The organism is Streptomyces sp. BK022, from assembly GCF_004217355.1.
GTDB lineage: Bacteria > Actinomycetota > Actinomycetes > Streptomycetales > Streptomycetaceae > Streptomyces > Streptomyces griseoluteus.
Genome location: NZ_SHKU01000004.1, coordinates 110,639 through 558,564, shown reverse-complemented (window position 1 = coordinate 558,564; position 447,926 = coordinate 110,639). Strand labels below are relative to the sequence as shown.

Annotated in this window: 462 protein-coding genes, 4 tRNA genes, 6 pseudogenes and 1 riboswitch (3 of these 473 only partly in view); of the genes and pseudogenes, 166 read left to right on the top strand and 306 right to left on the bottom strand. The window is 71.1% G+C overall.

Going from position 1 to position 447,926, the window contains the following annotated elements; genetic code table 11:
- Positions 1-2, bottom strand: partial view of a cysteine hydrolase gene (locus EV284_RS19315; protein ID WP_278045837.1) — a 2-nt sliver only. It extends 556 nt beyond the left edge of the window; only 2 of the gene's 558 nt are visible here; the start codon is cut by the window's left edge — 2 of its three bases fall inside, at positions 1-2; the stop codon falls past the left edge of the window.
- Positions 1-1,504 carry the 5' portion of a cytosine permease gene (locus EV284_RS19310; protein ID WP_130335777.1) on the bottom strand. Its footprint begins 2 nt before the window's first position, so the window shows 1,504 of its 1,506 coding nt (coding positions 1-1,504); the start codon lies at positions 1,502-1,504; the stop codon is cut by the window's left edge — 1 of its three bases falls inside, at position 1. Before EV284_RS19310 ends, EV284_RS19315 begins: the two co-directional genes overlap by 4 nt.
- A gap of 233 nt (positions 1,505-1,737) precedes the next feature.
- Here EV284_RS19310 and EV284_RS19305 point away from each other — a divergent pair, with 233 nt between their 5' ends.
- The 3 genes from EV284_RS19305 to EV284_RS19295 all read left to right on the top strand — a co-directional run bounded on the left by EV284_RS19305 (position 1,738) and on the right by EV284_RS19295 (position 3,558).
- Positions 1,738-2,391 (top strand): biliverdin-producing heme oxygenase, encoded by a 654-nt coding sequence (locus EV284_RS19305; RefSeq protein ID WP_130335775.1) that lies wholly within the window; start codon positions 1,738-1,740, stop codon positions 2,389-2,391.
- 61 nt (positions 2,392-2,452) lie between these two features.
- A complete protein-coding gene (locus tag EV284_RS19300) occupies positions 2,453-2,644 on the top strand; it encodes a hypothetical protein (protein WP_130335773.1) in 192 nt (63 codons plus the stop codon).
- Between the two features lie 26 nt (positions 2,645-2,670).
- Entirely contained in the window at positions 2,671-3,558 is an 888-nt protein-coding gene (locus EV284_RS19295; RefSeq protein WP_130335771.1) for an aldo/keto reductase, read from the top strand.
- Positions 3,559-3,754: 196 nt separating this feature from the next.
- Here the strand turns inward: EV284_RS19295 and EV284_RS19290 are convergent, their stop codons facing one another.
- Complete coding sequence (locus EV284_RS19290; protein ID WP_130335769.1) at positions 3,755-4,231, bottom strand: MarR family transcriptional regulator; 477 nt, start codon at positions 4,229-4,231, stop codon at positions 3,755-3,757.
- Positions 4,232-4,283: 52 nt separating this feature from the next.
- Here EV284_RS19290 and EV284_RS33325 point away from each other — a divergent pair, with 52 nt between their 5' ends.
- Positions 4,284-4,829, top strand: a complete 546-nt coding sequence (locus tag EV284_RS33325; RefSeq protein WP_242625726.1) for an alpha/beta hydrolase fold domain-containing protein — start codon at positions 4,284-4,286, stop codon at positions 4,827-4,829.
- On the top strand, positions 4,826-5,221 hold the full coding sequence (locus EV284_RS33320; RefSeq protein WP_242625725.1) for an alpha/beta hydrolase fold domain-containing protein: 396 nt from the start codon (positions 4,826-4,828) through the stop codon (positions 5,219-5,221). Before EV284_RS33325 ends, EV284_RS33320 begins: the two co-directional genes overlap by 4 nt.
- A gap of 183 nt (positions 5,222-5,404) precedes the next feature.
- On the opposite strand, the gene EV284_RS19280 is transcribed toward EV284_RS33320, so the two are convergent.
- On the bottom strand, positions 5,405-6,112 hold the full coding sequence (locus EV284_RS19280; protein WP_130336462.1) for an FAD binding domain-containing protein: 708 nt from the start codon (positions 6,110-6,112) through the stop codon (positions 5,405-5,407).
- A 149-nt stretch (positions 6,113-6,261) separates the two neighbouring features.
- Positions 6,262-7,050: an SAM-dependent methyltransferase gene (locus EV284_RS19275; protein ID WP_130335767.1), complete on the bottom strand. Its 789-nt coding sequence runs from the start codon at positions 7,048-7,050 to the stop codon at positions 6,262-6,264.
- A 509-nt stretch (positions 7,051-7,559) separates the two neighbouring features.
- Here EV284_RS19275 and EV284_RS19270 point away from each other — a divergent pair.
- The 4 genes from EV284_RS19270 (at position 7,560) to EV284_RS19255 (ending at position 13,145) form a co-directional block, all read left to right on the top strand.
- Positions 7,560-9,719 carry a transglycosylase domain-containing protein gene (locus EV284_RS19270; RefSeq protein ID WP_242625759.1) on the top strand — a complete coding sequence of 720 codons (2,160 nt, stop codon included), beginning with the start codon at positions 7,560-7,562 and terminating at the stop codon, positions 9,717-9,719.
- Positions 9,720-9,788: 69 nt separating this feature from the next.
- Complete coding sequence (locus tag EV284_RS19265; protein WP_165425580.1) at positions 9,789-11,063, top strand: hypothetical protein; 1,275 nt, start codon at positions 9,789-9,791, stop codon at positions 11,061-11,063.
- Positions 11,064-11,259: 196 nt separating this feature from the next.
- On the top strand, positions 11,260-12,372 hold the full coding sequence (locus tag EV284_RS19260) for an amidase domain-containing protein (protein WP_130336458.1): 1,113 nt from the start codon (positions 11,260-11,262) through the stop codon (positions 12,370-12,372).
- A gap of 146 nt (positions 12,373-12,518) precedes the next feature.
- Entirely contained in the window at positions 12,519-13,145 is a 627-nt protein-coding gene (locus EV284_RS19255; RefSeq protein WP_130335762.1) for a pyridoxamine 5'-phosphate oxidase family protein, read from the top strand.
- A gap of 57 nt (positions 13,146-13,202) precedes the next feature.
- On the opposite strand, the gene EV284_RS19250 is transcribed toward EV284_RS19255, so the two are convergent.
- From EV284_RS19250 to EV284_RS19195, 12 genes are all read right to left on the bottom strand, one after another.
- Positions 13,203-14,027: an SAM-dependent methyltransferase gene (locus tag EV284_RS19250; protein ID WP_130335760.1), complete on the bottom strand. Its 825-nt coding sequence runs from the start codon at positions 14,025-14,027 to the stop codon at positions 13,203-13,205.
- 56 nt (positions 14,028-14,083) lie between these two features.
- On the bottom strand, positions 14,084-15,475 hold the full coding sequence (locus EV284_RS19245) for an aldehyde dehydrogenase family protein (protein WP_130335758.1): 1,392 nt from the start codon (positions 15,473-15,475) through the stop codon (positions 14,084-14,086).
- On the bottom strand, positions 15,475-16,584 hold the full coding sequence (locus EV284_RS19240; RefSeq protein ID WP_130335756.1) for a phenazine antibiotic biosynthesis protein: 1,110 nt from the start codon (positions 16,582-16,584) through the stop codon (positions 15,475-15,477). The genes EV284_RS19245 and EV284_RS19240 overlap by 1 nt, the downstream gene beginning before the upstream one ends.
- A gap of 21 nt (positions 16,585-16,605) precedes the next feature.
- Complete coding sequence (locus EV284_RS19235; protein ID WP_130335754.1) at positions 16,606-16,989, bottom strand: VOC family protein; 384 nt, start codon at positions 16,987-16,989, stop codon at positions 16,606-16,608.
- A gap of 29 nt (positions 16,990-17,018) precedes the next feature.
- Positions 17,019-17,657 carry a phenazine biosynthesis FMN-dependent oxidase PhzG gene (gene phzG, locus EV284_RS19230; protein WP_130335752.1) on the bottom strand — a complete coding sequence of 213 codons (639 nt, stop codon included), beginning with the start codon at positions 17,655-17,657 and terminating at the stop codon, positions 17,019-17,021.
- Between the two features lie 27 nt (positions 17,658-17,684).
- Positions 17,685-18,518, bottom strand: a complete 834-nt coding sequence (locus EV284_RS19225; RefSeq protein ID WP_130335750.1) for a PhzF family phenazine biosynthesis protein — start codon at positions 18,516-18,518, stop codon at positions 17,685-17,687.
- A complete protein-coding gene (locus EV284_RS19220) occupies positions 18,518-18,844 on the bottom strand; it encodes a hypothetical protein (RefSeq protein ID WP_130335748.1) in 327 nt (108 codons plus the stop codon). The genes EV284_RS19225 and EV284_RS19220 overlap by 1 nt, the downstream gene beginning before the upstream one ends.
- Positions 18,841-20,742, bottom strand: coding sequence for an anthranilate synthase family protein (locus EV284_RS19215; protein ID WP_207229076.1), 1,902 nt, complete (start codon positions 20,740-20,742; stop codon positions 18,841-18,843). The genes EV284_RS19220 and EV284_RS19215 overlap by 4 nt, the downstream gene beginning before the upstream one ends.
- A complete protein-coding gene (locus EV284_RS19210) occupies positions 20,739-21,362 on the bottom strand; it encodes an isochorismatase family protein (protein ID WP_130335746.1) in 624 nt (207 codons plus the stop codon). The genes EV284_RS19215 and EV284_RS19210 overlap by 4 nt, the downstream gene beginning before the upstream one ends.
- Positions 21,363-21,480: 118 nt before the next feature.
- Entirely contained in the window at positions 21,481-22,653 is a 1,173-nt protein-coding gene (locus tag EV284_RS19205; RefSeq protein ID WP_130335744.1) for a 3-deoxy-7-phosphoheptulonate synthase, read from the bottom strand.
- A 50-nt stretch (positions 22,654-22,703) separates the two neighbouring features.
- Entirely contained in the window at positions 22,704-23,165 is a 462-nt protein-coding gene (locus EV284_RS19200) for a PhzA/PhzB family protein (protein ID WP_207229075.1), read from the bottom strand.
- 111 nt (positions 23,166-23,276) lie between these two features.
- Positions 23,277-24,473: an acyl-CoA dehydrogenase family protein gene (locus EV284_RS19195; RefSeq protein ID WP_207229074.1), complete on the bottom strand. Its 1,197-nt coding sequence runs from the start codon at positions 24,471-24,473 to the stop codon at positions 23,277-23,279.
- Positions 24,474-24,854: 381 nt separating this feature from the next.
- Here EV284_RS19195 and EV284_RS19190 point away from each other — a divergent pair, with 381 nt between their 5' ends.
- The 8 genes from EV284_RS19190 to EV284_RS19155 all read left to right on the top strand — a co-directional run bounded on the left by EV284_RS19190 (position 24,855) and on the right by EV284_RS19155 (position 32,211).
- Positions 24,855-25,565, top strand: coding sequence for a class I SAM-dependent methyltransferase (locus EV284_RS19190; protein ID WP_130335740.1), 711 nt, complete (start codon positions 24,855-24,857; stop codon positions 25,563-25,565).
- A 46-nt stretch (positions 25,566-25,611) separates the two neighbouring features.
- Positions 25,612-26,490, top strand: a complete 879-nt coding sequence (locus tag EV284_RS19185) for a diiron oxygenase (RefSeq protein WP_130335738.1) — start codon at positions 25,612-25,614, stop codon at positions 26,488-26,490.
- Positions 26,487-26,735: a hypothetical protein gene (locus tag EV284_RS19180; protein WP_051720141.1), complete on the top strand. Its 249-nt coding sequence runs from the start codon at positions 26,487-26,489 to the stop codon at positions 26,733-26,735. Before EV284_RS19185 ends, EV284_RS19180 begins: the two co-directional genes overlap by 4 nt.
- Entirely contained in the window at positions 26,735-27,574 is an 840-nt protein-coding gene (locus tag EV284_RS19175) for a hypothetical protein (RefSeq protein ID WP_130335736.1), read from the top strand. The genes EV284_RS19180 and EV284_RS19175 overlap by 1 nt, the downstream gene beginning before the upstream one ends.
- A gap of 31 nt (positions 27,575-27,605) precedes the next feature.
- Positions 27,606-28,457: an alpha/beta hydrolase gene (locus EV284_RS19170; RefSeq protein ID WP_130335734.1), complete on the top strand. Its 852-nt coding sequence runs from the start codon at positions 27,606-27,608 to the stop codon at positions 28,455-28,457.
- Positions 28,450-29,049 (top strand): 4'-phosphopantetheinyl transferase superfamily protein, encoded by a 600-nt coding sequence (locus EV284_RS19165; protein ID WP_165425579.1) that lies wholly within the window; start codon positions 28,450-28,452, stop codon positions 29,047-29,049. Before EV284_RS19170 ends, EV284_RS19165 begins: the two co-directional genes overlap by 8 nt.
- Positions 29,050-29,180: 131 nt before the next feature.
- The gene (locus tag EV284_RS19160) at positions 29,181-30,599 is read left to right on the top strand and encodes an FAD-binding oxidoreductase (protein ID WP_130335730.1); all 1,419 of its coding nucleotides are present in this window, start codon (positions 29,181-29,183) and stop codon (positions 30,597-30,599) included.
- Positions 30,600-30,642: 43 nt separating this feature from the next.
- On the top strand, positions 30,643-32,211 hold the full coding sequence (locus EV284_RS19155) for an MFS transporter (RefSeq protein ID WP_207229073.1): 1,569 nt from the start codon (positions 30,643-30,645) through the stop codon (positions 32,209-32,211).
- Between the two features lie 61 nt (positions 32,212-32,272).
- Here EV284_RS19155 and EV284_RS19150 read toward each other — a convergent pair whose 3' ends face one another.
- Complete coding sequence (locus tag EV284_RS19150; RefSeq protein ID WP_130335728.1) at positions 32,273-33,184, bottom strand: LysR substrate-binding domain-containing protein; 912 nt, start codon at positions 33,182-33,184, stop codon at positions 32,273-32,275.
- Between the two features lie 102 nt (positions 33,185-33,286).
- Between EV284_RS19150 and EV284_RS19145 the strand changes: the two genes are divergently transcribed.
- The 5 genes from EV284_RS19145 to metK all read left to right on the top strand — a co-directional run bounded on the left by EV284_RS19145 (position 33,287) and on the right by metK (position 38,388).
- Positions 33,287-33,652 (top strand): nuclear transport factor 2 family protein, encoded by a 366-nt coding sequence (locus EV284_RS19145; RefSeq protein WP_130335726.1) that lies wholly within the window; start codon positions 33,287-33,289, stop codon positions 33,650-33,652.
- A gap of 530 nt (positions 33,653-34,182) precedes the next feature.
- Positions 34,183-35,244, top strand: a complete 1,062-nt coding sequence (locus EV284_RS19140; RefSeq protein ID WP_242625724.1) for a ParB N-terminal domain-containing protein — start codon at positions 34,183-34,185, stop codon at positions 35,242-35,244.
- Positions 35,245-35,272: 28 nt separating this feature from the next.
- A complete protein-coding gene (locus EV284_RS19135; RefSeq protein WP_130335724.1) occupies positions 35,273-36,127 on the top strand; it encodes an NAD(P)H-binding protein in 855 nt (284 codons plus the stop codon).
- 35 nt (positions 36,128-36,162) lie between these two features.
- A complete protein-coding gene (locus EV284_RS19130) occupies positions 36,163-37,134 on the top strand; it encodes an aldo/keto reductase (RefSeq protein ID WP_130335722.1) in 972 nt (323 codons plus the stop codon).
- Positions 37,135-37,200: 66 nt separating this feature from the next.
- A complete protein-coding gene (gene metK, locus EV284_RS19125; protein WP_130335720.1) occupies positions 37,201-38,388 on the top strand; it encodes a methionine adenosyltransferase in 1,188 nt (395 codons plus the stop codon).
- A gap of 55 nt (positions 38,389-38,443) precedes the next feature.
- On the opposite strand, the gene EV284_RS19120 is transcribed toward metK, so the two are convergent.
- The 4 genes from EV284_RS19120 to EV284_RS33555 all read right to left on the bottom strand — a co-directional run bounded on the left by EV284_RS19120 (position 38,444) and on the right by EV284_RS33555 (position 44,326).
- Positions 38,444-39,178, bottom strand: a complete 735-nt coding sequence (locus tag EV284_RS19120; RefSeq protein ID WP_207229072.1) for an isocitrate lyase/phosphoenolpyruvate mutase family protein — start codon at positions 39,176-39,178, stop codon at positions 38,444-38,446.
- A gap of 82 nt (positions 39,179-39,260) precedes the next feature.
- Entirely contained in the window at positions 39,261-40,652 is a 1,392-nt protein-coding gene (locus EV284_RS19115; protein ID WP_130335718.1) for a lyase family protein, read from the bottom strand.
- Positions 40,649-42,586 (bottom strand): FAD/NAD(P)-binding protein, encoded by a 1,938-nt coding sequence (locus EV284_RS19110; RefSeq protein WP_207229093.1) that lies wholly within the window; start codon positions 42,584-42,586, stop codon positions 40,649-40,651. The genes EV284_RS19115 and EV284_RS19110 overlap by 4 nt, the downstream gene beginning before the upstream one ends.
- 6 nt (positions 42,587-42,592) lie before the next feature.
- Positions 42,593-44,326 carry an AMP-binding protein gene (locus EV284_RS33555; protein WP_130335714.1) on the bottom strand — a complete coding sequence of 578 codons (1,734 nt, stop codon included), beginning with the start codon at positions 44,324-44,326 and terminating at the stop codon, positions 42,593-42,595.
- Between the two features lie 311 nt (positions 44,327-44,637).
- Here EV284_RS33555 and EV284_RS19100 point away from each other — a divergent pair, with 311 nt between their 5' ends.
- Entirely contained in the window at positions 44,638-45,618 is a 981-nt protein-coding gene (locus EV284_RS19100; RefSeq protein ID WP_130335712.1) for a hypothetical protein, read from the top strand.
- A 5-nt stretch (positions 45,619-45,623) separates the two neighbouring features.
- Positions 45,624-46,595: pseudogene (locus EV284_RS19095) on the top strand (histidinol-phosphate transaminase); the annotation flags it as partial.
- 7 nt (positions 46,596-46,602) lie between these two features.
- On the opposite strand, the gene EV284_RS19090 reads toward EV284_RS19095, so the two are convergent.
- From EV284_RS19090 to EV284_RS19040, 10 genes are all read right to left on the bottom strand, one after another.
- On the bottom strand, positions 46,603-47,850 hold the full coding sequence (locus EV284_RS19090; protein ID WP_130335699.1) for an MFS transporter: 1,248 nt from the start codon (positions 47,848-47,850) through the stop codon (positions 46,603-46,605).
- Positions 47,851-47,931: 81 nt separating this feature from the next.
- Positions 47,932-49,137, bottom strand: coding sequence for an ATP-grasp domain-containing protein (locus EV284_RS19085; RefSeq protein ID WP_130335697.1), 1,206 nt, complete (start codon positions 49,135-49,137; stop codon positions 47,932-47,934).
- Entirely contained in the window at positions 49,134-50,393 is a 1,260-nt protein-coding gene (locus EV284_RS19080) for an MFS transporter (RefSeq protein ID WP_130335695.1), read from the bottom strand. The genes EV284_RS19085 and EV284_RS19080 overlap by 4 nt, the downstream gene beginning before the upstream one ends.
- Positions 50,390-53,017, bottom strand: a complete 2,628-nt coding sequence (locus EV284_RS33305; protein ID WP_242625723.1) for an ATP-grasp domain-containing protein — start codon at positions 53,015-53,017, stop codon at positions 50,390-50,392. Before EV284_RS33305 ends, EV284_RS19080 begins: the two co-directional genes overlap by 4 nt.
- 101 nt (positions 53,018-53,118) lie before the next feature.
- Entirely contained in the window at positions 53,119-53,769 is a 651-nt protein-coding gene (locus EV284_RS19065) for a DsbA family protein (RefSeq protein WP_130335693.1), read from the bottom strand.
- The gene (locus EV284_RS19060; RefSeq protein ID WP_130335691.1) at positions 53,766-55,451 is read right to left on the bottom strand and encodes a class I adenylate-forming enzyme family protein; all 1,686 of its coding nucleotides are present in this window, start codon (positions 55,449-55,451) and stop codon (positions 53,766-53,768) included. The genes EV284_RS19065 and EV284_RS19060 overlap by 4 nt, the downstream gene beginning before the upstream one ends.
- A 176-nt stretch (positions 55,452-55,627) precedes the next feature.
- Positions 55,628-56,500: a prephenate dehydrogenase/arogenate dehydrogenase family protein gene (locus tag EV284_RS19055; RefSeq protein WP_130335689.1), complete on the bottom strand. Its 873-nt coding sequence runs from the start codon at positions 56,498-56,500 to the stop codon at positions 55,628-55,630.
- Entirely contained in the window at positions 56,497-58,572 is a 2,076-nt protein-coding gene (gene pabB, locus EV284_RS19050; RefSeq protein WP_130335687.1) for an aminodeoxychorismate synthase component I, read from the bottom strand. The genes EV284_RS19055 and pabB overlap by 4 nt, the downstream gene beginning before the upstream one ends.
- Positions 58,569-58,871 (bottom strand): chorismate mutase family protein, encoded by a 303-nt coding sequence (locus EV284_RS19045; RefSeq protein WP_130335685.1) that lies wholly within the window; start codon positions 58,869-58,871, stop codon positions 58,569-58,571. Before EV284_RS19045 ends, pabB begins: the two co-directional genes overlap by 4 nt.
- 158 nt (positions 58,872-59,029) lie before the next feature.
- On the bottom strand, positions 59,030-59,773 hold the full coding sequence (locus EV284_RS19040; protein WP_130335683.1) for an alpha/beta hydrolase: 744 nt from the start codon (positions 59,771-59,773) through the stop codon (positions 59,030-59,032).
- A gap of 189 nt (positions 59,774-59,962) precedes the next feature.
- On the opposite strand from EV284_RS19040, the gene EV284_RS19035 reads away from it, so the two are divergent.
- A complete protein-coding gene (locus tag EV284_RS19035) occupies positions 59,963-60,535 on the top strand; it encodes a DNA starvation/stationary phase protection protein (RefSeq protein WP_130336443.1) in 573 nt (190 codons plus the stop codon).
- 75 nt (positions 60,536-60,610) lie between these two features.
- Here EV284_RS19035 and EV284_RS19030 read toward each other — a convergent pair whose 3' ends face one another.
- Positions 60,611-62,116 (bottom strand): cryptochrome/photolyase family protein, encoded by a 1,506-nt coding sequence (locus EV284_RS19030; RefSeq protein WP_130335681.1) that lies wholly within the window; start codon positions 62,114-62,116, stop codon positions 60,611-60,613.
- Between the two features lie 255 nt (positions 62,117-62,371).
- Entirely contained in the window at positions 62,372-62,857 is a 486-nt protein-coding gene (locus tag EV284_RS19025; protein WP_130335679.1) for a MarR family transcriptional regulator, read from the bottom strand.
- Positions 62,858-63,018: 161 nt separating this feature from the next.
- Between EV284_RS19025 and EV284_RS19020 the strand changes: the two genes are divergently transcribed.
- On the top strand, positions 63,019-64,167 hold the full coding sequence (locus EV284_RS19020; protein ID WP_207229071.1) for a PP2C family protein-serine/threonine phosphatase: 1,149 nt from the start codon (positions 63,019-63,021) through the stop codon (positions 64,165-64,167).
- A gap of 65 nt (positions 64,168-64,232) precedes the next feature.
- Here the strand turns inward: EV284_RS19020 and EV284_RS19015 are convergent, their stop codons facing one another.
- Genes EV284_RS19015 through EV284_RS19005 form a run of 3 tightly spaced genes read right to left on the bottom strand, consistent with a single transcriptional unit; the run spans position 64,233 to position 66,216 of the window.
- Positions 64,233-65,135, bottom strand: a complete 903-nt coding sequence (locus EV284_RS19015; protein ID WP_130335675.1) for a MauE/DoxX family redox-associated membrane protein — start codon at positions 65,133-65,135, stop codon at positions 64,233-64,235.
- A 23-nt stretch (positions 65,136-65,158) separates the two neighbouring features.
- Positions 65,159-65,782 (bottom strand): cell wall protein, encoded by a 624-nt coding sequence (locus EV284_RS19010; RefSeq protein WP_207229070.1) that lies wholly within the window; start codon positions 65,780-65,782, stop codon positions 65,159-65,161.
- Between the two features lie 11 nt (positions 65,783-65,793).
- Complete coding sequence (locus EV284_RS19005) at positions 65,794-66,216, bottom strand: RlpA-like double-psi beta-barrel domain-containing protein (RefSeq protein ID WP_130335673.1); 423 nt, start codon at positions 66,214-66,216, stop codon at positions 65,794-65,796.
- A gap of 194 nt (positions 66,217-66,410) precedes the next feature.
- On the opposite strand from EV284_RS19005, the gene EV284_RS19000 reads away from it, so the two are divergent.
- Both EV284_RS19000 and EV284_RS18995 read left to right on the top strand, forming a co-directional pair.
- Positions 66,411-66,797, top strand: coding sequence for an STAS domain-containing protein (locus EV284_RS19000; protein ID WP_130335671.1), 387 nt, complete (start codon positions 66,411-66,413; stop codon positions 66,795-66,797).
- 80 nt (positions 66,798-66,877) lie between these two features.
- Complete coding sequence (locus EV284_RS18995; protein WP_130335669.1) at positions 66,878-67,279, top strand: ATP-binding protein; 402 nt, start codon at positions 66,878-66,880, stop codon at positions 67,277-67,279.
- A gap of 3 nt (positions 67,280-67,282) precedes the next feature.
- Here the strand turns inward: EV284_RS18995 and EV284_RS18990 are convergent, their stop codons facing one another.
- From EV284_RS18990 to EV284_RS18975, 4 genes are all read right to left on the bottom strand, one after another.
- Positions 67,283-67,702 (bottom strand): STAS domain-containing protein, encoded by a 420-nt coding sequence (locus tag EV284_RS18990; protein ID WP_130335667.1) that lies wholly within the window; start codon positions 67,700-67,702, stop codon positions 67,283-67,285.
- Positions 67,699-68,799, bottom strand: a complete 1,101-nt coding sequence (locus tag EV284_RS18985; protein ID WP_130335665.1) for a cobalamin B12-binding domain-containing protein — start codon at positions 68,797-68,799, stop codon at positions 67,699-67,701. The genes EV284_RS18990 and EV284_RS18985 overlap by 4 nt, the downstream gene beginning before the upstream one ends.
- Positions 68,796-70,391, bottom strand: coding sequence for a GAF domain-containing SpoIIE family protein phosphatase (locus EV284_RS18980; protein ID WP_130335663.1), 1,596 nt, complete (start codon positions 70,389-70,391; stop codon positions 68,796-68,798). The genes EV284_RS18985 and EV284_RS18980 overlap by 4 nt, the downstream gene beginning before the upstream one ends.
- 260 nt (positions 70,392-70,651) lie before the next feature.
- Positions 70,652-70,879: a DUF5133 domain-containing protein gene (locus tag EV284_RS18975; RefSeq protein ID WP_130335661.1), complete on the bottom strand. Its 228-nt coding sequence runs from the start codon at positions 70,877-70,879 to the stop codon at positions 70,652-70,654.
- Between the two features lie 122 nt (positions 70,880-71,001).
- Between EV284_RS18975 and EV284_RS18970 the strand changes: the two genes are divergently transcribed.
- Complete coding sequence (locus EV284_RS18970; RefSeq protein WP_130335659.1) at positions 71,002-71,403, top strand: PPOX class F420-dependent oxidoreductase; 402 nt, start codon at positions 71,002-71,004, stop codon at positions 71,401-71,403.
- Between the two features lie 4 nt (positions 71,404-71,407).
- Here EV284_RS18970 and EV284_RS18965 read toward each other — a convergent pair whose 3' ends face one another.
- Positions 71,408-71,605 carry a hypothetical protein gene (locus EV284_RS18965; protein WP_130335657.1) on the bottom strand — a complete coding sequence of 66 codons (198 nt, stop codon included), beginning with the start codon at positions 71,603-71,605 and terminating at the stop codon, positions 71,408-71,410.
- A 370-nt stretch (positions 71,606-71,975) separates the two neighbouring features.
- Between EV284_RS18965 and EV284_RS18960 the strand changes: the two genes are divergently transcribed.
- Complete coding sequence (locus EV284_RS18960) at positions 71,976-73,646, top strand: allantoin permease (RefSeq protein WP_130335655.1); 1,671 nt, start codon at positions 71,976-71,978, stop codon at positions 73,644-73,646.
- Here EV284_RS18960 and EV284_RS18955 read toward each other — a convergent pair.
- Complete coding sequence (locus EV284_RS18955) at positions 73,626-74,483, bottom strand: NAD(P)H-binding protein (protein ID WP_130335653.1); 858 nt, start codon at positions 74,481-74,483, stop codon at positions 73,626-73,628. The two genes, EV284_RS18960 and EV284_RS18955, sit on opposite strands and share 21 nt — an antisense overlap.
- A gap of 89 nt (positions 74,484-74,572) precedes the next feature.
- Between EV284_RS18955 and EV284_RS18950 the strand changes: the two genes are divergently transcribed.
- Complete coding sequence (locus tag EV284_RS18950; RefSeq protein WP_130335651.1) at positions 74,573-75,292, top strand: TetR/AcrR family transcriptional regulator; 720 nt, start codon at positions 74,573-74,575, stop codon at positions 75,290-75,292.
- 3 nt (positions 75,293-75,295) lie between these two features.
- Here EV284_RS18950 and EV284_RS18945 read toward each other — a convergent pair whose 3' ends face one another.
- The 4 genes from EV284_RS18945 to EV284_RS18930 all read right to left on the bottom strand — a co-directional run bounded on the left by EV284_RS18945 (position 75,296) and on the right by EV284_RS18930 (position 79,677).
- Positions 75,296-75,829, bottom strand: coding sequence for a pyridoxamine 5'-phosphate oxidase family protein (locus EV284_RS18945; protein WP_130335649.1), 534 nt, complete (start codon positions 75,827-75,829; stop codon positions 75,296-75,298).
- Positions 75,830-75,919: 90 nt separating this feature from the next.
- Positions 75,920-76,324: a hypothetical protein gene (locus tag EV284_RS18940; protein ID WP_165425606.1), complete on the bottom strand. Its 405-nt coding sequence runs from the start codon at positions 76,322-76,324 to the stop codon at positions 75,920-75,922.
- Positions 76,325-76,471: 147 nt separating this feature from the next.
- Entirely contained in the window at positions 76,472-77,392 is a 921-nt protein-coding gene (locus EV284_RS18935) for an alpha/beta hydrolase (protein WP_130335647.1), read from the bottom strand.
- Between the two features lie 368 nt (positions 77,393-77,760).
- Positions 77,761-79,677, bottom strand: coding sequence for an N-acetylmuramoyl-L-alanine amidase (locus EV284_RS18930; protein ID WP_130335645.1), 1,917 nt, complete (start codon positions 79,675-79,677; stop codon positions 77,761-77,763).
- A gap of 219 nt (positions 79,678-79,896) precedes the next feature.
- Here EV284_RS18930 and EV284_RS18925 point away from each other — a divergent pair, with 219 nt between their 5' ends.
- Together EV284_RS18925 and EV284_RS18920 are read left to right on the top strand one after the other, a co-directional pair.
- Positions 79,897-82,512 carry an excinuclease ABC subunit UvrA gene (locus EV284_RS18925; protein WP_130335643.1) on the top strand — a complete coding sequence of 872 codons (2,616 nt, stop codon included), beginning with the start codon at positions 79,897-79,899 and terminating at the stop codon, positions 82,510-82,512.
- Positions 82,513-82,668: 156 nt separating this feature from the next.
- On the top strand, positions 82,669-82,905 hold the full coding sequence (locus EV284_RS18920; protein ID WP_030803808.1) for a hypothetical protein: 237 nt from the start codon (positions 82,669-82,671) through the stop codon (positions 82,903-82,905).
- Between the two features lie 78 nt (positions 82,906-82,983).
- Here EV284_RS18920 and EV284_RS18915 read toward each other — a convergent pair whose 3' ends face one another.
- The 3 genes from EV284_RS18915 to EV284_RS18905 all read right to left on the bottom strand — a co-directional run bounded on the left by EV284_RS18915 (position 82,984) and on the right by EV284_RS18905 (position 85,357).
- Positions 82,984-83,259: a hypothetical protein gene (locus EV284_RS18915; protein WP_242625722.1), complete on the bottom strand. Its 276-nt coding sequence runs from the start codon at positions 83,257-83,259 to the stop codon at positions 82,984-82,986.
- Positions 83,260-83,326: 67 nt separating this feature from the next.
- Complete coding sequence (locus EV284_RS18910) at positions 83,327-84,277, bottom strand: carbohydrate kinase (protein WP_130335639.1); 951 nt, start codon at positions 84,275-84,277, stop codon at positions 83,327-83,329.
- Between the two features lie 66 nt (positions 84,278-84,343).
- Entirely contained in the window at positions 84,344-85,357 is a 1,014-nt protein-coding gene (locus EV284_RS18905; RefSeq protein ID WP_130335637.1) for a LacI family DNA-binding transcriptional regulator, read from the bottom strand.
- Between the two features lie 214 nt (positions 85,358-85,571).
- On the opposite strand from EV284_RS18905, the gene EV284_RS18900 reads away from it, so the two are divergent.
- Together EV284_RS18900 and EV284_RS18895 are read left to right on the top strand one after the other, a co-directional pair.
- Positions 85,572-86,624: a zinc-dependent alcohol dehydrogenase family protein gene (locus EV284_RS18900; protein WP_130335635.1), complete on the top strand. Its 1,053-nt coding sequence runs from the start codon at positions 85,572-85,574 to the stop codon at positions 86,622-86,624.
- A complete protein-coding gene (locus tag EV284_RS18895; RefSeq protein WP_130335633.1) occupies positions 86,621-88,048 on the top strand; it encodes a sugar porter family MFS transporter in 1,428 nt (475 codons plus the stop codon). Before EV284_RS18900 ends, EV284_RS18895 begins: the two co-directional genes overlap by 4 nt.
- Positions 88,049-88,090: 42 nt before the next feature.
- Here EV284_RS18895 and EV284_RS18890 read toward each other — a convergent pair whose 3' ends face one another.
- The 4 genes from EV284_RS18890 to EV284_RS18875 form a co-directional block, all read right to left on the bottom strand.
- Positions 88,091-89,161 carry a glycoside hydrolase family 43 protein gene (locus tag EV284_RS18890; protein WP_130335631.1) on the bottom strand — a complete coding sequence of 357 codons (1,071 nt, stop codon included), beginning with the start codon at positions 89,159-89,161 and terminating at the stop codon, positions 88,091-88,093.
- A 105-nt stretch (positions 89,162-89,266) separates the two neighbouring features.
- Positions 89,267-90,673, bottom strand: coding sequence for a hypothetical protein (locus EV284_RS18885; protein ID WP_130335629.1), 1,407 nt, complete (start codon positions 90,671-90,673; stop codon positions 89,267-89,269).
- Positions 90,670-91,776 carry a hypothetical protein gene (locus tag EV284_RS18880; RefSeq protein WP_130335627.1) on the bottom strand — a complete coding sequence of 369 codons (1,107 nt, stop codon included), beginning with the start codon at positions 91,774-91,776 and terminating at the stop codon, positions 90,670-90,672. Before EV284_RS18880 ends, EV284_RS18885 begins: the two co-directional genes overlap by 4 nt.
- A gap of 305 nt (positions 91,777-92,081) precedes the next feature.
- Positions 92,082-92,561 carry a CGNR zinc finger domain-containing protein gene (locus EV284_RS18875; RefSeq protein WP_130335625.1) on the bottom strand — a complete coding sequence of 160 codons (480 nt, stop codon included), beginning with the start codon at positions 92,559-92,561 and terminating at the stop codon, positions 92,082-92,084.
- 100 nt (positions 92,562-92,661) lie between these two features.
- Here EV284_RS18875 and EV284_RS18870 point away from each other — a divergent pair, with 100 nt between their 5' ends.
- The gene (locus tag EV284_RS18870) at positions 92,662-93,555 is read left to right on the top strand and encodes an alpha/beta hydrolase (protein WP_130335623.1); all 894 of its coding nucleotides are present in this window, start codon (positions 92,662-92,664) and stop codon (positions 93,553-93,555) included.
- A 23-nt stretch (positions 93,556-93,578) separates the two neighbouring features.
- Here the strand turns inward: EV284_RS18870 and aac(6') are convergent, their stop codons facing one another.
- Positions 93,579-94,052: an aminoglycoside 6'-N-acetyltransferase gene (gene aac(6') / locus EV284_RS18865; RefSeq protein ID WP_130335621.1), complete on the bottom strand. Its 474-nt coding sequence runs from the start codon at positions 94,050-94,052 to the stop codon at positions 93,579-93,581.
- A gap of 182 nt (positions 94,053-94,234) precedes the next feature.
- On the opposite strand from aac(6'), the gene EV284_RS18860 reads away from it, so the two are divergent.
- Entirely contained in the window at positions 94,235-95,611 is a 1,377-nt protein-coding gene (locus tag EV284_RS18860; RefSeq protein ID WP_130335619.1) for an MFS transporter, read from the top strand.
- A gap of 33 nt (positions 95,612-95,644) precedes the next feature.
- On the opposite strand, the gene EV284_RS18855 is transcribed toward EV284_RS18860, so the two are convergent.
- From EV284_RS18855 to lnt, 4 genes are all read right to left on the bottom strand, one after another.
- The gene (locus EV284_RS18855; protein ID WP_130335617.1) at positions 95,645-97,597 is read right to left on the bottom strand and encodes a GAF domain-containing protein; all 1,953 of its coding nucleotides are present in this window, start codon (positions 97,595-97,597) and stop codon (positions 95,645-95,647) included.
- Between the two features lie 76 nt (positions 97,598-97,673).
- The gene (locus EV284_RS18850) at positions 97,674-98,471 is read right to left on the bottom strand and encodes a 3-hydroxybutyrate dehydrogenase (RefSeq protein ID WP_130335615.1); all 798 of its coding nucleotides are present in this window, start codon (positions 98,469-98,471) and stop codon (positions 97,674-97,676) included.
- Positions 98,472-98,526: 55 nt separating this feature from the next.
- Entirely contained in the window at positions 98,527-99,006 is a 480-nt protein-coding gene (locus tag EV284_RS18845) for an NUDIX domain-containing protein (protein WP_130335613.1), read from the bottom strand.
- Positions 99,007-99,074: 68 nt separating this feature from the next.
- Entirely contained in the window at positions 99,075-100,670 is a 1,596-nt protein-coding gene (gene lnt / locus EV284_RS18840) for an apolipoprotein N-acyltransferase (RefSeq protein WP_130335611.1), read from the bottom strand.
- 248 nt (positions 100,671-100,918) lie between these two features.
- On the opposite strand from lnt, the gene EV284_RS18835 reads away from it, so the two are divergent.
- Positions 100,919-101,917, top strand: a complete 999-nt coding sequence (locus tag EV284_RS18835) for an O-antigen ligase family protein (RefSeq protein ID WP_347402196.1) — start codon at positions 100,919-100,921, stop codon at positions 101,915-101,917.
- 6 nt (positions 101,918-101,923) lie between these two features.
- Here EV284_RS18835 and EV284_RS18830 read toward each other — a convergent pair whose 3' ends face one another.
- On the bottom strand, positions 101,924-102,469 hold the full coding sequence (locus EV284_RS18830; RefSeq protein WP_130335609.1) for a hypothetical protein: 546 nt from the start codon (positions 102,467-102,469) through the stop codon (positions 101,924-101,926).
- Between the two features lie 94 nt (positions 102,470-102,563).
- A complete protein-coding gene (locus tag EV284_RS18825) occupies positions 102,564-103,361 on the bottom strand; it encodes an aspartate/glutamate racemase family protein (RefSeq protein ID WP_165425578.1) in 798 nt (265 codons plus the stop codon).
- Positions 103,362-103,418: 57 nt separating this feature from the next.
- Here EV284_RS18825 and EV284_RS18820 point away from each other — a divergent pair, with 57 nt between their 5' ends.
- Entirely contained in the window at positions 103,419-104,594 is a 1,176-nt protein-coding gene (locus EV284_RS18820) for a glycosyltransferase (protein WP_130335607.1), read from the top strand.
- Between the two features lie 8 nt (positions 104,595-104,602).
- Here the strand turns inward: EV284_RS18820 and EV284_RS18815 are convergent, their stop codons facing one another.
- A complete protein-coding gene (locus EV284_RS18815) occupies positions 104,603-105,772 on the bottom strand; it encodes a TerD family protein (RefSeq protein WP_207229069.1) in 1,170 nt (389 codons plus the stop codon).
- Positions 105,773-105,977: 205 nt separating this feature from the next.
- On the opposite strand from EV284_RS18815, the gene EV284_RS18810 reads away from it, so the two are divergent.
- The 3 genes from EV284_RS18810 to EV284_RS18800 all read left to right on the top strand — a co-directional run bounded on the left by EV284_RS18810 (position 105,978) and on the right by EV284_RS18800 (position 110,278).
- Positions 105,978-106,433, top strand: coding sequence for a DUF6643 family protein (locus tag EV284_RS18810; protein WP_130335603.1), 456 nt, complete (start codon positions 105,978-105,980; stop codon positions 106,431-106,433).
- Between the two features lie 488 nt (positions 106,434-106,921).
- Complete coding sequence (locus EV284_RS18805) at positions 106,922-107,530, top strand: hypothetical protein (protein WP_130335601.1); 609 nt, start codon at positions 106,922-106,924, stop codon at positions 107,528-107,530.
- Positions 107,531-107,833: 303 nt separating this feature from the next.
- Complete coding sequence (locus EV284_RS18800; RefSeq protein WP_130335599.1) at positions 107,834-110,278, top strand: right-handed parallel beta-helix repeat-containing protein; 2,445 nt, start codon at positions 107,834-107,836, stop codon at positions 110,276-110,278.
- Between the two features lie 7 nt (positions 110,279-110,285).
- Here EV284_RS18800 and EV284_RS18795 read toward each other — a convergent pair whose 3' ends face one another.
- The gene (locus EV284_RS18795; RefSeq protein ID WP_242625758.1) at positions 110,286-112,556 is read right to left on the bottom strand and encodes a hypothetical protein; all 2,271 of its coding nucleotides are present in this window, start codon (positions 112,554-112,556) and stop codon (positions 110,286-110,288) included.
- Between the two features lie 403 nt (positions 112,557-112,959).
- Between EV284_RS18795 and EV284_RS18790 the strand changes: the two genes are divergently transcribed.
- Complete coding sequence (locus EV284_RS18790; RefSeq protein WP_130335595.1) at positions 112,960-113,808, top strand: DeoR/GlpR family DNA-binding transcription regulator; 849 nt, start codon at positions 112,960-112,962, stop codon at positions 113,806-113,808.
- A gap of 47 nt (positions 113,809-113,855) precedes the next feature.
- Here EV284_RS18790 and EV284_RS18785 read toward each other — a convergent pair whose 3' ends face one another.
- Positions 113,856-114,980, bottom strand: a complete 1,125-nt coding sequence (locus EV284_RS18785) for a PLP-dependent cysteine synthase family protein (RefSeq protein ID WP_130335593.1) — start codon at positions 114,978-114,980, stop codon at positions 113,856-113,858.
- 293 nt (positions 114,981-115,273) lie between these two features.
- On the opposite strand from EV284_RS18785, the gene EV284_RS18780 reads away from it, so the two are divergent.
- Positions 115,274-115,597 (top strand): hypothetical protein, encoded by a 324-nt coding sequence (locus EV284_RS18780; protein WP_130335591.1) that lies wholly within the window; start codon positions 115,274-115,276, stop codon positions 115,595-115,597.
- Between the two features lie 206 nt (positions 115,598-115,803).
- Positions 115,804-116,214, top strand: a pseudogene (locus EV284_RS33300) (ATP-binding protein); the annotation flags it as partial.
- Between the two features lie 357 nt (positions 116,215-116,571).
- Here the strand turns inward: EV284_RS33300 and EV284_RS18770 are convergent.
- From EV284_RS18770 to EV284_RS18760, 3 genes are all read right to left on the bottom strand, one after another.
- On the bottom strand, positions 116,572-117,288 hold the full coding sequence (locus EV284_RS18770; protein ID WP_130335589.1) for an NUDIX domain-containing protein: 717 nt from the start codon (positions 117,286-117,288) through the stop codon (positions 116,572-116,574).
- The gene (locus tag EV284_RS18765) at positions 117,285-118,523 is read right to left on the bottom strand and encodes an ROK family protein (RefSeq protein ID WP_130335587.1); all 1,239 of its coding nucleotides are present in this window, start codon (positions 118,521-118,523) and stop codon (positions 117,285-117,287) included. The genes EV284_RS18770 and EV284_RS18765 overlap by 4 nt, the downstream gene beginning before the upstream one ends.
- A 61-nt stretch (positions 118,524-118,584) precedes the next feature.
- Entirely contained in the window at positions 118,585-119,250 is a 666-nt protein-coding gene (locus EV284_RS18760; protein ID WP_130335585.1) for an alpha-ketoglutarate-dependent dioxygenase AlkB, read from the bottom strand.
- A gap of 142 nt (positions 119,251-119,392) precedes the next feature.
- Between EV284_RS18760 and EV284_RS18755 the strand changes: the two genes are divergently transcribed.
- Entirely contained in the window at positions 119,393-120,526 is a 1,134-nt protein-coding gene (locus EV284_RS18755) for a methyltransferase (RefSeq protein ID WP_130336431.1), read from the top strand.
- Here the strand turns inward: EV284_RS18755 and EV284_RS18750 are convergent.
- Together EV284_RS18750 and EV284_RS18745 are read right to left on the bottom strand one after the other, a co-directional pair.
- Positions 120,513-121,382, bottom strand: coding sequence for a class II fructose-bisphosphate aldolase (locus EV284_RS18750; RefSeq protein ID WP_130335583.1), 870 nt, complete (start codon positions 121,380-121,382; stop codon positions 120,513-120,515). The two genes, EV284_RS18755 and EV284_RS18750, sit on opposite strands and share 14 nt — an antisense overlap.
- A gap of 21 nt (positions 121,383-121,403) precedes the next feature.
- Positions 121,404-122,285, bottom strand: a complete 882-nt coding sequence (locus EV284_RS18745) for an SIS domain-containing protein (RefSeq protein ID WP_130335581.1) — start codon at positions 122,283-122,285, stop codon at positions 121,404-121,406.
- Between the two features lie 123 nt (positions 122,286-122,408).
- Here EV284_RS18745 and EV284_RS18740 point away from each other — a divergent pair, with 123 nt between their 5' ends.
- Positions 122,409-123,188, top strand: a complete 780-nt coding sequence (locus EV284_RS18740; RefSeq protein WP_130335579.1) for a DeoR/GlpR family DNA-binding transcription regulator — start codon at positions 122,409-122,411, stop codon at positions 123,186-123,188.
- Positions 123,189-123,198: 10 nt separating this feature from the next.
- On the opposite strand, the gene EV284_RS18735 is transcribed toward EV284_RS18740, so the two are convergent.
- Positions 123,199-123,891, bottom strand: a complete 693-nt coding sequence (locus EV284_RS18735) for a TetR/AcrR family transcriptional regulator (protein ID WP_130335577.1) — start codon at positions 123,889-123,891, stop codon at positions 123,199-123,201.
- A 129-nt stretch (positions 123,892-124,020) separates the two neighbouring features.
- Between EV284_RS18735 and EV284_RS18730 the strand changes: the two genes are divergently transcribed.
- Entirely contained in the window at positions 124,021-124,473 is a 453-nt protein-coding gene (locus EV284_RS18730) for a nitroreductase/quinone reductase family protein (protein WP_130335575.1), read from the top strand.
- A 12-nt stretch (positions 124,474-124,485) separates the two neighbouring features.
- On the opposite strand, the gene EV284_RS18725 is transcribed toward EV284_RS18730, so the two are convergent.
- Positions 124,486-125,760: a geranylgeranyl reductase family protein gene (locus EV284_RS18725; protein ID WP_242625721.1), complete on the bottom strand. Its 1,275-nt coding sequence runs from the start codon at positions 125,758-125,760 to the stop codon at positions 124,486-124,488.
- Between the two features lie 171 nt (positions 125,761-125,931).
- Between EV284_RS18725 and EV284_RS18720 the strand changes: the two genes are divergently transcribed.
- Positions 125,932-127,287 carry a dipeptidase gene (locus EV284_RS18720; protein ID WP_130335573.1) on the top strand — a complete coding sequence of 452 codons (1,356 nt, stop codon included), beginning with the start codon at positions 125,932-125,934 and terminating at the stop codon, positions 127,285-127,287.
- 58 nt (positions 127,288-127,345) lie between these two features.
- Here EV284_RS18720 and EV284_RS18715 read toward each other — a convergent pair whose 3' ends face one another.
- Together EV284_RS18715 and EV284_RS18710 are read right to left on the bottom strand one after the other, a co-directional pair.
- Positions 127,346-128,389, bottom strand: a complete 1,044-nt coding sequence (locus EV284_RS18715; protein WP_130335571.1) for an NUDIX hydrolase — start codon at positions 128,387-128,389, stop codon at positions 127,346-127,348.
- 143 nt (positions 128,390-128,532) lie between these two features.
- Entirely contained in the window at positions 128,533-128,721 is a 189-nt protein-coding gene (locus EV284_RS18710; protein WP_030803714.1) for a hypothetical protein, read from the bottom strand.
- Positions 128,722-129,042: 321 nt separating this feature from the next.
- Here EV284_RS18710 and EV284_RS18705 point away from each other — a divergent pair, with 321 nt between their 5' ends.
- A complete protein-coding gene (locus tag EV284_RS18705) occupies positions 129,043-130,905 on the top strand; it encodes an NPCBM/NEW2 domain-containing protein (protein WP_242625757.1) in 1,863 nt (620 codons plus the stop codon).
- 47 nt (positions 130,906-130,952) lie between these two features.
- Here EV284_RS18705 and EV284_RS18700 read toward each other — a convergent pair whose 3' ends face one another.
- A complete protein-coding gene (locus tag EV284_RS18700) occupies positions 130,953-131,906 on the bottom strand; it encodes an ROK family protein (RefSeq protein ID WP_130335567.1) in 954 nt (317 codons plus the stop codon).
- Between the two features lie 216 nt (positions 131,907-132,122).
- Here EV284_RS18700 and EV284_RS18695 point away from each other — a divergent pair, with 216 nt between their 5' ends.
- The gene (locus EV284_RS18695) at positions 132,123-133,172 is read left to right on the top strand and encodes a LacI family DNA-binding transcriptional regulator (RefSeq protein WP_130335565.1); all 1,050 of its coding nucleotides are present in this window, start codon (positions 132,123-132,125) and stop codon (positions 133,170-133,172) included.
- A 5-nt stretch (positions 133,173-133,177) separates the two neighbouring features.
- Here the strand turns inward: EV284_RS18695 and EV284_RS18690 are convergent, their stop codons facing one another.
- The 5 genes from EV284_RS18690 to EV284_RS18670 all read right to left on the bottom strand — a co-directional run bounded on the left by EV284_RS18690 (position 133,178) and on the right by EV284_RS18670 (position 137,695).
- Positions 133,178-134,440 carry an aldolase/citrate lyase family protein gene (locus EV284_RS18690; protein ID WP_130335563.1) on the bottom strand — a complete coding sequence of 421 codons (1,263 nt, stop codon included), beginning with the start codon at positions 134,438-134,440 and terminating at the stop codon, positions 133,178-133,180.
- 124 nt (positions 134,441-134,564) lie between these two features.
- On the bottom strand, positions 134,565-135,527 hold the full coding sequence (locus EV284_RS18685) for an electron transfer flavoprotein subunit alpha/FixB family protein (protein ID WP_130335561.1): 963 nt from the start codon (positions 135,525-135,527) through the stop codon (positions 134,565-134,567).
- 51 nt (positions 135,528-135,578) lie between these two features.
- Positions 135,579-136,364, bottom strand: a complete 786-nt coding sequence (locus EV284_RS18680) for an electron transfer flavoprotein subunit beta/FixA family protein (protein ID WP_130335559.1) — start codon at positions 136,362-136,364, stop codon at positions 135,579-135,581.
- A 221-nt stretch (positions 136,365-136,585) separates the two neighbouring features.
- The gene (locus EV284_RS18675; RefSeq protein ID WP_130335557.1) at positions 136,586-137,095 is read right to left on the bottom strand and encodes a flavin reductase family protein; all 510 of its coding nucleotides are present in this window, start codon (positions 137,093-137,095) and stop codon (positions 136,586-136,588) included.
- Positions 137,096-137,290: 195 nt separating this feature from the next.
- A complete protein-coding gene (locus EV284_RS18670; RefSeq protein WP_242625756.1) occupies positions 137,291-137,695 on the bottom strand; it encodes a thioredoxin family protein in 405 nt (134 codons plus the stop codon).
- A 204-nt stretch (positions 137,696-137,899) separates the two neighbouring features.
- Here EV284_RS18670 and EV284_RS18665 point away from each other — a divergent pair, with 204 nt between their 5' ends.
- Positions 137,900-138,628 (top strand): lysophospholipid acyltransferase family protein, encoded by a 729-nt coding sequence (locus tag EV284_RS18665; protein WP_130335553.1) that lies wholly within the window; start codon positions 137,900-137,902, stop codon positions 138,626-138,628.
- A gap of 67 nt (positions 138,629-138,695) precedes the next feature.
- Here the strand turns inward: EV284_RS18665 and EV284_RS18660 are convergent, their stop codons facing one another.
- The 3 genes from EV284_RS18660 to EV284_RS18650 are packed head-to-tail and all read right to left on the bottom strand — an operon-like array spanning position 138,696 to position 141,948.
- On the bottom strand, positions 138,696-139,766 hold the full coding sequence (locus tag EV284_RS18660; RefSeq protein ID WP_130335551.1) for a low specificity L-threonine aldolase: 1,071 nt from the start codon (positions 139,764-139,766) through the stop codon (positions 138,696-138,698).
- Positions 139,763-140,509, bottom strand: a complete 747-nt coding sequence (locus EV284_RS18655) for an SDR family NAD(P)-dependent oxidoreductase (RefSeq protein ID WP_130335549.1) — start codon at positions 140,507-140,509, stop codon at positions 139,763-139,765. Before EV284_RS18655 ends, EV284_RS18660 begins: the two co-directional genes overlap by 4 nt.
- A gap of 41 nt (positions 140,510-140,550) precedes the next feature.
- Positions 140,551-141,948, bottom strand: a complete 1,398-nt coding sequence (locus EV284_RS18650; protein WP_130335547.1) for a DUF6421 family protein — start codon at positions 141,946-141,948, stop codon at positions 140,551-140,553.
- 343 nt (positions 141,949-142,291) lie between these two features.
- Here EV284_RS18650 and EV284_RS18645 point away from each other — a divergent pair, with 343 nt between their 5' ends.
- Positions 142,292-142,975: a glycerophosphodiester phosphodiesterase family protein gene (locus EV284_RS18645; protein ID WP_130335545.1), complete on the top strand. Its 684-nt coding sequence runs from the start codon at positions 142,292-142,294 to the stop codon at positions 142,973-142,975.
- A gap of 12 nt (positions 142,976-142,987) precedes the next feature.
- On the opposite strand, the gene EV284_RS18640 is transcribed toward EV284_RS18645, so the two are convergent.
- Entirely contained in the window at positions 142,988-143,524 is a 537-nt protein-coding gene (locus tag EV284_RS18640; RefSeq protein ID WP_130335543.1) for a GNAT family N-acetyltransferase, read from the bottom strand.
- Positions 143,525-143,593: 69 nt separating this feature from the next.
- On the opposite strand from EV284_RS18640, the gene EV284_RS18635 reads away from it, so the two are divergent.
- Positions 143,594-143,986, top strand: coding sequence for a VOC family protein (locus tag EV284_RS18635; protein ID WP_130335541.1), 393 nt, complete (start codon positions 143,594-143,596; stop codon positions 143,984-143,986).
- A gap of 10 nt (positions 143,987-143,996) precedes the next feature.
- Here the strand turns inward: EV284_RS18635 and EV284_RS18630 are convergent, their stop codons facing one another.
- The gene (locus EV284_RS18630; protein WP_130335539.1) at positions 143,997-144,527 is read right to left on the bottom strand and encodes a MarR family transcriptional regulator; all 531 of its coding nucleotides are present in this window, start codon (positions 144,525-144,527) and stop codon (positions 143,997-143,999) included.
- A 26-nt stretch (positions 144,528-144,553) separates the two neighbouring features.
- Positions 144,554-146,110, bottom strand: a complete 1,557-nt coding sequence (locus EV284_RS18625) for an FUSC family protein (protein ID WP_207229067.1) — start codon at positions 146,108-146,110, stop codon at positions 144,554-144,556.
- A 174-nt stretch (positions 146,111-146,284) separates the two neighbouring features.
- Between EV284_RS18625 and EV284_RS18620 the strand changes: the two genes are divergently transcribed.
- From EV284_RS18620 to EV284_RS18590, 7 genes and pseudogenes are all read left to right on the top strand, one after another.
- Positions 146,285-146,830 carry a DUF5134 domain-containing protein gene (locus EV284_RS18620; RefSeq protein ID WP_130335535.1) on the top strand — a complete coding sequence of 182 codons (546 nt, stop codon included), beginning with the start codon at positions 146,285-146,287 and terminating at the stop codon, positions 146,828-146,830.
- An 84-nt stretch (positions 146,831-146,914) separates the two neighbouring features.
- A pseudogene (locus EV284_RS18615) lies at positions 146,915-147,847 on the top strand (M56 family metallopeptidase).
- Positions 147,848-147,915: 68 nt separating this feature from the next.
- Positions 147,916-148,557, top strand: coding sequence for a phosphatase PAP2 family protein (locus EV284_RS18610; protein ID WP_130335533.1), 642 nt, complete (start codon positions 147,916-147,918; stop codon positions 148,555-148,557).
- The gene (locus tag EV284_RS18605; protein WP_130335531.1) at positions 148,554-149,264 is read left to right on the top strand and encodes an HAD-IA family hydrolase; all 711 of its coding nucleotides are present in this window, start codon (positions 148,554-148,556) and stop codon (positions 149,262-149,264) included. Before EV284_RS18610 ends, EV284_RS18605 begins: the two co-directional genes overlap by 4 nt.
- 114 nt (positions 149,265-149,378) lie before the next feature.
- Positions 149,379-150,041 (top strand): TetR/AcrR family transcriptional regulator, encoded by a 663-nt coding sequence (locus tag EV284_RS18600; RefSeq protein ID WP_130335529.1) that lies wholly within the window; start codon positions 149,379-149,381, stop codon positions 150,039-150,041.
- 87 nt (positions 150,042-150,128) lie between these two features.
- Positions 150,129-151,469: an NAD(P)-binding protein gene (locus EV284_RS18595; RefSeq protein WP_130335527.1), complete on the top strand. Its 1,341-nt coding sequence runs from the start codon at positions 150,129-150,131 to the stop codon at positions 151,467-151,469.
- Positions 151,470-151,608: 139 nt separating this feature from the next.
- Positions 151,609-152,952 carry a nucleobase:cation symporter-2 family protein gene (locus tag EV284_RS18590; protein WP_130335524.1) on the top strand — a complete coding sequence of 448 codons (1,344 nt, stop codon included), beginning with the start codon at positions 151,609-151,611 and terminating at the stop codon, positions 152,950-152,952.
- Here the strand turns inward: EV284_RS18590 and EV284_RS18585 are convergent.
- From EV284_RS18585 to EV284_RS18575, 3 genes are all read right to left on the bottom strand, one after another.
- Positions 152,949-157,298, bottom strand: a complete 4,350-nt coding sequence (locus EV284_RS18585) for a cation-translocating P-type ATPase (protein ID WP_130335522.1) — start codon at positions 157,296-157,298, stop codon at positions 152,949-152,951. The two genes, EV284_RS18590 and EV284_RS18585, sit on opposite strands and share 4 nt — an antisense overlap.
- A gap of 8 nt (positions 157,299-157,306) precedes the next feature.
- Positions 157,307-157,813 carry a hypothetical protein gene (locus tag EV284_RS18580; protein ID WP_130335520.1) on the bottom strand — a complete coding sequence of 169 codons (507 nt, stop codon included), beginning with the start codon at positions 157,811-157,813 and terminating at the stop codon, positions 157,307-157,309.
- 127 nt (positions 157,814-157,940) lie between these two features.
- Entirely contained in the window at positions 157,941-158,666 is a 726-nt protein-coding gene (locus EV284_RS18575) for a PaaX family transcriptional regulator C-terminal domain-containing protein (protein WP_130336429.1), read from the bottom strand.
- A gap of 73 nt (positions 158,667-158,739) precedes the next feature.
- Here EV284_RS18575 and EV284_RS18570 point away from each other — a divergent pair, with 73 nt between their 5' ends.
- A complete protein-coding gene (locus tag EV284_RS18570) occupies positions 158,740-160,392 on the top strand; it encodes a DNA alkylation response protein (RefSeq protein ID WP_130335518.1) in 1,653 nt (550 codons plus the stop codon).
- Positions 160,393-160,444: 52 nt separating this feature from the next.
- Here the strand turns inward: EV284_RS18570 and EV284_RS18565 are convergent, their stop codons facing one another.
- The gene (locus EV284_RS18565; protein ID WP_130335516.1) at positions 160,445-161,026 is read right to left on the bottom strand and encodes a hypothetical protein; all 582 of its coding nucleotides are present in this window, start codon (positions 161,024-161,026) and stop codon (positions 160,445-160,447) included.
- 174 nt (positions 161,027-161,200) lie between these two features.
- On the opposite strand from EV284_RS18565, the gene EV284_RS18560 reads away from it, so the two are divergent.
- Positions 161,201-162,286, top strand: coding sequence for a sialidase family protein (locus tag EV284_RS18560; RefSeq protein ID WP_165425577.1), 1,086 nt, complete (start codon positions 161,201-161,203; stop codon positions 162,284-162,286).
- A 91-nt stretch (positions 162,287-162,377) separates the two neighbouring features.
- Here the strand turns inward: EV284_RS18560 and EV284_RS18555 are convergent, their stop codons facing one another.
- The gene (locus EV284_RS18555) at positions 162,378-163,055 is read right to left on the bottom strand and encodes a uracil-DNA glycosylase (protein ID WP_130335514.1); all 678 of its coding nucleotides are present in this window, start codon (positions 163,053-163,055) and stop codon (positions 162,378-162,380) included.
- 125 nt (positions 163,056-163,180) lie between these two features.
- Here EV284_RS18555 and EV284_RS18550 point away from each other — a divergent pair, with 125 nt between their 5' ends.
- A complete protein-coding gene (locus tag EV284_RS18550) occupies positions 163,181-164,188 on the top strand; it encodes a BadF/BadG/BcrA/BcrD ATPase family protein (RefSeq protein WP_242625720.1) in 1,008 nt (335 codons plus the stop codon).
- A gap of 152 nt (positions 164,189-164,340) precedes the next feature.
- Positions 164,341-165,261: a hypothetical protein gene (locus EV284_RS18545; protein ID WP_130335512.1), complete on the top strand. Its 921-nt coding sequence runs from the start codon at positions 164,341-164,343 to the stop codon at positions 165,259-165,261.
- A gap of 187 nt (positions 165,262-165,448) precedes the next feature.
- Here EV284_RS18545 and EV284_RS18540 read toward each other — a convergent pair whose 3' ends face one another.
- A complete protein-coding gene (locus EV284_RS18540) occupies positions 165,449-166,942 on the bottom strand; it encodes an FUSC family protein (protein ID WP_130335510.1) in 1,494 nt (497 codons plus the stop codon).
- A 261-nt stretch (positions 166,943-167,203) separates the two neighbouring features.
- Between EV284_RS18540 and EV284_RS18535 the strand changes: the two genes are divergently transcribed.
- Together EV284_RS18535 and EV284_RS18530 are read left to right on the top strand one after the other, a co-directional pair.
- Positions 167,204-167,683 carry an Lrp/AsnC family transcriptional regulator gene (locus EV284_RS18535; RefSeq protein WP_030803612.1) on the top strand — a complete coding sequence of 160 codons (480 nt, stop codon included), beginning with the start codon at positions 167,204-167,206 and terminating at the stop codon, positions 167,681-167,683.
- Between the two features lie 61 nt (positions 167,684-167,744).
- Positions 167,745-169,235 carry an MFS transporter gene (locus EV284_RS18530; protein WP_130335508.1) on the top strand — a complete coding sequence of 497 codons (1,491 nt, stop codon included), beginning with the start codon at positions 167,745-167,747 and terminating at the stop codon, positions 169,233-169,235.
- A 4-nt stretch (positions 169,236-169,239) separates the two neighbouring features.
- Here the strand turns inward: EV284_RS18530 and EV284_RS18525 are convergent, their stop codons facing one another.
- Complete coding sequence (locus tag EV284_RS18525; protein ID WP_165425575.1) at positions 169,240-169,986, bottom strand: LysR family substrate-binding domain-containing protein; 747 nt, start codon at positions 169,984-169,986, stop codon at positions 169,240-169,242.
- Between the two features lie 58 nt (positions 169,987-170,044).
- Between EV284_RS18525 and EV284_RS18520 the strand changes: the two genes are divergently transcribed.
- The 4 genes from EV284_RS18520 to EV284_RS18505 all read left to right on the top strand — a co-directional run bounded on the left by EV284_RS18520 (position 170,045) and on the right by EV284_RS18505 (position 173,444).
- On the top strand, positions 170,045-170,437 hold the full coding sequence (locus tag EV284_RS18520) for a DUF5997 family protein (RefSeq protein WP_130335506.1): 393 nt from the start codon (positions 170,045-170,047) through the stop codon (positions 170,435-170,437).
- Between the two features lie 94 nt (positions 170,438-170,531).
- On the top strand, positions 170,532-171,272 hold the full coding sequence (locus tag EV284_RS18515) for a class I SAM-dependent methyltransferase (RefSeq protein ID WP_130335504.1): 741 nt from the start codon (positions 170,532-170,534) through the stop codon (positions 171,270-171,272).
- 52 nt (positions 171,273-171,324) lie between these two features.
- Entirely contained in the window at positions 171,325-172,134 is an 810-nt protein-coding gene (locus tag EV284_RS18510; protein ID WP_130335502.1) for a M15 family metallopeptidase, read from the top strand.
- Between the two features lie 104 nt (positions 172,135-172,238).
- Positions 172,239-173,444, top strand: coding sequence for a metallophosphoesterase (locus EV284_RS18505; protein ID WP_130335500.1), 1,206 nt, complete (start codon positions 172,239-172,241; stop codon positions 173,442-173,444).
- 11 nt (positions 173,445-173,455) lie between these two features.
- On the opposite strand, the gene EV284_RS18500 is transcribed toward EV284_RS18505, so the two are convergent.
- Together EV284_RS18500 and EV284_RS18495 are read right to left on the bottom strand one after the other, a co-directional pair.
- A complete protein-coding gene (locus EV284_RS18500) occupies positions 173,456-175,678 on the bottom strand; it encodes a serine/threonine-protein kinase (protein WP_130336420.1) in 2,223 nt (740 codons plus the stop codon).
- 232 nt (positions 175,679-175,910) lie between these two features.
- Positions 175,911-176,468 (bottom strand): TetR family transcriptional regulator, encoded by a 558-nt coding sequence (locus EV284_RS18495; protein WP_130335498.1) that lies wholly within the window; start codon positions 176,466-176,468, stop codon positions 175,911-175,913.
- A gap of 116 nt (positions 176,469-176,584) precedes the next feature.
- Between EV284_RS18495 and EV284_RS18490 the strand changes: the two genes are divergently transcribed.
- The gene (locus EV284_RS18490; RefSeq protein WP_130335496.1) at positions 176,585-177,277 is read left to right on the top strand and encodes an SDR family oxidoreductase; all 693 of its coding nucleotides are present in this window, start codon (positions 176,585-176,587) and stop codon (positions 177,275-177,277) included.
- A 565-nt stretch (positions 177,278-177,842) separates the two neighbouring features.
- Here the strand turns inward: EV284_RS18490 and EV284_RS18480 are convergent.
- The 4 genes from EV284_RS18480 to EV284_RS18465 all read right to left on the bottom strand — a co-directional run bounded on the left by EV284_RS18480 (position 177,843) and on the right by EV284_RS18465 (position 180,138).
- The gene (locus EV284_RS18480) at positions 177,843-178,334 is read right to left on the bottom strand and encodes an RNA polymerase sigma factor (RefSeq protein WP_130335494.1); all 492 of its coding nucleotides are present in this window, start codon (positions 178,332-178,334) and stop codon (positions 177,843-177,845) included.
- 129 nt (positions 178,335-178,463) lie between these two features.
- Entirely contained in the window at positions 178,464-179,084 is a 621-nt protein-coding gene (locus EV284_RS18475; RefSeq protein ID WP_130335492.1) for a class F sortase, read from the bottom strand.
- Positions 179,081-179,503 carry a Tat pathway signal sequence domain protein gene (locus EV284_RS18470; protein WP_130335490.1) on the bottom strand — a complete coding sequence of 141 codons (423 nt, stop codon included), beginning with the start codon at positions 179,501-179,503 and terminating at the stop codon, positions 179,081-179,083. Before EV284_RS18470 ends, EV284_RS18475 begins: the two co-directional genes overlap by 4 nt.
- 209 nt (positions 179,504-179,712) lie before the next feature.
- Positions 179,713-180,138: a YjbQ family protein gene (locus EV284_RS18465; protein ID WP_130335489.1), complete on the bottom strand. Its 426-nt coding sequence runs from the start codon at positions 180,136-180,138 to the stop codon at positions 179,713-179,715.
- Positions 180,139-180,488: 350 nt separating this feature from the next.
- Between EV284_RS18465 and EV284_RS18460 the strand changes: the two genes are divergently transcribed.
- The 4 genes from EV284_RS18460 to EV284_RS18445 all read left to right on the top strand — a co-directional run bounded on the left by EV284_RS18460 (position 180,489) and on the right by EV284_RS18445 (position 184,339).
- The gene (locus EV284_RS18460) at positions 180,489-181,358 is read left to right on the top strand and encodes an ABC transporter permease (RefSeq protein ID WP_130335487.1); all 870 of its coding nucleotides are present in this window, start codon (positions 180,489-180,491) and stop codon (positions 181,356-181,358) included.
- Entirely contained in the window at positions 181,331-182,086 is a 756-nt protein-coding gene (locus EV284_RS18455) for an ABC transporter ATP-binding protein (RefSeq protein ID WP_130335485.1), read from the top strand. Before EV284_RS18460 ends, EV284_RS18455 begins: the two co-directional genes overlap by 28 nt.
- Positions 182,087-182,151: 65 nt before the next feature.
- The gene (locus EV284_RS18450; RefSeq protein WP_130335483.1) at positions 182,152-183,165 is read left to right on the top strand and encodes an ABC transporter substrate-binding protein; all 1,014 of its coding nucleotides are present in this window, start codon (positions 182,152-182,154) and stop codon (positions 183,163-183,165) included.
- Between the two features lie 16 nt (positions 183,166-183,181).
- Positions 183,182-184,339, top strand: coding sequence for an LLM class flavin-dependent oxidoreductase (locus EV284_RS18445; protein WP_130335481.1), 1,158 nt, complete (start codon positions 183,182-183,184; stop codon positions 184,337-184,339).
- 39 nt (positions 184,340-184,378) lie between these two features.
- Here the strand turns inward: EV284_RS18445 and mltG are convergent, their stop codons facing one another.
- Together mltG and EV284_RS18435 are read right to left on the bottom strand one after the other, a co-directional pair.
- A complete protein-coding gene (mltG, locus tag EV284_RS18440; protein WP_130335479.1) occupies positions 184,379-185,257 on the bottom strand; it encodes an endolytic transglycosylase MltG in 879 nt (292 codons plus the stop codon).
- An 82-nt stretch (positions 185,258-185,339) separates the two neighbouring features.
- Positions 185,340-187,142, bottom strand: coding sequence for an ABC transporter ATP-binding protein (locus tag EV284_RS18435; protein WP_130335477.1), 1,803 nt, complete (start codon positions 187,140-187,142; stop codon positions 185,340-185,342).
- Positions 187,143-187,257: 115 nt separating this feature from the next.
- On the opposite strand from EV284_RS18435, the gene EV284_RS18430 reads away from it, so the two are divergent.
- From EV284_RS18430 to EV284_RS18410, 5 genes are all read left to right on the top strand, one after another.
- Positions 187,258-187,704 carry a MarR family transcriptional regulator gene (locus tag EV284_RS18430; protein WP_130335475.1) on the top strand — a complete coding sequence of 149 codons (447 nt, stop codon included), beginning with the start codon at positions 187,258-187,260 and terminating at the stop codon, positions 187,702-187,704.
- Positions 187,705-187,912: 208 nt separating this feature from the next.
- Complete coding sequence (locus tag EV284_RS18425; protein WP_130336418.1) at positions 187,913-189,784, top strand: ABC transporter ATP-binding protein; 1,872 nt, start codon at positions 187,913-187,915, stop codon at positions 189,782-189,784.
- The gene (locus EV284_RS18420) at positions 189,781-191,562 is read left to right on the top strand and encodes an ABC transporter ATP-binding protein (RefSeq protein ID WP_130335473.1); all 1,782 of its coding nucleotides are present in this window, start codon (positions 189,781-189,783) and stop codon (positions 191,560-191,562) included. The genes EV284_RS18425 and EV284_RS18420 overlap by 4 nt, the downstream gene beginning before the upstream one ends.
- A gap of 243 nt (positions 191,563-191,805) precedes the next feature.
- The gene (locus EV284_RS18415; RefSeq protein WP_130335470.1) at positions 191,806-192,276 is read left to right on the top strand and encodes a DUF5709 domain-containing protein; all 471 of its coding nucleotides are present in this window, start codon (positions 191,806-191,808) and stop codon (positions 192,274-192,276) included.
- A 42-nt stretch (positions 192,277-192,318) separates the two neighbouring features.
- Positions 192,319-192,582, top strand: a complete 264-nt coding sequence (locus EV284_RS18410; RefSeq protein WP_130335468.1) for a type B 50S ribosomal protein L31 — start codon at positions 192,319-192,321, stop codon at positions 192,580-192,582.
- Positions 192,583-192,599: 17 nt separating this feature from the next.
- On the opposite strand, the gene EV284_RS18405 is transcribed toward EV284_RS18410, so the two are convergent.
- Positions 192,600-193,394 carry a metal-dependent hydrolase gene (locus EV284_RS18405; RefSeq protein ID WP_130335466.1) on the bottom strand — a complete coding sequence of 265 codons (795 nt, stop codon included), beginning with the start codon at positions 193,392-193,394 and terminating at the stop codon, positions 192,600-192,602.
- Positions 193,395-193,539: 145 nt separating this feature from the next.
- Between EV284_RS18405 and EV284_RS18400 the strand changes: the two genes are divergently transcribed.
- Both EV284_RS18400 and EV284_RS18395 read left to right on the top strand, forming a co-directional pair.
- The gene (locus tag EV284_RS18400; protein WP_165425574.1) at positions 193,540-196,053 is read left to right on the top strand and encodes a DEAD/DEAH box helicase; all 2,514 of its coding nucleotides are present in this window, start codon (positions 193,540-193,542) and stop codon (positions 196,051-196,053) included.
- A 19-nt stretch (positions 196,054-196,072) separates the two neighbouring features.
- Positions 196,073-196,939 (top strand): acyl-CoA thioesterase II, encoded by an 867-nt coding sequence (locus tag EV284_RS18395; RefSeq protein WP_130335461.1) that lies wholly within the window; start codon positions 196,073-196,075, stop codon positions 196,937-196,939.
- Here EV284_RS18395 and EV284_RS18390 read toward each other — a convergent pair.
- Positions 196,926-197,990 (bottom strand): DUF6397 family protein, encoded by a 1,065-nt coding sequence (locus tag EV284_RS18390; RefSeq protein WP_242625719.1) that lies wholly within the window; start codon positions 197,988-197,990, stop codon positions 196,926-196,928. The two genes, EV284_RS18395 and EV284_RS18390, sit on opposite strands and share 14 nt — an antisense overlap.
- A 126-nt stretch (positions 197,991-198,116) precedes the next feature.
- Positions 198,117-198,530, bottom strand: a complete 414-nt coding sequence (locus EV284_RS18385) for a roadblock/LC7 domain-containing protein (protein ID WP_030803533.1) — start codon at positions 198,528-198,530, stop codon at positions 198,117-198,119.
- Positions 198,531-198,622: 92 nt separating this feature from the next.
- On the opposite strand from EV284_RS18385, the gene EV284_RS18380 reads away from it, so the two are divergent.
- The gene (locus tag EV284_RS18380) at positions 198,623-199,051 is read left to right on the top strand and encodes a PPOX class F420-dependent oxidoreductase (RefSeq protein ID WP_130335456.1); all 429 of its coding nucleotides are present in this window, start codon (positions 198,623-198,625) and stop codon (positions 199,049-199,051) included.
- Positions 199,052-199,058: 7 nt separating this feature from the next.
- Here EV284_RS18380 and EV284_RS18375 read toward each other — a convergent pair whose 3' ends face one another.
- From EV284_RS18375 to EV284_RS18355, 5 genes are all read right to left on the bottom strand, one after another.
- Positions 199,059-199,661: an ATP/GTP-binding protein gene (locus EV284_RS18375; RefSeq protein WP_130335454.1), complete on the bottom strand. Its 603-nt coding sequence runs from the start codon at positions 199,659-199,661 to the stop codon at positions 199,059-199,061.
- A gap of 190 nt (positions 199,662-199,851) precedes the next feature.
- Complete coding sequence (locus EV284_RS18370; RefSeq protein ID WP_130335452.1) at positions 199,852-200,265, bottom strand: DUF742 domain-containing protein; 414 nt, start codon at positions 200,263-200,265, stop codon at positions 199,852-199,854.
- Between the two features lie 18 nt (positions 200,266-200,283).
- Complete coding sequence (locus EV284_RS18365) at positions 200,284-200,721, bottom strand: roadblock/LC7 domain-containing protein (protein WP_130335450.1); 438 nt, start codon at positions 200,719-200,721, stop codon at positions 200,284-200,286.
- On the bottom strand, positions 200,718-203,231 hold the full coding sequence (locus tag EV284_RS18360) for a nitrate- and nitrite sensing domain-containing protein (RefSeq protein ID WP_130335448.1): 2,514 nt from the start codon (positions 203,229-203,231) through the stop codon (positions 200,718-200,720). The genes EV284_RS18365 and EV284_RS18360 overlap by 4 nt, the downstream gene beginning before the upstream one ends.
- 48 nt (positions 203,232-203,279) lie before the next feature.
- A complete protein-coding gene (locus tag EV284_RS18355) occupies positions 203,280-204,053 on the bottom strand; it encodes an MHYT domain-containing protein (RefSeq protein WP_130335446.1) in 774 nt (257 codons plus the stop codon).
- 173 nt (positions 204,054-204,226) lie between these two features.
- Between EV284_RS18355 and EV284_RS18350 the strand changes: the two genes are divergently transcribed.
- Positions 204,227-204,826, top strand: a complete 600-nt coding sequence (locus tag EV284_RS18350) for a class I SAM-dependent methyltransferase (protein WP_130335444.1) — start codon at positions 204,227-204,229, stop codon at positions 204,824-204,826.
- 26 nt (positions 204,827-204,852) lie between these two features.
- On the opposite strand, the gene EV284_RS18345 is transcribed toward EV284_RS18350, so the two are convergent.
- Positions 204,853-205,752 (bottom strand): oxygenase MpaB family protein, encoded by a 900-nt coding sequence (locus EV284_RS18345; RefSeq protein WP_130335442.1) that lies wholly within the window; start codon positions 205,750-205,752, stop codon positions 204,853-204,855.
- Between the two features lie 95 nt (positions 205,753-205,847).
- Between EV284_RS18345 and EV284_RS18340 the strand changes: the two genes are divergently transcribed.
- On the top strand, positions 205,848-206,144 hold the full coding sequence (locus EV284_RS18340; protein ID WP_130335440.1) for a hypothetical protein: 297 nt from the start codon (positions 205,848-205,850) through the stop codon (positions 206,142-206,144).
- Positions 206,145-206,284: 140 nt separating this feature from the next.
- Entirely contained in the window at positions 206,285-207,145 is an 861-nt protein-coding gene (locus EV284_RS18335) for a hypothetical protein (RefSeq protein ID WP_130335437.1), read from the top strand.
- Positions 207,146-207,172: 27 nt separating this feature from the next.
- On the opposite strand, the gene EV284_RS18330 is transcribed toward EV284_RS18335, so the two are convergent.
- Positions 207,173-207,355: a hypothetical protein gene (locus tag EV284_RS18330; protein ID WP_130335435.1), complete on the bottom strand. Its 183-nt coding sequence runs from the start codon at positions 207,353-207,355 to the stop codon at positions 207,173-207,175.
- Between the two features lie 190 nt (positions 207,356-207,545).
- On the bottom strand, positions 207,546-208,712 hold the full coding sequence (gene xylA, locus EV284_RS18325; protein ID WP_130335433.1) for a xylose isomerase: 1,167 nt from the start codon (positions 208,710-208,712) through the stop codon (positions 207,546-207,548).
- Positions 208,713-208,871: 159 nt separating this feature from the next.
- On the opposite strand from xylA, the gene xylB reads away from it, so the two are divergent.
- From xylB to EV284_RS18300, 5 genes are all read left to right on the top strand, one after another.
- Positions 208,872-210,317: a xylulokinase gene (xylB, locus tag EV284_RS18320; RefSeq protein WP_130335431.1), complete on the top strand. Its 1,446-nt coding sequence runs from the start codon at positions 208,872-208,874 to the stop codon at positions 210,315-210,317.
- A 96-nt stretch (positions 210,318-210,413) separates the two neighbouring features.
- Complete coding sequence (locus EV284_RS18315) at positions 210,414-211,622, top strand: ROK family transcriptional regulator (protein WP_130335429.1); 1,209 nt, start codon at positions 210,414-210,416, stop codon at positions 211,620-211,622.
- A gap of 481 nt (positions 211,623-212,103) precedes the next feature.
- Complete coding sequence (locus tag EV284_RS18310) at positions 212,104-212,700, top strand: N-acetylmuramoyl-L-alanine amidase (RefSeq protein ID WP_207229090.1); 597 nt, start codon at positions 212,104-212,106, stop codon at positions 212,698-212,700.
- A 77-nt stretch (positions 212,701-212,777) separates the two neighbouring features.
- The gene (locus EV284_RS18305; RefSeq protein ID WP_130335425.1) at positions 212,778-214,112 is read left to right on the top strand and encodes a GAF domain-containing protein; all 1,335 of its coding nucleotides are present in this window, start codon (positions 212,778-212,780) and stop codon (positions 214,110-214,112) included.
- Positions 214,113-214,169: 57 nt separating this feature from the next.
- Entirely contained in the window at positions 214,170-215,693 is a 1,524-nt protein-coding gene (locus tag EV284_RS18300) for an aldehyde dehydrogenase family protein (RefSeq protein ID WP_130335423.1), read from the top strand.
- A 535-nt stretch (positions 215,694-216,228) separates the two neighbouring features.
- On the opposite strand, the gene EV284_RS18295 is transcribed toward EV284_RS18300, so the two are convergent.
- The 4 genes from EV284_RS18295 to EV284_RS18280 form a co-directional block, all read right to left on the bottom strand.
- Positions 216,229-216,771 carry an MOSC domain-containing protein gene (locus tag EV284_RS18295; protein WP_130335421.1) on the bottom strand — a complete coding sequence of 181 codons (543 nt, stop codon included), beginning with the start codon at positions 216,769-216,771 and terminating at the stop codon, positions 216,229-216,231.
- 496 nt (positions 216,772-217,267) lie between these two features.
- Positions 217,268-217,543 carry a hypothetical protein gene (locus tag EV284_RS18290; protein WP_130335419.1) on the bottom strand — a complete coding sequence of 92 codons (276 nt, stop codon included), beginning with the start codon at positions 217,541-217,543 and terminating at the stop codon, positions 217,268-217,270.
- Between the two features lie 457 nt (positions 217,544-218,000).
- The gene (locus EV284_RS18285; RefSeq protein ID WP_242625718.1) at positions 218,001-219,434 is read right to left on the bottom strand and encodes an MFS transporter; all 1,434 of its coding nucleotides are present in this window, start codon (positions 219,432-219,434) and stop codon (positions 218,001-218,003) included.
- 439 nt (positions 219,435-219,873) lie between these two features.
- On the bottom strand, positions 219,874-221,292 hold the full coding sequence (locus EV284_RS18280; RefSeq protein WP_242625755.1) for a cytosine permease: 1,419 nt from the start codon (positions 221,290-221,292) through the stop codon (positions 219,874-219,876).
- A gap of 369 nt (positions 221,293-221,661) precedes the next feature.
- Between EV284_RS18280 and EV284_RS18275 the strand changes: the two genes are divergently transcribed.
- The gene (locus tag EV284_RS18275; protein WP_207229066.1) at positions 221,662-222,171 is read left to right on the top strand and encodes a 2'-5' RNA ligase family protein; all 510 of its coding nucleotides are present in this window, start codon (positions 221,662-221,664) and stop codon (positions 222,169-222,171) included.
- Positions 222,172-222,375: 204 nt separating this feature from the next.
- Positions 222,376-222,780, top strand: coding sequence for an FKBP-type peptidyl-prolyl cis-trans isomerase (locus tag EV284_RS18270; protein ID WP_130335415.1), 405 nt, complete (start codon positions 222,376-222,378; stop codon positions 222,778-222,780).
- 97 nt (positions 222,781-222,877) lie between these two features.
- On the opposite strand, the gene EV284_RS18265 is transcribed toward EV284_RS18270, so the two are convergent.
- A complete protein-coding gene (locus EV284_RS18265; RefSeq protein ID WP_130335413.1) occupies positions 222,878-223,462 on the bottom strand; it encodes a hypothetical protein in 585 nt (194 codons plus the stop codon).
- A gap of 134 nt (positions 223,463-223,596) precedes the next feature.
- Here EV284_RS18265 and EV284_RS18260 point away from each other — a divergent pair, with 134 nt between their 5' ends.
- Both EV284_RS18260 and EV284_RS18255 read left to right on the top strand, forming a co-directional pair.
- A complete protein-coding gene (locus EV284_RS18260; RefSeq protein WP_130335411.1) occupies positions 223,597-224,226 on the top strand; it encodes a TetR/AcrR family transcriptional regulator in 630 nt (209 codons plus the stop codon).
- Positions 224,223-224,684, top strand: coding sequence for an SUKH-4 family immunity protein (locus EV284_RS18255; RefSeq protein WP_130335409.1), 462 nt, complete (start codon positions 224,223-224,225; stop codon positions 224,682-224,684). Before EV284_RS18260 ends, EV284_RS18255 begins: the two co-directional genes overlap by 4 nt.
- Before the next feature lie 26 nt (positions 224,685-224,710).
- Here the strand turns inward: EV284_RS18255 and EV284_RS33295 are convergent.
- A pseudogene (locus EV284_RS33295) lies at positions 224,711-224,850 on the bottom strand (IS630 family transposase); the annotation flags it as partial.
- 115 nt (positions 224,851-224,965) lie between these two features.
- Entirely contained in the window at positions 224,966-225,574 is a 609-nt protein-coding gene (locus EV284_RS18250) for a TetR/AcrR family transcriptional regulator (protein WP_242625717.1), read from the bottom strand.
- A 91-nt stretch (positions 225,575-225,665) separates the two neighbouring features.
- On the opposite strand from EV284_RS18250, the gene EV284_RS18245 reads away from it, so the two are divergent.
- The 6 genes from EV284_RS18245 (at position 225,666) to EV284_RS33005 (ending at position 233,518) form a co-directional block, all read left to right on the top strand.
- Positions 225,666-226,406: an SDR family oxidoreductase gene (locus EV284_RS18245; protein WP_130335407.1), complete on the top strand. Its 741-nt coding sequence runs from the start codon at positions 225,666-225,668 to the stop codon at positions 226,404-226,406.
- Between the two features lie 49 nt (positions 226,407-226,455).
- Entirely contained in the window at positions 226,456-227,142 is a 687-nt protein-coding gene (locus EV284_RS18240; RefSeq protein ID WP_130335405.1) for an SDR family NAD(P)-dependent oxidoreductase, read from the top strand.
- Positions 227,143-227,306: 164 nt separating this feature from the next.
- The gene (locus EV284_RS18235; RefSeq protein ID WP_165425573.1) at positions 227,307-228,002 is read left to right on the top strand and encodes an SDR family NAD(P)-dependent oxidoreductase; all 696 of its coding nucleotides are present in this window, start codon (positions 227,307-227,309) and stop codon (positions 228,000-228,002) included.
- Positions 227,999-228,754 (top strand): DUF2071 domain-containing protein, encoded by a 756-nt coding sequence (locus EV284_RS18230; RefSeq protein WP_130335404.1) that lies wholly within the window; start codon positions 227,999-228,001, stop codon positions 228,752-228,754. The genes EV284_RS18235 and EV284_RS18230 overlap by 4 nt, the downstream gene beginning before the upstream one ends.
- A gap of 155 nt (positions 228,755-228,909) precedes the next feature.
- Positions 228,910-231,687, top strand: coding sequence for a lectin (locus tag EV284_RS18225; protein WP_242625716.1), 2,778 nt, complete (start codon positions 228,910-228,912; stop codon positions 231,685-231,687).
- Positions 231,688-231,850: 163 nt separating this feature from the next.
- Positions 231,851-233,518: a DUF4157 domain-containing protein gene (locus EV284_RS33005; RefSeq protein ID WP_207229065.1), complete on the top strand. Its 1,668-nt coding sequence runs from the start codon at positions 231,851-231,853 to the stop codon at positions 233,516-233,518.
- Positions 233,519-233,538: 20 nt separating this feature from the next.
- Here the strand turns inward: EV284_RS33005 and EV284_RS18215 are convergent, their stop codons facing one another.
- Both EV284_RS18215 and EV284_RS18210 read right to left on the bottom strand, forming a co-directional pair.
- The gene (locus tag EV284_RS18215; RefSeq protein WP_130335403.1) at positions 233,539-234,651 is read right to left on the bottom strand and encodes a hypothetical protein; all 1,113 of its coding nucleotides are present in this window, start codon (positions 234,649-234,651) and stop codon (positions 233,539-233,541) included.
- 390 nt (positions 234,652-235,041) lie between these two features.
- Entirely contained in the window at positions 235,042-236,400 is a 1,359-nt protein-coding gene (locus EV284_RS18210) for a hydrolytic protein (protein ID WP_130335402.1), read from the bottom strand.
- Between the two features lie 216 nt (positions 236,401-236,616).
- On the opposite strand from EV284_RS18210, the gene EV284_RS18205 reads away from it, so the two are divergent.
- The 17 genes from EV284_RS18205 (at position 236,617) to EV284_RS18130 (ending at position 256,744) form a co-directional block, all read left to right on the top strand.
- Entirely contained in the window at positions 236,617-237,324 is a 708-nt protein-coding gene (locus EV284_RS18205; RefSeq protein ID WP_086690412.1) for a response regulator transcription factor, read from the top strand.
- Between the two features lie 155 nt (positions 237,325-237,479).
- Positions 237,480-240,677, top strand: coding sequence for a hypothetical protein (locus tag EV284_RS18200; RefSeq protein ID WP_242625715.1), 3,198 nt, complete (start codon positions 237,480-237,482; stop codon positions 240,675-240,677).
- Positions 240,674-241,381: a DUF4255 domain-containing protein gene (locus EV284_RS18195; RefSeq protein WP_130335401.1), complete on the top strand. Its 708-nt coding sequence runs from the start codon at positions 240,674-240,676 to the stop codon at positions 241,379-241,381. Before EV284_RS18200 ends, EV284_RS18195 begins: the two co-directional genes overlap by 4 nt.
- Positions 241,378-243,423, top strand: a complete 2,046-nt coding sequence (locus EV284_RS18190) for an ATP-binding protein (protein WP_130335400.1) — start codon at positions 241,378-241,380, stop codon at positions 243,421-243,423. The genes EV284_RS18195 and EV284_RS18190 overlap by 4 nt, the downstream gene beginning before the upstream one ends.
- Positions 243,424-243,564: 141 nt before the next feature.
- Positions 243,565-245,124: a phage tail sheath family protein gene (locus EV284_RS18185; protein ID WP_130335399.1), complete on the top strand. Its 1,560-nt coding sequence runs from the start codon at positions 243,565-243,567 to the stop codon at positions 245,122-245,124.
- 48 nt (positions 245,125-245,172) lie between these two features.
- Complete coding sequence (locus tag EV284_RS18180) at positions 245,173-245,613, top strand: phage tail protein (RefSeq protein WP_030803419.1); 441 nt, start codon at positions 245,173-245,175, stop codon at positions 245,611-245,613.
- Entirely contained in the window at positions 245,610-246,107 is a 498-nt protein-coding gene (locus EV284_RS18175; RefSeq protein WP_031183844.1) for a zinc-ribbon domain-containing protein, read from the top strand. The genes EV284_RS18180 and EV284_RS18175 overlap by 4 nt, the downstream gene beginning before the upstream one ends.
- Positions 246,104-246,262: a DUF6760 family protein gene (locus tag EV284_RS32755; RefSeq protein ID WP_165425572.1), complete on the top strand. Its 159-nt coding sequence runs from the start codon at positions 246,104-246,106 to the stop codon at positions 246,260-246,262. Before EV284_RS18175 ends, EV284_RS32755 begins: the two co-directional genes overlap by 4 nt.
- Before the next feature lie 4 nt (positions 246,263-246,266).
- A complete protein-coding gene (locus tag EV284_RS32750; protein ID WP_165425571.1) occupies positions 246,267-249,254 on the top strand; it encodes a hypothetical protein in 2,988 nt (995 codons plus the stop codon).
- Positions 249,255-249,312: 58 nt separating this feature from the next.
- Positions 249,313-249,738 carry a phage tail protein gene (locus tag EV284_RS18165; protein WP_086696354.1) on the top strand — a complete coding sequence of 142 codons (426 nt, stop codon included), beginning with the start codon at positions 249,313-249,315 and terminating at the stop codon, positions 249,736-249,738.
- Between the two features lie 49 nt (positions 249,739-249,787).
- A complete protein-coding gene (locus tag EV284_RS18160; protein ID WP_130335398.1) occupies positions 249,788-250,510 on the top strand; it encodes a LysM peptidoglycan-binding domain-containing protein in 723 nt (240 codons plus the stop codon).
- Positions 250,507-252,330 (top strand): VgrG-related protein, encoded by a 1,824-nt coding sequence (locus tag EV284_RS18155; RefSeq protein WP_130335397.1) that lies wholly within the window; start codon positions 250,507-250,509, stop codon positions 252,328-252,330. Before EV284_RS18160 ends, EV284_RS18155 begins: the two co-directional genes overlap by 4 nt.
- A gap of 44 nt (positions 252,331-252,374) precedes the next feature.
- Positions 252,375-252,695 carry a PAAR domain-containing protein gene (locus tag EV284_RS18150; protein WP_130335396.1) on the top strand — a complete coding sequence of 107 codons (321 nt, stop codon included), beginning with the start codon at positions 252,375-252,377 and terminating at the stop codon, positions 252,693-252,695.
- Positions 252,692-253,114, top strand: coding sequence for a GPW/gp25 family protein (locus EV284_RS18145; protein ID WP_031181818.1), 423 nt, complete (start codon positions 252,692-252,694; stop codon positions 253,112-253,114). Before EV284_RS18150 ends, EV284_RS18145 begins: the two co-directional genes overlap by 4 nt.
- The gene (locus tag EV284_RS18140) at positions 253,114-255,072 is read left to right on the top strand and encodes a putative baseplate assembly protein (RefSeq protein WP_130335395.1); all 1,959 of its coding nucleotides are present in this window, start codon (positions 253,114-253,116) and stop codon (positions 255,070-255,072) included. Before EV284_RS18145 ends, EV284_RS18140 begins: the two co-directional genes overlap by 1 nt.
- Complete coding sequence (locus EV284_RS18135; protein ID WP_130335393.1) at positions 255,069-255,638, top strand: phage tail protein; 570 nt, start codon at positions 255,069-255,071, stop codon at positions 255,636-255,638. The genes EV284_RS18140 and EV284_RS18135 overlap by 4 nt, the downstream gene beginning before the upstream one ends.
- A 5-nt stretch (positions 255,639-255,643) precedes the next feature.
- The gene (locus tag EV284_RS18130; RefSeq protein WP_130335391.1) at positions 255,644-256,744 is read left to right on the top strand and encodes a zinc ribbon domain-containing protein; all 1,101 of its coding nucleotides are present in this window, start codon (positions 255,644-255,646) and stop codon (positions 256,742-256,744) included.
- Between the two features lie 23 nt (positions 256,745-256,767).
- Here the strand turns inward: EV284_RS18130 and EV284_RS18125 are convergent, their stop codons facing one another.
- Positions 256,768-258,141, bottom strand: a complete 1,374-nt coding sequence (locus EV284_RS18125; protein ID WP_130335389.1) for an NAD-dependent succinate-semialdehyde dehydrogenase — start codon at positions 258,139-258,141, stop codon at positions 256,768-256,770.
- 169 nt (positions 258,142-258,310) lie between these two features.
- On the opposite strand from EV284_RS18125, the gene EV284_RS18120 reads away from it, so the two are divergent.
- Together EV284_RS18120 and EV284_RS18115 are read left to right on the top strand one after the other, a co-directional pair.
- On the top strand, positions 258,311-259,528 hold the full coding sequence (locus EV284_RS18120) for a SpoIIE family protein phosphatase (protein WP_130335387.1): 1,218 nt from the start codon (positions 258,311-258,313) through the stop codon (positions 259,526-259,528).
- A gap of 77 nt (positions 259,529-259,605) precedes the next feature.
- Positions 259,606-259,893: a hypothetical protein gene (locus EV284_RS18115; RefSeq protein ID WP_130335385.1), complete on the top strand. Its 288-nt coding sequence runs from the start codon at positions 259,606-259,608 to the stop codon at positions 259,891-259,893.
- 21 nt (positions 259,894-259,914) lie between these two features.
- On the opposite strand, the gene EV284_RS18110 is transcribed toward EV284_RS18115, so the two are convergent.
- Positions 259,915-261,069 (bottom strand): glutathione-independent formaldehyde dehydrogenase, encoded by a 1,155-nt coding sequence (locus tag EV284_RS18110; protein WP_130335383.1) that lies wholly within the window; start codon positions 261,067-261,069, stop codon positions 259,915-259,917.
- A gap of 427 nt (positions 261,070-261,496) precedes the next feature.
- Between EV284_RS18110 and asnB the strand changes: the two genes are divergently transcribed.
- The 6 genes from asnB (at position 261,497) to EV284_RS18080 (ending at position 267,535) form a co-directional block, all read left to right on the top strand.
- The gene (asnB, locus tag EV284_RS18105; RefSeq protein WP_130335381.1) at positions 261,497-263,338 is read left to right on the top strand and encodes an asparagine synthase (glutamine-hydrolyzing); all 1,842 of its coding nucleotides are present in this window, start codon (positions 261,497-261,499) and stop codon (positions 263,336-263,338) included.
- 285 nt (positions 263,339-263,623) lie between these two features.
- Positions 263,624-264,520, top strand: a complete 897-nt coding sequence (locus EV284_RS18100) for a glycoside hydrolase family 19 protein (protein WP_130335379.1) — start codon at positions 263,624-263,626, stop codon at positions 264,518-264,520.
- A gap of 172 nt (positions 264,521-264,692) precedes the next feature.
- Positions 264,693-265,358, top strand: coding sequence for a HemK2/MTQ2 family protein methyltransferase (locus tag EV284_RS18095; RefSeq protein ID WP_278045836.1), 666 nt, complete (start codon positions 264,693-264,695; stop codon positions 265,356-265,358).
- 85 nt (positions 265,359-265,443) lie between these two features.
- Positions 265,444-265,659, top strand: a complete 216-nt coding sequence (locus EV284_RS18090; protein WP_130335375.1) for a CDGSH iron-sulfur domain-containing protein — start codon at positions 265,444-265,446, stop codon at positions 265,657-265,659.
- A complete protein-coding gene (locus tag EV284_RS18085; RefSeq protein ID WP_130335373.1) occupies positions 265,656-266,666 on the top strand; it encodes an iron-containing redox enzyme family protein in 1,011 nt (336 codons plus the stop codon). The genes EV284_RS18090 and EV284_RS18085 overlap by 4 nt, the downstream gene beginning before the upstream one ends.
- Positions 266,663-267,535 (top strand): SDR family oxidoreductase, encoded by an 873-nt coding sequence (locus EV284_RS18080; protein WP_130335371.1) that lies wholly within the window; start codon positions 266,663-266,665, stop codon positions 267,533-267,535. Before EV284_RS18085 ends, EV284_RS18080 begins: the two co-directional genes overlap by 4 nt.
- Positions 267,536-267,606: 71 nt before the next feature.
- Here the strand turns inward: EV284_RS18080 and EV284_RS33290 are convergent, their stop codons facing one another.
- The gene (locus tag EV284_RS33290; RefSeq protein WP_242625714.1) at positions 267,607-268,311 is read right to left on the bottom strand and encodes a hypothetical protein; all 705 of its coding nucleotides are present in this window, start codon (positions 268,309-268,311) and stop codon (positions 267,607-267,609) included.
- Positions 268,312-268,356: 45 nt separating this feature from the next.
- Positions 268,357-268,938 (bottom strand): hypothetical protein, encoded by a 582-nt coding sequence (locus EV284_RS18070; RefSeq protein WP_130335369.1) that lies wholly within the window; start codon positions 268,936-268,938, stop codon positions 268,357-268,359.
- Between the two features lie 253 nt (positions 268,939-269,191).
- Here EV284_RS18070 and EV284_RS18065 point away from each other — a divergent pair, with 253 nt between their 5' ends.
- The gene (locus EV284_RS18065; protein WP_130335367.1) at positions 269,192-269,527 is read left to right on the top strand and encodes a DUF6343 family protein; all 336 of its coding nucleotides are present in this window, start codon (positions 269,192-269,194) and stop codon (positions 269,525-269,527) included.
- A gap of 84 nt (positions 269,528-269,611) precedes the next feature.
- Here the strand turns inward: EV284_RS18065 and EV284_RS18060 are convergent, their stop codons facing one another.
- The 14 genes from EV284_RS18060 to EV284_RS17995 form a co-directional block, all read right to left on the bottom strand.
- Entirely contained in the window at positions 269,612-270,799 is a 1,188-nt protein-coding gene (locus EV284_RS18060; RefSeq protein ID WP_130335365.1) for a zinc-dependent alcohol dehydrogenase, read from the bottom strand.
- A 91-nt stretch (positions 270,800-270,890) separates the two neighbouring features.
- Positions 270,891-271,103 (bottom strand): hypothetical protein, encoded by a 213-nt coding sequence (locus tag EV284_RS18055; protein WP_130335362.1) that lies wholly within the window; start codon positions 271,101-271,103, stop codon positions 270,891-270,893.
- 306 nt (positions 271,104-271,409) lie between these two features.
- Positions 271,410-272,318, bottom strand: coding sequence for a glycosyltransferase (locus EV284_RS18050; protein WP_130335360.1), 909 nt, complete (start codon positions 272,316-272,318; stop codon positions 271,410-271,412).
- Positions 272,315-273,256 carry a glycosyltransferase gene (locus EV284_RS18045; protein WP_130335358.1) on the bottom strand — a complete coding sequence of 314 codons (942 nt, stop codon included), beginning with the start codon at positions 273,254-273,256 and terminating at the stop codon, positions 272,315-272,317. The genes EV284_RS18050 and EV284_RS18045 overlap by 4 nt, the downstream gene beginning before the upstream one ends.
- A complete protein-coding gene (locus EV284_RS18040; RefSeq protein ID WP_130335356.1) occupies positions 273,234-274,250 on the bottom strand; it encodes a glycosyltransferase family 9 protein in 1,017 nt (338 codons plus the stop codon). The genes EV284_RS18045 and EV284_RS18040 overlap by 23 nt, the downstream gene beginning before the upstream one ends.
- On the bottom strand, positions 274,247-275,668 hold the full coding sequence (locus EV284_RS18035; protein WP_130335354.1) for a PfkB family carbohydrate kinase: 1,422 nt from the start codon (positions 275,666-275,668) through the stop codon (positions 274,247-274,249). Before EV284_RS18035 ends, EV284_RS18040 begins: the two co-directional genes overlap by 4 nt.
- On the bottom strand, positions 275,665-276,300 hold the full coding sequence (locus EV284_RS18030) for an SIS domain-containing protein (RefSeq protein WP_130335352.1): 636 nt from the start codon (positions 276,298-276,300) through the stop codon (positions 275,665-275,667). Before EV284_RS18030 ends, EV284_RS18035 begins: the two co-directional genes overlap by 4 nt.
- Complete coding sequence (locus tag EV284_RS18025) at positions 276,297-277,529, bottom strand: glycosyltransferase (RefSeq protein WP_130335350.1); 1,233 nt, start codon at positions 277,527-277,529, stop codon at positions 276,297-276,299. The genes EV284_RS18030 and EV284_RS18025 overlap by 4 nt, the downstream gene beginning before the upstream one ends.
- Positions 277,526-278,488 (bottom strand): glycosyltransferase, encoded by a 963-nt coding sequence (locus EV284_RS18020; protein WP_130335348.1) that lies wholly within the window; start codon positions 278,486-278,488, stop codon positions 277,526-277,528. The genes EV284_RS18025 and EV284_RS18020 overlap by 4 nt, the downstream gene beginning before the upstream one ends.
- A 12-nt stretch (positions 278,489-278,500) precedes the next feature.
- On the bottom strand, positions 278,501-279,508 hold the full coding sequence (locus tag EV284_RS18015; protein ID WP_130335346.1) for a glycosyltransferase family 9 protein: 1,008 nt from the start codon (positions 279,506-279,508) through the stop codon (positions 278,501-278,503).
- A complete protein-coding gene (locus EV284_RS18010) occupies positions 279,505-280,050 on the bottom strand; it encodes an HAD family hydrolase (RefSeq protein ID WP_130335344.1) in 546 nt (181 codons plus the stop codon). The genes EV284_RS18015 and EV284_RS18010 overlap by 4 nt, the downstream gene beginning before the upstream one ends.
- Entirely contained in the window at positions 280,047-281,042 is a 996-nt protein-coding gene (locus tag EV284_RS18005; protein WP_130335342.1) for a glycosyltransferase, read from the bottom strand. The genes EV284_RS18010 and EV284_RS18005 overlap by 4 nt, the downstream gene beginning before the upstream one ends.
- Complete coding sequence (locus EV284_RS18000) at positions 281,039-282,673, bottom strand: carbamoyltransferase C-terminal domain-containing protein (RefSeq protein WP_130335340.1); 1,635 nt, start codon at positions 282,671-282,673, stop codon at positions 281,039-281,041. The genes EV284_RS18005 and EV284_RS18000 overlap by 4 nt, the downstream gene beginning before the upstream one ends.
- 40 nt (positions 282,674-282,713) lie before the next feature.
- Entirely contained in the window at positions 282,714-283,775 is a 1,062-nt protein-coding gene (locus tag EV284_RS17995) for an NAD-dependent epimerase/dehydratase family protein (protein ID WP_130335338.1), read from the bottom strand.
- Between the two features lie 488 nt (positions 283,776-284,263).
- Here EV284_RS17995 and EV284_RS32745 point away from each other — a divergent pair, with 488 nt between their 5' ends.
- Entirely contained in the window at positions 284,264-284,410 is a 147-nt protein-coding gene (locus EV284_RS32745; RefSeq protein ID WP_165425570.1) for a hypothetical protein, read from the top strand.
- A gap of 11 nt (positions 284,411-284,421) precedes the next feature.
- On the top strand, positions 284,422-284,628 hold the full coding sequence (locus tag EV284_RS17990) for a hypothetical protein (protein ID WP_130335336.1): 207 nt from the start codon (positions 284,422-284,424) through the stop codon (positions 284,626-284,628).
- 52 nt (positions 284,629-284,680) lie between these two features.
- On the opposite strand, the gene EV284_RS17985 is transcribed toward EV284_RS17990, so the two are convergent.
- A complete protein-coding gene (locus tag EV284_RS17985; protein ID WP_130335334.1) occupies positions 284,681-285,100 on the bottom strand; it encodes a CBS domain-containing protein in 420 nt (139 codons plus the stop codon).
- Positions 285,101-285,216: 116 nt separating this feature from the next.
- Here EV284_RS17985 and EV284_RS17980 point away from each other — a divergent pair, with 116 nt between their 5' ends.
- From EV284_RS17980 to EV284_RS17970, 3 genes are all read left to right on the top strand, one after another.
- Positions 285,217-285,753 (top strand): isochorismatase family cysteine hydrolase, encoded by a 537-nt coding sequence (locus EV284_RS17980; RefSeq protein WP_130335332.1) that lies wholly within the window; start codon positions 285,217-285,219, stop codon positions 285,751-285,753.
- A 145-nt stretch (positions 285,754-285,898) separates the two neighbouring features.
- Positions 285,899-286,366 (top strand): SRPBCC family protein, encoded by a 468-nt coding sequence (locus EV284_RS17975; RefSeq protein ID WP_130335330.1) that lies wholly within the window; start codon positions 285,899-285,901, stop codon positions 286,364-286,366.
- A complete protein-coding gene (locus EV284_RS17970) occupies positions 286,359-287,990 on the top strand; it encodes an NAD(P)/FAD-dependent oxidoreductase (RefSeq protein ID WP_207229064.1) in 1,632 nt (543 codons plus the stop codon). The genes EV284_RS17975 and EV284_RS17970 overlap by 8 nt, the downstream gene beginning before the upstream one ends.
- A 27-nt stretch (positions 287,991-288,017) precedes the next feature.
- Here EV284_RS17970 and EV284_RS17965 read toward each other — a convergent pair whose 3' ends face one another.
- The 7 genes from EV284_RS17965 to EV284_RS17935 form a co-directional block, all read right to left on the bottom strand.
- Positions 288,018-288,569, bottom strand: coding sequence for a type 1 glutamine amidotransferase domain-containing protein (locus tag EV284_RS17965; RefSeq protein ID WP_130335328.1), 552 nt, complete (start codon positions 288,567-288,569; stop codon positions 288,018-288,020).
- A gap of 104 nt (positions 288,570-288,673) precedes the next feature.
- A complete protein-coding gene (locus EV284_RS17960) occupies positions 288,674-289,522 on the bottom strand; it encodes an STM4011 family radical SAM protein (protein ID WP_130335326.1) in 849 nt (282 codons plus the stop codon).
- A 10-nt stretch (positions 289,523-289,532) separates the two neighbouring features.
- Positions 289,533-290,873, bottom strand: coding sequence for an STM4012 family radical SAM protein (locus EV284_RS17955; RefSeq protein WP_130335324.1), 1,341 nt, complete (start codon positions 290,871-290,873; stop codon positions 289,533-289,535).
- The gene (locus EV284_RS17950; protein ID WP_130336402.1) at positions 290,870-291,682 is read right to left on the bottom strand and encodes an STM4013/SEN3800 family hydrolase; all 813 of its coding nucleotides are present in this window, start codon (positions 291,680-291,682) and stop codon (positions 290,870-290,872) included. The genes EV284_RS17955 and EV284_RS17950 overlap by 4 nt, the downstream gene beginning before the upstream one ends.
- Before the next feature lie 46 nt (positions 291,683-291,728).
- Positions 291,729-292,874, bottom strand: coding sequence for an STM4014 family protein (locus EV284_RS17945; protein ID WP_130335322.1), 1,146 nt, complete (start codon positions 292,872-292,874; stop codon positions 291,729-291,731).
- Positions 292,875-292,884: 10 nt separating this feature from the next.
- Positions 292,885-293,841, bottom strand: coding sequence for an STM4015 family protein (locus EV284_RS17940; RefSeq protein ID WP_130335320.1), 957 nt, complete (start codon positions 293,839-293,841; stop codon positions 292,885-292,887).
- Between the two features lie 116 nt (positions 293,842-293,957).
- Complete coding sequence (locus EV284_RS17935; RefSeq protein WP_130335318.1) at positions 293,958-294,305, bottom strand: DUF1330 domain-containing protein; 348 nt, start codon at positions 294,303-294,305, stop codon at positions 293,958-293,960.
- 278 nt (positions 294,306-294,583) lie between these two features.
- Between EV284_RS17935 and EV284_RS17930 the strand changes: the two genes are divergently transcribed.
- Positions 294,584-294,787, top strand: a complete 204-nt coding sequence (locus tag EV284_RS17930) for a cold-shock protein (RefSeq protein ID WP_007502648.1) — start codon at positions 294,584-294,586, stop codon at positions 294,785-294,787.
- A gap of 87 nt (positions 294,788-294,874) precedes the next feature.
- The gene (locus EV284_RS17925) at positions 294,875-296,533 is read left to right on the top strand and encodes a DEAD/DEAH box helicase (RefSeq protein ID WP_130335316.1); all 1,659 of its coding nucleotides are present in this window, start codon (positions 294,875-294,877) and stop codon (positions 296,531-296,533) included.
- 59 nt (positions 296,534-296,592) lie between these two features.
- Here the strand turns inward: EV284_RS17925 and EV284_RS17920 are convergent, their stop codons facing one another.
- The 8 genes from EV284_RS17920 to kdpF all read right to left on the bottom strand — a co-directional run bounded on the left by EV284_RS17920 (position 296,593) and on the right by kdpF (position 305,485).
- Entirely contained in the window at positions 296,593-297,039 is a 447-nt protein-coding gene (locus tag EV284_RS17920) for a response regulator (protein WP_086690552.1), read from the bottom strand.
- Positions 297,036-298,577, bottom strand: coding sequence for a CHASE3 domain-containing protein (locus tag EV284_RS17915; RefSeq protein ID WP_130336399.1), 1,542 nt, complete (start codon positions 298,575-298,577; stop codon positions 297,036-297,038). The genes EV284_RS17920 and EV284_RS17915 overlap by 4 nt, the downstream gene beginning before the upstream one ends.
- 139 nt (positions 298,578-298,716) lie before the next feature.
- Positions 298,717-299,940 carry a fused response regulator/phosphatase gene (locus EV284_RS17910; protein WP_130335314.1) on the bottom strand — a complete coding sequence of 408 codons (1,224 nt, stop codon included), beginning with the start codon at positions 299,938-299,940 and terminating at the stop codon, positions 298,717-298,719.
- A 165-nt stretch (positions 299,941-300,105) separates the two neighbouring features.
- On the bottom strand, positions 300,106-300,792 hold the full coding sequence (locus tag EV284_RS17905) for a response regulator transcription factor (protein ID WP_130335312.1): 687 nt from the start codon (positions 300,790-300,792) through the stop codon (positions 300,106-300,108).
- A 109-nt stretch (positions 300,793-300,901) separates the two neighbouring features.
- Positions 300,902-301,570, bottom strand: coding sequence for a potassium-transporting ATPase subunit C (locus EV284_RS17900; protein WP_130335310.1), 669 nt, complete (start codon positions 301,568-301,570; stop codon positions 300,902-300,904).
- Between the two features lie 2 nt (positions 301,571-301,572).
- Positions 301,573-303,672, bottom strand: a complete 2,100-nt coding sequence (gene kdpB / locus EV284_RS17895; protein WP_130336397.1) for a potassium-transporting ATPase subunit KdpB — start codon at positions 303,670-303,672, stop codon at positions 301,573-301,575.
- Positions 303,673-303,725: 53 nt separating this feature from the next.
- Positions 303,726-305,387, bottom strand: coding sequence for a potassium-transporting ATPase subunit KdpA (kdpA, locus tag EV284_RS17890; protein ID WP_130335308.1), 1,662 nt, complete (start codon positions 305,385-305,387; stop codon positions 303,726-303,728).
- An 8-nt stretch (positions 305,388-305,395) separates the two neighbouring features.
- Positions 305,396-305,485 (bottom strand): K(+)-transporting ATPase subunit F, encoded by a 90-nt coding sequence (kdpF, locus tag EV284_RS17885; RefSeq protein ID WP_037761677.1) that lies wholly within the window; start codon positions 305,483-305,485, stop codon positions 305,396-305,398.
- Positions 305,486-305,928: 443 nt separating this feature from the next.
- Here kdpF and EV284_RS17875 point away from each other — a divergent pair, with 443 nt between their 5' ends.
- From EV284_RS17875 to EV284_RS17840, 6 genes are all read left to right on the top strand, one after another.
- Positions 305,929-307,218: an NUDIX domain-containing protein gene (locus EV284_RS17875; RefSeq protein WP_207229063.1), complete on the top strand. Its 1,290-nt coding sequence runs from the start codon at positions 305,929-305,931 to the stop codon at positions 307,216-307,218.
- Positions 307,215-307,799, top strand: coding sequence for an NUDIX domain-containing protein (locus tag EV284_RS17870; protein ID WP_130335302.1), 585 nt, complete (start codon positions 307,215-307,217; stop codon positions 307,797-307,799). Before EV284_RS17875 ends, EV284_RS17870 begins: the two co-directional genes overlap by 4 nt.
- A complete protein-coding gene (locus tag EV284_RS17865) occupies positions 307,789-308,823 on the top strand; it encodes a GNAT family N-acetyltransferase (RefSeq protein WP_242625713.1) in 1,035 nt (344 codons plus the stop codon). Before EV284_RS17870 ends, EV284_RS17865 begins: the two co-directional genes overlap by 11 nt.
- A gap of 197 nt (positions 308,824-309,020) precedes the next feature.
- Positions 309,021-310,571, top strand: coding sequence for a M1 family metallopeptidase (locus EV284_RS17850; RefSeq protein ID WP_242625712.1), 1,551 nt, complete (start codon positions 309,021-309,023; stop codon positions 310,569-310,571).
- 212 nt (positions 310,572-310,783) lie between these two features.
- Entirely contained in the window at positions 310,784-312,769 is a 1,986-nt protein-coding gene (locus EV284_RS17845) for a peptidoglycan recognition family protein (protein ID WP_130335298.1), read from the top strand.
- Between the two features lie 134 nt (positions 312,770-312,903).
- On the top strand, positions 312,904-313,266 hold the full coding sequence (locus tag EV284_RS17840; RefSeq protein ID WP_165425569.1) for a DUF779 domain-containing protein: 363 nt from the start codon (positions 312,904-312,906) through the stop codon (positions 313,264-313,266).
- A 10-nt stretch (positions 313,267-313,276) separates the two neighbouring features.
- Here the strand turns inward: EV284_RS17840 and EV284_RS17835 are convergent, their stop codons facing one another.
- The 5 genes from EV284_RS17835 to EV284_RS17815 form a co-directional block, all read right to left on the bottom strand.
- On the bottom strand, positions 313,277-313,471 hold the full coding sequence (locus tag EV284_RS17835; RefSeq protein WP_130335296.1) for a hypothetical protein: 195 nt from the start codon (positions 313,469-313,471) through the stop codon (positions 313,277-313,279).
- A gap of 101 nt (positions 313,472-313,572) precedes the next feature.
- The gene (locus tag EV284_RS17830; protein WP_130335294.1) at positions 313,573-314,664 is read right to left on the bottom strand and encodes an acyl-CoA dehydrogenase family protein; all 1,092 of its coding nucleotides are present in this window, start codon (positions 314,662-314,664) and stop codon (positions 313,573-313,575) included.
- Complete coding sequence (locus EV284_RS17825; protein WP_130335292.1) at positions 314,661-315,842, bottom strand: acyl-CoA dehydrogenase family protein; 1,182 nt, start codon at positions 315,840-315,842, stop codon at positions 314,661-314,663. The genes EV284_RS17830 and EV284_RS17825 overlap by 4 nt, the downstream gene beginning before the upstream one ends.
- Complete coding sequence (locus EV284_RS17820) at positions 315,839-316,810, bottom strand: NADPH:quinone oxidoreductase family protein (protein ID WP_130335290.1); 972 nt, start codon at positions 316,808-316,810, stop codon at positions 315,839-315,841. Before EV284_RS17820 ends, EV284_RS17825 begins: the two co-directional genes overlap by 4 nt.
- A gap of 99 nt (positions 316,811-316,909) precedes the next feature.
- Positions 316,910-317,524 (bottom strand): XRE family transcriptional regulator, encoded by a 615-nt coding sequence (locus tag EV284_RS17815; protein WP_130335288.1) that lies wholly within the window; start codon positions 317,522-317,524, stop codon positions 316,910-316,912.
- Positions 317,525-317,602: 78 nt separating this feature from the next.
- On the opposite strand from EV284_RS17815, the gene EV284_RS17810 reads away from it, so the two are divergent.
- The 7 genes from EV284_RS17810 (at position 317,603) to EV284_RS17780 (ending at position 324,389) form a co-directional block, all read left to right on the top strand.
- Positions 317,603-319,141, top strand: coding sequence for an ATP-dependent DNA ligase (locus tag EV284_RS17810; RefSeq protein ID WP_130335286.1), 1,539 nt, complete (start codon positions 317,603-317,605; stop codon positions 319,139-319,141).
- Complete coding sequence (locus EV284_RS17805; RefSeq protein ID WP_130335284.1) at positions 319,138-319,611, top strand: NUDIX domain-containing protein; 474 nt, start codon at positions 319,138-319,140, stop codon at positions 319,609-319,611. The genes EV284_RS17810 and EV284_RS17805 overlap by 4 nt, the downstream gene beginning before the upstream one ends.
- Before the next feature lie 75 nt (positions 319,612-319,686).
- On the top strand, positions 319,687-321,072 hold the full coding sequence (locus EV284_RS17800) for an NADP-dependent succinic semialdehyde dehydrogenase (RefSeq protein WP_130335282.1): 1,386 nt from the start codon (positions 319,687-319,689) through the stop codon (positions 321,070-321,072).
- Between the two features lie 25 nt (positions 321,073-321,097).
- Positions 321,098-321,331: a DUF6213 family protein gene (locus EV284_RS17795; protein ID WP_130335280.1), complete on the top strand. Its 234-nt coding sequence runs from the start codon at positions 321,098-321,100 to the stop codon at positions 321,329-321,331.
- A 251-nt stretch (positions 321,332-321,582) separates the two neighbouring features.
- Entirely contained in the window at positions 321,583-322,635 is a 1,053-nt protein-coding gene (locus tag EV284_RS17790) for a type III polyketide synthase (protein ID WP_130335278.1), read from the top strand.
- A gap of 10 nt (positions 322,636-322,645) precedes the next feature.
- On the top strand, positions 322,646-323,860 hold the full coding sequence (locus EV284_RS17785; RefSeq protein ID WP_130335276.1) for a cytochrome P450: 1,215 nt from the start codon (positions 322,646-322,648) through the stop codon (positions 323,858-323,860).
- A 7-nt stretch (positions 323,861-323,867) separates the two neighbouring features.
- The gene (locus tag EV284_RS17780) at positions 323,868-324,389 is read left to right on the top strand and encodes a cupin domain-containing protein (protein WP_130335274.1); all 522 of its coding nucleotides are present in this window, start codon (positions 323,868-323,870) and stop codon (positions 324,387-324,389) included.
- An 85-nt stretch (positions 324,390-324,474) separates the two neighbouring features.
- Here EV284_RS17780 and EV284_RS17775 read toward each other — a convergent pair whose 3' ends face one another.
- Entirely contained in the window at positions 324,475-325,701 is a 1,227-nt protein-coding gene (locus tag EV284_RS17775; RefSeq protein WP_130335272.1) for an acyl-CoA dehydrogenase family protein, read from the bottom strand.
- A 171-nt stretch (positions 325,702-325,872) separates the two neighbouring features.
- Here EV284_RS17775 and EV284_RS17770 point away from each other — a divergent pair, with 171 nt between their 5' ends.
- Positions 325,873-326,517, top strand: a complete 645-nt coding sequence (locus EV284_RS17770; protein WP_086690884.1) for a TetR family transcriptional regulator — start codon at positions 325,873-325,875, stop codon at positions 326,515-326,517.
- Between the two features lie 16 nt (positions 326,518-326,533).
- On the opposite strand, the gene def is transcribed toward EV284_RS17770, so the two are convergent.
- Positions 326,534-327,073 (bottom strand): peptide deformylase, encoded by a 540-nt coding sequence (gene def / locus EV284_RS17765; RefSeq protein WP_130335270.1) that lies wholly within the window; start codon positions 327,071-327,073, stop codon positions 326,534-326,536.
- A gap of 160 nt (positions 327,074-327,233) precedes the next feature.
- Here def and EV284_RS17760 point away from each other — a divergent pair, with 160 nt between their 5' ends.
- The 8 genes from EV284_RS17760 (at position 327,234) to rocD (ending at position 334,498) form a co-directional block, all read left to right on the top strand.
- Positions 327,234-328,472, top strand: coding sequence for a MurT ligase domain-containing protein (locus EV284_RS17760; protein WP_130335268.1), 1,239 nt, complete (start codon positions 327,234-327,236; stop codon positions 328,470-328,472).
- Positions 328,473-328,495: 23 nt separating this feature from the next.
- Positions 328,496-329,224: a glutamine amidotransferase gene (locus EV284_RS17755; protein WP_030809066.1), complete on the top strand. Its 729-nt coding sequence runs from the start codon at positions 328,496-328,498 to the stop codon at positions 329,222-329,224.
- Between the two features lie 212 nt (positions 329,225-329,436).
- Complete coding sequence (locus EV284_RS17750) at positions 329,437-330,462, top strand: 6-phosphofructokinase (RefSeq protein WP_130335266.1); 1,026 nt, start codon at positions 329,437-329,439, stop codon at positions 330,460-330,462.
- A gap of 105 nt (positions 330,463-330,567) precedes the next feature.
- The gene (locus EV284_RS17745) at positions 330,568-331,518 is read left to right on the top strand and encodes a cytochrome c oxidase assembly protein (protein WP_130335264.1); all 951 of its coding nucleotides are present in this window, start codon (positions 330,568-330,570) and stop codon (positions 331,516-331,518) included.
- Between the two features lie 92 nt (positions 331,519-331,610).
- Positions 331,611-331,796, top strand: a complete 186-nt coding sequence (locus tag EV284_RS17740; protein ID WP_030809057.1) for a hypothetical protein — start codon at positions 331,611-331,613, stop codon at positions 331,794-331,796.
- A gap of 13 nt (positions 331,797-331,809) precedes the next feature.
- Positions 331,810-332,295: an Lrp/AsnC family transcriptional regulator gene (locus EV284_RS17735; RefSeq protein WP_130335262.1), complete on the top strand. Its 486-nt coding sequence runs from the start codon at positions 331,810-331,812 to the stop codon at positions 332,293-332,295.
- A gap of 167 nt (positions 332,296-332,462) precedes the next feature.
- The gene (ddaH, locus tag EV284_RS17730) at positions 332,463-333,275 is read left to right on the top strand and encodes a dimethylargininase (RefSeq protein ID WP_130335260.1); all 813 of its coding nucleotides are present in this window, start codon (positions 332,463-332,465) and stop codon (positions 333,273-333,275) included.
- Entirely contained in the window at positions 333,272-334,498 is a 1,227-nt protein-coding gene (gene rocD, locus EV284_RS17725; protein WP_130335258.1) for an ornithine--oxo-acid transaminase, read from the top strand. Before ddaH ends, rocD begins: the two co-directional genes overlap by 4 nt.
- A gap of 50 nt (positions 334,499-334,548) precedes the next feature.
- On the opposite strand, the gene EV284_RS17720 is transcribed toward rocD, so the two are convergent.
- The 4 genes from EV284_RS17720 to EV284_RS17705 form a co-directional block, all read right to left on the bottom strand.
- Positions 334,549-335,157, bottom strand: coding sequence for a DUF305 domain-containing protein (locus EV284_RS17720; protein ID WP_130335255.1), 609 nt, complete (start codon positions 335,155-335,157; stop codon positions 334,549-334,551).
- Positions 335,158-335,238: 81 nt separating this feature from the next.
- A complete protein-coding gene (locus tag EV284_RS17715; protein WP_207229062.1) occupies positions 335,239-335,637 on the bottom strand; it encodes a DUF6153 family protein in 399 nt (132 codons plus the stop codon).
- Between the two features lie 51 nt (positions 335,638-335,688).
- Positions 335,689-337,398, bottom strand: coding sequence for a cytochrome d ubiquinol oxidase subunit II (locus tag EV284_RS33285; protein WP_130335254.1), 1,710 nt, complete (start codon positions 337,396-337,398; stop codon positions 335,689-335,691).
- On the bottom strand, positions 337,399-338,838 hold the full coding sequence (locus tag EV284_RS17705; RefSeq protein WP_242625711.1) for a cytochrome ubiquinol oxidase subunit I: 1,440 nt from the start codon (positions 338,836-338,838) through the stop codon (positions 337,399-337,401).
- Between the two features lie 211 nt (positions 338,839-339,049).
- Here EV284_RS17705 and EV284_RS17700 point away from each other — a divergent pair, with 211 nt between their 5' ends.
- Positions 339,050-339,760, top strand: coding sequence for a lysophospholipid acyltransferase family protein (locus EV284_RS17700; RefSeq protein ID WP_130335252.1), 711 nt, complete (start codon positions 339,050-339,052; stop codon positions 339,758-339,760).
- A 64-nt stretch (positions 339,761-339,824) separates the two neighbouring features.
- On the opposite strand, the pseudogene EV284_RS17695 reads toward EV284_RS17700, so the two are convergent.
- The 11 genes and pseudogenes from EV284_RS17695 to EV284_RS17645 form a co-directional block, all read right to left on the bottom strand.
- Positions 339,825-340,136 (bottom strand): annotated as a pseudogene (locus tag EV284_RS17695) (alpha/beta hydrolase); the annotation flags it as partial.
- Positions 340,137-340,238: 102 nt separating this feature from the next.
- On the bottom strand, positions 340,239-340,511 hold the full coding sequence (locus EV284_RS17690) for a hypothetical protein (protein ID WP_130335250.1): 273 nt from the start codon (positions 340,509-340,511) through the stop codon (positions 340,239-340,241).
- An 81-nt stretch (positions 340,512-340,592) separates the two neighbouring features.
- Complete coding sequence (locus EV284_RS17685) at positions 340,593-340,895, bottom strand: hypothetical protein (RefSeq protein ID WP_130335248.1); 303 nt, start codon at positions 340,893-340,895, stop codon at positions 340,593-340,595.
- A gap of 39 nt (positions 340,896-340,934) precedes the next feature.
- Positions 340,935-341,246: a KTSC domain-containing protein gene (locus EV284_RS17680; RefSeq protein ID WP_130335246.1), complete on the bottom strand. Its 312-nt coding sequence runs from the start codon at positions 341,244-341,246 to the stop codon at positions 340,935-340,937.
- Between the two features lie 221 nt (positions 341,247-341,467).
- Positions 341,468-341,866, bottom strand: coding sequence for a hypothetical protein (locus EV284_RS17675; RefSeq protein WP_130335244.1), 399 nt, complete (start codon positions 341,864-341,866; stop codon positions 341,468-341,470).
- Positions 341,867-342,094: 228 nt separating this feature from the next.
- On the bottom strand, positions 342,095-342,286 hold the full coding sequence (locus EV284_RS17670) for a hypothetical protein (RefSeq protein ID WP_130335242.1): 192 nt from the start codon (positions 342,284-342,286) through the stop codon (positions 342,095-342,097).
- The gene (locus EV284_RS17665; RefSeq protein WP_130335240.1) at positions 342,286-342,534 is read right to left on the bottom strand and encodes a hypothetical protein; all 249 of its coding nucleotides are present in this window, start codon (positions 342,532-342,534) and stop codon (positions 342,286-342,288) included. The genes EV284_RS17670 and EV284_RS17665 overlap by 1 nt, the downstream gene beginning before the upstream one ends.
- Before the next feature lie 159 nt (positions 342,535-342,693).
- On the bottom strand, positions 342,694-342,987 hold the full coding sequence (locus EV284_RS17660; RefSeq protein WP_130335237.1) for a hypothetical protein: 294 nt from the start codon (positions 342,985-342,987) through the stop codon (positions 342,694-342,696).
- Between the two features lie 359 nt (positions 342,988-343,346).
- A complete protein-coding gene (locus EV284_RS17655) occupies positions 343,347-343,682 on the bottom strand; it encodes a hypothetical protein (RefSeq protein WP_165425568.1) in 336 nt (111 codons plus the stop codon).
- On the bottom strand, positions 343,679-343,918 hold the full coding sequence (locus tag EV284_RS17650; protein ID WP_130335233.1) for a hypothetical protein: 240 nt from the start codon (positions 343,916-343,918) through the stop codon (positions 343,679-343,681). Before EV284_RS17650 ends, EV284_RS17655 begins: the two co-directional genes overlap by 4 nt.
- Positions 343,911-344,162, bottom strand: coding sequence for a hypothetical protein (locus EV284_RS17645; RefSeq protein WP_130335231.1), 252 nt, complete (start codon positions 344,160-344,162; stop codon positions 343,911-343,913). The genes EV284_RS17650 and EV284_RS17645 overlap by 8 nt, the downstream gene beginning before the upstream one ends.
- A gap of 229 nt (positions 344,163-344,391) precedes the next feature.
- Between EV284_RS17645 and EV284_RS17640 the strand changes: the two genes are divergently transcribed.
- Entirely contained in the window at positions 344,392-345,255 is an 864-nt protein-coding gene (locus tag EV284_RS17640) for a helix-turn-helix transcriptional regulator (RefSeq protein WP_130335229.1), read from the top strand.
- Positions 345,245-345,445, top strand: a complete 201-nt coding sequence (locus tag EV284_RS17635) for a DUF397 domain-containing protein (protein ID WP_130335227.1) — start codon at positions 345,245-345,247, stop codon at positions 345,443-345,445. Before EV284_RS17640 ends, EV284_RS17635 begins: the two co-directional genes overlap by 11 nt.
- Before the next feature lie 152 nt (positions 345,446-345,597).
- Here the strand turns inward: EV284_RS17635 and EV284_RS17630 are convergent, their stop codons facing one another.
- From EV284_RS17630 to EV284_RS17610, 5 genes are read right to left on the bottom strand one after another with little or no spacing between them, the layout of a single operon-like run.
- Positions 345,598-346,101 carry a MazG nucleotide pyrophosphohydrolase domain-containing protein gene (locus EV284_RS17630; RefSeq protein ID WP_130335225.1) on the bottom strand — a complete coding sequence of 168 codons (504 nt, stop codon included), beginning with the start codon at positions 346,099-346,101 and terminating at the stop codon, positions 345,598-345,600.
- 32 nt (positions 346,102-346,133) lie between these two features.
- A complete protein-coding gene (locus EV284_RS17625; RefSeq protein WP_130335223.1) occupies positions 346,134-346,628 on the bottom strand; it encodes a hypothetical protein in 495 nt (164 codons plus the stop codon).
- The gene (locus EV284_RS17620) at positions 346,621-346,815 is read right to left on the bottom strand and encodes a hypothetical protein (RefSeq protein ID WP_130335221.1); all 195 of its coding nucleotides are present in this window, start codon (positions 346,813-346,815) and stop codon (positions 346,621-346,623) included. Before EV284_RS17620 ends, EV284_RS17625 begins: the two co-directional genes overlap by 8 nt.
- On the bottom strand, positions 346,812-347,084 hold the full coding sequence (locus tag EV284_RS17615) for a hypothetical protein (RefSeq protein ID WP_130335219.1): 273 nt from the start codon (positions 347,082-347,084) through the stop codon (positions 346,812-346,814). Before EV284_RS17615 ends, EV284_RS17620 begins: the two co-directional genes overlap by 4 nt.
- Positions 347,085-347,112: 28 nt before the next feature.
- Positions 347,113-348,351, bottom strand: coding sequence for a hypothetical protein (locus tag EV284_RS17610; protein WP_130335217.1), 1,239 nt, complete (start codon positions 348,349-348,351; stop codon positions 347,113-347,115).
- A gap of 229 nt (positions 348,352-348,580) precedes the next feature.
- Between EV284_RS17610 and EV284_RS17605 the strand changes: the two genes are divergently transcribed.
- Positions 348,581-348,868: a hypothetical protein gene (locus EV284_RS17605; protein WP_130335215.1), complete on the top strand. Its 288-nt coding sequence runs from the start codon at positions 348,581-348,583 to the stop codon at positions 348,866-348,868.
- Between the two features lie 63 nt (positions 348,869-348,931).
- Here the strand turns inward: EV284_RS17605 and EV284_RS17600 are convergent.
- From EV284_RS17600 to EV284_RS32730, 23 genes are all read right to left on the bottom strand, one after another.
- Positions 348,932-349,004: transfer RNA gene (locus tag EV284_RS17600), tRNA-Asn, on the bottom strand.
- Between the two features lie 74 nt (positions 349,005-349,078).
- Positions 349,079-349,158: transfer RNA gene (locus EV284_RS17595), tRNA-Leu, on the bottom strand.
- Between the two features lie 53 nt (positions 349,159-349,211).
- The gene (locus EV284_RS17590) at positions 349,212-349,748 is read right to left on the bottom strand and encodes a LysM peptidoglycan-binding domain-containing C40 family peptidase (RefSeq protein WP_165425567.1); all 537 of its coding nucleotides are present in this window, start codon (positions 349,746-349,748) and stop codon (positions 349,212-349,214) included.
- A gap of 90 nt (positions 349,749-349,838) precedes the next feature.
- Positions 349,839-349,976: riboswitch (cyclic di-AMP (ydaO/yuaA leader) on the bottom strand.
- A gap of 30 nt (positions 349,977-350,006) precedes the next feature.
- Positions 350,007-350,079 (bottom strand) — tRNA-Phe (locus EV284_RS17585).
- A gap of 5 nt (positions 350,080-350,084) precedes the next feature.
- Positions 350,085-350,158: transfer RNA gene (locus EV284_RS17580), tRNA-Pro, on the bottom strand.
- A gap of 434 nt (positions 350,159-350,592) precedes the next feature.
- A complete protein-coding gene (locus EV284_RS17575; RefSeq protein ID WP_165425566.1) occupies positions 350,593-350,964 on the bottom strand; it encodes a histone-like nucleoid-structuring protein Lsr2 in 372 nt (123 codons plus the stop codon).
- 113 nt (positions 350,965-351,077) lie between these two features.
- Entirely contained in the window at positions 351,078-351,878 is an 801-nt protein-coding gene (locus EV284_RS17570) for a hypothetical protein (protein WP_165425565.1), read from the bottom strand.
- A gap of 563 nt (positions 351,879-352,441) precedes the next feature.
- The gene (locus EV284_RS17565) at positions 352,442-353,311 is read right to left on the bottom strand and encodes an AAA family ATPase (protein ID WP_130335207.1); all 870 of its coding nucleotides are present in this window, start codon (positions 353,309-353,311) and stop codon (positions 352,442-352,444) included.
- Positions 353,312-353,355: 44 nt separating this feature from the next.
- Positions 353,356-353,655: a hypothetical protein gene (locus tag EV284_RS17560; protein ID WP_130335205.1), complete on the bottom strand. Its 300-nt coding sequence runs from the start codon at positions 353,653-353,655 to the stop codon at positions 353,356-353,358.
- Positions 353,655-354,764: an RNA ligase gene (locus tag EV284_RS17555; protein WP_130335203.1), complete on the bottom strand. Its 1,110-nt coding sequence runs from the start codon at positions 354,762-354,764 to the stop codon at positions 353,655-353,657. Before EV284_RS17555 ends, EV284_RS17560 begins: the two co-directional genes overlap by 1 nt.
- Before the next feature lie 34 nt (positions 354,765-354,798).
- A complete protein-coding gene (locus EV284_RS17550) occupies positions 354,799-355,026 on the bottom strand; it encodes a hypothetical protein (protein WP_130335201.1) in 228 nt (75 codons plus the stop codon).
- Positions 355,027-355,028: 2 nt separating this feature from the next.
- Entirely contained in the window at positions 355,029-355,439 is a 411-nt protein-coding gene (locus EV284_RS17545; protein ID WP_130335199.1) for a hypothetical protein, read from the bottom strand.
- A 310-nt stretch (positions 355,440-355,749) separates the two neighbouring features.
- Positions 355,750-356,403: a nucleotidyltransferase domain-containing protein gene (locus EV284_RS17540; RefSeq protein ID WP_130335197.1), complete on the bottom strand. Its 654-nt coding sequence runs from the start codon at positions 356,401-356,403 to the stop codon at positions 355,750-355,752.
- Complete coding sequence (locus EV284_RS17535) at positions 356,403-356,855, bottom strand: hypothetical protein (RefSeq protein ID WP_130335195.1); 453 nt, start codon at positions 356,853-356,855, stop codon at positions 356,403-356,405. Before EV284_RS17535 ends, EV284_RS17540 begins: the two co-directional genes overlap by 1 nt.
- A 17-nt stretch (positions 356,856-356,872) precedes the next feature.
- Positions 356,873-357,028 carry a hypothetical protein gene (locus tag EV284_RS32740; protein WP_165425564.1) on the bottom strand — a complete coding sequence of 52 codons (156 nt, stop codon included), beginning with the start codon at positions 357,026-357,028 and terminating at the stop codon, positions 356,873-356,875.
- Between the two features lie 117 nt (positions 357,029-357,145).
- Positions 357,146-357,409, bottom strand: coding sequence for a hypothetical protein (locus tag EV284_RS17530; protein ID WP_130335193.1), 264 nt, complete (start codon positions 357,407-357,409; stop codon positions 357,146-357,148).
- Between the two features lie 53 nt (positions 357,410-357,462).
- Complete coding sequence (locus EV284_RS17525; RefSeq protein WP_130335191.1) at positions 357,463-358,170, bottom strand: helix-turn-helix domain-containing protein; 708 nt, start codon at positions 358,168-358,170, stop codon at positions 357,463-357,465.
- 169 nt (positions 358,171-358,339) lie between these two features.
- Entirely contained in the window at positions 358,340-358,495 is a 156-nt protein-coding gene (locus EV284_RS32735; protein ID WP_165425563.1) for a hypothetical protein, read from the bottom strand.
- Positions 358,495-358,758, bottom strand: a complete 264-nt coding sequence (locus EV284_RS17520; RefSeq protein WP_130335189.1) for a hypothetical protein — start codon at positions 358,756-358,758, stop codon at positions 358,495-358,497. Before EV284_RS17520 ends, EV284_RS32735 begins: the two co-directional genes overlap by 1 nt.
- Positions 358,759-359,070: 312 nt before the next feature.
- Positions 359,071-359,577 (bottom strand): hypothetical protein, encoded by a 507-nt coding sequence (locus tag EV284_RS17515; protein WP_130335187.1) that lies wholly within the window; start codon positions 359,575-359,577, stop codon positions 359,071-359,073.
- A gap of 47 nt (positions 359,578-359,624) precedes the next feature.
- Positions 359,625-359,855, bottom strand: a complete 231-nt coding sequence (locus EV284_RS17510) for a hypothetical protein (protein WP_130335185.1) — start codon at positions 359,853-359,855, stop codon at positions 359,625-359,627.
- Positions 359,852-360,106 (bottom strand): hypothetical protein, encoded by a 255-nt coding sequence (locus tag EV284_RS17505; protein WP_130335183.1) that lies wholly within the window; start codon positions 360,104-360,106, stop codon positions 359,852-359,854. The genes EV284_RS17510 and EV284_RS17505 overlap by 4 nt, the downstream gene beginning before the upstream one ends.
- A complete protein-coding gene (locus tag EV284_RS32730; protein WP_165425562.1) occupies positions 360,103-360,270 on the bottom strand; it encodes a hypothetical protein in 168 nt (55 codons plus the stop codon). Before EV284_RS32730 ends, EV284_RS17505 begins: the two co-directional genes overlap by 4 nt.
- A gap of 122 nt (positions 360,271-360,392) precedes the next feature.
- On the opposite strand from EV284_RS32730, the gene EV284_RS17500 reads away from it, so the two are divergent.
- The gene (locus EV284_RS17500) at positions 360,393-360,581 is read left to right on the top strand and encodes a hypothetical protein (protein WP_130335181.1); all 189 of its coding nucleotides are present in this window, start codon (positions 360,393-360,395) and stop codon (positions 360,579-360,581) included.
- Positions 360,582-360,589: 8 nt separating this feature from the next.
- Here the strand turns inward: EV284_RS17500 and EV284_RS17495 are convergent, their stop codons facing one another.
- The 22 genes from EV284_RS17495 to EV284_RS17400 form a co-directional block, all read right to left on the bottom strand.
- On the bottom strand, positions 360,590-361,135 hold the full coding sequence (locus EV284_RS17495; protein WP_130335179.1) for a hypothetical protein: 546 nt from the start codon (positions 361,133-361,135) through the stop codon (positions 360,590-360,592).
- A 99-nt stretch (positions 361,136-361,234) separates the two neighbouring features.
- Complete coding sequence (locus tag EV284_RS17490) at positions 361,235-361,621, bottom strand: hypothetical protein (RefSeq protein ID WP_130335177.1); 387 nt, start codon at positions 361,619-361,621, stop codon at positions 361,235-361,237.
- Positions 361,622-362,699: 1,078 nt separating this feature from the next.
- The gene (locus tag EV284_RS33550) at positions 362,700-362,822 is read right to left on the bottom strand and encodes a hypothetical protein (RefSeq protein ID WP_278045835.1); all 123 of its coding nucleotides are present in this window, start codon (positions 362,820-362,822) and stop codon (positions 362,700-362,702) included.
- Positions 362,823-362,855: 33 nt separating this feature from the next.
- Positions 362,856-363,491 (bottom strand): hypothetical protein, encoded by a 636-nt coding sequence (locus EV284_RS17485; RefSeq protein ID WP_130335175.1) that lies wholly within the window; start codon positions 363,489-363,491, stop codon positions 362,856-362,858.
- Positions 363,492-363,584: 93 nt separating this feature from the next.
- Positions 363,585-364,331: a hypothetical protein gene (locus tag EV284_RS17480; protein ID WP_130335173.1), complete on the bottom strand. Its 747-nt coding sequence runs from the start codon at positions 364,329-364,331 to the stop codon at positions 363,585-363,587.
- Between the two features lie 62 nt (positions 364,332-364,393).
- Positions 364,394-365,569 carry a hypothetical protein gene (locus EV284_RS17475; RefSeq protein WP_130335171.1) on the bottom strand — a complete coding sequence of 392 codons (1,176 nt, stop codon included), beginning with the start codon at positions 365,567-365,569 and terminating at the stop codon, positions 364,394-364,396.
- A 561-nt stretch (positions 365,570-366,130) separates the two neighbouring features.
- Complete coding sequence (locus EV284_RS32725; protein ID WP_165425561.1) at positions 366,131-366,292, bottom strand: hypothetical protein; 162 nt, start codon at positions 366,290-366,292, stop codon at positions 366,131-366,133.
- A gap of 37 nt (positions 366,293-366,329) precedes the next feature.
- On the bottom strand, positions 366,330-366,554 hold the full coding sequence (locus tag EV284_RS17470; protein WP_130335169.1) for a hypothetical protein: 225 nt from the start codon (positions 366,552-366,554) through the stop codon (positions 366,330-366,332).
- Between the two features lie 164 nt (positions 366,555-366,718).
- Positions 366,719-367,564: a hypothetical protein gene (locus EV284_RS17465; protein ID WP_130335167.1), complete on the bottom strand. Its 846-nt coding sequence runs from the start codon at positions 367,562-367,564 to the stop codon at positions 366,719-366,721.
- Positions 367,561-367,776 (bottom strand): hypothetical protein, encoded by a 216-nt coding sequence (locus EV284_RS17460; protein ID WP_130335165.1) that lies wholly within the window; start codon positions 367,774-367,776, stop codon positions 367,561-367,563. Before EV284_RS17460 ends, EV284_RS17465 begins: the two co-directional genes overlap by 4 nt.
- A 14-nt stretch (positions 367,777-367,790) precedes the next feature.
- Positions 367,791-368,033: a hypothetical protein gene (locus EV284_RS17455; RefSeq protein WP_130335163.1), complete on the bottom strand. Its 243-nt coding sequence runs from the start codon at positions 368,031-368,033 to the stop codon at positions 367,791-367,793.
- Between the two features lies 1 nt (position 368,034).
- A complete protein-coding gene (locus EV284_RS17450; protein WP_130335161.1) occupies positions 368,035-368,250 on the bottom strand; it encodes a hypothetical protein in 216 nt (71 codons plus the stop codon).
- A gap of 86 nt (positions 368,251-368,336) precedes the next feature.
- The gene (locus EV284_RS17445) at positions 368,337-368,588 is read right to left on the bottom strand and encodes a hypothetical protein (protein ID WP_207229061.1); all 252 of its coding nucleotides are present in this window, start codon (positions 368,586-368,588) and stop codon (positions 368,337-368,339) included.
- 219 nt (positions 368,589-368,807) lie between these two features.
- A complete protein-coding gene (locus EV284_RS17440) occupies positions 368,808-369,677 on the bottom strand; it encodes a hypothetical protein (protein WP_130335159.1) in 870 nt (289 codons plus the stop codon).
- Between the two features lie 92 nt (positions 369,678-369,769).
- Positions 369,770-370,093, bottom strand: a complete 324-nt coding sequence (locus EV284_RS17435) for a hypothetical protein (RefSeq protein WP_130335157.1) — start codon at positions 370,091-370,093, stop codon at positions 369,770-369,772.
- A gap of 106 nt (positions 370,094-370,199) precedes the next feature.
- Positions 370,200-370,445, bottom strand: coding sequence for a hypothetical protein (locus EV284_RS17430; protein ID WP_130335155.1), 246 nt, complete (start codon positions 370,443-370,445; stop codon positions 370,200-370,202).
- A 22-nt stretch (positions 370,446-370,467) separates the two neighbouring features.
- Complete coding sequence (locus EV284_RS17425) at positions 370,468-371,322, bottom strand: DUF2786 domain-containing protein (protein ID WP_130335153.1); 855 nt, start codon at positions 371,320-371,322, stop codon at positions 370,468-370,470.
- 87 nt (positions 371,323-371,409) lie between these two features.
- Positions 371,410-371,616 (bottom strand): hypothetical protein, encoded by a 207-nt coding sequence (locus EV284_RS17420; protein ID WP_130335151.1) that lies wholly within the window; start codon positions 371,614-371,616, stop codon positions 371,410-371,412.
- Between the two features lie 10 nt (positions 371,617-371,626).
- Positions 371,627-372,094, bottom strand: coding sequence for a hypothetical protein (locus tag EV284_RS17415; protein ID WP_130335149.1), 468 nt, complete (start codon positions 372,092-372,094; stop codon positions 371,627-371,629).
- Positions 372,091-372,285 (bottom strand): hypothetical protein, encoded by a 195-nt coding sequence (locus EV284_RS17410; RefSeq protein ID WP_130335147.1) that lies wholly within the window; start codon positions 372,283-372,285, stop codon positions 372,091-372,093. Before EV284_RS17410 ends, EV284_RS17415 begins: the two co-directional genes overlap by 4 nt.
- Before the next feature lie 9 nt (positions 372,286-372,294).
- Positions 372,295-372,816 carry a TIGR04338 family metallohydrolase gene (locus EV284_RS17405; protein ID WP_130335145.1) on the bottom strand — a complete coding sequence of 174 codons (522 nt, stop codon included), beginning with the start codon at positions 372,814-372,816 and terminating at the stop codon, positions 372,295-372,297.
- 3 nt (positions 372,817-372,819) lie between these two features.
- The gene (locus EV284_RS17400; protein WP_130335143.1) at positions 372,820-373,125 is read right to left on the bottom strand and encodes a hypothetical protein; all 306 of its coding nucleotides are present in this window, start codon (positions 373,123-373,125) and stop codon (positions 372,820-372,822) included.
- A 260-nt stretch (positions 373,126-373,385) separates the two neighbouring features.
- Between EV284_RS17400 and EV284_RS17395 the strand changes: the two genes are divergently transcribed.
- Positions 373,386-373,580 (top strand): hypothetical protein, encoded by a 195-nt coding sequence (locus EV284_RS17395; RefSeq protein WP_130335141.1) that lies wholly within the window; start codon positions 373,386-373,388, stop codon positions 373,578-373,580.
- Positions 373,581-373,824: 244 nt separating this feature from the next.
- Here EV284_RS17395 and EV284_RS17390 read toward each other — a convergent pair whose 3' ends face one another.
- The 77 genes from EV284_RS17390 to EV284_RS17020 all read right to left on the bottom strand — a co-directional run bounded on the left by EV284_RS17390 (position 373,825) and on the right by EV284_RS17020 (position 441,539).
- Positions 373,825-375,363, bottom strand: a complete 1,539-nt coding sequence (locus EV284_RS17390) for a hypothetical protein (RefSeq protein WP_130335139.1) — start codon at positions 375,361-375,363, stop codon at positions 373,825-373,827.
- Between the two features lie 26 nt (positions 375,364-375,389).
- Entirely contained in the window at positions 375,390-377,312 is a 1,923-nt protein-coding gene (locus tag EV284_RS17385; RefSeq protein WP_130335137.1) for a hypothetical protein, read from the bottom strand.
- Positions 377,309-377,599, bottom strand: coding sequence for a hypothetical protein (locus EV284_RS17380; RefSeq protein WP_130335135.1), 291 nt, complete (start codon positions 377,597-377,599; stop codon positions 377,309-377,311). The genes EV284_RS17385 and EV284_RS17380 overlap by 4 nt, the downstream gene beginning before the upstream one ends.
- Positions 377,596-378,090, bottom strand: coding sequence for a hypothetical protein (locus EV284_RS17375; RefSeq protein ID WP_130335133.1), 495 nt, complete (start codon positions 378,088-378,090; stop codon positions 377,596-377,598). The genes EV284_RS17380 and EV284_RS17375 overlap by 4 nt, the downstream gene beginning before the upstream one ends.
- 6 nt (positions 378,091-378,096) lie before the next feature.
- The gene (locus EV284_RS17370) at positions 378,097-378,948 is read right to left on the bottom strand and encodes a hypothetical protein (RefSeq protein WP_130335130.1); all 852 of its coding nucleotides are present in this window, start codon (positions 378,946-378,948) and stop codon (positions 378,097-378,099) included.
- Entirely contained in the window at positions 378,948-379,940 is a 993-nt protein-coding gene (locus EV284_RS17365; protein ID WP_130335128.1) for a hypothetical protein, read from the bottom strand. The genes EV284_RS17370 and EV284_RS17365 overlap by 1 nt, the downstream gene beginning before the upstream one ends.
- An 89-nt stretch (positions 379,941-380,029) precedes the next feature.
- Entirely contained in the window at positions 380,030-380,410 is a 381-nt protein-coding gene (locus tag EV284_RS17360) for a hypothetical protein (protein ID WP_130335126.1), read from the bottom strand.
- A 29-nt stretch (positions 380,411-380,439) separates the two neighbouring features.
- Positions 380,440-380,925 carry a hypothetical protein gene (locus EV284_RS17355; RefSeq protein WP_130335124.1) on the bottom strand — a complete coding sequence of 162 codons (486 nt, stop codon included), beginning with the start codon at positions 380,923-380,925 and terminating at the stop codon, positions 380,440-380,442.
- Positions 380,926-381,020: 95 nt separating this feature from the next.
- Positions 381,021-382,004, bottom strand: coding sequence for a glycoside hydrolase family 25 protein (locus EV284_RS17350; protein WP_130335122.1), 984 nt, complete (start codon positions 382,002-382,004; stop codon positions 381,021-381,023).
- A 5-nt stretch (positions 382,005-382,009) separates the two neighbouring features.
- A complete protein-coding gene (locus tag EV284_RS17345; RefSeq protein WP_130335120.1) occupies positions 382,010-382,234 on the bottom strand; it encodes a hypothetical protein in 225 nt (74 codons plus the stop codon).
- Positions 382,235-382,730: 496 nt separating this feature from the next.
- A complete protein-coding gene (locus tag EV284_RS17340) occupies positions 382,731-384,320 on the bottom strand; it encodes a hypothetical protein (RefSeq protein WP_130335118.1) in 1,590 nt (529 codons plus the stop codon).
- Between the two features lie 115 nt (positions 384,321-384,435).
- A complete protein-coding gene (locus EV284_RS17335; protein WP_130335116.1) occupies positions 384,436-384,864 on the bottom strand; it encodes a hypothetical protein in 429 nt (142 codons plus the stop codon).
- Positions 384,865-385,006: 142 nt separating this feature from the next.
- Positions 385,007-385,348, bottom strand: coding sequence for a hypothetical protein (locus tag EV284_RS17330; protein WP_130335114.1), 342 nt, complete (start codon positions 385,346-385,348; stop codon positions 385,007-385,009).
- Positions 385,349-385,362: 14 nt separating this feature from the next.
- Positions 385,363-385,644, bottom strand: a complete 282-nt coding sequence (locus EV284_RS17325; protein WP_130335112.1) for a hypothetical protein — start codon at positions 385,642-385,644, stop codon at positions 385,363-385,365.
- 56 nt (positions 385,645-385,700) lie between these two features.
- Positions 385,701-386,000, bottom strand: coding sequence for a stage V sporulation protein S (locus EV284_RS17320; protein ID WP_130335110.1), 300 nt, complete (start codon positions 385,998-386,000; stop codon positions 385,701-385,703).
- Positions 386,001-386,121: 121 nt separating this feature from the next.
- The gene (locus EV284_RS17315) at positions 386,122-386,460 is read right to left on the bottom strand and encodes a hypothetical protein (RefSeq protein ID WP_130335108.1); all 339 of its coding nucleotides are present in this window, start codon (positions 386,458-386,460) and stop codon (positions 386,122-386,124) included.
- Positions 386,457-387,056, bottom strand: a complete 600-nt coding sequence (locus tag EV284_RS17310; RefSeq protein ID WP_130335106.1) for a hypothetical protein — start codon at positions 387,054-387,056, stop codon at positions 386,457-386,459. Before EV284_RS17310 ends, EV284_RS17315 begins: the two co-directional genes overlap by 4 nt.
- A complete protein-coding gene (locus tag EV284_RS17305; RefSeq protein ID WP_130335104.1) occupies positions 387,053-387,442 on the bottom strand; it encodes a hypothetical protein in 390 nt (129 codons plus the stop codon). The genes EV284_RS17310 and EV284_RS17305 overlap by 4 nt, the downstream gene beginning before the upstream one ends.
- Positions 387,439-387,600 (bottom strand): hypothetical protein, encoded by a 162-nt coding sequence (locus EV284_RS32720; RefSeq protein WP_165425560.1) that lies wholly within the window; start codon positions 387,598-387,600, stop codon positions 387,439-387,441. Before EV284_RS32720 ends, EV284_RS17305 begins: the two co-directional genes overlap by 4 nt.
- A complete protein-coding gene (thyX, locus tag EV284_RS17300; RefSeq protein WP_130335102.1) occupies positions 387,597-388,331 on the bottom strand; it encodes an FAD-dependent thymidylate synthase in 735 nt (244 codons plus the stop codon). Before thyX ends, EV284_RS32720 begins: the two co-directional genes overlap by 4 nt.
- Before the next feature lie 8 nt (positions 388,332-388,339).
- Positions 388,340-388,744, bottom strand: coding sequence for a hypothetical protein (locus tag EV284_RS17295; RefSeq protein WP_130335100.1), 405 nt, complete (start codon positions 388,742-388,744; stop codon positions 388,340-388,342).
- A gap of 17 nt (positions 388,745-388,761) precedes the next feature.
- The gene (locus EV284_RS17290) at positions 388,762-388,965 is read right to left on the bottom strand and encodes a hypothetical protein (RefSeq protein WP_130335098.1); all 204 of its coding nucleotides are present in this window, start codon (positions 388,963-388,965) and stop codon (positions 388,762-388,764) included.
- 37 nt (positions 388,966-389,002) lie between these two features.
- Complete coding sequence (locus tag EV284_RS17285) at positions 389,003-390,181, bottom strand: hypothetical protein (RefSeq protein ID WP_130335096.1); 1,179 nt, start codon at positions 390,179-390,181, stop codon at positions 389,003-389,005.
- Complete coding sequence (locus tag EV284_RS17280) at positions 390,132-390,551, bottom strand: WhiB family transcriptional regulator (RefSeq protein ID WP_165425559.1); 420 nt, start codon at positions 390,549-390,551, stop codon at positions 390,132-390,134. The genes EV284_RS17285 and EV284_RS17280 overlap by 50 nt, the downstream gene beginning before the upstream one ends.
- An 11-nt stretch (positions 390,552-390,562) precedes the next feature.
- Positions 390,563-390,907, bottom strand: a complete 345-nt coding sequence (locus EV284_RS17275) for a hypothetical protein (protein WP_130335092.1) — start codon at positions 390,905-390,907, stop codon at positions 390,563-390,565.
- A gap of 132 nt (positions 390,908-391,039) precedes the next feature.
- The gene (locus tag EV284_RS17270) at positions 391,040-392,323 is read right to left on the bottom strand and encodes a hypothetical protein (RefSeq protein ID WP_130335090.1); all 1,284 of its coding nucleotides are present in this window, start codon (positions 392,321-392,323) and stop codon (positions 391,040-391,042) included.
- A 128-nt stretch (positions 392,324-392,451) separates the two neighbouring features.
- A complete protein-coding gene (locus EV284_RS17265; RefSeq protein WP_130335088.1) occupies positions 392,452-394,401 on the bottom strand; it encodes a ribonucleoside-triphosphate reductase in 1,950 nt (649 codons plus the stop codon).
- A gap of 43 nt (positions 394,402-394,444) precedes the next feature.
- Entirely contained in the window at positions 394,445-394,903 is a 459-nt protein-coding gene (locus EV284_RS17260) for a hypothetical protein (RefSeq protein WP_130335086.1), read from the bottom strand.
- A complete protein-coding gene (locus EV284_RS17255) occupies positions 394,884-395,354 on the bottom strand; it encodes a hypothetical protein (protein WP_130335084.1) in 471 nt (156 codons plus the stop codon). The genes EV284_RS17260 and EV284_RS17255 overlap by 20 nt, the downstream gene beginning before the upstream one ends.
- The gene (locus EV284_RS17250; RefSeq protein ID WP_130335082.1) at positions 395,354-397,330 is read right to left on the bottom strand and encodes a DNA polymerase; all 1,977 of its coding nucleotides are present in this window, start codon (positions 397,328-397,330) and stop codon (positions 395,354-395,356) included. The genes EV284_RS17255 and EV284_RS17250 overlap by 1 nt, the downstream gene beginning before the upstream one ends.
- 80 nt (positions 397,331-397,410) lie before the next feature.
- Entirely contained in the window at positions 397,411-398,223 is an 813-nt protein-coding gene (locus EV284_RS17245; protein ID WP_130335080.1) for a hypothetical protein, read from the bottom strand.
- 2 nt (positions 398,224-398,225) lie between these two features.
- Complete coding sequence (locus EV284_RS17240) at positions 398,226-398,699, bottom strand: HNH endonuclease signature motif containing protein (RefSeq protein ID WP_130335078.1); 474 nt, start codon at positions 398,697-398,699, stop codon at positions 398,226-398,228.
- A 2-nt stretch (positions 398,700-398,701) separates the two neighbouring features.
- The gene (locus EV284_RS17235; RefSeq protein ID WP_130335076.1) at positions 398,702-398,899 is read right to left on the bottom strand and encodes a hypothetical protein; all 198 of its coding nucleotides are present in this window, start codon (positions 398,897-398,899) and stop codon (positions 398,702-398,704) included.
- 32 nt (positions 398,900-398,931) lie between these two features.
- Entirely contained in the window at positions 398,932-399,402 is a 471-nt protein-coding gene (locus tag EV284_RS17230) for a MerR family transcriptional regulator (RefSeq protein ID WP_130335074.1), read from the bottom strand.
- A gap of 15 nt (positions 399,403-399,417) precedes the next feature.
- Positions 399,418-399,894, bottom strand: a complete 477-nt coding sequence (locus EV284_RS17225; RefSeq protein WP_130335072.1) for a hypothetical protein — start codon at positions 399,892-399,894, stop codon at positions 399,418-399,420.
- 100 nt (positions 399,895-399,994) lie between these two features.
- A complete protein-coding gene (locus EV284_RS17220) occupies positions 399,995-400,342 on the bottom strand; it encodes a hypothetical protein (protein ID WP_130335070.1) in 348 nt (115 codons plus the stop codon).
- Between the two features lie 116 nt (positions 400,343-400,458).
- The gene (locus EV284_RS33545) at positions 400,459-400,593 is read right to left on the bottom strand and encodes a hypothetical protein (protein ID WP_278045834.1); all 135 of its coding nucleotides are present in this window, start codon (positions 400,591-400,593) and stop codon (positions 400,459-400,461) included.
- Positions 400,594-400,658: 65 nt separating this feature from the next.
- Entirely contained in the window at positions 400,659-402,287 is a 1,629-nt protein-coding gene (locus tag EV284_RS17215; RefSeq protein WP_165425558.1) for a DEAD/DEAH box helicase, read from the bottom strand.
- Positions 402,288-402,295: 8 nt separating this feature from the next.
- A complete protein-coding gene (locus EV284_RS17210; RefSeq protein WP_130335066.1) occupies positions 402,296-402,592 on the bottom strand; it encodes a hypothetical protein in 297 nt (98 codons plus the stop codon).
- Between the two features lie 47 nt (positions 402,593-402,639).
- A complete protein-coding gene (locus EV284_RS17205; RefSeq protein WP_130335064.1) occupies positions 402,640-403,548 on the bottom strand; it encodes a toprim domain-containing protein in 909 nt (302 codons plus the stop codon).
- Positions 403,545-403,844 (bottom strand): hypothetical protein, encoded by a 300-nt coding sequence (locus tag EV284_RS17200; protein ID WP_130335062.1) that lies wholly within the window; start codon positions 403,842-403,844, stop codon positions 403,545-403,547. Before EV284_RS17200 ends, EV284_RS17205 begins: the two co-directional genes overlap by 4 nt.
- Entirely contained in the window at positions 403,822-405,087 is a 1,266-nt protein-coding gene (locus tag EV284_RS17195) for a DnaB-like helicase C-terminal domain-containing protein (protein WP_130335060.1), read from the bottom strand. Before EV284_RS17195 ends, EV284_RS17200 begins: the two co-directional genes overlap by 23 nt.
- Positions 405,087-405,542, bottom strand: a complete 456-nt coding sequence (locus EV284_RS17190; protein WP_130335058.1) for a hypothetical protein — start codon at positions 405,540-405,542, stop codon at positions 405,087-405,089. Before EV284_RS17190 ends, EV284_RS17195 begins: the two co-directional genes overlap by 1 nt.
- A 57-nt stretch (positions 405,543-405,599) precedes the next feature.
- Positions 405,600-406,256: an ATP-binding protein gene (locus EV284_RS17185; protein ID WP_130335056.1), complete on the bottom strand. Its 657-nt coding sequence runs from the start codon at positions 406,254-406,256 to the stop codon at positions 405,600-405,602.
- Between the two features lie 133 nt (positions 406,257-406,389).
- Positions 406,390-407,379, bottom strand: a complete 990-nt coding sequence (locus EV284_RS17180; protein WP_130335054.1) for a helix-turn-helix domain-containing protein — start codon at positions 407,377-407,379, stop codon at positions 406,390-406,392.
- Between the two features lie 177 nt (positions 407,380-407,556).
- A complete protein-coding gene (locus tag EV284_RS32990) occupies positions 407,557-408,768 on the bottom strand; it encodes a hypothetical protein (RefSeq protein ID WP_207229060.1) in 1,212 nt (403 codons plus the stop codon).
- A 124-nt stretch (positions 408,769-408,892) separates the two neighbouring features.
- Positions 408,893-409,180 (bottom strand): hypothetical protein, encoded by a 288-nt coding sequence (locus EV284_RS17170; RefSeq protein WP_130335052.1) that lies wholly within the window; start codon positions 409,178-409,180, stop codon positions 408,893-408,895.
- Positions 409,181-409,182: 2 nt separating this feature from the next.
- The gene (locus EV284_RS17165) at positions 409,183-409,794 is read right to left on the bottom strand and encodes a hypothetical protein (protein WP_130335050.1); all 612 of its coding nucleotides are present in this window, start codon (positions 409,792-409,794) and stop codon (positions 409,183-409,185) included.
- Between the two features lie 21 nt (positions 409,795-409,815).
- Positions 409,816-411,042 carry a carbohydrate binding domain-containing protein gene (locus EV284_RS17160; protein ID WP_130335048.1) on the bottom strand — a complete coding sequence of 409 codons (1,227 nt, stop codon included), beginning with the start codon at positions 411,040-411,042 and terminating at the stop codon, positions 409,816-409,818.
- A complete protein-coding gene (locus tag EV284_RS17155; protein WP_130335046.1) occupies positions 411,042-413,024 on the bottom strand; it encodes a phage tail protein in 1,983 nt (660 codons plus the stop codon). The genes EV284_RS17160 and EV284_RS17155 overlap by 1 nt, the downstream gene beginning before the upstream one ends.
- Positions 413,025-413,675, bottom strand: a complete 651-nt coding sequence (locus tag EV284_RS17150; RefSeq protein WP_130335044.1) for a hypothetical protein — start codon at positions 413,673-413,675, stop codon at positions 413,025-413,027.
- On the bottom strand, positions 413,675-415,147 hold the full coding sequence (locus EV284_RS17145) for a baseplate J/gp47 family protein (RefSeq protein WP_130335042.1): 1,473 nt from the start codon (positions 415,145-415,147) through the stop codon (positions 413,675-413,677). Before EV284_RS17145 ends, EV284_RS17150 begins: the two co-directional genes overlap by 1 nt.
- Positions 415,140-415,559, bottom strand: a complete 420-nt coding sequence (locus EV284_RS17140) for a GPW/gp25 family protein (protein ID WP_130335040.1) — start codon at positions 415,557-415,559, stop codon at positions 415,140-415,142. The genes EV284_RS17145 and EV284_RS17140 overlap by 8 nt, the downstream gene beginning before the upstream one ends.
- A 50-nt stretch (positions 415,560-415,609) precedes the next feature.
- The gene (locus tag EV284_RS17135; RefSeq protein ID WP_130335038.1) at positions 415,610-415,909 is read right to left on the bottom strand and encodes a hypothetical protein; all 300 of its coding nucleotides are present in this window, start codon (positions 415,907-415,909) and stop codon (positions 415,610-415,612) included.
- A gap of 15 nt (positions 415,910-415,924) precedes the next feature.
- Positions 415,925-420,712 carry a phage baseplate assembly protein V gene (locus EV284_RS17130; RefSeq protein ID WP_130335036.1) on the bottom strand — a complete coding sequence of 1,596 codons (4,788 nt, stop codon included), beginning with the start codon at positions 420,710-420,712 and terminating at the stop codon, positions 415,925-415,927.
- A gap of 13 nt (positions 420,713-420,725) precedes the next feature.
- A complete protein-coding gene (locus EV284_RS17125) occupies positions 420,726-421,877 on the bottom strand; it encodes a contractile injection system protein, VgrG/Pvc8 family (RefSeq protein WP_130335034.1) in 1,152 nt (383 codons plus the stop codon).
- Positions 421,870-422,145, bottom strand: coding sequence for a hypothetical protein (locus EV284_RS17120; RefSeq protein WP_130335032.1), 276 nt, complete (start codon positions 422,143-422,145; stop codon positions 421,870-421,872). The genes EV284_RS17125 and EV284_RS17120 overlap by 8 nt, the downstream gene beginning before the upstream one ends.
- Complete coding sequence (locus EV284_RS17115; protein WP_130335030.1) at positions 422,142-422,960, bottom strand: hypothetical protein; 819 nt, start codon at positions 422,958-422,960, stop codon at positions 422,142-422,144. Before EV284_RS17115 ends, EV284_RS17120 begins: the two co-directional genes overlap by 4 nt.
- On the bottom strand, positions 422,960-426,157 hold the full coding sequence (locus EV284_RS33540) for an NlpC/P60 family protein (RefSeq protein ID WP_165425557.1): 3,198 nt from the start codon (positions 426,155-426,157) through the stop codon (positions 422,960-422,962). Before EV284_RS33540 ends, EV284_RS17115 begins: the two co-directional genes overlap by 1 nt.
- A gap of 152 nt (positions 426,158-426,309) precedes the next feature.
- Positions 426,310-427,179 (bottom strand): hypothetical protein, encoded by an 870-nt coding sequence (locus EV284_RS17105; RefSeq protein WP_130335028.1) that lies wholly within the window; start codon positions 427,177-427,179, stop codon positions 426,310-426,312.
- Positions 427,180-427,206: 27 nt separating this feature from the next.
- Positions 427,207-427,767, bottom strand: coding sequence for a phage tail protein (locus EV284_RS17100; protein ID WP_130335026.1), 561 nt, complete (start codon positions 427,765-427,767; stop codon positions 427,207-427,209).
- A 16-nt stretch (positions 427,768-427,783) separates the two neighbouring features.
- Complete coding sequence (locus tag EV284_RS17095) at positions 427,784-429,322, bottom strand: phage tail sheath subtilisin-like domain-containing protein (protein WP_130335024.1); 1,539 nt, start codon at positions 429,320-429,322, stop codon at positions 427,784-427,786.
- A 53-nt stretch (positions 429,323-429,375) separates the two neighbouring features.
- Positions 429,376-430,053, bottom strand: a complete 678-nt coding sequence (locus EV284_RS17090; RefSeq protein WP_130335022.1) for a hypothetical protein — start codon at positions 430,051-430,053, stop codon at positions 429,376-429,378.
- Positions 430,054-430,087: 34 nt separating this feature from the next.
- Positions 430,088-430,606: a hypothetical protein gene (locus tag EV284_RS17085; RefSeq protein WP_130335020.1), complete on the bottom strand. Its 519-nt coding sequence runs from the start codon at positions 430,604-430,606 to the stop codon at positions 430,088-430,090.
- Positions 430,603-431,415 carry a hypothetical protein gene (locus EV284_RS17080; RefSeq protein ID WP_130335018.1) on the bottom strand — a complete coding sequence of 271 codons (813 nt, stop codon included), beginning with the start codon at positions 431,413-431,415 and terminating at the stop codon, positions 430,603-430,605. The genes EV284_RS17085 and EV284_RS17080 overlap by 4 nt, the downstream gene beginning before the upstream one ends.
- Positions 431,416-431,428: 13 nt before the next feature.
- Positions 431,429-431,848, bottom strand: a complete 420-nt coding sequence (locus tag EV284_RS17075; RefSeq protein ID WP_130335016.1) for a hypothetical protein — start codon at positions 431,846-431,848, stop codon at positions 431,429-431,431.
- The gene (locus tag EV284_RS17070; RefSeq protein WP_130335013.1) at positions 431,848-432,141 is read right to left on the bottom strand and encodes a hypothetical protein; all 294 of its coding nucleotides are present in this window, start codon (positions 432,139-432,141) and stop codon (positions 431,848-431,850) included. The genes EV284_RS17075 and EV284_RS17070 overlap by 1 nt, the downstream gene beginning before the upstream one ends.
- Positions 432,142-432,163: 22 nt before the next feature.
- Entirely contained in the window at positions 432,164-432,541 is a 378-nt protein-coding gene (locus EV284_RS17065; protein WP_130335011.1) for a hypothetical protein, read from the bottom strand.
- Between the two features lie 167 nt (positions 432,542-432,708).
- Entirely contained in the window at positions 432,709-433,695 is a 987-nt protein-coding gene (locus EV284_RS17060) for a N4-gp56 family major capsid protein (protein WP_130335009.1), read from the bottom strand.
- Between the two features lie 35 nt (positions 433,696-433,730).
- The gene (locus EV284_RS17055; protein ID WP_130335007.1) at positions 433,731-434,600 is read right to left on the bottom strand and encodes a hypothetical protein; all 870 of its coding nucleotides are present in this window, start codon (positions 434,598-434,600) and stop codon (positions 433,731-433,733) included.
- 13 nt (positions 434,601-434,613) lie between these two features.
- Positions 434,614-436,335 (bottom strand): phage portal protein, encoded by a 1,722-nt coding sequence (locus EV284_RS17050; protein ID WP_130335005.1) that lies wholly within the window; start codon positions 436,333-436,335, stop codon positions 434,614-434,616.
- A 15-nt stretch (positions 436,336-436,350) separates the two neighbouring features.
- A complete protein-coding gene (locus EV284_RS17045) occupies positions 436,351-436,593 on the bottom strand; it encodes a hypothetical protein (protein WP_130335003.1) in 243 nt (80 codons plus the stop codon).
- A 54-nt stretch (positions 436,594-436,647) separates the two neighbouring features.
- Entirely contained in the window at positions 436,648-437,049 is a 402-nt protein-coding gene (locus tag EV284_RS17040) for a hypothetical protein (protein ID WP_130335001.1), read from the bottom strand.
- An 87-nt stretch (positions 437,050-437,136) separates the two neighbouring features.
- Entirely contained in the window at positions 437,137-439,344 is a 2,208-nt protein-coding gene (locus EV284_RS17035; RefSeq protein WP_165425556.1) for a glycosyl hydrolase family 28-related protein, read from the bottom strand.
- 9 nt (positions 439,345-439,353) lie between these two features.
- Positions 439,354-440,928 (bottom strand): hypothetical protein, encoded by a 1,575-nt coding sequence (locus EV284_RS17030; protein ID WP_130334999.1) that lies wholly within the window; start codon positions 440,926-440,928, stop codon positions 439,354-439,356.
- 84 nt (positions 440,929-441,012) lie between these two features.
- Positions 441,013-441,279 carry a hypothetical protein gene (locus tag EV284_RS17025; RefSeq protein WP_130334997.1) on the bottom strand — a complete coding sequence of 89 codons (267 nt, stop codon included), beginning with the start codon at positions 441,277-441,279 and terminating at the stop codon, positions 441,013-441,015.
- 2 nt (positions 441,280-441,281) lie between these two features.
- Positions 441,282-441,539, bottom strand: coding sequence for a hypothetical protein (locus EV284_RS17020; protein WP_130334995.1), 258 nt, complete (start codon positions 441,537-441,539; stop codon positions 441,282-441,284).
- A gap of 323 nt (positions 441,540-441,862) precedes the next feature.
- Here EV284_RS17020 and EV284_RS17015 point away from each other — a divergent pair, with 323 nt between their 5' ends.
- On the top strand, positions 441,863-442,123 hold the full coding sequence (locus EV284_RS17015; RefSeq protein ID WP_130334993.1) for a hypothetical protein: 261 nt from the start codon (positions 441,863-441,865) through the stop codon (positions 442,121-442,123).
- Between the two features lie 247 nt (positions 442,124-442,370).
- Here EV284_RS17015 and EV284_RS17010 read toward each other — a convergent pair whose 3' ends face one another.
- The gene (locus EV284_RS17010; RefSeq protein WP_130334991.1) at positions 442,371-443,438 is read right to left on the bottom strand and encodes a tyrosine-type recombinase/integrase; all 1,068 of its coding nucleotides are present in this window, start codon (positions 443,436-443,438) and stop codon (positions 442,371-442,373) included.
- Positions 443,439-443,558: 120 nt separating this feature from the next.
- Here EV284_RS17010 and EV284_RS32710 point away from each other — a divergent pair, with 120 nt between their 5' ends.
- Together EV284_RS32710 and EV284_RS17005 are read left to right on the top strand one after the other, a co-directional pair.
- Positions 443,559-443,708, top strand: coding sequence for a hypothetical protein (locus EV284_RS32710; protein WP_165425555.1), 150 nt, complete (start codon positions 443,559-443,561; stop codon positions 443,706-443,708).
- A gap of 99 nt (positions 443,709-443,807) precedes the next feature.
- Positions 443,808-445,889, top strand: coding sequence for a recombinase family protein (locus EV284_RS17005; protein ID WP_130334989.1), 2,082 nt, complete (start codon positions 443,808-443,810; stop codon positions 445,887-445,889).
- Here the strand turns inward: EV284_RS17005 and EV284_RS17000 are convergent.
- Positions 445,867-447,153: pseudogene (locus tag EV284_RS17000) on the bottom strand (alpha/beta fold hydrolase); the annotation flags it as partial. The gene EV284_RS17005 and the pseudogene EV284_RS17000 overlap by 23 nt on opposite strands.
- A gap of 114 nt (positions 447,154-447,267) precedes the next feature.
- A protein-coding gene (locus EV284_RS16995) for an urease accessory protein UreD (RefSeq protein ID WP_207229059.1) crosses the window boundary here: on the bottom strand, positions 447,268-447,926 show its 3' portion. Its footprint extends 121 nt past the window's final position; the window shows 659 of its 780 coding nt (coding positions 122-780); the start codon falls outside the window, past its right edge; its stop codon occupies positions 447,268-447,270.

The window sequence follows — 447,926 nt, the reverse complement described above, 5'->3', positions numbered from 1 at the left end:
ACGCGCCGTACATCCCCTGGACCGGGGGCGGGCTCGGCGGGAGTGCCTCCTGCTGCCGGACCCGGTTCCGGCCCGGCAGCAGGGTGCCGAGGAAGGCGAGGGCCAGCGCGACGAGGACGCCGAGGTTGGCGTACGCCCACTGGCCCGACCGGCCGCCGAGGCCGAGCGGGCCGAGGAGGTAGCCCTGCCAGCTCAGCCAGGCCGCGGCGGTGTTGGTGACCAGGCCCCAGCCGATCACGGTGGCGCCGACGGTGAGCACGAGGGGCAGGACGCGCGCGTCGCCGTAGCGGCCGCCCGGGCGGAACAGGTCGCCCTCGTCGTAGTCGCGGCGGCGCAGCGCGAGGTCGGCGAGCATCACTCCGCACCAGGCGGCGACGGGGACGCCGAGGGTGGTGAGGAAGCCCATGAACTCGCCGAGGAAGGCCCCGCCGAAGAACACGATGTACAGGGAGCCGGCGATCATCAGGACGCCGTCGACGAGGGCGGCCAGATAGCGGGGCACGTGCAGTCCGGCGGAGAGCAGGGCGAGGCCGGAGGAGTAGATGTCCAGCACCGCGCCGCCGACCAGGCCGAGCACGGCGACCAGGGCGAAGGGGACGAGGAACCAGGTCGGCAGGATGGTGGTCAGCGCCCCGATGGGGTCGGCGGCGATGGCCCGGCTCAGCTCGTCGGAGGACCCGGCGAGCAGCAGGCCGAAGACCAGCAGGAGCACCGGGGCGGCGGAGGCGCCGAGGGTGGTCCAGCCGATGACGCCCAGGCTGGAGGATGAGCGCGGGAGGTAACGGGAGTAGTCCGCGGCGGCGTTGACCCAGCCGAGTCCGAAGCCGGTCATCGTGAACACCAGCGCGCCGATGAACTGCTGGGGTGTGCCGGCCGGAATGGAGCTGACGGTCGACCAGTGGACGTGGTCGGCGACGAGGGCCACGTAGACCACGGTGAGCACGCCGGTGATGACGGTGATCACGGTCTGGAGGCGCATGATCAGGTCGAAGCCCATGACGCCGCCCACCACGGTGAGCGCGGCGACCACCAGGAGGGCGACGGCCTTGGTCTCGGTGCCTCCGCCCCAGCCGAGGCGGCTGAATACGGTGGCGGTGGCGAGGGTGGCGAGAGCGGCGAGTACGGTTTCCCAGCCGACCGTGAGTATCCAGGAGATGACGGACGGCAGGCGGTTGCCGCGCACTCCGTAGGCGGCACGGCTGAGCACCATGGTGGGCGCGGAGCCTCGTTTGCCCGCTACGGCGACGAGGCCGCAGATCAGGAACGAGGCGACGATGCCGAGGATTCCGGCCGCGAGGGCCTGCCAGAAGGAGATGCCGAAGCCGAGGGTGAAGGCGCCGTAGCTGAGGCCGAGAACGCTGACGTTGGCGCCGAACCAGGGCCAGAAGAGGGTGCGCGGGGTGCCCTTGCGGTCCGCGTCCCCGATGACGTCGAGGCCGTGTGTTTCCAGTTGGATGTGGCGGCCGTAGGCTCCGCTGTCCTGGGGGTGCTGCGGCTGCGTCATCGGCGACCTACCTGTCCTGACGTGTCGCGTCCAAGCTAGGCGGGTGGGTGGAGGGGCGCAAGGAACGACCCGGCGTCAGCCGGTGGGCCTGACCGGGGCTTCACGGGGAGGGTTTGGCACTCCCAGGAAGCGGCGTTAGGTTGGGCGAGCCTGATCATGTTGCCGGCATCCGGTCGGCAACGCGGCGGCCTCCGGTCGTGCGCGTGACCGCGAGCCCTGCCTGGGAGGCAGCCTTGTCGACACCCCCCTTCTCGTCGGTCATCCGCACCGCCAGCCAGGACCGGCACACGGAGGCCGAGCAGGCGCCGTTCATGAACGATCTGCTCGGCGGCCGGTCCGACATGGCCGCCTTCGCCAGGTACACCGAGCAACTCCTCTTCATATACCGCGCGTTGGAGGATTCCGCCGCTGTACTGGAGGGCGATCCCGTCGCCGGACCGTTCCTGCGCCCGGAGCTGTGGCGGGTGGCCGAGCTGGAGCGCGACCTGTCGCATCTGCTGGGCGAGGACTGGCGTGACCGGGTGGCCCCGCTCCCCGCGACGGAGCGGTACGCGGCCCGCGTCCGCGAGGTCGCCGCGAACTGGCCGGCCGGATATGTGGCCCACCACTACACCCGCTACCTGGGCGATCTGTCGGGCGGTCAGGTGATCCGGCGCGTCGCGGAGCGCACCTGGGGGCTGGAGAGCAAGGGCGACGGCGTCCGCTTCTACGTCTTCGAGAACATCGGCAACCCGGCCGCCTTCAAACGCGAGTACCGCGCGCGGCTCGACGCGCTGCCGGTGGACGAGCTGGAGAAGCGGCGCGTGGTGGAGGAGTGCCGGTCGGCGTTCGCACTGAACAACGCCGTCTTCACCGACCTCGGCACCCTCTTCCCGGCCACCGCCTGACAGGTTCCCCGGCGGACCCGGCTCCCCCGCTCCGCGCCGCTCGCGTACCCGCGTCCGTGCGATGACCGTGGTCGTCGCGGCGCCGGCCGGGAGCACCGGCTCGATCGACGGCATCGCCGGTCTACGGACCGGCCGGGACCCGGGCAACGCCCTGTTCGGCGCCACCTCCACCACGACCGCTGACGAGCGGCGCGATGATGCCCTCTACCCGACCGATATGGCACCACATACCCTCATTAAGTCGTTCAAGTAATCGCATCGCGCCGAAAGGTCCTTGTGATGCAGAACCTCACCCTCAACAACGGCGTCCAGATGCCGGCCCTGGGGCTCGGTGTCTTCCAGACACCGCCGGACGAGACACGGGCCGCCGTCACAACCGCGCTCGACCTCGGCTATCGACACATCGACACGGCCGCCGTGTACGGCAACGAACGTGAAGTCGGCCAGGCCATCCGCGAGTCCGCCGTCCCCCGCGAGGAGGTCTTCGTCGAGACGAAGACCTGGATCAGCGACTACGGCTACGACGAGACCCTTCGCAGCTTCGACAAGAGCGCCGCCAAGCTCGGCCTCGACCAGATCGACCTGCTGATCCTGCACCAGCCCCTCCCGTCGGACTTCGACAAGACCCTCGCCGCCTACCGCGCCCTGGAGAAGCTCCTCGCGGAGGGCGATGTCCGCGCCATCGGCGTCAGCAACTTCATGGTCGACCACCTGACCGCTCTGCTCGACGCCACCACCGTCGTCCCCGCCGTCAACCAACTCGAGGTCCACCCCTACTTCCAGCAGCGCGCGGTCCTCGGCTTCGACGACCGCCACGGCATCCTCAACCAGGCGTGGTCCCCCATCGGCGGCATCACCTTCTACACGGGGCCGGGCGACGGCCGCCGGAGCGTACTGGACGACCCGGCGGTCACCGCGATCGCCGGGGGGCACGGCAAGAGCCCCGCCCAGGTGCTGCTTCGCTGGGGCATCCAGCAGGGCCGCTCGGTGATCCCCAAGTCGGCCAGGCCCCACCGCATCGCCGAGAACATCGACGTCTTCGACTTCGCGCTCACCGCGGACGAGGTGAAAGCCCTCGATGCCCTGGAATCCGGACGGCGAGGCGGCCCCGAGCCGGAGAACGTCACCCTCGCCGCCTACGGGCACATCCTCATCCCCGAAGCCTGACACCACCCGCGAGCAGCTCTCATGCCGGCCCGCTCACCGCCGAGGGTTCGGCGAGCGGCGAAGACCCGCCCGCCTCTGTCCGCCGGGGCGGGGGCGGGGCGGGAGGTGGTGACCGCTCACGCGGAATCTGATGGCCAGTCAGCAAAAGCGCCGGCGGTAACAGACGACCATGGACCTCCCCTAGGGGGCGTACCGGTCAGCCTGTGGGCAGGCCGATCTGGTCGCGTTCGAGCACGGAGCGCAGCTCCGAGAAGATCTGTGCGGCGGCCGGTCCTGAGGGACCGCCCAGGACGTCGGCGGTCAGCTCGGCCAGTGTGTTGCTGAAGGTCGTCTCCGCCGCCTCGACGAGTTGCCGGCCTGCGGCGGTCAGGTCCAGCAGTGATGAGCGGCGATCCGATGGATTGGTTCGCCGTATGACCCATGCCCGCTTCTCCAGGCGGTCGACGCCCTTGCTGGTCGCGCCGATCCCGATGGCGAATTCGGTGGCGAGGTCCGCGACCCGGGACCCGGGGTGGTCGCGCAGGAAGCGCAGGAACTCGAACTGCGAGGTGACGATCCCGTGCCGCTCGCGAAGGCGGTCGTTCAGCGCGTTGTAGAGGCGTGTCTCGCAGCGGACGAGATCGGCAAAGAAGCCCGGGAGGTCGAGCGGGCCACGGCTTGACTTAGATGCCATGGCATATATCGTAACCTAGATGCCTAGGAATATAGTTCTTTGGCATGCACCCATGATGGAGGCGACGATGAGCAGGCAGCAGCGCGCGAAGCTGGACGCGATGGTCCGACGGCCTCAGCCGGAGGGCCCTCGGTCCGTGGAGGAGCTCCGCGCCGGGTTCAGGGCGATGATGGGGGAAATGATCGTCCCGGCTGGGATCCGCACCCGGACTGCGACGCTCGGCGATCGGCCCGCGGTGCTCGTCGAGCCGGCCGGCACTCCGCAGGCCGGGACGATCCTCTACTTTCACGGCGGCTCTTACGTGGTCGGTTCACCGGAGACGGCGATGTCGCTCACGGGGAACCTGGTGACCAGGACAGGGTTCAGGGCGTTCTCCCTGGATTACCGGCTCGCCCCTGAGTATCCGTTCCCGGCCGCGATCGAGGACGGACTGAGCGCCTACCGCGCACTTCTCGACAGCGGCGAAGACCCTTCGGTGATCGCGTTCGCCGGGGACTCCGCCGGTGGTGGCCTCACCGTCACCACCTGTCTCGCCGCCCGCGACGCGGGCCTGCCCATGCCGCCGCGATCGTGGCTTTCTCCCCCGGACTCGACATGACCCGGACGGGCGAGAGTATGGACACCAAGGCGGGCATCGACCCGTTCTTCACGCGTGAGGGCCTGGAACACACCGGGACCATGTACCTCGCGGGACAGGACCCGCATCAGCCCATGCTCAGCCCCGCCCTCCTCGCCGACCTGACCGGCTTCCCTCCGATGCTTCTGCAGGCGGGCACCAACGAGATACTCCTGGACGACTCCACACGCATGGCCGCCCGCGCGAGGGAAGCCGGAGTGGACGTCATCCTGGACATCACCGCTGACGTTCCCCATGTCTTCCAGGCGTTCGCCGGCGTCCTGGACGAAGCCGACGAGGCACTGGACCGCGCCGCTCTCTTTCTCAGTCAGCACATCCGCACCAGGGGCACAGCACGCACATCGGCAGGCTGAAGCCCGGCACCCCACCTCGCTCCGAGGGCCGTTCAAGACCCCGGGAGCGCGTTCTCCGTGGGCGGTGGCTCACGCGTGGTTGCTGGATTTTCTTACGTGACGCGAGTGCAACTGACCGACAGCGCAGTGGCGAGACGCGGGCGTCTTCGAAGCCCACCCCGTGATCACGACTCGATACGCGCCCTAGGGGGCCAGCAGCCGGCTGATCTGGTCGTGGACCGCCGTGCGGGCGGCCGGGACGTCGCTCAGGAGCGTCGGCGTGAGGGCCGACAGGGGTTCCTCGGGGTCGGTACCGCACTCGGTGCTCTCGCTGACGACCTCGTAGCCCTCGCGTACGGCGACGTCGAGCCGGAAGCGGCCCTCGTCCAGGGCGTGCAGGGCGGAGGCGACGACGAGGGGCGGCGGTCCGCCGGGCTCGCCCTCGTGCTTGTGGTAGGCGCTGGCCACCGGGGTGCGCCAGCGCAGGCTGAGCAGCACGGGGCTCTTGGCGACCACCTCGGTCAGATCGGTGTCGTACACCCCGGTGGAGGTCAGGACCGTGGCCCGGGTGTTCAGGACGAGGGCCGCAGGGAGGAGGCAGCGCAGGGTGCTGCCCGCGATGTTGCCGCCGACCGTGGCCGCGCGGCGTACGGCGCCGGTGCCGACCGAGCCCGCCGCCCGGCGCAGCACCTCGGGGACGCGGTCGTCGACGCGGTTGAGGACGACGGCGCCGCCCAGTTCCTCGGGGCCGAGGACGTTGGCCTCGGGCAGTTCGCGCAGCGACACGGCCTGGGCCGGGAACCCGTCGCGCTGCCAGGTGGCCCAGACCAGGGTGGCGCCGCCGACGGGGACGGCTCCCTCGGCCAGGTGGTCCCGAGCTTCGGACACGGACGTGGGCAGACGCAGCAGCACTGTGGCCAACCTGCCTTTCCTCGGGGGTCAGGCGAACGGCCGCCTTCGCGGCGGGAGTTATTCTCGCCGCCGCCGAAGGGGCGCGTACAGGGCTCACCGTGGCGCGCCGCGCGCCCCCTCCATCACCCGCCGGTGCGGGACGAGGACCCCTAGGGGAGGCGGGCCACCCCGGCGTAGATCCCGCTCTTCTCGGCCGCCGGGGCCTCGCCGTCCTTGAACCACTCGGTGGCCGTGACGAGGCCGGGCTCGACCAGTTCCAGGCCGTCGAAGAAGCGCTTGACGCCGGCGCGGTCGCGGAAGCCGAGCCGGATGCCGCCCTTGGCGTACTCGGCGGTGACCTGGGCCGACAGCTCCGGGAAGATGTCGGAGGAGGCGTGGGAGAGGACCAGGTAGCTGCCCGAGGGGAGGGTGGCGAGAAGGTTGGAGACGAGCCCGTACGGGTCCTGGTCGTCGTTGATGAAGTGCATCAGGGCGATCAGGGAGAGGGCGATGGGCCGGTCGAAGTCGAGCGTCTGGCGGGCGTTCTCGATGATGGCGGCCGGGTCGCGGACATCGGCCTCCACGTACTGGGTGGCGCCCTCGGGGCGGCCGACGAGCAGTGCCTCCGCGTGCCGCAGCACGATCGGGTCGTTGTCGGTGTAGACGATCCGCGCGGTCGGCACGATCCGCTGGACGATCTGGTGCAGGTTCGGCTCGGTGGGGATGCCGGTGCCGATGTCGAGGAACTGGTCGATGCCCTGCGCGGCGAGCCAGGCGACGGCGCGGTTCATGAAGGCGCGGTTCTGCCGGGCACCGGCGGCCGCCTCGGCGGGCAACCGCTCCCCCACCGCTTCGTCCACGGGGTAGTTGTCCTTGCCGCCGAGCAGCCAGTCGTATACCCGCGCGGGGTGGGCCGTGCTGGTGTCGATCTGCCGGGGGGCGGGGGTGCCGGTGGTCATGGGCGGGCTCCGTCATGATTCTGGCCGGTGCGAACACAGACGATCATCTACTGGTGGTCGCCATTCTGCATGCGGGGCACGGGAGTTGACCAGGTGGGTCACCGGCGGCGACGGCCTGCCCGGCCCGGTGTGACCGATGACCGACCCTGGTCGCCAGGTTTCGAAAGTATTAGCTGATAATTTGTGAAGCTCGCGAGCAGACACGGGGCCAGGGGGTAACAAATTGGCCATCGGTGCCACCGTGGTGGTCACCGATTCCGGCCGGTCCGTCTGCCCACGCGAGCAAGGCCGAGTGGGGAGGGAGACCTGTCGTGACCGAGGCAGGGCGGGGGGCGGACGCCGATGAGGCCACAGGTGCCGCTGACGGCGCCGGCGGCACCGACGGGGTCCGGCGTGGGCGCGGCCGGCGCGCGGCGCCGAAACGGGCGTGGGGACGCCGTGCCCAGGAACCGGAGCGGCAGGAGCCCGAGAACACTGCGGACCCGGCGCCGTTCGAGCCCGAGGCCACCATGCAGCTCCGGGTCGGCACCGTCCGGCCCGACGAGACGATGCAGCTCAAGATCGTCGCACTGGACGGCACCCGTCCCGAACCGAAATCCACGGCCGGGGCCACCGGGTCCGGCGCTCGCCGCCCCTCCCGCGTCCTGGCCCCGCTGCTGACCGTCCTCGCCGTACTGCGCCGACTGCTCGCCCCGGTCACCGCCAGGCTCGCCCCCTACGCCGCGCTCGCCGCGCCGTACGTCCGCAAGCTGCGCCCGGAGTATCCGCGTCCGGGCCGGGAGGACTGGCGGCGCTGGTTGCCGTCATGGCGGCAGTGGCTCGCGGGCTGGCTCGCCCTGACCGGCCTCTCCGGCCTCTTCCTGACCGTGGCCTACGCGGCGACCGACGTCCCCACCAACCTCAACTCCTACGCCACCCAGCAGGACAACGTCTACTTCTGGTCCGACGGCACCCCGATGGCCCGGACCGGCTGGGTGCGCCGGCAGGCGATGCCGCTCAAGGACATCCCGGAGGGCGTCCGCTGGGCGGTGCTGGCGGCGGAGAACGAGAGCTTCTACTCCGACCCCGGCATCTCCGCCAAGGGCATCACCCGCGCGCTGTGGCGCACGGTCGGCCAGGGTGACACCGAGGGCGGCTCCACGATCACCCAGCAGTACGTCAAGAACGTCTATCTGAACCAGGACCAGAACCTGAGCCGCAAGCTGACCGAGGCGATGATCGCTCTCAAGCTCGACAACAGGATGAGCAAGGACAAGATCCTCGAGGGCTATCTCAACACCAGCTGGTTCGGCCGCGGCACCTACGGCATCCAGCGCGCCTCGCAGGCGTACTACGGCAAGGACGTCAGCAAGCTGAACCCCAGCGAGGCCGCCATGCTCGCCTCGCTGCTCAAGGGTGCCGGGCTGTACGACCCCACGCTCAGCGCGGCCAACCACCGCCGGGCGGTGGAGCGGTGGTCGTGGATTCTCGACCGCATGGTCAAGATCGGCAAGCTCACCCCGGCGGAGCGTGCCAAGTACACCAGGTTCCCCGAGCCGATCAAGACGCTCCAGATCTACGACACCGGCAAGCAGAGCGACTACCTGGTGGAGCTGGCGTCGCAGTACGCCAGGAAGAACGCCCATCTGTCGGACAAGGAGTTCGACCTCGGCGGCTACCAGATCTACACCACCTTCGACCGCAAGCGGGAGAGCGAGCTGACCGACGCGGTCACCAAGGCCCGCGAGGCGGCGCTGAAGAAGGACCCCAAGGCCGCGCGCACCGCGCACTACGGCGCCGCCTCGGTCGCCACCGACGGCCGGATCGTCGCCGTCTACGGCGGGCCCGACCACCGCAAGCAGGGCTACAACGAGTCCAACGCCACTACTGTGCCCGCCGGTTCGGCCTTCACACCCTTCGTCTACGCGGCGGGTCTGGAGCACGGTGTGCACAAGACCCGGGAGGGCCCGGCCACCCCGGTCACCCCGGAGTCGGTGTACAACGGCGACGACGCGGTGCCCGTCACCACCCCCGAGGGCCCCTACTGGGACCGCAGCGGCAAGAAGGTGGCCGCGCACAACGACGGCAAGCGCTCCTACGGACCGGTCTCCCTGCGCCAGGCGCTCGCCCGCTCGGTGAACACGCCGTTCATGCAGCTCGGCATGGACACCGGGCTGGAGAAGGTGAAGGCGACCGCGCGGGCGGCCGGGCTGCTGCCGTCCAGCTTCGGCCCGGCGACGCCCAACCTCTCGCTCGGCACCTCCACGCCCAGCACGATCCGCATGGCAAGCGGCTACGCCACCTTCGCGGCGGACGGCCGGCACACGGAGCCGTACTCGGTGCGCCGGGTCACCCGCAACGGCGCCGGTGTCCGCCTCGACGCGCCCGACCGGCGCCGGGCGGTCAGCCCCGAGGTCGCCCGGCAGGTCAGTGAGGCCCTCGCGGACAACTTCCGGGCCTTCCACCCCACCCCCGCGGCGACCACGCCCGCCGCCGGAAAGGACGGGACCACCGACAAGGACACCGCGCTCTGGTACACGGGCACCCTCAAGTCGGTGTCGACCGCGATCGTCGTCTACCGCATCGACCTGGGCAAGAGCCTGGAACCGCTGCCACTGGACGGTCTGGCCGGCACCCGTGAGAACAGCGTGCCGTTCGGAATCTGGTCGCGGGCCATGGGCGTCGGCTGAGCTCCGCCGCCGCCCGGCCCACCCCTTCCCGGCTCCTCAACCCGCAACCCGCCCCGGAGATCGATCCGTATGAAGTCGTCGAGCACAGGCCGCCGTCGCAAGGCACGCAACCCCGAGGGCGGCCGCGTGACGCGCCCCGTCGTCCTCGCGCTGGCCGTGCTGCTCGTGCTCGTCTCCACGGTCACGGGATATCTGCTGCTCGACCACGACGACGACAGGGCCTCCGCGGTCTCCCCCGCCAAAGAGCCCGGCGCGTCCGCGGAGCCGGAGTGGGACGGGAAGACCAAGGTGCTCGGGGACGGCTCCACGTCCTACACGGGGCCGCAGAAGGGCACGTTGAAGCCTGTACGGCTCAAGCCCGGTGAGAAGCCGCCCCAGTTCGTCGTCTTCTCCTGGGACGGCGGCCTGGAGGGCAGCGATCATCTCTTCTCGCACTACCGGCGGCTGGCCAAGCAGTACAACGCCCACATGACGTTCTTCCTCACCGGCATCTACCTGCTGCCGAAGGCCAAGAAGGACCTCTACCACCCGCCGCAGCACTCCCCCGGCGCCGCCGCGATCGACTACGCCACCGACGAGCACATCCGCGAGACCGTGGAGCAGTTGCGCGAGGCGTACGAGGACGGCAACGAGATCGGCACCCACTTCAACGGGCACTTCTGCGGCGCCAAGGGCGGCGGCGACTGGAGTGTCGAGGAGTGGAAGAGCGAGATCGACCAGTTCTACTCGTTCGTGGAGCACTGGAAGTCCAACACCGGCTACAAGGACATCGACCCGCTGCCCTTCGACTTCAGGAAGGAGGTCACCGGGGGCCGCGCGCCCTGTCTGGAGGGCCAGAAGAACCTGCTGAAGGCCATCAAGAGCTACGGCTGGCGCTACGACGCCAGTTCCGCGGGCGACTTCCAGATCTGGCCGGCGAAGAAGGACGGCGTCTGGGACTTCCCGCTCCAGATGCTGCCGTACGAGTCCGGCAAGTACCAGGGGCTGTCCATGGACTTCAACTTCCTGTACAACCAGTCGGACGGCGAGACGCAGGGCGACGCGGCCGAGTTCCCCAAGTGGGAGCAGCAGACGGTCGATTCGTACATGTCCGGGTTCAACCGGGTGTACTACGGGAGCCGGGCGCCGCTGTTCGTCGGCAACCACTTCGAGGACTGGAACGGCGGCATCTACATGCGGGCCATCGACCAGGTGGTCAAGAACGTGTGCACCAAGAAGGGCGTGAAGTGCGTGTCCTTCAAGGAGCTGGCCGACTGGATGGACGTCCAGACACCGCAGACGCTCGCCCGGCTGCGCAGCCTGGACCCCGCCCAGTCGCCTGACTGGTCGTCGGTCGTCAAGTGACGTGTGAAACAGTCTGGTTCCACTTGTGCATCCCGTCTTCACACCTGCCGCACACGGCGTGCGAAGATGCGTTCGCCCGGTCTCTGTCACCGGAGTCCCGGTCTGTGTACCGGCGTAGAGGGGAACATCATTGAAGTCAAGGAAATTGAGCCGTAAGCGGAGCCGCGCCACCATAATCTCGGCGGCGGCCGCCTCCGTGGTGGCGGGCGTCGCCCTGCTGCCCAACTGGAGCGCGGGCGCGGCGGTCACCGACGACCCGACCGTCGACACGGCGACCAAGGCGACCTTCCAGAAGCTGGCGGACGCGGTCTTCACCGACCGCACCCAGGCCCTGGTGGGCGGTGCTTCGGAGGACCACAAGCAGCGGACCTCCGGTTTCTCCGGCGATGTGCGCCTGTCCGGCACGCAGTCGCGCCAGGAGGACTCCGCGCTCAGCCAGCTGCGCGGCCGCAAGAGCCGTCTGGCCGCGCTGGGCGAGCAGTACAGCGCGGGCAGCACGGTGGTGAAGCTGGACGCCACGCGGGTCGAGGGACGGCGTGCCACGGTGGCCGTCACCGAGACCACGTCGCTCACGTACAAGAAGGTCACGGGCAACGAGCCCCCCACCACGGGGTTCCAGGCCCACCACGAGCTGACCTTCAAGGCGGACCGCGGTGGCGACTGGCAGCTCACGGGCATCAAGGACACCGACGAGGGCTACCTCGCGGTGAACCAGGTGGCGAAGCCCGAGGTCGCCAAGGTCCAGGTGAAGGCGGACGACAGCCCGCCGGACGCGCCCCGCGCGGCCACCACGCGGCCGGCCCCGGCGAAGCCGAAGACCCTCACGGGCACCGGCTACGACTACTCGGCCATGGTCGCGTACGCGACGAAGTACTGGAGCAAGTACAACACCGAGTACCCGGACTTCAACGGGGCCGGCGCCGGTGGTGACTGCACCAACTTCGTCAGCCAGGCGCTGAAGGCGGGTGGCTGGAAGCACGTTCCCGGTTACACGAACGACTTCCACAAGTGGTTCGGTACCGCCGACATCCAGTCGGACTCCTTCGTGGGTGTGAACGAGTTCTCCTGGTTCGCGCTGTCCTCGCAGCGGGTCACGAGCCTTGCGAATGTCTACCAGGCTGACATCGGCGATGTCATCCAGATGGACTTCAACAAGGACGGGTCCAAGGACCACACGATGATCGTCACCAAGCGCGACGCCCAGGGCGTGCCCTACGTGACGTACCACTCCACCAACACCTACAACCGGTCGGTGGCAAGCCTCGTCGCGTCCTACCCGACGGCGGCGTTCTACGCCTACCGCACCTGATGAGGTGACCGAGGACCCCCGCCCGGCAGCCCGCCGGGCGGGGGTCCTCGCGCGTCCGGACCACGGTGGTGCTTTGCCGCGCGGCGGGCCGTGGATAAAGTCGGCCGTCGACCGGGTTCTGGCGGTGTGGGCTTCAGGGGGCGTGGATGAGCCGGTACGCGCGATTGGCGTTCACCAAGAACGTGCGGGTGGTGCAGGAGGAGCGGGGCAGTGCCGAGGCGATGGCGCGGCTGCTGGCCCGGGACACCGAGGAGCCGGACCGGCTGGGGCCCGACGAGGCGGACTTCATCATGGCCCGCGACGGGTTCTACCTGGCCAGCACCGGGGAGGACGGCTGGCCGTACGTCCAGTTCCGGGGCGGCCCGCCGGGCTTCGTGCACGTGCTGGACAGCGGCACGCTGGCCTGGGTGGAGGTGCGCGGCAACCGGCAGTACATCACCGCGGGCAACCTCCGCTCCGACGACCGGGTCTCGCTGTTCTTCATGGACTACGCCAACCCCACCCGGCTGAAGATCTTCGGCCGCGCGGAGACCCGTGATCCGGCCGAGTTCCCCGAACTGCACGAGCGGTTGTCCGACCCGCGCACCGACGGCCCGCTGGAGCGGCTCATGCTGATCCGGGTGGAGGGCCTGTTCTGGAACTGCCCCAAGCACATCACCCCGCGCTACTCGGAGCCGGAGCTGGCCGAGGCGCTGGAGCCGGTCCGGGAGCGGATGCGGATGCTGGCGGAAGAGAACCTGGAGCTGCGGGAGCGGCTCCAGGCGCGGGACTGAGCGGCGCCGGAACCCCCTGGGCGGGGTTCCGGCCGCCATGCGCTCAGGGACCCGGCGTCACCGCGCGGCGAGCCGGGCGCGGATCAGCCACAGCCGGTTGGCGAAGCGGCGCCCGCGCGGCTGGACCTCGTACGGCCAGCGCCCCTCACCGGCGCCGGGCTGGCCCGGCTCCTTCAGCGACTCGACCTCCCAGCCGCCCGCCTCGAGGAACGGCTCCGGCTCGTCGGTGCCGAAGATCCACGGCGTGCCGTCCTCCGCGAGCCGGTCGAGGAACGGCTTGGAGAAGGGGCTGCGGAGCAGGGTGCGGCCGAGGATGTCGAAGGCGAGGTGGCTGCCGGGCGCGGAGGCGGAGGCCAGCAGGCGCAGCAGCCCGGCGGCCTGCTCCTCGGTGAGGAAGAAGGTCAGCGCCTCGGCGACCCACAGCGTGGGCCGGGTCCGGTCGAAGCCGGCCGCCTCCAGGTCGGGCAGCCACTCCTTGGTCAGGTCCGCGGACACCTCGTGGCGCTTGACGGAGGGCTTGGCGCCCAGCGCGTCCAGGCGGCGCCGCTTCTCGGTGATGAGCGGGCCGTGGTCGACCTCGTAGACGTCGACGTCGTCGGGCCAGTCGAGCCGGAAGGCGCGGGTGTCCATCCCCGCGGCGATCAGCACGACCTGGCCTATCGAGCCGTCCGCGAGCAGGTCGCGGATCGCGTCGTCCAGGAAGCGGGTGCGGATGGAGATGAACGGCAGCAGACCGCCGCCGACATAGCGGTCGATCAGCTCGAACCCCTTGGGCTCGGCGAGGTCGCGGGCCAGCGGGTCGACGTAGAGGGCGTCCTCGCGCTCGGACTCCAGGGCGCGGGCGGCTGCCATCCACTGTGCGGTGTACGAAACGGCGTGCATGGGTGTGGTGGTCCCTTCGACAAGTGCTCGGTCTGGCAGGTCGGTTGGTGGGCGGCTCAGGTGCGGATGACCGCCTTGGTGCGCATCAGGAAGTCGCCGAGGAAGCCGTCGTGCGGCAGTCCGGGCGCGATGCGGTAGGTGGGGGTGTCGCCGACGTAGACATTGCCGATGGTGGGCTCGTCCAGCAGCCGGTCGATCAGTTCCTCCCGGGTGGTCAGGGCGGTGACGACGAGGCTGTCCCGCAGGACGGCCGTGCCGGCGTCGGGAGTCCAGGGCGCCACCCAGACGCAGGGGAAGGGCAGTTCGACGCCGAGCTGGGCCGCGTCGGGCCGGTCGACCTGGTGCACGGCGGGCCGCAAGGCCGCGCTGCCGTCCCCCAGTTCGGCCACCACCCCCTCCGCGCCCAGCCAGGGCCGGGTGCCCGCGGCCCGGTTCGCCAGATGGGCGCCGAACGCCTGGGCGGTGGCCAGCGGTTGGACCGGAAGTACGGCCTTGTCGTCCTCCGGCGCGAGCGCGGGGAGCGCGCCGAGCCGTTCGGCGAGCGCGGCGCACAGCGGTGCCGGGTCGCCCTCCACGAGGACGGCGGTGGCGTTGACGCAGCCGGTGCCGCCGTGGTGGCTGACCGAGTCGACGATGGTGTCCAGGTGCTCGCGCCAGTCCACGTCGGCGGTGACCAGGATCTTGGACCGGCCTGGCCCCTGGGTCAGCACCGCCGGGTCGGTCCGGTGGCGCCGGACCGCGTCGTCGCCGCCGTACACCATGCCGAGATCGGCGCCGCGCAGCAGCTCGTCGGCCAGCTCGTGGCCGGTGGGCAGGAACGCCACCTGGTCCGGCCCGAGCCCGGCCTCGCGCAGCGCGGTGATCAGGCGGTACGGGGTGAACGGCTCCCGGCGCGAGGGGCGGACGGCGACCCGGAAGCCGAGTGCCAGCGCCTCGGGCCAGAGGCTGTGGGTGCCGGGGTGGTTGCCGGCCGCGTTCACCGCGAACACCTCGCCGCGCCGGGTCCACACCGCGCGCCCGGCACGGGTGAGCGGGTCCCGCCAGTCGTCACGGGCGTCCACCGGCCGGGCCCGCCGCGCGCTGTCGTACGCGGCCGCGAGGCGCTCACCGATGGCGCGGGTCGCCGTGCGGACCACCCCCAGGGGCACTCCGCCGACCCGGCTGACGAGGTGCTCGTGCTCGGTGACGGTCAGCCCGCCCACCCGGCCGGTGGTGAACAGCTCCGCCGCACGGGCCAGTACGGCGGCCCGCCGGTCGGGGGTGGCGGGCTCGGCGCGGCGCAGCGCGGTCAGCGCGCGGTGCAGGAACACCCCCGGTACCAGGCTGAGCTGGGCGACCGGCGCTCCGGACACATCGGTGACCGTGAGCCGGTTGCGGGCGCGGTACGGGCCCCTCGGCCCGAGCGCGTCGAGCTGGGGCAGCTCCTCCTCTTCCAGCGCGGGCGGCATCAGTAGACCCCCTCGATGACCGTCTCGTTCTCGAAGACGCCGACCGGCGCGATGTCGGCGACGGAGTCCCCGCTCCCGCCCTCCGGCGGCCGGACGCGGGTGGCCAGGTCGCGTTCGAGGTTGTTGGGCAGCAGGAAGGACTTGCTGACGTGGTGGGCGACCACTCGCCCCCGCTCCCCGTAGGGGACGGGCCGGCCGGTCTCCGGGTCGACCACGCCGAAGGTGACCCAGGGGTCGAGGGTGTCGAAGACGCAGGGCGCGTCGTCGGGCAGGCCCGGCCGCTCCCCCGCGAAGCCGAGGATCATCGTGCTGCCGTAGTTCCCGCTGAGGACGGTGTCGGGGAAGACCTCGGTGCGGTACAGGTGACGGGAGTCGGCGTCCATCTGGGTGCCGCCCCAGCGGATCGCGCGGACCTTGTCGTTGACGAGGTCGACCAGGTCGTCCCGGCGGGCCAGCCGCTCCAGCAGGGGCGGGGTGATGGTCATGACCCCGATGTCCTGGGTGCGCAGTACCTCGGCGGCCTGGTCGATCACGTGCTCGGCGTAGGCGCCCGCCTCGGGTCCCCGGCCCTCGGCGATGGTGCGCTTGACCCAGCGGGGGTCGAGGTCGACACGGAACCCGTACCGGCCGTGGGTCGCGGCGGAGCGCTGGAAGTACTCGCCGACGATGTGCGGGCCGCCGGGCACCAGGCCGAGCCAGTCGGCGCCGCGCGGGAAGCCGTGCGCGTCGAGCGCCTCGTTGCTCCAGTGCAGGGTGCGCTCCAGCCAGTCCCGCAGCAGCACCACGCGCTTGGGGGCGCCGGTGGTGCCGCCGCTCTCGTAGACCCCGATCACGTCGGGGCGGTCACCGTAGCCGCGCGGGACGAGGTCGGCGGCCGGCACGTGCCGCAGTTCGGCGGCGACGTTGGGGAAGCGGGCGAGGTCGGCGTGGGTGCGGATGTCGCGGCGGGGGTCGAAGTCGAAGGCGGTGGCCCGCTTGAGCCAGAACGGCGACCCGGTGTCGGGGTCGAAGTGCCAGGCCATGGCCGCCTGGACGAAGGCGTCCGGGTCGGGGCGGGTGCCGTGCGGCGGTTCGAGGATGCGGTCGGTCTCGGCGATGTCCAGCGTCATGGCGCGTCCCAGGTGTGGTGGTCAGGAGTGGGGTCCGGCGGCGAGGGCCACGGGGTTGCCGTCGGGGTCGGTGACATACGCGATCCGCTCGCCCCACGGCATCTCCACGGGGTCGCGCAGCAACGGGACGCCGGCCCCGGCGAGTTCCTTCAGCAGGGTGTCCAGGTCCTCGACGAGGACGAACATCTCGAACCGGACCCCGGTGCCGGGCGGCCGGTCGTACCGGGTGGCGGGCCAGTCGGTGGAGACCACGGCGAGCTCCGCCGTGCCCCGGGCGAGGGCGATGTACGTGGGCTCGCCCTCGGGCGGGTTCTGCCGCAGCCGGGTGAAGCCGAGCCGCTCGTAGAAGGCGGCGGTCGCCGGGACGTGTTCGGCGAAGACCAGAGGAAAGGCGCGTTCCTGCACGGCGGGTCGGCTCCTGTCGTCGGGGGCGGTCACGGCTGGAGCCGGGTGACGTGCCAGTCGGCGCCGTCGCGCTCGTAGCGCAGCCGGTGGTGCATCCGGTCGGAGCGGGCCGACCAGAACTCCACCTCGTGCGGGACCAGCCGGTAGCCGGTGAACCGGGCGGGGCGGGCCAGGGCGGCGCCGGTGGCGGCGAGGGACTCGGCGGCGGCGCGCAGCGCGTCGGGGTCGGTGAGGGGCTCGCTCTGCTGGGACGCCGCGGACATGGCGTGCAGCGGGACGGGCCGGGCGTGCCAGAGGGCGTCCGCCTCGGCCTCGCCGATGGGGACGGCCGGGCCGCCGATGCTGATCTGCTGAGCGGTCTCGCGCCAGTAGAGCAGCCCGGAGGCCCAGCCGGTCTCCTCGATGTCGCGGCTCTTGCGGCTGGTGCTGTGGGTGGTGAACAGCAGTCCCCGGTCGTCGATGCCGCCGAAGACCACGACGCGGGTGGAGGCGCGGCCGCGCTTGTCGGCCGTGGCCAGGGCGAGCGCCCTGGGCTCGCGCACCCCCTGCTCCACGGCCTGGGCCAGCCACGCCCGCACCAGGCCCAGCGGCTCGGCCGGCGGGTCGTCGTACTCCGGGAAGCCGCGGTCGGTGCGGCCGGTGAGGCTCTCGAACTTGCTGCTGTTCATGCCGTGCCCTCCTTGAGTCGGTCCGGCCTAGACGTAGAGGTTTCCGCGCCCGACGGTCACGCCGTGGCCGCCGACCTGGACGGAGGTGATGTGCTCCCCGGTGCCCTCGGCGGTGGCGAGCATCAGCGAGGGACGGCCCATCTCCACGCCCTGGAGGATCTCCAGCGGCTGCCCGTAGGCGGCGAGGCCGTGCCGGGCGAGGTGGATGGCGAGGGGGCCGGCCGCCGAGCCGGTCGCGGCGTCCTCGACGACGCCGTAGGCCGGGGAGAACATCCGGGTCCGCCAGTGCGAGCCCTCCCCGGCGAAGCAGTTGGCCGCCATGTCGGGGAAGCGGGCGAGGGCGCGGTGGTCCGGGGTGAGCGCGGAGAGCGCGGCGACGCTCTCCAGCCCGACGAAGACGTGCCGGGGCCCGTTGCGGTAAATCTCCACCGGGGCGACGGTCTGGGTGACGCCGAGCGCGTCGAGCAGTTCCCCGGCGTGCTCGTACGGCTCCCAGACGGGATGCGGCTGCCGCATGCGGACGGTCACCGCGCCGTCGTCGTCCCCGAGTTCGACGGGGATGGTGCCCATGGCGGTCTCCAGCCGCAGCCGGTCCCGCCCCCGCACCTCGCCGAGCGCGACCGCCGTTCCGAGCAACGGGTGCCCGGCGAAGGGCAGTTCGTTGACCGGGGTGAAGATGCGGATGCGCGCGTCGCCGCCGTCGCGGGCGGGGTGGACGAAGGTGGTCTCGGAGAGGTTCATCTCCCGCGCGATGCGCTGCATCGTCTCGGCGGACAGGTCGCCGGCGTCCAGGAAGACGGCGACCGGGTTGCCGTACAGCGGCTTGCGGGAGAAGGCGTCCACGACCAGGTACTCGTGCATCAGCGGGGCTCCTGGGTGACCTGGGGAATCGGGAGGGCGGTGGGGTCGGCGAGGGCCTCGACGGCGAAGCCCATGCGGTGGTCCGGGGGGCGGCCGATCAGGTCGGCGGCGCGGTTGGGCGGCAGCGGCTGGCCGGCGGGGCGGTCGGTCTCCCACACCATGACGGCGCCCCAGCGGTTGTGCGCCTGGTCGGCGACCCAGTACTTCACCTTCAGGCCGGGCACCCCGGCCCAGTCGCCGGTCACCCCCTCCGACAGGTGCGCGTTGAGGGTGCGGATGCTCTGGGGCGAGTCGTCCAGGTCCCACCAGGCGATCTCCAGCCTCATCGGGCGAGCACCCCCCGCAGGGCGTCCCCGAGCAACCGGGGCCCGTCGACGGTGAGCACGGACTCGGCGTGGAACTGGAAGGAGGCGAAGTGCGGCCCGCGCAGCGCGTCGACCTCGCCGGTCTCCGGGTCCCGGCTGACCGCGACCTCTCCGGTGCCGGGTACGTGGTGGCGGTCGGCGGGGCTGACGGCGGCGAACGTGTTGTAGTAGCCGACGCGTTCGGGCCGTCCGAAGAGGTCGATGGCGCGCTGCAGCCCCTGGTTGGGTTCGGCCCGCCGGATCAGCGGCAGGCCGAGGCGGCGGCTGAGCACCTGATGGCTGAGGCAGACCGCGAGGAACGGCAGCCGGTCGCCGAGGAGTTGGGCCACGGCCGCGTCAAGGGCGGCGATCTTCGGGTCGGCGGTGTCCTGCGGGTCGCCGGGGCCGGGGCCCATCACGACCGCGTCGAACCCGTCGAGGCGGCCGTGCAGCCGGTCGTAGCGCAGCACCTCGGCGGTGGGACCGAGCGCTTCGAGCTGCTGGACGATCATCGCGGTGAAGGCGTCCTCGGCGTCCACCACCAGGATCTTCCGCCCCTTGAGCTCGGGCACCCGGAGGGCGCCGGGGGGCGTGGTACCGAGCCAGAAGTCGGCGATGTCGGCGTTCCGGCCGCGCAACGCCTCCCGCACCTCGGGCCGGTCCCCGAAGCGCGCCGCCGGCAGCGGGGGCACGTCCGGGCCGGCCGCGCCGCCCAGGGCGTGCAGCAACCCGGCCGCCTTCGCGCGGGTCTCGGCGGCCTCCGCGCGGGGGGAGGAATGGCGTACGAGGGTGGCGCCGACCGCGAGCCGCAGCCTGCCGTCGGCGGCGATGTCGGCGGTGCGGATCAGGATGGCGGAGTCCAGCGAGCGTCCGCCGCCGGGCTCGCGGCTGATCAGCGCGGCGAGGCCGCTGTAGTAGCCGCGCCCCTGGGGCTCGTGGCGCTGGATGACGCGGGCCGCGCTCTCCACCGGGCTGCCGGTGACGGTGGGCGCGAAGAGGGTCTCGCGGAGGATGTCCCGCAGGTCGCGGCGGGTGCGGCCCTCGATGAAGTACTCGGTGTGGGCGAGCCGGGCCATCTCCTTGAGCCGTGGTCCGGTGACCCGGACGCCGGGCTCGCAGATACGGGACATCATCTTCAGTTCCTCGTCCAGCACCATGTACAGCTCGTCGGTCTCCTTGCGGTCCTGGAGGAACGCGGTGAGACCGGCCAGGTCGGCGCCGCCGGGCGGGTAGCGGTAGGTGCCGCTGATCGGGTTCATCACGGCGTGCCCCCGGCGCACCGAGATGTGCCGTTCCGGGGTGGCGCCGACGAAGGAACGCCCGCCGACGTGGATGACGAAGGTCCAGTAGGCGCTGTGCTCGACCGCGGTCAGCCGGCGGAAGACGGCCAGCGCGGTGTGCGGGGTGTAGCCGTCGAGGTCGGCGAGCAGGGTGCGGCGCAGCACGAAGTTGGCGCCCTCGCCGGTGCCGATCTCGTCGGCGACGACCCGCCGGACCTTCTCGGCGTACTCGTCGTCGGACAGGTCGAAGCGGTGGCCGCTCATGCCGACCGGGGTGTCGGGCAACCGCTCCAGCACGTCCGCGAGGGGGAGCTCGGCCTGCTCGGTGACGGTGAGCGCGACCAGGGGCGAGCCGTCGTCGGGGGCGGCGAAGTCCCGTTCGGCGAGCTGGCGGTAGGGCACCAGGACCAGAGTCTCGTGGCCCGGGGTGTCCCTGCCCTCCGGCAGCGGCAGTCCGGCGAGCGTGGCCGGGTGGGAGACCTCGCCCAGCAGGACGTCGACCATGCCGGGGGTGCCGCTCTCCGGCCGGTGCAGCAGGGCGAAGTCCTGGTCGCCGGGCGCGGCGAGCAGGCGGCCCAGGAGGTCGCTGGGCGGGCTCACCGGAACACCTCCGCGCTGGGCAGGACCACCCCGCAGCGCTCGGCCACGTACTCCAGGGCGAGGCGGTGCCGTTCGGCGGAGAAGTCGGCGACGGCGTCGGCGGCGAGGAAGACCTGGATGTCGTTGGTGAACGCCTCGACGGCCGTGGCGAGCACCCCGATGTGGGCGTAGACCCCGCAGAGCACGAGCTGGTCGCGTCCGGCGGCGCGCAGCCGGCGCAGCAGGCCGGAGCGGTGGAAGGCGCTGTAGCGGTACTTGGTGAGCACCCAGTCCCCGGGCTCGGGGGCGAGTTCGGGCACCACCTCGCGGTCCTCGGGCGCGGTGCGCATGCCCGGACCCCAGAAGTCCTTGAGCAGTCCCCGGTCCTCGTCGCTCATGCCGCCCGGCTGCGCGGTGTAGGCCACCGGCACCGCGAGGCTCGCGGCGCGTTTGCGCAACCGGGCGGCGTTGTCGACGAGTTCGGAGCGCAGCGGGTCGGGGACGGAGCGCAGGAAGAAGTGCTGCATGTCGTGGATCAGCAGCGTGGCCCGCTGCGGGTCCGGCGTCCAGTGGGCGGTGTTCGCCGGGAGGCTGTCCGCCGCCGGCAGGGCGTAGGGCGCGATACGGGGTATGCCGACCACCAGTCGGCTCCTTTCGGGGCGGGAGGGCTGAGGGTCTTTCGTTTGGATCAGGCCGGACCCCGCGAGCCCGGCAAGATCCACACGAGAGGCCCTGGGGCCTGCCGGGGCGCGGCGGGGCTCAGCGCAGGGTGTGCGCCCAGCCGGTGACCATGCGCAGCGCCTGTCCGGGGTTGAGCCGCGGGTCGCAGAACGTGGTGTGCCGGTCCCCCACACTGCCGAGCTGGGAGACGTCGGCGGCGCACTCGGTGACGTCGTCCGGGGTGGTCTCCAGGTGCAGGCCGCCGTTGACGCCGCCGCTCTCGGCCAGGGCGGTGCCGAAGCCCTCGATCTCGGCGAGCATCGCGTCCACCAGGCGGGTCTTGTGGCCGGCGGGGCTGGTGATGGTGTTGCCGTGCATGGGGTCGCACAGCCAGATCGCCGGGTGTCCGGCGGCCCGTACGGCCTCCACCAGCGGGGGCAGCCTGCTGGCCACGAAGTCGGTGCCCATGCGGGCGACCAGCACGAGCCGGCCGGCCTCGCGGTGCGGGTCGAGACGGTGGGCCAGGGCGGTGACGTCCTCGGTGGTGGTGCCGGAGCCGATCTTGCAGGCGACCGGGTTCGACACCTCGGCGAGCAGCCGCACATGGGCGCCGTCGGGCCGGCGGGTGCGTTCCCCGATCCACGGCAGGTGCGTGGAGCCCAGGTAGGTGCGGGTGCCGTCCTGGCGCAGCATGGGCAGTTCGTAGTCGAGCAGCAGCGCCTCGTGGCTGGTCCACACCTGTTCGGCGGGCGGCCGGCCGGCGTTGACGTCCGCCAGTTCCCGGACGATCTCCCGGGCGGCCTGGTGGCAGGTGAGGATGCGCTCGGGGTCGGCGCGGCGGCTGACCGGGTCGGCCTCGGGCGCGTTGACCATGTGGCCGCGGAAGACGGGCAGGGTGATGCCGCCGACCTGCTCCACGGGCTTGGAGCGGGGTTTGGCGAACTGTCCGGCGATCCGGCCGACGCGCAGCACGGGCTTGCCGGTGACCGCGCCGGCCGCCTCCGCGAGGTGGTCGAGGAGGTCGGTCTTGCGGCGCACGTGCCGGGTGCTGGACTCGGCGGGGTCCTCGGCGCAGTCCCCCGCCTGGAGCAGCAGGGCCCGCCCGGCGGCGACGTCGGCGAGCAGGTGGCGCAGCCCTTCGGCGGCGTCGGCGGTGACCAGGGGTGGACAGGTGCGGAGGGTGGCGCGCACCCGCTCGACCGGGCGGGCGTCGTCCCACTGGGGCTGCTGCAGGGCGAGTGAGGCGTGGATGTCCTGGAGGGAGGGGCGCACGGCTTCCTCTTGCGGGGTCGGGGCGGGGACCGGGGGCCGGCCGGCCGGCGTCAGGTCGGGATTCCGTCGCGGCGGACCGCGGGGACGTCGATACCGAGGGCCCGGAACTGCTGGCAGGGGTTCATGAACTCGCGCTGCTGCTTGATCTTCCCGTTCTCGAAGGTGAAGGAGTGCAGGAAGTGGTTGCGGTACAGACCGGGCTCGTAGCCGGGGAAGAGGATCTGGCCCTCGCCGTCGCACTCCACCCAGAACCGGTCGGGGTCCTGGGTGTCGAAGATCTCGACGTTGATCCAGGCCCAGTCGGGAAAGCACTTGAGCGACCAGACGGCGTGCTCGCCGAGCCGGTCCCGGCCGCTGATGACGATGGGCTCGCCGGTCTCGGTGGTCCACAGGCCGCCGGTGCCGTCCTCGGTGAACAGCAGGTGCCGCTTGAGGCGGTCCTGGCCGCGGGTGTTCATGTACTGGGCGACGACGGCGCGGTTCTGTTCGCGGATCTCGTACTCGTCGGACATGTCTGGTCTCGCTTTCCGTCACTGGGAGGCGAAGGGCCGCTGCCGCGCCGGGGCGGACGGGCCTGGAGCACATCGGAACGAAGGGGAGTTCGCGGTGGTCGTACGGGGGTGTCAGACCAGCATGCTGATGGCGCGCGGGTCCTGGCCGACCAGGGCGCTGCCGTAGACCTGCTCGGGGACGCCCATGCCGAAGCCGGCGTGCCGGCTGCCGGTGTGGATGTCGCGCCAGAGCCGCTGGAGGGGGTTGGACTCGTCCAGGGCGGAGGAGCCGTAGAGCGTGACGATGTCGTCGACGGCCTGGCGGCACTGCTGGACGACATGGGTGGCGTCCATGCGGGCGCGGGCCCGGGTGAGCAGGTCGGGGTTCTCCCCCGCCCGGGCGTGCGCGTCCACGTTGTCGGCGAGGCGGCGGGCGTGCAGCCGGGCGGTGTCCAGCCGGGTGGCGGCGGCCGCGAGGGCGAGCCGGGCGGTGGGCGACTCGGCCTGGCTGGCGAAGGTGGTGCCGGCCACGCGCCGGGTCCCGGCGTGGTCCAGGGCGTGGCGCAGGGCGGTGTCGGCGCCGCCGAGCAGCGAGCCGATCAGGCCGACCATGAAGACGCCGGTCAGGCTGTTCCGGTAACGGCGGTCGGCCGGCACCAGGCCGTCGCTCTCGCCGTCGATCAGGGGCTTGTAGGGCAGCAGCCGGTGCGCGGGCACGAACACCTTCTCGGCGACGACCGTGTTGCTGCCGGTGCCGCGCATCCCGACGAAGTGCCAGGTGTCGCGGACGGTGATGTCGGCGGCCGGCATCAGCGCGAAGTGCGGCTGGAGTCCGGTGCCGGTGTCGGCGAGCAGCAGTCCGCCGATCCACTCGGCGTGCAGCGAGCCGGAGGCGTAGGGCCATTCACCGCTGACCCGGACCCCGCCGTCCACCGGTTCCACGGTGCGCACGGGGGCACCGAGGATGAGCGCGGTACGGGCGTCGGGGTCGTCGTCCCAGACCTCGGCGCGGGTGCGCTCGGGGAAGAGGGAGACGACGAAGTTTCCGACGTTGAGCACGCCGGCGACCCAGGCCGCGGAGACGCAGCCGCGGCCCAGCTCGGTACAGACCTCCAGCAGGGTGCGTACCGAGGTCTCGTGGCCGCCGTTGCTCTCGGGCACCAGCAGCCGGGTCAGTCCGGCGCCGGTGACGCGGGCCATGACCTCGTCGGGCAGCCGCCGGTCGCGGTCGCTGTCGGCGGCGCGTTTCCAGAGTTCCTCGCGAAGGCCGGCGGCCTGGTTCACCAGCTCCGCGGCACGCGCGTCGAGGTTATTTCCTGAACCGCGCAATTTCTTTTTCCTTCCGGATTTTCGGGACGCAGAGAGCCCCGGTGCGGATGGCGCTCCGGACGATTGGCGGTCCGTTTCCTCCGGCCGCCCCGGCATCGTACGTGGGCCCGTTCGGCGCAGCCACCCCCGTTGAATTCGCCGCGCCGGATACGAAACTTTTCGTTCCGCTTGACCGCCGTCGCCGGGCGCCCGCGGCCGGGAAAAGCGGAATACGCTCTTTCCGTCCACCCGGCCACCAGGGAACGGGCGTTCAACCGTGGAATCTCCTCGGTTGAACGGGCGCCGGAGCGCGTCGGCACGCCTTACGCGGGCGCCGGAGGCTGTGGTAATCCCTTTGGTTCGACAGGGCCGGACGCCGGATCTATTCCTCAGGAGACTGGCATGAGCAATAGCGCCCAGAAGTCCTACGATTACGCGACCGCCGACTTCAACGCCGTATATCGCGGAGGTGAACTGCTGGGTGACGCCGGGATCACCCGGGTCCCCTGGGACATCGGTGAACCGCAGCCCGGTGTGCTTGAATTCGAGCGCCGCGGACGAATTCGCGGCGAGGTGCTGGACGCGGGCTGTGGTCTGGGTGACAACGCCGTGTTCCTGGCCGCCCGCGGCTACCGGGTCACCGCCGTCGACGCCGCCTCCACGGCGATCGAGCGGGCCAGGGAGCGGGCGGCGAAGCAGGAAGGCGCCACGGAGATCGAGTTCGCCGTCGCCGATGCCACCAGCCTGGCCGGATACGAGGGCCGCTTCGACACCGTCCTGGACAGCGCGCTGTTCCACACGCTCGACGCGGACGGGCGCCGCCGGTACGCCGCCGCGCTCGGCCGGGCCGCCCGGCCCGGTGCCTGGCTGGACATGCTGTGCTTCGCGGCGGTCCCCGGCGGGATGCCCGAGCCGCTGTCCGTCTCCGAGGAGACGGTGCGCGAGGTGCTGACCGGGGCCGGCTGGACGGTGACGGAGCTGACCCGGACCGTCTACTGGGGCGTGGCCGAGGCCACCCGCACCTTCCTGGAGAAGACCGGCGTCCAGGTGGAGATCGACGAGGCGGGACGCACCCAGCTGCCGGTCTGGTCCGTCCTGGCCGAGCGCGCCTGACCCGCGCGCCGCCGTACCGCAACGTTCCCCGAAAGAAGGTCTGCCGATGCCGACGACCGTCAAACCCGTGAAGCTGGACCTGGCCCGGCTGGAAGCGATGGCGGAGTCCGACTACTACAACCCGTACACGATCTTCGACTGGCCCGAGTCCCTCGGCACCGACCGGCCGTGGATGAGCGAGGACCTGGTCACGCTCGCCGGCACCGAGGAGTGGGGGAAGCTGACGCGGGAGCAGCAGCTCGCCCTGACCCGGTTCGAGGCGGTGAACTTCTTCAGCCTCAACGTGCACGGCATCCGCGAGCTGCTCAGCGAGGTCGTGCTCCGCATCCACACCAAGACCTACGCCGACGCCTCGGAGTTCCTCCACCACTTCATCGGTGAGGAGAACGAGCACATGTGGTTCTTCGGGACCTTCTGCCTGAAGTACGGCGGGAAGGTGTACCCGGCGGTGCCGCAGGTCGGTCCGGGCCGGATCGAGGGGGTGGGCGACGCGGCGACCGAACTGGTCATCTTCGCCCGCATCCTGATCTTCGAGGAGCTGGTCGACTACTTCAACGCCCGGATGGCGACGGACGATGCGCTGCCGCCCATCGCGCAGGAGATCAACCGCGTCCACCACCAGGACGAGAGCCGCCATGTCGCCTTCGGGCGGCACCTGTTCACCCAGCTGCTGGACCAGGTCAAGGAGAGCCGCCCGGAGGACATCCCGGTGCTGGCCAACTACCTGGAGACGTACCTGGAGTACAGCGTCCGCAGCCTGTACAACCCGGCCGTGTACCGCGACGCCGGGCTCGACCAGCCCCTCGAACTGCGCCGCCGCCTGCTGGAACACCCGGCCCGGCACGCCGCGCACGACGCGATCCTCAACCGCACCCGCAAGTTCCTCGCCCGCAACGGCCTTCAGGTCCAAGGAGCATCGGCATGAGCGACGACAAGCTGACCAAGATCCTCACCTTCATCCACCAGCGCAACCCCGAGGTGGGCGAGCTGAACCTGGACGACGACCTGATCGACCGCCGCGCGGTGGACTCGCTGGCGTTCGTCGAGTTCCTCTACCTGCTGGAGGAGCTGAGCGGGGAGACCATCGACCCCGAGGAGATCGACGTCGAGGACTTCCGCACCCTGCGCGCCATCGACAAGCGTTTCCTGCACGGCGCGGCGGCGCGCTGATGGGCACCGCGACGGGGACGACGGACAACGGCCTCGGCGTCCTCGGCCCGGACGAGCTGCGGCTGCTGCGCGCGTTCGACTCGCTGGTGCTGTCCTGGGCGCACGAGTGGGAGGCGGCGGAGCGGCGCTACCCGTTCCTGCTGCGGCCGGTTGACCTGGAGTCCATCGACTACTACGAGAACTTCCCGCACCTGGGTCTGGCGGCCGTCGCGGCCGATCCGGCCCGGCTCGGGGAGCTGCGCGCCGGTGCCGCGAGCCCGCTGGCGGAGCTGCCGGCCTCCGTTCTCAACGACGCTGCGCTGGCGCTGCCTTCGGCCGCCTGCTACTCGGTCTACTTCGATCTGAAGGACCAGGCCCTTCCGGCGACGGAGAACCGCTTCACCACGGTCGCCACCTGTTTCCGCAACGAGACGCGCTACGAGGGCCTGCGCAGGCTGCTGGGCTTCAGCATGCGCGAGATCGTGTTCGTCGGCTCCCCCGAGGGCGCCACCGAGCACCTGAAGCGGGCCAAGGAGCAGGTGCTGGGGCTCGCCGACCGGCTGGGCCTGAAGATGAGCACCGAGGTCGCCACCGACCCGTTCTTCGACCGCACCGGGTCACGGGCCACGATGCAGCGGCTCTTCCCGGTGAAGGAGGAGTTCGTGGTGGACGGCCTGGCCATCGGGTCGGTGAACTACCACCGCAACTTCTTCGGGGAGCGCTGCGCGATCTCCCTGCCCGACGGCGCGCCCGCCTCCACCAGCTGCCTGGCCTTCGGCCTGGAGCGGTGGGTGCACGCGCTGACCACCCGGTTCGGTGACGCCCGGTCCGCCGCCGAGGCGGTCCTCGAAGCCGTCTGAGCCCCGCCCGCCCTCCGCCGAAAGTGAGCCGATGACCGACACGACCGTCGACGACGCCCTGGAGACCGGCGAGATCCAGGTGAGCGACGACATCCGGATAGCGTACGAGCGACGCGGGTCCGGCCCCGACATCGTCCTCGTCAACAACTTCTTCATGGACCGCAAGTCCTGGCGGTCCTACACCGCGAAGCTGGCCACCACGGCCCGGCTCACCTCATACGACCTGCGCGGCCAGGGCGACTCCAGCCGGCACGCCGGGGAGCCGGTGTGGGAGGACCACATCAGCGACCTGTCGGCCCTGTTCGACGGGCTGGGCCTGGAGAAGGCGATCCTGGTGGGCACGTCGTTCTCGACGCTGATCTGCCGGGACTTCGCCGTGGCCCACCCGGACCGGGTGCAGGGCCTGATCCTGGCGGGGCCGGCGATGAGCCCGCACGGCCCGCAGCGGCTGCGCCGGATCACCAAGTCCTGGCTGAAGACGCTGGAGACGTCCGGACTGGGCGTGCTGTACGAGCAGTTGTACCCGCTCGTCTCCGGTGACCGGGCGGTGGAGGAGGCGGGGCCCATCGGGTTCATGGGCCGCAAGCAGAACTTCCTCGGCATCCACACCGTGGAGTCCCTGCGCGCCGGGCTCGCGGTGTCGGTGAAGGCACCGCTGGACCCGCAGATCATGACCAAGGTGGCGGCCCCGACCCTGCTGTTCGTCGGCGGGGACGACTTCTCGCTGAGCACGGACGCGGTACGGGAGATGGTGGGGCTGTTCCCGGACGCCGTCACCGTCACCGTGCCGGACGGCGGGCATCTGGCCTTCCTGGAGGAGCCCGAGTGGTTCCAGCGGGAGGTGGAGTCGTTCGTCGAGCGGGTCGCCGGGACGGGTGACTGAGACACCGCTTCCGGGGCTCCCGAGCGCATGGCTGCTCGGGAGCCCCGGTCGTGTCCGGCGGGTGGTGCTGGCGAGCGCCGCGGTCGCCCCGCCGGGTACCGGCGCGGCCCAGCACCGGGCCGGCCGGCACGCGGTGGGCGCGGCGCTGCGGCGCGCGGGCAGCCCGGTCACGTCGGTGGGCCGCGCCTACAGCGGGGCGCCGATGAGCCCGGCGGGGTTCCCGGCCTCGGTGACCCACAGCACCGCGCTGGCGGTGGCCGCCGTCGCGCCCGGCGCGCGCGGGGTGGGCGTGGACCTGGAGCCGCGCTGCCCGGACCTCCGGCTGCACCGGTTCCTGCTGGACGAGCGGGAGCGGGCCGAGCTGTGGCCCGGCGCCGATCCCCCGGGCCTGCGGCGGCTGTTCGCCGCGAAGGAGGCCGCCTTCAAGGCGCTCTCGGAGTGCGTGGACGCCCATGGCGGGCTGTTCTGGCGGGTGCGGCTCGGCCTCCGCGACGGGCGCCTGTGGGCGCGGGCCGGGGACCGGTACGCGCTGGTCGGGGAGCTGTCGGCACCGGCGTTCGCGCTGGCCGTGGCGGTCACCGCTGATCCATAACCAAAAGTTCGGTATCCCAGAAAAACTAGGTCTTGGACTTCTGATCGCATCGTCGGGACCATGACTGGGACGGCAGTGCCGCAGCGACCCCCGTCAGCGGCACTGTCGTCCCTCGACGAAAGGAACGGACCGTGCCCGCTCGCCCCGAACCGCTCACCGCGCGCGAGGACCTGAGTGCGGCCGCCCGGCGACTGGCCGAGCACGTCGCCGGCCCGCTGTTCGCCGAGGGCCAGGACGGCTACGACGAGGAACGCGCCCGCTACCAGACCCACCGGCCGCACCGCCCGGCGCTCGTCGTCGGCGCGACCGAGCCCAAGGACGTCCAGCTCGCGGTGGAGTTCGCCGCCGCGCGCGACCTTCCGGTGGGCGTGCAGGCCACCGGGCACGCCCCCGCGCTGCCCGCCCGCACCGGGGTCCTCGTCAGCACCCGCCGGATGACCGAGGTACGCATCGACCCGGCCGCCCGGACCGCCTTCGTGGGCGCGGGCGCGCGGTGGAAGCAGGTCGTCGAGGCGGCCGCGCCGCACGGTCTGGCCCCGCTCAGCGGCAGCGCCCCGGACGTGGGCGTCGTCGGCTACACCCTGGGCGGCGGAATCGGCCTGCTGGCCCGCAGGTTCGGGTACGCCGCCGACCACGTCCGGCGCGTGGAGTGCGTCACCGCCGACGGCCGGCCCCGCGAGGTCACCGCCGACAGCGACCCGGACCTGTTCTGGGCGCTGCGCGGCGGCCGGGACAACTTCGGACTGGTCACCGGCCTCGAGGTGGACCTGATGCCGGTGGCCGGGCTCTACGGCGGGGGCCTGTACTTCGACGGCGCCTCGGCCGAGCGCGTGCTCAACGCCTACCTGCGCTGGACGGAGACGGTCCCCGAGGAGATGACCTCCTCCCTGGCCCTGGTCCCGCTGCCCGACGCGCCGACGCTGCCCCCGCCGCTGCGCGGGCGGTACGTGGTGCACGTCCGGATCGCCTACCTCGGCGACGCGGCCGACGGGGAGCGGCTGGTCGCCCCGCTGCGGGCGCTGGGTCCCCGGCTGGCGGACGCGGTGCGCGAGCTGCCGTACACCGAGTCGGGTTCCATCCACAACGACCCGGTGGCGCCGGCCGCGTACGTGGGGACCAACGCGATGCTCTCGGGGCTGGACGCGGGCGCGGTGCGGACCGTACTGGAGCTGTCCGGCCCGGACGCGCCGATCACCAGCATCGTCGAGGTGCGCCATCTGGGCGGCGCGCTGGCCCGGCCGCCGCGGGTGCCGAACTGCGTCGGCCACCGCTCGGCCGGCTATCTGCTCGCGGTGCTCGACCGGGTCACCGACGACACCGCCGACACCGTCCGCGCCGCGCACACCCGGCTCACCGACGCCCTGTCCCCGCGCACCACGGGCCGCAACCTGAACTTCCTCTACGGCGCCGCCGCCACCCCCGACCAGGTGCGCCGGGCGTACGAACCCGGCGACTACGCGCGCCTGGTCCGGATCAAGGCCGCCCACGACCCCGGGAACCTCTTCCGGCTGAACCACAACATCCCGCCGAACCCCTCCCCCGGCCCGTAGCTGACGGGCCGCGGGCCGACCGCTCAGGACAGCAGAAGGAACGATGATGGAAAAGAAATGGTGGACCCTGTTGGGGGTGTGCGGCGGGACGTTCATGCTCCTGCTGGACACCACCATCGTGTACGTCGTCATGCCCGATGTGCAGCGTGACCTGAACGCCAGCTTCGCCGACCTCCAGTGGGTGATCGACGGCTACGCGCTGGCGCTGGCCTCCTTCCTGCTGACCAGCGGCACGCTGGCCGACCGGTTCGGCCGCAAGCGCCTCTACGCGATCGGCGTGGCCCTGTTCACGGTCGCCTCGCTGCTGTGCGGTGTGGCCCAGTCGCCGCTGATGCTGATCATGTCCCGGGTGCTCCAGGGCGTGGGCGGCTCGGTCATGTTCGCCACCGGTCTGGCGCTGCTCGCGGGCAGCTTCCAGGGCAAGGAACGCGGCATGGCGTTCGGCGTGTGGGGCATGGTCACCGGCCTCGCCTCCGCCATCGGCCCGGTGGCCGGCGGCCTGATCTCCAGCGGCATCAGCTGGCGGGGCATCTTCCTGGTCAACGTGCCGATCGGTGTGATCGTGGCGCTGATCATCGCGCTGCGCGTGGACGAGTCGAAGTCGCCGTTCGCCCGCAAGCTGGACTGGCCCGGCTTCGTCCTGCTCACCGGCGGCCTCGCCACCCTGGTCTACGGTCTGATCCGCGCCGGCGAGACCGAGTGGAGCGACGGCCGGGCGGTGACCGGTCTGGTGGCGGGCGCGGCGCTGCTGCTCGCCTTCCTGCTGGTGGAGGCGAAGTCCGAGCAGCCGATGTTCGACCTGAGGCTGTTCCGCATCCCCACCTTCGTCGGCGGCTCCATCGCCGCGTTCGCCATGAACGGCTCGCTGTTCGCGATGTTCCTGTTCCTGGCGATCTACTTCCAGGAGGCGCTGGGCTACTCCTCGCTGGAGACGGGCCTGCGCCTGCTCACCGCCTCGCTGTCGATGCTGGTCGCCTCCCTGGTCGCCGGGCGGCTCAGCGCCAAGGTGCAGCCCCGCTACATGATCGGCGTCGGGCTGCTGCTGGTCGGTGCCGCCCTGCTGCTGATGAGCGGGATCACCGCGTCCAGCGGCTGGGAGCACTTCATCCCCGGTCTGGTGCTGGGCGGTGTCGGCGCCGGTCTGGTGAACCCGCCGCTGGCCTCCACGGCCGTGGGCGTCGTGGACTTCTCCCGGTCCGGCATGGCGTCGGGTGTGAACGGCACCTTCCGTCAGCTCGGTGTGAGCGCGGGTGTCGCGGTGCTCGGCTCGACCTTCGCCGGTGTCATCAGCGACCGCTTCCGCGACGGACTGCGTGGGGTGCCCGAACTGGCGGGCCGCAGCGACCAGCTGGCCGCGCTGACGCGGGGCGGCGAGACCGGTGAGGCGGTGCGGCTGGTGCCGGAGCAGTACGGGGAGAAGGTGCAGCAGATCGCCACGACCGGGTTCGTGGACGGCCTCAACACCCTGCTCGCCGTGTCGGCCGGCCTGGCCCTGCTCGGTGGTGTGCTGGCCCTGGTGCTGATCCGGCCCGCCGACTTCCAGGCGGCCCAGCAGCCGAAGCCCGCGACGAACGACGCTCCCGGTCAGTCCCCGGTGGCGGCGGAGAGCTGAGTCCGGTCAACGGAAAGCGGGCCCGTCGGTCGCCGACGGGCCCGCTCTTCGTGCTGTCGGGTCACGCGCCGCTCATCGAGGCGACCTGCGTCGCAGCCGGCTCGCCGAAGGACTGCCGGCAGTGCAGCAGCAGTTCGCGCAGCGCGGGGCTCTTGGTGGGCGCGGAGATCAGGGCGAGTACCGCGGGGACGTCGGCGTCGGTGATGGCGACGGTCTTGAGCCCCTTCTGATGGCCGGTCATCGACTCGGAGAGCACCGCGACCCCGAGGCCCCGCTCGGCCAGCTGCATCACCGCGCCGGGCGCGCTCGCCTGCAGCGCGATGGTCGGGGTGAGGCCCAGCGCGGCGGAAGCCTGGTCCAGCGTCGCCCGGATTCCGGTCCCCTCGGGCAGGCAGACGAGCGGGAAGGCGCTCAGTTCGGCGAGGGTGACCCCGTCCTTTTCGGCCAGCGGGTGCTCGTGCGGCACGGCGGCGACGATCGGCTCGCTGATCACCTGCCAGCCGTCCAGGTCGTCCGGCGCGCGATGGGCGGCGCCGATCAGCGCCAGGTCGACGGTGCCCTCCCGGACGTACTCGACCAGCTTGGCCGAATCGTCCTCGAGCAGGCTGATCTCGACGCCGGGGTGGGCCAGATGGAAGCCGGACAGCGCGTCGAACAGCGGCTGGACGGTGCAGGCGGTGACCATGCCGACGACCAGCTTGCCCCGGACCAGGCCGTTCATCTCGTCCACGGCCTGCCGCAGCGAGTCCATCGAGGACAGCACGGACTTGGCGTGCGCCAGCACCACCTCGCCGACCGCCGTGAGCTGCACACTGCGGCCGGAGCGGTCGATCAGGGTGGCCCCCAGGTCGTTCTCCAGCTGGCGGATCTGGGCGCTGATCCCAGGCTGGCTGATATGCACCAGCTCCGCGGCCCTGGTGAAATTGGCTTCCTGTGCCACGGCGATGAAGTACCTGAGCTGCCTGATCTCCATAACTCCAAATTATAACGCCGATCCGGATGATTGATTGGACTTGTTCTCGGCCAATGACGGAAAATTGCCACGTTGGTACCCGGACCGCAGGAAAGGATGATTGTGTCCGAGAACGAGAAGGCCCTGAAGCCGGAAGACCTCACCCGTCTCTTCGTGGAGCGCGCCAACGCGGGTGACGCCGCCGGCCTCGCCGCGCTGTACGACGAGGAGGCCGTGATGGCCTACCCGCCCGGCAGCACCACGGTGGGCCGGGAGGCGATCCGCCAGCTCTGGGAGAAGGTGCTGTCCAACGGGCCGCGCTTCGAGCCCGAGGAGCCCCTGCCCACGCTGGTGTTCGGTGACATCGCGCTCACCTCGACGCCGCCCAGGGACGGTTCGGGCGCCCGCGCGCAGGTGGTCAGGCGCCAGGCGGACGGCAGCTGGCTGCGCATCATCGACCAGCCGGAGTTCCGCCCGCCGACGAGCTGACGGCCTGTCGCTTTCTGGCCATCCTCGCCTGGGCGCCACCGGCCACCACACGGCTGGCGCCCGGTGCGCGACGCGGGACGCCCGGCCGAAAAACCTGTTGTCTCCACGAGGCACCGGTTCCGGTCCGGACGATTTCTCTCATCGCGCGTTGACGATTCACCGGCACCGGATATGGTGCACGGCAGCAGGTCCAGAGCCAAACGGGGGAGGCTCTTCACAGTGATACGCGATTCCTGGCGCCGCTTTTCGGCGCGGCGGCCTCTTTTCCGGAGCCGCCCCTTCCAGCCCGGCCCACTCGGTCCACGCCGCCCCTTGAGCGCGGCGCACCACCGGAGGCCGGGCTCTCGTGTATCCCCGGTCTGTTGTTACGGCCGGGTATTCGCGCACGGTCGCTGACCGCCCCGACACACCACCGCCGGTTTCTCCCGGCACCCTCAGGGGTGTCCCGAACCGGTCGACCGGTCTGTGGCCACGCGCGTCAATCTCGCATCTTTATGCCCCCGTACGGACATATGAACAGGAGATTGAGAATGGCTGTGACGGAAACCAGAGGAATTCACCTCGCCGCCCCGGTGATCTGCGAGTCGGCGGAAATGTGGCACGCGCAGGCGGACAGCCTGCCGGTGACCCGCGCGCCCATCGAGTCGTTGTCGACCGACGACTCCCCCCGTATATCCGGGGAGAACGAGGAACACGTCCGGCACCTGGCGCAGTGCGTCTCGCCGCTGCCGCCGATCATCGTGCACCGCGCCACGCTCCGCGTCATCGACGGCGTCCACCGGCTGCGGGCCGCCCGGCTCAACGGGCAGACCCACATCGACGTGCAGTACTTCGACGGCACCGCCAAGGACGCGTTCCTGCTGGCGGTGGAGCGCAACGCCCACCACGGGCTGCCGCTGACCCGCGCCGACCGCAACGCGGCCGCGCTGCGCATCATCCGCTCGCACCCGGACTGGTCGGACCGGATGATCGCGTCCGCCACCGGACTGTCGCCGAAGACGGTGGGCTCGATCCGGCGTCGTTCGGGTGACGCAATTCCTCAGTTGAACGCCCGGATCGGCCGGGACGGCCGGTCGCGCCCGGTGGACAACTCCGAGCGGCGCCGGCTGGCGGGGGAATACGCGCGTAGCCATCCGCAGGCCACGCTGCGGGAGATCGCCCGGGAGAGCGGGCTGTCCCTGGCGACCGCACGCGACGTGCGCGAGCGCGTGCAGAAGGGCGCGAGTCCGACCCTCGGCGGGCGGCCGTCCGGCGGCCCGGTGCACAGGCCGGCCGTCCCTGCGCCCGCCTCACGCGGATCGGAGCAGGGCGGTGTGACCGCCTTCGCGCTGGCCGAGACCCTGCTGCTGCTCAGGCGGGACCCGTCGATACGGCTCACCGAGCACGGCCGGTTCCTGCTGCGGCTGCTGGACACCCACGCGCTGGCGAACCGGCGCTGGGAGGAACTGGTGGACCGGATTCCGCCGCACTGCGCGGCCAAGGTCGCGGCCGCGGCCCGGGAATGCGCGGCCTCGTGGCGGGACGCGGCCCAGCAGTTGGAGGAGCGGGCGCGTGCGGTCGACGGCCGGGGAGCGGTGAACACCATCGCCTGAATGCAGCGATTCTCCCTATGCTCTCCGCATGACAATTCTGGTGACCGGGGCCACCGGCAAGACGGGCCGCCATGTATTGCGGGAACTGCTGGCAGCGGGCGAAGAAGTGCGCGTCTTGACCCGTGACCCGGAAAACGCGAGAGTTCCGTCCGGGACGCATGTCGTACGCGGCGATCTGAGCGACCCGGAAAGCCTTTATCCGGCGCTCGACGGGGTGTCCTCGGTATTCCTCTTCCCGGTTCTCGACGCCATTCCGGCATTCGCGGCGATGGCGAAACGCGCGGGCGTGGAGAAGGTGGTGCTGTTCACCGGGGCCTGGGCCGCGGGACACACGGCGCGGGACCGGTCCTCCTGGGTCTACCCGAGGTACCGGGCGGCCGAGGCGGCGCTCGCGGAGAACGGGCCGGAGCGGTGGACGGTGCTCCGGCCGGCGCCCTTCGCCACCAACGCGCTGTGGTGGGCGCCGGGCGCGCGGGCGGACGGGGTGGTACGGCTGCCCCATCCGGACGCCGTGTGCCCGGTGGTGCACGAGGCCGACCTCGCGGCGGCGGCCGTGGCCGCGCTGCGGACGGACGGCCACCACGGGCGCTGGTACACGGTCACCGGGCCCGCGCCCGTCTCCCAGGCGGAGCAGGTCGCCGCGATCGCGGAGGCGAGCGGGCGGCCGCTGCGGGTGGCCCGGACCGACCCGGAGGTCTGGCGGTCCGAGGCGGAGCGCTTCCTGCGGCCGGGGATCGTCGCCGACCTGCTGAACGAGTGGTCCCAGACCGAGGCCGACCCGGCCACCGCCCTGCCGGTCACCTCGGCCGTGGAGGACCTCACCGGCCGGCCCGCGCGCACCTTCGACCGCTGGGCCGCGGACCACGCCGGCGACTTCCGCTGATTCCGCCGGTCCCGGACCGGCCCCGAAAGGACGTCATGGAGTACACCCAGCTCGGCCGCAGCGGTCTGCGCGTCTCCCGGCTCTGCCTCGGCACCATGAACTTCGGGGTGCACACCGAGGAGGCCGAGGCGCACCGCATCCTGGACGCCGCCCTGGACGCGGGCGTCAACTTCGTCGACACCGCCGACCTGTACGGCTGGCCCGAGCACCCCGGCCTGACCGAGACGGTGATCGGCAACTGGCTCGCGCTGGGCGGGGGGCGCCGCGAGCGGACGGTGCTGGCCACCAAGGTGTACTCGGACATGGGCGACTGGCCCAACGAGGGCGGGCTGTCCGCGCTGCACATCCGCCGGGCGGTCGAGGCCAGCCTGCGACGGCTGCGCACCGACCACATCGACCTGTACCAGATGCACCACGTCGACCGGTCAACCCCGTGGGACGAGATCTGGCAGGCCATGGACGTCCTGGTGGGTCAGGGCAAGATCGTCTACGTCGGCTCCAGCAACTTCGCGGGGTGGCACCTGGCGGAGGCCCAGGAGAGCGCGCGTGCCCGGCAGCTGCCCGGCCTGGTGAGCGAGCAGTCCCACTACAACCTCCTGGAACGCACCGTCGAGCTGGAGGTGATCCCGGCCGCCCGGCGCTACGGCATCGGCCTGCTCCCCTGGTCCCCGCTGCACAGCGGCCTCCTCGCCGGGGTGCTCCGCGACGAACGCCGGGGCGTGCGGCGCACGGCCGGGCGGGCTGCCGCCGCGCTGGCCGGCAGGCGCCCGCAGATCCAGGAGTACGAGGACTTCGCCGCCGAGCTGGGCCAGGAGCCGGGGCACGTCGCGCTGGCCTGGCTGCTCGCCAAGCCGGCCGTCACCGCGCCCGTCGTCGGCCCGCGCACCGTGGCCCAGTTGCACAGTGCCCTCGCCGCGCTGGACGTCGGGCTGGAGCCGAAGGCGCTGGCCCGGCTCGACGAGATCTTCCCCGGTCACCGGCCCGCGCCCGAGGCGTACGCCTGGTGACACCCGGCCGGGCACCCGGCCCGGCCACCCCGCACCGTCAGCAGCCGCTGCAACCCGAGGAGTGTCATGCCCCGCCGTCTGTTCACTTCGGAGTCCGTCACCGAGGGCCATCCCGACAAGATGGCCGACCGGATCAGCGACACGGTCCTCGACGCGCTGCTGGCGCGTGACCCGCGCTCACGCGTCGCCGTGGAGACCCTGATCACCACCGGCCAGGTGCACGTGGCCGGCGAGGTCACCACGCGGGCCTGGGCCGACGTGCCCGCCCTGGTCCGCGAGGCCGTGCTCGACATCGGCTACGACGCCTCCGCGAAGGGGTTCGACGGTGCCTCCTGCGGGGTGTCCGTCTCCATCGGGGCCCAGTCCCCCGACATCGCGCGCGGTGTCGACGCGGACGGCGATGACCTGCTGGCCGCCCAGGGCGCCGGGGACCAGGGCCTGATGTTCGGCTACGCGACCGACGAGACCCCGGAGTTGATGCCGCTCCCGATCCGGCTGGCGCACCGGCTGGCCCAGCGGCTCACCGAGGTGCGCCGCTCCGGGAACATGCCGTATCTCAGGCCCGACGGGAAGACCCAGGTCACCGTGGAGTACGACGGGGACCGGGCGGTCCGGCTGGACACGGTCGTCGTCTCCGCGCAGCACGCGGCGGACGTCTCGCTGGAGGACCTGCTGGTGCCCGAGGTGCGCCGGAACGTGGTCGAGGTGGAGCTGGCGCGGCTGGCCGGGGAGGGCATCGAACTCGACACCGAGGGCTGCCGGTTGCTGGTGAATCCCACCGGGCGCTTCCACATCGGCGGCCCGATGGGCGACGCGGGGCTGACCGGCCGGAAGATCATCATCGACACCTACGGCGGGATGGCCCGCCACGGTGGCGGCGCCTTCTCGGGCAAGGACCCGTCCAAGGTGGACCGCAGTGCCGCGTACGCGATGCGCTGGGTGGCGAAGAACGTCGTGGCCGCCGGTCTCGCCGCGCGCTGCGAGGTGCAGGTCGCGTACGCGATCGGACGGGCCGAGCCGGTGGGGCTGTTCATCGAGACCTTCGGCACCCACCGGGTCGGCGTCGACGCGATCGGCAAGGCCGTCGACGAGGTCTTCGACCTGCGCCCGGCGGCCATCATCCGCGATCTCGACCTGCTGCGGCCGATCTACGCCCGGACGGCGGCGTACGGCCACTTCGGCCGCGAGCTGCCCGAGTTCACCTGGGAGCGGACGGACCGGGCGGAGGCGCTCCGCGCGGTGGCCGGGCTGTGACCACGGGTGCGCCCCGCCCTGGGTCCGGGCGGGGCGCACCTTTCCGTGCCCGCGCTCAGGCCGGCAGCGTGCGGGCGATCTCCGTGAGGGCGGCCTCGGCCCGCTGGTGCAGGCCGCCGCCGAAGGTGACCCGGGCGGCACCCAGCCGGCCCAGCTCCGCCGGAGCCGGTCCATTCGGCAGGTACAGGGCGTTCAGCGGGGCAGGGACGCCCTTGGCGAGCTCGGGCAGCAGATCGGCCGGGGCCAGGATCGGATAGACCACGTCCGCCCCCGCCTCGGCGTACAGGCGGCCCCGGCCGATCGCCTCCTCCGCGTCGCCGGCGCCGTGCAGGAAAGTGTCCACGCGGGCGTTGAGGACCACCCGGCCCCCGGCCGCCGTGACGAACTCCCCCAGCCAGTCGGCATGTTCGGCGGCGTTCTTGATTTTGCCGGAGGCATGGTCGGTGTCCTCCAGATTGCACCCGACCGCGCCCACGCCGAGCAGCCGCTCCACGATCCGGGCCGGTGTGAGTCCGTAGCCGTCCTCGATGTCGACGGTCACCGGGACGTCGACGGCGCGGATGATCCGCGCGAGCGCCTCGAACACCTCGTCCGCCGGGGCGGCTCCCCCGTCGGCGTACCCGAGCACAGCGGCCACCGCGGCACTGGAGGTGGCCAGCACCCGGTGCCCGGCATCCGCGAACACCCGGGCGCTCACCGCGTCCCAGACGTTGGGGATCACCAGCGGATCACCGGGTTCCGGCCTCCGGTGCAGCTCACGGAACTCCTCGGTCCGACTACGGCTGGGCACAGGTCGCCTCCTGGGGACGGTCGGGCACGGACGAGACGCGGCCAGCGTAGGCAACGCGGGCCGCGTCCGTCCTGTGCCACCCTCAGCGTTTCAGCGCCCGGTCCACCAACGCTCCCGCCGCCCCCGTGTAGTGAGCCGGGTCGAGCAGTCCGGTCAGCTCCGCGCCCTCCAGCACGCCCGCCAACTCCGGTAGTGCCGAGAGGACTTCGCCCAGGGGTACCCCCTCGTTCGCCGCCCGCCCCGACGCCTCGCTCAGCAGCCGCCGCGCCTCCGCCTTGCCCAGGCGGGGGGCCAGGACGGCGGCCAGGCGCTCCGAGACGACCTGGCCACCGGTCAGGGCCAGGTTGGCGCTCATGCGGTCGGGGTGGACCGTGAGCCCCCGGGCGAGGTCGAGGGCGGTGTGCGCGGCGCCGCCGGTCAGCCGGAGGGACTCGCGCAGGAGGGTCCACTCGGCGTGCCAGGCGCCGGCGGACCGCTCGTCCTCGGTGGTGAGGCACTGGGTCAAGCCGGCCGCCAGCACCGGTACTTGAAGGGCCGCCGAGCGGATCAGCGTGGCGAGGACCGGGTTGCGCTTGTGCGGCATGGCGGAGGAGGCGCCCCGGCCCGCCGGGGCCGGCTCGGCCGCCTCGCCGACCTCGGTGCGGGCCAGTACCTGGACATCGATCGCGATCTTGCCCAGCGCCGCCGCCGTGTGGGCGAGCGCGGCGCCGAGATCGGCGACCGGGGTGCGCAGCGCGTGCCAGGGCAGGACGGGCCGGGCGAGGCCGGTCTCGTCGGCGTAGGCGGCCGTGAGGGCGTCCAGGTAGCCGCCGGAGTCGTCCTCGCCGGCGGCTCCGTCGAGCCGGGCGTACTCCAGGTATCCGGCGAGGGTGCCCGCCGCGCCGCCGAGCGCGACCGGCAGGCCGTGGTCCAGGACGCGGCCGAGCCGGTCGGCGGAGTCCAGTACCAGGGACCGCCAGCCCGCCGCCTTGAGCCCGAAGGTGGTGGGCACGGCGTGCAGGGCGAGGGTGCGCCCGGCCATCACGGTGTCCCGGTGCTCCCCGGCGAGCCGGGCCAGCTCCTCGGCGGCGGCGCGCAGGTCGTCGACGGTGAGGCGCAGCGCGCGGGCGGCCACCAGCATGGTGCCGGTGTCGAGGATGTCCTGGCTGGTGGAGCCCCGGTGGACGTACTCCGCGGCGGCCGGGTCGACGGCCGCCACCACGGCGGTGAAGGCGCGGACCAGCCCGACCACGGGGTTGGCGGTCTCGCGGGCCGCGAGGGCGAGCGCGCGGGCGTCCAGCCGCCGCGCGTCGGCGGCCTCGGTGATGACCGCGGCGGCCGAGGCGGGTACGGCACCGAGCCGGGCCTGGGCCCGGGCCAGCGCGGCCTCGGCGTCGAGCATGGCCTGGAGCCACGCCAGATCCCCGGTCGCCTCCTCCACGGGCACCCCGGCCCGCACCGGGGACAGGAGTCCGAAGTCGAGTCCGGCGCTCATGCCGTCACCTCCGCCGGTCCGAGGGTCCTCGGCGCGGACACCGGGGCGGGCAGGGACAGTACGGCGTGCGCGATGGCGTCGGAGTCCTCCAGCGTCACGGAGCCCACGCCGGGCCGGATGCCCGCCGCGGTGACCCAGTGCACGGCCTCGGTGGGTACGCCGTAGGCGAAGCGCCGGGGGTGGGCGCGTCCGGCGGCGTCGACGAGCCGGTAGGGGCGCGGCGACACGTCGAGCCCGCCGGTCTCGTAGACCCCGCCGTGCCCGGTGGGCATGCGGTGCGGGCGGCACTGGCCGGTGCTCAGCAGGTGGCGCAGCAGCGGGTCGGCGGTGTGCCGCAGGTCGGGCTCGGGCAGCCGGGCCTCGATGAGCGCGGCGAAGGGCGGGGCGACGTCCGCTCCGCCGAGGGTGCGGGCGACGAAGGCGGGGCCGTCCGCCACGGTGTCCACGAGCAGGCCGGGCGGCAGGATCTCCACGATCCCGGCCTCGATGAGCGCGGTGAGTTCCTCGATGCGGGAGGCGGGCGGGCCGATGGAGAGGAAGGCGTTGAGCGGGGTGTACCAGGCGTGCAGCTGATCGCGGTAGGAGGCGCCGTCGATACCGTCGTGGTCCACCACGAGGCGGATCTCGTTGCGCAGGTCGCGCAGCACGTCCAGGGCCGCCTTCAGCGGGCCGGTGACGTTCCCCGCGCGGGCGTCGGCCACGTCCTGGCGCAGATGCCCGAGCAGCCAGGCCCGGTAGTCGGCGACGGAGGTGAACTCCCGGTCCCCGTACGGCCGGGCGATGCGCGCCCAGTCCCAGCGGTCGGCCGCGCCGATGCCCGCCGCGTCGAGGAACGCGTCCTCCTCGCTCTCCGGGACGTGCGGGTAGGCGTCCTCGAAGGCGGTGGCGTCCTGGCCGCGCGCGGTGAGCAGGGCCGCGTAGTAGACGCCCTGGACCTCGCGGACGATCAGCGGCCACAGGTCGGCCCGGAAGCTCAACCGCTCGCCGCGCCGGGCGCGTTCGCGCAGGGAGGCGACCCTGTCCTGGTCCAGCAGCCGGGGCTCGTGGCGCCCGTGGGCACCCTTCTGATTCTCGCCGCGCGCGTGGTACGGCACCCCGCGCCGGGAGCCCGCGAACATGCGGGGTTCCTCGCCGGAGGCCCGGTACACCAGGCGGTCGCCGACCCGCGCGAAGGAGCCGCCCCGGCCGAGCGTGAACAGGGCGAGGTAGTCGAAGAAGTTGAGGCCGAGCCCGCGGAGCAGCACCGGCTGTCCGGCGCCGATGCCGGAGAGGTCGTGGTCGGCGGGGTTGGCGGGTGGCAGATAGGTCAGTCCGTGCGTGGCGGCGAAGTCCGCGAACCGCCGTTCCTCGTCGCCGGGCCGGTTCGGGAGGTGGCCGAGGGCGAGGACGACGGCGTCGAGCCCGGTCAGTTCGGTGCCGTCGGCCAGGCGCACGCTCTGCGGGCCGTGCGGCGCGGGACCCGTGTCGTCCAGGGCGACGGCCCGCGAGGCGTGCACCCGGACGGTGATGTGGGCCGGGGCGCCGGCGATCAGACGCCCGAAGACCCAGCGCAGGTAGTGGCCGTAGAAGGCGCGCGTGGGGTAGGAGTCGGGGCCGAGGGCGCGGGCCTCGGCCGCGATCGACTCGTCGGCGGTACCGGTGTCCGCCAGGCGGCGCGCCCACTCGTACAGACTGGGGCCGTCCTCGACCGGGCCGACGATGTTGACGCTGTTGTCGGTGAACAGGGTGACCTGGGAGGCCACCGTGTTCATCAGCAGGTGCGGGGACTGCCGGGTGCGCCAGACCCGGCCCGGCCCCGGCGGCGAGGGGTCGACGAGGTGCACGGTGAGCCGGTCGCGCGAGGGCGACTTGCGTTCCTGGGCGAGCAGTCGCTCCAGGACGGACAGGCCGCGGGGGCCCGCTCCGACGACGCATATCTCCGAGGGTGTGCTGATCAAGGGTCACTCTCCGCTGGACTGTGGAGTGGGCGTGGCCGGTCCGGGTACCGGACGGGGACCGGGGCGGTGGGGAGCGGCGGCCGGGGTGAGCCGGATGGAGACCTCCACTCCGGGGCCGACCGGCAGGGGCATGGACAGGTAGTCCTCGCCGTCGCGCACCCGGTCGAGGTAGGGGCCGGTGGGGGCGGAGCCCAGGGCGAGCACGATGGTGCCGGGACGCATCCGCTCCTCCAGCGCGGTGAGCGCGGGCAGGGTCAGGTCCGGCCGGCAGTCGAGCAGGGCGAGGTCGACCGGGACGGGGGCGCGGCCGAGGTCGTGCAGTCCGGTGTGGCGGACCTCCGCCCAGGGGGCCAGTCCGGCGGCCGTGAGCCGGGCGCGGGTGTCGGCGGCCCGGTGGGCGTCGGGCACGTGGCCGACGATGTGCCCGGCGCCGTTGGCGCGTGCCCCGGCGGCGAGTTGGTCGAGGGAGCCGTCGGCGGTGCCGTCGAAGGCCACCACGCAGTCCGCGCGCAGGGAACGGACCAGGGAGTACAGCAGGCGGCCGATCTCGGGGGTCAGCGGTTCCCCGGCGGGCCGGGCGCGGTCCGGACGGACGAGGTGGACGAACCCGTCGGCGTCGATGGCGGCCCGCACCCCGGTGTGCAGCCAGCCGTCGGCCGGGGCGTCGGCGCTCAGGGAGACGGCCAGCCCGGCTCCCTTGACGAGCAGTTCGCCGTCGGGCCCGATCTCGGCGTGGACGTGGGACAGAGGCCGGCCGACGGTGCCGGACCTGCGGGCGGCCGGGGTGTTCCAGCTCACCGCACCGGTGTTGCCGGCCAGCCCGTACCCGGCATACACCGGCAGCCCGAGGCCCTCGCACTCGCGGAGCAGCGGATGGGGCACCTCCGTGCCGCACCACAGCAGCGGCACCCCGGGCGTGCCGAACAGGGCGGCCGGTACGGGTCTGCCCTCGCGGCGCGCGATGCGGGCCGCGCCTATCAGCGCCGTCGCGGCGGGCGGGGTGACGGCCAGCGCGGTGGGGCGGGCGGTCGCCGTCCAGTCCGGCAGGGCGGTGGCGGGGATGTCCCGCGGGGGTAACAGCAGGCAGCCGCCGTCGGCGATGGCCATCGGGGTGGCGGCCACCTGGTGGGCGAGGGCGCCCAGCGGGACGGTGACCGCGCAGCGGGCGAAGGCCCCTTGCGGTAACTCGGCCCGTAAGGAGTCGAGATGGGCGGCGACGCCGTGGGCGCGGATGCCGAACCGGCCGGCCGAGCCCGTTGAGGCGGGGAGGATCTTGCAGATCCAGTCCCGGTCGTCCTCGGGGACGCGGTAGGGACCGGACGCCGAGTCGCTGAGCGCGCCGAGGTCGACCGGGACGACCGGGCAGCCCTCGGGCAGCACGTCCCGGCCCGCCCAGCCGGCCAGCAGCGCCATGCCGCGGGTGTCGACGAGGACGGCGGACACGTCCGCCAGCAGGGCGGCAGCGGTGCGGGCGGAGGCGCCGGGCGGTACGGGGCAACCGGTCAGCCGCCGTGCCAGCAGGGTGAGTTCGGCGACGACGGCCTCGGCGGTGTCGCCGCAGAGGATGCCGACCCTGTGCGGGGGACCGAGGTCCAGGCGGTCCCCCAGGGCGCGGGCGGCACGTGTGATCTCGCGGTAGGAGTGGACGACGGCGGTGCCGTCCTCGGCCGTCGCCTCCACCAGTGGGCGGTCGCCGTCCTCGGCGTGTTCGCGCAGGACGGTCTCAACGGCCCTCACGCTCGGTTTCCTCCTGTCGGGCGCGCCGCCGGGCGCGGTGGTGTCGTCCGCCGCTCAGACGGTGGCGCACTACCGGCTGCAACGGTTCCAGCCGACGTCGTCGGACCCGAGCGACTGAACACCGGCGATTATGCCGTACATGGCTCCCCCTCTTCGACAAGGGCATCGGAAATCACGGTCAGGAAAATACGCGAGCGTCGGTGGGTTCGCGGTTTGATCCTCCGACAGAACAACCGTCACCCTTCGGTGAACGAACACAGAAGACCTAACATGCTTCGGGTCGGCGCAGTGCCGTGAAACGAAGGATGGAAATGGAAACAGCTCAGCGTAAATCGGGCACGGAAATGACCGGGACACCCCTGGACGAGCACGGGCCCGGACCGCTCCAGGAGGCGATAGCCGCCTGCTCCGCCGGCCTCACCGAGGAGGTCCCCGATTACCGCACCACCATGCGCAACGTCGCCGAAGCCCTGAGTGGCCTTTCCCGTGCCGTCGCCGAGCAGGCCGACTGGGCACCCCCGGAGCCGCGAAGCGCCTCCGGCACCCGTCCGGTCACCCGGGAAACCGGCAGTGTGAACTCCGCTTTCCAGTACCTGAACGGCCTTCCGGACATCAACCGGGCCATTCAGAATGAGCTGGCGGGGGCCCGCGAGGAGATCCTCACCGCCCAGCCGGACGGCTCGCGCCCGCCCTCGGTGCTGCGCGACGCGCTCGCCTCGGTACGCCGGCAGCTCGCCGCCGGGGTGGCCATGCGGACGCTCTACCAGCACAGTACGCGGTTCGACGAGCCGACCAAGCACTACGTCAAGGTGGTGACCGAGTTCGGTGTCCAGGTGCGCACACTGCCGGAGTTCTTCGAGCGGCTCATCATCATCGACCGGTCGGCCGCGTTCATCCCGGGCAGCCGGGACCGGCAGACCGCGGTGCTGGTCCGGGAGCCGGCCGTGGTCGGTTTCCTCATGGACGTGTTCACCCGGCAGTGGGACCGCGCCGAACCGTTTCCCTTCGTCCCGGTGCGCGCCGCGGAGGCCGCCGGAGAAGTGATCCCGGACATGCGGGAATCGATCCGGAAACTCTTGATCGAGGGCCGTTCGGACAAGGAGATTGCCCGGCGTCTGGGATTGAGCCTGCGTTCACTGCAAAGTCATGTGGCACGCCTGAAAGAGGATTACGGCGCGCAGCACCGGCTGCAGCTCGGATATCTCATGGCATTGAGCGATCATTACCCGTCCGGGCAGGGTTCCGGTAATTCCCCGCGCCCACGAGCGACTCCAGGAGAAACGCGTCCATGACCCGACACGCGCTGGCCGCGAACGAGAATCCCTATCCTCCGCTGCCCTCGGTGCGGACCGTGCTCGCCGAGGCGGCCGGCGGTCTCAACCGCTATCCCGACCGCGCGGTGACCGAGCTGGCCGACGCCCTCGCCGCCCGCCACGGAGTGCCGCGCTCGCACATAGTGACCGGCGCCGGTTCGGTGGGCGTCACCCATCATCTGCTGCACGCCGTGGTCCGTGACGGCGACGAAGTGCTGTACGCCTGGCCGTCGTTCGAGGCGTATCCGCACCTCACCGACATCTGCCGGGGCACCTCGGTCCGGGTGCCGTTGCGCGAGGAGCGGCACGACCTGGCGGCGATGGCCGACGCGATCACCCCGCGCACCGTCCTGGCCGTCGTCTGCAACCCCAACAACCCCACCGGCACCGCCGTCACGCGCGCCGGGCTGGATACCTTCCTGGACCGTGTGCCGGAGAACGTCCTGGTACTGCTGGACGAGGCGTACCGGGAGTTCGTGCGCGACCCCGAGGTCCCCGACGGCATCGAGCTGTACCGGGACCGGCCGAACCTGGTGGTGCTGCGGACCTTCTCCAAGGCGTACGGCCTGGCCGCGCTGCGGGTCGGCTACGCGGTGGCGCACGAGGAGGTGGCGGCCCGCATCAGGCACACCGTCGTGCCGTTCGGGGTGAACGCGCTCGCCCAGTCCGCCGCCCTGGCCTCGCTGGCGGCCGAGGACGAGCTGCTGGAGCGGGTGGAGGCGGTGGTCAAGGAACGCGACCGGCTGACCAGCGCGCTGCGGCCGACCGTGCCCGTGACCGCGTCGGAGGCCAACTTCCTGTGGCTGCCACTGGGCGAGCGCACGACAGAGTTCGCCGAGGCGTGCGCCCGCGCCGGGGTCGCCGTACGGGCCTTCCCCGGCGAGGGCGTACGCGTCACGGTGGGCTCGCCGGAGGCGAACGACGCCGTGCTGCGGGTCGCGGCGACGCTCACCTGAGACTGACTCAGTCCCGTACCGGCGCCGGCTCCCGCATCTCCGCCGGGCGTCGCGCCTCGGCCCAGCGCACGGCGGGTCCCATGGCGAGGCCCGCCGCCAGGAACAGCGTGCCCACCACCAGCCAGCCGCCGGTGCCCCAGGACAGGATGAGCGTGGTCAGCAGGAGCGGGCCGATGAGCCGCGCGACGGCGGTTCCGGCACCGTAGAAGCCCTGGTACTGGCCCTGTTTGCCGGCCGGGGCGAGGGCGAAGCCGATCTCCCAGGAGCCGGAGCCGAGCAGCATCTCGCCGAAGACCTGCACACACGCGGCGAACAGCAGCACCAGTACCGGCAGCCAGGCCGAGGTGCCGGCGGCCGACACCGCGAAGCACACGCAGGCCAGCAGGAGGACGATCCCCGCCTGCCGCACGGCGCGCGCCGCCGACCGCAGTCCCGTCACCCGCGCGGCCATCCGCACCTGGAAGACCACCACGCTCAGCGTGTTGACCACCAGCAGCGCCGAGACCGTCCAGCCCGGCGCCCCGGTCCGCCGCACGATCCACAGCGGCAGCACCACGCTGAGCAGCGGCATGTACAGCAGCATGACCATGTTGAGCAGCGAGACCAGCGCGTACGGGCGGTCCCGGAGCACGGTGAGGGCGCGTCCGGCGGGCCGGCCGGCCGAGGGGAGCTGCTTCGCGGGCGCGGGCAGCCGGCGGAGGACCCAGGCGGCCAGGACGAAGGTGACCGCGTCCATCGCCAGTGCCGTGAGATAGGACGCCTCGGTGTCGAGCTGGAGGGCGATGCCGCCGAGGGCCGCGCCGAGGGCGAGACCCGCGTTGACGGTCGACTGGAGGTAGGCCCGCGTCTCGGTGCGCCGGGCGGGTTCCACCAGACCGGCCAGCAGGGCCTGCCGGGCGGCGGCCAGGCCGCACTGGCAGCAGGTGTAGAGGCACACGGCGGCGAGGAACGCCGGGTAGGTCCGTACGAGGAGCAGGGAGGCGATGGCGGCGCCGGTGGCCAGCGACATCCAGATGGCGATCCCGCGCGGCCCGCGCCGGTCGGCGAGGTGGCCGAGCGGCACTCCGACGACGGCGCCGAGCGCCCAGCCGATGGTGAGCGCGGCGCCGATCCGCGTCGGGGACAGCCCGACGAACCGGCTGAAGTACAGCACCGAACACACGTAATAGGCGCCGTCGCCCACGGAGTTGGTGAGCTGCGCCAGGGCCAGGGTCCTGGGCGGCCCGGGTGGGGGGATGATCCGGCTGACGCGCATTCGGTTCCTTCCGTACGGGCTCGTGCCGGAAGGAGTCTTTCCGGCTCGCGGTGGGGCGCGCCACCGGAAAGGCCCTTCCGGCTACGGCACTTGAGGGGTCACGGTGAAGCGCAGGGTCTCCCGGACGAACTTCACGGCGTCCTCCCGCTCGGTGGGCGACCCGGCGTCGACGAGTACATGCCCGAGCCGCCGGGCGGACGAGGTGAGCGGCTGGACGGTGTCTCCCACCCCCTTGCGCGGCCGTACCCGGACGACCGCCGGGTGCGCCCGCACCTCGTCCAGTCCCCCGATCCCGGTGAGGGTGCCGGGCGGGGCCGTGAGGAAGACCGTGGCGGCATGGGACACCGGCCGCTGGGGCAGGGCGGGCAGGGGCAGGCCGACCGACAGCAGCACCATGGCCTCGTACAGGTCGAAGCCGTAGGTCAGGCCGATCGCGTCGGGCAGATAGTCGCCGGGGGTGCGGACGGCGACCTCCATCAGTACCGGCCCGGCCGCGCCCATCCGGAACTCCAGGTGCACCAGGCCGGTGTCCATGCCGAGGGCGTGGAGCACACCTGAGGTCAACTCCTCGACCTGGGCGGCGGCTTCGGGTCCCAGGTCGTGCCCGCAGCGGTGGACGAGTTCGACGAAGTACGGCGGTGGGGTGGTCTCCTTGGCGGTGACATTCCCGAAGAGGACCTCGCCCCCGCAGACCAGGGCCTCCCAACTGAACTCGGGCCCTTCGACGGCCGTTTCGACGAGGAGCTGTCCCTCTCCGTCACGACGGGCGACGACCTCCTCGGCCTCCTCCCGGGTGCGGATCAGCTCGACGCCCTGGCTGCCGGACAGGCTCAGCGGTTTGACCACCACGGGAAGGCGCCGGAGCATCCAGTCACGGGCCTCGCCGAGCCGGGCCACGTGCAGGTACTCCGGCTGCGGGACGCCGTGCGCGCCGAACAGGGCGCGTTGCAGCGCCTTGTTGCGGGAGACGACCGCCGCGTGCAGCGAGGGCCCGCGCAGTCCGTGCCGCTGCTGGGCGAGGGCCGCGCCGACGACCTGGGGCTCGGCGAAGCCGATCAGGCCGTCCGGCACCCGTTCGGCCACGGCGGCCGCGACCGCGCCGGCCCAGGACTCCTCGTGGCCACCGGGCACCCGGTAGAAACGCTCCGCGAGGGCGGTCGGGCGGTGCTCCCAGGTCGCGGTGGACTCCAGCGCGCGGGCCCGTACGCCCAGCCGGGCGGCGGCCTCCAGGTACGGGCGGCCCATCGTGCCGACGCCGGCCAGCAGCAGTTCCCTCGGCGCGGTCATGACACGGTCCTCTCCACGGGGGCCGCCATGTCGGCGGGCGGCGGCGTGCGCAGCAGGCGGGTGACGGGGGTGACGAGCAGTGCGGCCAGGGCGAACGCGGCCCCGAGGCCGACCCAGCCGAGCGGACCCCCGGCGATCACGACGGAGGTGATCAGCGCGGGACCCGCGATGCGCTGGCCGGTGCCGCCGAGGCTGAACACCGAGAGGTAGACGTTCTTGTGGTCCTCGGGGGCGCACGCGTAGCTCAGTTCCCAGCCGCCGGTGGCCTGCCACATCTCGCCGAAGGTCAGCAGCACGCAGGCCACCCCGAGCACGGCGGCCGCCGCCCAGGCCGAGTCGGGGGCGCCGGACACCGCCAGGGCGGCACAGCACAGGGTGAGGGCCAGCCCGCCGAGCCGCAGCGAGCGCGCCGCACCGTCCGGGCGTTCCGCGATCCGGGCGACGGGGACCTGGAGCACGATCGACAGCAGGGTGTTGACCAGCACCAGGAAGGGCAGCGCCCCCGCGGGCATCTCGGTGGCCTTCAGCGCCCAGAGCGGCAAGCCCACGGACAGGATCGTCACATGCAGGTTGAGGAAGCCGTTGAGGACGGTCAGGAGCCCGTACCGCCAGTCCCGGAAACGCCGGACCGCGTCCAGCGGGCCCATCTTGCGCTGCACGGTGTCGGCGCCGTCGAGCCGGAGCCGGCTCAGCATGAGGGCCGAGAGGACGAAGGCGGCGGCGGTGCCCAGCACGATGGCCCGGTACGGCCACACGCTGTCGGCCGTCAGCAGCGGCGCGGCGAGCAGCGCGCCGACGGAGAACCCGGCGTTGCGCACGGTGCGGATGATGGCCATGGTGCGGGTGCGGTCGGCGCCCGCCACCGTCGCGGACGCGACCGCCTGGGTCATCGGCTGGGTGGCCGCCTCGGCGGCGGCGAGCGCGCAGGAGACGAGCGTGAAGCCGAGCAGCCCGTGCACCAGGCACAGCAGCGCGAAGCCGCCCGCGCGCCACACCTGGAGGGCGATCAGGGTGCGCCGGGCGCCGAACCGGTCCCCCGCCGCGCCGATCGGCACGGTGGTCAGGAAGCCGACGACGCCCGAGATGGCGAGGCCGGTACCGACCTCGGCCGGGGTCAGTCCCACCGAGCGGACGAAGAACACCGCGGACGCGGCCAGGTACAGGCCGGTGCCGATCGCGTTGACCAGCGAGATGACCGCGAAGGCACGGCCGTTGGGGGTGGCGGGGACGTAGGCGCGCCAGAAGGAGCGGCTCATCCCTCCTCCCCCGGCACGGACTCCGGTCCGGCCTCGGGCTCGGTGGCGATGTCGATCAGCACGGCCGCCCGCTCGGCGAGCCGCCGCGCGGCGGCCGGTCCCTCCTCGGCGGTGGCGATGACGAACCCGGCGCGCTCCCACGAACTGGTGACGGGCCGCACCACGGCTCCCGGCTCCACGCCGAGGTGCACCATGTGCACCCCCTCCGCCTCCCGCGCCCGCTCGGCGCCGGACACCCGCGCGACCCGGCCGGGCGGCGGGGTGAGGAAGCGTACGGCGGCGCCCTTGAGGGCGGGCCGGGGCTCCACGGGCCCGCGTCCCTCCAGTACCCGGAGCAGGCAGCTCAGGATGTCGGTGCCGTACGCCTCGTCGATGAGGACGGTGATGCCGCCGCCCGGCATCCGCCCGGCGCACTCGATCAGGTGCGGGCGTCCGTCCGGCCCGGCGAGCAGCCACTCGGAGTGCAGGATGCCGGAGCGGAAGCCGATGCTCTGGGCGAGCCGCACCAGGGACCGGCGCAGGTCGGCCTCGGTGTCCTCGGGCAGCGGGGCGGGCACGGTGTGGCCGGTCTCGACGGGGTGCCGGGAGTCGCGCACGGTCTTGGCGGTGACGTTGAGGAAGCCGACGACGCCTTCGTGGACGACGGCCTCCACGCTCACCTCCGGCCCGTGCAGGCGCTGTTCGACCAGGTAGCGGGCGGGTTCGCGGTGGCGGGCGCGCAGGGTCGGCTCGTCGGCGGTGGTGGTGTGGGCCCAGGCCGCGGTGACGTCGTCGTCGGGGCCGAGGAGCTGGACGCCGAGACTGGCCTGGCGGCCCGCGGGCTTGAGGACGGCTTCTCCGCCATGGGCGGCGCGGAAGGCGGCGACCGTCTCGGGGCCGCTGGCGGGCGTCCAGTCGGGCTGGGGGATGCCGGTACCGGTCAGCGCGGCCCGCAGCAGGCCCTTGTCCCGGAGCAGGTGGGCCGCCTTGACCCCCGCGCCGGGCAGCCCCCACTCCTCGGCGAGCGCGGCGGCCGTGACCACCCCGTACTCGACGACGGGGACGACCGCGCGGACCTGCGGCGGCCGGGGGACGGCACGGACGAGGCGCTCGGGGTGTGCCTCGTCCTGGGTGGGCGCGGGCAGCAGCGCGGCCACGCAGGCGTGGCGGTCACCGAGCCCGGCGAGCCCGCGGGCCTCGATGACGTCGGGTTCCTCCAGCACCAGCACGGAGCCGACCGGGAGGAGGCCGTCGAGCTTGCCGAGCATCACGGGGCTGTAGCCGACGAGGACATGGGTGACGGACGCCTCCGGGAGCGCCTCGGGCCCGGTGTCGACGGTGACGGCGGCACGCACCTCCGCCTCCAGGGCGTCGAGTCCGTCGACGGTCGGCGCGTCGATGAGGAAGGAGACCGCACGGTCCTCGGAGCTGTGCAGCTCGCCCAGACGGGCACCCCGGTCCTGGTGGACGAGGACCGCGCGCAGGGTGGGCGGGGCGTCCGGCGGGCCGGGTTCGAGGTGCGGCCAGAGTCCGCGTTCGCCCACCCAGGCGGGCGCGACGCCGAAGCCGTCCACGGTCACGTCCCGCAGGATGCCGGGCGTGTGCTCCAGGTAGACCTGGCGGGCGAAACGGGTGGGCGCCGGGTAGGTGACGGGCTCGCCGAGGGCGATCCGGATGATCTGCCGCTCCAGGGAGGCCCCGGTGGCCAGTTCGTACAGCACGCACAGTCCGTCGCCGGGCGGCCGGGCGGCGACCTCCATGAGTACGGGCCGCCCCTCGGCTCCGATCCGCCATTCGGCGTGGGCGACGCCGTCCTGGAAGCCGAGGGTTTCCAGGGCGCTCGCGTTGGCGGTGAGCAGCGTCTCGGCGTGGTCGGGGCGGTCGCCGGGCACGGTGTGGGACAGCTCCACGAAGGTGGGGGCGTGGGTGTCGGTGGTGTCCTTGCGGGTGACGGACGCGAAGACGATCCGGCCGCCCTGGACGAGGGACTCGACGGAGAACTCCTGACCGGCGACCTTCTCCTCGACGAGCACCGTCTCGTACGCCGGGTGCCCGGCGAGCAGCTCGCGCAGCCGGGCGGGCCCGTCGACGCTCTCCACCCCGGAACTCGAGTGCCGTCCGGCCGGCTTGAACACGACCGGGTAGCCCAGCGAGGCGACGTCGACCCGGTCCCGCTCCCCGGGCGGTACGACGATGACGGCCGGACCGTACTCGGGCAGGTACCAGCGCTGGAGGTACTTGCTGCGGCAGGCGCGGCTCGCCCGCAGGCCGGGGCCCGGCACGCCGAGGGCGTCGGCGAGCAGCCCGACCGGTTCGACCTGGGTCTCGCCCACCGCGCAGGCGCCGACGATGTCGTACTCCTCGCGCCAGCGCAGGGCGGCGGCCACCGCGCCGGGAAGGAAGGAGTTGTCGCGGCCGGGGTCGCCGTCGACGAAGGCGAAGTCGTGGATGCCGGCGGCCGGATGGGCCGGGTCGGCCGCGCGGGCCAGCGCCTCGTCGCGGGCGCCGGCGGGGGTGATGAGGAGGATCTTCAGGCCGCGCCGGGCGAGTTCGTCCAGGTAGGCCGGTGACCGGCACACCACCAGGAACGATCCCGCCAGTACGAAGGCGGGCGGGCGCTGTTCTCTTCGCTGCGGCTCGTCCATCTCCCGTTCCCCCCGAATGTCGTTGCCGATGTCGATGGTGCGCGGTGGCCGGGCCGCTCCGCCGCCGGCGGGAGGCGGCCCGGCCACCGCCGGGGCGCGTCTCAGTCGAAGCGGAGACTGCCCGTCCGGGTCCTCTTCAGCTCGAAGAAGTCCGGGTAGTTGGCCAGCGCGCGGGCTCCGTCGAAGATCCGGGCGGCTTCCTCGCCGCGCGGGATGGAGTTGAGCACCGGGCCGAAGAAGGCGACGCCGTCGATGTGGATGGTGGGCGTGCCCACGTCCTCGCCGACCGGGTCCATGCCCTCGTGGTGGCTCTTGCGCAGTTCCTCGTCGTAGGCGTCGGTGTCGGCGGCGGCCAGCAGCGAGTCGGGCAGGCCGCGGGCGGCGAGGGCCTCGGCGGCGACCGCCAGGTAGTCCTTGTCGCCGCCGTTGTGGATGCGGGTGCCCAACTCCTCGTACAGGCCCGGCAGCACCTCGTCGCCGTGGTGGTGCGCGGCGGCGGTGACGATCCGGATCAGGGCGAGGGAGTTGTCGACCAGTTCGCGGTACCAGTCGGGCAGTTCGCGTCCCTCGTTGAGGACGTACAGGCTCATCACCCGGAAGTTCAGGTCCAGTCGGCGGTGCCGCTGCACCTCGAGGATCCAGCGGGAGGTGATCCAGGCGAAGGGGCAGGCCGGGTCGAAGTAGAAGTCGACCTTGGCGGTGTCCGTACCGGCGCCGGAGGCCGGCGCGGTGGCGGGCGTGTCTGCGGTCATGCGGTGGGCTCCTCATGGACGGCGATGAGCGCGCCGTCGCGGTCACGGACGTAGGCGGTCAGCTCGGCGTACTGCTCGCGCAGTTGCCGCTTGAGGACCTTACCGGTGACACCCACGGGCAGACCGGTCTCTTCCGGGACGATCTCCAGCAGGCCCAGCACCGGGTGCCCGGCGGCCCGCAGCGCCTCGTTGGCCTGGCTGAGCAGCTTCTCGGGGTCGGGGTCGGCGACCGACTGGCCGACGGTGACGACGGCGACCGGCACGGTCCGCCCGTCGCGGTGCCCGGCGACCACGGCGACGTCGCCGGTGTCGGGGACGTCGTTGAGGATGACCTCCTCCATGAACACCGAGTAGCCCGTGCCCTGTTCGGTCTCGATGGCGTCGGCGGCGCGGTCGACGAGGAAGAAGTCGCCGTTGCCGTCGCGGTAGGCCATGTCGCCGGGCAGCCAGTAGCCGGACAGCTTGAAGCGGTAGGTGAGGTCGGAGTCGCCCCAGTAACCGGGCGTGATGGCGGGGCCCTTGGCGGCGAGGAAGCCGACCTCGCCGTCCTCGGCGTGGCTGCCGTCCTTGCGCAGGATGGCGACCTCGGCGACGCCGACCGGCTTGCCCGCACAGCGGTCGTGGCGCTCGCTGTCCAGGGTGCGGGCCTTGAGCAGCACGCCCCAGCCCAGCTCGGTGGTGCCGAGCCGGTCCAGGAAGGCGGCGGGCTCCAGGCCGGGGCTGCGCATGGAGAGCACCTTGGTGATGTGGGCCTGGTGCACGGCGTCCCCGATGGACACCCACGCCTGCACGGAGTCCAGCGCGCCCGGCTCCGGCTCGGTGTTGGCGAGTTCGGCGTAGGCGTGCGCGAAGGACATCACCGAGGTGGGCCGGTACTTGCCGACGGCGGCGGCGAGTCCGGGGCCGCTGCGGTCGCTGAGGGCGACGATCGGGGTGCCCCCGAGCACCGCGTACACGGTGTACGCGATGCAGCCCAGGTGCGACTGGGGCAACGCGGTCATCATCAGGGCGCCGGGGTGCTCGGTGTGGTCGACCAGGCGGAACTTGGGCCCGGAGACGATGGACTTGTGGGTGTGGATGGTCGGCTTGGGACGGCCGGTGGTGCCGGAGGAGTGCAGGATCGTCACCGGGTCGTCGTCGTGGTGGTGCCAGTAGGCGGAGTCCGGGAGCGGCGCGGCCGGCGGGGCGGGCAGCTCCTCGACGGACACGGTGAAGCGCAGGCCGAGGTCCGCCACGCTGGAACCGAGCCGGTCCAGGCGGGCCCGGTCGGCGTAGAGGCCGACGGGTGTGGTCTGCTCGATCAGCGAGGTGGCGATGGCCTGCGGGGCGTTGGAGTTGATCAGCAGGGCGACCGCGCCGATCTGGGCGAGGGCGTAGAAGTGCAGGGAGTAGGCGAGGGAGTCCTCGAACCAGACGGCGACCCGGTCGCGGGGGCCCACGCCCTGGGCGAGGTACCAGGCGGACCAGCTCTGGGCCAGCGCGTCGAACTCGGCGAGGCTGAACTCCTCGCGCTCCTCCCCCGAGGGCACGGGTATCGGGCGGCTGGAGCGCAGGAACGGCAGGTCGGGGTGGGGGCTGGCGGCCAGCGCGGCCCGCAGCAGGTTGCCGCCGCCGATGGCGGGGTCGGCGGCGAGCGCGGTCCGCTGTTCGGGGGTGAGGACGGTCGGGGCGAACGTGGTCATGGACAACCTCTCGGACAGGGTTCGGGCAGGGTGCGACGAGGTCTTCGCCGCCGGTGCCGCGCGGGCCGTGGACGGGATCGCCGGGACCTGCCGTCGCGGGTGGTGCTCGGGCGACAGGTCGCCGGGGGGTGTGCTGCCGGTCGGGCGCGGGCCCGGCGTGGTCGGCGGGACACCCGCTAGGGCTGTGCGAAGAGCCGGGCGCAGGTGTCGCGGTGGTGGGCGAGGTCGTCGCCCAGATAGGCACGGAGTTCGCCGAGGAGGGCGGCGAAGTCGGCCTCGGTGCCGTGCTCCACGGTGTCCGCGACCCGGTGCACCGCCTCGGCCAGCGCCTTGCGGGCCGCCCCGGCCTCGGCGTTGGCGTACTGGACGTCCCAGTAGACCTCCGGGGTGCCGGAGGCGATCCGGGCCAGCAGGGCGAGCAGCGTGGTCGCGGGCGGCGGGGCCACGGGCCGCAGGTCGGCGGCGGACACCCCCGTACCGGCCAGCGCCAGCCCGAAGCCGAGGACGGCGGCGTGGGTGAGCGCCTGGGAGGCGGCGGCGAGCCGGTCGTGCTCGGCGGCGTCGACGCGTACCACCGTGGCGCCCCACCCCTCGATCAGCTCCAGCAGCGAGGCGACGCCGGGTCCGTCGTGGACGGCCACGGCGGCGACCGGCCGGCCGGCGAAGCCGAGCGCGGGGGCGAACATCGGGTTGAGGCCCACCGCCTGGACCCCGGGGACGTGTGCGCGTACGGCGCGGGTGACGGCCTGCTTCACGGACAGGGTGTCGGCGAGCACCGCGCCCGGCGCGAGCGCACCGGCCAGGCCGGGCAGCGCGGCGAGCGCCACCGGCTCGGGCACGGCGAGGACGACGAGGTCGGCCCGGCCGAGTGCGGCGGTGAGCGCCGGGCCGGGGTCGGTGATGTCGCCGCGCATCCGCCGTGCCGTGCCGGACACCGGCGCGTCGGCGGGATCGACGACGGTCACCTCGGTGCCCGCTTCGAGCAGCCGCTCGGTGAACAGCCGCCCCACGGCCCCGGCCCCGCCGACGACGACGGCCCGCCGGGTCACGACCGGCTCCCCGTGGACGTGCCGGCCTCGAGCGCCGTCTCCAGTACGGCCGTCACCATCGCCCGCGACTTCACGACCGTCTCCTCGAACTCCTCCTCCGGGTCCGACAGGGCCACGATCGCCCCGCCCACCCCGAACGCGACCCGCTCCGGCGTGGCGACGAGCGTGCGGATGACGATGTTGAGATCGGCGGCCCCGCTCAGCGCGAACCAGCCGAGTGACCCGGAGTAGACACCGCGCGGCCCCTCCTCCAGCCGGTCGATGATCTCCATGGTGCGCAGCTTCGGCGCCCCCGTCATCGAGCCGCCGGGGAAGGCCGCCCGGACACAGGAGACGGCCGTCTCCTCCGGCCGCAGCGTGCCCCGGATGGTGGAGACGAGCTGGTGGACGGGCGCGTAGGTCTCCACGTGGAAGAGGCTCGGTACGTGCACGGACCCGACCTCCGAGACCGAGTTGAGGTCGTTGCGGATCAGGTCGACGATCATCAGGTTCTCGGCGCGGTCCTTCTCCTGGCTGAGCAGGTCCTGCCGCAGTTCCTCGTCCTCGGCCGGGGTGGCCCCGCGCGGCCGGGTGCCCTTGATGGGCTTGGACTCGGCGACCCGGTCCGTGCCGACCGTGACGAACCGCTCGGGCGAGGCGCTGAGCACGGCGACGCCCTGGAAGTCGAGCAGCGCCCCGTACGGCACCGGGCTCAGCCGGCGCAGCCGCGCGTAGGTGGTGAGCGGGTCGATGCGCACGTCCATGACGACGGAGTTGGTCAGGCAGACCTCGTACGTCTCGCCCTGCCGGATCTCCGCAAGGCTTTGCCGGACCCGGTCGAGGTAGGCGTCCTTGCCGTGCCGGAGCCGAAGGAGGTCACTGGCGTCCGGGTCGGTCATGCCGGTGAAGCGGGCCGGGGTGTCCGGTGCGGTGCCGGGGGCGGGCAGGGCGCGCAGCCGCGCCTCGGTCTCGTCCAGCCAGCGCAGGGCGTCGCGGTCGTCGCCGTCGGCGGAGAGGGCGAGCAGGTAGCTGACGCCCTCGGTGTGGTCGACGGCGAGCATGCGGTCGGTGAACAGCATGGCCGCGTCCGGGGTGGCGGACTTGTGCACGGCCTGCCCGCCGGTCTCCGCCTTGAGTTCGTAGCCGAGGTAGCCGACGTAACCGAGGTTGAACTCGAAGGGCAGCCCGGCCGGTACGGGGACGGCGCGGGTGCGGATCTGTTCGTCGAGGTACTCGAAGAAGCCCTGCTCGACGATCTCGCCCTCGTCGTCGGCGCGGCCGGGGCTGCGGACGGTGACACCGCCGTCGGAGACCCGGTAGCTGACGTACTCGGCGAGCGGGCCGCGTCCGTCACCGAGGAAGGAGAAGCGGGACAGACCCTCGATGACGGCGCCGCTGTCCAGCCAGAAGCTGTGGGCGTCTCCGGCGAAGAGGGCGCGGTAGGCGGCCTCGGTGTCGGGCTGGAGACCGATGTGCCGGGTGTGCACGGTGTACCGGGAGCCGCTCGCGCCGGTGACCCGGTGGGCGAGCGCCAGGCGGCGGAAGTTGCGCAGCAGGTCGCGGCCGTACTCGCTGCTGATGGACTCGGGGTGGAACTGCACGCCCCACACCGGCCGGGACACATGCCGCACGCCCATGATCACGCCGTCCCCGGTCCAGGCGACGGCCTCGAGTTCACCGGGCAGGTCGGTGGCGGCGAGCGAGTGGTAGCGGACCACGTCGAAGGGGGTGGGGAGTCCGGCGAAGAGGTCGGTGCCGTTGTGGTGGACGGCGGAGATGCGGCCGTGCATGGGCTCGGGCGCGAGGGCGACCGTGCCGCCGAACAGATGGGTGATGCCCTGGTGGCCCAGGCAGACGCCGAGGACGGGCAGTCCGCTGTCGAGGATGGCGCGGGCGCTGATGCCGAAGTCCCGCTCCCGGTCCGGACGTCCGGGGCCGGGCGAGATGACGACGGCGTCGAACTCCTCCAGCCGCAGGGCGGACCAGTCGGCACCGTTGCGGACGACGACCGGCGGCCGGCCGTTCACCTCGCCGAGCAACTGGTAGAGGTTGTAGGTGAAGGAGTCGTAGTTGTCGATGAGCAAGGTCCTCACGAGGAACCTCCGATCACCCGGTCCTCGACGCGGCAGGTCTCCTCGATCACGAGGTCGTACAGCTTCCGCAGGAACTCCCGGTCGATGCCGTGCCGTTCGCCGTAGCGCGCGGCGCGTTCCTGGACGACGCCGATACGGTGCGGCTGCATCATCGGCACGTCGTGCTCCCGCTTGAAGTGGCCGATCTCCACGCACTTCTCGATCCGGGCGCGCAGTTCGTCCAGGAAACGTTCGTCGATCGCGTCGAGCTCCGCCCGAAGGTCCTCGATGGTGACGCCGGTTGTCGGCCTCTCCCCCATGGCTGCCCCTCCCGCCTGTCCACGGTCCGAATGTGCCCGCCGCCGGGCTCGGCCCGCCACCGGCCCGATAGCTCGGATCACCGCAGTGCACACAGTGCGGGGATCGATACGGGGACAAGCGGGACATGTCGGCGGGCCCCGGAGGCCGCGCGGAGGGGTCAGACGCGCAGGAAGGCCGGCGCTCCGGGTGCGGTGGCCTCGGCGACCGTGCCGTCCTTCGCGGGGTGGTCGCGCAGCAGGTCGGCCACGATCTCGGTGGCGAGCCGGTGCCAGGTGGGCAGGCGGCGCAGCATGGCGTGCTCCGCCCCGGCGATCATGATCATCCCGGCGTGCGCGCCGGCCGTGCGGGCCCGCAGCACGAAGTCCACCGAGTCGTCGGCGGCGGTGATCCGGTCGGCGTCGCCGTGTATCACCACCACCCGCTGTCCGCGCAGGTGGACGGCTGGTTCCGCGGCGGGCAGCCAGGGGGCGAGCGCCAGCACACCGCGTACCGCCGGGTCCGCGGCCGCGTGCAGGGCGGCCCGGCCCCCCATGGAGTGGCCGACCAGCACGACCGGCAGCGGGCCGAATCGCTCGCGGAGTTCGCCGAGGGCGCGCAGCACGTCGTCGGCGGCGGCCCCGCCGTTCCAGCCCCGGTGCCGGTAGCGCACTTCGCCGAGCACGATGCCGTCCGGCGGCAGCCCGGTGGCGACGGCGCGCAGCACGGGGCGCATGCGCAGCGCGGCGAGGTGCCAGGGCCGGCTGACGGAGACGTCCTCGGCCCGGCCGCCGTGCAGGGTGAGCACCGCGGCCTTCGGGGCCTTGGGGGCGTATCGGACCACCAGCGCGCTCTCCGGGCCCTCCGCGCCCTCGCCGCCCTGCGGGCGCGTCGTCTCGTCCGGGCCGTCGCTGTGAACTCTCAACGGGGCGCCTTCCCTTCGGGCGGTCGTACGGGATCGTCACCTGGAATCCGTAGCCGCTCGGCGCGCGGTTTGGTCGGACGCGCCCGTTCCGCCTACTGCGACGGGCGGGGCAAAAGCACGTCTGAGAGGGTCGGACCGGGGCACATGTGCTCAGGCAAGGACTTCTCACCGTGATGACAGAGGTGAATGATGACCACCCAGACCAAGGATCTGACCCCGAAGTACACCGTTCCGGGCCTCGAACGTGAGGCGGCCGGGAAGCTCATCGGTCTGCTCCGCCTCCGTCTGCACGCGCTCAACGACCTCCATCTCACGCTGAAGCACGTGCACTGGAACGTCGTGGGGCCGCACTTCATCGCCGTCCACGAGATGATCGATCCGCAGGTCGACCGGGTCCGTGACATGGCCGACGACGTGGCCGAGCGGACCGCCGCCCTCGGCGGTGTCGCCCAGGGCACGCCGGGTTCGCTGGTGGCCGAGCGCACCTGGGACGACTACTCCATCGGCCGGGGTGACGCCATCGCGCACCTCGCCGCGCTCGACGTGGTCTACACCGGCGTGATCGAGGGCGTACGCGCCGCGGTCAAGGAGGCGGGCGAGATCGACCCCGCCACCGAGGACCTTCTGATCGGGCAGCTCCGCGACCTGGAGCAGTTCCAGTGGTTCGTCCGGGCCCACCTGGAAAGCGCCCGCGGCACTCTCGCCACCCACGACGTGCACTCCGAGAAGGAGGCGGCCGCCAAGGGCGCCAAGGTGAGCTGAGCCGCCGGTACGGAAAACGCCGCGCGCCGCTGCCCCTCCTGGGGTCGCGGCGCGCGGCGTTTTCGTACCCGGGGGTCAGGGCGGCGAGTCGCCCCGGTCGCGGGCCGTGCGCAGGACCTCCTCCACGTCGCCGAGGCGGTCGAGGCCCTGGACGGCGCGGGAGGTCCGGTTGTTGGCGGCCAGCAGGTCGCGGTGGCGGTGGACGAAGGCCCAGTAGCCGGTGGTGTACGGGCAGGCCCGCTCGCCGGTGCGGTCTCCCGGTTTGTAGGCGCAGCCACCACAGAAGTCACTCATGCGGTGGATGTAGGCCCCACCGGAGGTGTACGGCTTGGTGGTCATCCGGCCGCCGTCGGCGTACTGGGACATCCCGACGACGTTGGGCAGCATCACCCAGTCGTAGCCGTCGACGAAGCAGCGGTGGAACCAGTCGGTGACCGCGCGCGGCTCCCAGCCCTGCTGGAGGGCGTGGCTGCCGAGCAGCATCAGACGCGGGATGTGGTGGGTCCAGCCGGTGTCGCGGACCTGGGCGAGGGCGGTGGACAGACACCGGGCGGTGACGGCGTCGGAGTCGAGTTCGAGGAACCAGTCGGGCAGCGGGGTGCGGGCGCCGAGGGCGTTGCGGTTCCGGTAGTCCTCACCGAAGTACCAGTAGAGCTGCCACACGTACTCGCGCCAGCCCGCGACCTGCCGGATGAACCCCTCGGCGCTGGCGAGGGGCGCCTCGCCCGCCCGCCAGGTCTCCTCGGCTGCGGTGACCACCTCGGCCGGGTCGAGCAGGCCGAGGTTGAGGGAGGAGGAGAGCAGGCTGTGGCTCATCACCGGGTCGGCGGCGAGCATGGCGTCCTCGTGCGGGCCGAACCCGGCGAGCCGGTGTCCGGTGAAGCGGCGCAGCGCGGCCAGCGCCTCGCGTCGGGTGGCCGGGAAACGGCGCGGGCCGTCGCGGCCGACGAAGCTGATGCCCTCCTCGCGCTCCCAGCGGTCGAGGTCGGCGCGGACCTCGTCGTCGATCTCGTCCTCGCGGGGCCGGTAGGGCTTCGGCGCGTCGAGGGTGCGGGCGCCCTTCGGCGGCGGTTCGCGGTTGTCGTGGTCGTGGTTCCAGCGGCCGCCGGCGGGTTCGCCGCCGTCCACGAGGAGGTCCAGCTCACGGCGTACCCAGTGGTAGAAGTCCTCCTGGCGCAGCCGGCGGCCGCCGCGCCCGTCGGCCCAGGCGCGGAAGGCGTCCTGCGGGAACAGGAAGCCGCGGGCGGGCAGCACGCGCACCTTCTCCAGCGAGCGGACCAGGCCGAGGGCGGCGCGCGAGGTGGGGTGGTGGACGGTGACGCGGCCGGCGCCCACCGCCTCGCGCAGGCCCTCGCGGTAGGTCTCGGCACGGACGTAGCGGACGCGGTCGCCGAGTTCGGCGGCCCGGTGACGCATCGCGGAGAGGACCAGATGGGCCTTGGCCCGGTGGAAGCGCCGGCGGCGGAAGACCGAGCGCGCCTCGATGAGCACCACGGGGGCGTCATGGGCGGGTCCGTCCGGGCCGGGGGTGAGGAAGTGGGGGCCGAGCTGATCTCCGAACAGCCAGTGCCGATCGGTCATCGCGGCCACTCCTCGATCAGGGCTTGATGCGGCGGACCGCGCAGGCGGGGGTGTATCCATGTGGCGTGGATCTCATGACCGTCGCGTGAAACACTTGCCGTTTGACAACTATGACCATGAGGCAAGAAAGTATCCGGTGTCACAGCAGGAGGGGAAGGATCAGGAATGTTCCGGTCGGCGGAGGCCGCTCCGTTCACCGGCCGCCGGTCGCCGGCCTCGATCCTCGGCAGCCCTGTCGGCTGCGGCCCGGTTCGCTCAGGCGGTCCGGGAGCCGGGGGACTCCTCGTACCCGTGTATCTGCTCCGACGCGACCGCGCAGAACGCTTCCAGGCCGATGAGCAGGGCGCTGCGGTCCCCGACCGACATCCGCTCCAGCACCGAGCGCAGCGTCTCCTCGCGCCGGGCCCGCAGGTCCGTGAGGAAGGCGCGGCCCCGGCCGCTGAGGTACAGGCGCACCTCGCGCCGGTCGGTCCGGCTCAGCTCGCGCTCGACGAACCCCGCGGCCTGGAGCCGGTCGCACAGGCGGCTGGTCGAGGGCGGGGTGGAGGCCAGGTGGTCCGCAAGAGTCCGCAGGTTGATGCCCTCCTGGTGCTCCAGGATGAGCAGGACGCGCAACTGGGACGCCGAGGCGGGAGCCGTGGATGCCCGGCCCCACAGGACTTCCAGCAGTTCCGCGGCCGTGGAGGTCACACGCGCGACTTCGACGGGTTCGGGGCGGGGGTGGAAGTTCGTCACGGTCACACTCTCGCAGGTACGGGGACGACCCACAGCCTACTAGCAGGCAAGACGGTCCTAAATATCCAGGAAGACGGCACGATACGTCCACCACTCGGCCCATCACGGGGCGGGCGTGGCGTTCTCACGGGTGAAAGATTGGCATACCTACGATCGTGAACAGATTCATGGCTGTCGAGCGGGCGCTGCGCACGGCGCCTCCCTACGCCCTGGCCGACACCGTCCGCCGGGAGCTGGCCGGACTCTACGCGGCCGAGGCCGTGGAGTTCCTGCTGGCCGACTACAGCCTCACCATGCTCCAGCCGGTGACCACCCCGCCGCACACGCTGCCCCCGGTCTCCCTGCGCAACGGCCCCGCGGGCCGTGCCTTCGGCGCCCAGGAACCCTTCCTGGAGAGCCTGGTCGACCACCGGCTGCGGGTGCAGTTGCCCGTCAGCGTGCACGGGGACCGGCTCGGCGTGCTCACGGTGACCCTGCCCGACACCGAGGACACCCGCGCGGCGCTGCCCGAGCTGGCCGAGATCGCCCAGGTGCTGGGGCACGAGGTGCTGGTCGCCGACCGCGAGACCGACCTGTACCTCCAGGCCCGGCGCCAGGACCGGCTCACCCTGGCCGCCGAGATGCAGTGGCAACTCCTGCCCGGCCACTCCTGCTCCCTGCCCGAGTTCGAACTCGGCGCGCAGCTGGAACCGGCGTACGCCATGCACGGAGACAACTACGACTGGTCGTCCACGGCGGACCGGCTCACCCTGTACGTCTCCAACGGCATGGGCGAGGGCATAGAGGCCGCGCTGCTCACCAACCTGGCGGTCAACGCGCTGCGCAACGCCCGTCGGGCCGACCTCCCGCTCGCCGACCAGGCGGCCCTGGCGGACCAGGCGGTGTACGCCCAGTACCGGGGGCACCGTTATCTGTCGGCGCTGATGCTGGACTTCGACCTCGCCACCGGCCGCACGCGGGTGGTGGACGCGGGGTGCCCGCAGCTGCTCCGGCTGCGCCACGGCGCCGTGGAGCACGTCGGCTTCGAGGCGCAGTTGCCGCTCGGCATGTTCGAGGAGACCGACTACGTCGCGCAGGAGCTCCAGGTGGAGCCCGGGGACCGGCTGGTCTTCGTCAGCGACGGCGTGTACGCGGTCACCTCGCCCAAGGGCGAGCCGTACGGGGACGGGGCGCTGACGCGGGCCATCCAGGCCACCCGGCTGCTCCCGGCGTCGGAGGTGCCCGGAGCGGTGCTGCGCGAGCTGGCCGGGCACCGGGGCACTCCGGCGCCGGACGACGACGCGCTGGTGGTGTGCCTGGACTGGCACGGCCGCTGAGGCCCCTTGTCCCGGGCATCGGCCCGGTGTGACCGCCGTGTACGGCGGCCGCACCGGGCCGCCCCCTATTCCACGAGGCGCAGCGAGCGGCGGGCCGGGGCCGCGCGCAGTTCCTCGTCGGCCACCGGCACCCCCGTGTCCGCGTCGACATAACTGACGCGGATCACCGGGTCGCCGGGCGTGTCGCGGCCGGCGGTGGCGTCCAGGGCGAACAGGACCGCCACCGGACGGGCCGCCTCGCCCTCGCCGTGGACGCCGGAGTAGTGCAGGATGCGCCAGCCCTCGCTCTCCCAGTGGTCCAGCAGCGCGGAGCGCACCACGGGGGACGTGGTGTGCCAGGCCAGGGAGTTCTCCAGCAGCTCGACACTGGCGGCCACCGGGACCTGGCGCGCCCCGCCCCGGCCGGTCAGCGGGTGGCCGAACACGCGCAGCCGGGTGCGGCGCAGGGGCAGCACCAGCCGGCGGTCCAGGTCCGCCGAGAGGGCGAACAGGACCAGCACGCCCACGGCCAGCACGACGGCCGAGGCCACCGGCCGGGCCCCGAGCGCGTCCCACCAGGTGCGGCGCGCCAGGGCAGCCGTGAGACCGCCCACCAGGACGCCCCCGGCACGGGCGAAGGCGCGCCGGGTGACCGGCGTGTCCTCGCTCGCGGAGCAGCCGCAGGACGCCTGGGGGGCCCGCGCCCGGCCGTAGCCGAGATAGCCGAGGAATCCGGCCCCGAGGACGGCGGTGGCCGCCCCTGGCAGCGCGCTGCCGGGTGCGGCGAGCAGAGCCCCGGCCAGGAGCAGTTCGGCCCACCCGGTGGCACGCAGCACCAGGACGGCCCGCTCGCTGCTGCTCAGCAGCCGGGCCAGCGCGGTCTTCGGGGCCGTACGGACCACGTCCGGGCCGAGTGCCTTGCCCGCGCCGGTCCAGGCGAGCAGCCCGGCGAGGAGGAGCGGGAGGAGTCCCGTGATCAGTGACAGCATCTGCGCCTCTCCCCACATCCGCCTCAGTGCCCTACGGAGATACGGACGACGTCCACCGAGTCGTCGGCCGGCCGCCAGGCGCCCAGCACCTGGGCGCTCTGCCCGATGCGCAGCCGGGACAGGTCGGAGGTCAGCCCACGCCCGGCGTAGGAGGCGCCCGTGTCGGCGAGGAGGTTGCCGACGACCTCGTGCTGTCCGTGGGCGAGGTGGACCCGGTTCTTCGCGATGCCCCGGATCGTGGTGTCGAGGTTGACGATGTTGACCCAGACCGCGTCGGCCGCCACCGTGCCGTCGGGCATGGGCACTCCGCGCGCGTAGAGTCCGTCGCCGATCTCGATGACCTCGGCGGTGGTGGGCCGGACCTTCCACACGCTGGTGACGTTGGTCATCTGCACGCGCGCGTGGCCGCCACCGGAACCGGCCACCTCCAGCACGCTGCCGGTGATGCCGGTGATCCTGCCCTCCACGAAGGAGGACCTGGCGATGGCCGGATCGAGGGAGGGTTCGGCGGCGAAGGCCGCGTCGGCGTCGAGTCCGCCCAGTGCGCCGGCGCCGACGATGGTCGCGCCGCCCAGGGCGGCGGTGGTGAGGAAGCGGCGGCGGCGCATCCCCTCGGACGGCACTCCCGGGGTGTTCCGTGCGTTCATGTCGGGCCTCCTCACTCGTAGATGTAGACGGGGAGCTTGCCGGAGCTGAGGTTGCCGATCGCCGAGAAGGCGGCCGGCGTCAGGTCGAGCACGCGGTTGGTGCGGCAGGCGCCGTTGCAGCAGGTCGCCTCGCCGCACCAGTCCTTGGTACGGGGGCCGCAGTCGGTGATGGTGATGCACACCGTCGCGCCGGAGCACTGGTGCCGGACGTTCATCACCGAACCGCAGCCGCGCCGGGGGATGTTCTCGCCGCAGAGGTCGGGGCGGGTGATGCTGAAGCACGCCGCCGAGGCGTTGGGCCAGGCGCCGTGGTGCGCGCTGGACTGGCAGTTTCCGCAGGCGCCGCCGCCCGCGCTGCCGCAGGGCCCCCATGAGTTGCCACAGCAGAACCAACTGGTCTCACCGGCCCAGAGGCTGGTCGATCCGCAAGCCATCGTGCAGTCCTCCCTTATTGCAGGTACATGACAAACCTGGGATGGGGTGGAGCGATGGAGCGATGGAGCGCTTTCATGATGCGCGCGTCTACGCGGGTTGCATAGAGCACGTGCACGACCTCCCAGCGTGATGCGTCCCGGCTGGAAACACCCTGGACTGTGACGCGGTGGACCCCGTACGGCACCATGGCCTCATGGTGAAGCGCGGTCAGACATTCGAGGAAGTGATCCCCCCGGCAGTGGCGTACTCGCGGGCCGACGGGGAACTCTGGGTCATCGGCCTGCGCGGCCACCTCGACCCCGACGAACTGGACACGGTGGAGGACGCCACCGAGGACGCCCTGGTCCGCTGGACCGGGCCGCTCGTGTTCGACCTGCGGGAAGTCGGCTTCTGCGACTCGTCGCTGCTCAACCATCTGCTGCGCACGGCGCGGCGCCGGAACGTCGGCATCTTCGGCGGGGACGTCACCGTACGGCGCCTGCTCGAACTCACCGGCGCGGACCGTCTGCTGCCCTCGCATCCCGACCTGGAGTCGGCGCGTGCCGCCCTGTCCACGCTGCCGCGTCAGGCGCGGCCGTGAGCGGCTCCATCCCCCTCACCGGCGTGCACCGTCCGGGCGGGGGCACGCGCAGGGAAAGCACGCCCGTGCGAAAGGGGCTCATGTTCACCGCACACTCCCAGGCATCGTCACCGGCCGACGCACGTCGGCTCGCGGCGGCGTACCTGGACGCGCACTGTCCCGGCGCCGACGCGGAGGCGGTGCAGATCGTCGTGAGCGAGCTGGTCACCAACGCCGTCCGGCACACCCCCGACGGCACCTGGTCGCTCGTCCTCAGACTGGAGGAGGGGCAGCTCATCCTGGAGATCACCGACGACAGCCCCGAGCTGCCGACCCCGCGCCCGAATCCGCCCCTGGACGGCCGAGGGGGGCTGGGCCTCGGGCTGGTGGAGAAGCTCAGCGACCACACCGCCGTCGCGCCCACCGCACGGGGCAAGACGATCACCGCGTGGTGGAAGCTGCCCACCGGAGACCGCATGGAGCGGCCGGCCTCGGAGCGGTGAGGCTCAGGACGACGTGGACTCGGCGCCGTCGGTGAGTTCCCCGCCCGGCCCGGCGGTTTCGGCGGTACCGTCCGGGCCGGCCGCGAGGTACTCGGCGGTGCCGGTGAGCGCCAGCATCCGGGTCAGCTGCACCGGCCGGTGCCGCAGGTGCAGGGTGACACCCGCCGGATGGGTCCGCCGCCGCAGCGTGAGCAGGGCGGACAGCCCGCTGGAGTCGACCAGCCGCACGCCCGCGCAGTTCAGGTGCATCTCGCGCAGCGCCGTGCCGTGCTCCAGGACGTGCGCGTCCAGCGTCCGGTTCACGATGTCGAGGAACTCGTCCGCGGACTCGAAGTCCAGGACTCCCTGGAGTGTCAGCCGTATCGCGCGCGCGTCGACGGTCTCGACGGTGACGGAGAGGCCGACGGGCTGGTGGAGGGTCATGCCGTCTTTCCTGGGCCGGGGCGGGGTCGGGTGGTGGGCGTCGCGGGGATCGCCTCGGCGGCCGCTTTCAGGAAGCCGAGGGCGCGGGGGAAGTCGTGCAGCTCCCCCGCCAGGATGTCCAGACCGGTGCGCAGACTGTGCGGGGGCACCCCGCGGGCCTGGAGGATCTGGGCGGTCCAGCTCACGAAGCCGGTGAACAGCTCCGTGTCGTCCACATAGAGGGCGGTGGCCAGGAAGTCCACGATGTGCGCGAGGTCCTCGGCGGTGCGCTCGCGCTGCGCCTCGGTGTACGCGCGCATGCCGGGCCAGCGGTCCTCCAGAGCCGCGAGGGACTGCCGTACGAGGGCGAACCGGTTGCCCTTGATCAGCGTGTACTCCTGGTCCGAGAGGTGCGGCAGGTCGTCGACCTGCTGCCGCGTCGTCGGCTCGGGGCGGATCAGGCCGTCGGCCAGCAGAGAGGCGGCCGCGCGGGCGTCGGGGGCCCAGGCGTCGGCGCCGATGAGACGGGCGTAGCGGCCGTCCGCGCCGAAGGCCGCGCCACCGACCATGACGGGGATGCCGACGGACTGCACGGCCGTGACCGCGGTGTGCGCGCTCGGCAGGTGCAGGGGCAGCGAGGCCGACAGCAGCGTGGCCGCCGGGTTGGTCGCGTGCAGGTGGGCGATCAGATGGGGGGTGGTGGTGTGGGCGCCCAGGAAGTCCACCTGCCAGCCGCGCCCGGTGAGCACCTCCGCGAGCAGCCGCGCCGGAAGCACGTGCCACTCGCCGTCGACGCACGCCACCGTGATGCGGGGTCTGTCCCCCGCGCCGGCCGGCGCCGGGACCCGGTGGGCCAGGGCGGCGATGACCCGGTCGATGATGGCGGTGGCCGCGTGTTCCTCGGCGACGCTGATCCGGTCGGCGGCCCATTCCGTGCCGACCCGGCGCTGCACCCCGCCGAGCACCTCAAGCAGCAGGGTCTCCCGGGCCGCTCCCGCATCGGCCGCCGCGAACACCTCGCGCACGGCGGCCGACTCGTCCTTGGCCATCACGGCCGTCCACAGCCGCTCCGACAGCGCCTCGCGCTCCTGGACCGCCGCACCGGCGTCGGTGGTCATCGGCGGGCCCCCACCTTGGGCCGGGCCCCGATGGCGCCGTGGCCGCCGACGGAGTGCAGGGCGCCGTGGCCGCCCGCCGGGTTGGTGATGGCGAGGGTGGCCATGTCGTCGTGGCGGCCACCTCCCAGCCACTGGGACGCCAGCATCTGCACCCGTTCCACCACCGCTTCCGCGGGCATCCGGGCGCACGGGCCGAGGGCCGCCCGCAGCCGCTCCTCGCCGAAGAACTGATCGCCCAGCGGGCCGCCGGACGCCTCCGTGATGCCGTCCGTGTACAGCAGGCAGGTCTCCCCCGGCGCGAGCGACACATGGGCGGTACGCGCGGTGACGTCGGGCATGGCGCCCACGAGCTGCCCCTGGGTGGGAGCCTCCTCCACCCGGCCGTCGCTTCTGATGATCAGCGGCGGCAGGTGTCCGGCGCTGGTCAGCCGGAGCCGGACCTGGCCCGAGCGGCGGGTGACGGACGCCAGCACCAGGGTGGCGAAGCGGGTGTGGTGGGAGTTGAGCAGCGCGCCGTTGAGCAGGGAGAGCACCTGCTGATGGTCCCCGGACAGCGGCAGCAGTGCCTGCAGGACGCTGCGGATCTTGCCGGTGAGCACGGCGGCCTCCAGCCCCTTGCCCGCGACGTCGCCGAGGACGACGAACGTCTCGTCGCTCGCGTCCGTGCCGGGATGGACGTCGTAGAAGTCGCCGCCCACCCGCTCGTGGTCCCGTGCCGCCCGGTAGGCACCCGCGTACTCGACGCCGTGGACGCGCTCCAGGCGCGGCGGCAGGAGTTCCCGCATCAGGGTGGTGGTGATCGAGCGCTGTTCCGCGTACAGGCGCGCGGCGGAGAGCGCCACACCGGCCCGCGCCGCGAAGAGACGCGCGAAGACCTCCTCACCGTCCGTGAACGCCTGGTGCGTGCTGGAGCGCAGCAGGATCAGAACGCCGGCGGGCACGCCGTGGCCCGGCAGCGGGGTGACGATGACCGAGCCGATCGGGCCGTCGAAGCCCTCGGGGATCGCCCAGTCGGGCAGCTCGGCCGGGTCGATCCAGCGCGCGGGGACCGGCGGGAAGCCCTGGAGGGCCTCCGCGAGCCCGGCGACCGAACGCGGCTCGACCGGGAGCATGGCCTGGGTGACCTCGCCGTCCGCCCGCGCGTAGGTCAGCTGGTGGCGGCGGCCCTGGGCGGGGCCGACGATGATCGCCGCGTCCGCGAGGTGGCCCGCGGCCATCCGCGCGGTGACCGTCATGCACCGCTCGACGTTCAGCGAGGACAGCAGGGCGCTGGAGACCTCGGCGAGCAGGGCGGCACGCTCGCGTTCACCGCGCAGCGCCTCCTCCGCGAGGCGGCGGTCGGTGTCCTCCAGCAGCCACCACATCACGGTGCCGTCGTCGCAGAAGGAGGGGTACGCCTCGAAGCTGCGGCCGGCCACCTCGCCCGAGACGGCGTCCGCCGGGGTGCCCGTCAGGCGCAGCGCGCGATCGGCGGCGGCGAGCCAGGCCGGCATGGCCGCCGCCGTGACGGAGTCCCCCGGCACAAGCGGTATCAGGAGGCGTGCCGCCTCGTTCGTCTCGATCAGGGTCCCGTCGGCGTCGACCGCCAGCACGGGACAGGGCGCGCGGTTCCACGCCGCGTCTACGGCGACACCGCCGGATTGCGGACTATCGGGTGTACCCGGAGAAGGAATCACATTCGGGGAGCGCGAGCGTGCGCTCCACCACCTCTCAGTCGATCGAGAACGTTTACCAATGACAACGGTCTCGCATCCACCGGCCACGTGCAACGCCCGACAGATTTCCACACATATTCGCCACACACAACCAAATCGACCTCTTGACCGGCCGACCGCGCTGCGGGCGGCGTCGGTCAGGCGGGCAGCAGGGAGTCGTCCTGCGGACGGGCGCCGGGCAGCCGGTGCCGGGCCGCGATCAGCGCCGTGTCTATGTCACGGGTGCCGGTGGCGACGCACAGCGTGTAGGCGATGTCGTCCATCCGCTGCCGCACTTCAGCACTGCCCTCCTGGGCATGCAGGACGCTCAGCGCGTCGTACTGCTCGATCAGGTTCTGCAGCACGGCGGGGTGGGCCATCAGCATCTCGGGTTCTCCCTCTGACCAGCTATCACATGGGGCGTACACGCACCCGGTTACCCTGAGACCTCTCAGACACACCTTCGTTTCTTCACCCGATCGCCCCCCGACCTGCCGGAGATCTCCCCGTGCCCGTACCCCTCGGCGAGGATCTGCTCGCGCTGCTGCGCCGCGCCAGCACCTGCTACATCGCCACGACGATGCCCGACGGCTCGCCGCAGCTCACCCAGACCTGGGTGGACACCGACGGCGAACACGTTTTGATCAACAGCGTGGAGTCCCACCAGAAGACCCGGAACATCGCGCGGGACCCGCGGGTGGCCGTCGCGGTCTCCGACCCGGCCGACCCGTCGTCGTACACGCAGATCCGCGGCCGGGTGGTGCGGGTGACCACCGAGGGTGCGGTCGATCACATCGAGGCGCTGGCGCGGAAGTACCTGGGCGGCCCCTACCCGTGGTTCGGCGGTCGGGACCAGGTGCGCGTGATCTACGTCATCGAGCCCGAGCGGATCAGCGGCCCGCGCGGCTGAGGTTCTACGCGGCCTCGGTGCCGGCCTCGCCGCGGCCGGCCGGGGCCGCCGCCTGCCGCCGGCCGCCGTGGATCAGACGCAGGTGGCGGCCGCGGGCGTGACGGGCCGGTTTCGGGCCGCGCGCGAGCCAGTCCTCGGTACGGTCCATCCCGTACAACAGTACGGTCACGACCGGCAGCAGCAGAATTGCGACGATGGCCACGGTGGGGGCTCCTCCCCGGCAGACGGCTCTGTACGGATGCCCGCCGCGCCCGGGGCCAGCGGGCGGCCCTTGTGAAGGTGCGGTGCCTTTCCGGTGCCCCCGCCGCGCGAGCGCGCGCCGGGCGGCCGACGGGCCGTGACGCGGGTGTCCACGCCGAGGCGGTGCCGGCCCCGGCCGGGGCGGCGCCCTTCGGGCGGCCGCTCAGGGACGCGGCCTGGTCGCCCGGCCGAGCCGCTCCGCGTAACGGGCCGTTCACGCCGGGCGGGGCCCCGGGGAAACAAGCGCTTCGTAGCCTGGCCCGCCGGCCTCCGCCCGGCAGCGCTGCCACACGGAGGTCTCCCCCCGGCACCCGTACGGAGAGAGGCGTGACATGAGCGCGACAGAGTCACGACCCACGGCAGAGACGGCCGAAGGCCCGGCGACACCGGCCACGAGCCAGGCCACCAAGGAGACGCTGGAGGACTACACCCTCCGCTACGCGCCCAGGAGTTACCGCCGCTGGACCCCGATGGTGGTGGCCACCACGGCACTCGGCGGCATCGCGTACATGGCCGACTTCTCGATCGGCGCCGGCATCGGCCTGGCCCACGGCACCGGCAACGCGCTGGTGGCGATCGCGGTGGCCGCCGTCGTCATCTTCGTCACCGGCTTCCCGCTCGCCTACTACGGAGCCCGCTACAACATCGACCTGGACCTGATCACCCGCGGCTCCGGCTTCGGCTACTACGGCTCGGTCCTCACCAGCGTCATCTTCGCCAGCTTCACCTTCATCTTCTTCGCGCTCGAGGGCTCGATCATGGCCCAGGGCCTCCGGCTCGGCCTCGGACTCCCGCTGTGGTTGGGCTACCTTCTCTCCACGCTGATGGTGATCCCGCTGGTGATCTACGGCATGAAGGCACTGAGCAAGCTCCAGGTGTGGACGACACCGGTCTGGCTGGTGCTGATGGTGGGGCCGCTGGTGTACCTGGTGGCCACCGATCCGGGCACGGTCGACCGCTTCCTCTCCTACGCGGGCACCGACGGCGACGGCGGCGTGAACACCGCCTCCGTGCTGCTCGGCGCGGGCGTCTGCCTCTCCCTCATCGCGCAGATCGGCGAGCAGATCGACTACCTGCGCTTCATGCCGCCCAAGACCGAGGCCAACAAGCGGCGTTGGTGGACGGCCGTGGTGATGGCCGGGCCCGGCTGGGTGGTGCTCGGCGCGCTGAAGCAGGCGATCGGTGTCTTCCTGGCCGTCTACATCCTGGCCTCGGTCGGCCCGTCGGTCGCGCCCGAGCCCATCCAGCAGTTCAAGGGCGCCTTCGACGCGATGCTGCCGTCCTGGCTGGTCGTGCCGCTGGCCGTGGTGCTGGTGGTGATCAGCCAGATCAAGATCAACGTGACGAACGCCTACTCGGGCTCGCTCGCCTGGACCAACTCCTTCACCCGGCTGACCGGGCGCTATCCCGGCCGCATGGTCTTCGTGCTGGTCAACCTGGGCTTCGCGCTGGTCCTGATGGAAGCCGACATGTTCAGCTTCCTCAACGGCATCCTGGGCTTCTACTCCAACTGCGCCATCGCCTGGGTCGTCACCGTGGCCACCGACATCGGCGTCAACAAGTACCTGCTGAAACTCTCCCCGCACGCGCCGGAGTTCCGCCGGGGCATGCTGCACGCGGTCAATCCCGTGGGCGTGGTGTCCTTCGTCGCGGCGTCCGGGCTGTCGATCGCGATGTACTTCCACGCCTTCGGTGACACCCTCCAGCCGTACTCCCCCGTCGCCGCCGCCGTCATCGCCTTCGCGGCCACCCCGCTGATGGCCGTGGTGACCAAGGGCCGTTACTACCTGCGGCGCACGGACGACGGCATCCCGGAGCCCCTGCTGGACACGGAGGGCAACCCGAGCGGTACGGCGTACGACTGCCACGTCTGCCACCAGTCGTACGAGCGGCCCGACGTGACGGCGTGCGCCACCCACGGCGCCGTGGTCTGCTCCCTGTGCCTGAGCACGGACCGGGTCGGCGACCATGTGCTGCCCGTCTCAGGCGAGTCGCTCGCGTAGCACCGTCGCCGGGTCCACGGGGGCGCGGCCGATCAGAGCGGTGAGGGTGGGGTCCTGCGCGGCGAACTCGCCGGCGCGGGCGGCGGTGAAGACCCCCATCAGGCCCTCCACCCGGTCGGCCGGGACCCCGGCCCCGGCCAGGTGCCGGCGGAACGTGTCGTCCGGCACCACGGTGCGGGTGAAGGGGCGGCCGGTGATGCCGGCGGCGAGGCCGGCGAGGTCGCCGAAGGTGAGGGACCGGGTGGCGGTGAGGGGCGGGGTGGGCCCGTCGAAACCGCCCTCGTCGGCCAGGATCGCGGCGGCGGCCTCGGCGAGGTCGGCGTGGGCGGTCCAGCTCACCGGGCCGTCCTCGGGGAGCGCGACCTGTCCGGAGTCGAGGGCGGGACCGAGGAACTGGAGGGCGCTCGCCGCGTAGAAGCCGTTGCGCAGCGCGGTGTACGGCACGCCGCAGCTCCGCAGGATCTCCTCGGTGGCTGCGTGGTCGCGGCACGCCTGGAAGCGGGAGGCGGGGCTCGCGGCCATGTGGCTGGTGTACAGGACGCGACGGGCGCCCGCCTTCACCGCTGCCTCGATCGCGGTCCGGTGCCGCTGGACGGCCTCCTCGCCGAACTGGTCGACGGAGACGATCAGCACCTGGGTGGCGCCCTCGAAGGCGTGGGCGAGGCTTTCCGGGTCGGTGAAGCCGCCCTTCCGCACCCGGACGCCGCGCGCGAGAAGGGGCTCGGCCTTCCTCGGGTCGCGGACGCTGACGCCGACGCGGTGGGCGGGAACGCGGTGCAGGAGGCGGTCGACGGTCTGGCGGCCGAGTCGGCCGGTGGCGCCGGTAACGATGATCACGAGGTACTCCGTTGCTTGTTTCCACTGGAATCACCTCAACGGTAACACTGATATTTTCGGGGTTATCGCCCGGCGGGTACCGTTGGAACATGCAGAGTGGCGCGCCTGAGGGCACAGTGACCGAGGAGCCCGCGGGCCGGGAGAAGACGCGGCAGCGGGTCGTCGAGGCGGCGATCGGCCTGCTGGAGCGGGAGGGCCGTGAGGCGGTGACGACCCGCGCCGTCGCGGCCGCGGCGGGGTTGCAGCCACCGGCGATCTACCGCCTCTTCGGTGACAAGGACGGTCTGCTGGACGCGGTGGCCGAGCACGGCTTCCAGGCGTTCCTGGCCACCAAGCACGGGGCACCCGAGCCGGAGGACCCGATCGAGGGCCTGCGCGCGGGTTGGGATCTGGCGGTGGAGTTCGCCGTGGACAACCCCGCGCTCTACACCCTGATGTACAGCGAGCCCAGCCGGGCCACGTCGGCGGCCTTCCGGACCGGGATGCGGATGCTGAGGGAACGGGTGCACCGGCTCGCCCTCGGCGGCTGGCTCCGGGTGGACGAGGACCTCGCGGTGCAGATCATCCACGCCACGGGGCGGGGTGCGGCCCTGACCTGGCTGTCCCTCCCAGAGGAAGCCCGCAACCCCGCCCTGCTGACCACGCTCCGCGACGCCATGACCAGCGCCGTGACCGACCCGGAACCGGCGGTACGGGACAGCGGTCCGGCGGGAGCGGCCCGTGCGCTGCGCGCCGCCCTGCCGGAGCAGACCGTCCTCAGCGGGGCGGAGCGGCAACTCCTGCGGGAGTGGCTCGACCGCCTGTCCTGACGCTCAGAACGTCCACCGCGTGTGGGTGAAGAGGCCACCCTCCCGGCCGAAGCCGTACGCCGTGTCGGGTTCCACGGCGAACACCACGGCTCGCCCGGTGCGGAACGCGTCTCCGATGCCGTGGAAGGTGCCTTCGGGCGAGGTGATGTGCGCACCGTACTTCGCCTCGTACGCGGCGATCACCTCCTCCACCCTCGCCGGGTCGGTGACCTGCTCCGCCGTTCCCTCGACGATCAGGTCGAGCCCTTCGCCGAGGGAGTTCCGGCCGGTGGTCAGCGCGCAGTGCGCGTTCCTGGCGAGGTTCTTCGCCTTCTGCTCCTCCGGCCCGGTGGAGAAGTACAGCACCCCGCCGTGCCAGGCGGCGATGACGGGGGTGACGTGCGGCCTTCCGTCGGGGCGCACGGTGGAGACCCAGAAGATCTCGGCGTCCTCAAGGTGGCGTCGGGCCTCCGGCCAGGGGGTGGGGGCGGCGTTCTCCGCGCCGGGGCGGGGGTGGATGGCGGAGCTGTAGCGGGCGTCGAGTTCGGTGGTGGGCATGAGGGACTCCTTCCGTATGCCAGGGGTAACGAGGCAGAGCCGGTGTTGGTCGCCGCAAGCGCGTGGGGGGATCAGCGGACTCGGCGGCGGTCAGGGCTCGACAGTCGGGGCCGACGCTTCGACCTCCGGGTGCGTGAAGCGCACGGGCCTGCCCAGCGAACGGGCGTAGGCGATTTCGGCCCGGGTGCTCTCTCCGATGTAGCCGCCGACCACGAGCACCTCGTCGGCGAGCCGGATCTTCGCCCGGTGCAGGTCGTCGAGCCGGGCCTTGAGCGCCTCGGCATCGGCGGGGTCGGACCAGAGTTCGTGCGGCGTCTTCATGTCACAGCCCGGCTTGACGACGATCCTCCCGGCTTCGGTCTCCCGCAGCTCGGCCTCGTTCATCTCGGTCATGAAGCGGGTGGAGCCGCAGATCACGACGATACGCGGCAGGACCATCGCCTGCTTCGCGTCGGCGAGCTTCTCCTCGGGGCCGAGCGGTCGCGGGTGCGGCACCGGGTCCTCCTGGTGGTGTGGTCCGAAGGTGTGCCTGGCGAACGACGTGGCCACCGTACCGGCGGCACCGGTAGCGGTCATCCGCCGAGCCCGATGCCGCGGCGAAGGGCCGTGGCGGTGCCGCAGGGGCCCGGCGTCGTCCTCCGACTAGGGCCGGGGGTACGGCGTCTGATCGTCACCGGGGTTCCGGCCGGTGTGGGACACCAGGGCGTCGATGAGGTCTGGCCAGAGCTCCCGGGGGCGGTCGTGGCCCATGTCGGGGATCAGCAGGAGCTCCGCACCGGGCACGAGCTCCGCGGTGCGCTTCCCGCCGCTGGGGTCGATCAGCGTGTCGTCCAGGCCGTGGATCACCAACGTCGGTACCCGCAGTCCGCGGAGTGCGTCCGCGCGTGGACCGCTGAGGATCATCGCGCCGAGCTGCCGGCCCACCCCCGCGGGGCGGTACGAGCGGTCGTAGCTCGCGGCGGCCAGCTCACGCAGCGCCGCGGCGTCGCCGTAGCGCTTGGAGGCCCACACCAGCTCCTTCTCCGCCGCCGCGACGTATCCCTCGCGGTCCGCCGGTTTCGGGCTGGACACGGTCGCCTGGGCCTCCGGGCTCGACCGGCCGTACTCGGTCTCGCCGGTCGAGGACATCATCGACGTCAGGGTCAGCACCCGCTCCGGGGAGGAGAGGGCCATCGTCTGGGCGATCATCCCGCCCATCGAGGTGCCGACCACGTGGGCGCGTTCGATGCCGAGCGCGGTGAGCAGGCCGAGTCCGTCGGCGGCCATGTCGCGGAGCCGGTAGGGGACCATCGCGAGGGCGGCGGGAATGTCGCCCGAGCTGAGGGCGGCGACGAGTTGGCCCACGTCGACGGGGTGCTCGTCGAATGTGGTGGACAGTCCGCAGTCGCGGTTGTCGTAACGGATCACGTACCGGCCGCGGTCCGCCAGCGCCCGGCAGAAGTCCTCGTGCCAGGCGAGCAACTGGCCACCGAGACCCATCACGAGCAGGACGGGCGGGTTCGCGGGGTCGCCGAAAGTCTCGTACTCGATGGACACCTCGGGCGACACGACGACATTCGGCATGCGTGAATCCTGCCACGGGAGCGGCCATGGAGCTCCCCCCGGAGCCGGCGCGGACGCCCTCCTCCTCCGACGCCCGGATGCGCCGTCACATCGGCCACCAGCGGCTCGACAACCGCCCGCTGAGGCCGGCGCGGCGGTTGCCGCCAGGCGCCCCGGGTCCGTCACCGGCACTCCCCCGGCTGGTGGCCGCGACGCGGGAGGCCGTCGACCTGTTTCCGTCCGCTCCGGCGGGGACACGACCCGGCGGTGGCCGAGCCCGCCCGGGTCCTCCGGCCCGGTTGCCCCCGACCGGAGTCGGGGTGCGCCCAGCCGCTGAGCCGGTACCGCCCGCGCGCCTCGGGTGCCCGGTGTCAGCGGCTGGGCCGGGGTCAGACGTCGGTGGCGGTCACCGCCGAGGAGTAGACCAGGGCGACCCGGTGGTTGTACTGGATGGTGTACATCTTCCTGGCGCCGACCACGACCGCCCCGGAGGAGAAGTAGTCGTCGGTGTTGGCCGGCGGCCGGGTGGCGACGTACGCCTGACCGGCGGGGACGGTGTAATAGCCGAGCGCCGCCTGGGTGGAGGGGGACAGCCCCGCCGGGTACTCGGACGGGTCGGGGTAGCTGGAGCCGTAGACCGGGACCGGGCTGGTGCCCGCGGCGGAGACCAGGGTGACGCCGAACGCGGGCGTGGTGTTGGCGCCGGCCGGGTTGTGGAACCAGACCTTGGTGCCGCTGTACCAGATGGCGGTCCAGTCGCCCTCGGCGCCGGCCACCACGAACTGCTGGCCCGCCTGCGCGGTGGAGCCCCAGTCGCTGATCCGGTCGGTGCCCTCGGCGCCCTTGTGGATGGCCTGGTCGCCGAAGAGCGGGGCGGTGGCGTCGGGCGCGGTGCGCAGATACACGAAGTCGGCGGCCCGCTGCTCGCGGACGCAGGAGGGGGTGGCGCCGGTGGGGTCGTCCCCGGGGCAGATCTGGACGGTCTGCCGGTTGCCGGCGAAGCCCGGCGCGATCGTCACCGCGGAGCCGACCGGGCCGACCCCGTGCTCCCCGGTCACCGGGGCGCCGAGCAGGCTCATGAAGTGCTCCCAGTCCCAGGCGGTGCCCGGGTCCCAGTGCATGCCGGCGATCAGGCTGGAGCTGGGGCCCGCCACGTCGTCGTGGCCGATGACGTGCTCCCGGTCCAGCGGTATGCCGAAGCGGTCGGCGAGGTAGCGCACCAGGGACGCCGTGGCCTGGTACTGGGACTCGGTGTACCAGGTGGCGCCGTGCGCGGCGTAGCCCTCGTGCTCGATGCCGATGGAGTGCAGGTTCGTCGAGTAGTTGCCCGCGTGGTAGGCGACGTCCTTGGTCGGCACCATCTGGGTCACCGCGCCGTCCGAGGAGCGCATCACATAGTGCGCGGAACTGCCGCCCGGGGTCTGGAACGTGGAGATGGCGGACTGGTACGACGACTCGGTGTCGTGGAGGACGATCGTGTCGATCCGGACACCGCCCGCGGGCCGGTCGGCGACCTGCCCGTTGGACGCCGCCGCCGGCACGAAGGTGCAGGTGACGTCGGACGGGCACTCGGTGGCGGTGGCCGTCACGGCACCGGCCCACTGCCCCTTGACGGGACGGACGTCGCCGTCGGCCGCCATCGACACGCGCTGCCCGTCGGAGGTGGTGCGGGCGGCGCCGGCGCGGAGGGTGGCGAAGACCCGGTCGGCGAAGGCCGCCGCGGTGCGCTTCTGGCCGGAGCCGCTGTAACGGGCCACCGCGCCGTACCACTGGCCGGGGTCCGCCGGGAGGGTGCCGCGTACGGGCTTCTGGTAGGAGGCGAGCAGCGCGGCCCCGCCCGCGATGTTGGCGGCGGGGTCCTCGCGCAGCGTGACCGCGGACACCCCGGTGAGCTCGGCGGCCGCGCGCAGGGTGTGCAGGGCGGGGTCCTTCGCCAGGTCGGCGAGGCCCGCCCGGCCGACCGCTCCGGCCGGGCCGGAGGCCAGCATGGCGGGAGTGACGTCGGTGAGGTGCATCGGCCCGTAGCCGCCGCTGGTGCTCACCCGGCCGGCGTGATCCTCCCACGCCGACTCCTGGTAGGAGACGGCGAGCAACACCTGTACGGGTACGTGGTATTCGGCGGCCGCGGCCGCGAAGGCGTGCTGGCGCGCTCCGGGCTCCGCAGGCGCGGGGGCGGCGGCCCGGGCGGGGGCGGGCACCAGGCCGGTCAGGGCTCCCGCCGTCAGCGCGCCCGCTGCGGCCAGACCGAGCAGCCGACGCCGTACGGCAGGCTTTCGGGCGGCGTTCTCCGTGGTTCTCTTCTTCATTCGTTTCCGCGCTCCATGGCGACCAGGTAAGGGTAAGAAGGCATTCGTCATCGCATTGCCGCCCTTCGTTTCGAGCGTCAATTCCTTTGCGTGTCAACGGTGTTCGAATCGTATGGCCATGGAACTCACCTGCGCGACCAGTCCCGCGGCGGCGCCACGGCATCACCCGATCACCAGGCGCTCGCGGCACGGTCCGGCCGGTCAGGCTAGGTTTTGCCCATGGCTCCACCCCCACGAGCGACGCCCGCGCCGACGCCCGCCACTCTCCCGGACACCGGCCAGGACGGCCTGATCAGGGTTCGTGGTGCCGACGAACACAATCTGCGGCATGTCGATGTGGACGTACCCCGTGACCAGGTCGTGGCCTTCACCGGAGTGTCGGGGTCCGGCAAATCCTCGCTCGCTTTCGCCACGATCTACGCGGAGGCCCAGCAGCGCTACCTGGAGTCCGTCGCGCCGTACGCCAGACGGCTCATCGACCAGGGCGCGGCCCCCAGGGTCGGCTCGATCACCGGTCTGCCGCCCGCCGTGGCGCTGCGCCAGCAGCACAGCGGAGGCAGCACCCGTTCGACGGTGGGCACCGTGAGCCGGATCTCCAACGTGCTGCGCATGCTGTACTCCCGCGCCGGCACCTATCCGGCCGGACGGACGCCGGAGGACCTCGCCGGAACGTTCCCGCGCGACGCCGCGCCGCTGGACTCGGACAGCTTCTCGCCGAACACCGCCGTGGGCGCCTGCCCGACCTGCTCCGGCCTGGGGCGGCTGCACAGCGTCGACGAGAGCAAGCTCGTGGGTGACGACTCCCTGAGCATCCGGGAGGGCGCGATCGCGGCCTGGCCGGGTGCCTGGCAGGGCAAGAACTACCGGGACATCCTCGCCGAGCTGGGCATCGACATCGACGTACCCTTCCGCGAGCTGCCCGCCGCCCGGCGCGAGTGGCTGCTGACCACGGACGAGCAGCCGACGGTCACCGTGCACCCGGTCCGGGACGCGCACCGGGTGCAGCGCTCGTACCAGGGCATCTACATGAGCCCCCGCAAGTGGGTGCTGCACACGTTCGCCACCTCCAAGGCGGCGCATCTGCGGGCGAAGGCCGCCTCGTTCATGGCCGAGGAGATCTGCCCGACCTGCCACGGCAAGCGGCTGAACCCGGAGGCGCTGGCGGTGACCATCGCCGGGCAGGACATCTCGGTGGCCACCTCGATGCCGCTCAGCCAGCTCGCGGCCTTCCTGGAGTCGGCCCGCGACCACCCCGACACCCTGGCCCTGCCGGCCGAGCGCAGGCAGGCCGCGCACGCCCTGATCGGCGGCCTGAAGGACCAGCTCGGCACGCTGACCGACCTGGGCCTCGGCTACCTCGCCACCGGGCGCGCGACCTCCACCCTCTCCAGCGGCGAGCTGCAGCGGCTGCACATGGCCACCCAGCTCCGCAGCGGTCTGTTCGGCGTGCTGTACGTGCTGGACGAGCCCTCGGCCGGGCTGCACGCCGCCGACACGGAACTGCTGCTCACCGCGCTGCGACGGCTTAAGGGGGCCGGGAACAGCGTCTTCGTGGTGGAGCACAACGCGCAGGTCCTCACCTCGGCCGACTGGATCGTCGACATGGGTCCGGGCGCCGGCCGGCACGGCGGCGAGGTCCTGTACAACGGGCCCGCCGAAGGGCTGAGCGACGCCCCGGAGTCGGTGACCGCCCGGTATCTCCCGCCCGACGCGCCCACGGTGCCGGGGCCGAAGGAGCCGCGCCGGCCGGCGGGATGGCTGCGCCTGGACGGGGTCACGGGCCACAACCTCCGTGACGTGGACGCGAGTTTCCCGCTCGGCACGCTCACGGCGGTCACCGGCGTCTCCGGGTCAGGTAAGTCGACCCTGGTCCGGCGCGCGCTCGCGGAGACGGTCCGCGATCATCTGCACGCCGACGAGATGGCCGAGGACATCGCCCGCGGCCCCGCCTCGGTGGAGACCGCCGACGAGGAGGAGGCCGGGGTGCCGGTCTGGGACCTGACGGAGGACCGGGTGACGGTGCGCTCCAGTGCGGGACTCGAGCACATCGACCGCCTGGTGGTCGTGGACCAGAAGCCCATCGGACGTACCCCGCGCTCCAATCTCGCCACCTACACCGGCCTTTTCGACAGCGTCCGCAAGCTGTTCGCCGCCCAGCCGACCGCGCGCGAACTCGGCTACACGGCCAGCCGGTTCTCGTTCAACGTGCCCCAGGGCCGCTGCCCGCACTGCCTGGGCGACGGAGTCGTCAGCATCGAACTCCTCTTCCTACCCACGGAGACCTCCCCCTGCCCGGTCTGCGCGGGCGCGCGCTACAACCCCGGCACGCTGATGGTGCGTTACCGGGACAAGACCATCGCCGACGTGCTGGCGATGAGTGTGGAGGAGGCGCGGGACTTCCTCGCCGATGTGCAGCCCGCCGCCCGCATCCTCAAGCTGCTCTCCGACATCGGACTGGGCTATCTGACGCTGGGTCAGAGTGCCACGACCCTCTCCGGGGGCGAGGCCCAGCGCATCAAGCTGGTGAGCGAGCTGCACCGGGCGCCGCGCGGCCACAGTCTCTACCTGCTGGACGAGCCGACCACGGGACTGCACCCGGCGGACGTGGACCTGCTGATCGGGCAGTTGCAGCGCCTGGTGGACGCCGGGAACACGGTCGTCGTGGTGGAGCACGACCTGCGCACGGTCGCCGCCGCGGACTGGGTCGTGGACCTCGGTCCGGGCGCGGGGGACGACGGGGGCCGCGTCGTCGCCGAGGGCCGGCCCGAGGACGTGGCCCGGGCGGGCGGCACGCCCACCGCCGACCACCTGGGGCGCCGGCTCCTGGCCCGCTGACCCGCGAGGCCGAGGCTTGTCCTTATTTGTCGGCATATCTGATGATTGTCGGTAGCATGGATACGGCCGTAGCCGCGCGAGTGCCGCAGCGCGTCCGCGGGGCTGCCAACCGAGGGGTGCGGGCAGGACGTTCCCCGCCACGGAAGGTGAGCGATCATGACGGGCAAGATGGACGCATCAGAGGCCGCACGCATCATGAGCGACCCGAACGCCACGCCGGAAGAGCGCTCGGTCGCGGCCAGCGCCCTGTCGGACACCGAGCGCGGCCACCACACCAGCAAGCGTGTCGGCTCGGAGGCGGGCCAGCTCCTGGACGACCAGAACATCTCCGAGGACGACCGGTCCGTGGCCGGCAGCGACCTCGAACAGGACCGCAGGCGCAAGGGCCACTGAGCGGTTCCGGCCGAAAACACGCGCCGAGGTGGACGCCGCCCGTCACGCGGCGTCCATCTCGGCGCGCGGACAGCGAAGTTACGCGCCGTCCCCGTCGGCCGCCGCCCGCGCGGTCACCGCCAGGTCGATGAACCGGCGGAGGGTCTCCACGGGCATGTCGAGCCCCTGGGAGGCGGCGTCCTCGTCCCCGAAGACCTCCACCGCCTCCACGACCGCCATGGCCAGCTCGGTCTCCGCCTTGCGCACCTTCACCTCGGCCTTGTCGACCGTGTCGACGACGGCGAGCTGACGACGCTGCCTCTCCTGGAGGCGCTGCTTACGGGACGGCGTCTTGCCGGGGTTCTGCGCGGTCACGATCAAGATCATAAACGGACCGGAGGCCCGGCAGGAAATCGGCAACTACGCGCGGGCGAAGCCCTGTTCAGGCCGACAGCTCCCAGGCGTACGGCGGTTCGGCGCCGGGGCGGGAACAGGTCAGGGCGGCCGCGCGGGCGGCGAAGCCGAGCACGTCACGCCAGACCTCGGCGTCCAGACCCGCGACGGTCGCGTGGCTCAGCGCGTCGATCTCGCGCAGCCGGTGCAGCAGGGCCGCGTTGACCGTGTCGCCCGCCCCGATGGTGTCGGCCACCGTGACCGGTGTACCCGGCACGCTCACCCGGCCCGCGCCCCGGCTCCACACGCTCAGTCCGTCGCCGCCCCGGGTGAGGACGATCGCCGCCGGGCCGCGCTCCAGCCACGCGGACAGGTGGACGTCCAGGGCCTCCCCGGAACCGATGTCCGCGAGCCACGCGGCGTCCTCCACCGACAGCTTCAGCAGGGCCACGTGCGGCAGCCAGGACAGGAACCGCTCCCGGTAGGCGCCGGCGTCCACGATCAGTCCGGCCCGGATGTTGGGGTCGAGGGCGGTGAACACCCCGCGCGCCGACTCCCGCTCCAGCAGCGCCTCGTACGCGCTCGCGCCGGGCTCCAGCACCAGCGAGCAGGTGCCGACGGAGAGGGCGGTGACGCCGTCCGGAAGCGCGGGCGGGAGGGCGAACAGCCGGTCGGCGGTGCCCTCGGTGTAGAAGCCGTAGCCGGCCGAACCGTCGCTGCCCACGTCGGCGACGGCCAGCGTGGTGGGCTCGGGGCCCCGCTGCACCAGCGCGGTGTCGACACCGGCGTCCCGCAGCCCCGACAGCAGGGCGGTGCCGAAGGCGTCGGTGGACACCCGCGAGCAGAACGCCGTCGGGGAGCCGAGGCGACCCAGGGCGACGGCCGCGTTGTACGGGCCGCCGCCGCGCCGCGGGAGGAGCGGCGGCAGGGCGGTCGCCGGATCGGAGGCGGCGGGGGCGGGCACGAGGTCGATGAGTGCCTCGCCGGCGACGACGATCACTGTGCTGTTTCCTTTCGGTGAGCCGTGGTGCGGCGGGGCGAAGTGGGCCGGTGGAGAGCCGGAAGGTCAGTCCGGCGGGCAGCCGCAGGACGTGCGGTGGACGAGGGTGCAGGGCAGCCGGACGGTCCTCGCCGGGCGGTCGGGCGCGTCGAGCCGCTCCAGGAGCAGGCGCAGCGCCAGCCTGCCGAGGTCGCGGCTCGGCTGGCGTACGGCCGTGAGGCTGGGCGAGAAGAGGTCGGCCCATTCGAAGTCGTCGAAGCTGACGAGCGCGATGTCCTCCGGGATGCGCGGGCCCGCGTCGCGGAGCGCCTGGAGCGCGCCGATGGTCATCGCGTTGTTGGCCGCGATCACGGCGGTGGGGGGTGCGGGTGCGGCGAGCAGGCGCTCGGTGGCGAGGCGGGCACCGTCGGAGGCGGAGTGTCCGTGGGCGAGCAGGCCGGGGTCGAAGGGCAGACCGGCCGCGTCCAGGCCCTGACGGTACCCGTCGACGCGTTCGCCGGTGGTGCTCAGTCCGGCGAGTCCGGCCACCATGGCGATCCGGCGGTGCCCGAGCGAGGCCAGGTGCCCGACCAGCTCCCGCACGGGTGCGACGCCGTCGGCGCACACCTGGTCGTACGCGGGTTCCTCGGCCTCGTCGACGAGGCGGTCCAGGAAGACCACCGGGATGTCGGCCCGGTCCAGGTAGGCGAGCAGCGCGGACGGTTCGGCGGACGGGGCGACGATCACGCCGTCCACCCGGCGCTCGTGGAGCATGCGGACCACGCTCAGCTCGTGGGCGGGGTCGTCGTGCGGGTCGGCGATGAGGAGACCGTAGCCGGTGGCGAGGGCCTCGGCCTCGACGCCCTGGAGGATCTCGGTGAAGTACGGGTTGCTGATCGCCGAGACGGCGAGCCCGACCGAGCGGGTGCGGGAGGTGACCAGGGAGCGGGCCAGGGTGTTGTGGATGTAGCCCAGCTCGTCGATGGCGCGCAGCACCGCGTCGCGGGTCGCGGGGCGGACCGGGCGTGTGGCGTTGAGCACGTGGGAGACCGTGGCCACCGAGACACCCGCGTGTCTCGCCACGTCGGCCATCGTCCGCATCGGTTCTCCTTCGTGTGCCCCGTGCCGCGTGTCCGCCCGCCCGCACGGGAGCCGGCCGGGGCCGAGCGGACCGGGGGGAGGCCGGCTCGTCCGTCCATGAGATGCCAAGGACCTATCAAATGTCACACGTAAGCGTTTGCGCAAACGCTTACGCGCGGATTAGGTTTCGCGACGTCTTCGGACATCCGTCCGCACACCGCTGTGAGGAGGCGCCATGCGCGCTGTCGTGGTCACCCAGCCGGGAAGCGCCGAGCCGGCCGTCATACCCGATCCGAGTCCCGGTCCCTCGGAGGTGGTGGTCCGCGTCAGCTCCTGCGGCCTGTGCGGGACGGACATGCACATCCTGGGCGGCGAGCTGCCGTCCGTGCCCTACCCGCTGATCCCCGGCCACGAGCTGACGGGTGTCGTGGTGGAGACCGGCAAGGACGTGCTCTTCCCGGCTGTCGGCCGGCGCGTCGCCGTCGACCCCAACACCCCCTGCGGCGCCTGCCATTACTGCCGGATCGGCCGCGGCAACCTCTGCGAGCACTACACGGCGGTCGGCGTCACCCGCAACGGCGGCTTCGCCGAGTACGTGGCCGTCCCCGCCGCCCGCTGCCACGTCCTGCCCGACTCCCTGTCCGAGGCCGCGGCCGGACTGGTCGAGCCGCTCTCCTGCGCCGTCCACGGTCTGAGCCGGCTCCCCCGGCGGCCGGGCGAGCACTACCTCGTCTACGGCGCCGGAACCATGGGCCTGATGATGGCGGCCCTGGTCGGCAACGCGGGCGCGGCCTCCGTGTCCGTGGTCGACCCCAACGTCCGCCGCCTGGAGCTGGCCCGGCGCATGGGCGCGGACGCCACGGCCACGAACGCCGAGGAACTGGGCCGGGAGCACGGCTTCGAGGTCGTCATCGACGCCACCGGTGTCATCGCGGCCATCGAGGACGGCCTCGGCCGGGTCCGCAAGGGGGGTACCTTCCTCCAGTTCGGGGTCGCCGACCCGGCCCGGCGGGCCACCTTCTCGCCCTTCATGGTCTACAACCGCGAGATCGACATCATCGGCTCCATGGCGGTGCACAACGGGTTCCAGCCCGCCGTGGAGATCCTCGCGGGGGGTCTGGACCTGGACCCGCTGGTCAGCGACGTGCTTCCGCTGGAGAGCTTCGACGAGGCGGTCAGCCTCTTCCGCGCCGGCACCGGACAGAAGATCCACCTCGCCCCGCAGGCGGACGACCCGCGAACGGCGGCGATCCGTTCGGCGGCCGCGCTCACGGACCCCGCCTCGTGAGCGGCCCGCCGGAGGCGGCACCCGAGCGGCGCCCACGAGTGCGCAACGCCCTGATCTGGGTGTTCGGCGCCCTCGGCGGCATCCTGTGGGGGTACGACACGGGGGTGATCTCCGGCGCGATGCTGTTCATCCGCCGGGACATCGCCCTCTCCCCGCTGCTGGAGGGTCTGGTCGTCTCGGGGCTGCTGGTCGGCGCGATGGCGGGCGCCGGGCTGGCCGGAAAACTCTCCGACGCCTGGGGCAGGCGCCGTCTGATCCTGGGCGCCGCGCTCGTCTTCATCGTCGGCACGGTGGGCGCGGCCCTCTCCTCCGAGGCGTCGCTGCTCATCGGGGCGCGGATGCTGATCGGAGTGGGCGTCGGCATCGCCTCGGTCGTGGTGCCGCTGTACCTGACCGAGCTGGCGCCGGTGGAGGTGCGCGGAGGGCTCGCCTCCCTCATGCAGCTCCTGGTGACGGTGGGCATCTTCCTGGCCTACCTCACCGACTACGCTCTGGCCCCGGCGCACGCCTGGCGCTGGATGATCGGGCTCGGCGTGCTCCCGGCGGCGGTCCTCGCGCTCGGCATCCTCACCCAGCCCGAGAGCCCCCGCTGGCTGGTGGGACACGGCCGCCGGGACGACGCACGCGAGGTGCTGACCCGTCTGCGGGGTGACGGCGAGGTGGCCCGCGCCGAACTGCTCGACATCGAGCGGACGCTGGAGGAGGAGCGCGCCGAGACACGGCGGCTGACGCTGCGCGACCTGCTCTCCCCCAGGCTCCGGCCCATGCTGCTCGTCGGCCTGCTGCTGGTGTTCTTCCAGAACTTCGGCGGCATCAACACGATCATCTACTACGCCCCGACGCTGCTGACCAGCATCGGCTTCGGGGACAACGGCGCGATCCTCGCCAACGTCGGCGTCGGCGTGGTCAACATGCTGATGACCCTCCCGGCGATGCGCCTGATCGACCGCCGCGGGCGCCGGCCCCTGCTGCTGTGGGGCTCGGCCGGGATGTGCGCCGGCATGGTCGTGCTGGCCGCCGTGAACCTCACGCCGCTCGGCGACGGCTCGCTGCTCGCCCCGCTGACGCTCTTCGGCGTGGCGCTGTACGTGGCCGCGTTCGCCATGTCGTGGGGACCGGTGCAGTGGGTGATGCTGCCCGAGCTGTTCCCGACCCGCATCCGCGCGGGCGCGGTGGGCGTGTGCGTGGTGTTCAACTGGCTGTTCAACATGACCGTGGCGCTGGTCTTCCCCTCCCTCCTGCACGCGTGGGGCGCGGGCGCCAACTTCGTGATCTTCGCCGTGACGACCCTGGCCTCCGGCGTCTTCGTCAGGAAGCTGCTGCCGGAGACGCGGGGGCGGACGCTGGAGCAGATCGAACGGGACCTGCTGCGTCGCGGCGACGAGGCTCCAAAGCCGGCCCCCTCGACGGTGTCGGTGGGCTGAACGGATCCGGGGCCCGGCGTCGCGCCGGGCCCCGGAGGCTCACTACTCGAAGAACTTCAGCCCCCACCCGGTGTCCGAGGTGGGTCCGGGCACGTTGGCGCGCCGATATGTGGTGTCGCCCCACCACGCGAACGACCCGGTGTACCAGTACCGGTTGTCCCAGGAGTAGGGCGTGCCCTTGGCCACCGCGTGGAACATCAGCGGGAAGCGCGGCCCGGCCGGCGGACTGGTGGCGATGTCCCCGTTGAGCAGGACGAACGTGTGGTGGCCGGGACCATTGACGTACAGCGTCGGGTCCCAGCCGGCCATCATGGTCGAGCGGTTGGAGCCGAAGAGGCAGCCGTTGGACTTGTACCAGTCCCACACGTACGTCGGATCGCCGCCGGCCCGCAGCCGCAGGTCGGCCAGGCAGTACTGGTCGCTCCAGCTGCCGTTGGCCGAGTAGACGATGTGGAGTTGCCCGTTGGGGTCCCGGATCGCCTCGGGCGCCTCGTTGATGTACGGGTTGCCGACCACCCGCTCCCAGCTCTCCCGCGGCTGGGAGATGACGTACCGGGCGCCGGTAGGTGTGGTGGGACTGCTCATCCGGGCGATGTAGAGGTTCTGCTCGACGTTGGTGTCCCCGGCCCAGCCCGACCAGACGAACCAGCGCTGCCCGTTGAAGGTGAACATCGTGCCGTCGATGGCCCACTTGTCGTCCGGGAGCGCGAGCCGGGTCTCGCCGCCGTAGCCGCTGTCGGGGACGGCGGAGCTGATGACGTACATCCGGTGCGCCGCGCCCCGTCCGGCGGTGAAGTAGATGTAGTAGCGCCCGCCGTCCGTGGTCAGTTCCGGCGCCCACACCTCCCCGCGCCCCTGGGTGTCCGACCACACCTGCCGGGCGGGCGCGGAGGCGAGCCCGGCGGTGGAGGACGCCTGCCGTACCGCGATCCCCGCACCGGTGGACTGCGCCGATATGTAGGTGGAGCCCACCCTGATGACACTCGGGTCGGCCGCCCGCATCGACGTCTGCTCCGCCGTGGCCGGTCCGGCGGCGGAGACCGACAGCAGCGCGGCGAGGACGGCCAGCACCGTGACCACGAGGGCAGCTTGGAGGCTGCGAAATGGTTTCATGCGGGTCTTCTACATCGATGCAAGGGCACTGCCCAGCCCTCCTGCCGCCTCAAGGCCCCCGGATGTCCCGGCCGTTGAGCTCGCCCGAGGCGGCATGGGCCCCTACTAGGGAACCTTCACCTCGACCCGTGCCGTGTTGTTCCGCAGACGGGGGTCCCGGACCCGGTACATCGTCGTCACATAGCCGGTGCTCGACTTTGCGGGCTTGTCGATGCGGAGCTCGAAACGCTGTCGTTCCACATGTCCGACCTGGAATTGAGGACCGGCCTGGTGGCCGCAACTGTAGCCACGGCCCTTGGGCTTGCCGAGTCCCATGAAGCCCTTGAGGCCGGAGGCGGGACGGCTCTTCTCGTATGCGACACAGTGGGGCGGCGCGTGCACCACTGTCACCCCGGAGGGAACGGAGAACCACAACGCTCCCGCATTGCCGGTCTGCTCCTCGGGCCTCTCGTCCCTCTCTCCCGGACCGAGGTTGCGGACGGTGAGCTCCACCGGCACGACGTCTCCGGGACGGCCGCGCACGGTGGCCCCACCGACGACGAAGTCCGCAGTGTTCCGCACGTCGACCGTGCTGGAAAGGTCGTATGCGACGTCGTCCGGGCGCAGGGAGGTGGTGGCGCCGGTGCGGGGCACGGCGGTCAGCTCGTTCGGCCCGTCGCCCTGCTCATCGTTCTCCCGCTGGATCTCACCCGGTGGCGCCCCGGCCGGCATCTCGCGCACCCGGTAGCCGATGTCCTCGTACATCGCGTGGGCGCCGATCCGGAGCGCGCCGAAGTCGAAGTCGTAGGAGGCGTACGGAGCGAACGGGCCCTTCAGCTTGCACTCGACGCGCGTGGTGCCGGTCTCCACGTCGGGCTGCCATACACAGTTGCGGAATCGCTCGGTGAGGGACAGGCCCTGCGACAGTGTGAGAGAGACCCTGACGGCTTCGAGGGTGCTACGGGAGTAGTTGGTGAAGCCGCCGGGCAACGGCATCGTCTCTCCGGGGGCGGGGCGGACCCGCTTCGGAGCCCCACGGTCGAACTCGGGGCCGGTCTCGTCGACAGCCACCGTGAAGCGGTTCGTGACCGGCGGGCCGTCCCCGGTCGTGGCGGCTATCCGCACCATCTGGTACGTGCCGACGGCGGAGGCCTTCAGACCGCCCGTCCGCACGTCTCCGATCTTCACGGGCACACCGGACCGCACGGGCCCGATGCCGCGGCACTCGCCCACCAGGTCGCCGTCGGGGTCGCAGGGCACGTCCACGTCGTCCGAGACGTTTCCCAGCGCGGAGGCGTCGATGGTCACGGAGACATCGGTGATGTCCCGTCGTCCCAGGTTGGACACCCAGACGTCTTCGGTATATCCCGGATGGTTGGCCGCCTGCATGATGATCGACGATCTGACGACGACGGCGAGGGAACGATTCGAGCCCTCCGGCCGCTCGGTGTCGGCGATGGCGGCGGGTCCGGTACCCAGCAGGGCGCAGGCGGCCAGGAACACGTGCGGGAGATTCCTCAGCCTCCGGTTCATCGGTCGCCCCCCGCCGTGCGGGCGGCCCTGGCACGACGCCGCAGCCACAGAACGCCCCCGCCCAGCGCCAGGACCGCGGCGAGGAGGGAGCCGACGGCCCGCACCGTGGAGGAGGCCGTCGGGGCGCCCACGATGTCGACCGTGATGGCCGCGGAGTTGTTGGACAGGTCACCGTCTCCGTCCTTGAAGTCGCGGCGGTCCGGCATCGCGATCCTCCCGGGCGTGTCGTCCGTCCCGTCGATACGGAACGTGAACGGGAAGTGCTCGAACTGCCCTGGCGTCATGGTCGATCTCTTGTCCGTGCGCTGCTGCCAACACGCGTACCTGGTGACAACCGGTCCGCTCCTGCCCTTGGCCTCACTCCGCTCGCCCTGGCAGTTACGGGGAGCCTTCACGACCTTCAGCGCCGGCGGCAGCGTCAGTCGGGCCACGACCGCCGTCTCGTTGTCCTCCTCGTCGTCGAAGACAGCGCCCACGCTCGTGGGACCGTTGTTCACGAAGAAGAAGTCGCCCTTCACCAGGTCACCCGGCTTGCCACGCAGGGCCACCGCGTTGACCGCCAGGTCGTGGAGCGTGCCGATCTCGACGGCGGTGGACGCCGGGGCCAGCGGGTCCGCCGGCTCCGGCCGTATGCGGCCCTCGACACGGTCGCGCTCCATCAACTCGAGCACCTTCCCGGCGCCGCGGCGCGCCGATGGTGGGGTCGCGGCATCACTCCGGTCGGCGGTCACGCGGTAGGAGATGCGTCCGTCCCGGGCCGCCGGACCGATCAGGACGCCGCCGAGGTCCAGGTCGTAGGACCGGCCGGGCCGTACCGGGCCATCGAGCCGGCAGACCACGCGGTTCACCCGGAGCGTCGCGTCCGCCGTGGCGTACCGGCAATTGCGGTACTCGCTGGTGAGGGAGAAGGAGCGGTCGAGGTCGATCCGCAGGTACACGGTGTCGAGCGTCCGGTCGGTGCCGTTGGTGATCCCCCCGGACAGGTCGTACGAGCTCCCGGCCTTCGTGGTGATCTTTTCGATCGCCTCGTCGAAGCGGAGCCCGTCCTCCTCCGCGACGGCAGGATGCGCCGTGCCCAGCGTCAGCAGCAGGCCGGCCGCCAAGGCGGCCGACCCGGCTCGCCACCCCCCGGTACGCGTTGTTCCACCTGGCACAGATCCTCCGAACGTCATGGAACGCCGGTGGACCGACTTCTCCGGGGCCGGTACCGGACGCTTGCTCACCGCATGCGACTCGGATCACGACGTGAAGGTTGTACGGGATCAGGTCGACCGCGAACGCCTCGGCGGCGGCCACCTCGGACACTCGTGCGGGTGGTGGCGCTCATCGAGCCGCTCGAAGGGCTCGCGGTGCGGGTCGCGGCCGAGACGCAGGACTTCTGGCGCGACGAACTCTGGAGGGGTGTCCGTCAGCGGGTGCGTTCGTAGTGACGTCGCGCCTTCTCACGGTTGCCGCAGACGGCCATGGAGCACCAACGGGCCCGGTTGGCGCGGCTGCGGTCGAGCAGGAACAGCCGGCAGTCGGTGTTGGCACACGGTCGCAGCCGGCCGGGCATGCGCTCCTCGGTATCGGCCCAGGCAAGGATCACCTCGACGGCCAGCCGGGCGTGCGGGGCGGTCCTGAGCGTCCACCGAAGACCCTCCGCAGTGGCCTCCGGAACCCGCTGGACCTCCTCGAGCAGCGGCTGCAGCGCCTCAGGCGAGCGCTCTGCGCCCACGATGTCCCGGAGGACGTCGCGCGTCTCACGCAGCAGCGCCAGCTCCGCGGTACTGCCGTCGCCACCGCGCTCCCGCGCCCAGCGTCGGCCTTCGGCCGGATCGGCGAGGACGTCCTGTTCCCTGCCGTCGACCAGCGGCCTGCTGTTGAGCAGGTCGAGCAGCGTATTCATCAGACACTCCCCTCTAACCACATCGAAGCGCTTGACAGGTTAGTGGAAGCATGCTTGCGTGGCCAGAGATAACCGGATAACGCACCTGAAGGGGTTAGACATGAACTCGGTGCACCACCGGACCGCCCTCATCGACGGCCACGAGATCTTCTACCGCGAGGCCGGGCCTGCCGACGCTCCCGCGATCGTCCTGCTGCACGGCTACCCGACCAGCTCGTTCATGTTCCGCGAGCTCATCCCGCTGCTGGCCGACGACTACCATGTCATCGCGCCGGACCACCTCGGCTTCGGCCTCTCCGACGCCCCGGACGCAGCGGACTTCGCCTACACCTTCGACGCCCTCGCCGAGATCACCTCCCACCTGCTCGACCACCTGGGCCTGGACCGCTACGCCCTCTACGTCCAGGACTACGGCGCTCCCGTCGGCTGGCGCCTCGCCCTCAAGAACCCCGAGCGGATCTCCGCCCTCGTCACCCAGAACGGCAACGGTTACGAGGACGGTTTCGTCGAGTCGTTCTGGACCGACGTCTGGGCCTACGGGGCGAACCCCGGCCCGGACACCGAACCCGCCGTACGCACCGCGCTGAGCCGCGACGCCATCCGCTGGCAGTATCTGCACGGCGTCCCCGACCCGAGCGTGGTCAGCCCGGACACCTGGGAGCACGACTTCGCCCTGGTCTCCCGCGCGGGCAACGACGAGGTTCAGCTCGCCCTGTTCCGCGACTACGGCAACAACCGCCCGCTCTATCCGCCGCTGCACGACTTCCTGCGCACCAGCGAGGTCCCGGTGCTCGCCGTGTGGGGGCGCAACGACGAGATCTTCGGGCCAGCCGGCGCGGAAGCGTTCGCCCGCGACGCCAAGGACGCGGAGGTACACCTGATCGACGGCGGCCACTTCCTGCTCGAGAGCCACCTCGATGTCGTCGCAGGGCATCTGCGCGGCTTCCTCGGCCGGGTACTGGGGGTGCCGCCAGGCGGCAGCGGCCGAGGGTGAGCACCTGACGGCAGCCGGGAACATCAGACAAGCTCGGCCGCGAGCAGGTCCATCAGCAGGCCGTCACGCCACAGGCCGGTGCGGTGGTCGAGTTCGTAGGCGCGCATGACTCCGACGGGTCTGAACCCGACCTTGCCGTAACAGCGGATCGCCGCGGTGTTGGCCGCGGCGGGGTCGATGGTCAGCCGGTGGTGCCCGCGTTCCGTCACCAAGTACCGGGCCAGTGTGCGCACCGCGTCCGTACCGAGGCCCCGGCCGTGCTGCCGCGCCGTCAGGAAGATGTCAATACCGGCATGGCGGTACTCGGGGTCGTTCTCTTCATGGAACTGGATGGCGCCGATGACGGCTCCGTCGAGTACGACGGCGAGCATGCCCGTGTAGGTCTCCGGAGGAGGCCACCACACAGCGACCTCCGGTTCCCGCACGATCCGCTCGAGAACCGCGACGTCGCCCTCGGCCACCGGTCTCAACACCACCCTGCTACCGCGCAGTTCCATAGGTTCATTTGAACCCGGCCGCCCCGGGGCGCGGACTCGGAACGCGAACATAGCCCGGCATGGATGCCGCACGCACACTCCCGGCTCAAACTATGTAGCCCCACCACATGTGCCCCTGACCTGCCCCTTCCTACGGTGTGCCGACACCCCCCGTCCCCACCGCACACAAGGAAGTGGCGCACATGGCACCCGACCACACCGCTCCCCCGCCTCCGGCGAAGCTCCCCCGCATCGTCGCCGCCAGCCTCATCGGCACCACCATCGAGTGGTACGACTTCTTTCTGTACGGGTCGGCGGCGGCCCTGGTGTTCAACAAGTTGTTCTTTCCGGACTCCGACCCGCTGGTGGGGACGCTGCTGGCATTCGTGACGTACGCGGCCGGGTTCGCGGCGCGGCCGCTCGGGGCGTTGGTGTTCGGGCACTTCGGGGACCGGCTGGGGCGCAAGAAGCTGCTGGTGCTGAGTCTGCTGCTGATGGGCGGCGCGACGTTCGCCATCGGCCTGCTGCCCACCCACGCCACCATCGGTACCGCCGCACCGGTGCTGCTCACCGCGCTGCGGCTGGTGCAGGGCTTCGCGCTGGGCGGTGAGTGGGGCGGCGCCGTCCTGCTCGTGTCCGAGCACGGGGACGCGCGCAGGCGCGGCTTCTGGGCCTCGTGGCCCCAGACCGGCGCGCCCGCCGGGCAGTTGCTCGCCACGGGTGTGCTGTCCCTGCTCACCGCCACTCTCTCGGACGACGCCTTCACCGCCTGGGGCTGGCGCATCCCCTTCCTGCTCTCCGGCGTGCTGGTGGTGGTGGGGCTGTGGATACGCCTCTCCGTCGACGAGTCGCCCGTCTTCAAGCAGGCGTTGGCCCGCGCCGAGGCACGGCAGGGCGAGGCGGCGGAGAAGCTGCCGCTGGTGTCGGTGCTGCGCCACCAGTGGCGCGAGGTGCTCATCGCCATGGGCGCCCGCCTGGCGGAGAACATCAGCTACTACGTCATCACCGCCTTCATCCTCGTCTACGCCACCACCGCCGCCGACCTCTCCAAGCAGACCGCGCTCAACGCCGTACTCATCGGTTCGGCCGTCCACTTCGCGGTGATCCCGGCCTGGGGCGCGCTCTCGGACCGCGTCGGCCGGCGGCCGGTGTACCTGTTCGGCGCGGCCGGCGTGGGCCTGTGGATCTTCCCGTTCTTCGCGCTGGTGGACGCGGGCACCTTCGGTCGGCTGGTGCTGGCCGTTGTTGTGGGCCTGATCCTCCACGGCGCCATGTACGCGCCGCAGGCCGCCTTCTTCGCGGAGATGTTCGCCACCCGCGTCCGCTACTCCGGCGCTTCCATCGGTGCCCAGTTCTCCTCCGTGGCGGCCGGCGCCCCGGCCCCGCTGATCGCCACCGCGCTGCTCGCGGAGTACGACAGCGCGACCCCGATCGCCCTCTACGTCATCGGAGCCGTCCTGCTCACCCTGGTCGCCGTGGGCGTGGCCCGCGAGACCCGCGACCGGGACCTCGCCGACGTCACGGCCGACGGCGCCCCGTCAGCGCCGGTGGACACGGTCGCGAAGACCACGGCCCCCTGACCGACGCCGGCCGGCATCCTCCGCGGGTGCCGGTCAGCGGCGTCCCGTCCCCGCCAGGCCGTGCAGCCGCAGCGCGAGCTGGATCTCCAGGACACGGGACGGTGTCTGCCAGTCCTCGCCCAGCAGCCGGCCCACCCGTTCCAGCCGCTGGGCGACGGTGTTCACGTGGACGTGGAGCACGTCCTTGGTGCGGGCCGGGCTCATCGCGGCGGCGAAGTAGGCGTCCAGGGTCCGCAGCAGATCGGTGCCGCGCCGTGCGTCGTACGCGACGAGGGGGCCGATGGTGCGCTCCACGAAGCCGCCGATGTCCCGGTCTCCCGCGAGCAGCAGTCCGAGGAAGCCGAAGTCCTCGGCCGCCGCGCCGTCCCCTCCCCGGCCGAGCAGGTGCAGCGCGTCCAGGCAGCGGCGGCCCTCGGCGTAGGCGGCGGCCACCTGGTCGGGGTGGGCGGCCAGGCCGGTGACGGGGGCGGAGGCTCCGACGGTGACCGGCTGGCGGACCGCGGTGCCGAGTTCGCGGGCGGTGCGCCGGGCCAGTTCCGTGGCGGTGTCGCCGGGGCCGAGGGGGAGCAGCAGGACGGTGCCGCCGTCGCGGGTGGCGGCCAGGCCGTGCCGGGTGGTGGCGAGGTGGGAGGCGGCGGCCCACAGGCGGCGCCGGGCGGCCGCCTCCTCGTCGGCGTCGGCCGAGGGCGCGTCGAGGCGGGTGGCGAGGACGGCGTGGGTGGCGTCCAGGTCGGCGTCGAGCCTGGCGGCGCGCTCCCGGAGCAGGCGCGGGTCGCGGTCGCGGGCGTCGAGGAGGTCGTCCAGGAGTTCGCCGCGCACGCGCCGCTCGGCCTCGGCGGCGGAACGGCGGGCCAGCAGGAGCAGGGAGGTGACCATCGCGGCCCGCTCCAGGGTGCGCTGGTCGACCGGGTCGAGGTCGGGGTGTCCGTGCAGGACGAGTGAGCCGAACACCTCCTCCCCCGCCGCCACGGCCGCGATCCAGTCGGGTCCGTGCCGCACGGCGTGTCCCTCGGCGCGGGACGCCTCCAGCGCCTCTGCGGGTGTGGTGCCGGTCTCGGTGAACTCGACCGCCCCGTCCAGGACTTCGGCGACGGCCGCGGCCACGTCGTGGACTCCCCCGCCGCGCAGGACGAGTTCGGCGAGCCGGTCGTGCACCTCCGAGGCGCGCTCGATGACGGCGCTGCGGTCCTGGATGACCTCGTTGGCGCGCTCGAGGCCGGCGAGGGCCGCCTGGGTTCTGGTGAGGAGGTTGGTGGTGTCGATGGCGGCCGCGGCGAGGGCCGCGAAGGAGCCGAGCAGGGCGATCTGTTCGCGTTCGAAGACCCGGGCGCGCCGGTCGGCGGCGAAGAGGACGCCGATGACCTGCGGGCCGAGCGTCAGCGGGACCCCGACGATGGCGAACAGGCCCTCGTCGCGCACCGCGACGTCGATGGTGTCGGTGTGCTGGAAGCGGGCGTCCTGGAAGTAGTCGTCGGTGACGTAGGGCCGGGCGGTCTGGGCGACGAGTCCGCCGAGCCCCTCTCCCATGCCGAGCCGGAGCTGCTGGAAGCGGGCGGAGACGGAGCCCTCGGTGACCAGCATGTAGGTGTCGCCGCGCTCCGGGTCGTTGAGGCTGAGGTAGGCGATGTCGGTGGCGAGGAGGGAGCGGGCGCGCTGCACGATGGCCCGCAGGACCGCGTCCACGTCCCGGAGCCCGGCGAGGTCGTGGGCGGTCTCGAAGAGGGCGGACAGCTCCGCCTCCCGGCGGCGGCGCCCCTCCAGTTCCGCCCGGACGCGCAGCGCGAGGAACTTGGCGTGTTCCAGCGCGGCGACACGGTCGGCGGACTCTCCCTCGGCGCGGGCGACGAGGACGGGACGTTCGTACGCCTCCGGGGAGGCGTCGCGGGCGAGCAGTTCGAGGTAGGGGGCCTCCGCACAGGCGACGGCCCCCGCCGCGGCGGTCCCGGTGGCGGGGCGCGCGGCCGACTGGAGTTGATCGGGAGACATGGCCACAGGATCGCTCATCGTGGGCTCGGGCGGTCAGCCCTGTGGACAACTTCCGCGAGGGCCGTTCGGCAGCGGTTCAGTGGGCCGTCCAGCCGCCGTCCAGCACCAGTGAGGTGCCGGTGACGAAGGACGCCTGCGGGCCGCACAGATAGGCGACGGCCTCCGCGACCTCCTCGGGTTCGATCAGCCGGCGCAGCGCGCTGTCCTTGAGCAGGACCTCGGAGAGGACCTGCTCCTCGGGGATGCCGTGCGCCTCGGCCTGGTCGGCGATCTGCTTCTCCACCAGCGGGGTGCGCACATAGGCGGGGTTCACACAGTTCGACGTCACACCATGGGGGGCGCCCTCCAGCGCGGCCGTCTTGGACAGCCCCTCCAGCCCGTGTTTGGCGGCCACATAGGCCGACTTGAAGGCAGAGGCGCGCAGCCCATGGACGGAGGACACGTTGACGATGCGCCCCCAGCTCTGCGCGTACATGTGGGGCAACGCCCCGCGGATGAGCCGGAACGGCGCCTCCAGCATCACCGTCAGCACGGTGTGGAAGACGTCGGGCGGGAACTCCTCCAGCGGCCGCACCAGTTGCAGCCCGGCGTTGTTGACCAGCACGTCGGTCCCGGCGGCGGCCCGCTCGGCCGCGTCGAGGTCGGTGAGATCCAGCAGCTGGGGCACGACCCGGCCGGCGAGTCCCTCGGCCCGGCCGGCCAGCTCGTCCAGCCCCGCCGCGTCCAGGTCGAGCGCGCGCACCTCCGCCCCGGCCGCGGCGAGCCGGAGCGCGCACGCGCTGCCGATGCCGCCGGCGGCCCCGGTGACGAGGGCGACCCGGCCGGCGAGGTCCAGGACGGAAGGGGTACGGGGCTGGGGGCTGGACGAGATCATGTCCCGACCCTAGTGACGCGCTCCCGGCTCACCACATAGGGCGAGAACCCATACTTCAGCCAAGAGTCATGGGGTCGAACCATGTGGGTGTCTCGGACAGCGCCTGCTTGATCCGGAACAGCGAGAAATCGTTCAGCTCCGGCAGCGCGTCCACCGCGAACCAGCCCACGTCCAGCGACTCGTCGTCGTTGACCCGCGCCTCGCCGCCCACGGCCCGGCAGCGGAAGGTGATGTCCATGTACTGGCACTCGTCGCCGTTGCCGTAGGTGATCGGCTGGAGGGCCTGCACCAGGACGACCCGCTCGGGGACGCAGTGCACGGCCGTCTCCTCGAAGACCTCGCGCACCGCGCACGCGGCGGGCTGCTCGCCCGGCTCCGGGATGCCGCCGATCACCGACCACTTGCGGGTGTCGGTGCGGCGGCCCAGCAGCACCCGCCCCTCGTCGTCGAAGACGATCGCGGTGACACCGGGCAGCCAGAGCAACTGGGTGCCCGCCGTGGCCCGGAGCGCGGTGATGAATTCAGGTGTAGCCATGGCCCCGACCCTAAACGGCCGGCCACCGGCCGGCCGCCACGACCAGGCGCGTCCGGCCGGTCGTGCGGCTAGGGCCGCCGGCCGCGTGCCGCCGCCGTGCCCGCCCAGACCAGACCGCCCGCCGCTACCAGCAGCAGCGCCAACTCGGGCAGGATGCCGAGCCGGGTCGCGGGCGTCTCGGAGGTGCGCAGCGGCACCTTCATGTCGATGTGGGCGGGGACGAACATCCCGGTGTGCCGCGCGACCCGCCCGTCCGGCATGATCACCGCGCTGACACCGCTGGTCACCGGCACGGTCACGGTGCGGCTGTGCTCGACGGCGCGGACGCGGGACATGGCGAGCTGCTGGTAGGTCATCTCGCTGCGGTCGAAGGTGGCGTTGTTGCTCGGCACGGAGATCATCTGGGCGCCGTGGGTGACGGTGTCCCGCACGGCCCAGTCGAACGCGGCCTCGTAGCAGGTGGCGAGGCCGACCTTGACGCGGCCGAAGTCGAAGACGCCCGGCTTGTCGCCCCGGCTGAAATCCTGGCGGACCATGCTGGTCCACTCGCCGTTGATCGCGCCGATGAGCGAGCGCATCGGGAGGTACTCGCCGAAGGGCTGCACCTGGCGCTTGTCGTAGGTCTGGAGCGGTCCCTTGACCGGGTCCCAGAGGATCTGCTCGTTCAGGAGCCGCCCGTCCCGCTCGACGACCGAGCCGACCGAGACGGGCGCGCCGATCGCCTCGGCGGCGCCCTGGATGACGGCGGCCGCGTCGGGGGCGGCGAAGGGGTCGATGTCGGAGGAGTTCTCCGGCCAGAGCACGAAGTCGGGGCGCGGCGCCTTGCCCGCCGCGACCTGGGCGGCGAGGCGGCGGGTCTCCCGCGCGTGGTAGTCGAGCACGGCGCGCCGCTGGGCGTTGAACTCCAGCCCCGCGCGCGGCACGTTGCCCTGGATCACCGCCACGGTCGCGGTCCCCGCCTCGGCCTTGTCGCTGACCAGCGCACGCGCGCCGACGGCGCCGAGCACCGGCACCGCTACGCTGAGCAGCGCGACGGCGGCGGCGGACCGCCGTACCTCGCCGTCGCGGCGGCGCAGGGCCAGCCGGACGATCTCGAAGAGGCCGAAGCCGCACAGGACGACGCCGAAGCCGAGCACCGGGGTGCCGCCCAGCGCGGCGAGCGGCAGGAAGACGCCGTCCGCCTGGCCGAAGGCGACCTTGCCCCAGGGGAAGCCGCCGAACGGCATCCGCGCGCGCACCGCTTCTCCGGCCGTCCACAGCGCCGCCGCCCACAGGGGCCGGCCGGGCAGCCGGGACACGGCGGCGATCCCGGCGCCGACCAGGGCGACGTAGACCGCCTCGATGAGGACCAGCGCGATCCAGGGGCCGGGGCCGACCTCCACGCCGGTCCACACCAGGAGGGGCAGCAGGAAGCCGAGGCCGAAGAGGTAGCCGAGCCCGAGCGCCGTCTTCCAGGTCCGGCCGCGCAGTGCCCAGGCGAAGCCGGCGAAGGCGGGCAGCGCCAGCCACCACAGGGTGCGGGGCGGGAAGCTGACGTAGAGGAGCACGCCGCTCAGCGCGGACACGAGGGCCGGGACCAGGCGGATCAGGCGGGCGCGCGCGCCCTTGGCCGGAGGCTGCTGGAGCCGGTCCGGCCGGTCCACGGAAGTTGCGGTGACGGTCACCCTGGGGAGTCTACGGCGGTCCGCACAGCCCCTGACATGCCGGTCATCACGGCATTCCCGCGCAACTCGTCCACAAATCGGCCCGCAGCCGTTAGCGTGATCCGAGCCTCGGCGGTGCGGCCGGTCCCGGCCGGATGCCGTCGTGAGGTGCGGCCACAGGTCGGGGGACCGGGTGCGAGGGGCTACGGGTGGCGTCGACGGGGATGGAGTGCGCGTCCGGGGCGGACGCGGACCGTGCGGGACGGAACGTGTCCGACGGTGCGGGGATGATCCTGCTCGGGCTGTGCGCGGCGTGGTCGCTGATGTCGGCGGCGGCGCACGACGGGCGGCCGGAGGGGATGCTGCTGGCGGTGCTCGCCACCGCGGCGGGCTGCGCGGCGGGACGGATGTCGGGGGCGCTGTTGCCGGTGGCCGCGCCGTGCGCCGGGGCGGCGGCCGCGCTGGTGCTGGCCGTGACGATGCGCGGCCCGCTGCCGGGCCCGGCCTACGCGGCTCCGCTCGGGCAGGCCGGTGCCGTAGCCGCGCTGCTGGTGCTGGCCACCGGGGCGCTGTGCTGTGCCGCCTGGTCGACGCCGGTGCCGGCGATGCGGCCGCTGTTGTTGCTGGCGGCGGCCGCGATGGTGCCGGCCGGGGCGGTGTGGGGCTCGCCTGCCGGCTGCGCGGCCGGGGGCGCGGTACTGCTGTGCTCGGTGGCCGCCGGTTCGACGCCGTACCGGGGTGCGGGGCTCGCCGGACTGGCGGTCGTGGCCGGGGTGGCGGTGGGCGCGGTGTGGGGGCTGGCGTCGGGGGTGCTGCCGGGTGGGTGCGCCGCGGAGTTCACGGAGCGGATCGGGCCGTACCGGGTGGGGCTGTGGGGCCGGGCGGTGCGGCTGGCCCGTGAGGCGCCGGTGTGGGGTGTGGGGCCGGGGCGCTTCGGGACGCCGGGCGATCCGGCCGGACGGCCGCATTCGGCACCGCTGCAGTTGCTGGCCGAGCAGGGGATCGTGGGGGCGCTGCTGTCGGCGGGGGTGTTCGGATGGGTGCTGTACGCGCTGTGGCGGGCGACTCGGCCGACGCCGGTGGTGCTGACGGCGGGGGCGGCGCTCACGGCGCTGGCGGTGATCGCGTCGGTGGGTGACGCCCTGAGCTTCACCACGGTGACGGCGGGTGCGGGACTGCTGGCCGGGTGGGCCACGGCGCGCCCGTGGGGCGAGGAGGAGCGGGTGCCCCGCGTGGAGCCGCTGACCCGGCGGGAGACGGTGGGCTGAGCGGGGTCAGTGCGCGTTGTCCGGGGTGATGGCGAGGAGCCGGGCCCGGATGACGCGGACGGCCGACTCGGCGTTGTCCACGGTGATGGTGAAGGTGTGGCCGTCCCACAGGCTCAGCACGATGCCCTCGCCCCGGCGGACGACCACGGCCGTGCCCTTGTCGGGACGCCAGCGGTAGCCCCAGCCGCCCCAGTGGCGGGGGGTGACGTGTGGGATGTACTCGGCGTCGACGACCTGGGAGAGCGGGATGCGGCGGCGCGGGAGACCCACGTGGCCGCAGCGGACCTCCAGGGCGTCCCGGTCCAGCTTGAGGTCGACGTGCACGAAGGCGAGCGTGCCGAACAGGACGAGCAGCCCGACCGCGATGCAGCCCACGACCGACATGACCAGGGCGATGATCCCGGAGGTCCACGCGGACTGCACGGCCAGCTCGATGCCGAGCGCCATGCAGGCGGCACCGGCCAGCGCCAGTACCCACTGCACGCGGTTGGTGGCGCGTCCGGTCCAGACGTCGGGATGCGGGGCGTCCTCGGCGTCGCGGTGCTCCCTCATGTCTATGAGGTTACCCAGGTTCCGCCGTGGTGGTATCCGGTCACGGAGAGGTACTGCTCCGGGCGGGCGGACCGCCCGGCACCCGCGCCCGGTGTCACATACGGTCGGCGAGCGGACCGGCCGCGGGCAGCAGCCGTCCCTCGGCGTAGTGCAGCGCGGCCGGGGGCAGCGCACCGCCCTCGCGGCCGCTGAGCAGCACGGTGAGGGAGCCCACGGCGGGTGCGTCGGGGGCGGGCGCCTCGCCGATGCGGCGCAGCGCCTGGGTCGCGACGGCCCCGGCGGAACCGTGCAGGACGAGCGGGGCGGCGCCCGGCTGCTGGACGGCGGCGCGGATGCGTTCGGCGACGAGTTCGTAATGGGTGCAGCCGAGGACGACCGTCGTGACGTCGGGCGGGGTGAGTTCCGCGGCGGCGGCGACGGCCGCGGTGATGGCCTGTTCGTCGGCGTGTTCGACGGCCTCGGCCAGGCCCCAGCAGGGCACCTCGGTGACCTGGACGCCGTGCGCGAAGTCCGCGATGAGATTGCGCTGGTAGGGGCTGCCGGTGGTGGCGGGAGTCGCCCAGATCGCCACGTGTCCGCCGCCGGCCGAGGCGGGCTTGATCGCGGGTACGGTGCCGATCACCGGGATGCCGGGTTCGCACAGGGCGCGCAGCGCGGGCAGCGCGTGCACGGAGGCGGTGTTGCAGCCGACGATGAGGGCGTCCGGCCGGCGGGCGGCGGCGGCCTCGGCGACGGCCACGGCACGCCGGGTCAGGTCGTCGGGAGTACGCGGCCCCCAGGGCATGCCGTCGGGGTCCAGGGAGAGCACGAGATCCGCGTCGGGCCGAAGGCGGCGGACCGCCGCGGTGGCTGCGAGGAGGCCGATTCCGGAGTCCATGAGCGCGATCTTCACCCGGCCACGATAGTCGATGACCGCCGGTGGGCCGTTCCGGTGGGGCAGACTGCGGCCGTGAGCGCCATCGTGTGGACCGCCGCCGTATCCCTCGCCGTCTGGTGCTGGCTGCTGCTGGGCCAGGGCTTCTTCTGGCGCACCGATGTACGGCTCCCGCCGCGCCGTGAACCTGGGACGTGGCCGTCGGTCTGCGTGGTGGTCCCGGCCCGCGACGAGGCGGCCGTGCTGCCCGCGAGCCTGCCCTCGCTGCTCGTCCAGGACTATCCGGGCCCGGCGGAGGTCTTCCTGGTGGACGACGGCAGCCGCGACGGCACCGGTGAGCTGGCCCGTGAGCTGTCCGCGCGGCACGGCGGGCTGCCGCTCACGGTGGACTCGCCCGGCGAGCCGCCCCCGGGCTGGACGGGCAAGCTGTGGGCGGTCCGGCACGGGATCGCGCTGGCACGCGCGCGGGACCCGGAGTTCCTGCTGCTGACGGACGCGGACATCGCGCACGCCCCGGACAGCCTGCGCTCCCTGGTCGCGGCGGCCCGTACGGGCGGATTCGACCTCGTCTCCCAGATGGCCCGGCTGCGCGCGGAGAGCCCCTGGGAGCGGCTGGTGGTCCCGGCCTTCGTCTACTTCTTCGCCCAGCTCTACCCCTTCCGCCGGATCGGCCGCCGGGGCGCCCGTACGACGGCGGCGGCCGGGGGCTGTGTGCTGCTGCGGGCGGACATGGCCGAGCGGGCGCGGATCCCGGACGCCGTCCGGCACGCGGTCATCGACGACGTGGCCCTCGCGCGCGCGGTGCGGGCGAGGGGCGGCCATCTGTGGCTGGGCCTGGCGGACCGGGTGGACAGCGTGCGCCCGTATCCGGGTCTGGGCGAGCTGTGGCGCATGGTCTCGCGCAGCGCGTACGCCCAGCTCAGGCACAGTCCGGCGCTGCTGCTGGGCACCGTGGCGGGGCTGGCGCTGGTGTATCTGGTGCCGCCCGCGGCGGTGGTGGCGGGCGCGGCCCTGGGGGACGCGCCGGCGAGCGCGCTCGGCGCGGTGGCCTGGGCGGTGATGGCGGCGACGTATGTACCGATGCTGCGCTACTACCGGCAGCCGCTGTGGCTCGCTCCCCTGTTGCCGTTCACGGCGTTCCTCTATCTGCTGATGACGCTGGACTCGGCGTTCCAGCACTACCGGGGCCGGGGCGCCGCCTGGAAGGGCCGTACCTACACGCGGCCCGACGCCGTGCCGGACGAGGGCTGAGGCACGGCTCACTTGCGGCCGGGCGTCCAGTTCATGCCCCAGCCGTAGGCCCGGTCGACGGTGCGCTGCGGGCTGACCCCGCGCTCCGGGACCAGGTAGCGCGCCTCGCGCCGGACGACGAGGTCGCCGCCCGCGTCGGTGATCAGCGCGAGCGCGCACACCGTGGAGGGGACCGTGCACTCGTCCAGCGAGAAGTCGATCGGGGCGCCGTGCTGCGGCCGGAGGGTGACGGTGGCGTGCAGGTCGGCGAAGGAGCTCGCGCCCTCGTAGATGGTGACGAAGACCAGGACCTGTCTCAGCTGCGCCTTGTGGTCGAGGCTGATGGTGAGGTTCTCGCCGTCCGCCGCCGCCCCGGTCCGGTCGTCGCCGTCGAGATGGATGTACGGCGGCCGTTCCAGCGCGCCGTAGGCGTTGCCGAGTGCCTGTACGACGCCCTTGCGGCCGTCACTGAGTTCGTACAGGGCGCACAGGTCGAGGTCCAGGTCACCGGGTCCGGGGCCCCGGCGGCGGCCGGTGAGGTGCTTGCGGCTCTGCCAGTTGAGGTTGACGCGCATGACGCCGGAGGTGCCGCCCTGCTTGGCCAGGGACACCGAGGGGGCCGACTTGGTGAGCGTGACCTTGGAAGGCCGGGCGGGGGGCGGTGCCGGGTGCCGGGGTACGTCGACGGTGATGCCGAAGTCCGTCGCCAGGCCCTCGAGCCCGCTGTCGTAGCCCTGGCCCACGGCCCGGAACTTCCAGGCGCCCTGGCGGCGGTAGAACTCGCCGAGCACGAAGGCGGTCTCCACGGTGGCGCCGGTGCTGTCGAAGCGGGCCGCGGTGTCTCCCGTGGCGGGGTCCAGGATCTGGACGGAGAGGCCGGGGACCTGGCCGAAGGCACCGCCGTCGGCCGAGGCCGCGAGGACGATCCGCTCGATGCCGGCCTCGACGCGCGTGAGGTCGACGAGCAGGGTGTCGGTGACCTGCGACCCGTTGGCCTTCTTGCCCTCATGGCGGACCGCGCCGGAGGGGTGGCCGGGCTGGTTGTAGAAGACGAAGTCGTCGTCCCCGCGGACCCTGCCGGCCGCCAGGAGCAGTGCCGAGGCGTCCACGTCGGGAATGCCCGGCCCCGCCCGGCGGGTCACCTCGACGCGGAGCGCGGCGACGGGCACCGGTGTGTTCGACCCCTTGGGCATTGTCATGTCCGCCCCCATCTATACAACGTCCGACGCTCCGTCAACCGCCGGTAACCGGACAGGAACTCGCCTTTTACACGATCCAGACGTCGAATGGAGTCCATTTTTGGCAAGTTCGCTCGGATTAGCGATCCCAGATCGCCGCCGACACGGAAAACAACCCTCTTATCGGTCTCCCCAACCAGCACATCGTGGGCTTAACTTATGTGCCATGACCTCCCCCCGCTCCACCTATGGCGGCGGCTACTACTCCGCCTCCTTCCCGGACACCCCGATCTACGACTCGCTCGTGGCCGAGCGGGGCACCCCGCAGATCGCCCCGATCAGGGTCCCGGCCGCCTATGACACCGGTGTCGGCATGCAGTCCTCCCCGGGCATGCCCTCCCACGGCGGCAACCTCCCGGCACTCCCCTCCGCTCTTCCCGCGCTGCCCGCGGCCCCCTCACCGCAGCCCGCCTACGGCTACCCGCAGGCGCAGCAGATGCAGCCGACGCCCACGGCGTACATCCCTCAGCAGGCCGGCGCCCCGCGCGGCTACCCCGGCGCGCAGCCCCAGCCGCCGCGCCCGGCGCCCTCGGGCTACGAGGCGATGCGCCCGGCGGCTCCCCGGCCGCCGCAGCAGCCGTACCAGGAGCCGTACAACAACCAGCAGTACCGCGGCTACTGAGCCCGTTCGGGTCTTCGTAGCAGCCACCCGGCTCCGGGAACGCGACTCCGCGATCGATCGATGTCCACCGTGACCAGCGGTGGTGCCGGTTCGACGACGGGGGGAAGGTCGTCACCCCGCCCGAGCCGCCCCGTCCCCCGTGTGCCGTCGCCGAGCCGCAGCCCGGCGGCGGCATTCGTTTGTCCACCCCCGCTCGTCCTCCCTGACGGTGTCCGTACCCCGTCACACCGGGAACATGCCGGTCGCTTTTCCCACCGCCTGGACCGGTACGCGTCCACATCCGGCACCCCGTCACCACTGGTCGGCTGTTCGGACGGGGGAACCGGGAACTCCCGCCGCACCCGGGTCGTTGGGCGGACATGAGAACTCCGTGAGAGAAACCGCCGGGACGTGATGTCCTTCTCCCGTGCCCTCTTCGCCGGTCCGGGGGGTGAGCGGGGCCGGCACGGGGCAGGACAGGGGGCGTCGGAGCGAAGGGGGCGGGGGACGTGCGGACCATCAGCGGGGTGTGGCGCTGGCGCGGCAATCCGCTGCGCCGCCCGACCGATGTGGCGGAGGCATGGGTGTGCCTCCTGGCGTTGCTGCTGACGCTCGTGGCGATGCCCGTCGCCGGCACGGTCACCGGGTTCGCCGCGCAGGACTCGCTGCGGCGCTCGGTGCGCGAGCAGCGGCACACCCGTCATCTCGTCACGGCCAAAGTACTGCGCACCCTCGCGCAGGCCCCGCCCGAGGCCGATCCCGACGCGGGAGCGGCCCGTACCTCCCGCAGCCGGGTCCTGGCCGGGTGGACCGCGCCGGACGGCACCCGTCGCCGGGGCGCGGTGCTGGCGGACGTCAAGTCCCCCCACGCGGGTGAGCACTTCAGGCTGTGGACGGACCCGACCGGGCGAATAACGACCCGTCCGCTGGACTCCGCCACCGCGCGTGCGCACGCGGTGCTGGCCGGTTTCGGCGCCGCCGTGGTCGCGGCCGGGCTCATCGAGAGTGTGCGGCGCCTCGTGCTCTGGCGCATGTTCCGCCGCCGGTACGCGAGCTGGGATCGCGCCTGGGACCGGGCGGGCCCGGACTGGGGCAAGGCCGGTACGGGCAGCAGCTAGGACCTTTCTTCCGGATCGGGCAGGCCGGGGCCGGGGGGCGCCCCACGGCCCGAACCGGTCCGGGCTCCGGGGCCGGGGTTCCGGCTCTGGTCGGTCCGCCACCCGCGCGCACGCTACGGTGGACCGGCCGACTCGCTTTCGGCATCGACCCGCGCGCGAGCGAGCCGAAGGCCGCGCCGGAGTCCGGAACACGCGCACCCGCGAACGCCCTTGGGGCGCCCCGCGGTCGCCGTCCCGGCACCGGCTGCGGAGCCCCTGAGGCGGACGAGCACAAGTACCACGAGGTGGGGGCACGGCAACGCCATGGCACAGGGCACGGTCCAGGTGACGCACACCGGCACATCGCGGTGGCGGCGCCGCACGGGTGAGTACGCGTCGCTCGCGGCCGCGCTGGAGGCCGCCTCCGACGGCGACGTCCTCACCATCGCCCCCGGCACCTACCGGGAGAACCTCGTCGTGCGGCGGGAGGTGACCCTGCGGGGCCCCGACAACGCGCCGGGATCGGTGCGGATCGCCCCCGTGGACGGTGTGCCGCTGACCGTGCGGGCCTCCGCCGTGGTGCAGGGCCTGCACGTGGAGGGCCAGGACGGCGCCGCCCCGGCGCTGCTGGTGGAGGAGGGCACGCCGGAGCTGCTGGACGTGCGGATCGTGACGCGTTCCGCCTCCGGCATCGAGGTGCGCGGCGGGGCCCGGCCGACCGTGCGCCGCTGCACCGTGGACAACCCGGCCGGTATCGGTGTCCTCGTCCTCGACGGCGCCGCCGGGGTCTTCGAGGAGTGCGAGGTCGTCTCGGCCGGCCAGGCGGGCGTGGCGGTGCGCGGCGGCGGGCATCCGCGCCTGGACCGCTGCCGGGTGCACCACGCCTCGGGCACCGGACTCAGCGTGACCGGCGAGAACTCCGCGCTGGAGGCGTTCGGTTGCGAGGTGTACGAGGTGCGCGGCGCCGGGGTGCAGGTCACCCAGCGGGCCACCGCCCACCTCACCGACTGTGAGGTGCACCGCACCTCGGCGGACGGCGTCACCCTCGACACCGACGCGGTGCTGACGCTGGCCGACTGCCGTATCCACGACATCCCGGAGAACGCGGTCGACCTGCGCTCCCGCTCGGTGCTGACCCTGACCCGGACCACGGTGCGCCAGTTCGGGCGCAACGGCCTGTCGGTGTGGGACCCCGGCACGCGTGTGGACGCCAACCAGTGCGAGATCTTCGACAGCACCGGCGACTACCCGGCGGTCTGGGTGAGCGACGGCGCGACGGCCGTGCTGGACTCCTGCCGGGTGCACGACGTGCCGGACGCGCTGTTCGTGCTGGACCGGGGCTCCCGCGCGGACGTGGTGGACAGCGACCTCTCCCAGGTCCGCAACACGGCGGTCTCGGTGAGCGACGGCGCGACCGCCCAGCTCGACGACTGCCGTATCCGGGACGCCGCGACCGGCGCCTGGTTCCGGGACCACGGCAGCGGCGGCACCCTGAGCAACTGCACGGTGGACGGCACCCAGACCGGCGTGATCGTCACCAAGGGCGCCGACCCGACGATCGAGCGCTGCGCGGTGGAGAGCCCGGCCGAGGCGGGGTTCTACGTCTCGGCGGGCGGCCGGGGCAGCTTCGTCAACTGCCGGGTGACCGGCAGCGGCGGCTACGGCTTCCATGTGCTCGACGGCTGCCGTACGACGCTGCGCAGGTGCCGCACGGAGCGGTGTGTGCGCGGCGGCTACGAGTTCGCCGAGGGCGGCGGCCCGGACGCGGCCACCGGGGCCGGGCCGGTCGTGGAGGAGTGCTCCAGCGACGAGAGCGGCGCGCTGCGGCCCCCGGCGGCGCAGGACACGACGGTGCAGACGGTCCCGGCGTCCACCGGCGGGCTGCTGGGCGCCATTCCGGGGCAGCGTGCCGTGGACGCGGAGCCGTCGGCGGCGCCGCCCCTGCCGGAGCGGGAGACCCGTACGTCGAAGGCCGTGATGGGTGAACTCGACGCGCTGGTGGGCCTGGAGAGCGTCAAGCGCGAGGTGCGGGCGCTGACCGACATGATCGAGGTGGGCAGACGCCGTCAGAAGGCGGGCCTCAAGGCGGCCTCGGTGAAGCGGCACCTGGTCTTCACCGGCTCCCCCGGCACCGGCAAGACGACGGTGGCCCGGCTCTACGGGGAGATCCTGGCCGCGCTCGGGGTGCTGGAGATAGGGCATCTGGTGGAGGTGTCGCGGGTCGACCTGGTGGGCGAGCACATCGGCTCCACCGCGATCCGCACCCAGGAGGCGTTCGAACGGGCGCGGGGCGGTGTGCTGTTCATCGACGAGGCGTACGCGCTGTCCCCGGAGGACGCCGGGCGTGACTTCGGCAAGGAGGCCATCGACACCCTGGTGAAGCTGATGGAGGACCACCGGGACGCGGTCGTGGTGATCGTGGCGGGCTATACGGCGGAGATGGAGCGCTTCCTCTCGGTCAACCCAGGCGTGGCGTCCCGTTTCTCGCGGACGATCACCTTCGGGGACTACGGCCCCGAAGAGCTGCTGCGGATCGTGGAGCAGCAGGCCGAGGAGCACGAGTACCAACTCGCTTCCGGCACGGCGGAGGCTCTGCTGAAGTACTTCACGGCGCTCCCGAAGGGTCCCGCGTTCGGCAACGGCCGTACCGCGCGGCAGACGTTCGAGGGGATGGTGGAGCGGCACGCGAGCCGGGTGGCCCAGTTCGCCGACCCCAGCACCGACGACCTGACCCTGCTGTACCCGGAGGACCTGCCCGAACTGCCGTGAGGCGGCGTCAGGTCCGGTCCGGCTCCGGCCGGGGCGCGGGCAGGTCGGGGTGGAGGCGCGCCAGCAGGCGGTCGCGTTCGCGGGTGAAGACCGGGTCCTCCTGGTAGTCGGAGTGGCCGAGGATCGGCGCGGGCAGCGGGTGTTCGGGGGTACGGCCGTAGGCACGCGGGTCGGGCAGCGGCTCGTGGTCGACCTCGGTGCCGTGACCGGCGGGCAGCCGGACGGGGCCGCCGATGGGGTCGGTGCGGCGGTGGAGGTTGCGCCAGCAGCAGATGTCCCGGTGCAGGGCGGCGAGGGCGGCCGGACCGAAGTGGGCGGGGAACCAGCGCCCGTAGAGCCGTTCCAGCGGTGAGCCGTAGGTGAGCAGGGCGACGCGCTGCCGTACGGCGGGCGGCAGCTGCCAGGCCGCCGCGGCGACCAGGACGCTGCCCTGCGAGTGGCCGGAGAGGACGAGCCGGCCGCCGGTGCGCTCGGTCCAGGTCGCGGCGCGCCAGGTCAGGTCGGGCACGGCGCGCTCGGCGTAGCAGGGAGGCGCGAAGGGGTGGGCCGCGCGCGGCCAGAAGGTGCCGACGTCCCAGAGGATGCCTATGGTCCGGCGCGCCGAGGCGTCCTTGTAGGCCCGGCGCCCCCAGGTGACGAAGAGCAGGAAGCCGACGCCGACCAGCCAGGAGCCGAGCGTCTGGCAGATCTCGGCGGTGATCCGGACGGGGGTACCGGCGTCCCGGGCGGCATGGGCGGGCGCGAGCCCGGTGGCGAGGGCACCGGTGAGGGCACCCGCGCCGGCGATCAGGGTGGCGACGGAGCCGACGGCGAGGATCAGGGGCGCGCGGTCGGTGAGCGTGGCCATGGCGCGGACGTGGGCGATGCGCCTCGTGCGGTGCGGGTCCTCGGGCTCACCGGGGTGCTCGGCGCGCACCCGTCGACGCTCGGCGCGGGCGAGGCGCGCGGTCCTCCGGGCCAGTACGGCGAGCAGGACGAGGAGCACGGCGAGTACGGGCGGGATCGCGGACGCCTGCCAGGTCAGGGTGACGGGCGGCCCGGCGATCGAGGCGCGGGTGCCGTCCAGCCAGTCGGCGACGCGCTGGGCGACCCCGCCGGAGGCGACTCCGCCGAGCGCGCAGGCGAGCAGGGCGACGGCAGGGCCGCCGAGGCCGCGCATCGCGGCGCGGGCGTCGGGCAGGCGCCGGTGCAGCCGGCGGGCGACGACCGCGAGGGTGAGGACGAGGACGCCCTGGGCCAGCATGATCGTGCCGAACGCCGGGTCGCCGGGCAGCCTCCCGGCGGACTGCCAGCCGGGCCGGGACCAGCAGGCGTAGGCGACGGCGAGCAGCAGCAGAGCGAGGGCGCCGAGCGGGAGGGCGCGCAGCAGGTGGCGGTCGAGCGTCTGGTCGAGTTGGCGTTCGCTGCGGCCCCGGCGGCACACCACCGTGACGGCCACGCAGCTCCAGGCGAGGATGCCCGCGCCGAGCAGGACGCCGAGGAGGTGGAGGAGCGCGGGTCCGCCGGGGCGGAGGTCGAAGCGGGTGGCCGGCAGGGTGACGGCGGCGGCGACGGTGAGCAGCCCCGCCGCGGTGTGCGCGGCGCGGAGGCGGGCGCCGAGGCGGCGGCCGTACCAGAAGCCGGGGCGGGCCAGCGCGCCCTCGTCGGCGGCGGGTTCGGCGGTGGGGGTCAGGGGGCGGTGGGACTCGTACGCGCTCCAGGTGCGGTGGGAGAGGTACCAGAGCAGCGCGGTGAGCAGGGTGGGCGCCAGGGCGGCGAGGGCGAGCCGGCGGCCGGGCGGGCTCCACCAGCCACCACCGGAGGGGGCGGGTGAGAGGAAGGTGAGCCACGTGTGGCGGCCTGCGCAGGCGCGGGCACCGGCGCACTGCCACGCCACCAGGTCCAGAGCGACCTCGCAGGCGGCGGCGACCAGGAGCACGGTCAGTGTGAGCGCGGCCAGGCGGACGAGGAGTCCGTAGAAGCGGACCGAGCGGCCGGGGCGCTCGGCGGAGGGGCGCATCCAGTGGGCGAGGTTGACCACCATGAAGGGCACCAGCAGCAGCCACAGGGCGCGGGTGCCGTTGCCGGAGGTGAGGTTGCACCAGACGTACGCCTCGCGTACCGGGCCCTCGCCGGGGCGTTCGTCCAGGGCGGGTCCCGCTCCCCCGGCGGACTCGGGTACGTCCTCGGCGCGGCGGTAGACGGCGGCCGTGTCGTCGCCGGTGACGCGGACGGTGCGGGGATCGGCGAGCATCTTCTCGGGGGTGGTGCCGCCGACGCCGTGCACCAGGAGTTCCAGGCCGCGTTCCGCCGTCGCGGCCGCCGGGACCGGCGGGGCCGTGAGGGCCGGCCGGGGCTCGGTGATGCGTTCCCGCGCGTGTTCCACTTGTCGTCCGCACTTCCGTCGTCACCTGAGGGGTCTCAAGTCCGTGCGGGCTTCAGGTTCTCCGTTTCCGGGGTGGCGTACACCTGGCGGCGGGGCTTGTCACGGAATCTCCCCGATCCGGGTGACCACGGCGGCCATGGTGTCCGTACACATGTGCGCGTCCCCTCTGCGTGCGTGGTGACAGCCAGTGGCGCGCCCCATGGCGGCCCGTGACAAGATGAGACGCCGACGCATGTGGTGGGGGCCCGGGATCGGGCAGGTCACCGCGGGCGCGCCAGGCGGCTCGGACAGGTGTGGCGAAAGGACCGGAGCGTACGTGAGCGAGAATCAGAACCTCCTCGCGGAGCAGCGGCGCGCTCTGATCGTGGACGAGGTCCGGCGGCGGGGCGGTGTCCGGGTCAATGAACTGACCCGTCAACTGGGCGTCTCGGACATGACCGTGCGCCGCGATCTGGACGCGCTGGCCCGGCAGGGTGTGCTGGAGAAGGTGCACGGCGGCGCCGTCCCGGTGGTCGAGGCGAGCACGCACGAGCCGGGGTTCGAGGCCAAGTCCGGCCTGGAGCCGACCGCCAAGGAGGAGATCGCGCGGGCGGCCGCGCGCCTGGTGGTACCGGGTTCGGCGATCGCGCTGTCCGGCGGTACGACCACCTACACGCTGGCCCGGCAGCTCCTGGAGGTGCCCGACCTGACGGTGGTGACGAACTCGGTGCGGGTCGCGGACGTCTTCCACACCGCGCAGCGCACCTCGGGCCGGCGGCCGGGCGCGGCCACGGTGGTGCTGACCGGCGGGGTGCGCACCCCCTCCGACTCCCTGGTGGGGCCGGTCGCGGACCGCGCCATCGCCGCGCTCCACTTCGATCTGCTGTTCCTCGGCGTGCACGGCATATCGGCGGAGGCGGGGTTGTCCACGCCGAACCTCGCCGAGGCGGAGACCAACCGGCAGTTGGTGCGCTCGGCGCGCCGGGTCGTGGTGGTCGCCGACCACACCAAGTGGGGCACGGTGGGCCTTAGTTCGTTCGCCGCGCTGGACGACGTGGACACGCTCGTCACGGACGGCGGGCTGCCCGCCGAGGCCCGTGCCGAGATCTCCGAACGGCTGCGGCGGCTGGTGGTGGCCGGTGAGCCGGAGGACGACGAGGAGCCCGAGGGCCCCGAGGAGGACTGACGGCGCCCGGTGGCGCCCCCGCCCCGGTTCCCGGTGGCATCCCCGCCTCAGTCCGGCCACACCCCCGTGGCCAGCAGCGACTCGATCGCGGTCGTGTACGGCCCGATGTCGAGGTTCTGCTCCTCCAGCCAGCTGTCCGAGTAGTACTTGTCGAGGTAGCGGTCACCGGGATCGCACAGCAGGGTGACCACACTGCCGTTCCGGCCCTCGGCCACCATCTCGGAGACGATCTTCAGCGCGCTCCACAGCCCGGTCCCGGTGGACCCGCCCGCCTTGCGCCCCAGCGCCCGTTCCAGCGCGCGTACGGCTGCCACGCTCGCGGCGTCCGGGACCTTCATCATGCGGTCGATCGCGCCGGGCACGAAGCTGGGCTCCATACGCGGCCGCCCGATCCCCTCGATGCGGGAGCCGCAGTCGCAGGTGACGTCCGGGTCGCCGGTGGTCCAGCCTTCGAAGAAGCAGGAGTTCTCGGGGTCGGCCACACAGACCCGGGTGTCGTGCTGGAGGTAGTGCACATAGCGGGCGAGGGTCGCCGAGGTGCCGCCGGTGCCGGCCGTGGCGACGATCCAGGCGGGCACCGGGTACCGCTCCAGCGCGAGCTGCCGGAAGATCGACTCGGCGATGTTGTTGTTGCCGCGCCAGTCGGTGGCGCGCTCGGCATAGGTGAACTGGTCCATGAAGTGGCCGCCGGTCTCGGCCGCGAGCCGCGCCGACTCGGCGTACATGGTGCGCGGGTCGTCCACGAAGTGGCAGCGGCCGCCGTGGAACTCGATGAGCCGGCACTTCTCGGCGCTGGTGGTACGCGGCATCACGGCGATGAACGGCACGCCGATCAGGGACGCGAAGTACGCCTCGGACACGGCGGTCGAGCCGCTGGACGCCTCGATCACCGGGCGGCCGGGGCGAATCCAGCCGTTGCACAGGCCGTAGAGGAAGAGGGAGCGGGCGAGGCGGTGCTTGAGGCTGCCGGTGGGGTGGGTCGACTCGTCCTTGAGATAGAGGTCGACGCCCCATTCCTCGGGCAGGGGGAAGCGCAGCAGATGCGTGTCCGCCGAGCGATTCGCGTCCGCTTGGACCTTGCGTACGGCTTCTTTCAGCCAGTCCCGGTAGGCCGCGTCGCTGCGGTCGACATCGAGGGTGGCGCCGGTCCGGGCCGGTGGGGTGGTGCTCACGGCGGGGCTCCTTACGCTGGGCGCCGACGACGCCCAGCGCGGTCGGCAGCCCGATCATAGGCATCAGTCGCACCGCTTCTCACCTGCATCAACGCATCTTTGAGCCACTCAAAGGGAGCCTGGGGCACACCCGTACGAGGGGCGCGGGGGCGCATTGGCGCGAGTGCTCCAGCGCCACGTGCGCCCCGTCCGCGCGCACTGGTGCTCCCGTCCGCGCCGGGGCAGACTGCACCGCGTGGACCGGCCGCCGTGCGGGGGCCGGTGGACCGGCAGGCGCGAGGGGGCGGTACGGGATGGCGGAGCCGGAGTTCACGGCGAGAGGCGTGCGCATCGGCAAGGGGGTGCGCTCGCTGACGCGGGCGGGCCGGGTCCGGGTCGGCGACGGCAGGGTGGCACTGCTCACCAGCGAGGGCAGCGAGATCGACAGCGCCCCCGTCGGGACCGTACGTGCCTCCAGACCGTGGTTCGCCCCGCAAGGGCGGGCGCAGGCCGAGCTGAACGGCCGGCGCTACCAACTCACGCTCACCGAGCGTGACGCCGCCCCCGGTGAGCCGGGGCCGCCCGCTGCCAGCCGGTTCGTCGACGCGGTGCGCCGCGCGGCCGGCCGGGGTGGCTGACCTGCGGGCCACCGTGGCGAGTTGCGGGAGGGCGGGCACTGCGGCACGCTGATCTCACGTCACTCTGGGTTTACCGGAGGTAACGCTGCGGACCAGCCCGTCGGCCTCGACGGCGGCGGTCACAGGGACGCCGGCGCCCTCCCGGATTTCCGTTGTTCTCCGTGTTCCTCCGGTCAATCCGGACCTCACACCGGGGAGTCGCAGCCGTGATCAGTCACCCGAACAGGCACTGCACGGTGGAGCTCCAAGCCCTGCCGTCGCGGATCGGCCAGGTCCGCAGAATCGTATCTGCGCAGTTGCGCTACTGGCGTCTGGACCCCTTGATAGACCGCGCCGCGCTCGGTGTGACCGAGTTGCTGAGCAACGTCCACCGACATGCCCGGCCCGACAAGTCGTGCGTCGTGGAACTGGAGTTCCAGTCCGACCGGCTCACCGTCTCCGTCCGCGACCGCGATCCACGTCTTCCCGTGGTGGCCGACAGCGCCGGGGCTTCGGACGCCGGACCCCTCGCGACCTGCGGGCGGGGGCTGGTGATGGTGGCCGCCGTCAGCGAGAGCTGGGGGTGCCGGCCGGACGGCGAGGACGGCAAGGTCGTGTGGTTCGCGCTGTCCGCGACCGCGGCCCCGCGTCCACCGGCGCCGAAGCCGCTCCGGGCGGCGGAGCTGCGGCCCGAGCCCGCGCCGCTCACCGTTCAGCCACCGGTCCGCGCACCCGAACCCGTCGTGGTCCACGCCCCGGCGCCCGAGCCCTCGGTGGCGCACGGTCCGGCCCGCTCCCCCGAGCCCGCCGTGGCCCACGCGCCGGCCGGCACCCCGGCACCGGAACCCGCCCTGGCCCACGCGGCAGCCGAGCCCCTGGCCCCTGAACCGGCACCGCCCGTGGTGGCGGCAGCGGCTTCCGCGACGTCGGCCGTCCCCGGCTGACCGAACGGAACGCGTGCCCGGTACCGCGCCCGAGCGCCGTACCGGGCCGCCCTACGCCCCGAGGTACCGCCCTGCCGCCAACTCCAGGTAGGACGCCGACGGGCCGGGCAGTGCCCGGAGTTCGGACAACGAGCCGATCAACTCCACCCGGTCGAACTCCGGTTCCACCCCCGCGGCGACCTCGGCCCGCGCCGATCGCGCGTGCCGGTCCCGTAGTTCGGAGGCGGGACGCGGCGGGGCGACGAAGAGGAATCCCAGGCTGCCCCGCGCGTCGAGGACCACCGGGCCCGGTACGAGGGCGTGGGCGGCGGTGTCGGAGCCGGTCTCCTCGGCCAGTTCGCGGGCCGCGTGGGACCGGAGCAGACCGAGGTCCAACGCGGCTCCGTCGCCTGGAGGTTCGAGCGTGCCGCCGGGCGGCTGCCACAGGCCGGGGGCCGATGTGGTGGGCGACATCCGCCCCACCAGCAGGCGCCCGTCGTCAGAGGGCTGGAGCACCGCCACGAACAGCGCCGCCACGGCCGGCGCGTCCGGCAGCCCGCGCAGGCCGCGGTAGCGGTACGTCAGCCTCGTCCAGGAGACCGACAGGCCGCCCGCGCCGTCCCGTTCGTATCCGGCGAGCGCGGCCACCGGACCGTCGAACAGGGCCGGGTTGGCGGTCACGGCGGCGGCCCAGCGGTGGTCCATCGCCGTCCGCTGGGCGGCGGTGAGGCCGGGCGGGGCGGTCTCCTCGAAGCGGAGGCGGGAGACCTCCCACAGCTCCGCCGTCACCGCAGGGCCGCGAGCGGGTCGTCGAGCACCGGCTGCCAGGCGAGTTCGGCGGCCCCGACCAGGCTGTCGTGGTCCAGGGTGCACGGCAGGATGGGCACGCTGCCGCTCTGTCCCCACAGGCTGCGCTCGGCCACCACGGCGCGCAGCCGCTCGGGGTCCGCGTCGAGCAGGCCCCGGTGCAGTCCGCCGAGGATGACGCGGTCGGGGTTGAGGATGTTGACCAGCCCCGCCAGCCCCAGCCCGAGCCGGTCGATCAGGGTCTCGGCGGCGGCGCGTACGGCGGGCTCGGCGTACCGGGTGCGCAGCAGTTCGTCGGCCTGGGCGAGGAGGGACACCTCGGGGCCGGGCTCGAGCCCGGCCTCCGTGAGGAGGGCGAGCGGGTCGGCCTCGACGTCGAGACAGCCCCGGCTGCCGCAGTGGCAGACACGGCCCTCGGGGTTGACGGTGAGGTGGCCCACCTCCAGGGCGAGACCCGAACTCCCGGTGTGCAGGCGGCCGTCGAGGACGAGCGCGCCGCCGACACCCCGGTGCCCGGTGGCCACGACCAGCAGGTGCCGGGCGCCCCGGCCCGCGCCGTGCCGGTGTTCGGCGAGGGCGGCGAGGTTGACGTCGTTGCCCGCGAAGGCGGGCCCGGTGATCCCGGCGGCGTGCACGAGGTCGGCGAAGATGCGGCGCACCGGTTCCCCGGCCGGCCAGGCCAGGTGGAGGGGGTTGAGGGCGAGCCCGTCGGGTTCGGCGACGGCGGACGGCACGGCGAGCCCGGCGCCCACGCAGCGGCGGCCCGTGGCCCGCAGCAGGTCGGCGCCCGCCTCCACCACCGCGCCGAGCACCTTGGCGGGGTCGGCGTCGACGGCCTCGCAGCCGGGCGTGGTCGCCACGATCCGTCCGCCGAGGCCGACCAGGGCGGCCCGGAAGCCGTCCGTGTGCACCTGCGCGGCCAGCGCGACGGGCCCGTCCTCGGCGACCTCCAGCCGGTGCGACGGGCGGCCCTGGGAACCCGCGGGGGCACTGGGGCGGGCGTCGACCCTGATCAGGCCGAGCGCCTCCAGTTCGGCGGCGACCGCACCGGCGGTGGCGCGGGTGACGCCGAGTTCGGCGGTGAGGACGGCGCGGGTCGGGGCGCGTTTGGTGTGCACCAGCTCCAGCGCGGGGCCGAGGGCACCGCGTCCCCGGTCCAGCCGCGCCCGTGAGATGGGTCCTGCCCCCGACTTCCGGGGGTCCGCCATACCGCTCATGGGGGCGAGTCTCGCATGATCCGCGCCGGCCCGGACCTGTCTCGTGACCGATGTGACATGGTCAGCCCGCGGGGGCTGCCAGGCCGCTCACCCGCAGGGTGATGTTGAGCCGTCCGGTCAGGCCCAGCCAGGCCGGCGCGGTGCCGGGGAGCACACGCGGGACGCCGTGGAAGGCGAGGCGGGAGGGGCCGCCGAAGACGAAGAGGTCACCGCTGCGCAGCTCCACGTCGGTGTAGGGGCGGGTGCGGGTCTCGGTGTTGCCGAAGCGGAACACGCAGGTGTCGCCCAGGCTGAGGGAGACCACCGGGGCCTCGGAGCGTTCGTCGCCGTCGCGGTGCATACCCATGCGGGCGTCGCCGTCGTAGAAGTTGATCAGGGCGATGTCGTAGGGGTCGCCGGGGACCGCGTCCGGGCCGAGGGCGTCGGCGACCGCGTTCCTGGCCAGCTCGTCGAGCCAGGCCGGGAAGGGTTTGACCGGAGCGTCGTCGCCATCGACGACGGTGCGCGCGTAGGCGTAGGGGTACCAGTGCCAGCCGAGGCTGACCTGCCGGGCGGTCATGGTGCCGCCGCCGGGGGTGCGGACGGTGCGCAGTCCGGCCGGCGGACGGGCCCACTCGCGGCAGGCGGTGAGCAGCGCGCGCTGCCGTTCCTCGTCCAGCCAGTGCGGGACGTGCACGGCGCCCGGCGCGGCTTCGGTCCGCTCCCTGGGGAAGAGTTCCACGTCCATGCGTCCATTTTCCCCCAGGGCAGGGGTGTCCCGTCGGTCAGGCCGAACGCCGCGGGCCCGGCCTGACCGACGGGACGCCCCCTGAGCGGCCGACCGGGCCTGAGCTGGGGCTCCGCTAGCCTGGGGGGCGATGAACGACCGCATGACGACTCCGTGGGGCGAGACCGAGCTGTCCCGTTTCCCCGACGACCCCCGCGACCGGCTGCGTGCCTGGGACGCCTCCGACGCGTATCTGCTGCGGCATCTGGCCGGGGAAGGGGTGGATCTGTCGGGCGAGGTCGTGGTGCTCGGCGACCGCTGGGGCGCGCTGGCGACGGCGCTCGCCGCGCACCGGCCGACGCAGATCACCGACTCCTTCCTGAGCCAGGAGGCCACGCGGGCCAACCTGGCGCGGGCCGGGGTCGGTCCCGGGGCGGTACGGCTGCTGACCACGCAGGACCCGGTGCCGGAGCGGGTGGACGTGCTGCTGGTGCGCGTGCCCAAGAGCCTGGCGCTGCTGGAGGACCAGCTGCTGCGGCTGGCGCCCTCGGTGCACGCGGGGACGGTGGTGATCGGCACCGGCATGGTGAAGGAGATCCACACCTCCACGCTCAAGCTGTTCGAGCGGGTTCTCGGGCCGACCCGCACCTCGCTGGCCGAGCAGAAGGCCCGGCTGATCTTCTGCGCCCCGGACCCCGCGCTCGTCGTGGCGGACAACCCGTGGCCCTACGGCTACACCCTGCCGGACGGGATCGGGGCGGCGTCGGGACGGCCGGTGGTCAATCACGCGGGCGTCTTCTGCGCCGACCGGCTGGACATCGGCACCCGGTTCCTGCTGGGACACCTGCCCGAGACACGCGGGCGCCGGGTGGTGGACCTCGGCTGCGGCAACGGCGTGGTGGGTACGGCGGTGGCGCTGGCCGACCCGGAGGCCGAGGTCCTGTTCGTGGACGAGTCGTTCCAGGCCGTCGCCTCGGCCGAGGCCACGTACAAGGCGAACGGGGTGCCGGGGCACGCGGAGTTCCGGGTCGGGGACGGGCTGGCCGGGGTGGCGTCCGGCAGCGTGGACCTGGTGCTGAACAACCCGCCCTTCCACTCCCACCAGGCCACCAGCGACGCCACGGCCTGGCGGATGTTCACCGGCGCCGAGCGCGCCCTGCGGCCGGGCGGCGAGCTGTGGGTGATCGGCAACCGGCACCTGGGCTACCACGTGAAGCTGAAGCGGCTGTTCGGCAACTGTGAACTGGTGGCCGGCAACCCCAAGTTCGTGGTGCTGAAGGCGGTCAAGAAGGGCTGACGTCCGCCCGGGCGAGTACCCGGATGATCCGGGCCACCTCGTCGGCCATGGCCGTCCGGCCGCCGGCGAGGTAGGTGCGGGGGTCCACGGCCCCGGGGTGCCGTCCGAGATGCTCGCGGACCGCTCGGGTGAGGGCCGCGTTGAGGGCGGTGCCGACGTTGACCTTGCCGATGCCGCCCTCGACCGCCCTGACCAGCTCGTCGTCCGGCACGCCCGAGGAGCCGTGCAGCACCAGGGGTACGCCCAGTCCGGCGGCGAGCCGCTTGAGCAGGGCGTGGTCCAGGGACGCGGTGCGGGTGGTCATGGCGTGGGTGCTGCCGACGGCCACGGCGAGCGCGTCGACACCGGTCCGCGCGACGAAGTCCCGCGCCTCGGCGGGGTCGGTACGGGCGCCGGGGGCGTGGGCGTCCAGCGGCGGTCTGCCGTCCTTGCCGCCTATCTGGCCCAACTCGGCCTCGATCCAGAGACCTCGGGCATGCGCCCAGTCGGCGGCCGCGTGCGTGGCGGCCAGGTTCTCGGCGTAGGGCAGGCGCGCGGCGTCGTACATCACCGAGCTGAACCCGGCGTCGGGGGCGCGGCGCAGAAGGTCGTCGCTCTGGACGTGGTCGAGGTGCAATGCCACGGGTACGGCGGCCTGTTCGGCGGCGCAGACGGCGGCGCGGGCGAGGGGCCGGAGGTGGCCGCTCCTGAACTTGACCGCGTTCTCGCTCACTTGGAGCACGACGGGCGCTCCGGCCGCCTCGGCTCCCACGACGACGGCCTCGATGTGTTCGAGGGTGATGATGTTGAACGCGGCCACGGCGGTGCGGAGCCGGGCCGCTCGGGTGATCAGTTCACCGGTGGTGGTGAGGGGCACGGCGGCTGGTCCCTTCCGTGTTCAGGGGGCGAGGATCACCGAGCGGGTGAGATGGCGGGGCCGGTCGGGGTCGAGTCCCCGGGCGGCGGCCACGGCGACGGCGAGACGCTGGACGCGGATCAGTTCGGCGAGCGGATCGAGTCCGCCCTCGATCCACGACGCGCCGGTGGCGCGCACCTGTTCGGCGAGCCCCTCGGGCGCCGGACCGAGCGTCCAGGTCGCGGTGTCCTCGCCGCTGATGCTGATCGGGCCGTGCCGGTACTCCATCGCCGGGTACGCCTCGGTCCAGGACAGCGAGGCCTCGCGCATCTTCAGCGCCGCCTCGTTCGCCAGTCCCACGGTCCAGCCCCGGCCGAGGAAGGTGAACTCCCGCCGCTTCACCAGTCCTTCGGGCAGTGGGACGGTGAGGGCCGCGCGGGCGTCGGCGACGGCGGCCGGGGTGTGCAGCCCGAGGTGGGCGCGGAGCAGGGTGAGGGCCGTGGTGGCGAACCGGGTCTGCACGACGGAGCGTTCGTCGGCGTGGTCGAGGACCACCAGTTCGTCGGCGGCCCGGCGTATGGGTGTCCCGGGATCGGCGGTGATCGCGGTGGTGCGTGCCGTGCCCTTCAACTGGGCCAGCAGGTCCAGCACTTCGGTGGTGGTGCCCGAGCGGGTGAGGGCGATGACCTGGTCGTAGGACCGGCCGCGCGGGAACTCCGAGGCGGCGAAGGCGTCCGTCTCGCCCTGCCCGGCGTCCTCGCGCAGCGCGGCCACGGCCTGCGCCATGAAGTACGAGGTCCCGCAGCCGACGACCGCGACCCGCTCCCCCGGCACCGGCAGAGCCGCCCGGTACCGGTCCGCCTCCCGTGCCGCCCGCTCCCAGCACTCCGGCTGGCTGTTCAGCTCGTCCTCGACATGGATCATGCCACACCCTCCCCAGGCTGATCGTTCATGCAAGATACTGCCGACTTTCGAGCACGATCAAGCATCAGGACGTAGATCGGCGGTGCGTTAGGGTCGCCGGGAGAGCACAGGAACGGAGACCCGATGGCGCGGGAGACCCGCTGGCAGGCACTGCTGGAACTCCTCGCGGAGCGAGGCCGGCTGGAGGTCGAGGAGGCGGCGGCCGAGCTGGCGGTGTCGGCGGCGACGATCCGCCGGGACCTCGACGGGCTGGCCGAGCAGCGGATGCTCGTACGCACGCGGGGCGGGGCGGTGGCGCACGGCGTGTCGTACGAGCTGCCGCTGCGCTACAAGACGGCCCGGCACGCCTCCGAGAAGCAGCGGATCGCGGCGGCGGTGGCGGATCTGGTGGCGCCGGGCGAGGCGGTGGGGCTGACCGGGGGCACGACGACCACGGAGGTGGCCCGCGCGCTGGCCCTGCGTCCCGATCTGGCCGCCGGCTCGCCCGCGTTGACCGTGGTCACCAACGCGCTGAACATCGCCGGGGAACTCGCCGTGCGGCCGCAGTTCAAGATCGTGGTGACCGGCGGGGTCGCGCGTCCGCAGTCGTTCGAGCTGGTCGGGCCACTCGCCGACGGGGTGCTCGGCGGGGTCACGCTGGACGTGGCGGTGCTCGGGGTGGGCGCCTTCGACCCGGTGCACGGCGCGGCGGCGCACGACGAGTCGGAGGCGGCGGTCAACCGGCTGCTGTGCGAGCGCGCCGAGCGGGTGGTGGTCGCGGCCGACTCCAGCAAGCTTCAGCGGCGGGCGTTCGCCCGGATCTGCGGCCCGGAGCCGGTGGACACCCTGGTGACGGACGCATCGGTCGCCCCGGAGACGGTGCGCCGGTTCGAGGAGGCGGGCGTGCGGGTGCTGGCCGTCTGAGCCGTCCGGATCAGGCGGCGGGCAGGCCCACGCTCGTACCGAGCCGGGTCACGGCGTGCCGGAAGAAGCGCTCGCGGTCGAGCACCACCTGCTCGAACTGCCCGAACAGCTCGAACCCGACCAGCCCGAACAGCTCCGCCCAGGCGGCGACCATGGCGGGCGCGGCCTCCAGCGGCAGCTCGGGGGCGATGTCGGCCGCCATGCGCTCGGCCTCGGGCCGCAGTTCGGCGGGGAGCGCCGGCCCGGTGAGGCCGGGCCCCCGGTCGGCGTCGCGGACGACGCCGACCAGCACCATGGCCACCCGCGCGGCGGACGGGATGGTGGTGGCGGGGGCCGCGTATCCGGGTACGGGCGAGCCGTAGATCAGGGCGTACTCGTGCGGGTGGGCCAGCGCCCATCCGCGTACCGCCTCGCAGACGACCGTCCAGCGGCGCAGGAACTCCCCCTTGGGGACGGTCGCGTGGGCGGTCTCGGCCGCCGCGCCGAGCGAGTCGTAGGCATCGATGATCAGCGCGGTCAGCAGGTCGTCGCGGCTCGGGAAGTACCGGTAGAGCGCGGAGGACACCATGCCCAGCTCGCGGGCGACGGCGCGCAGCGAGAGTTTCGCCGCGCCCTCGGCGGCGAGCTGTCTGCGGGCCTCGTCCTTGATGGCCGCGGTGACCTCGGTCCTGGCCCGCGCGCGGGCGCCCTCAGCGGTGCTCATGCGGGTCAGTGTGCCATGCGACAGAGCAGTGCACACAAAGCAGAGCACTGCTCTTGCGTGAGAGCACTGATCTCGGCACACTGGAGGCAGAAGCGAGAGCACCGCTCTCCCGAACCCCTGGGGGCCGTCATGTCGTCCGCGCCGTACTACCTGAAGGCAAGCCCGCTCGGCACGTGGTTCAACGGGCTGGTCGGCAAGCTCGCCCGGCTCGGTGTCAGCCTCGCGGGCAGCGCGGAGCTGTCGGTGCGCGGCCGCAAGAGCGGCGAGATGCAGCGCATCCCGGTCAACCCGCACACCTACGAGGGCGAGCGGTACCTCGTCTCGGCGCGCGGCCACTCCCAGTGGGTGCGGAACATGCGGGCGGCGCACGGCGGTGAGCTGCGGGTCGGCCGCAAGGTGCGGCCGTTCCGCGCGGTGGAGCTGCCCGACGACGAGAAGCTCCCGATCCTGCGGACCTATCTGGAGCGCTGGGGCTGGCAGGTCGACAAGTTCTTCGCCGGGGTGACCGCGGGCAGCTCCGACGCGGAGATCCTCGCGGCCGCCTCCGACCACCCGGTGTTCCGGATCACCGTCACGGACTGACGGCGCTCACCGTCACGGACTGACGGTGTCCCCCCGCTCGGGCTGCTCCGGCTGTTCGGCCGGAACGTCCGGCGTGGTCCGCCCCCGGTCCAGCGCGGCCAGCGTCCGCTGGGCCAGCGGACGGGACCTGACCATCTCCCCCAGCGTCGTCGCGCCGGTGGTGATGTCCCGGAACGCCTTCCACGCGGGCCGGAACCCGGTGATCCCGGCGTGGAAGACACCGGGACGGCGCTCGAAGGCGGCCAGCAGCCGCTTGCCGACACTCATCTCCACGCCGAGCCCCGCCTTGATGGCGAAGGCGTAGTTCAGGGCCTGCCTGCGGGTGTCGACCGCGTCGTGGGCCTCGGCGATCCGCACCGCCCACTCCCCCGCCAGGCGCCCGGAGCGCAGTGCGAAGGAGATGCCCTCACGGGTCCAGGGCTCCAGCAGTCCGGCCGCGTCCCCGCAGACCAGCACCCGGCCGCGGGAGAGCGGGGAGTCGTCGGCGCGGCAGCGCGTCAAGTGCCCGGAGGAGATGCTCGGTTCGAAGCCGGCCAGGCCCAGCCGGGCGATGAAGTCCTCCAAGTACCGCTTGGTGGCCGCCCCTTCGCCACGCGCGGAGATCACACCGACCGTGAGCGTGTCGCCCTTGGGGAAGACCCAGCCGTAACTGCCGGGCAGCGGGCCCCAGTCGATGAGGACGCGGCCCTTCCAGTCCTCGGCGACGGTGTCCGGCACCGGGATCTCGGCCTCCAGACCGAGGTCGACCTGGTCGAGCTTGACGCCGACATGGGCCCCTATGCGGCTGGCGCTGCCGTCGGCGCCGACGACCGCGTGGGCCAGTACCGTCTCGCCGCCCTGCAGGACCACGGCGACGGTGCGCCGGTCGGGGACGGCCGAGCCGTGCTGCTCCACCCGCTGCACGGTGACGCCGGTGCGCACCTCCGCGCCCGCCTTCTGGGCGTGCTCCACCAGACGCTGGTCGAACTCGGGCCGGTTGATCAGCCCGAACAGCATCTGCCGGGAGCGGCGGGTCCGGGTGAAACGGCCGTTGTGGGAGAAGGTGACCGCGTGCACCCGGTCTTGGAAGGGGAGTTCGAAGCCGGGCGGGAGCGCGTCGCGGGAGGGGCCGATGATGCCCCCGCCGCACGTCTTGTAGCGGGGCAGTTCCGCCTTCTCCAGGATCAGCACCCGGCGGCCGGCGACGGCCGCCGCGTAGGCCGCCGAGGCGCCCGCGGGTCCCGCGCCGACCACGACGACGTCCCAGACCCGCCGCTCATCCTCCGCCGAAGTGTTCTCGCCGCTCACGATGGTCCATCGCTCCGATCAAGCCGCTGCCGCTCCCCCGGTGCACCGCTGACACGGGGCGGGGGACCCCCCTGTCCCACGCATCCTACGGCCGGTCCCCGGCGTGGGCCCCTGTGGGAGGATCGGTGTATTCCAGCAGTTCAACGTCGTAACCCACGAGGAGCCGTGCCCATGTCGTCGAATCCGGTCGCCGAGACCGTCGCCTCGCTGATGCCCCGCGCCAAGGCGGAGCTGGCCGAGCTGGTCGCCTTCAGGTCGGTGGCGGACTTCGAGCAGTTCCCGCGGAGCGAGAGCGAGGGCGCCGCGAACTGGATCGTGGACGCGCTCACCGCCGAGGGCTTCACCGACGTAGCACTGCTGGACACCCCCGACGGCACGCAGTCGGTGTACGGCTACCTGCCCGGCCCCGAGGGCGCGAAGACCGTACTGCTCTATGCCCACTACGACGTGCAGCCCCCGCTGGACGAGGCCGGCTGGACCACGCCCCCGTTCGAGCTGACCGAGCGGGACGGCCGCTGGTACGGGCGCGGCGCGGCCGACTGCAAGGGCGGCCTGATCATGCACCTGCTGGCGCTGCGCGCGCTGAAGGCGAACGGCGGGGTGCCGGTCCATGTGAAGGTCATCGCGGAGGGCTCCGAGGAGCAGGGCACGGGCGGTCTGGAGCGGTACGCGGAGGCGCACCCGGAGCTGCTGACGGCGGACACCATCGTGATCGGCGACACCGGCAACTTCCGGGTCGGCCTGCCGACGGCGACCACCACCCTGCGCGGTATGACGATGCTCCGGGTCCAGGTCGACACCCTGGCCGGGAACCTGCACTCGGGCCAGTTCGGCGGCGCCGCCCCGGACGCGCTCGCCGCGCTCATCCGCCTGCTGGACTCGCTGCGCGCCGAGGACGGTTCGACGACGGTGGACGGCCTCGCTACCGACACCCGCTGGGAGGGCCTGGAGTACGGCGAGGAGCAGTTCCGCTCGGACGCCAAGGTGCTGGACGGCGTCGGGCTGATCGGTGACGGCTCGGTGGCCGACCGCCTGTGGGCCCGGCCGGCCGTGACCGTCATCGGCATCGACTGCCCACCCGTCGTGGGCGCCACCCCGTCCGTGCAGGCCACCGCCCGCGCGCAGATCAGCCTCCGGGTGCCGCCGGGCGTGGACGCCGCCGAGGCGACCAAGCTGCTCACCGCCCACCTGGAGGCCCATGTGCCGTGGGGCGCGCGGGTGAGCATCGAGCAGGTCGGCCAGGGCCAGCCGTTCCGTGCCGACACCACGAGCCCCGCCTACCAGGCGATGGCCGACGCGATGGCGGTGGCCTACCCGGGCGAGACCATGCAGTACGCGGGCCAGGGCGGCTCGATCCCGCTCTGCAACACTCTCGCCGGCCTCTACCCCGAGGCCGAGATCCTGCTCATCGGCCTGAGCGAGCCGGAGGCGCAGATCCACGCGGTCAACGAGAGCGTCTCCCCCGAGGAACTGGAGCGCCTCTCGGTCGCGGAGGCCCTGTTCCTGAACAACTACGCGGCGAACTGAACAAGTCGGCGAGGGCGCGTTCCCGTCAGGGCGGGGGCGCGCCGTCGCCGCGCCCCGCTCAGCCGACCGGGACCCCCGCCTCCAGATACAGCGCGGCGCCGCGTTCGCGGGCTCTGAGGGCCCACCGGAGGCGCTCGTAGCGGACCGGCGGGAGCATGGTGGCGGCCTCGCGTTCGGTGACGAAGCGCCAGGCGCGCAACTCCGGGCCGGGCAGCAGCACTCGGGCGGCCTCGTCGGGGCCGAGCCGGCCGCCGTCGAAGAGCAGCCGGAGTCCGCCGTGGCCGGGCGGGATGGGGCGTTCCCAGTCGACCACCAGCAGGCGGGGCACCTCCCGCAGCCGTATCCCGACCTCCTCGGCGACCTCGCGCATCCCGGCGCGGGCCGGGGCCTCTCCCCGCTCGACCACTCCGCCGGGGAACTCCCAGCCCGGCTTGTAGGTCGGGTCGACCAGCAGCACGCGGTCCTCCGCGTCGAAGAGCAGCACCCCGGCGGCCAGGGTCTCCCCGGCCGGCTCGGGCGTCTGCACGATCTCGCACGGCCGCGCCGCCCCGCTGCCCACGGCCTCGGTGATCCGGACGGCGCTCTGGTATGGCGTGAGCCGGCTGGTGTCGACGGGGTACGCGTCGGCCGTGAGCCAGGACGCGAGGGCCGCGCGGTAGGGCTCGATGTGGTCATAGGCCCACTGCCGCTCGCGCATCTCGGCGTCGGGCACGCCCGGCGAGGGCTCGCGCCCGGCGATGCGCTGGCGCAAAATCGTTTCGGCCGGGGTGAGCAGGAGATGGCGCACCGAGATCCGGCGGGCGGCGAGGCCGCCGAAGATCTCGTCGCGGTACTCCTGGCGCAGCAGGGTCATGGGGATCACCAGGGTCCCGCCCAGCTCGGCGAGGAGGGCGGCGGCGGTGTCGATCACCAGCCGGCGCCAGATCGGCAGGTCCTGGAAGTCGTCGACCTCGGCGAGGCGCTTGGCCGGCAGCAGGCGCGGGAGCGCCGCGGCGATCAGCTCGGGGTCGAAGAGCGTGCTGTTCGGGATCAGTTCGATCAATTCCCGTGCGGTGGTGGTCTTGCCCGCACCGAACGCGCCGTTGATCCAGACGACGGTCACGGTTCCCCCTCTTCTGTCGGCCCCCTGGGGCTTGCCCGTTCCACCCTGTCACGGAAACCACGCGCAGTTGAGGGCGCACAGCACGGTGCCGGGGCCCCCGGGGGCAGGGGTCCCGGCACCGTGCGGGCGGTCGGTTCCGGCCGTTACCGGCCGAGCGCTCCCTCGTCCACGTCGAAGCTGTCCTGGCTCACGATGTGGTCGACGGTGCTCAGGGTGTCGTCCACCTTGAGGTCGCTCAGGCCGGCGTTCTCGGCGGCGTGGGACGGGGTGAGGGCGGCCACGACGAATCCGGTGGCGAGGCTGGCGATGGCGAGCATGCTGCGCTTCTTCATGCCGTGATCAACTGCCGTACTGCCCGCGGGGTCACGCGGTACCGGTTTCGGCCAGCTCAACCAACAGGATCGAACGCTTCCGTCTCAGCTCTTCCAACAGAGTCGAACACGTCCTACCGTGATCGCGCACCGGTGCCCGTCCCCTGTCTGCCGCGAGCCGGAGGAACGTCGACGATGCGTCACCCTCGTCCCCGCACGCACCGCATCCGAGCAGCCGCCCTGTTCCTGACGGCGCTGCTGAGCGCCGGCGGTATCGCCGCCCCGGCCACGGCCGCGCCCCCTCCCGCGGCGCCTGCCGAGAACCTGGCGCCCACCCCGCCGATGGGCTTCAACAACTGGAACTCCACGCACTGCCGTGCCGAGTTCAACGAGGACATGGTCAAGGGCATCGCCGACCTCTTCGTGTCCGAGGGCCTCAAGGACGCCGGGTACCAGTACGTCAACCTCGACGACTGCTGGGCGCTCCCCCAGCGCGACGCCGACGGCAAGCTGGTGCCGGACCCGGCCCGCTTCCCGCACGGCATCTCGGCGGTCGCGGACTACGTCCACACCAAGGGCCTCAAGCTGGGCATCTACACCAGCGCGGGCACCAAGACCTGCGACGGCGCGGGCTTCCCCGGCGCGCTGGGCCACGAGGAGAGCGACGCCCGGCAGTTCGCCGACTGGGGCGTGGACTATCTGAAGTACGACAACTGCAACAACCAGGGTGTCGACGCCCGGCAGCGCTACCGCACCATGCGCGACGCCCTGCGGGCCACCGGTCGGCCCATCGTGTACAGCATCTGCGAGTGGGGGGAGAACAAGCCCTGGGAGTGGGCCGCCGACGTGGGCCAGCTCTGGCGCACCACCGGGGACATCAGCGACAGCTGGGGCTCGATGCTCTCCATCCTCAAGCAGAACCTCCCCCTCGCCCCGTACGCCGGTCCCGGCCACTGGAACGACCCCGACATGCTGGAGGTCGGCAACGGCGGGATGACCGACACCGAGTACCGCTCCCACTTCTCGCTCTGGTCGGTCATGGCGGCCCCGCTGCTCATCGGCACCGACCTGCGCACCGCCTCCCCCGCCACGCTGGAGATCCTGGGCAACAAGGAGGTCATCGCGGTCGACCAGGACCCGCTGGGCAAGCAGGGCACGGTGGTCTCCAGTGAGGCGGGGCGCTGGGTGGTCGTCAAGGAGATGGCCGACGGCAGCCGCGCGGTCGCCCTGTTCAACGAGTCCGGGACCGCGCAGCGCGTCGCCACCAGCGCCGCCGCCGTGGGGCTGCCCCGCGCCGCCGGCTACACCCAGCGCGACCTCTGGCGGCACCGGGACACCAACACGGCCGGCACCATCGCCGCCACCGTCCCGGCCCACGGCACCGTCCTCCTCCGGGTGTCGGCCGACGGCAACTGGGCGGAACACCCGCCCGCCGTCGAACTCGGCCTGGACGAGGCCCCGTTCATCGAACGGGACACCCCGGCGACGCTCACCACCACCGTCACCGGCCTGGGCCGCACCCCGGCCCGCGAGGTCTCGGCCGCGCTGACCGGCCCGGGCGGCTGGACCGTAGGCGCCCTGTCCCCGGCCACGGCGGCGGCCCTGCCCAACGGGGCGTCCCTGCGCACCCGCTGGCGGGTGACGGCGCCGCCGGGGACGCCGGTCGGGTCGTACGCCTTCTCGCTGCGCGTGCGGTACCGCTCGCCGGCCGGGGAGCGGGTCACCACTGAGCTGCCGGTGACCGCGTCCGTGGTGGTGGCGCCGCCTGCCGGGGCCTCCTACCTGAGCGACCTGCCGTGGCTCTCGGCGGTCAGCGGGTGGGGTCCGGTGGAGCGGGACACCAGCAACGGGGAGGACGCGGCGGGCGACGGCGCCCCCCTCACCATCGGCTCCACGGTGTACGCCAAGGGTCTCGGGGTGCACGCGGCCAGCGAGGTCGCCTACTACGCCGGGCGGCACTGCTCGACGGTCACCGCCGAGGTGGGCGTGGACGACGAGAAGGGCGCGAAGGGGAGCGTGGCGTTCGAGATCTGGGCGGACGGGGTGAAGGCCGCCTCGACGGGCGTGCTGACCAACGCCGACCCCGCCCGGCCGCTCACCGCCGAGGTCACCGGCGCGCAGGTGGTGCGGCTGGTCGTCACCGACGGGGGCGACGGGATCGACTCCGACCACGCGGACTGGGCAAAGGCCCGGCTGAGCTGCTGAACCGGCCGTGGCCACGGGGGTATTGCCCCCGTGGCCACGCGCGGCTGTCAGACCCCGGCGGCGGTGGTGTCCGGCCGGAGGGCCAGCGCGGCGGCCGCGGCGCCGACCAGCCCCGCGTCGGTGCCCATCTGGGCGGGTACGACGGTGAGCCGCTGGACGAAGGAGAGAGTGGCGTAGTCCGTGAGGGCCTTGCGCAGCGGGGCGAAGAGCACGTCCCCCGCCTTGCCGACGCCGCCGCCGATCACCGCGATGTCGATCTCGACCAGGGTCGCGGTCGCCGCGATCCCGGCCGCGAGGGCCTGCGCGGCCCGTTCGAAGGAGGCCACGGCGACCGGGTCGCCCCGGCGGGCCGCGTCCGCCACGGCGGCGGCGGAGGTGTCGCCGTCCGGGCCGGGCAGCCAGCCGTCGGCCAGGGCGCGGCGGGCGATGTTCGGGCCGCTGGCCAGGCCCTCCACACAGCCGCGCGCGCCGCAGGGGCACGGTTCGCCGTCCAGGTCGACGCTGATGTGGCCGATGTGACCGGCGTTGCCGGTGGGGCCGGGGTGCAGCCGACCGCCGAGGACCAGTCCGCCGCCGACGCCGGTGGAGACGACCATGCACAGGGCGTTGTCATGGCCGCGCGCGGCGCCCTGCCAGTGCTCGGCGGCGGTGATGGCGACCCCGTCGCCGATCAGCTCGACGGGCAGGCCGCCGGTGGCCGCACGTACCCGCTCGACCAGCGGGAAGCCGCGCCAGCCCGGCACGTTGACCGGGCTCACGGTGCCCGCCGAGGCGTCCACCGGGCCGGCGCTGCCGATGCCGATCACGGAGGCGCGTCCCCACAGCGGCGAAGCGGCGAGGTCGCCGAGCACCTGCTCGACGGCCCGCATGACCGTTTCGCCATCCTGTCGCGCGGGTGTCGCGCGCTGGGTGCGCGCCTGAATCCGGCCATGACCGTCCACCAGCGCACCGGCGATCTTGGTACCGCCGATGTCCAGGGCCGCCACGAGGTCGGTGTGCATCTGAGTCTGGTCTCCCCGTCGAGCCGTAGGTGGTGATCCGGTGGGCCTCCCCCGCCTGGTCGCGGTGGGGGCGCGGGCCGGGACGGCGGTGGACAGTCTCTCTCGCACCTGACAACGTTGTCCAGGCTCTATGCTCGACGCCACATGCTTGTACCGGCCTTTGATTGCCCGCACCACCCCGCGACACCCCCGGACAACAGGACAGGACACCGCACCGTGCCCGAGACCACCCGCCGAGCAGACCGCGCCAACGGCAGCCGTTACGGCAACCGGCCCACCATGAAGGACGTGGCCGCGCGGGCCGGGGTCGGCCTGAAGACGGTGTCCCGCGTGGTCAACGGCGAGCCGGGCGTCACCCCGGACACCGAGCGGCGGGTCCGGGAGGCGATCGACGCGCTGGGCTTCCGGCGCAACGACAGCGCCCGGGTGCTGCGCAAGGGCCGTACGGCGAGCATCGGGCTGGTGCTGGAGGACCTCGCGGACCCGTTCTACGGGCCGCTCAGCCGCGCCGTCGAGGAGGTGGCCCGCGCCCACGGGGCGCTGCTGATCAACGGGTCCAGCGCGGAGGACCCGGAGCGGGAGCAGGAGCTGGCGCTCGCTCTGTGCGCACGGCGGGTGGACGGTCTGGTGGTGATCCCGGCCGGGGACGACCACCGCTATCTGGAGCCGGAGATCCGGGCGGGTGTGGCCACGGTGTTCGTGGACCGGCCGGCCGGGGGCATCGACGCGGACGTGGTCCTGTCGGACAACTTCGGCGGCGCCCGTGACGGGGTGGCCCATCTGATCGCACACGGCCACCGCAGGATCGGCTTCATCGGCGACATGCCCCGCATCCACACGGCCGCCGAGCGGCTGCGCGGCTACCGGGCGGCTATGGAGGAGGCGGGGATACCCGTCGCGGAGGGCTGGATGTCCCTCGGGGCGACCGATCCGGAGCGGGTGCGGCGGGCCACGGAGGAGATGCTCGCCGGGCCCGGCCCGGTGACCGCCGTCTTCACCGGCAACAACCGGGTGACGGTCACCGTGATCCGGGTCCTGGCCGAGCACGACCGGCCGGTCGCCCTGGTCGGGTTCGACGACTTCGAACTGGCAGACCTGCTCCAGCCGGGTGTGACGGTGGTCGCGCAGGACGCGGCCGCGCTCGGCCGCACCGCCGCCGACCGCCTCTTCCAGCGCCTCGACGGCGCCCCCGGCACCCCGGAACGCCTCGAACTGCCCACCCGCCTGATCACGCGGGGCTCCGGAGAGCTGCCGCCGGCGGACTGAGGGCACTACCGGGGCCGGGCCCCCGCCAGGTCTTCCAGCTCTGCCCGGCCGAGCCCGCTCGCGGCGGTCACCTCCGCGCTGTCCAGGGCGCCGCAGTGCAGCCCCCGCAGCAGGTAGCCGCTCAGCGCCCGTGCGGTGGCGGGCTCGTCCAGCACGTCGCCCCCGGTGCGCGCGGTGTACGCCGCGAGCCGGGCCGCCGCCCGGGCGAACCCCTCGCGGTAGAAGGCGAAGACGGCCGCGTACCGGGTCGGCAGATGGCCGGGGTGCATGTCCCAGCCCTGGTGATAGGCGCGGGCCAGGGCGCGGCGGGTGAGCCGGTAGTGCAGCCGCCAGGCGTCGTGGACCTGGGCGGTGGGACCGACCGGCAGCACGTTGGTGGAGCCGTCCGAGACGCGCACGCCGGTCCCGGCGGCCGCGACCTGCATCACCGCCTTGGCATGGTCGGCGGCGGGGTGGTCGGGTGCCTGGTGGGCGGCCGAGACCCCGAGGGCGGCGCTGTAGTCGAAGGTGCCGTAGTGCAGTCCGGTGGCCCGGCCTGCCGCCGCCTGGATCATGGGGGCGACGGTGGCGGTGCCGTCCGTGGCGAGGATCGCCTGACTGGTCTCGATCTGGATCTCGAAGCCCAGCTGTCCGGCCTCCAGTCCGTGCGTCCGCTCGAAGGCGTCCAGCACGCGGGCGAACGCCGCGACCTGCTCCGCGTACGTCACCTTCGGCAGCGTCAGGTTCAGCCCCCGGGGCAGGCCGCCGGCCGCCATCAGGCCGGTGAGGAAGACGTCGAGCGTACGGATGCCCCGCTCGCGTACCCCCGCCTCCATGCACTTCACCCGCACACCGAGGTACGGGGGCGCGTCCTCGGCGAGCAGTCGGGCGGCGCGGGCGGCGTCCTCGTCCTCCTCGGCGTCCGGGCGGTGCCCGTACCCGTCCTCGAAGTCGACCCGCAGGTCTTCCACGGGCTCCCGCTCCAGCTTCGCCCGGACCCGCTCGTACACCGGCCCGGCGAGTTCCCGGTCCAGTCCGAGCACGGCCGCGAACGAGCCCGCGTCCGGGGCGTGTTCGTCGAGCGCGGCCAGCGCCCGGTCGCCCCACTCGCGCACGGTGCCCGCGCCGAACACGTCACCCGGCACATACACGGTGTGCACGGGCTGGCGCGTGCCCGGATCGCCGGGGTATCGGAGCGCCAACTCGGCGTCGACGGGCGCGAGAAGTCCGTCGACCTCCTTGCCGACCTCGTCGCCGAGACTCGTCCTCACCTGCTCCTGCCGACCCATCCCGCACCCTCCGGCCTCGACAAACGGTCGAAGGACGTTATCCAGGGCGGTACTGCGGGTCAACAACAGGGCGAGGCCCCCGGGACCGTGTGGGTCCCGGGGGCCTCGTGCGGCGTCGGAGGGGTCAGCCCTTGCGGGTCTTGACTTCCTCGGTGAGCTGGGGGACGACCTCGAAGAGGTCGCCGACCACGCCGTAATCGACGAGGTCGAAGATCGGGGCCTCGGGGTCCTTGTTGACCGCGACGATCGTCTTCGAGGTCTGCATGCCGGCGCGGTGCTGGATCGCACCGGAGATGCCGTTGGCGATGTAGAGCTGCGGCGAGACCGACTTGCCGGTCTGGCCGACCTGGTTGGTGTGCGGGTACCAGCCGGCGTCGACGGCGGCACGCGAGGCGCCGACGGCGGCACCGAGCGAGTCGGCGAGGGCCTCGATCAGCGCGAAGTTGTCCGCGCCGTTGACGCCACGGCCGCCGGAGACCACGATCGCGGCCTCGGTCAGCTCCGGGCGGCCCGTGGACTCGCGCGGGGTGCGGCCGGTGACCTTGGTGCCGGTCGCCTTGTCGGAGAAGGTCACCGACAGGGCCTCGGCCGCGCCGGCGGCCGGGGCGGCCTCCACGGCGGCCGAGTTCGGCTTGACCGTGATGACCGGGGTGCCCTTGGTGACCTGGGACTTGGTGGTGTACGACGCGGCGAACACCGACTGGGTGGCGACGGGACCGTCGGCCCCGGCCTCGATGTCGACGGCGTCGGTGATCAGGCCGGAGCCGGTGCGCAGCGCCAGACGGGCGGCGATCTCCTTGCCCTCGGCGGAGGACGGGACCAGCACGGCGGCCGGGGAGACGGCCTCGACGGCGGCCTGGAGCGCGTCGACCTTGGGGACGACCAGGTAGTCGGCGTACTCGGACGCGTCGTCGGTGAGTACCTTCACCGCGCCGTGCTCGGCGAGGGCGGCGACGGTGTCGGCGGCGCCGTTGCCCAGGGCGACGGCGACGGGCTCGCCGATGCGGCGGGCCAGCGTCAGCAGCTCCAGGGTGGGCTTGCGGACGGCACCGTCCACGTGGTCGACGTAGACGAGGACTTCAGCCATGGGATTGCTCTCCTGCGTAACGAAGTTGAGGGGCGGTCTGGGCGCGGGGCCTTAGATGAACTTCTGGCCCGCGAGGTACTCGGCGAGCTGCTTGCCGCCCTCGCCCTCGTCCTTGACGATCGTGCCCGCGGTGCGCGCCGGGCGCTCGGTCGCGGCCTCGACCTTGGTCCACGCGCCCTCGAGACCGACCTCCTCCGCCTCGATGTCGAGGTCGGACAGGTCCCAGGACTCCACCGGCTTCTTCTTGGCCGCCATGATGCCCTTGAACGACGGGTAACGCGCCTCACCCGACTGGTCCGTCACGGAGACCACGGCCGGCAGGGAGGCCTCGAGCTGCTCGGAGGCGGCGTCGCCGTCACGGCGGCCCTTGACGGTGCCGTCCTCGACCGAGACCTCGGAGAGCAGCGTCACCTGCGGCACACCCAAGCGCTCGGCGACCAGCGCGGGAACCACGCCCATGGTGCCGTCGGTGGAGGCCATGCCGGAGATCACCAGGTCGTAACCGGCCTTCTCGATCGCCTTGGCCAGCACCAGCGAGGTGCCCATGACGTCGGTGCCGTGCAGGTCGTCGTCCTCGACGTGGATCGCCTTGTCGGCGCCCATCGAGAGGGCCTTGCGCAGCGCGTCCTTCGCGTCCTCGGGGCCGACGGTCAGCACGGTGACCTCGGCGTCGTCCGCGTCCTCCGCGATCTGCAGGGCCTGCTCCACCGCGTACTCGTCGAGTTCGGAGAGCAGACCGTCCACGTCGTCGCGGTCGACGGTCAGGTCATCGGCGAAGTGCCGGTCGCCAGTGGCGTCGGGCACGTACTTCACAGTGACAACGATCCTCAAGCTCACGCCGGCTCTCCTACTGCATCGTCTTTTCCGGGCTGCCTCTTGAAGTGCAGCATAGGCGCCTCAAGCGGCCGATCGCGGTCGGGGCGTCCGTGCGCTCCGACCAAAATATTACTCGCCAGTACACCCAGTTCCTGCCCGCTAAGCAAGCGCTTTGAACTGTGACCTTCGCAACGCAGCGTAACCGGAACCCGACGGCTCCGCGGAGCCGGGGCCCAACCCGCTCAGTCCCGCAGGGCGTTGAAGCGGCCCTGGTGATAGAGCAGCGGACGGCCGTCGCCGGACGGGTCTCCGAGCAGCACCTCGGCGAGCACGATCCGGTGGTCCCCGGCCGGTACCCGCCCCACGATCCGGCACACCAGCCAGGCGAGCACGCCGTCCAGCACGGGCACCCGCCCGGGCCCCTCGCGCCACGCGGTGGACGCCCCGAACCGGTCGGCGCCGCTGCGGGCGAAGGTGGCGGCGAGGTCGCTCTGGTGCTCGGCGAGCAGGTGCACGCCGACATGGTCGGTGCGCTCGATGGCGGGCCAGCTCGACCCGCCGGTGCCTATGCCGAACGAGATCATCGGCGGCTCGGCGGAGACCGAGCTGAGCGAGGTGGCGGTGAAGCCGACCGGGCCGTGCTCGCCGCGCGCGGTGATCACCGCGACACCGGCCGCGTGCCGGCGGAAGACGGAACGCAGCAGGTCCGGCGAGGCGGGCTGACGGGAACCGAGGCCGGGAGTGGCCGTCATGGGGTGGTCCTTCTGCTGACAGGGGCGAGCTGGTGGGGTCCGGTGCTGTTCAACGGCCCCGGCAGCGGGCGCTCCCGAGGCGGGCCGGGCCACTGGGGGCGACCCGTCCGGCGAGAAGGTGTTCGATCGGCACCGGGCCAGGCTGACGACACACGGCGGGCGCAGTCAAGTCGCCGCCGAAGCGCCCGGGAGGGGTCAGCCACCGTGCCGCCCGCTCACGGCCTCACCGAGCGCCGCGATGACATCGGCCCTGCGTGGCTGCCCCTGGGCGCGCCGCACCACCGTGCCGTCCGCGTCGAGGACGAGCACGGTGGGGGTCTTCACGATGCCGAGTTCGCGGACGAGTTCCAGCCGGGCCTCCGCGTCGATCTCGACGTGCGCGACGCCGGGCACCATCCGGGCGACCTCGGCCAGGGTGCGCCGGGTGGCCCGGCAGGGCGCGCAGAAGGCGGAGGAGAACTGCACGAGGGTGGCCCGCTCCCCCGGTTCGCCGCCGAGTTCGGCCGCCGTCAGCCGCCGTACATCGTCCGCCCCGCGCACCCGTTTCCTCCGCCCTGCCGCCGCCGCGGCGCCGCTCGTCCGATCCGTCCTCAACACCAGCACATCGAGGGCCGAATGGATTCCCCGCCTCCGAAAGAGGGGGTCGAGGGCGGACGTGACGAGGATCTCGCCGCCACCGGGCACCAGGACTGGTCACCCGTCCGTTCTTGGGGCACGATCTGCGAGAGCCGTAAACCTACGGCTCCGTAACTTCCCGCCGGGAGCCCCCTTTCCCGAGCAGAGCAGAAAGGGACCACCCCGCTTATGGCAGAGCTGGTCTACCGTCCCGTCGTCGGTCTCGCCAAGACGATGTTCAAGGTCTGGGACCTCAAGATCGACTGCCAGGGGTCGGAGAACATCCCGCGCTCCGGTGGCGCCGTGCTGGTGAGCAATCACATCAGCTACCTGGACTTCATCTTCAACGGCCTGGCCGCGCTGCCGCAGAAGCGCCTGGTGCGGTTCATGGCCAAGGAGTCGGTGTTCCGGCACAAGGTGTCCGGTCCGCTGATGCGCGGCATGAAGCACATCCCGGTCGACCGCGAGCAGGGCGAGACGGCGTACGCGCACGCGCTGGCGTCGCTGCGCGCCGGGGAGATCGTCGGGGTGTTCCCCGAGGCGACGATCTCGCAGTCCTTCACGCTGAAGAGCTTCAAGTCCGGTGCCGCGCGCCTGGCCCAGGAGGCGGGCGTCCCGCTGGTGCCGATGGCGCTGTGGGGCACCCAGCGGCTGTGGACCAAGGGCCAGCCGCGGAACTTCAAGCGCAGCCACACCCCGATCACCATGCGGGTCGGCGAGGCGCTGGAGGCGTCGCGCGAGCAGTACGCGGGCGCGATCACCCGCCGGCTGCGTGAGCGGGTCCAGGAGCTGCTGGACGCCGCCCAGCGCGCCTATCCGGCCCGCCCGAAGGGTGCCGAGGACTCCTGGTGGCTCCCCGCCCACCTGGGCGGCACGGCCCCGACGAACGAGCAGTTGCGCGCGGCCGAGGCCCTCTGAGACGACGACGGCCCGGCCGGACGGTTCAACCGTCCGGCCGGGCCGTTCCCGTGTGCCGGCGAGGCCCTCAGCGGGCCATCTCCTCCTTGAGCGCCGCGACGAAGGTGTCGACGTCGTCCTCGGTGGTGTCGAAGGCGCACATCCAGCGGACGTCACCGGCCGCCTCGTCCCAGAAGTAGAAGCGGAACCGCTTCTGCAGCCGGAGGCTCACGTCGTGCGGGAGCCGGGCGAAGACACCGTTGGCCTGCACCGGGTGCAGGATCTCCACGCCGTGCACCGCGCGGACGCCCTCGGCGAGCCGCTGGGCCATCTCGTTGGCGTGGCGGGCGTTGCGCAGCCAGAGGTCCTTGGCGTACAGGGCCTCCAACTGCACCGAGACGAAGCGCATCTTGGACGCGAGCTGCATGGACAGCTTGCGCAGGTGCTTCATGTGCGAGACGGCGTCCTGGTTGATGACGACGACCGCCTCGCCGAACAGGGCGCCGTTCTTCGTGCCGCCCATCGAGAGGATGTCGACGCCGACCGCGTTGGTGAACGCCCGCATGGGGACGTTCAGGGAGGCGGCGGCGTTGGATATCCGGGAGCCGTCCAGGTGCACCTTCATGCCGCGGGCGTGAGCGTGTTCGCAGATCGCGCGGATCTCGTCGGGCGTGTAGAGCGTGCCCAGCTCGGTGGACTGGGTGATCGAGACGACCTGGGGCATCGCCCGGTGCTCGTCGTCCCAGCCGAACGCCTGCCGGTCGATCAGCTCCGGGGTGAGCTTGCCGTCCGGCGTGGGCACGGTGAGCAGCTTGAGCCCGCCCATCCGCTCGGGAGCGCCGCCCTCGTCCACGTTGATGTGCGCGCTCTCGGCGCAGATCACCGCACCCCAGCGGTCGGTGACCGCCTGGAGCGCGACGACGTTGGCCCCGGTGCCGTTGAACACCGGGAACGCCTCGGCGGTGGCGCCGAAGTGGCTGCGGATGATCCGCTGGAGGTTCTCGGTGTACTCGTCCTCGCCGTACGCGACCTGGTGGCCGCCGTTGGCCAGGGCCACGGCGGCGAGCACTTCGGGGTGCGCCCCGGCGTAGTTGTCGCTGGCGAAACCGCGGACCTGCGGGTCATGGTGGCGACGGGCGTCGGTCCTGGGAGGGTTCACGGCTTCTCGGTCAGCCACAGACGGTTTCCGTTCAGTTCGGCGGCGGGCCTGCCCCAGACGCCCTCGATGGCCTCGGCCAGCTCCTTGACGTCCGTGAAGCCCGCGAACTTCGCGCTTGGACGCTCCGCGCGCATCGCGTCGTGCACCAGCGCCTTCACCACCAGAATGGCAGCCGCCGCCTTCGGGCCGTCCTCGCCCCCCGCCTTGCGGAAGCCGTCGGCCATGGCCAGCGTCCATGCCTCGGCCGCGGCCTTGGCGGCGGAGTAGGCGGCGTTGCCCGCGGTCGGCTTGGAGGCGCCCGCGGCGCTGATCAGCAGGTAGCGGCCGTCACCGGCGCGCTGGAGGGCGTCGTAGAAGGCCAGCGAGGTGTGCTGGACGGTGCGGACGAGCAGTTTCTCCAGCAGGTCCCAGTCGGCGAGGGCGGTGTCCTCGAACCTGGCACCGCCGCGCCAGCCGCCGACCAGGTGGACCAGGCCGTCGACGCGGCCGAACTCCTTCTCGATGCCCAAGGCCCACGCACGGGTGGAGTCCAGGTCGAGCAGGTCGACCGTCTCACCGGTGACCGTGGCGCCGCCGTTGGCGTAGCGGGCCGCGTCCACGGCCTCCGCCAGCCGGGCGGGGTCGTTGTCCGCGCCGACCACGGTCGCGCCCGCCTCGGCGAGCCTGATCAGGGTGGCCCGGCCCGCCGGTCCGCCCGCACCGGCGACCGCGATCACCGCGCCCCGAAGAGCCCCGTTCTGCATCGTCTTCCCTTCTCCCACTGCCGTGTCGTCGCCGCGCCCGCTCACGCGGCGATCCGCTCGGCGCCGTCCGCCGTGATGCCCTTGGTCTCGGCGATCACATTCTTCAGCTTCTTGGCCAGCGCCTCGTAGAACATGCTCAGCGGAAACTCGTCCGGGAGCACGTCGTCGACCAGCTTGCGCGGGGGCAGGCCGAGGTCGAGGGCGTCGGGGCCCTTGGCCCACTTGGAGCCCGGGTGCGGGGAGAGGTAGGAGGCGACGAGTTCGTACCCGGCGAACCAGTGGACGAGCTTGGGGCGGTCGATGCCGTCGCGGTAGAGCTGCTCGATGTCGGCGCAGAGCTGGTTGGTGACCTGCGGGGCGCGCTCCCAGTCGATGGCCAGCTTGTTGTCGGTCCAGCGGACCACGTCGTGCTTGTGCAGGTAGGCGAAGAGGAGCTGGCCGCCGAGCCCGTCGTAGTTGCGGACGCGGTCGCCGGTGACCGGGAAGCGGAACATCCGGTCGAAGAGCACCGCGTACTGCACGTCGCGGGCCTGCGGGACGCCGTCCGCCTCCAGCTTCACGGCCTCCTTGAAGGCGGTGAGGTCGCAGCGCAGTTCCTCCAGGCCGTACATCCAGAACGGCTGGCGCTGCTTGATCATGAACGGGTCGAACGGCAGGTCGCCATGGCTGTGGGTGCGGTCGTGGACCATGTCCCAGAGCACGAACGCCTCTTCGCAGCGCTTCTGGTCGTGCACCATCGCGGCGATGTCCTCGGGCAGCTCAAGGCCCAGGATGCCCACGGCGGCGTCGGTGACCCGGCGGAAGCGGGCGGCTTCGCGGTCGCAGAAGATGCCACCCCAGGAGAAACGTTCCGGCGCCTCGCGGACGGCGATGGTCTCCGGGAAGAGGACGGCGGAGTTGGTGTCGTACCCGGCCGTGAAGTCCTCGAAGGTGATGCCGCAGAACAGCGGGTTGTCGTACCGGGTGCGCTCCAGCTCGGCCAGCCAGTCGGGCCAGACCATGCGCAGCACGACCGCCTCGAGATTGCGGTCGGGGTTGCCGTTCTGCGTGTACATCGGGAAGACCACCAGGTGCTGGAGGCCGTCCGCGCGGTTCGCCGCCGGCTGGAAGGCCAGCAGTGAGTCCAGGAAGTCCGGCACCCCGAAGCCGCCCTCGGCCCAGCGGCGCAGGTCGGCCACGAGCGCACGGTGGTACGCCACGTCGTGCGGGACCAGCGGGGAGAGCTGCTCCACCGCGTCCACGACCCGGCTCACGGCCGCCTCGGCCTCGGCCCGCTCGGGGGCGCCCTCGGCGGTGAAGTCGATCGAGCCGTCCTTCGACTGCCATGGCCGGATCTGCTCCACCGCGCCCTTGAGGGCGGGCCACGCCGGGTGCTCGACCACCCTGGTCAGTGAAGGAACCTGTCCCTCCGGACCGGCCTGCACAAGAATTTCCGTCATGTCCCATCCTCCACGGGAGAACCTCGCGTATGGACACCGTATGCATACCCCGTTTTGCCTAACAAGAGGGGGCTCGGGAAATTATTCTGTGCGACCGCCTGGTCGCCGCTGTTTTTCCCGCCTCAAACCGTGACCGCGCTCACTTTCGCTGCGGGTGCCGAGACGGTCCGGGAGCGTGACCGAGCACCCCGTTTCGGCCATGACGCCTCCGGCGCCGCGCCGGGAACCACGCGATCGCCCAGGTGAGGGCATCGCCGTTAGGCTGCGAGCCAGGCGTGCGGACGACGACACTCCGTCGGGTCCGCGACAGGCCGATCCGCCGTCGACGGAAGCGAGTTGAACCTTGAACTTCCTTACCATCGGGCACCGTGGGGTCATGGGTGTCGAGCCCGAGAACACACTCCGTTCCTTCGCCGCCGCCGAGCAGGCCGGGCTGGACCTGATCGAACTCGATCTGCACCTGAGCAAGGACGGTGCGCTGATCGTCATGCACGACGCCGAGGTCGACCGCACCACGGACGGCACCGGGCGGATCGCCGAGAAGCCCCTCGCGGAACTGCGCGCCCTTGACGCGGGGCTCGGTGAGCGGGTGCCGGTGTTCGAGGAGGTGCTGGACGCGGTCCGGGCGCCGATCCAGGCCGAGATCAAGGACGTGGCCGCCGCGAAGGCGCTGGCGGAGGTGATGCTCCGGCGCGACCTGGTCTCCCGCGTGGAGGTCATCTCCTTCCACGACGAGGCGCTCGCCGAGATCTCCCGGCTGGTGCCGGGGGTGCGCACCGCGCTGGTGGCCGAGCACTACGGCCCCGAGGTGGTGGACCGCGCGGTCGCGGTCGGCGCGGCGACCCTCTGTCTGGACGTCCGCAGGCTGACGCTGGAGGTCGTGGAGAAGGCGCGCGCCGCGGGCCTCAGGGTCTTCGCCTGGGTGGTGAACACCCAGGACGAGCTGCGGCTGGTGCGCGCCCTCCAGCTGGACGGCGCGACCACGGACCTTCCGGACATCAAGCGCACCGGCCGCTTCACCGCCTGAGCGGGCCCACCGTCACGCCAGCGGCTTGACCAGCAGCTCGAAGCGCAGGTCGGGGCGGCGCGGGATGCCGAAGCGCTCGTCGCCGTACGGGAACGGGGTCGTCTCGCCCGTACGGCGGTAGCCCCGGCGCTCGTACCAGCCGATCAGGTCGTCGCGGACCGAGATCACCGTCATGTGCATCTCGATGGCGCCCCAGTCGGCCCGCGCCCGCCGCTCCGCCTCCGCCATGACCGCTTTGCCCAGCCCCTCCCCCTGCAGGGCGGGGCTGACCGCGAACATGCCGAAGTAGGCGTGGGCGCCCCGGTGTTCGAGCTGGCAGCAGGCGACGATCCGGCCCTCCCGCTCCACCACGAGCAGTCTGCTGTCGGGCGTCTTGATGACCTGGCGCACGCCCTCGGGGTCGGTGCGCTGCCCGTCCAGGATGTCCGCCTCCGTGGTCCACCCGGCCCGGCTGGCGTCCCCCCGGTACGCCGACTCGACGAGCGCGACGAGATCGTCCACGTCGGCGTCGGTGGCGTCGCGGAACGTCGGTCCGGTGGGGGTGTCCATGGCATGTACTCCGATCTGGGGCGCGGCTGAGCGGGGACGAGCCTAGTCGGGCGGCTAGGCTCCCCTCGCATGGTGCATGTACTGGGCAGCCGGACCCTCATCCGCCCGACGGAACCCGAGCGCTCCCGTGCCTTCTACGGCGGACAGCTGGGGCTCGCCGTGTACCGCGAGTTCGGGGAGGGGCCCGAGCGCGGGACCGTCTACTTCCTGGGCGGCGGCTTCCTCGAACTCTCCGGGCGCTCCGAGACACCGCTCGCGCCGTCCGTGCGGCTCTGGCTCCAGGTGCCGGACGCGGCCGCCGCGCACGACGAGCTGCTCGCCGAGGGTGTGGAGATCGTGCGGGCGCCGGTCCGGGAGCCGTGGGGGCTGATCGAGATGTGGATCGCCGACCCGGACGGCATCCCGATCGTGCTGGTGGAGACCCCGGCGGATCATCCGCTGCGGTACCGGCCGGGGATCTGAGACCCCCCGGTCAGCCGCGCAGGGCGCTCAGCCGGCCCTCCAGTCCGTCGAGCAGGCCGGCGAGCAGACCGGACAGCTCGTCCTGGCCGGCGGGGGTGAGTACGGACAACACGGCCTCCTCGTAGGCGAGCTGCTCGGGCAGGATGCCGTCCACCAGCTCGCGTCCGGCGTCGGTGAGGCGGAGGTGGGAGACGCGGCGGTCCCGGGTGTCGCCGCGCCGCTCGACCAGTCCGCGCCCGGTGAGCTGCTTGACCCGTTTGGTCACGGCCGCGCCCGAGGAGAAGGTCTCCCGCGCCAGCTCCCCCGGGGTCAGCTCGTGCCCGGTACGGCGGAGCGCGCCGAGCAGGTCGAACTCCGCCCGGCTGAGCCCGGCCCGGCGCAGCGGGGCGTCCTCGGCCTGCTGGAGGAGGGCGGCGCAGCGGTTGATCCGGCCGATGACCTCCATGGGCCCGGTGTTCAGCGCGGGGTGCACGGCGCGCCACTGCCGGACGACCGAGGCGACGGTGTCCGTCCTCGGCTGCTGGTCTCCCGTGTCCGTCATGGCCGCGTGTCCTCCGTGGTGCCGTGTCAGTCCTGCTTCAGGTCCTGCTTCAAGGGTGCGACTGCCCGGTGTCGTACCGCCGCCGCGAGCGTACGGTGTCCGGCCTGCTCGGCGAGCGCGAGGCGTTCCGCGGGGAAGGGCCGCTGCCACCACTCCCCCTGCGCGGCGGCCGTGGCGGCACGCAGGTCGGTGAGTGCGACGGCGAGGGCGCGGCGAGCGGCGGGCAGGGCGTGGGGCTCCGGGTGGGTCAGCAGGTGCTCGGTGTGCGCGCGGGTGTCCTCGACGGCGGTCAGGGCGTCGTGCACGCGGTCGCCGGCCCGCCGGTTGGTGACCAGCACGGCGGCGGCGAGCCCGGCCAGCGCCCCGACCAGGGTGTCCAGCACCCGCTGGGTGATCAGCGTGCCCGGGTCCTGGAGGTGGGTGAACTCGGTGATGAGCAGCGCCATGGGGGTCACGCAGACGGTGCCGAGCCAGTAGTTGCGGGCGATGAGCGCTTCCGCGCCGAAGCTGCACGCCAGGCAGCACAGGACCAGGGTGACCGGGTGCAGGTGGGTCAGCGGGGTGAGCGCGGCGAAGACGAGTACGCCGAGGAGGTTGCCCACGACGCGCTGGACGCTCCGGTTCCAGGTGAGGGTGACGTTGGCCTGGTAGAGGGAGGCGGCGGTGACCAGGGCCCAGTAGGGGCGGCCCACGCCGAGGGAGAGGGCGGCCAGACCGGCCAGCGCGCAGCCCAGGGCGGTACGGGTGGCTATGGGGGCCAGGTGCTCGAAGGGGATGCGGGCGGGGCGGGGGTGCGGGACGGCCGAGCCGATGGTTTCCGCGTGCGGTACCGGACCGGTGCCCCGCAGGGCCCGGGCCCAGGCGCGCAGCCGGCCGGGGTCGGCGTCGGCGGCCTCGGCACGGAGCAGCAGGTTCTCCAGGGCTCGCCGGGTGGGGTCGGGGCGGACGCCCGGCGAGTGGAGGGCCTGCCAGGCGGTGTGCAGGGCCGGGTGGGCGGGCGTCTCGCCCCGGCCGGCGAGGTCGGCGGCGGCGTGGAGGGCGGCGGCGACGGCCCGGCGCTCGGGCCCGTGCGGCCGGAGCACTCCGGGGGCCATGCAGACGAGCCAGGCCCAGGCTCCGGCCGCGAGGGTGAGTCCGAGGTGGGCGGGGACCTGGCCGGGGGTCTGGGGGATGAACAGGGCGGCGGAGCTGATGAAGGTGACGACCACGTTGCCGGGCGGTCCGACGCGGGTGGACTCGCAGACCGTCTTCTGCGCGGCGGCCAGCAGGGCCCCGACGAGCACCAGGACGACGGGGCCCGGGGCGAGCGCCGAGGCGAGCAGGGCGACGGCTAGTCCGGCCGTCATGCCGAGCAGGACCCCGGTGAGGACGCGGGCGCGGGCCGCGTAGGGGCGCTGATGGCCGTAGAGCGCGCAGAGGGAGCCGGCCATCGTGTAGAGGGCGAGGTCGAGGCGGCCGAGGGCCAGCAGGAGGAGGTTGGGCGGGGCCGCCGACACGACCACGCTGAGCGCGGGCTTGAACCAGATGGCGGAGGGTCCCTGGAGGCGGAGCGCCTGGGTGAGGGGGAGGCGGCGGCTGCTCATGCGAATAATTTAACAGGTGTTTCACCAGTAAACGATTTATCGCCGCCCGGCATCCGCCCTGGTCACACGCCGTGCTCCGGTGAACGCTCCCCGTACACCCCCCTGCGCTCGCGTGCGCTGCGCGTGGCGTGGGCATCGCATCCCTCGACATGGCGTCGAACGGGGGTGGTGCGCGTGCACGGACCGGTGTCACCGGCCTGGCTGCTGGTCGCGCTGTGCGCGGCGACCGGCGCCTACTGCCTGCTGCGGATGCGCAGCGGGGTCGAGGAGCAGCGCCGGGCGGCGGGCGGCGAGGCCCTGATGGGCTTCGGGATGGCGGCGATGGCGATCCCGGCCGCGGTCTTCGCCCCGCCGCGCTGGGTGTGGCCGCTGTACGCCGCCGTCTTCGGGCTGGCCGCCCTGCGCGCGCTGTGGTCGGCGCGGCGGAGCGCCCACCATCTGCACCATCTGCTGGGCAGTACGGCGATGGTGTACATGGCGGTGCTGATGGCCGCGGCCCCGGCTCACCACCATCACACGGGTGGCTCCGGCCCGGCCTGGCTGACGGGTGCGCTGCTGCTGTACTTCACCGGCTACGTCCTGCTGACCGGCGCCCGTCTGGTGCCTGTGACCGTACGGGGCGGCCCCGGCGCGGTGCGGTGGGGCGACCGGCCTGAGCTGTCGCGGGTGTGCCGGCTGTCGATGGGGATAGGCATGCTGGCGATGCTTCTGACGATGTGACACTTCAAACGGTGTGCGGGGCGCGGGAGTTGCCTGCGTCACTTCGGCGCCGGCCAGCGCCCCGGTGCTCATAGGGTGCTGCCCATGAGCGTCCCCGTGGCACTGTTGCTGCTCGGCATCCTGACCTCCGTCGCCGCCCCGCGCCTGCTGGCCCGGGCCGACTGGCCGGACCGGGAGCCGGTGGTGGCGCTGTGGGCCTGGCAGTGCGTGGTGGCCGCCGTCCTGCTGTGCTGCGCGCTGTCGATGACCCTGAGCGCGGCGGCGGCCTGGCAGGAGGTGCGCGGACATCTGTTCAGCGGGGCTCCGCACGGGGTCGTCGAGGCGTACGCCCTCGGCGCGGCGGGTCCCTGGGCCGCGCCGACCGCCGTGACGCTCGCCTGCGGAGGGCTGTGGACCCTGGCGATGCTGGCCGGCGAGGTACTGGGCGCGCGGCGGCGCCGGCGGACGAGCCGGACCTAACTCCTGAAGCGGGCACCCCTGTTGCCGGGCGAGGAGCCCGGTGGACGCCTGGTGGTCCTGGAGGGCGACCGCCCGGACGCGTACTGGCTGCCCGGCGCCACACCCCGGCTCGTCGTCACCACGGCCGCCCTCCGCCGCCTCAAGGGCAGCCGCCTGGACGCCCTGCTCGCCCACGAGCAGGGCCACGCCCGCTTCCGCCACGACTGGCTGCTGCACTGCTCCGCCGCGCTGGCCGGCGGCTTCCCCCAGGTCCCGGTGTTCGCCGCCTTCCGCGACGAGATGCACCGCCTGGTCGAACTGGCCGCCGACGACACCGCCTCCCGCCGCTTCGGCCGCGTCACCACCGCCCTCGCCCTGGTCGACCTCAACGAGGACCGAGGCGTCTTCGGACCCACCCCGACGCCGCACGCCCAGCTCCCCCAGCGCGTCAACCGCCTGCTCGCGGCCCCGCCCCGCCTCCCGGCCCCGCAGCGCCTCCGCCTCACCGCAACCGCCGCCCTGGTACCGGTACTTCCGGTGATCGTCGCCTTCGTTCCGGGACTTCGGGCGCTGCATTAGGGTCGGGCACCGCCCCGGGCCGACGCGTCGGGCGGCGCCCCGGCCCCCTCGTCGACGAAGATCCCCCCATGCCCCGCCGATCCCCCCGGACCACCCTGCTCCTGGCGCTCCCCTCCGGCCTCCTCCTCGCCCTAGTCGCTCTCCACTGGTCCCCCCTGATGAGCCTGGACGAGGACATCGCCCGCACCACCCACCGCTGGGCGGTCGGGAACCGGGGTCTCACCCAGGCCTTCCGGGTGCTGACCGACTGGGTCTGGGACCCGGTGACCATGCGGCTGCTCTGTGCCGGGGTCGCCCTGTGGCTGGTCTGGAGAAGGGCGGCCTGGTGGACGGCACTGTGGCTGCTGGTCACCTGCGCGGTCGCGGCCGTGGTGCAGCAAGCGGTGAAGGCGGGGATCGGGCGGCCGCGCCCCGTCTGGCCCGACCCCGTGGACAGTGCGCGGTTCGCCGCGTTCCCGTCCGGGCATGCCATGACGGCCACGGTGGTGTGCGGGTTGCTCCTCTGGCTGATCCGCCGATACGGGGTGCGCGGGCCCCGTTGGTACGGCGCGGTCGCCGTGGCCCTCGTCTGCGTACTCGGCGTCGGCCTCACCCGGGTCTGGCTGGGCGTGCACTGGTTCTCGGACGTGCTCGGGGGCTGGCTGTTCGGGGCGTTGGTGGTGGCCGGTGCCGTGCTGGTGCACGGGCGCGGGAGTAAGGTCCGCCCATGACCGCTGTGTTGTTCGACTTCTCGGGCACGCTGTGCCGCGTGGAGTCCACCGAGTCCTGGCTCCGGGCGACCCTGGCGGCGACCGGCACCAGACTGGAGGAGCGCCGACTCGTCGAGGCGGCGGCCGCGCTGGAGGTCGCGGGCGCGCTGCCCGGGGGTGCCGAACCGGCCGATGTCCCAGCGGATTTGGCCGCGGCCTGGGCCGAGCGGGATCTCGACACCGCGTCGCACCGAGCCGCGTACACCGGCCTCTCCCGGCAGGTGCCCCTGCCCGCGGACTCCCTCCACGACGCGCTGTACGACCGCGCCGTGACCCCCGCCGCGTGGACCCCGTACCCCGATGCGCCCCGAGTCCTCGGAGAACTGCGCCGGCGCGGGATCGCCGTCGGCGTCGTCAGCAACATCGGCTGGGATCCGCGCCCGGTCTTCCGGCAGTACGGGCTCGACAAGTACGTGGACGCGTACGTGCTGTCCTACGAGCACGGCGCACGCAAGCCGGACCCCCGGCTGTTCGCCGCCGCCTGCGCGGAGTTGGGGGTGGCGCCCGAGCACACGCTGATGGTCGGAGACAGCAGGACGGCGGACGGAGGCGCCGCCGCGCTCGGCTGCCAGGTGCACTTCGTGGACCATCTGCCGGTGCGCGACCGCCCGGACGCCCTGCTGCCCGTGCTGGACCTGGCGAAAGACGCGGAACTGCCGCCCGTCTGAGGCGCTCCCCCGCGGCGCTCAGACGAACGGCAGCCCTGAAAAGGCCCCGCGCGATGCGGTGCCTCACGCCCTGAGTATAGTTGGCTGACAGCCAGTCAACGCAGGAGTTCGACAATGTCCCCGCGCAGCGCCTCGGTCAATGAAGAGCTGCGGCGGCGTTCGCGCGAGCGGCTCCTGCAGGCAGCGGTCGAACTGGTGGACGAGCGCGGGTTCGAGGCCACGACCCTCGGCGACATCGCGGACCGCGCCGGATCGGCGCGCGGACTCGTCTCGTACTACTTCCCCGGCAAGCGCCGGCTCGTGCAGTCGGCCGTGCACCGGCTGATGCACCGCACGCTGGAGGAGGCGCTGGAGCGGGAGCCGCGTACCGAGGACGGGCGGGAGCGGCTGGCCCGTGCCATCGACGCAATCCTGGGCCTGGCCCGGGAGCATCCGGTGCTCATGCGCCAGCACATGGCGGGCCTGCTGCACGAGGAGGGCTTCGTTCAGTGCCCGGAGCAGCAGCGTCTCTCCGAACTCCTCGGCGACACGATCACCCGCAGCGGCGCCGAGGACGTCACGGCCGGCTATCCGATGCTGCGGGCGCTGCTGATGGGCGCGGTGTACGCGGCACTGGTACCGGGCGTGCCCATGCCGATCCCCGTCCTGCGGGCGGAGCTGTTCGAGCGCTACGGGCTCGACGGGGAGCTGGGCCGGCCACCGGGCGGCGAGCCCTGCCGGGGCGACCTGTCCCGCTTCTTCGCCACGGAGAAGCAGCCCGACGACCGCGACGCGTAGCGCGCCCTCCCTGCCGACCGCGCCGCGCGGTGCCATGCTGGAGCCGTCAGGGCTGTCACCCGATGCCCACGGGGTGAGGAGTACGCCGTGCTGCGGGTCGCCGTCGTCGGCTCCGGACCGAGCGGGTGCTACACCGCGCAGAACCTGGTGGAGCGCCACCCCGACGTGCACGTGGACGTACTGGACCGGCTGCCGGCCCCCTTCGGGCTGGTGCGCTACGGCGTCGCCCCGGACCACGAGAAGATCAAGTCGCTCCAGGGCAGCCTCCGGACGGTGCTGGAGCACGACCGGGTCCGGTTCCTGGGCGGGGTCGGGGCCGGGGGCCCGGACGGGGTGCCGGTGGAGCGGCTGCGGGAGCTGTACCACGCGGTGGTGTACTGCGTGGGCGCGGCGGCGGGCCGCCCCCTGGGCATTCCGGGCGAGGAACTGCCGGGGAGCTGGTCGGCGTCGGAGTTCGTGTCCTGGTACAGCGCGCATCCGGACGCGGCCGACGAGGGTTTCCTGCGCGACGTGCGCTCGGCGGTGGTCATCGGGGTCGGCAATGTGGCCGTCGACGTGACGCGGATGCTGATGCGCGGCGCGGCCGAGCTGCACGGGACGGACATGCCGCAGGCGGCGTTGGAGACGCTGACCGGGGGCGGGGTCGGCGAGGTGCTGATGGCCGGGCGGCGCGGGCCCACGCAGGCGCGGTTCACCACCAAGGAGCTGCGGGAGCTGGGGCATCTGCCGGGCGTCGGCGTCTCGGTCGACCCGGCGGAGCTGGCGCTGGACCCCGGCTTCGCGGACCTCTCGGCGCTGCCGGCCGCCCAGCGGCGCAACGCCGAGGTGCTGCGCGACTGGGCCGCGCTCTCTCCCCCGGACACCGAGCGGACGATCCGTCTGCGGTTCTTCCTTCGTCCGGTGGAGGTGCTGGAGGCGGACGGCCGGGTGGGCGGTGTCCGTTTCGAGCGCACCGAGCCGGACGGGCGGGGCGGGGTGCGGGGCACGGGCGTCTTCGAGGACGTCCCCGCGCAGTTGGTGCTCCGTTCGGTGGGGTACCGGGGGATGCCGCCAGAGGGGCTGCCGTCCGACCCGGTGACGGGGATGGTGCCGCATCTGGCGGGCCGGGTGCTGAGCGACGGCGTACCGGTGCCGGGTGAGTACGTGGCCGGGTGGATCAAGCGGGGCCCGACCGGCGTCATCGGCACCAACCGTTCCTGCGCCAAGGAGACGGTGACCTCGCTGCTGGAGGACGCCGCCGCGCTGGAGTCCCGCGCGGTGCCCGAGGACCCGCTGCCGGGGCTGCGGGCGGCGGGCGCCGACCCGGTGGCGTGGCCGGGCTGGCTGGCGATCGAGCGGGCGGAGGCGGAACTGGGCGCGAGCCTGGGCCGCAACCCGGTCAAGCTGTCCGACTGGGACGCGCTGTGGGCGGCGGCGCGGTCACGGTGACTCGGCGGAGGGTGTCGCCCCTCTTCACGTGGGCATGACACACAGCGGCAACGCACCGGAAATCAACAAATTGTTCAAGGCCCCTACCGTCTCGTGCTGTCCGGTTTCCACTCCCCGCCCCGCCCCTTCAGGAGGCCCCATGGCCACGACCGCCGAAGTGCACCCCGTCGACGAGATACCCCCGGTACGGCAGCTCGCGGCCTTCGGACTCCAGCATGTGCTCGCGATGTACGCGGGCGCCGTGGCCGTGCCGCTGATCGTGGGCGGCGCCCTGCGGCTCTCCCCCGCCGACCTGGCGTATCTGATCACCGCCGACCTGCTGGTGTGCGGGGTGGCGACGCTGATCCAGTGCGTCGGCTTCTGGCGGTTCGGGGTACGGCTGCCGATCATGCAGGGGTGCACCTTCGCGGCCGTCTCGCCGATGGTGCTGATCGGTACGACAGGCGGCGGTCTGCCCGCGATCTACGGCTCGGTGATCGTCGCGGGGCTGGCGATCATGCTGCTGGCGCCGGTGTTCGGCCGGCTGTTGCGGTTCTTCCCGCCGCTGGTCACCGGCACCGTCATCCTGATCATCGGGGTCTCCCTGCTGCCGGTCGCGGGCAACTGGGCGGCCGGCGGAGCGGGCGCGAAGGACTTCGGGGCGCCCCGGAATCTGGCGCTGGCCGCGTTCGTCCTGCTGGTGGTGCTCCTTGTGCAGCGCCTCGCCCCGCCCTTCCTGGCCCGGGTGGCCGTGCTGACCGGCATCGTGGTGGGTCTGGCCGTCGCGGTGCCGTTCGGCTTCACGGACTTCGGCGGGGTCGCGGACGCGGACTGGGTGGGGATCAGCACGCCGTTCCACTTCGGGGCGCCGGAGTTCCGGGTGTCCGCGATCGTGTCCATGCTGGTGGTGGCGCTGGTGACGATGACCGAGACCACCGGTGACCTCATCGCGGTGGGCGAGCTCACCGGCCGCGAGGTCGAGCCGCGCTCCCTGGCGGACGGGCTGCGCGCCGACGGCCTGTCGACCGTGCTGGGCGGGGTCTTCAACACCTTCCCCTACACCGCGTACGCGCAGAACGTCGGCCTGGTCGGCATGACACGGGTCCGCAGCCGGTGGGTGGTCGCCGCCGCGGGTGCCCTTCTCGTCCTCCTCGGGCTGCTGCCCAAGCTGGGCGCCGTCGTGGCCGCCGTCCCGGCGCCGGTGCTCGGCGGAGCGGGCCTGGTCATGTTCGGCACGGTCGCGGCGAGCGGCCTGCGCACCCTGGCCCGCGTGGACTTCCGGGACAACCACAACCTCACCGTCGTCGCCGTGTCGGTGGCGGTCGGGATGCTCCCGGTGGGCGTGCCGACGGTGTACGCGAGGTTCCCGGACTGGTTCCAGACCGTCATGAACAGCGGCATCAGCGCGGGGTGCCTGACGGCCATCGTGCTGAACCTGCTGTTCAACCACCTGCCCGGGCGGAAGCCCGAGGAGGCTCCCGCGCCGGCCGAGGAGAGCGTCTAGGGCGCATCCTCCGTGGGCACCAGTCCCGCGACGATCTCCTCCAGCCGGGGCAGCGTCCGCTGGGCGGCCAGGGCGGCGGCGATGGCCACGGCGACGCCCGCCCAGGCCACCGGGCCGAGCGGGGTGCAGTCGACCAGGTGGCTGACGGCGGGGGTCTGGATGACGGCCACCAGGACGGCGGCGGAACCGAGGGCGGTGACCCGGACCAGGGTGCTGTCGCGGCGGTCGAGCAGGGTCTGCGCGAGCTGGGTGCCGACGACGCCGCACAGCGCCATGGTGCTGGCCCTGCGGGAGGTGCCCGGGGTGAACCGGCCGATGAGCCAGGCGGTCACGGCGCCCAGCGCGGTGGTCAGGGCACGGTGCCGGATCTGCCGGATCAGCGGGGCGCCGAGGACCCCGCCCGCCGCGTCCTCCGGGGAGGCGGTGCGGTTGCGTACCTCGGTGTCGTCGCCGTCCTTCGGGGTCACCGCCACCGCCATGGCCGGGAAGAGGTCGGTGAAGAGGTTGACCAGCAGCATCTGCCGGGTGGACAGCGGGGCGGTGCCGGAGACCAGGGTGCCCAGGATGCCGAAGCCGACCTCGCCCGCGTTGCCGCCGATGAGGATGGCGATGGCGTCCGCGACGCTGTGCCACAGCGAACGCCCCTCGCCGATGGCGTCGATGAGGACGGTCAGGTCGTCGTCGGTGAGGACGATGTCGGCGGCGTTGCGCGCGGCGGCCGAGCCCCGCGCGCTGATGCCCACGCCGATGTCGGCGGCCCGGATCGCGGCGGCGTCGTTGGCGCCGTCGCCGACCATGCCGACCACCCGCCCGGCGTCCCGCAGCGCCTCCACGACCTGGAGTTTCTGCTCGGGGGCGACGCGGGCGACGACCCCGGCGTCCCGCAGCATGCGAGCGCGGGTACGCCGATCGGCGGCGGCCAGTTCGTCGCCGGTGACCACCTCGGTGTCCTCGGGCCAGCCGAGTTCCCGGGCGATGGCGCGGGCGGTCTGCGGGTGGTCGCCGGTGAGCATGACCGGCCGTACGCCTTCCTCGTAGAGGCCCCGCACCAGCGCCTTCGAGGTCTCGCGGGGTACGTCGGAGAGGGCGAGCAGGCCGGTGAACTCCAGTCCGTGCAGCGGCCCCTGGAGCGCGTCGGACTCCGTCTCACCCTCGTCGAGGCGCCGCATGGCCACCGCGAGGACGCGCAGTCCGGCACCGGCCAGGGAGTGCGCGCTGTCGTGGGCGCGATCGGAGAGGTCCGCGCAGCCGGGCAGGACGGTCTCGGGGGCGCCCTTGACGACCAGGGTGCGGGGGCCGTCGCCGTCGCGGCCCACGGCGGCGGCGTAGCCCCGCGCGGCCTCGAAGGAGAGGCCGCCGAGCTGGGTCCAGCCGGGGTCGGCGGCGGCCGCGTCGATGACGGCCTCGTCGGTGGCGTGCACCGGGCGCCCGGAGCCGCCGTTGACACGCGGGCAGGCCCGTGCGGCGCGGCGCAGGGTCGCGGCGGGGCCCGGCTCGCCCGCGTCGCCGGCCGCCCACTCGGTGCCCTCGGCGTCGGAGACCCGGACGACCCGGAGCCGGTTCTCGGTGAGGGTGCCGGTCTTGTCGAAGCAGAAGGTGTCGACCCGGCCCAGCGCCTCCAGGGTGCGCGGGGTGCGGACCAGGACGCCGTCCCGGCTCAGTCTCCGGGCGGCGGCGAGCTGGGCGACGGTGGCGACCAGCGGCAGCCCCTCCGGCACGGCGGCGACCGCGACGGCCACGCCACCGCTGACCGCCTCGCGTACCGGGGTGCCGCGCAGCAGGGCGAGCCCGGTCACGGCCGCGCCGCCGGCGAGGGTCAGCGGCAGTGCCTTGCGGGTGAGTTCCTGGAGCCGGGCCTGCACCCCGGCCGCCGGGGGCGTGCGGGCGGCGAGGTGGACCGCGCGGGCGGCCTCGGTGCGCTCGCCGGTGTCGACGACGACGGCGTGCGCGGTGCCGGCGACGACGGTGGTGCCCTCGAAGACCATGCAGCGCCGGTCGGCGACGGCCGCGTGCGGGGTGGCGCCGACGTGTTTGTGCACGGGCAGGGACTCACCGGTCAACGCGGACTCGTCCACTTCCAGGCCGTCCTGCCGGAGCAGCCGGGCGTCGGCGGGGACCACGTCGTCGCCCTTCAGCTCGATCACGTCCCCGGGCAGCAGTTGTCCGGCGTCGACGGTGCGGGTGCCGCCCGCGGGCGCCTCCTTCGGCGGGGGCGCGACGCGTGCCTTGCGCTGCTGGTCGGCGTGCAGCCCGGACAGCGCCCGCTCGGCGCGCAGCCGCTGGACCCCGCCGACCAGGGCGTTCAGGTCGAGGGCGCCGACGACGAGCAGCGCGTCCACGACCGAGCCGAGGATCGCGGAGGCGGCGGAGCCGACGGCCAGCACCGGGGTGAGCGGATCGTCCAGCTCGCCGCGTACGGCCCGGCCGAGCTGCCAGGCGAAGCGGGCCGGGGCGAGGGCGGGGACGCGGGCGATCCGGTCCGCCGTCCTGCGGGCCCCGGTGGCGGCCCGCTCCAGCATGCCCGGCTCTGGGGGTGCCTCGCGGTCCAGGCGTTCCACCGCCTCGTCCGGGTCCAGTTCGTGCCAGCGCACGCGGGCGTGCGGGTGCGGGGCGCGTGCGGCGGACACCCTGAGGGCGGCCCAGACGCCGTACACCAGCGCGGTGAGGGCGCCGGTGTCGACGGGGGCGTGCCGCATGCCGGGCAGCACCGAGCGCCGCCCCCGGCCGCGCCGGGCCTCGCCGATGGCCACCAGCAGCCCGGAGAGCGCGGCGCCGGAGCGGGCGAGGATCTGGCCCCGGCTGCCGACCGCCCGGGCGGCCGGGATCGCGGTGAGCAGCCGCCATACGTCGGGCAGGCCGTGCGGGGCGAGGATGTCGGCGCCCCAGACGACGGCGCCCTCCAGGTCGGTGAGGGCGACGGCGATGTCGGCGGCGTCGAGCCCGGCCAGTACGTCGGTCTCCGCGAGGGCGCGCGGCCGGGCGACCGTGATGACGACGCGTTCCTCGCCGCCCTCCTCGTCCTCGGCGTCCAGCTCTCCGCGCAGGGCGTGCACGACGTCGTCCAACGGCCGTCTGGCGTCGACGACCTGGTCCGCGAGCCCGGTGAAGTCCTCCAGCGCGGGATCGTCGACGAGGACGACGCGCAGCCGGGCGCGGCGGGCCGCGTCGAGCACGGCCTCGGTCCACGGGTCGGGCAGCCCCTCGTCGGTGCGCAGCGCGCTCGGGTGCAGCAGGAGGGTCCCGGCCATCTCCAGCTGTCGGAGCCGTTCCGGGTCGCGGACCAGCACACCGGCACGGGCGAGGGCGGTGCCGAGTACGGCGTGGAAGGCGGCCGGGGCGTACCGGGCGGCCTTGGGCGAACCGGAGAGGGCGGCCTCGGCGGCCGCGTTCAGGTTCCGCTTGACCAGCAGCGCGGCCGCGGCGCCGAGCACGCTGCCCGCCGAGGCGTGACCGGCGTACACCTGCGCCGGGGACTCGCGCAGCAGGGGGCGCGGGGAGCCGGTGGGGGCGACGCTGAGGCGCTCGGGTCCGCACAGCTCGTCGTGCAGGGAGTCGAAGGCGGCGGCGCGGGCCACGGTCTCGGCGAGCTGGAGCGAGCGCAGGGTGCCGTCGAGGACGAGCGAGGTGGGGGTCTGCCCGGCGGCGTGCGCGAGCGCGTTGGCGGTGGCCAGCAGGAGGTCCATGCGGGCGGCACCGATCCGGCTGCGCAGCAGGGCGCGGACGCGGGGGTTCTCCCGCAGCAGAGTCACGCAGGCGGTGACCGCGCGGGGCGTGGGGGGCAGCCGCAGGGCGTAGCCGGTGAGGGCGGCGGCGATGCCGGCCAGGTCGACGCCGAGGGTGATGGCGGCGGCGCGTACGCCGGCCGGGTCGGCGGGATGGTCGTACTCCTCGGGGTCGCCGCCCGCCACGAGGAGTCCCTCGCGTACGGCGAGCTCGGCGGCGCGGTCCACTACCCGGTCGGTGACGGCGTCCTCGGCCAGGGTCAGGACGAGGCGGCCCAGGCCCTCGTCCCAGTAGGCGAGGAGCACGTCGGGCCGGTCGGCGAGGGCCGCCGCGATCCGGCGGGCCAGGTGGGCGCGGCCGCCCTCGCCCCGCACCCGGTCCGGTTCCGCGGTGCGCAGCGGGAGGTGGACGCGGGCGCCGGAGCGCCAGTGGGCGGGGCCGCCGGGCAGCGCGGTGCGGGCGACGCGGGTCACGCGTACGGCCGCGTCCGCGCCGCGTACGCCCGCCCGCGCGGTGCCCGCCGCGGCGCCGGCCGCCGCGCCGATCAGGGGGGCGGCGGCGTCGGCGAGGAGCCGCGGCACGCGGGCGGCGGCCGAGGGGGCGGTGAGGAGGCTGAGGACCATCGAGGCCGTCAGAGGCTGGTGCGTTCGGGGCGGGCGGTGGGCCCGAGATGGCCGGTGGCGCCCTTGGGGTGCTTGCCGGACTTCTTGCCGTGCTTCTTGTCCGACTCCGGGTGCGCGGACTCCGTGTCCGTCACCTTCACCGGCCCGGGGGCGTCGTGGTGCCCGGGGTGCAGCGCCGCCTCGCCCACCTCGGCGTCACTCGCGGGCGCGGCCTCCTCGATCACGACGTCCGTGGTCTCGGCCACCGGGGTGACGAGCGGCGGGCGGGGCTGGGTCAGCCAGGCGATGGCGGCCCCGGTCAGCGCCACGGGCCACTCCACGACCCCGGCGACGCCGAGCACGCCCGCCCCGGCGTACACCGCGAGGCGGCGCCCTCGGGGCGAGACCACGCCGAGCACGTCCAGCGTGTCCTGGGCCGCCTTGTTGACCATCGACGCGCCGGGCACCTTGCTCAGGACGGAGGCGGCGCCGCGCAGGGGCGCGGTGAGGACCGACGACGACGTGTGCTCAGCCATGACTCTCCTCGGGCGAGATCGCCTGCCGTGCCCACCCCGGTGCCCGGAAGCACGCGCACGCTGGTCACCCCCTCCACTCCCAGGAGACGCCAAGCACCGGGCGCGCGCCACTCGGCCCGGGCCACCGCTAGGACGTGGCGAGCTCCCGCTGGTACCCGGCGTAGGCCGCCCGGAGCGCGTCGCCCGGCCAGTCGGCGGGGAGCAGGGGGGCGGGCAGCACCGGGTCGGTGAGCAGATGGCGGACGACGGCCGCGTAGGCGGTGAGGCGATCGGCCGGGTGGCGGGCGCCGGTGGCCCGGCCGAGGAGGGCGCGGGCCTCGGCCGCCCAGGCGCCCAGGGGCCACAGGCGGGCCACCAGTCCGGCGGCGGGCTCGTCGGGGCGGGCGGTGTACGTCAGGGCCACCCCGGCCAGCTCCTCGGGGAGCGGCCGGGCGAGGTTGGCGGGGCGCAGCCAGACGCCCTCGCGGAGTTCGGCCAGGCGCAGCGCGGTCAGCCGGGCACGCAGCTCGGCGCGCTCGGCCGGACCGCGTCCGGTCGCCGTGATCACGACCATCTCCCAGTCGCCGTCCCACGCGCGCGTGCGCGGCGCCACGGCCTCGTCCTGGCGGCGCTGCCGGGCCAGCAGACGGTCGCTGAGTCCGTACACGGCGTCGGTGCGGCGCAGGTCGCCCGCCGCGACCATCCGGCTGAGCGCGGCCCGCAGCGTGGAGCCGCCCACGCCGAACGGCTCGACCAGCCGCACCAGGTCCCGTACCGGCAGCCGGGGCGGGTGCGCGCCGAGCAGCAGGCTCAGCACGACCGACCGCGCGGACAACGGCCTGGTCACCGGCTCGGCCGACGGGTTGATGCGCATGGGGACGTACTGTACGTGCGCCGATCCGTGTTGCGTCATTGCTACAATCGTACGGAGAGTGCAACATGGCGGTATGGTCCCGATGCCCGAGCAGTCGCCGCCGCCCGCCACCCACGACGTCACCAACCAGCCCCCGCCGCTGGCGCCCTACGACGCGTCCGCCGACGCCGCCCTGCTGGAGGGGCTGCGCCGGGAGGGCGCCGGGTGGGCCGAGGACGGAGTCCGCCTGCTGGGGCTGCGGGCGGGCGGAACCGAGGCGCAGGAGTGGGGCGAGCTGGCCAACCGGTACGAGCCGGAGCTGCGTACCCACGACCGGTACGGCAACCGCGTCGACGAGGTCGAGTTCCACCCGAGCTGGCACCACCTGATGCGCACCGCCGTCGCCGAGGGACTGGCCGGCACCCCGTGGGCGGAGGACCGCCCGGGCGCGCACGTGGCCCGTACGGCGGGCGGGCTGGTCTGGGGGCACACCGAGGCGGGGCACGGCTGCCCGACCTCGATGACGTACGCCGCCGTCCCCGCCCTGCGCGCCCAGCCGGACCTGGCCAAGGTCTACGAACCCCTGCTGACCGGCCGGGAGTACGAGCCGGGGCTGCGCGTGCCCACCGAGAAGCGGGGCCTGCTCGCCGGGATGGGCATGACCGAGAAGCAGGGCGGCTCCGACGTCCGCACCAACACCACCGCGGCAACGCCGACGGACGAGCCCGGCGTGTACACGCTGCGCGGGCACAAGTGGTTCACCTCGGCTCCGATGTGCGACGTGTTCCTGGTGCTGGCGCAGGCTCCGGGCGGGCTCTCCTGCTTCCTGGTGCCGCGGGTGCTGCCGGACGGCACCCGCAACACCTTCCGCATCCAGCGCCTCAAGGACAAGCTCGGCAACCGCTCCAACGCGTCCTCGGAGCCCGAGTTCGACCGCACGGTGGCCTGGCTCGTCGGGCCGGAGGGGCGCGGGGTGAAGACGATCATCGAGATGGTCAACTGCACCCGGCTGGACTGTGTGATGTCCTCGGCGACCCTGATGCGCAAGACCCTCGTCGAGGCCGGTCACCACACCCGGCACCGCAGCGCCTTCGGCGCCCGCCTGCTCGACCAGCCCCTCATGCGGAACGTCCTCGCCGACCTGGCGCTGGAGTCGGAGGCGGCGACGACGCTGACGCTCCGGCTCGCGGGCGCCGCGGACCGGGCGGTACGCGGCGACGAGGGCGAGCGGGCGTTCCGGCGGATCGCCACCGCCGTGGGCAAGTACTGGGTCACCAAGCGGGGCCCCGCCTTCACCGCGGAGGCCCTGGAGTGCCTCGGCGGCAACGGCTACGTCGAGGACTCCGGCATGCCCCGCCACTATCGCGAGGCCCCCCTCCTCTCCATCTGGGAGGGCTCGGGCAACGTCAACGCTCTCGACGTACTGCGGGCGTTGGGCCGGTCACCGCAGAGCGCGGAGTCGTTCTTCGGCGAGCTGGCCCTGGCGCACGGCGCGAACGCGCACCTGGACGCGGCGGTGACGTCGCTGAAGCGGGAACTGGCGGAGGCGGACCAGGTGACCGCGCGGCGGGTGGTGGAACGGATGGCCCTGGCCCTGCAGGCGTCGCTGTTGGTCCGTCACGCACCTCCGGCGGTGGCGGATGCCTTCTGCGCGACGCGGCTGGGGGGTGACTGGGGGCACTCGTTCGGGACGCTGCCTTCGGGGGTGGATCTGGCGGCGATCCTCGAACGGGGGCTGCCGGTCTGAGAGGCGCCGCCAACAGGAGGGCGTGTCCGGGGGCGCCCGCGCGGACGCGCCGTCAGCCCGTCATACGGCCCCACTGCGGGCCCAGGCGGGACCACTCGGTGTCCCAGCGGGCCAGGCGCCGGCGTTCCAGGCGGGTCAGCAGGCGGCGGCCGGCGGCGCAGGGGACGGCGGCCGCGGCGGTGGCGGCCAGGGTGCCGATGAAGGCGGCGCGCACGGCGGCCTCGGTGGGGGTGGCGGGGCGGTTGGCCAGGCGGCCGTGGCCGTCGGTCCAGACGGCGACCGGGGCGCCCGTCGCCGCGCCCGGCGTGACGCGGACCTGGCCGGTGCGAAGGGAGCCGTCGGGGGCGGTCCAGCGGACCTCCGCCCAGACGCGCTCGCCCGTGGAGCCGCGGGCGCCGGAGCGGCCGGGGGCGTGCGCGACGACGTAGGCGACCATCGGATGCGCGGCGGCCCGTTCCCAGGCGAGGTCGCGTTCGACGGTCCGGGCGGCCATGAGCCCCGCGACCGTCCCGGCCAGCAGGGTCAGCAGCCAGGCACCCACCAGCACCCACCCCTCCACCACGTCGGCACGGCGCCGCAGTGGATTCCTCCGCCACCGCCAGAGCCACCGACGCGGACCACGGAACACCTCCAAGGCCAGCCTCCTCCCGAGCGCGCCGAAAGACCGGACCGCCCTCCGATACGGACGCCCGTCGCCGGTTGCTCAGGGTCACTGTCAGTGGCGGGGTGCAGACTGGGCGGAATCAGCGGATGCCGTGTCCGACACCGGTGCGGCACAGTGGACGACGAAGTCCCGGAGGTGGTCGTCATGACCGAGGTACTGCTCGCCGTGGGAACCCGCAAGGGCCTGTTCATCGGCCGACGGCGGGGCGGGGCCTGGGAGTTCGACGACGGCCCCCGCTTCAACGCCCAGGCGGTCTACGCCGTCGCCATCGACACCCGCGGCGGCACACCCCGCCTGCTGGCCAGCGGCGACAGCTCACACTGGGGCCCCTCGGTGTTCCACTCCGACGACCTGGGCCGCACCTGGACCGAGCCGGCCCGGCCCGCCGTCAGGTTCCCCAAGGACACCGGCGCCTCGCTGGAGCGGGTCTGGCAGCTCCACCCGGCCGCCGCCGAGCCGGACGTGGTGTACGCGGGCACGGAACCGGCCGCGCTGTACCGCTCCGAGGACCGCGGCGAGACCTTCGCGCTGGTACGCCCGCTGTGGGAGCACCCGACGCGCTCACAGTGGGTGCCGGGCGGCGGCGGGGAGGGGCTGCACACGGTCCTCACCGACGCCCGCGATCCGCGCGCGGTGACGGTGGCGGTCTCCACGGCCGGGGTCTTCCGCACGACGGACGGCGGCGAGAGCTGGACCCCCTCCAACTCCGGGGTCTCGGCCGTCTTCCTCCCCGATCCCGACCCGGAGTTCGGCCAGTGCGTCCACAAGGTCGCCCGGGACGCGGACGACCCCGACCGCCTGTACCTCCAGAACCACTGGGGCGTGTACCGCAGCGACGACTCGGGCGCGCACTGGAGCGACATCGGCGAGGGCCTCCCCTCGACCTTCGGTTTCGCCGTCGCCGCCCACCCGCACCGGGGCGGCACCGCCTACGTCTTTCCGATCACCGCCGACTCCGACCGCGTCCCGGCCGACCGCCGCTGCCGCGTCTTCCGCACCCCCGACGCAGGCAAGTCCTGGGAACCCCTCTCGCGGGGCCTCCCGCAGGAGGACCACTACGGAACCGTGCTCCGCGACGCCCTCTGCACCGACGACGCGGACCCGGCGGGCGTGTACTTCGGCAACCGGAACGGCGAGGTGTTCGCGTCCGCGGACGACGGTGACACCTGGGAGCAGCTGGCGTCCCATCTGCCGGACGTGCTGTGCGTACGTGCGGCGGTGGTGGGCTGAGGGGGCTTGCCCCCCCTGCGGGCGGACGCCACACCCGGGCCAGGACCTGTCCGGTGGGCCGACGCGGGTACCCCGGCCCACCTCGGACGCGCTACGGCAGGCGCCAGTCCACCGGCTCCGCGCCCTGGTCCGTCAGCAGTTCGTTGGCCCGGCTGAAGGGACGGGAGCCGAAGAAGCCGCGGTCGGCCGACATGGGTGAGGGGTGGGCCGACTCGATGGCCGGGTAGTCGCCGAGGAGCGGGCGGAGGTTGCGGGCGTCGCGGCCCCAGAGGATGGAGACCAGGGGCTTGCCGCGGGCGGCGAGCGCGCGGATGGCCTGCTCGGTGACCTCTTCCCAGCCCTTGCCGCGATGGGCGCCGGGCTTGCGGGGCGCGGTGGTGAGGGCCCTGTTCAGCAGGAGGACACCCTGCGAGGTCCACGGGGTCAGGTCACCGTTGGAGGGCCGGGGCAGACCCAGGTCGGTGTTCAGCTCCCGGTAGATGTTCTCCAGGCTGCCCGGCAGCGACCGCACCTCCGGCGCCACCGCGAAACTCAGCCCGATCGCCATGCCCGGCGTCGGATACGGGTCCTGACCCACGATCAGGACCCGCACCTCGTCGAAGGGCTGCTGGAAGGCCCGCAGGACATTCGCCCCGGACGGCAGATAGGTCCGCCCCGCCGCCACCTCGGCACGCAGGAAGTCCCCCATGGCCGTGATGCGGTCGGCCACCGGGTCCAGGGCCTTCGCCCAGCCGGCCTCTACAAGTTCGTTCAACGGTCGTCGTGCCACGTCAAGTCACTCTAGTGGCCACCACCGACATCACCCGAACGGCTGTGGATGAGCCCCCGCGTCAGCCCCCTTGCCCGCTACCCTGCCTCCGTCGCACGCGCTCCGGCGAGGAGAAGGGCATCCCATTGTTCGCAGAGGGCACGGCGGTGCACCCGGCCGCCCCCGGCTACCTCGCGGTCGACTCCGGAGGCTCCGGTCTGCGCGTGGCCGTAGGCACGTACGACGGAGCGCCCCCGGTGGAGGGCAGTTCCGGACAGCCGGTGCGGACCGGGGAGCGCGGCATCGACCCGGCGCATCTGCTGGAGCTGCTACTGCCGTTGGCGCGCGCCGTCGCGGCCGAGGCCGGGGTGGGCGAGCTGACCACGGCCGTGATCGGCGCAGCCGGCTTCGCCACCCTGGGCGACGCCCTCCGCGCCGAGCTGCCGGACGCGCTGACCCGCGGCTTGGGCGCACGGACCGTGGCACTGGCCGCCGACGCGGTCACCGCGTACATCGGCGCCCTCGGCGCACGTCCGGGCGCCGTCCTCGCGGCCGGCACCGGCCTGATCGCCATCGGCACGGACCTGACCACCTGGCGCCGCGCGGACGGCTGGGGCCACCTGCTGGGCGACTCGGGCGGCGGCGCCTGGATCGGACGGGCCGGCCTGGAGGCGGCGCTACGGGCGTACGACGGCCGCGCGGGCGGCTCCGCGCCCCTGCTGGAGCGCGCGCGGGAGCGGTTCGGACAGCCGCCGCAGCTGCCGGGCCTGATCTACCCCCGCCCCGACCGGGCCGCCGTACTCGCCTCCTTCGCCCCCGACGTCGCCGCCTGCGCCCCGCACGACCCCGTGGCCACCGGCATCCTGCGCGCGGCCGCCCGCCACATGGCCGAGTCCGTCGCCGCCGTGTGCCCGGACGCAGGTGAGCCCGAAGTCGCGTGCACGGGCGGCCTCTTGAAGATGGGGGAGCCACTTCTCTCCTTCTTGCATGAGGAGTTGGCGCACCAGGCACCCCACGCCAGACGGACGGCACCCCAGGGCGACCCCCTGCGCGGTTCGGCCCGGCTCGCGGCGGCACTCGCGGCCGGAGACGCCGTCTGGCCCGAGGACCCCCGCCTGCTGTGCGTGTCCGGCGCACGAAGGAGAGCGACATAAGGGAAATCCATCTCACCGATCCCTCAACTACCCGATACGGGACCGGATCAGCCGCCGCATGTACGCAACTCATCCGACAAAACCGGACGGATACCGCTCACCTGCACCCTCCCCGAAGAGGGGTGCCCGGGAAACCAGTAACATGCGGCGCCATGAGCTCCCCCACTGGACCCGAGTCCGGCCTGCCAGTACGAATGCCGCGACCCCGCCAGCCCGGACGGCACCGCCGTCCGGAGCCGCTGGTGGCTCCCGAGGACGCGCCCGCGTTCGTCCTCGCGGTGCCCGGTGCGCCCAGCGCCGCCACGCGCAGCCTCGCCGAGGAGGTCGTGAGCATCGCCCGCTCCGAGCTGCCCGGCCTCGACGCGCGGATCGGTTACCTGGACGGGGACGACGACGAATTCCCGACCCTGAGCGCCATTCTGGCGCGTGCCGCCGAGGAGCGCACGGCCCGCCACGAGCAGGCCGTCGCCGCCGGTTCCGACGCGAAGGCGCCGGACGGGCCGGTGGCCGTGGTCGTTCCGTTGCTGGCCGGTCCCGACAACGCCCTGCTGCGGCAGACCCGCCAGGCCGTGATGGACAGCCGCGTCGCCGCCGAGCTGACCGACGTCCTCGGCCCGCACCCGCTGCTCGCGGAGGGGTTGCACGTGCGACTGTCGGAGGCGGGCCTCGCCCGTGCCGACCGCGCCCGCCTCTTCACGGTGGCGACCGCGGCCGACGGCATCATCCTGGCGTCGGTGGGCGGCGAGGAGGCCGTGCAGGCCGCCGGTATCACGGGCATGCTGCTCGCCGCGCGCCTCGCCGTGCCGGTGATGGCGGCCGCGCTCGACCAGGAGGGCTCCATCGCCTCCATCGCCGAGCAGCTCCGCGCCTCGGGTTCGCAGCAGCTCGCGCTCGCGCCGTACCTGATCGGCCCGGAGATCGACACCGCGCTCCTCACGGCTGCGGCCGCCGAGGTCGACTGCGCCACCTCCGAGGCCCTCGGCGCCTACCCGGCCATAGGCAAGCTGGCCCTCGCCAAGTACACGGCCTCCCTGGGCATCGCCCAGCAGCCCCAGGGCGCCCCGGCCTTCTGACAGGACCAGACACCCGCGAAGGGCCCGCCCCGGTAACCCCGGAGCGGGCCCTTCGCGCTACTCACCGAGGGGCGCGAGGGCCCGCGCACCCAGCCACAACCCCGCCCTCACCCCCCGGGCAAGCCCCACCCAAGCCCACCCCAGGGGCGCGGGGAACCGCGCGACCAGCCCCCACGCACCCGCACCCTCAAGCCCCCACCAGCCGACCCACCCCCGCAGCCTCCCGAAGCGGCTCCGCCAGATCGGCCAGGGCGTGCTCAAGCCCATGCATATGGACCAGCGCCGGCTCCACCGGAGCCTCACCGGGCCGGTGCAACGGCTCGGAGCCCCCGTCCGTGAGCGCCTCCACAGCCGCCTCCACGCGCCAGCAGGCCGCCGCCAGCCGAGCGTCATGGGACGCCTCGGGGTCGGCGGCGACCGCCACCAACCCCCGGACCTCCCGCGCGCACTGGTCCAGAAGCGCCAGCACCCGCAGAGCCCGCCCCTTACGCCCCACCAGCGGATTCAGCGGATGCACCAAGGGCGCCACGGACATCCGCACCCGCCCGAGCAAGTGCTCCAGCTCCGCCACCCGCGGAGCGGGGTCGGCCGTGGCGGAACCCGCGAGCCGCGCCGCCGCCTCAGCCGTACACGCGTGCACACACCGCAAGGCCCGCTGGATCCACGCGTCGGTGGTGGCATGCGTGGTCACCGGCAGGACCACCAGCACGGCCAGCATCGCCCCCACCGCCCCGACAGCCGTCTCGGCCGCCCGCAGCGCCAGCAGCGAAGGCGTGAGCACCCCGAGCAGCCCGTACAGAACCTCGGCCAGCAACGTCACCCACAGCATCATCCAGGTGTAGGAGACGGCGGCCGAGTAGAAGATCCCGAACACCGCGACCGCGACCAGCACCACGGACGGCACGACAGCCCCGTCCACCGGCAGCGCCACCAGCAGTCCCAGGCCGATCCCGAGCACGGTCCCGAGCACACGCCGGAACCCCCGTACCAGCGTCTCCCCGCGCGAGGCGGTGTTGACGAAGACCCACCAGGTCGCCCCGACGGCCCAGTACCAGCGCTGCCCGGACAGCACCTGTCCGAGGACCAGCGCGAACCCGGCGCCCGCGACCGCCTGCGCGGCCTGCCGGGTGGTCACGCGGGCCAGCCCCGTACCCCCCGGCGGGGCCGGCGCCACGGGCACCGGGAGCCCTCGCTCGTAGCACCAGAGGCCGAAGCGCACCGCGGCGGCGCTGAGCACGGACAACAGGACGGCGGCGTACAGCTCGGGCAGTTGCACCGGGGTGACGTGCAGGAACTGCCCGACGAAGAACATCATGAAGGCGAACACCCCGAGGCTGTGCCCCCGCGGCCCCCACCGACGCGCGTACACCCCCGCGCCGACGACCGCGAGGAACGCCAGGTCACGCGCGACCGGATACGCGTGCAGCTCGGCGGCGACCGCCAGTACCAGCACGCCCACCCCGGGCAGCAGCGCCGTGGTGACGGCCTGCCCGCGCACGGTGGCGTCGGCGACCGTGAACAGGGCGAGCAGCGCGGCGAGCCCGCCCGCGACCACGCCGGTCAGCGACTGCCCCCCGAGCCCGCACACCACCACGGCCAGCCCGATGCCGAGCACGGCCCGCGCGGCGAAGCGCAGCCGCACCCGCCCCGGGTCCGGCGCCATGAACACCTTCTTCAGCACTGCTCGTCCGCCCCCTAGTGGCCGTTCGCACGAAAAAGGCGCCGCGGGAATCCGCAGCGCCATCGACACCTCTATGACAGCACCTCAAGTCCGTTTGGCTCAACTGCCTCCCTTTTGGCTGAGCCATTGGCCTAGGAAAGATGCGCCCCTTCAGCCGCCCCGCGAGCCAACGGCCCAGGTCGCAGAGCATCCCGGAACCGGGGGACACTGAGCCATTGGTACAGTCACGCTGATCGACGAACCCGAGGAGGCCGAACCACGATGGCCGTGGACGAGCTGGACACCCGCATCCTGCGCCTGCTGCTGGAGCAGCCGCGCACCAGCGTGCGCGAGTACGCCCGCCTCCTCGGCATCGCGCGGGGCACCCTCCAGGCCCGGCTGGACCGGATGGAGCGGGACGGTGTGATCACCGGCACGGGCCCCTCCCTCTCCCCCGCCGCCCTCGGCCACCCCGTGCTGGCGTTCGTGCACATCGAGGTCACACAGGGCCACATGGACGATGTCGGGGAGGCGCTGGCGGCCGTTCCGGAGATCGTCGAGGCGTTCTCCACCACCGGCGGCGGGGACCTGCTGGCGCGGGTGGTGGGCCGGGACAACGCCCATCTGGAGGACGTGATCCAGAAGCTGATCAGCGTGCCCGGCGTGGTGCGCACCCGTACGGAGGTGGCCCTGCGGGAGCGGGTGCCGTACCGGCTGCTCCCCCTGGTGGAGTCGGTGGGCCGGTCGGCGGCGAAGCCCTGACCGCCCGCGCGGGCCCGTTTCCCGTGGTGCGGCGGTGACGGTCACTGCATAGCGTGACCCCATGACTACAGTCCAGGCCCGCCCTGCCGACGCCGGTGACCGACGGCGCTGGCAGGCGCTCGCGGTCTGTCTCGTGGCGGGCTTCATGACGCTGCTCGACAGCTCGATCGTGAACGTCGCGCTGCCCTCGGTGGAACGCGGCCTCGGCGCCGACGCGGCCGACGTGTCCTGGGTGGTGTCGGGCTACGCGCTCACCTTCGGCCTCGCCCTCGTCCCGGCGGGCCGGCTCGGCGACGTGCGCGGGCGCCGGGCGGCGTTCCTGTTCGGGCTCGCGCTGTTCACGGTCACCTCGGTGGCGTGCGGGCTGGCGCCGAGTTCGGGCTGGCTGGTGGTCTTCCGACTGCTGCAGGGCGCGGCCTCGGGCATCGTCGCGCCGCAGACGACGGGCCTGATCCAGCAGATGTTCCAGGGCGCCGACCGGGCCCGCGCGTTCGGCATGCTGGGCAGCGTGGTCGGGATCTCCACGGCGGTGGGACCGCCGGCGGGCGGCCTGCTGATCCAGGCCTTCGGCGTCGACGACGGCTGGCGCTGGGTGTTCTATGTGAACCTGCCCATCGGCGTGGCCGCGTTCTGCGCGGCGCTGCGGCTGCTGCCGCGCACCCCGGTGGCGGAGAAGCGGCGGGAGGGCGCGGACCTCACGGGTGTCCTGCTGCTCGGCGCGGGTGTGCTGGCGCTGATGCTGCCGCTGGTGCAGGAGCAGCAGTGGACGGGCCGGACGAAGTGGGCGCTGATGCCGGTGGCGGCGCTGCTGCTGGCCGCGTTCTGGCGGTGGGAGCGGCGGCAGGGCCGGCGCGGAAACGATCCGCTGATCGACCTGGAGCTGTTCTCCCTGCGCTCCTTCACCCTGGGCGTGCTGCTGAACCTGGTGTACTTCGGCGGCTTCACCACGGTGTTCTTCGTCTACACCCTCTACTTGCAGAACGGCCTCGGCTACGGCGCGCTCGCGGCGGGCCTGGCCTCGCTGCCGTTCGCCATCGGTTCGGCGGCCGGGGCGGCGCTGGGCGGCCGGCTGGTGGTGCGGCACGGCCGCAAGCTGGTGGTCGTCGGGCTGGCCGGGGTGGCGGTGGGCCTGCTCGCCGTGGTCGGCGCCGTACAACTCGTCCCGGGGCCCGGCGCGGCCTGGGCGGCTGCGCTGCCGCTGCTGCTCGCGGGGGTGGGCTCCGGGGTGACGATCTCCCCCAACACCACACTGACCCTCACCCGCGTCCCCGTCCGGCGGGCCGGGGCGGCGGGCGGCATCCTGGTGACGGCCCAGCGCATCGGCTCGGCGGCCGGGATCGCGGCCGTGGGCGCGGTGTACTTCGCCCACCTGGCCAACCACGGCACCTCCACGCGCGCGCTGCAGCTGGGGCTGCTCACGGCGGTCGGGATCATCCTGGTCGCGCTGGTGCTGGCCATCGCCGACCTGCGGGAACGGCAGACGCACCCGGAGCCGCCGATGGGCGACGGCCCGGCGCCGGAGCCCGCCGGGCGCACGCCGTCGAGGGCGTGAGCCCTCAGGACTTGCGGCGCGGCTTCCCCGGACGCCCACCGGAGCGCCCGCGCGCGGGCCGCCCGGTGGGCTTGCCGCTCTTCTGCTGGGAGGCCCCCCGGGCGGGCTTCTTCTTCTCCTGCTTGGGCTCCGGGGGCGTGCCGCGGCCCCGGGTGCTGTTGACGGTGCGGCCCCGGACGATGCCGATGAAGTCCTCCACCAGGTCGGTGGTGGCCTCCTCGGGCCAGGCGAGGCCGATCCGGGACTGCGGGGCGTCGACGACCGTGCGGTAGGTGAGGTCCTTGCGGTGGTAGAGGCGCGCGAGGGACTGCGGGACGATCAGCAGGCCGACGTCGGCGGCGACCAGTTCCAGGGCGTCCGGGGTGGTGGCGGGCCGCTCGAAGCCGGGCTCACCGGGCGGGGCGTCCCAGTCGAAGACGTCGTCCAGCGGGTGGAAGAGCACCTCGTCGGCGAGGTCGGCGAGCGTGACCTCCTCGGCCGCGGTGATCACGTGGTCCTTGGGGACGACGACCACCGTGTCCTCGGTGTACAGGGGGATCGCGCTGAAGAAGTCGCGGTCGACGGGCAGCCGTACGAAGCCCGCGTCCGCCTCTCCCGCGCGCAGCAGGGCGTCCGCCTCGGCGGCGGGGACCTGGGTGAGGACGAGGGGGGTGCCGGGCAGGCGTTCGTTCCAGATCCGCACCCATTTGGCGGGCGTCACTCCGGGGACGTACGCGAGCCGGAACGACGGTGATTCTTCCGAGCCTGTCACGAGGCCAGGCTACCGGCCGTGGTCGGCTGCCACGCACACGGCCGATACCCTTGACCTCATGAGTTCGCAGCAGAGCCCCCAGACGATGAAGCCCGCCACGGCGGCGAAGAAGCTGGGTGTGTACCTCCCCGCCACCCCCGCCGCCTTCCAGGAGGGTGTGGTCTCGCGCGCCGAGCTGAACGAGCTCCAGACGAACCCGCCCGAGTGGCTGCGCGAGCTGCGTCAGAACGGCCCCCACCCCCGCCCGGTGGTCGCGGCCCGCCTCGGCATCTCCATCGCGGGCCTCGCTCGCGGCGGTGTCACCGAGCCCCTGACCACCGCGCAGATCGAGGACCTCCGCGAGGAGAGCCCCGAGTGGCTGGAGAAGGAGCGCGCCACCCAGGCCGAGGTCCGCAAGGAGACCGCGCGCGTCAAGAAGCTGCACGAGGAGAAGGAAGCCAAGGAGAGCTGACGCTCCCGCGCTGACGACGCGGCCGCGCCCCGGGTGCGGCCGCGTTCTTAATTGCGTCGACAATCCCCCGCCGCCCCCGGCAGAGTGGCCGCCCGTGACGAGCAGCGAGCTGTGGGACCGTGCCAGTGCCGAGCGCTACGACGCCGAGGAGACGGAGATGTCCTCGGCGGGGGTGCTCGGTCCGACCCTCGACTTCCTCGCCGGGCTCGCCGGTGAGGGGCCCGCGCTGGAGTTCGCCGTCGGCACCGGGCGGGTGGCGGTGCCGTTGCGGGAGCGCGGGGTGCCGGTGTCGGGGATCGAGCTCTCCGCCCACATGGCGGCGGTGCTCCGCCGGAAGGCGGACGAGGAGACGCTGCCGGTCGCGCTCGGGGACATGGCCACGACGGTGGTACCGGGCGAGTTCAGCCTGGTCTACCTCGTCTACAACACGATCTCCAACCTGCTCACGCAGGACGAGCAGGTGGCGTGCTTCCGCAACGCCGCCCGGCATCTGGCGCCCGGTGGCCGCTTCGTCATCGAGCTGGGGGTGCCTCCGCTGCGGCTGCTGCCGCCCACACAGGTGGCGGTGCCGTTCGATGTGTCGGCGCGCCATGTCGGTTTCGACACCTTCGACCTGGTGGAACAGGTCCTCGTCTCGCACCACCTCACCCAGGACAGCGAGGACGGCCGGTACCGCCGTTCCGCCTCCCGCCACCGCTACGCCTGGCCGGCGGAGCTGGACCTGATGGCCCGTATCGCCGGGCTGGACCTGGAGCGGCGGGTGGCGGACTGGACCGGGACCCCGTTCACGGACACCTCGGCCAAGCACATCTCGGTCTGGCGGAAGCCGCTCTGACCGGTCACCGGTACTTCCCCACCATGGTCGACACCTGATAGACGCAGGAGGCATGACACGACTCTCCCGCGCCGCACGCGGTGTCGTCACCGCCGTAGCCGCCCTGCTGACCGTCACCGCCGCCTCCGCCACGGCCCGCGCCACGCCGGAGCCGAAGGCTCCGAAGGACTTCGTGGCGCTGAGCACGGTGGACCGGACGATCATCCAGGAGATGCGCTACTTCACCCCGCACAACTTCGTCGGCGAGCGCATAGACGGTTACCGCCGGCCGATCTGCGTGCTCACCCGCCCCGCCGCCGAGGCACTGCACCAGGCGCAGCGCCAACTCCTGCGCCACGGTTACAGCTTGAAGGTGTACGACTGTTACCGGCCGCAGCGTGCCGTCGACCACTTCGTGCGCTGGGCCGAGGACCTGGACGACGAGGCCATGAAGGCCGAGTTCTATCCGAAGGTCGACAAGACCCGGCTCTTCGCCGACGGCTACATCGCGGAGAAGTCGGGCCACAGCCGGGGCTCGACCATGGACCTGACGATCGTCCGGCTCCCGGCGCGGCCGACCCGCCCCTACACCCCCGGCCAGCCCCTCGTCCCCTGCTACGCGCCCAAGCAGCAGCGCTTCCCCGACAACTCCCTGGACATGGGTACCGGCTTCGACTGCTTCGACCCACTCGCCCACACCCTGGACCCGCGTATCCAGGGCCGGCAGCGGGCGAACCGGATGCTGTTGAAGAACACCCTGGAGAAGCTCGGCTTCGTGAACCTCGCCGAGGAGTGGTGGCACTACACGTACAAGCCGGAGCCGTACCCGGACACGTACTTCGACTTCCCGGTGGCCTGGACGTCGCTGTCGGGCAAGCGCTGATTCACTCGCGATCGCCCGGAACGGACCGGCCGAGCCCCAAAGGGCGGCCCGTTTCGCGGCGGCGGACAATGGGCTCCACGGGGAGACTCCAGCGAAGGGGAAGCGTGACCGAGACCAGCAGCACCCCATCCACCGCCGGTGACGCGCGAGAGGCGCCGCGCGGCCGACTGCAACGCCTGATGCGCTACCTCCCCCTGGTCGCCCCCGTCCTGCTGTGGGCCGTGCCGTGCGGAGTGCTCCTGTACACCGGCCAGCACTGGCCGCTCCCCGTGACCCTCACCGGTACCGCGCTGTTCGTCCTCGGCCTGACCGGCATGCCCCTGGCGATGGCGCGCGGCCATGGCCGGCGCCAGCAGGACTGGGCGGCGATCGTCGGGGACACCCTGCTGGGCGGCGCGTGGGTGCTCTTCACCTGGTCCGTTCTGCTCGGCGTCCTGCTGCGGCTCGCCCTGGCCGTGGCCGGGGTGGGCGAGGGACAGGACCGGGCGCGCATCGTCACCTGGGCCGTCCTCGGGGTGACCGCGGTGCTGCTCGCCTGGGGGTACGCCGAGGCCCGGCGGGTGCCGCGGGTGCGCCGAGTGGACGTGGAACTCCCGCGCCTGGGAGCCGGGTTGGACGGCACCCGAGTGGTCCTGATCACCGACACCCACTACGGTCCGCTCGACCGGGCCCGCTGGTCGGAACGGGTCTGCGAGCGGGTGAACACCCTGGGGGCCGACCTGGTCTGCCACACCGGCGACATCGCGGACGGCACGGCAGAACGCCGCCGCGCGCAGGCGGCTCCGCTGGGCACCGTCGAGGCGACGCGGGCCCGCGTCTACGTCACCGGCAACCACGAGTACTACAGCGAGGCCCAGGGCTGGGTCGAGCTGATGGACGAACTGGGCTGGGAGCCCCTGCGCAACCGCCATGTGCTGCTGGAACGCGGAGGCGACACCCTCGTGGTGGCGGGCGTGGACGACGTCACCGCGGAGTCCTCGGGCCTTGCGGGCCACCGCGCGGACCTCGCCGAAGCCCTGGAAGGCGCCGACCCCGACCTCCCCGTCCTGCTCCTCGCCCACCAGCCCAAGTTCATCGACCGCGCGGCCGCCCACGGCGTCGACCTCCAGCTCTCCGGCCACACCCACGGCGGCCAGATCTGGCCCTTCCACCACCTGGTCCGCCTCGACCAGCCGGCCCTGGCCGGCCTCACCCACCACGGTGTCCGCACCCGCCTCTACACGAGCCGCGGCACGGGCTTCTGGGGCCCGCCGTTCCGCGTCTTCGCCCCGAGCGAGATCACGCTGCTCGTCCTCCGCCGGGCGTCGTAGGGCGGTGCGGATCAGCCCGTCTTCGGCGGCTTCCGCGTGTCGAAGGCGAAGAGCGTGTTGTCCGCCGCGGCCACGATCACCGCACGTCCCGCGACGGTCACGCGCGGGCTCGCCCCCTGCTCGCCGGTCAGCCCGTCGGCCTGCGGCCCGGTCGTCCACAGGGGGGTGCCGTCGTGCGGTGACAGGGCGACGACCCGGCCGGTGGCCGAGCTGAAGTACAGTGCTCCGCCTCCCGCCGCAGGTCCGGACGCGCCCTCCACGGCGGTCTGGCGTGACCACCTGCTCCGGCCGGTCGCGGGGTCGATCGCCGTGACCCGACCGGTCTGCCCGCTCACATAGACGGTGCCGTCCACCATGCCCGGTGTCCCCGCGTACGTCCTGGTCAGCCGGGAGTGGGTGACCTTCCGCGCTGCCGGGTCGACCCGCACCACCCCGTCGTACCCGTCCGACGCGACTCCCTCCAGGTGCTCCCGGAGAAGGACGAGTGTCCCGCCCGCGACGCCCATCGGCACGGCGGGGCCGTCGATCGCGAGGGGCGCGCCCAGTCTCCCCGTCGCCCGGTCGACCTCGTACAGGGTGGGGTGGAGCACCGCCACGGCGTCCACCTCCTCGTCGGTCGCGCACATCGCGAAGAGGTGCCGACCGACGGGGACGGGAGCGCACTGCGCGCCCGCGGGGAAGGGCGCCGTCCACCGGACCACGCCGCTGTGCGCGTCCCGGTCCTCCAGGCGGGAGTTGGAGCCGTCGACCGTCACCACGTCGGAGCCGACCACGACGGCGTCCCGGGTCCGGCCCGTGACGGCCTGCGACTGCGCGCCGGACGGCGCGGACCACAGCTCGCGGCCCGTCCCGGCGTCGACCGCCACCACCTCGGTGAGCGGCGACCTCGGGTCGTCCTGGGCGGCGATGCGGTAGCCGAGCACCGTGTCGTCGGTCGCGCCCACCAGGTGCACGCCCTGGGCGGGGACGCCCGGACTCTTCACGGTCCACACCCGCGAGCCGTCCTGGGCCCGCAGACGGGCCGCGACGACGCCGCCGCCCCCGCAGTACACCGCGTCCCCGCGCGCGACGCAGCGCAGTTCGTCCGGGATGTCCTCGCGACCGCCCGGCACGGCCTTGCGCCAGGGCCTGAAGCCGTCCGGGAGGGCCGCAACCGACGCCGCGACGCTCCCGCCCTGGCCGTCGGCGCTCCCGGACCGGACCGCGTCCAGCACGGCCACGGCCCCGCCGATGGCCGCCACCGCGACGGCGACCGCGAGGACGGTGCGCCACCGGTGACGCGGGCGGCGGCCACCGAGGCCGTCCCCCGTGCCGGGACCGGCCGGTCCGGGGGTCGGGGCGGCAGGGGCAGGCGTCGGGGAGAGATGCTGGGTGACCATGTCACCGGGCCGGACCGCGCCGGCTCCGTCCGCCTCGGCGCCGCCGAGGTCGACCGGCAGGTTCCGCAGCAGCACGAGGAGTTCGTCCGAGGAGGGGCGCTCCCCCGGCTCCTTGCGCAGGCACGGCTCGACGACCGCGCGCAGCGCTTCCGGCACGGCGCCGAGCGACGGCTCCTCGTGCACCACCTGATACGCCATCAGGTAGGGGCTGTCGGCTTCGAAGGGCCCGCGGCCCGTCGCCGCGTACACCAGCAGGGTGCCCAGCGAGAAGACGTCCGACCGCGGTCCCACCTCGCGCGGCGACCGCAACTGCTCCGGCGACATGAAGGGCGGCGTACCGATGATCCGCCCCGTCATCGTGAGGGTCTCCTGGTCCGCGGCACGCGAGATGCCGAAGTCGATGACGCGCGGACCTTCGGGCGAGAGGACGACGTTCGAGGGCTTCAGGTCGCGGTGGACGACACCGGCGCGGTGGATGTCGCGCAGCGCCTCCGCCAGCCCGATGGCGAGATTCCGCAGCTTCGCCCCGCTCAACGGGCCCTCTGCGGCACACTGCTGAGCGAGGGTGCGCCCTTCGATGTAGGCCGTCGCCATCCACGGCTGCTCCGCCCCGGGATCGGCGTCGACCACGGCGGCGGTGAAGGCGCCGCTCACCCTCCGCGCCGCCGCCACCTCCTGTCGGAAACGGATGCGGAACTCGTCGTCCTCCGCGAAGTGCCGGTGGATCAACTTGACGGCGACAGGCCGACCCGAAGCGGTATGGGCCAGGAAGACCGTGCCCATCCCTCCCGAGCCGAGCCGCGCCCGCAGGGGATAACCGCCGATCTCGGCCGGATCACTCTCGCGCAGCGACACCGCTTCCGACTTCCCGCTCTCCACGCACACCTCTGCCACCACGGACCGGCCCACCTGACCCCCACAAGCTAACCGCACGGTGGTCGGGCCATGCGACACGGGTGACCGACAGGGAGCCGGATGCCTTCGGTGAGCCACCGCCGGAACGGGCCCGGCCGTTCGCGGCGGCAGGCACGACACACAGCCCGCCGGCCGATCGGTCCGCGCGGATGGCCCGCGCCTCGGGTCCCGGTCAGCCCGGTTCGGTCAGGGCCGCGTGCGCGGCGGCGAGGATCTCCTCGGAGAGAGGGAAGCCCTTGGTGGCCCGGGAGAGGACCAACGCGCCGAACAGCGTGCACAGCCGGAGGATGCCGTCCTGGTCGGGACCGGCCAGGAAATCGGCGAACTCCGCCACCCCCTCCGTGTAGACACGACGCGCTTCGCGCCCACCGCCGTCGCGGGCGATGTCGGTGGCGAGCGCAGCGACCGGGCAGCCGTCCGCAGGGTCGTCGCGGTGCTCGACGGAGAGGTAGTTGTCGATCAGCGACTGCTGGGCGGCTCGCCGCCCGTCGCCGTCCTCCAGCCCGGCACCGTGGCGCCGAGCGAGCTCGGCGAAGGCGTAGGCGGTCACCTCGTCGACGAGTGCCTCCTTGGAGGCGAACTGCTTGTAGAAGGCGCCGTGCGTCAGACCGGCCGCCGCCATCACGTCGGCGACGCTGACCTGCGTGCCCCGCTCCCGGAACAGCCGGGAAGCGGTCTCCACCACCCGCCTGCGATTCTCCTCCGCCTGCGCCTGCGATACCCGACCCATGAACACCTCCCGCTTGGATGTCGACTGGCATCTATCATAGGCGCGTGTTTAGATTTCATCCATAATCTAATTTCCGGAGAGGGTGCCGCCGGTGTCCTCCGTATCCAGGAGCGAGCATGGAACTGAACAACGCGGTCGCGGTCGTCACCGGCGCCAACCGGGGCCTGGGGCGGCACCTGGCCGCCCAGCTCGTCGAGCGCGGCGCGAAGGTGTACGCCGCGGCCCGGCGCCCCGAGACGGTCGACGTGCCGGGTGCCGTCCCGCTGCGGCTGGACGTCACGGACGAGGCGTCGATCCAGGAGGCCGCGCGCGTGGCGTCCGACGCGACCCTGCTGATCAACAACGCGGGCATCTCCACCGGAGCCTCGCTGATCGACGGCGAGACGGCCGAGGTCCGCCGGGAGATGGAGACCAACTACTTCGGCCTGCTCGCCGCGACCCGGGCCTTCGTCCCCGTCATCGAGGGCAACGGCGGCGGCGCCGTGCTCAACGTCCTGTCCGTCCTGTCCTGGCTCCACCCGGCAGGGCTCGGCTCGTACGCCGCCTCCAAGGCCGCCTCCTGGGCGCTGACCGATGCCGTCCGCGAGGAGTTGGCGCCGCGGGGCATCGCGGTCTCGGCGCTGCACGTCGGCTACATGGACACGGACATGGCCTCCGCCGTGCCCGCCGATCAGAAGGTCGCCGCCGCCGACGTCGCGGCCCAGGCCCTGCACGGCATCGAGACCGGCCTGCCCGAGATCCTCGCGGACGACACCAGCCGGTACGTCAAGCAGAGCCTGTCCGCGGCACCTCGGCCGGACGCGGAGTGAGCCCTGCGCGGACTCGACGACCTGGTGGACGCCTCCGCGAGTGGCAGCAGGTCACCTCGCGGCGGGCGTCGCGACCGAGGAGCGCGTCGGGTCCGCCGACGGCCGCCCCGTGCGCGAACGTGGGGTGAGGGTCGACGGCCGGCGCTCCGTCGGGGTGGCCGAGGGTACGGCCGAGGGCGAGGCGGTGACTGCCGGCGGACGGGCCGGCCCGGTCGGCGTACCGGCCGGCCTGCTCGGCGTACCGGTCGGGGAGCGGGCGTCGGGGCGTGGAAGGACCGGAGCCGGCCCGGTAGGGGTCGGCGGGGCCGTGGGAGTGCTCGCGGGGGGCGGAGCGAGGGGGACCGTCCGGGATACGGGCTCCTGGAGTGCGCCGCGCAGGAAGGGTACGGCGAGGAGAGCGGCGGCCGCGCAGGTCGCACCCGCCACGACAGCGGTGCGCAGGACACGGCGGCGGGCCGCGCCACGGCGGATCTCCTCGTACCGGCCCGGTGGAGGTGGGAGGTGTCCGGAGGGGGGCCGCATGATGACGGCGAGGGGGTCGTCCGGTTCGAAGTCCGGACCGTCGTCACTGTATGTGATCAAGGCTTCTCCTCAAGTGGGCGCGGAGCAGTTCGCGGGCCGCGTGCAGGTCGGCCTTGACGGTTCCTTCCTTGCGCCCGGTCAGCGCGGCCACCTCCCGGATCGGCAGGTCAGCGTAGTAGTGCAGGAGGGTCGGTATGCGCAGTCGTTCGGGGAGCGCCTGGACGAGCAGGCGGACCGACGGATCGTTCTGCTCGGCGGGCGGGAGGACGGACGCCTCCACCGTGGCGCGGCGCATGGCCCTGCGTTCGCGCTCCAGACGGCGCCAGTGGTCGCGGACGATGTTGGCGGCCGTGACATAGAGGAAGCCCCGGGGCTCCGACACTGACGTCCAGCGGGCCCAGAGGCGGGTGAACGCCTCCGAGGCGATCTCGTGGGCGGTCTCGTCGTCGTCAACCAGACGGCGGCACCAGCCGGCCAGGCGCGGATAGAGAACGGCGAACAGCTCTGCTGCCGCCTTCTCACGGGACCGTTTCAACACTCTCCATGGGGGTGGGGGTACTTCCGGCGCCCAGCTGCGCGAGGCTGCCCGTGGGGAAGACCCCGGACCGAGGCCGCACGCTCCACGGCGTACGTTCCGTCGGCCCGGGATCAAGGCGGCCACCGGTCAGCGGCGCGTGGTGTGCGACGCGGCGAAGACGATCACGTTGTCGCGGTAGCCGTCGCCGGTACGGGGGCCGCCGCAGGTGATGAGCCGCAGCTCCGGCCGGCCGACATCGCCGTACACCGCCTCCGTGGGAAACGCGCTCTTGGCGACGGTCCGTAGGGAGGTGACGGTGAACTCGGCCGAGGTGCCGTTCTCCAGGCGCACGGCGATCTCGTCGCCCCGGCGCAGCCGGTCGAGCCGACGGAAGACACCGTCCCCGTAGGCGCCGACCGTGACATGACCGAGGATCACCGACGGGCCCGTCTGCCCGGGCGCGGGGGAACTCTGGTACCAGCCCGCCTGGTCGTGCGCGGTGATCGGGGGCACCTGGACGCTGCCGTCCCGTGCCAGGCCGAGCCGCATGACCGGGGTGTCGACACCGATGCCGGGGATGCGCAGGCGCACCGGGACCGAACCGCTCGGCGCGGCCGACGCGTTCGACGGCCCGGCAAAGGACCGGGGCGTCACGCGCGGGCCGGCGGGGCGAGCGTCAGCCGTCCCGTCACCGCCGTGCCCGGCGCAGCTCACGAGCAGCGTGGCCGCCGCCGCGGTGACGAACCCACGCCTGGAGAGATGGGTCATGCCCCGGTCGCCCGACGGCGTCGCACGAGGAAGACCACCGCGCCGCCCACCGCGAGCGCACCGGCGGAACCGCCGCCGATCAGCGTGCTGTCGGAGCCGGAGCTCGCGGGGCCGGTGACAACTCCGGTGTCGGGCGCGCCACTCGGCACGACGCCGACCTGGCCGCGTCGTTCACCCGGCGCGACGGACGGCACGGGGGTGGCCGCCCGGCCCGGCGTCCGGGTGGGGACCGCACTCGGCTCCGCACCGGCCGGTGCGCTCGGCCGAGCCGACGGTGCGGAGGCGGTGGGGCGGGGGGTGGCGGAGTCGGTGGGGCGGGGCGTAGCGGACGAGGTCGCCCCGTCGGCGAACGCGGGCACCGTGCTCGCCAGCACGGCGACGCACGCGGCTGCCGTGGCACTGAGGACTGTTCGGCGCATGTATCGCTCTCTTTCGTCGGCCGGTCCGGCGGGTGGCCGGCACGGCTGCGTGAGGAATCGAGCGGAGAGACGAGACAGGCTCAGCAGGGGTTGTAAAGGATCGGCAAAGTCGCGTCAGCCAGTGATCCGGGCCGGCGATCCCGTGCACCATGTCCGGTGCAACTCGCGGGTGAGGCGCACGCGTTCCGTCAGTGCGCGGCCGGGGTGCATCACCCGCCGAGGAAGCTCAGCCGCACCTGACGGTGGGGGTTGTCCTTGTTCGTGTCCACCAGGCACACCGACTGCCACGTGCCCAGCTCCAGACTGCCGCCGATCACGGGGAGCGTGGCGTGGGGCGGGACGATCGCCGGGAGTACGTGGTCGCGGCCGTGGCCGGGACTGCCGTGGCGGTGCTGCCAGCGGTCGTCGGCCGGGAGCAGGGTGTGCAGGGCGGTGAGCAGGTCGTCGTCGCTGCCGGCGCCGGTCTCGATGACCGCGACGCCGCAGGTCGCATGGGGGACGAAGATGTTGAGCAGGCCGTCGCGGCCCGCTGCGACCTCGCCCAGGAAGTGCTCGCATTCCTGAGTGAGGTCCACGACCCGCTCACGGGACCCGGTGGCGACATCGAGCACGCGCGTGGTGAAGGCATCCGACATACCTCCATCCTCACCCACCGTTCACGTTTCACGCCTTCCGCCACGGCTGTTCCCCGAGACGGACAGTCCACTGGCCGAGACAGCCATTGACCGGCGAACACCCGCCTGGCTACGTTCACCGGCATGTCGCGTTCAGCCCTGCTCACCACGCGCGGTCACATCGACCTGCTGCGGGTGGCTTCCGCCGCGTGTCGCCCCGGCCGCTGACGCCTTTCTCCCGTTCCACCTCCGCCCTTCTCCCGGGCAGCCTCGCGTCCCCCGCCCGCCGCACATGACCCTCCGCTGAGCCGAGGGCGCCGTGGCGGCGACGGGCGCACCCTCGTTTCCGCTCTCCACCGTGTGGAGCACCCATGAGCATCAGCCATGCCCCACCGCAGCCGTCCGACGCGGCGGGCACAGCCAGGCCGCCCGCCTCCCCCGCCCTGCAACGCCTCGTCCCCGCCTCCTCCCGGCGCGCCCGGCTCCCCCGCTGGCTGCGCCGCGCCACCGGCCCGCTCGCCCTCCTAGTCCTGTGGCAAGTACTCAGCGCCACCGGCGTGTTGGCACCCGATGTACTCGCCTCACCCGGACGGATGGCCCAGGTCGCCGGTGACCTCATAGCCGATGGTTCGCTGCCCTCCGCGATGGGCATCTCCCTGCGCCGCGTCGCCGCCGGACTGGTGCTCGGTACCGCCGTCGGAACCGGACTCGCCCTGATATCAGGGCTGTTCCGCATCGGCGAGGACGTGGTCGACGCGCCGGTGCAGATGCTGCGCACCGTGCCGTTCGTGGGACTGATCCCGCTGTTCATCATCTGGTTCGGCATCGGCGAGACCCCCAAGATCGCCATCATCACGCTGGGCGTGACCTTCCCGCTCTACCTGAACGTCTACGCGGGCATTCGCGGTGTCGACTCCCAGCTCATCGAGGCAGGCGAGTCGTTGGGGCTCTCCCGCTGGGGCCTCGTCCGTCATGTGGTGCTGCCGGGTGCCCTGCCCGGCGCGCTCACCGGTCTGCGCTACTCCCTCGGCGTCGCCTGGCTCGCGCTGGTCTTCGCCGAGCAGGTGAACGCCGACTCCGGCATCGGCTTCCTGATGGTCCAGGCCCGCGACTTCCTGCGGACCGACGTGATCGTGGTCTGCCTGATCGTCTACGCCTTCCTCGGCCTCCTCGCCGACTTCATCGTCCGCTCCCTCGAAAGGCTGTTGCTGCGATGGCGACCGACGTTCACGGGCCGCTGAGCCCCGCGACCACCCCGGTCGCCCAGGCCGTCCATGTCGAGGGGCTGACCCGCGCCTTCGACGGTCGCGCCGTCATCGACGACCTCCACCTGGACCTCGCACCCGGCGAGTTCGTCGCCCTGCTCGGCCGCAGCGGTTGCGGCAAGTCCACGCTGCTCCGGGTGCTCGCCGGGCTCGACCGGGAGATCGACGGCACGGTACTGGTCCCCAGCCGCCGTGCGGTCGCCTTCCAGGCACCGCGCCTCATGCCGTGGAAGCGGGTGTGGCGCAACGTCCTGCTGGGCCTGCCGGGCAAGCCCGAACGTGCCCTGGCCGAGCAGGCGTTGGAGGAGGTCGGGCTCGGTCACCGGGTGACCGCCTGGCCCAAGACCCTCTCCGGCGGCGAGGCCCAGCGCGTCTCCCTCGCGCGTGCCCTGGTCCGCGAGCCCGATCTCCTGCTGCTGGACGAGCCGTTCGGTGCGCTGGACGCGCTGACCCGCATCAACGCCCAGCGGCTGGTGGGCGAGTTGTGGCAGCGCCGGGGCTGCGCGGTCCTGCTCGTCACACACGACGTGGAGGAGGCCGTACTGCTCGCCGACCGCGTCCTGGTGATGGACGGTGGCCGCATCGCGCACGAGCAGCGCATCGCACTGGACCGGCCCCGCGAACTCACCGACCCCCGCTTCGCCGCGATCCGCGCCGATCTGCTGGCCCGCCTCGGCGTCACACCGGCAGCCCGAGCTGCCTGATCCTCGGCACGCTTCCTCTCCCCCGACCCTCGCGTCATGACCTCCGCACCATGAACGGACCCTTCATGCGACGACTCCTGGTCCCCGCGGCACTGCTCCTCCCGCTGGCCCTCCTGCTCACCTCCTGCGGTGGGGACTCCGCCGCCGACACGGGCGCGCGGACCGACGGCTCCGGCTCCGTGACCCTCTCCGTCGGCGACCAGAAGGGCGGCTCCGAGGCCATCCTGCGGGCCGCCGGGGAGCTGAAGAACCTCGACTACCGGATCAAGTGGTCGACCTTCACCTCCGGGCCGCCCCTGCTGGAGGCGGTCAACGCCGGGGCCGTGGACGTCGGCGGCGTCGGGAACACCCCGCCCGTCTTCGCGGCGGGCGCCGGCTCCAGGATCTCGGTGGTGGCCGCCTGGCACGGTACGTCCCGGGGCGACGCCGTCCTCGTCCGCGACGACTCCAAGCTGACCAGCCCGAAGCAGCTCAAGGGCAAGTCCGTGGCCGTCGCCCAGGGCTCCTCCGCCCACTACCAACTGCTCGCCTCCCTCGAAGCCGCCGGGCTTCGCCTGAAGGACATCAAGGTCAAGTACCTCCAGCCGGCCGACGCGCTGGCCGCGTTCGACTCCGGCAAGGTCGACGCCTGGGCGGTCTGGGACCCGTACACCTCGCAGGTGCTCCAGGGCAAGCGGGGCCGGGTGCTCACGACCGGTGACGGTGTCACCAACGGTCTCTCCTTCCAGGTCGCCTCACCCTCCGCGCTGCGGGACTCCAAGAAGGCCGCCGCCGTCAAGGACTACCTGGCGCGGCTGCGGCGCGCGCAGGACTGGGTGCACGGCCATCAGGCGGAGTGGGCCAAGGTGTGGGCGAAGGACACCGGTCTGCCGTACGACGTGGCGCTCGCCTCCGTACGCCGTACCAACGCCACCCGTGTCGCCGTCGCCGTGGACAAGCCTCTGATCACCTCCGAGCAGCGGATCGCCGACGCGTTCACCGAGCTGGACCTCATCCCGAAGAAGGTCGACTTCGGCGACTTCGTCGACCCGCGCTTCAACGGCGACCTGCCGCCGTCCACCACTCCGGCCAAGAACTGACACGGGAGGCCCCCTCATGACCGTACGACTCCACTGGTTCCTGCCGACCGGCGGCGACGGCCGCACCCTCGTCGACCGGCACGCCTACGGCTCCAACATCGGCCGGGAGACCCGCGGCCTGCGTACCCCCGACATCGAGTACCTGGCACAGATAGCCAAGGCGGCCGAGCAACTGGGCTTCGAGGCGGTGCTCACCCCGACCGGTACCTGGTGCGAGGACGCCTGGCTGACCACGGTGGCCCTGGCCCAGCACACCGAACGCCTGAAGTTCCTGGTCGCCTTCCGGCCCGGCCTGCTCTCCCCCACCCTGGCCGCCCAGATGGCCGCGACCTACCAGCGCCTCACCCGGGGAAGGCTCCTGCTCAACGTCGTCACCGGCGGCGACTCCGCCGAACAGCGCCGCTTCGGCGACCACCTCGACCACGACCGGCGCTACGAACGCACCGACGAGTTCCTGTCCGTCGTACGCGGCGTCTGGCAGGGCGAGCCCTACGACTTCCACGGCGTCCACTACGACGTGAACGGCGGCCTCACCTCCCTCCCGCCGGACCCGGTGCCGGAGATCTTCTTCGGCGGCTCCTCCCAGGCCGCCGGCCCGGTGGCCGCCCGCCACGCGGACGTGTACCTGACCTGGGGCGAACCGCCGGCCCAGGTGAAGGAGAAGATCGACTGGATTCGGTCGCTGGCCGAGCGGGAGGGGCGCACGGTCCGGTTCGGCATCCGGCTCCACACCATCTCCCGCGACTCCTCCGCCGAAGCCTGGTCGACGGCGAACCGGCTCCTCGACGACCTCGACTCCGACACCATCGCCGCCGCCCAGGCGGCCCTGGGACGCAGCGAGTCGGTCGGCCAGCGGCGAATGCTGGAACTGCACGGCGGTTCCCGCGACCAGTTGGAGATCTACCCCAACCTCTGGGCGGGCGTCGGACTGGTCCGGGGTGGCGCGGGCACCGCCCTGGTCGGCAGCCACGCGGAGGTCGCCGACCGGATCGAGGAGTACCACGCCCTCGGTGTCGAGCACTTCGTGCTCTCTGGATATCCGCACCTGGAGGAGGCGTACTGGTTCGGCGAGGGTGTGATCCCCGAACTGGCCGCCCGCGGGCTGCTGTCCCCCGACACCGCGTCCCGGGCCACCGGGCGCCCGGCCCCGCTGCTGGTCGCCCGCGGCCGCTGAGCCCTCCGGGCCGCGCTCACCCCTGACCGCCCCGGCCGCTCACCGGGGCGGCCGGGTGACCGGATCGTGGCTCCCGGACGGTGTGCCCGAGCGGGTCGCGGCCTTGTGCTGGGCGTTGAAGTCGGCCACGTTCCGCAGGTGCTGGGTGTAGTCGGCGGTGAAGCGTGTGTCGCCGGGCTTGACGGTGACGAAGTACAGCCAGTCCCCCTTCGGCGGGTTGGTCACCGCCCGCATCGCGTCCTCGCCGGGGTTGTCGATCGGCGTCGGCGGCAGCCCCATGCGCTGGTAGGAGTTGTACGGGCTCTCGATCCGGGTGTCGTCGATGCTGGTGTGAATGGTGTTGCGCTTCAGGGCGTAGTTGAGGGTCGAGTCCATCTGGAGCGGCATCCCGCGCTCCAGCCGGTTGAAGACGACGCGGGCCACCTTCCCCATGTCGCTCTGGGTGGCCGCCTCGGCCTGCACGATGCTCGCGACGGTGACCGCCTCGTAGACGTTCATCGCGTTCCGCTGCGCTCCGGCCGCGACCGGTGCGCCGTTGAACCTTCGGTTGGCCGTCTCGACCATCTGTCGGAGCAGCGATTCGGCGGTGGTGTCGTCGGTGAGGGTGTAGGTCGCCGGGAAGAGGTAGCCCTCCGGGTTGCCGTCGGCGGCGGACTCCAGCTTGAGCCCCGCCTTGGCGACGGTCTTGCGGGCGCTGCCGGGCGGCAAGGCGAGCGCCTTGTCGATCGCGTCGTAGATCTGGCTCGCGCGCCAGCCCTCCGGGATGACCAGGGTGGTGGGCTCGTCGTCCCCGAATCCGCCCAGGCTCAGCGGCACCACCACGGCGGTGCCGGCCAGAACGGCGCCGACCCCGACGAGGGCGAGCCTGCCCCGGCGCGTCAGCCGCATCATGCTCCGTGACCGAGTCTTCGTCTGCATGCGGGCACGGTAATACGCATATGACCGTAAACCCGACATATCTTCAGCTTGTCGACTCCTGATCGCCCGTCATGACGGCACGTCAGTTGCTCGGTTCGAGTTGAGCGTCCCGGCGCACCAGCGCCGCGTACCGTCCGTCGCGCTCCAGCAGTTCGTCGTGCGTGCCCAGTTCGGCGACCCGGCCGGAGTCGAGGACGGCTATCTGGTCGGCGTCCCGGACGGTCGAGAGCCGGTGGGCGATGGTGATCGTGGTCCGGTCGGCCGACAGGGCGTCGATCGCGCCCTGGACCGCCGCCTCCGTGCGGGTGTCGAGGGCGCTGGTCGCCTCGTCGAGGATGAGGACGGGCGGGTCGCGCAGGATGGTGCGGGCGATGGCCAGACGCTGCTTCTCCCCACCGGAGAACCGGTGTCCCCGTTCGCCGACGATCGTGTCGTATCCGTCCGGCAGGGCGGTGATGTGGTCGTGGATCTGGGCTGCGCGGGCGGCCGTGTGCAGTTCGTCGTCGGTGGCGTCGGGCTTGGCGAAGCGGAGGTTGTCGGCGACGGAGGCATGGAAGAGGTAGGTCTCCTGCGCGACGACGCCGACCGCGCGGGCGAGGGTGTCGAAGTCGAGGTCGCGGACGTCCACCCCGTCCACGGTGACGCGGCCGCCGGTGACGTCGTACAGCCGGGGCACCAGGCAGCCGAACGTCGACTTGCCGGCACCGGTCGGCCCCACCACGGCGAGACTCCCCCCGGCGGGCACGATGAGGTCGATGCCGTCGAGGACAGGGCCGCTCTTGTCGTCGTACCGGAACTCGACCCCCTCGAAGCGGACCTCGCCCTTGACCTCGTCGAGATGGACGGGGTCCTCGCGCTCGGTGATGTCTATCGGCAAATCGAGGTACTCGAAGATGCGCTGGAAGAGCGCGAGGGACGTCTGGACCTGGACACCGGTGGACAGCAGGCTCACAGCGGGGCGGAACAAGCCCTGCTGCAGCGAGACGAAGGCGACCAGCGTGCCCAGCGAGACCTCGGGACCGCCGAACTGGAGAGCCAGACCCGCGGCCCAGTAGATGAACGCGGGCATCGCCGCCATGACGATGGTGATCACAGCCATACGCCAGCGGCCGGCCATGCTCGCCCTGACCTCCAGGTCGACCAGACGCTCGGACTCCTCGGCGAAGCCGGCGGTCAGCGAGTCGGAGCGGCCCATGGTGCGGCCGAGCAGGATGCCGCTGACCGAGAGCGACTCGGTGACGGTGGCGGCCATGACGGCCATCTGTTTCTGCCGTCGGGTGGTGATCTTCTTACGCTCGTCCCCGACCCGGCGGCTGATCCACACGAACACCGGGAGGAGGACCAGCGAGACGAGTGTGAGCCGCCAGTCGAGGGCGACCATCGCCACGATCGTGGCGACCACACTGGTGGTGTTGGAGACGAGAGAGGTGGCGGTGGAGGTGACGGTCGCCTGCATCCCGCCGATGTCGTTGGCGATGCGGGACTGCACCTCACCCGTACGGGTGCGGGTGAAGAAGGCGAGGGACATCCGCTGGAGGCGGCCGTAGACGGCGGTGCGCAGGTCGTGCATGACGCGCTGGCCGACAGTGGTCGAGATCAGCGTCTGGAGGACGCCGAAGACGCTGGAGAGGACCGCGCTCAGGATCATGCCGAGCGCGAGCAGGCTCAGCAGCCCGGTACGGCCCTGCGGGATCGCGACGTCGAGGATCTCGCGCAGGAGGAAGGGTGTGGCCACCGAGACCAGCGACGAGGCACCGACCAGCAGGCCGACGACGGCGAGCCGGCCACGGTAGGGACGGAAGAGTCTGAGGATGCGGCGCACCTGCCGGGGTTGCTCCCCGGTGTCGGGTGGCGGCGTCCAGGGCGTTTCTCGTTCGGGGTTCAAAGGACTCCTAGGAAAGCGAGAAGGGCCGGACCGACGGACGGCCGACTCTGACTCATTGAGCATAGCTCACTGTTACCTGTACTCACAATGAACGGCGTCCTGATATTGTTCCCCCATGTCGACCCCAGATCCCGAGGGCGTGCTCGCCGAGCAGTTGCTGCGGCTGACCCGCCGGGTGCACCGCATCCAGAAGCGCCACCTCGAATGGCGTGATCTCGGCGTCACTCCCGCCCAGTCCCGCCTGCTGCGCACCCTCGCGCACTACGACTCCCCGCCGCGCATGGCCGACCTCGCCCAGCGCCTCGAAGTCGTGCCCCGTGCGGTGACGACCCTGGTCGACGGCCTGGAAGCGCACGGCAAGGTCCGCCGGGTGCCGGACCCCTCAAACCGCAGGGTCACCCGGATCGAGCTCACGGACGAGGGGCGCGCCACCCTGGGCGAACTGCACGGAGCACGCCGTTCCGCGGCCGAGGAGATCCTCGCCCCGCTGACCGAGAAGGAGCGGCAGGTGCTCGGTGTCCTGCTGGACACCCTGGTCGACGGCGACATCCCGAAGCGGTGAACCCTCCGCCCGGCTCCCCCGCCGTCCGCCCACCGCCGGACCGGGCGTAGCGGGGCGGCGGCACGTGGCCGGAACCCGGTGGGGGCCGTGCCACTCCGGAAAAACCGTTTGAAATTCACCTCCGCGCAAGGCGAACCTTTCACGGCTTGCCGCCGCCTCCGGGTGTCGCCGCAGCATGCCCTTCCCTGACACGAGCCACTGGGACGCCATGCAGATCCAAGACCTTCCTTACGTAGATCCAGGCGTACCCGACGCGCGGTCCGGCCCCCGTCTGCTGTGGTGGCTCGGCCGCAACCAGTTGGGCGGCCAGTGCAGGGCACTGCTGTGGGGCCTGCTCCACTTCGCCTCGGTCTGCGCCCTGCCCTTCTGCGTCGGCCTGGCCGTTCAGGCCGCCGTCGATCGGTCCGCGCGCCGACTCGCCCTGACGGGCGCTCTGATGCTGCTGTGCGGAACCGCGATCGCGGTGGGCGACACCTTCCTGCACCGCGCCGCCGTCACCAACTGGATCACGGCGGCCGCGCGCCTCCAGCAACTCTTGGCGCGCAAGGCCGCCTACCTCGGTTCCGCACTGACCCGACGGGTCGCGGCCGGCGAAGTGGTCACCGTCTCCACGGGGGACGTGGAGAAACTCGGGTGGTTCGTCGAGGCGGTGTCCCGCTTCACCGCGGCCGCGCTGACGGTCGTGGTGGTCTGCGTCGCGCTGCTGGCCTACCAGCCGGCGCTCGGCGTGGTCGTCGCCGTGGGCCTGCCGGTGGTCGCGCTCGCGGTACTTCCGCTGCTGCCCAAGGCCACCAGCCGCGCCGACGTCCAGCGTGAGAAGGGCGGTCGCGCGACCGAACTGGCATCGGACACCGTGGCCGGGCTGCGGGTACTGCGGGGCATCGGTGGCGAGGACCTGTTCCTCGACCGCTACCGCCGCGCCTCGCAGGAGGTACGCCACGCCGCCGTGCGCAGCGCCCGGATGTGGTCGGCCATCTCGGCCCTCCAAGTGCTGCTGCCGGGCCTGCTGTTGATCGTGGTCGTCCTGCGCGGCGTCCAGCTGGCCCGCGAGGGCCGGATCACGGTCGGTGAGCTGGTCACCGTCTACAGCGCGGTCATGATCGTGAATTATCCGCTGCGGCACTTCGTCGAGATCGCCATGGCGTACTCCTTCTCCCGGCCCTCCGCCCAACGGGCCGCGCGGGTGCTGTCCTTGGAACGCCTCACGGACACCGAGGGCTCGCGCGCGACCGAGCGCGCGACCGAGCTGCCGGGTGGCGACCTGTTCGACCCGGCTACCGGGTTGCGCGTCCCCACGCACGGGTTCACCGCAGTGGTGTGCGGCGACCCCGACATGGCAGGGCGCCTCGCGGATCGCCTGGGCGGCCACGCCCCCGAGCCCGGCCTGTCGGTCCTGCTCGGCGGCGTGCCGTTGGACGAGCTTCCCCTCGACCAGGCCCGCACCGCCGTCCTGGTCCAGGACAAGGACCCGGTGCTGCTGTCCGGCACCCTGCGCGAACTCCTCGACGTACCCGCTTCCGGCACCGTCCGCGCCGGGGACGCCCTGGCGGCCGCCCAGTGCGCGGACGTGCTGGAGGCCCTGGTGCAAGGGTCTCTGGACGCGTCCGACCCGATGGACGCGCGGATCACGGAGCGCGGACGCTCCCTGTCCGGCGGCCAGCGCCAGCGTCTCGCCCTGGCCCGCTCCCTCGTCGCCGATCCGGAAGTCCTCGTCCTGGACGAACCGACCTCCGCCGTGGACTCGCACACCGAGGCGAGGATCGCTGACGGGCTGCGCCGACTGCGCTCAGGCCGTACGACCGTGGTCCTCACCTCCTCACCGCTGCTGCTGGACCGCGCCGATGAGGTCGTCTTCCTCCACGAGGGCGAGGTCGCGGCGACCGGGAGGCACCGCGAGCTGATCGGCACCGAACCCCGGTACCGCGCCGTCGTGACGCGCGAGACCGAGGAGGAGCAGCGCGAGTCGGGCGCCGTGGGAACCCCGGCCCCGCCTCCCCCGCCGAAACGCCCGGACCCGTGCGACGGAGCCCCTGTCCCGGGCGCTCTCGAACCGCTCGAAGAGATCGAGGAGAGCGCATGATCGGCGTAGCGCCACCGGCCTACGACCCGGCGGCCCCGACGACCGCCACCACCCTGCCCGTCGGCGCGGCGTCGACCGTGCGCGACTACGTGTCGGAGCTGTTCCGCCGCCACCGCCGGTCCTTCCTGCTCCTCATCGGCGTCAACACCGTCGCGGTCGTCGCCTCCATGGTGGGTCCGTACCTGCTCGGCGGCCTGGTCGAGCGTGTCGCCGACCAGGCTTCCGATCTTCGACTCGGACCGACCGTCGGTCTCTTCGTGCTCGCGTCGACCGTGCAGGCGCTCTTCACGCTGCAAGTGCGGCTGCGCGGCACGATGCTCGGGGAGCGGATGCTGGCCGATCTGCGCGAGGACTTCCTCGTCCGTTCGGTCCGGCTGCCACCGGGTGTGCTGGAACGAGCCGGGACGGGCGATCTGCTCTCCCGCATCACGACCGACATCGACCGTCTCTCCAACGCCATGCGGGAGGCCGTTCCCGAGCTCGCAATCGGTGTCGTGTGGGCGCTTCTGCTGCTCGGCGGCCTCGTCGTCACGGCCCCGCCGCTCGCGGCCGCCGTCCTGCTCGCGGTGCCGGTGCTGGTGGCCGGGTGCCGCTGGTACTTCAAGCGCGCCCCCTCCGGCTACCGCTCGGAGGCCGCCGGATACGCGGCCGTCGCCGCCTCGCTCGCCGAGACCGTGGACGCCGGGCGCACCGTGGAGGCCCACCGCCTCGGCGCCCGCCGCGTCGCTCTCTCGGACCGGCGAATCAAAGAGTGGACCGCCTGGGAGCAGTACACACTCTGGCTGCGCTCGGTGTTGTTCCCCGTGATCAACGCCGTGCACATCATCGTGCTGGGTTCCGTCCTCATGGTCGGCGGTGTCCTCGTCCTGCGGGGCTGGATGGACGTGGGGCAGCTCACCACGGGCGCGCTGATCGCCCAGATGCTGGTCGACCCGATCAACCTCATCCTGCGCTGGTACGACGAGGTGCAGGTCGCCCAGGTGTCGCTGGCCCGGCTCGTCGGGGTACGGGACATCGAGCCGGACGCCGGTGACGCGTCGCTGGTGCCTGACGGACGGGACGTGGACGCCGGCCGGGTGTACTTCGGCTACCGCGAGGGCGTCGACGTGCTGCGCGAGGTATCCCTTCGGGTCGCGCCGGGCACCCGGCTGGCGCTGGTCGGCCCCTCGGGCGCGGGCAAGTCCACGCTGGGCAGGCTGCTCGCCGGTGTGTACGCGCCTCGGGACGGCCATGTCACTCTGGGCGGCGCCGAGCTGTCCGGGATGCCGGCCGAACGCGTCCGTTCGCACGTCGCCCTCGTCAACCAGGAGCACCACGTCTTCGTCGGCTCCCTGCGCGACAACCTTCTGCTGGCCCGCACCGAGGCACGCGACGCGGAGCTGTGGGCGGCACTGGGCGCGGTCGACGCGGACACCTGGGCGCGTGCGCTGGACACGGGACTGGACACCGAGGTCGGTTCCGGCGGTCTGCCGCTGACCCCGGCGCAGGCCCAGCAGATCGCGCTCGCCAGGCTGGTGCTGGCCGACCCGCACACACTGGTGCTGGACGAGGCGACCTCGCTCCTCGATCCGCGTGCCGCCCGCCACCTGGAGCGTTCGCTGTCCCGTGTCCTCGACGGGCGCACGGTGATCGCCATCGCCCACCGCCTGCACACCGCGCATGACGCCGATGTGATCGCGGTCGTCGAGAACGGCCGCATCAGCGAGCTGGGCAGCCATGACGAGCTGGTCGCGGCAGACGGAGCCTACGCGGCGCTCTGGCGTTCCTGGCACGGGTGAGAGGCGGCCCACCGGGATGAGGCGGACCCGGGTGGCGCGGCCGGCAAGCGGCCGCCACTCCCCCGTTGCCCGGCGTTGGCGTTGCGCGGTCCCGAACAGGGGTGGAAGGCTGGATGAAGGCACCGGGCCCGGAGTCCGGGGGACGTTTTCCCGGCCGTTTCCGGGGACAACAGGGCCGTGTGTGCCGATGGGCCCGCGCCCGTCCTCACGGCGTCGGGTCGTGCTTACCGGATGGAGGTCCACGTGAACAGCGCCGACGGATGGGGTGACGACGTCTACCAGCCCGACCCCGACGAGATCCCGGAGGACTCGGGGGTGCTCGACGTCGAGGACACGTTGGACGACGACGGTGTCGAAGATCCCCTCGACCGGGGCTGGTCCCCTCCCGAGCGGCCCTGGGCGGTCGAGCACGTCGGGGTGACTGCGGCGGAACGCGCGGCCGGCGAAACGCTCGACCAGCGGCTCGCCGAGGAGCTGCCCGATTCGGCCCCCGCCGACGGCGACGGCCTCGGCGACTGCGAGAGCAGTGACGGCGAACTGCTCGACAACGAGGTCGGCCTCCGACGTTCCGGCCGTCTGGTCGCTCCCGACGAGGGCGTGCACGAGGACGACGAGAGCGCGCTCGTGGCCACGGATGTGGGCATCGACGGCGCCGCCGCCTCCGCCGAGGAGGCCGCCGTCCACATCGTCGACGAGAACCCCCTTCCCGGCTGATCCGGAAGCCTCCCGCCCCACCCACTCGTGCGAGGAGCCGCCATGCAGCAGGACAAGCAGCCCGCGTACCGCCCGGTCGTCTTCCGCGACCGCTCGGCGGGCTACGCCTTCCTCACCCGGTCCACCGCGAGCAGCGAGCAGACCATCGAGTGGGACGACGGCGAGACCTACCCGGTGGTCGATGTGGAGATCTCCTCGGAGAGCCACCCCTTCTACACCGGCAAGGCCCGGACGCTGGACACCGAAGGCCGCATCGACCGGTTCGAACGCCGGTACGGTGGGCAGCGTCCGGACGAGAGCGCCTGACGAACTCGTCCGGGCCCTCAGATGAAGTTGAGCGCCGCCGCGCCGCCCACGCCGCCGAGCACCATGAACACGGGCATCAGCACCCGCAGCTCGACCCAGCTCCCCGCCCGGAAACGCAGCACCTTCGGGGGCCCGAGCGGGTACCAGCGCTTGCGGCCGACCGGGATGGGCCACAGAACGGGGCAGCCGGAGACGGTCAGGGCGTCCCCGATGTCGTGGACCAGGGCGCCCAGCACGACCGGCAGACCCAGCCACATGTACGCCTGGCCCGGCTCGCTGAACAGCCAGTCGGCGCCCTGGCCGGGCTTGTCCAGCATCCCTGCCAGAATCCAGGCGCTGGTGGCCGCGAGCAGCCAGACCAGCACATCGCTGCTGGAACCACGAGCCGCTCGCCACAGCAGGCCCTCGATGGCCAGCACCATGTGCACGAACAGGATGGCCAGGACGCCCCAGCGGCCACAGGTGATCGCCACGGCAGAACTGCCCACACCGATCAGGACCGCCCACAGCCAGGTGTGCGTGAGCGTGCGGTGCCCGCCCGTGCGCCGCGCGTCGCCCGGCTTCCGGGTGGCCTTGTAGACGGCGTACGACAGCTTGTCGACGATCTCGCAGATCCAGCGGGACACCGGTCCGAAGGCCCGCGAGATGGTGGCCGCCTTGTGGTCCAGATCGGGGGCGAGCGCGGCACCCGCACAGACCAGGGCGCCCACCAGCAGGACCGGCCAGGGCATCGGGTACCCGAAGGCGGCGGCCGCCGCTCCGACACCGAGCCAGGCCGCGGCCCCCGACAGTGAGTGTGCTGGTCCCATCATGGCCGCGTCCCGCCCCATTCCTCGTGTGCCGCTGTCCAGTTGACCTGCGGTGCTGATGATCCGCCGGCGACACAGCGTAGCCTCCATGATCTTGACGCTCGCAGCCGATTCCCCGGTTGACGGCATGGGCAGGCAAGATGGGGGCGTGACCCTCATCGATCAGCTCCCGCGGACCGCCGACCCCGACGCCCTGTACGAAAACTTCGAGTCGTGGGCCCAGGAGCGCGGCCTCACCCTCTATCCCCACCAGGAAGAGGCGCTGATCGAGGTGGTTTCCGGGGCGAACGTGATCGTCTCGACGCCCACCGGTTCCGGCAAGAGCATGATCGCCGCCGGCGCGCACTTCGCGGCGCTGGCCCGCGACGAGGTCACCTTCTACACCGCTCCGATCAAGGCGCTGGTGTCGGAGAAGTTCTTCGAACTGTGCAAGATCTTCGGCACCGAGAACGTGGGCATGCTGACCGGCGACGCCTCCGTGAACGCCGACGCGCCCGTGATCTGCTGCACGGCCGAGGTGCTGGCGTCCATCGCGCTGCGGGACGGCAAGGACGCGGACATCGGCCAGGTGGTGATGGACGAGTTCCACTTCTACGCGGAGGGCGACCGGGGGTGGGCCTGGCAGATTCCGCTGCTGGAGCTGCCCCAGGCACAGTTCATCCTGATGTCGGCCACGCTCGGTGACGTGTCCTTCTTCGAGAAGGACCTCACCCGCCGCACCGGGCGCCCCACCGCCGTCGTCCGTTCGGCCACCCGCCCGGTCCCGCTCTCCTACGAGTACCGGCTCACCCCCCTCACCGAGACGCTCACCGAGCTGCTGGAGACCCGGCAGGCGCCGGTGTACATCGTGCACTTCACACAGGCGCAGGCCGTGGAGCGCGCGCAGGCGCTGATGAGCATCAACATGTGCACCCGTGAGGAGAAGGACCGGATCGCCGAGCTGATCGGCAACTTCCGCTTCACCACCAAATTCGGCCAGAACCTCTCCCGATACGTACGGCACGGCATCGGCGTCCACCACGCCGGCATGCTGCCCAAGTACCGGCGCCTGGTGGAGAAGCTGGCCCAGGCCGGTCTGCTGAAGGTCATCTGCGGTACGGACACGCTCGGCGTCGGCGTCAACGTGCCCATCCGTACCGTGCTGTTCACCGCCCTGACCAAGTACGACGGCAACCGGGTGCGCACGCTGCGGGCCCGCGAGTTCCACCAGATCGCGGGACGGGCCGGCCGCGCCGGCTTCGACACCGCCGGACTCGTCGTCGCGCAGGCCCCCGAGCACGTCATCGAGAACGAGAAGGCCCTCGCCAAGGCGGGGGACGACGCGAAGAAGCGCCGCAAGGTGGTGCGCAAGAAGGCCCCCGAGGGCTTCGTCGGCTGGACGGAGAACACCTTCGAGAAGCTGATCGCCTCCGAGCCCGAGCCGCTGACCTCGCGGTTCCGCGTGACGCACACCATGCTGCTGTCGGTGATCGCCCGGCCGGGCAACGCCTTCGAGGCGATGCGCCATCTGCTGGAGGACAACCACGAGCCGCGCAAGCAGCAGCTCCGGCACATCCGCCGCGCGATCGCCATCTACCGCTCGCTGCTGGACGGCGGCATCGTGGAGAAGCTCGACAAGCCGGACGCCGAGGGCCGCATCGTCCGTCTCACGGTGGATCTCCAGCAGGACTTCGCGCTCAACCAGCCGCTGTCCACCTTCGCGCTCGCGGCCTTCGAACTCCTCGACCCCGAGTCGCCGTCCTACGCCCTCGACATGGTGTCCGTCGTCGAGTCCACTCTCGACGACCCCCGTCAGATCCTCGCCGCCCAGCAGAACAAGGCGCGCGGTGAGGCCGTGGCCCTGATGAAGGCGGACGGTGTCGAGTACGAGGAGCGCATGGAGCGGCTCCAGGACATCAGCTACCCCAAGCCGCTGGAGGAGCTGCTCTTCCACGCCTACGACACCTACCGCAAGAGCCACCCCTGGGTCGGCGACCACCCGCTGTCGCCGAAGTCGGTCGTCCGCGACATGTACGAGCGCGCCCTGTCCTTCACCGAGCTGGTCTCGCTCTACGAGCTGGCCCGTACCGAGGGAATCGTGCTGCGCTACCTCGCCGGCGCCTACAAGACCCTCGACCACACCATCCCGGACGACCTGAAGTCCGAAGACCTCCAGGACCTCATCGAGTGGCTCGGTGAGATGGTCCGCCAGGTCGACTCCAGCCTCCTGGACGAGTGGGAGCAGCTCGCCAACCCGGAGGTGATGACCGCCGAGGAGGCTCAGGAGAAGGCCGACGAGGTGAAGCCGGTCACCACCAACGCCCGCGCCTTCCGCGTGCTGGTCCGCAACGCTCTCTTCCGCCGCGTGGAGCTGGCCGCCCTCGACCAGGTCGACGAGCTCGGCGAGCTTGACGCCGATTCCGGCTGGGACGCGGACGCGTGGGGCGAGGCCATGGACAAGTACTGGGACGAGTACGAGGACCTCGGCACCGGCCCCGACGCCCGCGGCCCCAAGCTGCTGGTGATCAAGGAGGAGCCGCAGGACAAGCTGTGGCGCGTCCGTCAGATCTTCGACGACCCGAATGGTGACCACGACTGGGGCATCAGCGCGGAAGTCGATCTCGCCGCATCCGACGCGGAAGGCCGTGCGGTCATCCGTGTCACCGATGTCGGTCAGTTGTGAGCACAGGAGAAACCCACCGATGACGAATCCGGCCGAGAGCCTGGTCGATCTGCTCGACCTGGAGCAGATCGAGGTCAACATCTTCCGCGGCCGCAGCCCGCAGGAGTCCCTCCAGAGGGTCTTCGGCGGGCAGGTGGCGGGCCAGGCGCTGGTCGCCGCGGGGCGCACCACGGAAGGCGACCGTCCCGTGCACTCGCTGCACGCGTACTTCCTCCGTCCGGGCCGGCCGGGCGTGCCGATCGTGTACCAGGTGGAGCGGGTCCGTGACGGACGCTCGTTCACCACACGCCGGGTCACGGCCGTGCAGCAGGGCCGCACGATCTTCAATCTGACCGCCTCCTTTCACAAGCCCGAGGAAGGACCGTTCGAGCACCAGCTCCCGCCCGCCCGTGTGGTGCCGGACCCTGAGTCGTTGCCGCCGGTGGCCGAGGAGATCCGGAAGCATCTGGGCGCGCTTCCCGAGCAGCTCGAGCTGATGGCGCGCCGCCAGCCCTTCGACATCCGTTACGTCGACCGGCTGCGCTGGAACGCCGACGACATCGACGGTGCCGAGCCGCGCAGCGCGGTGTGGATGCGCGCGGTCGGTCCGCTCGGCGACGACCCTCTGGTGCACACCTGCGCGCTGACCTACGCGAGCGACATGACCCTGCTCGACGCGGTCCGCATCCCGGTCGAGCCGCTGTGGGGTCAGCGGAACTTCGACATGGCCTCGCTGGACCACGCCATGTGGTTCCACCGTCCGTTCCGCGCCGACGAGTGGTTCCTGTACGACCAGGAGTCCCCGATCGCCATCGGCGGCCGCGGCCTGGCCCGTGGGCGCATCTACGACGTGCACGGGCAACTGCTCGTGTCGGTCGTCCAGGAGGGCCTGTTCAGGTCCCTCTAGGGTGATCGCCGGCCGGGGCGCTCCGGGGGTTTCTGCGACGCAGCCAGGTCAGCAGCCCTCGAGGCGGGTGCGGTCCGTGGGCCCCGGGCCGGTGGTGGCTTCGTGGCCGCGGCGGGGCGACCGGGATGTCGGGGCATGCCCGCGCCGTGGCGATGTCGACCGGTGCTGCCGGGGCGGACGGTCGCGGTACTGGCAAGGGGGGCGCTCGTCGTACACGCGGCCGTCGCACGGCATGGTCCTGCGGGCCCGGCGCGGGTGACGATGCGGACCAAGGTGCGCGCGTCGCCTCCAACTGCCGCGCCAGGTCCGCGCTCAGCCAGGCGATCTCGTCCGTGTCCTGCGCGGTCATGATCTGCTCACCGAGGAGCGCGGAGGGTGATCCAGGGGCGCCGTGCTCGGGCAGGGCCGGCCTCAGGCGGTCCAACCGGGCCCGTTCATAAGGGATTCTGACGATCTCCGCGATCTTCTCGCTCGGCAGGAAGGTGGCGATGGCTGCGGCTCGCGCCCATGGGTCCTCGGCCTGACGCAACAGAAAGCCGAGGCGCCGTCCCCGCCAGTTCCTCGGGCGCAGGTCGAGGCCCGCCGTCAACTGGCTCCTGAGTGTCTCGGGTGTCCTGCCCGTGATCAGACCGGCGTGCTCGCCGTTCGCCACGAACTCCCGCAGTTCCTCGGCCGGATACAGCCAGACCACGGCTCGGTACCGGTTGAGATAGAACCGGATCGGCACCAGCAGCCCCAGTCGGGCGAGCCTGGCGAACCTGCCTTCGGATACGCCCATGAGTGAGGCGCCCTCCTTGGTGCCCACGACGCGCACTCGCTCGCGGAGCGTCTGGGGAAAGCCGGCCTGCGCCTGGAGGCGGGCGATCTCGGTCCGAGCGACCCGTCGGGTGCCGCTTCCCTCATCGGACACGACGCGGATGCGGCCCAGCTCGACGGCCAGGTCGAACTCGTAGCGCTTGAGGCCCAGTTCCCGGGCCGCGCGGCTCGGTGCGCAGAGCGCGGGGCGCTCGGGGGTCAGTGTGGTCACGGATGCGATGGTGGTTCCCGGCATGGCTCTGCTCCCCCGTGGAGTGGTCGGCTCACGTCCTGTGCGTTCGCCGTGCACACACCGTAGCCACATCCGCGCACTCCGTGCCGGGCCTGTGGATAACCTTCCGCACTCCCGTGAATTCGAAGGTCAGAGCTCGGACACCGGAGAGTGTTCGGGCTGCCGGGCGTTCACTCCGAGGTGTTCGCCGACCCGGTTCACCAGCAGCGTCATCTCGTAGGCGATCTGGCCGATGTCCGCCTCCGCACCACTGAGCAGGCACAGGCAACTGCTGGGTCCGGCAGCGGTGACGAACAGTACGGCGTCGTCGTACTCGATCATGGTCTGCCGGACGCGGCCCGCACCGAAGTGGCGCCCCGAGCCCTTCGCCAGGCTGTGCAGTCCGGAGGAGACGGCCGCCAGATGCTCCGCGTCCTCTCGCCGTAGTCCGGTGCTCGCCCCGGTGACCAGTCCGTCGTTCGAGAGCACCAGCGCGTGCCGCACGTGGTCCACGCGCTGGGTGAGATCGTCCAGGAGCCAGCCCAGTCCCTGGTTCTGCGCCATGTTCGTTCTCCCCGTGTGGCCTCTCCCCCTGGCTGGAGGAGCTTTCCGCAAGCCTTCCCCACCTCCGGCGTCCGGGCAAGCAGGATGGGCTCATGGCACACAAGATGACCGACGAGGAATGGCGGGCGTTCGTCTCCTACGGCACCCGGACCGGCAAGCTGGCGACCGTAAGGGCCGATGGAAGCCCTCATATCGCCCCGATCTGGTTCCTGCTCGACGGTGACGAGCTGGTCTTCAACACCGGTGAGGAGACAGTGAAAGGGCGCAATCTCGCCCGTGACCCGAGGGTCGCGCTCTGCGTGGACGACGACCGGCCGCCGTTCTCGTTCGTGGTGCTGAACGGACAGGCCCGGTTGTCCGAGGATCTGGACGAGATCCGCCGGTGGGCCACCCGGATCGCCGCGCGGTACATGGGCGAGGAGCGCGCCGAGGAGTTCGGCGCCCGCAACGGCGTTCCGGGTGAGCTGCTGGTGAGGGTGCACATCGACCACGTGGTGGCCGTGCAGGACCTCGCGGACTGAGGCGGCCTCAGCTCACCGAGTCGAGAAGCCGGGCGGTGTGCATGCGCCCGGCGTACTCGACGAGGCGGATCAGTACCTCCTTGCCGGAGTCGCGGTCACGGGCGTCGCAGAGCACCACGGGCGTTCCCTGGTCCAGGTCGAGGGCGCGCGAGACGTCCTGGGCGCCGTAGGGGCGCGCGCCGGGGAAGCAGTTGACGGCGACGACGAACGGGATGCGCCGGTGCTCGAAGTAGTCGACCGCCGGAAAGCAGTCCTCCAGGCGGCGGGTGTCGGCGAGCACCACGGCTCCGAGGGCTCCTTGGGAGAGTTCGTCCCAGATGAACCAGAAGCGGTCCTGTCCCGGCGTCCCGAACAGGTAGAGGGCGAGACCGGAACGGATGGTGATCCGGCCGAAGTCCATCGCCACGGTGGTGGTGACCTTGTGGTCCAGGCCGTCGGTGTCGTCGACCAGCTGACCCGCTTCGCTGAGCAGTTCCTCGGTGCGCAGCGGCCGGATCTCGCTGACGGAGCCGACCAGCGTGGTCTTGCCGACGCCGAATCCCCCCGCCACCAGTATCTTCAGCGCCAGGGCGGAGATGTCGTCGGCGGCTTCGACGTGCTCAGAGGCCATGATCACTTCTCTCGGGAGGGCCGGCTGCGGTCGACGTGCTCGGGCGTGAGGTCAGCATCATGACAACTTCGACACCGCCTCGGGGGTTCGGACTGAAAAGCACCAGATGTGACCGACTTCCGGCTGACTGACCTCCGGTAGCGTGCGGAACGGCGGCCGAAGAGGCGCCGGGTCGGTCGTGAACGTTCATCTACAGGGCCCGCAACCCTTCGATGACCTCGCGCAGAATCCGCTCGTCCGGCAGATGCGCGGGCGGCACCGGGCGGCTGACGGTGACGCAGCCCAGTTCCAGCAGGTCGCCCAGGAGCACGCGGACCACGCCCACGGGCAGGTCGGCGTCGGCCGCGAGTTCCGCGACCGACTGCGTCTCGGTGCGGCACAGCTCGATCAGGGCCCGGTGCTCCGGGCCCAGCGCGCTGTCGCCGTCCATGCCCGGCGCGGCGGGGTCGAGGGTGACCAGGGCGATGAGGTCGAAGGGCACCCCGGTCGGGCCGGGCTGGGTGCGTCCGCCGGTCATGGCGTAGGGGCGCACCAAGGGTCCGGCCTCGCCGTCGTACCACTGGCTGCCCTCGTCGTGGAGGTCGCCCGGCGGGTTCTCGGTCATCCTTCTCGGCCTTCCCGGTCAGCCTGCCGCGGGCGGCCGTGAGGCGACCCGCGGTGCCGCGTAGAGGTGTTCACCCACGCGTCTGACCAGGCGTGCCATCTCGTAGGCGACCAGGCCGATGTCGGCGGTCGCGGCCGTGAGGACGGCGAGGCAGGAGCCGTCGCCGGCGGAGACCACGAAGAGGAAGGCGTCGTCCAGTTCCACCATGGTCTGGCGCACACCACCCGCGCCGAAGTGGCGTCCGGTGCCCTTGGCCAGGCTGTTGAATCCGGAGGCCACGGCGGCCAGGTGTTCGGCGTCGTCACGGCCGAGGCCGGTGGAGGCGCCGACCGCGAGGCCGTCGTTGGAGAGCACTACGGCGTGGCGCACTTCGCCCACTCGCCTGACCAGGTCGTCCAGGAGCCAGTCGAGTTCGCCGGATCGCTGGTGCGCGGTCGTGTTCGGCTCCTGGATCATGCGGGTTCTCCTTCGGTGCTGTCGCCGCCCATTGCGGGCGACGGTGCGACGCGGCCGGGACGGCGTCCGCCGCCGCGTACCCAGCCGTCGCGGTAGGCCGCCATGCGGTCCCGCACGACTTCCGGGGTGCGTCCCTCGTCGTCGGGTGGGTCGGGTTCCGCTGCCGGTTCGGCGGGGCGCTCCTTGCGGAGCTGGGGCGCGAGGCTGGCCTGGCGCACGCGGCGCGGAAGGTCGTCCGAGGACTCGGAGTCGGTGGACGGGCGGTGGGGCCTCAAGGTGCTGACTCCGGGAGGCGGTGTGGCCGGGGCGGGTTCGGCGGGCGGTGGCACGGTGGCGACCAGGGCGGGTCGCTCGGTCTGGGTGGTCACCGCGGCCGGGGCGGGTGCCTCGGGCACGCGCGCGTACTCGGGTTCCGGTTCCTGAGGGGCTGGGGGTGCCTCGGCGGGCTCCTCCGGAATCCCTTGATGGACCAGGGCGGTTGGCAGCAGCACGACCGCGGTGGTGCCGCCGTAGGGGGACGTGCGCAGGTGCACCTTGATGCCCTGGCGGGCCGCGAGTCTGCTGACGACGAAGAGGCCGAGGCGGTCGCTGTCGAAGAGGTCGAGGGTCTCGGACTGCTCGATGCGCCGGTTGGCCTCCACGAGCGTCTCGCCGCTCATGCCGAGGCCCCGGTCCTCGACCTCGAGGACATAGCCGTTGCCGACCGGTTCGCCGGACACACGCACGCGCGTGTGGGGCGGCGAGAACTGGGCCGCGTTCTCGACCAGTTCCGCGAGCAGATGCGTGAGGTCGGCCACGGCAGCGCCGATGACGGCCGCTTCGGGGAGCTGACGGACCTCTACGCGCGCGTAGTCCTCGATCTCGGAGACGGCCGCGCGGACGACGTTGGTCAGGGACACCGGCATGCGCCAGGCCCGGCCGGGTGCCGCCCCGGAGAGGATGATCAGACTTTCGGCGTGGCGTCGCATGCGCGTGGTCAGGTGGTCGAGCCGGAACAGATCGCTCAGCTCGTCCGGATCGTCGGAGCGGCGCTCCATGCTGTCCAGCAGACTGAGCTGTCGGTGGACCAGTACCTGGCTGCGGCGGGCCAGGTTGACGAAGACCCCGGAAATGCCGCTGGCGAGTTCGGCGCGTTCGACAGCGGCGTGCAGGGCGGCCCGGTGCACCGTCGTCAGGGCCTCCGCCACCTGCCCGGTCTCGTCCTCGGCGGGCGGTCCGGCGGGCGCCTCGGCCCGGATGTCGATCTCCGCACCTGCCCGGAGTTTCCGCATGGCCGCCGGGAGTTTACGGCGGGCGATCTCCAGAGCGTCATTGCGCAGACTCACCAGCTCGACGACGAGAGCGCGTCCGATGCGGACCGAGATCACGAGCGAGGCGACGACCGCGGCCAGGCCGAAGAGCACGGCGGCGCCGGCCGGGCTCAGCACGCCGTGCGTGAAGGGGTCGGCGCGGCCCGCGACCGCCCGGCTCGTGTCCGCCGCGATGGCTGCCATGTCGGCCCGCACGCGTGCGTGGGCGCCGGCCCAGGCCGAACCCGGCTCCGTGTCGACCGCCTTGGCGCCGGAGCCGGCCGCGAGGACACGGTCCTCAGTGGCAGTGAGGGCGAAGTAGGCGCTGCCGTGGGCAAGACGGTTCCAGGCCGCTCGCTGGGCGGCCGGCAGGTCGGCGACGGCGACCTGGGTGAGGGCGCGCCGATTGGCGACGGCGCCGTCCAGCAGCAGGGCTCGTCGGCCCCGGAGGGTGTCGTCCGGGCCCGTGCTGCCGAGGACGGCGTTCTCCTGGGACAGCGCTTCGGCGGCGCGGGAGAACTCGAGCAGTACGCGCGCGTCGGAGCCGACGTCGGCCCGCTGGATGCCGGAGAGGGCTCCGTCCACGGCGAACGCGGCGTCGATGGTCTTGGAGTACCGGTCGTACGCTGTGGCCCAGTCCGCCTCGCGGCCGAGTACGGCGGTCCGCAGCGAGCGGAGCTGCCCGACATCGTCCACGAAGGTCTGCATGCGGCTGCCGACTCCCGCAGGAAGCTGCTGGCCGGCGGCGACGGTGCTGTCGTCGCCGAGTCGCAGCTTCGCCACCGCCCGGTCGGTGGTGGCCGCGAGACCGCGCACATCGTTTCCGCGGGCCGTGTTCGGTTCGGCGGCGTACCTCACGGCCGCGGCGCGTTCGGCCTGCAGCGCGCCGACGGCGACCGCGACGGGCGTCCGCAGCTCGGCGTCGACCCGCTGGGACTGGCGCAGCCTGGACACCTCCTGAGCGGTGGTCACGGTGGCGTACGCCCACAGGGCGAGGAGCGAGACCACCGGCACCATCAGGAGGCAGACCACTTTGGCGCGCACGGTCCGGGGGCGCATGTGCCGGCGGCTCGGACGCGGCGGCGCGTAGTCCGGCGCCATGTCGAGGTACGCCTCGGGGTCCTCGTCGGCCGGAGGCCCGGCGTGTGCGCGCCGGCCGCGCAGCGGGGTCGGGGACTGCGCCGGTGGTCCGGCCTTCGGGGTGCTACGGGGTGGGCGCATGGCCTCCTCGCTCGGGCAGTGGGTCGGGGCTCTCGGGCTGGGCTCTGGCTAGCGGGCGGCGCCCTCGACGGGCCGTTGAGCGGTGGCGGACGCCTGGCGCTCGTCCGCCGAGGGCGAGAGGGCGACGAAGGCCGAGGTGATGAAGAGGTAGGAGCCGAGGCCCACGGCGAGCGGGAAGATGAACTGCATGGCCGTGGCGCCCGGCAGGGTCGCGCCGGAGGGGTCGACCTGGATGCTCACCGCGAACATGCCGCTGTAGTGCATGCTGCTGACGGCCAGCCCCATGACCAGGGAGGCGAAGGTGACGGCGAGCGGGGACTTGATGTTCAGGGCCGCCCAGAGCGCGGCCGTCGCCGCGACCACCGCGATCACGATCGACAGCCCGACGAGCACGGGGTCGTAGCTCACGTCCCCGTGCAGCCGGACGGCGGCCATGCCCAGGTAGTGCATGCTGGCGACGCCGAGGCCCGTGGTGAGGCCGCCGACCAGCAGGGCGCGGTTGCGGTCCTTGCTGTAGCCGACCGCGAAGACGCCCGCGCACACGACGACCATGGCGACGACGAGGCTCAGGATCGTCAGCGGCACGTCGTAGCGGATGTCGGTGCCGCTGACGCGAAAGCCGAGCATCGCCACGAAGTGCATGGTCCAGATGCCGGTCCCGATCGCCGAGGCGGCCGTGATCAGCCAGTTGCGGCGGGCCCGGCCGGTCGTCGCCAGCGCGCGCACGGTACAGCGCAGGCCGAGTGCGGCGCCGATGCAGGCCATCGCATACGAGAGCGCGGGAGTCAGCCAGCCGAAGGCCGCGTGGTCAAGGTGTCCCATGGCCCACGGACGCTAGCCGGGGCTGGGGCGTACACAGGGGGCGCATTTCGAAAGCTGTCACAACATGACACAGCGGGTGTCCGAACATGACGTGGAGTTGCGGTGAAAGGACCACATCGCGGCCGGTCCACGTGCGTGCGGCGTCAACGGGGGTGGTGAGAGATCATCGGAGTATGAGTGACGACCACACGCACGTCCAGGAGTTCTTCGCCGCGCGGGCGGCTGACTGGGACAGCCGGTTTCCCGACGACGGGCCCGCCTATGCGGCCGCGGTGTCCGCGATGGGGCTGAGCGAGGGCGACCGGGTGCTCGACGCGGGCTGCGGCACGGGCCGCGCGCTGCCGCCGCTGCGTGCCGCCGTGGGGTCGTCCGGGACGGTGATCGGGGCCGATCTCACCTCGGCCATGCTTGAGGTCGCCTCGCAGGCTGGGCGAGGTCGGGAGGGAGCCCTGCTGCTCGCCGACGTCACCGCCCTTCCCTTGCGGACGGGAACTCTTGACGCCGTCTTCGCGGCGGGTCTGATCGCCCACCTCCCCGAGCCGAGTGAGAACCTGCGCGAACTGGCGCGCGTGGTGCGGCCCGGTGGCACGCTGGCGCTGTTCCACCCCATCGGGCGGGCCGCGTTGGCCGCCCGCCAGGGCAGGCAACTGACGCCGGAGGACTTGCGCGCCGAGCCCAACCTCGGTCCTCTCCTGGCGCGTTCCGGCTGGCGCATGACCTCCTACGCCGACGAGCCCGGCCACTTCCTCGCGCTGGCGGTCCGCGAGCCCTGAAAGAGGACCGACCGCCGCTGCTCGCCTCAGTCCACCGCGCCGGTCGACTTCACCTGCCTCACCGGGCAGCCGCCCGCTCCCGGCACCGGGCGGGTGCCCAGGTCGGCGGTGCGATAGCCGTTCGGGTAGCTCTTGATCTCCCAGTTCTGGCGGGCGAAGTGAGGGGCACGGCGGGGCGGCAGCAGCCTGACCAGCCGTCCGCGGGCCTGCACGGCACGGCGCACCAGGGAGGTGGCGGTCGCGCCCGGCGCCTCGTAGCGGAAGGCGCGCAGCAAAGGCTCGTCCAGGAGGGCGAGCGTCACCGTACGCAACAGCGGTGCGAGCGGACGTGGATACCAGGACGTCATGAGGTCGAGCGTCGCGTCGGACACCTGCCGGGACCGTTGGTCCCAGGCGAATCGGTCCCTCTCGTAGGCGTCGAGGAGAGACTCGAACTCCTCGAACGTCTCCGGGATGTCGGGGATGCCCATGTGGCGCCCGAGGGTGCGGTAGTACTCGGTGGTGGCGACGATCTCGTGCCGGGACAGCCGCCGCCAGCCATAGGTGTCGATCCAGCGTCTGGGCATGACGACGAAGGTCGAGAGCACGTAGCGCATGTCGTCGTCACTGATGTCGTAGCTGCGGTGCATCTGGTTGATGCGCCGGATCGCGGTACGGCCTTCCACCGCGTCGAAGCCGTGCTCCATGACGGCGTCCAGCAGCAGGGCGGTGTCGTCGTACCGCCGCTGTGAGCGCTCGGTCAGCTCCGCCGTATCGGCGAGCAGCCGGCCGATGCTGGGGACGGCATAGGTGCGGTAGAGGGCCAGTTCCAACGCTCGTGTGTAGTCCCAGGGGAATTCGAACGCGGCGCTGAGCCGGTAGATCTCCGGGGCGTCGGTGACCGGATCCATCCGCCGGATCCGGTCGAGTCGCTCGAAGCGTTTCACCGTCAGGTCCCCTTCTGCCGCGGAAGTTCCAACTCTACTTTGAGTAACGAGACATGTGTGAGGAGCGAGCCCCGGGCCGGGGAGAGGTGGTTCGCGTGTTTGACATGATCCGCAAGTACGTCGCCAGGCTGGGTCCTTCCGCGCGCGGGGAGGCAGTCACCGGGCCCAGGCCGCGGGCGCACAACCTTTTCGAGGCCGCGGCTGCCTATGTGGCGGCCCGCGCGCGGGACGACCAGGACGGAGTCGATGAGGCGTCTTCGTGGGTGTCTCCAGAAGCACTCTCCTTCGGTGTGGGCGAGTTGGCGAGCCGCGCGGTGGTCGCACTCGCCCGTGAGCGTTCCACGACCCCTCGGGCGGTGGCCCGGGATCTGCTGGGCCTGCCGGCGGACTGAGGAGACTCTCGCCGGCCAAGGGGTGTTTCGCCCCCGTCCGGCAGCAAAACCGCAGCTCCGCCCGATGCGCGGACTCGTGACAAGCCTCTCCCCCGCGCACTAGGGTGCGCGCCGACGGACGAACCACTGGGGAGGCTGGGATGGCCGGGTCGGACGATGCACCCGTGGCTGCCGCGGACGAGGCGCTCTACGTGTTGACGGCGGTGCTGCTGACACCGGCGCAGTTCCCGAGCGTGCTCGGTGACGACTATCCGGCGGCCTGCGCCGCGCTGGGTCTCACGCCGCTCGACGAGGGGTACGGTCTGGTTCTCGGGCAGGACGGAGACGGAGCCCGGTGGACGGCCGTCATCGACGACGTGTCCTTGGTCGCGGTGGCGATAGCTTCCTGGGACTGCGGCATGGAGTACGAGTTGTCGCCCGACGAGCGCACGCTGGTGGCGGCCCTGCCCGGCTGGCCCCTGGCGCTCGCAGTCGCGGCTTCCGATGTACCGGCCCCGCACGACCCGGACACCGAGGCCACGGACGCCCCTCCTCTCGCTCCACCCGACACCAGCACCTGGGGGCCGGCCCAGCGACGCCTCGGCGCCGACGAGATAGCGCTCCAGTGGGCCGAGTGGCGCGGCCGGCTCGATGACGCCGATGTCCTGCCGAAGCAGGATTCGGCCATCGAGCCATCCGATCCGGAGGCCGGAGCGGCATCGGAGACCGAGCCGGAAGGCGCCGCCGGGCCGGGCCGCCCCGGCGTCCGTCAGGTACTGGCGGAGGCGCGCGCCTACATCGACGCCCCGCCGCCCCTCGGACGCGTGCGCTCGTCGTTCGCCCCCGGAGACGCGCGCACTCTGCGGGCCGACGGTCCCGGGTGGTCGATCGTGGCCCGCACCGACGACATCGCGTTCATCCTGCTCGACACGGAGCCGGGCCAGGTCATCCCGGTGGGACGGGGGCCGGAACTGCCCGGCCTCCTGGAAGGGCTCGACAAGATCGCCGTACGCCCACTGTGACCCCGTGCGAAGCGCCGCCCGAAGGCGTCAGCGGCCTATCTCCTTGCGTGCCACCCGGCGCAGCCTGCGCCGCTGCGAAGGGTCCAGTGTCAGGTACGCGGCGGCGGGCACGCCCACGATGATCAGAAGCGCCACCCACCAGGGCAGCCAGATCAGCAGGATCAGCCCGACCGCCACGCCACCCACGGCGATCTTCGTGTTTCTCGACATGAACTCCGCCTCCTACGTCACGACCCACTGCCGCTCTCTGCATGGGAAACGGTCCCGAGCGCCTCGCGGTTCCGGCCCCCGCCCCTGAGACATCCCCGAAGCCGACCCCGAGGAACCCCCGACACCCGGGTCGAAGGCAGACGCAGGACGGGCGTGACCAGCCACGGCAGACTGGTCACGCCCGATCCCGTCAGCCGCGGGCGCCGAGCAGGTGGTCCATCGCCAACTGGTCGAGCCGCTCGAAGGCCATGCCCCGCGCAGCGGCGGAGTCCACGTCGAAGTCCTCGAAGGCCGAACTGTCGGCCAGCAGGGCGTCGAGGCCGTCCGCGGCCGTGGGCTGTGCCAGTTCGTCCAGCCGCGACGCGCGCAGCGCCTCCTGGACCTCCGGGTCGGCACGGAAGGCGGCCGCGCGGTCCTTCAGGATGAGGTAGTTCCGCATGCATCCGGCTGCCGAAGCCCAGACGCCGTCGAGGTCCTCGGTGCGCGGCGGCTTGAAGTCGAAGTGGCGGGGTCCCTCGTAGCCGGCGCTCTCCAGGAGGTCGACGAGCCAGAAGGCGGCCCGGAGGTCACCGGCTCCGAAGCGCAGATCCTGGTCGTACTTGATGCCCGACTGGCCGTTGAGGTCGATGTGGAAGAGCTTGTCCGCCCACAGCGCCTGTGCGATGCCGTGCGGGAAGTTGAGCCCGGCCATCTGCTCGTGCCCGACCTCGGGGTTGACGCCGTACAGCTCGGGACGCTCCAGGCGCTCGATGAAGGCGAGCGCGTGGCCGACGGTGGGGAGGAGGATGTCGCCGCGCGGCTCGTTCGGCTTGGGCTCGATGGCGAAGCGGATGTCGTAGCCCTGCGCGGTGACGTACTCGCCGAGGAGGTCGAATGCCTCCTTCATGCGGTCCAGGGCCGCCCGGACGTCCTTGGCGCCACCGGACTCGGCGCCCTCGCGGCCGCCCCAGGCGACATAGGTCTTGGCGCCCAGTTCGGCGGCGAGGTCGATGTTGCGGATCGTCTTGCGGAGCGCGTAGCGGCGCACGTCGCGGTCGTTGGCGGTGAACGCGCCGTCCTTGAAGACGGGGTGGGTGAAGAGGTTGGTGGTCGCCATCGGCACGGCCATACCGGTCGCGTCCAGGGCCTGGCGGAAGCGCTTGATGTGCGACTCGCGCTCGGTCTCGGAGGCGCCGAACGGAATCAGGTCGTCGTCGTGGAAGGTCACGCCGTGGGCGCCCAGCTCGGCCAGGCGCTGCACCGACTCGACGGGGTCGAGGGCGCGGCGCGTGGCGTCGCCGAACGGGTCCCTCCCCTGCCAGCCGACGGTCCACAGGCCGAAGGTGAACTTGTCCTCGGGGGTGGGCTGGTAGTTCATGCCGCGGCTCCTTGGTGCGTACGACTATTTCGTCATGGCCGTTTACAAATTAGTATGCGAAGGCGCCTCTGGGAAGAGACCAGATGTCCTCGACGCCGGGGCGCCATCGATGAACGGCGTCGCTGCCGGTCGATGACGCCGCGGAAGAGGGAGAGCCCGATGTCAGCAGCCGAGGGTCCGCTCGTCGTCGGTGTGGACTCGTCCACCCAGTCCACGAAGGCACTCGTCGTCGACGCGTCCACCGGGCAGGTGGTGGCGAGCGGCCAGGCCGCGCACACGGTGACATCGGGCGCGGGACGGGAGAGCGATCCGCGTCAGTGGTGGGACGCGCTGTGCGAGGCGCTGCGCCAGTGCGGTGACGCGGCGCACGAGGCGGCCGCGGTGTCGATCGGCGGCCAGCAGCACGGCCTGGTCACGCTCGACGCACACGGCGAGCCAGTGCGTCCCGCGCTGCTCTGGAACGATGTGCGCTCGGCGCCGCAGGCCCGCCGTCTCGTGGAGGAACTGGGTGGCCCCGACGCCTGGGCGGAGCGCACGGGCAGCGTGCCGGGCGCCTCGTTCACGGTGACCAAGTGGGCGTGGCTGGCGGAGCACGAGCCGGACGCCGTCCGTGCCACCCGGGCGGTACGTCTCCCCCACGACTACCTCACCGAGCGCCTCACCGACCTCGGCACGACCGACCGCGGCGATGTCTCCGGCACCGGCTGGTGGGCGTCCGCGACGGAGTCGTACGACGAGGAGACCCTGGCGCACCTGGGACTCGACCCGGCGCTACTGCCTCGGGTGGTGCGGCCCGGCGAGGTGGCAGGCACCGTGCGCGACGGTCATGACCTGCCGTTCTCCAAGGGCACGCTGGTGGCGCCGGGCACCGGGGACAACGCCGCAGCCGCCCTGGGCCTGGGCCTGCGACCCGGCACTCCGGTGCTCAGCCTCGGCACCTCGGGGACCGTGTACGCGGTCTCCAAGCGCCGCTCGACGGACCCGACCGGCACGGTGGCGGGATTCGCCGACGCGCACGGCGACTGGCTGCCGCTGGCGTGCACCTTGAACTGCACCCTCGCTGTGGACCGGGTCGCGGCCCTGCTGGGGCTGGACCGGGAGGCCGTGGAGCCCGGCACGTCGGTCACCCTGCTGCCGTACCTCGACGGTGAGCGCACTCCCAACCTGCCCCACGCCTCGGGTCTGCTGCACGGCCTCCGGCATGACACGACCGCCGGCCAGGTGCTCCAGGCCGCCTACGACGGCGCGGTGCACTCGCTGCTCGGCGCACTCGACCTGGTCCTGGACGAGGACGCCGATCGCACCACTCCCTTGCTGCTGATCGGCGGCGGCGCCCGCGGCACCGCCTGGCAGGAGACGGTTCGCCGGCTGTCCGGGCGACCGGTACAGATCCCCGAGGCGAAGGAACTGGTCGCCCTCGGCGCGGCGGCTCAGGCTGCGGGACTGCTGACCGGCGAGGACCCGGCGGCCGTCGCCCGCCGCTGGAACACCACGGAGGGAAGGGTCCTGGAGGCCGTGGAGCGGGACGAGGAAGCCCTGGACCGGATCGCCGGGGTACTCTCCGACGCATCCCCGCTGCTGGAGCGGGGTGCGGACTCCCACTGACCCCGCCCCCCAAGAGGATTGCGCATCAGGTCCGCCAACGGGCGGCCGAACCGCGAGCCGGGCAGGGGCCACGGAACACCGAGAATCGACGGAGGCATGACCGCACCGCCGCACGACAGCCGACCCACGGGGAGCGGACGTGCCCTGCCGGACACCCAGCAGGGCATGCGTCGCCGCAACCTGTCCCGGGTCATGCACACCGTCAGCTCGGACGGCCCGCTGTCGCGCGCCACGGTCGCCTCGCGCATCGGTCTGACCCGGGCGGCCGTGTCGTCCCTCGTGGACGAGCTGATCCGCTGGGGGCTGCTCGAGGAGTTGGGCCCCGAGCGGCCGAGCCGGGTGGGACGGCCCGGCTCCGCGCTCGCGGTGAGCGGGTGTGGCCCTGCAGGGGTGGGGGCGGAGATCGGTGTGGATCATCTCGCAGTGTGCGCGGTCGACCTGCGGGGCGCGGTTCGAGCGCGAGCCGTGCGGCGCGGCACGAACCGAGGGCGCTCCCCAAAATCCGTGGCCGAGGATCTGACCTCCCTTCTCCAGCAGGTCACCGCCGAGGTGGAGAAGGACGGCCTATGGGTCGCCGGGCTCGCGGTGGCCGTTCCCGGCCTGATCGCCCGTGACGGACGAACGGTCGTGCGTGCTCCCAACCTCGGCTGGCACGACACTGACCTCGGTGGTGTGCTGCCCGACGGCGTTCCCCTGACCGTGGACAACGAGGCCAACTTCGGAGCGCTGGCGGAGCTGTGGCTCGGTGCCGATACACCAGAAGACTTCCTCCATGTGTCCGCGGAGATCGGCATCGGCGCGGCGATCGTGGTGAACGGCCGGCTGCTCCGTGGAACCCGTGGCTTCGCCGGGGAGCTGGGCCATGTTCCGGTCCGGCCGGACGGACCTCCCTGCCCATGCGGCGGACGCGGCTGCCTGGAGCAGTACGCCGGCGAGGAGGCCGTACTGCGGGCGGCCGGAATCGAACCACGCGACGACGTGGTGGGAGTCCTCGCGGAGCAGGCGGAAGCGGGCGACGGGGACGTGCGCTCGGCGCTGCGGGAAGCGGGTACGGCGCTCGGCATCGCCCTGACCGGAGCGGTCAATCTCCTGGACCCGGACACTGTCCTCCTGGGTGGCGCGCTGGCGGCTCTCTCTCCCTGGCTTCTCCCCTCTCTGCAACATGAGCTGCGTAGTCGCACGGCCGGTCCGGCATGTCCCGTGGCGGTGTCCGAGCTGGGGCCGGAAGGCCCGCTGCTCGGTGCGGCGCATTCGGTGGTACGGGCCGTGCTGGATGATCCGGCGATGGTGGCGGAACGGCCCTGACACTTCGGCGGATGCCCGTGGCGGAAGCCCGCCACGCCCACCGACGCCCGGAGTCCCTCGAACGGGTGGTCGACTTATCCACAATCCGCCAGCTGTCCACGGACTCGGCGCACACCCTTCTGCCCAACTCCCCCGCGCCGTAACGTGATTCACGCGAGCCGCAACCGCTGGACCTCAACGGCAAAAGCCCCGGCCGCACACATGCCAAGCACCATCTGCCGCATGCATCGGGGGATACATGTACGCGAAAGCGACCGGCTCACGACGCCACAACCGACACCACGACGACCATTCCCGGTTCCCGCGGACCGGAGCTGACACTGTGTCGGACATACGTGCCGGGCTCCACCGAGCCGGACGTGCACCCCCGCCGTACAGACGCATCCGCACACACCGCGATCCCACGCTCCCGCATCCCCAAGCGCCTTGTGGGACATGGCAGATGACACCTCACACCGCTGAAGGGCAGCCGACGATGGAGATGAACCAGCCCCGTACCCACCTCACCCGACGCGGCGTCCTCAAGGGCGCGGCACTCGCCGCTGTCCCCTATGCGCTTCTCCCCGGCCCGCAGGCGGCCGCGCAGGCGGCGGTCGACTACCCGTCCGGCGAATGGCAGCCCGCGAGCAGCGGCAACTACACGGTGTCCAGTCGGCCGGCGGCCTACAAGATCGACCGGGTGATCATCCATGTCACCCAGGAGACCTACACCAACACTCTGGCGATCTTCCGGAACACCGACAAGAAGGTGTCCGCGCACTATCTCGTGCGCTCGGCGGACGGCCATGTCGCCCAGTGCGTCCGGGAGGCGGACATCGCCTGGCACGCGGGCGACTGGGGGTACAACACCCGGAGCATCGGTATCGAGCACGAGGGCTGGGTGGACCAGCCGGCCTACTTCACGAACGCCCTCTACGAGCAGTCCGCGAGACTGACGGCCGCGGTGTGCGACAAGTACGGCATCCCGAAGGACCGGGAGCACATCATCGGCCACTACCAGGTACCCGGTACCGATCACACCGACCCGGGGCTGAACTGGGACTGGGTCCGCTACATCAGACTCGTCAATTTCTCCTGACCTCGCGTCGGCCCGGTTGTCCGGAGCGGACCCGCGCGTGACGATGGCCCAGTTGGTTCCCTCGCAGGGAGGACGAGTTGACCGATCAGTGGGTGGCTCTGGAGCCGGGAGCCGACCCAGACGAAAGAGTCCGGGCGCTACGCCGAGCGCATGAGACCTTCACGACCGCCGGCACGGTCGCGCGTCCGGTCCGGCCGGTGGTGGCCGAGTCCTGGCGGCGCAGCGCACGGGCCGGCGTCGGGCCGGACGGCACTGCCTGCGTGGAACTGACCGATGACGACCTGGGCGCGTACCGCGCCGAACATCCCCTGGCCAAGGTGATGCCGTTGGTCCGGGAGCTGGTGGGCACGTTCGCCGCCGATGGCTCGCATCTGCTCGCGGTGTGCGATGCGCACGGCAGGCTGATGTGGGTCGAGGGACATCCGACGACGTTGCGGCGGGCGGACCGCATGAACTTCGTTCCCGGGGCGCGCTGGTCGGAAGCGGCCGTCGGCACCAACGCGCCGGGCACGGCGGTGGCGGTGGACCGTCCGGTGCAGGTCTTCGCGGCGGAGCACTTCATAAGGCGGGTGCAGCCGTGGACCTGTGCGGCCGCGCCGATCCACGATCCGCACACCGGCCGGGTCCTGGGAGCCGTCGACATCACCGGAGGGGACGGTCTGGCACATCCGCACAGCCTGGGCTTCGTGCAAGCGGTGGCACGCGCGGCCGAGTCCCAGCTCAGCCTGGTCGCCCCGCCGCAGCGGGCACAGGACACGGTCACGCTGAGCGCGCTGGGCCGGGACGAGGCCGAACTCCGTCCGGGTGGCGGGCGTCGGATCAGGCTGAGCCGTCGGCACAGCGAGGTCCTCGTGCTCCTGGCCCGGCATCCCGAGGGCATGACCGGCGACGAGCTGCTGTGCGCGCTGTACGAGGACGAGTCGGTGACACCAGTGACCCTGCGGGCCGAGCTGGCCAGGCTGCGCCCGCTGTTGCCGCCTGGGCTGCTGGCGTCGCGGCCCTACCGGCTCTCGGTGCCGGTCGAGTGCGACGCGGACCTGGTGGAACGGCAGTTGGAGGCGGGTGCGCTCACGGCCGCCGTACGGGCGTATCGCGGCCCGCTGCTGCCGAACTCACAGGCTCCGGCGGTGGTGGGGTTGCGGCGCCGACTCACCGCGGCTCTGCGAACGGCCCTCGTCACCCGGGGCGACCCGGATCTGCTCGCGGACTGGGCCCATGCGCCGTGGGGGGAGCACGACCTGTTGGTCTGGCGGGCCCTGGCGGCCGTGCGGCCGACCGCTCCGGTGCGGGCCCGGATCGCGGCGCTGGAGGCCGAGCTGGCCGCACCGGGGGTACCGGGCCGACGCGCTCACGTGCGTCGGACGCCCTGGTTGACCAGCGGTGCAACATATTCGCAACGTCCGCCCGTCTAGCGTGCACGACGGGAGCTGCCCAATGGCGGGCAGCGCTGCACCGGGAGGCACACCAGCATGACCCGTTACGCGACGCCCGGCTCCGAGGGCTCGATCGTCTCCTACCAGCCGCGCTACGACCACTTCATCGGCGGTGAGTACGTGCCGCCGGCGCGCGGGCAGTACTTCGACAACCCGTCGCCGGTCAACGGGCAGCCGTTCACCGAGATCGCGCGCGGTACCGCGGAGGACGTCGAGCGGGCACTCGACGCGGCGCACGCGGCCGCGCCCGGCTGGGGCCGTACATCGGTGACGGAGCGCTCGGACATCCTGCTGAAGATCGCCGACCGTATGGAGGCGAACCTCGAGTCGCTGGCCGTGGCCGAGACCTGGGAGAACGGCAAGCCGGTCCGCGAGACGCTGGCCGCCGACATCCCGCTGGCCATCGACCACTTCCGGTACTTCGCGGGGGCGATCCGCGCGCAGGAGGGGTCGCTGGGCGAGATCGACGACGACACCGTGGCGTACCACTTCCACGAGCCGCTCGGGGTCGTCGCACAGATCATCCCGTGGAACTTCCCGATCCTGATGGCGGCCTGGAAGCTGGCGCCCGCGCTCGCGGCGGGCAACGCGGTCATCCTCAAGCCCGCTGAGCAGACCCCGGCGTCCATCCACTACTGGATGAGCCTGGTCGCCGACCTGCTGCCGCCGGGCGCGGTCAACATCGTCAACGGTTTCGGTGCGGAGGCGGGCAGGCCGCTGGCCTCCAGTGCCCGGGTGGCGAAGGTGGCGTTCACCGGGGAGACCACGACCGGGCGGCTGATCATGCAGTACGCCTCGGAGAACATCAAGCCGGTGACGCTGGAGCTGGGCGGCAAGTCGCCCAACATCTTCTTCGACGACGTGTGGGCGCACGACGACGACTTCCGGGACAAGGCGCTCGAGGGTTTCACCATGTTCGCGCTCAACCAGGGTGAGGTGTGCACCTGCCCTTCCCGAGCGCTCGTCCAGAGCGGCCACTACACCGACTTCCTGGAGGCGGCCGTGGCCCGCACCCGGCAGATCAAGCCGGGGCACCCGCTCGACACCGACACGATGATCGGTGCTCAGGCGTCCAACGACCAGTTGGAGAAGATCCTCTCCTACCTGGACATCGGCCGGCAGGAGGGCGCCAAGGTGCTCACCGGCGGCGAACGCATCGAGTACGACGGCGAGCTGAAGGGCGGGTACTACGTCCAGCCCACCATCTTCGAGGGCGACAACCGTATGCGGATCTTCCAGGAGGAGATCTTCGGCCCGGTCGTCTCCGTGACGTCCTTCGACGACTTCGACGACGCGATGAAGCTGGCCAACGACACGCTGTACGGCCTCGGCGCGGGCGTCTGGACCCGCGACATCAACACCGCCTACCGCGCCGGCCGCACGATCCAGGCCGGCCGCGTCTGGACCAACTGCTACCACGCCTACCCGGCCCACGCGGCGTTCGGCGGCTACAAGCAGTCCGGGATCGGCCGGGAGAACCACAAGATGATGCTGGAGCACTACCAGCAGACGAAGAATCTCCTGGTGTCGTACTCGCCGAAGAGGCTGGGCTTCTTCTAGACACGTAAAAGGGGCGCCTGACCAGGGCAGATGTCCGGCAGGTGCCCCTCCCGGGTAGGACCACGACAAGTAACCGCCGCCTGGTCTGCGGGCCGGGAGGGATACCGCTGGTCGCGTGTACAGTCGCAGGCCCGCCCGGTCGGGGATGGCGAGTCCACGCTCCGCCAGGAGCGGGCGGATCTCGCCGACGGCGCGGCCGATGGTGGAAGAGCCCACCTCATAGATCGCGCCGGGGGCCTCATGGTGAGGCCGGTGCGCAGATGAACCAAGGCGGCCAGCAGTCGGTCGGTGAAGACGAGTTCGTACTTCGGCCCGGCCCCGGCCTGCCTCCGGCGCGCGCGTTGGCGCCGCTCGTGCCGCACGGACTCGCAGTGCGCTTCCCAGCGCGACGCGAGTACTTCGAGCAATTCGCCGAGATGTCGGCGCGCGACGCCGAAGAAGGCAGGAGGGGCCATGGCCGCGCGGGCCTGCTTGGTCTTAACAGCTCAAGAACCCGCGCGGCCGTCGTGATGGCACGGCCTGTCCTGGAGGCTGGTCAGACCCGGTCCAGGGGTCGGTGCGGACCGCTGGGAAGTTCCCTTTCGATCGTGTCGCCTGGGCGCACCACGCCGCCTTCCCTCACGATGCTCATGATTCCGGCTTTGCGCACGATGTTCCCCGCCTCATCGCGGCCGACAACCTGCTTCAGCAGCCCGTCCTGGAAGTTGTCGATCTGCAGGCAGGGATTGCGGAGCCCGGTGACTTCGAGGACCGCGGAGTCGCCGATGCGCAGCAAGGTGCCGACCGGCAGACCGAGCAGATCGATGCCACGCGTGGTGAGGTTCTCGCCGAGGTCGCCGGGCGCCACCTTGAACCCCTCTTCGCCGACCTCGGCGAAGAGCTCTTCATGAATGAGGTGGACCTGGCGCAGATTCGGCTGAGTGGGATCCTGCGCGACGCGCGAGCGGTGCTTGACCGTCACACCGGCGTGCACATCCCCCTCCACACCGAGTCCGGCAAGCAACCTGACGCTGTCCCGGTTCGGCTTCGCGAACGAGTACTCCCCATTGCTGCTGACCGCCGTCACTCTCCCGCTCATACCTCGGAACCCCCTCGTCGGTAACTGTGATCAGCCACGAGCCTAGCCCTGGCCCAACAAGGCACCACAGCATCCACGATCAATCGCGGGTGGGGCCGTGAGCCTGGCCCGTTGAGGACGCTCCCCCCTGTAAGGCTGTTCGGCTCGGGTCGTATTCGTTCCAGAGCCTGTCCGACGGGTCGCGTCACCGGCTCCGGACCCGACAGCACTGCCACCCGCATGACGCATGCATGATGTGTCACTCCGCCGCACATCCGGCGGACCTACTACCGCACCCAGGGAGGTCCCGCGGAGACGGTCCTGCTTCGCTCGACGGCGAGGGTACGGGACCGCGGTCGGCGGGGCATCTACGGCACAGAGGCGTACGGGCGCCCGGGTGCGACGACTCCGCTTCGCCCTTTTCGGCGTTGCAGCGGTGCCCTTGATCGGCCGCCTCGGTACGCCGCGTGCGCCTGCATGCGACCGGTACCGGCGGGCGGTTGCCCCACGCGGTCTGCTAGCGCGGCTCGTGGGCCGCCGCCCGACAGGCACCGGTCGCGGCGCCGCCCGCCACTCCGGCGCCGGTCAGCCCGGTCACACAACCCTGCAGGTCTCCGACCACGCCACGGCTACAAGCCCCCGTGACGGAGTCGGAAGCGGTGGCACCGGCCAGTTCGGCCATCCGTGTGCAGGCGGGGATGTCCGCCCGGACCGCGGGAGCGGCGAAGACCGCCCCGCCGAGGATGAGGGTCAAGCCGGTGAGGGCACCAGCGATACGGGTCGGCGTGCGCATGGGATACACCTGCTTTCCTGGGTGGTCGCGCGGTCAGGTCCCGGCGGGCCGGATCCGCGCGGTGAGGCCGGCTGGCCACGCTCGGCGAGTGGTGCGCCGACGGGTGGGCTCACCGACTGACCGAACCAGCCGCGTCGCACCCATTGAGGCTCACGCGGACATGGGCGCCGGGACGGACGACGAGGGCCCCGGACCGGATGAGACGCACGCGGACCTCCACTCGCGGGCCCCTCACTCCAGCGTCGCATCCTCTCCCCCGCCCGTCCTGGGCATCCGGGAGGCGGCCGCGCTGAGTAACCGCGATGGCGCGAAGCGGTGACCGGCTCGTACGGCCGGCCAGGTGGACCGGACGGCCGGGCGCCCCGCCCCGCCCGGCCTGTCCTGTGCACCCCACCAAGCTCGCTCGGCGGTCGGTGGGGGCGGGAGACGGGGCACGTTCGATCAGCGGGACGCGCGGTTAGCGGGAGGTGGGGCGTTCCGGCGGTGCCTTCGGCCCAGGTGGGACGCACAGCCACGCGAGGGCCGCCGCGATCAGATAGGCGAGGGCTCCGAGGGCCATGCTGGTGCGGACTCCGGTGCCGTAGTCGGCGGCGGTGGCCAGCAGGCTGCCGCCGAGGGCCACGCCGGCCGCGCTGCCGATCTGGCGGGCGGTGTTGAACAGTGCGGAGGCGGCTCCCGCGTACTCCTGCGGCGCGGCACCCATCACCGTGGCGGTGGAGCCGGTGAGCGCGAAGGACGTACCGAATCCGGCGGCCATCATCGGTGCCACCAGCAGGGGGTAGGCCGGATCGGTGCCCGCCGCGGCCCAGCCGGCCAGCCCCAGCGCGCCGAGGAGCATGCCGGTGATGACCAGGGGACGGTGACCGGTGCGGCGGGCGAGCCGTCCGGACAGGATGGAGGCGAACATCGTCATGGCCACGGCCGGGAACAGCGCCAGTCCGGTCCTGAGGGCGCCGAAGCCGCGCTGGTGCTGGAAGTCCAGGCTGGCGGTGAACACCATGCCGTAGAAACCGAAGTTGAACAGCAGGCCGATGACGGCCCCGCCGGCCAGCGTGCGGGAACCGAGCAGGCGCGGTGGAAGGCCGGGGGAACGGGCGACCCGTTCGCGCCACACGAACGCCGCGACGGCGGGCACGACCAGGCCGAGCCCGGCGAGCACGAGGGGATCGGACCAACCGCGTCGGCCGGCCTCGTTCAGCGCGCCGGTCAGCAGGGCCACCGCCAGCACCACGGCACACTGCGCCTGCCAGTCCAGGGACCGGCCGGCGTGACGCGGTGAGGGCGCCACGTGTCGCCACGTCAGCAGCAGGCAGGCCACGCCGACGGGCAGATTGATCAGGAAGACCCAGCGCCAACCCACGGTGGACACGAGCAGGCCGCCCAGCAGCGGCCCGGCGGAGGCCGCGACACCCGCCATCGACCCCCAGAGTCCGAAGGCCCGCGAACGTGCGGCGGGCCGCGGGTACGCCTCCTGGAGCAGGGCGAGCGAGCCGGGGACGATCAGCGCCGCACCGAGTCCTTCCACCAGCCGCGCCGTGACGAGGAAGGCCGCGCTCGGCGCGAACGCGCAGGCGGCCGAGGCCACCGTGAACACCGAGACGCCCGCCTGGAAGACGCGCCGGTTGCCCAGGCGGTCGCCCAGCGCGCCACCGGTCATCAGGAATCCGGCGAAGACCAGGGTGTACCCGTCAGTGATCCACTGGATGCCGGTCAGGGAGGCCGGCAGCTCCCGGCCCACCACGGGCACGGCGACGTTGATGACCGTGACGTCCAGGATGACCATGAAGTATCCCGTGCAGACGGCCAGCAGCGGCGCCAGGGACCGCCGCACGGCCGGCGGGGCTCCGGGAGGCCCGGACGCGCCGCCACCGGTCGACTCCGCGAAGGGCACGACACCGGCTCCATTCTGTCCTGGGGCGCGTCCGCAAAGTAGCGCCGTCTGCCCGGGGGGCAGGGCTCGCGGCGTCTGTGCGTGCGATCGCAAGGCGGAGGGTCGCCCTCGTACCGGGCGTACGGGGGTGACCCGACAACGCCGCGAGCGTGCGTGCCGGACGCCGCGAGCCAGGCGGGACTTTGCGGACACGCCCTAGGGAACCCGGGCGGTCATCATGCCAAGGAGATCGCGGGCACCGGCCAGGACGCGCCCGGGGAACTCCCGGTCCGTCCCAGTCGGCGCCCTGCGCCCGCCTGCTCGCCGCACGTCGGAAGTGGACTCGTACGCGGTCCCAGCGTCCCTGCCGGCCGCTGTGAACCTCTCGGGACGCCAGTGGCGGGTCGAACCCGCGATTGCGCCTCGTCCGAGAGCCTCCGCCTCGCCGGCCCCAGTCCCGTCAGCGGTCACCGACCCCCGACGCCGCGCCGACTTCGCCCGGAGCCGTCGCCTCGCGCGCGGGAGCGGGGTCCTCGGCGGTGCTGCCAGACCTTGCCAGCAGCCAGTACAGGGCGGCCGGCACGGCGAGTCCGACGATCCAGGACACGTCGGCGCCGCCGAGGGGGGCGACCAGGGGGCCCGTGTAGAACGACGTGGCCAGGAAGGGGAGTTGGGCCAGGATGCCGATCGCGTAGACGATCAGCGCGTTGGCGCGCCAGGCGCCGTAGCGGCCGTGGGGGTCGAAGAGGGCGGGGATGTCGTAGCGCTCGCGGGAGATCAGGTAGTAGTCGACGAGGTTGATGGCCGACCAGGGGGTGAAGAAGGTCAGCAGGAACAGCAGGAAGTCCTTGAACGAGACGAGGAAACTGTCCTTGCCGAGCAGGGCCATCGCCGTGCCGGCCACCATGATCGCGCTGATGTACACGGCTCGGCCGCGCGGCGACAGGGTCCGCTGCCCCCGGAAGCCGCTGATCCCCGTGACCATGGAGATGAAGCCGCCGTACGTGTTGAGGACGTTGATGGTGAGCTTGCCCAGGGCGATGACGAAGTACAGGAGTGACGCGGCCGCCCCGGCGCCGCCGAGCGAGACGACGTAACCGACCTGGTCGTCGAGGAACCGTTCCCCGGCGCTCGCCGCCACCAGCACGCCGAACGTCATGGACCACTGGGAGCCGAGCGCCGAGCCGGACAGCGTCCACCAGAACGTCGCCCGGGCACTGGTCGTGCGCGGCAGGTAGCGCGAGTAGTCGGCGACGTAGGGGCCGAAGGCGAGCTGCCAGGACGCGGACAGCGACATGGCCAGCAGGAACATCGGCAGGGAGAAGTGGGCGTCGCCGAGGAGCGCGCCCACGTCGACGCGGTCGAGCAGCCGGATGCCCAGGAAGACGAAGGCGACGGCGCAGACCACGCTGGCGACTCGGCCCACGACGTGGATGACGCGGTAGCCGATCGCCGCCACGACGGCGGTGAGCAGGGCGAAGACGATGATGCCCGTGGTGTCACCGGTATGGGTGAGGCGGGCGGTGGCCTGCCCGGCGAGCACACTCCCGCTCGCGAAGAAGCCGACGTACATCAGGATGACCAGCAGCAGTGGCACCGCGGCGCCCCGGACGCCGAACTGTGCCCGCGACTGGATCATCTGCGGCAGTCCCAGTCTCGGACCTTGCGCGGAGTGCAGCGCCATGACGGCGCCGCCCAGGAGGTTGCCGGCGACGAGCCCCACGAGCGACCAGACGACGTCACCGCCGAAGACGACAGCGAGGGCGCCGGTGACGATGGCGGTTATCTGAAGGTTCGCACCGAGCCAGAGCGTGAACTGGTTGAAGGCGCGACCGTGTCGTTCGCTGTCGGGCACCACATCGATGGAATGTCGCTCGATCACGCCGTCGGCTCGGCCGGGGTCATCCGTGGTGTGCGCGTCCCTGTGGTCCGTACGACCCGCCCCGGTCATCGTCTGCCCTCCGCGTGCTCGCCCACCCGTCCTGCATATTGCCATGCAGACTCTGGCCCACTGAATGATTTGTCAATACCCTGCTGGCCGGGCACCCTTCGGCCGACCTGCGGGGCTGGTCCTGTGCGACCGTGCGGGCGAGGACTCCGGGTGCGGCCCGGAACCGGCTTCGGGGAAGACGGGCGGGATGCCGGCCCTTCGGCACTTCCCGACGTCACCGCCGCGCGGGACGTTCGGCCGGCGGCACGGGTCACGCCGTCCGAGCGTCGTGTCCGGCCGGCGTCCTACGCTGACCCTGTGCGCACAGTGGAGTTGCTGCCCGATGAAGCGACCGAGGCGCGGGTGCGGCGGGTCTGGGGGCGGCTCGCGGAGATGGGGATGCCGAGTCTGGCTGGTCACGCGCATGCGACGAATCGGCCTCACCTCACCCTGACCACCGCGTCCGAGCTGCCGTGGGACGCGCGGCCCGCGCTCACGGAGACGCTCTCGGTACTTCCCCTGCCGCTGCGCCTGGAGGGCACGCTTCGCTTCGAGGGGCGGACTTCGGTACTGGCCTGGCGTGTGGTGGCCGACCCCGGGCTGGCCGCCCTGCAGCGGCGCGTACGGGAGTTGCTGCCAGGGGGCGGGAATCCGCTGTTCGAGCCGGCGAGTTGGGTACCCCACCTCAGCCTCGGCCGGACGCGGTCCGGACCCGGCTCATGGCCTGCGGCACTCCTGCCCGCCGAGCTGTCCGCGCCCTGGGAGGGACGGTTCACGGCGGCGCGAAGCTACGACACCGGCTCGCGGACCGTGGAGCGGCTCGTCTAGGTGTGCGAACGCCCCCGCAGCCATCGGTCCGCCGGCCGCACCGGTGTCGATGTGGCGGTGGCCGCCCGGCCGTCGCAGCGATCGGTGTCCTCATCGCCACCACGTCGGACGCGCGACCCGCGGTATCGGTAGCGTGGGCATCAGATGCGTGATGTGTTCGCCTGGTCCGTCCGAGGGCCTTCGGCGGGGAGTGGCGAGGTGGGAATGAGTGAGCCGGCGAAGCCCGTGGTCGAGGTTCCGGAGGGTGCTGCTCCTGGTGAGCTGACCGTTCGGGACCTGATCGTCGGGGACGGGGCCGAAGTCAGGTCGGGCATGGTCGTCCGGGTTCACTACGTCGGGGTGACCTTCGCGTCCGGGAAGGAGTTCGACGCGTCCTGGGACCGGGGGGAGCCGTTCAAGTTCGCCCTCGGCAGCGGCAAGGTCATCAAGGGCTGGGACCGGGGGATCAAGGGGATGAGGGTCGGCGGCCGGCGCGAGATCATCGTTCCGCCGCGACTCGGGTACGGCAAGCAGTCGCCGACGCCGTTGATCCCGGCGGGTTCGACCCTGGTGTTCGTGGTGGACCTGCTGGACCTGTACTCCCCTGCGACCGGGTGGAGCAGGGCCTGAGTCGCGTCGCGATCACGCCGGCGACGGGCCGCCGAGTCCGGTCGCCGCAGGAAGCCGGCCCCGCGTGCGCCCACCGCGCGGGACCGACGCCGACACCTCACACGCCGATTCGGTCGGCCCTGTCGGACTGCCCCAGGCGGAAGGCCGAGACGAGGAAGAAGACTCCGCCCAGGAAGGCGTAGCCGGCCAGCGCGCCCAAGGAGGCGTTCTCCTTCCCCGCCTGGGCCACGAAGGAGGCTCCGGCGAAGGTGGAGATGGCTCCGCTGAGGATCATCGGCCACTGGCCCGCCATGCCGCGCCGGCGTCGCAGGGCGCCGACGGCCAGCTGGACGGCTCCCGCGGTGACCGCCCAGGCGCCCCAGACACGCAGGACCGCCGGGATGCCCGAGGTGGCCGCCGCGACCAGACCTGCGGTGGTGAGGGCGCTGAGCGCGACGTTCGCGTACAGGCCGCGTACCGGCCCGCGGTTCGCCTTGGCGGACCTGATGTCGAGGACCGCGCACGCCACGTCGAACAAGGGGTAGACCACCAGCAGTGTCGCGCTGAGGGGGTTCAGGGCGTGAGCGGAGGCGAACAGGAGGACGGCCCATACCGCGGCGAACGCGAAGCGCAGGAAGTACAGGCGGCGCAGCGACCCGGTGTGGTCCCTGGCGGGGACGGGGGTGGCGGTGGATGCAGGCATGAGGTGCCCTTTCGGCGAGGAAGAAGGCGAGGCGGAAGAGGGAGAACGTTCGGTCTCGCTCTTTCATCTAAAGGGCCCTGTCTCCGACTGTCAAGACCGAACGTTCTCCCTCACCACCTGCTACCGTGGCCGGCATGAGCGCGCGCACAGAAGGCAAGAGCACGTCCGAGGCCCGGGCGCGGCTGCTCGACACGGCGACCCGGATCTTCTACGCCGAGGGCATTCACTCCGTCGGCGTGGACCGGATCATCGCGGAGGCCCAGGTCACCCGCGCCACCCTGTACCGCCACTTCAAGGGGAAGGACGAGTTGATCCTCGCCTACCTCCAGCGGGCCGATCACGGCATCCGGGGGCAGGTGGCCGCCATCCGGGCCCAGGGCCTTCCGGCGGCGGAGACCGTCCGGGCCGTGGGCAGATCCATCGCCGACGGCATCCAGTCCCCGGGCTTCCGTGGCTGCGCCTTCCTCAACGCGGCGGCCGAGTATCCCGACCCGGCGCACCCCGTCCACCGAGCGGTGCTGGACCACCGGCAGTGGTTCCTGGAAACCGCCACGCAGCTCATGGAAGACGCCGGCTGTGCCCCCGCCGACATGACCGGGCGGCACTTCGTCATGCTCCGGGACGGCGCCATGGCCGCCGGCTGCCTCTTCGACCCGACGCTGATCTGTGCGACGTTCCTGGACGGTGTCGAAGGGATCTTGCACGCGGGCGCAGCGCCGGAACCCGACTCCCCCGCTCCGGAGCGGGCTAGGTTCTCGGCATGAACGATGCCGAAGTCGCCTCGCTCTTGGCCGGGTGCGCTCGGTGCCCGTACCCCGGGGTGTGGCTGGACTCCCCTTTTGCGGAACGCACGGTCGAGGGTGCGCGGTATGCCCTGGTCGCGGTCGACCCAGGGCTGAGCGCGCTCGCCGTACGGCGTGATGACGGCTCGCTGTGGTGTGTGTCGGAGGGCGGTGTTCCTCGACTCGTGAACTCCAGCGTTGAGGCGTTCGTCGCCTTCAACCGCGCTTATGAGGAAGCCGCTGTCGAGGCCGCCGCATACGAGGGGCCCGGTGACGGTCTGAGCGAAGACGAGACCGTGGACCTGGCCGAGCAGGCCGCCGACGCGCTCACCGAAGCGCTGCTGGAGCGATTCGGCATGCTTGACGCCGAGGCCGTTGCCGACGAGAACTCCTTCTGGCACATCGGGGCTGAGGAGCTTGGCTACGGCATGAGTGTGTGACCACGCGGATCATCGGGGCAGGCTGCTCAAGCCGCGATGACGAGGGGGCGTCCGCCCCAGCGGATGCCTTTTCGCCGCGAATGCGGGCGCGTTCCTCGCGTTCGGCGGCCAGGACGTCGCGGTGGCGGGCGTTGGCGTTGCGCCGGCGGACGTAGGCGCGCAGGGCCCACCAGCCATCACGCGTCTCCCGTGTCTCACTCGCCGCGCCGCGAGAGGGGACGGCAGTGCGCCCGGCGGTGGTTGCGGTCGACCTCGTCGACCCGTCGACCGAGGCAGCCCCCCTACGAGGGCGGCCACACCCGCAGCGCCGCGTCGGCCATCGCCTGAAGCTCGTCCCTGCACACCCCGCTGGCCGCCTGGACGGCGATGCCGTGAGCCAGCGTGGTGACATACCGGGCCACCAGTGCGGCATCGGTGCCCGCCGACAGGTCGCCCTCCTCGACGGCCCGTTCGAACCGCTCCCGAATCCGCAGGTACCCGTCGTTGCGCCAGCCGACGAGCAGCTCACGGGCCGGCTGCGCGGACTCACCCGCGGCCAGCGCGCCCTGGATGCCCAGGCACCCCTGGGGCCGGGACGGAGCGGTGGTGGTCCGGATGACCCCGGACAGGATCGCGGTGGCCACCCCCCGGGAGGTCGGCTCCTTGAGCGCTTCGTCCAGGTAGGCGCTGGGCCCCTGCGTGTAGCGCTCCAGAGCCTTGCGGAACAGCTCTTCCTTGTTGCCGAAGGCCGCGTACATACTCGTGGCCGAGATGCCCATGGCGCTGGTCAGGCGGCCCAGGCTGGCGCCTTCGTAGCCGTACTCCCAGAAGACCAGCATGGCGCGTTCGAGGGCCTCGCCGGTGTCAAAGCCCCGGGGGCGGCCGCTCGGGCCCTTCTTCTCCGTCTTCACCCGTTCACTCTATCCCTTCTGTAGCGACCGATACGAAAGTGCTAGGCTGACATTCTGCATCGATCACTACACAATGTGGAGGCCGGTCGACATGGGACTGCTCGAAGGCAAGACCGCTGTGGTCACCGGGGCCAGCGCCGGGATCGGCTTCGCCGCCGCCGGACGGCTGGCGGCCGAGGGCGCGCATGTGTTCGTCACCGGGCGGCGGAAGGACGAACTCGACGCGGCCGTCGAGGAGATCGGCCCGGCCGCCACCGCCGTGACCGGTGACATCGCGGACCTGGCCGACCTGGACCGGCTCTACGAGGCCGTCCGCAGCCGGGGGCGGGGACTGGACGTGCTGTTCGCCAACGCCTCCGTCGCCGATCTCGTACCGCTCGAAGAGGTCACCGAGGAGCACTTCGACAAGCTCTTCGGCATCAACGTCCGGGGCACGCTGTTCACCGTCCAGAAGGCGTTGCCCCTGCTCAACGACGGCGCCTCCGTGATCCTGAACGGCTCCACCAACGTGGACGTCGGCGACGAGGGGCTCGGCGTGTACGCGGCGACCAAGGCGGCCACCCGCTCGCTCGCCCGGACCTGGGCCAACGAGCTCAAGGGACGCGGCATCCGGGTCAACACGGTGACGCCGGGCCCGACCGACACCCCGGCCCTCTCGGCGCTCACTCCCGACGCGGAGCGGTTCAAGGAGCAGTTGTCGTCGCGCGTGCCGCTGGGCCGGCTCGGGCGGCCGGAGGAGGTCGCCGCCGCCGTCGCCTTCCTCGCGTCGGACCAGAGCAGCTTTGTCACGGGGTCGAGCCTGTACGTCGACGGCGGTCTCAACCAGATCTGAGGGTCTCCACGCAAAGGCCGCGCGCATCACCGATCACGGAGGACTCCGCATGACCATCACGCTGATCACCGGCGCCAACAAGGGCATCGGTTTCGAGACCGCCAGGCAGCTCGTCGCCGCGGGCCACACCGTCTACATCGGCGCGCGGGACGTCGAGCGCGGCGAGAAGGCCGCGGCCCTGCTCGGGGCGCGGTTCGTCCCACTCGACGTGACCGACGACGCGTCAGTCGCCGGCGCGCTGGAGAAGATCGACGCGGACGAGGGCCGGCTCGACGTCCTGGTGCACAACGCGGGCGTCCTGGGGCTCGGCGAGGTGGACGGCCCCAGCGCCCTGCGCGTGTTCGACACCAACGCGGTGGGGATCGTACGCGTCACCGAGGCGGCCCTGCCCCTGCTGCGCCGGTCCGCCGACCCCACCGTGGTCACCGTCTCCAGCAGCGCCGGTTCCTTCTGGGCCGTGAACAACCCGGAGCGGCCCGAATTCAGCCTGCCGACCCTGCTGTACTCCGCGTCGAAGGCGGCGGCGACCATGCTGACGGTGCAGTACGCCAAGGCCTACCCGGAGATCAGGTTCAACGCGGTCGAGCCGGGTACCACCGCGACCGACATGACCGCGGACTTCGGTATCGGGCGGCCGCCCGAGGAGAGCGCGAAGGTCGTCGTCCGCCTGGCGACGCAGGGCGCGGACGGTCCCACGGGGACGCTTCAGGACGAGAGCGGGGAGCTGCCCTGGTAGTCACCAGGCATGCCGGGCGGTACGGGTGGCATCCGTGTCCTTCCAGGCACCGGGCCTCGGACCGGGCCGGCCCCCGCCGACGGCGACACGCAAGGCCGCCCCGCCGCATCCGTCCGGCTCTCACCGGGCGAAGTGTTCCGAGGACGTGAGGCGGGAGGCGCGGTGTGGAGATCCGGGGCGCACGCATGCTCGTCGCCGGGGCGACCGGTGACATCGGCTCGGCGCTGGCGGAGCGGCTGGCCGGGCTCGGGGCGGTGACCGCGCTCGCGGGGCGGGACCCGGACCGGCTGGCCGGCGTGCGGGAGCGGTGCGGGCCCGGCCCGTCGCGCACCTTCGACGCGTATGACCTCGACGGCGCCGAGGGTACGGCGGCGTGGGCGGCGCGGGAGCTGGGCAGGCTCGACGCCGTGGTCGTCTGTGTGGGGGTGGCGGCGTTCGGGCCGGTCGGTGAGGTCGGGGAAGCGGTCGCGGAGCACGTGATGGCGGTGAACGCGCTCGCGCCCATGGCGATCCTGCGCTCCGGGTCGACCCATGTGCGCTCGGGCGGTCTGCTCGCCGCCGTCACGGGCACCGTCGCCCGCTCGGCACCGGCCGGCATGGCGGACTACGCGGCGGCGAAGGCCGCGCTGGCCACTTGGCTGGCGTCGGCTCGCCGGGAGTTGCGGCGCTCCGGGGTGGGGGTGCTGGAGATCTGCCTGCCCCATGTCGACTCCGGGTTCGCCGGCCGCGCGGTGACCGGGGCCGCTCCGGCCCTGCCCCCGGGCATCACGGTGGCGGAGGCCGTCGACGTGATCGTGGCGGGCGTGCGTACGGGCGCGCGGGTCGTGGACCCCGCCGGGTCGAAGCGGGGTACGGCATGACGGCAGGCGCGTCCGGTCACGTGGAGGACGTCACGCCCCTGTCCCCGCGCCCCCTCTCCCACGTCCTCTTCCGGCAATGGTGGCGTGAACTGGTCTTCCTGCACTGGGCGGCCGACCCCGACGAGGTGGCACGGCTGCTGCCGCCGGGCACCTCCCCCGACCTCCACCTGGGCCGCACCTACGTCGGCCTCGTCTTCTTCCGCATGGACCAGCTGGCCCTCGGCCGGGGGCCGGCCCTCCCCTACCTGGGCAGCTTCGGCGAGGTGAACGTCCGCCTGTACAGCCGGGACGCCCTCGGGCGGCGCGGGGTGGTGTTCCGCTCCCTGGACTGCGACCGCCTGCTGCCCGTCCTGACGGCGCGGGCGGCGTTCGGGCTGCCGTACCGGTGGGCCCGTATCCGGGCCCGCCGTACCGACTCCCAGATCTCCTACGACTCCCTCCGGCGCGACGGTTGCGGGGCTGGCGCCCGCGTCCGGGCCGAGGTCTCCCCCGAGCCGTACGAGGCGAACACCCTGGAGGAGTTCCTCACCTGCCGATGGGGGCTCCACGCCCGACTCCGGGGCCGCACCTACTACTTGCCGAACACCCACCCCCGGTGGATCTTCACCCGTGCCGAGCTGACCTCGTACGACGAGACCGCCATCGCGGCGGCCGGGCTGCGCGCCCCACGCGAGAACCCTGTCAGCGTGCTCTACGCGCCCGGTGTCCCCGTCCGCTTCGGCGCACCGCTGCGGCTGCCGCGGGGAATCTGAACCCGGCGGAACTCCGCGCCGCCCTCACCCACAGCATTGACGTGAGCACGCCCCAGCACTACGTTGCCCCAGCGCTGAGACAACGTTGTCACCCCATCGCGGAGGTTCCCGGTTCCGCCTCGCTCTCCCCCATCTCCCACAGGAGGCACAGAACGATGTCCTGGATCTCGTTAGGCAGACCCCGGCGTGCGCGCCGGGGTTACGCGGCGGCTGCCGCCGTCGCAGGGGCCGCACTGGTCGGCGCGTACGCGCTGCCCGCGTCGGCGGCGCCCGCGCGGGTCGCCGATCTCGTGACGCATCCGGCCGATCTGGTCAACCCGTTCATCGGCACGTCCAACGACGCCAACGACTTCCCCGGCGCGGACGTGCCGTTCGGCATGGTGCAGTGGAGTCCGGACACCTCCTCGCGGCCGCCCGGCGGAGGGTACGAGTACAAGGACTCCTCGATCACGGGCTTCAGCCTCACGCACATCGCCGGGCCCGGCTGCGGAGCGGCGGGGGACGTACCGGTGCTGCCGACGGTCGGGGCCGTCGACAACTCGGCGACCGACTCCTTCTCGCACGCCAACGAATCCGCCACTGCGGGGTCGTACAAGGTCGCGCTGGACAACAAGGTGACCACCGAGCTGACCACCACCACGCGGAGCGGGATGGCGCGGTTCACCTTCCCCGCGACCACGCGGGCCAACCTGCTCTTCAAGCTGAACGGCAGCCAGAACGGCGCCAGTTCGACCCAGTTCAACGTGGTGTCCAGCACCGAGGTCAGCGGGCAGGTGACGAGCGGCCGGTTCTGCGGGGCCGGGAACAGCTACACCGTCTACTTCGACATGGTCTTCGACCGGCCCTTCGCCACCAGCGGCAGCTCGCTCGCGGCGGCGAAGCCGGCGCCGAGCACCGAGCGGGCCGGGAAGAACGCGGCGGACAGGCCCAACCACCCCCGCCTGCACGGCACCGCGCCCAAGGCCGTCAAGGGCGGCGCGACGCCCCGGGCCGCCGCGTCCAACGCCCACGTCACCTTCGACACCAGTGCCGGCCAGGTCGTCCAGGCCAAGGTGGGCGTCTCGTACGTCTCGGTCGCCAACGCGAGCGCCAACCGGGCTGCGGAGAACCCCAATTGGAACTTCGACGCCGTCCGTACCGCGGCGCACGACGCCTGGGACTCGGCACTGGGCAAGGTGCTGATCGGCGGCGGGACCTCGGACCAGCAGAAGATCTTCTACACCGCGCTCTACCACTCGCTGCTGCACCCGAACGTCATCAGCGACACGGGCGGCCAGTACTTCGGCTTCGACGGCAGGACGCACACGGTGGACTCCGGTCACCGGGCCGCGTACGCCAACTACTCGGGCTGGGACATCTACCGTTCCCAGGCCCAGCTGGAGGCGCTGGTCAGTCCCCAAGTGGCCTCGGACACGGCCCAGTCGATGGTCGACGACTACCAGCAGACCGGGATCTTCCCCAAGTGGTCGGAGAACAACGGCGAGTCCTATGTGATGGTCGGTGACCCGGCCGCCGCGATCATCGCCGACTACTACGCCTTCGGCGCGCGGAACTTCGACACCTCGGCCGCGCTCGCGGGCCTGCTGAAGCAGGCGAGCACCGCCAACAACGACCGGCCGGGCCTCAACTACCTCGGCAGTCCGGGATACGAGCCCCACGACGGCGCTTACGGATGCTGCAACTTCTACGGCCCCGTAGCCACCACCCTGGAGTACGACACCGCCGACTTCGCCCTCTCCGCCTTCGCCGGCGCCCTGGGCGACACCGGGAGCCAGAAGACGTACGCGCACCGGGCGCAGGCCTGGCGCAACGTCCTCAACCCCGCCTCCGGTTTCGTCCAGCCGCGCAACCTCGACGGCACCTGGACCGGCGGGTTCGACCCGACCAGCGGGACGGACATGGTGGAGGCCGACTCCTGGATCTACACCGGCATGGTGCCGTTCGACGTGGCCGGGCTCGCCACCGCCAAGGGCGGCGACAAGGTGATGGGCCACTACCTCGACACCGTGCTGCGCAGCTACACCGGCGCGAACGGCTACGCCTGGGTCGGCAACGAGCCGAGCATCGAACTCCCCTGGGAGTACGACTACATCGGCATGCCGTACAGGACCCAGGCGACGGTGCGGGCGGTCCAGGACCAGATCTGGTCCAACTCACCGGCGGGCCTCGCCGACGGCAACGACGACCTGGGTGCGATGAGTGCCTGGTACGTCTGGTCGGCGCTCGGCATGTTCCCGATGACGCCGGGCACGGCCGATCTCGCCCTCGGTTCGCCGCTGTTCCCGCAGGCGCAGGTGACGCTGCCCTCGGGCAGGACGCTCACGGTGAACGGCTCCGGCGCGGCGGACAACGCGCCCTATGTCCAGTCGGCGACCTTCAACGGCTCGGCGTGGGACAACGCCTACGCCCCGGCGTCCGCGCTCACCTCGGGCGGCACCCTCGGCTTCACCCTGGGGACCACCGCCGACACCGCGTGGGCGAGCGGGACTTCCGCCGCTCCCCCGTCCTACCCCGGCGACACCTCCGCCCCCGCCAGGCCCCGGGTCGGTCCGGTGAAGTCCGGTGTCAGTTCCTCGCTCTGCGTGGACGACGCGAACTCCGGTACGGCGGACCACACGGCGATCCAGCTGTGGACCTGCAACGGTACGTACGCCCAGGACTGGACGGTCGCCTCGGACGGCACCCTGCGTACGCTCGGCAAGTGCCTCGACGTGACCAACAGCGGGACGGCCAACGGCACTCCCGTCCAGCTCTACGCCTGCAACGGCACCGGAGCGCAGAAGTGGACGGCCGGCTCGGACGGCTCGCTGAAGAACGCCAACTCCGGTCTGTGCCTGGACGATCCCAACTCCGCCACGGCGGAGGGCACCCGGCTGCAGATCTACGCCTGCAACGGGTCGGCGGCCCAGAAGTGGACCCTTCCGGCGGTCTGAGCACCCGGGTGCGGTCCCGTCCTCGGGCGGGGCCGCACCCGGCCGGCCCGGAGGCGCGGAGCCGTCCCGTTCGGGCATCCGCGATGCCCGCACAGGGCCTCGTTCGCCCCTGGTGCCTTCCGTGCGCGGTCGGCACCATGGGTCCACCGAGGAAAGGTGCGAGATGGCGACACACCAGCGGCACAACCGGCAGGACGCCCGGAACGAGGCGACGGAGGACCTGAGCCCGGCTTCCGGGGGCCGGGCCGGGGCCGTGCGGCCCGTCGGGCCCGGGCGGGCGGTGAGTCCGGCCGGTGTCGCGGCGCTCCAGCGGTCGGCCGGGAACGCCGCGGCCGCGGCCGCCGTGCAGCGGTCCTCGGTCGACCGGGTGCTGCGCGGACCCGGGCGGCCGCTGGACGCCTCGGTGCGCGGGGAGATGGAGGCGCGCTTCGGGACCGGGTTCGGGGAGGTGCGGGTGCACAGCGGACCGGACGCGGAGCGGTCGGCGACCGAGATCGGTGCCCGCGCCTACACGGCGGGCAGTCATGTCGTACTGGGACGCGGCGGCGGGGACAAGCACACCCTGGCGCACGAGCTGACGCATGTCGTGCAGCAGCGGCAGGGGCCGGTGTCCGGGACCGACTCGGGGCAGGGGTTCGCCCTGTCCGATCCCGGTGACCGTTTCGAGCGGGCCGCGGAGGCCAACGCGCACCGGGTGATGTCCGGCCCGGTGCCGGACCACGGAGGCGGCTCCGACCCGGTACGGCGGGCCGCCGACCCCGGCACGGTGCAGCGGGCCCTGACCATGGACCTGGAGAACGCGCAGGTCTCGCACTACGCGCCCACCAAGAAGGGGGCCGGGGCAGCGCAGAACCTGCGGATCGAGCGTCCGCACGAGGTGAGCGGCCCGGTCAAGAAGAGCGGCACCAAGGGCCGGCCCGCCGCCCCCAACCCGATCGCGGTGCGCAAGCTCCAGCAGGCGTACAAGGGGCAGGCGGCGGCGCACAAGTGGAAGGTGCCCAGTGAGCCGGACGTGTGGCGGGACCTGTTCGGCGGCGCCGGATACGACCGCGGGCACGTCATGGGACTGGAGGTCGGCGGTGTGGACGACCCCCGGAACATCGTCCCGCAGTGGTCCCTCAACCAGGGCACCGGCATGTGGCGGCGGATGGAGCAGGCGCTCGCGGACATCGACTCGGGCACCGTGCGTTTCGTGGTGCACTACGCGTCGGCGAACGGCAACCACCGCGCGGTGATGGTGCCGACCCGGATCGACGTCTTCCACGACGGAGCGCCGTACAAGCAGTGGGACAACGAGCCGGACACCAACGACCTGATCAGGGCCGGCGTCGACCCGAGCGACCTGTTCTTCTTCTACGAGCAGACGATGGACGACCTCGACCACCGCTCCGGCGAGACCCTGACGTCCGCGCAGATGGACGACTTCGTGCTGCGCGCGCTCGGTACCGACCGGGCCGACATGCTCTCGCACAACGACTACCACGACGCGCGCGCCCAGGGCGCGACCCCGGCCGCCGATGCCGCCGAGCAGCACGCGGCGGGCATGTCCAAGTCGGTCATCCCCGCCGACCGCCGCAAGAAGCAGCTCGAACGGTATGTGGCGGCGGGCCTGGTGACGCAGAACGGTACGGGGGACAAGGCCACCTACACGCTGCACGACGCGCCGGGCCCGTCGCCGGACAGCGACTCCAGTTCCTCCAGCAGTTCGGACGTGGACATGTCCGACGGGTCCCAGTCGCAGGGGCAGCCGTTCATGACCATGACCTTCGACTCACAGAGCAGCGGGGACGAGTACCAGGGGTCCGACGACCAGATGTCGACCTCTCCCTGAGCCGGCCGCCCGGCACCCGCTCAGGCGGCGCCCGGAGAGTCCGAACGGGGCGATTCGCGCGCGGAGTTGGAGCGGGTGTTGGGCGGGGTGTCGGCGTCCCGGAAGCGCAGGTCGCGGCCATGGCGGCGGAAGAGGTCGCTGACGAACTCGTCCAGCGCCTCGATCTCCTCCTCGCGCGAGTGGATGTCGGCGAGGGCGGCGCGCTGCTCCTGGTCGATCACGCGCTGCTTGTCGCGCCACGCCTGGTCGGCCGGGGCCTCGGGCAGGTCCTCGAACTCCTTCTGGGTCCGGACGTGGAAGCTCTCCACCGGCTCCAGGACCGCCGGGCCGCCCGAGGAGTCCTCGTGGGAGTGGTAGACGACGAAGACCAGCCCGTCCACGTCCCCCTTGGCGATGGAGGCGCGCAGCTCGGGCCACTCCAGGGTGCTGAGCACGCTGGAGCCCACGGTGCCGTCCAGGGCGTGGGCGGTGACCGTGCCGGTGAGGGCCTGGACGTACGTCGTCGACAGGCGCTTCCACAGCGCTGCCAGGGCGTCGGAGGCGCTCCAGGTCGGCAGCCCGAAGAGGAGGCCGTCGAAGATGCGGCCCTGCACCGACGCCTCCAGCACCACACCCCGGCCCACGCTCGCGTCCTCGGTGGGGATGGCCGAGTTCATCTTGGCCCAGAGCTGACCGTGTTCCGCCGAGGCGGCCGCGACCCGGTCGAGCGCCTGCTGGAAGCCCTCCTTACCCTGCTGCCGGGCGTACCAGGCGTACTGGACGCGGTGGCCCTGCACGCGGGGGTCGTGGAAGCCGGTGATGATGCGGTCGATGGCGCCGCCGTCCACCCCGGTGGGCTGTCCGGCTCTCATGTCGGCCTCGATGTTGTCGAGGAAGCCGTGGATGCCGGACATGAAGTCGGGCATCGTCGTCAGCACCTGGATCCTGCCGACGCGTTTGAGGAGTTCGTCCTTGTCCTGGGCGAACTTGATCTGCCGCCGGTCGGCGACCGTCATGGAGTGGGCGGACTCCTGGGAACTCTCGGTCTCCTGCGAGTCCCCCGACTTCTGCGAGGTGCGCGACGGGGGCCGCGAGGACTGCGGCGACCGCTGGACGGCATCCTCCGACCGGGCGTCCGCGACCTGGCGGGACACCGCCGCGTTGCCCGCCGAACGCTGGAGGGCCAGAAGCGGAGGGCCCGCGGGTGCGCCCGGCCGCGTGCGGCCGGCGTCGGGCCCATGGGTTCCGTCCCGGTCCGTCCCGTGCCTGTGTGTGCGCAACGCGCTCCCTCACCCCACCTCGAACGGAACCGGATCATGACGGTGAACCCGCTCCGGTGCTTAGCGGAGATCAAGCCAAGTTTGATTCATGGCCAATGGCGCCTACACGCGGTTACCGAGAGAAATTCAGGCAAGACACCTGAACATATCAACGTAATCCGGTCAGATGACCGAAAGGGCCGGAGGTCCGTTTTCCGGACGCCCGGCCCTGTCGCGGCTTTGCATCACGGCGCGTCTCGAAGAGCATGGGCGTGACGCCCCAAGTCACCTGATGTCGCTGAGCACTCCGCTGACGTTGAGCACCTCGTGGCACTCCTGGGCCCGCCTGCCGGTGGCGGGCGTGCCGGGCTTGGCACAGGTGACCTGGGCGGTGACCGTGTCGTTCGCGGCGATCCTGATGGGGGTGACCCAGTGATAGTCCTGGTTTCGGAAGGTCTCCAGCGCGATCGTCGTGATCTTCCGGTCACCGAAGTTGATGGTCAGCACCCCCTCGTCGCCCTGGAAGTTGGCCACGACGATGTCGGTGACCTGGAAGACCTTGTCCGCGGGGACCGTGTAGGTGCCGGTCTTCTCCGCGCCGCCGCCCGTCTGCACGTCGATGGTGGCCGAGCTCTGGCCGCCTCCGGCCGCGCCGCCACCGCCGCCGTCGCCGGTCCCGGTTCCGGTCCCGGTACCCGTACCGTCGCCGCCACCCGTGCCCGGCCGGCTGCCCGCGCCGCCGCTGCCGGCGCCGGGCTGCCCGCCGTCGGCTCCCGTGCCCTGCCCGGCCTGCTCGCTGCCGCCGGGGGTGGGCCGCTGCTGGACGACCTCGTCGGCCGCCTCCTTGGCGGCGCTGCGCACGGCGGGCCGTACGAGGGTGAACCAGGCCAGGAGCAGGGCGATCAACGCGGCGAGCACCGCGAGCAGCCACTTGGGGAAGACGGGGATCTGGACGAACTCGGCGTCCAGCGGGGTGCGGATGGCGTCGGCGGGTTCCGGCAGGGTCGCGTCCGGTGCCGCCGTCTCGGCGACGGTGACCGTGAACGGCCAGATGACGGGGGCACCGAACCACACCGGCTTGCCGATACGGGCCCGCAGACCCACTTCCGCCGACTCGCCGGGCTCCAGCGTCTGTTCGGCGGGCTTGAGGGTGAAGCGCAGTTCCTCGCCGGGCTGGGCGGGCGTGAAGCCCAGCGTCACCGGGGAGTTGCCCTCGTTGCGCAGCGCCAGCCGGTAGCGGCCGCGCAGCCAGCCCCGGCGGCGGCGCGGGGCGATCTCGGCGCGCAGCTCCCGGAACTCCTCGACCCGCACGGTCGATTCGGGCACCCGTACCGCCTCGGGGTGCTCGGTGGGCAGCACGCGTACGGCGAGCGGCACCTCACCGGCGCGGACCTCGGGGGACCTCGGGGGTTCGAGGCGGATGGTCACCGTCTCGGAGGTGCCCGGATACAGGGACACGCGTGCGGGCTCCACCGTGGCCCAGGCCGCGCAGTCGCCGACCACCTCGAGGCCGTATGCCTCGACGATGTCGCTGTCGTTGCGGACGGTCAGGGTGGTGGTGGCAAGCCCGCCGGGCGTCACCGACACCGCGGGGATGTCGGAACCGGGCACGCCGGGGCTGGGGGTGGATGCTGGAGACGTCACCCGGCGACCGTATGACGCGGTCCCTTCCTTTCGGAGAGACGCGAGGGCAAGCCCGCGGGCAGCGCTCGTGCCCCGGACAACGCTCGCCTACTCCCTTTCGGATAGCACCAGTTGACCTTCGAAGACCGTGCGCGGGCCGACTTCCGCCGCTCGGTCCCGCACGTTGCTCCACCGGCGCGCCGCACCACCCCCACACGTTCGATGGAAACAGGACTCATGACCACGAGCTGCCCTCAGGCCAACCATCCCGCTCCCGCCGCCCACACCGCACCCTGGACCACCTCGGCCAGGCGCCCCGAGCGGGTCTCCGTCACCGTCTACGCCCCCGACCCCGTCCTCTACGTGGGCATCGTGCACCAGTTGCGCCAGCGTCCCGAGATCGAGTTCGTGGAGGCCGGGGCCGCCGACAGCGCCCAGGTCTCGCTGATCACCGTCGACACGGTGGACGACGAGACGTCGGCGCTGCTCAACCGGCTGCGCCACAACTCCGCCACCCGCACCGGCCTGGTGGTCGGCACCTTCGAGTCGGGTGACGCTCTCCAGCGCGCCATAGACAACGGGGTCGCCGCGGTGCTCCGCCGCGCCGAGGCCGACCAGGACCGGCTGCTGCGCCTGGTTCTCGCCATAGCCAACGGCGAGGGCATGCTGCCCGGTGATCTGCTCGCCAAACTCCTCACCCACGTGGGCAGCATGCAGCGCTCCTCCCCGCTCGACCCGCGGGCGGCGTCGCTGTCCACGCTGGCGCCCCGCGAGACGGAGATGCTGCGACTGGTGGCGGAGGGCCTGGACACCGGGGAGATCGCCCGTAAGACCTCGTACTCCGAGCGGACCGTGAAGAACGTGCTGCACGAGGTGATCACCCGGTTGCAGCTCCGCAACCGGGCCCACGCGGTCGGCTACGCACTGCGCAACGGCTTGATCTGACAGGTGTATTGACCACCGGCTGTCGGCACACTGCCCGAAAGCCCCTCCGCCGCTTCCCCCGGGAGCGTCCCGTCGGCCCTGCCGCACCAGGGACGGCGACGCCCAGGATGGCGGGCGGTTGTGCGAAAGCGGAGTGCGGACGGTGAGGTGGGCCCGTGACGGGCACGGACAAGGCCGGCGGGTGGCGGTACCCGCTGGAGCGGATCGGCCTGGCGTTGTTGCTGCTGGTCCCCCTGTTGGCGGTGACGGCGGCCGCCGGTCCCGGTACGGCGAAGGCCCGCCCCCGAGCCGGTGACGCGGGGGTGACCCGCATCGCCTTCGCGGGGACCCGGCACCGCAGCCTGGGCCGGGTGGCGACGACGAAGTCGAGCACCCCGCTGTTCGGGGAGGGCGCGACCCACTACGACGTGGACCCCTCGGCGCTGGGCGACCGGCTGGTGTTCGCCAGCCGCCGGGACGAGCGGAACCCACAGGTCTACCTCCGGGCCGCCGACGGTTCCGTGACCAAGCTGACCGGCGGCCGGGACGCGGCGCATCCGCGGCTGACGCCGGACGGCCGGGCGGTGGTCTTCGACTCGGCCGAGCCCGGCGGCCCCGGCGGTGCCACCCAGCGCGACCTGTGGCTGGTGCGCACCGACGGCACTGGCCTGACCCGGCTGACCGACACCCCGGCCGACGAGGAGTGCCCGACGGTGTCGCCGGACGGGCAGCGCCTGGCGTACTCCAGTGACGCCGACCCCCTGGTGGGGCAGCAGATCTACGTCCGCCCGCTCCAGGGCGGCACCGCGAACCGGGTCACCGATCCGGCGAACGGCACGGCGGGCGAGCCGGCGTGGAATCCGCTGGACAGCGCCGAGAAGCGCGACATCATCGCCTACACGGCCACCACCGCCGATGGCCCCAAGCTGCGCTACGCCTACGCGAGTTCGGGGGACGGCGGTCCGCTGCTGGGCGCGACGGAGGCAGGCTGGCGTACCCACGGGGCAGCCTGGTTGCCCGACGGGAACCAGTTGCTGTTCCTCAGCCCGGACCGCGACTGCACGTGTGAGGGCGACTTCGACCACGTCTTCAGGACGGTCGTGCACTCCGACGACGACGGCAACCGGTCGCTCGTCCTGACCGAGGACCGCGAGGTCGGCACGGTCACCTGGCTCGGGCCGGTGGACGGCGGCGGGGCCGTGGTGGACCGCACCACCGCCGCCGGACCGCACGTGGTGACCCTCCAGGACGCCCGCGCGGACGGCTCGGACCCCCGTGACCTGGGTCTGACCATCCTCAAGGAAGACCCGGCGGCCGACACCAACACCGATCCGGCGAAGGACCCGCTGTTCCAGCCCGCCGCCGGGTCCGACCCGTGGACGGAGCGGCAGAACTACACGCCGGACGGACGGCAGATCGTGCTGACCCGGTTCGAGGACTCCGACGCCGGACGCGTCGAGCGGATCTGGCTGGCCGACGCCGACGGCGCCAACCCGCGGGCCCTGCCGCTGGCCGGGCGCGGCCCGAAGGACTGGGACACCGATCCGACCTTCTCCCCCGACGGCAAGTCCCTCGCCTTCCGGCGTACGTCGCCCGGCGGTACCGGTGACGCGGCCGGGCCGGGACAGGTGCTCATCGCGGACGTGGCCACCGGCGCGCTCCGGGGCAGGATCACCCCGCCGGCGGGGCAGGCGCAGGGCACCGACGCCCAGCCGACCTGGTCCTCGGACGGCACCCGGCTCGCCTTCACCCGTACGCAGGTCATCGGCGGCGGCAACGGCAACAAGCACATCTGGACCGTCCCGGTCGACCACCTGGACCAGCAGCGCGATCTCAGCTCCGCCAACTGCCCCGGCGCCTGCGACGTCATCGACGACAGCCCGGCCTTCTCCCCCGACGGGCGGACCATCGCCTTCAACCGCAAGGCCGGCGGCGGCCGGGTCGACCAGCAGGGCGGGCTTCTGCTGACCTCGGTGTCGGGCGACGACTGCCGGGTGCTGCTGCCCGCCGCCGGCCGTGGTCTGCCGGGTGCGTGCCGCCGGGAGCTGCCGGACGCCTCGGCCACGGGTCCGTTCCAGCCGCGGGACGCCGCCTGGACGGCCGACGGCACGGCTCTGGTGTTCAGCTCGCGTGCCGGGCTCGCGGCGAACAGCCCGGAGAAGCTGAGCCGGGTGGACGTGGAGTCGGGTGCCCTCACCCCGCTCACCACCGCGCTGGGGGGCCGCCAGAAGGAGCCCTCGGTGCAGCAGTCCGTGGACCTCGCCGTGCGGGCTCCGGACACCTCGGGGCAGGTCGTCGTCGGCCGTACCGGCACCGTCCGCGTCGACGTCGTGAACCAGGGGCCCGCGGCCTCGCCCGGCACCCGGTTCACCGTGGCGCCGCCTCTCGGGGCGACCGTCACCGGGCTGACCGCGCCCGGCCGGAACTGCGACGTGCGGGGGCTCACCTGCGACCTCGGCGTGGTGCCGCCCGGCGCCACCGTCCCGGTGACCGTCACCCTCACCGGGGTCACGCCGGGCGACCAGCCGGTCGACTGGTCGGTGACCGGCGCCGTGATCGACCCCGACCCGAGCGACAACACCGACCGTACGGTGGTCCCGGTGCGCGAGGCACCCGCGCCGCCCGAGCCGACGCCGAGCCCGACTCCGCCCACACCGACTCCGCCGACCACGCCCCCCGTGCCTCCCGCGCCGCCCGCGCCGCCGGTTCCCGAACCCCCGGCGCCGAAGGCCGGGCCGGGCGTGACGGTCACCGCCAACCCCGACCCCGGCTATGTCGGCGGCCGCGTGGTCGTGACGTACACCGTCCGCAACGGCCGCAACGCGCTGGCCACCGGGCTCCGGCTGCGCATCGGGCTGCCCGCGGACGTGCCGAACAACGGGCGCCCGCCCGGCTGTGACGCCGGCTGGCTGTGCGCGCTGCCCGACCTCGCGCCCGGCGCCCGCAGCACCCTGCAGGTCGTGCTCAGCCCGAAGAAGGCGCTGACCGCCACGGTCACCGGCACCCTGACCACCACCGGCACGGACGCCGACCGGAGCGACAACTCCGCCCGGCAGCGGCTGCGTGTTCTCCAGCCGAAGATCGTCGCGGTGCCGCCGATCGGCAAGCCCGGCTTCGTGACCTCGGTGCGCGGCAAGGACTTCCCGCCGGGCGTACCGGTCCGGTTCCGCTGGAAGCCCGGCATCACGGCCGCGGCGGCGCCGACGGTGCCGCTGCCGGACGGCACGTTCATCGGGCAGCTGCTGATCCTCGCCAAGGACCAGACGGGTCCGCGCACCATCACCGCGAGCGGCCCCGGCTTCTCCCCGGTGAAGACGGACTTCCTGGTCGTCAACGGCAGCGTGCAGCCCCCGGACGAGGTGACCCGCCGGTGATCCACGAGGTCGACGAGGCCCTGCGGGGCCTGCTGGAGGAGTCCGGACTGGCCGCGTCGGGCGTCGAGGTGGTCTTCGACGCGCCGACCAGCGACTGGGCGGCCCGGCGCAGCGCGCCCACGGTGTGCGCGTTCCTGTACGACATCCGCGAGGACAACTCCCGGCGCAACAGCAGCGCGGGCGAGATCTACGACGAGGACGGCTTCGTCGTCGCCCGCCGCGCGCCCGCCCGCTGGTTCGAGCTGACCTATCTGGTCACCGCGTGGGCGAGCAGGCCGCAGGACGAGCACCGGCTGCTGTCCCAGGTGCTCGCCACCCTGGTGTCCACGGACACCCTGGCCCCCCGTCTGCTGACCGGCACGCTCGCCGAACTGGGCCTGATCGTGGGTCTGGACGCGGGCGGTACCGGCCTGGACGCCCCGGCCGCCTCCGACGTGTGGTCCGCGCTGGGCGGCGAGCTGAGACCGTCGCTGGGGGTGCGGGTGCGCGCCCCGCTGGCCGGCATCGAGCGGGTCGCCGCGCCGCCGGTCACCGAGGGCCTGGTCGTGCGGTCGGTGCCTCACTCCCTGCCGGACGAGGCGGAGTCGGCGCGCCGGCTGCGCTACACGGAGATCGACGACCCCGGCGGGGAGGGCTTCGGCGGGTCCCGCGAGCGGCGTCCCGCCCCCGCCCGGCGCCGCAGGAGGGGTGACCGCCAGCCATGACGCACACCGTGGAACCCGAGCTGTGGCGGCGGCTGCACACCGTGGAGGAGCGGGTACGGAAGGCGGTCGCCGCGCGGCGTGCCGTCGACCCCGACCCGGACGACCCCTACCGGGGCCAGTACCTCACCCCCGAGGCGGCCCAGCGCGTCCTCGACACGCGCGGCGAACCGTCCGCCGCCGAGCCGGAGCGGTCGGCGGCCGACTCTCCGCTCGGCCGCCTGGCACGGGACTTCGGCCTCTCCCCGCTCGACGTGGAGCTGCTGCTGGTCGTCCTGGCACCGGACCTGGACGCCCGCTTCGAGCAGCTCTACGGCTATCTGAACGACGACCTCACCCGGCGCCGGCCCACGGTCGGGCTGGCCCTCGGACTGTGCGGGCACACCGGGCTGTCCCCGGCCCGCTTCCGCCTCTCCCCCGGCGCGCCGCTGCTCGCCGGCGGACTGCTGGAGGTGCAGGAGCCGGAACGGCCGCCGCTGTCCCGGGTGTTGGCGGTGCCCGACCGGGTGACCGCGCATCTGCTGGGCGACACCGCGCCGGACGCCCGCCTGGGGTCCGTGCTCGGGGAGCACACGGCGGACCCGGCGGCCGACCCCGCGCTGGTCCGCCGGGCCGCCGCCGGGGTCCGCAGCGGCACCGGGCATGTGCACCTGCGGGCAGCCGGCGGTGCCCCCGAGGGCCTGGCGGACGCGGCCCTGCGTGAGGCGGGCCGCGTCCCGCTGGTCCTGGACCCGGTGGCCCTGGCCCGGCACGCCCGCGACCTGCCCCATCTGGCCGCCGCCACCGCCCGCGAGGCCCGGCTGACCGGCGCCGGGGTGGTGCTCGGGCCGCTGGACGACCTCCCGGACAAGCCCTCCGAGCGGACCCACGTGCTGCGCACGGTATGCGCCGCGCTGTCCGGCATCCCGCTGTTCACCTACGGCTCGCAGGTCTGGGACCCGGCGTGGGCCGTCCGCACCCCGGTGTCCTTCACGGTGGGCACCTCCTCGCCCGAACAGCAGGCCGTGCGGTGGCGGTTCGCGCTGGAGGCGGCCGGGGCCCCGGACGGCTCGGACGGCTCGGACCTGGCGCGTGCCGTGGCCGCGCACCGGCTCGGCTCCGGCCAGCTCCGGCGCGCGGCCGACGCCGCGGTGCGCACGGCGGCGCTGGCTGGGCGGCCGGTGGGGGCGGAGGACGTACGGGCCGCCGTGCGGGCGCAGAACGGGGCGGGGCTGGCCCGGCTGGCGCGCCGGGTGGAGCCCGCGGTGGGCTGGGACGACCTGGTGCTGCCGCCGAGGACCCTGCGGGGCCTGCGCGAACTCGCGGTGCGCGCCCGCCACCGCGACCAGGTGCTCGGCCAGTGGGGGATGCGGCCGGGCGGCGGCCGGGGGCGCGGTGTGATCGCGCTGTTCGCCGGCGAGTCCGGCACCGGGAAGACGATGTCCGCCGAGGTGGTCGCCACCGACCTGGGCATGGATCTGTACGTGGTCGACCTGTCGACCGTGGTGGACAAGTACATCGGCGAGACCGAGAAGAACCTGGAGCGCATCTTCACCGAGGCGTCGGCGGTCAACGCGGTCCTGCTCTTCGACGAGGCGGACGCGATCTTCGGCAAGCGCTCCGAGGTGAAGGACGCCCGCGACCGGCACGCCAACATCGAGTCGGCGTACCTGCTCCAGCGGATGGAGTCCTTCGACGGGATCGCCGTGCTGACCACCAACCTCCGGGCCAACCTGGACGAGGCGTTCACCCGGCGGCTCGACGTGGTGGCCGACTTCCCCGTGCCGGACGCGGCCCAGCGGCTCGCGCTGTGGGAGCGGTGTCTGGGCGAGCGGCTGCCGCGCGCCGGGGACGTCGACCTCGCGTTCTGCGCGGACCGCTTCGAGCTGGCGGGCGGCTCGATCCGGTCGTGCGCGGTGACGGCCGCGTATCTCGCGGCGGATTCGGGGAATGAGCTGACGATGCGGCAGGTCGTGGAGTCGGTCGCGCAGGAGTACCGCAAGCTCGGACGGCTGGTGCTGGCCGCCGAGTTCGGGCCCTGGCTCGCGCAGGTCACGGCCGCCTGATCCTGCACGCGCGGTGCGGCGTGCCCGCCCGCGCGGGCAGTCGTGCTGCCCCCGGGCAGGGCCCGATGTCCCCTGCCCCGGGGCACGGCCCGAGGAAAGGGTGGAGGAGACCCGGACCGCAGGACCCGTGAAGGAGCGAGCATGCCGACGTACCTCACCCCAGGTGTTTACGTGGAGGAGGTGCAGTCCGGTGCTCGCCCGATCGAGGGTGTGGGCACCGCGGTCGCCGCGTTCGTCGGCTTCGCCGAGGACGGCCCGTTCCACGAGCCCACGCTGGTGACGAGCTGGGACCAGTACAGCCGGATCTTCGGCGGTTTCGTGCAGGGCGCGTACCTGCCGCACTCCGTCTACGGCTACTTCGCCAACGGCGGCGGCTCCGCCTACGTCGTGCGCATCGGCGGCTCCGCCGACGACTCCTCCGCCCCGGCCGGGAACGGTGACGGCGCGCGGCGCGAGCAGGCGGCGCTCGCCGTCGAGGTCGGCGGCTTCCAGATCGCGGCCAAGCCCGGCGTCACCGGTGTGTCCATCGAGATCGCCGACCCGGAGGGCGAGAACCCGCCGGAGGACCGCTTCCGCGTCCTGGTCCGCCAGGGCGAGCAGGTGGCCGAGAGCTACGACGCCTCGACCCGCCGGAACGTCAAGGGCTATCTGCCCACCCAGGCGCGCAACTCGAAGCTGATCGAGGTGACCGAGCAGCGCGGCGGGAACCAGACGCGGCCGTCCGCGCAGACGATCGCCGTGCCGGACGCCCCGGCCGCCCCCGCGCCTTCGGCCTCCGGCACGGTGGCCCGGCTGGACCCCGCCGAGTACGTCGGTGACGCCGACGCGCGTACCGGGTTCGCCGGCCTGGAGAGCGTGGACGAGATCACCATGGTCGCCGTCCCCGACCTGATGAGCGCCTACCAGCGCGGTGACATCGACGCCGAGGGCCTGCGCACGGTGCAGCTCGCCGTCATCTCGCACTGCGAGCAGATGGGCGACCGGGTCGCCGTCCTGGACGCCCCTCCCGGCCTCTCCGCACAGGCGGTCCGCAACTGGCGCAACGACGAGGCGGGTTACGACTCCCGCTACGCCACCCTGTACTACCCCTGGGTCCGGGTCCTGGACCCGGCCGCCGGACGCAACATCACCGTCCCGCCGAGCGGCCACGTCGCCGGCCTGTGGGCCCGCAGCGACACCGAGCGCGGGGTGCACAAGGCGCCCGCGAACGAGGTGATCCGCGGCGCGGTCGACCTGGAGCTGCGGCTGAGCAAGGGTGAGCAGGACCTGCTCAACCCGATCGGCGTGAACTGCATCCGTACCTTCCCCGGCCGGGGTGTGCGGGTCTGGGGTGCGCGCACCCTCTCCTCCGACCCGGCGTGGCGCTACCTGAACGTGCGCCGGCTCTTCAACTACCTGGAGGAGTCGATCCTGCTCGGCACCCAGTGGGTGGTGTTCGAGCCGAACGACGACCGGCTCTGGTCGAGCATCCGGCGCAACGTCAGCGCCTTCCTCACCGAGGAGTGGCGCCGGGGCGCGCTGTTCGGGCGCACGGCGGCGGAGGCGTTCTACGTCAAGTGCGACCGGGACAACAACCCGCAGGAGTCCATCGACCAGGGACGCGTGGTCTGCGAGATCGGTGTCTCGCCGGTCAAGCCGGCCGAGTTCGTGGTGTTCCGGCTGGCGCAGTTCTCCGACAGCACCAGCCTCGTCGACGAGTGACCTCCGTCGCTTCCGGCACTTATCCACCCAGAAAGGTGACAGACAGTCATGGCTGAGGGCGATGCTCTTTCCACCCATATCTTCGGCGTCCAGCTCGGCGGCTACCTGGTCGAATCCATCCAGGAGATCAGCGGCCTGAGCGTCGAGGAGGAGGTGGTCGAGGTCCGGCAGGTCAGCTCCGAGGGCAAGCAGATCATCCGCAAGCAGCCGGGCGCCCGCCAGGCCGGCGAGATCACGATCACCCGGGGACTCGACCAGAGCAGCGAGTTCACCTCCTGGATCAAGGAGACGCTGAACAACGGCGCGGTGGACACGGCGCGGCAGAACCTCACCATCGAGATCAAGGACTCCACCGGTGAGACCGTGCGGCGCATCCAGCTCATGCAGGGCTGGGCGTCCAAGTGGGAGGGCCCGTCCCTCAAGGCGGGCGAGTCGTCGGCCGCCACCGAGTCCGTGACCATCGTGTTCGAGGAGATCATCGTCGAATGAGGCGCCGTACGGTGACCGCGGGCAACCTGGACGAGATCCTCCAGGCGACGGCTCCCGCGAAGGACGAGGCGGAGGCGGTGTCCAAGCCGTTCACGCCCGCGGCGCCGCCGCGCCAGGAGCCCGCGCTGCGCACGGAGTTCGAGTTCGAGCTGCCGCGCGGGTACGTCGACGAGGCGGGCACCGTGCACCGGCACGGGTCGATGCGGCTGGCCACGGCCCGCGACGAGCTGCGCCCGCAGATCGACCTGCGGGTCAAGGAGAACCCCGCGTACCTCAGTGTCGTGCTGCTCAGCCAGGTGATCACCCGGATCGGCACGGTCACCGACGTGCACGCGGGGATCGTGGAGCGGATGTACGCGACCGATGTCGCGTTCCTCCAGGACTTCTACCGGCGTGTCAACAGCGAGGGCCACACGCGTGCGGCGGTCACCTGCCCGCACTGCGAGGGCGGCTTCGAGGTCGACCTCTCGGGTGGGCGCCTGGGGGAATCGTGACGTACGCGCCTTCCCGGCTGCGGGAGGAGATCGCGTACGTCGCCTACCACTTCCACTGGAGCCGCGAGGAGATCCTCGACCTCACGCATGCCGAGCGCCGGGAGTGGGTCGCCGAGATCGCCCGCATCAACACCCGCGTGAACGAAGGCGGTTGACCGCATGGGATGGCGAGACAGGGTGCGTCGGCCCCGGCCGCCCGCCGCCGAGAACGTCGGCGGCGCCGGCTCCGGTCCGATCGAGCAGGCGCCTGCCGGCGTCGGCGTGCCCGAGGGCTGGGACGGCGGCTGGCGTGCGGCTGCCACGCCCGAACTGACGGTTTCCCGTGCCCCGCTGGCGGTCAGTGACGGGCTCGGCTTCCGGGCGGGACTGGCGGCCTGGCGCGACCCGTCCTTCGACACGGGGCTCGCGCACGGGGTGCTGCCTTCGGCTCCGGCCGGTCTGGTGCGGGGGGTCGCCCGCGCCGCCTCGGGGACCGGGGAGACGTTCGGGGGCGGCGGACCGCTGCTGTTGCGTGCGGTACGGCGGGAGGAGGCGGAGGAGGCCCCGCCCGTGGTCGGGGAGCGGCTGGAGAGGGTGGTCGCCGGCAGACCCCGGCAGGGGGAGCGGGCTGCGGGGTCCGGGCCGGCGTCCGGGAGGGGCGCCGAGGCCGGGCGTACCGGTGCACCCTCGGTGCAGCGGCGTGCTGCCGACTCCGGCGCCTCTGCCGACGCTGCCGCCTCCGCCGCCTCTGCCGCCCCTGCCGACGCTGTCGAGGAGCAGCGGGGGCTCACTTCTGCGGGTTCTCCGGCCGTGCTCGGCGCGGAGGCGGCCGCGCCGGTGCAGCGGGCGGCGGCTGTGCCGACCGGGGCACCGAAGGCGTCGCTCCCTGTGGTGCGGCGCGTCGCGGTGGTGGAACCCCGTTCGGGCGGGGCTGTTTCGGCGGGTCCGGTGCCGACGCGTCCTGCCGCTCGTACCGAGGCCGCTTCAGCGCCGTCCGGCGGTGACGGCGGGCGCGCCGTGGCGCCGACCGCCGCTTCCGTGCGTCCGCTTCCGGTGGGCCGCTCGCTGATCGTGGCCCGGCGGCCGGCCGGTCCCGTGCGCCGGGTGACTCCGGTGGTGCCCGCCGCGCCCAGGACGGCCGCGCCCGCCGCGCAGGCCGAGTCCCAGCCGCAGGCCGCTCAGGGCGAGCAGGCGGACCGCGCGGCGGTTCAGCGGCGCGAGGGGAGCCGTCCCCCGCTGGGCGAGCCTCTGACCCAACTCCCGCCCACCGCGGTGCCGATGAAGCAGGGGGCTACGGAGGGGATCACTCCGGCGCCCGCGCTTCCCGTGGTGCAGGCCGGGACGACGGCCGCCGGGGACCGGCAGGCGCCGTCCACCGAGCCCGTCCAGCGCCGGGCCGAGCCCCGGGCTCCCCGTGTCCGGTCGGGTCTGGGGGCACCGCTGTCGGAGCTGCCTCCGACAGCCGACGTGCCCGCAAGCCGGCAGCGGTCCGGACAGGCGCCGGTGCGGCGGTCGACCGCGCCCACGCCACAACCGCCCTCGCAGAAGCCTCTGTTGGGTGGCTCTGATGGTGCCGGTGAGTCGACGCCCGACGCCGTCGTCCAGCGCCGCGCGACCACGGACCCGGCCCCGACCGGCGGGCCCGCCGGCGCGGCGCCCCTGACCGTGGCCCTTCCGAGCACCCACGCACCCAAGACGCCCGGCACCGCCGCCAAGGACACCCCCGCGCGCCCCACCCCGGCAGACACGCGTCCCACGGCACAGCGCGCCCCGGCGGGCCCGGCTGCCACCCCCCGCACCCCCGAGCGCCCGACCCTGGGCGCCCCGGAGCGGCAGGGTCCCGCGTCCCCGGCCACGCCTGACGGCGGCCAGAGCCCGGCGCGCCCGGCGACGGACCCCGGCCGCCCCGCCCCCGGCGCCGGCGCCGGCCAGAACGCGATCCCCCTGACCCCGGCGCGTCCGGGCGCGCCGGCTCCGCAGGCGTCCGGCACCGACCAGGCTTTCGTACCGCTGACTTCGGCCCGCCCGAGCACGCCCGGCAGCGCGTCCGGCACCACGTCCGGACCCGCGTCCGGCAACGCGCCCGGCACCCGTCGGGGCTCCGTCCCCCTGACCCCCGCCCGCCCCGTCACGCCCACCGTCCAGACCTCCCCTACCGACCGGCGCCCGGCACGTCCAGGCACCCCGCCCCACCCCGCGCCCGGTACGGCCCACTCCCCCGCGCCCTCGGCCCCGGCCCCGGCCCAGCCCGGCACGCCTCCCCGCCGGGGACCCGGCGCACCCGGCACCCCGGCCCACCAAACGCCCGGCGCCACCCCGACCCCGACGCCCCGGACCCCCGGCGCCACCCCGACCTCGGCGCCCCGCACCCCCGGCGCCACCCCCCTGGTGGTGGCCCGCTCGGTCACCCTCACCGGACAGCCCACTCCCACGCCCACCACCAGGCCCGCCCCCACCCTGAACCTCCTCCCCGCCCGCCCCCTCACCCTCAGCACCGAGGAGGCGCCCCCCATCGCCGCGCCCGCCCAGCGCAGGACGGCAGACCGCCCGGTGGTGGCCGCCCGTTGGGCCCGCGAGACGGCGGCACAGGCACCGGCCCCGGTCCAGCGCGCCCCCCGACGCCCGGTGGCCCCCGCTGCCGCGCGCCCCGCCCCGCTGGCCGCGACCCCCACCGCCCCCGCGCCCCGCCCGCTCCCGGTCACGGCACCCCAACCCCCCGCCGTACAGCCCTTCCTGGTGAACGCCCCCGCCCGCGAAGCCGCCCCGCCGGCGCCCGCTCCCGTGGTCCGCCCCACGCGCGGTGGAGGCCCCACTTCTCCCGCCGCCGCGCCCCCGCTGGTCCGCCCCGCTCAGATCCAGCGGGACACCGGAGCGGCCCTCACCCCGTCGAGCCCCCCTCCGGGGCCCCACACCCAGGTCCAGCGGGACAAGGGCGGCACCAGCACCCCGCCCGCCCAGGGCACACCCGCCGCCCAGACCGCGAGCACGGCCACCGGCACGAAGCCGCCGGGCAGGAACTCCACCCGGACCAAACCCCCCGCCCCCGACTCCTCCCCGGACCTGGACGACCTGGCCCGCCGCCTGCTGGACCCCGTCTCCCGCCTCCTGCGCAACGAACTGCGCCGGGGCCGGGACCGCACGGGCCGCCCCTTCGACGGCCGTCGCTGAGACACCGCCCCCGACACCCCGCCACCCCCGAACGCCCCACGGACGGAACCCGAGCAGCATGACCGACAACATCTTCGCCACGAGCGTGTTCTTCCGGCTCAACATCGGCGGGAACGACCTCGGCGCGTTCCACACGTGTTCCGGCATGGGGGCGCAGGTCGAGATGGAGACGTACGCGGAGGGCGGGAACAACGGCTTCACCTGGCAGTTGCCGGGCCGGGTGACCTGGTCGAACATCACGCTGACCAGGCCGGTGACGTCGGACACGGCGAAGATCGGCCGGTGGCTGGACGAGACGTTGCGCCGGGTGGAGCCCAAGGACGGCGAGATCGTGGCGCTGCGCCCCGACCTGAGCCGGATCATCGGCTGGCAGGTGTACGGGATCGTGCCGGTGCGCTGGCAGGGTCCGTCGTTCGACCCGGCCAGTTCGCAGGCGGCGGTGGAGACGCTGGAGATCGCGCACGAGGGGCTGGTTCCTTCCTGACCGCCCGCTCGCCCCGCCAAGCCCCCGTTTCCCAGGAAGGAACCACCCCATGTCCCCATCGGTCCGCGCCAGCCGGGCCAGGGCGCAGCTCACCCTCAAGGAGCCGCCGGCCGCGGTCGGCGCCAAGCCCGGCGGCACGCTCGCGCGGCTCGACCTCCAGTTCAACCCCTCGACGCTGGAGCTGAGCAAGTCCACCGAGTGGCGCCGTTCCCCGGCGCGCATGGCGGGCGAGTCGGCGCTGCCGGAGTTCGTCGGCAGTGGCCCGAGGGTGCTGAGCCTGGAGGTCTTCCTGGACGCGACGGCCACCCACGACAACTCCGTGGAGCAGGCCGTGGAGAAGCTGATGAAGGCGTGCGTGCCCACGCAGGCGAGCCTCGGCCGGAAGAAGCCGGCGAGTCCCTGGGTGCGGTTCGAGTGGGGCACGGCGCGTACGACGTCGTTCGACGGGGTGCTGTCCAGCCTGTCGGTCTCGTACACGCTGTTCGACGTGGACGGCAAGCCGCTGCGGGCCACCTGCTCACTGTCCATCGAGGAGGCGAGCGTCGACCCGCCGGGGCAGAACCCCACGTCGGGCGCGCGGACGGCCCGCAGCACGCACACGCTGGTGGCGGGCGACAGCCTGGCGATGCTCGCCTGGCGGGAGTACGGGGACGCGACGGCCTGGCGGGCCATAGCCGAGGCGAACGGCATCGACGATCCGATGGCACTCCTGCCGGGCACCGAACTGGTGGTGCCCGGACTGCGGGACGCCGGATACGAGGAGGAGCGGTGACGGCCGCCGAGTCGGGTGACGTGCGGTCGTTCGCGGCCGATCCGGTGGTCGAGGCGCCGGGCGAGCTGCCGAAGACCTGGGCGACTCAGCTGGTGAGCTGTGTGATCGAGGAGAGCGTGGGGCTGCCGGACACGGCGGTGCTGACGTACCGCGATCCGCAGCACGAGTTCCTCGCGGCGACCGGTGTCACGATCGGCACGCCGCTGAAGGTGTCGGTGGTGACGGTGAAGGGGCAGGCGCGGGAGCCGCTGTTCAGCGGCGAGGTGACGGCCCTGGAGCTGGACCGGGACGGCACCGGCACGTTCACCGTCGTACGGGCGTACTCCAAGGCCCACCGGCTGCAGCGCGGCCGGAAGGTGGTGGCGTACCGGAACATGACGACGGCGGCGATCATCCGCAAGGTCGCCACCTCGGCGGGCCTGGCCTGCGGCAAGGTGGAGGCGCCCGCGGTCACGCACAAGCAGCTCTCGCAGGCGAACGTCTCCGACTGGGACTTCCTGCAGTATCTGGCGGGCGAGTGCGGTGCGCAGGTGCGGGTGGACGACAAGGGTGTCCTGCAGTTCACCCGCCCCGTGAAGGCGTCCGGCGCGCCGGCTCCCTCGACGCCCGCGACGCGGAGTCCGCTGGTGCTGGAGTACGGGCGGAACCTGCTGGCGCTGCGGGCGTCGCTGTCGATGGCGGACGCGGCGCAGAAGGTGCAGGTGCGCGGCTGGGACGCGACCACCAAGCGGGCGGTGGTGGCCGAGCAGGCGTCCATCACCAGCGGCACGGTCGTGCCGGGTCTGAACCCCGCGTCGGTGAACCGGTTCGGCGGGAAGACCCAGGTGACGGTGGCCGACACCCCATACCGCACGCAGGCCGAGGCGGCGGCGGTGGCACGGGCGACGGCGGAGCAGGTGAGCGCGTCCTACGGTGATCTGGAGGCGCTGACCACCGGCAATCCGGCGCTGCGGGCGGGCAAGGCGGTCGCGCTGGGCAATGTGGGCCCCGCGTTCTCGGGGCGGTACACGGCGACGGCGGTGCAGCACGTGCTGGAGCCGCACGGCGGCTACCGGACCACCCTCTGGGTCAGTTCCCGCCCGGACCCCTCGCTGACCGGGCTGTCCGGTGCCGGGGCGGCGGGCTCGCGCGGTGCGCGCATTCCGGGTCTGGCGATCGGCGTGGTCACCGACGTGCGGGAGCCGAACGGCGCGGAGCAGGGCGCGGTCCGGCTCAAGTTCCCCTGGCTGGACGATACTTACGTCTCGGACTGGACGCGTACCGTGCAGTGGGGCGGCAAGGGCGGCGGCGGTGTGGTCAGCCCCGAGGTCAACGACGAGGTGCTGGTCGGGTTCGAGCAGGGGCTGCTGGACAGTCCGTATGTCCTCGGCGGGCTCTACAACGGGGTGGACAAGCCGTCGAAGCACGATGTGCCGCTGGTGGACAAGACCAGCGGGAAGGTCAACCGGCGCTCCATCGTGTCGCGTTCGGGGCACCGGCTGGAACTGCTGGACGCGCCCCGGCCGGGTCCGTCGGGGCTGCGGCTGGTGACGGCGGACAAGCGTCTGGAGGTCCGGATGGACGACCGCGAGGACCGGATCGAGGTGACGGTGTACCGGTCGCCGGGCCAGGTGGGCACGTCGATGGTGCTGGACAAGCAGGACATCACGTTGAGCGCGCCGCAGGGCCAGGTGACCCTGAAGGGGCGCCGGGTGGTGCTGGACGGGCAGTCTCGGGTGTCCGTGTCCGGGCGCGCGGTAGCGGTGACCGGGCGCTCGTCGGTCGAGGTGGACGGTGGTCTGCTGGGTGTCCTGAAGGCCAAGCTCATCCGGATCAACTGATCCGCACCGCAGGTCCGTTGATGTCGACTACCGAGGAGTTCACGATGCCGGCCGCAGCCCGTACCGGTGATCCGACAAGCCATGGCGGCCGGATCACCACCCCGCCGCCCGCGGCCGCCGCGCGGGTGGCGACCGTGCTGATCGGGGGCCGTCCGGCGGCGGTCGTGGGCAGCCTGCACGTGTGCGTGGTCCCGCCGCACGCGGCCACCGGCCCGGCGAACGTGATCATCCCCGACCCGATGGCGCTGGTCGGCGAGGGCGTGCTGATCGGCGGGCTGCCGGCCGCGCGGATGGGCGACAAGACGGCGTGCCAGGCGCAGATCGTGATGGGTGAGTTGAGCGTGGAGATAGGTGGCGTGCTGTGAGCGAGCGGTTCATCGGCCGGGGCTGGGCGTTCCCGCTGCGGGTCGGCCCCACCGGCGGCATCGCCATGGTGGAGCGGGCGCGGGAGATCGAGGAGGCCATCCGGCTGGTGCTCGGCACCGCCCCCGGCGAGCGGCCGATGCGGCCCGAGTTCGGCTGCGGCATCCACGACTACGTGTTCGCGCCGGGCGACGGCGACACGGCGGGCCGGGTCGCGCAGCAGGTCCGGGAGGCCCTGGAGCGGTGGGAGCCGCGGATCTCCGTGGACGACGTGGTGGTGGCCTTCGACGCGGTGGACGCCGGGACGCTCTACATCGACGTGCATTACACGGTGCGTTCCACCAACGACCGGCGCAATCTGGTGTTTCCGTTCTACACGATCCCCTCCGAGGAGGGTGTCGAGGAAGTGGTCGGCGACTGATGGTCCTGCCCTCCCCCAATCTGGACGACCGGCGCTTCCAGCAGCTCGTCGACGAGGCGAAACGGTATGTGCAGCAGCGTGCCCCCGAGTGGACCGACCACAACGTGTCGGACCCCGGTGTCACACTGATCGAGACGTTCGCCTATCTGGTGGACCAGTTGCTGTACCGGCTGAACCGGGTGCCGGAGAAGAACTACCTCGCCTTTCTCGACCTGCTGGGCATCCGGCTGTTCCCGCCGTCGGCGGCGTCCGCCGAGGTCGACTTCTGGCTCTCCGCGCCGCAGCCGGAGCCGGTGACGCTGACCGAGGGCACCGAGGTGACGACGGCGGCGGGCGAGGACGAGGACGCCGTCGTCTTCGCCACCACCGGTGAACTGCGCATCCTGCCGAGCGAGTTGATCCGGCTGGTGACGGCGCCGCGCGGTGGCGAGCAGACCGACCGCACGAACGCGCTCGCCGAGGGCCGGGACGTGCCCTGCTTCCAGACGACGCCCGAGCCCGGTGACGCGCTGCTGTTCGGGCTGCCGACGGCCGTGCCGCGCTGCGTGGTCGCCGTCCGCCTGGACAGCCGGGTCGAGGGCGTCGGCGTCGACCCGCGCCAGCCCCCGCTGGTCTGGGAGGCGTGGGACGGCACGCGCTGGCTGCGGTGCGAGACCGGCGAGGACACCACGGGTGGTCTGAACCGGCCCGGCGAGGTCATCGTGTACGTCCCGGCGTCGCACACGGCGTCCGTCATCGGCGGGACGCACGCGGGCTGGCTGCGCTGCCGGGTCGTGCCGGCCGAGCCCGGCCAGCCGTTCTACTCCGAGTCGCCGACCGTGCGGGAGGCGGCCGTGTTCACGGTGGGCGGCACCATGACGGTGGAGCACGCGGAGACGGTGACGGACGTGCCGCTGGGCGTGTCCGAGGGCGTCGCCGGGCAGGCGTTCCGGCTGGACCGGCCGCCGGTGCTGCTCGACGGCGAGCCGCCCGTGGTGGAGGTGTCCTCCGCCGACGGCTGGCAGCGCTGGCAGGTCGTCGAGCACTTCGGCCGCTCCGGCCCCGAGGACCGGCACGTACGGGTCGACGCCACCTCGGGCGAGTTCGGTTTCGCGCCCGCGCTGCGCGAGCCCGACGGCACGCTGCGTCCGTGCGGCGCGGTGCCGCCCAAGGGCGCCCAGGTCCGCCTGGCCCGCTACCGCACCGGCGGCGGCCCGGCGGGGAACGTGGCGCGCGGCGCGATCAACGTGCTGCGCAGTTCGGTGCCGTACGTCGCCCGCGTCGGCAACCGGGAGGCGGCTCGTGGCGGGGTGGCGGGCGAGTCGGTGGCCAACGCCCGGATGCGCGCCCCGCAGGCGCTGCGCATGCAGGAGCGCGCGGTGACCGCCGAGGACCACGAGATCATCGCCCGGCAGGCGGCGCCCTCGGTGCGCCGGGTGCGCTGCCTGCCCGCCGCCGACGAGCCGGGCGCGGTCCGGGTGCTGGTGGTGCCGGACGCGGTGCCCGACGACGACGGGCGGGTCCGCTTCGAGCAGCTCATCCCGTCCGACCAGGTACTCGCCGCGATCACCGGGGCTCTGGACGAGCGGCGCCTGATCGGCACCCGCCTCGTGGTGGAACCGCCGGTCTACCAGGGCGTCACCGTGGTGGCCCGGCTCACCGCCCCGGCCGCCGTCGCGGACCGCGTACGGGCCACCGCCCTGGCCGCGCTCTACGACCACCTGGACCCGCTGCACGGCGGCCCCGACGGCACGGGCTGGCCGTTCGGGCGGCCGGTCCAGTACGGCGAGCTGTTCGGCGTGCTCCAGCGGGCCGTGGGGGACGTGCTGGTGGAGGACATCCGGCTGTTCCCGGCCGACCCGGTGACCGGGCGGCGCGGTACGCCCGTGGACCGGGTCGACATCGGCGCGGGCGCGCTGGTCTTCCCGTACCAGCACCAGGTGGTCGTCACCGCGGCGGAGCCGGAGGCACGGGTATGAGCCGCGCCGCGATCCCCGGTCTGCCGAGCCGCCATCCGATCGGCGGCCAACTGCCCGCGCTGTACGCGGAGGACGACTTCGCCCAGCGGTTCACCGCCGGTCTGGACACGGTACTGGCGCCGGTGTTCAGCACACTCGACAACCTGCCCGCCTACCTCGACCCCCGGGTGGCCCCGGCCGACTTCGTGGCCTGGCTCGCCTCCTGGGTGGGCGGGGTGGACGACCCGGACTGGCCGCTGGAGCTGCGCCGCGAGGCCACGGTCCGGGCGATGGAGCTGCACCGGTGGCGCGGTACGAGGCGCGGCCTTCTGGAGGCGCTCCGGCTGATCCTCGGGGTGCGGGCCGAGGTGGTGGGCGACGGCGCCGCCGTCTGGTCGGGCACCCCCGGCAGCGAGCTGCCGCCCGCTCCGGACGCCGAGCTCGTCGTACGGGTGTGGCCCGGTCGGGAGGCGACGGTCGAGGAGTCACGGGTCCATGAACTGGTCCGGGCCATGGTCCCGGTGCACACGCGATGCCGGGTCGAGGTCCTTTCCGCCGCGCCCTCCGGCTCCGGTGAAGGAGAGTGACGGACATGCGCGAGTGTCCCGCCTGCGGGGCGTCGAACGAGGCGACGGACGACTTCTGCGGAAACTGCGGGAGTTATCTGGGCTGGTCGGAGGGGTCGGGGCGGCCCTCGCGCCGGGCGGCCGCCGCCGTCCCGGCGGAACCGGAGGCGGTGGCGGAACCGGAACCCGCTCCCGAGCCGGTCGCCGAGCCCGCCCCGGCCCGGACCGACGAGGCCGAGCCCCCCACGCCCACGCCCGCGCCGACGCGGGCACCGGCACCGGCACCGGGACCCGAGCCCGCCCCGGCTCCGCCGCGCCCGGTGATCCCCGAGCCGCCCACGCCCCCGACGGCTCCCCAGCCCGTCAAACCCGCCAAGGCGGTCGCCCCGCGCCCGGTGGTCCGTCCCCTTCCGGCGGACGAGGACACCTCCGGCGTCCCGTGTCCCGTCTGCCGTACCCCCAATCCCCCGCACCGCCGTTTCTGCCGCAGGTGCGCCGCCCCGCTGGCGCCCGTCGCGGCGCCGGAGCCGCTGCCGTGGTGGCGCACCGTGTGGCCGTTCCGGCGGCGCGCCCGCGCCGGGTCGGGCGCGCTGACGCGGCTGCTGGTGATCCTCGCGGTGGTGCTGGCGCTGTGCGCGGCGGGGTTCCTGCTGCTCCCGGCCGGGCGGGCATTGATCGAGGACACGCGGGACAAGCTGGGCAAGCCGAAGGCGGTCAGCCCGTCCCGCGTCACCGCCACGGCCGAGCTTCCCGGGCACTCGGCCGGGCTCACCACGGACGGGCTGACCAACCGCTACTGGGCGATCCCCGGTAAGACCGCGTCGGTCACGTACGCCTTCGCCAAGCCGTTCCGGTTCGTGGACGTGATCGTGACCAACGGCGCGTCCAAGAACGCCGAGGACTACGGCACCCAGGCCCGCGCCCTCCACCTGGACATGGACGTCTACTCCGAGGACGGCGAGGTCCGGCGCAAGGAGATCGACCTGAGCGACAAGCCCGGCGAGCAGCCCTTCGCGGTCGGCCTGAGCCGGGTCACGTCGGTCCGGCTGACGCTCAGCGACCCGGTCGGCCTGTCGGGCGGGCGGCACGTCGCGCTGGCGGAGGTGGAGTTCTTCCAGCGGACGTGACGCTTGAGGGCGCGCCCGGGAGTTCAGCGGGTGAGGCGGATCAGCTTGTGGTTGGCGAACTCCTCCATGCCGAAACGGCCCAGTTCGCGGCCGAAGCCGGACCGCTTCACCCCGCCGAAGGGCAGCTCGGCGGCGGTGCCGGCCGGGCCGCCGAGGAAGACCATGCCGGTGGCGAGGCGCTGGGCCACCCGCTCGGCCTGCTCGTCGTCGTCGGTCTGCACCGAGGCGCTCAGACCGTACGGCGAGTTGTTGGCGAACTCGACCGCCTCGTCCTCGGAGCCCACCTTGAACAGCAGAGCGACCGGGCCGAACAGCTCCTCCTTGTAGGCCCGCATGTCGGGCGTGATGCCGGCGAGCACCGTCGGCTCGTACCAGGCGCCAGGCCGGTCCATGCGGCGGCCGCCGGCCAGCACGGTGGCGCCCTTGGAGACGGCGTCCTGGACCTGCTCGTCCAGGGTCTCCAGGGCCTTCTCCGAGGAGAGCGGGCCCATGAAGGTGCCGGGGTCGGTGGGGTCGCCGGGGACGATACGGCGAATCGCCTCGGTGTACTGCTCGGCGAAGTCGTCGTAGTGCTCGTCCAGCGCGATGATCCGCTTGGAGGCGTTGCACGCCTGGCCCGCGTTGAGCATGCGGCCCTGGAGGGCGTTCTTCACGACGCGGGACATGTCCGAGACGCCGAGGATCAGATACGGGTCGGAGCCGCCCAGCTCCAGCACGACCTTCTTCAGGTTCCGGCCCGCGATCTCGGCCACCGCCGCGCCCGCCCGCTCGGAGCCGGTGAGGGAGACGCCCTGGACACGGTCGTCGGCGATCACGTCGGCGATCTGGTCGTTGGTGGCGAAGATGTTGACGTACGCCCCCTTCGGCAGCCCGGCGTCCTGGAAGATCCGCTCCATCTCCAGCGCGGACTCCGGACACTGCGGGGCGTGCTTGAGCAGGATCGCGTTGCCCAGCATCAGGTTGGGCGCCGCGAAGCGGGCGACCTGGTAGTACGGGAAGTTCCACGGCATGATCCCGAGCAGGGTGCCGACGGCCTCCTTGCGGATGACGGCGCGGCCGCCGGAGGCCACGTCCAGTTCCTCCTCCTTCAGGAACTCCTCGCCGTGGTCGGCGTAGTACCGGTAGATCGAGACGACGATGTCGATCTCGCCGAGGCCCTGCCGGACCGGCTTGCCCATCTCGCGGGTGATGATCGCGGCGAGCTGGTCCTTGCGCTCCTCGTAGAGGTCGGCCACCCGGTGCAGCACGGCCGCGCGCTCCTCGGGCGGCCGGGCGGCCCACTCGCGCTGGGCGGTGTCGGCGGCTTCGAGCGCCTCGCGCAGTTCGGCGTCGGTCGCGGTCGGGTACTCCCGCTCGGTCTCGCCGGTGGCGGGGTTGACGATTCGGTAGTGCTCCATGACGTCCTCTCGTTCTCCGGTCCGGACAGCCGCGGGGCGGTGGCGGCGGCCGGTCATTACCGGACGGTACGGCCAACCGGCTACCCGTGGGCAGACCCGGAACACACATGCCCCGCACCCAATATGTGCTGAAGATCCACAGAAGGGCGATTCCGACTACTCTGGAACGATGGCGATCGACTACGCGGCGGTGTTCCAGGCTCTGCCTGGCGCGGTCGCGCTGATCAGTGCCGATCTGGTCTTCGTCGACGCCAACCTGGCGTTCCTGACGCAGGCGGGCCGCAGCCGCGATCAGGTGGTGGGCCGCTATCTCTTCGACGCCTTCCCCGACAACCCGGCGGACCCCGGCGCCTCCGGAGCCCGGAACCTGGAGGCGTCCCTGCGCCGGGTGCTGCTGAACCGCGAGCCCGACACCATGGCGCTGCAGCGGTACGACGTGGAGTCCGCCGACCAGGACGGCCGGTGGGAGGAGCGGTACTGGAGCCCGGTCAACGCACCGGTGTTCGCGCCGGACGGGCATATCGCCGTCCTGATCCACCGGGTGGAGGAGGTCACCGAGCTGCTGCGGACCACCGGACGTCCGGGCGGTGAGCGCAATCTGCAGGCCGAGCTGTACAGCCGGATGCGGGAGCTGCACCAGGTGAACGAACGGCTCCGCAGGGCGCACGCCCGCGAGCGGGAGGTCGCGCTCGCCCTCCAGCGCGCCATGCTCCCGGCCCCCGCCCCGGTCGGCCGCCACAAGTTCGCCGTCCGCTACCGCCCCGCCGTCGGCTCGCTCAACGTCTGCGGGGACTGGTACGACCTCGCCATGCTGGTCGACGGGGACCGGATCGCCGTCGCGGTCGGCGACGTCGTCGGCCACGGGCTGGCGGCCGCCGGTGTGATGGGCCAGCTCCGCAGCGCGCTGTCCGCCACCTCACGGGTCGCCAGGGGTCCCGCGCAGGCCCTGGAGGCCCTCGACCGCTACGCCCACTCCCTGGAGGGCGCCCAGTCCACGAGCGCGGTGGCCGTCTTCAGCGACTGGGACCACCACACCCTCACCTACTCCAGCGCCGGGCACCCGCCTCCCGTGCTCCTGCGCGGTGCGGGGGACGCGGACCTGCTCGACCGGGCGACCGATCCGCCGCTGGACGCCGCCTTCGAACCGAGCCCCCGCCCGGAGGCCACCCTCGGCTTCGCCGAGGGCGACGCCCTGGTGCTGTACACCGACGGCCTCATCGAGCGCCGGCACCAGGACATCGACACCGGGCTGGACCGGCTCGTCGAATCCCTGGAGAGCAACCGGGACATCATGTCGCCGGAGGCGCTGGCCGACGCCGTACTGTCCGAAATGCTCCCCTCCGAGGGCATGACGGACGACACCGCCCTGGTCGTCGTACGCCTCTGACCAGGGCGAAGTTGCCGGACGGCAAGAGTCTGCGATCAAGGGGTCGTGCGGCGCGGATTCGGGGGTACAGGGGCCGCATGGCAGCGAAGAGCGATCACTCCCGAATCCTGCGGGCCGTACGGCAGTTGCGCCGGGTGCGTGCCTTCTACGCGACCGGCGTGGCCCTGTGGCTCACCGCCGCGACCTGGACGGGCTGGATGCATCCCGGCAGCCGCCAGATGTGGGTCTCCCTGCTCCTGCTCGTGCTGTTCGCCGGGCTGCTGGTCACGGCGACGCTCTGGCTCCAGCGGCTGCGCACCTCGGACGAGGACGCTCCGGCCCACCACGCGGCGCCGGGACGGAAGGTCACCGCCCAGCACGCCTGAGCGGCGGGCCGGAGCCCCGGTTCACGCCGCGAGGTCGTGGCCGGGGTGCAGTACCACCTTGGTGTAGCCCTCGATCCGCTTGTCGAACTTGTCGTACGCCCGCGGGGCGTCGTCCAGCGGCAGTTCGTGGGAGACCACGAAGCTCGGCCGGGCGCGGCCGGAGGCGATCAGGTCGCGCAACTGGCGGTTGTACTTCTTCACGTTGCACTGGCCGGTGCCCATCTTCTGGCCCTTCTCGAACATCTTGCCGATGGAGACCAGGAGTTGACCGTGCTTGGCGTGCTCGTCCGGCCCGCCGGGGTCGGACGGCACATACAGGCCCGGTATGCCGAGCCGGCCGGTGGGACGGACGGTCTCCACCAGTTGGTTGAGGACGATCGCCGGTTCCTCGTCGCCGCTCTCGTCGCCCTTCTGGGCCTGGTAGCCGACGGCGTCGATGCCCTTGTCGGTGCCCTCGCCGTTCGTCTGGGCCTTGATCTGCTCGGCCGGGTCGCCCTGGGTGAAGTCGATCGGGATGGCGCCGATCTCCGCGGCCTTGGCGAGCCGTTCGGGCACCCGGTCGACCACGAACACCTTGGAGGCGCCGCGCAGCAGCGCCGAGTAGGCGGCCATCAGCCCCACCGGTCCGGCCCCGTACACCGCGACCGTCTCACCGGGTGAGACCTGGGCGAGTTCGCAGCCGTGGTAGCCGGTCGGGAAGATGTCGGCCAGCAGGATGTAGTCGGTCTCGTTCTCGTCGCCCTCGGGCAGCTTCAGGCAGTTGAAGTCGGCGAAGGGCACCCGCAGCCGCTCCGCCTGTCCGCCCGGGTACGGGCCCATGGACACGTAGCCGTACGCGCCGCCCGCGAAGCCCGGGTTCACCGTCAGGCAGAACCCGGTCTCCCCGGCGAGACAGTTCTTGCAGAACCCGCACGCGACGTTGAACGGCATCACGACGCGGTCTCCCACGGACAGCGAGACCACGCCGTCGCCGACCTCCTCGATCACGCCCAGGTTCTCGTGGCCGAACACGATGCCCGGCTCGGCCGCCGTGCGCCCCTCGTACATGTGCAGGTCGGAGCCGCAGATCGCGGACGAGGTGATGCGGACGATCACGTCGTTGGGGTGCTGGATCTGCGGATCGTCGACGTCTGACACCGTGACGCTGAAGGGCCCTTCGTAGACAACGGCTTTCACCTGTGTCACCTCCGCGTCTCGTGACTGACGGCGGCAGGACGGGCGGGGCGGGCCGGTGTCCGGCCGCGCGGTGGGCGCGGCCGGGCCGAAGCCCGTGGCCCTCGCTTCACCACCGTTCCTTCCAGGTAACGCCCCCGCGCCGGGCGCTGCAACCCACCGGGGATTGCGAAGTTTTTGCCTGTGGCCGGTTCGCGGTGCCGCCGCCCTGCTCACCCGGCACACGCCGGTTTTCACTTCGGCAAAGTGCGGCCGAAACCGGCGGTGGTTCGTGTCGCGGAGGTTACGGGGCCGTTGACCGGCGCCGGTGCCGGGCGGAGGCTCGTCACATAGGTGCTCGTTACAACTGGTTTGGCGACCAGGCCCGGCGCTCGCGGGAAATCGCAGGTCAGCAGCGGGCCGACGGTGCGCCGGCAACAGGAGGCAGCGCATGTGCGGCATCACCGGCTGGGTGTCCTTCGACCGTGATCTCGGCGCCGAGGGCCCCGTATTGGATGCGATGACCGAGACGATGGCCTGCCGGGGCCCGGACGACCGGGGCGTCTGGGCGGAGGGGCCCGCGGCACTCGGGCACCGCCGGCTCGCCATCATCGACCTGCCCGGCGGACGCCAGCCGATGTCGGTGGGCACGCCCGGGGGGAACGTCGCGCTCGTCTACTCGGGAGAGGCGTACAACTTCACCGAGCTGCGCCGCGAGCTCACCGACCGGGGACACCGGTTCACCACCGACTCCGACACCGAGGTCGTCCTGCGCGGCTACCTGGAGTGGGGCGACGCGGTGGCCGAGCGGCTCAACGGCATGTACGCCTTCGCCGTCTGGGACGGGCGGCACGACAAGCTGGTGATGATCCGCGACCGGATGGGCATCAAGCCGTTCTACTACCACCCGACCGCCGACGGGGTCCTCTTCGGCTCCGAGCCCAAGGCGATCCTCGCCAACCCGCTGGTCCGCCCCCGCGTCACGCTGGACGGCCTGCGGGAACTGTTCACCATGATCAAGACGCCGGGCCACGCGGTGTGGGACGGCATGCGCGAGGTCGAACCGGGCACCGTCGTCACGGTCGACCGCTCCGGCCCGCGCACCCGCGTGTACTGGCGGCTGGAGACCCGGCCGCACACCGACGACCGGGAGACGACGATCGCCACGGTCCGCACGCTGCTGGACGACATCGTGCGCCGTCAGCTCGTCGCGGACGTGCCCCGCTGCACCCTGCTCTCCGGCGGGCTGGACTCCTCCGCCATGACCGCGCTGGCCGCCGGGCAGCTCGCGGAGCGGGGCGAGAAGGTACGCAGCTTCGCGGTCGACTTCGCCGGGCAGGCGGACAACTTCGTCGCGGACGAGCTGCGCGGGACCCCGGACACCCCCTTCGTCCACGACGTGGCCCGCCTCGCCGGGACCGACCACCAGGACATCGTCCTCGACGTGCAGTCCCTGGCCGACCCGGCCGCCCGCGAGAAGGTGATCCGCGCCCGTGACCTGCCCGCCGGGTTCGGTGACATGGACGCCTCCCTCCTGCTGCTCTTCCGCGCCATCCGGGACCAGTCCACGGTGGCCCTGTCGGGCGAGTCGGCGGACGAGGTGTTCGGCGGCTACCTCCAGTTCTTCGACGAGGAGGCCCGGCACGCGGACACCTTCCCCTGGCTGGTGAGCTTCGGCCGCCACTTCGGTGACGACACGGGCGTGCTGCGTCCCGAACTGACGGACGCGCTGGACCTCGGGGGTTACATCGCGGACGGGTTCCGTACGGCCGCCGCCGGGGTCGAACGGCTCGACGGCGAGAGCGACTTCGAGTTCCGCATGCGGCGGATGTCCCACCTCCACCTCACCCGGTTCGTGCGCGTCCTGCTCGACCGGAAGGACCGGATGAGCATGGCTGTCGGACTGGAGGTGCGGGTGCCGTTCTGCGACCACCGGCTCGTGGACTACGTCTACAACACGCCCTGGGCGCTGAAGTCGTTCGACGGCCGCGAGAAGAGCCTCCTCCGGGAGGCCACCGCGGACGTCCTGCCCCGCTCGGTGTACGACCGCGTCAAGAGCCCCTACCCCTCCACCCAGGACCCCGGCTACGGCCGCGCCCTCCAGACCCAGGTCAAGGACCTCCTCGCCAAGCCGTCCCACCGCGTCTTCGACCTCCTGGACCGCGCGAAGGTGCGCCGCGTCGCGGAGAACGAGTCCCTGGCGGGCACCCAGGCGGCCCGACGGGGGCTGGAGCGGACGCTCGACTTCGCGACGTGGCTGGACCTGTACGCGCCGGAGGTGAGCACCGGCTGACATCCCAAAAAGGGTGCGGAGGGCGTCGCGGACGCCCTCCGCACCCTTTTGTACGCCGTCGTCCGTCCCGCCGACTCTCCCTGCACGTGCGGAAGTTGACCGAACATCGACCCTCGTCCGCACATCCCCTTGACTGGTACAGACCAATGCGTTTGAGTGTGGCCTCACACCCCCCATCACGGCCGCCCCCCACGCCTTGGCCGGTTTCTCCGGCATGCCCGCAGTGAGCGCGCCCGCGTTCCGCTGCGCGCTGGAACGGCCGTGGCACATCTAGGAGTTGATTCAGTGTCGAGACGGCACATCTCCGCCGCGCTGGCCGCGCTCGCCCTCGCCGTGGCACCCGCGCTGCTGCCGGCGCCGGCCGCTTCCGCCGCTCCGGCCGCCTCCTGTTCGAGCTACCCGAACTGGGTGGCCGGCGCGTCGTACCGGGCCGGTGACATCGTCCGGTACACCGACGGCAAGGCGTACATCGCCGAGCACGACAACCCGGGCTACGACCCGATCATCAGCACCTGGTACTGGGACCCGTACAACTGCGACGGCGGCGGGACCACGCCCGTCGGCAACTTCGTGGTCAGCGAGGCCCAGTTCAACCAGATGTTCCCGAACCGGAACTCGTTCTACTCCTACAGCGGGCTGGTGAACGCGCTCGGCGCGTACCCCGGCTTCGCCAACACCGGCAGCGACACGGTGAAGAAGCAGGAGGCCGCGGCCTTCCTCGCCAACGTGAACCACGAGACCGGCGGCCTGGTCTACGTGGTCGAGCAGAACACCGCGAACTACCCGACGTACTGCGACTGGAGCCAGTCGTACGGCTGCCCGGCCGGGCAGGCGGCGTACTACGGGCGCGGGCCGATCCAGCTGAGCTGGAACTTCAACTACAAGGCGGCCGGCGACGCGCTCGGCATCGACCTGCTGCACAACCCGAACCTGGTGCAGAACGACAGCGCCGTCGCCTGGAAGACCGGCCTCTGGTACTGGAACACCCAGTCCGGACCGGGCTCGATGACGCCGCACAACGCCATGGTGAACCAGGCGGGCTTCGGGCAGACCATCCGCAGCATCAACGGCTCCCTCGAGTGCGACGGCCGCAACCCCGCCCAGGTGCAGAGCCGCGTCGACGCCTACCAGCGCTTCTCGCAGATCCTCGGCGTCTCTCCCGGCGGCAACCTCTACTGCTGACGTCATGACGCTCCCGGCGCGCCACGGCCACCCCGGCCGTGGCGCGCTCGCATGTCACCGGACCCTCCCACTCGGTCACCGCCAGTCGCATCCCGGCTCCCCGAGGTGTGGCGATCGCTACGCAGGGCACTCAGAAACGGCACGAGGAACGATCTGTGCCCTGGAGGCCGACGTGGGACCACTGGCAGCCCTGCCGACACCGCCGGGCGTGTACACCCCGCAGCACGACACCGATCTCATCGCACGTGTCATGGAGAAGGAGCACCTGGACGCCGACTCCTGTGTGCTCGACCTGTGCACCGGCAGCGGCGCGCTGGCCGTGCGGGCGGCCGCGCGCGGGGCGCGGGTCACCGCGGTCGACATCTCCCGGCGGGCCCTGGCCACCGCCTGGTGCAACGCGCTGTTCGCCGGCCGGCGCATCACGGTCCGCCGCGGCGACCTCGTCTCGGCCGTGCCGGGCCGCAGATACGACCTGGTGGTGAGCAACCCGCCCTACGTCCCCGCGCCCGCCCCGAGACCGCCGAGCCGGGGTTCCGCCCGCGCCTGGGACGCCGGGCCGGACGGGCGGCTCTTCGTGGACCGGATCTGCGACACCAGCGCCGGGGTGCTGAAACGGGGCGGTGTCCTGCTCCTGGTGCACTCCGCGCTGTGCGGCACCGCGCCCACCCTGGACCGGCTCGCCGCCGCGGGGCTGGACGCCGCCGTGGTGGACCGGGCCACCGTGCCCTTCGGCCCCGTGCTGCGCGAGCGCCGTTCCTGGCTGCACAGCCGGGGCATGCTGCGCGACCGGCACGAGGACGAGGAGGAGCTGGTGGTGGTGCGCGCCGTGCGCCGTTGACCCGGACGGCCCGTTACGGCGGCTTTCAGCGGGTACTCGTGCAGCACCGAACCCAGTACCCGCGCCGAGAGGACGGTGGTCACCCGTGGGCCGAGAAGCCGAGCACGCGACGAGCGTGACGATCACGCCCGACGGCCCGCTGCTCCTGCCCGGCCCGGTCGAGGTGACGCTCCCGGACGGCACGGTCGTCACCTCGCGGCGCTTCACGGTCGCGCTCTGCACCTGCCGCCGCAGCCGTATCTACCCCTGGTGCGACACCAGCCACCGCCGCCGTGCGAAGAACGCGAAGGAGACCCGGTGACCGGTCCCGTACTCCCCCAGCCGCGCGGTGACCTGTCCGCCGCCGTCATCGCCGCGCTGAGCAGCGGTGACACCGGCCTGGACTGTACCCTTCCGCCCACCGTCGACCCGTACGGCGACGACCTCCAGCTCGCCCTGTACGTGCTCTACGAGCTGCACTACCGGGGTTTCGAGGGCGTGCCCGACGAGCTGGAGTGGGACCCCGGCCTGCTGGCGGTGCGGCGCTCGCTGGAGCAGCCGTTCCTGGCGGCCCTGCGCCGGGACGTGCCGCAGGGCACGAGCGCCGGCGAGGCGCTGGACGCGCTGCTGGTCGAACCGGTCGGGCACGACGACAGCAGCGTCAGCCACCACCTCCAGCGTGACGGCGAGCTGTGGCAGCTCACCGAGTACGCGGCCCTGCGCTCGCTGTACCACCTCAAGGAGGCCGACCCGCACGCCTGGGTCATCCCGAGGCTGCGCGGCCGGGCCAAGGCCGGCATGGTGGCCGTCGAGTTCGACGAGTTCGGCGCCGGCCGCCCCGACGAGATCCACGCGCGGCTCTACGCCGACCTGATGACCGACCTCGGCCTGGACACCACCTACGGCCACTATCTCGACCGGGCGCCGGCGACCCTGCTGGCCACGGTCAACCTGATGTCCCTCTTCGGGCTGCACCGCGCGCTGCGGGGCGCCCTGGTGGGGCACTTCGCCACCGTCGAGGTGACCTCGTCGCCCGGCTCCCGCCGGATGGCGGCCGCGCTGCGCCGTACCGGCGCCGGGAAGGCCGCGCAGCGGTTCTACGACGAGCACGTGGAGGCGGACGCCGTGCACGAGCAGGTGGTCCGCCGGGACGTGGTCGGCGGACTGCTCGCCGACGAGCCGCATCTCGAGGCCGACATCGCCTTCGGCGTGCACGCCACCGGTCTGCTGGAGGACCGGTTCGGCGCGCAGGTGCTCAAGGCGTGGCGGCAACAGCACAGCGCCCTGCGGACGCTCCCGCACGGCGGAACGGAAAGGAAGTCCCCGTGACCGAGAATCCCCTCCACCGGCATCCCCGCCCCGAGTTCCCGGAGCAGGGGCAGGAACATCCGGGCTGGACCGGCCCGATGGACCCCCCGCCGGACCACGGCGAGGAGTCCTACGAGGGCAGCGGACTGCTGACCGACCGCAAGGCGGTGATCACCGGCGGCGACTCCGGCATCGGCCGGGCGGTGGCGCTCGCCTACGCGCGCGAGGGCGCCGACGTGCTCTTCACCTATCTGCCCGAGGAGGGCGACGACGCAGCCGAGACCAGCCGGCTGGTCGAGGAGGCCGGCCGCAAGGCGGTGGCGGTGCCCTGCGACATCCGGGAGGAGGAGCAGTGCCGCCGGCTGATCGAGCGGGCGGTGGACGAGTTCGGGCGCATCGACATCCTGGTGAACAACGCGGCCTACCAGATGTCCCAGCCTGACGGCATCGAGGCGATCAGCACCGAGCAGTTCGACCGGGTGGTGCGCACCAACCTGTACGGCATGTTCTGGCTGAGCAAGATGGCGCTGCCGCACATCCCGGCGGGCGGCAGCATCATCAACACCACGTCCGTGCAGGCGTACAAGCCGAGTCCGCATCTGCTGGACTACGCGATGACCAAGGGCGCGATCGTCACCTTCACCCAGGGGCTGGCGCAGATGGTCGCCGAGGACGGCATCCGGGTGAACGCCGTGGCGCCGGGCCCGGTGTGGACGCCGCTGATCCCGGCGACGATGCCGGACACGGTCGAGTTCGGCAAGCAGTCCCCGCTCGGCCGCCCCGCCCAGCCCGCCGAAATGGCGCCCGCCTACGTCTTCCTGGCCTCCCGGCACGCCAGCTTCATCACGGCGGAGATCCTCAACGCGACGGGCGGCACGCCGCTGCCGTAACCGCCGCAGGACACGACGGCGGCCCGGACCTCCTCGGTCCGGGCCGCCGTCGTGTCGGACGTGAGCCGGGCTCAGGCGTCCAGGAGCTGGTTGAAGAAGGTGCGGTACTGCTGGAGCGCCACCCGCAGGCCCTCGGTCTCGACTTGTTCGCCGCGGCTCCACTGGCCCTCGAGTTCCTTCTTGTGGTCGGCGAAGGTCGCGGCGAGCGACTGGATGACGTCGGCGACGAGCGCGTCCGCCGAACGGACGGCGTCCTTGGGGTCGTCGACGAAGGTGCCCTGGATCTTGACCCAGCGCTCGCGGAAGCCGTCGGCCTCCTGGTGGGCGATCAGCGGATCGGCACCCTCGTCCACCGAGCGGGGCCGGCCGCCCTCCTGCCGCTGGTCCCCGTCCGGGCGGGGGTCACGGTCGTCGCGCCCGGTCAGGGGGCCGCGCTCCGGAGCGACCTGCTCGCCCGTGGCGGTCCGCTCGGGCGCGTTCTCCCGCTCGCCGGGAACGCCCGGCTCGTCGCCGGAGACGGCCGACGCCTCACCGGGGTAGGCCGGCGGGGGCGTGTCGGAGGAGCGCTCGGCCGCGCGGTCGGGCCGCGCCCCCGGCAGCGGGCCGGAGCGGGCGTCCGGCGGGGCGTCGTGGCCGGTGTCGGACGGCGCGTCCGGACGCTGCTCGGACAGGGGTCCGGAGCGGGCGTCGGGACGGCTCTCCCGGCCGGGGCGGGCCAGGTCCTCCGTGGTCAACTCACCCTCGCCGGGGCCGCTGTTGGTGTGGCGGTCTGACATGACAACCTCGTTTCCGCTCGTGCCGTGATGGAAGTGCGCGCCGGGTCAGGCCGCGTCGTGCCCGGTGCTCTCGTGGTGCGGGGGACGGCCGCTGCCCAGCAGGTCGTCGAAGAGGGTGCGGTAGCGCACCATGGCGCCGCGCAGCTCCTCCGTGGTCGCCTCGCCGTTCTCGTTGCGCAGGCTGACGTCGTGGGCGTCCCGGTAGTGCTCCAGGGTCTGCGCGTGCTCGACGGACAGGTCCCGGAGCTGCTGCTCGAACCCCTCGGTGGGGTAGCCGCGGTCGCGCATGAGCTGGGTGACCAGGCGGTCGGCGTCGTCGACGCTCTGCGCCGGATGGTCGACGAACCGCTCCTGCGTGCCCCTCCACTCGGTGGCGTAGCGGTCCCGCTCCTCGGGGGACAGCTCCTTGAGGTCGAGGTCGCGGTGCCGCTTCTCGCGGGCCTGCAGTTCGCGCTCGGCCTCCCGCCTGCTCTCGCCGGACTGCACGGCCCGGTCGTACTCGGGGCCGAACTTCTCCTGGAGGCGGCGCCTGCGGCGGCGTGTCACGAGCGACACTCCCACGGCGACGAGGATCAGGATGACGGCGATAGGAACCAGAATGGCGATCAGCGTTTGTGCGGTGGACATCGCCTCTCCCGCTGGGTGTTGGGTGGAGGGGCCGGCCGGTTCGCGGCCTGCCGGTTACTCCGCCCGAGTACCCCGGCCCCGTTCCCGCACACCGCCCCGGCCTGGCCTGGCCTGGCGCGCGGAGGGTGATTGCCGGGGCGTGGGGGCGGGTACGCGGAGTCGGCATCCGGCAGCCCGGCGTCCGGCGTGGGCCGGGCCGCCTCCCTCCTCGGAGTCCGTGACGACTCCTCGCGACCTGGACGGGGATGAGGGCATGAGCCGACGGCACACTCAGGACGACACGGCACGCGTGCCGCGCGCGCGTCCGGGCAGGACCGGCCGCCGCCAGGAGCGCACCGGGACCGAACCGGTCACCGCACGCAGCGCGCTGAAGCCGCGCCTGGTGCTCAGCGTGATCGGGTTGCCGGTCTTCGTGCTCGGTACGGTGCTCTTCGCCGTCTGGGCGGGCGCGGTTCGGCAGCGGGACGTGCCGGACCCGACCCAGCTCACGGTGCTGGCCGTCATCTGTGGCGTCCTCGCGCTGTTCGCCGCCGTGGACCTGGTCGTGGTGCTGGCGCGCCTCGCGCGCGAACGCGCCCGCCGGACGTGAACCACGGCGGTCCGGTGGCCGGCCCGCGCGTCGTCGCAGACGCTCCGCGACGCGGCCGGCCGGCCGGCCATCAGGGAGTGCGCCTCACCATGGCTCCAGGACCGCCTTGATCATGCCGTCCTTCTTCGCCTGGAACGTCTCGTACGCCTGCGGTCCCTGCTCCAGCGGGAGGGTGTGGGTGGCGAAGGTGTCCACGCCCAGCGGGTCCTCGTCGGTGAGCAGCGGGAGGATGTCGCCGACCCAGCGGTGCACGTTGGCCTGGCCCATGCGGAGCTGGATCTGCTTGTCGAACAGGGTCAGCATCGGCATGGGGTCGACCATGCCCCCGTACACGCCGGACAGCGAGATGGTGCCGCCCCGGCGGACGATGTCGATGGCGAGGTGCAGCGCGCCGAGCCGGTCGACGCCCGCCTTCTCCATGACGCGCTGCGCGAGGGCGTCGGGGAGCAGGCCGGCGGCCCACTGGGCGGCCTTGGCGAAGGGCGCGCCGTGCGCCTCCATGCCGACGGCGTCGATGACCGCGTCCGGGCCGCGTCCGTCGGTGACGTCGCGGATCGCGTCGGCGAGGCCGTCGCCGTACTCGTCGAGGTCGTAGACGGTGATGCCGTGTTCGCGGGCGCGGGCGAGGCGTTCGGGGACGAGGTCGACGCCGATGACGTTCTCGACGCCCCGGTGCCGGGCGATGCGGCAGGCCATCTCGCCGATCGGACCGAGGCCGAGCACCACCAGGCTGCCGCCGGGCCGCACACCGGCGTACTCGACGGCCTGCCACGCGGTGGGCAGTACGTCGGACAGGTAGAGGAAGCGCTGGTCGGGCGGCCCGTCGGGGACCTTCACGGGGAGCTGGTCACCGAAGGGCACCCGCAGGAACTGCGCCTGGCCGCCCGGGACCTGGCCGTACAGCTTGGTGTAGCCGAAGAGGGAGGCGCCCATGCCGTGTTCGCGGACCTGGGTGGTCTCGCACTGGGAGTGCAGGCCCTGCCCACACATGTGGCACTGGCCGCAGGAGACGTTGAAGGGGACCACCACGCGGTCGCCGGGGGCGAGGGAGGTCACCTCGGAGCCGGTCTCCTCCACGATGCCCATGGGCTCGTGGCCGAGGATGTCGCCGGGGTCGAGGAACGGGCCGAGGACTTCGTACAGGTGCAGATCCGACCCGCAGATCCCGGTGGACGTCACGCGGACGATGACGTCGGTGGGGTCCTGGAGCCCCGGGTCGGGGACGGTCTCGACCCGGACATCCCTCCTGCCCTGCCAGGTGAGAGCGCGCATGTGTCCTCCCGCGTCGATGTGTTCGTAGGTGCTGCGGCTCGCTCCCGGGCCGGGTACCCGACACCGCGGTACTTACCCGGCGCGGGAGGCGTCACCCGGAGGGCTCGTCGGGCACGGGCTGGTCGGGGCGCACCCCGGCGGACTCCGGTGCGCCGCGCGGGCCGGCTCCCGCCTCGTCCGTGTCGGGCACCTCGCGGGCGTCGTCCTGCACGGGGGCGTCCCAGCGGTCGTTGTCGTGGCTCGCCTGCTGGTCGGGCAGGTCCCTGGGGACGCGCCGGGCGTGGGTGTCGCGGTGCTCCGTCATGGCTTCTCCTCGTCTGCGGGGGCCGGGCTCGCCGCGCCGTTCGGGGCGGCCCGTCGCGGGTACCCCGTGGTCCGGTGAGCATGCGGGGCCGGGTGGCCGGATGCCTCTGGGGGCGGGCAACCCGTGCCCCGCTCGGGGGTGTGGGCCACCGGGAGACCGAGGGAGCTGTCCCGTGGTCGACGACGACGGCGGCAGACGGCCGGGTGGCGACCCGCCGTCCGGGCGGGCGCCAGCGCGGGCCTGCCGGGCGCGGGCGGGCATCGACGCGGCAGGCCGGCACGGAACTCCGGCGCGGGCCGGAGCGGGTCACCCCACGTATCTGCGGGCGGTGGAGCCCCGGCGGGCCCGCTGGAGGGTGCTCAGCCGGCGTTCCAGGTCGGGCGGGACGGGGTCGCGCTGCCGGAGCACCCAGGGCACACCGGCCAGCGCCCGGCCGACGGCGCGGAGCGAGGCGGTGTCCCGGGGCACCGTGGCCAGCAGGGCGCAGGTGCGGAGCAGCCCGGGCAGCAGGGGGCGCCGCAGCCAGGTGAACCACAGGGTGTTGCGCAGCCCGAGGACCCGGCGCTCGGTGCTGTCCCGCCGTACGGACGCCTCGTGATGGGCGGTCATGCCGTCCAGGTAGCTCAGCCACCAGCCCTGGCGCTGGAGGTCGGTGGCGAGCAGCTCCTCCTCACCGCCGAGCCACAGCCCCGGATGGAAGCCGCCCGCGCCCCGGAAGGCGTCGGTGCGCAGCACCGTGGCGGCCGCGAGGAACGAGCCCAGCGCGGGGCCCGGCAGCCAGTCGGGGCCGGTGAGCGGCGAGTCCCGCAGCTCCGCCGTGACCGGGTCCTCCGCGCCGGAGGGTTCCATGACGATGCGGGCGGTCACCGCGGCGAGCCCCGGGCGGGCGTCGAGCGCGTCCGCGGCCCGGCGCAGACTGCCGGGCTCCCACCAGGAGTCGTCGTCGCAGAAGGCGATGTAGGGGGTGCGGACCTGGCGCACCGCGAGGTTGCGGCCGACGGCGCCCAGGTTGCGGCCGGGCTGGAGCAGCCGTGTGGCGGGGAAGTCCCGGCGGACCGCCGCGGCCGTGCCGTCGACCGAGCCGTTGTCGGTGACGACCACCTCGGGTGCCTCCGGAAGCTTCGCCAGCTCGCGCAGCGTGCGCAGGAGTTCGTCCCGCCGGTTGCGGGTGATGACCACCACGGTCGTGCGGGCGTCGGGTCCTGCGGCGGTCATGCGGGTCCCTCTCTCCGGGCGCGCGCGGCCCGGTCGGTGTCGACGAGCCGGGCCGCCCGCTCGACGGCGGGGGGCAGCAGCCGGCGGCGGGCCAGGGCGGCGGGCAGCCGGGCGAGGAGTTCGCGCAGCGCGGGCGCGGCTCCGGGGCGGCCGGTGGCGGCGGCCACCGCGAGGCGCGCGCCGGCCGCGAGGGCGACGGACAGGGGGCGGCGCAGCCAGAGGGTGAGGACCTCGTTGCGCCACAGCCGGGGGCTGCGCCCCTGGCGGCCCGCCGGGGCCGGGTGATGACGGGCCGTCAGGGAGGGGTCGTAGGCGACGCCCCAGCCCTCGGCGGCGAGGTCGTAGGCGAGCAGGGTCTCCTCGCCGCCGAAGAAGAGCAGCGGGTGGAAACCGCCGGCCGCGCGGAAGGCGTCCCTGCGGACCACGCAGGCGCAGGCGAGGAAGCCGAGTACCGGGCGCCCCGGCAGGTCCGGATCGGGCGGCAGCGGGGAGGCGGCCAGCACGGTGTTGAGGGGGTCCTCCGCGCCCTCCGGACCGACCAGGGTTCGGGCGACCACCAGTCCCAGCCGGGGGTGGGCGTCCAGCAGGTCGGCGGCGCGGCGCAGCGCGCCGGGCTCCCACCAGGAGTCGTCGTCGCTGAAGGCGACATAGGGGGTGTCGGCGCGGTCCACGGCCAGGTTGCGGCCGAGCGCCCCGGTGTTGGCGCGGGGGCGCAGCAGCCGGGCGGCGCCGGGGTGGCGGCGGACAGCGCGGAGGGAGGCGTCTCCGGTGCTGTTGTCGACGACGATGACCGGTGGCCGTTCGGGCAGCGCGGTCAGGGCGTCGAGGGTGCGGACGAGGCTGGCGCAGCGGTCGCGGGTGATCACGGCGACGGTGACGCGGTCCTCGGCGCGGTCCCGGCGCGTGGCCGACGGGTCAGAGGTGGAGGGCACCGGCATCGACGCCGTATCCTCTCGGCGCCCCGGTGGGCGGAGTGGCCGGCAGCAGGTCGAGCGCGGCGAGGACGGCCTCCTCGGCCCCGATCCTGAGCAGACCGGGGTCGGTGACCGTGCCGTGCGGATCGCCGGGCGGGCCGGACCGCCACAGGGCGCGGTGCCGCGGCAGCGCGGGCGGCCCCCACAGGGCGGGCGGTACGGGCCCGAAGAGGGTCACCGAAGGCGTGCCGTGGGCGGACGCCAGGTGGGAGATCCCGGTGTCGCCGCTGACGACCAGCGCGGCGTGGGCGACGAGCGCGGAGAGGGCGCCGAAGGTCAGCCCGCCGGTGAGCAGGTCCCCGGCGGGCACGCTCCCGCTGCCGGCGACGTCCTGGACGAGGCCGTCCTCGCCGGGCCCGCCCGTGACGACGACCCGGTGTCCGAGTTCGCGCAGTCTCCGGGCGACGGCGCCGAAGCGTTCGGCGGGCCAGCGCCGGGCGACGGCGTCGGCCCCCGGATGGACGACGACGGCGCCCGGTGCCGGCGAGGGTCCGTCCGGCGGGGGCAGCCGCAGGTCGGCCGGGTCGGCGGGGATGCCGTAGGCGGCCAGGAAGCGGCACCAGCGGGCCCGCTCGTGCTCGTCGGGCCGCCAGGCGGGGGGCGGCCGGGAGCCGGGTCCCCGGTGGGCGTGGGCCAGCAGGTACCGGGGGTGGAGGGCGGCCAGGGCGTCGCGGCTCTCGGGCCCGTTGCCGTGCAGGTCGATCGCCAGGTCGGGGGGCGGGCCGGACCAGTGGGTCAGTCGGGGGACGGCGCGGCGGGGTGCCTCGGCGGGCAGTACGGCGTCGACGGTGCCGGTGGCGAGGGCCGCGTCGGTGAGCCCGGGAGGCAGGGCGAGGACGACCCGGTGGGCCGGGAAGGCCCGGCGGATGCCGCGCAGCGCGGGCACCCCGGCCAGCAGGTCGCCCAGGCCCAGGGCGCGCAGCACCAGCACGCCGGGGCGGGCGGGGGGAGGGGTCATCGGCGCGCTCCCTCGGTGCCGCCCGGCGCGTGGGCGGCGCGTTCGGCGATGCCGCTGGTGGAGCGCCCGTCGAGGTAGGGGAAGAGCACCACCTGGCCGTCCCAGCTGGCCACCAGGGACGCCTCGGGGAGGTCGGTGCGGGCGTAGTCGCCGCCCTTGGCCCAGATGTGGGGGCGGAGCCGGGCGAGGAGGAGTTCGGGGGTGTCCTCGTCGAACACGGCCACCGCGTCGACGCACTCCAGCGCGCGCAGTACCCGTACCCGGTCGGCGAGCGGCACGAGCGGGCGGCCGCCGCCCTTGCGGCGGCGTACGGAGGCGTCGGAGTTGACGCACACCACCAGGCAGTCGCCGGTACGGCGGGCCGCCTGGAGCAGGGCCACGTGGCCGGCGTGCAGCAGGTCGAAGCAGCCGCCGGCCGCGACGACGGTCCCGCCCGCGGCCCGTACCCGGGCGGCGGTGCGCAGCGCCTCGTCGGTGGGGGCGCCGACGGCTGCGGGGGCGGAGGGCCCGGGGGTCCGGCCGGCGTCCAGGGTGCGGACGCCGCCCTCGGCGACGTACCGGGTGGCGGCGTGCACGGCGCCGCGTACGGCGGCCTCGGTGAGCTGGCCGTCGGCGAGCAGCCCGGCAGCCGTCGCGGCGAAGCGGTCGCCCGCGCCGCAGGCGTCGCCCTGGGCGGTGACCGGCGAGGGGACCATGAGCGGGGTGCCGCCGTGCGAGAGGAGCGCGCCGCGCCCGCTCATCGTCACGGCCACGGAGGCGGCCCGCCAGTCCCCGACGAGCTGGTGCGCGTCCTGGGCGGCGACGCGGAGTTCGTCGTCGGGGTCCCCCACCGGGCCGCCGCCGCGGGCGGCGAAGGTGTGCGCCTCGGTGGCGGACGGTGTCGCCAGACGGACGCCGGGGACCGGCGGACGGCCGCGCGGGTGCGGGTCCCAGACGACGGGCACCCTGGCGGCGGCCTCGGTGAGCGCGGCCCGCAGGACGTCGGCGCAGCCGCGCCCGTAGTCGGCCACCAGGACGGCGCCCGCGGCGGCGACGGCCCGGCGGGCCCCGGCGGTGGCCTCCTCGGCGCGGCCCTCGCCGTCGTCCAGGCGCAACAGCGGCCTGCCCTCGGCGAGGACCCGGGTCTTGGTGGACAGGGTGCCGTCCAGCGGCAGCTCCAGCAGGCGGACCCGGTCGCCGAGGGTGGCGCGGAGTTCGGCGCTGGACGGATCGTCGCCGAGGGCGGTGACCAGCGTGACGTCCCGGCCGTCGGCGGCGGCGAGCCAGGCGGCCAGCGCCGCCCCGCCGGGCCGGGTGGCGCGGCGGACGTCGCTGACGACGGGTACGGGCGCGTCGGGCGCGAGCCGTTCGACGCGGCCGAACAGGTCGTGGTCGAGGAGGGCGTCTCCCACGACGAGGAGCGGGGCCGGGGTGGTCATGGGCGTTCCTTCCCGGCCACCGCCCAGTGCCGCCGGGCCGGTGACCTCCGGGGGCGCGCCGTGTGGCGGTCGATCGCGCTGTCGAAGGACTCGCAGAGCATGTGCACGGCAACCAGGTGCAGTTCCTGCACGGTGGCGGTGCTGGCCGCCCGGACGCACAGGGCGTCGTCGGCGGCGGCCAGGAGGGGGTTGGGGGCGGGGCCGGTCAGGGCCCACACGGTCATGCCGAGGCGGTGCGCCTCGGTGGCGGCGACGAGCAGGTTGGCGCTGGCGCCGCTGGTGGACAGCAGCATCAGCAGGTCGCCGTCGCGGCCGTGGGCGCCGACCTGGCGGGCGAAGATCTCCTGCACACCGTAGTCGTTGGCGATGGCGGTGGTGGCGGAGGTGTCGGCGTGCAGGGCGAGCGCGGAGAACGGCGGCCGGTCGGCCCGGTAGCGGCCCACCAGTTCGGCCGTCAGATGCTGGGCCTGGGCGGCGCTGCCTCCGTTGCCCGCGACCAGGAGCCGGGAGCCGTCGGCGAGATGGGCGGCGAGGGTGCCGCCCCACCGGTGGACGCGGGCGGCGTCCTCGCGGAAGACGGTGAGCGCCGTCATCAGGTCGTCGCAGTGCGTGGTGTCGGTGGCGGTGTTCATCGGACGACTCCGGAGAGCGAGGGGACGGACGACACCGCGCCGTAGACGCGGCTGACCCCGTCGGCGACGCGGTCCCAGGTGTAGCGCTCCAGCACCCGCCGCCGCCCCTCGGCGCCGTAGCGGGCCAGCCGGGCGGGGTCGGCCAGGAGTGCGCGGACGACGGCGCCGATCGTGGCCTCGTCGCCGTCGCCGGGCGGGACCAGGACGCCGGTCCGGCCGTCCACGACGGTGTCGAGCTGGCCGCCGACCGCGGTGGCGACGAGCGGGGTCCCGCAGGCCATGGCCTCGACGGGGACGATGCCGAACGGCTCGTAGCGGGGCAGGGAGAGTACCAGGTCGGCGTCGGACATCAGCGCGGGCATGTCCTCGCGGCCGACTCCGCCGAGCAGGGTGACCCGGTCGGCCACGCCGTACTCCCCGGCGAGGGCGAGCAGCCGTTCCGCCTCGGGCTCGGCGAAGAGCAGGGCCGGTTCCGGGCCGCCCGCGACGAGCAGTTCGGCGTCGGGGACGTGGGCCAGGGCGCGGATGGTGCGGTCGAAGCCCTTGCGCGGGACCAGCCGGCCCACGGTGAGCAGGCGGTGCCTCCCGGAGCGTGCGGGCCGGGGGCGCGGGGCGAACTGCCCGGGGTCGACGCCGCAGGGCACGACGTGCGTCCGCTCCCGGGGCAGCCCCATGGCCTGGAGTTCCCTCACCTCGTCGGCGCAGGTGGCGATGATCGCGTCGCAGGCCCGGCCGACGGCCGTCTCCGTGGCGATCCGGCCGGCGGGGCTGGTGTCGGCCGCTCCCTGGTGCCGCCGCTTCACGGTGCCCAGGGCGTGGTAGGTCTGCGCCACCGGCACGCCGAGTTCGCGGGCTCCGGCGAGGGCGGCGGTGCCGGACATCCAGAAGTGGGCGTGCACCACGTCGGGGCGCCGCTCGGCCCACTCCCGGCCCAGCCAGGCGCCGAACTCGGTCATGTAGGGCGGGAGTTCGTCTTTGGGCACGGGTGCGGCCGGCCCGGCGGGGACATGGACCACCTCGACGCCGTCGGCCGTGCGCACCCGGTCCGGCAGCCGGGGCGAGTCGCGGCGGGTGTACACGGTGACGTGGTGGCCCCGGCGGGCCAGCACTCCGGCGAGCTGGGCGACGTAGACGTTCTGGCCGCCCGCGTCCGGGCCGCCGAGCGCGGCCAGGGGGCTGGCGTGTTCGGAGACCATGGCGACGCGGGCCGGGGCGTGGTGCTGAGTCATCGGGTGACCTCCTTGATCAGGCGTTCCCAGTCGTCCAGGAACCGCCGTTCTCCGTAGCGGGCCAGCGCGGCCGCCCGGGCCGCGTCGCCGGTCCGCCGCGCCTGGCCGGGGTCCGCGAGGAAGGCGCGCACGGCGGAACCGAGCACCTCCAGGCGGTTGGAGACGACCCCGGCGCCCTCGGGCACCGCCTCGCGCACCTCGGTGGTGTCCAGCGCGACCACCGGCATGCCGAGGAACATGGCCTCCAGCAGGGACAGTCCCAGCGAGGTCCAGCGGACCGGGTGCGCGTACAGCCGGCAGCGGGCCATCGCGGTGTGCAGGTCGTCCTGGGCGAGGTCCCGGCTGCGGCAGCGTCCGGGCGGCAGGCCGAGGTGCCCGGCGAGCCCCTCGGTGCGCATGCCGAAGACGTCCAGCGGCGCCCAGGACGCGAACCGGGGCAGCAGGTCCGTGCCGGTGGTACGGCCCCTGCGCACGGGCTCGTTGACGACGACCGCGGCGCGCGGCTCCTCCCCCGTCCAGCGGTGGCCGGGGTCGATGATGCCGTGCTCGATCACCGTGGCCGGTGCCCGGCCGTTGTCCCACATCAGGTGGTTGAAGTGGGTGACGTGCACGAGGGGTATGTCGGACCGGCCGGCCAGCGGGTGCCGGGTGTCCACCGCCGTCTCGTGGGGGCTGTTGTGCTCGACGTAGACGGCGGGCACGTCGACGCCGGGGCGGCGGCCGGTCCAGCGGTGGGCCAGTTCGAGTTCGTGCGGGCGCTGAAGCACCATCAGGTCGATCTTGGCGTCCCGCAGTTGCTCCGGGGTGCGTTCGAGCACGGTGTCGGGCCACTGCCAGGTGCGGGCGCGGCCGAGCCCGTCGGGGCCGCGGTCCTCGGTGACCGGGACGAGGAAGGTCGCGCGGCCCTGCACGAACGCCGTCAGCCATGAGCCGTGCACATGCCATACCAGGATGTTCATGGTTCTCCCTCCTCACATCGCGGGCTGGAGCAGCTTCTGGACGGCGCTGAGCACGTCGTGCGCCGTCACCTCGTCCAGGCAGGGATGGCCGGGCACCGGGCACTGCCGGGCCCTGCTGTCCGCGCAGGGCGCGTCCTGGCGGCCGAGCAGCACGCCGGGCACCCCGTACGGCCCCCAGCGCCCGGCCGGGACCACCGGGGCGAACAGCGAGACGACCGGTGTCCCGACGGCGGCCGCCAGATGGGCCGGGCCGGTGTTGCCGCAGACCACCGCGTCGGCCAGGCGCAGCACGCCGGACAGGGTGCGCGGGTCGGTGCGGCCGCCCAGGTCGATCGCGGTGCCGCCGCTCACCCGCCGGGTCAGCTCGCCCTCGTCCGGACCGCCCGTGACGACCACCCGGTGCCCGGCGTCGGTGAGCAGGGCGACGGCCTCGGCGCACCGCTCGGGGCTCCAGGCGCGCGCCGGGGCGCTGGCGCCGGGGTGGACGACGACGTAGGGGCCGTTGCCGGTGAGGGCGGCGGTGTCGGGGGGCGGCAGCACGCGCAGCCGTCCGTCGTCGCCGGGGCGCGGGGTGAACCCCATGGCCAGGGCGGTGTCGAGCGCGGCCTCGGCCTCGTGCCGCCCCGGCAGCCGCCGGTGCCGTACGTCCAGCAGCCGGCCGGGGTGGTCGGTGCTGTCGGCGCCGGTGCGGGCGACTCCGGCCAGGCGCAGCAGCAGTGCGGTGGGCAGGGGGCTCTGGTGGAAGGAGGTGAGGATCAGCGCGTCGTCCGCCGCGACCACCCGCAGTCGGCCCAGCAGGTCATCGATGTCGGCCACTTCGACGTCGGGCGGATCGAAGCCCTCCCACGGCGCCTCCCACACCAGCACCTCGTCGACGCCGGGCAGCAGCCGGGCCGCCGGTGCCCCGCGGGGGCCGCAGAGCAGGGCGACGTGCTCGTGGTGCGCGGCGACCGCGCGCACGGCGGGTCCGGCGAGCAGCACGTCACCGAAGCTGTCGAGCCGGACGACCAATGCCGTCATGTCCCCTCGCCCCCGTCCGCGGGCAGCAGCGACCGTACGGCCGCGAGCAGGTCGGTGGCGGTGTCGGGTTCCGCCGCGACCTCCTCGGGCCGGGTGGCCGCGTTGGCGACGAGGATGGCGCGGGCCCCGGCGGCCCGGCCGGCCCGCACATCGGCGGCGATGTCACCGATGACCACGCAGTCCCCCGGCGCCTGCCCGAGGGCCTCGGCGGCCCGGAGCACCAGGCCGGGCCGGGGTTTGCGGCAGTCGCAGCCGGCGTCGGGGGCGTGCGGGCAGTAGACCCAGACGCCGAGGCCGCCGAGCAGTTCGTCGGCGCGGGCGTTCACGCGGCGCACGGCGGCGTCGGAGATCAGGCCCCGGCCGACGCCCGACTGGTTGCTCACCACACCGGTGGCGATCCCGGCGGCGCGCAGCAGGTCCACTGCCTGCCGGGCGCCGGGCAGCAGCCGGACCCGGCCGGGGTCGCCGTTGTAGGGGACGTCGGCCACGAGGGTGCCGTCGCGGTCGAAGAGGACGGCGGCGGGGGTGTCCCGGCGGTTCATGGCACCCTCCTCAGCGGTGCGGCGTTGCGGTGCCGGATCCGGCCGGTGAGCCGGTGGCCGACGGCGAGCGGGGGGATGACCACACTGGTCGCCGCCATGGTCGCCGTCTCACGGGGGGTGCGCGGGCCGGGCAGGATGCGGGCGAGGGCGAACTCGGCCGTGCCGGCCGCCCACAGGGCCCCGGCGAGGGCGGCGGCCCGGCGCCGCCCGGCGAGGGCGAGGAGGGAAGCGGCGAGCCCGGCGGCCGTGACCAGCGCGTGCAGTGGCAGCCGTCCACGGGGCGCCTGCGCGCGCGACCACCAGTCCCGGCCGTGCAGCCGGTTCATCAGCGCGTCGTCGGCGTTGCCGCGCTGCGCGCGCAGCGAGACCCAGGGGTCGGCGGCCCGCACCGGATGCCGGGTGGTGCGCACGCCCCGGTGCAGCGTCCAGCCCGCCGCCAGCACGCGCAGCGCGAGGTCGGCGTCCTCCCGGAAGGCGCGGCGGAACCGTTCGTCGAAGCCGCCGGCGGCTTCGAGCGCGGCCGTCCGGTACGCCATGTCGGCGGTGGCCCAGGCGGCCCCCTCCAGCCCCGCGGTGCCGCGTTCGAAGTCGGTGGGCCTGCGCCCCGCCGGGAGCGGCACAACCAGCCGGCCCTGGATGCCCCCGGTCCCCCTTCCGGCCCGCGAGAGGTCGTCGGCGAGACGGCGGGACCAGTCGGGGAGCACCTGGACGTCGTCGTCCAGGAAGACGGTCCAGGGCGTGCGCACCGTGCGCCACCCGGTGTTGCGGGCGGCGGCGGGTCCCCGGCCCCCGGTGCCGAGCACGCGCACCCGCTCCCGGAGCGCACCGGCGGCGGTGAGCGGCAGCGGCCCTGCGGGGCCGGGGCGGTCGTCCACGACGACGATCTCCTCGGGCGGGTGCCCGGTGGCCCCGGCCAGCGCGCGCAGGCAGTCGGCGAGGCAGGCGCGGCCGATCGTCGGGACGACGACGCTGTAGGCGGGGGCGGCCGTCATGCGAAGACCTCCGCGCGCCGGACGGCGAACGGCCCGAGGGCCAGCAGGTCCACGGGGGCGGACCCGAAGCACTCCAGCGCGTCGCGCGGATCGTCGACCATCGGCCGTCCGGCGGTGTTGAGGCTGGTGTTGACCACCACCGGCAGCCCGGTGCGCCGCTCGAAGCCCTCGATCATGCGGGCCACCAGGGGCTCCTCGGCCCGGTCCACGGTCTGGATGCGCGCGGTGCCGTCCACGTGCACCACGGCCGGGATACGCTCCCGCCACGCCTCGGCCACCTCGTGCACGAAGAGCATGTACGGGCTGGGCAGCGGGCCGTCGAAGAGTTCGGGTGCGCGTTCGGCCAGCACCATCGGCGCGACGGGCCGGAACTCCTCGCGCCCCTTGACCGCGTTGAGGCGTTCGAGGTTGGCGGCGCGGCCGGGGTGGGCCAGCAGCGACCGGTGCCCCAGCGCGCGCGGCCCGTACTCGCTGCGCCCCTGGAACCAGGCCACGATGCCGTCGCGGGCGAGTTCCTCCGCGACCGTCTCCGCGATGTCCGCGGGCTCGTCGTACGGTACGGCGGCCCGCTCCAGCCACGCGCGCAGCTCGGGCACGCTCCACTCCCGGCCGAGCGCGGCGGTCGGCATCGCCTCCACCGGCCCGTCGAGGTGGGCGATGTGCAGGGCGGCGCCGAGGGCGGTACCGGCGTCCCCGGCGGCGGGCTGCACCCAGACGGTGTCGAAGGGGCCCTCGCGGTGCAGCCGGGTGTTGGCCACGCAGTTGAGGGCGACGCCCCCGGCGAGGGTGAGCACCCGGTCGCCGGTGCGCTCGTGCAGCCACCGGGCGAGGTCGAGCAGGACCTCCTCCAGGCAGGCCTGGGCGCTGGCGGCGAGGTCGGCGTGCTCCTCGGTCCACGGTTCCCCGGCGGGCCGGGCCGGGGCGAGTTCGGCCCAGGGCACCGAGCGGGCCCGGAACCGTCCCTCGCCGTCCGCGCCGACGTGGCCGCGGAGTTCGTCGAGGAAGCGGGGCTTGCCGTAGGAGGCGAGCGCCATCACCTTGAACTCGTCGCTGCTGCGCAGGAATCCGAGGTGGTCGGTGAGTTCCTCGTAGAACAGGCCCATCGAGTCGGGGAGGGACTGCGCGGCCAGTACGTCGAGGCGGCGGCCGGTGTAGCGGCCGGCCAGGTGGGAGCCGCACTCGCCGCGGCCGTCCAGCACCAGGACGGCGCAGTCGGGGTAGGGGGACGCCTGGCCTGCGGAGGCGGCGTGGGCCACGTGGTGGGGGACGAAGCGCACCTTCTCCGGGTCGAGTCCCGGCAGCGCCTCGGCCAGGAAGCCGGGGGCCTCGCGGGCGTACTCCTGCCGCAGCCGGTCCCAGGGGTCGTTGAGACCCAACTGCTCGGCTGGGAGCGCCAGTTCGGGGTCGTAGGAGTAGGCGACGGCGTCCAGCGCGGAGGCGTCGAGCCCGGCGCGGTCCAGGCACCAGCGGGCGGACTGCTCCGGCAGTTCCCAGGCCGAGAAGGGCACCGGGCGCTTGCCGTGCTTGCGCCGGCTGAACCGCTCCTCCTCCGCCGCCGCCACGACACGGCCGTCCACGATCAGGGCGGCGGCCGGGTCGTGGAAGAGGGAGTTGATGCCGAGGACGCGCATGCGGTGCCTCCGTCGAGCTGGGGGGGATGGAGCGCAGGGCTTACGAGGGCAGGCGGCTCGGCGCGGGGTGCCCGTACGGCTCCGGGTGGTCGCCGTTGGGCGAGGCCGGCGGCCGGGCGGGCGCGGGTGCGCCGAAGCGGGCCGCGGCGAAGTGATCGATGGTCCGCCGGATGCCCTCCTCCCAGGGCACCTGCGGGGTCCAGCCGAGCAGTTCGCGCGCCAGGGTGGTGTCGGGGCGGCGGCGCTGGGGGTCGTCGGCGGGGCGGTCCACGTACTCGATCCGGGAACTGGAGCGGGCGAGTTCCACCACGCGCAGCGCGATGTCGCGGACGGTCACCTCGTCGGTGCCGCCGATGTTGACCGGCCGTACCGACCGGCTGGCCGCGACCAGCAGGATGCCGTCCACCGTGTCGTCGACGTAGCACAGCGACCGGGTCTGGCTGCCGTCACCGGCCACCGGCAGCGGCTCCCCCGCCAGGGCCCGGCAGACGAAGACGGGCACGGCCCGGCCGTCCAGCGGGCGCATGCGCGGGCCGTAGGTGTTGAACAGGCGGACGATGCCCGCGTCCGTGCCGTTGGCGCCCACGTGGGCGGTGACCAGGGCCTCGGAGAACCGTTTCGACTCGTCGTAGACGCTGCGCGGGCCCACCGGGTTGACGTTGCCCCAGTAGTCCTCGCGCTGGGGGTGCACCAGGGGGTCTCCGTACACCTCGGAGGTGGACGCCAGCAGGAAACGGGCTCCGTCGCGCTCCGCCACGGCCAGCATGTTGCGGGTGCCGAGACTCCCGCAGTCCAGGGTCTGAAGCGGCAGCCGGAGGTAGTCGGCCGGGGAGGCGGGGCAGGCGAAGTGCAGGACCAGGTCGTAGGGGCCCGGCAGGCGGTCCGGGGTGCCGTGGGCGCACACGTCCTGCTCGTGGTACCGGAAGCCGGGGCGGCCGACGAGATGGGCGACGTTGGCGCGCGAGCCGGACGACAGGTCGTCGACGCAGTCGACCGCGACACCCTGCTCGACGAGGTGCTCGCACAGATGGCTGCCGAGGAAACCGGCACCGCCGGTCACCACGGCGCGCCGCCAGCGTGTGGAAGGCGTGGCATCAGTCATGGGAGTCCTCGGTCCCGCGCCGAGTCGCACCGGTCCGTACGCCAGGGGGCGGGACCGTCACTGGGAAGAGGAGACGCGCGCTCGCACGGGGAGGTGTGGGGAGCTGCGGATGTGAAGTGATCGCAAGGGCGATGCGGAACGTGGCCCGCTCCGCGATCCGCCCGCTCGGGGCGGCACTGTCACGGGGTTCCCGTGCCGGCAGAGTTCACACGTTGATTCCTGCCTCGGAGCCACGGGGCCCTTCCCCCGGCACCGCGCCGCGTGTCTTCCGTGTTCCGCGCAGGGGCGGGCCCCGGCGGCGCGGAACACGTTCATCTCCTGAAACGTACTGCGCCAGGGATACCGTCCACCGCCGGGCCCGTGCCCGGCTCGGTCGCCTGCGGGTGGTCGCGGAAACAGTCACAGGAAATTGAACCTTTCACGTTTCAGGACAAGGCAGGCGGATACCCGCACGCAGTCGTACCAACAGCTCAAAGGAAGTGTTCACGGTGGGCGCACCGAGCCTGACCCCGCAGGAACTGCGCGGACTGGCCGAGATGGAGCAGGGATTGAACGACCGGGCCTGCCGGCGCTGGGAGGCGGCGGAGCGGGCCGGTCTGAGCACGCCGTGGCCGATGGACCCTACGCAGGTGTGAGGGGGGACGCGATGATGCGCGAGGAACCGAACGGCGAGGAACCAGGAGAGACGAACCTGCCCCGCCCTCGGCGCCGGCTCACGGAGGAGGAGTTCCGTGAGCTGATGCGGGAGGCCCGGCAGGAGGCGCGCCGGCGGCGGTACGGCCGGCCGCCCGAGGAGGACTCCGCGGTGGCGCTGCGTACCCAGCACGCCGAGTTCGGCGCCGCGGCCCATTGACGCCCTTCGCCCGGCGGCTGCCGGTCCGGCCGCCGGGCGAAGGCCCGGTCCCTCAGTCGTTCGGCCTGGCCGCGCTGATGTCGCCGAGCGCGGAGGTCTCGTCCCGCTCGATGGCCAGGTCGCCGAGGGCGATGATGCCCACCGCCTCGTCGCCCTCCACCACGGGGAGCCTGCGGACGGCGTGCTCGCGCATCAACTCCACGGCGTGGTCGACGCTTTCGTCCGGACCGATGGTGACCAGGTCCTCCGAGGCGGCCTCGATCACAGTGGTCCGATCGGGGTCCACACCCTCGGCGAAGGCGCGTACCACCAGATCGCGGTCGCTCACCAGGCACCTCAGGTGGCCGTCCTCGGTCACCAGGACGGTGCCCACGTCCTCGTCGCGCATCAGCCGGGCCACGGTCGCCACCGACGCCTGCGGCTCCACGGTCACGAGGTCGCTGGTCATGATGTCGCGCACCTGCTGCGCCATCACCGGCCTCCCTTCTCGTCGCTTCGTGCGAGGCGTCTGCCGGGTACCCCGCAGGGCGACTTCACACCACTGCCGGGAAGCGGGTACCCGGCCGGAGACAGACGGAGAGGAGCGAGATGGACGCCCCCGCACTGATCGTCATCGACATGATCAGCACGTACGAGCACCAGGACGCGGAGCTGCTGGTGCCCTCGGCCGAGCGGGTGGTGCCCGTGGTGGCCGACCTGATCGCCCGCGCCCGCGCGGCGGAGGCGCCGGTGATCTACGCCAACGACAACTTCGGCCAGTGGCGCTCCCACCACGGCGAACTGGTCGAGACCGCGCTGGCCGGCCCGCACCGCGAGCTCGTCGAGCCCATCCTGCCGGACGACGCCTCGATGTTCGTGGTGAAGGCCCGCCACTCCATCTTCTACGAGACCCCGATGACGTACCTGCTGTGGCAACTGGGCGTCAGGCACGTGGTGCTGTGCGGCCAGGTCACCGAACAGTGCGTGCTGTACTCCGCGCTGGACGCCCATATCCGCCACCTGGACGTCACAGTGCCCCCGGACGCCGTCGCCTCCATCCACCCCCATCTGGAGTCCGCGGCGCTGGAGATGATGGAGCGCAACATGGGCGCCCGGCTGCTCCCGGCCAAGGAGATCCACTTCTAGGCCGCCGGACCGGCTCGCCCCTCCGGCGGGCGCTCGGTTCATCCGTTCGGGGGCGCGGACGCGTGATCCGTGGTCACCGGGTTACTCGTGCGGCAGTGCGCGGGCATTCCCGGCCCGCGCCGGGTGCTGCGCGAAGGAGGAAACCGTGGCCATCCGGTACCAGCTCATCCGGCGTCCGCCGGCCGCCGTGTGGAAGGTGCTCGAAGAGCCTTCCTGCTACGCGGACTGGGTCGTGGGCACCCACGAGACGGCACCCCGTGAGGGCGACTGGCCCGAGCTGGGCTCGTCCCTCGCCTACAACATCAAGCTCGGCCCGTGCCGCGTCGACGGCTACACCGTGGTGCGCCGCTACGAGCCGCCGCGGTGTCTGGAGCTGGAGGCCAGGGCGCCCTTCGGCAACGCGCGCATCGCCATCGACGTACGCGAGTGGGGCGGCGACACCCTCGTCATCGTGGACGAGCACCCGCTGAGCGGGCTGGGCGGCAAGCTGCACAACGTCGTCCTCGACGCCGTGATCCAGCTCCGGCACCGGGACATGCTGGGCCGGCTGGCCAAGCTCGTCGAGCGGCGAAGTCCCCGGCCCCCCGGCGCCGAGGAGGCGGACCATGAGTGACGCCGTGATCATCGGCTCCGGGCCGAACGGGCTGGTCGCGGCCAACCTGCTCGCGGACCAGGGCTGGAGCGTGGAGGTGCTGGAGGCCCAGGACCGGCCCGGCGGCGCCGTGTACAGCGACCGCGGGGTCCACCCCGACTTCGTGAACGACGTCTTCAGCTCCTTCTACCCGCTGGCCGCCGCCTCCCCCGTGATCGACGGACTCCGGCTGGAGGAACACGGGCTGCGCTGGACGCACGCCCCGCACGTCCTGGCCCACCCGCTGGCCGGCGACCGCTGCGCGGTGATCGACCGGGACGTGGAGGCCACCGCCGAGGGCCTGGAGAGGCTCTGCCCCGGGGACGGTGACGCCTGGCGCGCCCAGTACGCGACCTGGGAAAGGGTCGGCTCCGACCTCCTCCAGGCGCTCTTCACCACGATGCCGCCGGTCCGGGCGCTGGCCGGGCTCGGTTGGAAGCTGCGCGGCGGCGGCGCCCTGCGCCTGGCCCGCTCCATGCTGCTGCCGGTTCGCCGCCTCGGCGAGGAGGAGTTCGACGGCGAGGGAGCCAGGCTGCTGCTCGCGGGCAACGCCCTGCACGCGGACCTCGGCCCGGAGTCGGCGATCGGCGGCGGCTTCGGCTGGATCATGTCGATGCTCGGCCAGCAGTTCGGTTTTCCCGTGCCGGTGGGTGGCGCGGTCGGCCTCACGGACGCGTTGGTCAGCCGGCTCCGGCAGCGGGGCGGCGTGATCCGCTGCGGGGAGCCGGTGACGCGGATCGTGGTCGAGCGCGGCCGGGCCGTCGCGGTCCGTACGGCCGCCGGTGACACGGTCCCGGCCCGGCGCGCCGTACTGGCGGACGTCTCCGCGCCCGCCCTCTACGGACGGCTTGTCGCCCCCGAACACCTGCCCTCGCAGGTCCTCGAGGACATGCGGCGCTTCCAGTGGGACTTCGCCACCTTCAAGGTCGACTGGGCGCTGGACTCCACCGTCCCGTGGCGGGCCGGGGCGGCGAGCGGCGCCGGAACCGTGCACCTGGCGGACAGCGTGGACGACCTCACCCGGTTCGCCGCCCAGATCGCCATGGGGCAGATCCCCGCCAACCCGTTCCTGCTGGTGGGGCAGATGACCACCGCCGACCCGACCCGGTCGCCCGCGGGCACCGAGTCGGCCTGGGCCTACACCCATCTGCCCCGCGAGGTGCGCGGCGACGCCGGGGACGCCGGGCTCACCGGCTCCTGGGACGCGGCCGAGCGGGAGATCATGGCGGACCGGATGGAGCGGCGGATCGAGCAGTTCGCGCCCGGTTTCCGGGCCCGGATTCTGAGCCGGCGCGTGCTGTCGCCGCTCACGCTCCAGTCCGAGGACGCCAACCTCAGCGTGGGCGCCCTCAACGGCGGCACCACCGCCCTGCACCAGCAGGCGGTGTTCCGGCCGATCCCCGGCACCGGCCGCCCGGAGACGCCGGTCAGGGGGCTGTACCTGGCCTCCTCCTCCGCGCACCCCGGCGGCGGGGTGCACGGCGCCCCCGGTGCCAACGCGGCGCGGGCCGCGCTGGGTGTCCGCCGCTCCTTCGCGGAGGTGATGTCCCTGGTGCAGCGGACCCTGACGCGCGGAAGCGGGGCGGCCGCGGTGGGGAACCGCTGACCGCCCCGCTCCGGGGCTCCGAAGGGTTCAGCCCTCCAGGGTGCGGATGATCGCGGAGGAGAAGGCGTCGAGATCACCGGGGTGGCGGGAGGTGATCAGCGGGTGGCCGCCCTCGGTGTCGACCACGACCTCCTGGTCCGTCCAGTTGGCGCCCGCGTTGACCAGGTCTTCCATCAGTGTCTGGTAGGAGGTCATGTCGCGGCCCTCGGTGAGTTCGCTGTTCACCAGCAGCCAGGGTCCGTGGCAGACCGACGCCACCGGCTTGCCCTCCCGCGCGAACGCGGTGACCAGGCGCTGTGCGTCCTCGTCGATGCGCAGCTGGTCGGCGTTGATGGTGCCGCCGGGGACCACTACCGCGTCGTAACCCTCCGACGTCGCCTCCGCGAGCGTGGTGTCCGGTTCGACCTTGTCGCCGGGGTCCTTGTCGAGGACGAGGGTGGCGATGGCCTCCGGCTTCTGGGCCGCGATCACGACGCGGGCACCCGCGTCGCGCAGGGCCGCCACCGGCTTCTGCAGTTCGTCTTGTTCCGTCCCGTAGTTCGTCGTGAGAACGAGGACGCTCTTGCCGTCGAGAGCCATGGGTTCGTACTCCTCCCGTCTCCCCCTGCTTCCCGGTGCGGACCTCGCTCCTGGCGGCGTCCGGCGCCGGTCTTACCCGCACCGGCTGCCCCTTTGGCCCCGTTTCATTCGACGGCGGCCGGAATCCTTTCCAGCACGCCGCCCGCGAACACGTCGTACAGGGGCAGGGTCTCCAGATGGACGTAGCCGATGTGGCAGTCGCAGCTCGTCAGCGGGCAGGGGCGGGGACGGAGCGCGGGCCGGTAGGAACCGTCGTAGAGGTTGCCGAGTTCGGCGGGGACGAAGTGACAGCGGCGGACCGTGCCGTCGCCGTCCACCGAGATCACGGACTCACCGGTACGGCACGGCAGCCCGGCGCTGGCGTGCGGGTGCCGGCTGTACGGGAAGAGCGGGTCGATCCCGGTCCACACCCCGGCCTCCGCGTCGTCGTAGGTGTGCCCCTCGGCCGCGTTCACCCAGAGGTACACCCGCTCCGGCAGCTCGGCCCGCAGCCGCCGGGCCGCGTCGAGGTGCTCGGGCAGCCCCACGATGCCGACGCTGTAGCGGACGCCGAGCCGGTCCAGCTCCCGGCACTTGCCGAGGAACCGGTCGTACGGGGTCTGGCCGGGGTGGTACGTGCACCACAGCGCCAGGGTGTCGCGGTCGGCGTCGGCCAGCCAGTCCGTGCGGCAGCTCAGGTTGGTCTGGATGGCGACACGGCGGATGTGCGGTTGGTGGGAGAGGCCGGTCAGGGCGCGCCGGTACCAGGAGCGCACCAGCCCCTCGCCCCACGGCGTGAACAGCACCGAGAGCCGGTCCTCGGTGCGGTCGGCGGCCCAGCCGGCGAACCGCTCCAGGCTCGCCCGGTCGGCCCGCAACCGTTCCCGGCTGTCCCGGCGCTTGGCGAACGGGCAGTAGGGACAGTCGTAGTCGCAGGAGGCCAGTGGCCCCCGGTACAGCAGGGTCAGGTCCATGACGGGCGGCTCACTTGCGCTCGTAGGCGGCCATCGAGGCCCGCACGGCCGGGGAGAACAGCTCGGGGCCGAGCGCGTCGGAGTGGGCCAGCCCCTCCGGGGTCAGCCGCAGTACCGGGCCGGACTCCAGCCAGCCCAGGTCCGCGAACCGCGCCAGCTCGGCCGGGAAGTCCCCGGCCGGGGTACGGCCGCCGAACCGGGCGCGGTAGTCGGCCACCACCAGCCCGTCCGCCTGGAGCAGCGACTGCAGCAGATGGCGGCGGCGCGCCTCGTCCCCGGTCATCGGGTGCCCGTACTCGGCGTGCGCGAAGTCGCCGGCGGGGCGGGTGACGTAGTCGTCGATGATCTCGCGGATCTCGTGCATGCCGACCGCGTAGTCGAAGGAGTAGTGCAGCCCGGCGGTGTACGAGCGCGCGCCGCAGCCCAGCCCGATCATGCCGTCGGTCTGGCAGGCGTAGTCCTCGGCTCCCTCGGCCGGGGCGCCGGCGCGGCGGAACATCCGCATGGACCGCTGCTCGTAGCCGTGCGCCAGGAGATGGTCGCGTCCGGCGCGGTAGAGCCGGAGCCGCTGTTCGTCCCACTCCGGGTCGGCTCCGACGGCGCGCCGGCCGAGGCCGGTCAGCGGGCGTATGTAGAGCGGGTAGAGGTACAGCTCCTCGGGCCGCCAGGCGAGGGCGGCGTCCAGCGAGCGCAGCCAGCTGAGCTCGGTCTGCCCCTCGATGCCGTAGATCAGGTCGATGTTGAGCACGGGTATCCCCGCCTCCCGCACCCGCCCGAGCGCCGCCTCCACATCGGCCCGGCGCTGCGGGCGTACGGCGGCCCGCGCCTCGGTGTCGTCGAAGCTCTGCACGCCGAGGCTGAGGCGGGTGGCGCCGCGCTCGGCGAGGACGGCGAGCCGGTCGGCGGTGGCCGTCGCCGGGGACGCCTCCACGGAGAGCGGGACGGCGCGCAGGTCGGCGCCCATCCGGTGCTCGGCGATGTCGCAGAGCCGGGTCAGCTCGGCGGCGGTGAGGAAGGTGGGCGTGCCGCCCCCGAACGCGGCGGTGGCGAACCGGACCGGCTCCCGCTCCCCCAGCGCCTCCCGCACCGCGCCCGCCTGCCGCTCCAGCGCGTCGAGGTAGGCCCCAGTAAGACCGTCCGGGGCGCCGATGCGGGTGAACAGGTTGCAGAACCCGCACCGCACCTCGCAGAAGGGGACGTGCAGATAGAGCGAGAGCGCGTCCTTGGGCTCACCCGCCCAGAGGTCCCGCAGCAGGGGCCGGCCGGTGAGCTCCCGGTACGCGGTCTTGTGCGGGTAGGCGTAGACATAACTCTGGTACGGGGCCGGGGCGGCCGCGGTGGCCGGGGTCATCGGGTGGCACCCTGGTCGAGCAGGAAGTGGGCGTAGGGCACGGTCCACACCGACTCGTGGCCGATGCGGTGGCCGCTCCAGCCGTCGTCGCCGTAGGCGGTGCCGTGGTCGGAGCAGACGAGGGCGAGGCAGGGCCGGCGGCTGCTCATGGCGGTGAACAGCCGGCCGATGTGCCGGTCCACGTACTCCAGCGCGGCGGCGTGGGTGGCGCGGGAGTCGCCGTCCTCCTTGCGCGCGCCGGGCAGGTGGAACCAGTTGGGCTGGTGCAGCGCGGAGACGTTGACGAAGAGGAACAGCGGCTGCTCCGGTGCCGTCCCGGCGGCGATCTCCTCGGCGCGGGCTACCTGGGACTCGAAGGAGGTCGGGGAGGCGACCCCGAACTCCGGCTCCCAGTGCGACTCCTCGAACAGTCCGGGCAGCACCGAGCCGAGCGCGCCCTGCTTGTTGAAGAAGCCCACGCCCCCGACGCACGCCGTGCGGTAGCCCGCCTTGGCGAGGCCGGAGACCAGGTCGGGGGTGTCGTAGACGAAGGTGCCGTCGGCCGTGGTCTCGCTGCCCGCGAAGGCGGCGGCGAACAGGCGGGGATGGCGGCCGGGTTCGGCGGGGGTGGGCAGGAAGCCGGCGAAGACGGCCTGGTGGGAGGCGTAGGTGAAGCTGCCCGGCGCGTGCCGCTTCTCCCAGCGGCCGCCGGGGAGATGGCGGGCCAGGTTCGGGATGCGGCCGGCCTCGGCGAGTTCGGCGGCCACGTCGTAGCGGAGGGTGTCGAGGGTGACCAGCAGGATGTCGTGGCTGCCGACGATCCGGTTCATGTCCGGTACGCCGGGGGCGACTTCGGGCAGTCGGGCGGTGGCCGGGTCAGGCGCTGACATGGGTGGTTCCTGTTCTGTGCGGGTGGTGCGGGCCGGGCCGCCCGGTGAGCGGGGCCCGGCGCAGGGCGGCGGCGACCTGCGCCGCGTAGGTGTCGAGACCCTCGGCGCCGCCGCCGGGCAGGCCGGTGAGCCGGGGCAGGAGATCGCCGAAGGCGTTGACCTCGCCGACGCGGGCGCGGCGCCAGCCGATGGAGGGCAGCAGGTCGACGCCGACGCAGAGGGTGTCCGGGAAGCAGGCCGCGGCCCGCTCGCAGATCCCGAGCAGCTCCGGCCAGCCAAGGCCCGCGCTCTCGGCCGCCTGCCGGGCCCCGGCCAGGTCGCCCCGGCGGCCGCCGAGATGGAGGTTGGTGAGCGGTCCGGCGCTGGTGCGGACCACGGCGTGGGTGGCGCGGCCGTCGACCACGACCACCCGGAGGTCGGCTGCCCGGCCGCCCTGGGACGCCTTGGGCACCCAGCGCTCCAGGTGGAGCCCGTCCGGGGCGAGCGCGTCCACGATGGCGGCGATGTCCCGCTCCCGCTGGTACCTGCGCACCTTGAGGGAGTTGAACAGCCGCCCCTCGGGGTCGAGTTCGACGGAGGTGGTGGCCCGGACGCGACCGCCTCCGGCCGAGTCGACGGCGAGCACCCCGGAGGCCGACGAGCCGTGCGCGGGCTTGACGAACAGCCGGGGCATCCGGTGCTCCCGCATCAGCGCCCGCACGTCGTCCCAGCCGCGCACCGGGGCACCGGTCGCGCCGGAGGTGGGCGACGCGGGCACCGGTACGCCCGCCGCGGCGAGGACCGCGTGACAGCGCCGCTTGTCGAACATGACCGCCACGTCATCGGCGCCGTCGAGCCGGATGCCGCCGCGCAGCGTGCCCAGGGCCGCCGTGAAGCGCTCGTACCAGCGGGCCGTTCCCTCCACCCGGGTCGGGTCGCGCATGCCCCGCAGGAGGAGGTCGACCTCGCGGTCCTCGCCGGGCGAGTCCACGCGGACGATCTCCCCGTCGCCGAACACGGCCCCGCCCGCGCGCAGTACGTCCAGCCAGGGCACCACGCGGGGGGCGGGCAGCCCGGCGGCCCGGACGGCCTCCGCGAACAGGGCCACCCTGCGGCCCCCGGGGTTGCCGACCACGGCGAAACACCGGTTCATGGCAGGACGCTCACTCGCCGATGGCCACGAAGCGCTGCACGGTGCCGTCCTCGTTCTCGTACGAGTCCGCGTCGTCCTCGTTGAGGTCCAGCCGGACGCCCGCCGGTTCCAGGGTCTCCCGGAGGCGCTGCTGGAGGGGCTCGGTGATGTAGTGGTGGTGCAGGTCGAGGAAGGCCAGGTGGGTCAGCGGCTGCCCGGCGAGCAGCGCGGCCGCGCCCTCGTCGCCCAGGGTGCCCATGGAGAGGTCCAGCGTCTGCAGTCGGGCCACGACGGGCGCGGAGGCGACGGCGGCCGCGATCTCGTCCTGTATCTCGCTGTTGCGCAGCCCGAGGTGACGCAGCGCGGGCAGCCGGGTGCCGGAGAGGATCGGCTCCAGGTCGGGCACCGTGGTGTCGGCGCCGTACATCGAGTCGCCGAGCCACAGTTCGAGGTGCTCCAGCGCGGGCAGCCCGCTGCCCCCGACGCCCCGGACGACCTCCACGGGCAGGCCGCCCGTCTCCACGACCAGCTTGCGCAGCGCGGCGTGCTCCAGCGCGGGGAACTCCAGCCCGGTGCCCCCGCGCACCCCGAACTCGGCCAGTTCCGGGAAGCCGGTGAGCAGTCCGGTGACGTCGCTCTGCTGGATCCAGGAGAGTTCGGCCTCCTCCATGACGAGGTCGCCGAGGAACAGGGCGCGCAGGGCGGGCAGCCGGTTGCGGGCGACGAGCAGCGCGGCCGTCACGGCGGAGGAGTCCGTCTCGTACGCGTCCGTCCAGGCGCCGACGATCAGCGCCCGCACCCGTGTGGTGTCCACGGTGGCGAGGAAGCGGGCGAAGGCGTCCTCCCACTCCTCGTCCGCGTCGTACACGTCCCCGGCGACCCGCCAGGCGACGGCGTCCGGCTCGGGCAGTCCGGCCTTCGCGCCGGGTCCGGGGAAGGCGAACGCGGGGAGGCCGTACAACTCCTCCAAGTGGTGACCGATGGTCATGCGGGCTGCTCCTGACGTGCGATGGGCGCGAACGTGTGCGGTCCACGGCGTACCCGGGAAGTTCTACCAACTCGCACTGACAACCGGTCACACGGCTGTGGACGGCTCCCGCCCGGCTACTCGCCGGCCGCCGCCTCGCGCAGCGTCTTCGCGGTGGTGGCCGGGTCGTACCCCTCGGGCACCCCGTCGACCAGGATGATGTCGCCCGCGATGTGCCGGGAGCGCAGTGGGGCGATCTCCCGGTAGGCGGGCGAGTCCCACCAGGCCCGCGCCTCGGTGATCCCCGGGAAGGCGATGATCACGACATGCCCGGCCCACTCCCCCTCCTTCACCTCGTGCTGGGTGCCGTGGACGAGGAAGCGGCCGCCGTACGGCTCGAAGGTGGCGGTGATGCGCTCGATGTACTCCGCGATCTCGGGGTGCGGCGCGGCCTCGCGGAGATGGGCTACGGCGTAGGCGGTCATGGGTCCTCCACGGCGTCGATGATCGTCGGATCTTCGTACCCGGCGATGCTGCCACCCCCGCCGACCGGCGTCGACGGTCCGCCGGAAGATCGACTCGGACACGCCGGGGAGCGAGATCCACTCCCGCCGCCGAGCGACACGTGTGCTAGTCTTTCTCTTGTTGCAGTTGTGGTACCCATGAACTTTATGTGCGCCTGACGGGAAATGTTTTCTCTTTGGGCGCATTTTGTTTTCCGGCATCTTCCGGATGGGGCCTCTGCCATCAGAAGGAGAAAGTCATGGCACAGGGAACCGTCAAGTGGTTCAACTCTGAAAAGGGTTTCGGCTTCATCGAGCAGGACGGTGGCGGTCCGGACGTCTTCGCCCACTACTCGAACATCGCCACCCAGGGCTTCCGTGAGCTCCAGGAGGGCCAGCGGGTCAGCTTCGACGTCACGCAGGGCCAGAAGGGCCCGCAGGCCGAGAACATCGTTCCCGCCTAATTGCGGGACGCGTATTCCGCTCACCGGGGTCCGCACCGTCATGGTGCGGACCCCGGTTTGTGCTGTGTTGAGGAAGGCAGTAACCGCATGCCCCGCAGGTATCAGAAGCCGAACCGCGGCTCGTCGCCGTCCAGGCCCTCGTCTGCTCCCCAGGCTCCCCAGGAATTCCGCCTGCCCGAGAGCACGACGCCCGCACTGCCCGCCGTCGCTGAGTTCGCCGACCTCGACATGCCCGCGGCACTGCTGAAGACGCTCACCGCGCAAGGGGTGACCACCCCCTTCCCCATCCAGGCCGCCACGCTGCCCAACTCGCTGGCGGGCCGGGACCTCCTGGGCCGGGGCCGCACCGGTTCCGGAAAGACCCTCGCCTTCGGCCTCGCCCTCCTCGCCCGGACGGCGGGGCAGCGGGCCGAGCCCAAGGCACCCCTCTCCCTGGTCCTGGTGCCCACCCGCGAACTGGCCCAGCAGGTGACCGACGCGCTGACTCCCTACGCGACGGCGGTCAACCTCCGGATGGCCACCGTGGTCGGCGGCCTGTCGATCACCAAGCAGGCCGCCACGCTCCGGCGCGGTGTCGAGGTGCTGGTGGCGAGCCCCGGCCGCCTCAACGACCTGGTGGAGCGCGGTGACTGCGTGCTGCACGACGTCGGCATCACGGTGCTGGACGAGGCCGACCAGATGACCGACATGGGCTTCCTGCCGCAGATCACCAGGCTGATCCAGCAGGTGCGCCCCGACGGCCAGCGGATGCTGTTCTCGGCCACCCTGGACCGGAACATCGACAAGCTGGTGCAGCGGTTCCTCACCGACCCCGTGGTGCACTCGGTGGACCCGTCCGCCGGTGCGGTGACCACGATGGAGCACCATCTGCTCCACCTCCAGGACGAGACCGACAAGAAGGCCGTCACCACGCGCATCGCGGCCCGTGACGGCCGGGTCATCCTCTTCCTGGACACCAAGCGCTCCGCCGACCGGCTCGCCAAGCGCCTGCTCTCGGTCGGCGTCCGCGCCGCCGCCCTGCACGGCGGCCGCTCCCAGCCGCAGCGCAACCGCGCCCTGGAGCAGTTCAAGACCGGCGAGATCACCGCGCTGGTGGCGACCAACGTCGCGGCACGCGGTATACACATCGACGACCTCGACCTCGTCGTGAACGTCGACCCGCCGACCGACCACAAGGACTACCTCCACCGTGGCGGCCGCACCGCCCGCGCGGGTGGTTCCGGCAGCGTGGTCACGCTGGTGCTGCCCGAGCAGAAGCGGGAGGTCAACCAGCTCATGTCGGCCGCCGGCATCCGCCCGAAGACCGCCCGCGTCACTTCCAGCGCTCCCGAACTGGTGACCATCACCGGCGCCCGCGAGCCCTCCGGCGTGGCCGTGGTCATCGCCGCCCCGGAGCCCACGCCGCCGAAGGCGCGTCCGGCGCGCAGGTCCGGTGCCGGTGCCGAGGGCGCCGGCCGCTCCAGCCGCCGACGTCGTCCGGCCGGTGCCGGCGAAGGCACCGGCGGCCAGGCCCGCAAGCCCGAAGGCCGGTCCAAGCCGGGCACGGCGAGCGCCGGTGCCTCCGGTGGCCGCCGTACGGGCGCCGAGGGTGCCAAGGGCGGGGGCGCCGCCGGGCGCCGTACCGCCGGTGGCGGGGCTCCCGGCAAGGCGGGCGCGCGCGGCACCGCCCGCAGGGCACCGGGTGAGCGCGCGGCGGGCACCGGCGGCTCCGACCGCCGTGGCGGCCGCCGCCCGGCCGCGAGCTGAGACCGGCGAAACGGAACACCCCCCGACCGGGCCGGTCGGGGGGTGTTCGCGTTCCGGGCTCACCTCCGCCGGGGCAGGCGGACCACCTGGACGAAGAAGTCGTCGATCTGGCGGACGGCGGCGATGAACTGGTCGAGGTCGACCGGCTTGGTGACGTAGGCGTTGGCGTGCAGCCGGTAGCTGCGGAGGATGTCCTCCTCGGCCGCCGACGTGGTGAGGACGACCACCGGGATGTCCGCGAGATCCTGGTCGGACTTGATGCGCTCCAGGACCTGACGCCCGTCGTACTTGGGCAGGTTGAGGTCGAGCAGGATCAGGTCGGGCCGGGGCGCGCCGGTGTGGTCGCCGCGCCGGTAGAGGAAGTCGAGCGCCTCCTCGCCGTCGCGGACCACGTGCAGCGTGTTGCCGATCTTGTTGTCCTCGAACGCTTCCCGGGTCATCAGCTCGTCACCGGGGTCGTCCTCCACCAGGAGGACGTCGATCGGGGTGCCGTCGGGAGTCGTCATGTGAGGGCCTTCTCCTCGTGGTGGGTGCCGGTCTCGTCCGGGGCGGTGGCCACGGGGAGGGTGAAGCTGAAGCGGGTGCCGCCGGTGTAGTCGGTGTCCAGCCAGATCCGGCCACCGTGGTGTTCCACGATCTTCTTGCAGAGGGCCAGGCCGATCCCGGTGCCGCCGTAGGCGTCCCGGCTGTGCAGTCGCTGGAAGATGACGAAGACCTTGTCGGCGAACTCGCCGGGGATGCCGATGCCGTTGTCCGAGACGCTCAGCCGCACGCTGCCGGGTTCGTCCGGGTCGGGCTCGCAGGTGACGGTGACCTGCGGGGCGCGGTCGGGGTGGCGGAACTTCAGGGCGTTGCCGATCAGGTTCTGCCAGAGCATGGTGAACAGGGTCGGGTCGCCCACCACCTCCGGCATGTCCTGGGGCCGTTCGACGCGGGCGCCGGATTCCTCCACGGCCGCGTCGAGGTTCATCATCGCCTTCTCCAGCGCCTGTTCCAGGCCGATGGAGACGCGGTCGTCGGTGAGCCGGCCGACGCGGGAGAAGGTGAGCAGGTCGTTGATGAGCACCTGCATGCGCTTGGCGCCGTCCACCGCGAAGTCGATGTACTGCCGCCCGCGGTCGTCCAGCTTGTCGTAGTACCGCTTCTCCAGGAGCTGGCAGAAGGAGGCGACCTTGCGCAGCGGCTCCTGGAGGTCGTGGGAGGCGACGTAGGCGAACTGCTCCAGTTCCACGTTGGAGCGGCGCAGCTCGACCGCCTGGGCGTCCAGGTCGGCGGCCTGGGTGGTGAGGACGCGCTGCTGGGCGCGGGAGGCGTCCAGGTCGGCCACGATCCGCTTGCGCATGTCCTCCACGTCGTCGGCCACGGCGGTCAGGTCGGCCGGTCCGCCGCCTTCGATGACGTGGTCGAAGTCGCCGCCCGCGACCCGGCGGGACGCGGTACGCAGCCGCTGCAGGGGCAGGGTGACGAGTATGCGCACGAAGACGGCCAGCGCGACGCCGGTCAGCAGGAACGCGGCGACCATGGCGGCGAGCACCGAGTTGCGCAGGGTGCGCTCGTGGGCGATGCGGGCGCTGCCTTCCCGGACCACACGGGTCAGGTCCGTGTTCTGTTCGGCCCAGCTCCTGCGCAGCTTGTCGAAGTCCTCCTTGCCGTTCTCCACCGTCCGCAGGTCGACGGCCTTCGGCTTGCCGGGGGTGACGGAGGCGACGAGCGGTTCGGCGCAGTTGAGGCGCCACTGGGCCGCCTGCCGTTCCACCCGGGTCAGGTCGTCACGCAGCTCGGGCTGGTCGGCGACCAGCCGCCGCAGCCGCGCCGCGGACTCCGACTCGTTCTGCTTGCCTTCGGTGTAGGGCTTGAGGAAGCGCTGGTCGGCGGTGATGGCATAGCCCCGGATGCCGGTCTCCTGATTGACCATGGCGGACTGGAGCCGGTACGCCTCGGTCTGGGCGGGCTGGACGCCCCGCAGCAGGGCGTCGGTCGCCACGGCCGTGCGGTCGAGGAGGGTGGCGCCCACCACGGTGCCGAGGAGCACCAGGAGGCTCATGAGCGACAGCACGAGGTAGAACCAGCCCTGCACGGTCAGGCGACGCCCGTACCACGGCTTGCCCGCGAGGTTCTTCACCCTGTGCTCCGAACCGACTCGTCACTCACGCGTCCCACTCGTTTCTCTCGTCTCACGTTTCTCAGTTCCAGCTCACATGGACGACGGCGACGTCGTCCGCGAGGCCGCCCTGTTCCTCGGCCAGCCCCTCGGCCTCGCCGATGAGCCGGTCCACGAACTCGTCGGGCGCCAGTCCGGCCGCCTCGCGGGCGAGTTCGAGCAGTCCCTCCTCGCCGAGGCGCTGCGGCCCCCGGCTGACGTGTCCCTCGAAGAGGCCGTCGGTGAAGAGGACGACGGAGGCTCCCGGCGGCACCGGCAGTTCCGCGGTGGGCCAGTGGGCGCCGCCGGGGATGAGGCCCAGCGCGGGGCCGCCCGGCACCTCGACCCAGTCCACGTCCCGGGCGCCGCGCCGGAGCAGCCCGTGGTGGCCGGCCCGCACCACGGTGGCCCGGTGCTCGCCGGGTACGGCGGACAGGCTGACCAGGGTGGCGAAGACCTCGTCCCGGGCGCGCTCGGCGACCAGGATCTCCTCCAGGCGGGCCACCTGCTCGACGCCGGTGATGCCGCTGAGGACCAGTGTGCGCCAGGCTATGCGCAGGGCGACACCGAGGGCGGCCTCGTCCGGGCCGTGTCCGGAGACGTCCCCGACCAAGGCGTGCACGGTGCCGTCCCCGCTCTGCACGATGTCGTAGAAGTCGCCGCCGAGCAGGGCCTGGGCACGGCCGGGGCGGTAGCGGGCGACGACCTGGACGCCGTCGGCGCGCAGCAGCGGGCGGGGCAGCAGGCCGCGTTCCAGACGGGCGTTCTCCTGGGCCTGCATCAGGCTGGCCTGGAGCGCGACCGCCGACCGCTCGGCCTGCTTGCGCTGGATCGCGTAGCGCACGGCGCGGCCGAAGAGTTCGGGTTCGACGCGGCCCTTGACCAGGTAGTCCTGGGCGCCCGCGGTCACCGCGGCGAGCCCGGTCTGCTCCTCGGCGAGGCCGGTGAGGACGACGATGGCCACCCGGTCGGCGTGCGCCTTGACCAGGGAGACCGCTTCGAGGCCGCTCGCGTCCGGCAGATGCAGGTCGAGCAGGACGCAGTCCGGCCGCTCGGTGGCGAGCACCTCGGCGGCCTCGGCCATCGTCCGTACCCAGCGCAGCCGCATCTTCAGGGCACTGTCGGCGACCAGTTCCTCGACCAGCAGCGCGTCGCCGGCGTCGTCCTCCACCAGGAGCACGGACGGCCGTCGCTCGTCCCAGCCCGCGTCGATCCCGTCCGCGGTCACCGGCCTCAGCTCATCGGCATCAGCCCGCGACGTCACCATGGTCCCGCCCTTTCCGCTCCGCTCATGCCGCCCGCCGCCGTAAGTTGTCGACCGACAACATTGGACGAGCATACTCAGTGCGAAGATCCGGGCGTGACCAGTCCGGGTGACATCATTCACCCATCCGGACTCGAACGCGACGGCATGATTTCGCCGGGAGGGGGCTCAGCCCTCGAAACGGTAGCCCATGCCCGGCTCCGTGATCAGGTAGCGCGGGTGGGCGGGGTCCGCCTCCAGCTTGCGGCGGAGCTGGGCCATGTAGACGCGCAGGTAGTTCGTCCGGTCGCTCAGGGAGACCCCCCAGACCTCGCGCAGCAGGTGTTTCCGGCTCACCAGGCGGCCGGGGCTGGTGACAAGGATCTCCAGCAGATGCCACTCGGTCGGGGTGAGGCGGATGTCACGCCCGTCGCGCACGGCCTTCTTGGCGGAGAGGTCCAGGGTGAAGTCCGCCGTCCGCACCAGGGTGGTCTCCGGGGGCGCCTGGCCGGCCTCGGTGCGGCGGACGGCCGCGCGCAGCCGGGCCAGCAGCTCGTCCATGCTGAACGGCTTGGTGACGTAGTCGTCGGCCCCGGCGTCCAGCGCGGCGACCTTCTCCTCGGACGCCTGGCGGGCGGAGAGGACGAGGATCGGCACCCGGCTCCGGCCGCCGCGCAGGGACCGTATGACGTCGGTGCCGTCCATGTCGGGCAGCCCCAGGTCGAGCACGACCACGTCCGGCCCCCGGTCGGCCGCGAGCCGGAGCGCGGTGGCACCGTCCGGGGCCGTGTCGACGGCGTACCGGCGCGCCTGGAGGTTGATCACGAGGGCCCGTACGAGCTGCGGGTCGTCCTCCACCACGAGCACCCGTGTCATGGACGCGCGCCCTCCTGTCGTACGCCTCAGTGGACCGAGGGCAGCAACCTACGGCATCGGGGCGGGAGTCGGCGGTCCAGGTGCGGCTTCCGGACACCGCCGGGGCGGTTCAGCGCCGGGCCGTCAGCTCCTTGAGGGCGATGTTCAGCTCCAGCACGTTGACGCGGGGCTCGCCGAGGAAGCCCAGCGTGCGGCCCTCGGTGTGCTCACGGACGAGCCGGGCGACCTCGCGGACCGGCAGGTGGTTCCGGGCGGCGACGCGGTGCGTCTGGAGCCGGGCGTACGCCGGGGAGACGTCCGGGTCGAGGCCGGAGCCGGAGGAGGTGACCGCGTCGGCGGGGACGTCGGCCGGGCTCACCGGACGGCCGGGTACGGAGTTGTCCCGGACGACGGCGGCCTTGGCGGCCTCCACCCGCCGCACCAGGACCTCGTTGTCGGCGGCGAGGTTCGAGGCACCGGAGAGGAGCAGGTGGTAGCGGGTGTTCTCGGTGTTGGTGCCGAGCCCCGCCGCCGGACGCCCCTGGAACCACCTGAGGTCCGGCGCCGCCGCCTCCTGGCCCTTCTTCAGCGGCAGGGTGTACGGCTGCCCGATGAGGGAGGAGCCGACGACCCGCCCGTCCGCCCGGACCTCGGAGCCGTTCGCCCGGCCGGGCATGAGCAGCTGGGACACGCCGGTCACGGCGAGGGGATAGAGGACACCGGTGACGAGGGTGAGGACGAGCAGGGCGCGCAGTCCCGCGCCCAGGGACCGGATCTTGCCGGTGAGGGAGGTGTTCATGGTCAGCCGATCCCGGGGATCAAGGAGAGGAGCAGGTCGATGAGTTTGATGCCGGCGAAGGGCGCGACGAGTCCGCCGAGGCCGTAGACGGCGAGATTGCGCCGCAGCAGGCGGTCGGCGCTCACCGGCCGGTACCGCACCCCGCGCAGGGAGAGCGGGACCAGCGCGATGATGATCAGCGCGTTGAAGACGACCGCCGAGAGGATCGCGGAGTCGGGCGAGGCCAGCCGCATGATGTTCAGCCGGTCGAGCCCGGGATACACGGCGGCGAACAGCGCCGGGATGATCGCGAAGTACTTGGCCACGTCGTTGGCGATGGAGAAGGTGGTCAGCGCGCCCCTCGTGATGAGGAGCTGCTTGCCTATCCCGACGATCTCGATGAGCTTGGTCGGGTCGGAGTCCAGGTCGACCATGTTGCCGGCCTCCTTGGCGGCCGACGTGCCGGTGTTCATGGCGACGCCGACGTCCGCCTGGGCCAGCGCGGGGGCGTCGTTGGTGCCGTCCCCGGTCATGGCGACGAGCTTGCCGCCCGCCTGCTCCCGCTTGATGAGGGCCATCTTGTCCTCGGGGGTGGCCTCCGCGAGGAAGTCGTCGACACCGGCCTCCTCCGCGATGGCCCTGGCGGTCAGCGGGTTGTCCCCGGTGATCATGACGGTCCGGATGCCCATCCGGCGCAGCTCGGCGAACCGTTCCCGCATGCCGTCCTTGACGACGTCCTTGAGGTGGACGACACCGAGTACGCGGGCACCCCGGCCGTCCCGCACGGCGACCAGCAGGGGGGTGCCGCCCGCGCGGGAGATGCGGTCGACGGCGGCTTCCGTGTCGTCGGCGACCGTGCCGCCCCGCTCGCGCACCCAGCGCAGCACCGAGGCGGCCGCGCCCTTGCGGACACTGCGCCCGTCCACGTCGACGCCGGACATCCGGGTCTGCGCGGTGAACGCGACCCACTCGGCACCGGCCGGCTCGCCCGGGTGGCGCTCACGCAGGCCGTACGCCTCCCTGGCCAGGACGACGACGGAACGGCCCTCGGGGGTCTCGTCGGCCAGCGAGGAGAGCTGGGCGGCCTCCGCGAGTTCGGCCTCGCTCGCGTCGCCCACCGGCACGAACTCGGCGGCCCGGCGGTTGCCGAGGGTGATGGTGCCGGTCTTGTCCAGCAGCAGGGTCGACACGTCACCGGCCGCCTCCACGGCCCGGCCCGACATGGCCAGCACATTGCGCTGGACCAGGCGGTCCATCCCGGCGATGCCGATGGCGGAGAGCAGGGCGCCGATGGTGGTGGGGATCAGGCACACCAGCAGGGCGACCAGCACGACCATCGTGAGGTGAGTGCCCGCGTGCGCGGCGAACGGCGGCAGCGTGGCGCAGGCCAGCAGGAAGACGAGGGTGAGCGAGGCCAGCAGGATGTTCAGCGCGATCTCGTTGGGCGTGCGCTGCCGGGCCGCGCCCTCCACCAGCCCGATCATCCGGTCGATGAAGGTCTCCCCCGGCCGGGTGGTGATCCGGACGACGATCCGGTCGGAGAGCACCTTGGTGCCGCCCGTGACGGCACTCCGGTCGCCCCCGGACTCCCGGATGACCGGCGCCGACTCGCCCGTGATCGCGGACTCGTCCACCGATGCGACGCCCTCCACGACATCGCCGTCGCCGGGTATCACCTCGCCCGCCTCGCAGACGACCAGGTCACCGACGCGCAGCTCGGTGCCGGAGACGTGCTCCTCGGCGGTTCCGGTCAGCCTGCGGGCCACGGTGTCCGCCCGGGCCTTGCGGAGGGTGTCGGCCTGCGCCTTGCCCCGGCCCTCGGCCACGGCCTCCGCGAGGTTGGCGAACAGCACGGTCAGCCACAGCCAGCCGCTGATCGTCCAGCCGAACCAGTCGGTGGGGTCGGTGAGCGAGAACGCCGTGGTCAGCACAGAGCCGATCCACACCACGAACATCACGGGCGACTTGACCATGATCCGCGGATCGAGCTTGCGGAAGGCGTCGGGCAGCGAGCGCAGCAACTGCCGTGGATCGAAGAAGCCCGCGCCGACCCGGCCCCCGCCGGACGGGACCCCGGCCGCCGCCTCGTCGTGCGGCGCGCGGAGGGGAGTGAGTGTGGACATGGCGGCCTCGGGGTCGTGGGTACGAGGGGTCGGCTCGTCGGTACGGGGATGGGTCATGACAGCCCCTCCGCGAGCGGTCCCAGCGCCAGCGCCGGGAAGTAGGTCAGGCCGGTGACGATGAGGATCGCCCCGACCAGCAGGCCCGCGAACAAGGGCTTCCCGGTACGCAGGGTGCCCGCGCTCTCGGGTACGTGCCGCTCGGCGGCGAGCGAGCCGGCCAGCGCGAGGACGAACACCATGGGCAGGAAGCGGCCGAGCAGCATGGCGAGCCCGGTCGTGGTGTTGAACCAGTCGGTGTCGGCGTTCAGCCCGGCGAAGGCCGAGCCGTTGTTGTTGGCGGCCGAGGTGAAGGCGTACAGCACCTCGGAGAACCCGTGGGCGCCCGGATTGAGCAGGGAGTGCGGCGGGGTCGGCAGGGCCAGCGAGGCCGCGGTGAAGACGAGGACCAGCGCGGGGGTGACGAGGATGTAGCAGGCGGCGAGCTTCATCTCGCGGGCGCCGATCTTCTTGCCCAGGTACTCGGGGGTGCGGCCGACCATCAGACCGGCGAGGAACACCGCGATCACGGCCATGATCAGCATGCCGTACAGCCCGGAGCCGGTGCCGCCGGGCGCGATCTCGCCCAGCATCATCCCGAGCATGGCGACCCCGCCGCCGAGCCCGGTGAAGGAGGAGTGGAAGGAGTCCACGGCGCCGGTGGAGGTGAGTGTGGTGGACACGGCGAAGAGCGCGGAGCCGCCGACGCCGAAGCGGACCTCCTTGCCCTCCATCGCGCCGCCCGCGGCCTGGAGCGCCGGGCCGTGGTGGCTGAACTCGGCGGTCATCATCAGGGCGGTGAAGCCCAGCCAGATGGCGGCCATGGTGCCGAGGATGGCGTAGCCCTGCCGGACGCTGCCGACCATCAGGCCGAAGGTGCGGGTCAGCGAGAACGGGATGACGAGGATCAGGAAGATCTCGAACAGGTTGGTGAAGGGCGTCGGGTTCTCGAAGGGATGGGCGCTGTTGGCGTTGAAGTAGCCGCCGCCGTTGGTGCCCAGTTCCTTGATGGCCTCCTGGGAGGCGACGGCGCCGCCGTTCCACTGCTGGGACCCGCCCGTGAACTGGCCGACCTCGTGGATGCCGGAGAAGTTCTGGACGGCGCCGCACGCGACGAGGACCAGCGCGCCGAGCACGGCCGCCGGAACCAGGACACGGAGCGTGCCGCGCACCAGATCGGCCCAGAAGTTGCCCAGTTCGCCGGAGCGGGACCGGGCGAAGCCGCGCACCAGGGCGACCGCGACGGCCATGCCCACGGCGGCGGACACGAAGTTCTGCACCGCGAGCCCCGCCGTCTGCACGACATGGCCCATGGTCTGTTCGCCGTAGTACGACTGCCAGTTGGTGTTGGTGACGAAGGAGACGGCGGTGTTGAAGGACTGCGCCGGGTTCACCGGGGAGAAGCCCAGTGAGCCGGGCAGCACCCCCTGGAGCCGCTGGAGCAGGTAGAGGAGGAGGACACCGGCGAGGGAGAAGGCGAGCACCCCGCGCAGATACGCCGGCCAGCGCATCTCGGTGTCGGGGTCGGCGCCGACGGCCCGGTAGACCCAGCGCTCGACACGCAGATGACGGCGCGAGGAGTACACCTTGGCCAGATAGCCGCCGACGGGCGCGTGGACGAGGGCCAGCGCGCCGACGAGGGCGAGGAGTTGGAGCACGCCCGCGAGTACGGAACCCATGTCTGCTCTCAGAACCTCTCCGGGAAGATCAGGGCGAGGACGAGATAGCCCAGCAGGGCGACGGCCACGATCAGGCCGACGGTGTTCTCGGCGGTCACAGCTTCGTCACCCCCTTGGCGACGAGTGCCACCAGCGCGAAGGCCGCGAGCACGATGACGACGAAGGCCAGGTCGGCCATCTTGGGACTCCTGAACGGACGGGGTCGAAAGGGGAACGCTTCGAGGAAACCCCTGCTCCAAGGGGTCGGGGCCCCGCGTTGACACCTCTCATACGGGCAGGGGCTCAGCCTTGACGAGTCCCTGACGGGGGCGCGCGGCGGAGCGCGGCGAGGGGGTGCGCGGCGAGGGGGGTGCGCGGCGAGGAGGGTGCGCTTCCCCCGATCGAACGAGTTTGGGTCCGGCGCCCCTTGGCGCGCCGGGCCGGGCGGGGGACGGGAACACGCGTTCCGGAAATTCCCTCGCCCGAGCCGTGACAAGGCCGGTGTCCGGCGCGTTTTTAGAGCACCAGTTCACTTTCCGCTCGGATGGAGGAGACCGACGACATGGCCACGTTCACCCCCGGTTCCGCCCAGCTCGTCTGCCGCGCGCTCGTCGTCGACCGCGAGGGGCGCGTCCTGCGGGTGCGGGACCCTGCCGGGTTGCCCGGTGTGCGCGCCGAGGCGGGCGACCGCACCTTGCTGGAGGCCGCGCTGCGGGCGGTGACCGAGCGGACCCGGCTCGCACCGGGTGACCTGTGCCTGACCCCGCAGCTGCTGACCGCTCCGGTCCAGGTCGAGGCGGTCGGGCCGGCCCAGTACGAGTTCACCTTCGCCCTGTACCTGGCCCGCGAGCCGGCGGAGCCTCTTGCCGCCGACTGGTTACCGGTCGACCAGCTCGATCCGGGCTCCCTGAGAGCCAGGGTGCGCGCCCTGCGCCTGGACGGAAGGCCGGCTCCGGTCAACGCCTCGGCACTGATCCACGACGGCGAGGGCAGCTACCTCCTCCACCTGCGCGACAACATCCCCGGCATCTGGGAGCCGGGTGCCTTCGCCCTGCTCGGCGGCGGCCGGGAGCCGGAGGACCGCACGCTGGAGGACACCCTCCGGCGCGAGCTGGCCGAGGAAGCACCGGGTCTGGACCCGGCCCGCCTGGAGCCGTACGCCGTCGAGGAGGCCACCGGTACCGATGGGCTGTGCGTTCCCGTGCAGGTCTTCTCGGGCCGCTGGACCGGCGATCCGGACGGGGTGGGGCTCACGGAGGGGGTGCTGCTGCGCTGGTTCCGACCGGAGGTGCTGCACCGGCTGCGGATGAGCCCGGACACGCGTGACCTGATCCTGCGCCACGCCGCGGACCCGGCCCAACGGGCCCCGGTGATCCCGCGCCCGGCGAAGGCCCCGGACGCGGGCGGCACGGAGCTGAACATCGTCGGCGTCCACCTGTACGCCGAGGACGCCGACGGCCGCGTCCTGCTCGGGCTGCGCCACCCGGACGCGGCTTTCGCGGGGTCCACCTGGCACTTCCTGGCCGGCCACTGCGAGCGGGAGTCGGCCGTCGCGTGCCTGGTGCGGGAGGCGTACGAGGAGGCCGGGCTGGTGATCGACCCCGCCGACCTGGAGCTGGCCCATGTGGTGCACGTGCTGCACGGACCGAGCTCGCGCCCGCGTATGCAACTGGTCTTCCGCGCCCGCCGCCTGGGCGGCACACCGTGGCTGAGGGAGCCGGACAAGTGCCTCGCGTGGCGCTGGTGGGACCCGGACGGACTGCCGGAACCGCTCGTGCCCTACGCCCGCACGGCCATCGACGGCATCCGGACGGGCCGTACCTACTCGGAGACGGGCTGGTGCCCGGCATGAGCGGCCGGCAGCGTCACACCGTGCCGGTCGACGTGCATCTGATCCTGCGCCGGGAAACCGGCGCCGGCCCGGAGGTGCTGGTGTCACGCCGGGCCGGGGCGGTGTACGCGGCCGGGCTCTGGCATCTGCCCTCCGGGCATCTGGACGGCCCGCACGAGGACGTGGTCGACGCGCTGATCCGGGAGGCGCGCGAGGAGACCGGCGTCGTCGTCGACCGGGCCGACGTGCGCGCCGCCGTCACCGTCCACCATCGCGCGCCCGGTGGTTCGGCCCGCGTCGGATTCCTCTTCGAGGTGCGCCGGTGGGCGGGCGAGCCCCGCGTCATGGAGCCGGACGTCTGCGACGCCATGACCTGGGTCCCGCTGGACACGCTGCCCGCCGCGACGGTGGCGTACTGCCGGGCCGGCCTGGACGCGTACCGGGCCGGGGAGCCCCTGGCCGTGCACTTCCAGCGGCCGGGCGACCCCATCGCCCACGACCCGGCGGCCGACCGGCTCCAGGTCGTCCCCGGCGTCGACTTCCCGCCAGTCCGGCGGGGCCCGGCCCCGCCCCACCCCCTGGAGACACATCGTGAGCGGTGAGACCCTGCACACCCGCCCCCAGCACCCCGGTACCGCGCACGCCGCACGGCTCGCCACGCCCGCCGACGCGGAGGGCATCGTCCGGCTCCGGTCCGCCCACGTCCTCGACGAGCCGCTGCCCGAGGAGTGGATCGTCCGCTCCGGCGCGGAACTGGCCGCCCGGCTGGTTCCGGGTGGCGACGGGCGGGCCTGTGTCGTCGACGCCCCCGACGGCACTCTCGCCTCCTGCGCCCTCGCGCTGCTCCACCCGGTGCTGCCCGAACCGGCGTCCCCCTGCGGGCGGGCCGCGCGGGTGCACACGGTCGCCACGCACCCCTCGTGGCGCGGCCGGGGACACGCCAGGTCGGCCCTGACCGCGCTGCTCGACCGGCTCCGGGCGGAGGAGGTGGCGCCCGTCGAGGCCGAGGCGCCCGCCGGTGCGGCGGCGTTCTTCCGCGCCTCGGGATTCCGCGGCAGCCCGGCGCCCATGCGGCTGACATGGCCCGGGCCGGCGGTCCGGGGGCGGATGGACGAGAGGACCGGCCACGTCTGGCTCCCGCCGGAGCAGTACGCCGAGACGGTCATGAAGGCCACCGGTTTCGCCTGCGTCCTCTTCACCGACGCCCACGACCGGCCCGTACAGCTCCACGGGGTCTACAGCCCGACCCACCCCTGGCAGTTGGCCGGCGGCACGATGGACCCCGGCGAGCGTCCGTGGGAGACGGCCGTGCGGGAGTGCCGGGAGGAGACCGGCATCGAACTCGACGGCCCACCCCGGCTGCTGGCCACGGTGTACGGGCTGCCGGGCGCCGAGTGGCCGTACAGCACGATGGGGCTCGTCTTCGACGGCGGGCGGCTGGACGAGGCGCGGCTCGGCGACATCGTGCTGGACCCGCGTGAGCACGACGAGGTGCGGGTGCTGCCGCTTCCCGAGTGGCGGCCACTGATGCCACCGCGGGACTTCGCGCGGCTCAGTGCGGTGATGGAGGCCCGCCGCACCGGCGTGGCCGCCTACTTCGACACCTGGGACTGGGGGGCGGAATGAGCCTCGTACGGATGTCGGCCGGGGGGGTGCCGGCGGTACCGGTGCGGGAGTGCGGCGAGCCGCTGGTCGACGTCCGGGCGCACGGCACCCTCCGGGCCGGCCCGCGCGGGAGGACGCCACGGCCGGTCCAGCCCCAGCCGGTCCAGCCGAGAGCCATATAAGACGCATATCGCCCTATCGCTGGCATAGTGCCGCCCATGACCCTCACGCCCCGTAAGGACGGCTCGCGGCGCAGCGGCGGTCGCCGTCGCGCAGTACCGGCGCTGGCCTGTGTCCTCGCCATCACGGGTGGCGTCGTCCTCGCGCTGGACCTGTCCGAGGACGAGCCCCGCTCCCCCGCCGCGCTCCCCGGCCACCCCGCCCCCGGTCCGAAGGACGTCCCCTCCCCCGGCGCCCCCGGCATCGGCGACCCCCTCATGCCGCGGGACGGAAACGGCGGCTACACGGTCCGCCGCTACACCCTGGACTTCGACTGGCAGGCGCCGAGGACCCCCTTCGCCGCCGCCACCACGATCAGGGCCACCGCCACCCAGGCCCTCTCCCGCTTCGACCTCGACTTCGCGGGCAACACCCTGCGCGGCGTCACCGTCGACGGCGCGCCCGCGAAGACGGCGCGCCGGGGCGACGAACTGGTCGTCACCCCGGTGAAGCCGCTCGCGCGGGGCCGCGCCTTCACCGTGCGGGTCACCTACACCGCCGACCCCACCCAGCGGCGCCACCGCACCGACGCGATCCAGGACTACGGGTGGGTGCCGACGGCGGACGGCACCGTGCTGTCCCCGCAGCCGAACGGCGCCCGGATGATCTTCCCGGCGGACGACCACCCGAGTCTGCGCGCGCCGTTCACCTTCCACATCACCACCCCGCCAGGGCTTACGGCGGTGGCCAACGGACGGCTCGTCACCCGCGCCCCCCAGCGCGACGGCCGGGTCCGCTGGACGTACGACTCGGAGCATCCGGTCGCCCCGCAGTTGGTCCAGCTGGCCATCGGGAAGTTCGACGTGGTCGACGGCACCGGCCCGCACGGGCTCCCGCTGCGGGACGTGGTGCCGGCGGGGCTGGTGGCCGGGACGAAGGCGTACCGGGCGCTGACGCCGGACCACCTCGCGTGGCTGGAGCAGCGGCTCGGCCCGTACCCGTTCCGGCGCTACGGCGTGCTGGTGGGCGACAGCGAGCTGCCGGTGGCGCTGGAGACGCAGTCCCTCTCGGTGGTGCCGAGCGCGGACCTGCTGGGGGATCAGGTCGCCGCCGAACGCAATCTCGTGCACGAGCTGACCCACCACTGGACCGGGGACAGCGTGGCGATCCGCCGCTGGTCGGACCTGTGGCTGAGCGAGGGTCACGCCCGTTTCTACGAGCTGCTGTACGCCGATTCGCGGGGTGGTCCGAGCCTGGAGGACATGATGCGTTCGGCCTACGAGCAGCACGACCGGTGGCGGCACGACGACGGCGCCCCCGCCGAGCCGCACGAGGAGGGCCTGTTCCGTCAGATGCGGTACGACGGCTCGGCGCTCGTGCTGTACGCCCTGCGGGAGAAGGTGGGCGCCGAGACCTTCGAGCGCGTCGAGAAGGCCTGGGTGACGACGTATCGGGGACGGGTGGCCGGGACCCGTGACTTCGTCAGGCTGGCCTCCGAGGTGGCCGGTGAGGACCTGACGGGTTTTCTGACCCCTTGGCTGTACGGGTCGCACACGCCGCCCATGCCGGGCCGGCCGGACTGGCGGGTGGACCCGGTGGAGGAGGAGTGAGGCGAGGAGGGGTGAAGGGCTGCCCCCACCCGGCGGGGTCGGCTGCCGCCGACCGGGTGGCCTGAGCGCGGGGGCTGGTCCACGCCAGTGACGCTCGGCGCGACGCGGCGCGCGAGGCAAGGAAACGTGAGCGGGGTGACATGCGGGGCGCGCCCTGGTTCGCGCCCTGGCCGCATGTTCCGGCCGCGCCGAACCTCGTTGGAGCCACCCGTATGAGAAAACGCGTCGCCCCCCGCCTGTCCAGTGCCGTGCGCGGGCATCGGCGGATCGTCTGCGTGACCGCCGCGTCGGCGGCGCTCCTGGTGCCCTTGCTGATCGACCGCTCGGACGACTCCGGCGGTCCCGACGACCAACGCCTCCAGGACGACTACACCGCCGCGGCGAAGGAGTTCCAGGTCCCCCGCAGTGTCCTGATGGGGGTGTCCTACCTCCAGTCCCGGTGGGACTCCCACCAGGGCGCGCCCAGCGTCATCGGCGGCTACGGACCGATGCACCTGGTGGACTCCGCCGGGCCGCCGGCCGCCACCCCGCCGCATCACGTGACGCCCCATCCGAAGGTGCGCAAGGCCAGCCCGTCCCCGGCGCAGAAGGCGGCCGAGGAGGCCCAGCGCTCCGCCGACCTGCGGCGGGCGGCCGACCTGGTCGGTCTCCCGGTGGAGCGGCTGCGCACCGACGACGCCGCCAACGTGCGCGGTGGGGCCGCCCTGCTCGCCGCGGCGCAGAAGAGCCTCGGCAAGCCGCTCAGCACCGACCCCGCCGACTGGTGGGACGCGGTCTCGCGCTTCCCGGGCTCCAACGACGCGGGCTCGGCCACGGCCTACGCCAACGATGTCTTCGACATCATCCGCAAGGGCGCGGACCGCGTGACGGACGCCGGTCAGCACGTCGTCCTGGCCGCGAGCCCCCGGGTGCGTCCGAAGGCCGGGGCGGCGGGCGCGGCCCGCTCGAAGAACGTGGAGTGCCCGGCGGAGCTGTCGTGCTCCTGGCTGAGCGCGCCGTACGTCCGGATCGACGACGACGCGTACGGCAACCACGACCTGGCCGACCGGCCCAAGGACCAGCGGATCGAGTACATCGTCATCCATGACACCGAGGCTCCGCTGGCCTCGATGCTGCTGACCGTCCAGGACCCGACGGAGGCGTCCTGGCACTACTCGATCCGGTCCAGCGACGGCAGTGTCACCCAGCACGTCAAGACCAAGGACGCGGCCTGGCACTCGGGCAGCCAGTTCGTGAACGGCCGCTCGATCGGCATCGAGCACGAGGGCTTCCTGCGGCAGCCGGACGCCTGGTACACGGAGCAGATGTACCGTTCCTCCGCCCGGCTGGTGAAGTACCTGACGAAGAAGTACGACATCCCGCTGGACCGTCAGCACATCTTCGGCCACGACAACGTGCCGGCGCCGACCGAGGACACCATCCCGGACATGCACGACGACCCGGGTCCGTTCTGGGACTGGCGGCACTACTTCGACCTGCTGGGGGCGCCGCTGAAGGCGACGGCGGGGCCGGACAGCGACACGGTGATGATCCTTCCGGAGTACGCCAAGCACAGGCCGGTGTTCACCGGGTGCGTGGAGAGCGGCGAGAAGTGCGCGGCGCACGGTTCCAGCGCGGTCCGGCTGCACACCGAGCCGAGCGAGGACTCCGGGCTGATCCAGGACCCGGGCCGCAAGCCGGACGGCGACGACACCACGGTGGACGTCAACGACCTGGGGTCGCGGGTGTCGGCGGGCCAGACGTTCGCGGTGGCCGGGCGGCAGGGCGACTGGACGGCGATCTGGTTCCAGGGCCACAAGGCGTGGTTCAAGAACCCGAAGGACCAGCCGACCGCCGTGGGCGAGCGGGCCCGGACCGTCACTCCGAAGGAAGGACGCCACGAGATCCCGGTGTTCGGACGGGCGCTCCCGGAGGAGTCGGCGTACCCGGAGGGGGTGGACGAGGAGCAGGAGGCGCCGCTGCCGTACACGATCGAGGAGGGTCAGCGGTATGTGACCCAGTCCGTCGTGCACGGCACCTACGTCGACCGGTCCTCCTTCGGCGACGCCCCGGCGCCGGTGGTGAAGGGGCGGGAGGAGTACTACGAGATCCAGCTCGACCACCGGCTCGCCTATGTACGGGCGAGCGACGTGGACGTGAAGGAGCCTCCGGCGGCGGCCGGTGCGCCGAAGCCGGCCAAGCCGAAGGCCGGAAGCTGACACACCGCGGCCGGGGCCGGACCGGGGAGGTCCGGCCCCGGCCGTTCGCGCGGGTCGTCGCCGACCACTGGACCGCCTCCCGGTGAGCACCCAGACTGGGGGTGTCCGACGCCCGCTCTTCCTGGACGGTGACCGTGGAAACACAAGAGAGTCAGCGCGTCGAGTTCACGAGCGAGGCGGCCGCGCTGGTGCGGAAGCTGCGCGAGCGGCACGGTCCGCTGATGTTCCACCAGTCCGGCGGCTGCTGCGACGGCAGCGCCCCGATGTGCTACCCCGAGGGCGAGTTCCGCACCGGCGCCTCCGACGTCCTCCTCGCCGAACTGGCCGTGGACGGAGTCCCGGAACCGGTGGGCTTCTGGATGTCCAGGTCCCAGTACGACCTCTGGAGCCACACCCGCCTCATCGTCGACGTCGTCCCCGGCCGGGGCGGCGGCTTCTCCCTGGAAGCCCCCGAAGGCGTCCGCTTCCTGATCCGCTCCCGGGTGATCGGCACCTGACGGTCCCGCCTCACGGCCGCAGCCCGCTCACCAGGTCTGCCGTGGCCGTCAGGCCGTTGCTGATGGTGGGGGCCATGCTGGTGCTGGCCAGGTAGAAGCCGAGCAGCATGCAGACCAGGGCGTGGGAGATCTTCAGCGCGCCGTTGCGCATGAAGACCACCGCCAGGATCAGGAGCAGCAGCACCACTGAGATGGAAACAGCCATCGGAACCTCCTCCGCCACGCCCGGTGTGCGGCGTTCGGCCGCAAGTGTGGCGTAGCGGAGGCTTGTTCCGGGGCGCTGACGTGTCCCCCGTAAGGGTGGTGTCAGGGAGCCTGGAGGTCCGCCAGGCCGGCGAGGGCCTCGCGGTGGGCGCCCGCGCTGCCGTACGCCAGGGAGTCGGCCTTGGCCCGCTTGAGGTACAGGTGGACGGGGTGTTCCCAGGTCATGCCGAGTCCGCCGTGGAGCTGCAGCGCCTCCTCGGCGGCGCGGACGGCGACGGGAGAGGCGTAGGACTGCGCGACGGCGACGGTGAGGCCGGTGTCGTGGCCGGTGGTGAGCGCGTCGGCCGCGGCGCGGGCGGCCGCGCGGAGGTTGACCACCTCCAGCCAGAGCTGGGCGAGCCGGTGCTTGAGCGCCTGGAAGCCGCCGACCGGCCGGTTGAACTGCTTGCGCTCCTTCAGGTAGCGCACGGTCTCGGTCAACGCCCAGTCAGCCACGCCCAGTTGCTCGGATGCCAGCAGTCCCGCACCGGCCCGCAGCGCACGCCGCACGGCGGGTTCGGCGGGGCCCAGGCGGCGGCCGGGGGCGCCGTCGAGGGTGACGGTGGCGAGCGGGCGGGTGAGGTCGAGCGGGATCTGCGGGGTACGGGTGACCGCGTCGGCGGCGACCGCGTAGAGATCGCCGTCGTCGGCCGGGACGAGCAGTACGTCGGCCGCGACCGCGTCCGCCACGGAGGTCAGCTCGCCGCGCAGTACGCCGTTCTCGACTCGGGCGGTGGCGAAGGGCGCGCCGGGCGCCGTGGTCAGGGAGACGGCGAGGGCGCCCACCGTGCGGCCGGAGGCGAGTCGCTCCAGCAGCTCGGCGTCGTCACAGGCGAGCAGTGCCTCGGTGGCGACCACGGCGCTCGTGAGGTACGGCACCGGCGCCACGGCCCGCCCCAACTCCTCAAGCACGACAGCGACTTCGCGATGCGTGGCGCCCTGGCCGCCCCGCGCCTCGGGGACCAGCAGCCCCGCCAGGCCCATGCCCTCGGTGAGCTGCTTCCACAGGGCGGGGTCGTGCGGGGTGTCCGACTCGGTGCGGGCGATCACCGCGGCGGGCCCGCAGTGGTCGGTGAGCAGGTCGCGGACGGCGGCGCGCAGCGCCTCCTCCTCCTCGGAGTAGAGGAGGTCGGGCTCGGCGTTCGGCGTGCTCATCGGGCCAGGTCCTTCCAGGGGACGTCCTTGTCGGTGCGCGGTTCGGCGGGCAGGCCGAGGACGCGTTCGGCGACGATGTTCAGCAGGACCTCGCTCGTCCCGCCCTCGATGCTGTTGCCCTTGGAGCGCAGATAGCGGTACCCGGCGTCGCGCCCGGTGAAGTCGACCAGCTCGGGACGGCGCATGGTCCAGTCGTCGTACAGCAGCCCCTCCTCGCCCCGGAGTTCGACCTCCAGGCCGCTGATCTCCTGGTTGAGGCGGGCGAAGGCGAGCTTCATGCCGGAGCCCTCGTAGCCGGGCTGGCCGGCGTTGAGCTGCTGGCGCAGCCGCTCGGCGGTGAGGCGGGAGACCTCGGCCTCGACCCAGAGCTTCAGCAGCCGCTGGTGCAGGTCGTGGGTGCGCAGTCCGGGGCGTTCGCGCCAGGTCCTGGCGACCGGCCCGATCATGCCGCCCTCGCGCGGCAGCCGCATGCCGCCGATGGAGACGCGTTCGTTCATCAGCGTGGTCTGGGCGACCCGCCAGCCGTCGCCGACCTCGCCGAGGCGGTGGCGGTCGGGGATGCGGACGCCGGTGAGGAAGACCTCGTTGAACTCGGCCTCGCCGGTGATCTGGCGCAGCGGCCGGACCTCCACGCCGGGGTCGGTCATGTCGCAGATGAAGTAGGTGATGCCCGCGTGCTTGGGCGCGTCCGGGTCGGTGCGGGCGATGAGGATGGCCCAGCGGGCCAGATGGGCGCTGGAGGTCCACACCTTCTGCCCGTCGACCACCCAGTCCTCGCCGTCCCGCACGGCGCGGGTGCCGAGCGCGGCCAGGTCGGACCCGGCGCCGGGCTCGCTGAACAGCTGGCACCAGACCTCTTCGCCGGTCCACAGCGGGCGCAGGAAGCGGGCCTTCTGCTCGTCGGTGCCGTAGCGCAGCACCGTCGGGGCGGCCATGCCGAGGCCGATGCCGATGCGGCGCGGGTCGTTGTCGGGGGCGCCGGCGGCGGCCAGCTCCTCGTCCACGACGGCCTGGAGGGAGCGCGGGGCACCGAGTCCACCGAGGCCCTCGGGATAGTGCACCCAGGCGAGTCCGGCGTCGAAGCGGGCCCGGAGGAAGTCGAGGCGGTCGGTGCCGGCGGGCGGGTACGCGGCCAGCAACTCGCGGGTGCGGCGGCGCAGTTCAGCGGCGTCGGTCATGCGGTGGCTCCGTTCTGCGGCAGGACGGCGATCCGGCCGGTGGTCACGCCGTCGGCGACCCGCTGCACGGCGTCGGCCGCCCCGGCGAGCGGCACGCGGTCGCTGACCAGCGGCTTGATCGCGCCGCGCGCGGCCAGCTCGGTCAGCTCCTCGTGGCAGCGCAGCACCAGCTCGGGGTTCTTGGTGTTGTACAGGCCCCAGTGCAGGCCCAGGATCGCGTAGTTCTTCACCAGGGCGTGGTTGAGCGCGGGGCTCGGGATCGAACCGCCGGCGAAGCCGACGACCACGATCCGGCCCTCGAAGGCGACGAGCTTGGCGGACTGCCCGTACGCCTCTCCGCCGACGGGGTCGTAGATCACGTCGGCGCCCTTGCCGCCGGTGGCCTCCTTGACGGCGGCGACCACGTCCTCGGCGCGGCGGTCCACGACCACGTCGCAGCCCAGCTCACGGGCGACGGCGGCCTTCTCCGCGCCGCCGACGACACCGATGACCCGTGCTCCGGCGGCCTTGCCGAGCTGGACGGCGGCGCTGCCGACTCCGCCCGCCGCGGCGTGCACCAGCAGGGTCTCCCCCGCCTCCAGGCGCGCCCGCCGGTGCAGGCCGAACCAGCCGGTCTGGTAGCCGATGTGCAGCGCCGCCGCCTCGGCGTCGTCCAGGGCCTCGGGCGCGGGCAGCAGCGCACGGGCGTCGGCGAGCGCGTACTCCGCGAAACCGCCGTACGGCAGCGCCGGGTTGGCGATGACACGGCGGCCGTCCTCGGTCTCGCCGCAGATCTCCACGCCGGGCGTGAAGGGCAGCGGGGGCCGTATCTGGTACTGGCCCCGGCAGAGCAGGGCATCCGGGAAGTTGACGTTGGCGGCACGCACGCGGAGCAGCACCTGGCCCTCGCCGGGCGTGGGGCGTTCCACCTCCGCCAGGCGCATCACCTCGCGCGGCTCGCCGTTCTCGTGCACTTGCCATGCCTGCATGCCGGGCCTCCACGGGACTGCGTCGTCTGAACCGGGGTCCTGGGCATACTAAGCGGTCGCTTGCCGATCAGGGAACAGTCGCCGGGGAACGGGGACGCTTCACCCCTCCCCTTCGGACCGCCGCCCCGCCCGCGCCCGCAGATGCATCCGCTCCCCCTGCGGCCCGAACAGGCTCAGGAACTCCACCGGCCCGTCCCACGCCGACCCGAACCAGTGCGGTACGCGGGTGTCGAACTCGGCGGCCTCCCCCGGCCCCAGCACCACGTCGTGGTCCCCGAGGATCAGCCTGAGGCGGCCGGAGAGCACGTACAGCCACTCGTACCCCTCGTGGGTGCGCGGGTCCGGCTGCCGGTCGCGGCGCGGCTCGATCACCTTGTACGCCTGGGGGCCGCCGGGGCGTCTGGTGAGGGGGTAGAAGGTGCGGCCGTCCCGCACGACCGGCTCGGTCCGCACGCGCGGGTCACCGACCGGCGGGGCGCCGACCAGCTCGTCCAGTGGCACCCGGTGGGCCTGCGCGATGGGCAGCAGCAGTTCCAGGCTGGGGCGGCGCAGACCGGACTCCAGCCGGGACAGGGTGCTGACCGAGATGCCGGTCGTCTCGGACAGCGCGGCCAGGGTCACGTCCCGTTCCTTGCGGACGCGCCGCAGTCTCGGGCCCACGGCGGCCAGCACCTCGTCGGTGCTCTCCGCGCCCGCGTCGCTCGTCTCACTCATGCGTGTATTGCAGATTCGGCAAGGTGATGTGTCAATCCGGCAGGTGTGAGCGGGGCCTTCGCAGAGCACCAATGCTGCATGCTGCTCACTCGGCTCGCGGAGGTGTCGGGCCAGGTCGCCGCCACGGCGTCCCGGACCCGTAAGACGGATCTGCTCGCGGAACTCTTCCGGGACGCGGAGCCCGACGACGTGCCCGTGGTCATCCCGTATCTCGCGGGACGGCTTCCGCAGGGCCGGATCGGGGTCGGCTGGAAGGTGCTCGGCCGCGAGGTCCCGCCCGCCGCCGGCCCCACGCTCACCGTGCGCGGGGTGGACGCCCTGCTGACCGAGCTGGCCGGGGTCTCCGGGGCCGGTTCGCAGGCCGAGCGGGCCCGGATCGTGGACGAGCTGATGGGCGCGGCCACCGAGGGCGAACAGCGCTTTCTGCGGGGGCTGCTGACCGGCGAGGTCCGCCAGGGCGCCCTGGACGCGCTCGCCGTGGAGGGACTGGCCCGTGCCACGGAGGCCGACCCCTCCACGGTGCGGCGGGCGGTGATGCTGGCCGGCTCGCTCCAGACCGTCGCCCAGGCGCTGCTCGCCGAGGGCCCCGCCGCGCTGGACGGTTTCCGGCTCACGGTGGGGCGCCCGGTGCTGCCGATGCTGGCCCGCAGCGCGTCCTCGGTCGCGGAGGCGGTGGAGAAGCTGGGCGCCTGCGCGGTGGAGGAGAAGCTCGACGGCATCCGCGTACAGGTACACCGGGACGGGGAGAAGGTGCGCGTGTACACCCGGACGCTGGACGACATCACCGACCGGCTGCCGGAGGTGACCTCGGCGGCGCTGGAACTGCCGGGCGAGCGGTTCGTGCTGGACGGCGAGGTGATCTCCTTCGGCCCGGACGGGCGCCCCCGGTCCTTCCAGGAGACGGCCGGCCGGGTCGGCTCGCGGGTGGACGTGGCCAGGGCGGCCGAGGAGGTCCCGGTCTCCCCCGTGTTCTTCGACGCGCTCTCGGTGGACGGCCGGGACCTGCTGGACCTGCCCTTCGCCGCACGGCACGCGGAGCTGGCCGGGCTGGTGCCGGAGCCGATGCGGGTGCGCCGGGCGCTGGTGGCCGGGCCGGAGGACACCGCGTCGGCGGAGGAGTTCTCGGCCGCGACCCTGGCGCGCGGACACGAGGGCATCGTGGCCAAGGGGCTGGACGCGCCGTACAGCGCGGGCCGGCGCGGTGCGTCCTGGCTGAAGGTCAAGCCCGTGCACACCCTCGATCTGGTGGTGCTGGCCGCCGAGTGGGGCCACGGCCGCCGCACCGGCAGGCTCTCCAACCTCCACCTCGCCGCCCGCACGGCCGACGGCGGTTACGCGATGCTCGGCAAGACCTTCAAGGGCATGACGGACACGATGCTCGCCTGGCAGACCGAACGGCTCGGCGAACTCGCGGTGGAGGAGAAGAGCTGGGGCGTGACCGTACGCCCCGAACTCGTCGTGGAGATCGCCTACGACGGGCTCCAGCGCTCCACCCGCTACCCGGCCGGGGTCACCCTGCGGTTCGCGCGGGTGATCCGTTACCGCGAGGACAAACGGCCGGAGGACGCCGATACGGTGGAGGCCCTGCTCGCGGCCCACCCGGAGGTCAAGGCGTGACAGTGCGTGCGACGAAGCGCAGTGCGGGACTGCTGTTGTTCCGCCACACCAGCCGAGGGCTGGAGGTATTGCTCGGCCATATGGGCGGCCCGCTCTGGGCCGCGAAGGACGAGGGGGCGTGGTCGGTGCCCAAGGGCGAGTACCAGGCGGACGAGCCCGCCTGGGACGCGGCCCGCCGGGAGTTCCAGGAGGAGCTGGGCATCGCCCCGCCGGACGGCCCGGCGCTGCCGCTGGGCGAGATCGCCCAGCGCAACGGCAAGATCGTCACCGCCTGGGCGGTGGAGGCCGATCTCGACCCCGCGACGATCACGCCCGGCACCTTCACCATGGAGTGGCCGCCCCACTCGGGCCGTGTGCGGGAGTTCCCGGAGCTGGACCGGGTGGCCTGGTTCACCCCCGAGGAGGCCAGGGAGCTGATGGTCTCCGGACAGGGCACGTTTCTGGACCGTCTGGCGGAGCACTCGGGCTGAACAGGGGATCGAAGCGTTGCGGCACCGCCCGCCGCGCGCGAAGGTCGACGCACACCCCGCACCAGGAGGTCAGCCATGCCCATCGCCACGGTGAACCCGGCCAACGGCGAGACGGTCAAGACGTACGAGCCGATGGACGACGCCGAGGTGGAGCGCAGGCTCCAGCTCGCGGAGGCCACCTTCCGGACCTACCGGACGACGTCGTTCGCCGAGCGCGCCGAGCATCTGAACCGGGCCGCCGACCTGCTGGAGTCGGACAACGACGAGGTCGCCCGGATCATGACGACCGAGATGGGCAAGCCGCTCGCGCAGGCCCGCGCGGAGGCCGCCAAGTGCGTCAAGGCGATGCGCTGGTACGCCGAGCGGGCCGAGCGGCTGCTCGCCGACGAGGTACCGGACGAGGCGGACGTGAAGGACTCCGGCGCCTCACGGGTCCGCGTGGTCTACCGGCCGCTGGGGCCGGTGCTCGCGGTGATGCCGTGGAACTTCCCGCTCTGGCAGGTGGTGCGGTTCGCCGCGCCCGCGCTGATGGCGGGCAACGTCGGCCTGCTCAAGCACGCCTCGAACGTGCCGCAGACCGCCCTCTACCTGGAGAGCCTGTTCCAGCGGGCCGGGTTCCCGGTCGGCTGTTTCCAGACGCTGCTGATCGGCTCGGCCGCCGTCGACGAGGTCCTCCGGGACGAGCGGGTCAAGGCCGCCACCCTCACCGGCAGCGAACCGGCCGGACGCGCGGTGGCCTCCACCGCCGGCGAGATGATCAAGAAGACCGTGCTGGAGCTGGGCGGCAGCGACCCCTACCTGGTGATGCCCTCCGCCGACCTCGACCGGGCCGCCGAGGTCGCGGTGACCGCTCGGGTGCAGAACAACGGGCAGTCCTGCATCGCGGCCAAGCGGTTCATCGTGCACCGGGACGTCTACGACACGTTCTTGGAGAAGTTCGTCGCCGGGATGAAGGATCTGACCGTCGGCGACCCCATGGACGACCGCACCGACGTCGGGCCGCTCGCCACCGAGCAGGGCCGGGCGGACGTGGAGGAACTGGTGGACGACGCGCGCCGCGGCGGGGCCGACATCCTGTGCGGGGGCGAGCGGCCCGGTGGCGACGGCTGGTACTACCCGCCGACCGTGATCGCGGGCGTCGACCGCGAGATGCGCATCCACCGCGAGGAGGCGTTCGGTCCGGTGGCGACCGTGTACCGGGCGGAGGACCTGGAGGACGCGATCCTGATCGCCAACGACTCTCCGTTCGGGCTGAGTTCGAGCGTGTGGACCCGGGACGAGGACGAGATGGCGCACTGCGCGCGGGACCTGGAGGCCGGAGGCGTGTTCATCAACGGTATGACCGCCTCCCACCCGGCGCTGCCCTTCGGCGGGGTGAAGAGGTCGGGGTACGGGCGTGAACTGTCGGCGCAGGGAATCCGGGAGTTCTGCAACATCACCACCGTTTGGCAGGGAGCGTGAGGATCGCGCGGATACGATCCGATCTGTGAACGGCGAAGTGACTCTCCCTCTGATCGTGGACGAGCGTGGTGCGCTGCGGGTTTCGGCGGGCGACGTCAGCAAGTTGCTGCGCAGCGTGGGGGCGCGGTGGGTGCATCTTGTGGAGGCCGGTGAGCGGGGGCTGGACGAGGACACCGTCGCCGAGCTGACGATCGAGTTGGCCAAGCTGGCCGATCGGATCGACGTGGCGTGCATCGCTCACAGCAGCAGGGCGCCGTAGGGGTTGTGGGTGCACGGTGGGGTGCCGCTCCGTGGGGGCTTGTCGCGCCGTTCCCCGCGCCCCTGAGGGCGGACCCGTCGCTCGGCGATTTGCTGTGGCTCTGAGCTGCTGAAACGTGCTTTCGTCACTGTCTGTCGTCCCCGGTTCGGAGTAATTCGGCGCGAGATCGTCGGCCTTCCGGGTGAGTGTGGGTGGACCACCTTCTGACCGGCGGACGAAGGCCCGCCGGACGGCGAAAGCAGGGACCGCTCATGGCGACTTTGTGCAGACCCTCGGTGTCCGTGCCGGAACACGTGATCACCATGGAGGAGACCCTCGAGCTGGCCCGCACGCACCACGCGGACAACCCGCAGCTCCCGCTGGCCCTCCGTCTGATCGAGAACACCGGAGTGCGCACCCGGCACATCGTGCAGCCCATCGAGGAGACCCTGAAGCACCCGGGCTTCGAGCAGCGCAACAAGCTGTACGAGTCCGAGGCCAAGGCCCGGGTGCCCGCGGTGATCCAGCAGGCCCTCGACTCGGCCGAACTCCTCACCTCTGACATCGATGTCATCGTCTACGTGTCGTGCACCGGCTTCATGATGCCGTCGCTCACCGCGTGGCTGATCAACGAGATGGACTTCTCCAGCACCACCCGGCAGCTCCCCATCGCCCAGCTGGGCTGTGCGGCCGGCGGCGCTGCCATCAACCGGGCGCACGACTTCTGCTCGGCCTACCCGGAGGCCAACGCCCTCATCGTGGCCTGCGAGTTCTGCTCGCTGTGCTACCAGCCCACCGACCTCGGCGTCGGCTCCCTGCTCTCCAACGGCCTGTTCGGCGACGGCATCGCGGCCGCCGTGGTGCGCGGCCGGGGCGGCACGGGTGTGCAGCTCGAGCGCAACGGCTCGTACCTGATCCCGAAGACCGAGGACTGGATCTCGTACGACGTCCGGGACACCGGGTTCCACTTCCTGCTGGACAAGCGGGTGCCGACCACGATGGAGCCGCTGGCCCCGGCCCTCCAGGAGCTCGCGGGCAACCACGGCTGGAACGCCTCCGACCTGGACTTCTACATCATCCACGCCGGCGGTCCCCGAATACTCGACGACCTCAGCAAGTTCCTGAAGGTCGAGCCGCACGCGTTCCGGTTCAGCCGGGCCACGCTCACCGAGTACGGCAACATCGCGAGCGCCGTAGTCCTGGACGCGCTGCGCCGGCTGTTCGACGACGGCGGTGCCGAGCACCGGGCGCGCGGGCTGCTGGCCGGGTTCGGGCCCGGTATCACCGCGGAGATGACCGTCGGCCGCTGGGTCGGCCGGGAATAGGAGGGGCGCCATGACAGACGAGACGCTCACCGGAACCCCGCCCCCGATCCACCAGTGGCCGGCCGAGGACCTGGCGGGCACCGACTTCGACCCGGTGCTGACGGAGCTGATGAACGAGGGCCCCATCACCCGCATCCAGCTGCCCAACGGCGAGGGCTGGGCGTGGCTGGTCACCCGGTACGACGACGTACGCATGGTGACCAACGACCCCCGCTTCGGCCGGGAAGCCGTGATGGACAAGCAGGTCACGCGGCTCGCCCCGCACTTCATCCCGGACCGGGGCGCGGTCGGCTTCCTCGACCCGCCCGACCACACCCGGCTGCGCCGCTCGGTGGCCGCCGCGTTCACCGCCAGGGGCGTGGAGCGGGTGCGGGAGCGGTCGCGGGCCATGCTGGAGGAGCTGGTGGACGAACTCCTCCAGGACGGGCCGCCGGCCGACCTCACCAGCGCGGTGCTCAGCCCGTTCCCGATCGCGGTGATCTGCGAGCTGATGGGCGTGCCCGCCGCCGACCGGCACTCCCTGCACGACTGGACCCAGCTCATCCTGTCCTCCGCGCACGGCAAGGAGGTCAGCGAGCGGGCCAAGCGCGAGATGAGCGCCTACTTCACCGACCTCGTCGGGCACGGCGCGCGCGGTCCCGAGGGCTCGGTCTGCTCACTGCTGAGCGAGGCCGTGGACCGGGACGACATCACGCTGGTGGAGGCGGTCGGCCTCGCCGTGCTGCTCCAGATCGGCGGCGAGGCGGTCACCAACAACAGCGGGCAGATGTTCTATCTGCTGCTGACCCGGCCGGAGTTGATGGAGCGGCTGCGCTCGGACCGGGAGATCCGGCCGAAGGCGATCGACGAACTGCTCCGCTACATCCCGCACCGCAACATGGTCGGGCTCTCCCGGATCGCCCTGGAGGACGTGGAGATCAGGGGCGTCCGCATCCGCGCCGGCGACGCGGTCTACAACTCCTACCTGGCCGCCAACCGGGACCCCGAGGTGTTCCCCGACCCGGACACCATCGACGTGGAGCGCAGCCCCAACCCGCATGTGGCGTTCGGCTTCGGCCCGCACTACTGCCCGGGCGGGATGCTCGCCCGGCTGGAGTCCGAGCTGCTGGTGGACGTCCTGCTGGACCAGGTACCGGGGCTGAAGCTCGCGGTGCCGCCCGAGGAAGTCCCCTTCCGCAAGGGCGCGTTGATCCGGGGCCCCGAGTCCCTGCCGGTGACCTGGTGAGCCGGTCATGACAACGGCCGAGGGACTGCTCGTACCGCCGGGACACGGCCGGGTCGTGGCGACGGCCGCCCAGCGGGTCACGTTCAAGGTCACGGGCACCCACTCGCGGACGGCCTCCACCTTCGAGGTGGAGGTCCCGCCGGGCTTCGACGTGGGCGCCCATGTGCACACGCGCAGCGAGGAGCTGTTCTACGTCCTGGACGGGGAACTCGACGTCCTCGCCTTCGAGCCCCGCGTCCGCACGCCCGACAACTGGCAGAAGTGGGAGTCCAGTTCGGGCACCAGGGTGGTCCGGGCGACACCGGGCACGGTCATCGTGGTCCCGCCCGGCTGCCCCCACGCCTTCGCCAACCCCACCGACACCCCGGCCCGCATGTTCTTCCAGGCCTCTCCCCCACCGGACCACGAGCGCTACTTCGAGGAACTCCTGGAAATCCTGGACGCGAAGGGTCCTCCGGACCACCAGGCGATAGAGGAGCTGAGAAAGCGCTACGACATAGAGCAACTCACGCCGTTGAGACACCGCTGAGACTCCGTGCCTTCAGGGGCGCGGGTAACTGCGCGACACGCCACGGCGAACCGTGCGTCCGCACAGCACCCCGCGCCCCCCGGCGCTACCGGATGGGCACCCCGGCCAAGGTCCGGGCGATCACCAGCCGCTGGATCTCACTGGTCCCCTCGAAGATCGTGTAGATCGCCGCATCCCGGTGCATCCGCTCCACCGGATACTCCCGGGTGTACCCGTTGCCACCGAGGATCTGGATCGCCTGCCCGGTGACCTTCTTCGCGGTCTCACTGGCGAACAGCTTCGACATCGACCCCTCGGCCGCGGTGAACCGCTTGCCGTTGACCGCCATCCAGGACGCCCGCCACACCAGCAGCCGAGCCGCGTCGATGGACGTCCGCATGTCGGCGAGCTGGAAGGCGACTCCCTGGTTGTCAACAATGGGCCGCCCGAACTGCTCACGCGTAGTGGCGTATTCGAGCGCGACCTCGTAGGCGGCGCGGGCGGTGCCCACGGCCATCGCGCCCACGGCGGGCCGGGACGCCTCGAACGTGGCCATCGCCGCGTTCTTCACCCGCTCGCCCCCGCCGCGGGCCTTCTCCCGTGCCCGCGCCAGCCGCTCGTCCAGCTTCTCCTTGCCGCCGAGCAGGCAGGAGCCCGGCACCCGCACGTTCTCCAGGACGACCTCGGCCGTGTGCGAGGCGCGGATCCCGTGCTTCTTGAACTTCTGGCCCTGGCTGAGACCGGGCGTGCCGGGCGGGACGATGAAGGAGGCGTGGCCCTTGGAGCCCAGCTCCGGGTCGACCACGGCGACGACGACGTGAACGTTGGCGATGCCGCCGTTGGTGGCCCATGTCTTGGTGCCGTCGAGCACCCACTCGTCCTTGGCCTCGTCGTACACCGCACGTGTGCGCATGGAGGCCACGTCGGAACCGGCGTCCGGCTCGGAGGAGCAGAAGGCGGCGACCTTGACGTCGTTCACGTCGCCGTACATCTGCGGAATCCAGGTGCCGATCTGCTCCTCGGTGCCGTTGGCGAGGACGCCCACGGCCGCGAGGCCGGTGCCGACGATGGAGAGGGCGATGCCCGCGTCCCCCCAGAACAGCTCCTCCATGACCATCGGTATGCCGAGGCCGGTGGGGTCGAAGTACTGCTGGGCGTAGAAGTCGAGGGAGTAGACGCCGATCTTGGCGGCCTCCTGGATGACCGGCCAGGGAGTCTCCTCACGCTCGTCCCATTCGGCGGCCGCGGGCCGGATCACATCGGCGGCGAAGCCGTGCAGCCAGTCCCGGACCTCCTTCTGTTCGTCGTTGAGCTCCATGGTGAACTCGGCCATGTCCCCTCCAGCGGCGGCGCGTACGGTGTTACTAGCGGTAACGAAAGTATGTTACCGACGGGTAGGTGAAGTCAACTCCGGATGACGGCTCGGTATCCCGTTCGATGCCGGCCCCGCGGTGAGTGTTAGTTTGCGCAGGCGTCACCGAATCAGCACGGGTGGGGAGACCACATGGACACCACGCAGCGGACCGATCAGCAGAGGTCCGCCGACCGACGGCGGCGGGAACTGCTGGAGGCCGCCGACCGGGTGGTGCTGCGCGACGGCCCGCAGGCGTCGATGAACGCCATCGCCGCGGAGGCGGGCATCACCAAGCCGATCCTCTACCGCCACTTCGGCGACAAGGGCGGCCTCTACGCGGCCCTCGCCACGCGGCACACCGACGCCCTGCTCGACTCGCTGCGCGCGGCGCTGGACGCCCCGGCCGACCGCCGGGAGCGGGTGGAGTCCACGCTGGACACCTACCTCGCCGCCATCGAGGCCCGGCCGCAGGTGTACCGGTTCCTGATGCACCCCTCCGAGGGCGGCCAGGGCGGCGACCACGGCTTCGACGTCGGCAAGCACAGCGCCCCGCTGCTGCGCCGGATGGGCGAGGAGCTGGCTCAGGTCATCGAGGAGCGGGTGGACCTCGGGCCGGGCAGCCAGCAGCTGGCGCGGGTCTGGGGCCACGGGATCGTCGGCATGATGCACGCCGCCGGGGACTGGTGGCTGGGCGAGCGCCCCTGCTCGCGGGCCGAACTGGTGCGCTCGCTGGCCGACTTGCTGTGGGGACGGCTCGCGGCCGCCGGTGACCGGGTGGGCGGTCCGGGCTTCTGACCGGTCCCGGCCGGCCTCACTCGCGCCAGGGGGCCTTCCGCACCTGACGGTCGAGTCTGCGCCGGCGCCGGCCCGTCACGCGGTCGGCGTAGACCGTGCCGGCCAGATGGTCGCACTCGTGCTGGAGGCAGCGGGCGAAGAACCCGGTGCCGTCGATCGTGACCGGCTCCCCCGTCATCGTGACGCCCTCGACCACCGCGTGGTCGTACCGCTCCGTGCCCGCCTCCAGGCCCGGCAGCGACAGACAGCCCTCCGGGCCGAGGAACTCGAGCCCGTCGGCGGTCACCAGCCGGGGGTTGACCACATGGCCCAGGTGGCGGACCTCGTCGTCGTCCGGGCAGTCGTACACGAACACCCGCAGGGCCACGCCGATCTGGTTGGCGGCCAGGCCCACGCCCTCGTGGGCGTACATGGTGGCGAACAAATCCGCCACGAGTGCCTCGAGTTCCGGGCCGAAGTCGGTGACGTCCCCGCAGGGTGCGTGCAGCACGGGGTCGCCGAGGAGTGTGAGGGGCCGGACGCGCCCGTGGGCACCCGGTATCGAGCGGTGTCGCATGGCGGCAAGGGTACGGTTCGTTCGGCCCGCGCCGAGCGCGCGAGGGCGGGCCGGGCGGACCGGGGTTCGGGTGTGCGAACGGTTCTCGATAGGCTGAGGCCCCCACCACGCTGCCGGATGGCCCCAGGCGCGGCGCGTACGCAAGGAGGATCGAGGACTGATGGCAGGCAACTCGGACCCGCTCTCGCCGCGGGCCAAGCTGGCCGTGACCGCGGGCAAGGCGGTCGCGGCGGCATCGCGCGCCGCGGGGCGCGGCAGCGGGTCGGTGATCGGCGGAAAGGTCGCCCTGCGGCTCGACCCCGACCTGCTCGCCCGGCTCGCCACCCACCTGGACGTGGTCCTGGTGTCGGCGACCAACGGCAAGACCACCACCACCCGGCTGATCGCGGAGGCCCTGCGCGCCGCCGGCCCGGTGGTGTCCAACGCGCTCGGCGCCAACATGCCGGCCGGTATCACCTCCGCCCTCGCGGGCGGCTCGGACGCCAAGTTCGGTGTCATCGAGGTCGACGAGAAGTACCTGGCCGGTGTGGCACGCGACACCAGCCCCAAGTGCATCGCCCTGCTGAACCTCTCCCGCGACCAGCTGGACCGCGCGGCCGAGACCCGGATGCTCGCGGAGAACTGGCGCGAGGGTCTGTCCGGTTCCAAGGCCGTCGTCGTCGCCAACTGCGACGACCCGCTGGTGGTGTGGGCGGCCTCGTCCTCCCCGAACGTGGTCTGGGTCGCGGCCGGCCAGATGTGGAAGGACGACGCCTGGTCCTGCCCGTCCTGCGGCGGTGTGATGCAGCGCCCCGGCGACGACTGGTTCTGCGGCGAGTGCGGCTTCCGCCGTCCGAACCCGACCTGGGCGCTCTCCGGCGACCACGTCCTCGACCCCCACGGCTCGGCCTGGCCGATCCACCTCCAGCTGCCGGGGCGCGCCAACAAGGCGAACGCGGCCAGCTCGGCCGCGGTCGCCGCCGTCTTCGGGGTGCCGCCGCAGGTGGCGCTGGAGCGGATGTACCAGGTGCAGGCGGTCGCCGGCCGCTACGACGTGGTCCAGTTCCACAACCGCGACCTGCGTCTGCTGCTGGCGAAGAACCCGGCCGGCTGGCTGGAGACCTTCTCCCTGATCGACCCGCCGCCCACTCCGGTGATCCTCTCCGTGAACGCGCGCGGGGCGGACGGCACCGACACCTCCTGGCTGTGGGACGTGGACTACACCCGGCTCACCGGCCACCCGATCTTCGTGATCGGTGACCGGAAGCTGGACCTCGCCGTCCGTCTGGAGGTGGCGAACCAGCACTTCCAGGTGTGCGAGAACCTCGACGAGGCCGTCGCCGCGGCCCCGCCGGGCCGTATCGAGGTCATCGCCAACTACACCGCGTTCCAGGACCTGCGCCGCCGCGTCGGCAACTGAGCCAGAAGGGCGAACACCTCCCCATGAGCGACAACCAACTGCGGCTGGTGTGGATCTATCCCGACCTGCTGAGCACCTACGGCGACCAGGGCAACGCCCTCGTCGTGGAGCGCCGGGCGCGTCAGCGCGGCCTGGACGTGGCCCGTCTCGACGTGCGCAGCGACCAGCCGATCCCGACCTCGGGCGACATCTACCTGATCGGCGGCGGTGAGGACCGTCCGCAGCGGCTGGCGGCCGAGCGGCTGCGCCGCGACGGGCACCTCCAGCGTGCGGTGGAGAACGGCGCGATCGTGTTCTCCGTGTGCGCCGGCTACCAGATCCTCGGCCACGAGTTCATCAACGACCTCGGCCAGCGCGAGCCGGGCCTCGGCCTGCTCGACGTGATGTCGACGCGCGGCGAGGGCGAGCGGTGCGTGGGCGACGTGCTCGGCGACATCGACCCGCGCCTCGGCCTGCCTCCGCTCACCGGGTTCGAGAACCACCAGGGCGTCACCCATCTGGGCCCGACCGCCCGCGCTTTCGCCCAGGTCACCATGGGCCGGGGCAACGGCACCGGTGACGGCACCGAGGGCGCGTACAACGGCACGGTCTTCGGCACGTACATGCACGGTCCCGTGCTGGCCCGTAACCCGCAGATCGCGGACCTGCTGCTGAAGCTGGCGCTGGACGTGAACGCGCTGCCGCCGATCGACGACCGCTGGTACGAGGCGCTGCGCGACGAGCGCATCGCGGCGGCGCAGCAGCCGGCCTGATCACCGCGTACCACCGCATATCAGTACACCCGTCAGGCGGGCCCGTGAGCTTTCACGGGCCCGCCTGACGCGTCGTCCGCTCACCTGTGCGGGTGCGTCCAGCAGGCGGACGCCCGCTGGGTGAGGGGCCCCCGCCGCCGGTAGTGTGGCCGGGAACCCGCCGGACAACGTGGTCCGGCCTCCCGGCCCACGTCGAGAAGGTAACTCGGGCTATGCGCATTGGTGTCCTCACCTCCGGCGGCGACTGCCCCGGCCTGAACGCCGTCATCCGGTCGGTCGTGCACCGAGCCGTCGTCGACCACGGCGACGAGGTCATCGGCTTCCGCGACGGCTGGAAGGGCCTGCTGGAGTGCGACTACTTGAAGCTCGACCTGGACGCCGTCAGCGGCATCCTGGCGCGCGGCGGCACGATCCTCGGCTCCTCACGTGTCCGTCCGGAGCATCTGCGCGGCGGGGTGGAGCGGGTCAAGGGCCATGTCGAGGAACTCGGGCTCGACGCGATCATCCCGATCGGCGGTGAGGGCACGCTGAAGGCGGCCCGGCTGCTGTCGGACAGCGGGCTGCCCATCGTGGGCGTGCCCAAGACGATCGACAACGACATCTCGGCGACCGACGTCACCTTCGGCTTCGACACGGCCGTGGGGGTCGCCACCGAGGCGCTGGACCGGCTGAAGACCACCGCCGAGTCCCACCAGCGGGTGCTGATCGTGGAGGTCATGGGCCGCCACACCGGCTGGATAGCGCTGAACTCGGGCACGGCGGCCGGCGCGCACGCCATCGTGGTTCCCGAACGGCCCTTCGACATCGACGAGTTGACCCGCCGCGTCGGTGCCAGGTTCGAGGCGGGCAAGCGGTTCGCCATCGTGGTGGCCGCCGAGGGCGCCAAGCCGCGCGCCGGTTCCATGGAGTTCGACGAGGGCGGCCGGGACATCTACGGCCACGAGCGCTTCGCCGGGATCGCCCGCCAGCTCTCCGTCGAGCTGGAGCAGCGGCTCGGCAAGGAGGCCCGGCCGGTGATCCTCGGCCATGTGCAGCGCGGCGGCACCCCGACGGCGTACGACAGGGTGCTGGCGACCCGGTTCGGCTGGCACGCGGTGGAGGCGGTGCACCGGGAGGAGTTCGGCCGGATGACCGCGCTGCGCGGCACGGACATCGTGATGGTGTCGCTGGCCGACGCGGTCAGCACCCTGAAGACGGTACCGGCGGAGCGGTACGCCGAGGCGGAGTGCGTGCTGTAGCGGCTCGCGGGGCCGGGCGGACCCCGCTCACGGGCGGGCGCGGGAGCGCCCGTACCCTGAGTGCGGACAGAAACCGCTCAACCCCCACGAACCAGGAGCCGCCGGATGGACCACAGCGGGCACGGCATGATGCCGGATCTGCCGCCGTTCACGCTGGGACGGGGGCTCGTGTGGTCGGCGGACCCCTTCTTCCTGGTCGCCTGCCTGGCCGGGCTCGCGCTGTACGGCTGGGGTGTGCTGCGGCTGCGGCGGCGCGGGGACGCGTGGCCTGTCTCGCGCACCCTGTCGTACGTGGTCGGTGTGCTGACCATCGGGCTGGTGATGTGCACCCGGCTGAACGACTACGGCATGGTCATGTTCAGCGTGCACATGGTGCAGCACATGGTGATCAGCATGCTGTCGCCGATCCTGATCCTGCTGGGCGCGCCGGTGACCCTGGCGCTCAGGGCGCTGCCCACGGCGGGGCGCGGCCGCACCGGCCCGCGTGAGCTGCTGCTGGCGCTGCTGCACAGCCGGTACATGCGGTTCATCACGCATCCGGCGTTCACGATCCCGTTGTTCATCGCCAGCCTGTACGCCCTGTACTTCTCGCCGGTCTTCGACTTCCTGATGGGGTCCAAGGCCGGGCACATCGCCATGATGGTGCACTTCCTGGCGGTGGGCGTGGTGTTCTTCTGGCCGATCATCGGCGTCGACCCGGGCCCGCACCGGCCGAACCACCTGATGCGGATGCTGGAGCTGTTCGCGGGCATGCCGTTCCACGCCTTCTTCGGCATCGCGCTGATGATGGCCTCCGAGCCGATGGTGGAGACCTTCAGGAACCCGCCCGCCTCGCTCGGCATCGACGCGCTCTCCGACCAGGGGGCGGCCGGCGGCATCGCGTGGGCGTTCAGCGAGATCCCGTCGGTGCTGGTGCTGATCGCGCTGCTGTTCCAGTGGTACCGCTCCGAGCAGCGGCAGGCCCGCCGCAAGGACCGGGCGGCGGACCGCGACGGTGACCGGGAGCTGGAGGCGTACAACGCCTATCTGGCCTCCCTCAGCGCACGCGAGGGCTGATCCCGCGCGGAGATCCGCTCGGCCGTCACAGTGCCGTCGGGGGCGGAACCGGGGCACGATGGGGGTGGACGGACCACGAGGAGGGTGCCGCGATGCCCGGTTCCATGCGAGGTTCCAGCAAGGCGGACGGTTCCACCAGGGCGATGGGGGCGCTGACCGTGGGTGGTCTGGTCGTCGTCACGGCCTACACGGTCGCGCTCGGCGGCAACGGCTGGCTGTGGTTCGGCTGGGTGGTGCTGGGGCTGCTGACGGTGGCACTGGCGGTCACGCAGTCGTGACTACAGTGGCCGCGTGAACAGCAGGGCCGCGTCCTTCGACGACCTCGACCGCAAGATCATCACCGCCCTCATGGCGAACGCCCGCAGCAGCTTCTCCGAGATCGGCGCCGCCGTCGGGCTGTCGGCCACCGCGGTCAAGCGGCGGGTCGACCGGCTGCGCGAGACCGGGGTGATCACCGGGTTCACCGCGACGGTGCAGCCCTCCGCGCTCGGCTGGCGCACGGAGGCGTACGTCGAGGTCTACTGCGAGGGTGCCGCCCCGCCCCGGCGGCTCGCGGAGGTGGTCAGCAACCATCCGGAGATCACGGCGGCGATGACGGTGACCGGGGGCGCGGACGCCCTGCTGCACGTGCGGGCACGGGACGTGGAGCACTTCGAGGGAGTGCTGGAGCGCATCCGCGCCGAGCCCTTCATCCGGAAGACGATCAGCGTGATGGTGCTCTCCCACCTCCTCCCGGAAAGCCCCGAGGCGGGCGCGACCCAGGCCGCTCCCGAGTGATCGCCGGTCAAACCCGCCGAACGCGCAGGTCTCGTGCGTCCCCACCGGCGGATGCGCAGCGATCCTGCGCGATCACGCAGCTTTCGTCGCTTGTCGTGCCTCGGCCGGAGTTCCTACCGTGGTGTCACCCCCGTGAGTAACACACTGGAAAGCGGAGGAAACCCTCTGTGGCCGAAACCCGTGTGCAGCGCCCCCGGCGCTTTCTGGTCTGCGAACCCAGGCATTTCACCGTGCAGTACGCGATCAACCCCTGGATGCGTCCCGACACCCCCGTGGACGTCGACCTCGCCCAGTCCCAGTGGCAGGCGCTGATCGACGCCTACCGCGCCCACGGGCACACCGTGGACGCCGTCGACCCGGTGCCGGGCCTGCCCGACATGGTGTTCGCGGCCAACGCCGCCTTCGTGGTGGGCGGCCGCGTCTTCGGCTCGCTGTTCCACGCCCCGGAGCGGCGTCCGGAGTCGCTGCACTACGACTCCTGGTTCCAGACGGCGGGGTACGACGTGTACCGCCCGCTGGCGGTGACCGAGGGCGAGGGCGACCTGGTGTGGACCGGCCGGTACGTGCTGGCCGGCACCGGGTTCCGCACCACCCGCGACGCCCACCGGGAGGCGCAGGAGTTCTTCGGCCACCCGGTGATCGCGCTGACCCTGGTGGACCCGTACTTCTACCACCTGGACACGGCGCTGTTCGTGCTGGACGACGACAACATCGCCTACTACCCGGAAGCCTTCTCGGCGGGCAGCCGCGAAGTGCTCCGGCGGCTGTATCCGGACGCGGTGCTCGCCACCCGTGACGACGCGATGGCCTTCGGCCTGAACTCCGTGTCCGACGGCCGCCACGTCTTCATCGCCCCCCAGGCCGAAGTGCTCGCCGAGCGCCTGGCCACGCATGGCTACGACCCCGTGCCCGTCGATCTGTCGGAGCTGCACAAGGCAGGCGGCGGCATCAAATGCTGCACTCAGGAGATCCGCTCATGACCGCACCCGCGCACGCGCGCACGTCCGCCGACCTGATCCGGGCGGAGGAGCCGGTGCTCGCGCACAACTACCACCCGCTGCCCGTCGTCGTGGCACGGGCCGAGGGCGCCTGGGTGGAGGACGTCGAGGGCCGCCGGTACCTCGACATGCTGGCCGGCTACTCCGCCCTCAACTTCGGCCACCGCCACCCGGCGCTGATCCAGGCCGCGCACGACCAGCTCGACCGGCTGACCCTGACCTCCCGCGCCTTCCACAACGACCGGCTGGCGGAATTCGCCGAGCGGCTCGCCGCGCTGACCGGTCTGGACATGGTGCTGCCGATGAACACCGGCGCCGAGGCGGTGGAGAGCGGCATCAAGGTGGCCCGCAAGTGGGCGTACGACGTGAAGGGGGTGCCCGAGGGGCAGGCCACGATCGTGGTCGCGGCGGACAACTTCCACGGCCGTACGACGACCATCGTCAGCTTCTCCACGGACGAGTCGGCGCGGGCGGGCTTCGGCCCCTTCACGCCCGGTTTCCGGATCGTGCCGTACAACGACCTGGCAGCGCTGGAGGAGGCGGTCGACGAGACGACGGCCGCGGTGCTGATCGAGCCCATCCAGGGCGAGGCCGGGGTGATCATCCCGGACGCGGGCTATCTCACCGGGGTCCGGGAGCTGACCCGGCGCGAGGGGTGCCTCTTCATCGCGGACGAGATCCAGTCCGGGCTCGGCCGCACCGGACGCACCCTGGCCGTCGAGCACGAGTCGGTCGTGCCGGACGTGCTGCTGCTGGGCAAGGCGCTGGGCGGCGGCATCGTACCGGTCTCCGCGGTGGTGGCCCGGCGCGAGGTGATGGGCGTCCTCGGTCCGGGCGAACACGGCTCCACCTTCGGCGGCAACCCGCTGGCGGCGGCGGTCGGCACGGCGGTGATCGAGCTGCTGGAGACGGGTGAGTTCCAGCGCCGGGCCGACGAGCTGGGGCTGGTCCTGCGCGAGGGGCTTCAGGCGCTGGAGGGGCACGGGGTGACCGGGTTCCGGGCGCGCGGCCTGTGGGCGGGTGTGGACGTGGACCCGGCGCTGGGCACCGGCCGGGAGATCAGCGAGCGGCTGATGCGCGAGGGCATCCTGGTCAAGGACACCCACGGCTCCACGATCCGGCTGGCTCCCCCGCTCACGGTCACGGCGGACGAGGTGCGCTCCGCGCTGGGCACGCTGGAGAAGGTGCTGGGGCAGGCGGGCTGAGCGCGGGCGGGCGGGGCCGGGGCTTTCACGTCCCGGCCCCGCCCGTCTGCTCACTTCCCGGCGAGCAGGCCCTTCATCTGCCTGATCTCGGCGCTCTGTGCGGCGATCACGTCGTCCGCCATCTTCGTGGCCCGGCTGTCCCGGCCCTTGGCCTTCTCCGTGTGCGCCATCTCCACGGCGCCCTGGTGGTGGACGATCATCAGGGTCAGGAACTTCCTGTCGAACTCCGCGCCGGCGCTCTTCTTCAGCGCGGTCATGTCGTCGGCGCTCATCATCCCTGACATGCCCGCCATGCCGCCGTGGTCCGAGTGGTCCATGCCGGCCATCGGGGGCTCCTCGCCCCAGGACTTCAGCCAGCCGGTCATGGTGCGGATCTCCGGGTCCTGCGCCTTCTCGATGCGGGCGGCGAGGGCCTTCACCTCGGCGGAGGCGGCGTGGCCGGGGGCGAGCCGGGCCATCTCCACGGCCTGCCGGTGGTGCGGGATCATGCCCTGCGCGAAGGTGACGTCCTCGGCGTTGTGGACACCGGCCGTGGCCGACGCCGCCGGGGCGCCGTGGGCTCCGGTGTGCTTCTGCCCGCCGCAGGCGGCGAGGAGGACGACGGCGGAGGCGGTGGCGGCGCCGAGCGCGGCGCGGCGGATCGCGTGGGAGGTGGTCATGCTGGAACTCCTGCTGGTGAAAGGGGATCTGGGCACGCGTGGGGACGGCCGCGCCGCCTGGGGGCGCGGTCGTGGGTGCCTCTAGATCCGCAGGAGCTGGAGTTCGGCCAGGGAGGGCGGTGCGCGGGCACCGTCCGGGGCGGTGGCGGCGCGGGTGCGCGGGTCGCCGCACGGGTCCGGTGCGCCTGCCGGGTCCGCGAGGGGCTCCGGCACGTCGGGGCCGTCGTTCACGGCACCGGAGGCGCAGGCCGGGTCGGCGTGGTGGAGGCTGTGGCCACCGCAGTGGCCGTCCGGGCAGCCGCCGGGCGCGTCGACGACGACGCCCGCGCGGACGGCATGGGCGTGCTCCGGATGCCCCGTGCCGCCGACCGGGGCCAGCGCGTGCATGCCGAGCAGCCCGACCAGCACCGCGAGCACGAGCAGCGCGGGCGACCGCCGCCGGGGCGGTCGTGGGGGGCGCTGGTGGGCGGTGCCGGGCATGAGGGCCATCTTACGAGCGCCCCCCGCGCCCGCCGCGGCGGGACTCGCCCTTCAGCTCCTGGCGGGCCCCCGGTGCCGGGGTTCGTGGTTGCGGGCGACGATCGAGGCGTTCAGGCAGGTGGCGTAGGCGCACCACGCCGCGTACGGCAGCAGGACCACGGCCGCCTTGCGGTCCGTCCGGGCGACCCTGGCCAGGAGGCGGACGTTGCTCGCGTCCAGCAGGAGGGTGCCCGCGAGGCCGGCGAGTGGGCTGCGGAGCCGGAAGAAGAGGTTGCTCCAGCCGGCGTTCAGGGCGAGGTTGGCGGCGAGCTCTCCGGCCAGCGCCTTCCGCTCGGGCCCACGGGTCGCGTTCAGGGCGCGGCCGCCCGCCACGGCGATCGAGGCGTACAGCGGGGTCCAGACCGCGCCGAACGCCCAGGGCGGCGGCTGCCAGTCGGGGGTGTTCAGCTCGCGGTACCAGCGGGCGTCCGGCCGCGTGGCCCGCGCCCCCGCGACCGCCGTCGCGGTCACGGCCCCGGCGCAGAGGGCGTAGGGCACCCAGCGGTGGGGCCGGCTCCGGACGGTGGCCGGGTCGAGCGGTACGGCAGGGGCGCGGGCGGTCTTCGCGCCCGTTCCCCGGGCGCCCTTGGCCGACGCCCCCCGGGCACCGGGGCCGGCTCCGGCCGTGCCACCCGGGCCGGCCCGCCCCCCTGCACCGCTGTCGCCCTCGGTCATGCCCTCCCCGCTACCCCGCTCGCCCTCCGTCAGGCCGCCCCGAAAGGGCCGTTCGCCCACGCCCACGTCGCCCCGGCCGCTGAGCCGGAACAGCAGCACCAGGGACGGCACGATCAGCAGTCCCGCGACGATGGCGACGCCGACCACGACCGCCAGAGTGGCGTCCGGCGCGGCGGCCTCGTTGATGGTGAGGTGGGTGCCGAGGAGGTACGGCGTCTGGGCCACGCCCCAGCCGACGATGACCAGCGCGACCGCGCCCGCCGCCGCCACCCGGGTGCCGATGGTGCGCCTGGCCCACAGCAGGGCCAGTCCGACCAGGCCGCCGACGGCCGCGAGGACCACCAGGGGCAGCGCCGGGCCGCTGAGGCGGTCGAAGAGGCGCGGCGAGTCGGCGTGGAGGACGAAGATGCCGGCGATGCTGACGGCACCGGTGACCGCACCGGCGGCCATCGCGCGGTCGCGGTAGTACCGGTAGAGCTTGCGGTCGTCGCGGTGCAGCGCCTCCACGGTCAGATAGGTGGCCGCGAGGTAGGAGCAGGCCAGGACGGCGAGGACGCCGCCGAGGATGCTGGAGGGGTTGACCCAGCTGGAGATCGCGTCGCCGTTGCCCCCCGTGGGCACCCGGCCGGAGGCCAGGCCGCCCGCGATGGCGCCGAAGCAGTAGGGCGTCAGGACCGAGGACAGCGCGAAGGCGGCCCCGTACACGCGTTGCTCCTCGGTGCGGACGGTGGCCTTGCGGAAGGCGAAGCCGGCGCCGCGCAGGACGATGCCGAGCAGGGCGAGGACCAGCGGGATGTAGAGGGTGGTGGTGATGGCGGCGAAGGCGGAGGGGAAGCCGGTCCACAGGACGACGAGGCAGTAGATCAGCCAGGTGTGGTTGGCCTCCCAGACCGGGGCGAGGGACACGTCGATCAGATGGCGTGGCTCGCGGCCGCGTCTGGCGCCGCCCGCGAGCAGGTCCCAGAAGCCCGCGCCGAAGTCCGCCCCGCCGAGCACCGCGTAGGCGACGACGCCGATGAAGAGGAATACCGCGACCAGCTCGGCCATTTACAGCACCTTCCCCTCGGAGCGCTCACGCCGGGAGCCGGAGGTGGCATCGGGGCCGTAGGGGACGTGGACGTTCTCGTCGCCCTGTCTGTGCCAGCGTCGCTTCATCGACAGCAGCACCCAGATGGCGCCGGTGCCGACCGCCGCGTAGAGCACCAGGACCCCGGCGAAGGTGGGCCAGAGGTTGCCCTGGGTGGTCACCGCGTCTCTGGTGCGCAGCAGCCCGACGACGATCCACGGCTGGCGGCCGACCTCGGTGACCACCCAGCCGCTCTCCAGGCTGAGGATCGAGACGATGCCGCACAGGGAGGCGGCGCCCAGGAACCAGCGGTTGGTCTGGAGGGTGTTCCGGCGCTTCCACCACACCCATACGAACCAGGCGGCGACGGCCAGCATCAGCATGGAGGTGCCGACCATGATGTCGAAGGCCCAGTGCACGATGTTGACCTGGGCGGTGGTGGGTCTGATGTCGGCCGGGACGGCGTCGAGCCCCTGGATGCGGGTCGAGGGTTTGAACCCGGCCAGGATGGAGGCCACCCAGGGCACCGAGATGCCGTAGCGCACCTCACCGTCGACGAGGACGCCGCCGAGGGTCTCGGGGACATGGGTTCCGGTGGTGGGCAGCAGCTCGATGGCGGCGAACTTGGCGGGTTCGCTGTCGAAGACCTGGCGGGCGATGGTGTCCCCGACGAAGATCTGCACCGGCAGGGCGACGGCGGCGGTGATGAAGCTGATCAGGAAGCCGAGCTTCTGGTAGTGACCGCGCCGGCCCCGGATCATGCCGACCGCGTAGACGCTGGCCACCACGAATCCGGCCACGATGTAGGCGGCGAGCAGCATGTGCCAGAACTGGAGCCAGAAGGCGTTGTTGAAGAAGACCTCGCCGGGCCGGACGTCGACCACCTTGCCGTTCCGCATGGTGATGCCGCCGGGCTGGTTCATCCAGCTGTTGGCGGCGATGACGGCGCCCGCTCCCCCGATGCTGGCCAGCGCCACCGGCACGCCCGACCAGAAGTGGGCCCAGGGGCGCATGCGGTCCCAGCCGTAGATGTAGATGGCCACGAAGATGGCCTCGAGGAAGAAGAACAGACCCTCGATGGCGAAGGGGAAGCCGAACGCGGCGCCGTAGGTCCCCATCAGCCCCGGCCAGAGCAGACCCAGTTCGAAGGACAGGACCGTTCCGGTGATGGCGCCGACCGCGAAGAGTACGGCGGCCACCTTGGACCAGCGCCGGGCCAGCACCAGCGCCGCCTCGTCGCCCTTGCGCAGCCCCCGGTAGTTGGCGATGAGCATCAGGGAGGTCAGCGCGACTCCGAAGGGCACCAGAATGATGTGGAAGCCCAGCGTGAAGGCCATCTGTTCCCGGGCGGGCAGGAGCTGGTCCGGCTCTGCGGCTGCGGCCAGGAGCATGGGATACCTGGCCAGGTCGACCGTCAACATGGACGGGCCCTCCTCTTCGCAGGTTCAGCCGCTCTCAGGCTGATCTGTCACTATTTCGCCCAATGTAACGGCTGCGGATGCGGCGTGTTCTGGTCTGTGGACAGAGCCACCGGACAGGGCCGCTTCCGCGAATTCGCCGCGTGCCGGGCATGAGCCCGGTGTCCGGCGGTAACAGGTGTCTGCACAGGCCGCTGCGAGCGAGGGGGAGCCGTTGTTCTACCACTTGCTGAAGTACGTGCTGCTGGGCCCGGTACTCCGGCTGGTCTTCCGCCCCCGCATCGAGGGCCTGGACCACGTGCCGGAGTCGGGCGCGGCGATCATCGCCGGGAACCATCTCTCATTCTCCGACCACTTCCTGATGCCCGCCATCCTGAGGCGCCGGATCACCTTCCTCGCCAAGGCGGAGTACTTCACCGGGCCGGGGCTGAAGGGCAGGCTGACGGCGTTCTTCTTCCGCAGCGCCGGCCAGATCCCGGTGGACCGCTCGGGCAAGGAGGCGGGGCAGGCGGCGGTCCGCGAGGGGCTGAAGGTGCTGGACCGGGGCGAGCTGCTGGGGATCTACCCCGAGGGCACCCGCTCGCACGACGGGCGCCTGTACAAGGGGAAGGTCGGGGTCGCCGTGATGGCCCTGAGGGCCGGGGCACCGGTCGTGCCCTGCGCGATGATCGGCACCTTCGAGGCACAGCCCCCCGGCCGCAAGATCCCGCGGCTGCGCCCGATCACCATCCGCTTCGGCGAGCCGCTGGACTTCTCCCGCTACGCGGGGATGGAGGACGAGAAGGCGGTCCTGCGGGCCGTCACCGACGAGATCATGTACGCCGTGCTGGAACTGTCGGGCCAGGAGTACGTGGACCGCTACGCCGCCGAGGTGAAGGCGGAGGCGGAGGCGGCGAAGACCCGCCGGTTCGCCCGGCGGCACTGAGGGGGAGGAACGCGGGAAGGGCGGCCGGAGACTTCCGGCCGCCCTTCCTCCTCGCTCGGAGCCGTTACGGCTTGGGCGTGGCGTGCGGTGCGCAGGTGACGTCGGAGCCGTCCAGCTCACCGGTCAGCAGGTAGGCGTCGACCCGCTCGTTGACGCACGGGTTGACCAGGCCGGTGACACCGTGGGAGCCAGCGCCCTCCTCGGTGATCAGACGCGAGCCCTTGAAGCGCTGGTGCAGCGAGACGGCACCCTCGTAGGGCGTGGCCGCGTCCCGCGTGGACTGCACGATCAGCACGGGCGGCAGACCCTTGTGGGTGCCGACCTCGACCGGGTTGTGCTGCTTGGCCGGCCAGGTGGCACAGGGCAGGTTCATCCAGGGGGTCGTTCACGTACGTCATCAACTTGGAAAAATGGCGATTGGCCGCCTGACCTGCGGAAATACGACGAGGGCCCCTACCCGAGAGGGTGGGGGCCTTCTTCATGCCTCCCGTCGGGAGAGCACATCCAGCACTCCGAGGAGGCTCTGTGCCCCGCGGCGGGCCTCCAGCAGGCTCTCCGGAGTGGCCTGCTTGCGGTAGTCGTCCAGAGCCTTCGCCAGGCCGCTGCCGACACTGTCCGCCCAGTCGAGCACGTCCCCGGTCGGCAGCCGGTCCAGCCGCTTGGCGACCTTCCCACGGACCGGGTCGACCTTCTCCTCGGCCGCGCCGTCGGCGCCCTGCCAGAGTCCCTTCACAAAAGTCCAAGCGCGCACAGGACCTCGTACTCCTCTTCCATGTCGTCTGTCTTGCCGGCCACGACCCGGCGGGCCGCTTCCTTCTCTTCCGCGGTGTTCTCAGGTGAGGAGGGCATCGTCGACCTCGTCGAATCTGTGGGCGTGGTCGCGGATGTCGTCCGTGGAGAGGGCGTTCCCGTATCCCTGGAGGGCGGTGTAAAGGGCGTCGCTCTCATTGCGCCAGGTGTGGCGCCAGCGGCCGAGGACGATTCCTTTTCCCGGCCAGAACTTGATGATGACGGAATTGGATCGCCGGTAGGGCGGCTCGATCTCGTCGGTGGGCGCCCGGTGAATGAGGGGCGCCTCCGGTGTGAGGTTTACGGTGTGGGCGAAGAAAGGCCCCATGTCACGGGTTTCAGGCATGACATGGAGCCTATTCTCCGGCCGGCCGGAAATGGTAAATCAGTAGTTGCCTGTGGGCTCGTCGAGATCGTGCTCGGGAGCATAGGGGAAGTTGTTCAGGACGCGGTTGATTCCGCGGCCGGGAGACTTCCATCGGCGGAAGTTTCGCCAGACGTTCGGCGGGACGTTGTAGTAGCCGTATACCTGGCCGTTCCTGAATCGCACCCGTAGCGTCTGAGAATCCTTGTCGTAACCGGCGGCAAGAGTTCTCGGGCGCGGCGGATTGATGGAGGGGGTCGGCTGGTACGGGAGCAATTCGGAGTCGTCGCCATCCTTGGCCAGTTGGATGGCGTCGGACAGTTCCTCGGACATGACCCGGCGGGATCCGGGCTGCGGGGTTGGCGTAGGGCGGCGCGGCTGGGGGGTCTCTGCCTTGGGGACCTCGAACATGGATATCTGCTCGTAGTCGTTCAGGCGGGGGTTTCTGCTCGCGCGCCGTGGTCTGGGTGGCACTGTGTCTCCTTACAAAAACAGCCCCTGCCCCGGTGAGGGGAAGCAGGGGCTGTCGGTCCGGGTGATCAACCCCGGAGGGGTCAGGCCGGGACGTTGGCGACCGTGGAGACGGTGGCAGGGGCCGCAGAGCCCGCGCCAGGCGCCGTGGCGGTGCCCGCGTTGATGGTGCCCTCGTAGACGGCGGTGCCGGCGAGGCGGTCGTCGGCCTCCGGGCCGCCGGGGTGCTTGGCGGCCTCCTCCTGGCTCAGAACGACCAGGCCGGCGTTGGCCGTGGCCGGGTCGATGCCGGCGGCAACCTGGGCGGCCGGGTCGGGCAACTGGGCCTGGACGAAGACCTGGCCGGGGACGGCGTCGGTGTTCTCGAACTTCACGCCGGACTGGACGGTCCAGCCAAGGTTGGGGGCGTCCCAGTCGGACGAGCGGCCCGGGACCGGGGCGGGGACAGTGACCTGGTCGGCAGCGGCAGACTTAGCTGGCACGGTGTTCCTCTTTCGTACAGGGTCGGATTACCGGTTTTGCTGGACGGTCCAGCCCGGTTCCTGTACCGGCCCTTCTTCGTCCTCTACTTGATTATGAGGGCAGTCAGGTCCTGGATAGACATGCTGGCCGTCTACAAAAATGCAGCTCGATACATACACGCGGGGTCTCCTACAGGAACTGACTGCCTCGGTATTCGAGCCTAGCGGTATTTGCTCTCAAGGCTGTATTCAGGTGCTTTCCTGGCGGGCCTGGGCGAAGCCGGTGCGCAGGCGTACGAGCCGTACGCGGGTGGTGCGCAGGCGGTGCATGTGCTCGGGCGTTGAGCCGACCACCTTGGCGACCTCGGCGACGCAGCGGTCCACCAGGTCCTCCAGGTCGGCTATGTCGTCACGTCCGCGTGTCTGGGGCAGCAGGGGCATCACGGCCTCCTCCGGCGGGGCCGGGGGCCTCCGTCGCTCTGAAACAGGTCCAGTACGTCTTCCAGGACGTCGGTGACGGTGGCCTGTGTGGCGACACTGTCCCGGGTGGCCTGGACGAGGTCCTTGGCGGCGGAGACCATCTGCTCGGCGAGGGGGACGACCTTCTCGGTCAGGGCGCGGAGCCGCTTGTTCTCTTCGACCTCACGCCGGTATGCCTTGCCTGAGACGACGACTTCCGTGACGAACACGGCGAATATGAATGCCGCGATCGGGCCGAGGACCAGGGGGTTATCGACGGACAGCCCGCCCCCTCCTGATCCCGAAGCGAGAAAAAGAAACATCCCGGGTACCGTCCGTCGCTTTGGGGGTTGCGACTTTTAATGGTACCCGGGATGTTTCTCGCCCTATTAGGGCCGGGTATTAAGGCCCTTCTTGGCGAGGCGGCTCTTCAGCTTGACGAAAGCTACGTTGGCGGGGGTGAGCCCGCTGATTTCGGGGATCTGCCGTACCTTGTCCTCCTCGGTCCAGTTCTTCCGGGGCTTGTCCAGTGGGGGCGGGGTCCACTTGAGGTGGTTGCCCCCGGTGACCTCGACGGTCCAGCCTTGGCCGCGGGCGAGGTCGGCCAGCTTCTGGGTCTCCTTGTTGGTCCCCAGCTTGTTCCGGCCTCCACTTCCAGCAACTGCCTTGCCTCTGCTGGCCATTGAGTTCCTCCGATGCTGAGTAGTACTTGCTGACGTAGTAACTGTAAGGGCGTCAGGAACACCTTTTCAAGCGGATCCTACAAACCACTTTCGTGACCTAGGCCACATAGGGCGATCTGGCACTTGACGCACGCGCGCCTGACACTCTGTAAACGGGACACTGTACCGCTTAGCTGCTCGGGACAGCACGAAGCCCCGCCTGCCAGTCTGGCAAACGGGGCTCAATGTGTCAGCGGCCGGCCTCATGTCGCGGAAAACCCCGGCCACTGCCTCGGGGGAAAGCAGGTGGCCGGGGTTCCTTCACCCCTCGCCGCGTCAGGGGAGGCACGGCCAACTCATGAGGGGTGCTTCGGGACCGCCTACACGGGCGGATCGGCGCCCCGAAGTGGGAGCCCGTCCCGGCGGAGTGACGTGGGGGTTGGCACCGCCGGGACGGACAACTGTGAGGCGACGTCCTGGTCATGCCGGACGACCAGCCAGTAGTTCGTCGTGGTCTGCCGGAAGCCGCGGTGACCCGTGGCTCCCGCGTGTTTCAGGGCCGCTTCCTGGATCTGGTCGAAGGTCAGGCCCTCTCCTCCGCCGTTGGCCGTCCAGTCGCAGCCGGTGCACTCCATGTCCTCCATATCCCGCTCGGCCTGCGGGTCCAGCCCGATGGAGTGCTCGATGTAGCGCCATAACCGGAACGCTCCCATCACAGCCCCCAGCTTCCGGAGTTGCAGGCGCTGTCGTGGTTGCGCTTGGCCAGCTTCGGCCGCAGCTCCTCGGACGGGGTCGCCGGCCGGATGTCGGTCTTCTCCACCCACCGCTCGATACCCCCCGCGGGCGGCCGGAGCGCGACCCGGGAGGGTCCGACCTCCATGACCTCGAACACGTCGTCCCGGGTCTTGTCCCAGACGAGGGTGTGCTCCTTGGGCTCGAAGATCTCAGTCACTGACGACCCCCTTCCGGATCGCGTACGCCAGCTCCTCCGCGACGTCGGGACGGATCCGGCCGAGTTCGATCAGGGGGTTGCCGTGGATCACACTGACGTGGTCGAGGCCCAGGGACGGCAGGGTGACGTTCACCATCGCCAGCGCGTCCCGCAGCTTGACGAGCGCCGTGCGCGCCTCGCCCTCTGACCAGCTCGTAGGCGCGGGGGGCTTTGTCGTCTTCGTCGTCTCCGTCGTGTCACCCATCTGCCACTCCTCCGCTCGACGTTCACACGCTGTCCCCCCGAACAGGCGCCCCAAGACGTGCAGTTGCAGAACGCAGTGACGGGGCCACCACGCTCTGCTAGTAGCATCCTCTTGATCCGTCCGTCATGCAAGTGCATGAACCGAGCACGTGCACGGAAGAGTGATGGGTGTCCCGTAACCAAAGGGGGTGGCAGACTGTGCAGCAGTACCCGCAACCTGGGAGGTCACGTTGGCAGCCAGTCCGACCGTGCTGAGGCGCCGGCTCGGTGGAGAGCTGCGCAACTTGCGCCGGGCGAAGAACCTCTCCGCTGCGCAGGTTGCCAAGCAGCTCGGGTGGTCCGAGTCCAAGGTCAGCCGGATCGAAGGGGGCAAGTCCCCGCTGTCTGACCAGGATGCCAAACTTCTGCTGGCCGAGTACGGAGTTGACGATCCCGAGGAAGTCCGGCAGTTCATCGGACTGACCCGGCAGAGCCGGCAGAACGGCTGGTGGCACTCCTACGGGGACGCCCTGCCGGAGTGGTTCAAGCCGTACCTCGGCTTCGAGTCGGACGCCGCGTCGATCCTGGCGTGCCAGACCGAGCTGGTGCCCGGCCTGCTGCAAACCGAGCGTTACGCGCAGGCTGTGATCCGGGCCTTGGAGCCCGAACTTTCAGTCGACGAGGTGGAGGCTCGTGCAAGTGCACGGATCAAGCGCCAGGACGTCCTGACGTCGGGGCACCCGCCCCGGCTGTGGGCCATCCTCAACGAGGCAGTGGTCCGCCGGATCGTGGGCTCACCGGACGTCATGCGTGAGCAGCTTGTGTCGCTGGCGGATCGTGCTGAGACACTTCCGAACGTCACTGTTCAGGTACTCCCCTTCGACGCCGGGGCACACCAGTCGATGGGATACAGCTTCCTTGTCCTGTCCTTCGAGGACATCCCAGGATCCATCGTCTATTCGGAGGGGCCCACCAGCGCTACGTACCTGGACAAGGAATCGGACCTTCGCCGTCACGAAGACATTTTCCAGCGGCTGGTCGCTGCCTCGGAGCGGCCGGAGAAGTCCATCGCCATGATCAGATCCATCGCAGAGGAATACAGCCATGCAGGGTAACGACGACAAGCTGGTCTGGAAGAAGAGCAGCTTCAGCAACGGTGCCGGCGAGTGCGTCGAGGTCGCCGACACCGACGGCGCCCGCTATGTACGGGACTCCAAGGACACGGCGGGCCCGATCCTGGGCTTCCCCACGTCCGCCTGGGGTGCCTTCGTCGAGGGCGTCAAGGACGGTCAGTACAGCGCCTGAGCAAGCCGGAAGCCCCCGCCTCCACTGCTACTGGAGTCGGGGGCTTCCTTGTGTCTACATCCAGGTGAACGGGGACGCTAGAGCGTCCAGGACCGCGAGCCCGAGGCGGGCCAGGCCTTCGAGGAACGCGCCGTAGTCGCGGCGCTTGCGCTTCACAGCCATTCCCCGGTGATGGCGCCGTGGACGTCGGCCTCGCGGTAGGTGTCGGGCTTGAGGATCTTGCCGTCCTCGCGCCGGATCACCTCGCCGGCCGGCCCGACCTTGCTCATGTTCGAGCGATGGACCTCGGCGAAGACGGCCTCCAGGGGAATCTCCAGGAGGTCCGCGGTGCCGTAGACGACGTACAGCAGGTCCGCCAACTCCTTGGCCAGGGCCTCGTACCGGCGCGGCGCCTCGACGACGTGCAGGCCGGTGATGGTGGCCTCCGGGTGGGCCTCGAAGTGGTCGTCCATGATCTTCGTCTTGGCGTAGTTCAGCAGGGCCTCCAGGACCTCCTGCGCCTCCTCGGTGATCAGGGCGAACCGCAGGGCGATCAGTTCGTCCCTGCCGGCCGCGTCCCGCTCGATGAACTTCTTCTCCCCCACCGCCTGGTGCCACTGTCTCAGGGCTGCCATCGGGTGGTGGGGGCGGGTATTAAGCCACGTCTTCGCTGTCACTGTCTGGTGCTCCTCGCGTGAGGGGGTGGTGGTCAGAAGGTTTCCCGGAGGTCCCCGGGGTCCACGGCGAGCGGCAGGCGGCCGTCGTCGAAGAGGTGGATGCCGTTCAGGCTGTAGGCCAGGTCGCACAACTGGGCGCACTGGAGACGGTCCTGCCGGGCGATCCGGCCGGCGATCCAGTTGGACCAGACGCCGAAGAAGCGCAGGCCGAGGGCGGCGTCGTCGAGCCAGTTGTAGCCGATGCCCTTGCCGTTGTTGGCCTGGGCGAAGCCGAGGGCGGTCTCCCAGATAGCCAGCCGGGTCTCGTCGGGGATGACCTTGTCGCTGTTGTAGACGGCCTTCGGGTACATGGAGATGTGGCCGATGCGGGCGCCGCCCGGCTGCGCTTCGACGAGGAGTCCGCCGGGGCCGACGATGAAGGCGTGGTTGTACCGGGAGAAGGTCAGCAGCCGGATGCCCCAGCCGATGATGCCTCCGGTGGCGACGACGCCGATGGATCCGACAGGGGGCACGGGGCCGCTAGCCATGGTCTTCCTCCAGGGTGTACTTGCCGATGAAGTCGATCTGGAACAGGTCGGGTGCGCCCGCGGCCTTCTCCCGCCACTCCGTCACGTGGTACTCGCGGGAGTAGAAGTAGGTCTTGGGCTTCCAGCCGGTCCGGGCCCGCATCAGGACCCGGACCTTCCAGACCGCGTTGTCGCGGGCTGTCCTCACTCGGCGCCCCCGGAGGGGTAGGTATTAAGCAGGCTGAGGACGGGTGCCTCGGTCTCGATCTGCATGAAGGGCTCGGCCAACTGGACGGCGACCTGGGTGAAGGCGTCGCCGATCTGCTCGTAGACGCCGCCCATGCCCTCCAACTTGTCGGAGAAGGACAGCAGGCTGCTGACGACGTCCTTGATGGAGACGTAGTAGTCGCCGTCGTCATCGGTGAGGTAGCGGTAGGTGGCCTCGTGCTCGGAGGTGACCTCGGTGACGATGCTCAAGGGGTTCTCCAGGGTCGTGGTGGTGGGCTCAGAGCCAGATGCGGTGCTCACTGGTGACGCGTCCCTTCTCGGGGTGGATGAAGTGCAGGCGCTGGGAGGGGTCTCCCGTGGCCGCGACGAACTCGTGGGCGTAGATGTTGTCGCTCTCCGGGCTGCCGGTCATGAAGACGGAGCCGCCGTTGGCCAACTGCAACTGCATGGACTGGTGGTAGTGGCCGATGTACAGGTCCTTGAAGGCCGGCAGGACGCCGGAGGCCCACTGGTTGGCCTTCCGCAAAATTCCGTATGCCGGAATGTTGCCCCCGAAGGACTTGATCTCGTCGCCGTGGATGGCCATCGCCCTGTAGTTGCCGATGGTGAAGTGCTGGTACCAGTCCCCGCTCGTCTGGAACTTCGTCAGGCGCTCCTCGTCGGCCAGGCGCTCGCGGACGATGTTGTAGACCATGCGGTCGACGTTGTCGGAGGCCTTGATGCCGTCGGACTTCTTGCCCAGGCGGCCGTGGTTGCCGTACTCGGCGACGACCTCGACCTCCTCGTAGATCTGGAGGGCCTGCCGGATCGTCCAGAGCATCAGGTCGGAGACGTCGAACATCTGCTCATAGAGCGTGCCGTCGAGTTCCCAGACCTGGCCCGGGAAGATGGAGACACCCTCGACCATGTCTCCGGTGAAGAGCAAGACGCCCTTACGGACGGGGTGGTCGGCGCGCTGGATGTCGGTGATCTCGTGGGCCTTCTCCACGTACCGCATCACGCGGGTGCGCATGATGGTGCGGTCGTAGGTGAGGGTCTTCTTGCCGCCCTGCCAGTCGGTGAGGTGCCACAGGGCGACCTCGGCGGCCTTGGTGCGGCGGTCGGCCTTCGGCGGGGCCACGGGGGTCTGTCCTACGAACTGGGCGGCGTCCCGGGCGGCCTGGTAGACGGCCTGGATGTATTCGTCGCCGCGGGCCTTCGCCTTGCTGTAGTTCTGGAACAGGCGCCGGTTGTCGGCCGTGAGGGCGTCCACGCGTTCCCTCAGCGCCTCGTTCTCGGCCACTGCCTCGGCCGTGCCCTCCTCGGGCAGGGTATTAAGCCGCTTCGGCTCCTTGCCCGGCTCGACCAGGATGGCCTTCTTGTAGCCGTTGGCCTTGCGCCAGCGCCGTACAGCCGTCTCGGAGGTGTCGATCCCGTTGAAGATGAGGTCGTCCGCGGCGGCCTGGTGACCGACCTCGGGGTCCATGAGGATGTCGCGGACCCAGTCGATCTCGACGTGCTCGGTAAGGGCGCTCAAGGGGGTTCCTCTCGCAGGGGGTTGGTGGTTCCGGGCCTGTCGACCCGGCGTCCGCTTACGCTATATCCATTACGTCTTTCATGTCAACGTTCACTCCAGGAGTGAACGGGTTTCACTCTAGCAGTGAGCGCTCCTCCGGTGGTGGCCAGAGTGCAAGTTAGCAGGTCAGAGCAGGCCGAGGCCTATCCTGAAGTGCTTTGAAACGCGTAATGAAGAATGGGGGTGCGCTGTGATCTGGTACTGCGACCGCTGCAACGACTGGGGCATGTCCGACACCGAGGTGGACGCGGCCGTCGACAAGCAGCGGCACCTGAGTGCCCACCGCCGCGGCGGGCCGGCTCCCTCCCCGGCCGACGACGAGGCGCCGGAGCAGGTCACTGTCTGGACGGTCAAGCACGTGGCGTGGGGTATCACGGCCGGCCTGGGGCTACTGTCCGCCCACTGGCCGGCCCTGCTGGGGGTAACGACCGTGTGTGGTCTGCTCACGTTCGTCGTGACCGGCATCGGAGACGACTAAGCCCCGGCGACCATTCGGTTCACCGGGGCTCAGCCCTTTAACTACACCCATCCCAAGGTGTTGCTCCCCCACCTGGACTCGAACCAGGAACCTGACGGTTAACAGCCGTCTGCTCTGCCAATTGAGCTATGGAGGAACGGGGAAGTCTCGACCGCTCGCCACCCACCCGGAATTTACCGGCCTAAGCCTCGTCCGTCGGCCTTCCCTGCGTACCCAAGGTGGGACTCGAACCCACACGCCTTCCGGCACCGCTTTTGAGGCGGTTGACTGTGCCATTCGTCTACTCGGGCGGGGGCCGGAGGAACCTCGAAATTCCCTCCGGCCTTTCCTGCAATGGACCCTACTACACCGCGATCCGTCCGTAGTAAACGGACTTCGACCACGGGTGGTAGTAGTTGACACCCGCACCCGGGTGCTCCGACTCCAGCCACGTCGTGGAATTCACGTAGATGGCGACGTGGTAGACGCTGCCGGATCCGTCGTGGACGAAGACCAGGTCACCCTTCTGGGGCGAGCTGACCTTCTTGCTGGCGTGGTACTGGCTGGACGCGACCCGCGGGAGGGACTTCCCCAGAGCCTTGAACGTGGCGTACGTCAGGCCCGAGCAGTCCATTCCCTTGGTCGAGGAGCCGCCCCATACGTACGGGGTGCCGATGTACTTGGCGGCCTGGTTGACGATTCGCGTGCCCGACGAGGTCGAGCTGGTGGGCTTGGGCTTGGGCTTGGCCGGCGCGGGCGCTGAGCCGGCGGTCAGGTAGATCCTCTCGCCGGGGTAGATACGACTGGGGTTGGATATGTGATTGATGGACGCGAGGTGCTGATACGTCGTCCTGTGGGCCGATGCGATCCCGCTCAGGGTCTGTCCGCTCTTCACGGTCACGTAACTGGATTCCGCGTCCGCTACCGAAGCCGCGAGAGGGGAAAGGGCCAGTGCGCCCGCGAGAACGAGTCCAGCGATCCTCTTATTCATGATTGCACTCCGTACGCCTACGAGATTAGGTGACGGACTCGGGATAAGTGCTGCTCCCTACCACACAGGTTCTGCGGATTCGCCCCAGTAATGCGTTTCGGTCTCCCGCCCCTGTTCAGGGTTGATTGCAGTTTTTGTCCAGGAACAGGGCTCGGCGTCTGGACAAAGTGGCCCCCCTTGGAATCGCACCAAGATCTCCCGCTTTTCAGGCGGGCGCATTAACTTCCTCTGCCAAAGGGCCTTGAGTCTGGATGGCAGGATTCGAACCTGCGACCCCCTGCATCCAAAGCAGGCGCGCTACCGGGCTGCGCTACATCCAGAAGAAGACGTTCCGTAGAACACCTTTGAAGAACGTTGTACAACTTACCGTATCAGCACTATGGCTTGTCAAGCACATCGAGCAACTAACTGGACAACGTTGGGAAGGGTTCCCCGCTGGGTCTTACGCTGCAACTGGCGGTGAGGTACCAGGAGCTGCCCTAGCGGGCGGGGAACGCGCCGCGGCCCAGGCAGAATGCCTCGTGGACCGGGAGGACGAGCATGGGCAGGCTGGCGGAGGGGAGGTGGTTCCCCTGGGCCGGCTGTCGCTCGCTCATCTGCATGAGTCTTTTCTACACGATCACGATTACGTGTTTGTAATCGCAGGCCACTGCCCCCTCTCCTCGCGCGAGGCGGGGGGTAGGACACTGTTCTCGGGCGCGAAAAAGGGCCGGGGGACCTGTGGTCCTCCGACCCTCGCTGAGGCGGATGAAAGCTACTGGTGGGCCGCCTCGAACTCCTCGATCCAGGCCTTGGTCAGCCGGCCGGTGTCCGGCACGTCGTAGCCGCGCTCCTCGCGCAGCCACTGGCGGACGTCCTGAGCTGTGAATGCCTGGCCGCCCTTACCCTGGATGGCCTTGCGCACCTGTGTACCGACGCGCTTGCGGGCCGTGTGGGCGATGGACGTGTAGGGCTCCATGGCCTCCAGCATCTCGTCCTGGTGCTCCTGGCACAGGTCCGCCTCGTACCGGGTGGTACCGATCTGGAAGACCGTGGACTCGTCGTTGGGCACGTCCTGGCCACAGACCTCGGCCTTCCTGCCCCGCTTCACCTTGCGGTCGCAGAACTTTCTGACGCGCTCGCCCATGACTCCCTCAATCTCTCGACGACCCCGCACCGGAAGCAGCACGAGGCATGCCGACATACTGCTTCCGGATTACGCGTTCTGTCAAGCGTTTCGCAGGCAGTTCTTGACAACGACTACCTGAGAAGCGACTCGACGGGGCTCAGAACGTTGTGCACAACCTCCTGAACAGGGTTTTCGCGCTTCGGCCGGGCCCCGCCGGCCGGCATCTCCGGGGCAGCCCCGATCGGGCTGGGAGAGGGGAGTGTGCGCTTCTTCGCAGGGGCCGGTGACGGCGTCTTCGCCGTCGTCGAGTCGGTCCTCTTGGCGTCGGGCCTCTTGGCGTCGGTCTTCTTGGGCACGGACGCCCCCGAGAGTTTGCGGTGCCTGCCGACGTAGCTACTGGCCATGTGCGTGGCCGTCGCAGCGGTCGGCCGGGCATGTCGGGCGTAGTTGTCCCCGTCGGGCCGGGCCTCGAAGGGCTCGGTGACGATGTCGGCTGCTATGGAGGCCGACGTGGGGGCCGACGTGGGCTCTTCTGCCCAGCCTCCCGCCAGGTCAGGGTGGTCCAGTCCGGGCCGGCGGTTTTGCGCGTGCTCGTCCAGGGAGGCTTCGGCGACCATGCCCAGGAGCAGCGGCGCCACGGTGGCTGCCACGGTCAGTACGGCACGACGGAAGCCCTTGGGGCGGAAGGTCTTGCGGCGGCGTGCGGTAGGAGTGGGTTCAGGTGCCAGGTCCTCCCACACTTCTTCCTCGTCCGCGGGGAACCAGTAGGTGAACGCCTGCTGCTCGGCGTCCCAGCCCATGCACAGTTCCCCGGCGTCCACCATGGCGGACAGCTCGTCCTTGACCTCTTGGATGGTCGGGAACTCCGCGTCGTCGAGGCCGTAGAAGTCGGGGAGCGCTTCCTCGTGCGGTACGTCTTCCTTGTCACGCACGTACGGGACGTTGTCGACGCCGGGTGTGTGCGTGCTCCCCGCATGAAGGCGACGCAGCTCCCGGACGTCCTGCTCTCCCGTGTCCTGGCCGTCGCGCCTGGTTGTGTTCATGGCCCTGGTTAACCCCTCCAACAACGCGCTCCCTGATGTGAGGGTGGAGCGCGTGAAGACACATGGTGCTGGCCAAATCCCCTTCACGGAGCCGAGTTTCAAGTCCTTGCCTGACGCAAAGAGCGCGGGGATCGACTGTGAAGAACTAATGGATGGCCTGTGCACGGAACTTAGCATCGGAAGATGAACGCGAACAGCCCCGACGGTCCTTACGCAACAGCGTTTCTTTGCTCTTCCTTGACTTTCAGGTACTTAAAAGTTCATCTACGCGCGCTGATCTTTACCGTTACTTGAGGTAACTGCCCGAAATGGGCACTTCAACGCTGTGTTGAAGTGACGGGGATCACAGGTTTACTTACGGAGTCGTAGGGCGTGAATTGTCAAGCTACTAGCGGGTACTACTTGCCCCCGCCTCAAAATCTGAGACGGGGGCGTAGTTATTGAGAGCAAACTCAGAAGTTTCCGGGCGCCACCTGGAGGACACGCAAGCCGAGATTGCGCCACATGTCGACGACCTGGTCGCGGTCGTCCAGGACCAGCCACACGTTGTAGCGTCCCAGGATCTCCTGTCGGTAGATCTCCTCCTTCACGATCGAGTCCTTGCGCATGTCGTACTCGGAGCGCATCAGCAGCGGGGACAGGCTCGTCCAGTCACCCACGTGCTGCGTCAGCCAGGACCGGGTCCGCTTGTAGGCCCGAGCGTCACGGCCGGAGACGAAGACGATCTCGGCGCCCGCGTCCCGCAGGGTGTTCACCAGGTCGACGACGTCCTGGTGCGCGTCGTCCTCGTCCACGCGGTCCCAGTCGAAGGGGCTGCGGTCGGCCATCTTGGCCAGCGTGCCGTCGAGGTCCACCAGGACGGCGTGCGGCCGGCCGTGGAGGTACTCCGGAGGGTCGGCAGGCTTGGGGGCCAGGTACTTCTCGTACATGTCCCTGATGACCTTCTCGCCGACGCTCTTCTCCCGCTTCAGGTCGCGGCGGACGCAGGTATTAAGCGAGACGTCGGTGAAGTCCTTGACGAAGAACCGCGCCCCCTTGCCCTCCGCGATGCGGGCCAGCCGCTCCTCGTGGGCCGGGTTGAGGTTGGTGTCCGCGACGATCACGGAGACCCCCTGGAGCAGGAACATCTCCACCATCGTGTCGCGGGCCTTGACGATCTGCCGCTCGTGCTTGCCGTGGAAGCGGTCGGCGTGCAGCATCGCCCGCAGGTCGTCCTTGCAGACGATGACGACCGAGCCCGGGATGGCCTTGAGCACCTGCTCCCGGGCCCAGGTGGTCTTCCCCGAGCCCGGCAGGCCCTTGGTCATGGTCAGGGTGGTCACAGGCTTCTCCTTCGTGGTGGGACGGCAGCACAGGCACTTCACGGTCACTGGCAGCACCCGTCGCAGCCGTGGACCTCGGCGACCAGGTACTCCCACCTGCCGACGTAGATCCGCTTGTATTCGAGGTCGTCTGGGTCGGGGTGACCGAACCCGTGGGGACAGATCCGCTCGGTGAGCGTCTTGTCCGGCCGGAAGTTCTGCGGCCACTCGCGCATGTGGTGCTCGGAGGGGTTGTGGATGCAGCAGTGCCGGCCCAGGCAGTCCTTACGGGGGTGGGCGAGCAGCTTCTGCCCGCCCACCAGCTCCGCTTCCTCGAACCACCCGCCGAAGTCGTCGGGCTCCATCAGGCGGCGTCCTCCGACGGCGTCCAGAACGGCTTCTCGAACTCCGGGCGCACCCGCTTCCAGACGTCCGCGGTGATGTCGTGGCCGTCGTAGAGACGGAACAGCAGGCCCGGGTACGGCGTCGTCTGGGCCTGGAGCGCGAACTCCTTGCGCCGCTTCTTGCCGTCCGTCTCCGGCCGGCGCAGGCGCCTGACGATGTACTCGTAGTCGTCGAGGACGGCCGCATGCTCGCGGTCGAAGTCGGCCTCCAGCCGGTGCACCTGCTGGTGGACCCAGGAGTAGAACTCGTCCGGCACGTGGTCGATGAACTCCCCGATGCCCTGGCCCGCGGCCAGCGCTTCCCACACCGACAGCGTGGAGACGTTCGTCAGGATCCGGTGCAGGCGCTTGTACTCGTCGTACTTGAACTTCACCCGCAGGTCGTTGTGCGGGAAGCGCACGACGAAGCCTTCGGCGTTCTTATCCGGCCAGTTCTCTACCTTCGCCAGGACCTCTCCCAGCGACTTGTAGTGCACCGGCTGGTTGACCGGGCCGGGCCAGTCGTAGTCGCCGTGGGCCAGCGTGAGGCCGGTCGCGGTGTTGATCACCGCGAGCAGGACCAGGTCGTCCAGGTCCTTGTAGTCGACGACGACGCGGTTGGCCGGGTAGACGATCTCGAAGAGGTACGTCAGGCCCAGGATCGGCTCGAAGGTCGGGTACCGCTCGGTGAGGATCCGGTTGGCGTGCTCGGCCTGCGGGGAGGTGAAGGAGCCCCGCGTCGCGATGCGGAACTCCCCGGTATTAAGCGTGTAGCCGACTCCCAGCGAGCCGTCCCACTTCTTGAAGGTCTCCACCTCGTGGTGCATCAGGTCGGCCTGGTCGGCGTGGTTCAACTGCTCGTAGTTGAAGAACTTCTGGAACGGCCGGGAGACGATCTTCTCCGTCTTGGAGTCGATGATCAGTCCGCGGGTCTGCTTGGTGACCTCGTTCCAGGCGCCCTCGTACTGGGTCTGGTTCGTGTAGTTGAAGATGACGCGGCTGCCGTCCGGGCTGGTCTGCGTCCGGACGTACCCCTTACCGAGGTTGTCGAGCAGGTCCTTGGGCTTGAACAGGTCGTACAGGTGCGCCATGTGCGCTCTCCTCGGTGTGTGGTTGTGGGGTGTGTCAGAGACGCTGGTCGAGGGCCGTGACGATGCGCTCGGCGAACTGCTCGTAGAAGGAGTCCGGGAGGGCGTGCACGGCCCACCACTTCTTGGACTCCGCGGCGACGATCTCTACGGCCGCGCGGCGCTTCTCTCCCTGGCGCCGGAGCCAGTCCTGGCTCGCACTCTCGTGGGGGATGGCCAGGTGGCCGAGGTTCATGGTGGGGCGGTCGTCCTGCTTCGCGGTCATGTTCAGCCCTTCTTCGCGGCCTTCTTGGCCTTGCGCTTGTGCTTGTTCTTCTTCGCGGCCCGCCGGTCGCGCTTGTTGAGGTCCTGCTCGACGTCGCTCAGCGCCTCGTCCAGCTTCTGGACGAAGAGGAGGACGGCGCCCTTGAGCCGGTCGGCCTTGGCGCGGGCGTTCTCCAGGTCCTTGCGGAGCTGGTCGCGATCGTCCTGCGAGGTAGTCCCGCCGTAGACACCGAAGTCGAGCGTCACGCTGCGGGAGCAGTCCTGGATCTGGAGGGAGGCCCCGAAGTCCAGGTAGGTGTCGCTCTCGTCCCCGTCGGTGATCTCCGCCAGCACCGCGCCGAGCCCGTGGTGGCCCTGGTTGTTCAGGAACTCGCGGATGTAGAGGCGGCGCTGCTCGTCGGTGATGGCGGTCATTCGGTGCTCCTCGTTGCTGCGGTTCTCGGTGGTCCTGGAGTGGCCCCGACACAGAGAAACCTATAACGAGAAACGCGTAATGGAAAGGCGTAATCAGAAACGCGTTCAACGGAACCTGTATGGCCTGCGTCACACTCTCGTGGGGTTGTGCGGGCATGCGAAGACCCCCCGCCGCAGCAGGGGGTCTTCGCAGGTCAGGTCAGTGTCCAGACGCCACCAGAAGGGCGTGCCCGACGTAGACGGCCGCCGCTGCGTCCACCAGCAGGGCCGCGATCCAGACGCCGTCAGGGACGTCCCGAAGCCACTTCACTCAAATCCTCCGCACGTAGTTGATGAAGTCCTGGAGGCGGTCGGTCCTCGGCTGCGCCGGCAGGATGCCGAGCCGGTCGTTGAAGGTGTCGAACGCCTTCCAGAACTCCTTCTCGATCTGGTCGGCCGACATCTCGTCGAACGCCCAGTAGAAGTCGGGGTCCGGCACGCGGACCGTGAGCGTGCCGTACTCCAGCAGTTGCTGGCCCTGGCGCAGCAGCCGGAAGCAGTGCCGGGCGTGCTTGGCCACCCGCTTCTGCCTGGCCTCGTTGGCCAGCTCCTGCTTGATCCGCTTGATCTGCCCCATGGCGTACCCGCCGTACGCCGAGCGCACATAGGGCTCAGAGAGGAAGTCCTCGCGGATGTCGACCAGCCACTCCCCCTCCCACGACTGCTCCTCGTAGGACTCCAGGTAGAGCAGGTCCATGATCGTCGGGTTGCACTTCAGCGCGAGGTTCACGTACTTGCCGACCTCGTGCAGCGTGACGTCCGGATCCTTCGAGACCAGCGAGTCCTTGTGGACGGCGCCGATGCGGAAGAACTCCGGAGTCGGACGGACGAAGATGCCCAGCCGGTCGATGTCCGAGCCGGGCCGAGCAAGGCCGAAGGCAGTGCTGCCCACGACCCCGCTCAGCAGGATGTTCGGCGTCGCCATCAGAACCAGTAGGCCAGCGACGGGTCGTCGTAGCCGTCTTCCTCGTAGGCCTGCGCACGCCCCTCGTACGTCGCCAGCGCCTCCTCGACGGCCCGCCCCCACGGCATGCCGGCGTCCTGCTCGGACTGCGCGATCTCCAGCAGCGCCTGGGTGTCGTTGTCGACCTTCACCACGCCCTGGTCGTTCAGGGCCTCGATGTTGGCGTAGGTGTTGACCTCCTGGCCCGCCAGGTCGTCGTAGGTGACGCCCTTGTAGGCCAGCACCTGGCCGACGATGCAGGACGGCGCCTTCGTCTTCGGGTCGAAGTACGCACACAGGGACTGCTCGTCGATCGTGAGCATCTGGTACGTGTAGCCGGCGCCACGCTCCTCGACCGCACGGGCCAGGAGGGACTTCGCCTCGTCCAGGGTGATCTCGACGGCCGCCGGGGCCGTCACGGTATTAAGCGACATGGTGGGTGCTCCTCGGGTCAGTGGGTGAAGGAGAACAGGATCAGGTAGACGACGGCAAAGCCGACGGCCCACGCAGCGCCCTCGATCAGCGTGCGTACCGCGGACTCGCGCAGCACCTGCTTGAAGGGCTTCTCCGGCTCCGCGGCGTGCTTGGGCTCGTTCAGGTCGGTCATGGTGTTCCTCTCAGGAGCAGTCGAACTCGGGGCCCTCGAAGGACTCCAGGTCGTTGATCTCGTCGATGATGATGAGGTCGGTGTCGATCCCCATGTAGGCCAGCAGCGATTCCAGGCTCACAGGCCCAGCACCTCCTTCAGGCGCTCGCCGAACTCCTTGACGGTCCGCTCGCGCAGCTCGTCCAGGGACAGGTAGTGGCCCCAGTCGTCCGGCTCGTTGTCGTCGCCGGTCCGGCGAACCAGTTCCACGTCGCCGATGGAGATGACGACCTCGAACTCGTTGTAGCCGCCGTACCCACGGACGGCACCGCTCTTCCAGTGCTCGCTCGCGACGACCTGGATCAGCGGGGTCGGGATCTCGATCTCCCAGGTGTGAGACACAGTTCCTCCAGGGTTGAGACGGGGCCCGACTCATGCCGAGCCCCGTCGGGATGTCACAGAGACGCCGGGTCGAAGAGGTTGCCCAGCTTGGGATCCTTCACGACCGGCGTGAGCTGCCCACGGTCGACGCGGGTGCCGACCGTGCTCCGGCTGATGCCCAGCCGGTCCGCCACCTCCGCCGTGGTGAGCAGCTTCCTCGGCTCCTCCGGCTCCCGTGTCTCAACGCTGTCTCGTCGCTGTCCCAGCACTCCCGCCAGCCGGTGGAAGGTGAGTGCGGCCAGGTGCGTGCCGAGGGCGATACAGACGGTCGGCGCGGCCGACGCGAGGATCACGTGTCCCCACGTCGTGGCGTCCGACTGCCCGGTCACACCCGCGTACGCGGAGCCGTGAGCAACGTTGAGCACGAGTGAGATAGCGGTGAGCCCGACCACCGTGCCGATCGCCCACCGGTATCCCGGGGAGCCGACCAGCGCGAGGGAGGCCACCACCGCCAGACCGTCCAGCCCGTCGATGACCAGGGGGTAGAACTCCCTGACCTCGTGCAGGCCGATGCCGTCCGCGGTGTCTCGGAGGGGCACCCAGCTCACCCGCATACCGACCAGCGCCACGAACGCCAGCGCCACCAGGATCGTGGAGAACCCGATGACCAGACCGGTCGCGTGCAGGCCGCCCAGCGGGCGAGAAGGGGGTGAGACAGGCTCTGTCTCAGGCTTGCTCGCGCGTCTTGCGCGCCAGCTCTGGATAGGGTTGAGGAGTCCCATCGGAGAGTTGCACCTCTCGGTGGTGGGACAGGTGCCCGGTGGGACGCCGCCCGCCGGGCACCCGAATACCCGGACTAGGTATTAAGGCGTCTCACGCCAATCTCCAGGTGGTAGGACCGGCCCGGCCCGCCGACTCCTTCGCTGTCGACGGACCGGACCGGAGACTGAGCTAGCCCTTGTCGGCGCACTTGGCGCCGTTGGGGCACTCCTCGCGGGGGAAGCCGTCTCCGCACAGGCTCGGGTCGATACCGATGCCGGCACCCAGCTCACCCAGTTCGAGCGGGCCTTCCTGGTGCGCCCAGGCATCCGTGGGGTTCTCGTGCATCACTTGCCCTCCGCCGCCAGCTCGTCCCAGATGTTCGCCCAGGCCGTCCGGTTCACCTGCTGGAGGTGCTGCTGCCGGATGAAGTACTCCGGGTTCAGCGAGCGGTTCTCCAGCAGGCCGTCCTGCGTGCGGATGTCCCCGCGCCAGCTCCCGGAGTTGGTCCGCTCGATCGCGACCACGACGGCCGGCACCAGGCTGTACCCGTCCGGCATGTAGGCGATGCGCGCTCCGACCGGGAGCGGTGCCTTCTGCTGCTGGCTCACACGAACCCCTCACGCTTCCTGTTACGGCTTCGTACTTACGTCTTCCGAAGCAGTAAGAGGAATCTATCCGAGCAACTAGGTACCGTCAAGCGGTTTCGACAGACCACTTTAAAACGCGTAACACAAAGGGCCCCCACCCGGTCTCCCAGGCAGGGGCCCTCCGCGGGCGTACGTCAGTGGTTCCAATAGATCAGGTACCCGACCATGAGCAGGAAGACCACGGTGCCCAGCGGCCCGGTCCCCTTCCTCCTACGCCTCCGCCGAGTACTGAACCCCACACCGACCGGCCCGATTCGCGTACCGATACGCATCTCAGACCTCTTCCCTGTCGTCGATCAGGCGCTTACGAAGGTCCATCGCCAGCACGTTCGCAGCCGTGCGCAGCGTCTCCTCCATGCGCTTGTAGTCCTTCTCCTGCGTGCTCTCGTAGGACCGCTGCGCCGCGGCGGCGCTGGCACGCAGCTCCTGGATCGCCCAGGCCGCACCTTCCGCGTACTTCTGGCGGAGCATCCCCCTGACGGTGGCGTTGACGCGCTCCATACCGACCGGAGTGTTGTCGGAGATGGCGTCGAACTCCTCCTTCAGCATCCGGACCGTGGCGTTCTCGGCCGGCTCCTCGACCTTCGACTCCTCCGGCTTGCTCTCGCCCCGCCCCTTGTCGGTCAGGTAGAACTCCCCGTCGGCCGCCAGCTCCGCCAGCCCCAGCATCTCCATCGCCTGAAGCACCCGTCGGTGCACGTTGACGAACATGCCGGCCGGGTGCTTCTTCGCCCGCTCGATCGCCTCGGCCCGGTTCGTCGTCATCTCTTCAGCCATCATCAAATCCTCCCCGCCGTAGTTAAATGCTCGAAATTGGGCCGGTGGGCCTACTCGGCGCTCCGCGCCTGCCCCAAAGCCTCGCGACCCTTGTCCGTCAGGTCCATGAGCTGACCGCGGAGCCCGACCAGCTCCTGCTCGACCAGCCACGCCAGCAGCGTCATGCTCCGCTTGTGCGTGGCCGTCAGCGGCGCCGGCCCGGTCGTCTCCAGCAGCGTCAGCGTCTTGTACGCACCCTCACCCAGGTGTACGGCGCTCCGCGCCTGCCCCGAATCCGTCACTTCGCCTGTCCCTTCTCGATCAACAGCTCGACCAGGTCGGCCAGCGTCTTCTTGCCGTCCTCGCGCGGCACCGTACGCAGCGGCGGGGGCGTCACCACCATCCGGCCGGTCACCGACACGTCCAACGTCCGCGGCGGGAACCGCCGGGCCTCCGCCCCGACCGCGCCGTAGTAGTCGCGGAACGTGCGCGCCTTCCACGCCCGGCGCAGCACCTTGTCCTCGATCTCGCGGTAGTCGACCTGCTCGCTCACTTTCCCCCCTCGATCTTGCTGCCCATGACCGGCGTCCAGCTCCTGACGTACTTCGTCCTGGGGGCGACCTCGACCGCCTTGCGGTTCGCCTCCTGCAAGTCGCCGGCCTCGACCTCGACCCGCGCGCTGGCGTGACCGTGCAGGAACACCACGTACTTCGCCACAACTCCTCCTACGCCGTTCTCAATTACGCGTTAACACTACGGGTTCGTACCCCTGTTGTCTAGCGATTCACGCGAACCGCTTTCGTTGCCCGGAACCACCGGCTCCGCTTACTGTACGAACCATGCGCAACCTGTCCGACGCTTTGTTGTGGCGTGGCACCAAGGCCGACGCCGTCCGCGAGTCCCGTAAGTACGTGGCGACCGCCCGCCGCATGGGCTACGACGTCGTCGTGCACGGCACGCTCCGCAGGTACGGCAAGTCCATATACGAGGAGCGTCCCTACGGCGTCTTCCTCGAACCCCGCACGTAGCCCCCGAACTACCGCAGCCGGCTGTCCATGTGCTTGCAGCGCCCGCGCCCCTGCCGCAGGGTGTCGATGCTCGGCCGGCGCTCCGACCCGCACTCGACGCACCGCGAGCGCCACGGCTTACGGACCATCCCCGGGAACGGGTCCAGCGGCTCATAGCCGGCCGCGCGCAGCTCCGCCTCCGCCTGCTTGCGCTTCTCCACACACGAGCAGGGGCCCCGGCCCTTCACGTTCGCCAGCCGGACACGTCGCGGCTTCTTGCACTCGACGCAGCGCATCAGCCACGGCGTATCACGCCTGCCCGGGTACTCCTCCAAAGGCTCGAAACCCAGGGCCAGCAGCTCCTCGACGGCAGCCTTCGGCGTCGTCCGCACGTGGTTGCAACGCTGCCCCGTCCGCACCTTGTTCAGGTTGAGCGTCCACTCGTACCCGCAGGTCGAGCAGCGCACCTTCCACAACTCCCGGACGTGCATCGGGTACGGCTCCAGCGGCTCGTACCCCGCAGCGCGCAGGTCTGCCTCCGCCTCTTCGGCTGTAATCTGCGGTCCCACCACCATCGACGGCCCCCTCTCATTGGATCACCGACGTTATCGGTAGTCACTCAGTTGCACAACCTCCCTGGTCAGCTCGCCGGCCTCGACCTCGGCGACCTAGCGCTACCACCCAATCCACGGACTGGTGCACCGCTCCGCAGACCACTTCAGCCCGTCGACCAGCTCGACCATCCGAGGGTCGTCCAGTTCTGCATCTCCGACCAGTCGCTCGACTGCATCAGCGATGCGCGCCAGCCGGTCCCGGCCGGCCGACCACTCCGCGTACTCCTCGTCATCCGGGTCAGCCGGCCACAGCAGTTCAGGAACCAGGAAGTTCCCGTCCGCTCGCTCACCCAATTCCCCGTCTCGCTCCAGCCACGACGCCAGGTGTTCGAGGTCCCTGTCCCCCGTCTCCCGCAACCTGGGCGCGAGCGACCGCCGGAACCAGTACGTCCCCCAGATGCTGTCTGGTGCGCCGGCCTCTTCCCCGAAGTGCACTGCCTTCGACACGCCCTCACCTGCTCCCGCTCGCGGACCAGCCAGCGTAGTCTTCAGTGACAGCCGCTTGATAACCCCCAAATCCCCGAGTTCCCGCCACTGTGTCACTGTCCCCATCTGCAACTCGTCGCGCTGCGCGGCTGTCTAGGCCCTTTGCTTTCGCAAATGTTTGCTTAAGGGTAGGGGGGGCAAATTCTGCAAATTCCTTGGATCATATTGACAGCCGGCTTGTCAACCCCCTGAGCCGACGAATTCCAAGCCTCGCGCTTCCGTGCGGTATCTGCACCCTTCCCCAGGGCGTGAGCTGCGCCACACATGGCCGCTAAGCACGTCGTCGCCGGCCTGTCAACCCCCGAGCGCTGCAAATATCAGCCCCCTAAATCGACAAAATGCAAACAGGCCACTGCCGAGATTCGGGGAATTGCAAAGCTGCAAATAGGCCCCGAGATACCAGGGTGAGCAAACACGCTGTAGCAACTCAGCAAATGGCGAGTTACGCGGCTTTGACTGGCGACCGCATGGCCGTGTGTGTGGTGGTGCTGTGTCCCTGGGAGTGGTCAGCAGTGGGGGAGCCTTCCCCTGGCCCCGGATTGCGTGGACGTCGTCGGCGACCTGGACCACGGGCGGCCGTACGTTAAGCCGTTGACGTACTGGCGTGGGGGATGACGTACGCCTCTTGTGCGGCCGCGGTGGTGCGCTCCCCCTGGCCCCGAATTGGCGGCCCTGGACGAGGGGGCGCAGGGTGGCCGTATGGGGCTCGCGATGTCGTGGGGGTCGGACTGGGCCGGGCTGGCTTACAGCAGTGACCTAGGGGATGTGGACGGGGCTCTAGGCGCGCTGCGCTCCTCCTGCCGCCGCTCCCTGGCCCACCTGTCGCCAGCGTGGCGGGGGGCGGTGCTCAAGCGGTCGTGTGGGGAGCTAGACGCGCGCATGACCACGGAGGGACGGGCGGCCGTGGAGGCGGGGCGGCCCTGGGAAGCCACCAGCGGGCCTCTCTGGGTCCGTCTTACCCCTCACTGAACCAGGACAGCAGAAAGCCCCCCACCGGCCCGGAGAAGGGCGGCGAGGGGCGTTCGTGGGGCTGCTGTGTCTAGCGGCCGGACGTCCGGAGGAACGCGGCGCCAGCGCGGCCGGTGCTGACGCGCGCCGGGTCGGCGAAGCGGGCGCGCTGGGCGCGGTAGGCGCGGACGGTGGCGCGGGCGGTGCGGATCATGGTCTGTGTCTCCTGTCGTTGGGTGGGGGTCGGTCAGGCGTCGCGGTCGTCGGTCTGGTGGGCGTAGCGCTCCACCACCGGGCGCCGCTTCACTCCGGCGAGAGACTCAGTCCAGACAACCCACGTCGTGGCCTGGACGACGGACGGCAGCACCTCCAGCCGGGCGGCTGCGTTGCGGTAGGCGAGCGACAGAACGGCGTAACGGCCCTTGCTGCCCAGTCCCCGGTCACGGTCACCCCAGGGGCTGCCCACGGCGACATCGTGCGCGTGGCGGTCGATGCAGACGGCTTCGGCGTCGGACGGGTCGAGAATGCAGCGGTAAAAATTCCCGGTCTTGGCATCCATCGGCAGGACCTCCGCCGGGTCGGTGCCGGACAGGATCTTTGCGACCTTGGCCAGGTTGTCCCCGGTGTGGCCGTGGGGGTTACCGGCGAATGCGTCGCGGGCAAGGCGCTGGTTTATGTCCCATGCCTTATTGGCGCTCAGTGCGGCGATCACTCCCGCTCCCGCGCGCGTGTTTCCCTCGGAGAGGAATTCGGCGAGTTCGTGAGCGGTGACATACCAATTGGCGCCGCGCTGCTTTTGGTCATCGGTGGCGCGGTTGAACACGGAAACGATGTTGGCGACGTAGCGGCGACGGGTGGAGTCGGAAGGCTTGCAGGGGATCATGAACGGGGCTCCCTGGCGTGGGGCGGTTGGTTGGGTGGTGTAGGGCCCGGGGGTCGCTCCCCCGGGCCCGTGGGGGGTGTGTCTGACGGCGTCTCAGCCGGCGAGGCCCTGGGAGGCGTGCATCTTGGCGGCCTGCTTCAGGGCGGCGCGGTAGTCGGCCATGGACGCCGGGCGGACCGCTTCGAAGTCGCGCGCCCACTTCGGCAGGATGGCGACCTTCTGCGCCTGGAATTCACCGCCGTTGGCGATCATCGCGTGATTCTGTCCACGGGTTTCGGTGGCCAGCGCCTTACGGGCGAGGGGCGAGAACATAAGCGCGTGCTTGCGGTACGCGGCCTCTTCCCCGTGGCGGTCGACACCGCGCCCGGTGCCGCAGTGGCCGAAGATGTCGTGCACCGCGCGGAAGGCGTCGTTTTCGTCGTCACTGAAGAAGAAGTGCGAGCCGGTGACGGCGGTGGACAGAACGCGCATGCGGCCGTTGGCGACGTCATCGAAGAAAGCGCGGGTGCCGCCCGGCTGGGTGACGTCGTACGGGTCGGCGTCCTCAACGCTCACCGTGATGCCGAGACCGCCGCGCGACGCGGGGGCGGTGACGAACTCAAGCTGTCGCATCACCTCTTCGCGCATGGCCTTCCAGGCGGCCGGGGCGCCGTTGTCGATGAACGGCAGTTCCATGTAAGCCGCGCCGATCTTGGCGACGGCGTCCGGGGTCACCACTACGCGGGAGTAGTCCCAGTGGTCACGGGTCGGCAGGCCGTTACGGGCGGCGAACCGACGGGCCCCCTCGACGACGGAGGCGACCGGCGAGACGGACAGGGCGGGGATGTTGGCAGTACGCATTTCGAAACTCCCTGGTTTGGGGGTGGGTTGGTGGTGGTGTGGGGTGTGGTGCTGAGGGGTGGCTAGGCGATGGGGCGGCGGCCCTGGGTGGCGTAGCTGTGGAAGCTGCACAGGCGCTCAGGGCGGCCGTACGCGGTCCCGATGAAGCGGGGGCGCTCCTCGCACTCGACGCGCTCACAGCGGCTCACCTGGTCCGTGCTGGCGTCCCGGTAAGTGGGCACGGCGCGGGCAGCGTCCAGGAAGTGAGCGACGCGGGAGGGGTCACCGTTGGGGACGTGCGCGTATTCGATGCGCTCGGCGTCCGCGGTGGTGACGTAGACCGAGACGGGCGCGGGGGCGGCCTCGGCGCGAATGCGCGCGTTGCGAATGACCTCGTCGGCGTAGTCGTGCGCTGCGGCGTAGTCCTTACCGAGGGCACGGCCCTTTTCAAAGGCGGCGTTCCACGCGGCCTCGGCCGGGGCGCCAGCCACGTGCACGACGGTGCGCGTGTCGGTCCAGTTGCGGCCGGTCGTCTCGAAGTGCTCCGGGCGGCGGTCAATGCGGATCACTTCACCGGCGCCGGTCGTGTCGACGATGCCCCGGCAGTACCGTTCGGCGGAACCGTCGGTGTGGGCAAACTCGGCATCGGCGTACGGGCCCCAGACGCGCCCGGCGTGGTCACGGTAGCTCCACAGGGTGCGGTATTCGCGGGCCAGGGCCCAACCCTCCGCGTACTGACGCACGAACGGGATCACGTCGCCGGAGGTCTTGACGAAGGCGGGCATGTCGCCGTCGTAGATGATCTCTCCGCCCACGTAGACGTAAAGGTCCTGGCCGCCGTTCTCCACCACGGCGGAGACGCGGCGCCCGTCGCGGTACATCGGGCAGGCCGCGCGCCAGGTCTTGGCGCCTTCCTCGGCCGGGTAGTAGGTGCCATCCTCCGGGCGGTGCTTTTCCTGCTCAGCAGCCAACGCGGCTTCCTCAGCTTCGGCGGCGACCATGGCGGCGATCAGGTCAAGGCGCGGGAGGTAGTCCAGCTCCGTGATGGCCCGGACGTTCTCCCCGGCGCGGGTGAGTACGTGCTGACCCTCGATCTCCTCGGCCAGGCCCAGGCGGACCAGGGCGGCGCAGGTGTTGGGGCGGGCGTCCACGACGCGCAGGCCGCGCAGTGCGTCCACGGGGCGCAGCAGCTCTTCCGGCAGCTCGTCCGCGTTGCGCAGGGCCAGGGCCTGGGGGCGGGTGATCGTCTTGGCGCTCATGTCGTGCGTTCCTTCCGTGTGCTCGGCGCCGTGTGCGTCGAGCGGAAGGCCGACTATCCAGGGCGCATTACGTGTTGTCAAGCGTACTCAGGAAATCGCTTTTCAACCCTTGAAAACCGCAGGTAGAAGGCGTTTCATGGAACACGTAAGGCCCCCACCGGCCAGCAGGACGCGGTGGGGGCCTTTTTTCATGCCCGCGGACCCGGCGAAGGCCCAGGTCAGCGGGGGTGTGGCAGCCGGCGGAGCCGGTGAACGGCGCGGCGAGCGCTGAGCCCGACGGCCAGCGAGGCCGGCGACGGCCAGCGGAGCCGGCGAGGGGCTGGCCAGCGTCCGCGGCCGGCGGGCCCGGGAGGGGCGCGGCGGGGGCGCGGGCGGGGAGCGAGGGCGCGGGCGGGGGCGCCCCCGCGAGGGGCGAAAATCCGATCCAGGAACCAGGAGATATCTACGCGCGAAATCCGATCGTGCGCGCGAAGAAAATCCGATTTGGTCCGTCGCGGATTTCCGATTCGGTCCGCCGAGTATTTCCGATCTGGATGCGGCGGGATGTCCGATCCTGCCAGGTCAGAACTGCAACTTGCCGTGCTTGTTGATCCAGTTGAGGACCTTCACGGTCCCCCGGATCGGGTTCCAGCACGTGAAGCAGAGCGCTTCCTGCGCGCCGTCGTCATGCCGGACGAGCTGGCCGGGGTGATCGTTGCCGCAGCGGTCGCAGTGCGTGAACATGGGGCGTGCCTCCTGGTTCGGGCGGTTGGTGGTCTGGTCAGATGAGGGAGCCGCGGGCCTCGCGGATCTCGTCGAGCAGCGCGTCGTGGTCGTCGAAGTCGACCTTGCCGAGGTGGAGGGCGTCCGAGACGTCCTCGGAGAGGTCGAGCAGCGCGACCTCGTCCGCCAGCGCCGGCCCGACGGCCATGATCTCGGCCAGCTTCGCGCGGATGTGGGAGGGGAACTCGGCGTCGATGTTGAGCGGCTGCGCGTCCAGGCTCACGGCTTCCTCCTGATGCGGGGGCGGCTTGTTGACGAGGACGACGTTACGCGTTTGAAGAATGCGTTGTCAATCGGTTCTCATGAACCGCTTTATAGCGTTCCCTGGACATGCGAAAGCCCCCGCCGGCCGGCTGGGCGCGGTGGGGGCTTCTTGGGGACCAGGGACTACTCGGCCTGCTTGGCTTTCTCGCGCCACCGGTCGATCGTGGGCAGGTTGTCGTTGCCCACATTGCACACCGTGTGCACAGCCATCTCCAGGTTGTAGCCGCCCCGGATAGCGTGGTCGAGCATGTCGACGGTCTTACGCGCGGTGTCCTGATCGCGGTAGCGCCAGCCCAGGACAGCGAACTCGTGGTCGTGGTCGGGGTCCACCACGGAGGCGCCCCAGCACGTCACGTTGATGGTCTTGCCGTCCACCACGGTCTGCTCGTTGTCGTACCGCTTGATGTTCACGCGCACGCCACCGGCAATCGTCACCGTGTCGACGGTCTCCCCTGGCTTCGCGTCCCAGAACGGCAACTCCTCCGGGCTGCTGTACCCGAAGATCTCGTAGAATGGCGGCAGCTCCTCCAGCAGACCGCGGCGCCACCGTGCGCGCCGAAGGTCTCCCATGGAGTGCCAGAGCGACAGCTCGCCCAGCAGCTCGTCGGTGAGATCGTAGTGGCCCACCCTGGTGACCTTGTTGTCGATGACCTTGCCCTTGCGCTTGGAGGTGAGCGCAGCGCGGCCGTCCTGGCCGTTGTCGGTGCGGAAGACGGCGGACTTATCGGTGATCTTGACGACGATCTTCCGGCGGAACCAGTGAGGGAAGCGCTCCTCGACGATGTCGCCGACCACCAGGTCCTTGACGTACACCTCCCCCGGCGCGAGGACGACCTCGCCCTTGGGCTGCGCGGCAGCGGTCTTCCCCTGCTCCCACACGGCGTGCAGCAGCTCGTCCGCACGACCGCGGGAGATACCAGCCTCCAGCATGGCGTCCAGAGCCTCGTCGTAGGCGGTGCGGTGGCTCATGCGTGACTCCTCGTGGTGTGCTTGCGCTGGACGACGCGGCCGGCGCGGGGCTGCTCGACGTCCTCCGGCTCGACCACCTGGCCGGGCTTGAAGGGGCCGACGACCGTGCCGCCCATCTGCTTGGCGGCCGTCTCCGCCGCGCTCCGGCTGTAGCTGACGCCAGTCACCCGCCGCTCACCGTCGGCGGTGTACAGGACCTTGAAGTTCTCCACGGGGGTGCTCCTGATCAAACTCGGGTGGTGGCGTTGGGGACGCGGGGGCAACCCTCGGAAATGTAGTCCTGCCAACTGACAATGTTGTTCCGCGTCGCCTGGATCCTGGTCAGCAGCAGGCGCTGACGTGTGATCTTTCGCTCCTGGCGCCAGCGGCGCTCCAGGACCTTCAGCTCCTTCTCGCGGAGCCGGATCAGGGCCTCGGCCGCCTCCTGGCGCTCAGCCGGGAGGAACGACCGGAAGGGGCTCGATGCCATGTCAGGCCGCCGGCTGCACGGTGCCCAGGACCTGCCAGGCCTCGATCTGCACGAGGGTGTCTCCCGCCTCCTCGACCCACTCGATCAGGCCGCCCATGACGCGGGTGTCCCCGGCGAAGGTGACGCGGGTGTTGTCCTCGGTGGTGCCGGTGATAGCGATGACCGAGCCGTGGTTCTCGATGGTGTCCAGGTCCTCGACGGCGACGGTGACCAGCATGGTGACCTCCTGGTTGGGAGCGGTTGTTGTGATGGAAACGCTAATGGGGACCGCTCGACATTGTCAAGCGATCCCCACAAACTGCTTTACGCGATACTGCGGTCCTCGTCCCACGACTCCCCACAGAATGTCGGGTCGAAGCCGCGCGGCGGTACGTCGGAGGCCGGCGCGTACCGGTTGCGGATCTCCTTCTGCTTCTTCAGCCGTGCCGCCCAGTGGGCGTCGCAGCGAGGGAAGGACCGGCCGGTGCCGGACAGCGGGGCGCGGTACTTCACGGCGCCGCTGCACTCGCCCGTGCGGTTCTCCAAGCACTTCAGCTCTTCGGCCTGCTCGGTCATGGTCTACTCCTGATCTCGTAGCGCTGCGCGCTTGACTGACTGCCGGGTCCTGGCCCGGCGCGGTCGGGAGTCGTGCTTGCCGGCCGCGGCGCTGCGCCTACGCTCGACGACAGCGCGCACGTGCTCGGGGTCTTGCTTCTGGGCGTGCATGGGTGCCTCCGGGGCCGTAGGGAAGATTCCCAGGTTACGGGTTCTTCCCTACGGCTTCCGAGTTACGGCTTACCGACGTGCGGCCCGCTTCTTGGCCTCGGCCAGGACGGTCTCGACGTCCTTGCCCTCCTTGTGGGCGACGGCCTTGGCGACGTCGTCCAGGGACTCCTTGCGGAACGAGGGGTGCGCGCCGCCCTTGTTCCAGTAGTAGAAGTCCGTGAGCCAGCCACGGGCCGCGTGCAGGGTCTCCAGCGTCTTGTAGGCGTCGTGGGCCGGGTGGACCTTGACGACCTTGCCGTTGCGGACGACCTGGCGCTCGGGGTAGTGGCCCTTGAAGACCTTCAGCGGGGTGCCGTCGGGGTTGGCGATGGCCTTGGCGGCCTTCTTGGCCTCCCGCTCGGCCTTCTTGGCCTCACGCTCCAGGCGGGCCTTCTTGCGCTCCGGCGCCTCCAGCTTCGACTTGCGCTTGAGGGTGTCGACCGGCGCCCAGGGGAAGCACACCGTGCAGGCCATCTCGCCGGCCAGCTCGACCAGCTCCTCGGCGCTCAGGCCGGACTGCTCGACGAGCCACGCGTACTTCGTGTCGAAGAAGCAGGTGGTGCAGCTCGTGTCCTTGTGGACGTGGCCGTTGGTGTTGTCCACCAGGTAGTAGCGGTTCCAGCGGCCCCGGCGGATCCACTCCTCCTCGCGGGGGTTGATCTCCTTGGCCTGGAGGGTGTCCGCCTTGGCGGCGAGGTCCAGGAGTTCGCGGTAGAGAGCGCGCTTACGCTCCGGGGAGCGCTCCGGCAGGTGGGACTCGTAGGAGCCGGGCTCGGTCTCTTCGATCTGCTTCCAGAGCCGGTGGACACGGAACCGGGCGGTGTTGATGTCGGCCAGCTTGCCGTACAGGTCGGCCAGCGCGGTGTCGATCTCGACCGGGGACTGGGTGGTGAGGTACATCAGGGTCCCTCCTGGTTGGAGTGGTTGGTTGCCGATGTGAGGACCCTATGCGGCGTGATTACGCGTTGTCAAGCGGTTTCGATGAACTGCTTTCAGTCCAGGGGCTTGCCGTCCGCACCGACGTACTGCTCGACGTGGTCGTAACCCATGTCGAGAGAGGTTCGGCGTCGCTTGCCGATGGACACGACGCGCAGCTCCAGGCGCTTGCTCCAGTCGGCGACGTCAGCCGGCGAGACCGGGCCGATGTCGCACTGGCGAAGCCAGAGCACGGGGTCGTAGCGGTCGGCGGTACCGGTGAGGGCGTCGGCGATGTCGAAGGCGACGGTGCGCCGGCCGGGGAGGTCTGCCTCGGATTCGGCGATGGCTGCGGAGATCGTCTCGTAGTCGGCGCGGCTCATCTGTCGGTTCGTGGCCATGGTGGGCCCCTCCTGGTTCGAGGTGGTTGCTGTCCGGTGGGAACGGTACGGGCCGCCCGGCTCAGGTGTCGAGTCGGACGGCCCGTACGCAGGGGGTGCGTAGGAATCACGCGGTGGGAGCCTCGGCGGGGCGCGTCAGCTCGTACCAGCGGTTGGAGTGGATGCGGATGAAGTACTTGGTGGCGTCGGAGGACTCCACGAGCCGCGCCTTGTCGCGGGTGAAGAGTTCCTGCCACGCGCGGTCGGCGTCAGCCGGGATCATCTCGCCGGAGCTGGCGTCGTAGACCTTAATCTCGGTGAACTCGGCCTTGACGGCCAGCATCTTCTTCGTGCCTCGGGCGATGGTGCGCATGAGTGCATGTCTCCTTGGGTGATCAGGCCGCGATGGACGTGCGCTGGCCACCGATGGCCTTGGCGCTGCCCAGGCGGGCGGACTGGCCGGCCTCGTCGCCGGCTCGGCGGGCGGTGGTGCTGGTGTGCGCGGTGCTGCCGGCGCCCTTCCAGGAGCCCTTCGCGGTGGAGGCTTTCTCGTAGTAGTCCTTCACCTCGTCGGACTTCTCCTTGAGGACCAGCGCGGCCGACACCTCGACCTCGTACTCGACGCCGTTCTCCCCCGTGGTGGGCAGGGTGTAGACGTTCTTCTTGACCTTCTCCAGGGCCTCCTGGCGGGCCTCCCACAGGCGCGAGGAGATGCGGTTGGTGAACGCCTCGTAAAAGTTGGCGCGGGCGGTGCGGCCGTCCATGGGCCGCTCGACGAGGTCCTTGTACGGGCCCCAGGCGTCGCGCTTGGTGACCCTGCGCAGGACGGTCTCCTTCTTGTACTCGCCCAGCTTCAGCCAGGCATTGGCGGCCTCGGTCATCTGGTACAGCAGGGAGGCGTACAGGGCCTCGACGACCTCGATGTCCGAGGGCATGCCGAACGCGATCACGAACGTGGAGTTCATCGCGATGTTGACCTTGACGTCGTTCTGGTCGGCGATGGCGATGAACAGGTTGACCAGGCGCGCGTTGTTGTTCTTGCGGGGCTGGCCGATGGTGATCGTCTTGTGGGTCGGCTGCTCGCGCTGCTCGCGCTTGGCGGTGTGCTGCCGCGCCACGGCGAGGTCGATGCTCGTGAGGGTGGCCAGGGCCTGCGCCTTCTTCATGAAGGTGGCGGCCTCTTCGGGGGTGGAGGCGTTCTCGGCCTGGTTGAGGATCTTGGCCAGCTTGTCCAGCATCTTGTCGCTCATGGATTCCTCCTGGTCGGAGCGGTTGGTGACGAGTGAGACGTTACGGGTTTGTAGAACGCGTTGTCAAGCGACTTCTAGGAACTGCTTTCAGTCTCGGATGCGGAGCCGGTCGACGGCGTCGCGGGCCTCGTTCAGGGCGCTGTTGCGGACGACCTTGACGATCTCCCACACGAACAGGTCGTCGGCGCTCACCGGGTCGTCGTCGCTCACGGGCGCCTGACGCAGGCCGGCGTTGATCAGGCGGGCGACGGCGTTGCGCAGGCGGGCCTCGCGCTGCTTGTCCATGCGGGACATGGGGTTCCTCTCAGCCGCGGTAGCGGTGCTCGGGCCGGTAGACGGTGACCTGATCGGGGATGTGGTGCTGCCAGGACCGGCGGCCCTCCCGGGCGCGCTTGACGGTCATGACGGCGTCGGTCTCGCTGATGGCGCCGCTGGTGTACAACTGCCAGGCGAAGTAGCGCAGGACGTCGCGGCGCACGCCGTGCACGATGGGGATGCTGCGGTCCCAGTCCTCGCGCATGTCCATCCACTTCACGGGGTCGACGTCGAGCCGGAAGTGCAGGTTGAGAATGATGCGGCCGTCCTTCACGCGGGCCGGCCCGGTGTGCAGCAGGTAGGCCCACGCCTCGGCGTCCTCCCAGCCGGGCAGGTCGTCGGAGGCGGCCGACAGGTAGTAGCCCAGCTCGCGCGGGGCCTGCTCGATGTCGCACCCGTAGGAGGCGGCCCAGGACTCCAGGCCGACCTCCCACTTCGTGTAGAGCAGCGCGATCACCGCGGCAGCTCCGTGATGTCGATGCGGTAGGTGCGCAGCTCCCCCAGGTTGTCCACCGAGACCATCAGGGACCACGACCCGGTGCTCTCGGGATTGAGGTGGGTGACGCTGAGGATGTCGTGCAGCTCGGGCACCTTGGTCCGGCCGGTGAGCAGCTTGTACAGCATGTACCGGAAGGCGAGCAGGTTCATGGTGTCCTCTCAGACGGTGGCGAGGACGCCGAAGGCGACGCCGTGGCGGGTGAAGGAGTCGGTGAGCAGCAGGCCGACCTCCGGCCCCATCACCTCGCGCACCAGGTGCAGGAAGGTGGAGGCGAACACGGGCCCGTGGTGCTCCGCGGACATGTCCAGGTGGTGCGCCAGCTCGTGCAGGATGACGATCTCGCGCATAGCCCAGCCGCGGCTGTTGGTGTGGTCGGGGACGGCGAGGGTGCGCGTCAGCGGCTCGTAGTGCGCGTGCACCTTCCCCTTGCGCTTGCGTACCCGCACGGGCAGGACGGTGCGCTCGGGCCATGTGTCGCGGACCCAGTTGAGTGCGAGGACGGCGTCGATGTAGCGCTGGATGCTCTCCAGGTCTCCGAACTTCCGCTCCAGCGGGACGAGCAGGCTGGAGCCGTAGAAGTCGAAGGTGGGCACGTCGGCCTGAGCGAGGGAGTCGAGGACATCGCGGACCATGTTCTCGGCGTCGTACAGGCGCTGGCGCTGGTTGTCTCGGGTGGTCATGTCTCAGGCCTCCTCGCGGACCGCGTCGGCGGTCCAGCCGTTGCCCTGCCGGATGTTCGACTGCTCGACGCCGTCGGCCGCCATGTTCAGGCGGCGGGCCAGGACGCGGGCCTCGTTCGGGGTGAGCACGGTGTCAAGCGGGCGGCCGTCCTCGGTCTCGGTCTGGAGGACCACGAACCGCGCCCAGGGGGTGTCCCAGGGCATGCCCTCGGTGGACTTACGGGTGTCGCGGTGGAGGCAGTACCAGGCGACGGGGTAGGAGCTGCGGAGTCGGGTGTACCAGGTGCGCTTGCGGCTGCCGCGGGCCATGGTGTCCTCCTGGTCGGAGCGGTTGGTTGCTGACGCGGAGAACGTTACGCCTTCCGAACCGGTTCCCGTCAAGCCGTAATCGTGAATGCGTAATGGCAAAGGGCCGTGAGCTGCATCACACGCTGCTCACGGCCCTTATCGGTTGCCCGCGGTCGGGTTACTTGGTAGACGTTGGTGTTTCCGTCTCTGTCTTCACGGGGCACGGAATCTTGACCTGCACAGAATGCGTATGCGCCAGCCCTGCCACAGGTGCGTATGGCGTGGCCGAGGACGTGGGCGCCGGCACCGCGGGCGACGGGCCGATTACGAGCGACACCTTGCACGTGCCCGAATTCGGATGCGCCGGCACCTCCGCGTATCGGGTTACCGTGGCGACCGGTTGCGGATTCGAATCCCCTTCGGTCTTGGAAGAATCCTCCTGGGAAATTCCGGTATTAAGTCGGGGAGAAGTCTGATTCGGGATTGCGGAGATTCCTGCTACCGGGACGGCGAGAATTCCGATTACGAGGAGGGCGCTCTTCAGGCTGAGGTTTCTGTTCATACCAGCACCGTACCGTTACCCTCGCACGGGACACAGTCCGCCCCGTCCCGGTCCTCTCCGGTGCCGTAACACCGCTTGCACACGACCTCGCCGGGCCCGTCCACATCCGGAGCGCCGAAAGACTCATCCTGCTTGTAGATGGTCATGAGAAGTACTAACTAGCCTTCCTGGTTGTAGAAAGTTGGTACATCGACGATCTCGGCGTCGATGAATCCGCTGCCCTGCTCGATCATCCGGTCCGCAGGGATGGGTCGCTCCAGGGCGGTCATCTGCTCACCGGCGTCCTTTCCGAACAGTCGGCTGATCATGCCGGCCTGGGCGCCGTTCCCCTTGGCCTCCAGTTTCACGGAGAAGGAGTCCTGCTCCAGTTCCGTCTTCACCTTCACCAGTTTCTGGAGACGGTCGATCTCGCCGGAGAGGTTCGGATCCGCGTAACCACCGGTCATGTCCTCCACCATCTTCATGAAGAGGACCCGCTGCGCCTGCATCTCGATGAGGGAATCCTGGAGCGAGCGCATCTGCTGCTTACTCTTCACCTCGACCGGAATGTCGTACGCACAGTTCGCGTCCTTGTCGAAGGCCGGGCACTTCTGAGCCAGGAAGCACGACGAGCAGATCCGCATGGACTGGGAGCGGACAGTCACCAGCGGGACGTCCCGCTCCTTGTTCACGCCGTCTTCGGGGTCGGTGTAGACCTCCTTCTCCTGCACCAGGCCGATGACCGGCAAGTTGGTACGCGGCCGGTCCCTGCGAGGGGTGGGAGTTGCTACGCCGTTGACCATTTCTCCAGTGGCCGTATCAACTGTGCCCCCGGGTGTTTGAGCGAAAGCGGCCAGTAGCCCTGAAGGGGAAGTAGTAACTGGTTCGGCCTCGGGCGCCCGGTGCTGCTCGATGGACGCCGCGAGTTGCTGCCAGGACCAGATGGTGAATCGCAGGATCTCGTCGTTGTCTCCGTCCTCGATCTTGTCGGGGTCGAAGCCGGCTTCCTGGAAAAGGGTGCGGTGCCTCTTACGGGCCTGGTCCTTGTATTTCTTCGGGTACCGCTTCAATTCGCGGCCGGTCCACACGATGGTGTCGCCGTACTGCGAGGGGGATATCCAGGAGGTGGACGCGACGGAATCCCAGTTCACGGCCGCCATTTCCGCGGGCTTCGTCATTGCGACGCCGTGGAGGAGCGTTCCGTATTTCCTGGTGATCTCGTTGAGGACCGGGGCGAGATTCCGTCCGTCCAAATCCGTCTGGGTTACTCCGACACGCTTATAGCGCTGGGCGAGGCGGTCGAGTTCTTCGACGCCCCATTCCGCGTGCCAGATGGGAAGGAACTTGTCTTCGGGGATGTCCTCCCAGAAATCCTCGCGCCGGGCCTCTATCCATTCCCGTCCGAGAACGACCGCGTCGAACTCGGACACCATATTAAGCGAGTCGATGTTCTGCTGGACGAATGCCTCGTAATGCGCGGCGATCTCCTTGAGTTCCGCCGTCGTGTATTTGTCGTCGTCGGCCTTGTTCACGGTGTAGGCACCGGAGTCCAGGAAGACCTTCTGGCCTTCCAGGTAGTGGTCGGCGATGAGCCAGGGGCGCACGAACTTGGTCCGGCGCCGCAGGCCCATGTAAGACAGGCTGACGGTCTCGACGCCTTCCTCGGCCAGCATCTTGCGCCAGCCGGGGATCTCGCTACCGCCGAAGTACAGTTCCACGGGTTGTTTCTCCGAATCTCGTTGGGTTACTTCTTGCCGATCCCGTAGAACCGGGACTGGTTCGGGTCGTCCGGGCCGTCGCCCATGAACGGCTTCAGGTGCTCGGGCACCTCGGTCGTGTACCGGACCTTCGCGGGCTTCGCCTTGGCTGCCGTGGTGAACGGGTCGACGTGGTTGTATCCGGCGGCCTTCCGCTTCGCCTGGGCCAGTTCCGACTTGCGGGAGGCGATGGTCGACTTGTTGGCGCCGATCGCGGTGGCAGAGTCCAGGCTGCGCTGCGCTGCCGTCACCTCGGGTTCGTGCGCCTTCGCCAGAGCCGCCTTCACGGCCCGGGTGTGCTTGGCCTCCAACTGCGCCGTGGATCCGTTGTGGACGGTGCGGATGACCTGCTCCTTACCGCCTATCTTCAGCCGCGTCTCGCGCACCCCGGCCTTGGCCAAAGCGGCAGGCTGCTCGGCGGGAGCAGCCGGGGCCTTGGACTCGTTGACGACGTCGTTCAGCATGCTGTTGAACTCGTCGCTCGACGGGAACTGCTGGGGGTTCTTCACCGGAGCCGGGACGGTCGCCTTCGGCTTGGGGTGCACCTGCACGGGCGGGGGCGTCGGCTTCTCCTGTCGCAGGCCTCCCCACTTCGAGGTCTGCGGGCGCTTGGAGGCCGCCATCTTCACGCCCTCCACCTTCTTCGGGGGCTTACCGGCAGGCTCGTCCCCGAAGGCCATCTGTCCCTCTCCCGCCTCGAACCGGGTGTGCTCCGGGGTCTCCTCGGCGCGGGGAGCGGCGGGCTTGCCCTTGGCGAAACGTTCCTTCCGAGGCAGGTCCGGGATCAGCGCCTCGCGGCCCTTGATGGCGCTGGAGGAGTGCTCCGGGGCGTTGCCGCGCATCTTCATGAGGGAGTAGGTGCCACCGGCGTGGTGGACCCTGATGGACTCCGCGTTGGGGTAGGCCTTCTCGACCTCCTTCCACGTCTGGGCGTCGTCCCGGGTGTGCTCCGGCGTGGTCACCTGGACCTTCACCTTCGTACCGCCGTAATCCGAGGAGTACAGGCGCTCCGGGACGGCAGGTGCCTTGACCGTCGGAGTGGCCTTCTGGGCAGGCTTCGGCTTGGCGGGTGCGGCCGGCATGCCTCCGGCTGGCGCCTCGGGCTGCGGAGGGGTGTACTTCCGGGTCGGACGCGGAGCGGCCGTGGCGGCCGGGGCGTAGTTCTTCTGGTCGAACTGCTGGTCGCTGTTCACCGGGGAGGTTGGAACCTGCTTGGGCTTCGCCGCTCCGCGGCCAGGGGCCGGCGCCGGAGCCGGGGAGGGCTTCTGCGACCCCTGGACGGGAGCCGCAGCAACCTTCTTCGGTGCCGGGGACGGCTGCGCGGGAGAAGCCGGCTGAGGGGTTGGGGTCGGCTGCGCTGTGCGGGACACGTGGCTGCGGAAGATCTCCGTCTTGACAGCGTCGAAGTGGGAGTTGAGGTCGGCCCTGGCGCCTGCCACGTTCGCGCGGTCCTGGGCGACGAGGGTGCCGTAGTCCCTTCCGCGGGCGCGGTCGGCGTCACGCATGATGGACTTGCCCTCGGGGGACTTGGCCTTCGTCCGGTCCGTTCGGTGGAGCAGATCGGCCGAGCGGGCCATCGCCTGCTGGAAGTGGAAGTCTCCTGCGGTGACCGTGGGCGTCGGGGCGTTGGGGCGAGGGCGCGTGCCGGCGGACGGTGCCGGGGCCGGGGTGTTGGCGCGGGAGCGGCCGGCGGGGGCCGGGGCTGCGGCTGGGGCGCTGGTGTTGGCTCGGGCGCGGCCAGGGCCGGCGGTGGCCTGTCCAGGGTTGGATGCCGGTGCGGCGGTCTTCTGGGGGGCGTTCTGACCGCCTGTGCTGCGCTGTGCGGCGGGGCGGGGGTTGTTCGGGAACTGGAGCCGGTTCAGTCTCGATGTGAACCCGTTGGCGATGGCGCTGATGTTTCCGACGTTCATGGTCTGGTGTCCCTCCGGACGAAGTAGAGGTAGCGGTGCGCGGCGAGGAGGCTGATGAGGAAGCCGACGTTGATCCAGGACCGTCCGGAGGTCGGCGAGGTCCAGAACAAGGCGCTGAAGACGCACACGTTGGCGCTGTAGATGAACAGGGCGGCGGCCAGCCACTTCTCCGCGGCGCCGAGCTGGCGCCAGACGGGGAGGGTGGCCCGCAGGAGCAGGGCCGAGAAGGCCGCTCCGACGAGGGCGTTGAGCGTGCGGGCGATCTCGATCACCAGGGGGACGGTCACAGGATCTCCATGTGTTGTCTCGGGTCTTCTTCGCGTAGTGCTCGCTGCCGCTCCACCTCGCCGACCAGCTCGGACCAGGGGGTGACGGTGTCCTGGTAGTCGGGGCGGAACCGGGGGTTGCTGTAGTTGGGGTGCAGGTAGTTGAGGACCCCGATGCCGTGGGCCATGAGGTAGGCGGCGATCTGCGGGTTGGGCTCGATGACCAGCTCGACGTTGCAGCCGGCCTGTCGCAGGCGGGAGATCTGCTTGAGCCTTCGCTGGCCCTCGTCCTCGGGGTCCTTGAGGTGTGCCGGGATGAGGTAGGGGTGCTTGTTGAAGCCGTTTACCTTCAGCCAGTGCTGGACCGGCTCGACGTCGGTGTCATCGGTGATCAGGGCGACCTTGTAGGACTCCATCAGGCCCCAGTACAGGCGCTGGCCCTGGGTGATGACGGCGTCTCCGACTTCCCGCATCAGCACGCCTTCGATGACGATGGCTACGGTTGCTGTCATGTCGGGTCACCCGTGATCGTGCTCGTGCAGGCCCTGGCGGTGCGCGTCTGCGTGGATGTGGAAGGCGTCGGCCCGGCCGAGGAAGCGCGGGCTGTAGCCGTGGTCCTTCACCAGGTGGTCGCTGATGTCCTCGGTGGGGGTCCGCTTGGTGATGAACGGGCCCTGTTCGGGCTTGAACTGGTCCAGGTTGAGGACGTGGGCGCCTACGTGGGTGTCTCCTCGGCCGCGGGCTTCCGCGAGGCGGTGGTGTGCGTCGGCGACGTACGGGGTGCCTCCCTGGATGACCACCTTGACGTGTGGGTGGTCGGGGGCGAGCGGGCCGGTGATGTAGGAGTGGGAGCCGGTCTCGTAGGCGGTCTGGCCGGTGTGCAGCACCGAGCTGGTGCTGATGGACTGGAACTTGGCGTGCTTGTTCCAGAACGTCTCGTTGCCCGGGGACATCTGCGGTCCGTGCTTGGCGAACCAGCGGTCGCCGATCTTGGGGTCGACGACGTTGCCGTGGCCGTCCAGGTGTCCGAACTGCTGCGGGTTGTGTGGCGGGCCCATGACCATCTGGCCCTCGGCTTGCGGGTACTTGTCGCGTTCCTCGTCGTGGATGAGGTCGGTGTCCCGCGGGGAGCCGATGGTGGTGACCTTGGTCTGCATCCCGCCCGGGTGGGGTGCGGGATGCGAGATATTAAGCGCGCCGGGCTTGTAGTGCGTCTGAAGGTGCAGCGGTATGTCTCGGGTCAGGTGGTACTTGGCGCGCAGCGCGGTCTGCTGCTTGGCCTCGTGGGACGTGCGGGTGTCGCGCAGTACCGGCAGGGCGGTCTGCTCGAACTGTGGGCCGGCGAAGGGGCTGCGGGTTGGGTTGGCCATTACGACCTCCGGTAGGGGGTGTTCCACAGAGCCGCCTTGGCCAGGGCCGTGGCGGCGTCGTCGAGTGGAGCCCCGTACTGTTCGGTCTCCGCTGCCTTGCGGGCCTCGACGTCCGCGGTGGCCAGCGTGGACAGGGCGTTGACGACGCCGCTCTCCTTGTGTGCCTGCCAGCGGAAGTTTGCGTAGTCGCCGTAGCCCTGTCCCCCGGCACCGAAGGCGGCCTTCCTGCCGAGGTGGATGTCGTCGAAGAGGGTCTTGGCCTGCTCGACGACGAGGCGCTGGGAGGTGATCAGGTTCTTGAAGGTCGGCGAGTTGGGGTGGGTGCTGGCCAGCATCGAGCGCAGCTTGGTGTAGCGGTCGACGAGGACGTGGGCGTGGGCCTGCTCGGCGTCGATGTGCTTCCACCACTCGGCCGGGTACAGGTCCCGGGGGTTGGACGGCAGGGACGGCGGCCGGATGTCCCAGCGGCCGTGGGTGAGGTTGTAGGCGGCGTAGGGGTGAATTGCCGCGATGGAGTCCCGGGTGGTGCCGGGGTTGAGGTAGTAGGTGACCTCGTACGTCTGGCCGTGGAAATTGGTGGACGCGGTGGCGGGCCACAGGGTCTTCTTCAGGTCGGTATTAAGGAGGTCGGCGAATTCGTCCTCGGGCATTCCCTGGAAGGCCGGGTTAGACTGGCAGAACTCTGGATAGTCGATGCCGAAGAGCACGTCCAGGTCGCCGTTTCCGCGGTCGCCGGCCCACTGGTAGGAGATGCCGGATCCGGCGAGCCACACGCCCAGCCACCTGGTACGACCGGTGTACCGGAGGTCCAGGAAGTGGTAGAAGACGCCGAGGATGTGGTCCCGGACGTCCGCCTTGATGTGGTCCCCGTCGAAAATGTGCGGGTCGAGTCCGCTCTGGGGCGCGCTGAAATACCCGGAGGCTCCGGCGTGAAAATCCGGCTGGGCGCCCTGGGTCGTTGCTCGATTGAGGTAGAACTCGTATCCGGCCATGGTTTCGATTCTAGCTGGAATAGGGAAAGCCCCCAGAATCCGCTCCGCTATGGAATGGAATCTGAGGGCTTTCCAGTTGGTATTTCCGCTCAGATCTTGAGGGAAGCGCGCAGCCGCTGCTCTTCGGCCTGTCGCTGCATGGCCTGGCCCATCATCATCATGGCCTGCTGCGTGCGCTGGGCCGTCTCCATGGACTGGAGGTCCTTGAGGACGACGGAGGCCGCGCCGTAGATGTCGTCGGGGGTGGCGCCGCGGCGGGGCACGTACTTCTCGGTGAGGTCGGCGGTGGCGATGACCGCTCCGTCCAGGCCGACGGCGACGATGAACGCCGTGGTGACGGGGGTGCCGATCTCGTCCTCGGCCGGCGGGTTCTCCTCGGCCATCTTGGCCAGGACCTCACGCTGCTCGGGCGTGAGGTCGCCGGTATTAAGCGGGGCGGAGGTCTGGCCGAGGATCGGGACGTCAGGCATGTTGTGCTCCAAGTGTGGTTCGGGTGGGGTTACTTGTAGAGTCCGGCCTTCTCGCGGGCCGCCTGGACCACGAGGGAGTGCACGGGGCAGAACTCGCACAGGTAGCGGTCCTGGGCGCTGCGGTACTTCGGGAGGCCTGCGGCCTTGCGTTCGGCGGCCGTGTCCGGGGTGAGGCGCTTGGACGCGGTCTTGTAGTCGTTGCAGCCGGGGTTGCGCAGGTGCTTCTGCCAGCAGGAGTGTGCGTCCTCCTGGAAGGTGTTCTTGGCGTTGTAGAACGCGGGGTCGAGGCCGGTGTGGCCGGTCTTCTCGCGGATCTGGGCGATGATCGCGTCCTTGGTGGACGGGGAGTCCCAGTGCTTCTTCTCCACCCGCATCATCGGGTGTGCGATGTGGTCGGGGTGGCGCTTGACCAGGGCGTCGAGGAGGTAGTCGTTCCTGGGGTCGCCCTCGTAGTCCGGCAGTTCCTCCAGGGAGCCGCAGGTCTTGCAGAGCAGCAGCCGTACGTGCTCGCTCACGTGTGTCCTTCCTCAAGGGGTTGTTGACCGTCAAAACAATAGCATCCCGGTTATGCCTTCGGAAGGCGTAACCGGGATGCCGTTTGCAGAACGTGTTACTTGCCGGTGGCCAGGTAGCGGCCGAGCAGGACGTAGGAGTCGCCGGCCGTGGCGCCCTGGACGGCGATCTGCTTGCCGGAGACGGCGACGGTGCCGGCCTTGGCGTGCTTGAAGCCGATCGCGGTGTTGGCCGGGCCGCCGACCGCGATGACCTGGTCACCCGCCTTCAGTGCAGCCTGGGCGACGTCCAGGCGGGCTGTGGCGACCGCACCCTTGGGCTGGAACGACTCGCAAGCCGCGGCGGCCGTCATCGCGTCACTGCCGATACCGAAGATGACCATGGTGTACGCCTTCACAGGGGTTGGAGCAGGAGCAGGGGCCGGAGCAGGGGTCGGCTTGGGAGCCGGAGCAGGGGCCGGAGCAGGCTTGGGCGCCGGAGCCGGGATGGCCAGGGCCTTCCAGGTATTAAGGTCGCCGTTCAGCATGTTCTGGTCGATGTTGCTGACGATCCCGTACTGGTGGATCGTCCACACACCCCAGCCCTCGATAGCCGGGTGACCGGCAGGGTTGTTCGGGTCAGCCGCCCACAGCGGGTAGGCCTTCAACTCCTTGGCCTGCTCGGCCGTCGCCACCGACAGCAGGCCGGTGATGTACGAGGTGTACGTGTAGAACAGCGGAGACGCCTTCGTCTGCGCCTTCACGTACGCCAGGAACTTCAGCGCGTAGTCGAGACGCTGGTGCCAGGTGCCCTCGGAGGCCTCCAGGTCGAGCGCCAGGACCTCGCCCACCTGCGCGCCGGCAGCGGCGAGGAAGTGCTTGGCCTCGGTGATCGGGTCCTGGGTGGGGTGCCCGAAGTGGTAGTGGCCGACGGCCTTCCGTGCGGTGCGGGCCGCCTTGACGATGCCGGCGTGCTTCGCGTCGCCCGTGTGCTCACCCTCGGATGCCTTGGCGATGATGAAGGCGTTGGTCTTGCTCGCGATGGCGGACGCGACGTGCGCCGCGTCGTTGTTGTTGGAGAGGTCGACTCCGTGGAGGGACATCAGACTCAGAATCCTGCCTGGCTCGGTGGTGTCTGGACGTAGTTGGGGGTGTGCACGGCCTGGCCGTCGGGGCGGATCTTGACCTCGTCCTCGTGACGCCCGTACCAGACGTCGTAGAGGTCGACGCGATGGCGCACGGTGGCCGAGTCAGCCACACCGAGGCCGCCGCGGTCGACGACGATCTTCTTGTACTTGCCGTCCGTGGCGCCTTCGTTGAGTTCTGCGTTCATCGAACGCGTGGGGGCGTATGCCATTACCTCGCTCGCTTTCCGTTTCCGTTGAATCCGCTGCGCCGGTCGTGGAAAAAGTGCATCACTGCTGGCTTCGCGGCGCCGACGGAACCCGCGCGTGCCGTACGAGGCACGTTGTGCGACATGCCGGAGTTTCGCTTGTCATCTGCCCGGTGCGCCTTCTTGCCGGCCATCAGAAACCCCCAATAGTTGACCGTGGACTTCCAGAATATCCGCCCTCGGTTCCGGTATAGAAGTTCGCCGAAGGGGACGGGTAGGTCTTGTCTACCTGGAGCACGTCCTGAATACCCAGGGCCGTATCCCTGTATCCGAACCTCGGAGGAAACAGAGGCCGGACGACCGGGGGCGGTGCGCTCTGGAGTGCGAGCACATCGCCCGGAATGTCAGCGACGCCGAGCGCGTCCGTGAGAATCCGCTCTGGAAGAGAATCCCACGGATGCGACCGGTCGTAGACAGAATCTGCGTTCTGCATGGGTTACTTTCGCCGTCCTCGTACAGCGGCGGCCACCGCATTGCTGCTCGGAACAATGCCGCGGGCGGACAGGCTGCTACCGCCCTCCTCCAGGTGACCTTGGTCCGGGTGGACCTCGGTATTAAGCCCGCTCTTGCCGTAGGTATTAAGCGATGCGTCGTGGTTGTCGCCGCGGCGCCGCTTCTCCTCGCTCCACTGGGCGGACTGCATGTTGGTGAGCGAATTCAGGCCCCGCTCCTGCATCACATTCCGCGCGATGTGGTCGTGGAAGGCGTGGATGCCCTTGATGCCCATGTAGGCCTGCTGGCTGCCGGAGCCCTTCTTGTCCTCCAGGTGCGGGGCGAAAGCGCCACCGCCGGAGTGGGTGTCGGACACCCAGAACTGGCTGGAGCCGTGAGGGTCGACCCACGAGTTGTGATACGCCGAGACCTTCTCGCCGGCAGTCGGCTTCCACGCGTCCGACAACTGCTTGCCGTTGAGGACCTGGTGGGTGACGTCGATCGCCGTCTTCGCGTTGGCCGGGTAGCCGTTGACCGGGTACGCGCGGGGGTCGTCGTCCCGCTTCACCAGTTCCATCTTCTTCTGCCCGGACTTCGAGGTGACGATCTTCTTCACCTTGTCGGCGGCCGGGACGTAGTAGTCCGGGTGCCGCTCGTACTGCTCGCCGGTCCTGCCCGACTTCGCCCACTGGATCGCGTGGGAGGCGGCCTCGTCGTTCGGGTAGACGGCCTTGCCGGTGTTCTTGTCCGGGCGCACGAAGACGTTCTGCGGGGACGTGATGGCGTTCGCAGCGGCCTGGACGCCGAAGGGGACGCCATTCTCCTGCGCGGACACCTTCAGGCGCGCACGCGGGCTCAGGGAGCCGTCGCGGGTGTGGTCCTCGGCCGGGCTGTAGAAGGAGTCGTGGTGCCCGCCCTCGTGGGCGTAGGCGCGGTCCACCTGGGCCGCCAGCGCACGGTGCGCGGAGTCGGGGGTGACGCCGAACTTCGCAGCCGAGCGCAGCACACGAGCCTGCTCCGCCGGAGTGTGGTCCTCCCACCGCTTGTTCACCGGCATCATGTCCCGGGTCGGGTTCATGGTGTGCTGGCCGTGCCAGACATCGGCGGAGGTGTCAGAGACGAAGGTGTTGCCCTCGCGCTTGACGGCCTCCAGCTCCTGCTGGCCGTGCAGGTTCGGCGCCTTGTCGGTGTTCCCCATCAGCCCGTAGGACTGGCGGGGGTTCGACCCGGCGCCCGGGTGGTCCTGGATGGACTGCCAGCGCTCAGGGTGGGCCGCCTCGTGGGCTTGCCGCTTGGCCAGGTTCTTCGTCGTGGTCGAGGTGTCGCGGATGCTGTTGAACTGCTTCTTGACCCCCGCGGCCTTCTTCTCCTGCCTGGGGGTGACCGCGGGTATGCCGGAGCCCTCCGGTGGAGCGACTTCCGAGGCCTTCGGGGTGTCCTTGGGAGCGACGGGGGTGCCACTTCCGAAGTACGCTCCCGGACCGGGCGTCTTCTTGTTGGCGCGCGGGGTGACCGCCTTGATCTGCGCGGCTGCGCCCCTCTGTGTCGCCTTGAAGTCCCGGTTCTGGGCGGCGATTTCCTTCTTCGTGAGCATTACGACGAACCTGCTCCCTGTGTCTTCTGCGCGTCACGGATGGACTGGTCGGGGGTCTTGGGCGTGGCCTTCTTGATCGCGGCGATCTGGCCGCGGAACTCCTTCGAGCGCACGCTCACCTCCACTGGTCGGGCGAGTTGTACGGGGAGGCGGACGGCAGCAGCTTCTTCAGCCGCTCGCTGCGCACCGGGTCGATGTCGGCCATGACCTCGGAGATGCCGTACTTCTGCTGAAGGGCGCCCATCTCCGCGGGGCTGAGGGCTGCGTTCTTGCCCATGTGGGCCAGGCGCTCCTCGGGGGTGCCGGACTGGGTCCAGCGCAGGCCGCGGGCCTCGTAGACGAGACCTGCCTGGGGGTTGACTCCCCCGGCGTCCGGCCAGAAGTAGTCGGAGCGGTCGATCACGTCGCCCTTGTGGACACCGCGCTGGTAGCTGCGGTCGGTCAGGCGCTTCTGGACGCCCTCCATGACGCGGTCGCGTCGTCTGTCGTTGATCGTGCCGAGGTAGCCGTCGGGGTACTCCGCGGAGGGCGTGCGAGCGCCCATAGCAGCGCGCCGGGCGTCCAGACCATCGCGGAAGGTGAGCCCATCTGTTCCTGCTCCACCATTCGCGCGCACTGGAGCGCCCGGCTGCCCGATGCCCATCGGTGGCAAGTACTGCCAGTTGCTGGACATGGTCGCTACCTGCTCACATGCCCTGGCCGTACTGGCGCCTCGCGTAGAAGTCCCGGTTGCCGATGGCGGACGGAACGGTCACGACGTTGCGCTGGACCGCGCCGGCCTCGGCGGCGTTGGCCTGGTAGAGGATCGCGGTAGGCCGCAGGGAGGCGCCGTTGCGCTCCAGGATGCCGGGGCGGTGCTTGGCGGTCGCGGCCTCCAGGAAGCCGCCCTTGGCGTTGCCCTTCTTCGGCACGCTGCGGCCCTTGATCGGCTTGGCGACGTTGGCCAGCCGGGAGGCGTCGGTGCCCATGGTCGGCCGCAGCGACGGGTTGTCCGTCGTCGTGATGCCGCTGTTCTTCTTCTTCGCCACTGCTGGCTCCTTAATCAGCCGCCGATGGTTCGGTACGGGTTCTTGTCGATCCACAGCCGCTTGTCGTAGGTCCCTTTCGAGGCGCCGTTAGTGGACGGGGCGAATCCCCCGCCGATGCGCTTACGGTCGTAGTCCTCGGAACCCAGGCCGTTCGCTGAGCCGCGAACCTGCGTCTCGTCGAATACCGATGTCGGCTGGAATCGCGCCACGGGCTGGAGGTTTATCGACGGGAACTTAGTTTCCATAGCTCCGGTCGAGAAGGAGCCGTTGCGTCCTTCTTCCGCCACACCATTCATTACGCCTCCACTGGATCAAACCCAGTGTAGAGACGAAAAGGCAGCGGATTAGAACGTCAGTGGACGAAGATCCGCAGCAGCAGCGCGGAGATATCTCCGGCATCCTGCGTGGTGACGGTGGTAAATCCGGGCCGGCAGTCGAGCACGATTCCGCGGGGCGCCACGAACGAGTTCGCGATGGCGATGGCCTTCATGGCTTGATTTACCGCTCCGGCCCCGATGGCTCGTAGGGTCACCCGCTTGCCGTCATAAACGGCGTGAGAGATGGCGCTGGCCAGGCTGGCCGCGCTCGAAGAACTCTTGACGCGCAGGATGGCCTCGTTACCGGCCCCCTCGTCGTCGTACTGAACTCCCATTGATGACTCCTGTGTGTCCGATTCTGATCACAATTCGAGAATACGGAGGCACAGGAATCTTGTGTTAATGACAACAGGCCCCAGGGTGTCGTCCTCACCTGGGGCCTGCTGCGTCACCTAGTTACTCTTCCGGGTAAACCAGGTCGAGGAACGTACCGACCTTCATGGTCGCGTACTGCTCTCTCGGGTCCGTGGTACCCCTCTTCTTGTGGAATACGACTCCGTGGGGGACATTCGCGTTGGCGGCCTCGGTGGTGGCTTCCCTCAGCCAGCCGGAGAGGTCCATCTCCTTGTGGTTCTTCGCCTCGATCACGAAGCGGTCCTCGCCGGGGATGTAGAAGTCTCCCTTGTCCTGCTTTCCCTCCAGGGCCCGGCGCTCGGCCAGCGGCTGCTTCTCCTTGATGGCCGGGAGGACGGAAGACTCGAAACTGGTGCCCTTTTGCTTCGACCGGTTCGTCATGCGAGCCTCAGCATCTCGCGCACCTTGGTATTAAGGTCCTCAAGGCTGCCGTCGTTGACGATCCGGACGTCGAACCACTCGTCGGGCAGGCCCTTGTCGCTCTTGTGGGCGTTGACGGGGCCGTAGCCGGGGCGGTCGATCTTGACCAGCAGGCCGAGGCGGGAGTCGATCGCCTGGTGCTCGTTGACGAAGCGGACGTCGGTGAAGACGTACTTCTTGCCCTCCTCCAACTTCTTGAACACCGAGTTGACCCAGACGTTCTGGTCGATCATCTCGCGGCCGACCTCGGTGCCGAGGACCTGGAGCATCCGGCGGATCTCCGGGTACTCGCGCTTGGCCAGGTCCCATCCGAGGTGGTCGACGACCTCGCTCAGCCACTGCTGTCCCGTGTAGCCGTACGACACGATCGGGTTGAGGACGTACAGGGCCTCGCGCAGGACGTCGGCGAAGGCGACCCGCTCGTACCCGTAGTTGGCGAGGATCTTGGCGACGGCGTCCTTGCCGGTGCCGGCGAAGCCGTGGAGGCCGATGTACCGCGGCAGCCAGGACTCGACGATCTCGGTGTCGGGGTCGACGGGGGCGGTGGTGGCGTTCACTTGCTCTCTCCGTTGCGGTACTCGGTGACGTTCAGGTGGTCGCCGAAGGTGAGGCTGGTCCTGATGTGCTCGGCGACGAGGGGGATGCTCCACAGGGCCCGGCGGGCGGCGTCCACGCTCTCGTTCCGGCGGTTCTCCATGCGGACGAGGGTGTTGAACTGGCCGTGCCAGCGGCCGGTCATCCAGTCGGTCTTCTCGATCAGCGGGGTGACCTTCTCGACCAGGGCCAGGGACTCTTCTTCGATCTTCCGGCGCCGGACGCGCTCCATGATCAGTTCGTCCTTCAGCCTGTCGCGCTCGGCGGCGACGTTGATCAGGGTCCAGGCCATGAAGAGCAGAACGCCGACCCACGCGGCAATCACGGTGACGAGGAGGGGGGTGTTCATCGGTGCATCACGCACCGGGCGGGCACGTCGCCGGCCTTCTCCCACTTCCACATCCCGCAGGGGGCGGAGGTCCATGCCCAGGTGCTCAGGGAGAGGAGGACGGCGGCGAGGGCCAGGAGGGCGATGACGGTGGGACGGTCGTCGTTTCGGCGGCTCACGGGCAGACCCTTCCGTTGTCGAGGTAGGCCTCCCACGTGAGTGGGAAGTGCAGGGAGAATGCCTTCTCCATGTCGTCGGCGACCCGCTCGATCTCCTCCTGGGGGAAAGAGGGGAAGGTGGCCCACGCGGAGGTGGTACGCAGGCTGAGGAAGTGCATCAGCGACCGCGGGTTGCAGGTGGCGTAGAAGGAGGTGAACGTGCCGACCGGCAGGACGCTGCGGGCGACCTCGCGGGCCACTCCCCGGCCCAGCATCTGCTGGTAGTGGCTGTAGGCGGCGCGGTAGATGACGCCGAAGGAGTGCTCGACGGCGTCGTACTGCTCGTGGGTGCCGTGCTCGAAGGAGTACTCCCCCGCCTTGCCGACCTGGACCAGAGGGCGGGAGGCCGGCGGCATGTAGAAGACGGGCTCCAACTCCCGGTACCTGCCGCTGGTTTCGTTATAACTCCAGCCGACCCTGTGACGCATGAACTCGCGGGCGACGAAGATCGGGGCCTCGACGAGGAAGGACAGTTGCGCGTGCTCGAACGGGGAGCCGTGCCTGTTCTTCATGAGGTAGTTGATCAGGCCGCGGGCTTCACCGGTCTCCGCCGCGGCGGCGCCGACCGTGGAGACCCGGGCGGCCTTACAGATCTTGGCGTCCGACCCGGCAACGGTCTCGGTGTCGAGCGTCGCGGTGATCGTGCTGCGGAAGGTGACGGCCGCCGGAGCGACCGAGGTATTAAGCGACATGTGGTGGGTTACTGCCCTTCGTGGGATGAGTAGGCGCTGAGTGGGACGGCGAAGCGGACTCCGTCGGGGGTTTCGATCTCCCCGCCGGCTGCCAGGGCGTCCTTCTTGCTGATACGAAACACGATCTCTCGACGGTTGTCAACGTATTCCAACCAATCGCTTGACAACCTGATTACGGGCATTTCGCAATCCAGGTCATACAGGACATAGCCCTCCCAGCGCACCGACTGCTCGGAGACGCCGACGTGCTGGTACAGGCGCAGCAGCCAGTCGAACTGACCGACCTTGTAGACGTGCTCACCGCGGCGTACGTAGACCGGATCCCGGTGCGAGGTGAGGCACGTCCGGGGCGCCCCGGCCCGGAAGTGGTTGCGCCACTCCCACGGCGGCCGGGGCTGCTCCATGCGCGTCACGGACCGGCGTACGGTCCTCATGCGCTCATCCTGCCGGCGCGCGCCTCGCGGTCACCACGGCCGACCCGGCGGGTCAGCTCGCGGCTCAGGAGTGTGTTGCGGCCCTCGGCGGACTGGTGCAGGGCCTGGACCATCTTGCGGTAGGCGTAGGCGGCCGTCTTGGCCTCCTGGGCCGCGATGTACTCCGGGTCCTCGTGCGCCATGGCCTTGGCCTGCGTCACTGTCTTGGCGGACGCATTGCGGACGGCGGATAGGGCCTTATGGCTTTCGAGTGTGTCGGCGCACGACTTTTCGTCCACCTCCGCCGCTGCCAGCCGGCTGCCCGTGTACTCCACCCACGCTGTCGTCCGGGCGAACAACTGCATCAGTTCGCTGTCGTCGAGTTCGGTGGGATCCGGGGGCAGTTCTGGCATGTCGCCCTCGGGCTTCGGAGGCAGGTACAGGTCCTCCCGCTCCATCCGGCGTATCGCCTTCGTGCTCGGGCTCTGGACGGCTTCCCAGCCCCTCCGTGATACCGCTCTGGTCATTGGTGGTGGTCTCCCAACAGGTCGACATGAACGGACAGTCCTTGCAGACCTTCTTGTCCTGGCCGGCGAACTCCGGCCGCGGTGGTGGCTTGCCCTTCTTCAGGGCGTACTTGATGTCGAGCGCGGTCTCGAACAGGGGCTCGGCGATCTCCGGGTTGTACTTGACGACGAACTCCTTCTGGGCCTGCGTCGCCTTGTACTCGTAGAGGAAGATCACCTTGTCGTAGGGCAGGCCCATCTCCTTGCACAGCCGCAGGTAGATCTGCGTCTGCCGGATGTGGCTGCCGAACGGGCGCCGCAGCGCCTTCCACAGGCCGTCCAGGTCGGTGACGGTCTTGCCGTCCTCGGTCTTCACCGTGTACTCGCGCAGCAGCTCGGGGTTGTCGAAGCGGACGGTGCCGATGCCGATGGACTTGATCTCCACGAGGGCGTTCAGGTCCTCCACGGCGCCGTCCTCGTGCCCGGCGATCAGGAACTCGTGCTCGGCGGCCAGTGGCACCTCGGCGTACTCCAGGTACACCGGGTAGCCAGCGAGGTCGGAGCGGTTCCGGCAGGACGGGCAGGCTATGCGTCCGGCCGTACCCATCTCCCAGTAGTCGCAGACGGGGCACTTCCACTTCCCCCACAGGCGGCCCATCTGCTGGAGCCACTTCTGCCACTTCGCGTGGATCATGTGGCCCTCTTCAAAAACGCCCTCCAGTTGCGCGGAGAACGAGCGGTCCTTCTCGGGGGAAACCCCCGCCAGCCTGTAGTAGGTCTGGCGGGGGCACCAGTCGGCCTTGGCCATCTCCGAGGGGTGGATGATGTCCTGCCGGCGGTCCGTGGGCTTGCCGTGTTGGTCGAGCAGGTGCTTGTGGATGTCACCCAGTAGCACCGAGGAGTTCTTCTTCGTCTCCGCCAGCGCCGCCATCTTCCCCGTCGGCTTCGTCGTCTTCCGGCGGGAGCCGGTCTGGCCAGACGGCTTCGATGTCCTCCCGGCTCGGGGCACGGTCGTAACTCCATTCGTTCTTGGGGACGAACCTCCTGATGTAGGCCCGCTCCAGGACGGTCAGGCCGCCCCAGACTCCGTAGTGCTCGTTGTTGATCAGCGCGAAGGACAGGCACTGTTCTCTGAGGGGGCACACCCGGTCGGTATAGGTGCCGTTGCAGATGTGCTTGGCCTCGGATTCCTCTCCGGTCCCGTCGCCGAAGAAGTCGTCGTGCTCTCTCGTCGGCCGGAACTTCCGGCAGGAGGCTTCCTTGTCCGGGTTGCCTCCGCCGTCCCATTCGGGGGCGTTCATCCGCAGGTGCATTACCACGACAGCACCTCGTCGGGGTCGGCGTCCGGGAACGCCTGGGTATTAAGCGTGAGGAATGTTTCCTCGCTCATCACGATCCAGTTCCTTCCGCTTTCCATCTGGATCCCGAAGAGCATTTCCCTGCCGTCGAGGAGGGCCTGTTTCTCCGCGGTCTGAAGTTCTGCGTCCTTCAGGGAGTACTGCTTCTTGCCGGTGACCTTGTACTCGACGCTGTACTCAGGGGTGCGTACGTCGTTCTTTCTGACCCAGCCGTTTCCGCTCCCGGCGTTCACCGTCCCGCCCAGCAGTTCCGCTCCTCGCCGCTCCTGCTTCTGGGACTTCTTCAGCATGTCCGCCATAGGTCTTCTCCAGGAGGTTGGCGAGGATGAGGAACTTGAGGTGGGCGCGGCCCTGGCGCCGGGAGTAGCGGACGCCGAGGACCACGATGTAGACGGCCGCGAAAGCCAGGAGGAGGGAGAGCACGGCCACCATCAGGCGGCCTCGGTATTAAGCCCGTCGGCCATCATCTGGGCGTTCATCTGGGCCATGATCTTCGCGTCCTTCTCCGGGTCGGTGCCGGGCTCGTACCGACCGTCGTCGATGACTCCAGAGGGACGGCGCCGGACCTTCTTGGTGCCGGCCGACTCGGCGGCCTCCAGGTCCTCCTCGGAAATGGACCGCTCGTCGACCTTCTTGGAGGCGACGAGGATCTTCTCGTACAGGGCCTCTTGGAGGTCCAGGTCCTGGCGGATGTGGTCGAGCATGGCGTCCTTGCCCTGCCAGCGCAGGACCGGCTTGCCCTTGTCGTCGTACTCGCCGTTGTCGATCTGGAAGTACGCGCCCTTGCGCTGGATGACGTCGAAGAGGATCCCCATGATCATGATCTCCTTGACGGTGTCGTAGTCACCGCGGGCGAAGTTCATGAAGGGGGCGCTGCGGAAGTAGAAGTCGATCGTCGCGGTCTGCTGCGGGGCGGCGGACTTGTTCTTGATGGTCTTGACCTTGATGACCTGGCCGACGTTCACCTTGCCCTTGCCCGGCCGGGACTCCTGGATCCACTCGTCGCGCCGGACCTCGACGCGGGTGTAGAACGCGTAGTTCTTGGCGTTGCCGCCCGGGGTGGTTGTCGGTGTGCCGTGGGGTGAGAACTTGCCGATGGCGTCCCGGTACTGATTGATGACGATCCCCAACAGCGGGCGGTCGTCGGCGTCCGTCATGGACCGCTTGGTGGCCGCCCCGCTCTTGCGAAAAAACTTGCCCGTCAGTCTCGCTCCGAGCGCCATGACGGCCTCGTCCATGTCCTTCTCCTGCTCCTCGTCCGCGATCAACGCGGGGTAGGAGTCGAGGACGATCATGTCGACGGAGCGGGACTCGGCGAAGTCGAGCATGGTCTGGTAGGCGAACTCCATGGCCTGGGTGGGGACCACCAGGACGCGCTCGTTGTCGACGCCGAGGGCGGAGGCCTGGTCGACGTCGTAGTGCTCCGCGGCGATCCACAGGCAGGTGAAGGTGGGGTCCTTCTTCTGGTTGGCGGCGAGGGTCTTGTAGACGATGGCGGTCTTGCCGTGGGACTCGCGGCCGATGACCTCGACCCACTGGTTGCCCGGCCAGCCGCCACCGAGGGCGATGTCCAGGGACAGTGAGCCGGAGGTGAACCGCTTGGGGATGCGCATCTCCGAGGCGAAGCAGACGGCGCCCGGGTGCGCCTTGTTGATCTTTGCGACGAGTGCGAGGGCTTCCTTGTCGGGGCCACCCGCGCAGGTATTAAGCGGCATGTGGTGTGGGTTCCAATCCCGTAGTCGAGAAGACGTAATAAAGAACCGGTAGTGCAATACCGTAATCGGAATCGCACTACCGGTCCAGCGATGTATCAACTAGTCAGAGCAAGATCTTTTAACGAGTTTCAGGTGGTCACGAGGTCGACGACCTCACAGCCGCCGGCCGCGGAGCAGGCCAGTTCCTGGGAGCCCTTCGTCTGGTCGAACGTCTCGTAGAACGCCAGGTCCGACCACTCCACGCGGTGGTTCTTCGCGGCCAGCGCCTCGTACTCGGCCTCGGTGCACTCCTCGTACGGCGCCTGCACATACGTGTGATCCGAGTACGGCAGGAAGGAGACGCCGGAGATCTCGTCCAGGTGCTCCCACACCCACTCGCCGACCTGCTCCCACTCGTGCTCGCGCACGGAGATGGTCACCGACGGTTTGTGCTCGCACCACGCGCGCTGATAGGCCAACCACAGTTCCAGGTGCTCGATGGCCGACACGTCCTCACGGACGAGGGCCCCCTCGGCAGCCCGCTGAGCGAAGGTGAACACCCACGCGGCGCTGTTGTAGGCGTCCTCCTCGTACGGCAGGCCGGCGTCGATGAGTACGAACGCGATCGGGTCCTTCTTGTCCACCCGCACCCGCCGGAAGTAGAACTTCGCGTGCTTCTGGTGCAGGCCGGACTCGCAGTCCACCAACTGGGATACCGTGCCGGACGGCTTGACGCAGGTGGTCGCTACCGAGGCCGCGATACCGATGCGCCGGGCCTCGGCAGCGTTGGCCTCGACGACCTCCGAGCGCAGGACGGTCAGGGCGAGCGACGTCAGCCCCATACCCTTGCTTCCGTTGGTGTAGGGGTTGCCGTAGACCCCGGTGAGGGAGACGCCCAGCAGGCGCTCCTCCTCCGCGTTCTTGCGCCACTCGTCGCGCAGGTACGGGTAGTCGGTCAGGGTCGACTGCCACGTGCCGAGGACAGCCGCCAGACGCACCTTCCGGGTCAGGGTCTCGGGGGTGTCCTCGGCCCGGACGACGACCTCGGACAAGTTACAGAAAGAGAACGGCCGGAGGATGATCTCCGAGCACGGGTTGGTCCCGTAGTCGGTGTCGGACTCCCGCTTGCCGAACCGTGCGGCCTGCCTCTGCGCCGCCCCGCGGTGGAAGATGCCGCGCTCACCGCTGCCGGAGGCAACGAGGGAGTCCCACTCGGTGCGGAAGTCCTCGTGCCGCATGCCGTCGGTGTAGACCGCGCTGTTGTTGGCGAGGGCGCGGTAGGGGTGCTCGACCCACCATTCCCCCGACTTGGCCTCGGCCATCTCCTTGTCGTCCAGGTCGCTCAGGCTGATCATCGCGGACCGGCGCACGCCACCCACGACCACCACGGATGCGATCTTGCAGGCGATGTCGTGGACCTCGATCGGCCTGAACTTACGACCGGCGGCCTGGTGGAACTTCTGCACCACGAACTCGAACAGTTCGTTCAGCGGCTCAGGACCGGAGGCTCGACCTCCGAAGGTATTAAGCCGGGCCCCGGCCGGACGCACCTTGGACAGGTCCCACGTCGGCACCTTGCCCTGCCACAGATCCTCTAGCAGCAGCCGGAAGCCGATTCCCCACCCCTCCTTGCTGTCGTGCACCACGATTTTGTCCTTGGTCTGGCGCAGGGCGTCCGGCACCGGGGGCAACTGGTCGGTGTACTTGCGCTCGACGCTGTAGCCCACGCCCGTGCCGTTCATGAGGATGTACAGCAACTCGTCGAGAGCGCGGGCGTCCTTCAGCGGCAGGTACGAGCAGTTGAACCCGGCGATGTTCGAGCGGTCCAGGGCGGGGCCGGCCGTCATGACGGCGCGCATGGACGGCATGACCTCGTGGTTGAGGATGGCCGCGTGGATCTCGTCGACCACCTGGGGGTCGGGGGTGTAGTCGTGCTTGTCCTTCAACTGGGCCAGCATGAATGTCACGTAGCGCGCGACGGTCTCGGTCCAGGTCTCGCGCCGGTTCTCGTCGTCGAGCCACCTGGAGTAGCGCGATTTGGCGATGAAACTACGGTAAGGGTCTGCAAGGTCACCGGCAGTAGTGAGCAGGGTGGTCACCGGGGTAATTCCGTTCAGTCGTGATGATCAGGGAGGAGGGCGCTTAGACCGAGCCGTCGGGCCGGATGATGGCGCCGGGGTTGTAGTTGCTCCGGCCGCCCAGACCGCCCGAGGCGACCTGCTTGGCGGGCGTGGCGGGTCCGTCTCCTCCGCTGCCAGACGGCAGGCCGGCGGTCGACTGCTGGAAGCGCGGGTTGTAGCCGCACTCGTAGCACTGCGACATGGCGTTGTGCATGCCCACCGGCTTGAAGTAGTTCGAGCCTCCGCAGTCAGGGCAGTGAGTGTCCTGCTTGGCCACCATTGCGCGGGCCGGTGCCTGGCCCTCGGTATTAAGTGGCACTGTCTGCTGGGGCTGGGGCTGGGGCGGGGTGGGGTAGGCCGCTGTCGGCTGCGGCTTCCACCAGGCTCCGCCCTGCGGCTGCTGCTGTACCGGCGCAGGGGCCGGGGCCGGGGCGGCCGGTCGAGTGGCCGCCCCCAGTTTGTTAGCCCAGAAGTTCGTCACCGAACTGCACTCCATCCGCGTAACTGATGATTCCCATGTCGAGGAGATTGGCGAGGATCGCCACAATTCCGGCGCGGACGACTACGGAATGATGCCGCTGAAGAACTGCTGCGGTTTCCTCGTCCACGGAATTTCCGGAGTTAACCAGCATAGCCGAGGCGGTAATGCCAGAAACTATCGGGATGAACAGCGCTAGCATTTCCTTCAGGGGTGCGAGCGCGTCGATCCTGTCGTGGCTGGCCTTGTGCTCCATGTCGGAGACGTCGGGGCTGTCAGGGGTGAGCCCCATGAGGGGGATCAGCCGCTCGACCTCGCTGCACGGGACGATGTCCCAGGCCAGGCGCTTGGTCAGCATCTGCGGGGTGTAGATGTCGACCTGGAGGTCGTCGTCGGTATTAAGCGCGTCGAGCGGGTTGTCTTCGTCCTTGTTCTTCCTGCTGAACAGTCCCATTACTTTGCCTCCGACCAGCGGTCCACGATTTTCACGTCCGACGAGAGCGGTACCTTGAGCAGTTTCTGGATTCCTTCGCCGAGCATGGCCTCCCGGACCAGCGCAGCGCATTCCTCGGCCTTGTCCTCCGGCGCGAGTGTCACGAGTTCGTCGTGCACGGAGAGGATCAGGCGCATGTCGTCCGGCAGGGAGTTGTTCAGCCGGATCATCGCGAGTTTGATCAGGTCGGCCGCGCTGCCCTGGATGAGGCTGTTCACTGCCTGACGCTCGGCGCCCATCCGCAGGCCGTTGTTCTGGCTGAGGATGAGCGGCAGGCGCCGCTTGCGGCCCAGCAGCGTCCGGATGTGCGGAGGACGGCGCGACCGGCAGACGCGTATGACCTCTTCCTTGAAGCGGTAGATCTCCGGGAACATCTTCTGGTGCATCTCCATGAACTTCTTCGCGTCCTTGACGGAGATGCCAGCCATCGAGGCCACCTTGTCCGGGCCCGCGCCGTACACGACGGCGAAGTTGATGCCCTTGGCCACCTGGCGGAAGTCGATGCAGGTTCGGTCGCCCTCCTTGACCCGCCGCATGAACTCCTGCGGGTCCACACCCATCAGCGCGGCGGCCGTCGCCGAGTGCGGGTCGACTCCCTGGTGGAACCCCTTGTAGAGGTCACCGCGGCCGATGAAGTGCGCGAGGACGACGAGTTCGATCTGGCCGTAGTCCGCGACGACCAGCTTGTAGCCGGGCGGCGCGATGAACAGACCGCGGATCTTCTTACCCAGTTCCGTGTCCGGCCGGGGGATGTTCTGGAGGTTGGGTTCCCGGCAGGAGAATCGTCCAGTCACCGTCCCGTACTGGACGAAGTCGGCATGGATCCGGCCGTCGAAGATCCGGCAGGGCTTGTCCTTGTCCTCGGGGTCTCCGAGGTAGGCCACCGGGTACGACAGCAGCTTGCTGACTTCCGCGTACTCCAGCATCGCCTTGACGACGGGGTTGTTCGGGTGCTTCTCCAGGGAGTCGGAGTCGGTGCTGAAGTCCTTCCACTCCAGCTCCTGGCCGGCGTCCCGCTTCTTCTTCCCGCCGTCGGTCGGCTTCAGGGGCTTGAGGCCCTGGCCGCCGTCCTTCTTCGGGGCGTACAGCACCTCGGCCTTCTGCGCCGGGGCGTTCAAGTTGAACTGCTTGCCCGCGGCCCGGTAGATGCTGCCCTCGATCTCGACGAGCCGGGCCTGCATGTCCTGGACCAGCTCGCGCATCGCTGCCTCGTCGACCGGCGCCCCGGTGATGCCCATGTCCAGCAGGACACCCAGGACGTCCTCCTCCAGGCGCCGCACGTGGGTCAGGTTCTGCTCCCGGATCTGCTTCTGGAATCGCTTCCAGAGCAGCCACGTGTACTTCGCGTCCATGTACGCGTAGTGCGCGACCTTGGAGAAGGGGTGGGCCTCGACGCACTTACCGACGTTGTCCTTGTAGTCGACCTTGTAGTAGCGCTTGACCAGGGCGTCGAGGCTCTTCTGCTTCATGTTTTCGTCGAGGAGCCACTGGAGCACGATGGTGTCGCTGTACTCCGGCGGGCAGATCTCACCCCAGTACTTGGCCGTGGAGATCAGGTCGAAGGTCGCGTTGTGCGCGATCTTGATCTTGTCCTCGGCGAAGAACAGGGGCTTGAGGATGCTGAACACCTCGGAGGGCAGCATCTGCTCCGGTGGGGCGTCGTAGACGGCCGGGATGGCGTCGAACTTGCCGGTAAGCCGGTTCTTCTTGCGCGTGGCCTTGCTGATCAGGACGTCGCCGTTGGGGTGGCCGAACGGGATGGCGTAGGCCTCGCCGTCGGTGGCCAGGCTTATCCAGTTGGCGACGTTCTGCGTCGGAACGTTTCGGTTGGCGCCGAACGTCTCGATGTCGAATGCGAAGGCCGGGCGCTCCATGAAGCGCTCGACCAAGGTATTAAGTCGGTCGGGGGTGAGGATGACGGAGTTGCGGATCTGCACAGCGGGCTCCGGTGGTGGTGGGTGGGAAGCTGAGGGGGAGGCCCAGCGCCGAGCTGGCGCCAGAGCCTCCCCGCGGGGGCCTAGTCGTTCAGGATTTCCCGGACGATGTCCTTGAGTTCGCTGCGCCGGGTGACCTGGAGGATGCCCTCGTCGTAGGCCTTGGAGTCGAATTCCTCCAGGTCCTCGTCCTCCAGGGGCTCGATGTCCCAGTCGTCGAGGAGGTCACGCTCCTTGACGGGCGTGATGTAGTAGGTGGTCTTGTTGTTCTTGGTCTCCTTGCGGACCGAGAAGTACAGGTCGTCGCGGTTGATCGGCGACGTCTTCTTGTCCTTGGCGTAGTTCTTCAGGATGTCGGCGACCATCGGGCCGACCTGCCAGACCTTGATCTGCGGGTCCTCGGGGTCGGTGAAGTCGACGACGTTGAAGCACACCTGCTGGGACGGCTTGTCCCCGGCGTCGTCGCACAGCGGGCACTTGCTTTCGAGGCACGTGAAGGACTTCTTGCCCTTGCGCTCGATCCAGTGCTGGAGGAAGACCAGGAACGGTTCGTCGTCCAGGAAGTGGACGATGACGGACTCGCCGGTCGCCTTGAAGTTGTCGGGGAAGCCGGAGGAGGCCTGCTTGGTCTTCTCGTAGGAGCCCCAGCCCTTTCCGCCGACCTTCGGCGCGGGCTCGTCGTCCTCGTCGTCCTCGTCGCGGGAGGGACGCCGCGAACGGCGGGAGGAGGTGCCGGCCTCCTCGGTATTAAGCGACTGGCGGGCGCCGCGACGGGAGCCGCGGGTGGGGGCCTCATCCTCCTCGTCGGCGTAGCCGTGCTCCTCCTCCGGCTCGTCGGCCGGCGAGTAGGCCTCGGTGTCGCGGGCGGTACGGCGGCGGGTCAGAGTGCGGGGCATACTCAGTTCTCCTGATTAGTAGGTCGGTCGCCAGAGAGGATCTGGCCGATCCGTGTCTTGTGGACGTTGTACTTCTTGGCCAGGCGAGTCTTCTCACCGCGAGCGCCGGTGTACTCGGCGCGTATGGCAGCGACCTCCTCGTCGGTCAGCTTGGCCCGGCCGTGGTTGTCCCCACGGGCCTGCCGGTTTCGCTCGCGCATGTCCCGGAGGTTGTCGGCCTGGGTGCCCACCAGCAGGTCCTTGGGGCGGATGCAGGGAGGGTTGTCGCAGTCGTGGCGAACCACCTCACTCGGCTCCAGGGACCTGCCGTTGGCGTACTCCCACGCGATCCGGTGCGCGTAGCGGGTCTTCTTGACCCGTGCGTCCCATGCCTGCCCGTATCCCCGAGGGGTTCGGGTCAGCCGCCACTCCCAGCAGCCGTTCTCGGCTACCTCGTAGTGGACGCCTTCCACGAAGGGGAACTCAGCAGGCTGCACGGTTACTCCTGTCGGAACAAGTGGATGTAGGAGTTCTTCTCGGCGGTGTTCAGCCGGGCCTCTTCGATGTCGGCCGCGAGGGCCTTGTCGATCTGGTCGGTGGCGATCTTGTCCAGGTCCTCAAGGGACCGCGCCTTGGGGAAGTCGTCGGAGTCGATGTCGACCTCGTAGCCGAACTCCACCCACTCGAAGTTCCCCATGGACACGTGATGCTTGGCGCTCTTGACGACCCTCACTGCTCGGCCGCCAGACGCTCGAACAGGGCGATCACCCGGGGGGTGAACTGGGTGTCCTTGATGGGCTTCTGGTGGGAGACCAGGACGCCCTCCTCGTGCGCGATGCGGACGATGCCCTCAACCTGCGCGCGGGTGTAGAGGCGGCGCCGGCCGCGGACGTCTCCGTCACGGCCCGGGGACTGGAAGGTGCTCTTCGGGATGACTCCCTCGCGCTCCCACTTCCGGATCGTGACCGGCTGCCGGCCGAGGGCCTGGGCCAACTGGCCGACGGTGAAGAACTCGGTCTCCACGCCACCGACCACGTACTTGCGCGGCTTGGCGTCCCAGGCACTGGGGTCGGCCGCCGACGGGGCGGCCTCGGTATTAAGCCGGTTCCGGTGACGTACCAAGGGGCGCGTCGAGCCGGGGTAGAACTGCTCGCCGATCTCGGCGAAGGCCTGGTCGATGCTGTTGGCGATGGTGCTCATGTGGTGGGACTCCTGTCAGCCGCGGATGGGCTTGAAAGCGAAGGACACGTTCTCGACCCAGAGGCCGTCCAGTTCGTCGTCGGAGATGACGCCCTCCTGGTTGAGGACGTACAACTCGTCCTGGTCCAGGACCTCCATCTCGACCGTCTTGAAGACGCGGTTCCGGACACCCTTGGCGGTGACCAGTTCGTCGGTCTTCTCCTCGTCGAGGGACTGGGAGACGCGGCGTTCGCGCTTGACCTCGGTGAAGGTCTGGCCGTTGACCTCGATGGGCGTCGGCAGGCGCCAGAACTTGCTGCCCTTCTCGTCGGTCTCGCCGTTGGCGTCCACGTGGGCGGAGACCTCGTCGCGCAACTTGTTCTTGCGGCTGACGATGTCGGCCTCCTGGAACTTCAGGGCCAGGAACTGCCGGGTCTTCTCCCAGGGCGCGGCCTGGTCGAGGGAGATGGGGCGCTCGGTGCGTCGGGTTGCTCGTCTCGGGACTGTAGCCATAGAGCGGGGCTCTCTTTCTACGTAGTAGGTCGGTTGAGCAGATACGACTCTACCATTACGTCTTTGCAGAAGTCCATATCGATTACGCGTTTCGAAGGTGTTACTTGCAGCCGAGGGAGGCGTGGCGCTTGGCGTAGGTCTGCGCGTCCCGGTCGGTCTGGTCCGGACGGAGGTCGGTCTCCTCGACGTCCTGGTAGACGGTGACGACGCGGTGCTGTACGGGGTCCACGATGGCGACGATGTCGCCCTTCACGTGGCGGTACTGGCCAGGTACGCGGCCGGAGGGGTACGTGTGGTGCGGGCGGTTGGCGGCGTCCAGGACCTGCTGGGACGTCCAGCCCTTGGCCTGCGCCTGCTTCTGCGCGTGGTGGGTCAGGCGGTACTCGGGGGACTCGTCCGAGAGGCGGGCGGTCCAGTCGATGCCGAGTGCTTCAGCGATGGTGGTCACTTGCGTCTCCCCTGCGTAGCGATTCGATCCTCTGTTCGGTTCCTGCTTGGTGAGGTCGACTCTACGGAGAGGCATATGCCCTTGTCAACGGATCTACGGAAACCGCTTTACATCGTTCACCAGCGGTCGGCGACGGCACCGCGACGAGCCAGGCGGACGGGGGTCAGGTCCCAGTCCTCCTGCTCCTCCGGGGGGTGCATGACGTCCTCCAGCCCCTCACGGAGCAGGACGTCGAGTGGGTCTTCTCGCATGCTTTGATAGTGACACGCGGGAAACCCTTTACAACCACTCGACGTCCTGCATGGGATCCTGGAAGTTACGCCGCGTCCAGGCACTGAGTCAGCGTCTGCACGTCGTTCTCGATGCGCCCCTTCTCATCCGCCCCGCGCCCGTCCGTGATGGCCGAGCCGACCCGCCGCTTGTGCGCCAGCATCGACAGCTTGCGCGGCTCGGTGGTCCCCTGGGTGATGGCGTTCAGGATGTAGATGTCCCGGAACTGACTGCTGGCCCGGTTGTGCCGGGCGTTGATCTGGTCCTGCTTACCCGCGCTCCAGGCGAGGTCGTAGTTGATCAGGTAGTTGGCCATGTACAGGTCGGTGCCGAAGGCGCCCGCGTGACTGGACAGGAACACCCGGCAGTCCGGGTCAGCCTCGAATCGCTGGGCGGCGTAGGCCTTGGCCGCGGAGGACATCCGGCCGGTGTAGGTGACGAAGGATCCCGCCGGCAGCCTGTCCCCGATCAGGTCGAGCATGTCAGGGTTGACGCTGAAGACGATCACCTTGTTGCCGGGCACCGCCAGGATGTCCTCGATCGCTGCCGCCACGGCGTCCAGTTTCGGGGACGTGGTGACCTCGTCGAGCAGGCCGGACTGCCACACCTCGTAGGCGTACTTCGAGCCGGGCCAGGTCTTCTTCTCGGCGCCGCGTGAGCGTGCCTCCTGGCTCTCCTCATACTGCTGCCCGGACATGACGATCAGGTCCGGGTGGTTCAGCAGCATGTCCAGGGCCTGCATGCGAGACATGATCTTGCCCTGCTGACTGTTCTCGTTCGGGGTGTCTCCTCCGTGGTAGTGGGCGAACAAGTCGAAGTTGCCTGTGTTGGGCCCGAGCGCCCGCAGCTCGGCGAGCAGGTCCGCGGAGATGGCCTTGTAGGCCTTCTTCGTCTTGGGGTCCAGCACGACCGGGATGATGGACTCCTGTACCTCGGGCAGGTACGGCCGCACATCGTCGTCCAGGCGCGTCTTCCTGACCATCACCTCGGCCAGCTTGGCGTGCAGGACCGGCAAGTTCTTGTACTGCTGGACACCACCGAAGCGGTTCCTCACGATGAACGACTTGTCGAACAGGTCGAAGCGGCCGAGGACCTGGTCGTCGACCCACTGCATGATCGAGAACAGCTCCTCGGGCTTCCCGTTCTCCACCGGGGTGCCGGTCATGCCGAAGCGGTACGGCGCGGTGAGCCTCTTGATCTTCCGCGTGCGCTGGGCCCGGAAGGTCTTGATGGCCGTGCACTCGTCGAGGACGATGCACTCCGGCTTGATCCTCCTCACGTAGTTCCAGTCGTTGACGACGTTCTCGTAGCCGAGGATCACGTACTCCGGCCGGAGCGTCTTGACCTTGGCGTACAGCCCGGCGCGCTTCTTCGCGTCGCCGTCGATCAGGACGCAGTACTCCTCCGTGGGGACGGTGATCTCCTGCTTCAGCCCGTCCTCGCGCACCGTGACCGTACGGGTCGGCACGTCGGTGAGGCGGGCGATGGACTTGGCCCACTGGTACTTGAGGTTCGCCGGCACCACGATGACCGCGGTCTCCACCTCCCCCTTCTCCAGCAGCTCCTCGATGGCGGCCAGGGCGATGACGGTCTTGCCCAGGCCCATCTCGTAGGCGATCAGGAGGGAGCCGCGCTCGACGGCGCGGTCTACCGCCTCCTCCTGGTACGCGTGCAAGTCGACGGCTAGCACTGGCTGTACTGCCGGTTGAACTGTCCCCGGGTCCGCGGCCTCTTGGCGAACGGGGTGCCGGGGTTGAAGTGCCCTGACTGGATGTGGTCAGGGTTGGCACACATGCGACGCCGGCAGGCCCTGTGCTTCTGACTGCCATCCCCTCCAGTGAGGAAGGTCAGCAGGGACTTGCCCTGGTAGTAAGGCCGCGTGGCGGTGGACTGGTAGATCAGGCAGTCGGTGTCCGGGTCCGGCTCGACGCGGTCCCAGAACTCCTGGCCCAGGTGCTCGTAGCCCTCGGGTGCCTTCATCGGGGGTCCCCCTCGCGGGGGCAGGTATTAAGCGTCACGGTGTGCTCCTAGAAACGGGCGAGGATGGATGAGTAGGCGCCGCGGACGGCGGCCTTGATCTGGTCGGCGTTCATGTCTCCGGGGTCCTTGGCGTGCGGGGCCACGGAGTAGTCGAGGAACTTGAGGGTCAGGCCGCGGCCGGTCCACTCGTCCTTCAGGCGCTGGCAGGCCTTCGCTCCGGCGTCGTCGTTGTCGAGGGCGACGATGACGGTGTCGAAGTGGTCGCGGATCAGGGACATCTGCGCGTCGGAGACTCCGGCGCCGTAGGAAGCCAAGCCCCCGCGGATCCCGCACGTCCACAGCCGGACCACGTCCAGCGGCGACTCGACCAGCACGGCCACGTCGTCGTCGTAGGTGTGCAAGCCGAAGAGCGTCTTGGACTTCGCCATGCCCGGCGGCCGGTTGCGGAAGTACCGCTCGTTCTTCTCCTGCCAGCCCCACAGCATCCCGGTGTCGGGGTCGCGGACCGGGATGATCCACATGTCCCGGGCCGGATCCCACAGCACCCCGCACGTCTCGGCGTCCTCCGGCAGGAAGAACCGCTCGGCGCAGGCGCTCAGCGGCGGCGTGGTGTACAGGGCCAGCGACGCCTCGTTGATCTGCTTGGTCGTGTCGACCTGCTCAGCGCGCTGCTTCTTCTTCTCCAGGTACTTCCGGACGCGCTCCGCTCCGCCCCGCTTCCTGACCCAGTTCTTGGCCTCGCTCGCGTCCAGGTCCAGGACGTCGCGGACGAGGACCCAGAAGGCCCCGCGGTATCCGCAGGAGAAGCAGTTGAAATACCCTTCGTCGAAGTTTATGGAAAAGGATGGGTGTGCGTCTTTCTTTCCGGTGCGCGCCTCATGCATGGGGCACGGCATGTGTATTTCGTCGCCCTGGACCTTGTAGTCGAGTTCCAGGGTGTCCAGGCACGCGGTCACGTTTCCAGGGATGGGGTTTCCGATTGCGTCCCATCCGGCTTTTGCTCGGGGCACTGGTATCTCCTCTCCAGGTAGTTCAGGTACTGGCGCATTTCCCAGTAGTCGCGGCGCATATAGGCGGTGCCGTATGAGATCCACCTGATAGGGCCGAGGCCTTGCAGGCGGTGCATTTCGCTGGCGTAGATAAGGTTCCGGTCACGGGGGTTTCGTTTGTTCTCCCGGCACCAGAACAGGAACTCCCGGAAGTTCCCGGCGAGGACCACCAGGCGGGGCTCAGAAGGCGCCGACGTATCCATCGGTGTTCACCTCGTCCATGGCGAACGGGTCCTCGTTCAGTTCCTCGAACTTGCCGGTCTCCCAGTCCCACTGGCAGTAGGTCTCCAGCGGCGGGCAGTTACGGGCCAGGACCACCTTGATCTTGTTGATGTTCGCGTCCTCCGTGGACTCGACACCGAGAATCACGTCGGAGTCCTGGGCGAAGGAAGACGAATAACCGATAGAGTCGGAGGTGATCCCCTTCTTCTTGTTCATCTTCCATTCGAGGACCTGCGTGGAGATGAGAATGGGCAACTGCCGGTTCTTCGCCATGCGCTTGAACCCACGGGTGAGATTCGTGAGCGCCTGCGGAGATCCCTGAGCCTCTCCGAGTTCGTCCTGCATCATGTAGATGCCGTCGATAATGACGACCTCGGGCCGCAGCGAGTCAATCTTCGCCTCGACACCAGTCAGCGTCGTCGCATTCATGGAGTCCGACGACAGGAAGAACGAGGGCATCGCCTCCAATTCCCGCAGGGCCCTTTCAAGCCTGTCCCACTCGGCCTTCTTGAGCGTTCCGTTCCTCAGCCGGGCGTGGGAAATCCCCGCGCGGATGGCGTCGAAACGTTCCTCCTGCTCCTCATTACTCATTTCGAAGCCGATGAACAGGACCTTCACGCCGTACAGGTGCGCGGCCATGGCGGCCAGAAGGAGCAGCGTGGACTTACCGGCCTTGGGAGGGCCGACGAAGGTGATCAACTGCTCCTTCTGGAGGCCCTGGGTGGCGCGGTCGATGGTCTGGAAGCCGGTCGGGATACCTCGCAGGCCGTCGGGCAGGTCCTTGAGCGTGAGGTAGCGGGCCAGCCGTGCCTGCCCGGTCTCCGTCAGGTCGGTGTCCCGGGAGTTGGGCACCGCCGAGGCGATGGACGCCAGCGTGTGTGCCAGCGCCTCCATGGCCGCCTTGGCGTTGCCCTCTTCGTGTGCGTCGACCGAGTCGGCCAGGCCCTGCTCCAGCAGGTCCAGGGTGTGCTGCTCGCGCAGTCGGTCGGTCAGCACCTGCATGCTGTCCTCGACCTTGACGAACTTGTACGTCGGGAAGTCGGTCTTGATGGTGGCGAGGCTGGGGACCTCGCCGTAGGTGGCCTTGTGTCGCAGGATGGCCTTGAAGACGGCCTTGTTGTCGGGGTCGCCGAAGAAGTCCGCGGTGATGCCCGCGTCCGCGACGTCGGCCAGGTCCTTGTCCTGGATGACGCGGGACACGAGCAGGCGCTCGAAGTCCGCCACTACAACGCTCCTATGAGGGTGGTGGGGGCAGCGGGCAGGGAACGGCCCTTGCTGCCGTAGATCAGGTGGTGTTCGTTGTCGAAGATCGCGGCGACGTCCGGCATGTAGGGCAGGCGTCGTGCCAGCCGCTCAGGGGTCGTGGCCCACACCCGGCCGATGGGAAGCCCTTCGGCGTCCAGACGGGCCTCCAGGGGCCCGACAGCGTCGTCTCCGAGGTAGGTGACGACGTCGACCGAGTAGCGGAACCGCCAGACGGTGTCCCAGATGACCCGGGCCAGCGCGTCGTTGATCTCGTACGCGTCCACAGTCCGCTTGGCCATGCGCTGCCGGCGCCCGAACCTGCGGGCGACCAGCTCGTGCACGCGCTCCGGCTTCTCCGGCAGGACGCCGAGCATGCCCTCGAACGCGATGACCAGGCGGGGGACGACCTCGTTGGAGATGTCGCCCCGTTCCATCAGGTGCGCTCCGCCTCGCGGAGCCGGGTATTAAGCCCGTTGTGGGAAGTCAACAGTTCACGCTGCACGGCGGTCGCTCCCAACCATCTTGATCATGTGGAAGGACTCCTGGATGAAGGAGCCCATGGACTCGTGGTAGATCACGCCCCAGTCCTTCGGCGGGACGTTGGAGGTGATGAGCGTGGGGCGCCCCTCGCGGTGCCGCAGGCGCAGCAGCACGTCCAGCTCGTTCTCTGCGTAGCCGGACTTGGTGCGGTGCTCCTTGCCGACGTCGTCGAGCAGCAGCACGGGCGCCGTGCGGGCGGAGTTCAGGGCGTCCTCGATCTGCCACCACCGGGCGATGGCCTCGGGCTCCTTGCGGTCGGACAGGCTCATCTGCTCGATCGACATGGAGACGTAGTCGGCGTAGGCCAGGAAGTACACCGGGACGCGCTGCTCGAAGTAGCACTCCAGGAGCGTGGCGGTGGCCAGGGAGGTCTTGCCGGTGCCGGGAGGGCCCAGGAACAGCAGGCCCTTGCCGATCTGGCTCCAGTCCTCGGGGTACTGGTCCAGGGGCCGCTTGTCGGTGACGTAATGATCGCGCAGGTTGTCGACCCACTCCTGGCACTCGCTCTTCCAGGGTGCGTCGCTGGTATTAAGCCGCAGGCCGCGGAGCCGCTTCGGGATCCCGTACTCGGACATCCGCAGGGCGTGGACCCGGGGGTCTGTCGCCAAGGTGGCCTCCTTGTGGTGGTGGTTCAACGCTCAGGAGGCTACCACAGTTACGCCTTACCGATTACGTGTTTGCTGAACGTTTTACAAACAGGGAAGGGGCGGACCGCCGTAGCAGCCCGCCCCTTCGGGTCGGTCACATGGACCAGTAGTCCTCGTCGTGCCGGTGCTTCTCCATCGCGTTCTCGGCCTTGCCCAGCCGCTCGGTCAGCAGACCGCGGGCGGCGAGGAAGTCCTTCCAGGCCGGCACGTTCTCCGACCGGTTCCAGGAGACGGACCAATAGGTGATGATCATCTTGGTGATCTCCTCGTACCGGACACCCTCCTTCATCCACCGGCCGAAGTTCCCGGCGAGGGCTCCGAGGTTGACCGCGCCGGGAACCGGGTGACCCACCTCCAAGGCCCGCTTCTCGAAGAACGAGGCCAGAACCTCAGAAGGCCGCAGGGAGCGCTTCTCACGAGGTCGCCGGACCGGAGGGGCCAGGTCGTCGTCCGAGGCCGGGAGACGGCCGTCCTGGACGCTTCCTGCATCTTCTTCGCCGAGGGCCTGGGCCACGACGTACGCCGGGTCGAGTTCCAGTTCCGCCTGAGCCGCCTCGATGGCCGCCTGCTTCTTGGTCTTCTTCCGGCCGCCCTGGCGCGGAGCGCGGACCGCGTCCCATCCCTTGCCGCCCGGCCTGGCAGGTATCTCCTCGGCTTCGCCGGGATCAGACCGTGCCGAACGGCGCGGTGGAAGAAACGAAGTTTCTTCTATATCTCTAACTTCTAGTTGGTTATTGGGGTTGGGTGAAAACTTCGACACAGGGGGTGCAGAATCTGCACTTTCAGGGGGTGCAGAATCTGCACTCTCGGGCCATTCCGATACCGGCTTGATGCGCCGGACCACGGACTTGTACCGCAGCGCTTCCAGTGGGATCTGGTCCTCCGGTACGTGCTCGACGATGCCGTCCTTCTCCAGCGCGGCCAGGGACACGTACGCCTGCCGCTTGGACACACGGGCCTTGCCCGCGATGGTGTCGGCGGACTCCCAGCACATCCGGTGGGTGTCGTTGGCCGCGTCCGCCAGCGCGAGCAGAACGAGCCGCGTGGCGAGGCGGGTGTTCGAGTGCGTGAACACCTCGGACATGATCAGGATGCTCACTCGGCGGCTCCGAATCCGCCGTTGATATTAAGTCGGCTGGGCATGTTAGGTTCTTCCCATCTCGGGGTTTGTGGTGGGCCTCGGGGTGTGGTGGGCAAAAGCCCCCGGCAGTGAATTGAGGTCTCGAACCTCTTCAGCGCCGGGGGCTTTTGCGTTGCTCACTTACTCCCCGTCGAGTTCGAGGCCCTTCTCCTCGATCTCTGCCCGGGTCAGGTGGACGACCTTCTGTCCGGCCGGTATGCGACCGCGACCGCGTCGGGTGTAGTTGCCGTCCTCGTCGACCAGGAAGGCGAAGGTCTTGGACTCGTCGCGCGGACGGCCACGGCGCCGACGCGCCGGCTGCTCCGACTCCTCGTCCTCCTGCTTGTCCTCCTGGACGGCCGCACGCTCCTGCTTGGCGGCCTCCTGGTTGTGGGCCGCGTCGGCCACGGTATTAAGCGCCTTCTGGAGCAGTTCCGTCAGCGGCCGGTAGCGGACCGCGGCCTGGTTGATGACTGCGTTGCGCTCGTCCTCCAGCCGGAAGGCGTTGTAGGCACCCTCCAAAGCGGCGCCGATCAGCAGGAGGTCGAGGTCCTTGTCGGCGACCGGCTGCGCCTCGCGCTGGACCTTCTGGGCAGCCTGGTTGACCTGCTGCTCCAGGGTCTCCTGCTGCTCCTGGATGTCCTCCTCGACCGGGTTCACCTCGGGCTCCGGCTCCGGGTCGGCCTTGCGACCGCGACGGCGCGGCTTGGGCTCCTCCTCGGGCTCCGCCGGCTCGTCCTCCGTCAGCGGCTCCTCCTCCGGCTGGACCTCCTCGGGCTCGGAGCGACGGCCGCGGCGCCGGCCACGCTTGGGCTGCTCCGGCTCGGGCTCCGGCTCGGGCTCCGGCTCGGCCTGCGGCTGCTCACCGAAGGAGATGTCGTCGAGGCCGGCGGTCAGGTCCTTGGCCTTGATGCCCGCCTGCTCGGCCGCGTCCAGGAGGAGTTCGGCCTCGACGCTGCCCTCGTCACCCCACAGCAGGATCAGGTGCACCTCGTCGCCCGCACTGTCGGCCTCCTTCAGCAGGTCGACGACTCCAGCGGTGACGTTGGAGTGGTGGACGACCTCCTCGGCGTCCGTCAGGAAGGACTCGGTGGCGCGACTGCGCTTGTTGTCAGCGACGGCGATGTAGGGCAGGTCGGCCTTCTCGGTCCAGGCGAGGACCGTCTCCAGGCCGTCCGACAGGTGGTCCCGGGTGATCGGGAAGATGAGGTGGATCTCGCGGTCGCTGGGCTTGAAGAAGCCTGCCTCGTCCTCGTCGCCGAAGCCGAGCCAGTCGTTGAGCAGGTCCTTGATGTTCTCGGGGTCGACGTCAGCGGCGCCAGCGAAGGCCAGGGTGATGGGCTGCTTACTCAAGTTCTGCTCCCGGTGTTGGTGTGGTGGCCGCCGTGATCGGCGACGAAGAAGACGTTAGCGGTTACGTCTTCTAAATGCAAGAAAACCCCGCTTGTAAAGCGGGGTCTTCAAAGTGGTTTACACGTTAGGGCAGGTCAGGGACCCTGCGGCCGGTAGAGGGGTGCCGGCGAGGGAAGCGGATCGGGGTCGTATCCACCCCTCCCCCGCGGACCTGGACGTGCAGCAGCGCGACCACTCCGGCCGCTGCTGTGGCCGCCAGCCATGGGCCGGGCACCCGCTGGGCCTCGTAGGCCAGGCCGACCACGACGAGCGGCTGGAGGGCGGCCGGGATCGCGAAGGGCAGCAGCTCGCGCAGCCACTCCCACGCGGTGAAGGTGGCGAGCGCGATCAGCAGCAGCCGGAACCAGTCCATGATCAGATCGCCCTCGGGCCCAGGCCGCTGGTCTGCGGCTGCACGACGGGGATGTTGTTGGTGCCGGCCGGGTCCACCGCGGTCTGCGCAACGGAGACGACGGCCGGAACGACGACAGGCTCCAGGGACTGGACGACCGTGCCGACGACCGGGATCTTCTCGGCCGCCTCGACGACCTCCTGCACGCCGGAGGAGACGACGTCGGTGCTCAAGGGGAAGTCGTTGGTGATGCCCTGCTCGTCCTCGGACTGCTCGGCCACCTGCGCCACCTGGAAGTACTGCTCCACCTGGTGGCTCTCGGTATTAAGGACGATCTTGGCCTCGGCCACGAACAGGTTCTGGAGCGCGCCGAACCACGCGTACTTCTTCAGCAGGGAGTGGTAGAAGGCCGTACCGGACAGCCAGGCCAGGAACGCGGCGACCACAGCGGGCGCCCACACGAAGCCGGAGGGGTGCTCCTTGTAGACGGCCGCGGTGCCGGTAGCGACGGCCAGGACGGCGTGCGCGGCACCCTTGACGGTGGAATTGGTGGACGGCTTGGTGACCACTGCGACGATGGCGGGCAGCACCAGGCCGACGACGAGCGCGGCTGCGTCGGCGTAGTTGGTGAACATGGGGATCCTTAACGGTCGTGGTTACTGGGTCGGCAGAACGGCGTACTGAGGGGCATTCGCCGTGATTCCCAAAGGAACATTCTCTTCGAGCAGCGTTTGGATCAGGTAACTGCGCTCGATGTAGTTCTCGTAGTAGTACGAGCGCGCGAGGTTCGGGGATCCGCCCTGCTCCCACAGGTAGTCCTCGCCCATGGAGCCGTCGAAGTAGTCACGGACGGAGGCGCCTTCCTCGATCAAAACCCCGTCGACCCAGAAGATGCTCGACAGGCCCGCGGCCATGGTGCTCTTGAGGACGTTCATGCCCACATTCAGCGACGAGGAGGAGGCGGTGAAGGTGACATACAGGGTCCGCCAGCGCTTGTTCTTGGGATCCACGCGGCTGGCGGCCTGCGTCCACTTCGCTGCGCCCAACTGCGTCGAGCCGGTGCCGGACCACGGGGCGATGTCTCCGCAGCCCTGAGCGATGGCCACCTTGGCGCTCATGGTGTAGGTACGTCCCGGGATCAGGCCGGTCGCCTGGACGGAGATACCGCTGTCCGCGGTCGCCGTGGACGGCACGGTGACCTTCAGGGACTGGGTGCCTTGCCAGTGGTAGGCGTCCGCTGCGAGCGTGGCCTGGCCGGTCGAGCCGTAGCCGCTGATGCCGGATTCCATGTTGGGGTTGGTCGCGTAATTCAACCGGGTCGGCTTGATGATGACCTGGATCTCACGGGCGTTCTGGTAGTTGCTCGGGCCGGTAGATCCCAGCGGCAGCGGCTCGAACTGCACCGCGTCGAGGATCTGGTGTTTGTTCGCCGACATGGACGCGAACTTGAACCCCACGGAGGCGTACGCGGCCCGCTTCCAGGCGTAGCCGCTGCCGGAGACGGGATAGTCCACCGGGCCGGTGAACGCGGCGTAGGGGCGGCTGTAGGAGCCCGCGACGGCCGACTTCAGCGAACCGGAGTTGATACCGAACCACGCCATGGCCGGGTCCACACCCTGGTACGGGTAGTGGGAGAAGTCCTTGAACGCCGCGGCCGGCACCTTGATTGCGACCGCGAGGTGACCGCCGACGGTGAACTGCCCGGCCTCGGGTGCCAGCGGCTGCGGCCGGGGGATCTTGATACCGATGGATCCGCCGATCGCCAGCGTGCCGTCCAGCTCGGGTGAGGACACCCGGTAGCTGCGCACGACGATGGCGCCGGAGACGGGGATCCCCGGAGTCCAGTCGTCGTCGGCGCTGAAGGTGATGTCGTACGTGGTCATCACGTCACCGCCATTCCGACACGCGTGGCGGTGCTGAGCGCCGAGTTGGTGATGGTGAGCACCTGGGTTCCGTTCCGATAGATCGTGATGTTGCTGCCGGAGAAGGCGGCCGTGATCCGGTCACCGTCCGAGAAGGAGGTCGAGTAGGTGTAGGTGTTGGCCACAGAGCCGGACTGGACGAGGTACAGGCCCGTCCGCCCGGCCCGCCAGTAGTTGCTGGCGTCCTGGAGGCGGAAGACGACGCCCTGCTTGAGGGTGTTGCCGGGGTTGGTCAGGAACGTTGCCGACACCGTGCCGTCCGCGTGGCCGGCGATGGTGGCAATGGACGCCGTGGTGCCCACCGGGTAGGCCGATCCTCCCGAGTAGCCGCCGGAGGTCCACTGGCCCAGGGTCTCGGTCCAGGTCGCGGAGCCCAGGTCGGTGGTGCGGGTGGTCCAGTCGTTCCAGCCCTGGGAGAAGGAGTCGAGGACCTGGTAGGCGGGGACGGAGTCCGAGTAGAGCGCGGTGATCAGGGAGCCGTGGGAGTCGTAGTACTCGACGAACGGGTACACATTCACCTGCTCGCCGGAGTACGCCTGCGCGTATCCGGACAGGCACATCTGCACGCGGTCGTCGTAGCCGAGCGGGGTCCACTGGGTGTTCGCGGTCGGGGTGGCCGGCGGGGAGACGTTAACCGAGGCGGTCAGGGCCTGGTAGACGCGGCCGTGGTAGAGGACCATGTCGCCAGGCTGGTAGTCGATGTCCGGGTCCCAGGCCTTCCAGGTGTACGGGACGGGGATGCCGGAAAGGACTGGCTGCTGCGGATCCATGGAGGACTGCCCCGAGACCCGGCCGACGGAGCGCACACCTATCGTGGCGACCGAGCCGCCGCTGTTCGTGTTGCGGACCCACAAGGCGTTGCCCGCCTTGTCGTCGGGGTTGGTCGGGTTCTGCACACCGATGCCGACGAGGACACCGTTGGTGCCTGGGGTGACGCCCGCGGTGAAGGAGATCTCCTCCCACCCGGCCACGTGCCCGTTGGCGTCCACGAGGGTGCTGTCGGTGCCGTAGGAGACGACCGTCCAGTAGGCGTTGGAGGTGTTGGTGCCGGTGGGTGCCTGGGACTGGCCGTAGGCGCCGTTACTGCCAGCCTGGTACAGGTAGGCGCCGAACTCCACCTTCTCCCCCGAGGCGTAGTTCACGCCGGAGTCCCACTGCGGGAAGGTGGGGTGGTCGAAGTCGGCTTGGTCGTCGGAGAGCATGAGGTTGACGCCGGCCCGGAGGTCTGCGTCGTATCCAGTGGTTTCGGAGATGACCGAGCGGATCTGCTCCAGGGTCCCCTTCTGCCGGCCGAGGGTGGCTGCGTCCCGCACTCGCTGCCTGAAGAGGTAGGCCGGCGCCGAGGCTTCGTACTGGATGCCGAACTGCGTGGCCAACTGGGCGATGTTGTCGAAGCGGGTCCGCATCGCGTCGTTGGTGTAGCGGTTGCTGTCGTAGTACGACTGCACGATGTCGAAGCCGAACCCGAAGATGCTCAGGAACGGCTTGAGGTAGGGGTTTAGCGTGTTGGAGTCGTCGGTGAGGTTGTTGCCCTGCTTGACGTCGACCTTGTAGTGCTCGGGGATCAAGCTGTACAGCAGGTCGGTGTAGCCGTTGTTCTTCGGCATCAGGCAGGAGACGGTGCCCGCGCGGGACCACTGGCCGGAGGCGGAGATGAAGATCGTGTAGTACAGCCAGTGCCCGCCGACCACGCTGGTGTCGACGAACGAGGTTGCCTGGTGCGACTGATCGAGCAGGACCTCGCCGTCGTTCTCGTTGACGGCCCACCCGTAGCGGTTGCGGATCAGGCGCAGGGAGTCCCAGGAACCGGCTGGGGCCTTCCAGTCCAGCGAGACGGTGCTGTAGTCCACGGGCGTGGCTGTGAACGGGCTGACGTCGAAGTCGGGATGGATGTCCGTCCCGTACTGCGACAGCCCGTATATGGACTGTCCGTAGGTTCCCACTTAGTGCTCCCGGATCATGCACGCCGCCAGGTGCAGGTCGCCCACGGCGAGGGTCTTGCCGACCACGTCGTGGTACAGGTGCATCTCGATCTTCTGGCCCGCGGTGACCCAGTTCTGGTAGGTGACCATCTGGTGGGTGTTGCCGTCGGGGCTGGGAAGGTTGTCGTTCGTAGCGACCTGCTGGCCGCCCACCCAGATGTCGATCTCGCGGTCGGTGTACGGGGACTTGGTGTACGGGGTCCAGTTCAGCCACTTGGCGCGGGCGGTGATGATCCACCAGCCGGTGCGGTTGGCGGTGATGGTGGAGCCGTTCCACAAGCCCTCGGGGTCGTACGACGGCCGCGGGAAGGAGAGGGTCTTGCTCTTGGTGCCGGTGGCCGGGCGGGGGACGGAGTCGGCTGACTTCTGGAGGAAGACGGCAGGGGTGCCCTGGCCCCGTTGGATGGCGTCGAGCCGGTCGGCGACGGAGTTCCAGGTGTACTGCTTCATCTTGCCCTTGAGGCCCTGGTCCTGGTGCGGGAGGAGTCCCAGGGTCTGCTGAATGGCCAGCACCTCGTCCTGGAGGTTGTTCACGTGGCTGGCGTCGATGTCCTCGGTGTTGTTCTTGTGGACGGGGAAGGACTTGTACTGCTTCGGGTAGACGGCGGCCATTAGCCGATACCTCCGGTCATCGTGATGGACGAGATGTTGCCGACCTTGGGGATCTCCCAGGCCCGCATGACGATGTCGGCGGTACCGGTCTGGGCCGCATCCGCGCGGGCGACCATGGGGATGTCGACGTAGCGGACACCGTCCACGGCCAGGATGGTCTTGTAGAAGTCCGAGAGGGTCAGCCGCATGCCGAAGTCGACGTTGGCGAAACTGAGCATCGTCTTCAGCGCCTGCTGCACGTCGTAAAGGACGCTCGCCCGGGAGTACCGCGGCCAGCACTCGACGACGATCGGGTTGGAGACGTTGCCGACGTTCACGCCGACCGTGGTCGGGCCGGACACGGTGACCGTGGTGCCCGCCAGTGCCTTGGCCTGGAGGGTGTCCTGCACGCTCTGGAGGGTGGTCGCGCTCGGGGTGCCTCCGTCGGAGCCGATGACGAACACGCTGATGCTCGTGTAGGTCGACGCCACGGCGTTCGCGCGGACGATGCCGGGCAGGGTCAGGGCGAGGTCGGAGAAGTCAGCGAGGGTGACACACCGGTCCTGGGTACGGAAGATCCGCGGTGCGTTGGCCCTGATCTGGTCGTTGGTCTCCGGGTCGGCCCCGCCGCTCATGGCTGAGGTGATCGGGGTGCCATCGGAGTTGGTGGCGATGGTGACACCAGGCAGGGTGGAGGACGCGATGGCGTTGACGACGCCCGCGTTCACGTTGCCGACCGATCCGCCGCCCACGCGGTAAGTGGCGTAGACGGTCAAGTTGACGGTCGGGATTGCTCCGTTGAGGTTGTCTCCGAAGCGAATCCAGGTCGAGCCGGCGTCGTCGAGGTAGGTGGTGAACACTCGGTCGGCCGGCTCTGCATCCACCAGGTAGTCGATGTAGGTCCACTCGGTGAGGCTGTCGACGTTGTCCACGTACACCTTCACCGTCCCGCCGATGACCGGCACGTCCGGCAGGCGGAACTCCTGCACGGGCAGACCGTTCGAGGTACCGACGTTGACCTGGGTGCGGGTCACACCCTGGGTGACGGACACGACCGCGGTGCCACCGTTCTTGGGCACGGTGACATCGGTGTCGGTCTCGTACGTGATCGGCGAGTCGATGGTGTCGATGTAGTCCGTGACGACCTGGGTGCCCGCAGGCACGAGGACGGCAGGGCCCGGGTTGGACGTCTGGAAGGTGACGGTGCCGGTCGCGGGGACACCGTTGGACGGCTGGTAGCCGAGCAGGTCGGCAATCTGGAGCAGGCTCAGGCGCTGCGTCGCGGTCGGCAGGAACGCTTCCTGCTGGAGCCGGTCGCCGTAGTAGGAGAGGTTGTCGCCGAGGTAGGAGAACAGCTCGATCAGGAGCACGCCGAAGTCACCCTCGGAGGAGGGCACCCACTGGGGGAAGGCGCGGCCGGCGAAGTCGAGCAGGGACGTCTTGAAGCCTTCGTAGTCGCGGGACGTGTAGTCCACGGCAGGTGTGTCAGCCACTGATGACCTCGCTCACGGTGCCGCCGACGTGGACCACGGCGGTGTTGGTCTGGTTCGCGAGGCTGGACGGGCTCGTGCCGTCCTCGCGGCGGATGTAGTCGACCTCGACGCGTGCGAGGGACTGCTGGGTGCTGTCCTGGATCGGGGTGACCTGCTGGAGGAGTACGCCAGGCTCGTACGCTGCGAAAGCCGTTTCCACGGCACGGGTGATTTCCTGCGCGACGAATCGCGCATTGGGCTCGAACAGGAGATCAGCCACGGGAACCCCGTAATCCGGGAGCATGACCCGCTCCCCCGGCTGAGTGCCGACGAGCGCATTCACATGCTGGGCGATCTGCCTGTCCGGATTCGTCTCGACGGCTATGGTCCCGTCGGACGCGAGGCGAAAAGGAAATGCAATCTCGGTAGGCATGCTTGCATTGTCCCAGGAATGCCTACCGAGATTGCACTTACTGTTCTGCGTCAGATGCCGGGGAACGCCGCCTGGGAATCGGCGAGGACCTGCTCGTTCTCGGCAGCGATGTCGGCGTCGACTGCCTGCCGCGCCGTGTTGTAGTCCTGGGCGGCCTGGTTGTAGCGGCCGACGGCAGCGTTCTGGTTGGCGGCCTGCTCGGCACTGACCCAGGTGTCGCGTACGTACACCTTCAGCGACATCGTGACGATGTCCTCGTCCGACATCTGCGTGTCCGGCCAGGTGCCGTGGAACGCGGCAGCAACACGGGGCCACACGTCGTCGGGAATGGAGACGGTGATGTCAGCCATTAAGTTACGTCCTCGCTACTTGGTGTACGTGATTCTCAACTGGGGCGGGTGGGTGTCGCCGACACCATCGAAGATGCCGTAGTAGGTCTTGTCGGTTGTGGACAGGTCTCCGCCGAGCGTAATTCCACGATAGGGGGTGCCCGCGTTCCAACTGGAATTCCATGAGGACGGCAGCGTCACCCACTTTCCCGCGCCGACCGGCCAGGAAGAAACCGTCTGGTTTATGCCGCCCACACCCGCGAAACCCGTCGGCTCGGACGTGTTGGTGAAGACACCGATATGCGCGGTGCCGCCCGCGTTGTAGTACCAGTGGTTCGCGTACAGGTAGACCTCGACCTTGGAGACCTTCGCGGTGGAGCCCATGTCGGTGTACGGCTGCGTGCCGAAGTACACCATCGACTTCTGCTGGCCCCAGGTGCTGGAGTAGTAGCCCTGGTACATGGAGCCGTCGGTGTAGCCCGCGTTACCGAACCGGCGCGACCACACCGCGTTGTACGTCTTGGTGTACGTCTTCGTCGCCGTCACCGCGGCGCCACCCGTGTTGTAGACGCCGCCCTCGTGCACGGCCGGCCCGATGTCCTCGACGTAGAAGTCCGAGGACTGCGCCGGGGAGTAGTTCCGCAGGCCCCAGCCGGTGGCGTTGCCGGCGTGCTTCGCAGCGATCCACAGGATCCGGTGGTCGCCCGGCGCCAGGCAGGTGGTGGCACCGTAGTTGCCTCCACCGTCGGAGGAGCAGACGATCAGGCCCTCCACCACGGTGGTGCCGTCCGTACCGCCACCGTCGTAGTACATGCCGAAACAGCGGGCCATGATCGGGTCCGTGGTCTGGGGGCTGGCGCCGGTCGGGCTCCATACGGTGCACCCGTTGAGGGACGTGGCCGTGGCCGCCACAGCGATGCGGTTCTCCAGGACCTGGTTGCCTGTGCCGCCGTTGAAGTCGAACTGGGAGCGGGCCACGATGCGGTACATGCGGCCCTCGACGGCCGTGAAGGCCAGCTCGATCAGGCCGGTGTCCGTGGTGTAGTAGGTCGACGAGGTCGGCTTGTTCGTCCAGCCCCGCTCATAGGTGACCATGCCCCACGGCATGTTCCACAGCAGGTTCGACAGTTCCTGCCCCTGGTACCAGAACTGGCCAGTCGGGTCGTCACTGGACGCTCCGGCCGGGCGCTGCGGGGTCCACAGGGAGTTGAACGTGCCGACACCGTTGGGGTCGATAGACGCCTTGCCGCCCGCGAAGGTGGCGTAGGCGTTGGCCGTGGTCAGTTCGGTGTTCAGGGTGCCGTCCGGGCCGTACAGGCGGACGCCGGCTGCGGAGATGTCGGTCGCTCCGTAGCCCTCGCGCATGACCAGGACGTCGTCGATGCACAGCCACCAGGTGCTTGTGGTGTCGAGCCCGGTGGCGGTGCCCGGGGAGTTGTTCGAGAAGGACACACGTCCCCACAGCGCTCCCGTCGGCGCGGTCATCTCGAAGATGTCCTCGGAGTACCCGGTGGTGTTGTTGGTGGACTTGTTGTTGGCTCCGGCCATCTGGTCGGTCCAGGTGACCTGGTCCGGGCTGGTCTCGAAGGTGGCCTGGAGGCCGCCCGAGCCGTAGTACCAGTAGCGGAACATGTAGGTGGCTCCGGCGACCACGGGGAACGGGGCGCTGAGGATCTTCGCCCAGCCCGTGTTCACCGCGCCCAAGGACGCCTTGCCCTGGCCGGAGCGTGCCGGCGAAGTGCCCGCACCGATCTCGATCTTGGCGGTGTTGGGGCTGCCGCTGGAGGAGGTCGTCCAGCCGACGAGGGAGTTGTCCTCGAAGCCGGGGTTGGTGACGAGGTTGCCGGTGACGGTGCCCAGGGACAGGTGCGAGGCGTTGACGTTGCCCAGGTTGATGTTGGCCGAGTTGACCTGGCCGGTCTCGACGACCTCGATGGTGAACATGTCGACCTCGGCCGTGCCGTCACCACCGGAGTTGTTCACGTACAGGGAGGGGCTGATGTACCGGACGTTCTGGTGCAGGCGCATCGGACTGGTCGGGCTGGTGTTGGGGCCTGGGTCGCCGGTCGAGGCCGTGCCCTTGATGTAGCCGGTGTACACCGTCCACCCGCCGCCTGTGGTCTGCCAGACGGATTTGGCGGCGCAGTACGCCTGGCTGGAGCGCGAGTTTGATCCGGCGGTGTTGACCAAGGTCACGCCGTCGGCTGCGATGCCGGTGACGCCGACGTAGACGTTCTGGTTGGTGCCCGGGACGGAGTTGGCGACGGTCTGCCGGATGCGTGCGGTGACGCGGTAGGTGACGCCCGGGTCGAAGGGTATGAGGATGTCCGGCCGGTAGGCGCCGCTGACGTACCCGGTGCACCGCATGACGTAGCCGCCGGACGCTGCGTCGGGCACGCTGACCGTGGTCATGGTGCCGGTGGAGCCGTTGCTCCACTTGCTGGCGTCCAGTCCGAAGTCGTAGAACTTCTGGCCGACGGTGGCCTGGAGGCCGGCACTGAGTTTGTCGACGGTCAGGGCGCCTGCGGAGATCTTGTCGGCGGTGAGGGTGCCCGCGACCACCAGCGCGTTGTCGATGGCCTTACGCATCTTGACGTTGGTGACGAACCAGGAACCTGCGGCCGTCGTGGGAGAGGTCAGGGTGGAGCCGATACCGAAGGTCGCCAGGTACTTACCGGCCGGGATGGTGATCTGGCCGGAGATCTTCGTCCAGGTCTGCGCTGCCGACGGCAGGGTGGTGCCCACGCTCGGCCAGGTGACATTGGCGCCGTTGGCATCCCAGACGGTGAGGAAGAACCGCAGGTTGGCATTGCAGTCGGGAGAGGCCGCGACCCACGCCTCCACGTAGTACGACTCCCCAGGGGTTACCGGCATGCCGGTCGTCGTGGTGGTCGTGTGCTTCCACGTGAGGTCGGTGTTGGAGTTGGTCTGGTTAGCGATCTTGGCGACGTACGCGGCCGGGGCGCCCGTGGGCACGCTGGGGTCGCTGGCGACCGTCCGGACGATGTTGGAGTTCCAGTTCCAGGAGGTGCTGTTCTGCGTGAACTGGGGGTCCAGGAGGATGTTCGAGGTATCGCCGATGACCATCTTGTCCGTCGTGATGGACCGGGCCCCGATCACGGATGCGCTGATAGTGCCGGTGGTGATCGAGCCGCCGTTGATCGTCGTGGTGGTCGGGATGGTGCCGTTGTTCAACTGGTTGGCCGGGATGCTGACGCCCGCGCCGATGGAGCCGGTGACCGTGGTCGCCGAGGACGCCGAACCTGCCGTCGTCGCGGAGCCGGCCGTGGCTGCGGAGGAGACCTGCCCGGAGACGTTCGCGCCGGAGACCACGAGGTTGGTTGCGTCGATCTGGGAGGCGCTGACCTTCCCGACCGTGATCTTGGACGCGTCGATGGATGCGATGACGCCGGACTGAGCGGTGATCGTCCCGGCCGCCATCTGGTTGGCTGTGATGGTGTTCGCGGCGATCTGGTTGGCTGTGACGGTGTTCGCGGCCAGCCGGTCTCCGGTGATGGACCCGGCCTGGATCTGGGTGGAGGTCACCGTCCCGGAGGTGATCTTCGAAGCGTCCAGCGAGCCGGCCGCGATCCGGGCGGCGTTGAGCGTGCCGACGTTGATCTTGCCTGCGTCCAGGTCGGAGATCTTCGCGTTGTTGATCGCCGCGTCAGCGATCTGGGCAGTGCCGATAGCGCCGTTGATGATCTTCGCGGAGCCGATCGTGGCGTCCGCGAGCTGGGTGCCGGTGACGGCGCCATCAGCGATGTTGGTGGTGGCGACGGCCTGGGCAGCCAGCTTGCCGGCAGCGATGGCTCCGTCTGCCACCGCCTGTGTGTCGACCGCGCCTGCGGCCAGCTTGGTTGAGTCAATGGCACCGACGGCGATCTTCGCGGACGTCAGGGAGGCGTCGAGGATGTCCTGGGCGACGGCCTGCTTGGGCGTGTCGCTGTTCGAGGCGGACGGGGCCGAGGCGATGCCGACCTTGGAGTAGGCGACCAGCCGGTAGTAGTAGGCGCTGGCGTAGTTCTGGATGGGGTCGTACAGGAAGTCCGGGCCGGGCAGGGTGCCGACGACGACCGGGTTGGAGAAGTTCGAGGTGGTGTCCCGCTGCACCTGCACGTGGGAGAAGATCGCAGGCATGGCGGTGCCGGTGGAGTCCAGGCCGTCCCAGGTGACGCGCAGGCCCCCGAGCACGCCGACGACCCCCGGGGCAGAGGGCACCGGAGGCGGGGTGGACGCGGACGCCGTGGTGATGTTGGAGGTGGCCCACAGGGAGGTGTTGTTGCTGGTGTCGATGGCCGCCACCCTCACGTAGAAGGTGACGCCGGTATTAAGCCCGTCGAGGAGGACCAGGTCCTCGGTGGTGACCCAGCCCCCGGACCAGTTGCTGTTGTCGTAGGACGTCTGCAACAGGTAGTGCGAGAGGTCGACGAGGCTGGTGCCGTCCTGGTTCTCCGTGGGCGGGGTCCAGCTCGCCGTCACGCGGGCCTGGGTGGCGCCCTCGTCGGTGACGTACTGCACCGTGGTCAGGGTCAGCGCGGTCGGCTCCTTGGGCGGCAGTGCGTCCAGGGAATCACCCCCGGTACCGATCTGGTCGACCTGGTCCTGGACGTCCTTGATGCCGAGCGGGCTGTAGACAGGCTTAGTGATGTCGCCGCCGGAGAACTGCACCCACAGCGTCTGCCCGACCGGTGGGATGGTGTTGGTCGGGGATGCAGGTACGGCCCAGGCGCTCTCTGCATTTCCGAGGACCTGGGGAATGAGCAGGGTGACGCGGGCCTCGTTCAGTGGGTCCTGATTGTTGGCAACGCTACCCCGGTACATTCCGAGTACCGGATCAGCCGACATTGATGTCCTCCAGAAGAGATGATTCCCAGAACTGCCCGTTTCTCAGTACGGCGGGCACGGTGTCGAACTTGAATCGTTTGTTCGCATCGCTCCGGAATGTTACCGCGTAGGGTTGGTCCCTTTCCGCATCCACGGTCGTGGTGAATATCCAGCCGGCGTTCTTCTTGTCGCGGTTGATGAGGTGCTTTGTGTTCGTCACCATCCACCGGCCCTTGTTGTCAGCGGAAACGGAATTTCCACCGATACCGACCAGAGTTCCCGGGGCGATCTTCGCAGTCCCGTACAGGGTGGCCTGCATGGTGATCCAGCCGCGGGAGGCCAGGGTGCGGGCCTCCATGAGTGCCTGCGCATCGGCGTAGTTGTCCACGGCACGCGAGGTCGTGATGTGGTTGAGGAACGGGGCCGTGCCGGCGTCCGCCGCGGACGAGGCTTTGAGGACCTTGCCAGTCTTGGCGTCGAGTCCAGAAATAGCGGAGGTGCCGGTCGTCCCGTTGCTGCGGGGGATCATCGTGCCCGTGAGAATGGAAAGGCTTTGGAGGCTGTCCTGTATGCCGGGCTGCTGGTTCTTGCTGAACACCGGGATGTCCTGGGACTGCTGTCCGAGTAGGAGAATGCGTGGGTCCAGGAAATACAGGGTGGTGCCCTCGACCCAGAAACGGTAGCCAGTCTCGGCCGCGAGGTCGTTGACCAGTTTGAAATCGGACTGGCCCGCCTGCGCCCAGTAGGTCAGGCGCCGGGCAGACGGGGAGATGATGGTGCGCAGGCCATTCTCCCGGCCCACCTGCCGCACGATCGACGTGGGTGAGACGTTCTTCCAGCTCCTCGTACGCTGGGTGTTCATCGGCAAGGCGGTACCGATGCAGACGTATCGGACCACCACGTGCTGGGTGTCGGCTGAGGCGATCTCGCTGGAGTGGTGCACGTACCCGTTCCAGCGCACCAGGTCGGCGGGTGCGCGTCCGTAGTCGAGCGTGACTGGGGTCAGCTCTGCGTAGGGCTTCCTCGAAGTCGGTGCGGAGGAAACATCTATGAGGGCCATCGAGTGCACACCGAAGCCCTCGCGTATCTCGACGCGGGCGATGTAGCCAGTGACGTTGCCCGTCCCCATGAGCAGCCGGGTGACAGGTAGCTGCTCAGACATTGGGGATCCTGATGATCTGGCCCGGGGTCAGGACGGTCCAAGAGAGGATTTCCGGGTTGGCGTCGGCGATGCTCCACCACAGCAGCGGGTCGCCGTAGTAGTGCTCGGCGAGCAGGTCGATGCGGTCCGACGAGGTCACCAGGTGGTAGGTGAACTGGAACGCCCACTCCTGCTGCCGGCTGGGTACGACGGTCAGGTTGGTGCCCCGCGCGGACGCGACCAGCGCGAGGTTGGAGTCCTTGTAGCGCGAGTTCGCGGAGATCGTCACCGTCCGGCCTTTCCGCTCTTGTTGTTCTGAGGGTTGAGGATGCTGGGGTTCTTGTAGTCCGGCAGCCCCGGCAGCTTGCCGGTGGAGTGGGTGCGGCCGTCGCTCTTGGAGGTGTTCCGCGGGAGCAACTGCATGGTGATGCTGACCTGGCAGCGGACCGGGATCATCGACGAGGACCAGTGGGTGTACTGGACGTCCAACTCCTGGATGACGCCGTAGTAGTCGAGGTAGTCGCCGAAGACCACGTTGACCGGCACCCACAGCATCGGGCCGGACGCGCCGTTGGTGAACGCGCCCTTGGTGTAGGACAGGTCGGTGTCCGACAGCTTGGTGCTTGAGTCCCCGTCGGGGACGTTGATGTTGGAGGCGATACCGGTGATTTTGTACAGGGCCAGCACGTCGTAGGCGACGCCCATCGTGGCGACGTCGTACGAGTGGGCAACCTGCGAGGAGTCCCACAGTTCGTAGGTGCGGTCGAAGAGCAGGTCGAACTGGACCGTCTGCGACAGCGGCAGGATCGCCTTGCTCGCCGACACGTCGTTGGGGTCGAGGGAATTCTGGTCCGCGAGGACGTTGGTGTTGATGGAGTGCGTCAGCGTGACGACGCTCGGGTTGTACAGGAAGTTGCACCTGTACTTCGTCCCCTTGATCGCCTTGTCAGTGATGATCCATCCGCGGGACAGGGAAGCGTTGTACGTGGTGCTGGTGCCGGTGCCGTTCCCGTGCTTGTCCGTGGCGTAGGGCGAGTACATCCACGTTGGGATGCTGGTGATCCGGGGATCGAACTCTCCGTTGTCTACGATCTTGCTTGCCATCAGTTACCTGCCGCGATGAGGTTGATCCGGTTGTCCTCGGCCAGCGCGTTCATGAACTGCTGAGCAGCGTCCCGGGCGGACTGCTGGTCCATGACGCCCTGAACCTGGATCACGACGGAACCGGAGGCGAAGTTGAGTTGAGCGGCCTTGGCGGCCGAGGTATTAAGCCCGCCGGCCAGCGGGGTGTTGCTCGCCAGGGCCTTTCGCATGGCCTCGGCCTGTGCGGCCGGGATGATCATCTCGCCCTTGTGGACGCGGGCCGTCTGGTCGACGTCGATGTTCGTCGAGCCGACCGCGTATCCCTTGTACGCGCCGCCGTTCGCCATGGACTTGATACCGGGAACGTTGGCCAGCGAGCCGTACCGCGACTCGGCGTAGCGCACCCCGGCGATGATGTTGTCGACGGGGTTCCAGATGTCCTTGTGGCCCTTGATCGAGTACGCGTTGAACGTGGGGTCGATGGTCTGGAGGATGCCCTTGGAGGGGTGCCCCGCCTTGGCGTTGGAGTCGGTGAGGTTGACCGCGTGCGGGTTACCGGACGACTCGTGCATGGCCATCGTGTTCACGTACCGCTCGTTGGCCGAGGTGTCCTGGTGAAGGATCCCGAGTGCCGACTTGATCCACGACTTCAGGTTTCCGGTCGGCATGGAGCCAGGCACGGCGCCGTTGTCGCCGTTGCCCTTGGCCGAGGACTGGTTTGCACCCACGCCGGAGCCGACGCTGGCAGCACCGTGCGCGGAGATGCCGGCCGCGATGGCGTCGGACTCCTCGATCGAGCCGTAGTTGCCGACGTCACCCCCGAAGCCCATCGTGGACAGCCGGTTGGTGTCACCGCCCGCCTGGTTGGAGGCGTCGTCGGAGTTGGTGAGGTCGCCCATGTTGCCGACCGCGCCCAGGATCCTCACGGCGTTGGTGAACTCGCCCGGCTTGTAGGAGCGGATGCGGACCACGGAGCCTGTGTGGGGCGCCTCGATCAGCTTGCCGTTACCGATGCACATCACGACGTGGTGCGCGGGGTTACCGACGAACATGAGGTCGCCCGCCCGCTCCTGGCCCATTTTGACCGGCTTACCGGCCTTCTGCTGCTGAGAGGCGACACGCGGCAGGGAGACACCGATCTGCTTGAACGACCACTGCATCAGGCCGGAGCAGTCGAAGCCCTTGGGTGTGCTGCCACCCCACACGTACTTCACACCGAGGTACTTCATGGCGACCCTGATGACGGCCGCGGCGGTCTTGCCTGCGCCGGACGTACCCGTGGCGACTGCACCAGACTTACCGGTGCCCTGAGCCGCAGCCGCGCTGCCGCCTGAACCGGCACCGCCGAAGAAGTTGCTGTAGATGCCCATGCCCGCGCCGATCGCGCCACCGACGCCGGCACCGATGGCCGTGCCGAGGACAGGGACGACCGAGCCGACCGCGGCTCCCACGGCAGCACCGGCTCCGGCATCCACGCCGACGTGGCTCCACTTGTTGGCCGTCTTGCCGTGGACGTACTTGTCGACCAACTTCGAGCCGAAGTGGTGGATACCCCACCCGGCCAGACCGCCGAGGCCGATAATTCCAGCAGATCCGAGCAGGCCCAGACCGCCGGCTGCTGCTGCCCCTTCTCCGAGGCTGGTGATACCGAAGGCACCGTCCGCGCCCGCCGTGGCCGAGATCATGCCGCCTTCACCGGCAGCGCCAGCACCGCCGGCACCGCCCATGCCGAAGCCACCGAGGCCTCCGCCGCGGCCGAAGAGGCCACCGAGACGGCCGAGCTGGCCCAGGCCGCGCATCATGCCCAGCGTGCCCAGGCCGCCACCGATCGCGCCACCGAGCATGGACGTGACACCACCGGTGTAGCCGATGACGCTGTCGGCGCCCGTGGACTTGAGGATCTTCTGGAGGACGGTGTTGAACTTGTCCAGATACTTCACCGACGTCTGCAAGCCGGAGGTGAAGGAGTCGTTAATGGCGGCGTCCTGGTTGCGCTTCGTTCCGGCGTAGTCCAGCAGAGCCTGCGCGTTGGAACCGCCGATCTTCCAGTCCTTCAACTTGGCCCTGGCGGCGTTGTCGCCGTCGAGGGCCTTCGTCATGGTCCGGTCGTACTCCTTGAAGGACGCCCCGCCGAGTTGAGCGGACGCCATGCCGGTGAGTTCGATCTGCACCTGGTGGGCCAAATCGTTGCCGAGGGTCTGCCTCAGCATCTGGTTGACCCGAGAGTTCTGATTGATGAACGTCGCCTGGAGCTGCGCCCGGTTCTTGACGTCCTTGCCGCCGTACTGGTTGAACACCTGCTGGGCGATCTGTCGAGGGTTCTGGCCCTTGCCGCCCTTGATGGTCTGCACGCCGATGATCTGGCCGCCGTAGTAGGCGCCAGGAGTCCAGGCAGCAGCCATCCCGGCCGTGCGCTGCGTCTCGGACTGCGAGGGGTCGAGGAAGCCTGCGCTCTTGGCCCAGCTCCAGTTGGTGTTGAAGTTGGAGGAGCCGGGAGAGGAGCCGTACGAGGCGAGGTTGGTGTAGGCCTGTGCGGCGTCCGCGGTGCTGTAGGCGGTGTAGTTCTTCACCGTCATCTGGTTCTTGAGCGGCGACCATCCGCCGTTCGTGCCCATGGATGCCTGGTAGGCAGCGGTCTGCATCACGACCTGGTCGTGGAGCTTGCCGGTCGACCACGCGTACAGGCCCTGGAGGCCGGACTTGAAGGAGTACGGGGCGTGGCCGCCGTTGTTGGAGGAGCCCCCACCCAGGCGCGGGGTGTTGATGCCCCCGCCGGAGCCGCCCGCGTTCTGCTGGCCGCCGTTGTTGGACGCCCCGCCGCCCTGGCTGGACTGTCCGGAGAAGGAGGAGCCGCCACCGTTGGCCGTGCGGGCCCAGGAGCGTCCAGTGCTGCCGGCCCTCGGGGTACCGGGAGCAGCGGGGGCGGTGGCAGGGGCGTCCGCGCCGCCGTTGGGCCGGCCGTGGGCGTAGTTGCTGGTGTTGTTCCAGATGTCGTTGGCGAGCATGCCGAAGCCCCGGGCGCCCTGAGTGGACCCGGAGCCTCCGCTCCTCCAGCCCGAGACGAACTGTCCCGAGCTGGAGTTCTTCAACTTGTCGGTGGCGGACTTCAGCCCCTTGTTCAGGGCGTCTACGTTCTTCGCCAGTTCAGAGATCGCGTCCTGGGCCTTGTTCCAGCCCAGGAGCGGTCCCTGCCCCGCCACCGTTCCTTCGTTAGCCATTATCCGCCTCAGCAATCCGCCTATTACGCTGCGCCCTGAACCACTTCACCCAGTGCAGGCGCTCACGTACGGTCAACCGGCGAATTTCGCTGAGGCTCCAAGCCGGGGATAGCTCGACTAGTTGCTCGTATTCGAAGTACGTGTCGTGGTAATTACAGGCCCTGAAACAGGTCCCCCGCTGAGATGAAGAGGGGGACCTCCTTTCCGCACGAATCGTGCGTGAACTTGACATCATTGTATTGCGGACCCGGCTGGTTCTTCTCAATCGCTTCGAGAATGGTCTTGCGGTCCGCGATGCCGAGAGAGCGGGCGAAGTCGGGATTACCGGAAACGGCGTGTTCGCTGCCGTCCGCCTCGACGACGGAGATGATGCACCGCGAGAGCAGGAGGGTGTTCTGCTCGGAGTCGGTGGCGCGTTCGGCGACGGCGAGGAGGGCTTCCTGGTCGCTGCCGACGGGCAGGCGCACGAAGGCCTTCCGGCCGCGGCGCAGTTCCACCTCGAAGACGCGCTTGGACGGGTCGTCCAGCCGGCGCACCGGGATCTCGTCGAGGGTGATGGTGAGGTGGAACTCCTCACCGCACCACGGGCAGGAGTAGTGCTCCCACTCGACCTCGTCACCGTAGGTGGCGCGGCGGATCTCCAGCAGGAGCATGTCCCGGTCGCCGAGCAGCAGCTCGGACAGGAGGGCCGGCGTGGCCTTCATTCCTGCGACGGAGACGGTGCCTGCCTGGAGCAGGGTGGAGACGAACTTGCCGATGCCACCGGAGCGGGCCTTGGTCAGGGCCTCCTCGTCGGCGCCGGTCAGTTCACGCACCTCGGCGTCGTAGCGTGCCGAGGCGTAATCGCCGCCCAGAACGTAGCCTCCCGGCAGGGTGAAGTTGCCGCCTGCCGGGAGACTGATGTTGGGCTTGGCGACCTCTTCCTGCTTGGCCTCGTTCAGCAGCGCATTGATCTGCGCGTTGGCCGCCGCAGGGTTGTCGAGGGGGTTGATGTACCCCTCGGTATTAAGGTCGGTAGCCACGGATTGTGCTCCTAGTTAGTAGGGGTATTACTTCGAGTTGAAACTCACGCCAGACGAGCCTACATCGCTCGCCAACTTGAACTCGAATCCCTCATGCGCCAAGGTCATTTGCTGGACGACGATCGCATTGGCGCCCGCGTCGAGGTCCGAGAACGCCACCGCCGTGGGCCACGCGTTGTAGATGCGGAATCCCGCCTTGGCCGGAGTGTTGCCAGAAGTCACCGGGTGGTCGAGTACGTAGACGTCCACGTTGACGCGGAAATTGTCTCCGGCCTTTCCGAAGCCTTGTCCCTGCATGACGGTGAACAACTGCTTCATCCAGTCCATCATCTGGGTGTCGCCAACGGCGAGGCCCTTGGAAAGGGTGATGGGGGCGAAATCGCTCTGCCCTGGCATCTTCTGCGTCGTAGTGTTCATTCCGCCCTCACGGTACGGAATCACCTCGGTCGTGACGTTCAGGCCCGAAACGGACATGAAGCCCATGCGTGCGAAGTTCTTGAGCGTCGGGTGCTGGATCTGTACTTGAAATTTAAAATTTCGCAAGGGATCCGAAGCGATGTGCCCCACGCTCGGCTTGGTCTGAGCCATCAGTCAGTTACCTCTCTCAGGAAGTGGTCTCGGTAGCGGTCGAGCCGCCGGAGAACTGGCCGATCGAGATCACGATGAACTCGGCCGGGGTCTGGAGCGCGACGCCGACCTGGACGTTGACCACGCCATTGGCGACGGACGCCGGGGTGTTGTTCGACGAGTCGCAGACGACGAAGAAGGCCTGGTCCGTGGTGTTCCCGGCGAGGACACCGGTCTGCATCAGGGTCAGCAGGTACTGCGAGATGACCGAGGAGATCTGGTCCCACAGGATCTGGTCGTTGGGCTCGAAGACCGCGAAGCGCGTGGCGTCGAGCAGTCCCTTCTTGATCATCATCAGGGACCGGCGGACCGAGACGTAGCGGTCCGGCATGTTCTGCGACAGGGTGCGCGCGCCGTAGATGACGAACCCGGTGCCTGGCATCGACTTGATGACGTTGATGCCTGCGACGTTCAGTGCGTCCTGGTCGTCGTTGGTGAACCGGAACTGGACGTCCAGCACGCCCTTCAGCGCGGTGTCGATGCCGGCCGGGGGCTTCTGCACACCGCGGGAGGTGTCCATGCGGCTGTACTGGCCGAGCACCGCACCCCCAGGCGGCAGCAGGCGGGACGAGCCGGCCGCTGCGGTCGCCGGGTCGTTCACGATCAGCCACGGGCCGTAGACGGCCGCGTAGGACGATGCCGTCAGCGCCGAGCCGCCCGTGGACATGCCCTGGAGGGACAGCGCGTAGGAGTGGGCGTTGTCGGCCGAGGTGGCCTTCTCGCCGTCCACGACGACGAACACGGTGCCCTGGGTCTCAGCCCAGGCGATGATCGGGTTCAGGACAGTCGCGTCCGTGACGCCCGGCAGGTTCAGGACCAGGTTGTCCTCGACGATCTCCAGGCGCTTGGCAGCCGCCTCCAGGTCGATCGCAGCCGCACCGTCGGTGCCGCCGGCCAGCGGGGTGCCGGTCTGGATTGCCGGAGCGTGGGTCGCGTCCCACTGGGTATTAAGCAGGCTCTGGATCTGGATGACCGCCGAGCCGGTGACCGGAGAGTTGATCAGGGCCTCAGCGTTGCGGGAGTCGGCCGGGTCCAAACTGACGTCGGTGAAGCGCTCCTTGAGGAAGGCCGCGGTGTCACCGCCGACGTACACGTACAGGTCGAAGCGGCCACCGCCGGAAGACGAGGCGGCCACGTCCAGGTAGATCTTGTTGCCCCACGTGCCGGGGCTGATGGCGGTGACCTTCAGGGTGGGCTCGGGGGTGACCTCGGTGTCCTCCAGGGTCACGGAGGCAGCGACGGCGTCGGAGGCCGCAGCGCGCACGATGTAGGCCGCGTTGCCGCCGTTGTTGAAGAACTGGTAGAGGGCAAACGGCAGCAAGTCCGAGGTGTCGCCGAAGCCGCCGTACGTGGCAACGTACTGCGACCAGGACGAGACCAGCGTTGGCTGGAGCGACCCGCCCTGCTTGTTCGTCCCGACGAAGGCCGCGACGGACCCGCCCGGGGTGCTCACGGTCTGCGCGAGCGGGGTCAGCGTCTCCGACAGGTAAACGCCAGGCCGCTTGTAGACAGTCATCTGTTTCTCCTGGGTAAGGGTTAATTCCTGGGGCTACGAATTCTGGGTCCGGGTCATGGGCTGGTTACGTGGTCCGAGAAGTATTCGAGGTCCAGCGCCACGCTGCTCGCCTTGACGTAGGCGTCCGCAGTGGACGGAAGCATTTCGCTGGAGACAGAGATCAGGTATTCGCGACGGAACAGACGCTTTCCGTTCTCATCGCGGGTATCAGCCAGCTCGGGGCCACCGAGAATGTCCAGGCGCCGAACGGTGCCGTCCTCGGGAATCTCAAGAAAACCGAAACGCGCCGGGAGCAGGTCGCGCTGCATCATGCGAGACGCCAGCGCAGTGTCGTGCTCGGCAAGACGCGTAAAGACAGAGATCCGGTACCGCAGGTCGAAGGGGATCGGGAACTCCATCAGGTACGGGGAGGCAGTGACGTCGTACGTGGTGGCGCCGTCCTCCCACCAGCCCGACGTTCCCTCCGGCGCGTACGGCAGCCAGATCTGGCCGCGGTGCTCACGCTCGTCCGCCTTCTCGATGCCCGCGTGCTCGATGACGATCAGCGGGAACGTCTGCTGCGCCAGCTCCACCTCGGGAAGGCGATAGCGCACCGGGACGGGTCGTCCGTCCGGTGCGTTCGCATCGGTGACAGTGAGGCCCTGAAGTTTCGCCTTAACGGCGCGGTCCTCGTTGATGAGCCACGGCAAAGCAGGCCTCGCGGATCTCGAATAGCGGAAGTCTTCCGCCATTCAGGATCCCAAGAAAGCCGGGGAACTTTATAAATCAGGACGGCTGCGCCCAGTGCGCGAACTGCGCATCGTTGACCAGCTCGTCTGGATTGACCTGCGCGCACTCGATACCGACGATGATGTCTCGGTTCTGAATCTGCCCGAGTACGGCAATCGACGTCACCCGGAATACCGTCTCGTCGTAAACGATCCGGTCGGTGAGGTACTTGCCGTGCTTGACGTCCTGGTCGGTGAATCCCATCTTGCGCAGGGAATCGAAGGATGCGGTGATGGAGAGGTTGTCCACCGAGTACAGGCCCTGCGGGGTGTCCTGCGAGGCGCCCTGAGAGTGGATGACGTGCAGCGCCGGGATCCGGTACGGGCCGGCGTACACCTTGCCCTGGCCGGTCGCCTCGTCGTACAGGTCCTCCGCGGCCGGGTCGGTGTGGGAGTAGCGGTAGTACTGGACCATCTCGCCGATCTCGTGCTGGCGCCCCCGCAGGGACGCCATGATCTCGGTCGTCTCGTAGTTGGCGTTGAAGCGTCCCGACCGCTTCCAGTCGAGCCGGCTCACCACCAACCACCCCACGTCTGCGACGGCACACCGGACTCGTCATCGTTCTGGTGACCCGGCCCGATCGGCGGCAGCACCCGCTGGGGCAGGGAGTAGTCGTCGTACTCGCGCTCGCGGAAGATGGGCACCAGGCGGCCGGTCGTACGGGAGACGCGGCGCAGGTTGGTGACCTCGATCGCGTACAGGCCGACGTTCATCTGGCTGCACAGGAACTTGTACCGCTCGGTGAGCGCGTTGATCTGCGACTGGATCTGGTCGAAGCGCTGGCGCCGGTCCACCGAAGTCCCATCGGCCGTCTGCACGTTGATGTCCGTGCTCGCGTCCGTGGACAGGGCCCACAGCGCCTCGACGACCGCGAGGTAGACCACGAGGACGTCTTCCTCCGGCGGGAGGGTGGAGAAGTCGACGGGCTCCTCGTTGTAGCGGATGAAGCCGTCGGTGTCCCGGTACCGGGTAGCGATGGTCCGGCCGCGGTTGTGCTGGGCGAAGGCATCCCCCAGGTACATGTCCAGCTCGTCGTCGGCGAACAGGCTGTAGGACTGCCCGGAAACGAGCAGCAGCGCGTCCAGCGGCAGCGGCTGGGTGAGGGTGAGGATGCCGTTCAGGGGGTCCAGCACATAGTCGGTGCCGGTATTAAGCACCGTCTGGGTTGTGCCGACGACCTGGACAACCTCCAGGCCGGTGACGTTGTTGGCACTCAGTTCGTACTCGGCGACGTCCCCTGTGCCCCGGATGGTGTCACGGAACGGCGTCAGCCGGTCGCCCAGCTCCGAGCGCATGCGCGTACGCAGATCCTCAAGGGTGGCCATTCCGCGACTCCTATCAGGCGTTCAGGGTCAGGGCGCCGGCAGCGATCTGAAGGCTCTCGTTCGTCGCCGCCTGCTGCGGGCTGTCGATCGGCCAGGCGTAGATGACGGCACCGGTCGTGCCGGACGCGGAGGTGACCAGGGCGGCGTACGTCGCCGAGTCCGTCATGTCCGCGGTGAAAGGCCCGAAGAACAGCAGGCTGTTGTTGGCCGTGGTCATAGGGGCGCCGGCCGGCGCCGTCCAGGTGACCTGCTGCCGCGCGTAGCCAGGGGTGGAGACCTCCGCCATCGTGGTGATGTCGTAGGTACCGTCGTCCCCGGTCGGGTCAGCGATGAGCAACGCCAGGTAGGTCGTGCGAGGCGCAGTGATGGCCACCGCCCGGCCGGTGAGGAAGTCGAGGGCGTTACCTGCCCAGATCGGGTTCGTACCAGCCATCAGTCAACCTTCTTGAACATGCGCTGGAAGTCCGAGAGGTGCAGGGTGAACTGCCGGATGGCCTTGCCAGGCGCGTGGCTACCGTCATCGGTGATGACGTGGGTGTCGAATTCGTGCGCGAGCAGGACGGAGTCCTCGCCTGCGTGGCCGATGCCGGCGGTTCCAGCGGGGTGCACGTCGACCACGGCAACCACGGAGCCGGTGGGCAGGTGACCCAGGCCGGCCCCGTGGCCTTCGGCGTTCTCCAGCACGTACGCCTCACCCATGGACGGGGAGGGGGCGGGAGTAGTCATTTCGTTGCTCTCCTAGAGCCGATCAGTGCCAGATGTAGCCGAGCGAGTCGAGGTGGTCGTAGAGGGCCTTCGGCGCCTTGTAGCGCACGCCCTCTTCGAAATCGAAGTGATTGCCGTGGCCGAACGTCATCTGCTCGATCGAGGTATTGACGCGGAACTCACGCATCGGGACCTCCACCTCGACGGCATCGGCGACCTCGATCGGCGCCGGCTCCGGAGGGGCGGACAGGTCGCGTGGCTTTACCTCGACGACGGTGTTGTCCTTCTCCTCGGCCACAGCCGCATTGATGAGTGCTATCTCGTTCTCGCGCGCCTTCAGTTCCTCGGCGTGCTCCTTGGAAAGGGCGGCCTTGGTGCGGCCGGTCAGGTCTCCAGGGCGGGCGACATTACGTGCAGGCATGTGTTTCTCCGGGTGCGTCTCGTGTATGTGAAGCGGTACTACTCTAACGAGGAAGGGGAGCGGTCCTGGTAATCCAGAAAACCGCTCCCCTTTACCTGTGACGGGCTATCCCAGCGCCGTGGCCAACTCAGTTGCGATTTGCTGACGCGAACGTTGCAGATCGAGGCTCAGTTGGTCTCGGCGATGAGAACTGCCTGGTCAGTGATGAGGCCAAGACCCCAAATGGCGTACCACGCAAGCGCGTGTTCGCGGCCGAAATCGAGGATACCGCCGTCACGCAATTCCACCGGAAGGGAGATCGCGTGGCCGAAGGCATTGTCGCCCAGGAAGATCGACTGGTAGACGGTCTTACCGCCCGCATTCGTGATCTGCTTGACCTGAGTGGTCTCGATGAAGACCACGTCATTGAGGCGGCCGATCTCACCCAAAAGGAAATTCCCCGGGGCCGCGTACTTGGTCACCTCGATGAACTCAGGATCATCACGCAACTTGCGCGACTGGTGCGGGTGAACGAAGCAGACGTAGGTCTCGCCCAACCGCGGAACGTTCTTCGTCGCCAAAGTCTCGACGGCGTCCTTAACCACGGCCGTGGTGAAGTCGAAGGTGCCGTCCAGGCCGTCCGTGGAAGTGGCGGAAGTGCCGTGGTCGTACGGCGACAGCGGAGTACGGGCGCCGGTCAGGGCGTACTTGTTGTAACCCCAGATCTTCGAAGACGCCTGGAGCAGGGTGTCCCTCGCGGACTGGTCCAGGTACAGAGCCATATTGCGGCCCAAAAGGCGGGAGGCCGAGGCCATGACGTCGTCGAAAGACGCGTTCAAAAGCAACTCGGAAACGGCGACCGCGTAGCCGTGCTCGGCGACCGTAATCGAGAACTGAGAGGCCGACAGGGCGTTGGTCTGCATCCGGACGCCTTCGACCAACTGGCTGGCCGAACCGAGGTTGTTGTACCTCATGAAGTTGATCGTGAGGCCGGGCTGAACGCCCAATTCGGTCTTCTTCACCGCGAACTGCTCGAAGCGGAGAATCGGCATGGACTGGAACAAAATTTCCTTGCTCCAGATGGTCTGAATGGCCGCACCGAGGGTGCTGTTGGCGCCCGAGTAGTTCGTCGGGGACGCCGACAGGTTCGGGGTACCAGTGATCGCGCTTGGCATACTTGGATTTCCTTAGTTACGGGTACTCGACCGAATTACGAGTACAGTCCACGCTGGTTCTGGGCGGCATTGCCAACGCCCAACTGGCCCCGAATCTTGGCGTACTCCGACATCGGCATATCGCGGAGGTCAGAAAGGGAGTACGACTTGGTGCCCGGATCAGAGTCCATCGGTCCGGTGGTGGAATAGCCGGTGGGGCTCACACCACGCATGGAGGCGCGCTGCTGAATAGCGGCCTGCTGGACCGATTCCAGAATAGCCTGGGTCTTCGCCTTGACTGTAGCGATAGACGCCTCGACCTCCTCCGGCGTATTTCCGCCGACGAAGTCGAGAAGTTCGGGAGCGAGCTCGTTGGTTTCCTCACCAACGCGACGCTGAATGTACTGCTGGAGGTTGTTGAAGGCCTGCTCCTTCTCGAACAGAAGGCGCTCTTCCTCACGCTGCCGCTCGATCTGCTCGAAGCGGGAGGCCCACTCCTGCTCCTTCTGCTGGAGCAGCTCCTTGGCGGACATGTCCTCTTCGGCCTTGCGCTTGGCCTCGGCCTGGGCCTCCTGGCGCTTGCGTGCCTCCTCGGCCTGGGCCTCCTCGCGCTGCTTGCGCTGGGCCTCGATCTCGTCCAGGAACTTCTTGTTCTGCTCCTCCACGGTCTGGAGGCGCTTGTACAACTTGTCCTTCTCCTCCTGGCGGGCCCTCTGGATGTCGTCCGCGGTGAAGCGGGGCTCAGCCGGGGCCGGCGCAGGCGGCTCGACGACAGCGGCCGGGACGACGACGACCGGCTCACCGGTCTCGACGCCCTCGCCGGGCTGCGGAGCACCACCTGCGATGGGGCGGATCGGACGACCGTCCCTGCGGTAACCGATGATCGCGTCGGCGGGCACCGAGATGCCCGAGGTATTAAGCGTCATGAGCGACGAACTCCTAGTCGGTACTGTTGTCCGGATCGCGGCGAAGTCCGGCCCGCGGGCCGTACGCCTGTGTCACGATTTCGTTAGTCATCTTCTGAATCTCAGGCGCCGTTATTTCACCGAGGTTGATTCCCCCGGGCAGCGTCACTGGATTCGGGCCGCCAGGCTGAGGACCGACGGGGTTTCCATCTGCATCAGTCTGGGGTGCAGGCGCATCCGCTCCATCGGGCGGCATTCCCGTCAACTGGAGAATAGCGGAATCTATCTGCGCCTTTAGCATTCGGAGTGCGCCCTGCTGCTTGGCGTCCTCTATCTGCTCCTCGAAGATCTCGCGGACCTTCTCGTCCGGGAACTCCTCGCCCAAGTCGTGGAGGGCTCCGCGCATGGACTCAAGGCCCATGGACATCTTCGCCTGGATCTCGTTGAGTTTGATGAGGGTGTCAACCGGAAGAGGTGCCGGCCACTCGCACTCGGTGAAGTACGCCATGGGGTCGAGGACGTCGACTATAGGCGGCTGGTCGCCCTTCATGATGCCCTCGGTGGAAGGGTCGTAAAGGCGCGTCTCGGGCTCGAAGGTGAACAGCGTCTTGAGGACGAGTTCGTTGATCTTCTGGAGGCCGGCGGAGTACTGCATCTTCTTCTGGTCGTACCGGGACATCATCGGCCGGTACATGATGGCCAAAGCAACGCCCGACGTATTCGACGCCGGCTGCATCTGGCCGAGAGCGGTCTCTGGAACACCCGTGATCTCGTGCATGCTGCGCTTGATCATCTCCAGGTACTGCAAAGGTCCCGACAAGTCGACGCCGTTCTCCAAGTTGAACACTTGGGCGTCCTTCGGAAGACCTCCCCAGACCTTGCGTGGGCCCTTCTCCAGGTTGCTCGCTTTCGCGCCCGTAATGATGGTCACGGGGGCAGCGTGGTAATTGATGATGTCGCTGATGTCGGTCGCCTTCTCGTTGTACTCACGATTCAGGCTGATGATGTCGGCGATATCCGACAGGCCCCACGGCGAGCCGCTGACCTGTGAGTTTGCGATGTGAACGACGGGGATGACTCCCATGGGATTCGGTCGGGAGTCGATCAGCTCGTCATTCAGGTATTCCTCGATCGTGTCGTCGGTCAGGACTTCCACGTAGGTGTAGACAGACCTCGTGCCGTCTTCTCCGGTCGCCCAGAAACGGTACTTCAGTTTGAAGCGGATAAGACGCTCGCGGTCGTGTGGATGCCACTCTGGAAAGCAGAACGAACTGTTCAAGGGCAGGATGCGTACACGGCCTGGGTGTGGTTGTCCCGTACTATCTTCGAATCCAGGCTCGTAGGCGACCTTGACGAAACAGTCGCCCGACACACCGCCCTGCTGGCCCATCTCCCACAGGAGCTGTTCCTTGCGGTTGTCGACCTCCCAGGCCCGCTTGAGAAGGCCCGGGATGATGTGCTCGTACTGCTTGACGCTCTTGAAGTGGACGCCGCGGCCGAACGTGAAGTTGTTTATGTAGTCGGCGAAGGCCTTGACGTAGTTGAACGTGATCTGGGCTTCGCCCGCTTCTCTCCGGTATCCCCAGTGATGACCCAGGTAGTATGCGAAGTTCTGGCTGTACCGGTTGAGGCGAGGCCCGTGCACCTCAAACTCCTCGTCGGCCAATTCGACCAGGCCGAGGGGAGAGATCGAGACCGTAAGGTCTGATCCCGAAGCCCGCATGCTGGGGCTCGCGAATGAGATTGCACCGCTCATGGAAAAGGACTCCGACTAGATCTCGATGACGCGGGTGGGCGTAAGGGAACGGGCGGTCTTCTTCGCCGCCCGACGGCTCTCGAATGGCTCCTCGCCGCGCTGCACGACGTTGCCGTTGGGCAGAACCTCGTGCAGGACGTACTGGCGACTCTTGGAGCCGTCCTCGGCCTCTACGGGAATGCCGCGCACCAGATAACGGTCGTTGATCAGGCGCTTCCCAACGGTCTCCCCCTTGGTCAGGGGCAGCTTGGGAAGCACCTCATCAACGGACGCCCTCGGTGCCCTACGGCGATCGTGGAACGCAACCATGAATCAGTCGTCCACTACCGCCGGGGAAAGGCGCTCGTAGCGGCTGCCGTTGCGCACGACCTCCTCGTAGGAGACGGCCGCGTAGTCGCTGAAGGAACCGTGGGAGAACTCGCCCAGGTAGGTCGGAGCCTCGACCCAGGCGGCGGAGCCGACGTGAACACGCTCGGCCATGGTCTCCTGCGGGTACTTCTCATAGACATTCGCGTTGTGGTTCGGGCGGCCCGGGGCGGTGATGTACCCCTGCATGACGCCCTTGGTGAATTCGTTCGGGACGTCAGTGTCCGTGGCGACACCCTCTTCGAACCTCAGAGGACCGCGCCGGGCGGCATTGTCACCGAACTTCCGCTCATAGACGGTACCGACGCGCTCCTGAAACTGCGGGTCGGGTGCGAGATTTCCTGCCATTCCGTAATCCTCTTCCGATATCGAGGGAACACCCTCAAGCGTAGGAGGATTACGGAACGCTTTGTTAATGTCATCCGGCGCAGGTGATTATCCGTTTGCCTGGTCGAGCACGTGATAGGACACCTGGTAGGTACCCGCCGGCTGTGACGCAGTTCCGGCGACACCGAATGTCAGCGTGAATCCGCTCGCGGTGACGTTGGCAACGCCGACCTGCCGGGCATTTGTAGAGGTGTTCGCCGGCACGGCGACGACGACCGGGACTCGGGCGCGGGTCCTGGCGAACGTCACGGTGGCCTGGCTGCCGGTAGTCGGTGAGGTGCCCGTACCGAGGTTCACGACGCCGGAGATGTTGTCGGACGACGAAGCGAGGGTCGGCGACGGAGGGGAGGTTCCCGCGCCGCTCGCAGCGGTCACTGTTGGCTGCGCACCTACCACGGTGGTCTCCACCGCTCGCGCGGCGGCGAGGCCGTTCTGGCGGTAGAGGCCAGAGATGTCGAGGCTGGTGTTGTTCCCGTTGTCGAACACCGCGTTGGTGGCACCCCACGCTGCTCCCGACACCCGGACGTGCTTGGCGTACTCAACGCGCACGCCGTACTGGGGACTGTCGTTGCCGGTGCTGGCCGCGCCGTCATCCACGCCCACAACCTGGGAGAGCCCGGTAATCACCACGGGGCATGCCGTGGCGCCGGACGTGCCGAGGACCGCAATCCCTGAGTAGCCGCCCCCTCCCAGGTTGCTGTTCTTCCCGTCTCGTCGAGTCAGCAGGTCCGTGAAGGTGATCGGCTGGGAGCCGGACGCGGTGACGCGTACGCCGTAGGTCTGGTTCCGGTCGGTGCTGCATCCCACGAACTGCACTCCGCCTACGGACACCGTCCCGGTCACCCTGAACCCGTCCGATTGGTTGAACACGGACCGGCAGCCGATGTACTTGACCTCGCCCGGGTTGTCGATGAGGAAGCCGATCGAGGTGGCAGAGACCGCGAGGGCGTCGAAGACAGTTGAGTCGGTGAGGCTCGCGAACGAAAAGGCGTTGTTGTGGGCGGCGTAGGAGGTGACGGAGTACAGGTCGAGTCCACGGGGATAGTGCGTGGTGCTGTCGCTGGAGGCAAACCCCAACGTTTGCCATCCGTTGCCGGAGGTGTTGGAGACGTCAACATCGCGGACTTTCCAGTCCCGGACCAGTCCCTCGAAGAGGACTCCGACCACCCCAGACCCGGCGTTCTGTCCGAGGATCGCAAGGTTCTCGATCCGGCCGCCGTCGTTGTCCAGGGAGGCCCCGGTGATCTCCTTGTCGGCGATGTGGATGATTTTCGACCCAGTGAACGACGGATGCGGCTTGATCACACACGGGGAGCCGCCCCGGTACTGCCACCTGGGGGCGTGTGATCCCCGGTAGGTCCGGTTCCGGGTGAACATCAGCGGTGCCCGCACGCGGTACTGGCCGGGCGGGAAGAACAGGGTGCCTCCCTCGGGGCACGCGGCGAGTGCGGCGTTGATGGCGTCATAGTCGTCGGTGGTGTCGTCGCCCTTGGCTCCGTAGGAGCGGACGTTGTAGACGCCCGTCAGTGGTCCGTTCAGGAGCGGCTGGAAGGTGCTGTCCGCGTAGCTGCGGTCACCGTGCGGGTCGGTCGCCTGGAGGTGGGCGTTGACTGCTGCTGTGGCGGCCCCGGCCACATCGGCGTTCACGTCGCTGGCGGTGAGGTCGATGCTCGCCCCGGTCTTGCCGTTGACGGTGGTGGGGGTGCCCTGGGGTCCGGTGTCACCCTTGGGCCCGGTCAGTCCGGTGTCACCCTTGGGTCCGGCCGGTCCGCTCAGTCCCGTGTCCCCCTTGGGTCCGGGTATGGCTGGAACGCTGATGGTGCCCATGGAGGACGGCACCTCGGCCAGGGCGGCCAGCGAAACCGTCGGCACGGCGGACGGCAGCGCGACGCTGAAGGGGCGCTGCACCGTCCCGGACACGACACCGGAGACCTTGTACGTGAAGTTCTTCGGGCTCAGGGCGTCGTTGTCGGTGGCGATCAGCGGCTCGGAGAGTTGGCCGTTGACCAGATGGACTTCCTTGCGGCGCAGCCGGATCGTGAGGCCGGACACAGGGTCCACCAGGCTGTCGATGGACGGGTCGAAGACGAACCGGCCGGCCGCCGGCTTGCCCCAGTCGTCGAGGAAGGTGCCGGTGACAGTGACGGTCTTGACGCTCTCCGGGAGGGTGGGCGCCGGATCGCCCGAGGTATTAAGTGCGTCGCCCCAGTTCTCGTTCTGGACGGTGAAGCCTGGGATGTTCCATGCGTCGTTCAAGGCGCTTCCTTAGTGAAATGGAGAGTTGGACTGCTCGATCTCGGGCATCGTGTACTCCTTGGTGAGCACACAGGCGAGTGCCAGGGAGTCGGCGTAGTCGTCGTGGGCGTCGGCCGCGCGAGGGGCCTCGGCGAGGACGTACGGTCCCTCGAACTTCTTCTCCAGGTCTTCCATCTGCTGACGGAAGCGCTTGTAAGACTTCAGACGCCGGGTGTAGGCGTGGGCCGGCCAGGAGAGCATGCCGCGGTCCATGAGTTCCATGAGGTGCTTCCAGCGCTTGGACTGCTCGGGGCGCTGGGAGGACATGGGGACGATGTCGATGTCCGGCATCAAGACCTTGAGGCGGGATATGACGACGTCGCCGACACCGCCTTCGTCGACCGCGATGGCCATCACGCTGTAGTTGCGGACGAACTCAACGATCCGGAAGTACTGGGCCTCCCAGTCCATCCCCGCGAGGTCCAACCAGTTCAGGATCCTGTGTTCGAAGTAGCCGTACTCGTCCGGCTGATCCCAGCGGACCCAGACCGCGGTGACGATGGTGGAGTCCTGCTTGCGGGCGGGGTCGATGCCTATGACGACCGGGCTGGCATGGTAGGCCGGAACCACCTGCATGGAGGCGTCGCCAAGTTCATCCAGGCGCTCCTGGGTGGTGAACATGCCCTTGTCGAGCAACCAGATCAACCTGTAGGACAACTTGAACTCGTCGGAGTCCTCGCCGATGCGCAGCAGTTCCTTCTTGACGAACTTCCGGTAGTACTCAGACCACCGGGAGACTTCCTTCCAGTCCGCCTCGAAGTGGTCCTGCCGGGCGCCGCGGCGAGTGGCCTTCCGCCGGTTGATCTGGATCTGGTTGTAGAACACACCCTTCTCGTAGGTGGGTGTGCCGGTGAAGACCATGGTCGCGTTGGTCGAGGCGCCCATCGGGCCGATCGACTTGTTGACCATCTTGGCGTCGGCACCCTGGCACTCGTCGATCAAGATCAAGTGGTAGGTGCGGCCTTCGATGGTCGCCCGCGGGTGACAGGTCTGCTTACGAACCAGGGAGCCGGACTTCTTCAGGGTGATGGAGCGGCCCTTGCCCTGGACGGTCTCGTCGATCTCCGGGTCCGCCATGATTTCCAAGGCGTGCTCGCTTGTGAGCCTTGCAACGATACGTCCGTAGAGGTTGTCTGCCTGTTCTTCCACGGGCGCAAAGGCTCCGACCCAGAGCCCTTCCTTGAACTTGTCCAACAGGACGGGGAAGATCTTCGCCAGCCGCGGCAGCATGATCATGCAGGCGGCGACGACGTTGGCCACGGTCTCGGACTTGCCGGACTGCCGGCTGAACAGCGCGGTGATGGTGGCGCCGTCGTCGATGATCAGGGACTCGATCAGGCGGGCTGCGAAAGGCCTCTGGTAGGGCCGGAGGGGGTGGCCGGAGACTTCATCGACGATGACCAGCAGCTTGGCGACCAGCTCGTCCACGAACCGCTGACTGGTCTGGTCGAGTTCTACCTCGGTGTCGAGCCGTGCTTCTCGTTCCGCATCGGTCTCATCGCTGGTCGGGTCGTCGTACTCGACATCCTCCGTTACAACAGACACGCCTAACCCCAATCCGTTTCCTATTACGGATTCGAGGTTAGGCGTTCTTGTCTACCGGTTTGTAATTATCGCTTTACAAGCGTTTCAGCCGTGGCGGATATCCCGACGGACGTCACGCCGGAAGATGATCTGCTGCGCCCGGGTACGGGTGAACCCGAACATGGCGGCCATCTTGTCGTAGGTGTACTGGCCCTTGTGGTACACAGCCTCCAGCAGGGCGTCGCGGGCCTCCGTGGACACCGCGGGGAAGTCGGTGGCGCACTGCTCGTCGCAGTAGATCGGGTTGTCCCGCTTGGCCACGCCGATCAGTCGCCAGCAGCCGCGGCAACGGACCTCTACCAGGCCTTCCATTGCTACGCCCCTTCCGTCGGGGTGCCATCGGCGCCGGCACCGTTGGCGTCCCACATGTCGCCGAGACCGTCCCGGATGTCGTTCAGCATGGTCAGCGGGAAGGTGATGCCGCGGCCGTAGAAGTCCTTGCTCGGGATGAACTCCCGAATGTCCCCGAACCGGCCGTCGCGAGGGCTCTGGACAGTGGAGACGTGGATCTCCTTGTCGAACACATACGGGATCTGCGCGTGCACGATCCGCTCTGCCTCATACTCGGCCATGACACCCTCCGCAACGCTATATGGACTCCCGAGCGTACACCCTGTAAAGCGGTATCGACAACCCGCTTGACAGCGCGGTAGAGTGAACATTCAACGAGACTCAGGAGGACCCATGGGCATGTACCCGATGCGCGACCCGGAGCAGTGCCCGAAGTGCGGGCGGGACCTGAAAGAAGAACCCAAGCCCGTACGCCCCTCTGTGCCCGGTTTTCCGGAAGATGTAGCGTACGGCGAAGATCCGGTCTGTGGGGGGCGCTGGCACGTTTGGGACCGCACCTCTCCGCTGCGGAGGCAAGCACAACCGTATGTGGACGGAGAGAGCAATGGATAGATTCGGGATGGAGAACATCGTCCACCAGGTCGGGGAGACGATGAACCCCCAGTCTGGGGTTGACCCGACGATGTCCGCGCAGCAGCACCAGTTGATGCGCGAGCAGCACGACTTCTACATGCAGCAGCAGTCCATGGGCGGCCAGTCCTTCCAGGGCTTCGGCGGCCTCCGGGGCCTGAAGGACGCCGCGTGGGGCGTGGTGATCCTGCTCGGCCTCGGCCTGTTCTTCAAGTACATCGTCGGGGTCGGCTGAAGTGATCCCCGATGTCGGCCCGTTATGGCATAGTGGGAACCGCTCGACCGAGCACCATTGTGGATCCGTCTCAGCCGCTTCGTGGGATGATCGTTTAGCAAGTCTCTCGGTCGAGTCCAGCCCGAAAGGGCTGAGGATCGCAACAACGAAGCAACTGCTTGGCACCTTCTCGCGGCCTAGGAACCTGATGGGGTCCGAGCAGACGAAGGCCTCACCGGAGTAGCAGACCGGTGGGGCCTTCGTCGTGTCAGCGCACCCGCCGCAGCGGGATCACGTTGCTCTGCTGCGGGACCATCGCCGTCAGGAACGGCCGGCCCTTCATCGTCTCGTCCCGTCGCTTCCTCTCCGTGGACAGACCCAGGTACCGCTCGGTGGTGGACATCGACGAGTGGTGCAGCAGTGCCGAGACCGTACGGAGCGCGGCGTCGTAGCCGGCGTCCTGGGCGAGCTGGTCGAAGTAGGCGCGGGCGACCGCCCGGCGCACGGTGTGCGTGCCTTCGTAGCGGGTCGGCAAGCCCAGCTTGGCCAGCGCGCCCTTGACGATCTTCTCGGTGCGTTCCACCGGCCGGTCGGGGTGGTAGACGATCGGGGTGCGCTCGTACACCCGCTTGCCGGTCTTCTCGTCCAGGTAGTGGGTCTTGATCTGGTTGCCGCTGCGGGCCGGGAAGAGGTAGTCGTCGTCTCGCAGCGGCCGGCCGAGCAGGGCCGCGTACTCCTCGAACCAGGCCAGCAGCTCGCGCTCCAGGTCGGCCGTCAGCGGCATCTCGTCCTCCTCGTGCGTCTTGATGACCGTCACGAACAGCTCGCTGCGGGCGAAGTCGACGTCCCCGACGCGCAGGTTCACCAGCTCGCTGGCCCGGCAGGCGGTGTTGACGGCCGCGGCGAGGTAGGCGCGGTGCATGGCGCACTCGGCCTGGTCCAGGAGCTGAAGCAGCACGCTCGGGGAGGGCTGCATCCGCTGCCGCTTGAGTTCCGGCAGCGGCTCGACCAGGGAGAGGTAGTCGTTGCGGGGCGCCAGGCCGCGGGCGTGGGCGTAGCTGAAGAAGACGTTCAGCCGCTTGCGGTAGTGGTTGTGCGTGCCCGGCCCGACAGCCGCGACGATCTGCTGGCCCTTGATCCGGGTGACGTGGATGTTCAGCAGTCCCTGGAAGAAGCCGGCGACCTGCTCCGGGGTCAGCGCGTCGAAGTCGGGGTTGCCGACGTGGTCGGCGAAGCGCGGGAGCAGGCTCGCGTCCGTGCGCATGGTGTTGTCGGCCTTGGCGGTCCGGCGATGCCCCAGGTACTCGTCGATGGCGCTGCGCAGTGTGGTGGTCACGCGTACCCCCTGGTTCAGTGCGGTTGGTGCCCTGAGCCTACCGACCGCAAGCGGTTCGCGCAATCCGCTATACAACGCGTTCTATAGACGTAACGAGTAAGGAGTAGTACGGTACGCGTTATGACGAACCTCGTAGCGCTTAATACCTCGGGCTCCGACGAGCCCCAGGTCACCGTGACCCTCACCAACAACCGGATGGAAGACAGCCGCTGGAACCGGCTCCTCACCATCCTCTTCACCCCGCAGGACGCAGACGCGGAAGCGGCCTGAGCACACAACCCCGGTACAACTCGGTCGCGTTCGCTATACACTCACTGATCAACAAGACGGCCCTGGGCGCGGAGTTTCGAGGCAACGCGCACAGGGCCGATGATCAGTCTGCGAAGGAGACTGAACGTGCCCAGCATAGCGGCAGAGCGTGCCCGCGCACGCGCCCAGAAGGTCAACAGCCTTCGTCCCGGAACCCCCGGGACCTTCCAGTCCTCCACGGCCCTCGCCCGCATCGTTAAGCGGGTCGGCGCCTACATCCGCGTGTCCACCAAGGACCAGGCCCTCGGCTACGGACTCGACGTCCAGATCAAGGGCATCCAGGACCACATCGACGCCAAGAACGTCATCGAAGAGCGCAACGGCACCGGCATCGTCTGGGAACTCGCCGAGATCTACGAGGACGCAGGCGAGTCCGGCGCCAAGCAGGACCGCCCTGCCATGATGCGCCTGGAGCGCGACGTCCACGCCAAGCTGATCGACGTCGTCGCCGTCCACAAGTTCGACCGCATCGGCCGCACCGGCCGCGCCTTCTGGCACTGGGTCTGGGCCCTCGAAGACGCCGGGGTCAACATCATCTCCGTCACCCAGGAGATCGACACCACCACCACCCACGGCAACACCGCCCTCCAGCAGCTCGCCTCCTTCTCCGAGATGGAATGGCGCACCATCCTGGAGCGCACCCAGAACGGCCTCAACATGAAGGCCGCCTCCGGAGGCTGGACCGGCGGTCCCCCGCCCTACGGCTACTACATCGAGAACCAGGGCAAGCGCGACTCCAAGCTGGCCCTGGACCCCGAGGAGTGCCGCACCCTGGAGCTGGCCGCCCAGTTCATCGTCGAAGGCGGATACACCGTCGACCGCGCCGCCCACCTGCTCAACCTCATGGGCCGGCTCACCCGCAAGGGCGTGGAGTGGACCGGATCCAACCTCCGCCACAAGTTCCGCAACACCGCCCTCGACGGCTTCGTGGTCTACCGGAACACCGACCCGGTCATCAACAAGCGCCGCACGAACGTCACCAAGCTGAACCCGGATGGCACCCCGAAGCACGGCCCGATGATGATCATCGACACCCCGATGGTCTTCGAACTCGACCGGCTCATGTCCATCCGCAACGCCCTGCGCAAGAACGGCGGCTGGACCCTTTCTGGCCCGTACAAGTACCACCCGCTCTCCACCCGCGTTATCGGCCAGTGCGGCGCCCACTACACCGGGGTCTGGGTAAAGGCCGAGGACCGCCGTACCTACCGCTGCTCGGGCAATAAGTGCGGGGACTCCGTCATCGACGCCGTGGCCCTGGAAGAAGTCGTCTGGGACAGCCTGAAGAACTTCCTCGGCGACAAGTCCAAGCTGCGCGAGATCGCGGCGGACTGGGTGACCACGGTCCCCGATCACCGGAAGATGTACATGTCCCGGATCGAGGACCTGGAAAAGCAGATCGAGGCATCCCGGAGCCTGATCACCAACACGCTGCTCACCCTCGCACAGAACGGTGTCGACGCGACCGCGATCAACGACGCCATCGGAAAGATCAACGAGGACGTCAACACCAAGCAGGCGATGCTCGACGACGCCCGGGAAATGCTGGAGGAGGCCGAGGAGGCCGCGCAGCGGGCGGAGGATTTCCAGCGCCTGGTCGAGATTGCCAGCTTCAACCTGGAGAACATCAACGACCGGCAGAAGGCCGAGATCATGGATCTGCTGGAGATCCAGGTGACGCTTACGGGGCCGGTTCCGCTGGAGGGCCGCTTCGGGCCGGACTCGGATATCGAGCAGTGGTTCGCCGAGCGGGGCGTTCAGCCGGTGGAGATGACCGACGAGCTGTGGGCGGAGGTCCGGCCGCGGATCAACTTCCGCGTCACGAAGAAGAGCCACGATCTGCGGGCTCTGGTGGAGGGTCTGCTGTACAAGGCGAGGACCGGCTGCCCCTGGGGTGAGATGCCGGAGTACTTCCCGCCGAAGGAGGCGCTGAGGGCCCGCTGGAGGGCCTGGAAGGACGGGGCCTGGGCCGACATCGTCGAGCCGCTTCTGGTGCCCGCTCCGGCGCGCAAGCCGCCTCTGCCGCCCATGAAGGTGACGGGGAACATCGACCCCCGTCTGGTCGAGTTCACGCAGGGACAGATGACGAGCCAGGTTCCGCACTCTCGTGGACGAGCTGCCAGGCGTTCGCCCAGGTCATGAACGGGTAGTCCTTGTTGAGCCGGGTGTTGTCCCGGTCCCAGGTCTGCCAGCTCGTGGGCCACTTGGCGTCGGCGCACTCGACGGCGGTGTAGACCGCGTTGCCGTTCTCCGCGGAGATGTTGCCCGCGGTGTCCGACAGGTCCGGCGCGGCCGCGTCCACGAGTGCCTGGGTGTCACCGGCGACGTACTTGCTGAACGCCGTGGCGACCGGCACCCACGAGGAGTCGTAGTACGGGGCGCTCTGGAAGAAGGAGATCAGCTCGGCCGGGCCGACGACTCCGCCGAGCGGGCTCTTCGCGGCGGCGGCGCGCAGCTTGAGCCACTGCTCCTGCACGGCGGCGCGGGTGGTGCCGAGGTGGAAGGCGGCGTCGTTGGCGGCGACCCAGTACTGCCAGTCCTTCCAGCGGCGCTCGAAGGCGACGTCCTGGTTGAGGTTGGCCTGGTACCAGATGTTCTCGCGCGCCGGGTCGACGACGCTGTCCACGATCATCCGGCGGATGTGGCCCGGGAAGAGCGTGCCGTAGACGGCGCCGAGGTAGGTGCCGTAGGAGACGCCCAGGTAGTTGAGCTTCTTCTCGCCGAGCGCCGCCCGGATGACGTCCAGGTCGCGGGCGGTGTTCGGGGTGGTCATGTGCGGCAGCATCGCGCCGCTGCGCTCGGCGCAGCCCTCGGCGTACTCGCGGGCGAGCTTGCGCTGGGCGCGCTTGTCGGCCTCGTCGCGGGGCACCGGGTCGGCCTTCGGCGCCTTGACGAACTCCTGCGGGTCGATGCAGGAGATGGGGGCGGAGTGGCCGACGCCGCGCGGGTCGAAGCCCACGAAGTCGTACGCCTTGGCGGTGTTGGTCCACAGCGCGCTCTTGGTGGTGACCCGGCGCGGGAAGCGCAGGCCGGAGCCACCGGGGCCGCCGGGGTTGTAGATGAGGGCGCCCTGGCGCTCCTGCTTGGTGCCGGTGTTGCCGATGCGGTCGACCGCGAGCTTGATCTGCTTGCCGTTCGGCTTGGCGTAGTCCAGCGGCACGGAGACCCAGCCGCACTGGATGGGCTTCTCCAGCCCCCAGTCGGCGGGGCAGTCCTGCCAGTCGATGCCGGCCGTGGCGGCGCGGGCGGCGGCCGTGGCGGCGCCGAGGGCCTCGCGGTCCTGGCCCCGGCTGCTGTCGGCGCTGGCCGCGGGCGCGGTCACCGCGCCGGCTATCAGCGTGGCGGTGACGAGCGCGCCGGCCGAACTCAGCGCCAGCAGACGGCTCTTCGGCTTGTTCTCCCTCAAGGGGTCCCCTCCCCGTGACTTCACTGCGAGTGGTCAGGCGGGGAATCCTCTCGGCTGTGAGCCCCCTGAGAACAGGGTTGACCGACCTTCTTTACCAATCCGATAAACGGATGGTCATTTCCGATCGGCGGTCAGGAGCGCCAACGCCTCGTCGAGACGGCGCCGCAGGGCGAGCGCGTCGGGCGCCACGGCACTGACGAGGACCGCCTGACCGGCGAGCGGCATCAGGGCGGTGTCCTCCCCCAGCATCCGGGGTTCCCTCGGGTGTTCCGGCGGTTCGGGCACCACGAGGACCAGTTGGCCGACCGCGCGATGCCCCCCGAGGACGGCGGGGCCGTCCCAGCCGCCCGGTGCTCCGGGGCCGCACGACAGCTCCTGGTCGAGCAGCGTGGTGCCCGCGAGGCGGACCGTGAGCCTGCTGGTGAGCCGGCCCGGCTCCTCACCGGCCCGCCCGAGCACCTGCTCCTCGCGCAGCAGCAGCCGGGCGCCGGGGGCCAGTTCGGCACGGGTGGTGACGTGCAGGTCGCTGCCCCGCGCCGAGATGAGCTGCTCGGGCAGCCAGTGCAGCTCTCCCCCGGCGGCCACGTCGAGCCGTACGTCGTAGCGTGCCTCGCCCTTGGCCTGGCCGGGCAGCGCGAGGGTGGCGGCCGCCGAGCCGAGGTGCAGCCGGGCGCCCTGCGCCACAAGGGCCTCGACGGCGAAGCGGTCGCCGCCGAGCGGACCGCTCATCGCGCCGACCAGCAGGACGCGGGCCTCGGTACCGTGCGCGCGAG

Coding starts and splice junctions, on each gene's coding strand:
- EV284_RS18375 (WP_130335454.1), bottom strand. CDS start 199,661: ATGGCCTCTGAGCACGTCGAAGCCGCCGACGACATCTCCGCCCTGGCG.
- EV284_RS17915 (WP_130336399.1), bottom strand. CDS start 298,577: ATGAGCCTCCTGGTGCTCCTCGGCACCGTGGTGGGCGCCACCCTCCTC.
- EV284_RS17165 (WP_130335050.1), bottom strand. CDS start 409,794: ATGTTCACCAACTACGCCGACGCAGCCGCGCTCGTCGTCGGCCTGGTG.
- EV284_RS17905 (WP_130335312.1), bottom strand. CDS start 300,792: ATGACACGGGTGCTCGTGGTGGAGGACGACCCGCAGCTCGTACGGGCC.
- EV284_RS17325 (WP_130335112.1), bottom strand. CDS start 385,644: ATGAATGGTGTGGCGGAAGAAGGACGCAACGGCTCCTTCTCGACCGGA.
- EV284_RS17875 (WP_207229063.1), top strand. CDS start 305,929: ATGGCCACGTTCACCCCCGGTTCCGCCCAGCTCGTCTGCCGCGCGCTC.
- EV284_RS17140 (WP_130335040.1), bottom strand. CDS start 415,559: ATGCCTACCGAGATTGCATTTCCTTTTCGCCTCGCGTCCGACGGGACC.
- EV284_RS18765 (WP_130335587.1), bottom strand. CDS start 118,523: ATGAGCGGTATGGCGGACCCCCGGAAGTCGGGGGCAGGACCCATCTCA.
- EV284_RS17945 (WP_130335322.1), bottom strand. CDS start 292,874: ATGAACCGGTGTTTCGCCGTGGTCGGCAACCCCGGGGGCCGCAGGGTG.
- EV284_RS18295 (WP_130335421.1), bottom strand. CDS start 216,771: ATGAGCGGGAGAGTGACGGCGGTCAGCAGCAATGGGGAGTACTCGTTC.
- EV284_RS33290 (WP_242625714.1), bottom strand. CDS start 268,311: ATGTCAGACCGCCACACCAACAGCGGCCCCGGCGAGGGTGAGTTGACC.
- EV284_RS17150 (WP_130335044.1), bottom strand. CDS start 413,675: ATGGCCGCCGTCTACCCGAAGCAGTACAAGTCCTTCCCCGTCCACAAG.
- EV284_RS17940 (WP_130335320.1), bottom strand. CDS start 293,841: ATGACCATCGGTCACCACTTGGAGGAGTTGTACGGCCTCCCCGCGTTC.
- EV284_RS17830 (WP_130335294.1), bottom strand. CDS start 314,664: ATGAGCACGCCGAACGCCGAGCCCGACCTCCTCTACTCCGAGGAGGAG.
- EV284_RS19255 (WP_130335762.1), top strand. CDS start 12,519: ATGAGCCGGTACGCGCGATTGGCGTTCACCAAGAACGTGCGGGTGGTG.
- EV284_RS17455 (WP_130335163.1), bottom strand. CDS start 368,033: ATGGCATCGAGCCCCTTCCGGTCGTTCCTCCCGGCTGAGCGCCAGGAG.
- EV284_RS17405 (WP_130335145.1), bottom strand. CDS start 372,816: ATGACCACCCGAGACAACCAGCGCCAGCGCCTGTACGACGCCGAGAAC.
- EV284_RS18405 (WP_130335466.1), bottom strand. CDS start 193,394: ATGATGGGACCAGCACACTCACTGTCGGGGGCCGCGGCCTGGCTCGGT.
- EV284_RS18160 (WP_130335398.1), top strand. CDS start 249,788: ATGTCCCCATCGGTCCGCGCCAGCCGGGCCAGGGCGCAGCTCACCCTC.
- EV284_RS18585 (WP_130335522.1), bottom strand. CDS start 157,298: ATGGTCCTCAGCCTCCTCACCGCCCCCTCGGCCGCCGCCCGCGTGCCG.
- EV284_RS18535 (WP_030803612.1), top strand. CDS start 167,204: ATGGCCGTGGACGAGCTGGACACCCGCATCCTGCGCCTGCTGCTGGAG.
- EV284_RS19170 (WP_130335734.1), top strand. CDS start 27,606: ATGACCGACACGACCGTCGACGACGCCCTGGAGACCGGCGAGATCCAG.
- EV284_RS19275 (WP_130335767.1), bottom strand. CDS start 7,050: ATGACCACCGGCACCCCCGCCCCCCGGCAGATCGACACCAGCACGGCC.
- EV284_RS18030 (WP_130335352.1), bottom strand. CDS start 276,300: ATGAACACCGCCACCGACACCACGCACTGCGACGACCTGATGACGGCG.
- EV284_RS18950 (WP_130335651.1), top strand. CDS start 74,573: ATGCAGAGTGGCGCGCCTGAGGGCACAGTGACCGAGGAGCCCGCGGGC.
- EV284_RS19005 (WP_130335673.1), bottom strand. CDS start 66,216: ATGGCTTGCGGATCGACCAGCCTCTGGGCCGGTGAGACCAGTTGGTTC.
- EV284_RS17745 (WP_130335264.1), top strand. CDS start 330,568: ATGGACCACAGCGGGCACGGCATGATGCCGGATCTGCCGCCGTTCACG.
- EV284_RS18175 (WP_031183844.1), top strand. CDS start 245,610: ATGAGGCGCCGTACGGTGACCGCGGGCAACCTGGACGAGATCCTCCAG.
- EV284_RS18260 (WP_130335411.1), top strand. CDS start 223,597: ATGAGCGCGCGCACAGAAGGCAAGAGCACGTCCGAGGCCCGGGCGCGG.
- EV284_RS18135 (WP_130335393.1), top strand. CDS start 255,069: ATGAGCCGCGCCGCGATCCCCGGTCTGCCGAGCCGCCATCCGATCGGC.
- EV284_RS18140 (WP_130335395.1), top strand. CDS start 253,114: ATGGTCCTGCCCTCCCCCAATCTGGACGACCGGCGCTTCCAGCAGCTC.
- EV284_RS17825 (WP_130335292.1), bottom strand. CDS start 315,842: ATGACCGACGCCGCTGAACTGCGCCGCCGCACCCGCGAGTTGCTGGCC.
- EV284_RS19185 (WP_130335738.1), top strand. CDS start 25,612: ATGCCGACGACCGTCAAACCCGTGAAGCTGGACCTGGCCCGGCTGGAA.
- EV284_RS18385 (WP_030803533.1), bottom strand. CDS start 198,530: ATGGCGCAGAACCAGGGACTGGGCTGGCTCCTGGACGATCTCACCCAG.
- EV284_RS32710 (WP_165425555.1), top strand. CDS start 443,559: ATGACGAACCTCGTAGCGCTTAATACCTCGGGCTCCGACGAGCCCCAG.
- EV284_RS18495 (WP_130335498.1), bottom strand. CDS start 176,468: ATGGGTCGGGTATCGCAGGCGCAGGCGGAGGAGAATCGCAGGCGGGTG.
- EV284_RS17930 (WP_007502648.1), top strand. CDS start 294,584: ATGGCACAGGGAACCGTCAAGTGGTTCAACTCTGAAAAGGGTTTCGGC.
- EV284_RS17245 (WP_130335080.1), bottom strand. CDS start 398,223: ATGCCCCGCACTCTGACCCGCCGCCGTACCGCCCGCGACACCGAGGCC.
- EV284_RS19100 (WP_130335712.1), top strand. CDS start 44,638: ATGGAAACAGCTCAGCGTAAATCGGGCACGGAAATGACCGGGACACCC.
- EV284_RS17385 (WP_130335137.1), bottom strand. CDS start 377,312: ATGAACGTCGGAAACATCAGCGCCATCGCCAACGGGTTCACATCGAGA.
- EV284_RS19290 (WP_130335769.1), bottom strand. CDS start 4,231: ATGGCATCTAAGTCAAGCCGTGGCCCGCTCGACCTCCCGGGCTTCTTT.
- EV284_RS18700 (WP_130335567.1), bottom strand. CDS start 131,906: ATGCACACCGACCTCGTGGCGGCCCTGGACATCGGCGGTACCAAGATC.
- EV284_RS18985 (WP_130335665.1), bottom strand. CDS start 68,799: ATGACCACCGACGCCGGTGCGGCGGTCCAGGAGCGCGAGGCGCTGTCG.
- EV284_RS17760 (WP_130335268.1), top strand. CDS start 327,234: ATGGCAGGCAACTCGGACCCGCTCTCGCCGCGGGCCAAGCTGGCCGTG.
- EV284_RS17115 (WP_130335030.1), bottom strand. CDS start 422,960: ATGGCAAGCAAGATCGTAGACAACGGAGAGTTCGATCCCCGGATCACC.
- EV284_RS18735 (WP_130335577.1), bottom strand. CDS start 123,891: ATGAGCACCGCTGAGGGCGCCCGCGCGCGGGCCAGGACCGAGGTCACC.
- EV284_RS18065 (WP_130335367.1), top strand. CDS start 269,192: ATGAGCCGACGGCACACTCAGGACGACACGGCACGCGTGCCGCGCGCG.
- EV284_RS33550 (WP_278045835.1), bottom strand. CDS start 362,822: ATGATCCGCACCGCCCGCGCCACCGTCCGCGCCTACCGCGCCCAGCGC.
- EV284_RS18025 (WP_130335350.1), bottom strand. CDS start 277,529: ATGACTCAGCACCACGCCCCGGCCCGCGTCGCCATGGTCTCCGAACAC.
- EV284_RS18070 (WP_130335369.1), bottom strand. CDS start 268,938: ATGTCCACCGCACAAACGCTGATCGCCATTCTGGTTCCTATCGCCGTC.
- EV284_RS19220 (WP_130335748.1), bottom strand. CDS start 18,844: ATGAGGCTGGAGATCGCCTGGTGGGACCTGGACGACTCGCCCCAGAGC.
- EV284_RS17980 (WP_130335332.1), top strand. CDS start 285,217: ATGGACGCCCCCGCACTGATCGTCATCGACATGATCAGCACGTACGAG.
- EV284_RS17820 (WP_130335290.1), bottom strand. CDS start 316,810: ATGCAGGCATGGCAAGTGCACGAGAACGGCGAGCCGCGCGAGGTGATG.
- EV284_RS32725 (WP_165425561.1), bottom strand. CDS start 366,292: ATGTTCACGCACTGCGACCGCTGCGGCAACGATCACCCCGGCCAGCTC.
- EV284_RS18475 (WP_130335492.1), bottom strand. CDS start 179,084: ATGACCCATCTCTCCAGGCGTGGGTTCGTCACCGCGGCGGCGGCCACG.
- EV284_RS19020 (WP_207229071.1), top strand. CDS start 63,019: ATGGCTGTCGAGCGGGCGCTGCGCACGGCGCCTCCCTACGCCCTGGCC.
- EV284_RS17555 (WP_130335203.1), bottom strand. CDS start 354,764: ATGGCGCACCTGTACGACCTGTTCAAGCCCAAGGACCTGCTCGACAAC.
- EV284_RS17810 (WP_130335286.1), top strand. CDS start 317,603: ATGCTGCTCACTCGGCTCGCGGAGGTGTCGGGCCAGGTCGCCGCCACG.
- EV284_RS19295 (WP_130335771.1), top strand. CDS start 2,671: ATGCAGAACCTCACCCTCAACAACGGCGTCCAGATGCCGGCCCTGGGG.
- EV284_RS17430 (WP_130335155.1), bottom strand. CDS start 370,445: ATGCGCACCATCGCCCGAGGCACGAAGAAGATGCTGGCCGTCAAGGCC.
- EV284_RS17995 (WP_130335338.1), bottom strand. CDS start 283,775: ATGACTGATGCCACGCCTTCCACACGCTGGCGGCGCGCCGTGGTGACC.
- EV284_RS18430 (WP_130335475.1), top strand. CDS start 187,258: ATGTCGACCCCAGATCCCGAGGGCGTGCTCGCCGAGCAGTTGCTGCGG.
- EV284_RS18445 (WP_130335481.1), top strand. CDS start 183,182: ATGACCGTACGACTCCACTGGTTCCTGCCGACCGGCGGCGACGGCCGC.
- EV284_RS18115 (WP_130335385.1), top strand. CDS start 259,606: ATGGCAGCGAAGAGCGATCACTCCCGAATCCTGCGGGCCGTACGGCAG.
- EV284_RS17305 (WP_130335104.1), bottom strand. CDS start 387,442: ATGAACACCCCCCTCCTCGTCACCGTGATTGCCGCGTGGGTCGGCGTT.
- EV284_RS17475 (WP_130335171.1), bottom strand. CDS start 365,569: ATGAGCGCCAAGACGATCACCCGCCCCCAGGCCCTGGCCCTGCGCAAC.
- EV284_RS18240 (WP_130335405.1), top strand. CDS start 226,456: ATGACCATCACGCTGATCACCGGCGCCAACAAGGGCATCGGTTTCGAG.
- EV284_RS17025 (WP_130334997.1), bottom strand. CDS start 441,279: ATGGAAGGCCTGGTAGAGGTCCGTTGCCGCGGCTGCTGGCGACTGATC.
- EV284_RS17070 (WP_130335013.1), bottom strand. CDS start 432,141: ATGACTACTCCCGCCCCCTCCCCGTCCATGGGTGAGGCGTACGTGCTG.
- EV284_RS18925 (WP_130335643.1), top strand. CDS start 79,897: ATGGCTCCACCCCCACGAGCGACGCCCGCGCCGACGCCCGCCACTCTC.
- EV284_RS17400 (WP_130335143.1), bottom strand. CDS start 373,125: ATGGCCCGCGGCAGCCGCAAGCGCACCTGGTACACCCGACTCCGCAGC.
- EV284_RS18055 (WP_130335362.1), bottom strand. CDS start 271,103: ATGACGGAGCACCGCGACACCCACGCCCGGCGCGTCCCCAGGGACCTG.
- EV284_RS17540 (WP_130335197.1), bottom strand. CDS start 356,403: ATGGCGACGCCGAACATCCTGCTGAGCGGGGTCGTGGGCAGCACTGCC.
- EV284_RS18730 (WP_130335575.1), top strand. CDS start 124,021: ATGTCGTCCGCGCCGTACTACCTGAAGGCAAGCCCGCTCGGCACGTGG.
- EV284_RS18020 (WP_130335348.1), bottom strand. CDS start 278,488: ATGAACATCCTGGTATGGCATGTGCACGGCTCATGGCTGACGGCGTTC.
- EV284_RS18120 (WP_130335387.1), top strand. CDS start 258,311: ATGGCGATCGACTACGCGGCGGTGTTCCAGGCTCTGCCTGGCGCGGTC.
- EV284_RS18705 (WP_242625757.1), top strand. CDS start 129,043: ATGGGCTTCAACAACTGGAACTCCACGCACTGCCGTGCCGAGTTCAAC.
- EV284_RS18245 (WP_130335407.1), top strand. CDS start 225,666: ATGGGACTGCTCGAAGGCAAGACCGCTGTGGTCACCGGGGCCAGCGCC.
- EV284_RS17705 (WP_242625711.1), bottom strand. CDS start 338,838: ATGTTGACGGTCGACCTGGCCAGGTATCCCATGCTCCTGGCCGCAGCC.
- EV284_RS18710 (WP_030803714.1), bottom strand. CDS start 128,721: ATGAAGAAGCGCAGCATGCTCGCCATCGCCAGCCTCGCCACCGGATTC.
- EV284_RS17740 (WP_030809057.1), top strand. CDS start 331,611: ATGCCCGGTTCCATGCGAGGTTCCAGCAAGGCGGACGGTTCCACCAGG.
- EV284_RS19030 (WP_130335681.1), bottom strand. CDS start 62,116: ATGACCGATCGGCACTGGCTGTTCGGAGATCAGCTCGGCCCCCACTTC.
- EV284_RS17190 (WP_130335058.1), bottom strand. CDS start 405,542: ATGGAACGGGGCGACATCTCCAACGAGGTCGTCCCCCGCCTGGTCATC.
- EV284_RS17075 (WP_130335016.1), bottom strand. CDS start 431,848: ATGGCTGGTACGAACCCGATCTGGGCAGGTAACGCCCTCGACTTCCTC.
- EV284_RS17130 (WP_130335036.1), bottom strand. CDS start 420,712: ATGTACCGGGGTAGCGTTGCCAACAATCAGGACCCACTGAACGAGGCC.
- EV284_RS18890 (WP_130335631.1), bottom strand. CDS start 89,161: ATGAAACCATTTCGCAGCCTCCAAGCTGCCCTCGTGGTCACGGTGCTG.
- EV284_RS32735 (WP_165425563.1), bottom strand. CDS start 358,495: ATGCACGAGAACCCCACGGATGCCTGGGCGCACCAGGAAGGCCCGCTC.
- EV284_RS17050 (WP_130335005.1), bottom strand. CDS start 436,335: ATGAGCGGTGCAATCTCATTCGCGAGCCCCAGCATGCGGGCTTCGGGA.
- EV284_RS18450 (WP_130335483.1), top strand. CDS start 182,152: ATGCGACGACTCCTGGTCCCCGCGGCACTGCTCCTCCCGCTGGCCCTC.
- EV284_RS17500 (WP_130335181.1), top strand. CDS start 360,393: ATGCGCAACCTGTCCGACGCTTTGTTGTGGCGTGGCACCAAGGCCGAC.
- EV284_RS17955 (WP_130335324.1), bottom strand. CDS start 290,873: ATGACCCCGGCCACCGCGGCCGCCCCGGCCCCGTACCAGAGTTATGTC.
- EV284_RS17275 (WP_130335092.1), bottom strand. CDS start 390,907: ATGGCGGACATGCTGAAGAAGTCCCAGAAGCAGGAGCGGCGAGGAGCG.
- EV284_RS18370 (WP_130335452.1), bottom strand. CDS start 200,265: ATGACCGAGAACCCGCCGGGCGACCTCCACGACGAGGGCAGCCAGTGG.
- EV284_RS17420 (WP_130335151.1), bottom strand. CDS start 371,616: ATGTCCCGCATGGACAAGCAGCGCGAGGCCCGCCTGCGCAACGCCGTC.
- EV284_RS17005 (WP_130334989.1), top strand. CDS start 443,808: ATGATCAGTCTGCGAAGGAGACTGAACGTGCCCAGCATAGCGGCAGAG.
- EV284_RS17365 (WP_130335128.1), bottom strand. CDS start 379,940: ATGGCCGGATACGAGTTCTACCTCAATCGAGCAACGACCCAGGGCGCC.
- EV284_RS17545 (WP_130335199.1), bottom strand. CDS start 355,439: ATGACCGCCATCACCGACGAGCAGCGCCGCCTCTACATCCGCGAGTTC.
- EV284_RS17550 (WP_130335201.1), bottom strand. CDS start 355,026: ATGACCGCGAAGCAGGACGACCGCCCCACCATGAACCTCGGCCACCTG.
- EV284_RS17160 (WP_130335048.1), bottom strand. CDS start 411,042: ATGACCACGTACGACATCACCTTCAGCGCCGACGACGACTGGACTCCG.
- EV284_RS19225 (WP_130335750.1), bottom strand. CDS start 18,518: ATGCACGAGTACCTGGTCGTGGACGCCTTCTCCCGCAAGCCGCTGTAC.
- EV284_RS17965 (WP_130335328.1), bottom strand. CDS start 288,569: ATGGCTCTCGACGGCAAGAGCGTCCTCGTTCTCACGACGAACTACGGG.
- EV284_RS19190 (WP_130335740.1), top strand. CDS start 24,855: ATGAGCAATAGCGCCCAGAAGTCCTACGATTACGCGACCGCCGACTTC.
- EV284_RS33545 (WP_278045834.1), bottom strand. CDS start 400,593: ATGCGAGAAGACCCACTCGACGTCCTGCTCCGTGAGGGGCTGGAGGAC.
- EV284_RS19085 (WP_130335697.1), bottom strand. CDS start 49,137: ATGACCGCGCCGAGGGAACTGCTGCTGGCCGGCGTCGGCACGATGGGC.
- EV284_RS17785 (WP_130335276.1), top strand. CDS start 322,646: ATGACAGACGAGACGCTCACCGGAACCCCGCCCCCGATCCACCAGTGG.
- EV284_RS18675 (WP_130335557.1), bottom strand. CDS start 137,095: ATGACGGCCACTCCCGGCCTCGGTTCCCGTCAGCCCGCCTCGCCGGAC.
- EV284_RS18650 (WP_130335547.1), bottom strand. CDS start 141,948: ATGACGGAAATTCTTGTGCAGGCCGGTCCGGAGGGACAGGTTCCTTCA.
- EV284_RS19155 (WP_207229073.1), top strand. CDS start 30,643: ATGATGGAAAAGAAATGGTGGACCCTGTTGGGGGTGTGCGGCGGGACG.
- EV284_RS17495 (WP_130335179.1), bottom strand. CDS start 361,135: ATGGTGGTGGGACCGCAGATTACAGCCGAAGAGGCGGAGGCAGACCTG.
- kdpB (WP_130336397.1), bottom strand. CDS start 303,672: ATGTCCACACTCACTCCCCTCCGCGCGCCGCACGACGAGGCGGCGGCC.
- EV284_RS17080 (WP_130335018.1), bottom strand. CDS start 431,415: ATGGCCACCCTTGAGGATCTGCGTACGCGCATGCGCTCGGAGCTGGGC.
- EV284_RS19175 (WP_130335736.1), top strand. CDS start 26,735: ATGGGCACCGCGACGGGGACGACGGACAACGGCCTCGGCGTCCTCGGC.
- EV284_RS19065 (WP_130335693.1), bottom strand. CDS start 53,769: ATGACCGCAGACACGCCCGCCACCGCGCCGGCCTCCGGCGCCGGTACG.
- EV284_RS17180 (WP_130335054.1), bottom strand. CDS start 407,379: ATGTCCGAGGTGTTCACGCACTCGAACACCCGCCTCGCCACGCGGCTC.
- EV284_RS17935 (WP_130335318.1), bottom strand. CDS start 294,305: ATGACCGCCTACGCCGTAGCCCATCTCCGCGAGGCCGCGCCGCACCCC.
- metK (WP_130335720.1), top strand. CDS start 37,201: ATGCCCCGCCGTCTGTTCACTTCGGAGTCCGTCACCGAGGGCCATCCC.
- EV284_RS18960 (WP_130335655.1), top strand. CDS start 71,976: ATGAGCGCGACAGAGTCACGACCCACGGCAGAGACGGCCGAAGGCCCG.
- EV284_RS19180 (WP_051720141.1), top strand. CDS start 26,487: ATGAGCGACGACAAGCTGACCAAGATCCTCACCTTCATCCACCAGCGC.
- kdpA (WP_130335308.1), bottom strand. CDS start 305,387: ATGGGTTCCGTACTCGCGGGCGTGCTCCAACTCCTCGCCCTCGTCGGC.
- EV284_RS18605 (WP_130335531.1), top strand. CDS start 148,554: ATGACCGCTGTGTTGTTCGACTTCTCGGGCACGCTGTGCCGCGTGGAG.
- EV284_RS17850 (WP_242625712.1), top strand. CDS start 309,021: ATGACCCTCACGCCCCGTAAGGACGGCTCGCGGCGCAGCGGCGGTCGC.
- EV284_RS17790 (WP_130335278.1), top strand. CDS start 321,583: ATGGCGACTTTGTGCAGACCCTCGGTGTCCGTGCCGGAACACGTGATC.
- EV284_RS17425 (WP_130335153.1), bottom strand. CDS start 371,322: ATGAGCGACAAGATGCTGGACAAGCTGGCCAAGATCCTCAACCAGGCC.
- EV284_RS17845 (WP_130335298.1), top strand. CDS start 310,784: ATGAGAAAACGCGTCGCCCCCCGCCTGTCCAGTGCCGTGCGCGGGCAT.
- EV284_RS17200 (WP_130335062.1), bottom strand. CDS start 403,844: ATGGATACGTCGGCGCCTTCTGAGCCCCGCCTGGTGGTCCTCGCCGGG.
- EV284_RS17990 (WP_130335336.1), top strand. CDS start 284,422: ATGATGCGCGAGGAACCGAACGGCGAGGAACCAGGAGAGACGAACCTG.
- EV284_RS17680 (WP_130335246.1), bottom strand. CDS start 341,246: ATGTCCGAGGAACTGTCCGACGCCATCCAACTGGCCAAGGATGGCGAC.
- EV284_RS18560 (WP_165425577.1), top strand. CDS start 161,201: ATGACCGAGGTACTGCTCGCCGTGGGAACCCGCAAGGGCCTGTTCATC.
- EV284_RS18745 (WP_130335581.1), bottom strand. CDS start 122,285: ATGATCCATGTCGAGGACGAGCTGAACAGCCAGCCGGAGTGCTGGGAG.
- EV284_RS19035 (WP_130336443.1), top strand. CDS start 59,963: ATGACCACCCAGACCAAGGATCTGACCCCGAAGTACACCGTTCCGGGC.
- EV284_RS17910 (WP_130335314.1), bottom strand. CDS start 299,940: ATGGTGACGTCGCGGGCTGATGCCGATGAGCTGAGGCCGGTGACCGCG.
- EV284_RS19045 (WP_130335685.1), bottom strand. CDS start 58,871: ATGGGGGAGAGGCCGACAACCGGCGTCACCATCGAGGACCTTCGGGCG.
- EV284_RS17780 (WP_130335274.1), top strand. CDS start 323,868: ATGACAACGGCCGAGGGACTGCTCGTACCGCCGGGACACGGCCGGGTC.
- EV284_RS18300 (WP_130335423.1), top strand. CDS start 214,170: ATGACCCGTTACGCGACGCCCGGCTCCGAGGGCTCGATCGTCTCCTAC.
- EV284_RS18575 (WP_130336429.1), bottom strand. CDS start 158,666: ATGCGCATCAACCCGTCGGCCGAGCCGGTGACCAGGCCGTTGTCCGCG.
- EV284_RS19135 (WP_130335724.1), top strand. CDS start 35,273: ATGACAATTCTGGTGACCGGGGCCACCGGCAAGACGGGCCGCCATGTA.
- EV284_RS18310 (WP_207229090.1), top strand. CDS start 212,104: ATGAACCAGCCCCGTACCCACCTCACCCGACGCGGCGTCCTCAAGGGC.
- EV284_RS18225 (WP_242625716.1), top strand. CDS start 228,910: ATGTCCTGGATCTCGTTAGGCAGACCCCGGCGTGCGCGCCGGGGTTAC.
- EV284_RS18465 (WP_130335489.1), bottom strand. CDS start 180,138: ATGTCGGATGCCTTCACCACGCGCGTGCTCGATGTCGCCACCGGGTCC.
- xylB (WP_130335431.1), top strand. CDS start 208,872: ATGTCAGCAGCCGAGGGTCCGCTCGTCGTCGGTGTGGACTCGTCCACC.
- EV284_RS17285 (WP_130335096.1), bottom strand. CDS start 390,181: ATGGCGGCGCTGGCGGAGACGAAGAAGAACTCCTCGGTGCTACTGGGT.
- EV284_RS17230 (WP_130335074.1), bottom strand. CDS start 399,402: ATGAGCACCATCGCCAACAGCATCGACCAGGCCTTCGCCGAGATCGGC.
- EV284_RS17685 (WP_130335248.1), bottom strand. CDS start 340,895: ATGCCTGAAACCCGTGACATGGGGCCTTTCTTCGCCCACACCGTAAAC.
- EV284_RS18010 (WP_130335344.1), bottom strand. CDS start 280,050: ATGAACCGCCGGGACACCCCCGCCGCCGTCCTCTTCGACCGCGACGGC.
- EV284_RS19080 (WP_130335695.1), bottom strand. CDS start 50,393: ATGAGCCGCTCCTTCTGGCGCGCCTACGTCCCCGCCACCCCCAACGGC.
- EV284_RS17095 (WP_130335024.1), bottom strand. CDS start 429,322: ATGACTGTCTACAAGCGGCCTGGCGTTTACCTGTCGGAGACGCTGACC.
- EV284_RS17235 (WP_130335076.1), bottom strand. CDS start 398,899: ATGGGGAACTTCGAGTGGGTGGAGTTCGGCTACGAGGTCGACATCGAC.
- EV284_RS18990 (WP_130335667.1), bottom strand. CDS start 67,702: ATGACCCTCCACCAGCCCGTCGGCCTCTCCGTCACCGTCGAGACCGTC.
- EV284_RS18530 (WP_130335508.1), top strand. CDS start 167,745: ATGACTACAGTCCAGGCCCGCCCTGCCGACGCCGGTGACCGACGGCGC.
- EV284_RS18665 (WP_130335553.1), top strand. CDS start 137,900: ATGGCAGAGCTGGTCTACCGTCCCGTCGTCGGTCTCGCCAAGACGATG.
- EV284_RS17445 (WP_207229061.1), bottom strand. CDS start 368,588: ATGACCGAGCAGGCCGAAGAGCTGAAGTGCTTGGAGAACCGCACGGGC.
- EV284_RS33540 (WP_165425557.1), bottom strand. CDS start 426,157: ATGGCTAACGAAGGAACGGTGGCGGGGCAGGGACCGCTCCTGGGCTGG.
- EV284_RS17055 (WP_130335007.1), bottom strand. CDS start 434,600: ATGACGCTTAATACCTCGGGCATCTCGGTGCCCGCCGACGCGATCATC.
- EV284_RS18290 (WP_130335419.1), bottom strand. CDS start 217,543: ATGCGCACGCCGACCCGTATCGCTGGTGCCCTCACCGGCTTGACCCTC.
- EV284_RS18780 (WP_130335591.1), top strand. CDS start 115,274: ATGGCGGAGCCGGAGTTCACGGCGAGAGGCGTGCGCATCGGCAAGGGG.
- EV284_RS18720 (WP_130335573.1), top strand. CDS start 125,932: ATGTCGTCGAATCCGGTCGCCGAGACCGTCGCCTCGCTGATGCCCCGC.
- EV284_RS18690 (WP_130335563.1), bottom strand. CDS start 134,440: ATGGGTCGGCAGGAGCAGGTGAGGACGAGTCTCGGCGACGAGGTCGGC.
- EV284_RS17360 (WP_130335126.1), bottom strand. CDS start 380,410: ATGCCTGACGTCCCGATCCTCGGCCAGACCTCCGCCCCGCTTAATACC.
- EV284_RS17985 (WP_130335334.1), bottom strand. CDS start 285,100: ATGGCGCAGCAGGTGCGCGACATCATGACCAGCGACCTCGTGACCGTG.
- EV284_RS17900 (WP_130335310.1), bottom strand. CDS start 301,570: ATGAACACCTCCCTCACCGGCAAGATCCGGTCCCTGGGCGCGGGACTG.
- EV284_RS17835 (WP_130335296.1), bottom strand. CDS start 313,471: ATGGCTGTTTCCATCTCAGTGGTGCTGCTGCTCCTGATCCTGGCGGTG.
- EV284_RS18005 (WP_130335342.1), bottom strand. CDS start 281,042: ATGACGGCCGCCCCCGCCTACAGCGTCGTCGTCCCGACGATCGGCCGC.
- EV284_RS17800 (WP_130335282.1), top strand. CDS start 319,687: ATGCCCATCGCCACGGTGAACCCGGCCAACGGCGAGACGGTCAAGACG.
- EV284_RS18995 (WP_130335669.1), top strand. CDS start 66,878: ATGTTCACCGCACACTCCCAGGCATCGTCACCGGCCGACGCACGTCGG.
- EV284_RS17535 (WP_130335195.1), bottom strand. CDS start 356,855: ATGTCGCTTAATACCGTGACGGCCCCGGCGGCCGTCGAGATCACCCTG.
- EV284_RS18930 (WP_130335645.1), bottom strand. CDS start 79,677: ATGAAGAAGAGAACCACGGAGAACGCCGCCCGAAAGCCTGCCGTACGG.
- EV284_RS17920 (WP_086690552.1), bottom strand. CDS start 297,039: ATGACGACTCCCGACGGCACCCCGATCGACGTCCTCCTGGTGGAGGAC.
- EV284_RS17335 (WP_130335116.1), bottom strand. CDS start 384,864: ATGGGCGCTCGCACGCCCTCCGCGGAGTACCCCGACGGCTACCTCGGC.
- EV284_RS18810 (WP_130335603.1), top strand. CDS start 105,978: ATGACCTCCCCCCGCTCCACCTATGGCGGCGGCTACTACTCCGCCTCC.
- EV284_RS18755 (WP_130336431.1), top strand. CDS start 119,393: ATGACGACTCCGTGGGGCGAGACCGAGCTGTCCCGTTTCCCCGACGAC.
- EV284_RS18590 (WP_130335524.1), top strand. CDS start 151,609: ATGGCCACGACCGCCGAAGTGCACCCCGTCGACGAGATACCCCCGGTA.
- EV284_RS18000 (WP_130335340.1), bottom strand. CDS start 282,673: ATGCGCGTCCTCGGCATCAACTCCCTCTTCCACGACCCGGCCGCCGCC.
- EV284_RS19140 (WP_242625724.1), top strand. CDS start 34,183: ATGGCTGTGACGGAAACCAGAGGAATTCACCTCGCCGCCCCGGTGATC.
- EV284_RS17480 (WP_130335173.1), bottom strand. CDS start 364,331: ATGCGTACTGCCAACATCCCCGCCCTGTCCGTCTCGCCGGTCGCCTCC.
- EV284_RS19250 (WP_130335760.1), bottom strand. CDS start 14,027: ATGCACGCCGTTTCGTACACCGCACAGTGGATGGCAGCCGCCCGCGCC.
- def (WP_130335270.1), bottom strand. CDS start 327,073: ATGCGACACCGCTCGATACCGGGTGCCCACGGGCGCGTCCGGCCCCTC.
- EV284_RS17315 (WP_130335108.1), bottom strand. CDS start 386,460: ATGACGAACCGGTCGAAGCAAAAGGGCACCAGTTTCGAGTCTTCCGTC.
- EV284_RS17015 (WP_130334993.1), top strand. CDS start 441,863: ATGGATAGATTCGGGATGGAGAACATCGTCCACCAGGTCGGGGAGACG.
- EV284_RS18570 (WP_130335518.1), top strand. CDS start 158,740: ATGGTCCCGATGCCCGAGCAGTCGCCGCCGCCCGCCACCCACGACGTC.
- EV284_RS18420 (WP_130335473.1), top strand. CDS start 189,781: ATGATCGGCGTAGCGCCACCGGCCTACGACCCGGCGGCCCCGACGACC.
- EV284_RS18470 (WP_130335490.1), bottom strand. CDS start 179,503: ATGCGCCGAACAGTCCTCAGTGCCACGGCAGCCGCGTGCGTCGCCGTG.
- EV284_RS18060 (WP_130335365.1), bottom strand. CDS start 270,799: ATGCGCGCTCTCACCTGGCAGGGCAGGAGGGATGTCCGGGTCGAGACC.
- EV284_RS17270 (WP_130335090.1), bottom strand. CDS start 392,323: ATGCCGCTTAATACCTGCGCGGGTGGCCCCGACAAGGAAGCCCTCGCA.
- EV284_RS18360 (WP_130335448.1), bottom strand. CDS start 203,231: ATGCGCCCACCCCGTAGCACCCCGAAGGCCGGACCACCGGCGCAGTCC.
- EV284_RS17100 (WP_130335026.1), bottom strand. CDS start 427,767: ATGGCTCAGACCAAGCCGAGCGTGGGGCACATCGCTTCGGATCCCTTG.
- EV284_RS18875 (WP_130335625.1), bottom strand. CDS start 92,561: ATGAATACGCTGCTCGACCTGCTCAACAGCAGGCCGCTGGTCGACGGC.
- EV284_RS19265 (WP_165425580.1), top strand. CDS start 9,789: ATGAAGTCGTCGAGCACAGGCCGCCGTCGCAAGGCACGCAACCCCGAG.
- EV284_RS19300 (WP_130335773.1), top strand. CDS start 2,453: ATGACCGTGGTCGTCGCGGCGCCGGCCGGGAGCACCGGCTCGATCGAC.
- EV284_RS18815 (WP_207229069.1), bottom strand. CDS start 105,772: ATGACAATGCCCAAGGGGTCGAACACACCGGTGCCCGTCGCCGCGCTC.
- EV284_RS18630 (WP_130335539.1), bottom strand. CDS start 144,527: ATGACGGACACGGGAGACCAGCAGCCGAGGACGGACACCGTCGCCTCG.
- EV284_RS17125 (WP_130335034.1), bottom strand. CDS start 421,877: ATGTCTGAGCAGCTACCTGTCACCCGGCTGCTCATGGGGACGGGCAAC.
- EV284_RS18425 (WP_130336418.1), top strand. CDS start 187,913: ATGCAGATCCAAGACCTTCCTTACGTAGATCCAGGCGTACCCGACGCG.
- EV284_RS18850 (WP_130335615.1), bottom strand. CDS start 98,471: ATGATCTCGTCCAGCCCCCAGCCCCGTACCCCTTCCGTCCTGGACCTC.
- asnB (WP_130335381.1), top strand. CDS start 261,497: ATGTGCGGCATCACCGGCTGGGTGTCCTTCGACCGTGATCTCGGCGCC.
- EV284_RS17225 (WP_130335072.1), bottom strand. CDS start 399,894: ATGGCTACAGTCCCGAGACGAGCAACCCGACGCACCGAGCGCCCCATC.
- EV284_RS17645 (WP_130335231.1), bottom strand. CDS start 344,162: ATGGGTGACACGACGGAGACGACGAAGACGACAAAGCCCCCCGCGCCT.
- EV284_RS18350 (WP_130335444.1), top strand. CDS start 204,227: ATGAGTGACGACCACACGCACGTCCAGGAGTTCTTCGCCGCGCGGGCG.
- EV284_RS18180 (WP_030803419.1), top strand. CDS start 245,173: ATGGCTGAGGGCGATGCTCTTTCCACCCATATCTTCGGCGTCCAGCTC.
- EV284_RS17575 (WP_165425566.1), bottom strand. CDS start 350,964: ATGGGCGAGCGCGTCAGAAAGTTCTGCGACCGCAAGGTGAAGCGGGGC.
- EV284_RS19150 (WP_130335728.1), bottom strand. CDS start 33,184: ATGGAGATCAGGCAGCTCAGGTACTTCATCGCCGTGGCACAGGAAGCC.
- EV284_RS33325 (WP_242625726.1), top strand. CDS start 4,284: ATGATGGAGGCGACGATGAGCAGGCAGCAGCGCGCGAAGCTGGACGCG.
- EV284_RS17770 (WP_086690884.1), top strand. CDS start 325,873: ATGGACACCACGCAGCGGACCGATCAGCAGAGGTCCGCCGACCGACGG.
- EV284_RS18545 (WP_130335512.1), top strand. CDS start 164,341: ATGAGCTCCCCCACTGGACCCGAGTCCGGCCTGCCAGTACGAATGCCG.
- EV284_RS33285 (WP_130335254.1), bottom strand. CDS start 337,398: ATGGCCGAGCTGGTCGCGGTATTCCTCTTCATCGGCGTCGTCGCCTAC.
- EV284_RS18365 (WP_130335450.1), bottom strand. CDS start 200,721: ATGATCCAGGAGCCGAACACGACCGCGCACCAGCGATCCGGCGAACTC.
- EV284_RS17255 (WP_130335084.1), bottom strand. CDS start 395,354: ATGGGACTGTTCAGCAGGAAGAACAAGGACGAAGACAACCCGCTCGAC.
- EV284_RS17970 (WP_207229064.1), top strand. CDS start 286,359: ATGAGTGACGCCGTGATCATCGGCTCCGGGCCGAACGGGCTGGTCGCG.
- EV284_RS18490 (WP_130335496.1), top strand. CDS start 176,585: ATGGAACTGAACAACGCGGTCGCGGTCGTCACCGGCGCCAACCGGGGC.
- EV284_RS18635 (WP_130335541.1), top strand. CDS start 143,594: ATGGTGCATGTACTGGGCAGCCGGACCCTCATCCGCCCGACGGAACCC.
- xylA (WP_130335433.1), bottom strand. CDS start 208,712: ATGAACTACCAGCCCACCCCCGAGGACAAGTTCACCTTCGGCCTGTGG.
- EV284_RS17280 (WP_165425559.1), bottom strand. CDS start 390,551: ATGAACGCCCCCGAATGGGACGGCGGAGGCAACCCGGACAAGGAAGCC.
- EV284_RS19090 (WP_130335699.1), bottom strand. CDS start 47,850: ATGCGCGTCAGCCGGATCATCCCCCCACCCGGGCCGCCCAGGACCCTG.
- EV284_RS17340 (WP_130335118.1), bottom strand. CDS start 384,320: ATGCTCACGAAGAAGGAAATCGCCGCCCAGAACCGGGACTTCAAGGCG.
- EV284_RS18830 (WP_130335609.1), bottom strand. CDS start 102,469: ATGAGGGAGCACCGCGACGCCGAGGACGCCCCGCATCCCGACGTCTGG.
- EV284_RS17670 (WP_130335242.1), bottom strand. CDS start 342,286: ATGCCCCTGCTGCCCCAGACACGCGGACGTGACGACATAGCCGACCTG.
- EV284_RS18035 (WP_130335354.1), bottom strand. CDS start 275,668: ATGACCACCCCGGCCCCGCTCCTCGTCGTGGGAGACGCCCTCCTCGAC.
- EV284_RS18455 (WP_130335485.1), top strand. CDS start 181,331: ATGGCGACCGACGTTCACGGGCCGCTGAGCCCCGCGACCACCCCGGTC.
- phzG (WP_130335752.1), bottom strand. CDS start 17,657: ATGAACAGCAGCAAGTTCGAGAGCCTCACCGGCCGCACCGACCGCGGC.
- EV284_RS17950 (WP_130336402.1), bottom strand. CDS start 291,682: ATGAACCGGATCGTCGGCAGCCACGACATCCTGCTGGTCACCCTCGAC.
- EV284_RS17210 (WP_130335066.1), bottom strand. CDS start 402,592: ATGAAGGCACCCGAGGGCTACGAGCACCTGGGCCAGGAGTTCTGGGAC.
- EV284_RS17775 (WP_130335272.1), bottom strand. CDS start 325,701: ATGGCCGAGTTCACCATGGAGCTCAACGACGAACAGAAGGAGGTCCGG.
- EV284_RS17345 (WP_130335120.1), bottom strand. CDS start 382,234: ATGAACGCAGAACTCAACGAAGGCGCCACGGACGGCAAGTACAAGAAG.
- EV284_RS17350 (WP_130335122.1), bottom strand. CDS start 382,004: ATGTCCCTCCACGGAGTCGACCTCTCCAACAACAACGACGCGGCGCAC.
- EV284_RS18610 (WP_130335533.1), top strand. CDS start 147,916: ATGCCCCGCCGATCCCCCCGGACCACCCTGCTCCTGGCGCTCCCCTCC.
- EV284_RS33320 (WP_242625725.1), top strand. CDS start 4,826: ATGACCCGGACGGGCGAGAGTATGGACACCAAGGCGGGCATCGACCCG.
- EV284_RS18190 (WP_130335400.1), top strand. CDS start 241,378: ATGACGCACACCGTGGAACCCGAGCTGTGGCGGCGGCTGCACACCGTG.
- EV284_RS17410 (WP_130335147.1), bottom strand. CDS start 372,285: ATGAACCTGCTCGCCTTCCGGTACATGCTGTACAAGCTGCTCACCGGC.
- EV284_RS18255 (WP_130335409.1), top strand. CDS start 224,223: ATGAACGATGCCGAAGTCGCCTCGCTCTTGGCCGGGTGCGCTCGGTGC.
- EV284_RS17635 (WP_130335227.1), top strand. CDS start 345,245: ATGCAGGGTAACGACGACAAGCTGGTCTGGAAGAAGAGCAGCTTCAGC.
- EV284_RS18740 (WP_130335579.1), top strand. CDS start 122,409: ATGGCGCGGGAGACCCGCTGGCAGGCACTGCTGGAACTCCTCGCGGAG.
- EV284_RS18905 (WP_130335637.1), bottom strand. CDS start 85,357: ATGCGGACGATGGCCGACGTGGCGAGACACGCGGGTGTCTCGGTGGCC.
- EV284_RS18510 (WP_130335502.1), top strand. CDS start 171,325: ATGACACGACTCTCCCGCGCCGCACGCGGTGTCGTCACCGCCGTAGCC.
- EV284_RS17870 (WP_130335302.1), top strand. CDS start 307,215: ATGAGCGGCCGGCAGCGTCACACCGTGCCGGTCGACGTGCATCTGATC.
- EV284_RS19010 (WP_207229070.1), bottom strand. CDS start 65,782: ATGAACGCACGGAACACCCCGGGAGTGCCGTCCGAGGGGATGCGCCGC.
- EV284_RS17040 (WP_130335001.1), bottom strand. CDS start 437,049: ATGGCAGGAAATCTCGCACCCGACCCGCAGTTTCAGGAGCGCGTCGGT.
- EV284_RS17435 (WP_130335157.1), bottom strand. CDS start 370,093: ATGGCCACGAACCGACAGATGAGCCGCGCCGACTACGAGACGATCTCC.
- EV284_RS32740 (WP_165425564.1), bottom strand. CDS start 357,028: ATGACCGACCTGAACGAGCCCAAGCACGCCGCGGAGCCGGAGAAGCCC.
- EV284_RS18920 (WP_030803808.1), top strand. CDS start 82,669: ATGACGGGCAAGATGGACGCATCAGAGGCCGCACGCATCATGAGCGAC.
- EV284_RS18125 (WP_130335389.1), bottom strand. CDS start 258,141: ATGGAGCACTACCGAATCGTCAACCCCGCCACCGGCGAGACCGAGCGG.
- EV284_RS18380 (WP_130335456.1), top strand. CDS start 198,623: ATGGCACACAAGATGACCGACGAGGAATGGCGGGCGTTCGTCTCCTAC.
- EV284_RS18900 (WP_130335635.1), top strand. CDS start 85,572: ATGCGCGCTGTCGTGGTCACCCAGCCGGGAAGCGCCGAGCCGGCCGTC.
- EV284_RS18935 (WP_130335647.1), bottom strand. CDS start 77,392: ATGCCGAATGTCGTCGTGTCGCCCGAGGTGTCCATCGAGTACGAGACT.
- EV284_RS17720 (WP_130335255.1), bottom strand. CDS start 335,157: ATGACCACCTCCCACGCGATCCGCCGCGCCGCGCTCGGCGCCGCCACC.
- rocD (WP_130335258.1), top strand. CDS start 333,272: ATGACCGCACCCGCGCACGCGCGCACGTCCGCCGACCTGATCCGGGCG.
- EV284_RS17020 (WP_130334995.1), bottom strand. CDS start 441,539: ATGGCCGAGTATGAGGCAGAGCGGATCGTGCACGCGCAGATCCCGTAT.
- EV284_RS19115 (WP_130335718.1), bottom strand. CDS start 40,652: ATGAGCGCCGGACTCGACTTCGGACTCCTGTCCCCGGTGCGGGCCGGG.
- EV284_RS18855 (WP_130335617.1), bottom strand. CDS start 97,597: ATGTCTCCCGATCAACTCCAGTCGGCCGCGCGCCCCGCCACCGGGACC.
- mltG (WP_130335479.1), bottom strand. CDS start 185,257: ATGCAGACGAAGACTCGGTCACGGAGCATGATGCGGCTGACGCGCCGG.
- EV284_RS17485 (WP_130335175.1), bottom strand. CDS start 363,491: ATGATCCCCTGCAAGCCTTCCGACTCCACCCGTCGCCGCTACGTCGCC.
- EV284_RS18945 (WP_130335649.1), bottom strand. CDS start 75,829: ATGCCCACCACCGAACTCGACGCCCGCTACAGCTCCGCCATCCACCCC.
- EV284_RS18460 (WP_130335487.1), top strand. CDS start 180,489: ATGAGCATCAGCCATGCCCCACCGCAGCCGTCCGACGCGGCGGGCACA.
- EV284_RS17320 (WP_130335110.1), bottom strand. CDS start 386,000: ATGGGAGTTCAGTACGACGACGAGGGGGCCGGTAACGAGGCCATCCTG.
- EV284_RS17925 (WP_130335316.1), top strand. CDS start 294,875: ATGCCCCGCAGGTATCAGAAGCCGAACCGCGGCTCGTCGCCGTCCAGG.
- EV284_RS19000 (WP_130335671.1), top strand. CDS start 66,411: ATGGTGAAGCGCGGTCAGACATTCGAGGAAGTGATCCCCCCGGCAGTG.
- EV284_RS18165 (WP_086696354.1), top strand. CDS start 249,313: ATGACCGACAACATCTTCGCCACGAGCGTGTTCTTCCGGCTCAACATC.
- EV284_RS18760 (WP_130335585.1), bottom strand. CDS start 119,250: ATGGACGTGGAACTCTTCCCCAGGGAGCGGACCGAAGCCGCGCCGGGC.
- EV284_RS18655 (WP_130335549.1), bottom strand. CDS start 140,509: ATGCAGAACGGGGCTCTTCGGGGCGCGGTGATCGCGGTCGCCGGTGCG.
- EV284_RS17560 (WP_130335205.1), bottom strand. CDS start 353,655: ATGGAGCCCGACGACTTCGGCGGGTGGTTCGAGGAAGCGGAGCTGGTG.
- EV284_RS17750 (WP_130335266.1), top strand. CDS start 329,437: ATGCGCATTGGTGTCCTCACCTCCGGCGGCGACTGCCCCGGCCTGAAC.
- EV284_RS18520 (WP_130335506.1), top strand. CDS start 170,045: ATGAGTTCGCAGCAGAGCCCCCAGACGATGAAGCCCGCCACGGCGGCG.
- EV284_RS18395 (WP_130335461.1), top strand. CDS start 196,073: ATGACGAATCCGGCCGAGAGCCTGGTCGATCTGCTCGACCTGGAGCAG.
- EV284_RS18685 (WP_130335561.1), bottom strand. CDS start 135,527: ATGGCTGAAGTCCTCGTCTACGTCGACCACGTGGACGGTGCCGTCCGC.
- EV284_RS18625 (WP_207229067.1), bottom strand. CDS start 146,110: ATGAGCAGCCGCCGCCTCCCCCTCACCCAGGCGCTCCGCCTCCAGGGA.
- EV284_RS19200 (WP_207229075.1), bottom strand. CDS start 23,165: ATGTCCGACGAGTACGAGATCCGCGAACAGAACCGCGCCGTCGTCGCC.
- EV284_RS17135 (WP_130335038.1), bottom strand. CDS start 415,909: ATGGCTGACATCACCGTCTCCATTCCCGACGACGTGTGGCCCCGTGTT.
- EV284_RS18185 (WP_130335399.1), top strand. CDS start 243,565: ATGCCGACGTACCTCACCCCAGGTGTTTACGTGGAGGAGGTGCAGTCC.
- EV284_RS17370 (WP_130335130.1), bottom strand. CDS start 378,948: ATGGCCAACCCAACCCGCAGCCCCTTCGCCGGCCCACAGTTCGAGCAG.
- EV284_RS18335 (WP_130335437.1), top strand. CDS start 206,285: ATGGCCGGGTCGGACGATGCACCCGTGGCTGCCGCGGACGAGGCGCTC.
- EV284_RS17090 (WP_130335022.1), bottom strand. CDS start 430,053: ATGGCGGAAGACTTCCGCTATTCGAGATCCGCGAGGCCTGCTTTGCCG.
- EV284_RS18205 (WP_086690412.1), top strand. CDS start 236,617: ATGACCACGAGCTGCCCTCAGGCCAACCATCCCGCTCCCGCCGCCCAC.
- EV284_RS17170 (WP_130335052.1), bottom strand. CDS start 409,180: ATGGACTGGTTCCGGCTGCTGCTGATCGCGCTCGCCACCTTCACCGCG.
- EV284_RS17625 (WP_130335223.1), bottom strand. CDS start 346,628: ATGGCTAGCGGCCCCGTGCCCCCTGTCGGATCCATCGGCGTCGTCGCC.
- EV284_RS18270 (WP_130335415.1), top strand. CDS start 222,376: ATGAGTGAGCCGGCGAAGCCCGTGGTCGAGGTTCCGGAGGGTGCTGCT.
- EV284_RS19130 (WP_130335722.1), top strand. CDS start 36,163: ATGGAGTACACCCAGCTCGGCCGCAGCGGTCTGCGCGTCTCCCGGCTC.
- thyX (WP_130335102.1), bottom strand. CDS start 388,331: ATGTCGCTTAATACCTCGGTCGCTCCGGCGGCCGTCACCTTCCGCAGC.
- EV284_RS18040 (WP_130335356.1), bottom strand. CDS start 274,250: ATGACCCCTCCCCCCGCCCGCCCCGGCGTGCTGGTGCTGCGCGCCCTG.
- EV284_RS17060 (WP_130335009.1), bottom strand. CDS start 433,695: ATGCCAAGCGCGATCACTGGTACCCCGAACCTGTCGGCGTCCCCGACG.
- EV284_RS18230 (WP_130335404.1), top strand. CDS start 227,999: ATGACGGCAGGCGCGTCCGGTCACGTGGAGGACGTCACGCCCCTGTCC.
- EV284_RS32750 (WP_165425571.1), top strand. CDS start 246,267: ATGGGATGGCGAGACAGGGTGCGTCGGCCCCGGCCGCCCGCCGCCGAG.
- EV284_RS33305 (WP_242625723.1), bottom strand. CDS start 53,017: ATGGACGAGCCGCAGCGAAGAGAACAGCGCCCGCCCGCCTTCGTACTG.
- EV284_RS18355 (WP_130335446.1), bottom strand. CDS start 204,053: ATGGGACACCTTGACCACGCGGCCTTCGGCTGGCTGACTCCCGCGCTC.
- EV284_RS18600 (WP_130335529.1), top strand. CDS start 149,379: ATGTCCCCGCGCAGCGCCTCGGTCAATGAAGAGCTGCGGCGGCGTTCG.
- EV284_RS18800 (WP_130335599.1), top strand. CDS start 107,834: ATGGCACAGGGCACGGTCCAGGTGACGCACACCGGCACATCGCGGTGG.
- EV284_RS18975 (WP_130335661.1), bottom strand. CDS start 70,879: ATGCTGATGGCCCACCCCGCCGTGCTGCAGAACCTGATCGAGCAGTAC.
- EV284_RS33005 (WP_207229065.1), top strand. CDS start 231,851: ATGGCGACACACCAGCGGCACAACCGGCAGGACGCCCGGAACGAGGCG.
- EV284_RS18870 (WP_130335623.1), top strand. CDS start 92,662: ATGAACTCGGTGCACCACCGGACCGCCCTCATCGACGGCCACGAGATC.
- EV284_RS18015 (WP_130335346.1), bottom strand. CDS start 279,508: ATGACGGCATTGGTCGTCCGGCTCGACAGCTTCGGTGACGTGCTGCTC.
- EV284_RS17440 (WP_130335159.1), bottom strand. CDS start 369,677: ATGTACCTCACCACCCAGTCCCCGGTCGAGATCGACACCGCGCTGGCC.
- EV284_RS19240 (WP_130335756.1), bottom strand. CDS start 16,584: ATGACGCTGGACATCGCCGAGACCGACCGCATCCTCGAACCGCCGCAC.
- EV284_RS17375 (WP_130335133.1), bottom strand. CDS start 378,090: ATGACAGCAACCGTAGCCATCGTCATCGAAGGCGTGCTGATGCGGGAA.
- EV284_RS17660 (WP_130335237.1), bottom strand. CDS start 342,987: ATGGCCAGCAGAGGCAAGGCAGTTGCTGGAAGTGGAGGCCGGAACAAG.
- EV284_RS18845 (WP_130335613.1), bottom strand. CDS start 99,006: ATGGCTACACCTGAATTCATCACCGCGCTCCGGGCCACGGCGGGCACC.
- EV284_RS18045 (WP_130335358.1), bottom strand. CDS start 273,256: ATGCCGGTGCCCTCCACCTCTGACCCGTCGGCCACGCGCCGGGACCGC.
- EV284_RS18150 (WP_130335396.1), top strand. CDS start 252,375: ATGCCGGCCGCAGCCCGTACCGGTGATCCGACAAGCCATGGCGGCCGG.
- EV284_RS18330 (WP_130335435.1), bottom strand. CDS start 207,355: ATGTCGAGAAACACGAAGATCGCCGTGGGTGGCGTGGCGGTCGGGCTG.
- EV284_RS18410 (WP_130335468.1), top strand. CDS start 192,319: ATGCAGCAGGACAAGCAGCCCGCGTACCGCCCGGTCGTCTTCCGCGAC.
- EV284_RS17960 (WP_130335326.1), bottom strand. CDS start 289,522: ATGGACCTGACCCTGCTGTACCGGGGGCCACTGGCCTCCTGCGACTAC.
- EV284_RS17715 (WP_207229062.1), bottom strand. CDS start 335,637: ATGCCCGGCACCGCCCACCAGCGCCCCCCACGACCGCCCCGGCGGCGG.
- EV284_RS18315 (WP_130335429.1), top strand. CDS start 210,414: ATGACCGCACCGCCGCACGACAGCCGACCCACGGGGAGCGGACGTGCC.
- EV284_RS17450 (WP_130335161.1), bottom strand. CDS start 368,250: ATGCTGGTCACCGTCGCCGTCGAGGACCTGGACACCATCGAGAACCAC.
- EV284_RS18885 (WP_130335629.1), bottom strand. CDS start 90,673: ATGAACCGGAGGCTGAGGAATCTCCCGCACGTGTTCCTGGCCGCCTGC.
- EV284_RS19015 (WP_130335675.1), bottom strand. CDS start 65,135: ATGCTGTCACTGATCACGGGACTCCTCCCGCTCCTCCTCGCCGGGCTG.
- EV284_RS17065 (WP_130335011.1), bottom strand. CDS start 432,541: ATGCCTGCACGTAATGTCGCCCGCCCTGGAGACCTGACCGGCCGCACC.
- EV284_RS17755 (WP_030809066.1), top strand. CDS start 328,496: ATGAGCGACAACCAACTGCGGCTGGTGTGGATCTATCCCGACCTGCTG.
- EV284_RS18130 (WP_130335391.1), top strand. CDS start 255,644: ATGCGCGAGTGTCCCGCCTGCGGGGCGTCGAACGAGGCGACGGACGAC.
- EV284_RS17815 (WP_130335288.1), bottom strand. CDS start 317,524: ATGAGTGAGACGAGCGACGCGGGCGCGGAGAGCACCGACGAGGTGCTG.
- EV284_RS19270 (WP_242625759.1), top strand. CDS start 7,560: ATGCAGCTCCGGGTCGGCACCGTCCGGCCCGACGAGACGATGCAGCTC.
- EV284_RS19245 (WP_130335758.1), bottom strand. CDS start 15,475: ATGCCGCCCGCGCTGGAAGAGGAGGAGCTGCCCCAGCTCGACGCGCTC.
- EV284_RS19060 (WP_130335691.1), bottom strand. CDS start 55,451: ATGACCACGTTCGCCCCGACCGTCCTCACCCCCGAACAGCGGACCGCG.
- EV284_RS17465 (WP_130335167.1), bottom strand. CDS start 367,564: ATGAGCCACCGCACCGCCTACGACGAGGCTCTGGACGCCATGCTGGAG.
- EV284_RS18390 (WP_242625719.1), bottom strand. CDS start 197,990: ATGCCGGGAACCACCATCGCATCCGTGACCACACTGACCCCCGAGCGC.
- EV284_RS18265 (WP_130335413.1), bottom strand. CDS start 223,462: ATGCCTGCATCCACCGCCACCCCCGTCCCCGCCAGGGACCACACCGGG.
- EV284_RS18580 (WP_130335520.1), bottom strand. CDS start 157,813: ATGGCTGAGCACACGTCGTCGTCGGTCCTCACCGCGCCCCTGCGCGGC.
- EV284_RS18050 (WP_130335360.1), bottom strand. CDS start 272,318: ATGACCGCCGCAGGACCCGACGCCCGCACGACCGTGGTGGTCATCACC.
- EV284_RS17525 (WP_130335191.1), bottom strand. CDS start 358,170: ATGGGACTCCTCAACCCTATCCAGAGCTGGCGCGCAAGACGCGCGAGC.
- EV284_RS18860 (WP_130335619.1), top strand. CDS start 94,235: ATGGCACCCGACCACACCGCTCCCCCGCCTCCGGCGAAGCTCCCCCGC.
- EV284_RS18640 (WP_130335543.1), bottom strand. CDS start 143,524: ATGGACACCCCCACCGGACCGACGTTCCGCGACGCCACCGACGCCGAC.
- EV284_RS17515 (WP_130335187.1), bottom strand. CDS start 359,577: ATGATGGCTGAAGAGATGACGACGAACCGGGCCGAGGCGATCGAGCGG.